This is a genomic window from Reyranella sp., assembly GCF_965229815.1.
In the GTDB taxonomy this organism is placed as follows: Bacteria; Pseudomonadota; Alphaproteobacteria; order Reyranellales; family Reyranellaceae; genus Reyranella.
On the sequence record NZ_CBDDJN010000002.1, the window covers coordinates 722,377 to 1,175,912 of the forward strand.

At 69.8% G+C, this 453,536-nt stretch carries 417 protein-coding genes, 6 pseudogenes and 1 riboswitch (1 of these 424 running past the window's edge); of the genes and pseudogenes, 210 read left to right on the top strand and 213 right to left on the bottom strand.

Going from position 1 to position 453,536, the window contains the following annotated elements; translation table 11 throughout:
- From ACO073_RS03975 to ACO073_RS03995, 5 genes are all read left to right on the top strand, one after another.
- A protein-coding gene (locus tag ACO073_RS03975) for a TauD/TfdA family dioxygenase (protein ID WP_421995493.1) crosses the window boundary here: on the top strand, positions 1–992 show its 3' portion. It extends 64 nt beyond the left edge of the window; 992 of the gene's 1,056 nt are visible here — the last part of the coding sequence; its start codon lies beyond the left edge, outside the window; its stop codon occupies positions 990–992.
- Positions 993–1,076: 84 nt separating this feature from the next.
- The gene (locus ACO073_RS03980) at positions 1,077–1,670 is read left to right on the top strand and encodes a nucleotide exchange factor GrpE (protein ID WP_421995495.1); all 594 of its coding nucleotides are present in this window, start codon (positions 1,077–1,079) and stop codon (positions 1,668–1,670) included.
- A gap of 168 nt (positions 1,671–1,838) precedes the next feature.
- Positions 1,839–3,779, top strand: a complete 1,941-nt coding sequence (gene dnaK, locus ACO073_RS03985; RefSeq protein WP_421995497.1) for a molecular chaperone DnaK — start codon at positions 1,839–1,841, stop codon at positions 3,777–3,779.
- A gap of 83 nt (positions 3,780–3,862) precedes the next feature.
- Positions 3,863–4,984: a molecular chaperone DnaJ gene (gene dnaJ, locus ACO073_RS03990; protein WP_421995499.1), complete on the top strand. Its 1,122-nt coding sequence runs from the start codon at positions 3,863–3,865 to the stop codon at positions 4,982–4,984.
- Complete coding sequence (locus ACO073_RS03995) at positions 4,984–5,730, top strand: hypothetical protein (RefSeq protein WP_421995501.1); 747 nt, start codon at positions 4,984–4,986, stop codon at positions 5,728–5,730. The genes dnaJ and ACO073_RS03995 overlap by 1 nt, the downstream gene beginning before the upstream one ends.
- An 11-nt stretch (positions 5,731–5,741) precedes the next feature.
- On the opposite strand, the gene ACO073_RS04000 is transcribed toward ACO073_RS03995, so the two are convergent.
- From ACO073_RS04000 to ACO073_RS04020, 5 genes are read right to left on the bottom strand one after another with little or no spacing between them, the layout of a single operon-like run.
- Positions 5,742–6,704 (bottom strand): ABC transporter ATP-binding protein, encoded by a 963-nt coding sequence (locus ACO073_RS04000; RefSeq protein WP_421995503.1) that lies wholly within the window; start codon positions 6,702–6,704, stop codon positions 5,742–5,744.
- Positions 6,701–7,738, bottom strand: a complete 1,038-nt coding sequence (locus ACO073_RS04005; RefSeq protein ID WP_421995505.1) for an ABC transporter ATP-binding protein — start codon at positions 7,736–7,738, stop codon at positions 6,701–6,703. Before ACO073_RS04005 ends, ACO073_RS04000 begins: the two co-directional genes overlap by 4 nt.
- A gap of 2 nt (positions 7,739–7,740) precedes the next feature.
- Positions 7,741–8,646, bottom strand: a complete 906-nt coding sequence (locus tag ACO073_RS04010; protein ID WP_421995507.1) for an ABC transporter permease — start codon at positions 8,644–8,646, stop codon at positions 7,741–7,743.
- Positions 8,647–8,650: 4 nt separating this feature from the next.
- Positions 8,651–9,604 (bottom strand): ABC transporter permease, encoded by a 954-nt coding sequence (locus ACO073_RS04015; protein WP_421995509.1) that lies wholly within the window; start codon positions 9,602–9,604, stop codon positions 8,651–8,653.
- A gap of 19 nt (positions 9,605–9,623) precedes the next feature.
- Positions 9,624–11,228 (bottom strand): ABC transporter substrate-binding protein, encoded by a 1,605-nt coding sequence (locus ACO073_RS04020; RefSeq protein WP_421995511.1) that lies wholly within the window; start codon positions 11,226–11,228, stop codon positions 9,624–9,626.
- A 129-nt stretch (positions 11,229–11,357) separates the two neighbouring features.
- Here ACO073_RS04020 and ACO073_RS04025 point away from each other — a divergent pair, with 129 nt between their 5' ends.
- Positions 11,358–11,552 carry a hypothetical protein gene (locus ACO073_RS04025; RefSeq protein WP_421995513.1) on the top strand — a complete coding sequence of 65 codons (195 nt, stop codon included), beginning with the start codon at positions 11,358–11,360 and terminating at the stop codon, positions 11,550–11,552.
- Positions 11,545–12,948, top strand: coding sequence for an amidase (locus ACO073_RS04030; RefSeq protein ID WP_421995515.1), 1,404 nt, complete (start codon positions 11,545–11,547; stop codon positions 12,946–12,948). The genes ACO073_RS04025 and ACO073_RS04030 overlap by 8 nt, the downstream gene beginning before the upstream one ends.
- Here the strand turns inward: ACO073_RS04030 and ACO073_RS04035 are convergent.
- Positions 12,945–13,910: a phosphotransferase gene (locus ACO073_RS04035; RefSeq protein WP_421995517.1), complete on the bottom strand. Its 966-nt coding sequence runs from the start codon at positions 13,908–13,910 to the stop codon at positions 12,945–12,947. The genes ACO073_RS04030 and ACO073_RS04035 overlap by 4 nt on opposite strands.
- Positions 13,911–13,963: 53 nt before the next feature.
- The gene (locus ACO073_RS04040; RefSeq protein ID WP_421995519.1) at positions 13,964–14,686 is read right to left on the bottom strand and encodes a haloacid dehalogenase type II; all 723 of its coding nucleotides are present in this window, start codon (positions 14,684–14,686) and stop codon (positions 13,964–13,966) included.
- Between the two features lie 58 nt (positions 14,687–14,744).
- Here ACO073_RS04040 and ACO073_RS04045 point away from each other — a divergent pair, with 58 nt between their 5' ends.
- Positions 14,745–15,338, top strand: coding sequence for a DNA-3-methyladenine glycosylase I (locus ACO073_RS04045; protein WP_421995521.1), 594 nt, complete (start codon positions 14,745–14,747; stop codon positions 15,336–15,338).
- Between the two features lie 13 nt (positions 15,339–15,351).
- Positions 15,352–16,812, top strand: a complete 1,461-nt coding sequence (locus tag ACO073_RS04050) for a M81 family metallopeptidase (RefSeq protein ID WP_421995523.1) — start codon at positions 15,352–15,354, stop codon at positions 16,810–16,812.
- A gap of 254 nt (positions 16,813–17,066) precedes the next feature.
- Here the strand turns inward: ACO073_RS04050 and ACO073_RS04055 are convergent, their stop codons facing one another.
- Positions 17,067–17,330: a DUF3303 domain-containing protein gene (locus tag ACO073_RS04055; RefSeq protein ID WP_421995525.1), complete on the bottom strand. Its 264-nt coding sequence runs from the start codon at positions 17,328–17,330 to the stop codon at positions 17,067–17,069.
- Positions 17,331–17,394: 64 nt separating this feature from the next.
- Between ACO073_RS04055 and dapB the strand changes: the two genes are divergently transcribed.
- Positions 17,395–18,192 (top strand): 4-hydroxy-tetrahydrodipicolinate reductase, encoded by a 798-nt coding sequence (gene dapB, locus ACO073_RS04060; protein WP_421995527.1) that lies wholly within the window; start codon positions 17,395–17,397, stop codon positions 18,190–18,192.
- Here the strand turns inward: dapB and ACO073_RS04065 are convergent.
- Positions 18,187–18,693 carry a DUF2244 domain-containing protein gene (locus tag ACO073_RS04065; RefSeq protein ID WP_421995529.1) on the bottom strand — a complete coding sequence of 169 codons (507 nt, stop codon included), beginning with the start codon at positions 18,691–18,693 and terminating at the stop codon, positions 18,187–18,189. The genes dapB and ACO073_RS04065 overlap by 6 nt on opposite strands.
- 22 nt (positions 18,694–18,715) lie before the next feature.
- On the opposite strand from ACO073_RS04065, the gene nth reads away from it, so the two are divergent.
- Positions 18,716–19,354 carry an endonuclease III gene (nth, locus tag ACO073_RS04070; RefSeq protein ID WP_421995531.1) on the top strand — a complete coding sequence of 213 codons (639 nt, stop codon included), beginning with the start codon at positions 18,716–18,718 and terminating at the stop codon, positions 19,352–19,354.
- Between the two features lie 10 nt (positions 19,355–19,364).
- Here the strand turns inward: nth and ACO073_RS04075 are convergent, their stop codons facing one another.
- Together ACO073_RS04075 and nudB are read right to left on the bottom strand one after the other, a co-directional pair.
- On the bottom strand, positions 19,365–20,735 hold the full coding sequence (locus ACO073_RS04075) for an MFS transporter (protein WP_421995533.1): 1,371 nt from the start codon (positions 20,733–20,735) through the stop codon (positions 19,365–19,367).
- Positions 20,732–21,187, bottom strand: a complete 456-nt coding sequence (gene nudB / locus ACO073_RS04080; protein ID WP_421995535.1) for a dihydroneopterin triphosphate diphosphatase — start codon at positions 21,185–21,187, stop codon at positions 20,732–20,734. Before nudB ends, ACO073_RS04075 begins: the two co-directional genes overlap by 4 nt.
- A gap of 72 nt (positions 21,188–21,259) precedes the next feature.
- Here nudB and dapD point away from each other — a divergent pair, with 72 nt between their 5' ends.
- Both dapD and ACO073_RS04090 read left to right on the top strand, forming a co-directional pair.
- A complete protein-coding gene (dapD, locus tag ACO073_RS04085) occupies positions 21,260–22,099 on the top strand; it encodes a 2,3,4,5-tetrahydropyridine-2,6-dicarboxylate N-succinyltransferase (protein WP_421995537.1) in 840 nt (279 codons plus the stop codon).
- 4 nt (positions 22,100–22,103) lie between these two features.
- Entirely contained in the window at positions 22,104–23,063 is a 960-nt protein-coding gene (locus ACO073_RS04090) for a TauD/TfdA family dioxygenase (protein ID WP_421995539.1), read from the top strand.
- Here the strand turns inward: ACO073_RS04090 and ACO073_RS04095 are convergent, their stop codons facing one another.
- Together ACO073_RS04095 and ACO073_RS04100 are read right to left on the bottom strand one after the other, a co-directional pair.
- Positions 23,064–24,299: a hypothetical protein gene (locus tag ACO073_RS04095; protein WP_421995541.1), complete on the bottom strand. Its 1,236-nt coding sequence runs from the start codon at positions 24,297–24,299 to the stop codon at positions 23,064–23,066.
- 158 nt (positions 24,300–24,457) lie between these two features.
- Positions 24,458–24,925: a nuclear transport factor 2 family protein gene (locus ACO073_RS04100; RefSeq protein WP_421995543.1), complete on the bottom strand. Its 468-nt coding sequence runs from the start codon at positions 24,923–24,925 to the stop codon at positions 24,458–24,460.
- An 86-nt stretch (positions 24,926–25,011) separates the two neighbouring features.
- Here ACO073_RS04100 and ACO073_RS04105 point away from each other — a divergent pair, with 86 nt between their 5' ends.
- From ACO073_RS04105 to ACO073_RS04130, 6 genes are all read left to right on the top strand, one after another.
- A complete protein-coding gene (locus tag ACO073_RS04105; RefSeq protein WP_421995545.1) occupies positions 25,012–25,566 on the top strand; it encodes a LemA family protein in 555 nt (184 codons plus the stop codon).
- Positions 25,567–25,583: 17 nt separating this feature from the next.
- On the top strand, positions 25,584–26,537 hold the full coding sequence (locus tag ACO073_RS04110) for a M48 family metallopeptidase (protein ID WP_421995547.1): 954 nt from the start codon (positions 25,584–25,586) through the stop codon (positions 26,535–26,537).
- Positions 26,497–27,441, top strand: coding sequence for a glycerophosphodiester phosphodiesterase (locus ACO073_RS04115; protein WP_421995549.1), 945 nt, complete (start codon positions 26,497–26,499; stop codon positions 27,439–27,441). Before ACO073_RS04110 ends, ACO073_RS04115 begins: the two co-directional genes overlap by 41 nt.
- A 69-nt stretch (positions 27,442–27,510) precedes the next feature.
- Positions 27,511–28,182 (top strand): GntR family transcriptional regulator, encoded by a 672-nt coding sequence (locus tag ACO073_RS04120; protein WP_421995551.1) that lies wholly within the window; start codon positions 27,511–27,513, stop codon positions 28,180–28,182.
- 27 nt (positions 28,183–28,209) lie between these two features.
- Positions 28,210–29,010: a phytanoyl-CoA dioxygenase family protein gene (locus tag ACO073_RS04125; protein ID WP_421995553.1), complete on the top strand. Its 801-nt coding sequence runs from the start codon at positions 28,210–28,212 to the stop codon at positions 29,008–29,010.
- A 19-nt stretch (positions 29,011–29,029) separates the two neighbouring features.
- Positions 29,030–30,394, top strand: coding sequence for an NAD(P)H-dependent oxidoreductase (locus tag ACO073_RS04130; protein ID WP_421995555.1), 1,365 nt, complete (start codon positions 29,030–29,032; stop codon positions 30,392–30,394).
- Between the two features lie 84 nt (positions 30,395–30,478).
- Here ACO073_RS04130 and ACO073_RS04135 read toward each other — a convergent pair whose 3' ends face one another.
- Genes ACO073_RS04135 through argB form a run of 3 tightly spaced genes read right to left on the bottom strand, consistent with a single transcriptional unit; the run spans position 30,479 to position 32,449 of the window.
- Complete coding sequence (locus tag ACO073_RS04135; RefSeq protein ID WP_421995557.1) at positions 30,479–30,877, bottom strand: globin family protein; 399 nt, start codon at positions 30,875–30,877, stop codon at positions 30,479–30,481.
- A gap of 53 nt (positions 30,878–30,930) precedes the next feature.
- A complete protein-coding gene (def, locus tag ACO073_RS04140; protein WP_421995559.1) occupies positions 30,931–31,497 on the bottom strand; it encodes a peptide deformylase in 567 nt (188 codons plus the stop codon).
- A gap of 31 nt (positions 31,498–31,528) precedes the next feature.
- Positions 31,529–32,449 (bottom strand): acetylglutamate kinase, encoded by a 921-nt coding sequence (argB, locus tag ACO073_RS04145; protein WP_421995561.1) that lies wholly within the window; start codon positions 32,447–32,449, stop codon positions 31,529–31,531.
- Between the two features lie 119 nt (positions 32,450–32,568).
- Between argB and ACO073_RS04150 the strand changes: the two genes are divergently transcribed.
- Together ACO073_RS04150 and ACO073_RS04155 are read left to right on the top strand one after the other, a co-directional pair.
- Positions 32,569–33,240 carry a 2OG-Fe(II) oxygenase gene (locus ACO073_RS04150; RefSeq protein WP_421995563.1) on the top strand — a complete coding sequence of 224 codons (672 nt, stop codon included), beginning with the start codon at positions 32,569–32,571 and terminating at the stop codon, positions 33,238–33,240.
- A 176-nt stretch (positions 33,241–33,416) separates the two neighbouring features.
- Positions 33,417–34,415, top strand: a complete 999-nt coding sequence (locus ACO073_RS04155; protein WP_421995565.1) for an EF-hand domain-containing protein — start codon at positions 33,417–33,419, stop codon at positions 34,413–34,415.
- 9 nt (positions 34,416–34,424) lie between these two features.
- Here ACO073_RS04155 and yihA read toward each other — a convergent pair whose 3' ends face one another.
- The 5 genes from yihA to rpmH are packed head-to-tail and all read right to left on the bottom strand — an operon-like array spanning position 34,425 to position 37,790.
- Positions 34,425–35,075, bottom strand: coding sequence for a ribosome biogenesis GTP-binding protein YihA/YsxC (yihA, locus tag ACO073_RS04160; RefSeq protein WP_421995567.1), 651 nt, complete (start codon positions 35,073–35,075; stop codon positions 34,425–34,427).
- A complete protein-coding gene (yidC, locus tag ACO073_RS04165) occupies positions 35,075–36,928 on the bottom strand; it encodes a membrane protein insertase YidC (protein WP_421995569.1) in 1,854 nt (617 codons plus the stop codon). The genes yihA and yidC overlap by 1 nt, the downstream gene beginning before the upstream one ends.
- An 11-nt stretch (positions 36,929–36,939) precedes the next feature.
- Positions 36,940–37,212, bottom strand: coding sequence for a membrane protein insertion efficiency factor YidD (yidD, locus tag ACO073_RS04170; RefSeq protein WP_421995571.1), 273 nt, complete (start codon positions 37,210–37,212; stop codon positions 36,940–36,942).
- A 52-nt stretch (positions 37,213–37,264) separates the two neighbouring features.
- Entirely contained in the window at positions 37,265–37,639 is a 375-nt protein-coding gene (rnpA, locus tag ACO073_RS04175; RefSeq protein ID WP_421995573.1) for a ribonuclease P protein component, read from the bottom strand.
- A 16-nt stretch (positions 37,640–37,655) separates the two neighbouring features.
- Positions 37,656–37,790, bottom strand: a complete 135-nt coding sequence (gene rpmH, locus ACO073_RS04180) for a 50S ribosomal protein L34 (RefSeq protein ID WP_092824441.1) — start codon at positions 37,788–37,790, stop codon at positions 37,656–37,658.
- 111 nt (positions 37,791–37,901) lie between these two features.
- On the opposite strand from rpmH, the gene ACO073_RS04185 reads away from it, so the two are divergent.
- The 6 genes from ACO073_RS04185 to ACO073_RS04210 all read left to right on the top strand — a co-directional run bounded on the left by ACO073_RS04185 (position 37,902) and on the right by ACO073_RS04210 (position 43,850).
- Entirely contained in the window at positions 37,902–38,540 is a 639-nt protein-coding gene (locus ACO073_RS04185) for a glutathione S-transferase family protein (protein WP_421995576.1), read from the top strand.
- 132 nt (positions 38,541–38,672) lie between these two features.
- A complete protein-coding gene (locus ACO073_RS04190; RefSeq protein ID WP_421995577.1) occupies positions 38,673–39,386 on the top strand; it encodes a TVP38/TMEM64 family protein in 714 nt (237 codons plus the stop codon).
- Complete coding sequence (locus tag ACO073_RS04195; RefSeq protein WP_421995578.1) at positions 39,383–40,819, top strand: dihydrolipoyl dehydrogenase family protein; 1,437 nt, start codon at positions 39,383–39,385, stop codon at positions 40,817–40,819. Before ACO073_RS04190 ends, ACO073_RS04195 begins: the two co-directional genes overlap by 4 nt.
- Before the next feature lie 62 nt (positions 40,820–40,881).
- Positions 40,882–41,688 (top strand): DUF2092 domain-containing protein, encoded by an 807-nt coding sequence (locus ACO073_RS04200; RefSeq protein ID WP_421995580.1) that lies wholly within the window; start codon positions 40,882–40,884, stop codon positions 41,686–41,688.
- Positions 41,689–41,704: 16 nt separating this feature from the next.
- Positions 41,705–42,373 (top strand): hypothetical protein, encoded by a 669-nt coding sequence (locus ACO073_RS04205; RefSeq protein ID WP_421995582.1) that lies wholly within the window; start codon positions 41,705–41,707, stop codon positions 42,371–42,373.
- Between the two features lie 46 nt (positions 42,374–42,419).
- Positions 42,420–43,850 (top strand): ATP-binding protein, encoded by a 1,431-nt coding sequence (locus ACO073_RS04210; RefSeq protein WP_421995584.1) that lies wholly within the window; start codon positions 42,420–42,422, stop codon positions 43,848–43,850.
- A 21-nt stretch (positions 43,851–43,871) separates the two neighbouring features.
- On the opposite strand, the gene ACO073_RS04215 is transcribed toward ACO073_RS04210, so the two are convergent.
- Positions 43,872–44,624: a DUF1499 domain-containing protein gene (locus ACO073_RS04215; protein ID WP_421995586.1), complete on the bottom strand. Its 753-nt coding sequence runs from the start codon at positions 44,622–44,624 to the stop codon at positions 43,872–43,874.
- Between the two features lie 80 nt (positions 44,625–44,704).
- Between ACO073_RS04215 and ACO073_RS04220 the strand changes: the two genes are divergently transcribed.
- Positions 44,705–45,646: a DMT family transporter gene (locus ACO073_RS04220; RefSeq protein ID WP_421997391.1), complete on the top strand. Its 942-nt coding sequence runs from the start codon at positions 44,705–44,707 to the stop codon at positions 45,644–45,646.
- On the opposite strand, the gene ACO073_RS04225 is transcribed toward ACO073_RS04220, so the two are convergent.
- The 3 genes from ACO073_RS04225 to ACO073_RS04235 are packed head-to-tail and all read right to left on the bottom strand — an operon-like array spanning position 45,603 to position 47,775.
- Positions 45,603–45,983: a cupin domain-containing protein gene (locus ACO073_RS04225; protein WP_421997392.1), complete on the bottom strand. Its 381-nt coding sequence runs from the start codon at positions 45,981–45,983 to the stop codon at positions 45,603–45,605. The two genes, ACO073_RS04220 and ACO073_RS04225, sit on opposite strands and share 44 nt — an antisense overlap.
- Before the next feature lie 43 nt (positions 45,984–46,026).
- Positions 46,027–46,647 (bottom strand): glutathione S-transferase, encoded by a 621-nt coding sequence (locus ACO073_RS04230; protein WP_421995588.1) that lies wholly within the window; start codon positions 46,645–46,647, stop codon positions 46,027–46,029.
- 21 nt (positions 46,648–46,668) lie between these two features.
- Positions 46,669–47,775 (bottom strand): malate/lactate/ureidoglycolate dehydrogenase, encoded by a 1,107-nt coding sequence (locus ACO073_RS04235; protein ID WP_421995590.1) that lies wholly within the window; start codon positions 47,773–47,775, stop codon positions 46,669–46,671.
- Between the two features lie 165 nt (positions 47,776–47,940).
- On the opposite strand from ACO073_RS04235, the gene ACO073_RS04240 reads away from it, so the two are divergent.
- Both ACO073_RS04240 and ACO073_RS04245 read left to right on the top strand, forming a co-directional pair.
- Entirely contained in the window at positions 47,941–50,457 is a 2,517-nt protein-coding gene (locus ACO073_RS04240) for a DUF3772 domain-containing protein (protein WP_421995592.1), read from the top strand.
- Positions 50,458–50,479: 22 nt separating this feature from the next.
- Positions 50,480–51,484, top strand: coding sequence for an alpha/beta fold hydrolase (locus tag ACO073_RS04245; protein ID WP_421995594.1), 1,005 nt, complete (start codon positions 50,480–50,482; stop codon positions 51,482–51,484).
- Positions 51,485–51,488: 4 nt separating this feature from the next.
- Here ACO073_RS04245 and ACO073_RS04250 read toward each other — a convergent pair whose 3' ends face one another.
- The 8 genes from ACO073_RS04250 to ACO073_RS04285 form a co-directional block, all read right to left on the bottom strand.
- On the bottom strand, positions 51,489–52,010 hold the full coding sequence (locus ACO073_RS04250; RefSeq protein ID WP_421995596.1) for a UGSC family (seleno)protein: 522 nt from the start codon (positions 52,008–52,010) through the stop codon (positions 51,489–51,491).
- Entirely contained in the window at positions 52,007–53,458 is a 1,452-nt protein-coding gene (locus tag ACO073_RS04255) for a thioredoxin family protein (RefSeq protein ID WP_421995598.1), read from the bottom strand. The genes ACO073_RS04250 and ACO073_RS04255 overlap by 4 nt, the downstream gene beginning before the upstream one ends.
- 97 nt (positions 53,459–53,555) lie before the next feature.
- Positions 53,556–54,542 (bottom strand): alpha/beta fold hydrolase, encoded by a 987-nt coding sequence (locus tag ACO073_RS04260; protein WP_421995600.1) that lies wholly within the window; start codon positions 54,540–54,542, stop codon positions 53,556–53,558.
- Positions 54,539–55,474, bottom strand: a complete 936-nt coding sequence (locus ACO073_RS04265; RefSeq protein ID WP_421995602.1) for a fatty acid desaturase — start codon at positions 55,472–55,474, stop codon at positions 54,539–54,541. Before ACO073_RS04265 ends, ACO073_RS04260 begins: the two co-directional genes overlap by 4 nt.
- Positions 55,456–56,118, bottom strand: a complete 663-nt coding sequence (locus ACO073_RS04270) for an MSMEG_1061 family FMN-dependent PPOX-type flavoprotein (protein WP_421995604.1) — start codon at positions 56,116–56,118, stop codon at positions 55,456–55,458. Before ACO073_RS04270 ends, ACO073_RS04265 begins: the two co-directional genes overlap by 19 nt.
- A gap of 211 nt (positions 56,119–56,329) precedes the next feature.
- Complete coding sequence (locus ACO073_RS04275; RefSeq protein ID WP_421995606.1) at positions 56,330–56,776, bottom strand: hypothetical protein; 447 nt, start codon at positions 56,774–56,776, stop codon at positions 56,330–56,332.
- 257 nt (positions 56,777–57,033) lie between these two features.
- Positions 57,034–57,396 (bottom strand): nuclear transport factor 2 family protein, encoded by a 363-nt coding sequence (locus ACO073_RS04280; RefSeq protein ID WP_421995608.1) that lies wholly within the window; start codon positions 57,394–57,396, stop codon positions 57,034–57,036.
- An 85-nt stretch (positions 57,397–57,481) separates the two neighbouring features.
- Positions 57,482–58,423, bottom strand: coding sequence for a patatin-like phospholipase family protein (locus ACO073_RS04285; RefSeq protein WP_421995610.1), 942 nt, complete (start codon positions 58,421–58,423; stop codon positions 57,482–57,484).
- Positions 58,424–58,562: 139 nt separating this feature from the next.
- Here ACO073_RS04285 and ACO073_RS04290 point away from each other — a divergent pair, with 139 nt between their 5' ends.
- From ACO073_RS04290 to ACO073_RS04300, 3 genes are all read left to right on the top strand, one after another.
- Positions 58,563–58,760, top strand: a complete 198-nt coding sequence (locus ACO073_RS04290; protein WP_421995612.1) for a hypothetical protein — start codon at positions 58,563–58,565, stop codon at positions 58,758–58,760.
- Between the two features lie 63 nt (positions 58,761–58,823).
- Positions 58,824–59,072: a hypothetical protein gene (locus tag ACO073_RS04295; RefSeq protein ID WP_421995614.1), complete on the top strand. Its 249-nt coding sequence runs from the start codon at positions 58,824–58,826 to the stop codon at positions 59,070–59,072.
- Entirely contained in the window at positions 59,073–59,258 is a 186-nt protein-coding gene (locus tag ACO073_RS04300; RefSeq protein WP_421995616.1) for a hypothetical protein, read from the top strand. It begins immediately after the preceding gene.
- An 18-nt stretch (positions 59,259–59,276) separates the two neighbouring features.
- On the opposite strand, the gene ccmI is transcribed toward ACO073_RS04300, so the two are convergent.
- The 19 genes from ccmI to ACO073_RS04395 all read right to left on the bottom strand — a co-directional run bounded on the left by ccmI (position 59,277) and on the right by ACO073_RS04395 (position 77,569).
- A complete protein-coding gene (gene ccmI / locus ACO073_RS04305; protein WP_421995618.1) occupies positions 59,277–60,539 on the bottom strand; it encodes a c-type cytochrome biogenesis protein CcmI in 1,263 nt (420 codons plus the stop codon).
- Positions 60,540–60,544: 5 nt separating this feature from the next.
- Entirely contained in the window at positions 60,545–61,006 is a 462-nt protein-coding gene (locus tag ACO073_RS04310) for a cytochrome c-type biogenesis protein (RefSeq protein ID WP_421995620.1), read from the bottom strand.
- Positions 61,006–61,545, bottom strand: coding sequence for a DsbE family thiol:disulfide interchange protein (locus tag ACO073_RS04315; protein ID WP_421995622.1), 540 nt, complete (start codon positions 61,543–61,545; stop codon positions 61,006–61,008). The genes ACO073_RS04310 and ACO073_RS04315 overlap by 1 nt, the downstream gene beginning before the upstream one ends.
- A 34-nt stretch (positions 61,546–61,579) precedes the next feature.
- On the bottom strand, positions 61,580–63,559 hold the full coding sequence (locus ACO073_RS04320; protein WP_421995624.1) for a heme lyase CcmF/NrfE family subunit: 1,980 nt from the start codon (positions 63,557–63,559) through the stop codon (positions 61,580–61,582).
- 196 nt (positions 63,560–63,755) lie between these two features.
- On the bottom strand, positions 63,756–64,190 hold the full coding sequence (gene ccmE, locus ACO073_RS04325) for a cytochrome c maturation protein CcmE (RefSeq protein WP_421995626.1): 435 nt from the start codon (positions 64,188–64,190) through the stop codon (positions 63,756–63,758).
- Positions 64,187–64,327 (bottom strand): heme exporter protein CcmD, encoded by a 141-nt coding sequence (ccmD, locus tag ACO073_RS04330; RefSeq protein WP_421995628.1) that lies wholly within the window; start codon positions 64,325–64,327, stop codon positions 64,187–64,189. The genes ccmE and ccmD overlap by 4 nt, the downstream gene beginning before the upstream one ends.
- A complete protein-coding gene (locus ACO073_RS04335; protein WP_421995630.1) occupies positions 64,324–65,055 on the bottom strand; it encodes a heme ABC transporter permease in 732 nt (243 codons plus the stop codon). The genes ccmD and ACO073_RS04335 overlap by 4 nt, the downstream gene beginning before the upstream one ends.
- Positions 65,056–65,103: 48 nt before the next feature.
- On the bottom strand, positions 65,104–65,769 hold the full coding sequence (gene ccmB / locus ACO073_RS04340; protein ID WP_421995632.1) for a heme exporter protein CcmB: 666 nt from the start codon (positions 65,767–65,769) through the stop codon (positions 65,104–65,106).
- Entirely contained in the window at positions 65,766–66,422 is a 657-nt protein-coding gene (ccmA, locus tag ACO073_RS04345; protein WP_421995634.1) for a heme ABC exporter ATP-binding protein CcmA, read from the bottom strand. Before ccmA ends, ccmB begins: the two co-directional genes overlap by 4 nt.
- Before the next feature lie 270 nt (positions 66,423–66,692).
- Positions 66,693–67,871, bottom strand: coding sequence for an ABC transporter permease (locus tag ACO073_RS04350; RefSeq protein ID WP_421995636.1), 1,179 nt, complete (start codon positions 67,869–67,871; stop codon positions 66,693–66,695).
- Between the two features lies 1 nt (position 67,872).
- On the bottom strand, positions 67,873–68,871 hold the full coding sequence (locus ACO073_RS04355) for an ABC transporter permease (RefSeq protein ID WP_421995638.1): 999 nt from the start codon (positions 68,869–68,871) through the stop codon (positions 67,873–67,875).
- A 3-nt stretch (positions 68,872–68,874) separates the two neighbouring features.
- Positions 68,875–70,863, bottom strand: coding sequence for a dipeptide ABC transporter ATP-binding protein (locus ACO073_RS04360; protein ID WP_421995640.1), 1,989 nt, complete (start codon positions 70,861–70,863; stop codon positions 68,875–68,877).
- Complete coding sequence (locus ACO073_RS04365) at positions 70,860–71,366, bottom strand: hypothetical protein (protein WP_421995642.1); 507 nt, start codon at positions 71,364–71,366, stop codon at positions 70,860–70,862. The genes ACO073_RS04360 and ACO073_RS04365 overlap by 4 nt, the downstream gene beginning before the upstream one ends.
- Entirely contained in the window at positions 71,363–72,136 is a 774-nt protein-coding gene (locus ACO073_RS04370) for a polysaccharide deacetylase family protein (protein WP_421995644.1), read from the bottom strand. The genes ACO073_RS04365 and ACO073_RS04370 overlap by 4 nt, the downstream gene beginning before the upstream one ends.
- Positions 72,133–73,293, bottom strand: a complete 1,161-nt coding sequence (locus ACO073_RS04375; protein ID WP_421995646.1) for a glycosyltransferase family protein — start codon at positions 73,291–73,293, stop codon at positions 72,133–72,135. Before ACO073_RS04375 ends, ACO073_RS04370 begins: the two co-directional genes overlap by 4 nt.
- Complete coding sequence (locus tag ACO073_RS04380) at positions 73,290–73,886, bottom strand: histidine phosphatase family protein (protein WP_421995648.1); 597 nt, start codon at positions 73,884–73,886, stop codon at positions 73,290–73,292. The genes ACO073_RS04375 and ACO073_RS04380 overlap by 4 nt, the downstream gene beginning before the upstream one ends.
- Positions 73,883–74,998, bottom strand: coding sequence for a glycosyltransferase family 4 protein (locus ACO073_RS04385; RefSeq protein WP_421995650.1), 1,116 nt, complete (start codon positions 74,996–74,998; stop codon positions 73,883–73,885). Before ACO073_RS04385 ends, ACO073_RS04380 begins: the two co-directional genes overlap by 4 nt.
- A gap of 3 nt (positions 74,999–75,001) precedes the next feature.
- Positions 75,002–76,267 (bottom strand): glycosyltransferase, encoded by a 1,266-nt coding sequence (locus ACO073_RS04390; protein WP_421995652.1) that lies wholly within the window; start codon positions 76,265–76,267, stop codon positions 75,002–75,004.
- Positions 76,268–76,291: 24 nt separating this feature from the next.
- Complete coding sequence (locus ACO073_RS04395; protein WP_421995654.1) at positions 76,292–77,569, bottom strand: glycosyltransferase family protein; 1,278 nt, start codon at positions 77,567–77,569, stop codon at positions 76,292–76,294.
- A 182-nt stretch (positions 77,570–77,751) separates the two neighbouring features.
- On the opposite strand from ACO073_RS04395, the gene ACO073_RS04400 reads away from it, so the two are divergent.
- From ACO073_RS04400 to ACO073_RS04410, 3 genes are read left to right on the top strand one after another with little or no spacing between them, the layout of a single operon-like run.
- Entirely contained in the window at positions 77,752–80,469 is a 2,718-nt protein-coding gene (locus tag ACO073_RS04400) for an ABC transporter transmembrane domain-containing protein (protein ID WP_421995657.1), read from the top strand.
- Between the two features lie 19 nt (positions 80,470–80,488).
- Positions 80,489–80,944, top strand: coding sequence for a cyclic nucleotide-binding domain-containing protein (locus ACO073_RS04405; RefSeq protein ID WP_421995659.1), 456 nt, complete (start codon positions 80,489–80,491; stop codon positions 80,942–80,944).
- A 13-nt stretch (positions 80,945–80,957) separates the two neighbouring features.
- Positions 80,958–81,446 carry a class I SAM-dependent methyltransferase gene (locus tag ACO073_RS04410; protein ID WP_421995661.1) on the top strand — a complete coding sequence of 163 codons (489 nt, stop codon included), beginning with the start codon at positions 80,958–80,960 and terminating at the stop codon, positions 81,444–81,446.
- A gap of 2 nt (positions 81,447–81,448) precedes the next feature.
- Here ACO073_RS04410 and ACO073_RS04415 read toward each other — a convergent pair whose 3' ends face one another.
- Entirely contained in the window at positions 81,449–81,700 is a 252-nt protein-coding gene (locus tag ACO073_RS04415) for a GlsB/YeaQ/YmgE family stress response membrane protein (RefSeq protein WP_421995663.1), read from the bottom strand.
- Positions 81,701–81,711: 11 nt separating this feature from the next.
- The gene (locus ACO073_RS04420; protein WP_421995665.1) at positions 81,712–82,533 is read right to left on the bottom strand and encodes an exodeoxyribonuclease III; all 822 of its coding nucleotides are present in this window, start codon (positions 82,531–82,533) and stop codon (positions 81,712–81,714) included.
- Between the two features lie 50 nt (positions 82,534–82,583).
- On the opposite strand from ACO073_RS04420, the gene ACO073_RS04425 reads away from it, so the two are divergent.
- The gene (locus ACO073_RS04425) at positions 82,584–83,540 is read left to right on the top strand and encodes a neutral zinc metallopeptidase (RefSeq protein ID WP_421995667.1); all 957 of its coding nucleotides are present in this window, start codon (positions 82,584–82,586) and stop codon (positions 83,538–83,540) included.
- Positions 83,541–83,582: 42 nt separating this feature from the next.
- On the opposite strand, the gene ACO073_RS04430 is transcribed toward ACO073_RS04425, so the two are convergent.
- Together ACO073_RS04430 and ACO073_RS04435 are read right to left on the bottom strand one after the other, a co-directional pair.
- Positions 83,583–84,803: a mandelate racemase/muconate lactonizing enzyme family protein gene (locus ACO073_RS04430; RefSeq protein WP_421995669.1), complete on the bottom strand. Its 1,221-nt coding sequence runs from the start codon at positions 84,801–84,803 to the stop codon at positions 83,583–83,585.
- 49 nt (positions 84,804–84,852) lie between these two features.
- Positions 84,853–85,554, bottom strand: a complete 702-nt coding sequence (locus ACO073_RS04435; RefSeq protein WP_421995671.1) for a fumarylacetoacetate hydrolase family protein — start codon at positions 85,552–85,554, stop codon at positions 84,853–84,855.
- A 52-nt stretch (positions 85,555–85,606) separates the two neighbouring features.
- Here ACO073_RS04435 and ACO073_RS04440 point away from each other — a divergent pair, with 52 nt between their 5' ends.
- On the top strand, positions 85,607–86,227 hold the full coding sequence (locus ACO073_RS04440) for a L,D-transpeptidase family protein (RefSeq protein ID WP_421995673.1): 621 nt from the start codon (positions 85,607–85,609) through the stop codon (positions 86,225–86,227).
- Positions 86,228–86,236: 9 nt separating this feature from the next.
- Here the strand turns inward: ACO073_RS04440 and hrcA are convergent, their stop codons facing one another.
- Positions 86,237–87,340, bottom strand: coding sequence for a heat-inducible transcriptional repressor HrcA (hrcA, locus tag ACO073_RS04445; RefSeq protein WP_421995675.1), 1,104 nt, complete (start codon positions 87,338–87,340; stop codon positions 86,237–86,239).
- Between the two features lie 87 nt (positions 87,341–87,427).
- On the opposite strand from hrcA, the gene rph reads away from it, so the two are divergent.
- The 4 genes from rph to ACO073_RS04465 are packed head-to-tail and all read left to right on the top strand — an operon-like array spanning position 87,428 to position 90,781.
- The gene (rph, locus tag ACO073_RS04450) at positions 87,428–88,147 is read left to right on the top strand and encodes a ribonuclease PH (protein ID WP_421995677.1); all 720 of its coding nucleotides are present in this window, start codon (positions 87,428–87,430) and stop codon (positions 88,145–88,147) included.
- Positions 88,144–88,761 (top strand): RdgB/HAM1 family non-canonical purine NTP pyrophosphatase, encoded by a 618-nt coding sequence (rdgB, locus tag ACO073_RS04455; RefSeq protein WP_421995679.1) that lies wholly within the window; start codon positions 88,144–88,146, stop codon positions 88,759–88,761. The genes rph and rdgB overlap by 4 nt, the downstream gene beginning before the upstream one ends.
- Before the next feature lie 14 nt (positions 88,762–88,775).
- A complete protein-coding gene (gene hemW, locus ACO073_RS04460) occupies positions 88,776–89,933 on the top strand; it encodes a radical SAM family heme chaperone HemW (protein ID WP_421995681.1) in 1,158 nt (385 codons plus the stop codon).
- Positions 89,930–90,781 (top strand): transporter substrate-binding domain-containing protein, encoded by an 852-nt coding sequence (locus tag ACO073_RS04465; protein ID WP_421995683.1) that lies wholly within the window; start codon positions 89,930–89,932, stop codon positions 90,779–90,781. Before hemW ends, ACO073_RS04465 begins: the two co-directional genes overlap by 4 nt.
- Positions 90,782–90,808: 27 nt before the next feature.
- Here ACO073_RS04465 and hspQ read toward each other — a convergent pair whose 3' ends face one another.
- A complete protein-coding gene (hspQ, locus tag ACO073_RS04470) occupies positions 90,809–91,132 on the bottom strand; it encodes a heat shock protein HspQ (protein ID WP_421997393.1) in 324 nt (107 codons plus the stop codon).
- A 249-nt stretch (positions 91,133–91,381) separates the two neighbouring features.
- Here hspQ and ACO073_RS04475 point away from each other — a divergent pair, with 249 nt between their 5' ends.
- From ACO073_RS04475 to ACO073_RS04515, 9 genes are all read left to right on the top strand, one after another.
- Positions 91,382–92,230: an MBL fold metallo-hydrolase gene (locus ACO073_RS04475; protein ID WP_421995685.1), complete on the top strand. Its 849-nt coding sequence runs from the start codon at positions 91,382–91,384 to the stop codon at positions 92,228–92,230.
- The gene (locus tag ACO073_RS04480; RefSeq protein ID WP_421995687.1) at positions 92,227–93,063 is read left to right on the top strand and encodes a class I SAM-dependent methyltransferase; all 837 of its coding nucleotides are present in this window, start codon (positions 92,227–92,229) and stop codon (positions 93,061–93,063) included. Before ACO073_RS04475 ends, ACO073_RS04480 begins: the two co-directional genes overlap by 4 nt.
- Positions 93,045–94,412 carry an adenylate/guanylate cyclase domain-containing protein gene (locus tag ACO073_RS04485; protein WP_421995689.1) on the top strand — a complete coding sequence of 456 codons (1,368 nt, stop codon included), beginning with the start codon at positions 93,045–93,047 and terminating at the stop codon, positions 94,410–94,412. Before ACO073_RS04480 ends, ACO073_RS04485 begins: the two co-directional genes overlap by 19 nt.
- A 97-nt stretch (positions 94,413–94,509) precedes the next feature.
- Positions 94,510–95,232 carry a Tim44/TimA family putative adaptor protein gene (locus tag ACO073_RS04490; protein ID WP_421995691.1) on the top strand — a complete coding sequence of 241 codons (723 nt, stop codon included), beginning with the start codon at positions 94,510–94,512 and terminating at the stop codon, positions 95,230–95,232.
- A gap of 24 nt (positions 95,233–95,256) precedes the next feature.
- A complete protein-coding gene (locus tag ACO073_RS04495; RefSeq protein WP_421995693.1) occupies positions 95,257–96,363 on the top strand; it encodes a murein transglycosylase A in 1,107 nt (368 codons plus the stop codon).
- A 107-nt stretch (positions 96,364–96,470) separates the two neighbouring features.
- The gene (locus tag ACO073_RS04500; RefSeq protein WP_421995695.1) at positions 96,471–97,268 is read left to right on the top strand and encodes a (Fe-S)-binding protein; all 798 of its coding nucleotides are present in this window, start codon (positions 96,471–96,473) and stop codon (positions 97,266–97,268) included.
- The gene (locus ACO073_RS04505) at positions 97,268–98,686 is read left to right on the top strand and encodes a LutB/LldF family L-lactate oxidation iron-sulfur protein (protein ID WP_421995697.1); all 1,419 of its coding nucleotides are present in this window, start codon (positions 97,268–97,270) and stop codon (positions 98,684–98,686) included. The genes ACO073_RS04500 and ACO073_RS04505 overlap by 1 nt, the downstream gene beginning before the upstream one ends.
- A complete protein-coding gene (locus ACO073_RS04510; RefSeq protein WP_421995699.1) occupies positions 98,683–99,357 on the top strand; it encodes a LutC/YkgG family protein in 675 nt (224 codons plus the stop codon). Before ACO073_RS04505 ends, ACO073_RS04510 begins: the two co-directional genes overlap by 4 nt.
- A complete protein-coding gene (locus ACO073_RS04515) occupies positions 99,354–100,118 on the top strand; it encodes a class I SAM-dependent methyltransferase (RefSeq protein WP_421995701.1) in 765 nt (254 codons plus the stop codon). Before ACO073_RS04510 ends, ACO073_RS04515 begins: the two co-directional genes overlap by 4 nt.
- Before the next feature lie 100 nt (positions 100,119–100,218).
- Here ACO073_RS04515 and ACO073_RS04520 read toward each other — a convergent pair whose 3' ends face one another.
- On the bottom strand, positions 100,219–101,571 hold the full coding sequence (locus ACO073_RS04520; RefSeq protein WP_421995703.1) for a porin: 1,353 nt from the start codon (positions 101,569–101,571) through the stop codon (positions 100,219–100,221).
- A 421-nt stretch (positions 101,572–101,992) separates the two neighbouring features.
- Between ACO073_RS04520 and ACO073_RS04525 the strand changes: the two genes are divergently transcribed.
- The 3 genes from ACO073_RS04525 to holA all read left to right on the top strand — a co-directional run bounded on the left by ACO073_RS04525 (position 101,993) and on the right by holA (position 106,299).
- Positions 101,993–102,562 carry a DUF3576 domain-containing protein gene (locus tag ACO073_RS04525; protein ID WP_421995705.1) on the top strand — a complete coding sequence of 190 codons (570 nt, stop codon included), beginning with the start codon at positions 101,993–101,995 and terminating at the stop codon, positions 102,560–102,562.
- Between the two features lie 79 nt (positions 102,563–102,641).
- The gene (leuS, locus tag ACO073_RS04530; protein WP_421995707.1) at positions 102,642–105,242 is read left to right on the top strand and encodes a leucine--tRNA ligase; all 2,601 of its coding nucleotides are present in this window, start codon (positions 102,642–102,644) and stop codon (positions 105,240–105,242) included.
- A 13-nt stretch (positions 105,243–105,255) separates the two neighbouring features.
- The gene (holA, locus tag ACO073_RS04535; protein ID WP_421995709.1) at positions 105,256–106,299 is read left to right on the top strand and encodes a DNA polymerase III subunit delta; all 1,044 of its coding nucleotides are present in this window, start codon (positions 105,256–105,258) and stop codon (positions 106,297–106,299) included.
- Positions 106,300–106,308: 9 nt separating this feature from the next.
- Here the strand turns inward: holA and ACO073_RS04540 are convergent, their stop codons facing one another.
- The 3 genes from ACO073_RS04540 to ACO073_RS04550 all read right to left on the bottom strand — a co-directional run bounded on the left by ACO073_RS04540 (position 106,309) and on the right by ACO073_RS04550 (position 108,305).
- Complete coding sequence (locus tag ACO073_RS04540; protein ID WP_421995711.1) at positions 106,309–107,136, bottom strand: family 1 encapsulin nanocompartment shell protein; 828 nt, start codon at positions 107,134–107,136, stop codon at positions 106,309–106,311.
- Positions 107,133–107,522 (bottom strand): encapsulin-associated ferritin-like protein, encoded by a 390-nt coding sequence (locus ACO073_RS04545; RefSeq protein WP_421995713.1) that lies wholly within the window; start codon positions 107,520–107,522, stop codon positions 107,133–107,135. Before ACO073_RS04545 ends, ACO073_RS04540 begins: the two co-directional genes overlap by 4 nt.
- 90 nt (positions 107,523–107,612) lie before the next feature.
- Positions 107,613–108,305, bottom strand: coding sequence for a response regulator (locus ACO073_RS04550; protein ID WP_421995715.1), 693 nt, complete (start codon positions 108,303–108,305; stop codon positions 107,613–107,615).
- A gap of 265 nt (positions 108,306–108,570) precedes the next feature.
- Here ACO073_RS04550 and ACO073_RS04555 point away from each other — a divergent pair, with 265 nt between their 5' ends.
- Positions 108,571–112,230, top strand: a complete 3,660-nt coding sequence (locus ACO073_RS04555) for a PAS-domain containing protein (RefSeq protein WP_421995717.1) — start codon at positions 108,571–108,573, stop codon at positions 112,228–112,230.
- Positions 112,231–112,248: 18 nt separating this feature from the next.
- On the opposite strand, the gene ACO073_RS04560 is transcribed toward ACO073_RS04555, so the two are convergent.
- The 9 genes from ACO073_RS04560 to ACO073_RS04600 all read right to left on the bottom strand — a co-directional run bounded on the left by ACO073_RS04560 (position 112,249) and on the right by ACO073_RS04600 (position 122,899).
- Complete coding sequence (locus ACO073_RS04560; RefSeq protein WP_421995719.1) at positions 112,249–113,178, bottom strand: ParB/RepB/Spo0J family partition protein; 930 nt, start codon at positions 113,176–113,178, stop codon at positions 112,249–112,251.
- Positions 113,162–114,019, bottom strand: a complete 858-nt coding sequence (locus ACO073_RS04565; RefSeq protein WP_421995721.1) for a ParA family protein — start codon at positions 114,017–114,019, stop codon at positions 113,162–113,164. Before ACO073_RS04565 ends, ACO073_RS04560 begins: the two co-directional genes overlap by 17 nt.
- On the bottom strand, positions 113,949–114,608 hold the full coding sequence (rsmG, locus tag ACO073_RS04570) for a 16S rRNA (guanine(527)-N(7))-methyltransferase RsmG (protein ID WP_421995723.1): 660 nt from the start codon (positions 114,606–114,608) through the stop codon (positions 113,949–113,951). Before rsmG ends, ACO073_RS04565 begins: the two co-directional genes overlap by 71 nt.
- The gene (gene mnmG, locus ACO073_RS04575; RefSeq protein WP_421995725.1) at positions 114,608–116,470 is read right to left on the bottom strand and encodes a tRNA uridine-5-carboxymethylaminomethyl(34) synthesis enzyme MnmG; all 1,863 of its coding nucleotides are present in this window, start codon (positions 116,468–116,470) and stop codon (positions 114,608–114,610) included. Before mnmG ends, rsmG begins: the two co-directional genes overlap by 1 nt.
- 76 nt (positions 116,471–116,546) lie before the next feature.
- Positions 116,547–117,494 carry a Ku protein gene (locus tag ACO073_RS04580; protein WP_421995727.1) on the bottom strand — a complete coding sequence of 316 codons (948 nt, stop codon included), beginning with the start codon at positions 117,492–117,494 and terminating at the stop codon, positions 116,547–116,549.
- Positions 117,495–117,503: 9 nt separating this feature from the next.
- Positions 117,504–120,164 carry a DNA ligase D gene (gene ligD, locus ACO073_RS04585; protein ID WP_421995729.1) on the bottom strand — a complete coding sequence of 887 codons (2,661 nt, stop codon included), beginning with the start codon at positions 120,162–120,164 and terminating at the stop codon, positions 117,504–117,506.
- A 101-nt stretch (positions 120,165–120,265) separates the two neighbouring features.
- Positions 120,266–121,612: a tRNA uridine-5-carboxymethylaminomethyl(34) synthesis GTPase MnmE gene (mnmE, locus tag ACO073_RS04590; protein WP_421995731.1), complete on the bottom strand. Its 1,347-nt coding sequence runs from the start codon at positions 121,610–121,612 to the stop codon at positions 120,266–120,268.
- Positions 121,613–121,654: 42 nt separating this feature from the next.
- Positions 121,655–121,981 carry a ComEA family DNA-binding protein gene (locus ACO073_RS04595; RefSeq protein WP_421995733.1) on the bottom strand — a complete coding sequence of 109 codons (327 nt, stop codon included), beginning with the start codon at positions 121,979–121,981 and terminating at the stop codon, positions 121,655–121,657.
- 9 nt (positions 121,982–121,990) lie between these two features.
- A complete protein-coding gene (locus tag ACO073_RS04600) occupies positions 121,991–122,899 on the bottom strand; it encodes a sugar ABC transporter substrate-binding protein (RefSeq protein WP_421995735.1) in 909 nt (302 codons plus the stop codon).
- Positions 122,900–122,958: 59 nt separating this feature from the next.
- Here ACO073_RS04600 and ACO073_RS04605 point away from each other — a divergent pair, with 59 nt between their 5' ends.
- Positions 122,959–125,751 (top strand): [protein-PII] uridylyltransferase, encoded by a 2,793-nt coding sequence (locus ACO073_RS04605; RefSeq protein WP_421995737.1) that lies wholly within the window; start codon positions 122,959–122,961, stop codon positions 125,749–125,751.
- A 208-nt stretch (positions 125,752–125,959) separates the two neighbouring features.
- On the opposite strand, the gene ACO073_RS04610 is transcribed toward ACO073_RS04605, so the two are convergent.
- Genes ACO073_RS04610 through ACO073_RS04620 form a run of 3 tightly spaced genes read right to left on the bottom strand, consistent with a single transcriptional unit; the run spans position 125,960 to position 128,202 of the window.
- The gene (locus tag ACO073_RS04610; protein WP_421995739.1) at positions 125,960–126,925 is read right to left on the bottom strand and encodes a Bug family tripartite tricarboxylate transporter substrate binding protein; all 966 of its coding nucleotides are present in this window, start codon (positions 126,923–126,925) and stop codon (positions 125,960–125,962) included.
- Positions 126,922–127,341, bottom strand: a complete 420-nt coding sequence (locus ACO073_RS04615) for a hypothetical protein (RefSeq protein ID WP_421995741.1) — start codon at positions 127,339–127,341, stop codon at positions 126,922–126,924. Before ACO073_RS04615 ends, ACO073_RS04610 begins: the two co-directional genes overlap by 4 nt.
- Before the next feature lie 27 nt (positions 127,342–127,368).
- Positions 127,369–128,202: a pyruvate, water dikinase regulatory protein gene (locus tag ACO073_RS04620; RefSeq protein ID WP_421995743.1), complete on the bottom strand. Its 834-nt coding sequence runs from the start codon at positions 128,200–128,202 to the stop codon at positions 127,369–127,371.
- A 323-nt stretch (positions 128,203–128,525) separates the two neighbouring features.
- Here ACO073_RS04620 and hemE point away from each other — a divergent pair, with 323 nt between their 5' ends.
- Genes hemE through ACO073_RS04660 form a run of 8 tightly spaced genes read left to right on the top strand, consistent with a single transcriptional unit; the run spans position 128,526 to position 135,387 of the window.
- Positions 128,526–129,569 (top strand): uroporphyrinogen decarboxylase, encoded by a 1,044-nt coding sequence (gene hemE, locus ACO073_RS04625; RefSeq protein WP_421995745.1) that lies wholly within the window; start codon positions 128,526–128,528, stop codon positions 129,567–129,569.
- Positions 129,570–129,579: 10 nt separating this feature from the next.
- Positions 129,580–130,521, top strand: coding sequence for a ferrochelatase (hemH, locus tag ACO073_RS04630; protein WP_421995747.1), 942 nt, complete (start codon positions 129,580–129,582; stop codon positions 130,519–130,521).
- The gene (hemJ, locus tag ACO073_RS04635) at positions 130,511–130,936 is read left to right on the top strand and encodes a protoporphyrinogen oxidase HemJ (RefSeq protein WP_421995749.1); all 426 of its coding nucleotides are present in this window, start codon (positions 130,511–130,513) and stop codon (positions 130,934–130,936) included. The genes hemH and hemJ overlap by 11 nt, the downstream gene beginning before the upstream one ends.
- Before the next feature lie 10 nt (positions 130,937–130,946).
- Complete coding sequence (locus tag ACO073_RS04640; protein ID WP_421995751.1) at positions 130,947–131,486, top strand: thiamine pyrophosphate-binding protein; 540 nt, start codon at positions 130,947–130,949, stop codon at positions 131,484–131,486.
- Complete coding sequence (locus ACO073_RS04645; RefSeq protein WP_421995753.1) at positions 131,483–132,097, top strand: thiamine pyrophosphate-dependent enzyme; 615 nt, start codon at positions 131,483–131,485, stop codon at positions 132,095–132,097. The genes ACO073_RS04640 and ACO073_RS04645 overlap by 4 nt, the downstream gene beginning before the upstream one ends.
- Before the next feature lie 9 nt (positions 132,098–132,106).
- On the top strand, positions 132,107–133,255 hold the full coding sequence (locus ACO073_RS04650; protein ID WP_421995755.1) for a C45 family autoproteolytic acyltransferase/hydolase: 1,149 nt from the start codon (positions 132,107–132,109) through the stop codon (positions 133,253–133,255).
- A gap of 12 nt (positions 133,256–133,267) precedes the next feature.
- Positions 133,268–134,230, top strand: coding sequence for a cysteine synthase A (cysK, locus tag ACO073_RS04655; protein ID WP_421995757.1), 963 nt, complete (start codon positions 133,268–133,270; stop codon positions 134,228–134,230).
- Positions 134,231–134,235: 5 nt separating this feature from the next.
- Positions 134,236–135,387 (top strand): M20 family metallopeptidase, encoded by a 1,152-nt coding sequence (locus ACO073_RS04660; RefSeq protein WP_421995759.1) that lies wholly within the window; start codon positions 134,236–134,238, stop codon positions 135,385–135,387.
- A 4-nt stretch (positions 135,388–135,391) separates the two neighbouring features.
- On the opposite strand, the gene ACO073_RS04665 is transcribed toward ACO073_RS04660, so the two are convergent.
- The 3 genes from ACO073_RS04665 to ACO073_RS04675 all read right to left on the bottom strand — a co-directional run bounded on the left by ACO073_RS04665 (position 135,392) and on the right by ACO073_RS04675 (position 137,530).
- Positions 135,392–136,183: an enoyl-CoA hydratase-related protein gene (locus tag ACO073_RS04665; protein WP_421995761.1), complete on the bottom strand. Its 792-nt coding sequence runs from the start codon at positions 136,181–136,183 to the stop codon at positions 135,392–135,394.
- A complete protein-coding gene (locus ACO073_RS04670) occupies positions 136,183–136,560 on the bottom strand; it encodes a nuclear transport factor 2 family protein (RefSeq protein ID WP_421995763.1) in 378 nt (125 codons plus the stop codon). The genes ACO073_RS04665 and ACO073_RS04670 overlap by 1 nt, the downstream gene beginning before the upstream one ends.
- Before the next feature lie 64 nt (positions 136,561–136,624).
- Positions 136,625–137,530 (bottom strand): LysR family transcriptional regulator, encoded by a 906-nt coding sequence (locus ACO073_RS04675; protein ID WP_421995765.1) that lies wholly within the window; start codon positions 137,528–137,530, stop codon positions 136,625–136,627.
- 100 nt (positions 137,531–137,630) lie between these two features.
- Between ACO073_RS04675 and ACO073_RS04680 the strand changes: the two genes are divergently transcribed.
- Both ACO073_RS04680 and ACO073_RS04685 read left to right on the top strand, forming a co-directional pair.
- Positions 137,631–137,789, top strand: coding sequence for a hypothetical protein (locus tag ACO073_RS04680; protein WP_421995767.1), 159 nt, complete (start codon positions 137,631–137,633; stop codon positions 137,787–137,789).
- A gap of 23 nt (positions 137,790–137,812) precedes the next feature.
- Complete coding sequence (locus tag ACO073_RS04685) at positions 137,813–138,310, top strand: DinB family protein (protein WP_421995769.1); 498 nt, start codon at positions 137,813–137,815, stop codon at positions 138,308–138,310.
- 4 nt (positions 138,311–138,314) lie between these two features.
- On the opposite strand, the gene ACO073_RS04690 is transcribed toward ACO073_RS04685, so the two are convergent.
- A complete protein-coding gene (locus tag ACO073_RS04690) occupies positions 138,315–138,881 on the bottom strand; it encodes a TetR/AcrR family transcriptional regulator (protein ID WP_421995771.1) in 567 nt (188 codons plus the stop codon).
- A 119-nt stretch (positions 138,882–139,000) separates the two neighbouring features.
- Between ACO073_RS04690 and ACO073_RS04695 the strand changes: the two genes are divergently transcribed.
- Positions 139,001–140,224, top strand: coding sequence for an MFS transporter (locus ACO073_RS04695; protein WP_421995773.1), 1,224 nt, complete (start codon positions 139,001–139,003; stop codon positions 140,222–140,224).
- A gap of 4 nt (positions 140,225–140,228) precedes the next feature.
- On the opposite strand, the gene msrA (ACO073_RS04700) is transcribed toward ACO073_RS04695, so the two are convergent.
- The 6 genes from msrA (ACO073_RS04700) to ACO073_RS04725 form a co-directional block, all read right to left on the bottom strand.
- Complete coding sequence (gene msrA / locus ACO073_RS04700) at positions 140,229–140,954, bottom strand: peptide-methionine (S)-S-oxide reductase MsrA (RefSeq protein ID WP_421995775.1); 726 nt, start codon at positions 140,952–140,954, stop codon at positions 140,229–140,231.
- A gap of 36 nt (positions 140,955–140,990) precedes the next feature.
- Positions 140,991–144,188, bottom strand: coding sequence for an efflux RND transporter permease subunit (locus tag ACO073_RS04705; RefSeq protein WP_421995777.1), 3,198 nt, complete (start codon positions 144,186–144,188; stop codon positions 140,991–140,993).
- Between the two features lie 122 nt (positions 144,189–144,310).
- Positions 144,311–145,369, bottom strand: a complete 1,059-nt coding sequence (locus ACO073_RS04710) for an efflux RND transporter periplasmic adaptor subunit (protein ID WP_421995779.1) — start codon at positions 145,367–145,369, stop codon at positions 144,311–144,313.
- Between the two features lie 266 nt (positions 145,370–145,635).
- Positions 145,636–146,100 carry an EVE domain-containing protein gene (locus ACO073_RS04715; protein WP_421995781.1) on the bottom strand — a complete coding sequence of 155 codons (465 nt, stop codon included), beginning with the start codon at positions 146,098–146,100 and terminating at the stop codon, positions 145,636–145,638.
- Positions 146,101–146,166: 66 nt separating this feature from the next.
- Positions 146,167–146,856, bottom strand: a complete 690-nt coding sequence (locus ACO073_RS04720; protein WP_421995783.1) for a helix-turn-helix transcriptional regulator — start codon at positions 146,854–146,856, stop codon at positions 146,167–146,169.
- 72 nt (positions 146,857–146,928) lie between these two features.
- The gene (locus ACO073_RS04725; protein WP_421995785.1) at positions 146,929–147,729 is read right to left on the bottom strand and encodes an SDR family oxidoreductase; all 801 of its coding nucleotides are present in this window, start codon (positions 147,727–147,729) and stop codon (positions 146,929–146,931) included.
- Between the two features lie 47 nt (positions 147,730–147,776).
- Here ACO073_RS04725 and ACO073_RS04730 point away from each other — a divergent pair, with 47 nt between their 5' ends.
- Both ACO073_RS04730 and ACO073_RS04735 read left to right on the top strand, forming a co-directional pair.
- Positions 147,777–148,178, top strand: coding sequence for a winged helix-turn-helix transcriptional regulator (locus ACO073_RS04730; RefSeq protein ID WP_421995787.1), 402 nt, complete (start codon positions 147,777–147,779; stop codon positions 148,176–148,178).
- A 122-nt stretch (positions 148,179–148,300) separates the two neighbouring features.
- The gene (locus tag ACO073_RS04735; RefSeq protein WP_421995789.1) at positions 148,301–148,789 is read left to right on the top strand and encodes a hypothetical protein; all 489 of its coding nucleotides are present in this window, start codon (positions 148,301–148,303) and stop codon (positions 148,787–148,789) included.
- A gap of 32 nt (positions 148,790–148,821) precedes the next feature.
- On the opposite strand, the gene purH is transcribed toward ACO073_RS04735, so the two are convergent.
- Positions 148,822–150,435: a bifunctional phosphoribosylaminoimidazolecarboxamide formyltransferase/IMP cyclohydrolase gene (purH, locus tag ACO073_RS04740; RefSeq protein WP_421995791.1), complete on the bottom strand. Its 1,614-nt coding sequence runs from the start codon at positions 150,433–150,435 to the stop codon at positions 148,822–148,824.
- Positions 150,436–150,521: 86 nt separating this feature from the next.
- Here purH and ACO073_RS04745 point away from each other — a divergent pair, with 86 nt between their 5' ends.
- On the top strand, positions 150,522–150,776 hold the full coding sequence (locus ACO073_RS04745; RefSeq protein WP_421995793.1) for a type II toxin-antitoxin system VapB family antitoxin: 255 nt from the start codon (positions 150,522–150,524) through the stop codon (positions 150,774–150,776).
- Between the two features lie 5 nt (positions 150,777–150,781).
- Complete coding sequence (locus ACO073_RS04750) at positions 150,782–151,165, top strand: type II toxin-antitoxin system VapC family toxin (RefSeq protein WP_421997394.1); 384 nt, start codon at positions 150,782–150,784, stop codon at positions 151,163–151,165.
- Between the two features lie 10 nt (positions 151,166–151,175).
- Here the strand turns inward: ACO073_RS04750 and ACO073_RS04755 are convergent, their stop codons facing one another.
- The 4 genes from ACO073_RS04755 to ACO073_RS04770 all read right to left on the bottom strand — a co-directional run bounded on the left by ACO073_RS04755 (position 151,176) and on the right by ACO073_RS04770 (position 154,525).
- The gene (locus ACO073_RS04755) at positions 151,176–151,688 is read right to left on the bottom strand and encodes a hypothetical protein (RefSeq protein ID WP_421995795.1); all 513 of its coding nucleotides are present in this window, start codon (positions 151,686–151,688) and stop codon (positions 151,176–151,178) included.
- Positions 151,685–152,911, bottom strand: coding sequence for a threonine ammonia-lyase (locus tag ACO073_RS04760; protein WP_421995797.1), 1,227 nt, complete (start codon positions 152,909–152,911; stop codon positions 151,685–151,687). The genes ACO073_RS04755 and ACO073_RS04760 overlap by 4 nt, the downstream gene beginning before the upstream one ends.
- A gap of 13 nt (positions 152,912–152,924) precedes the next feature.
- Positions 152,925–154,256, bottom strand: a complete 1,332-nt coding sequence (locus ACO073_RS04765; protein ID WP_421995799.1) for an NAD(P)/FAD-dependent oxidoreductase — start codon at positions 154,254–154,256, stop codon at positions 152,925–152,927.
- Between the two features lie 104 nt (positions 154,257–154,360).
- Positions 154,361–154,525 (bottom strand): DUF1674 domain-containing protein, encoded by a 165-nt coding sequence (locus tag ACO073_RS04770; RefSeq protein ID WP_421995801.1) that lies wholly within the window; start codon positions 154,523–154,525, stop codon positions 154,361–154,363.
- 60 nt (positions 154,526–154,585) lie between these two features.
- On the opposite strand from ACO073_RS04770, the gene htpX reads away from it, so the two are divergent.
- Complete coding sequence (gene htpX / locus ACO073_RS04775) at positions 154,586–155,545, top strand: zinc metalloprotease HtpX (RefSeq protein WP_421995803.1); 960 nt, start codon at positions 154,586–154,588, stop codon at positions 155,543–155,545.
- Between the two features lie 22 nt (positions 155,546–155,567).
- On the opposite strand, the gene ACO073_RS04780 is transcribed toward htpX, so the two are convergent.
- Both ACO073_RS04780 and ACO073_RS04785 read right to left on the bottom strand, forming a co-directional pair.
- On the bottom strand, positions 155,568–155,942 hold the full coding sequence (locus ACO073_RS04780; RefSeq protein ID WP_421995805.1) for a nuclear transport factor 2 family protein: 375 nt from the start codon (positions 155,940–155,942) through the stop codon (positions 155,568–155,570).
- A gap of 1 nt (position 155,943) precedes the next feature.
- Positions 155,944–157,005: a DNA recombination protein RmuC gene (locus tag ACO073_RS04785; protein ID WP_421995807.1), complete on the bottom strand. Its 1,062-nt coding sequence runs from the start codon at positions 157,003–157,005 to the stop codon at positions 155,944–155,946.
- 88 nt (positions 157,006–157,093) lie between these two features.
- On the opposite strand from ACO073_RS04785, the gene ACO073_RS04790 reads away from it, so the two are divergent.
- The 7 genes from ACO073_RS04790 to ACO073_RS04820 all read left to right on the top strand — a co-directional run bounded on the left by ACO073_RS04790 (position 157,094) and on the right by ACO073_RS04820 (position 161,608).
- Positions 157,094–157,789, top strand: a complete 696-nt coding sequence (locus tag ACO073_RS04790) for a pyrimidine 5'-nucleotidase (RefSeq protein WP_421995809.1) — start codon at positions 157,094–157,096, stop codon at positions 157,787–157,789.
- The gene (locus ACO073_RS04795; RefSeq protein WP_421995811.1) at positions 157,786–158,718 is read left to right on the top strand and encodes a ketopantoate reductase family protein; all 933 of its coding nucleotides are present in this window, start codon (positions 157,786–157,788) and stop codon (positions 158,716–158,718) included. The genes ACO073_RS04790 and ACO073_RS04795 overlap by 4 nt, the downstream gene beginning before the upstream one ends.
- On the top strand, positions 158,715–159,662 hold the full coding sequence (locus tag ACO073_RS04800) for a ketopantoate reductase family protein (protein WP_421995813.1): 948 nt from the start codon (positions 158,715–158,717) through the stop codon (positions 159,660–159,662). The genes ACO073_RS04795 and ACO073_RS04800 overlap by 4 nt, the downstream gene beginning before the upstream one ends.
- Positions 159,663–159,902: 240 nt before the next feature.
- Positions 159,903–160,301, top strand: a complete 399-nt coding sequence (gene rnk / locus ACO073_RS04805) for a nucleoside diphosphate kinase regulator (protein ID WP_421995815.1) — start codon at positions 159,903–159,905, stop codon at positions 160,299–160,301.
- 259 nt (positions 160,302–160,560) lie between these two features.
- Positions 160,561–160,818: a type II toxin-antitoxin system RelE family toxin gene (locus tag ACO073_RS04810; protein ID WP_421995817.1), complete on the top strand. Its 258-nt coding sequence runs from the start codon at positions 160,561–160,563 to the stop codon at positions 160,816–160,818.
- Positions 160,815–161,174 carry a type II toxin-antitoxin system prevent-host-death family antitoxin gene (locus tag ACO073_RS04815; protein WP_421995819.1) on the top strand — a complete coding sequence of 120 codons (360 nt, stop codon included), beginning with the start codon at positions 160,815–160,817 and terminating at the stop codon, positions 161,172–161,174. Before ACO073_RS04810 ends, ACO073_RS04815 begins: the two co-directional genes overlap by 4 nt.
- Positions 161,175–161,188: 14 nt before the next feature.
- Positions 161,189–161,608, top strand: a complete 420-nt coding sequence (locus ACO073_RS04820; protein ID WP_421995821.1) for a hypothetical protein — start codon at positions 161,189–161,191, stop codon at positions 161,606–161,608.
- A gap of 6 nt (positions 161,609–161,614) precedes the next feature.
- On the opposite strand, the gene ACO073_RS04825 is transcribed toward ACO073_RS04820, so the two are convergent.
- Entirely contained in the window at positions 161,615–163,333 is a 1,719-nt protein-coding gene (locus tag ACO073_RS04825) for an N-acyl-D-amino-acid deacylase family protein (RefSeq protein WP_421995823.1), read from the bottom strand.
- Complete coding sequence (locus ACO073_RS04830; protein ID WP_421995825.1) at positions 163,333–165,639, bottom strand: NADP-dependent malic enzyme; 2,307 nt, start codon at positions 165,637–165,639, stop codon at positions 163,333–163,335. The genes ACO073_RS04825 and ACO073_RS04830 overlap by 1 nt, the downstream gene beginning before the upstream one ends.
- Before the next feature lie 257 nt (positions 165,640–165,896).
- Between ACO073_RS04830 and mutS the strand changes: the two are divergent.
- Positions 165,897–168,580 (top strand): annotated as a pseudogene (mutS, locus tag ACO073_RS04835) (DNA mismatch repair protein MutS).
- A 15-nt stretch (positions 168,581–168,595) separates the two neighbouring features.
- Here the strand turns inward: mutS and ACO073_RS04840 are convergent.
- From ACO073_RS04840 to ACO073_RS04865, 6 genes are all read right to left on the bottom strand, one after another.
- Positions 168,596–169,336, bottom strand: coding sequence for a hypothetical protein (locus ACO073_RS04840; protein WP_421995827.1), 741 nt, complete (start codon positions 169,334–169,336; stop codon positions 168,596–168,598).
- Between the two features lie 3 nt (positions 169,337–169,339).
- Positions 169,340–170,389, bottom strand: a complete 1,050-nt coding sequence (locus tag ACO073_RS04845) for a methionine synthase (RefSeq protein WP_421995829.1) — start codon at positions 170,387–170,389, stop codon at positions 169,340–169,342.
- Between the two features lie 268 nt (positions 170,390–170,657).
- On the bottom strand, positions 170,658–172,040 hold the full coding sequence (locus ACO073_RS04850) for a heme biosynthesis protein HemY (protein WP_421995831.1): 1,383 nt from the start codon (positions 172,038–172,040) through the stop codon (positions 170,658–170,660).
- 3 nt (positions 172,041–172,043) lie between these two features.
- The gene (locus ACO073_RS04855; RefSeq protein WP_421995833.1) at positions 172,044–172,766 is read right to left on the bottom strand and encodes a COG4223 family protein; all 723 of its coding nucleotides are present in this window, start codon (positions 172,764–172,766) and stop codon (positions 172,044–172,046) included.
- Positions 172,767–173,245: 479 nt separating this feature from the next.
- Positions 173,246–174,220, bottom strand: coding sequence for a uroporphyrinogen-III synthase (locus ACO073_RS04860; protein ID WP_421997395.1), 975 nt, complete (start codon positions 174,218–174,220; stop codon positions 173,246–173,248).
- Positions 174,117–174,584, bottom strand: a complete 468-nt coding sequence (locus tag ACO073_RS04865; RefSeq protein ID WP_421995835.1) for a methylated-DNA--[protein]-cysteine S-methyltransferase — start codon at positions 174,582–174,584, stop codon at positions 174,117–174,119. The genes ACO073_RS04860 and ACO073_RS04865 overlap by 104 nt, the downstream gene beginning before the upstream one ends.
- Positions 174,585–174,619: 35 nt before the next feature.
- Here ACO073_RS04865 and ACO073_RS04870 point away from each other — a divergent pair.
- Both ACO073_RS04870 and ACO073_RS04875 read left to right on the top strand, forming a co-directional pair.
- Positions 174,620–174,997, top strand: a pseudogene (locus ACO073_RS04870) (esterase/lipase family protein); the annotation flags it as partial.
- Between the two features lie 460 nt (positions 174,998–175,457).
- Positions 175,458–176,579: an ElyC/SanA/YdcF family protein gene (locus tag ACO073_RS04875; RefSeq protein WP_421995837.1), complete on the top strand. Its 1,122-nt coding sequence runs from the start codon at positions 175,458–175,460 to the stop codon at positions 176,577–176,579.
- Between the two features lie 20 nt (positions 176,580–176,599).
- Here the strand turns inward: ACO073_RS04875 and ACO073_RS04880 are convergent, their stop codons facing one another.
- The 4 genes from ACO073_RS04880 to ACO073_RS04895 form a co-directional block, all read right to left on the bottom strand.
- Positions 176,600–177,490, bottom strand: coding sequence for an outer membrane protein (locus ACO073_RS04880; protein WP_421995839.1), 891 nt, complete (start codon positions 177,488–177,490; stop codon positions 176,600–176,602).
- Between the two features lie 58 nt (positions 177,491–177,548).
- Positions 177,549–180,464 carry an autotransporter outer membrane beta-barrel domain-containing protein gene (locus ACO073_RS04885; RefSeq protein ID WP_421995841.1) on the bottom strand — a complete coding sequence of 972 codons (2,916 nt, stop codon included), beginning with the start codon at positions 180,462–180,464 and terminating at the stop codon, positions 177,549–177,551.
- Positions 180,465–180,578: 114 nt separating this feature from the next.
- Positions 180,579–184,715 carry an autotransporter domain-containing protein gene (locus tag ACO073_RS04890; RefSeq protein WP_421995843.1) on the bottom strand — a complete coding sequence of 1,379 codons (4,137 nt, stop codon included), beginning with the start codon at positions 184,713–184,715 and terminating at the stop codon, positions 180,579–180,581.
- Positions 184,716–184,768: 53 nt separating this feature from the next.
- A complete protein-coding gene (locus tag ACO073_RS04895; protein WP_421995845.1) occupies positions 184,769–185,287 on the bottom strand; it encodes an L-2-amino-thiazoline-4-carboxylic acid hydrolase in 519 nt (172 codons plus the stop codon).
- 254 nt (positions 185,288–185,541) lie between these two features.
- On the opposite strand from ACO073_RS04895, the gene argC reads away from it, so the two are divergent.
- From argC to ACO073_RS04915, 4 genes are all read left to right on the top strand, one after another.
- Complete coding sequence (gene argC / locus ACO073_RS04900; RefSeq protein WP_421995847.1) at positions 185,542–186,513, top strand: N-acetyl-gamma-glutamyl-phosphate reductase; 972 nt, start codon at positions 185,542–185,544, stop codon at positions 186,511–186,513.
- A 100-nt stretch (positions 186,514–186,613) separates the two neighbouring features.
- Positions 186,614–187,117, top strand: a complete 504-nt coding sequence (locus tag ACO073_RS04905) for a hypothetical protein (protein ID WP_421995849.1) — start codon at positions 186,614–186,616, stop codon at positions 187,115–187,117.
- Between the two features lie 68 nt (positions 187,118–187,185).
- Positions 187,186–188,964, top strand: coding sequence for an ABC transporter permease (locus ACO073_RS04910; protein WP_421995851.1), 1,779 nt, complete (start codon positions 187,186–187,188; stop codon positions 188,962–188,964).
- Between the two features lie 24 nt (positions 188,965–188,988).
- Positions 188,989–190,287 carry an AAA-associated domain-containing protein gene (locus ACO073_RS04915; protein WP_421995853.1) on the top strand — a complete coding sequence of 433 codons (1,299 nt, stop codon included), beginning with the start codon at positions 188,989–188,991 and terminating at the stop codon, positions 190,285–190,287.
- 11 nt (positions 190,288–190,298) lie between these two features.
- Here ACO073_RS04915 and ACO073_RS04920 read toward each other — a convergent pair whose 3' ends face one another.
- From ACO073_RS04920 to ACO073_RS04950, 7 genes are all read right to left on the bottom strand, one after another.
- Complete coding sequence (locus tag ACO073_RS04920; protein ID WP_421995855.1) at positions 190,299–191,123, bottom strand: substrate-binding periplasmic protein; 825 nt, start codon at positions 191,121–191,123, stop codon at positions 190,299–190,301.
- A 601-nt stretch (positions 191,124–191,724) separates the two neighbouring features.
- Complete coding sequence (locus ACO073_RS04925; RefSeq protein ID WP_421995857.1) at positions 191,725–193,692, bottom strand: hypothetical protein; 1,968 nt, start codon at positions 193,690–193,692, stop codon at positions 191,725–191,727.
- Between the two features lie 608 nt (positions 193,693–194,300).
- Entirely contained in the window at positions 194,301–195,248 is a 948-nt protein-coding gene (locus tag ACO073_RS04930; RefSeq protein WP_421995859.1) for an O-methyltransferase, read from the bottom strand.
- 2 nt (positions 195,249–195,250) lie between these two features.
- Positions 195,251–196,603: an ATP-binding protein gene (locus ACO073_RS04935; RefSeq protein ID WP_421995861.1), complete on the bottom strand. Its 1,353-nt coding sequence runs from the start codon at positions 196,601–196,603 to the stop codon at positions 195,251–195,253.
- Positions 196,604–198,151: 1,548 nt separating this feature from the next.
- The gene (locus ACO073_RS04940) at positions 198,152–199,444 is read right to left on the bottom strand and encodes a DNA cytosine methyltransferase (protein WP_421995863.1); all 1,293 of its coding nucleotides are present in this window, start codon (positions 199,442–199,444) and stop codon (positions 198,152–198,154) included.
- Between the two features lie 68 nt (positions 199,445–199,512).
- Positions 199,513–199,926 carry a very short patch repair endonuclease gene (locus ACO073_RS04945; RefSeq protein WP_421995865.1) on the bottom strand — a complete coding sequence of 138 codons (414 nt, stop codon included), beginning with the start codon at positions 199,924–199,926 and terminating at the stop codon, positions 199,513–199,515.
- 2 nt (positions 199,927–199,928) lie between these two features.
- Positions 199,929–200,918, bottom strand: a complete 990-nt coding sequence (locus ACO073_RS04950) for a hypothetical protein (protein WP_421995867.1) — start codon at positions 200,916–200,918, stop codon at positions 199,929–199,931.
- A 69-nt stretch (positions 200,919–200,987) separates the two neighbouring features.
- On the opposite strand from ACO073_RS04950, the gene ACO073_RS04955 reads away from it, so the two are divergent.
- From ACO073_RS04955 to ACO073_RS04975, 5 genes are all read left to right on the top strand, one after another.
- On the top strand, positions 200,988–201,455 hold the full coding sequence (locus ACO073_RS04955) for a hypothetical protein (RefSeq protein ID WP_421995869.1): 468 nt from the start codon (positions 200,988–200,990) through the stop codon (positions 201,453–201,455).
- Positions 201,442–202,962, top strand: coding sequence for a terminase (locus ACO073_RS04960; RefSeq protein ID WP_421995871.1), 1,521 nt, complete (start codon positions 201,442–201,444; stop codon positions 202,960–202,962). Before ACO073_RS04955 ends, ACO073_RS04960 begins: the two co-directional genes overlap by 14 nt.
- Positions 202,963–203,148: 186 nt before the next feature.
- Positions 203,149–204,321, top strand: a complete 1,173-nt coding sequence (locus ACO073_RS04965) for a hypothetical protein (RefSeq protein ID WP_421995873.1) — start codon at positions 203,149–203,151, stop codon at positions 204,319–204,321.
- Entirely contained in the window at positions 204,318–206,135 is a 1,818-nt protein-coding gene (locus ACO073_RS04970; protein WP_421995875.1) for an AMP-binding protein, read from the top strand. The genes ACO073_RS04965 and ACO073_RS04970 overlap by 4 nt, the downstream gene beginning before the upstream one ends.
- A 125-nt stretch (positions 206,136–206,260) precedes the next feature.
- Positions 206,261–206,974: an acid phosphatase gene (locus ACO073_RS04975; protein WP_421995877.1), complete on the top strand. Its 714-nt coding sequence runs from the start codon at positions 206,261–206,263 to the stop codon at positions 206,972–206,974.
- Positions 206,975–206,976: 2 nt separating this feature from the next.
- On the opposite strand, the gene ACO073_RS04980 is transcribed toward ACO073_RS04975, so the two are convergent.
- Positions 206,977–208,155: an acyl-CoA dehydrogenase family protein gene (locus tag ACO073_RS04980; protein ID WP_421995879.1), complete on the bottom strand. Its 1,179-nt coding sequence runs from the start codon at positions 208,153–208,155 to the stop codon at positions 206,977–206,979.
- Between the two features lie 164 nt (positions 208,156–208,319).
- On the opposite strand from ACO073_RS04980, the gene ACO073_RS04985 reads away from it, so the two are divergent.
- Positions 208,320–209,942: a YifB family Mg chelatase-like AAA ATPase gene (locus ACO073_RS04985; protein WP_421995881.1), complete on the top strand. Its 1,623-nt coding sequence runs from the start codon at positions 208,320–208,322 to the stop codon at positions 209,940–209,942.
- A gap of 19 nt (positions 209,943–209,961) precedes the next feature.
- Here ACO073_RS04985 and ACO073_RS04990 read toward each other — a convergent pair whose 3' ends face one another.
- Positions 209,962–211,119, bottom strand: coding sequence for an aminotransferase class III-fold pyridoxal phosphate-dependent enzyme (locus tag ACO073_RS04990; protein ID WP_421997396.1), 1,158 nt, complete (start codon positions 211,117–211,119; stop codon positions 209,962–209,964).
- A 120-nt stretch (positions 211,120–211,239) separates the two neighbouring features.
- Positions 211,240–212,481, bottom strand: a complete 1,242-nt coding sequence (locus ACO073_RS04995; RefSeq protein ID WP_421995883.1) for an amidohydrolase family protein — start codon at positions 212,479–212,481, stop codon at positions 211,240–211,242.
- Positions 212,482–212,662: 181 nt separating this feature from the next.
- Here ACO073_RS04995 and ACO073_RS05000 point away from each other — a divergent pair, with 181 nt between their 5' ends.
- Complete coding sequence (locus ACO073_RS05000) at positions 212,663–213,640, top strand: Bug family tripartite tricarboxylate transporter substrate binding protein (RefSeq protein ID WP_421995885.1); 978 nt, start codon at positions 212,663–212,665, stop codon at positions 213,638–213,640.
- Between the two features lie 71 nt (positions 213,641–213,711).
- Complete coding sequence (locus tag ACO073_RS05005; RefSeq protein ID WP_421995888.1) at positions 213,712–214,836, top strand: serine hydrolase domain-containing protein; 1,125 nt, start codon at positions 213,712–213,714, stop codon at positions 214,834–214,836.
- Positions 214,837–214,854: 18 nt separating this feature from the next.
- On the opposite strand, the gene ACO073_RS05010 is transcribed toward ACO073_RS05005, so the two are convergent.
- The 7 genes from ACO073_RS05010 to hisF all read right to left on the bottom strand — a co-directional run bounded on the left by ACO073_RS05010 (position 214,855) and on the right by hisF (position 220,999).
- Positions 214,855–215,637 carry a hypothetical protein gene (locus tag ACO073_RS05010; protein ID WP_421995890.1) on the bottom strand — a complete coding sequence of 261 codons (783 nt, stop codon included), beginning with the start codon at positions 215,635–215,637 and terminating at the stop codon, positions 214,855–214,857.
- Between the two features lie 34 nt (positions 215,638–215,671).
- Positions 215,672–217,261 carry an FAD-binding oxidoreductase gene (locus ACO073_RS05015; protein ID WP_421995892.1) on the bottom strand — a complete coding sequence of 530 codons (1,590 nt, stop codon included), beginning with the start codon at positions 217,259–217,261 and terminating at the stop codon, positions 215,672–215,674.
- A 40-nt stretch (positions 217,262–217,301) separates the two neighbouring features.
- Positions 217,302–218,165 (bottom strand): TauD/TfdA dioxygenase family protein, encoded by an 864-nt coding sequence (locus ACO073_RS05020; RefSeq protein WP_421995894.1) that lies wholly within the window; start codon positions 218,163–218,165, stop codon positions 217,302–217,304.
- Positions 218,166–218,252: 87 nt separating this feature from the next.
- Complete coding sequence (locus ACO073_RS05025) at positions 218,253–219,293, bottom strand: alpha/beta hydrolase family protein (RefSeq protein ID WP_421995896.1); 1,041 nt, start codon at positions 219,291–219,293, stop codon at positions 218,253–218,255.
- Positions 219,290–219,658, bottom strand: a complete 369-nt coding sequence (locus ACO073_RS05030; protein WP_421995898.1) for a histidine triad nucleotide-binding protein — start codon at positions 219,656–219,658, stop codon at positions 219,290–219,292. The genes ACO073_RS05025 and ACO073_RS05030 overlap by 4 nt, the downstream gene beginning before the upstream one ends.
- A gap of 102 nt (positions 219,659–219,760) precedes the next feature.
- Positions 219,761–220,144, bottom strand: coding sequence for a phosphoribosyl-ATP diphosphatase (locus tag ACO073_RS05035; RefSeq protein ID WP_421995900.1), 384 nt, complete (start codon positions 220,142–220,144; stop codon positions 219,761–219,763).
- Positions 220,145–220,225: 81 nt separating this feature from the next.
- Positions 220,226–220,999 carry an imidazole glycerol phosphate synthase subunit HisF gene (gene hisF / locus ACO073_RS05040; protein WP_421995902.1) on the bottom strand — a complete coding sequence of 258 codons (774 nt, stop codon included), beginning with the start codon at positions 220,997–220,999 and terminating at the stop codon, positions 220,226–220,228.
- Between the two features lie 74 nt (positions 221,000–221,073).
- On the opposite strand from hisF, the gene ACO073_RS05045 reads away from it, so the two are divergent.
- The gene (locus ACO073_RS05045) at positions 221,074–222,030 is read left to right on the top strand and encodes an isopenicillin N synthase family dioxygenase (RefSeq protein WP_421995904.1); all 957 of its coding nucleotides are present in this window, start codon (positions 221,074–221,076) and stop codon (positions 222,028–222,030) included.
- 75 nt (positions 222,031–222,105) lie between these two features.
- Here the strand turns inward: ACO073_RS05045 and hisA are convergent, their stop codons facing one another.
- Both hisA and ACO073_RS05055 read right to left on the bottom strand, forming a co-directional pair.
- A complete protein-coding gene (gene hisA / locus ACO073_RS05050) occupies positions 222,106–222,834 on the bottom strand; it encodes a 1-(5-phosphoribosyl)-5-[(5-phosphoribosylamino)methylideneamino]imidazole-4-carboxamide isomerase (RefSeq protein ID WP_421995906.1) in 729 nt (242 codons plus the stop codon).
- Between the two features lie 55 nt (positions 222,835–222,889).
- A complete protein-coding gene (locus ACO073_RS05055) occupies positions 222,890–223,177 on the bottom strand; it encodes a hypothetical protein (protein WP_421995908.1) in 288 nt (95 codons plus the stop codon).
- A gap of 189 nt (positions 223,178–223,366) precedes the next feature.
- Between ACO073_RS05055 and ACO073_RS05060 the strand changes: the two genes are divergently transcribed.
- Entirely contained in the window at positions 223,367–224,560 is a 1,194-nt protein-coding gene (locus tag ACO073_RS05060) for a M20 aminoacylase family protein (protein WP_421995910.1), read from the top strand.
- 36 nt (positions 224,561–224,596) lie between these two features.
- Here the strand turns inward: ACO073_RS05060 and ACO073_RS05065 are convergent, their stop codons facing one another.
- Both ACO073_RS05065 and ACO073_RS05070 read right to left on the bottom strand, forming a co-directional pair.
- On the bottom strand, positions 224,597–225,055 hold the full coding sequence (locus tag ACO073_RS05065) for a hypothetical protein (RefSeq protein WP_421995912.1): 459 nt from the start codon (positions 225,053–225,055) through the stop codon (positions 224,597–224,599).
- 106 nt (positions 225,056–225,161) lie between these two features.
- A complete protein-coding gene (locus ACO073_RS05070; RefSeq protein ID WP_421995914.1) occupies positions 225,162–225,965 on the bottom strand; it encodes a helix-turn-helix transcriptional regulator in 804 nt (267 codons plus the stop codon).
- Positions 225,966–226,039: 74 nt separating this feature from the next.
- On the opposite strand from ACO073_RS05070, the gene ACO073_RS05075 reads away from it, so the two are divergent.
- The 20 genes and pseudogenes from ACO073_RS05075 to ACO073_RS05170 all read left to right on the top strand — a co-directional run bounded on the left by ACO073_RS05075 (position 226,040) and on the right by ACO073_RS05170 (position 249,408).
- On the top strand, positions 226,040–227,119 hold the full coding sequence (locus ACO073_RS05075; RefSeq protein ID WP_421995916.1) for a zinc-binding dehydrogenase: 1,080 nt from the start codon (positions 226,040–226,042) through the stop codon (positions 227,117–227,119).
- A gap of 101 nt (positions 227,120–227,220) precedes the next feature.
- Positions 227,221–228,768 carry an acetolactate synthase large subunit gene (locus ACO073_RS05080; RefSeq protein WP_421995918.1) on the top strand — a complete coding sequence of 516 codons (1,548 nt, stop codon included), beginning with the start codon at positions 227,221–227,223 and terminating at the stop codon, positions 228,766–228,768.
- Positions 228,769–228,790: 22 nt separating this feature from the next.
- Complete coding sequence (gene trmB, locus ACO073_RS05085; RefSeq protein ID WP_421995920.1) at positions 228,791–229,480, top strand: tRNA (guanosine(46)-N7)-methyltransferase TrmB; 690 nt, start codon at positions 228,791–228,793, stop codon at positions 229,478–229,480.
- 159 nt (positions 229,481–229,639) lie between these two features.
- Positions 229,640–230,185 carry a ribosome maturation factor RimP gene (gene rimP / locus ACO073_RS05090; RefSeq protein WP_421995922.1) on the top strand — a complete coding sequence of 182 codons (546 nt, stop codon included), beginning with the start codon at positions 229,640–229,642 and terminating at the stop codon, positions 230,183–230,185.
- Positions 230,186–230,217: 32 nt separating this feature from the next.
- On the top strand, positions 230,218–231,762 hold the full coding sequence (gene nusA / locus ACO073_RS05095; protein ID WP_421995924.1) for a transcription termination factor NusA: 1,545 nt from the start codon (positions 230,218–230,220) through the stop codon (positions 231,760–231,762).
- Positions 231,763–231,778: 16 nt separating this feature from the next.
- Positions 231,779–232,414: an RNA-binding protein gene (locus ACO073_RS05100; RefSeq protein ID WP_421995926.1), complete on the top strand. Its 636-nt coding sequence runs from the start codon at positions 231,779–231,781 to the stop codon at positions 232,412–232,414.
- Between the two features lie 32 nt (positions 232,415–232,446).
- Positions 232,447–235,149 carry a translation initiation factor IF-2 gene (gene infB, locus ACO073_RS05105; RefSeq protein WP_421995928.1) on the top strand — a complete coding sequence of 901 codons (2,703 nt, stop codon included), beginning with the start codon at positions 232,447–232,449 and terminating at the stop codon, positions 235,147–235,149.
- A 163-nt stretch (positions 235,150–235,312) separates the two neighbouring features.
- Positions 235,313–235,717, top strand: a complete 405-nt coding sequence (gene rbfA / locus ACO073_RS05110) for a 30S ribosome-binding factor RbfA (RefSeq protein WP_421995930.1) — start codon at positions 235,313–235,315, stop codon at positions 235,715–235,717.
- Positions 235,714–236,619 (top strand): tRNA pseudouridine(55) synthase TruB, encoded by a 906-nt coding sequence (gene truB / locus ACO073_RS05115; protein ID WP_421995932.1) that lies wholly within the window; start codon positions 235,714–235,716, stop codon positions 236,617–236,619. The genes rbfA and truB overlap by 4 nt, the downstream gene beginning before the upstream one ends.
- An 11-nt stretch (positions 236,620–236,630) precedes the next feature.
- Positions 236,631–236,906, top strand: a pseudogene (gene rpsO, locus ACO073_RS05120) (30S ribosomal protein S15); the annotation flags it as partial.
- A 220-nt stretch (positions 236,907–237,126) separates the two neighbouring features.
- Positions 237,127–239,271, top strand: a complete 2,145-nt coding sequence (gene pnp / locus ACO073_RS05125) for a polyribonucleotide nucleotidyltransferase (protein ID WP_421997397.1) — start codon at positions 237,127–237,129, stop codon at positions 239,269–239,271.
- 81 nt (positions 239,272–239,352) lie between these two features.
- Positions 239,353–239,985 carry a protocatechuate 3,4-dioxygenase gene (locus tag ACO073_RS05130; protein WP_421995934.1) on the top strand — a complete coding sequence of 211 codons (633 nt, stop codon included), beginning with the start codon at positions 239,353–239,355 and terminating at the stop codon, positions 239,983–239,985.
- 162 nt (positions 239,986–240,147) lie between these two features.
- Positions 240,148–240,960, top strand: coding sequence for an IclR family transcriptional regulator (locus ACO073_RS05135; protein WP_421995936.1), 813 nt, complete (start codon positions 240,148–240,150; stop codon positions 240,958–240,960).
- On the top strand, positions 240,957–241,805 hold the full coding sequence (locus tag ACO073_RS05140) for an ABC transporter permease (protein ID WP_421995938.1): 849 nt from the start codon (positions 240,957–240,959) through the stop codon (positions 241,803–241,805). Before ACO073_RS05135 ends, ACO073_RS05140 begins: the two co-directional genes overlap by 4 nt.
- Positions 241,806–241,810: 5 nt before the next feature.
- Complete coding sequence (locus ACO073_RS05145) at positions 241,811–242,611, top strand: ABC transporter permease (RefSeq protein ID WP_421995940.1); 801 nt, start codon at positions 241,811–241,813, stop codon at positions 242,609–242,611.
- Between the two features lie 28 nt (positions 242,612–242,639).
- Positions 242,640–243,740 carry an ABC transporter substrate-binding protein gene (locus tag ACO073_RS05150; protein ID WP_421995942.1) on the top strand — a complete coding sequence of 367 codons (1,101 nt, stop codon included), beginning with the start codon at positions 242,640–242,642 and terminating at the stop codon, positions 243,738–243,740.
- Between the two features lie 7 nt (positions 243,741–243,747).
- Positions 243,748–244,845, top strand: coding sequence for an ABC transporter ATP-binding protein (locus ACO073_RS05155; protein ID WP_421995944.1), 1,098 nt, complete (start codon positions 243,748–243,750; stop codon positions 244,843–244,845).
- Positions 244,842–245,585, top strand: a complete 744-nt coding sequence (locus tag ACO073_RS05160) for a DUF1028 domain-containing protein (protein ID WP_421995946.1) — start codon at positions 244,842–244,844, stop codon at positions 245,583–245,585. The genes ACO073_RS05155 and ACO073_RS05160 overlap by 4 nt, the downstream gene beginning before the upstream one ends.
- 5 nt (positions 245,586–245,590) lie before the next feature.
- On the top strand, positions 245,591–247,645 hold the full coding sequence (locus ACO073_RS05165; RefSeq protein ID WP_421995948.1) for a hydantoinase/oxoprolinase family protein: 2,055 nt from the start codon (positions 245,591–245,593) through the stop codon (positions 247,643–247,645).
- Between the two features lie 5 nt (positions 247,646–247,650).
- Positions 247,651–249,408, top strand: coding sequence for a hydantoinase B/oxoprolinase family protein (locus ACO073_RS05170; RefSeq protein ID WP_421995950.1), 1,758 nt, complete (start codon positions 247,651–247,653; stop codon positions 249,406–249,408).
- Between the two features lie 16 nt (positions 249,409–249,424).
- Here the strand turns inward: ACO073_RS05170 and ACO073_RS05175 are convergent, their stop codons facing one another.
- The 3 genes from ACO073_RS05175 to fabA form a co-directional block, all read right to left on the bottom strand.
- Positions 249,425–250,216 (bottom strand): enoyl-ACP reductase FabI, encoded by a 792-nt coding sequence (locus ACO073_RS05175; RefSeq protein ID WP_421997398.1) that lies wholly within the window; start codon positions 250,214–250,216, stop codon positions 249,425–249,427.
- A gap of 156 nt (positions 250,217–250,372) precedes the next feature.
- Positions 250,373–251,611: a beta-ketoacyl-ACP synthase I gene (gene fabB / locus ACO073_RS05180; RefSeq protein WP_421995952.1), complete on the bottom strand. Its 1,239-nt coding sequence runs from the start codon at positions 251,609–251,611 to the stop codon at positions 250,373–250,375.
- 4 nt (positions 251,612–251,615) lie between these two features.
- Positions 251,616–252,149, bottom strand: coding sequence for a 3-hydroxyacyl-[acyl-carrier-protein] dehydratase FabA (gene fabA / locus ACO073_RS05185; protein ID WP_421995954.1), 534 nt, complete (start codon positions 252,147–252,149; stop codon positions 251,616–251,618).
- Positions 252,150–252,285: 136 nt separating this feature from the next.
- Here fabA and irrA point away from each other — a divergent pair, with 136 nt between their 5' ends.
- From irrA to ACO073_RS05205, 4 genes are all read left to right on the top strand, one after another.
- Complete coding sequence (irrA, locus tag ACO073_RS05190) at positions 252,286–252,693, top strand: iron response transcriptional regulator IrrA (protein ID WP_421995956.1); 408 nt, start codon at positions 252,286–252,288, stop codon at positions 252,691–252,693.
- Between the two features lie 145 nt (positions 252,694–252,838).
- The gene (locus ACO073_RS05195; RefSeq protein ID WP_421995958.1) at positions 252,839–253,258 is read left to right on the top strand and encodes a rubrerythrin family protein; all 420 of its coding nucleotides are present in this window, start codon (positions 252,839–252,841) and stop codon (positions 253,256–253,258) included.
- 92 nt (positions 253,259–253,350) lie between these two features.
- Entirely contained in the window at positions 253,351–254,709 is a 1,359-nt protein-coding gene (locus ACO073_RS05200; protein WP_421995960.1) for a heterodisulfide reductase-related iron-sulfur binding cluster, read from the top strand.
- A complete protein-coding gene (locus ACO073_RS05205; protein ID WP_421995962.1) occupies positions 254,706–255,293 on the top strand; it encodes a DUF3501 family protein in 588 nt (195 codons plus the stop codon). Before ACO073_RS05200 ends, ACO073_RS05205 begins: the two co-directional genes overlap by 4 nt.
- 39 nt (positions 255,294–255,332) lie before the next feature.
- Here ACO073_RS05205 and ACO073_RS05210 read toward each other — a convergent pair whose 3' ends face one another.
- The 3 genes from ACO073_RS05210 to ACO073_RS05220 form a co-directional block, all read right to left on the bottom strand.
- Positions 255,333–256,232 carry an energy transducer TonB family protein gene (locus ACO073_RS05210; protein WP_421995964.1) on the bottom strand — a complete coding sequence of 300 codons (900 nt, stop codon included), beginning with the start codon at positions 256,230–256,232 and terminating at the stop codon, positions 255,333–255,335.
- 56 nt (positions 256,233–256,288) lie between these two features.
- Positions 256,289–257,515, bottom strand: a complete 1,227-nt coding sequence (locus ACO073_RS05215; protein ID WP_421995966.1) for a TonB family protein — start codon at positions 257,513–257,515, stop codon at positions 256,289–256,291.
- Between the two features lie 159 nt (positions 257,516–257,674).
- Positions 257,675–258,208, bottom strand: a complete 534-nt coding sequence (locus ACO073_RS05220) for an SH3 domain-containing protein (protein WP_421995968.1) — start codon at positions 258,206–258,208, stop codon at positions 257,675–257,677.
- A 155-nt stretch (positions 258,209–258,363) separates the two neighbouring features.
- On the opposite strand from ACO073_RS05220, the gene ACO073_RS05225 reads away from it, so the two are divergent.
- Entirely contained in the window at positions 258,364–259,359 is a 996-nt protein-coding gene (locus tag ACO073_RS05225) for a 2-hydroxyacid dehydrogenase (RefSeq protein ID WP_421995970.1), read from the top strand.
- Positions 259,360–259,402: 43 nt separating this feature from the next.
- Here ACO073_RS05225 and ACO073_RS05230 read toward each other — a convergent pair whose 3' ends face one another.
- The 3 genes from ACO073_RS05230 to ACO073_RS05240 are packed head-to-tail and all read right to left on the bottom strand — an operon-like array spanning position 259,403 to position 262,141.
- Complete coding sequence (locus tag ACO073_RS05230; protein ID WP_421995972.1) at positions 259,403–260,290, bottom strand: YihY/virulence factor BrkB family protein; 888 nt, start codon at positions 260,288–260,290, stop codon at positions 259,403–259,405.
- Positions 260,291–260,319: 29 nt separating this feature from the next.
- A complete protein-coding gene (locus tag ACO073_RS05235; RefSeq protein ID WP_421995974.1) occupies positions 260,320–261,738 on the bottom strand; it encodes a 1-acyl-sn-glycerol-3-phosphate acyltransferase in 1,419 nt (472 codons plus the stop codon).
- Between the two features lie 16 nt (positions 261,739–261,754).
- Entirely contained in the window at positions 261,755–262,141 is a 387-nt protein-coding gene (locus ACO073_RS05240) for an MAPEG family protein (protein ID WP_421995976.1), read from the bottom strand.
- 82 nt (positions 262,142–262,223) lie between these two features.
- On the opposite strand from ACO073_RS05240, the gene msrA (ACO073_RS05245) reads away from it, so the two are divergent.
- Positions 262,224–262,892, top strand: a complete 669-nt coding sequence (msrA, locus tag ACO073_RS05245; RefSeq protein WP_421995978.1) for a peptide-methionine (S)-S-oxide reductase MsrA — start codon at positions 262,224–262,226, stop codon at positions 262,890–262,892.
- On the opposite strand, the gene ACO073_RS05250 is transcribed toward msrA (ACO073_RS05245), so the two are convergent.
- A complete protein-coding gene (locus tag ACO073_RS05250; RefSeq protein WP_421995980.1) occupies positions 262,874–264,094 on the bottom strand; it encodes an aminotransferase class V-fold PLP-dependent enzyme in 1,221 nt (406 codons plus the stop codon). The genes msrA (ACO073_RS05245) and ACO073_RS05250 overlap by 19 nt on opposite strands.
- Here ACO073_RS05250 and ACO073_RS05255 point away from each other — a divergent pair.
- Positions 264,093–264,851 (top strand): M48 family metallopeptidase, encoded by a 759-nt coding sequence (locus ACO073_RS05255; RefSeq protein WP_421995982.1) that lies wholly within the window; start codon positions 264,093–264,095, stop codon positions 264,849–264,851. The genes ACO073_RS05250 and ACO073_RS05255 overlap by 2 nt on opposite strands.
- 346 nt (positions 264,852–265,197) lie before the next feature.
- Here ACO073_RS05255 and ACO073_RS05260 read toward each other — a convergent pair whose 3' ends face one another.
- Positions 265,198–265,830, bottom strand: coding sequence for a DUF2239 family protein (locus ACO073_RS05260; protein WP_421995984.1), 633 nt, complete (start codon positions 265,828–265,830; stop codon positions 265,198–265,200).
- 54 nt (positions 265,831–265,884) lie between these two features.
- Positions 265,885–267,138, bottom strand: coding sequence for an NAD(P)/FAD-dependent oxidoreductase (locus ACO073_RS05265; protein WP_421995986.1), 1,254 nt, complete (start codon positions 267,136–267,138; stop codon positions 265,885–265,887).
- Positions 267,139–267,245: 107 nt separating this feature from the next.
- Between ACO073_RS05265 and hslV the strand changes: the two genes are divergently transcribed.
- Both hslV and hslU read left to right on the top strand, forming a co-directional pair.
- Positions 267,246–267,812: an ATP-dependent protease subunit HslV gene (gene hslV, locus ACO073_RS05270; RefSeq protein ID WP_421995988.1), complete on the top strand. Its 567-nt coding sequence runs from the start codon at positions 267,246–267,248 to the stop codon at positions 267,810–267,812.
- Complete coding sequence (gene hslU, locus ACO073_RS05275) at positions 267,809–269,119, top strand: ATP-dependent protease ATPase subunit HslU (protein WP_421995990.1); 1,311 nt, start codon at positions 267,809–267,811, stop codon at positions 269,117–269,119. Before hslV ends, hslU begins: the two co-directional genes overlap by 4 nt.
- Before the next feature lie 21 nt (positions 269,120–269,140).
- On the opposite strand, the gene ACO073_RS05280 is transcribed toward hslU, so the two are convergent.
- Together ACO073_RS05280 and ACO073_RS05285 are read right to left on the bottom strand one after the other, a co-directional pair.
- On the bottom strand, positions 269,141–269,281 hold the full coding sequence (locus tag ACO073_RS05280; RefSeq protein ID WP_421995991.1) for a hypothetical protein: 141 nt from the start codon (positions 269,279–269,281) through the stop codon (positions 269,141–269,143).
- Complete coding sequence (locus ACO073_RS05285) at positions 269,278–270,528, bottom strand: MFS transporter (protein WP_421995993.1); 1,251 nt, start codon at positions 270,526–270,528, stop codon at positions 269,278–269,280. Before ACO073_RS05285 ends, ACO073_RS05280 begins: the two co-directional genes overlap by 4 nt.
- A 70-nt stretch (positions 270,529–270,598) precedes the next feature.
- Here ACO073_RS05285 and ACO073_RS05290 point away from each other — a divergent pair, with 70 nt between their 5' ends.
- The 3 genes from ACO073_RS05290 (at position 270,599) to ACO073_RS05300 (ending at position 275,008) form a co-directional block, all read left to right on the top strand.
- Complete coding sequence (locus ACO073_RS05290; RefSeq protein WP_421995995.1) at positions 270,599–272,170, top strand: alpha/beta fold hydrolase; 1,572 nt, start codon at positions 270,599–270,601, stop codon at positions 272,168–272,170.
- 89 nt (positions 272,171–272,259) lie between these two features.
- Entirely contained in the window at positions 272,260–273,990 is a 1,731-nt protein-coding gene (locus ACO073_RS05295; protein ID WP_421995997.1) for a SulP family inorganic anion transporter, read from the top strand.
- Between the two features lie 10 nt (positions 273,991–274,000).
- Positions 274,001–275,008 (top strand): D-2-hydroxyacid dehydrogenase, encoded by a 1,008-nt coding sequence (locus ACO073_RS05300; protein ID WP_421995999.1) that lies wholly within the window; start codon positions 274,001–274,003, stop codon positions 275,006–275,008.
- A 36-nt stretch (positions 275,009–275,044) separates the two neighbouring features.
- On the opposite strand, the gene ACO073_RS05305 is transcribed toward ACO073_RS05300, so the two are convergent.
- Both ACO073_RS05305 and ACO073_RS05310 read right to left on the bottom strand, forming a co-directional pair.
- Positions 275,045–276,019: a hypothetical protein gene (locus ACO073_RS05305; RefSeq protein WP_421996001.1), complete on the bottom strand. Its 975-nt coding sequence runs from the start codon at positions 276,017–276,019 to the stop codon at positions 275,045–275,047.
- A gap of 60 nt (positions 276,020–276,079) precedes the next feature.
- Positions 276,080–276,943: a helix-turn-helix domain-containing protein gene (locus ACO073_RS05310; protein ID WP_421996003.1), complete on the bottom strand. Its 864-nt coding sequence runs from the start codon at positions 276,941–276,943 to the stop codon at positions 276,080–276,082.
- A 123-nt stretch (positions 276,944–277,066) separates the two neighbouring features.
- On the opposite strand from ACO073_RS05310, the gene ACO073_RS05315 reads away from it, so the two are divergent.
- Positions 277,067–277,501, top strand: a complete 435-nt coding sequence (locus tag ACO073_RS05315; RefSeq protein ID WP_421996005.1) for a hypothetical protein — start codon at positions 277,067–277,069, stop codon at positions 277,499–277,501.
- Between the two features lie 26 nt (positions 277,502–277,527).
- Positions 277,528–277,923 (top strand): PaaI family thioesterase, encoded by a 396-nt coding sequence (locus ACO073_RS05320; protein ID WP_421996007.1) that lies wholly within the window; start codon positions 277,528–277,530, stop codon positions 277,921–277,923.
- 20 nt (positions 277,924–277,943) lie between these two features.
- On the opposite strand, the gene ACO073_RS05325 is transcribed toward ACO073_RS05320, so the two are convergent.
- Positions 277,944–278,429, bottom strand: a complete 486-nt coding sequence (locus ACO073_RS05325) for a hypothetical protein (RefSeq protein WP_421996009.1) — start codon at positions 278,427–278,429, stop codon at positions 277,944–277,946.
- Between the two features lie 273 nt (positions 278,430–278,702).
- Here ACO073_RS05325 and ACO073_RS05330 point away from each other — a divergent pair, with 273 nt between their 5' ends.
- Complete coding sequence (locus ACO073_RS05330; RefSeq protein ID WP_421996011.1) at positions 278,703–281,471, top strand: autotransporter outer membrane beta-barrel domain-containing protein; 2,769 nt, start codon at positions 278,703–278,705, stop codon at positions 281,469–281,471.
- A 36-nt stretch (positions 281,472–281,507) separates the two neighbouring features.
- On the opposite strand, the gene gyrB is transcribed toward ACO073_RS05330, so the two are convergent.
- From gyrB to ACO073_RS05385, 11 genes are all read right to left on the bottom strand, one after another.
- Complete coding sequence (gene gyrB, locus ACO073_RS05335) at positions 281,508–283,988, bottom strand: DNA topoisomerase (ATP-hydrolyzing) subunit B (RefSeq protein WP_421996013.1); 2,481 nt, start codon at positions 283,986–283,988, stop codon at positions 281,508–281,510.
- A gap of 24 nt (positions 283,989–284,012) precedes the next feature.
- A complete protein-coding gene (gene recF / locus ACO073_RS05340) occupies positions 284,013–285,215 on the bottom strand; it encodes a DNA replication/repair protein RecF (protein WP_421996015.1) in 1,203 nt (400 codons plus the stop codon).
- The gene (dnaN, locus tag ACO073_RS05345) at positions 285,212–286,330 is read right to left on the bottom strand and encodes a DNA polymerase III subunit beta (protein ID WP_421996017.1); all 1,119 of its coding nucleotides are present in this window, start codon (positions 286,328–286,330) and stop codon (positions 285,212–285,214) included. The genes recF and dnaN overlap by 4 nt, the downstream gene beginning before the upstream one ends.
- A 207-nt stretch (positions 286,331–286,537) precedes the next feature.
- Positions 286,538–287,950: a chromosomal replication initiator protein DnaA gene (dnaA, locus tag ACO073_RS05350; protein ID WP_421996019.1), complete on the bottom strand. Its 1,413-nt coding sequence runs from the start codon at positions 287,948–287,950 to the stop codon at positions 286,538–286,540.
- Between the two features lie 74 nt (positions 287,951–288,024).
- The gene (locus ACO073_RS05355) at positions 288,025–288,423 is read right to left on the bottom strand and encodes a rhodanese-like domain-containing protein (RefSeq protein ID WP_421996021.1); all 399 of its coding nucleotides are present in this window, start codon (positions 288,421–288,423) and stop codon (positions 288,025–288,027) included.
- Positions 288,424–288,786: 363 nt separating this feature from the next.
- Positions 288,787–289,101 carry a hypothetical protein gene (locus tag ACO073_RS05360; RefSeq protein WP_421996023.1) on the bottom strand — a complete coding sequence of 105 codons (315 nt, stop codon included), beginning with the start codon at positions 289,099–289,101 and terminating at the stop codon, positions 288,787–288,789.
- Between the two features lie 23 nt (positions 289,102–289,124).
- Positions 289,125–289,388, bottom strand: a complete 264-nt coding sequence (gene rpsT / locus ACO073_RS05365) for a 30S ribosomal protein S20 (RefSeq protein WP_421996025.1) — start codon at positions 289,386–289,388, stop codon at positions 289,125–289,127.
- Positions 289,389–289,515: 127 nt separating this feature from the next.
- On the bottom strand, positions 289,516–290,295 hold the full coding sequence (locus tag ACO073_RS05370) for an enoyl-CoA hydratase (protein WP_421996027.1): 780 nt from the start codon (positions 290,293–290,295) through the stop codon (positions 289,516–289,518).
- Between the two features lie 79 nt (positions 290,296–290,374).
- Positions 290,375–291,214, bottom strand: a complete 840-nt coding sequence (gene mutM / locus ACO073_RS05375; RefSeq protein ID WP_421996029.1) for a bifunctional DNA-formamidopyrimidine glycosylase/DNA-(apurinic or apyrimidinic site) lyase — start codon at positions 291,212–291,214, stop codon at positions 290,375–290,377.
- 6 nt (positions 291,215–291,220) lie between these two features.
- Positions 291,221–291,928 (bottom strand): YggS family pyridoxal phosphate-dependent enzyme, encoded by a 708-nt coding sequence (locus ACO073_RS05380; protein WP_421996031.1) that lies wholly within the window; start codon positions 291,926–291,928, stop codon positions 291,221–291,223.
- Complete coding sequence (locus tag ACO073_RS05385; protein WP_421996033.1) at positions 291,921–293,264, bottom strand: tetratricopeptide repeat protein; 1,344 nt, start codon at positions 293,262–293,264, stop codon at positions 291,921–291,923. The genes ACO073_RS05380 and ACO073_RS05385 overlap by 8 nt, the downstream gene beginning before the upstream one ends.
- A gap of 105 nt (positions 293,265–293,369) precedes the next feature.
- Here ACO073_RS05385 and ACO073_RS05390 point away from each other — a divergent pair, with 105 nt between their 5' ends.
- A complete protein-coding gene (locus ACO073_RS05390; RefSeq protein WP_421996035.1) occupies positions 293,370–293,948 on the top strand; it encodes a Smr/MutS family protein in 579 nt (192 codons plus the stop codon).
- On the opposite strand, the gene ada is transcribed toward ACO073_RS05390, so the two are convergent.
- On the bottom strand, positions 293,867–295,015 hold the full coding sequence (gene ada, locus ACO073_RS05395; protein WP_421996037.1) for a bifunctional DNA-binding transcriptional regulator/O6-methylguanine-DNA methyltransferase Ada: 1,149 nt from the start codon (positions 295,013–295,015) through the stop codon (positions 293,867–293,869). The two genes, ACO073_RS05390 and ada, sit on opposite strands and share 82 nt — an antisense overlap.
- A 65-nt stretch (positions 295,016–295,080) precedes the next feature.
- Positions 295,081–295,320: a DUF1127 domain-containing protein gene (locus ACO073_RS05400; protein WP_421996039.1), complete on the bottom strand. Its 240-nt coding sequence runs from the start codon at positions 295,318–295,320 to the stop codon at positions 295,081–295,083.
- A gap of 142 nt (positions 295,321–295,462) precedes the next feature.
- Here ACO073_RS05400 and gcvA point away from each other — a divergent pair, with 142 nt between their 5' ends.
- Positions 295,463–296,386, top strand: coding sequence for a transcriptional regulator GcvA (gcvA, locus tag ACO073_RS05405; RefSeq protein WP_421996041.1), 924 nt, complete (start codon positions 295,463–295,465; stop codon positions 296,384–296,386).
- An 89-nt stretch (positions 296,387–296,475) separates the two neighbouring features.
- A complete protein-coding gene (locus ACO073_RS05410) occupies positions 296,476–296,943 on the top strand; it encodes a copper chaperone PCu(A)C (protein ID WP_421996043.1) in 468 nt (155 codons plus the stop codon).
- Between the two features lie 84 nt (positions 296,944–297,027).
- Here the strand turns inward: ACO073_RS05410 and ACO073_RS05415 are convergent, their stop codons facing one another.
- Entirely contained in the window at positions 297,028–298,401 is a 1,374-nt protein-coding gene (locus ACO073_RS05415) for an aminotransferase (RefSeq protein WP_421996045.1), read from the bottom strand.
- 114 nt (positions 298,402–298,515) lie between these two features.
- Positions 298,516–299,343, bottom strand: coding sequence for an IclR family transcriptional regulator (locus ACO073_RS05420; RefSeq protein WP_421996047.1), 828 nt, complete (start codon positions 299,341–299,343; stop codon positions 298,516–298,518).
- Positions 299,344–299,560: 217 nt separating this feature from the next.
- On the opposite strand from ACO073_RS05420, the gene ACO073_RS05425 reads away from it, so the two are divergent.
- From ACO073_RS05425 to ACO073_RS05450, 6 genes are read left to right on the top strand one after another with little or no spacing between them, the layout of a single operon-like run.
- The gene (locus tag ACO073_RS05425; protein WP_421996049.1) at positions 299,561–300,628 is read left to right on the top strand and encodes an LLM class flavin-dependent oxidoreductase; all 1,068 of its coding nucleotides are present in this window, start codon (positions 299,561–299,563) and stop codon (positions 300,626–300,628) included.
- 13 nt (positions 300,629–300,641) lie between these two features.
- Entirely contained in the window at positions 300,642–302,237 is a 1,596-nt protein-coding gene (locus ACO073_RS05430; RefSeq protein ID WP_421996051.1) for a gamma-glutamyltransferase, read from the top strand.
- A 38-nt stretch (positions 302,238–302,275) separates the two neighbouring features.
- On the top strand, positions 302,276–303,361 hold the full coding sequence (locus ACO073_RS05435; protein WP_421996053.1) for an ABC transporter substrate-binding protein: 1,086 nt from the start codon (positions 302,276–302,278) through the stop codon (positions 303,359–303,361).
- Complete coding sequence (locus ACO073_RS05440) at positions 303,358–304,185, top strand: ABC transporter ATP-binding protein (RefSeq protein ID WP_421996055.1); 828 nt, start codon at positions 303,358–303,360, stop codon at positions 304,183–304,185. The genes ACO073_RS05435 and ACO073_RS05440 overlap by 4 nt, the downstream gene beginning before the upstream one ends.
- Positions 304,182–305,015 carry an ABC transporter permease gene (locus tag ACO073_RS05445; RefSeq protein ID WP_421996057.1) on the top strand — a complete coding sequence of 278 codons (834 nt, stop codon included), beginning with the start codon at positions 304,182–304,184 and terminating at the stop codon, positions 305,013–305,015. Before ACO073_RS05440 ends, ACO073_RS05445 begins: the two co-directional genes overlap by 4 nt.
- A 38-nt stretch (positions 305,016–305,053) precedes the next feature.
- A complete protein-coding gene (locus tag ACO073_RS05450) occupies positions 305,054–305,650 on the top strand; it encodes a flavin reductase family protein (protein WP_421996059.1) in 597 nt (198 codons plus the stop codon).
- 39 nt (positions 305,651–305,689) lie between these two features.
- Here the strand turns inward: ACO073_RS05450 and ACO073_RS05455 are convergent, their stop codons facing one another.
- Together ACO073_RS05455 and ACO073_RS05460 are read right to left on the bottom strand one after the other, a co-directional pair.
- Positions 305,690–306,715: a lysine-2,3-aminomutase-like protein gene (locus ACO073_RS05455; protein WP_421996061.1), complete on the bottom strand. Its 1,026-nt coding sequence runs from the start codon at positions 306,713–306,715 to the stop codon at positions 305,690–305,692.
- 41 nt (positions 306,716–306,756) lie between these two features.
- Complete coding sequence (locus tag ACO073_RS05460) at positions 306,757–308,415, bottom strand: flavin-containing monooxygenase (protein ID WP_421996063.1); 1,659 nt, start codon at positions 308,413–308,415, stop codon at positions 306,757–306,759.
- A gap of 227 nt (positions 308,416–308,642) precedes the next feature.
- Here ACO073_RS05460 and ACO073_RS05465 point away from each other — a divergent pair, with 227 nt between their 5' ends.
- The 4 genes from ACO073_RS05465 to ACO073_RS05480 all read left to right on the top strand — a co-directional run bounded on the left by ACO073_RS05465 (position 308,643) and on the right by ACO073_RS05480 (position 313,661).
- Complete coding sequence (locus ACO073_RS05465) at positions 308,643–309,836, top strand: HlyD family secretion protein (protein WP_421996065.1); 1,194 nt, start codon at positions 308,643–308,645, stop codon at positions 309,834–309,836.
- Between the two features lie 146 nt (positions 309,837–309,982).
- Positions 309,983–311,566: a DHA2 family efflux MFS transporter permease subunit gene (locus ACO073_RS05470; protein ID WP_421996067.1), complete on the top strand. Its 1,584-nt coding sequence runs from the start codon at positions 309,983–309,985 to the stop codon at positions 311,564–311,566.
- Positions 311,567–311,571: 5 nt separating this feature from the next.
- A complete protein-coding gene (locus ACO073_RS05475) occupies positions 311,572–312,270 on the top strand; it encodes an adenosylcobinamide amidohydrolase (protein ID WP_421996069.1) in 699 nt (232 codons plus the stop codon).
- Between the two features lie 110 nt (positions 312,271–312,380).
- Positions 312,381–313,661 carry an ArgE/DapE family deacylase gene (locus tag ACO073_RS05480; protein ID WP_421996071.1) on the top strand — a complete coding sequence of 427 codons (1,281 nt, stop codon included), beginning with the start codon at positions 312,381–312,383 and terminating at the stop codon, positions 313,659–313,661.
- 36 nt (positions 313,662–313,697) lie between these two features.
- Here ACO073_RS05480 and ACO073_RS05485 read toward each other — a convergent pair whose 3' ends face one another.
- The 3 genes from ACO073_RS05485 to leuC form a co-directional block, all read right to left on the bottom strand.
- Positions 313,698–314,561 carry an EamA family transporter gene (locus ACO073_RS05485; protein ID WP_421996073.1) on the bottom strand — a complete coding sequence of 288 codons (864 nt, stop codon included), beginning with the start codon at positions 314,559–314,561 and terminating at the stop codon, positions 313,698–313,700.
- 4 nt (positions 314,562–314,565) lie between these two features.
- Positions 314,566–315,183, bottom strand: a complete 618-nt coding sequence (leuD, locus tag ACO073_RS05490) for a 3-isopropylmalate dehydratase small subunit (RefSeq protein WP_421996075.1) — start codon at positions 315,181–315,183, stop codon at positions 314,566–314,568.
- Between the two features lie 104 nt (positions 315,184–315,287).
- Positions 315,288–316,682 (bottom strand): 3-isopropylmalate dehydratase large subunit, encoded by a 1,395-nt coding sequence (leuC, locus tag ACO073_RS05495; RefSeq protein ID WP_421996077.1) that lies wholly within the window; start codon positions 316,680–316,682, stop codon positions 315,288–315,290.
- 228 nt (positions 316,683–316,910) lie between these two features.
- On the opposite strand from leuC, the gene ACO073_RS05500 reads away from it, so the two are divergent.
- The 3 genes from ACO073_RS05500 to ACO073_RS05510 are packed head-to-tail and all read left to right on the top strand — an operon-like array spanning position 316,911 to position 321,894.
- The gene (locus ACO073_RS05500; RefSeq protein WP_421996079.1) at positions 316,911–318,011 is read left to right on the top strand and encodes an HlyD family secretion protein; all 1,101 of its coding nucleotides are present in this window, start codon (positions 316,911–316,913) and stop codon (positions 318,009–318,011) included.
- On the top strand, positions 318,008–320,764 hold the full coding sequence (gene rbbA / locus ACO073_RS05505; RefSeq protein ID WP_421997399.1) for a ribosome-associated ATPase/putative transporter RbbA: 2,757 nt from the start codon (positions 318,008–318,010) through the stop codon (positions 320,762–320,764). Before ACO073_RS05500 ends, rbbA begins: the two co-directional genes overlap by 4 nt.
- Before the next feature lie 5 nt (positions 320,765–320,769).
- Positions 320,770–321,894, top strand: coding sequence for an ABC transporter permease (locus tag ACO073_RS05510; RefSeq protein ID WP_421996081.1), 1,125 nt, complete (start codon positions 320,770–320,772; stop codon positions 321,892–321,894).
- Between the two features lie 7 nt (positions 321,895–321,901).
- Here ACO073_RS05510 and ACO073_RS05515 read toward each other — a convergent pair whose 3' ends face one another.
- The 3 genes from ACO073_RS05515 to ACO073_RS05525 form a co-directional block, all read right to left on the bottom strand.
- Positions 321,902–323,140, bottom strand: a complete 1,239-nt coding sequence (locus ACO073_RS05515; RefSeq protein WP_421996083.1) for a tetratricopeptide repeat protein — start codon at positions 323,138–323,140, stop codon at positions 321,902–321,904.
- 24 nt (positions 323,141–323,164) lie between these two features.
- The gene (locus ACO073_RS05520) at positions 323,165–324,079 is read right to left on the bottom strand and encodes an AEC family transporter (RefSeq protein WP_421996085.1); all 915 of its coding nucleotides are present in this window, start codon (positions 324,077–324,079) and stop codon (positions 323,165–323,167) included.
- 161 nt (positions 324,080–324,240) lie between these two features.
- Positions 324,241–324,453: a DUF1127 domain-containing protein gene (locus tag ACO073_RS05525; protein WP_421996087.1), complete on the bottom strand. Its 213-nt coding sequence runs from the start codon at positions 324,451–324,453 to the stop codon at positions 324,241–324,243.
- Between the two features lie 119 nt (positions 324,454–324,572).
- Here ACO073_RS05525 and ACO073_RS05530 point away from each other — a divergent pair, with 119 nt between their 5' ends.
- From ACO073_RS05530 to ACO073_RS05550, 5 genes are all read left to right on the top strand, one after another.
- Positions 324,573–325,475 carry a transcriptional regulator GcvA gene (locus ACO073_RS05530; protein ID WP_421996089.1) on the top strand — a complete coding sequence of 301 codons (903 nt, stop codon included), beginning with the start codon at positions 324,573–324,575 and terminating at the stop codon, positions 325,473–325,475.
- Between the two features lie 81 nt (positions 325,476–325,556).
- Positions 325,557–326,615 carry an LLM class flavin-dependent oxidoreductase gene (locus ACO073_RS05535; RefSeq protein WP_421996091.1) on the top strand — a complete coding sequence of 353 codons (1,059 nt, stop codon included), beginning with the start codon at positions 325,557–325,559 and terminating at the stop codon, positions 326,613–326,615.
- Positions 326,616–326,628: 13 nt separating this feature from the next.
- Positions 326,629–327,066: a MarR family winged helix-turn-helix transcriptional regulator gene (locus ACO073_RS05540; RefSeq protein ID WP_421996093.1), complete on the top strand. Its 438-nt coding sequence runs from the start codon at positions 326,629–326,631 to the stop codon at positions 327,064–327,066.
- A 52-nt stretch (positions 327,067–327,118) separates the two neighbouring features.
- Positions 327,119–327,742: an MSMEG_1061 family FMN-dependent PPOX-type flavoprotein gene (locus ACO073_RS05545; RefSeq protein WP_421996095.1), complete on the top strand. Its 624-nt coding sequence runs from the start codon at positions 327,119–327,121 to the stop codon at positions 327,740–327,742.
- A gap of 75 nt (positions 327,743–327,817) precedes the next feature.
- Positions 327,818–329,779 (top strand): adenylate/guanylate cyclase domain-containing protein, encoded by a 1,962-nt coding sequence (locus tag ACO073_RS05550; protein ID WP_421996097.1) that lies wholly within the window; start codon positions 327,818–327,820, stop codon positions 329,777–329,779.
- A gap of 3 nt (positions 329,780–329,782) precedes the next feature.
- Here ACO073_RS05550 and ACO073_RS05555 read toward each other — a convergent pair whose 3' ends face one another.
- The 8 genes from ACO073_RS05555 to ACO073_RS05590 form a co-directional block, all read right to left on the bottom strand.
- Complete coding sequence (locus ACO073_RS05555) at positions 329,783–330,457, bottom strand: aspartate/glutamate racemase family protein (RefSeq protein ID WP_421996099.1); 675 nt, start codon at positions 330,455–330,457, stop codon at positions 329,783–329,785.
- A gap of 17 nt (positions 330,458–330,474) precedes the next feature.
- Positions 330,475–331,275, bottom strand: a complete 801-nt coding sequence (locus ACO073_RS05560) for an NYN domain-containing protein (RefSeq protein WP_421996101.1) — start codon at positions 331,273–331,275, stop codon at positions 330,475–330,477.
- 363 nt (positions 331,276–331,638) lie between these two features.
- Positions 331,639–332,532 carry an ABC transporter permease gene (locus tag ACO073_RS05565; protein WP_421996103.1) on the bottom strand — a complete coding sequence of 298 codons (894 nt, stop codon included), beginning with the start codon at positions 332,530–332,532 and terminating at the stop codon, positions 331,639–331,641.
- Positions 332,529–333,569 carry an ABC transporter substrate-binding protein gene (locus tag ACO073_RS05570; RefSeq protein ID WP_421996105.1) on the bottom strand — a complete coding sequence of 347 codons (1,041 nt, stop codon included), beginning with the start codon at positions 333,567–333,569 and terminating at the stop codon, positions 332,529–332,531. Before ACO073_RS05570 ends, ACO073_RS05565 begins: the two co-directional genes overlap by 4 nt.
- A gap of 28 nt (positions 333,570–333,597) precedes the next feature.
- Complete coding sequence (locus ACO073_RS05575) at positions 333,598–334,650, bottom strand: ABC transporter ATP-binding protein (RefSeq protein WP_421996107.1); 1,053 nt, start codon at positions 334,648–334,650, stop codon at positions 333,598–333,600.
- The gene (locus ACO073_RS05580; RefSeq protein WP_421996109.1) at positions 334,650–335,477 is read right to left on the bottom strand and encodes an ABC transporter permease; all 828 of its coding nucleotides are present in this window, start codon (positions 335,475–335,477) and stop codon (positions 334,650–334,652) included. Before ACO073_RS05580 ends, ACO073_RS05575 begins: the two co-directional genes overlap by 1 nt.
- A gap of 168 nt (positions 335,478–335,645) precedes the next feature.
- Positions 335,646–336,875, bottom strand: coding sequence for an amidohydrolase family protein (locus ACO073_RS05585; RefSeq protein ID WP_421996111.1), 1,230 nt, complete (start codon positions 336,873–336,875; stop codon positions 335,646–335,648).
- 98 nt (positions 336,876–336,973) lie between these two features.
- Positions 336,974–338,212: an amidohydrolase family protein gene (locus ACO073_RS05590; protein ID WP_421996114.1), complete on the bottom strand. Its 1,239-nt coding sequence runs from the start codon at positions 338,210–338,212 to the stop codon at positions 336,974–336,976.
- An 81-nt stretch (positions 338,213–338,293) separates the two neighbouring features.
- Here ACO073_RS05590 and ACO073_RS05595 point away from each other — a divergent pair, with 81 nt between their 5' ends.
- From ACO073_RS05595 to ACO073_RS05605, 3 genes are all read left to right on the top strand, one after another.
- On the top strand, positions 338,294–338,815 hold the full coding sequence (locus ACO073_RS05595; RefSeq protein WP_421996116.1) for a hypothetical protein: 522 nt from the start codon (positions 338,294–338,296) through the stop codon (positions 338,813–338,815).
- Between the two features lie 118 nt (positions 338,816–338,933).
- Positions 338,934–339,935: a 4-hydroxyproline epimerase gene (locus tag ACO073_RS05600; protein WP_421996118.1), complete on the top strand. Its 1,002-nt coding sequence runs from the start codon at positions 338,934–338,936 to the stop codon at positions 339,933–339,935.
- Positions 339,936–340,109: 174 nt separating this feature from the next.
- Positions 340,110–340,568, top strand: a complete 459-nt coding sequence (locus ACO073_RS05605) for a hypothetical protein (RefSeq protein ID WP_421996120.1) — start codon at positions 340,110–340,112, stop codon at positions 340,566–340,568.
- Positions 340,569–340,704: 136 nt separating this feature from the next.
- Here ACO073_RS05605 and ACO073_RS05610 read toward each other — a convergent pair whose 3' ends face one another.
- On the bottom strand, positions 340,705–341,904 hold the full coding sequence (locus ACO073_RS05610) for a CaiB/BaiF CoA transferase family protein (RefSeq protein WP_421996122.1): 1,200 nt from the start codon (positions 341,902–341,904) through the stop codon (positions 340,705–340,707).
- 175 nt (positions 341,905–342,079) lie between these two features.
- Here ACO073_RS05610 and ACO073_RS05615 point away from each other — a divergent pair, with 175 nt between their 5' ends.
- On the top strand, positions 342,080–342,925 hold the full coding sequence (locus ACO073_RS05615; protein WP_421996124.1) for an alpha/beta hydrolase: 846 nt from the start codon (positions 342,080–342,082) through the stop codon (positions 342,923–342,925).
- On the opposite strand, the gene ACO073_RS05620 is transcribed toward ACO073_RS05615, so the two are convergent.
- The 3 genes from ACO073_RS05620 to ACO073_RS05630 form a co-directional block, all read right to left on the bottom strand.
- Complete coding sequence (locus ACO073_RS05620) at positions 342,892–343,581, bottom strand: DUF2848 domain-containing protein (RefSeq protein ID WP_421996126.1); 690 nt, start codon at positions 343,579–343,581, stop codon at positions 342,892–342,894. The two genes, ACO073_RS05615 and ACO073_RS05620, sit on opposite strands and share 34 nt — an antisense overlap.
- Before the next feature lies 1 nt (position 343,582).
- Positions 343,583–344,383, bottom strand: coding sequence for a putative hydro-lyase (locus ACO073_RS05625; protein WP_421996128.1), 801 nt, complete (start codon positions 344,381–344,383; stop codon positions 343,583–343,585).
- 95 nt (positions 344,384–344,478) lie between these two features.
- On the bottom strand, positions 344,479–345,231 hold the full coding sequence (locus tag ACO073_RS05630; RefSeq protein ID WP_421996130.1) for an SDR family NAD(P)-dependent oxidoreductase: 753 nt from the start codon (positions 345,229–345,231) through the stop codon (positions 344,479–344,481).
- Between the two features lie 243 nt (positions 345,232–345,474).
- On the opposite strand from ACO073_RS05630, the gene ACO073_RS05635 reads away from it, so the two are divergent.
- From ACO073_RS05635 to ACO073_RS05695, 13 genes are all read left to right on the top strand, one after another.
- Complete coding sequence (locus ACO073_RS05635; RefSeq protein WP_421996132.1) at positions 345,475–345,648, top strand: hypothetical protein; 174 nt, start codon at positions 345,475–345,477, stop codon at positions 345,646–345,648.
- Between the two features lie 62 nt (positions 345,649–345,710).
- Positions 345,711–347,633: a protein kinase domain-containing protein gene (locus ACO073_RS05640; RefSeq protein WP_421996134.1), complete on the top strand. Its 1,923-nt coding sequence runs from the start codon at positions 345,711–345,713 to the stop codon at positions 347,631–347,633.
- Between the two features lie 50 nt (positions 347,634–347,683).
- On the top strand, positions 347,684–348,271 hold the full coding sequence (locus tag ACO073_RS05645; protein WP_421996136.1) for an ANTAR domain-containing response regulator: 588 nt from the start codon (positions 347,684–347,686) through the stop codon (positions 348,269–348,271).
- 300 nt (positions 348,272–348,571) lie between these two features.
- The gene (locus ACO073_RS05650; protein WP_421996138.1) at positions 348,572–349,726 is read left to right on the top strand and encodes a CmpA/NrtA family ABC transporter substrate-binding protein; all 1,155 of its coding nucleotides are present in this window, start codon (positions 348,572–348,574) and stop codon (positions 349,724–349,726) included.
- 32 nt (positions 349,727–349,758) lie between these two features.
- Positions 349,759–351,165: a CmpA/NrtA family ABC transporter substrate-binding protein gene (locus ACO073_RS05655; RefSeq protein WP_421996140.1), complete on the top strand. Its 1,407-nt coding sequence runs from the start codon at positions 349,759–349,761 to the stop codon at positions 351,163–351,165.
- A 2-nt stretch (positions 351,166–351,167) separates the two neighbouring features.
- Positions 351,168–352,247: an ABC transporter permease gene (locus ACO073_RS05660; RefSeq protein ID WP_421996142.1), complete on the top strand. Its 1,080-nt coding sequence runs from the start codon at positions 351,168–351,170 to the stop codon at positions 352,245–352,247.
- A 14-nt stretch (positions 352,248–352,261) separates the two neighbouring features.
- On the top strand, positions 352,262–353,962 hold the full coding sequence (locus tag ACO073_RS05665) for an ABC transporter ATP-binding protein (protein ID WP_421996144.1): 1,701 nt from the start codon (positions 352,262–352,264) through the stop codon (positions 353,960–353,962).
- Positions 353,959–355,734 carry a NirA family protein gene (locus ACO073_RS05670; RefSeq protein ID WP_421996146.1) on the top strand — a complete coding sequence of 592 codons (1,776 nt, stop codon included), beginning with the start codon at positions 353,959–353,961 and terminating at the stop codon, positions 355,732–355,734. Before ACO073_RS05665 ends, ACO073_RS05670 begins: the two co-directional genes overlap by 4 nt.
- Positions 355,731–357,317: a sulfite reductase subunit alpha gene (locus ACO073_RS05675; RefSeq protein WP_421996148.1), complete on the top strand. Its 1,587-nt coding sequence runs from the start codon at positions 355,731–355,733 to the stop codon at positions 357,315–357,317. Before ACO073_RS05670 ends, ACO073_RS05675 begins: the two co-directional genes overlap by 4 nt.
- A 42-nt stretch (positions 357,318–357,359) precedes the next feature.
- Positions 357,360–359,972 (top strand): molybdopterin-dependent oxidoreductase, encoded by a 2,613-nt coding sequence (locus tag ACO073_RS05680; RefSeq protein ID WP_421997400.1) that lies wholly within the window; start codon positions 357,360–357,362, stop codon positions 359,970–359,972.
- Positions 359,973–359,982: 10 nt separating this feature from the next.
- Positions 359,983–361,389 (top strand): siroheme synthase CysG, encoded by a 1,407-nt coding sequence (gene cysG / locus ACO073_RS05685; RefSeq protein WP_421996150.1) that lies wholly within the window; start codon positions 359,983–359,985, stop codon positions 361,387–361,389.
- A 43-nt stretch (positions 361,390–361,432) separates the two neighbouring features.
- Positions 361,433–362,263, top strand: coding sequence for a DUF882 domain-containing protein (locus tag ACO073_RS05690; protein WP_421996152.1), 831 nt, complete (start codon positions 361,433–361,435; stop codon positions 362,261–362,263).
- A 10-nt stretch (positions 362,264–362,273) separates the two neighbouring features.
- Entirely contained in the window at positions 362,274–362,786 is a 513-nt protein-coding gene (locus tag ACO073_RS05695; protein WP_421996154.1) for an O-acetyl-ADP-ribose deacetylase, read from the top strand.
- Here the strand turns inward: ACO073_RS05695 and ACO073_RS05700 are convergent.
- Both ACO073_RS05700 and ACO073_RS05705 read right to left on the bottom strand, forming a co-directional pair.
- Complete coding sequence (locus tag ACO073_RS05700; RefSeq protein ID WP_421996156.1) at positions 362,758–363,330, bottom strand: DUF924 family protein; 573 nt, start codon at positions 363,328–363,330, stop codon at positions 362,758–362,760. The two genes, ACO073_RS05695 and ACO073_RS05700, sit on opposite strands and share 29 nt — an antisense overlap.
- Positions 363,327–364,481: a M20/M25/M40 family metallo-hydrolase gene (locus ACO073_RS05705; RefSeq protein WP_421996158.1), complete on the bottom strand. Its 1,155-nt coding sequence runs from the start codon at positions 364,479–364,481 to the stop codon at positions 363,327–363,329. The genes ACO073_RS05700 and ACO073_RS05705 overlap by 4 nt, the downstream gene beginning before the upstream one ends.
- A 90-nt stretch (positions 364,482–364,571) precedes the next feature.
- Between ACO073_RS05705 and ACO073_RS05710 the strand changes: the two genes are divergently transcribed.
- Together ACO073_RS05710 and ACO073_RS05715 are read left to right on the top strand one after the other, a co-directional pair.
- The gene (locus ACO073_RS05710; RefSeq protein WP_421996160.1) at positions 364,572–366,137 is read left to right on the top strand and encodes an alkaline phosphatase family protein; all 1,566 of its coding nucleotides are present in this window, start codon (positions 364,572–364,574) and stop codon (positions 366,135–366,137) included.
- 90 nt (positions 366,138–366,227) lie between these two features.
- The gene (locus ACO073_RS05715) at positions 366,228–367,226 is read left to right on the top strand and encodes an isopenicillin N synthase family dioxygenase (RefSeq protein WP_421996162.1); all 999 of its coding nucleotides are present in this window, start codon (positions 366,228–366,230) and stop codon (positions 367,224–367,226) included.
- Between the two features lie 438 nt (positions 367,227–367,664).
- Here the strand turns inward: ACO073_RS05715 and ACO073_RS05720 are convergent, their stop codons facing one another.
- From ACO073_RS05720 to ACO073_RS05745, 6 genes are read right to left on the bottom strand one after another with little or no spacing between them, the layout of a single operon-like run.
- Positions 367,665–368,597, bottom strand: coding sequence for a formylglycine-generating enzyme family protein (locus tag ACO073_RS05720; protein ID WP_421996164.1), 933 nt, complete (start codon positions 368,595–368,597; stop codon positions 367,665–367,667).
- Positions 368,598–368,604: 7 nt separating this feature from the next.
- Complete coding sequence (locus ACO073_RS05725; RefSeq protein ID WP_421996166.1) at positions 368,605–370,224, bottom strand: arylsulfatase; 1,620 nt, start codon at positions 370,222–370,224, stop codon at positions 368,605–368,607.
- Between the two features lie 29 nt (positions 370,225–370,253).
- Entirely contained in the window at positions 370,254–371,312 is a 1,059-nt protein-coding gene (locus tag ACO073_RS05730; RefSeq protein WP_421996168.1) for an ABC transporter ATP-binding protein, read from the bottom strand.
- Entirely contained in the window at positions 371,309–372,148 is an 840-nt protein-coding gene (locus ACO073_RS05735; RefSeq protein WP_421996170.1) for a carbohydrate ABC transporter permease, read from the bottom strand. Before ACO073_RS05735 ends, ACO073_RS05730 begins: the two co-directional genes overlap by 4 nt.
- Positions 372,145–373,044 carry a carbohydrate ABC transporter permease gene (locus ACO073_RS05740; protein WP_421996172.1) on the bottom strand — a complete coding sequence of 300 codons (900 nt, stop codon included), beginning with the start codon at positions 373,042–373,044 and terminating at the stop codon, positions 372,145–372,147. Before ACO073_RS05740 ends, ACO073_RS05735 begins: the two co-directional genes overlap by 4 nt.
- An 8-nt stretch (positions 373,045–373,052) precedes the next feature.
- Complete coding sequence (locus tag ACO073_RS05745; protein WP_421996174.1) at positions 373,053–374,468, bottom strand: ABC transporter substrate-binding protein; 1,416 nt, start codon at positions 374,466–374,468, stop codon at positions 373,053–373,055.
- Positions 374,469–374,622: 154 nt separating this feature from the next.
- Between ACO073_RS05745 and ACO073_RS05750 the strand changes: the two genes are divergently transcribed.
- The 4 genes from ACO073_RS05750 (at position 374,623) to ACO073_RS05765 (ending at position 379,218) form a co-directional block, all read left to right on the top strand.
- Complete coding sequence (locus ACO073_RS05750) at positions 374,623–375,675, top strand: LacI family DNA-binding transcriptional regulator (protein ID WP_421996176.1); 1,053 nt, start codon at positions 374,623–374,625, stop codon at positions 375,673–375,675.
- Positions 375,676–375,740: 65 nt separating this feature from the next.
- On the top strand, positions 375,741–377,774 hold the full coding sequence (locus tag ACO073_RS05755; protein WP_421996178.1) for a PAS domain-containing protein: 2,034 nt from the start codon (positions 375,741–375,743) through the stop codon (positions 377,772–377,774).
- A gap of 87 nt (positions 377,775–377,861) precedes the next feature.
- The gene (locus ACO073_RS05760) at positions 377,862–378,239 is read left to right on the top strand and encodes a rhodanese-like domain-containing protein (protein WP_421996180.1); all 378 of its coding nucleotides are present in this window, start codon (positions 377,862–377,864) and stop codon (positions 378,237–378,239) included.
- A 160-nt stretch (positions 378,240–378,399) separates the two neighbouring features.
- A complete protein-coding gene (locus tag ACO073_RS05765; RefSeq protein ID WP_421996182.1) occupies positions 378,400–379,218 on the top strand; it encodes a universal stress protein in 819 nt (272 codons plus the stop codon).
- Positions 379,219–379,329: 111 nt separating this feature from the next.
- Here ACO073_RS05765 and ACO073_RS05770 read toward each other — a convergent pair whose 3' ends face one another.
- A complete protein-coding gene (locus ACO073_RS05770; protein WP_421997401.1) occupies positions 379,330–379,866 on the bottom strand; it encodes a GNAT family N-acetyltransferase in 537 nt (178 codons plus the stop codon).
- A gap of 156 nt (positions 379,867–380,022) precedes the next feature.
- Here ACO073_RS05770 and ACO073_RS05775 point away from each other — a divergent pair, with 156 nt between their 5' ends.
- The 3 genes from ACO073_RS05775 (at position 380,023) to ACO073_RS05785 (ending at position 381,943) form a co-directional block, all read left to right on the top strand.
- On the top strand, positions 380,023–380,259 hold the full coding sequence (locus tag ACO073_RS05775) for a type II toxin-antitoxin system HicB family antitoxin (RefSeq protein ID WP_421996184.1): 237 nt from the start codon (positions 380,023–380,025) through the stop codon (positions 380,257–380,259).
- A 21-nt stretch (positions 380,260–380,280) separates the two neighbouring features.
- A complete protein-coding gene (locus ACO073_RS05780; RefSeq protein WP_421996186.1) occupies positions 380,281–380,979 on the top strand; it encodes a RibD family protein in 699 nt (232 codons plus the stop codon).
- A 91-nt stretch (positions 380,980–381,070) separates the two neighbouring features.
- Positions 381,071–381,943 (top strand): TauD/TfdA dioxygenase family protein, encoded by an 873-nt coding sequence (locus ACO073_RS05785; RefSeq protein ID WP_421996188.1) that lies wholly within the window; start codon positions 381,071–381,073, stop codon positions 381,941–381,943.
- A 677-nt stretch (positions 381,944–382,620) separates the two neighbouring features.
- Here the strand turns inward: ACO073_RS05785 and ACO073_RS05790 are convergent.
- A complete protein-coding gene (locus tag ACO073_RS05790) occupies positions 382,621–383,763 on the bottom strand; it encodes a CaiB/BaiF CoA transferase family protein (protein ID WP_421996190.1) in 1,143 nt (380 codons plus the stop codon).
- Between the two features lie 198 nt (positions 383,764–383,961).
- Between ACO073_RS05790 and ACO073_RS05795 the strand changes: the two genes are divergently transcribed.
- Positions 383,962–385,110, top strand: coding sequence for an amidohydrolase family protein (locus ACO073_RS05795; RefSeq protein WP_421996192.1), 1,149 nt, complete (start codon positions 383,962–383,964; stop codon positions 385,108–385,110).
- 124 nt (positions 385,111–385,234) lie between these two features.
- Positions 385,235–385,495, top strand: coding sequence for a hypothetical protein (locus ACO073_RS05800; protein WP_421996194.1), 261 nt, complete (start codon positions 385,235–385,237; stop codon positions 385,493–385,495).
- A gap of 12 nt (positions 385,496–385,507) precedes the next feature.
- Here the strand turns inward: ACO073_RS05800 and ACO073_RS05805 are convergent, their stop codons facing one another.
- From ACO073_RS05805 to ACO073_RS05815, 3 genes are read right to left on the bottom strand one after another with little or no spacing between them, the layout of a single operon-like run.
- The gene (locus ACO073_RS05805; protein ID WP_421996196.1) at positions 385,508–386,479 is read right to left on the bottom strand and encodes a hypothetical protein; all 972 of its coding nucleotides are present in this window, start codon (positions 386,477–386,479) and stop codon (positions 385,508–385,510) included.
- A 1-nt stretch (position 386,480) separates the two neighbouring features.
- Positions 386,481–387,953: an MBOAT family O-acyltransferase gene (locus ACO073_RS05810; RefSeq protein WP_421996198.1), complete on the bottom strand. Its 1,473-nt coding sequence runs from the start codon at positions 387,951–387,953 to the stop codon at positions 386,481–386,483.
- A gap of 36 nt (positions 387,954–387,989) precedes the next feature.
- A complete protein-coding gene (locus ACO073_RS05815; RefSeq protein ID WP_421996200.1) occupies positions 387,990–388,658 on the bottom strand; it encodes a glutathione S-transferase family protein in 669 nt (222 codons plus the stop codon).
- A gap of 71 nt (positions 388,659–388,729) precedes the next feature.
- Between ACO073_RS05815 and ACO073_RS05820 the strand changes: the two genes are divergently transcribed.
- A complete protein-coding gene (locus ACO073_RS05820; protein WP_421997403.1) occupies positions 388,730–390,109 on the top strand; it encodes a leucyl aminopeptidase family protein in 1,380 nt (459 codons plus the stop codon).
- A gap of 44 nt (positions 390,110–390,153) precedes the next feature.
- On the opposite strand, the gene ACO073_RS05825 is transcribed toward ACO073_RS05820, so the two are convergent.
- The 8 genes from ACO073_RS05825 to ACO073_RS05860 form a co-directional block, all read right to left on the bottom strand.
- A complete protein-coding gene (locus ACO073_RS05825; RefSeq protein ID WP_421996202.1) occupies positions 390,154–391,089 on the bottom strand; it encodes a 2-hydroxyacid dehydrogenase in 936 nt (311 codons plus the stop codon).
- A 10-nt stretch (positions 391,090–391,099) separates the two neighbouring features.
- Entirely contained in the window at positions 391,100–392,068 is a 969-nt protein-coding gene (locus tag ACO073_RS05830; protein ID WP_421996204.1) for a TAXI family TRAP transporter solute-binding subunit, read from the bottom strand.
- A 148-nt stretch (positions 392,069–392,216) separates the two neighbouring features.
- On the bottom strand, positions 392,217–393,863 hold the full coding sequence (locus tag ACO073_RS05835) for an ABC transporter ATP-binding protein (RefSeq protein WP_421996206.1): 1,647 nt from the start codon (positions 393,861–393,863) through the stop codon (positions 392,217–392,219).
- Positions 393,860–394,879: an ABC transporter permease gene (locus ACO073_RS05840; RefSeq protein WP_421996208.1), complete on the bottom strand. Its 1,020-nt coding sequence runs from the start codon at positions 394,877–394,879 to the stop codon at positions 393,860–393,862. Before ACO073_RS05840 ends, ACO073_RS05835 begins: the two co-directional genes overlap by 4 nt.
- Positions 394,879–395,985, bottom strand: a complete 1,107-nt coding sequence (locus ACO073_RS05845) for a microcin C ABC transporter permease YejB (protein ID WP_421996210.1) — start codon at positions 395,983–395,985, stop codon at positions 394,879–394,881. The genes ACO073_RS05840 and ACO073_RS05845 overlap by 1 nt, the downstream gene beginning before the upstream one ends.
- Before the next feature lie 128 nt (positions 395,986–396,113).
- Entirely contained in the window at positions 396,114–397,967 is a 1,854-nt protein-coding gene (locus ACO073_RS05850) for an extracellular solute-binding protein (RefSeq protein WP_421996212.1), read from the bottom strand.
- Positions 397,968–398,069: 102 nt separating this feature from the next.
- Complete coding sequence (locus ACO073_RS05855; protein WP_421996214.1) at positions 398,070–399,038, bottom strand: Bug family tripartite tricarboxylate transporter substrate binding protein; 969 nt, start codon at positions 399,036–399,038, stop codon at positions 398,070–398,072.
- Between the two features lie 38 nt (positions 399,039–399,076).
- Positions 399,077–400,033, bottom strand: coding sequence for a Bug family tripartite tricarboxylate transporter substrate binding protein (locus ACO073_RS05860; protein WP_421996216.1), 957 nt, complete (start codon positions 400,031–400,033; stop codon positions 399,077–399,079).
- A 93-nt stretch (positions 400,034–400,126) separates the two neighbouring features.
- Between ACO073_RS05860 and ACO073_RS05865 the strand changes: the two genes are divergently transcribed.
- The gene (locus ACO073_RS05865; protein ID WP_421996218.1) at positions 400,127–401,053 is read left to right on the top strand and encodes a glycine reductase; all 927 of its coding nucleotides are present in this window, start codon (positions 400,127–400,129) and stop codon (positions 401,051–401,053) included.
- A gap of 111 nt (positions 401,054–401,164) precedes the next feature.
- Positions 401,165–402,361 (top strand): CaiB/BaiF CoA transferase family protein, encoded by a 1,197-nt coding sequence (locus tag ACO073_RS05870; protein ID WP_421996220.1) that lies wholly within the window; start codon positions 401,165–401,167, stop codon positions 402,359–402,361.
- Positions 402,362–402,367: 6 nt separating this feature from the next.
- On the opposite strand, the gene ACO073_RS05875 is transcribed toward ACO073_RS05870, so the two are convergent.
- The 4 genes and pseudogenes from ACO073_RS05875 to ACO073_RS05890 all read right to left on the bottom strand — a co-directional run.
- The gene (locus tag ACO073_RS05875) at positions 402,368–403,885 is read right to left on the bottom strand and encodes a hypothetical protein (RefSeq protein ID WP_421996222.1); all 1,518 of its coding nucleotides are present in this window, start codon (positions 403,883–403,885) and stop codon (positions 402,368–402,370) included.
- Positions 403,886–403,955: 70 nt separating this feature from the next.
- A complete protein-coding gene (locus ACO073_RS05880; protein ID WP_421996223.1) occupies positions 403,956–404,129 on the bottom strand; it encodes a hypothetical protein in 174 nt (57 codons plus the stop codon).
- A 112-nt stretch (positions 404,130–404,241) separates the two neighbouring features.
- Positions 404,242–408,369 carry an autotransporter-associated beta strand repeat-containing protein gene (locus ACO073_RS05885; RefSeq protein ID WP_421996224.1) on the bottom strand — a complete coding sequence of 1,376 codons (4,128 nt, stop codon included), beginning with the start codon at positions 408,367–408,369 and terminating at the stop codon, positions 404,242–404,244.
- Positions 408,370–408,514: 145 nt separating this feature from the next.
- Positions 408,515–408,973, bottom strand: a pseudogene (locus ACO073_RS05890) (autotransporter-associated beta strand repeat-containing protein); the annotation flags it as partial.
- Between ACO073_RS05890 and ACO073_RS05895 the strand changes: the two are divergent.
- Complete coding sequence (locus tag ACO073_RS05895; RefSeq protein ID WP_421996225.1) at positions 408,912–409,100, top strand: hypothetical protein; 189 nt, start codon at positions 408,912–408,914, stop codon at positions 409,098–409,100. The pseudogene ACO073_RS05890 and the gene ACO073_RS05895 sit on opposite strands and share 62 nt — an antisense overlap.
- Here ACO073_RS05895 and ACO073_RS05900 read toward each other — a convergent pair.
- Positions 409,100–409,795 (bottom strand): annotated as a pseudogene (locus tag ACO073_RS05900) (autotransporter-associated beta strand repeat-containing protein); the annotation flags it as partial. The gene ACO073_RS05895 and the pseudogene ACO073_RS05900 sit on opposite strands and share 1 nt — an antisense overlap.
- Here ACO073_RS05900 and ACO073_RS05905 point away from each other — a divergent pair.
- The 10 genes and pseudogenes from ACO073_RS05905 (at position 409,784) to ACO073_RS05950 (ending at position 427,538) form a co-directional block, all read left to right on the top strand.
- On the top strand, positions 409,784–411,187 hold the full coding sequence (locus ACO073_RS05905; protein ID WP_421996226.1) for a hypothetical protein: 1,404 nt from the start codon (positions 409,784–409,786) through the stop codon (positions 411,185–411,187). The pseudogene ACO073_RS05900 and the gene ACO073_RS05905 sit on opposite strands and share 12 nt — an antisense overlap.
- Positions 411,188–411,612: 425 nt before the next feature.
- Positions 411,613–412,593 (top strand): helix-turn-helix transcriptional regulator, encoded by a 981-nt coding sequence (locus ACO073_RS05910; protein WP_421996227.1) that lies wholly within the window; start codon positions 411,613–411,615, stop codon positions 412,591–412,593.
- Between the two features lie 98 nt (positions 412,594–412,691).
- A riboswitch (TPP riboswitch) is annotated at positions 412,692–412,811 on the top strand.
- Positions 412,812–412,861: 50 nt separating this feature from the next.
- Positions 412,862–414,673 (top strand): phosphomethylpyrimidine synthase ThiC, encoded by a 1,812-nt coding sequence (thiC, locus tag ACO073_RS05915; protein WP_421996228.1) that lies wholly within the window; start codon positions 412,862–412,864, stop codon positions 414,671–414,673.
- 112 nt (positions 414,674–414,785) lie between these two features.
- Positions 414,786–416,450: a hypothetical protein gene (locus ACO073_RS05920; protein ID WP_421996229.1), complete on the top strand. Its 1,665-nt coding sequence runs from the start codon at positions 414,786–414,788 to the stop codon at positions 416,448–416,450.
- Between the two features lie 195 nt (positions 416,451–416,645).
- A complete protein-coding gene (locus ACO073_RS05925; protein ID WP_421996230.1) occupies positions 416,646–417,923 on the top strand; it encodes an MdtA/MuxA family multidrug efflux RND transporter periplasmic adaptor subunit in 1,278 nt (425 codons plus the stop codon).
- Positions 417,924–417,936: 13 nt separating this feature from the next.
- The gene (locus ACO073_RS05930) at positions 417,937–421,107 is read left to right on the top strand and encodes an MdtB/MuxB family multidrug efflux RND transporter permease subunit (protein ID WP_421996231.1); all 3,171 of its coding nucleotides are present in this window, start codon (positions 417,937–417,939) and stop codon (positions 421,105–421,107) included.
- Positions 421,104–424,366 (top strand): annotated as a pseudogene (locus tag ACO073_RS05935) (efflux RND transporter permease subunit); the annotation flags it as partial. The gene ACO073_RS05930 and the pseudogene ACO073_RS05935, both read left to right, overlap by 4 nt.
- A 190-nt stretch (positions 424,367–424,556) precedes the next feature.
- On the top strand, positions 424,557–425,984 hold the full coding sequence (locus ACO073_RS05940; protein WP_421997404.1) for an efflux transporter outer membrane subunit: 1,428 nt from the start codon (positions 424,557–424,559) through the stop codon (positions 425,982–425,984).
- A 38-nt stretch (positions 425,985–426,022) separates the two neighbouring features.
- Complete coding sequence (gene dinB, locus ACO073_RS05945; RefSeq protein ID WP_421996232.1) at positions 426,023–427,102, top strand: DNA polymerase IV; 1,080 nt, start codon at positions 426,023–426,025, stop codon at positions 427,100–427,102.
- Between the two features lie 121 nt (positions 427,103–427,223).
- Complete coding sequence (locus ACO073_RS05950) at positions 427,224–427,538, top strand: GIY-YIG nuclease family protein (protein WP_421996233.1); 315 nt, start codon at positions 427,224–427,226, stop codon at positions 427,536–427,538.
- Positions 427,539–427,596: 58 nt separating this feature from the next.
- Here ACO073_RS05950 and ACO073_RS05955 read toward each other — a convergent pair whose 3' ends face one another.
- Positions 427,597–428,520 (bottom strand): aldo/keto reductase, encoded by a 924-nt coding sequence (locus ACO073_RS05955; RefSeq protein WP_421996234.1) that lies wholly within the window; start codon positions 428,518–428,520, stop codon positions 427,597–427,599.
- Positions 428,517–431,756, bottom strand: a complete 3,240-nt coding sequence (locus ACO073_RS05960) for a hypothetical protein (RefSeq protein WP_421996235.1) — start codon at positions 431,754–431,756, stop codon at positions 428,517–428,519. The genes ACO073_RS05955 and ACO073_RS05960 overlap by 4 nt, the downstream gene beginning before the upstream one ends.
- Positions 431,757–431,930: 174 nt before the next feature.
- Here ACO073_RS05960 and ACO073_RS05965 point away from each other — a divergent pair, with 174 nt between their 5' ends.
- Positions 431,931–432,185, top strand: a complete 255-nt coding sequence (locus ACO073_RS05965; protein ID WP_421996236.1) for a hypothetical protein — start codon at positions 431,931–431,933, stop codon at positions 432,183–432,185.
- On the opposite strand, the gene ACO073_RS05970 is transcribed toward ACO073_RS05965, so the two are convergent.
- Positions 432,158–432,856, bottom strand: a complete 699-nt coding sequence (locus ACO073_RS05970; RefSeq protein ID WP_421996237.1) for a helix-turn-helix transcriptional regulator — start codon at positions 432,854–432,856, stop codon at positions 432,158–432,160. The genes ACO073_RS05965 and ACO073_RS05970 overlap by 28 nt on opposite strands.
- Before the next feature lie 46 nt (positions 432,857–432,902).
- Here ACO073_RS05970 and ACO073_RS05975 point away from each other — a divergent pair, with 46 nt between their 5' ends.
- The gene (locus ACO073_RS05975; protein WP_421996238.1) at positions 432,903–433,808 is read left to right on the top strand and encodes a DMT family transporter; all 906 of its coding nucleotides are present in this window, start codon (positions 432,903–432,905) and stop codon (positions 433,806–433,808) included.
- An 80-nt stretch (positions 433,809–433,888) separates the two neighbouring features.
- Positions 433,889–434,443 carry a carboxymuconolactone decarboxylase family protein gene (locus ACO073_RS05980; protein WP_421996239.1) on the top strand — a complete coding sequence of 185 codons (555 nt, stop codon included), beginning with the start codon at positions 433,889–433,891 and terminating at the stop codon, positions 434,441–434,443.
- Positions 434,444–434,448: 5 nt separating this feature from the next.
- Here ACO073_RS05980 and ACO073_RS05985 read toward each other — a convergent pair whose 3' ends face one another.
- Positions 434,449–435,075 (bottom strand): nitroreductase family protein, encoded by a 627-nt coding sequence (locus tag ACO073_RS05985; protein WP_421996240.1) that lies wholly within the window; start codon positions 435,073–435,075, stop codon positions 434,449–434,451.
- A 107-nt stretch (positions 435,076–435,182) separates the two neighbouring features.
- Here ACO073_RS05985 and selD point away from each other — a divergent pair, with 107 nt between their 5' ends.
- Positions 435,183–436,289 (top strand): selenide, water dikinase SelD, encoded by a 1,107-nt coding sequence (selD, locus tag ACO073_RS05990; protein WP_421996241.1) that lies wholly within the window; start codon positions 435,183–435,185, stop codon positions 436,287–436,289.
- 1 nt (position 436,290) lies between these two features.
- On the opposite strand, the gene ACO073_RS05995 is transcribed toward selD, so the two are convergent.
- Positions 436,291–437,178, bottom strand: coding sequence for a shikimate dehydrogenase (locus ACO073_RS05995; RefSeq protein ID WP_421996242.1), 888 nt, complete (start codon positions 437,176–437,178; stop codon positions 436,291–436,293).
- Between the two features lie 8 nt (positions 437,179–437,186).
- On the bottom strand, positions 437,187–438,233 hold the full coding sequence (gene cobT / locus ACO073_RS06000; RefSeq protein ID WP_421996243.1) for a nicotinate-nucleotide--dimethylbenzimidazole phosphoribosyltransferase: 1,047 nt from the start codon (positions 438,231–438,233) through the stop codon (positions 437,187–437,189).
- Between the two features lie 33 nt (positions 438,234–438,266).
- Between cobT and cobS the strand changes: the two genes are divergently transcribed.
- The 5 genes from cobS to ACO073_RS06025 all read left to right on the top strand — a co-directional run bounded on the left by cobS (position 438,267) and on the right by ACO073_RS06025 (position 442,141).
- Positions 438,267–439,067: an adenosylcobinamide-GDP ribazoletransferase gene (gene cobS / locus ACO073_RS06005; RefSeq protein ID WP_421996244.1), complete on the top strand. Its 801-nt coding sequence runs from the start codon at positions 438,267–438,269 to the stop codon at positions 439,065–439,067.
- Between the two features lie 43 nt (positions 439,068–439,110).
- Positions 439,111–439,782 carry a histidine phosphatase family protein gene (locus ACO073_RS06010; RefSeq protein WP_421996245.1) on the top strand — a complete coding sequence of 224 codons (672 nt, stop codon included), beginning with the start codon at positions 439,111–439,113 and terminating at the stop codon, positions 439,780–439,782.
- Entirely contained in the window at positions 439,779–440,627 is an 849-nt protein-coding gene (locus ACO073_RS06015) for a class I SAM-dependent methyltransferase (RefSeq protein ID WP_421996246.1), read from the top strand. The genes ACO073_RS06010 and ACO073_RS06015 overlap by 4 nt, the downstream gene beginning before the upstream one ends.
- 102 nt (positions 440,628–440,729) lie before the next feature.
- The gene (cobU, locus tag ACO073_RS06020) at positions 440,730–441,305 is read left to right on the top strand and encodes a bifunctional adenosylcobinamide kinase/adenosylcobinamide-phosphate guanylyltransferase (RefSeq protein ID WP_421996247.1); all 576 of its coding nucleotides are present in this window, start codon (positions 440,730–440,732) and stop codon (positions 441,303–441,305) included.
- Positions 441,306–441,445: 140 nt separating this feature from the next.
- On the top strand, positions 441,446–442,141 hold the full coding sequence (locus ACO073_RS06025) for a lipid-binding SYLF domain-containing protein (protein WP_421996248.1): 696 nt from the start codon (positions 441,446–441,448) through the stop codon (positions 442,139–442,141).
- Here ACO073_RS06025 and ACO073_RS06030 read toward each other — a convergent pair.
- A complete protein-coding gene (locus tag ACO073_RS06030; RefSeq protein WP_421996249.1) occupies positions 442,125–443,060 on the bottom strand; it encodes a LysR family transcriptional regulator in 936 nt (311 codons plus the stop codon). The genes ACO073_RS06025 and ACO073_RS06030 overlap by 17 nt on opposite strands.
- Positions 443,061–443,161: 101 nt before the next feature.
- Between ACO073_RS06030 and ACO073_RS06035 the strand changes: the two genes are divergently transcribed.
- The 5 genes from ACO073_RS06035 to ACO073_RS06055 all read left to right on the top strand — a co-directional run bounded on the left by ACO073_RS06035 (position 443,162) and on the right by ACO073_RS06055 (position 446,894).
- The gene (locus ACO073_RS06035; protein ID WP_421996250.1) at positions 443,162–443,545 is read left to right on the top strand and encodes a nuclear transport factor 2 family protein; all 384 of its coding nucleotides are present in this window, start codon (positions 443,162–443,164) and stop codon (positions 443,543–443,545) included.
- A 122-nt stretch (positions 443,546–443,667) separates the two neighbouring features.
- Positions 443,668–444,420, top strand: a complete 753-nt coding sequence (locus ACO073_RS06040) for a dienelactone hydrolase family protein (protein WP_421996251.1) — start codon at positions 443,668–443,670, stop codon at positions 444,418–444,420.
- A gap of 9 nt (positions 444,421–444,429) precedes the next feature.
- Complete coding sequence (locus ACO073_RS06045; protein ID WP_421996252.1) at positions 444,430–444,735, top strand: DUF6295 family protein; 306 nt, start codon at positions 444,430–444,432, stop codon at positions 444,733–444,735.
- A 168-nt stretch (positions 444,736–444,903) separates the two neighbouring features.
- A complete protein-coding gene (locus ACO073_RS06050; protein ID WP_421996253.1) occupies positions 444,904–445,671 on the top strand; it encodes an SDR family NAD(P)-dependent oxidoreductase in 768 nt (255 codons plus the stop codon).
- A 50-nt stretch (positions 445,672–445,721) separates the two neighbouring features.
- Positions 445,722–446,894 (top strand): LLM class flavin-dependent oxidoreductase, encoded by a 1,173-nt coding sequence (locus tag ACO073_RS06055; RefSeq protein ID WP_421996254.1) that lies wholly within the window; start codon positions 445,722–445,724, stop codon positions 446,892–446,894.
- A gap of 19 nt (positions 446,895–446,913) precedes the next feature.
- Here the strand turns inward: ACO073_RS06055 and ACO073_RS06060 are convergent, their stop codons facing one another.
- On the bottom strand, positions 446,914–447,762 hold the full coding sequence (locus ACO073_RS06060; protein ID WP_421996255.1) for a pirin family protein: 849 nt from the start codon (positions 447,760–447,762) through the stop codon (positions 446,914–446,916).
- A gap of 44 nt (positions 447,763–447,806) precedes the next feature.
- On the opposite strand from ACO073_RS06060, the gene ACO073_RS06065 reads away from it, so the two are divergent.
- Together ACO073_RS06065 and ACO073_RS06070 are read left to right on the top strand one after the other, a co-directional pair.
- Positions 447,807–448,592: a crotonase/enoyl-CoA hydratase family protein gene (locus tag ACO073_RS06065; protein WP_421996256.1), complete on the top strand. Its 786-nt coding sequence runs from the start codon at positions 447,807–447,809 to the stop codon at positions 448,590–448,592.
- Positions 448,593–448,599: 7 nt separating this feature from the next.
- Positions 448,600–449,796 carry an MFS transporter gene (locus ACO073_RS06070; RefSeq protein ID WP_421996257.1) on the top strand — a complete coding sequence of 399 codons (1,197 nt, stop codon included), beginning with the start codon at positions 448,600–448,602 and terminating at the stop codon, positions 449,794–449,796.
- 10 nt (positions 449,797–449,806) lie between these two features.
- Here ACO073_RS06070 and ACO073_RS06075 read toward each other — a convergent pair whose 3' ends face one another.
- The 3 genes from ACO073_RS06075 to ACO073_RS06085 all read right to left on the bottom strand — a co-directional run bounded on the left by ACO073_RS06075 (position 449,807) and on the right by ACO073_RS06085 (position 453,525).
- Positions 449,807–450,856 (bottom strand): patatin-like phospholipase family protein, encoded by a 1,050-nt coding sequence (locus tag ACO073_RS06075; RefSeq protein WP_421996258.1) that lies wholly within the window; start codon positions 450,854–450,856, stop codon positions 449,807–449,809.
- A 152-nt stretch (positions 450,857–451,008) separates the two neighbouring features.
- A complete protein-coding gene (locus ACO073_RS06080; protein WP_421996259.1) occupies positions 451,009–452,199 on the bottom strand; it encodes an amidohydrolase in 1,191 nt (396 codons plus the stop codon).
- Positions 452,200–452,223: 24 nt separating this feature from the next.
- Positions 452,224–453,525 (bottom strand): NtaA/DmoA family FMN-dependent monooxygenase, encoded by a 1,302-nt coding sequence (locus tag ACO073_RS06085; protein ID WP_421996260.1) that lies wholly within the window; start codon positions 453,523–453,525, stop codon positions 452,224–452,226.
- Positions 453,526–453,536 lie beyond the last annotated feature (11 nt).

A 453,536-nucleotide genomic window follows, 5' to 3' on the forward strand; every position in this document is an offset into this window, starting at 1 on the left:
GGCGCGACGACTGGCTGATGCCGCTCGACGCGGCCGAGATCGCCGAGGTCGATGCGGCGACCCGCGCGCTGGCCGCGCGCGAGGCCGACATTGCCGCCATCACGGCCCGCGACTTTCCCCTGCCGACGCTCGGCCCGAAGCTGCGCGGCCGGGTGCGCGAGGAGGTGCTGGGCGGCCGCGGTTTCCTGCTGCTGCGCGGCCTGCCGGTCGAACGCTGGTCGACGCGCGAATCGGCGACGGCCTTCTTCGGCCTCGGCGCCCATCTCGGCAGCGCCCGCTCGCAGAACGGCAAGGGCCATGTGCTGGGCCACGTGCAAGACCTCGGGCTCGACGTCCACGACCCCAACGTCCGCATCTACCAGACCAACGAGCGACAGACCTACCATACCGATTCCTGCGATATCGTCGCGCTGCTGTGCCTGAAGACGGCGCAGTCGGGCGGCCTCTCGGCCCTGGTCAGCTCGACCACCATCTACAACGAGATGCGCCGCCGCCGGCCGGACCTGCTGGCGCTGCTGTTCCAGCCGCTCGCCACCGACCGGCGCGGCGAGGTGCCCGACGGACAGAAGCCCTACTTCGAGATCCCCGTGTTCAACTGGCACCAGGGCTACCTAACGGCGATCTACCAGCGCCAGTACATCGACTCGGCGCAGCGCTTCCCCGACGCCCCGCGCCTGTCGGCGCAGCAGGTCGAGGCGCTCGACCTGTTCGATTCGCTGGCCAACGATCCGGCGCTCCATCTGTTCATGGAGTTCAAGCCGGGCGACGTGCAGCTCGTGCACAACCACACGCTGCTCCACGACCGTACGTCGTTCGTCGACTGGCCCGAGCCCGAGCGCCGGCGCCACCTGCTGCGGCTCTGGCTGGCAGCCGAGGGCGCGCGGCCGCTGCCGCCGGCCTTCGCCCAGCGCTACGGCACGGTCACGGTCGGCGACCGCGGCGGCATCGTCGTGCGCGGTACCCGGAAGCACGCGCCGCTCGAGGCGGTGTGACCACGGCGTGGCGGTTGACCGCGGCCACCGGCATCCCTAAGTGAAGGCCACCCAAAGCAACCACTTTCACTAGGGATTATACGTATGGCCAGCGATCCGACCGCGGGCGACGCCCCGGCTGAGATGCCGGTCGATCCGTCCGACGACATCGACATTCCCGGCAGGCCGCAGGACGCGGCCGGCGAGATCCAGCAGCTCCAGGCCGAGAAGGCCGACCTGCAGGACAAGCTGCTGCGTGCGCTGGCCGAGACCCAGAACATCCGCCGCCGCGCCCAGCAGGATGTCGAGCGCGAGCGCAAGTACGGCATCGAGCGGTTCGGCAAGGACGTCCTGTCGGTCGCCGACAATCTCGGCCGCGCCCTGTCGGCGCTGCCCCAGGACACGGCGTCCGTGGACCCCGCGATCAAGAACGTCGTGGTCGGCGTCCAGGCGACCGAGCGCGAGCTGCAGTCGGTTCTGGAGCGTCACGGCGTCAGCCGGATCGAGGCGCTGGGCAAGCCGTTCAACGCCGAATTCCATCAGGCGATGATGGAGGTCGACGACCCGTCCGTGCCCGCCGGCACGGTCGTCCAGGAGCTGATCCCGGGCTACCTCATCGCCGGCCGACTGCTGCGCGCGGCCATGGTGGCGGTTTCCAGGGGTGGTCCGCCGCCGCGGCCGGCGAGCAACGAGAATTAGGGCCGGAACCCATCAGATTCGTTATTTTGGCGGGTCAGGTCCATTGCAGGCGGTTCTATAGACCCTATATAGCCCCTGTCCTGACCCGGTTTTTCCGGCAGGTAACAATCGGGGGTCGTCCTGGCGCCTTTGGGGCTGGTACGACCTGCTAGGGAAGAGAGAACAGTCATGGCCAAAGTCATTGGTATCGACCTCGGCACGACCAATTCGTGCGTCGCGGTCATGGAAGGCGGAGACACCAAGGTCATCGAGAATTCCGAGGGCGCCCGGACGACCCCCTCGATGGTCGCGTTCACCGACGGCGGCGAGCGCCTGGTCGGCCAGGCCGCCAAGCGCCAGGCCGTCACCAATCCCCTGAAGACCCTCTACTCGGTGAAGCGCCTGATCGGGCGCCGCTTCGACGACCCGATGGTCGCGAAGGAGATGTCGCTGGTGCCCTTCAAGATCGTGAAGGCCTCCAACGGCGACGCCTGGGTCGAGGCCAACGGGCAGCAGTACAGCCCGAGCCAGATTTCGGCGTTCATCCTGGGCAAGATGAAGGAGACCGCCGAGGCGTATCTCGGCGAGAAGGTCGAGCAGGCGGTCATCACCGTCCCGGCCTACTTCAACGACGCCCAGCGCCAGGCGACCAAGGACGCCGGCCGCATCGCCGGCCTCGACGTGCTGCGCATCATCAACGAGCCGACCGCGGCTGCCCTTGCCTACGGCATGGACAAGCGCAAGAGCGGCACGATCGCGGTCTACGACCTGGGCGGCGGCACGTTCGACGTGTCGGTGCTCGAGATCGGCGACGGCGTGTTCGAGGTGAAGGCCACCAACGGCGACACGTTCCTGGGCGGCGAGGACTTCGACCTGCGGGTGATCAGCTACCTCGCGGACGAGTTCAAGAAGGAGCAGGGCATCGACCTGCGCAACGACAAGCTCGCCCTGCAGCGCCTCAAGGAGGCGGCCGAGAAGGCCAAGATCGAGCTCTCCAACGCCAAGGAGACCGAGATCAACCTGCCGTTCATCACGGCGGACGCGAGCGGCCCCAAGCATCTCGTGATCAAGCTGTCGCGTGCCAAGCTCGAATCGCTGGTCGACGAGCTGATCCAGCGCACGCTAGAGCCGTGCAAGGCGGCGCTGAAGGATGCCGGCCTTCAGGCGGGCCAGATCGACGAGGTCATCCTGGTCGGCGGCATGACCCGCATGCCCAAGGTCATCGAGGTCGTTAAGCAGTTCTTCGGCAAGGAGCCGGCCCGCAACGTCAACCCCGACGAGGTCGTGGCGGTCGGCGCGGCGGTCCAGGCGGCCGTGCTGAAGGGCGAGGTCAAGGACGTCCTGCTGCTCGACGTGACGCCGCTGTCGTTGGGCATCGAGACGCTGGGTGGCGTGTTCACCCGCCTGATCGAGCGCAACACGACGATCCCGACGAAGAAGAGCCAGACCTTCTCGACGGCCGACGACAACCAGACGGCGGTGACCATCCGCGTGTTCCAGGGCGAGCGCGAGATCGCCGCCCAGAACAAGATGCTGGGCCAGTTCGACCTGGTCGGCATTCCGCCGGCGCCGCGCGGCATGCCGCAGGTCGAGGTCACGTTCGACATCGACGCCAACGGCATCGTCCAGGTCTCGGCCAAGGACAAGGCCACCGGCAAGGAGCAGCAGATCCGCATCCAGGCCTCGGGCGGTCTCAGCGAGGCCGACATCGAGAAGATGGTCAAGGACGCCGAGCTGCACGCCGAGGAGGACAAGAAGAAGCGCGAGTTGATCGACGCCCGCAACCAGGGCGAGGCGCTCGTGCACTCCACGGAGAAGAACCTCCAGGAGTATGGCGACAAGGTCGGCGGCAGCGAGAAGTCGGCGATCGAGAGCGCGGTCCAGGACTTGAAGTCGGCGCTCACGGGAGAGGACGCCGAGGCGATCAAGACCAAGACCAACGAGCTCGCCCAAGCGGCGATGAAGCTCGGCGAGGCGATGTACAAGGCCCAGCAGTCCGAGGCGCAGGCCGGGGCGGGGGCAGGTGCAGCGCCCGGTGGTGGCGCCGCGAACGAGGCCAAGGACGACAAGGTCGTCGACGCCGAGTTCGAGGACGTCACCGACAAGAACAAGAAGACGGGCTCCGGCTGAGCCGGACCCGGGAACCAGCAGCGGCCTCCCGCGCCAGCGGGAGGCCGAACCTTTAAGCGGCAGGTGGGGGCTGCGTAGAGCGTATGTCGCAGGACTATTACGAGCTGCTTGGAGTGAGCCGGACGGCGAGCGCCGACGACATCAAGAAGGCGTTCCGCAAGCTCGCCATGCAGCACCACCCAGACCGCAATCAGGGTGATGCCGAGTCCGAGAAGAAGTTCAAGGACGTCAACCACGCCTACGACATCCTGAAGGACCCGGAGAAGCGGGCCGCCTACGACCGCTACGGCGCGGCCGCCTTCGAGGGCGGCATGGGCGGGCCGGGTGGCCCGTTCAACGGCGCCCAGGGCTTCGACTTCGGATCGGTGTTCGGCGACATCTTCGAGGAGATGTTCAACGGCGGCGGTCCGCGCGGACGCGGCCGGGCCGACATGCGCGGCCAAGACCTGCGCTTCAATCTCGAGATCACGCTCGAGCAGGCCTATGGCGGCACCGAGGCCACCGTCCGCGTGCCGACCTCGGTCGCCTGCGAGAGCTGCAAGGGCAGCGGCGCCGAGCCGGGCTCCAAGCCGCAGCAATGCCCGACCTGCCACGGCCGCGGACGCCTTCGCGCCCAGCAGGGCTTCTTCACCGTCGAGCGCACCTGCCACGCCTGCCACGGCGCCGGCCAGGTGATCGACAAGCCGTGCCGCGCCTGCGCCGGCCAGGGCCGCGTCCGCCGCGAGAAGACCCTGAAGGTGAACATTCCTCCGGGCGTCGAGGACGGCACGCGTATCCGGTTGAGCGGCGAGGGCGAGGCCGGCGCCCGCGGCGGTCCGCCCGGCGATCTCTACGTCTTCCTGTCGGTGCGCCGGCACGCGCTGTTCGAGCGCGAGGGTGCCGACGTCCATTGCCGCGTGCCCATCGCCATGGTGCAGGCGACGCTGGGCGGCAGCATCGAGGTGCCGACCCTCGACGGCAAGATGGCCCGCATCAACATCCCCTCCGGTGCCCAGAGCGGGCACCAGTTCCGCCTGCGCGGAAAGGGCATGCCGATCGTGCGCTCCGCGCAGCGCGGCGACATGTACATCGAGATCAACGTCGAGACGCCGACCAACCTCACGCCCAAGCAGAAGGAGCTGCTGAAGGAGTTCGAGAAGGCCGGCAAGACCAGCCCCGAATCCGAGGGTTTCTTCAGCAAGGTTAAGGAAATGTTCAGCGGCTGATGGTCGCTCTGCTGACTTGGGACATCGTCCTGTCGCTGGTCGCGCCGACGCTGGTCGCCCTGCTCCTGTTCTCGCTCGAAGCCCGCGGACCGCTCGCGGCCTCCATCCAGGCAAGCACCGGCCTGGTCGCCCCGTACTTCACCTGCGTCGCCGTGCTGTTCGGCCTCTTCGCGGCCCTGCTCGCGAGCGACGTCTGGCAGAAGGACACGATCGCCCGCCAGCTCGTCCAGGCCGAGGGCGATGCGGTCCAGGCCATCGCCCATCTCGCCGAGGCCAACGACGTGCAGGCCGCCGTGGTGCCGAAGCTGCGCGCCTATGCCGAGAAGGCCAGCAACGAGAACCCCTACTCGACCACCATCGAGGCGGCGCGCAGCGAGACCGGCGACGCCTACCAGGCGCTGCTGGCCAGCGTCACCCATGCCTACGGGCTCGACGGCCCCAACCGCAGCGCCCTACTCGGCGCCGTCGAGCGCCTGCTCCAGGCGCACAACCGGCGCCTCCACGTCGCCAACGACGCGACGGCGCCCATCAAGTGGCTGTCCGTGCTGGTGCTGGGCGCGCTGACGCAGATCGCCCTCATGCTGGTCCATGTCAGCAACCGGCGCGCCATGCGCATCGGCGTCGGCCTGTTCACCGTCGCCTTCACCTTCTGCCTGCTGATCGTGGCGGTGTTCGACGATCCGTTCCAGGTGCTGATGTCGGACGAGCCGCGCGCGACCCTGATGGGTGTGCTGGACGGGCTCTGATCGCGGCGCGCTCAGGCCGCCAGCACGCAGCGCACCAGGTGGCTGTCGCCGGTCGGGGCGAGAACCGGCGGGGCGGCCGTGCAGTCCGGTCGGACGAACCGGCAGCGCGGCGCAAAGCTGCAGCCGGTCGGCGTCTCCGACAGGTCGGGCGGCGCGCCGGGTATCGCCTCCAGGCGCTGGCCGCGCATCCCGTCATGGACCGTCGAGGCGAGCAGGCCGCGGCTGTAGGGATGCTGCGGCGCGTCGACCATCTGCTCCACACCGGCCAGCTCGACGATCTTGCCGGCATACATGACGCCGATGCGGTCTGAGACCTCGACGGCGACGCCGATGTCGTGGGTGACGAAGATCACGCCGAGATCGAACTCGCGCTGCAGCTCGCGGATCAGCAGCAGCACCTGGATCTGCACGGTCGCGTCGAGCGCCGTCGTCGGCTCGTCGGCCAGCAGCAGGCTTGGGTTGCACGACAGAGCGAGCGCGATCATGGCGCGCTGCCGCATGCCGCCCGACATCTCGTGCGGATAGGCCTTCAGGCGCTGGGCCGGCGAGGGGATGCGGACCATCTCGAGCAGTTCGCGCGCCCGCTTCCACGATTCGGTGTCGCTCTTGCCGGTGTGGCGGCGGACCGTCTCGGCGATCTGGCGGCCGATGGTGAAGACCGGGTCGAAGGCGGTGGCGGGCTCCTGGAAGATCATGGCGACCCGCCCGCCGCGAAGGTCCGACAGCGCGCGCGGACCCATCTCCAGCACTTCGTCGCCCTCCAGGCGGATGCTGCCCGACCAGCGCGTCCGCCGCTCGGGATGAAGGCGCAGGATCGAGCGCAGGGTGACGCTCTTGCCCGAGCCGGACTCTCCCAGGATGCCGAGCGTCTCGCCGCGCCGGACGTCGAAGCTGACGCCGTTCACCGCGTGCACCGTGCGGTCGGGCGTCACGAAGGTGACGTGAAGGTCGCGGACCTGCAGCAGCTCGCTCATGCCAGCCTCGGCGCGCGGGTATGGCCGGATCCCGCGATCTGCATGTGGCACGCCACCGACTGGCCACCGGTGTCGGCCAGCGGCGGCTCCGAGCGGGCGCAAACGTTCTCGGCGAAGGGACAGCGCGTGCGGAAGCGGCAGCCCGACGGCGGATCGATGGGATTGGGCGGGTCGCCCTGGATCGGCGCCTCGCGCGTGCGCTTGCGCGGGTCCATCGACGGCCGGGCCGACAGCAGGGCCCGCGTGTACGGGTGCCTGGGATCGCCGTAGATCGCCTCCACCGGCCCCAGCTCGACGATCTTGCCGAGATACATCACCAGCACGCGGTCGCTGAGATACTGCACCACGTTGAGGTCGTGGCTGATGAACAGGTAGGTGAGGCCGAACTCCTCCTTGAGGTCGACCAGCATGTTGAGGACCTGCGCCTCGACCGACTTGTCGAGCGCCGACACCGCCTCGTCCAGGATCACCAGCCGCGGCCGGAGCGCCAGCGCGCGGGCGATGTTCACCCGCTGGCGCTGCCCGCCCGACAGTTCGTGCGGGTAGCGCTCGAGGTAGGTGACGGGATCGAGGCCGACCTTGGCCAGCAGGTCGCGGGCGCGGTTGCGCGCTTCGGCCGCCGGGACGCCGTGCGCCCGGGGAGCGAAGGCGAGCGTCTCGCCGATGGTCAGCCGCGGGTTCAGGGAGGCGTAGGAATCCTGGAACACCATCTGCACCTGGCGGCGCAGCTCGCTCACGGTGATGCCGTGCGGCTCGTCGACCGGGTCTCCGTCCAGCACCATGGTGCCGCGATCGGGCCGGATCAGGCGGATCAGCAGCCGCGCCACTGTGGACTTGCCGCAGCCCGATTCGCCCACCACGCCCAAGGTCTCGCCCTTGGCGACCGACAGGGTGAGGTCGTCGACCGCGCGCACGACCTTGCCGCCACGACCGAGCAGGCCGCCGCCCACCGGGAAGTGCTTGCGCAGGCCGCTGGCCAGCAGGAGCGGCTGGGCCGGGCCGCCGCGGTCGGTTGCGGGAACCACCGTGTCCATGGTCAGGCCTTGACGTCCATCGCGGCGCGCAGTCCGTCGCTCATCAGGTTGAAGCAGATCGAGGTGATGAAGATCATCACGCCGGGCAGGGCGGCCAGCACCGGATTGACGTAGATCGCCTGCCGCAGCGTGTTCAGCATCAGGCCCCATTCGGGCTCGGGTGGCTTGACGCCGAGGCCGAGGAAGCTCAGCCCGGCCGCCAGGATGATCGCCACGCTGATCAGCGAAGTCGCATAGACCAGGATCGGCCCCAGCACGTTGCCGAGCACGTGCACCCGCACGATGGTCAATGTCGGGGCGCCGCTGGCCCGGGCGGCATCGACGAAATCGAAGCCGCGGACCTGGGTCGTCACGCTCTCGGAAACGCGGCAGATCGGCGGGATGAAGACCAGGGTGAGCGACAGCAGCGTGTTCTCGGTGCCCGCCCCCATGGCACCCGACAGCGAGATGGCCAGCAGCACCGACGGGAAGGCGTAGAACACGTCCATCACGCGCATGATCGCCATGTTCGTGCGGCCGCCGAGGAAACCGGCCGTGATGCCCAGCAGTCCGCCGATCAGGAGCGCGCAGATCACCGGGGTCACGCCCATGAACAGCGACAGTCGGCCGCCATAGATGAGGCGCGAGAACATGTCCCGACCGAGCTCGTCGGTGCCCAGCAGGTGATTGGGCGAGCCGATCGGCTGCAGGCGGCGCAGCATCGAGGTCTTGTAGGGATCGGCCAGCCCGAGCCACGGCGCCGCCAGCGAAGCGAGGACGATCAGGATCAGCACGGCGAGGCAGATCAGGGTCACGGGATCGCGGCGCAGGCGGCGGCCGACCGACTGCCAGTAGCCGCGCGACGCCGCCGAGGCCGGGACCGGAGCGAGCCCGGCGCCGACATCGAGGGACGGAGTCTGGAGGGCCATCGCGTCAGCCCCGCTTGATGCGCGGATCGACCATGGTCTGGATCACGTCCACGGTGAGGTTGAGCAGCATGAAGAAGCCCGCCAGGACGAGGGTGGTGCCCTGGAGGATCGGCAGGTCGCGGCGGAAGATGGCGCTGTTCAGCAGGAAGCCGGTGCCCGGCCAGGCGAACACCGTCTCGATCAGGATCGAGCCGCCGATCAGGTTGCCGGCCTGCAGGCCCATCACCGCGAGGCAGGTCGGCGCGGCGTTCTTCAGCACGTGGAGCAGTATCTGCCCGTCGCCCATGCCCTTGGCCTGCAGCGCCGTGACGAACTCCATGTTGAGGATTTCCTTGATCGTCGAGCGCACCGTGCGCGTCACGACCCCGAGCGGGATCACCGACAGGGCGATGGTCGGCAGGACCATGTGGGCAAGATGCGCGCGATCGGGTCGCCAGCCGGTCGAGTTCTCCGGCCCGATCCCCATGGGCGGCAAGGCGCCCAGCTCGACGGCGAAGATGATGACCAGCACGATCGCCAGCCAGAAGTGGGGCACGCTGACGCCGACCAGCGAGATCAGGGTGACCAGCCGGTCGACGAGCCGCGACTTGGCGTAGGCCGCCGCCGTGCCGAGGATGACGGCCAGCGTGAAGGCGAGCGTGGTGGCGGCGATCGCCAGGATGATCGTGTTGCCGAACGCCGAGGCGACCTCGCTGGCGACCGGCCGGCCGGTGCCGATCGAGGTGCCGAAGTCGCCGGTCAGGGTCACGCCCAGCCAGCGGAAGTACTGGACCGGCAAGGGCTTGTCGAAGCCGTAATACTCCTTGAGCTTGTCGACGACCTCCTTGGGCGCGTCGGGCGGCACGATCGCCGAGATGGGATCGCCGGGCGCGAGATGCACAAGGGCGAACACCAGCAGCGACACGCCGAACGCCACGGGCACCAGGTAGATCAGCCGCCTGAGCGCGTAGAGCAGCATGACCGTCGGCCTCGTTGCGCTACTTCATCGAGACGGGCGTCAGGTCCTGGAACCAGCTCTGGGCCTGCACGAAGCCCGTCACCTTGGGGTTCATCGCCCGCGGGTTGAGGTCGTGGGCGATGTAGACCCAGTAGGACTGGTCGACGATGTAGGTGTGGACGTCGGCAAGAGCCTTGGTCTGCGCCGCCCTGTCGAAGCTGGTGTGCGCCTTGTCGATCAGCTCGTCGAGCTTGGGATCCTTGAGCAGGCCCCAGTTGGCGCCCTTGGGCGTGATGAAGCCGGAATGATACAGGCGCATGAACGCCGAGTAGGGATCGACGGTGGCGCGGCTGATGTTGATCGCGTTGACGCCGGCCTTCGTCGCCGGCTCGCCGGTGGCCGGCTGGAAGGAGAAGTTGACCAGCGCGTTCCACTCCATCACCTCGAACTGGGTGTCGAAGCCGACCGCGTTCAGATTCTCCTGCACGTACTCATTCATCGGCAGCGGCAGCATCTGGCCCGAGCCCGAGGTCGAGATCGCGATCTTGATCTTGGGCTTCTTGTTGGGGCCATAGCCCGCCTCGGCCAGCAGCTTCTTCGCCGCCTCGGGATCGTACTTGATGTCGAAGCTCGGCGAGCCGAACCACGGATGCCCGGGATAAACGACGCCCTTGGACTCGACCATCATGCCGCCCAGCAGCTTGGCGAGGCCGGCGCGGTCGATCGCCAGGTTGGCCGCCTTGCGCACCCGGATGTCGGTCCAGGGCGAGCCTTCGACCATGCTGGGATGATAGGCCCAGTTGTGCGGATACTTGTTGGTGACGATGGTCATGCCGCCCTGCTTGAGGCGCGGCACCGCATCGGGCGCCGGCACCTCGATCCAGTCGACCTGGCCGGCCAGCAGCGCCGCGGTGCGCGTCGCCGCCTCGGGCATCGGGAACAGGATCACCTTGTCGAGCTTGGGGACGCGGGCCTTGTCCCAGTAGCCGTCGAAGCGCGACAGTTCGAGGCGCTCGCGCGGCACGACGCGGTCGACCTTGAACGGGCCGGTGCCGGCCGGCTGCGAGGCGAACTTGACCCAGTCCTTCCCGACTTCCTCCCAGCGCTTGGGGCTCGAGAAGAAGATGTAGGACATGTCGTAGGGGAACAGCGCGTTGACCACGCGGGTCGTCAGCTCGACCGTGTACTTGTCGACCGCCTTCCAGGCGACCAGCGTCGGGACGCGCGCGCGCGCCTGGGCGGCCTGCTTCGGATCGAACTGGGGCGACTTGTCGTTCAGGATCTTGTCGAGGTTCCAGAGGACGACATCGGCGTCGAAGTCCGATCCATCATGGAACTTCACACCCTGGCGCAACTTGAAGATCCACTTGGTCGGGGCGCCCTCGACCGCCGCCCACTCGGTCGCCAGGCCCGGCTTGATGTCGGCGATGGCGTCGGCCTTCGACAGGTCCCACGCCACCAGCGGGTCGTAGATCGTGTAGCCGGCGAAGCGGAAGCCTTCGAAGCCCTGGTCGGGCTGGCCGGTCGTCTGGGGAATGTCGGCGGCTGTCATGCCGATGCGCAGAGTGCCCTGTGAGAAGGCAGGCACCGCCGAGGCGGCGAGGAGGCCCAGGGCGGCGGCGGCAACGCGAAGGCGCTTCAACATGCGATACTCCACTCTTCGACGCGCGCGACGCGGCGTCGGCGAAACATCATGCAAGCGGCAAGCCAAGGTTGCGTCCGGTGCGAAGGTCGTCGGCATATGCATTGCATGCGCACCGGCGAAAGGAATCCCATGAGCCCTGCAAAGACGCCGCCGACGCTGGAGGACTTCCGGGTCCGTGCGGCAGCGACCGGCCTCACCCTGACAGCCGAGGATATCGAGCACCTGCACAAGGGCTATGTCGGCCTGCTGCAGTTGATGGAGCGCATCCCCAGCCATTGGGCCTGGGCCGCCGAACCGCCGCACGTGTTCCGCGCCGATGAGTAAGCCCACGACCGCCGAGCTGACGACGCTCGGCATCGCCGAAGCCGGCCACCTGATGGCACGCGGCGAGATCACGGCGACGGCGCTCACCGAAGCCTTCCTCGCCCGCATCGAGGCCGTGGATCACAAGATCGCGAGTTACATCACGGTCACCGCCGACCGTGCGCGGCTGGCCGCGAAGCAGGCCGACATGGAGCGCAGCCAGGGCCTCGTCCGCAGCCCTCTGCACGGCATCCCGATCGCGCTCAAGGACATCTACGAGACCGAGGGCGTCCTCACCTCCGGCCACTCCCACCTGCGCGCCGACTACGTGCCGGCGATCGACGCCGAGACCGTCCGCCGCCTGAAGGCAGGCGGTGCCGTGCTGCTGGGCAAGCTCGCCACGCACGAATTCGCCAACGGCGCGATGACGCCCGACCAGCCCTATCCGGCGGCACGCAATCCGTGGAACACGGACTACCAGCCCGGCGGCTCGTCGAGCGGCTCGGGTGCCGCCGTGGCAGCGGCGCTCTGCATGGGTGCCATGGGCTCCGACACCGGCGGCTCGATCCGCAATCCCGCCGGCTTCTGCGGCACCGCCGGCATCAAGCCGACCTACGGCCTGGTCAGCCGCTGCGGCATCTACCCCCTGTCCTTCAGCATGGACACGGCCGGGCCGCTCGCCTGGACGGTCGAGGACAATGCCCTGATGCTTGAAGTGCTGGCCGGCCACGATCCCAACGACCAGGCGTCGGCGCGGGCACCCAAGGTCGACTACGGGGCGGCGACACAGCGCCCGATCAAGGGCATGCGGATCGCGCTCGCCCGCACCTGGTATGAAGGCGGCCTCAGCCCCGACATGGCGAAGGGCATGGACGAGGCGGTGCGCGTGCTGCGCGATCTCGGCGCCATCGTCGAGGAAGTGGTGTTCCCCGACATCCGCGACTACCACATCTGCGGCCGCGTCATCATCACGGCCGAGGCGCACGCCATCCATCGCCAGGAGGTGATCGAGACGCCGGAGAAGTTCGGCTACACGACCCGCCGGCGCTTCCAGCTCGGCGCGTTCCTCAGCGCCGAGCAGTACCTGTCCGCGGTTCGCTTCCGCCGCTCGCTGCAGGTCGACACGCGGGTCGCGATGCGCGGTTACGATCTCGTGCTGGCGCCCAACCAGTGGGGGCCGCCCGAGACCTTCGAGGAGCCGCAGGCGATCTTCCACTTCCTCGGCAAGCCTTCGCTCAGCATGCCGTTCAACATCACGGGCCAGCCGGCGATGACCGTGTGCTGCGGCCTGGGCAGCGACGGCTTCCCCCTCGCCTTCCAGCTGGCCGGGCGGCCGTTCGACGAAGCCAGCGTGTTCGCCGCCGCAGCGGCCTACGAGCGCGCCACGCCCTGGCGCCTGCGGCGGCCGCCCCTCTAGCCGCGGACGACGGCGAGGGTTTCCTCGAACTCCGGCGCCTCCACGCCCGCGAGGAAGCCGGCCAGGCCCATCTTGCCGACGAGGCGCTGGGCCTCCGGCGCGCCGTCAGTGATCCCCCGCCGCGCGAGCAGGGCTGCGAACTCGGATCGCGTCGGCGCGGCGAGGTCTGTCTCCGGGACCGCGTCCGGCAGCCCGTGCGCGGCGTTGAGGCTTGAGGCGCAGCCATAGAAGAAGCGCACCAGCAGGCGCGCCACGGCCAGGCGGGCGAGCACGCCGCGGTCGGGCTCGCGCCCGAGACAGGCGCGGACCAGCGCCAACTCGAGCTCCCGGCTGTCGGCCAGGAACAGGATCACCGTCGCCGGATCGATCAGGGGATCGTTGCGGTAAGCGGTCTCCCAGTCGATCAACCACAGACGCTCGCCGTCGAACAGGATGTTGTGCGGGTTGAGGTCGTTGTGGCTGGAGACCAGCCCGCCGGCGTCCGGGCGCCAGGCCGCGCGGATGCGCTCGAACCCCGCGCGATGGCGGTCGAGCAGGCCCGGCGCGAACAGGCCGGTGGCGAGAAGGCGTTCGAAGTTCCGCCCGAGGATCGTCAGATGGTCGGCCGCGACGTCGGGAAAGTGCGACGTGGCCTGCAGCCGACGGATCAGCACACCGAGCGCCGGCATCAGGCCCGCCGGGCCCCTCGGATACTCGGCGAGCGACCGCGCCGGCAGGAAATCCGAGATCGCCGCGGCCGCCGCCGGATCGGCGTGGCGCAGCGGCGGCGCGAGGCCGGCCTCGGCCGCCAGCTTCATGCAGGCATAGGTGCGCCCGGGATCGCGGACCTCGTCACGCCGCACCGATTCGAGACGCAGCAGATAGGGCCGGCCGGCGACCTCGAGGCGATAGCTCGCGGCCGACGCGCCGAGCAGGATCGGTGCGAGCGACGAGACCGGCGTGCGGCCGAAGGCCGCCGCCACCGCCGACCGCGCCCGGGAACGCTCCTCGATCGGGACGAGGTCGAATGGATCGCTCAGGTGCAGCCCAGCTTCTTCGCCAGGTCGATCATCGAATCGCCGACCGCGTTCCAGTCGCCCTCCGCTTTGAGATCGCGCGTCTGGCCGGGCCCATGCTCCTTCGGCCGGACCACGAAGCCGGTCGACAGGCCGCACTGCTGCGCCGCCTTGAGGTCGCCGTTGTGGGCGGCGACCAGCATCACCTGGTGCGGCTTGAGGTACATGGTCTTCACGACGCCCAGATAGGCTTCCGGGTCCGGCTTGTAGTGCCGGAAGGTCTCACCTGAGAAGCAGTGGTCCCAGGGGATGCCGCCGTTCTTGGCCATGTTGATCAGCAGCGCCACGTTGCCGTTGCTGAGCGTCGCGACGACCAGCTTCTTCTTCATCATGCCGATGCCCTCGACCGAATCGGGCCACGGCCGCAGCTTGTGCCAGAGATGCGTGAACGCCCAGGCACCCTCCTCGCCGGGATGCTTGAGCCCGCGCTTGGCCAACAGCATCTCGAAGGCTTCCTTGTGCAGCTCGTCGATGTTGGTCCAGGGCAGCTCACCCTTGCGCACGCGGTGCATCTGCGGCTGGTAGAGGCCGCGCCAGTCGTCGGCGAAGCTCGTCCAGTCGGTGTCGATGCCGTACTTCTTGCCGAGCGCGGGCAGGTCCTCGATCAGGCTGCCGCGCCAATCGACCACCGTGCCGAACACGTCGAAGATGCAGACCCTGAGGTCGGCGGGAACATGAGCCATGATTTCCTCCGTTGCCCGTAGTGTGGCGTCCGCCGACGCGCTTGGGTAGGGTCTGGGCATGGCCACCAGACCCAGCACGGTGAAAGGCACCGACGGCAAGCCGCGATGCGGGTGGGCGTCCGCCGATCCGCTCTATGAGCAATACCACGACAGGGAATGGGGACGTCCGCTCAAGGACGACCACGCGCTGTTCGAGCTGCTGACGCTGGAAGGCTGCCAGGCCGGGCTGTCGTGGATCACCGTGCTGCGCAAGCGCGAGAACTATCGCAAGGCCTATGACGGCTTCGATCCGGCGAAGATCGCGAAGTACACGCCGGCCAAGCTCGCCAGGCTTCTGGCCGATCCCGGCATCATCCGGCACAGGGGCAAGATCGAAGCGAGCGTCAGCAACGCCAGGGCGTATCTCGCCGTGGTCGAGCGCGAGGGCTCGTTCGCGAAGTTCGTGTGGAGCTTCGTGGGCGGCCGGCCGATCAAGCGGAATCCCAGGACCCTGAAGGACGTTCCCAGCAAGTCGCCGGAAAGCGACGCCATGTCCAAGGCCCTGCAGAAGGAAGGCTTCAAGTTCGTGGGCTCGACCATCTGCTATGCCTTCATGCAGGCCTCCGGCATGGTCGACGACCACGTCGTCGGCTGCCACCGCCATCGCGCGTAACCAGGAGTATATCTTGACCAGACGGGTCTTCATCGCGGCGCTCGGCACCGAGACCAACCAGTTCGTCCCGTTCCCGACCGGCCGCCGGGCCTACGAAGAGCACGGCGTGTGGCACGGCGACGCCACGAAGCACGAGCCAACCAACTTCACCGCGCCGCTGCATGTCTGGCGGCGCGATGCCGAGGCGCGCGGCTGGACGGTGATCGAGGGGCTGGCGACCTTCGCGGCGCCGTCGGGCACGACGGTGCGCTCGGTCTACGAGGGCTTCCGCGACGAGATCCTGGCGAATGTGAAGGCTGCCCTGCCGCTCGACGGCGTGCTGATCAACGTGCACGGCGCCATGGTGGCCGACGGCTACGACGACTGCGAGGGCGACCTGCTGTCCCGGGTGCGCGGCGTCGTCGGGCACGAGGTGGCGATCGGCGCGGAGTTCGACCTGCACTGCCATCTCAGCGCGCTCATGCTCGACAGCGCCGACGTGCTGGTCGGCTATAAGGAGTACCCGCACACCGACACGATGGAGCGCGCCGCCGAGCTGTTCGCCATCGTCGCCGACACGATCGAGGGCAAGGTGAAGCCGGTGATGGCGCGCCACGACTGCCGCATGATCGCCCAGTACCGGACCTCGGTGCCGCCGATCAGCGAGTTCGTGACGCGCATGAAGTCGCTCGAGGGCAAGGACGGAATCCTGTCGGTGTCGCTCAGCCATGGCTTCTCCTTCGCCGACGTCGAGGATGTCGGCACGCGCACGCTGGTGGTCGCCGACGGCGACAAGGCAAGGGCGGAGGCGCTGGCCCGTCAGCTCGGCCGGGAACTGTGGGACAACCGCGAGCGCTACGCGACCCGCTACCTCACCGTCGACCAGGCGATGGACCGCGCCGCCACGCACAACCAGGGGCCGCTGGTGCTGGCCGACCGCGCCGACAATCCGGGCTCCGGCGCGCCCGGCGATTCGACGTTCGTGCTGCGCGCCCTGGTCGACCGTGAGATCGGTCCGGCGCTGTTCGGCGTCATGTGGGACCCGATGGCGTTCCGCATCGCCGAGGAGGCGGGCGAGGGCGCGCGCATCAGGATGCGGCTGGGCGGCAAGTCGGGCGCCGTCAGCGGCGATCCGGTCGATCTCGACGTCACGGTGAAGAAGATCGCCCGCGGCGTGCGCCAGCCCTACGGGCCGGTGATGGTGCCGCTCGGCGACATGGCGCTTCTGTCGTCGGAGCATGTCGACGTGGCGATCTGCACGATCCGCACCCAGACCTTCCATGCCGATGCGTTCAAGGCGGTGGGAGCCGATCCCGCCGACTACCGCGTCGTCGTCGTGAAGTCGGCGCAGCACTTCTACAACGGCTTCGTCGGACTGGCGAAGGAGATCCTCTACGTCGCGACCCCGGGCGCCGCCGATCCCGACGTGGCGCGCCTGCCCTACACCAAGCGCCCGACACCGTTCTGGCCGAAGGTCGCGGATCCCTGGAAATGACCGCTCGGCACCACCTCCCCAACCACGTTGGGGAGGTGTCGGCGTCTTACGCCGACGGAGGGGTCGGAAACCACGACCCCGCTGCTGCTCGTGACCCCTCCGTCCGCTGCGCGGACACCTCCCCACGCAAGCGTGGGGAGGAGCGTCATGAAAGTCCGTCATGTCGTCCTGAGCGCAGCGAAGGACCTCTTCGCCGCTTGCAACCGGCATGAGGTCCTTCGCTGCGCTCAGGACGACACTCTCGGCGACCTAACTCAGAGCAGCGGCGCCAGAGCCTCGCGCGTGGTCTTGCCTTCGGTCACCGGCACGACCTCGAACTCGACGACGTCCTGCCAGTCGGCGATCCAGCGCTGGAACAGGGTGACGTCGTCGGCCTCCATGAGCTGGAAGCAGCGGCCGAGATCGGCCGACACGTAGCTCGCGACGAAGGTCAGGCCGTCGGGCAGGCCGCGGCCGGCGTCGCGCAGCTTGGCGTAGACGGCCTTTCCATTCTGATTCCTGAACTTTTCGATCACCATGAACAGCATATTCGGCCCCCGGTCCGTCGGCTAATCTAGCCCGAACACGGACAGGGGAAACGACATGAAGATCGCCGTCGTCGGCGCCGCCGGGCGCATGGGCCAGATGCTGGTCCGCCGCATCGCCGCCACCGAGGGGGTGACGCTCGCCGGAGCCAGCGAATCGCCCAACAGCAACGCCATCGGCCGCGACGCCGGCGAGGTGGCCGGCCTCGAGGCCTGCGGCGTGAAGATCGCGAAGGACAGCGCCGCCGCCATCGCCGCGGCCGATACGGTGATCGACTTCACGGTGCCGGCGGCGACCGTGGCCCATGCCGCGATCGCGGCCGACAAGGGCGTCGCCATGGTGATCGGCACGACCGGCCTCGACCCCGGGCAGACCGCGCTGATCCACGAGGCGGCGAAGAAGGTGCCGATCATGTGGGCCGCCAACATGGCGCTCGGCGTCAACATCCTGCTGGCGCTGGTCGAGAAGACCGCGTCGATGCTCGACCCCAGCTACGACATCGAGGTGCTGGAGATGCACCACCGCCACAAGATCGATGCGCCGTCGGGCACCGCCCTCGCGCTGGGCCGCGCCGCCGCCGCCGGTCGGCAGGTCAAGCTGGAGGAGGTGTGGCGCAAGAGCCGCGACGGCCATACCGGCGCCCGGCCCTCGGGCGAGATCGGCTTCGCCACCCTGCGCGGCGGCGAGGAAGTCGGCGTCCACACGGTGATGTTCGCCGCCGCCGGCGAGCGGCTGGAGCTCAGCCACCGCTCCTTCAGCCGCGAGACCTACGCCGCCGGCGCCGTCCGCGCCGCGCAGTGGCTGGAGGGCCGGAAGCCCGGCCTCTACGGCATGAAGGACGTGCTCGGCCTATAGGTCGGGATCGCGATCCCAGGCGTGCCGGTAGCGCGGCGCGCGCATCGCGGCCAGCGCCGCCTTGAGCTGGTCGGCGAGCTCGCGCCGCTCGCCCGGCGACAGGAAGCGGCCCAGTACGGCGCGGTTGCCGCGGGCGTGGACGACCAGGCGCTCGTCCTTCTCCTGCCACTCGACCCGCAGCCAGTAGGCGTCGAGGCGGATCTGCTCGCGCTCGCCATCGGGCGCGACGCGATCGATGATGAGGTCCTGGTCGGTCAGCAGCAGCGTCTCGCTGCGGCGGGCATCGAGGTAGCTGCGCTTGAACAGCCACCACAGCAGCAGGATGTCGAGGCCCATGAAGCCCATGACGGGCCAGGCCCCCATCACCATCAGGGGCAGGCCGATCGCCAGGTTGGCGGCGATCGCGACCCCGATCAGCCAGCGGAAGCCGGTCGGCGACAGGCTGCGATGCGGCACCAGGGACGTCGCGAAATGGACCGCCGGAAGGGGCGCTTGGGTCATGCTAGAAGCCTATATGGCCTTGATGAAGCGCGCCGTCATCCCGCAATTCTTTGCCCGTTTGAAGGCGGCGATGCCGGAGCCCGAGACCGAGCTGGAATACGACAATGTCTACCAGCTCCTGGTCGCCGTCGTCCTGTCGGCGCAGGCCACCGATGCCGGGGTGAATCGGGCCACCGGGCCCCTGTTCGAGACCGTCAAGACCCCCGCCCAGATGGTCGCGCTGGGCGAGCGCCGGCTGATCGGCCACATCAAGACCATCGGCCTGTTCCGCATGAAGGCGAAGAACGTGATCGCCCTCAGCAGGCTCCTGATCGAGCGCCACGGCGGCGAGGTGCCGCACACCCACGAGGAGCTGCAGGCCCTGCCCGGCGTCGGCCGCAAGACCGCCAACGTGGTGATGAACGTCGCCTTCGGCGAGGCCACGATCGCCGTCGACACCCACATCTTCCGGGTCGGCAACCGCACAGGCCTCGCCCCCGGCAAGAACCCGCTCGAGGTCGAGCTGAAGCTTCTGAAGCGCGTGCCCGAGGAATACCGGCTGCACGCCCATCACTGGCTGATCCTGCACGGCCGCTACACCTGCAAGGCGCGCAAGCCGGAGTGCCCGGCGTGCGTCGTGAACGACCTCTGCACCTTCAGGGGCAAGACGACGGCCGCCTGACGGCCCGGCCTCAGGCCTTGGCGCGCGTCTCGCGCACCGGCCAGAGCAGCACGAAGCCCAGCACCAGGAAGAACAGGACCGACGCGATGCCGATCCGGTTGGAGCCGGTCGATTCGGTCACGATTCCGATGGCGAGCGGCGCCATCCAGGCCGTGGCGCGGCCGGACAGCGCGAACAGGCCGAAGAACTCGCCGGTCATGCCCTCCGGCGCCAGCCGGCCGATCATGGTGCGGCTGGCGGCCTGCATCGGCCCCATGCAGATGCCGAGCAGCAGGGCGAAGCCCATGAACACCTGCTCCTGCAACGAGCCGAACAGGCCGCGATCGGGCGCCAGTTCGGGGGCGGGCACGACGTAGAGCACCCGGTCGGCGCTGACGCCGACGATGCCGATCGCGGCGACGATCACGCCCAGGATGGCGACCTGCACCGTGCGCTTGCTGCCCAGCCGGTCATCAATGCGGCCGCCGACGAAGGCGCCGGGAATCGCGAAGACCGTGAGCACGATGCCGAAGATGCCGAGCGTGACGGTGCTCCAGCCAAAGGTCGCCGCGGCATAGACGCCGCCGAAGGCGATGATGGCGGCGAGCCCGTCGTTGTAGAGCATGAAGGCCAGCAGATAGAGCACAGCGTTGCGGAAGCGGCCCAGCCGGCGGATCGTGTGGAGCAGCGAGAAGCCGCCCTGCCGCGCGGCCTCGACCAGCGTCAGCTTTCTCGTGGCAGCGTCGGGCGTGAACAGGAACATCGGGATCACGAACACCGCCAGCCACAGGGCGGAGGCCGGTCCGACCAGCCGCTCGACCTGGTGGGTACTGGCGTCGAGACCGAATAGCGGCGCGTCGCCGCCGGCGAGCCCGAACAGCGAGGGCTGGCTGACCGCCAGCACCGCGAACAGGGCCAGCAACCCGCCGCAATAGCCCAGCCCCCAGCCGAAGCCGCTCAGCCGCCCCATGCGCTGCGGCGTCACGATCGACGGCAGCTGCGCATTGTTGAACACGATCGACATCTCGGCCCCGATCGTGGCCAGGATCACCGCGACACTGATCGGCGCGATCAGTTCGGGCCGGCCGGGATAGGCGAACCAGAGACCGGCACAGCCCACCGCGACGAACGACTGGAAGACGAGGATGTAGGGCTTGCGCGGACCGCCCGCGTCGGCCATGGCGCCGAGGAACGGACTCATCAGCGCGATCAGCACGCCCGAGGCGGACTGGGTGAAGGCCCAGGCCGACTGGCCCTGCACCGGATCGCCGACCATCACGTTGGCGAAGTAGGGCGCGAAGATGAAGGTCGTGATGATGGTGAAGAAGGGCTGGTTCGCCCAGTCGAACAGCGCCCAGCTGAACTGGCCGACCGTCCAGCGCTCGCGCGGCGTTTCCGTCACGATGCGGCCCGGGCGGCGGCGATCCGCTGCGGCAACTGGGCGATCGCCTCACGGTTGGTCGGCGAGAAGGTCTTCTCCAGGGCCTCGTGCCACGGCAGCCAGAGCTGCGCCACGTGCTCGGCGGGATCGAGGGTGGCGACGGCGGGACCGTCGACCAAGAAGCCGTAGACATGCTCGGTATTGTGCGTGATCTCGGGCGCGTAGCGGGCCCGCCATTGCGGCCAGATCTCGTAGCGGTTTGTCACGCCCCAGTCGCTGAGCGTCCCGACCGACAGCCCGGTCTCCTCGAGAAGCTCGCGCCGCGCCACCGCCTCCAGATCGGGATCGTCGGGCTCGCGGGCGCCGGTCACCGACTGCCAGAGTCCCGGATCGCGGGCCCGCTCCAGCAGCAGGACGTCGAGCCGGGCCGTGTGGACCACCACCAGCACCGATTCGGGGATCTTGAAGGCCATGGCGCAGGATAGCCGGAACATTGACTCCCCGCCGCCCAAGGCTATGGTCCGGCGGCATTTTTCGGGGGAACGATGAGCAGGCAGCTTGAGGCCGCGATCGACGCGGCATGGGAAGGGCGCGACGGCATCAACAGCGCCACCAAGGGCGAGGTGCGCGACGCCGTCGAGACGGCGATCGCCGGCCTGGACGACGGTACCTTCCGCACGGCGGAGAAGGTCGGCGGCGAGTGGGTCGTGAACCAGTGGCTGAAGAAGGCCGTGCTGCTGTCCTTCCGTCTCTACGATTCGGTGCCGATGGACGGCGGCGCTTCCTTCCCGGGCCTGGGCGGCGCGCCCTGGTACGACAAGGTGCCCCTCAAGACCTCGGGCTGGACCGCCGAGCGCTTCGCCAAGGCCGGCTTCCGCGCCGTGCCGGGCTCGGTGATCCGCCGCGGCTCCTACGTGGCGCCGTCGGTGGTGGTCATGCCGGGCTTCATCAACCTCGGCGCCTATGTCGACAGCGGCACCATGGTCGACACTTGGGCGACCGTGGGCTCGTGCGCCCAGATCGGCAAGAACTGCCACCTGTCGGGCGGCGTCGGAATCGGCGGCGTGCTCGAGCCGCTGCAGGCCAACCCGGTGATCGTCGAGGACAACTGCTTCATCGGCGCCCGCTCGGAGGTCGTCGAGGGCGTGATCGTCGGCACCGGCGCCGTCCTGTCGATGGGCGTCTTCATCTCGGCCACGACCAAGGTCGTCGACCGCGCCACCGGCCAGATCCATGTCGGCAAGGTGCCGCCCTACTCGGTCGTGGTGCCGGGCAACATCGGCGGCGGCCCCGACCGTCCCTCGACCTACTGCGCGGTGATCGTGAAGACGGTCGACGAGCGCACGCGCTCCAAGACCTCGATCAACGAGCTGCTGCGCGACTGACGCCATGATCGGCCAGGCGCTTCCCGACCGGTTGCTCTGGCGTGGTGACACCCTGTCCGCCGAGGCGGGCCGCGTCGCGCTGCCGGCCGCGGTCGAGCATGAGCTCGACGGCCTGGTCGAGAGCCTGGTGCGCGATCCCCTGCCGCTCCTGCTGCTGCGGCCGGACGATTTCGACCTCCCCGCCGCCCGCGCCTTCATGCGCGAGGTCAAGCGGACGATCGACGAGGGGCCGGGCTTCGCCATCGTCGACCGCCTGCCGGTCGAGCGCTGGCCCGAGGAGGCGACGCGCAAGGTCTGGTGGCTCCTCGCCGCGCTGGTGGCGCGGCCGGTGGCGCAGAAATGGGATGGCACCTCGATCTACGACGTCACCGATCTCGGCCGGCCGCCGGGCAATGGCGTCAGGCCCGACGTCACCAACGTCGAGCAGAACTTCCATACCGACAACAGCTACAACCACGTGGCCCCGCACTATGTCGGGCTGCTGTGCCTGCGCACCGCGATGGAAGGCGGCGTGAGCGGCATCGTGAGCTTCGCCACGGCGCATGAGGCGATGCGCGAACGGCATCCCGAGCTGCTGCCACGGCTCTACCGGCCCTTCCACTTCGACCGCCAGCGCGAGCACGCCCCGGGCGACGTCATGACGACCCATCATCCGATGTTCGAGGATCGCGACGGAAGGCTGGTCGCCCGCCTGTCACGCTTCCAGGTGACGAACGGCCAGAAACTGGCCGGCGAGCCGCTCGACAACGAGGGCGCCGCGGCACTGGAGGCCTTCGAGGCGATCCTGAACGAGCCCGGCATGGCGGCGCGCTTCCAGTTCGAGCCGGGCCAGATGCAGCTGGTCGACAATCGCGCGCTCGGCCACAAGCGCACCGCCTTCACCGACTGGCCGGAACCGGTGCGGCGGCGCCTGCTGGTGCGGCTGTGGCTGCGCGACAGCGGCAGCCGCGCCTACAACGGCTGATCACGGCGCGTTGGCGCCGACCGGCCCCAGGCACGCCCCGGTCCAGGACGGAACGGGCGGCAGCGGCTTTCCGGCGCGGTAGCCATCGCCCAGAAGGACGAAGACGTAGGGGTTCCAGGCGTAGCCGCAATGGGCGGCGTCGGGCCGCTCGACGAAGCCGAAATAGGTCGGGTCGTTCGACAGGATCACGTTGACGATGCGGAGATACTCGGCGGCATCGCCCAGATGGGCCGGCACGATGCGGTAGCTCAGCAGGTCGTTGGGATCGGAGAAGGCCACCACGGTGACCGGCGCGGGCGACGGCTGGACCAGGGGACGGGCCTGGTCCATCAGCCGGAACAGGTCGCCGAGGCTCGCGCTCATCTTCGCGCGTTGCGCCCACGAAGGCGCCTCGCGCGGGGAGCCCGCGGAGTCGAGCAGGGGAACCTGGTTGGAGAAGAGATAGACCATCTTCACCTTCGACAGGCCCTGCGCCAGCTGCGCCATGGCGACCCGGTCGCCGCGACGGTCGATGACCCGGCCGATCTCGATGAAGGCGTCGAGCACGAGCTTGACGCCCAGGCTCTCGGCCACGAGCGCCACCGGCGGCGGCGCGTCGCCGGCGCTGACGTCGCAGTCCTGGCCGTTGCCGCGGCCGCCCAGGGCGAAGCAGGCGGCCTCGGTCATGGCCCGCCGGATGTCGTTGCCGTTGGGGCCGTTGTAGACGATGACGTCGGTCAGGCAGTCGTTGACCAGCCCGCGTTTCAGCTCGCGATTGAGCGTGGCACGGGCATAGGGGAACTCGCCGCCATGATCCCTGGAATGGTCGAACGCCAGGGCCGCCTTGAACGGCGCCGTGAGGGGCGACCAGCTGAAGAACACGAGTTCCAGCGCGACGCCCCCCTTGTTGATCCGCTCGATGCGGATCGAGGCACCGTGAGGTCCGATCGGCCGCGAGCCCAGGCTCTGGCGGGTGCCGCCGATGATGGCAGCCAGCCGGTTCGTCCGGTCGTCGGCCCAGGTCGACGGATGCGTGCACATGCCGTGGACCCAGAACACCCGGACGACGGAGCCCGGCGGAGCAGCCGCGGCGAGCTGGACCAGGCCGTCGAAGGAACCGTCATCGCCGGCGCCGGCCGGCTTCTCGATCAGCGGCGTGGCGTAGGGCGCGCGATACGGGGCGGGGAAGGTCGCGACACTTGTCGTCGCCGCCGCGACGACGACCAGCCCCAGGAGCAAAAGGCCGATACTCTTCAAGGGCTCCCCCCGAAAGCGCCGAACCACCACTCACGATTGCTCGCCCATGAACTATCATCGCAAATGACAAAAGGCGAGCGGCGCCGTCCGCGAGGCGATCACGGGCCGACGCCGGGCTCAGAGAGGTGGTGTCAGCGCGTCCCGCGGGGACGCGGCGCTCAGGACAGGTGACGGCGGAAGGCCGGCTGCTGCTTCAGGTGCGCGCCTTCCTTGGCCAGGATCTTCGCGGTGCGCTCCGGCGCGAAGCCCAGCTCGACGAAGGCCGGGCCGACATTGGCGACCTCGCGATACTCCGCGATCCGGCCGTCGCGCAAAGTCATCATCGCCACGCCCTCGAAGCCGACCCGCTTGCCCTCGGCCTCGGGAAGGGTCGAGATGTAGCTGAACGTGTAGTAGGCGTAGAGCATCGTGCCGTCGCTCACCGGGCGGTGCATGTCCCAGCGGAAGTCGCGGGCGGTTCGATGGAACCAGTCGTCGATCATCTCGGCGATCTTCGCCCAGCCCTTGAAGTCGCCATAGAACACGTCGTGATAGACGCCGTCCTCGGTGAACAGGCTGGCGAACGCCTGGCCGTCGCGACGCTCGACGGCCGAGCAGAAGGACTTCAGCAGCTCAGTCGTGTTCATCCGATTCCTCCCGATGTTGCCGCAATCATGACTAAACTCCGGGCCTCGGCAAGGCGCCTCCGGGGCGCCGGTCAGGAGGCGGCGGCATGGGTTTCTGGATCTTCCTCGCCATTCTGGTGGGGATCGCGCTGTGGGCGGTCGCCGTCTACAACGGCCTGGTCGCGGGCCGGAACCAGGCGCAGACTGCCTGGAGCCAGATCGACGTGCAGCTCAAGCGCCGTCACGACCTGATCCCGAACCTGGTGCAGGTGGTGAAGGACGCCATGGGCTACGAGCAGGAGACGCTCACCCGGGTCGTGCAGGCGCGCAACGCCGCCGTCGCCGCCAGCGGCAGTCCCGCCCAGGCCGGCCCGGCCGAAGCGGCGCTGACCCAGGCGACCCGCGGCCTGTTCGGCCTGGTCGAGAGCTACCCGCAGCTCAAGGCCAACGACAATATCAAGCAGCTCCAGGAGGAGCTGACGACGACCGAGAACAAGATCGCGTTCGCGCGCCAGTTCTACAACGACTCGGTCAACGCCTATAACAACCGCCGCCAGAGCTTCCCGGCGGTGCTGGCCGCCGCTTCGCTGGGCTTCGGCCCGATCGAGCTCTTCACCATGCCGGAGACCGAGCGCGAGGTGCCCAGGGTCGCGTTGCGCTGACGGCAGCCGACAGCGCCATGGCGGCCACCACCGACTTCGTCGCGGCCCAGAAGGTCAACCGCCGCAACACGATGGTGCTGCTCGCCGTACTGACGGCGCTGGCGGCCCTGCTCGGCTATCTCATCGGCTGGCTGGTGGAGGCCGAGTCCTCGAACGCCCTGCCGACGGTGAGCGGCGGCGGCATCGCCGCGGCCGGGCTGCTCGCCACGGCGAGCATCGGCTGGAGCGCCGTCTCGCTGGCCTGGGGAGACCGGATGGTGCTGGGCATGGCGAACGCGCGGGAGATCGCCAAGGCCGACGCGCCGCAGCTCTACAACGTGGTCGAGGAGATGTCGCTCGCCGCCGGCGTGCCGATGCCCCGGGTGATGGTTCTGGAGACCGACGCGCTCAATGCCTTCGCCACCGGCACGAAGACCGCGAACGGCACGATCGCAGTGACGCGCGGCCTCCTGGACGGACTCACGCGCGACGAGCTGCAGGGCGTGGTCGCCCACGAGATGGCCCATCTCGCCAACCTCGACACGCGCTACATGGTGGTGGTCGGCGTCACGGTCGGGCTGATCGCCCTGGTCTGCGACGTCACCCTGCGCAACCTGCGCTGGAGCCGGGCCGGCCGCTCCTCCGGCAACGACAGGAAGGGCGGCGGCGCGGCGATCCTGGTGGTCGTGCTGGTCGTGGTCGCCATCCTGGCGCCGATCGCGGCCAAGTTCGTGCAGATGGCCGTGTCGCGACAGCGCGAGTATCTTGCCGACGCCACGTCGGTTCAGTTCACCCGCAATCCCAAGGGGCTGATCTCGGCGCTGGGCAAGCTCGCCGAGAAGGCGGCGCCGTTTCCGGGAGTGAGTCGTGCCACGCAGCATCTCTTCATCGTCAACCCGGTGCAGACCTTCACCGCCAGGTCGTCGGCGCTGCTCGCGACGCACCCGGATATTGCGGATCGCATCGCTCGCCTGCGCCATCTGGGCGCCTAGCCTCGCGGTCCAGGCCTTCGACCTGCAGGGCCATCGCGGCACGCGCGGGCTGGCGCCCGAGAACACGCTGGCCGGCTTCCGGGCGGCCGAGGCGCTGGGCGTAACAACGCTGGAGACCGACCTTGCCGTGACCCGGGACGACGTGCTGGTCATCAGCCACGATCCCGTTCTCAATCCCGACCTGGTGCGGCTCGACGGACAGTGGATCGCCCCGCCCGGACCGCCGATCCGCAGCCTCGGCCTGGCCGAGCTCGAGCGCTACGACGTCGGGCGGGTCAATCCCGCCAGCAAGTACGCCCGCCAGTTTCCCGAGCAGAAGCCGGCGGACGGCGAGCGCTTCCCGACCCTCGAACGGTTCTTCGCCACGGCCCGGCCGGACGTGCGCTTCAACATCGAGATCAAGACCGACCCGACGCGGCCCGCGCTCACGATCGACCCCGAGCGCTTCGCCGCGCTGGCGGTCGACGCCATCCGCAAGGCCGGCGCCGCGCCGCGCAGCACGCTTCAGTCGTTCGACTGGCGCGGCCTGGTGGCGGCCCGCCGGCTGGCGCCCGAGATCCCCACCGGCTGCCTGTCGATCGAGAGCAGCGGCATGGATACGGTCGGCCGCGGCCGCGAGGGCGGCTCGCCCTGGCTGGCGGGGCTCGACCTGGCGGCCCATGGCGGCTCCCTGCCGCGGCTGGCCCAGGCGGCCGGCTGTGCGGTCTGGTCGCCCTTCTGGCGCAACGTCACTGGGGAAACGGTCAAGGAAGCGCACGCGCTCGGCCTCAGGGTGGTGCCCTGGACGGTCAACAGCCCGACCGAGATGGCCCGCCTGATCGACCTCGGCGTCGACGGGCTGATCACCGACTATCCGGACCGCGCGAAGCCGGTGCTGGCCGAGAAGGGCCTGAAACCCCGCTAGACTGGGAGAATCCGGGTTTCGGGGAGCTGTTCAATTGACTCTCTGCGCTCTGTGTTCTGTATACAGAACATGCGTCCCCTGACCTCCGAGCCCGATCTCAGCGAGCGGGTCCACGACGCCCTGCTGGATGCCATCTGCTCGGGCGAGCTCAAGGCCGGCACCCGGCTGACCCAGGAGGACCTCGCGCAGCGCTTCGGCGTCAGCCGCCAGCCCGTCCTGCAGGCCATGATGCTGCTGCGCCGCGAGGGCTTCCTGATCGACGCCGGCCGCAAGGGCGTCTGCGTGGCGCCGCTCGACGTCCAGACCGCGCGCAACCTCTATGTCGTGCGCGGGGCGCTCGACGGGGCGGCGGCACGGCTGGCGGCGGCCCGCTACACGCCGCACCTCGCCCAGCGCGGACGCCAGCTCCTGGATGTCGGCCGCCGCGCCGTCGCGAGCGGCCACATCCCGTCGGTCATCGAGGCCGACATCGACTTCCACCTGTTCGTCTACGAGGCCTCGGGCAATCCACTGATCGGCGAGACGGCCCAGCCGCACTGGCAGCACCTGCGCCGCGTGATGGCGGCCGCGCTCGGCGAGAGCGACTTGCGGGTCAGCGTCTGGGACGAGCACGAGGGCATCCTGCGCGCCCTCGAGGCCGGCCAGGCCGCCGAGGCGGAAGCGCTGTGCCGCGGCCACGCCGAGCAGATGGCCGACATTCTCACGGGGCGCCTGAAAGTCGTGATCTCGCACGCGGCCTGAAGCCGCGGCCAACAACCGGAGGAAACCATGAAGCTGACAGCCGAGCAGCTCGCCCAGTTCGACGAGCAGGGCTACCTGTTCTTTCCCGACTATTTCTCGTCCGACGAGACGGCGATCCTGAAGGCCTCGGTGCCCGAGGTCTTCGCCCAGCGGCGACCGGAGAACGTGCGCGAAAAGACCGGCGACGTGGTGCGCACCGCCTTCGCCGTCCACACCTATCATCCGGTGTTCGAGGCGCTGGTCCACCATCCGCGCTTCGTCGAGCCGGCCGAGCAGCTGCTGCGCGACAAGACCTACATTCACCAGTTCAAGATCAACGGGAAGGCCGCCTTCGACGGCGACGTCTGGCAGTGGCACCAGGACTACGGCACCTGGAAGGCCGACGACGACATGCCCGAGGCGCGCGCCATGAACCTCGCGGTGTTCATGGACGAGGTGAACGAGTTCAACGGCCCGCTCTGGTTCATTCCCAAGAGCCACAAGAAGGGCGCGATCGAGGCCAGCCACGACCTCACGACGACCTCCTATCCGCTGTGGGTGATCGACAACGACACGATCGCCAAGCTCGTCGAGCAGGGCGGCATCGTCGCCCCCAAGGGCGGGCCGGGCTCGGCGATCTTCTTCCATGGCACGCTGGTGCACGGCAGCCCGCCGAACATGTCGCCGTGGGACCGCCAGATCATCTACGTCACCTACAACGCCGTCTCCAACGCCATCCGCCGCTTCAAGCGGCCGGACTACATCGCCCATCGCGATTTCACGCCGATCGATGCGTGGGAGGACGATGCCGTGGCACGGGCCGCGCGGCGCAAGGCGGCGGCGGAATAGCGAAAGACCGGAGGAAACCATGAGTCTCCATCGCATGCTGATGGCGCGCGCCGCCGAGAACCGGCCGCTGCGCATCGGCGTCATCGGCGCCGGCAAATTCGGCTCCATGTACCTGTCGCAGATCCCGACGACGCCCGGCATCCATCTGCTGGGCATCGCCGACCTGTCGCCGGACCGCGCCCGCGAGAACCTGGCGCGGCTGGGCTGGAAGCCGGAGGTGACGGGCGCCGCCTCGTTCGCGGAGGCACGTCAGCACGGCAGCACCCATCTCACCGACGACTGGCGGGCTCTGGTCAGCCATCCCGAGATCGACATCATCGTCGAATCGACCGGCGATCCGATCGCCGCCGTCGAGCACGCGCTCGAGGCCTTCCGCAACGGCAAGAGCGTGGTCATGGTGACGGTCGAGGCCGATGCCTTCTGCGGACCGCTGCTGGCGCGACGTGCGGCGGCGGCCGGCGTGATCTACAGCCTGGCCTATGGCGACCAGCCGGCGCTGATCTGCGAGCTGGTCGACTGGGCGCGCACCTCGGGCTTCGAGGTCACGGCGGCGGGCCGCGGCCACAAGTGGCTGCCGCACTATGCGCAGTCGACGCCGGAGACGGTGTGGAAGTACTGGGGGCTGAACGAGGAGCAGGCCAGGCGCGGCGGCCTGAACCCCAAGATGTTCAACTCCTTCCTCGACGGCTCCAAGCCCGCGATCGAGAGCACCGCGGTGGCCAACGCTACCGGGCTCACGCCGGCGCCGGACGGTCTCGCCTTCCCGCCCTGTTCCGTGGAGGACCTGCCGTTCGTGATGCGGCCGGCCTCCGAGGGCGGCCAGCTCCACCACAAGGGCCAGGTCGAGGTCGCGAGCTCGCTGGAGCGCGACGGCCGCGCCATCCCCTACGAGATCCGCAAGGGCGTGTGGGTCGTGTTCGAGGCGGCGACCGAGTACCAGAAGAACTGCTTCGAGGAGTACATGCTGCAGACCGACCCGTCGGGCCGCTACTCGGTAATGTACAAGCGCTGGCATCTGATCGGGCTGGAGGTCGGCATGTCGGTGGCCTCGATCGGCCTGCGCAAGGAGCCGACCGGCTGCGCCATCGGCTTCCACGCCGACGTCATCGCCACGGCCAAGCGCGACCTCAAGCCCGGCGAAGTGCTGGACGGCGAGGGCGGCTACACGGTCTACGGCAAGCTGTTCCCGGCCGAGAAGTCGACCGGGCTGGGCAGCCTCCCGCTTGGCCTCGCGCACAACGTCAAGCTCCTGAAGCCGATCAAGGCCGGTCAGTCGCTGACCTATGCCGACGTGGCGATGGACGAGAGCCTGACCGCGGTGAAGCTGCGCCGCGAGATGGAGCAGGCCTTCGCGTCGGCCGCGAGCAGGATCGCGGCGCAGTAGAGCCCGTTCATGCTCCTCTCCCCCGATAGGGGGAGAGGAGCATGAAGGGACCGGGAAGATGAGAACTGCGAGCGGTGGTCCGGGCTACGCCGCCGTCATCACGCCGGCGAGCGTGGTGTAGGTCTCCGTCCAGGCGGCCTTCACCTCGGGCGTGAAGTCGGGACCGAGGCCCTTCTCCAGGGTCCACAGCAGGGCCGCGCCGACCGGCGCGTAGTGCTCGGGCTTGACGCCGTAGCCCTTGTGGCGCTCGCCCAGCGCCTTCACCGCGGGCAGGATCGTGTCGAGCCTGGTGAGGCCCGCGACGGCGGTGCCCAGCATGGCCATCAGCTTCTTCTTCTGCTCGGTCATGTCCTGCGGGAACATCGACCGGACCTCGGGCGCGGTCTCGAACAGCCGGTCGTAGAAGAGGTCGGCGGCGGTGCCGGCGATCGGCACGACCTTCCTGAAGCTGGACTGGACGAGTTCGATCTGCTGCGGCGTCATCGGCGGAGTCTCCCGGGGCAACGGTGGAGGCTCCGCAATATTCATGCCGCCTGCTAGAGGACGGGCGCCGCTTCCTTGGGATTGGCCGGGCCGCCCTCGGCCTCCTCGCGCTCCTTTTCCTTCCGGGCTTTCAGGAGCTTGCGCAGGATCATGTTCCGCTTCAGCGCCGAGATATGGTCGATGAACAGGATGCCGTCGAGATGGTCGATCTCGTGCTGCACGCAGGTCGAGAGCAGACCGTCGCACTTCAGCTCCTGCGCCGCGCCGTCACGGTCCAGGTAGCGGACGGTCACCGCCGCCGGCCGGACCACGTCGGAATAGTGCTCGGGCACCGACAGGCAGCCTTCCTCGTAGGTCGCGTCCTCGTCCGACGCCTCGACGATCTCGGGATTGGCCATGAACAGCGGCCCGGTCCTGGTCTCCTCGCGGTCGATGTCGAGGACGATGACGCGCTTCAGCACGCCGACCTGCGGCGCGGCCAGGCCGATGCCGGGCGCGGCGTACATGGTCTCCAGCATGTCGTCCATCAGCCGGCGCACCACATCGTCCACGGCGTCCACCGGCTCGGACTTCTTCTTGAGGCGCGGGTCGGGCGCCGTCAGGATGGGCAAAAGGGCCATGCTGCCTAAATATGCAGGGAAATCAGGCGATTCAAGGCCGTCCGCGCTTCACCATGGTGCCGATCCCGGCCTCGGTGAAGACCTCCAGCAGCAGGCAGTGGGGGATCCGCCCGTCCATGATGACGGCCGCCTCGACGCCTGAATTCACGGCGTCGATGCAGTTCTCGACCTTGGGGATCATGCCGCCGGAGATCGTGCCGTCGGCGATCAGGGCGCGCGCCTGCTCGACCGACATGTCGGGGATGAGCTGGCCGTCCTTGTCGAGGACGCCCGGCACGTCGGTCAGGAACAGCAGGCGCTTGGCCTTCATCGCGCCGGCGATGGCGCCGGCCGAGGTGTCGGCGTTGATGTTGTAGGTGAGCTCGTCGTCGACGCCGAAGCCGATCGGCGCCACGACGGGGATCACGTCGGCGCGGCGAAGCTGATCGAGCACCATGACGTTGATCTTGGCCGGCTCGCCGACCTGCTTCAGGTCGACCTTGAGCAGCTCGCCCGACTTGGGGTCGCGCATCTCGGTCACCTTCCGCGCCAGGATCAGGTTGCCGTCCTTGCCGCAGATGCCGACGGCGATGCCGCCGCACTCGTTGATGTCGGCCACGATCGCCTTGTTGATCGATCCGGCCAGGACCATCTCGACGATCTCCATCGTCGCGGCGTCGGTCACGCGCAGCCCGTTGACGAACTGGCTCTTGATGCCCACCCGCTCCAGCATCTTGTTGATCTGCGGCCCGCCGCCATGGACCACGACCGGGTTCATCCCGACCTGCTTCATCAGGACGATGTCGCGCGCCACGAGGTCGCCCAGCTTGGGGTCGGTCATGGCATGGCCGCCATACTTGACCACGAATGTCGCGTCGTTGTGCCGGCGCATGTACGGCAGGGCCTTGGAGATGGTCTCCGCCATGCGGATGAGCCGCTTCTGTTCCCTGTCGCTCCGAACGGGCTCGGCCATTTCTGCGCGTTCCTCAGTTGGCAAAAGCCCTCTCCCGGGGCGGGAGAGGGCCAAGGCCGCATCTTATAGCAGGCGGGCGGCGGATAGAAGAACGCGGCCGGGCGCGGCAGGATGCCCCGATGTTCGACAGCGAGACCCTGACCGGCCGCGGTTTCGTCGTGGCGCCGGGCCTGCTCGCGCCCGAGGCCTGCCGGGCCGTGGCGGCGCTGTGGCCCGAACCCGAGCGGTTCCGCAGCCACGTCGTGATGCAGCGTCACGGCTTCGGCCAGGGCGATTACCAGTACTTCCGCTATCCCCTGCCCGAGCCAGTGGAACGGCTCCGCCAGAGCCTCTATCCGTCGCTCGCCGCGATCGCCAACCGGTGGAACGAGTCGCTCGGCATCGACCGCCGCTTTCCGCCGACCCTGGCCGGCTGGCTGCGCCAGTGCCATGCCGGCGGCCAGGCGCGGCCGACGCCCCTGCTGCTGCGCTACGGGCCCGGCGACTACAACTGCCTGCACCGCGATCTCTACGGCCCGCTCGTGTTCCCGCTGCAGGCGACCGTGATGCTGAGTGATCCGGGCCGCGACTTCGAGGGCGGCGAGTTCATGCTGGTCGAGCAGCGACCGCGCCAGCAGTCGCGCGGCGAGGTCGTCCCGCTCGGCCAGGGCGACGCCGTCCTGTTCGCCGTCAACGAGCGGCCGGCCCGGGGAAGCCGCGGCTTCCATCGCACCGCCCTGCGCCACGGCGTCTCGGTGGTGCGCAGCGGCCAGCGCTTCACGCTCGGCATCATCTTCCACGACGCCGCCTGACCGTCGGGCGCCCCGCCGGCCGCAAGGCGTTCAGCCTGGCGTAAGCCGGGGCCATTCTTTTGCCCGGATCGCGCAGCATGTCGCCGGACCCGCGCCGCCACCGCGGCGCGCCCACAGGTTCATGGCGCGCGCCCCGGTTAGCCCCTATGTTGCCGCGCCCGGGAAGTGAGAGGTTCATGAGAAAGTCCGTCCTGCTGTGCCTGCTTGCCCTTCCGGGGGGCGCTCTCGCGCAGACGCCGCCGGCCGCGCCGGCGCCCGCCACCCCGCCGCCCGCCGCGCCGCAGTCGAACGCCATCCCGCTGCCGCAATGGTTCGTCGAGATCGACACGGCGAAGAAGGGCGAGGTGTCGCGCGCCGACTTCCTGAAGTACCGCATGAAGTATTTCGAGGATCTCGACGCCAACAAGGACGGCAAGCTGTCGGTCGAGGAGTTCCTGAAGCTGGCCGAGCCGCCCTTTGCCGTCGAGGTGCCGGGCAACCCGCCGCTCGAGGACCGGCGCACGCAGCTGCGGGCCCAGTTCCAGACTCTCGATACCAACCGCAGCGGCTTCATCGACCGGGCGGAGGCCGAGGCGCTGGTCCATGCCGAGTTCAACCAGTACGACACGGACCGCGACAACAATGTCAGCGAGCCCGAGATCCGGCTGATCGTGCAGCGCGCCCTGCAGCGCCAGCAGGTCGAACGCCAGCAGGTCGAGGCTGAGCGCCGCAAGGGACTGATGTCGCTGAACGACCTGATCGACCTGCAACTGCGCGACGCCGACCGGCTCGACAAGAACGGCGACGGCAAGATCAGCCGCGAGGAGTATCTGTCGGTGGCCGGCCCGGCCGACGGGCCGCAGTCGCAGGGCCTGCTGCCCTACGACATCCGCAAGCAGCTCGTCTTGCACAAGTTCGACACGATCGACACCAACCACGACGGCATCATCGACCGGTCCGAGCTCACCGCCTACGCGGTCAAGGAGTTCCTGCAAAGCGACACCAACAAGGACCGCTTCCTCGACCAGGAGGAGGTCAAGAAGTTCCAGGAAACCGAGGCGGCGCGCATGCAGGAGCTGGTGAAGAAGCTGATGCCGGCCGCAGCCGCGCCGCCCAAGCAGGCGCCGCGACCGGCGCCCCCGCAGCCGGCGCGGCCGTCCGGTCCGCCCTCGGGCCTGCCCCAGGGCACCCGGTAGCGACTTACGCTAGGCCGCCGCGACGGCGGCGATCTCGGCGCGCAGCTCGGCGATGCCGAGGCCGGTCCGGCTGCTGGTCGCGAGCGCCTCGGGATGCGCGGCGGCATGATGGCGGGCGACGTCGGATGCCGCCGCCAGCGCGCGGGGAATGTCGCCGGCCTTGAGCTGGTCGGCCTTGGTCAGCACGAGCTGGTAGGACACCGCCGCGCTGTCGAGGTTCTTCATGGTCTCGCGGTCGCTGTCCTTCACGCCGTGGCGGGCGTCGATCAGCAGGCAGACCCGCTTCAGGGTCGGGCGGCCGCGCAGGTAGGCCGAGGCCAGGTCCTGCCAGGCTTCCTTCATCGAGCGTGACACCTGGGCGAAGCCGTAGCCCGGGAGGTCGACCAGGAACAGCCGGCCGGCGAGATCGAAGAAATTGATCTGGCGCGTATGGCCGGGGCTGGACGAGGTTCGGGCCAACGAGTTGCGGCCGGTCAGCGCGTTCACAAGGCTCGACTTCCCCACATTGGAGCGGCCGGCGAAGGCGATCTCGGGCAGGCCGATCGGCGGCAGGGATTCGAGCGACGCCGCGCCCGCTATGAAGGTGCACGGACCGGCGAAGAGCTTGCGCGCCGCCTCGAGTTCGCCCGGCGTGCGGCCGCCGGCGCCGGGGTCCTCCATCAGCCCTTCTTGGCCGGGCCCTTGCCACCCTTGCGCCCGCCGCCGGACCGTTGGGCCGGCTCCGGCGCGGCAGGGACCGTGGCGACGGCGGCCGGCTTGGCCTTGTTGCCGATTGGCGCGCCGTGGCGGCGCATGATCATGTACTGCTGGGCGATCGACAGCGTGTTGCTCCACGCCCAGTAGATCACCAGGCCGGCGGCGAACGGCGCGAGCATGAAGGTGAACAGGATGGGCAGGAACTGGAAGACGCGGGCCTGCACCGGATCGGTCGGCTGCGGGTTCAGCTTCTGCTGCAGGTACATCGTGACGCCCATGATGATGGGCCACAGGCCGATGTTGAAGAAGTGCAGGATCTCCGGCACCTGCCACGGGAACAGGCCGAAGCCCGTCAGGATGGTCAGCGGATCGGGCGCGCTCAGGTCCTTGATCCAGCCGAAGAACGGCTGGTGGCGCATCTCGATGGTCGTGTAGAGCACCTTGTAGAGCGCGAAGAACACCGGGATCTGCAGCAGGATGGGGAGACAGCCCGCCGCCGGGTTCACCTTCTCGCGGCGGTAGAGCTGCATCATCTCCTGGTTCATGCGCTGGCGGTCCTCGCCATAGCGCTCCTTGAGGCGCTCCATCTCGGGCTGCAGCGCCTTCATCTTGCTCATCGCCGCATAGGACTTGTTGGCCAGCGGGAAGAACACTGCCTTGACGATGACGGTCAGCACCAGGATGGCGATGCCGAAATTGCCGATCTGCACGTACAGCCACTCGAGCAGCCAGAACAGCGGCTTGGTGAAGAACCAGAACCAGCCCCAGTCGATGGTGAGGTCGAACTTCTGGATCCCGTACTTCCTCTCGTAGCTGTCGATCACGCGCACGATCTTGGCGCCGGCGAACAGGCGCGCGTCGATCGAGGCGGTCGCGCCCGGCGCGATCGTCTCGGCGGGATCGACGTAGTCGACCTGGTACTTGACGTTCGCGCCCGAGCCGGTCTGGCGCAGGGTGACGTCGACCTTCGCCTTCTGCTCGGGAATGAGGGCCGCCATCCAGTACTTGTCGGTGATGCCGACCCAGCCGCCGGTGGTGGTGATCTTCTGCTGCTTGTTGTCCTTGAAGTCGGAGTAGCTGAATTCCTTGTAGCTGTCGTTGAAGACGCCGTAGGGACCTTCGTGCAGGATGTAGGTGCCCTCGGCCTTGTGCTCGCCGTAGCGGACGATCAGGCTCCAGGGATAGAGCGTCACCGGCTTGTCGGACTTGTTCTCGACGCTCTGCTTCACGTCGAACATGAAGTACTCGTCGAGCCCGATGTCGAGGGCGAAGACCAGGCCCTGGCCATTGTCCCAGGTCAGGCGCACCGGCTTGCCCGGCGTCACGGTGGCCTTGTCCGCGGTCCACAGCGTGTCGGGACCCGGAACCTTGACCGACCCGTCTCCGGCCGACCAGCCGAACTCGGCGTAGTAGGGGTGCGCGGTGTCGACCGGCGACAGGACCGGCACCGGCGGGCTCTTGGGATCGGTGGTCTCGCGGTACTTTACGAGGCGCACATCGTCGATGCGCGCGCCCTTGAGCGCGATCGAACCGACGAGCTCGGACGTGCTGAAGGTGACGCGCGGCGAGCGCGCGAGCGCCTCGTTCAGGCTGACCACCTGGGTCGAGGCCGGCGCCGGCGCACCGCCCGGCTGCACGGCGCCCTGCGGCCCCGGCGTGGCCGAGCCGTTCGCCGGCGTGCCGGCCTTCCCGGGCTGGCCGGTGGCCGTGGTCTGCTGGGCGTCCTGCGGCGGCTTGGGCGGCTGGAAGTAGGCCTGCCAGCCCATGATGATCAGCACCGACAGGACGATCGCGAGGATGAAGTTCTTCTGGTCCATATGATCAGGCTTCAGCCGCGCTCGGCGGCGTCACAGGTGAGTCCGCGGACCGTCCTCGGACCGGGCACGGGATCGAAGCCGGCGCCGCCCCAGGGGCCGCAGCGGCAGAGGCGGCCGGCGGCCAGCAGGCTGCCGCGCAGGCCGCCGTGGCGGCGCACCGCCTCGGCGGCATAGGCCGAGCAGGAGGGCTCGTAGCGGCAGGCGCCGACGAAGAAATAGGCCAGCGTCAGCTGATAGACGCGGATCGCGCCCCGCAGGACACCGGATATCAGCAGAGACATCATGCGGCCCGGAAACTGGCGACTTGGCGGGGCCGACGCAAGACGTTCCGCACGGTCATGGCGTCGCGACGTCCAGCGCCTTCAGGCGGCGCAGGGCCTCGCGCAACTCCCGGCGCAGATCTGCGAAATCGCGGCCGATCGCCGCCTGGCGACCGACCAGCACGTAGTCCAGGTCGGCGCGGGCCTCGCCCGGGATGACCTGGCGGGCCGCCTCGCGCAGACGTCGGCGGACGCGGTTGCGCGTCACGGCGTTGCCGACCTTGCGGCTGACGGTGAATCCGACCCGGATGGCCGGTGCCGACGGCACCCTGGGATCGGCGGGCAGGGGAGCGACCTGGAGCACGAAGCCCGGCATGGCGCAACGACGCCCCGCCTGGACACGCAGGAAGTCACGACGGTTCGGCAGGCGCCCCAGGCGTGGCGCGGCCAACGGGCCCGGCCGGCGGCTAGGCCGAGAGACGCTTGCGGCCGGACCGGCGGCGACTGGCGATGACCTTGCGGCCGCCGACCGTCGCCATCCGCGACCGGAAGCCGTGGCGGCGCTTGCGCACGAGCTTGCTCGGCTGATAGGTGCGTTTCATCACGCAACTCCTTTAAAGACAAGGCCCCCGAACGAAGGGTCGGGGGCGAAAATCCGTGGCGGAGGGTAATAAGCGCGCAGGCGGCCGGAGTCAACGCGGCTAGGATGCGCCATGTCCTTGATCCTCCATGGCTATCGCTACAGCGTGTACCTCCGGATCGTCCGCCTCGTCCTGGCGGAGAAGGGGCTGGCGTACGACCGCGTCGAGGTGAACCCCTTCGAGGCGATCCCGGCGGCATATCTCGCCCTGCATCCGTTCGGCCGCGTCCCGACCCTCGTGCACGACGACTTCGTCCTCTACGAGACCGGGGCCATCACCCGCTACCTCGACCGGTCGTTCGGCGGCCCGCGCCTGCAGCCCGCCGAGCCGCGCGCGCTGGCGCGCCTGGACCAGATCATCGCCATCGTCGATTCGTACGGCTACTGGCCGATGGTGCGCCAGGTCTTCGTCCACGCCGCCTCCCGTCCGGCCACCGGCCGGGAGGGCGACCGCGACGAGATCGCGCGCGGGCTCGAGGGTGCCGGCCGGACGCTGCAGGCCATCGAGGCGCTGGCCGGACCGGGCCCGTTCCTCGTCGGCGACGCGCCGTCGCTGGCCGACTTCCATCTCGCCGCGATGGTCGCCTACTTCACGGCGGCGCCGCAGGGTGCCGAGGCGCTCGGCCGTCACCCGCGCCTCGCCGCCTGGTGGTCCGCGATGCAGCAGCGGCCGAGCCTCGCCGCGACGGATCCCGGAATGCCCGATCGATAGAGCGCTTGCGGGCGCGTTGGAATCGCACACGGGAACCCGGGTCTGGGCGATCCCGGCCGTGCCTCACCGGCATTTGCTTTGAGGTGCCACGCAAGCCGGTCATTATCGGCGCGAGCCACGCAAAGGCAGATGATGAGCAAGGCACCGTGGCGCCGGCTGATTCCCGCCGCCGTGCTGCTGCTGGGCCTGGCGCTTTTCCTGACGTTCGGCCTCGAACGCTATTTCTCGTTCGACATGCTGCGCCGCCACCACGCGACGCTGGTCGAGTGGGTGGCCGCGCATGCGGTGGCGGCGGCGCTGCTCTACGCGCTCGCCTATGCGCTGGTCGTCGCCTTCTCGCTGCCCATCGCCGCGCTGCTGACGCCGCTTGGCGGCTTCCTGTTCGGCGTCACGCTGGGCACCGTCCTGTCGGTCGCCGGCGCGACGCTGGGATCGGTCGCCGTCTTCCTCGCCGCCCGCACGGCCCTGCAAGATCTCTTCCGGGCGCGGGCCGGCGCGGCGCTGGCCCGCCTCGAGGAGGGCTTCCGCCGCGACAGCTTCAACTATCTCCTCTTCCTGCGGCTCGTGCCGGTGTTCCCATTCTGGCTGGTCAACATCGTGCCGGCGCTGCTCGGAATGGGGCTCGCACCCTACGCGCTGGCGACGCTGATCGGCATCGTCCCGGGTGCCGTCGTCTATTCCAGCGTCGGCGCCGGACTGGGCGCCGTCATCGACCGCGGCGAGACGCCCGACCTCGGCATCATCTTCGACTGGCGCATCCTGCTGCCGCTGCTCGGGCTCGCCGTGCTGGCGCTGGTTCCCGTCGTCTACGCGCGGCTGCGCGACCGGGGGCGGCCCGCATCATGAGCCCGGATGCCGACCGCCTCCTCACCCCTGATGTCTGCATCGTCGGTGCCGGGTCGGCGGGCCTCGTCGCGGCCGCCGGCGCGGCCCAGCTCGGCCTCGACGTGGTGCTGGTCGAGCGCGCGCTGATGGGCGGCGACTGCCTGAACCACGGGTGCGTGCCGTCCAAGGCGCTGATCGCCGCCGCCCGGATGGCCCAGGCCCAGCGGGCCGGCGGGCCGTTCGGCGTCGCACCGGTCGAGCCGCGCGTCGACTTCGCCCGCGTCATGGATCACGTCGCGGGCGTCATCGCCGCCATCGAACCCAACGACTCGGTCGAGCGCTTCGAGGGGCTGGGCGTGCGCGTGCTGCGCGAGGAGGCGCGCTTCGTCGGCCGCACCGAGCTGCAGGCCGGTCCCTACCGCATCCGCAGCAAGCGCATCGTGCTCGCGACCGGCTCGCGGCCGGCGCTGCCGCCGATCGAGGGCCTGGCCGAGGTGCCGCATCTCACCAACGAGACCGTGTTCGCCAACCGCGTCCTGCCGGACCACCTTCTGGTGATCGGCGGCGGCCCGATCGGGCTCGAGATGGCGCAGGCCCATCGCCGGCTGGGCGCGCGGGTCACCGTGCTGGAGGCGGCCGGCTTCCTCGCCAAGGACGATCCCGAACTGTCTTCCGTCGTCGTCACGCGGCTGCGGCAGGAGGGCGTCGAGATGGAGGGCGGGGCCGCCATCGTCCGCGCCGAGCAGGCTGCGGGCGGCGTGGCGCTCGTGCTCGGGGACGGACGGCGGATCGAGGGCTCCCATCTCCTGGTCGCCGCGGGCCGGGTGCCCACGATCGACACGCTCGACCTCGACCGCGCCGGCATCGCGCACACGAGGCGCGGCATCACGGTCGATGGCCGGCTGCGCACGTCGAACCGCAATGTCTGGGCGATCGGCGACTGCAACGGCCTCTATGCCTTCACCCACATGGCGGGCTACGAGGCTTCGCTGTTCATCCGCAGCGCGCTGTTCCGCGTGCCCGCCCGGCTCGACGCCGGGATCGTGCCGTGGACCACCTATACCGATCCCGAGCTTGCCCATGTCGGCCTCGACGAACGCACGGCGCGCGAAAGGCACGGCGAGCGAATCCGGGTCGTGCGCTGGAGCCTGGCGGAGAACGACCGCGCCCAGACCGAGCGCGAGACGGCCGGTCTCGTGAAGGCGGTGACCGACCGGCGCGGCCGCATCCTCGGCGCCTCGATCGTGGCGCCGCAGGCCGGCGAGCTGATCCAGCCCTGGTGCCTCGCCCTCTCGCGGCGGCTCGGCATCTCGGCGATGGCGAGCTTCGTGCCGCCCTATCCGACGCTCGGCGAAGCGAGCAAGCGCGCCGCGGGCAGCTACTACACCGAGACGCTGTTCGGATCGCGTACCCGCTGGCTGGTCGGGCTGCTGGCGCGCCTGCCGGTCTGGTGACCATTGCACCGCCGCGCCGAAGCGACGATCATCCGGCCCGCGTGATGGAGGGGTAACAGGGCATGCGGCACTGGATTTCGGCTTTCCTGGCCATGGCGATGGGCGCGACCGCCGTACAGGCCCAGCAGACGCCGACACCACCGGCGGCGTCGGCCGCACCCGACCTCGCGCCGCGGGTCGAGATCGAGCCCGCCGCTCTCGCGATCGTCAAGGCGATGAGCGACCGGCTGGCCGGCGCGAAGACGATGAGCTTCACCGCGCTCGCGACCTACGAGAGCCCCGACCGCACCGGCCTGCCGCTCGCCTACACGACCCTGTCCGAGGTGACCCTGCAGCGGCCCGACAGGCTCAAGGTGATCACCCTGGGCGACGGGCCGCGGACCGAGTTCTACTACGACGGCAAGACCGTCCAGGCCTTCGAGCCGGCCGCCAACCTCGTGGCGAAGGCCGATGCGCCGCCGACCATCGACGCCATGCTGCATGCGGCCTTCCAGCATGCCGCCATCTACTTCCCCTTCACCGATCTGGTGGTCGCCGATCCCCTGAAGGCGATCGCCGAGAATCTGCGCATCGCCTTCGTGGTCGGCCAGTCGCAGGTGGTGGGCGGCGTGCCGACCGACATCGTGGTGCTGGTGGGCAAGTTCGCGCACGTCCAGCTCTGGATCGGACGCGACGACAAGCTGCCGCGCATGGCCCAGGCGATCTTCCTCGAGGACCCGGCGCACTACCGCCACACCGTGCGCTTGTCGGACTGGAAGATCGACCCGGTGCTGCCGGCCGATGCCTTCGCCTGGAAGGCCCCGGCCGGCGCCGTGCGCATTCCCTTCGCCCCGCCCGGCGCCCGCGTGCCGGCCCCCGCCAAGAAGTGACGGACAGGAGACCGCGATGAACCGCACCCTGGCATTGCTCGCCGCCCTCGCCATCGCGGCCCCGCTGACGCCCGCCGCCGCCTGGTTCCACGCCGGCGGCTGGAGCGGCGACCGCAACTCGTGGTCCGCCCACACCTGGCGCGGCGGCACGGCCTCCGGCGGCGACGGATCGTGGTCGGCGACCGGGGCGCGCGGCGGCACCGCGAGTGGCGGCGACGGGTCGTGGAGCGCCTCGGGCTGGCGCGGCGGGTCGGCGAGCGGCGGCGGCGGAACCTGGTCGGCGACCGGCGCCAACGGCAGCCACTACTATGGCGGTCCCGACTACTGGCACGGCGGCTACTACCACGGCTACAACGCCCCCACCGTCGTCAATGCCTATGGGGCGAACTGCTACAATTGCGGCGGCTGGAACACCGGCGGCGCGGTGGCGGCCGGCCTTGTCGCCGGCACGGCGATGGGCGCGGCGGCCGCCAGCGCCAACACCCAGGCCGCCTACAATGCCGGCGTCGCGGCAGGTGCGGCCTCGGCGGCCAATCCGCCCGGCACGATCTACGGCGCCCTGCCGGCCGGCTGCACCTACCGCCCGCAGGGCAGCGCACCCTACTATTCGTGCACCGACGGGCTGTGGTTCGTGCCGGCCTACGGCGCCAACGGCGTCTACTACCGCGTCGTGGCGGCGCCCTGAGGGCCGCACTGGGCCGTCCGGCCCGACTGCGATAGGCTCCATCGACATGGCCGCCGACATCACCCTCGAGGCCGACCGGGCGCGCTCCATGCGACGCCGCCGCGGGACGTTCGGCCTGTCGTGGCGCATCCTCGGCCTCGTGGTCGCCGCCGTGATGACGGCCGAGATCCTGATCTTCCTGCCCTCGATCGCCCGCTTCCGCACGGTCTACCTCACGCAGCTGATCGAGAGCGGCACGCTGGCGGCGCTGGCGCTCGATGCCACGCCGGACAACATGGTGACCGAGGAGGTCAAGCGGAACCTTCTGAACAACGCCCGCGTCGACGCCGTCGTCCTGGTCGAGCCCAACAAGCCCAAGCGCGCGCTGATGAACATCAAGCCGACGCCCTCGATGCCGAGCTTCAACCTCGAGGAAGAGGGCGCGCTCATGCTGATCTGGGACGCGCTGGAGACGATGGCCAATGACGGCTCGCGTTACCTGCGCGTCGGCGGCGTGTCGAACCGCCTGCCCAACGCCATGGTCTGGATCATCGCCGACGAGCTGCCGATGCGGCTGGCGATGTATGGCTATGCGAGCCGCATCCTCGTCCTGTCCGTCATCATCGCGGGCTTCACCGCCTTCCTCCTCTACATCGCCCTGCGCTGGGTCGTGGTGCGGCCCCTGCAGCTTCTGTCGGCCGACATGGTCGCCTTCCGCCGCGCGCCGGAGGACGCGGCCGGCGTGCGGCCGCCGACCGACCGCCAGGACGAGATCGGCGTGCTCGATCGCGAGTTCCGCAACCTGCAGCGCGAGTTGCGCAAGTCGCTGCGCCAGAAGTCGCGTCTGGCGGAGATCGGGGCAGCCACCAACAAGGTCAACCACGACCTGCGCAACATGCTCTCGACGGCGCGCCTGTTGTCGGACCGTCTGGCGCGCAGCGAGGATGAACGCACCCGCGCGCTGGCGCCGACCATCCTGAACACGATCGACCGAGCGGCGCGGCTGGCGAGCGACGCGATCGAGTATGTCCGCGACCGGCCGACGCCGCGCCTGTCGACGGTCGACCTGGCCGACCTGATCGATGAGGTCGGCATCGTGCTGCAGGAGCAGGGCGAGGACCACGATCCCAACATCGTGCGCGACTGGCGGAACACGGTCGGCTCCGACCTGCGCGTCGAGGCCGACCGCGACCTGCTCTACCGCATCTTCGTCAACCTCGGCCGCAATGCCTTCGAGGCCGGCGCCACCCGCGTGACGGTGAGCGCGCATGGCCGGCCGGACGGCGTCGTCGTCGAGGTCGCCGACAACGGCCCCGGCGTGCCGCCGGAACTGGTCGACAATATCTTCCGGCCCTTCGTCACCGGCGGGCAGAGCGGCGGCGCGGGTCTCGGCCTCGCCATCGCCCGGGACCTCGTGCGCGCCCATGGCGGTGACATCGCCCTGTCCGAGTCGGGCGCGCAGGGCACCACCTTCCGCTTCACCCTCCCGCGACCCTAGAACGGGCGCGGCCCTCGTCGTCTAGGGCGAATCCTTGAGTCGCGCGATGAAGGCGCGGATACGGCTGGCGTTGACGCCGAGATCGGAGCGGCCGTCCCGGCTCTTCGACCGGATGTCGATGCGGCTGCCGGCGCCGTCGGGCTTGATGCGCACGACGATGTCGTCGCGGAACCCGAACCAGTCGCTAGTCGCCACCGCCTCGAGGCGGCCTTCGGCCGGAGCGCGGGCGACGACCTCCCAGCCCATCGCCGTGGCGACGTCGTCGACCCGTCGGAAGGCGTCGGCCGGCGGCACCGCCAGCACCACCGGCGCTATGTCGGGATAGGCGGCGCGCTGCAGCGCGCCCGTGGCCGAACCGGGATAGGCTGGCCCGTTGGCGGCGCCGCGGCGCAGTTGCAGGGTCGTGACGAGCGGCGGCGGGTTGGCGATGTCGGTCGAGATGTCGTTGATCTCCGGCGACTGCGTGGCGCGCAGGAACCAGGTGAGCGGAGTATAGGCCGCCGCTCCGCCCACAAGGATGGCGAGGACGGCCGACAGGAAGCCACGGCGACGGTCGCCGGGGCGCGTGGGCAGGACGGTCGCGAGACCGAGGGCCACGCCCGCCACGGCGAAGTAGAAGCCGTAACGGAAGAAGGTGATGGCCACCTCGATGTCGAGACCGCCATAGCGGTGAAGCGGACCGGCCGCGGCCACGGTGATCGCCGCAACGCACGCGACGACGAAGGCGACGCGCGCCAGGCGGTGGCTGACCGGATTGGTCGGGCGAACGAACATGCGTCACCGGTCATGGTAGACCTCCTTGCGCGGCCATGCACCCGCTCGACAAGGGCCGCGCCCTTCTCTATGCGGCGCTGATGAAGACTCCCGACGGCGCGCGTCGCCCCGCCATGGGCGCCGGACTGGCCGCCATCGTGCTGTGGGGCGCCCTGGCCGCGCTGTCGGTGTCGGCCGGCCCCGTGCCGCCTTTCCAGATGGTTGCCATGACGTTCGCCGTGGGCAGCGCCATCGGGATCATCCGCGCCCTGGCCCGCGGCGTCGGCTGGCGCGGCCTGATCGGCTGGCCGGCACGACTGTGGCTGCTCGGCATCGGCGGCCTGTTCGGCTATCACGCGCTCTATTTCGCGGCCCTGCAGCTCGCGCCGCCGGCCGAGGCCAACCTTGTGAACTATCTGTGGCCTCTATTGATCGTGCTGCTGTCGGCGCCCCTGGCCGGCGAGCGCCTGGGCTGGTCGCATCTTGTCGGGGCCGGTCTGGGCTTTGCCGGCGTCGTGGCGCTGGCGCTCGGTCGCGGCGTCAGCTTCACCGGCGCCTATGCGCTGGGCTACACGCTGGCGCTGGGATGCGCCTTCGCCTGGTCGCTCTACTCGGTGCTGTCGCGCCGGTTCGGCGAGACGCCGACCGACGCCATCGCGTCCTTCTGCGGCGCCTCGGCCATCCTGTCGCTGGGCTGCCACCTGCTGTTCGAGCGCACCGTATGGCCGGCGTCGGGTGCCGCCTGGCTGGCCGTGCTGGCGCTCGGCCTGGGACCCGCCGGCGCCGCCTTTTATCTCTGGGACTTCGCGGTGAAGCGCGGCGACATCCGCGCCCTGGGCGCGCTCTCCTACGCCACGCCCATCCTGTCGACCCTGCTGCTGATCCTTTGCGGCCTGGCCGAGCCGACCGGCGCGCTGGTCCTCGCCGCCCTGCTGGTCACCGCCGGCGCGGTGCTGGCCTCGCGCGACCTGTGGCGGCGCGGCGGCGATGCCGGCTCCGTCAGCCCGGACGCCAGCCCGGTGGCGCGAGCTCGAAGGCGCTGAACTCGAAGGCCGGCGCGACGGTGCAGCCGATCAGCGTCCAGGCACCCAGCGACCGCGCCGACTGCCAGACGTGACGCGGCACGACCGCCTGCGGCCGCTCGCCCAGCGCGAGGTCGGTGCCGAGCCGCACGTGGCGCACCGCCCGGCCGTCATCGCTCAGCGCCAGTTCGAGCGGGGCGCCCGCGTAGTGGTGCCAGACCTCGTCGGCATCGACCCGGTGCCAGTGTGCCCGCTCGCCGGCCTGCAGCAGGAAGTAGATCGCGGTGCTGGCGGCGCGCCCCTCGTCGGGAGCCCGGAACGTCTCGACGAAGTGCCCGCCCTCGGGATGCGGCTTCATCTCGAGGGTGCGGATGATCTCCTCGGCGGTCACGTGCGGCCGCTCACGCCGGCGGCGGAACCGTCGCCTTCATCGACGGCAGCTTGGAGAAGGTCGCGTACCACTTGGCGAGCTTGGCCCGCTTGGCGCGCCAGTCGTGGCTGGCGAACCGATAGTCGAGATAGCCCAGCGCGCAGGCGATCGTGATGGTGCCCAGCGTCGGCCGGCCCTTGAGCGACTTGGCCTCGGCCTCGAGCTGGTCGAGCACGCCGTCGATCTTCTTCATCTGGCCTTTGGTCCAGTCGGGCCAGCGCCTGTCCTCGGGCCGCAGGAAGTTCTCGTAGCGCGCCAGCAGCGCGGCATCGAGCAGCCCGTCGGCCATCGCCTGCTGGCGCAGCGCCACCCAGCGGCTGCGCCCCTTGCGCGGCACGAGCTTGCGGCCCTTGTGCTGGTGATCGAGGTACTCGCAGATCACCGGCGAGTCGAAGAGGTCCATGCCCTTGACCGAGAGCGCCGGGATCTTGCCGACGGGGTTGTGCTTGTCGACATCGGCATTGGGCGCCACCGGCGACAGCGCGACGTTGATCATCTCGATCTTCTTGTCGAGCTTGGCCTCGAGCGCCAGCACCCGGACCTTGCGCGCATAGGGCGACGCCGGCGAATAGTAGAGTCTCATCCTGGCCATTGGCGGTCTCCCCTTTTTCGCTCAGCCCGCGGCCATCTGCGGGATCGCGGTGTCGTTCAGGCGAACCTTGCGCGCCACCTCGAGCAGCTGTCGCCAGGTGGTGCCGTCGATCGGCACGCCGTTCTTCTCGCGGTCGAGGCGGCGCGCCCGCTCGGGCTCGCCGGGTGTCAGCACCTCGGCCACGCCGGGCTGCGGCCGGGCCGACTTGACCCAGGTGATGAAGGTCTCGACCTCGTCCTCGAACATCTCGACGCCGCCCATCGAGGCGGGATCGATGATGATCGACAGCATGTTGTTGATGATGTCGGTCCCGTCCTTCTTGATCGTGCGCGGGCTGTGCGTGCGGCCGCCCGTGAGGGCGCCGGCCAGCAGGTCGCAGATCACCGCCAGGCCGCCGCCCTTGTGCAGGCCGAACGGCAGGATGGCGCCGTAGGGTGGGTTGTACATCACGCCGGGATCGGTGGTGGGCTTGCCCGCCGCGTCGATCAGCAGGCCCTCGTCCATCCGAACCTGCTTGTTGTTGGCGACGCGGACCTTGCCCATCGCAACCTGGCTGGTGGCGAAGTCGAGCACGATCGGTTCCCTGCCCGGGCGCGGGACGGCGGTGCAGTAGGGATTGGTCGTGAAGCGCGGCTCGGCGCCCCCGAACGGCGCCACCAGCGACTTGTGGCCGTGCACGTTGACCCAGTGCGTGCTCACCATGCCGGCCCGTGCGCACTGCTCGCCCCAATGGCCGATCCGTCCGATGTGATGGGCGTTCTTGAGGCCGACGACGCAGACGCCATGGGTGCGGGCGCGCTCGATGCCGATATCCATCGCCTCCTTGGCAACGACCTGGCCATAGCCGGCGCCGCCGTCGATCACGATCACCGCGCCATTGTCGCGGACGATCTTTGCATGATGGTTACGGACGCAGGCGCCATTGCCGGTGTTCTGGATATAGGCCGGGATCATCCCGACCCCGTGGCTGTCGTGGCCGAACAGGTTGGCGAGCACGAGATGGTCGGCGACCAGCCGGGCTTCCTCGGCCGAGCTGCCGTCGGCCTGGCAGATCGCCATGACGAAGCCGTGCAGCGGGTCGGGCTTGATGCGGACCTCGCCTACCGAACTCTGCCCCTCAGCAGCCATGCCCCGCGTCTCCCCGCCATTTCGTTGCGGGCGGCAACCTTCCGCGTCGCCGGTTCCCTGTCAACCGAGGCGCCGATTCCAGGACCGCCCAATTTTGGCCCCCAGCCGCCGCCAAGACGGGCCCTCGGACCGCGTGGTACATCCTGCATGACAAACGAGGCCTGCGTGCGCTTTTTCCTTCGCCTGGCGTGGCTCCTGCTGGCGCCGGTCCTCCTGGTCCCGGCGATCGCCCTGCCGGCGCTCGCCCAGCCGGCCGGATCGCCCCAGCGTCCCTTCGCGCAGCTGGTCGAGCTCTGGACCCGCCAGCTCGACCGTATCGCCACGCGGACCGAGCAGGCCGGACTGCTGCCGGTCGAGATCGATTCCCTGCGCGAGCAGGCCGCCGACGTGCGGACCGCGGCCAGCGCCGCGGCATCCCTGGCGCGCAGCGACCTCGCCGACACCCGCAAGCTGCTGGCGCCGCTCGAGGTCAAGCCGGGGACCGAAGCCGCGCCCGAGCCGGCCGAGGTGAAGGCCGACCGCGAACGCCTGCTCGAACAGGCGGCGGTCAGCGAAGGCCGGCTCAAGCAGTGCGAGGTCATCATCGCCCGCGCCGACCAGCTGATCGAACGCCTGACCCGGCTGCGCAGCCAGTTGCTGCTCGACACGCTGCTGCACCGCAACGTCTCGCCCCTCTCCGCCGACGCGTGGCGCAACCTGCCGGGCCAGCTCTCCACCTCCCTGCAGGCGATGGCGACCGCGTTCGGCAGCTGGGGACGCGACGGCCTGGGCACCTTGCGCCTCGACCACCGGGACCTCGTCTCCCTGGCGGCGTGGGCGGCCCTCACCGTGGCCCTGTGGCTGCTGGGCCGCTACCTGCGCCGGCGGTTCGGGCGCGGGACCACCGTCGACACGACCCGGCGCGCCCGCATCGTTGCCGTCACCGTCGACGGGGTCGGCCTGGTCCTCGTCCCCATCCTCGCCGTGTGGCTGATCACCCGGCTGCTGGCGGCGACCGCACCGCCGCCGCTGGTCGACACGCTGCTGACGGCGCTTGCGGTGCGAGCGATCGCCTTCCTGCTGGTGGTCGGGCTCACCGCCACCGCGCTGGCGCCGCAGCAGCGGACGTGGCGCGTGCTGCCCTTCACCGACGACGCGGCGCAGGCCCTGTCGACGGCCCTGCGCCGCCTGATGGCGATCGGCCTGGGCGTCGACTTCCTCTATGTCGCATTGGTGCGCGGCGCCGGCCCGGACGCCGAGGCCCTGGCCTCGATCGCTGCCCTCATCGTGGCCATCGTCGTTTCCCTGCTCGCGCTGCCGACGCTGGGCAACCGCGCCTGGCAGGCCGAGCGCCCCGAAGGCGTCGAGACGTCGGTGATGATCGGCGGCACCTGGTGGTCGGTTGCCCGGGTGGTGCTGAGCATCGCCGTCCTCTCGTCCATCGTCTTCGCGCTGCTGGGCTACGTCACCCTGGCGTCGCACCTGCACAACGCCATCTACGCCACCTGCATCCTGATCGCCGTCGCCCTCCTGCTGCACCGCCTGGTCGGAGACGTGCTGGAAGAGGCGGCGGCGCCCGACACGCCGACCGGGCGTTGGGTCCGCCATCGCTTCGGCCTGCCGCCGGACAAGCCGCTGCGCGGCCAGCACATCGTCATGCTGCTGGTCGACCTGGTGCTGCTCGTGCTGCTCGGCGTCGCCATTCCGGCGGCCTGGGGCGTCGACATCGACGCTATCGCCGACGGCGCCGGCCAGCTCCTGCGCGGCGTCAGGATCGGCGGCGTCACCATCTCGCTCGGCAACATCGCCATCGCCATCCTGGCCTTCATCGTGTGCATGGCGCTCGCCCGCGTCGCCCGCGCCGTGGTGCGCGACAGCGTGCTGCCGACCATCGACGCACCGCTGCCGCTGCGCCAGTCGATCGACGCCGGACTGAACTATGCCGGCGTGATCATCGCCCTGCTGGTCGGCGTCTCGGCGCTGGGCATCGACTTCACGAATCTCGCCATCGTGCTGGGCGCCCTGTCGGTCGGCATCGGCCTTGGCCTGCAGAACATCGCCAACAACGTGATCTCCGGCGTCATCCTGCTCGTCGAGCGGCCGATCAAGGCCGGCGACTGGGTGATCGTCGACGGCCACGAGGGCTTCGTGCGACGAATCAGCATCCGCGCCACCGAGATCGAGACTTTCCAGCGCGCCTCTGTGATCGTGCCAAACAGCATGTTCCTGCAGAGCGCCGTCATCAATCGCACCTACGCCGACACATCCAGCCGGGTCGAGATCTCGGTCACCGTCGGCTACGGCAGCGACGTCGCGCAGGTCGAATCGATCCTCCGCGAATCGGCGCTCGGCCAGCCGCTGGTCCTGCGCGTTCCCGCCCCCATCGTGCGCTTCGTGCGCATGGGTTCCGACGGGCTGGAATTCGATTTGTTCGCCTTCGTCGCCCGCGTCGAGGACCGGCTGGTGGTCGGCAACGGACTCAACCGCACCATCCTCGAGAAGCTGCGCGAGGCCGAGATCGAGATCCCGTTCCGCACGGTCGACCTCCACCTGCGCGACGCCGACCGGCTGGTCGACGCGATCCGCGGCCCGACGGCCGGAACGTCGGCCGAAACGTCGGCCAGTGCACCGGCCGCGCCCGGCTCCATGACGGCGACGGGGAAGGGGCCGGGAGACACCAGCGATGCCGCCACGCCGTCGTAGGGACGAGGCGGGGCGGGGCTGGATGGGTCGCCACTGGCCGGCGGCCCTGCTGGTCTGCCTGGGCGTGCTGGCGGGCGGCGCGTTGTGGGCCTACGCGCCGAGCCTGCCGCCGGAGTTCCTGAGGCATCGCTACGCCGACCCGCACTCGACGTTCGTCGACGTCGGCGGCGTTGAGGCCCACATCCGCGACGAGGGCAATCCCGACGGCATCCCCGTCGTGCTGATCCACGGCGCCGGCGGCTCGCTGCACGTCTGGGACGGCTGGGTCCGCGCCCTGGGCGACAAAGCGCGGATCATCTCCGTCGATCTGCCGGGCCACGGCCTGACCGGGCCCTGGCCGCGCGACGAGTACACGGTCGAGGCCTACACCGACTTCATCGAGGTCCTGGTCGACGCGCTCCATCTCGACCGTTTCGTGGTCGTCGGCCATTCGATGGGCGGAGCGGTGGCCTGGAGCTTCGCGGCGACCCGACCCGATCGCGTCAGCCAGCTCGTCCTGGTGGACTCCTCGGGCTATCCGCGCGAAGGGCCGCCGCCGCTGCGCAGCACGCTGACCGGCCTGCCGCTCCTGGGCGACCTCGCGCTCTACTTCAAGCCCGAGGCGGTGGTGCGCCGCGCCCTGCGCAGCACCTATGCCGATCCGGCAACGGCGACGCCGGAGCGCGTCCGTCGCTACGCCGAGCTGCAGCGCTTCCCCGGCAACCGCGAGGCGGCCCTTCAGCGCAGCCGGCATGCCGCGCCCCTCGACCCGACGCCGCTCAAGCGGCTCAATGTCCCGACCCTGATTCTCTGGGGCGCCCGCGATCCCTGGGTGCCGGTCGCCGACGCCTTCCGCTTCCAGAACGACATCAAGGGCAGCCAGCTCGAGGTCTTCGAGGCGCTGGGCCACAATCCGATGGAGGAGGATCCCGCGGCGACCGCCGCCGCGGTGGCGGCATTCCTCAAGCCGATCCCGCCGCGCCCGGCGCCGGCCGAGCCGGCGCCGGATCCGTCCGTCCAGCCGTCGGTCCTTCCCGAGAAGGACTGAACGATCAGCCCTTGAGCGCCGCCATCACGCGGGCGAAGGCCTCGTCGGCGATCGCCTCGATCTCCGCCGCGGTGCGGTTCTGGATGGGATGGGGCACGTAGACCACGGCCGGCTCGAAGCCGAGCGAATCGCTCTGCGCCGCGACGCCGTCGACGAAGCCCGTGGTGACGATGTTCACGCCGGGGAGGCCGCGTCCGTCCAGATTATGAAGGTCGTGCAGACTGCACGATGTGCAGGAGCCTCAATCGCTGAGGGCGATCACCGCGACCTGCGCCTCGGCCGCGATCTGCTGCATGAGCGCCGTCGGGGCGACCTTGGTGTTGGTCGGCTTGGCGTAGCGGCGGGTGGCGATGCCGGCCGCCGCGAAGTGGCTCTCGAGCCGGTCGATGAATTCCCGGCCGCGCGACTTGCCAATGTCCATCAACGCCACCGTCTTGCCGTCCAGCGTGGCCGGCGGGGTGAGCCGCGGCCGCCGTACCGGGGCGCTCTCCGCCGTCGGATCGCGCAGCTTCATTTCGGTGTTCATGGGTGGATCTCCCTGGTGACGGACTGGCATTCGGCGCGCACGCGCTGGCCCGGCCAGCCGCCGATGATGGCCGAGAATAGCCCGGCCTCGCCGCCGGCGCGAACTATCAGCACGCCGTCCGGCATCGGCTGGAACTTGTCGACGACCTTGTCGGCATAGGCCGGCGGCAGACCCTCGCCGACGCCCTGCGCGCCCCAGACGAGGTCGCGGCCCGGGCGCTTCAGCGCCTGGTGCAGCTCGTCCTCGATGCGCCGGCGGTCCCAGCCGCCTTCCTTGAAGATCGCGTAGTGCTCGGGCGACAGTACCAGCACGGCATTGCCCGAATCGCAGAGCTTGGGATGGCCGACGCCGAACAGACCCATCGCCATCGACCGCACCAGATCCTCAGGGGTCCGCGACTTCTGGTCGATGAAGCCGTGCACGCCCTCGCCGTGGAACAGCGTGACCGCGCTCTTGCCCGGCGCGATGCCGCGGCGCACCGAGAGCGGCTCCCAGTCGGGATCGGACTCGTCCTCGGCGAAGCAGAACGTGTACTTGCCGGGATTGCCCAGCGTGGCGCGGTCGATCGCCCCCGGCAGGCCGCCGCCGACATTGCGCACGATGAGCTGGAGCGTGCGGCCGATCGTGGCGTTGGCGCGGTTGCCCTGGCCGAGCGCGTTGACGCCGCTGTTCATGCCGACCGAGCGTGCCAGCGGCCCGTTGATGATGACCAGCGGACCGGCGAAGTGCGTGGTGCAAAGCAGCCCGTGCATCACGAACAGCGGATCGAGCGCGGCCTCGAGCACGCCCAGCACCACCGGCATGTATTCCGGCTTGCAGCCGGCCATCACGGCGTTGATCGCCACCTTCTCGACGGTGCAGGGCGCGAGGTTGGGCGGGATCAGGCCGACCACCTCGCCGGGCTTGCGCTCGGTGCCGCCCAGCATGCGCAGGATGCGCGCATCGGTCGGCGGCACGACCGGCAGGCCGTCGCTCCAGCCGCGCTCGAAGCAGGCCTCCCAGGGATCGTCCCAGGTCCCGACCGCGATCTCGCGCGCGGCGAGGCCGGTGTCGCCATACCGTGCAACCAGGGCCTCGTGCACACCGGGCTCGACGCTCTTGGAGCCGCAGCCCGGCTGCCAGTCCGGCAGGCCCTCGCCCGCCGCGGCGGCACCGGCGACGCGCAGCCATTCCTTGCGCTCCCAGCCCACGGTCCGATCGACCTCGCGCCCGTCCTGGAAGCGGATCAGGGTCGGCACCGTGTCGACGTTCAGCCGGAAGGAGCGCTCGAGCTCGTGGTCGTCGAGTACCGAGCGGACACCGGCCGGGAAGGTCGGATCGTCCTGGCAGACGACGGCCAGCGGGCCGGCGCGGTCGAGGCTCCGCATCACAGGCTCGACCAGGACGCAGGTCGGACACTCACGCTTGGCGACGATCACCAGGCCGTCGCGGGGGAGACTGTCGAGCATGGCGCACGATCCTTCAGCGAGATGTCTGTCATCCCGAGCGGAGCGAAGGCCCTTCGAGGCAACAGGAAGGTCCGTCGCTCCGCTCGGGATGACATTATTACTCGCCCAACAAGGCTTCCACCTGCTTGTCGATGAAGGCCGCGTCCTCCGGGCTCCCGGTCGGGTTGCCGGCGCGATGGCCCCACACCGACGGGATCTCGACCAGCCGGCCGCGCTTCAGCAGCGGCAGCTCGATGCGGTTGTCGTCGGTCTGGAAATAGAGATCGGTGGCCGACGGCATCAGCAGGACGCGGGCCTTGATGCCTTCGAGCGCCATCTCGAGGTCGCCGCGATAGAGGTCGTTGGCCGAGATGTCGGCGTTCTGCCAGGTCCAGAGCTGGGCCATCAGGTCGCGCGCGTCGCGGCGCAGGAAGTTGGCCTCCCACGACCGGACAAGGAAATCCTCGAGGCTGGCGAAGCCCAGGCCGCGCCACATCTCGCGGCGATAGAAGGTCTGGCTGAGCGCCCAGCCGGCGTAGATGCGGCCCATTGCCTTCAGGCCCTCCTCGGAGGTCCGCGCATTCTGGACCGCCGCGCGCACGCCTTCGAGGAAGACGAAATTGTGCGGCGCCGTGCGGGCTGAGCCGCAGTTGACGACGATGCGCTCGACCGCCTCGCCGAACAGCGCCGCCCAGTGATAGGCCTGCTGCGCGCCCATCGACCAGCCGTAGACCATCTTCACGCGGTCGACGCCGAACTGCTCCGCCATCAGGCGGCGCTGGGCCATGACGTTGTCGTACGCCGTCACCTGCGGGAACCGGCCGGCGGCGCCCTGCTCGGTGTTCGACGGCGAGGACGAGAGGCCGTTGGTGAACATGTTGGGGATGACGATGAAATAGCGGCTGGGGTCGAGGCAGTGCCGCGGATCGATCAGCCATTCAATGTCGGTGTGATGGGCCGAGTAGCTGGTCGGGTAGACGATGACATTGTCGCGCGCCGGCGCCAGCGTGCCGTAGGTCTTGTAGACGATGCGCGCCTTCTCGAGCGTGCCGCCGCGCTGCAGGGCAAGGTCGCCGCAGTCGAAGACGCCTTCGCTCGTCCTCATGCCGGCCGCCGTCCCAGGCTGGCGATGATCTCGCCCTGCACCTGGATGTAGCCCTTGGCCACGTACTTGAGATGCGGCCGCAGGTAGCGATGCGCCTCGGGCAGGTTGTGGAAGGCGATGTTGGGGAACAGGTGATGCTCGGCGTGATAGGGCAGGTTCCACATCAGGAACCGCACCACGGGATTGCTGAGCGTGGTCCGCGTATTGGCGAACCCGTCGTCGGAATTGGGGCAGAGCGTGTGCTCGCACAGCAGGTAGAGCCGCAGGAACGGCAGGCCGACCAGCAGCGGCAGGAACCACACCCACAGCACGACCGTGGTCTGGAGCACCAGCGAGCCCACGAGAAGCACGGCGTAGAGGGCGAGCAGCCAGCGCCCCCAGCGTCGCACCTCCGGCCACGCCGCGGGATGGATATAGTCGACATTGCCCCGGTAGCCGAACGGGAACAGGAAGATGTCGCGCACCCGGAGCATCAGGAAGGGAATCGAGCTGACGCGATAGAGGTACTGCCGCCAGGTGCGCGGCGTGCCCGAGGTCACGAGCTCGGGATCGCGCGCCGGGTCCTGGGTATAGCGGTGATGGGCCATGTGATAGTGCCGGTAGAAGCCGGCATTGTTGAGGATCGCGGCGCCGGAGAAGAAGGCCAGCAGGTCGGCCATCCAGCGGGTCTTGAACGAGCCGTAGTGCACGGACTCGTGCATGGCGCCGAACAGGGCATTGATCAGGATGCCCTGCACGACCAGCGCCGGTACCAGCCACCAGGTGCCGCGCGCCTCGAGCACGGCCCAGCCGCCCAGGACGAGCAACGCGAGGTGGGCCGCGGTCTGCACGAGACCGTGCCCGTCCGATCGCATGTAGAGGCGCTTCAGCACCTCCGCCGGCACCACCCGCATCTGGCGGGCGCGCTGGCCGGTTACGGTATAGGCGCCCACAGCCCGTCCCTGTAGGCCCGCTCGGTGCGCGCCTCGGCCGTCTTCTTGTCCTCTTCGCTCAACCCGATCTGATCGCCGACCATGCGGCTGATCGACGGGAAGGTGCCCTTCGGCTGGACGTAGTCGTCCTGCCAGAGCTTCGATCGCAGCAGCGCCTTGGCGCAGTGCAGGTAGGCCTGGCGCACCGAGATCACGATGGCGCAGCGCGGCTCCTTGCCCTGCACCGCCATCGAGGCCAGCAGCCCGGCATCGACCGACAGGCGCGCCGTGCCGGCGACCCGTACCGTCTCGGCGACGCCGGGGATCAGGAAGATCAGGGCGATCTCCGGATTCTCGAGCAGGTTTCGCAACGTATCGAGCCGGTTGTTGCCCGGCCGGTCGGCCAGCGCGATCGTGTGCTCGTCCAGCACCCTGAAGCTGCCCGGCGGGTCGCCGCGCGGCGTGACGTCCTGCTTTCCGGAGGCATCGGCGGTCGAGACCAGGCACAGCGGCGACAGGTCGATGAAGCGGCGCATGTGGACGTCGATGCGGCCGATATCCTTGAGCGCCGCGCCGCGCGCCACCGGCGCATAGGAGGCGACCAGCGCGGCGGCACCGGCGTCGTCCAGCAGCGCGGGCAGGGATGGAGCGATCGAATCGGGCATGGCGACCTCCGGAAGGACAGGTCAACCCTAGCACGATCTGCGCCGCCGGCAGCGGGGTGTGCGGGGGCGTGGCGCCGGAGACAAAAAAAGCCCGACCACGATTGGAAGTGGTCGGGCACACAGGCCTTGTTGTCTCTCCGGTCTCTCTAGCACGGCGCGAGTCCCGCCCCAAGCCGTTTCCCCGCGGAATATTGCCCCGTGGAAACCGACGCTACTTCTTCACGCTTCCAAGCTTCTCGAAGGCGGGGCGCTGGAACAGCGGCAGGGCGACGCCGCGCGCCGCGGCGCTGCTGCGCTCCACGTCCTTGGCGATGCAACGGCGTTCGAGCGATTCGTCGCGCGCGTCGCGCCCGTAGAAGCGCACGTTCGCCAGGACCGCCTGCACGATCTCGGCGCTCTGCCGCGGGCTCGCCCCGGCGGCCTTGAGCCTGGCCAGGGTCTGCTCGAGGTCGGCCTGCAGGCCGGCATACAGGAAGGGCACATGCTCGGTCTGGCCCCGCAGGCAGTAGAAGAGAAGCGACCGGTCGTCGGCATAGTCGCGCGCCGCCAGGATCGCCGATTCGAACTGGGCGCGACCCAGCGCGGCATCGGCGGTGGCGACGGGCAATATCCCGAAGACGGCGGCCACAGCCAGGATGCTGCGTCGGTGAAGAGCCATGATGCCATCTTGAAGGGCGCCCAGCGGCTTGTCGATGAAGCCACCGGGGCCTCCGGCGCGCCGTGGCGCCGGCCGTCCCGACCGTCGATCCTGCATGACAACCCCAACCGCTTTCCCAAAGCTCTCGCGGCCCGGGCGGCGCCTCTGCGCTCGTCCCGGATGGGCGGCACAATGGTGCGGAAGATCGCCGCTGGCTGTGGCGAAGCCCACGTTGGCCCAAGCGGCGGGAGCCTCCCTCCCGCCGCCCGGCCCACCGTTCAGGCAGGCATCTTGTCGATGAAGCCCACGACCGAGGCGAAGCGGCCGTCGCCCGACAGGAGGACGAAGTCGACGCCCTCCACGACCGAGGGACCCGCCGCCGGACCGAGCGACCAGGAAAAGCGGACGGCGCCATTGTGATGGTCGATGCCCGAGATGCGCTTCAGCACAAATCCCGGAAACTTCGCCTGGACGCCGGCCAGCATGGCGTCGAGCCCGGCAAGGCCGTCGCCCGTCATCACGGGATCGCGATAGCGGGCATCGGCGGCGCAGGATGCGGACAGGGCGGCCCGCCGCCTCGCGGGATCGGTTTCGTTCCAGCTCGCGACGTAGTTCTCGACGACGGATTCGATGGCGGACATGACGATCTCCTTGCAGGTTCAAGCCGGCACAGGAGAGCGCAGACCGCCCGGCCGGGCGATTGCCCGGGAGGTAATCAGTTCGCGGTCAGAGGTAGCGTCGCAGCGTCGGCAGGGCCTGCTCGACGCAGGCGTGCCCTTCGGCGATCGCCTCCTCGGCGCGGTTGAACTCCATCAGGCCGATGCTGCGCAGCCGAGGCACCAGCATCACGTGCGGCGGCTCGCCCGCCAGGCGCGTGCGCGTGATGTGGTCCTGCATGATGTTGATGGCCGTCGCGAGGACATCGAAGTAACCCGGCGCCGGCGCCGTGTCGCGCGGCGCTTCGCGCACCAGCGGCGCCTCGTCGTTGGCCGGTCGCCGGCGCAGCGATGGCAGGCGGGCCGGGAACTGGCCGAGCACCCGCCGCACGACCTCTCCCGACAGGCGCGACGGCTGGGTCTCGACGGGCGGCTCAGGTTCGGTGAAACGCCGGCCCAGCAGCTCGCCGTTCAGGTTGACGGCGATGATGACATCGGCGCCCAGCGCCCGGCAGACCGAGACCGGGATCGGGTTCGACAGTCCGCCGTCGAGCAGCCATTTGCCGTCCAGCCGGGCCGGGCTGAAGATGCCCGGAATGGCGATCGAGGCGCGGACCGCTTCGTTGATGGGTCCCGACTGCAGCCAGATCTCGCGACCGGTCGCCATGTCCGTTGCGACCGCCGCGTAATGGGTGGCGTAGCTCTCGATTGGCGCACCGATGCCCAGTCGCTCCAGGAAGCCGACGATCTGGCGGCCGCTGATCAGCCCGCCGCCCGTGAGACGCAGGTCGGTGAGCCGGGCAATGCTCCGCCAGGTCGCGGCATCAGCCCATTGCCGCAGCTCGGGCAGGCGGCCCGCCACGTGCGCGGCGCCGACCAGGGCGCCCATTGACGCTCCGCAGATGATGTCGGGGACGATGCCGGCGGCGACCAGCGCCTCGATGACGCCGATATGGGCCCAGCCGCGCGCCGAGCCGCTTCCGAGGGCGAGGCCGATGCGGGGGCGGGTCATGAATGGTCCATGGAGATCAGGTCTCGACGATCACAAGGATGCGAAGGGTGGGCAACGAACCGCTCTGCCGCCACACCGCTGACTTGATCCTCGACGAGGATGAGTCGCCGGGGAGCGGCGGAGCAGCCAGGAAACGAGCATGAGCATCTTAAGTGATTTGCAGGCCGTCGCAGCCAAGCTGACGCTCCAGGACAACCGTCCGGTCTGTGCCCAATGCGGCAAGGGCCGGCTCGTCGTCGTCAGCGAGCGGCCGCATCCCAATTTCGGCGCCCTCGGCATGGTCGAGCAGACGATGCAGTGCAACAACACGGCGTGCGGCAAGGTCACGATCGACTGACCCGGTGCGGCACCTCTTGATCCGAATCAAGGCGCTGCCCCACCCGTCGGCCAAACTGACGTCATGATGAGCTTTCCCTATCGCTGCCCCCGGACCGGCTACCAGGTGACGGGCTGGCAGGAGCCCGGATTCGTGCCGCCGCTGGGCAGATCGGGAGCGGATGGGCGACATCTCTACGTTGCCGAGCGTTGCCCGGCCTGCGGCGGGCTTCACATCGTCAACCCTCTGACCGGCCGGATGCTGGCGGAGGAAAGGGTCGTTTTGACCCAGATCAAGGCGCAGCCCGGGGAGCCTGCGACCGTTCATCCCTAAGTGCACACCTTCCTGTTTCGCTGCCCGCACACCGGCCACAACGTGCAGGGACGGGTCGACTCCATCGACTCTCCCGAGCCCACCTATGTGGCGCTCGATTGCATGGCCTGCGGCGGCGTTCATCCCGTCAATCCGCGCACCGGCAAGCTGATGAGCGAGGAAGTGCGGCGGCCGCCCCGCCGGTAGACGGCCCCGGTCCACGACTCAGCCGCCCTCGGCTTCCTTGATGCGCTGCTCGAGCAGACCGCGAATAGGCGCGTCGGCCGGCAGCATCGACAGCAGCGTCTTCCATCGGGCCGCGGCGGCCTTGCGATCGCCGGCGGCGAAGTCGGCCGCGCCCAGATAGAACAGCGCCAGGCCGTTGCGGGGCTCGGCCTTCTCCAGGCGCTGCAGGACCGCCACGGCGGCCGGCGACGGGGCCTCGCCGGGCTTGAGTCCGCGCACATGCGATTCGGCCCAGTCGGCAAGCAGGCGGGCGTCGAGCGGCGCGAGCCGATCGGCGTGGGCATAGGCGTCGGCCGCCGGCCCGGTCTCGCCCAGCACCTTCCAGGCATTGGCAAGGCGCAGCCAGCCGGCACGGTCGTCCGGACTGTCCTTGAGGCGCGCCGCCAGTCCCTCGACCATGCCGCGGATCGCCTGCTGGCGCTGCTCGGGCGTCATCGCCGCCATCGCCTCCTGCTGCTCGCGCGACGGCTGCGGCATGGCGGACGGCGGTGCCGGCGGCACCTCGAGGCCGGCCGCGCGGGCGACGCGCCGGATCTCGGCCCGCAGCATGCCGCGCCACGGCGCGTCGGGCGGGCCCGACGCCTCGAGCGCCTGCCAGCGGCGCAGCGCGGCGGCGCTGTCGCCCGACTGGGCCTCGTGAAGGCCGAGATAGTAGAGCGCGCGGGCGTCGCCCGGCTCGGCGGCGAGCGCCTTGTTGAAGGCCGCCAGCGCCTCCGCCGTCACCGTGCCGTCGGCCTCCAGCGTCAGCGCCTCGCCCAGCGCCGACTGGGACTCGGCGTCGTCCGGCGCGGCGGTCGCGCGCGCCCGCGCCTCTCGGACCAGGCGGGGAATGTCGATCGCCTCGCCGGCCGGCGGCCGCGCGCCGGCGACGAACGGTGCCGAGCGCAGGCCGGGCCGGCCGATATCGAGATAGAGGCCGAGCGCCACCAGCGGCACCAGGATGGCGAGCGCCGGCGGCAGCAGGCGATGCAGGCGGGCCGATTCGCGCCGCGCCGCCGGCGCCGCGGCGGCCTGGTGGTCGGCGGCGAGCAGGCGCCGCTCGATCTCGAGGCGCGCCGACGCCGCGTCGGCGTCGGCCAGGCGGCCGGCGGCGACGTCGCGATCGATCTCGGCGAGCTGGTCGCGGTAGAGCGCCAGCTCGCCCTCGAAGCGGCGCAGCCGCCGCGGACGCGCGCGCAGGAGCGGCCAGAGCAGAGCCGCAACCGTCGCCGTCGTCAGCAGGGCGAGCAGGAGCTCCAGCATCGCCGTCAGCGCCCGAGCAGGGCGCGCAGACGCTCGCGCTCCTCCTCGCTCAAGGGCGGCGTCGGCGCGAGCGCGCGGCGGCGCAAGGCGCGCAGCAGGATCGCCGCCAGCGCGACCAGCAACAGAAGCGGCGTGCCCAGCCAGAGCAGCAGCGTGCCGGTCTTGAAGGGCGGCCGGAGCAGCACGTAGTCGCCGTAGCGCGCCACCATGAAATCGAAGACCTGCCGGTCGCTGTCACCGGCGGTCAGGCGCTCGCGCACCGCGCGGCGCATGTCGCGCGCCACCTCCGCCGACGAATCGTCGATCGACTGGTTCTGGCAGACGACGCAGCGCAGCGCTTGGCCGATGGCGCGGGCGCGGGCCTCGAGCGCCGGGTCCTTCAGCATCTCCGACGGCTCGACGGCCTGCGCGGCGCCGGCGAACAGCAGCAGCAGGCCGGCGAGGAGCGCGGCGCGCCATTTGAGCATCACGATCCGCCCTTGAGGAAGGGGATGATGGTGCCCGTCACGTCGCGCTCGGTGATGGGGCCGCGGAAGTGGAAACGCACGATGCCCTTGCCGTCGACCAGGTAGGTCTCGGGCACGCCCGACAGGCCCCAGTCGAGCGCGACCTTGCCGTCGAGGTCGTAGCCGGCATGGCGATAGGGATCGCCCAGCCGCTTCAGCCAGGCGAGGGCATCGGCCGGCTTGTTCTTCCAGGCGACGCCGATGACGGTGGCGCCGTCGCGTTCGGCCAGGCGCGCGAACAGCGGATGCTCGGCGAGGCAGGGCGTACACCAGCTCGCGAAGAAGTTGACGATCACCGGCTTGCCGGTGCGCAGCAGCGCGTCGCCGAGCGGCGGCTCACCCGGCCGCAGCGCCGGCACGTCGAGCCGCGGCGCCGGTCGACCGACCATCACCGAGCCGATCGCCGCCGGATCGCGCCCGGCCAGCAGCGACCAGGCGAAGAAGCCGGCCATCAGGACCAGCGTCGCCAGCGGCAGCAGGTAGACGAGGCGGCGGCTCACGGCGGGGGGCACGCCAGGCGAGGAAACTTGCCCGTCATTCGGCGGCCTGGACCGCGGCCCGTGCGCGGGCGCGCGGCGCGCCGACGCGCAGCCGGCGGTCCGACAGGGACACGAAGCCGCCGAGCGCGCACAGCGCCGCGCCGAGCCAGATCCAGGGCGCCAGCGGATTGAGGTAGAGCCGGACGACCCAGCCCGCCTTGGCATCGCCCTCGCCCAGCGTCGCGTAGAGGTCGCGCAGCAGGTCGGTCTGGATGGCGGTTTCGGAGATCTGGCGGCGCTGCACCAGGAACAGCCGCCGCTCCGGCTTCAGGGTGGTGAAGGGCCGCCCGTCGCGCGTGACGGCGAGCGTGGCGCGCTCGGCCGCGTAGTTGGGACCGTCCACGGCCTCCACCTTCTGGAGCGTCACCGCGTAGTCGCCGATGCGCGTGCTGTCGCCCGGCTTCAGCGTGGCGATCGTCTCGAGATGCCAGGCGGCGGTCGCCACGGCCCCCAGCACGACGACGCCCAGCGCGGCGTGCGAGACCGTCATGCCGAGCGCCGAGCGTGGCGTGCCGCGCAGGCGGCGCAGGCTCTCGCCCAGCGGCGCGCGGCCCAGCCTGAGGCGGCTCGCGAACTCGGCCAGGCTGCCCACGATCAGCCAGACGCCGAAGCCGAAGGCGATCGCCGCCAGCGCCGAGCGGCTGTCGACGGCAACGGCGGCGACGATCGCGGCGATCACCGAGACCGCGAAGGCGATGCGGAGCTGGCGCAGCGCCGGCCACAGCTCGGCGCGCTTCCAGCCGAGATAGGGCCCGACGCACAGGGCCGCGAACAGCGCGAGCGCCACGGGCACGAAGGTGGTGTTGAAGAAGGGCGGGCCGACCGAGACCTTTGTGCCGGTGAGAAGGTCGAGGAACAGCGGATAGAGCGTGCCGAGCAGCACCGTGGCGGCGAGCGTGCACAGCAGGAGGTTGTTCACGATCAGCGCGCCCTCGCGGCTCACCGGCTGGAACAGCCCGCCCGGCGAGAGGTTCGGCGCGCGCCACGCGTAGAGCGCCAGCCCGCCGCCGGTGACGGTGATCAGGAACGCCAGGATGTAGAGGCCGCGCGCCGGGTCCTGGGCGAAGGCATGGACCGAGGTCAGCACGCCCGAGCGCACGAGGAAAGTGCCCAGCAGCGACAGCGAGAAGGCGAGAATGGCCAGCAGGACGGTCCAGCTCTTCAGCGCATCGCGCTTCTCCACGACGATGGCCGAATGCAGCAGTGCGGTGCCGGCGAGCCAGGGCATGAGCGAGGCGTTCTCGACCGGATCCCAGAACCAGAAGCCGCCCCAGCCGAGGATGTAGTAGGCCCACCAGGAGCCGAGCGCGATGCCGAGCGTCAGGAAGCACCAGGCCGCCAGCGTCCAGGGCCGCACCCAGCGCGCCCAGGCGGGATCGACCCGACCCTCGAGCAGCGCCGCGATGGCGAACGCGTAGGTCACCGAGAAGCCGACATAGCCGAGGTAGAGCAGCGGCGGATGAAAGGCGAGGCCGGGGTCCTGCAGCAGCGGGTTGAGCCCGTTGCCGTCGGCCGGGGCCGGCACCAGCCGCTCGAACGGGTTGGAGGTGAAGAGCAGGAAGGCGAGGAAGCCGACGCCGATCAGCGCCTGGATCGCCAGCACGCGCGCCCGCAGGCTGTCGGGAAGGCCGGTCCCGAACACGGCGACGGCGGCGCCGAACAGCGACAGGATCAGCGCCCAGAGCAGCATGCTGCCCTCGTGGTTCCCCCACACGCCGCTCACCTTGTAGAGCAGCGGCTTGGCGGAGTGCGAGTTGGCCACGACGTTGGCGACGGAGAAGTCGGAGGTGACGTAGGCCTGGGTCAGAGCCGCGAAGGCGAGCACGACCAGCATCGCCTGGGTGAGCGCGGCGGTACTGCCGAGCGCCATCAGCCGGACGTCGCCCCGCGCCGCGCCGACCAGCGGCAGCGTTCCCTGCACCAGGGCCACCACCAGCGCGAGGATGAGGGCAAAGTGGCCGAGCTCGGGGATCATGCGCCTGCAGCGAACGAAGTGAGCGAGGGTCGCCGGCGGGCGGCAGCCGCTGCAGCGAAGCGAAGCGGCGAGAGCCCGCACGGCTCAGAAATGATGAGGCTGGCGCAACAGCATCTGCAAGGCTCCATACAGCGGGCTGCCGCGCCTTCGCTTCGCTGCAGGCGCTTTCGCCCGCCAGCGCAAACGCTGCTCCGTATCATTTCCGCTCTTTCCATTGCCCCGCCTCCTTGATCGCCTTGGCGACCTCGGGCGGCATGTACGTCTCGTCGTGCTTGGCCAGCACCTCGCGCGCCAGGAAGACGCCGTCGCTGCCGAGCTGGCCTTCGGCCACCACGCCCTGGCCCTCGCGGAACAGGTCGGGCAGCAGGCCGCGATAGACCACGGCGACGGACTTGTGCGTGTCGGTGACGGTGAAGCGCACTTCCTGGCCCGCCTTCTTCACGCTGCCCGGCTCGACCAGGCCGCCCAGCCGGAAGCGGCGGTCGGGCCCGACATGCTTCTCGGCCACCTGGGTGGGCGAATAGAAGAAGACGAGATTGTCGTTCAGCGCCGTCAGCACGAGCGCCGCCGCGGCGCCCAGCACGCCCAGCGAGGCCACGAGCAGCCACAGGCGCCGCCGCTTGGGCGTCATCGCCGCCGCTCCAGGCCACGCGCCGCCAGCTCGCGCCGGACCCTCGCGCGGGCGCTCAGCGAGGCGATGACCAGGCCGCCCAGCACGACGAACACGACGAGATAGGCCGACAGGATGAAGACGCCGTAGCTGCTCATGCGCCCCCCGAGGCCTGGAGGTCGGCGACCTCGAGCCGCCGGCGGTCGATCTCGGTTTCGGTGCGCACCAGCACCAGCAGGATGAACAGGAGCAGGAACGAACCGGCCATCCAGAGCAGCGGCAGCAGGATCGTCGGATGGATGGCCGGGCCGTCGAGGCGCATGAGCGAGGCGGGCTGATGCAGCGTGTTCCACCAGTCGACCGAGAACTTGATGATCGGCAGGTTGATGACGCCGATCAGCGCCAGGATGGCCGCGGCGCGATCGCCGCGGTCGGGATCGTCATAGGCGCGGCTGAGCGCGATGTGCCCGAGATAGAGGAAGAAGAGCAGCAGCATCGAGGTGAGCCGCGCGTCCCACACCCAGTAGGTGCCCCACATCGGCCGACCCCACAGCGAGCCGGTCGCCAGGCAGACCAGGGCAAAGCAGGCTCCGACGGGCGCCGCCGCCCGCGCCATCAGCGCCGCCAGCGGATGGCGCCACACGAGCAGCGCCGCGCCGAGCGCTGCCAGCAGCGCGTAGCCTGCCATCGACAGCCAGGCCGAGGGCACATGGACGAACATGATGCGGACCGTCTCGCCCTGCTGGTAGTCGGGCGGCGACTGCAGCAGCGCCAGCCACAGGCCGACGGCGAAGGCCAGCACCGTCGCCAGCGTCAGGCCCGGCAGCACGCGCTGGCTGAACCGGCGGAAGCGCGCCGGGTTGGCGAGGAAGTGCAGATCGGCCATGTCGCGCCCTGTTTCCGTCCGGCCTCGCCGTTTGTCCACTTGGTAGATTCACTCACCCGCCTGCCGCAACGCCGCAGCCATGGCCCACGGCGTGGTCGCCAGCGCTACCAGCGCCAGCGCGCCCAGGATGGCGATATGGGTGCCGAATCCTTCGCCCGTGGCCTGAATCTCGAGGGCGCCTGCCCCGAAGGTCAGGGTCGGGACGCAGAGCGGCAGGGCCAGAAGGGCCAGAAGGGCGCCGCCGCGGCGCGCGCCCAGCGTCAGCGACGCGGCCACGCCGCCGATCAGGGACAGGGTCGGCGTGCCGACCAGCAGCGTGGCTGCCAACGCCAGCAGGGAAGCGGGATCGAGGCCGAAGGCCACGCCCAGCAGGGGCGCCAGCAGCGAGAGCGGCAGGCCGGTCACAATCCAGTGAGCGGCGCACTTGGCGAGGGCGGCGAGCTCCAGCGGCCAGGGCGCCAGGAGCAGCAGGTCGAGTGACCCGTCCTCGTAGTCGGCCGCGAACAGCCGGTCGAGCGACAGGAGGGAGGCGAAGAGGGCCGTGCACCAGAGCACCCCGCCGGCGATGCGGGCGAGCACGGCTGTCTCCGGGCCGATGCCCAGCGGGAACAGGACCGCCGCGACGACGAAGAAGGCCAGGACGACGGCGACATCGCCCGGCCGGCGCCAGACCAGCCGCAGGTCTCGCGCAAGAAGCGCGGCAAAGCCCGTCACGGCGCGGTCCCCCCGCCCGGTCCGCCGAGGTCGAGGGCCCGCCCGGCCACGCCGAGATCGACATGGGTTGCGGCGATGGCGAGGCCGCCGGCGGCCAGATGGGCCTGCAGCACGGTCCGGAACCCCTGCCTTGCCTCCGAATCGAGGGCATTGAGGGGCTCGTCGAGCAGCCAGAGCGGCGCCGCGCTCATGGCCACCCGGGCCAGCGCCGTCCGCCGCCGCTGCCCCGCCGAGAGGGTTCGCAGCGGCCGTCCCGCCAGTCCGCCGAGATCGAAGGCGGCCAGCGCGCCGGCCAGCCGGTCTTCGGCGTCCCGCTCGCCGCGCAGGCGCCCCGCCATCAGCAGGTTCTCGGCCACCGTCAGGTCGCCCTTCAGCCCGTCGAGATGGCCGAGCCAGCCCAGTCGGCCGCGCCACGCTTCCGGATCGCCCCGCCATCGACCCTGCCAGACCGTCTCGCCCTGCCAGCGGACGACGCCGCCGACGGGCGGCAGCAGCAGCGCCAGCGCCCGCAGCAGGGTGGTCTTGCCGCTGCCGTTGCGTCCAGTCAGCGCGAGCAGCTCGCCCGCACCGAGCGTGAAGGACAAGGGCTCGAAGACACGCCTGCCGCCGCGACGACAGGCGAGGTCGGCCACCTCGAGAAGTGCGGACGCCATCGCGCCGCCGTCGTAGCATGGCGCAAAGAAAAAGGCCGTCTTCTCGGGGGAGAGTGAGAAGACGGCCTAAGCGCCTCCGAGGAGGCTAGAACGTGGCTTTGGGGGGACCACGTTCGGGGGAGATACAAAAGGAAGATGGAAGCGGCGCATGGCTGTCGCTAGACCCAAATAGGGCAAGAGTGTGATTTCTGAATCACGCTCACACAGCGTGGTGATTCATCGAATCGGCTGCGGGATCAAGGCCCTGCAGCCGCCATCGTGCGTGCCGGATCAGCCGTACGGATCGGCCGCGTCGCGCATGCCATCGCCCATGAACTGGTAGGCGAGGATGACGAGGATCACCGGCACGACCGGCAGCATCAGCCACCAGTTCACGGCGACGACATTGATGTCGGTGGCTTCGTTCAGCAGGACGCCCCACGAGGTGATGGGCGGCCGCAGGCCGAGGCCGAGGAAGGAGAGCGCGGTCTCGGCCAGGATCATCGACGGAATGCTGAGCGTCGCCGAGGCGATCAGGTGGCTCATGAAGCCGGGCAGCAGGTGGCGGGCGATGATGCGGCCGGGCTTGGCGCCCATCATCAGCGCCGCCGAGGCATAGTCCTCCTCGCGCAGCGACAGCAGCTTGGAACGCACCGCGCGACCGAGTCCCGGCCAGTCGAGCAGGGCCAGGATCAGCGTGATGCCGAAATAGACCAGCAGCGGCGACCAGGTGACGGGCAGCGCCGCCGACAGCGCCAGCCACAGCGGCAGGTGCGGGAAGCTCTTGAGGATCTCCGTGATTCGCTGGACCACGCTGTCGACCCAGCCGCCGTAGTAGCCGGCCAGCCCGCCCAGGATGAGGGCCAGCGTGAAGCTGAGCGAGATGCCGATCAGGCCGATGGTGAGCGAGATGCGGGCGGCGTAGACGATGCGGCTGAACATGTCGCGGCCGAGCCGGTCGGTGCCGAGCAGGAACAGGTGGCCGCCCTCGGCCGGACAGACCAGGTGGAAGCTGGCCTCGAAGAGGTTCCAGAACTCGTAGGGATCGCCCGAGCAGAAGAAGCGCAGCGGCTGGGGCCTCGACGTGTCGGGCGTGTAGATGCGCTGCAGGGTCTCCATGTCGCGCGTCGTCTTGGTGGCGTAGACGAAGGGCCCGAGGAACCGGCCCTCGTGGAACAGGTGGACCTGCTGCGGCGGCGCGAAGATGTAGGCCGAGTGGCGGCTCTGCAGGTCGTAGGGCGCGATCACCTCGCTGATCAGCGTCGAGAGGTACATCAGCGCCAGGAAGACCGCCGAGACCACGGCAGGCCGGTGGCGGCGGAAACGCCACCACATCAGCTTCCACTGGCCCGCCATGTAGTAGCGTTCCTGCTCGGCCGTCAGGCGCTCGGCGACATACGGGTCCCAGGGCTCGGCGTTGACGTAGTGCTCGGACGTCCGGCGGGGCGGCGGGGTGGCATGGTCGGTCATGTCACTTCTCCGAGGTGGCGCCGAAGCGGATGCGCGGGTCGAGGGCGGCCAGCGCCAGGTCGGACACCAGCATGCCGATCACGGTCAGCACCGCGACGAAGAGCAGGAAGGTCGCCGCCAGGTTCACGTCCTGCGTCTTGAGCGCGCCCAGCAGCATCGGCCCGGTGGTCGGCAGCGACAGCACGACCGAGACGATGACGGAGCCCGAGATCACGTCGGGAAGCAGGCCACCGATGTCGGCGACGAAGGGATTGATGGCGTGGCGCAGCGGATACTTCACCAGCAGGCGCAGCGGCGGCAGGCCCTTGGCGCGGCCGGTGACGACGTACTGCTTCTGCAGCTCGTCGAGCAGGTTGGCGCGCAGCCGCCTGATCATGCCGGCCGTGCCCGACATGCCGATGACGACGACCGGGATGATGAGGTGCTGCAGGACCGAGACGATCTTGCCCCAGGACAGGGGCTGGCCGATGTACTCGGGATCCATCAGGCCGCCGATCGACAGGCCGAAATAGACCTTGCCGATGTAGAGCAGCACCAGCGCCAGCAGGAAGTTCGGGATCGACAGGCCGACGAAGCCGATGAAGGAGGCGACATAGTCGCCGAGCTTGTACTGGTGGGTGGCGGCATAGACGCCGATCACGAACGACACGGTCCAGATGAAGATGATGGTCGCCGTCTCCATCACGATCGTGAGCATGAGCCGCTCGCCGATCAGGTCCGACACCGGCACCGTGTCCTGGCAGCTCAGCCCGAAGTCCCAGCGGAAGATGCCGGCCACCCAGTCGAGGTAGCGGTGCCACAGCGGCAGGTCGAGGCCATAGAGGTGGCGCAGCTCCTCGGCCCGGTGGAGCGCGTCGGGATCGCCGCGCGACAGCAGCTCGTCGATCTGGGCGGTGACGCAGTCGCCCGGCGGCAGGTCGATGATGAAGTAGACGAAGGCACTGATGATGAACAGGGTCGGGATCATCAGCAGTACGCGCCGGACGATGAAGCGCAGCATGGCTCACAGCCCTCCCGGCGCGACGCGCACATAGTGGCCGGTCTCGACCTCGGTCCAGACCACCTCGCTGCCACCGCTGTCGCGGAACGGCTCCGGCCAGGCCATCGGGTCGGAGGCCTTGCCCTCCATCAGCGCGCCGAGGTCGAGGCGGGCGTCGGGATCGGGCATCGGCACCGCCGACAGCAGCGCCTGCGTGTAGGGATGGATGGGATTCTTGAACAGCGCGCCGGCGGGCGCCATCTCGACAAGGCGGCCGGCGCACATCACGGCGATGCGGTCGGCGATGTAATCGACCACCGCGAGATTGTGCGAGATGAACATGTAGGTGAGCCCGAGCTGCTTCTGCAGGTCCTTCAGCAGGTTGAGGATCTGCGCCTGGATCGACACGTCGAGCGCCGACACCGGCTCGTCGCAGATCACCATGTCGGGACGCAGCGCCAGCGCGCGGGCGATGCCGATCCTCTGGCGCTGGCCGCCCGAGAAGGAATGCGGGTAGCGGCTGAGATGGCGCCGGTCGAGCCCGACCATCTCCATGAGCTCGCTTACCATCTCGCGGCGGTAGGCGCCGTCGCCGATGCCGTGGATCACCAGCGGCTCGACCAGGATGTCGTACACCGTCATGCGGGGATTGAGCGAGCCGAACGGGTCCTGGAAGATGAACTGCAGCTTGGTCCGGAAGCGCGCCAGCTCGTCGCCCTCCAGCCCCAGCACGTCGATCTTGCGGCCCCAGTCGTCGAACACGACGCGGCCGCCGCCCTCGCCATCCTCGCCGCCGATCGAGTCGGCGGAGATGCCGCGCATCAGGATCTTGCTCAGCGTGGTCTTGCCGCAGCCCGATTCGCCGACCAGCCCGAGGCATTCTCCCCGCTCGACGTCGAAGCTCACGTCGTTGACCGCGCGCACGGTACGGGTCTTGCCGCCGCCGGTCAGCTGCTCGAAGAAGGTGTCGGCCTTGCGGATGCGGAAGGTCTTGGACAGGTGCCGCACCTTGAGCACGGGCGCTTCGGGATTGAACGAGGCGGTGGGCTGGCTCACCGCCTTCTCCTTCAGGAGATGCCCGGTCGCCGCCTTGATCTCGCGAATCGGCTCGAGGCGCTCGCCCGGCGTCATGTCGAAGCGCGGCACGGCGTGCAGCAGCGCCTTGAGGTAGGGATGCCGGGGATCGCGAAAGATGTCGCGAAGATCGCCCGATTCGACGACCTTGCCGCGATACATGACGACGACGTCGTCGGCGACGTTGGCGACGACGCCGAGATCGTGGGTGATCATCAGCAGGGCCATGCCGAGCTCGGCCTGCAGGTCCTTCATGAGGCGCAGGATCTGGGCCTGGATGGTGACGTCGAGCGCCGTCGTGGGCTCGTCGGCGATCAGCAGCGCCGGCCGGCAGACGAGGGCCATGGCGATCATGGCGCGCTGGCGCAGGCCGCCCGACAGCTCGAACGGATAGGTGCGCAGCGCCCGCCTTGGATCTGGGAAGCCGACCATGCGCAGCATGTCGACGGTGAGGGCCTCGATCTCCTTGCGCGACAGCTTGCGGCCGGAGCGCACGGCCGCCTCGTTGATCTGGTCGCCCAGGCTGTGCATGTCGCTCAGCCGGCTGCCGCCGTGCAGCTCGACGGCCTCGCCGATCTGGTCGCCCACCGTGTGCAGCGCCGACAGCGAGGTCATCGGCTCCTGGAAGATGATCGAGATGGCGCCGCCGCGGATCGCCCGCATCTCGGCGCCGCCGCGGTCGAGCTTCGCAATGTCGACCGGCGGCTCGTCGTTGCGCGGATCGTCGAACAGGATCGAGCCCGAGGTGATCCGCGCAGTGCGCGGCAGGAGGCCCATGATGGCCTGGCTGCAGACCGACTTGCCCGAGCCCGATTCGCCGACCAACGCCACCGTCCCGCCGGGCGGGATCGCGAACGAGACCTGATCGACGGCGCGCAGGACGCCGTCGTGGACGCCGAACTCGACGGTAAGCTTCTCGACGCTGAGCAGATCCTTCATACCGCCTCTTCCCGGGCCGCCACGGCGATGCCCATCGCCCTCAGGTTGGCGCGCGTGGCTTCGCTGAGCGGGACATCGGCCGCCTCCGCGGCCTCGGCCGCCCGCTCGACGATGTCGTGGAAACCGTCGAGCGACGAATCGACCTTCAGCAGGCGGCCGCCCGCCGAGCCGACGGCGAGCTGCATCCAGCCGTCGTTCCGGTCGCGCTTGATCGAGTAGTAGCTGAGCTTGAACCGGTCGAGCCGGCTCCATTCGACGACCGTGCCGATGGGTCCGTCGGCGCACAGCGTGTCGTCCGCGAGGATGTAGCGCGTATGGTGACGCAGGGCGGTGCGCACCAGGAACAGGGCGAACAGCGCGAAGCCCAGCAGCAGCACCAGTCCCAGCCAGCGATTGACCGACAGAAGCACCAGCGGCCCGCCGCACAACAGCACGCCGGCGCCGGCCCGCGCATAGTCGGCCCATAGCGTCTGTCGCGGATAGCGCAGATCGGCCGATCTCAACCGCGAACCTCCCGTCCCAGGTCTTCGATGGCGAACAGCTCGCGCGCGGGACGGACGCGAAGACCCGACATCTTTGTTCTTTCCAGCATCGACCTTAGGAAATCCCACGCTTCGTCGTCCATCACAAGATGATGACCAAGCACACCTACCGGCTCGCGAGACGATGTCCTCGACTGCCGGAGCGCCGAAACGAGGGCGTCGAGAGCGGCCGCTTCGCCGACGAAGCGGCGCTGCCGCCAGTCGATCAGGTCGACATGGGTGTTGACAGCCAGCAGCCCGGTCACCGGACGCTCACGCCGCCGCGCGCCGAAAGTCGAGAGTCCGGTGAAGCCGATCTCCGGCAGGGTCGGGACCAGCGCCGGCGCGATGCGGTTCCAGGGCGGCACCAACACGCGCAGCGGCCGCGCGCCGAACAGCCTTTCGAGGGCGAGCCATCCCGTGCCCAGCTCGCCCAGCACCAGCATCGCCGGCCGCTGGGCACCGAGCTCGATCTTCTTCTCGCCAGTGCCGGCATGGTCGGCATGGGCATAGCCGTGCTGCAGGATGTCGACACCCTCCTCCCGGGCCAGGCGATCGGCCAGGGAAGACGCGGCCCGCGACGGCACGACCGCCAGCGCCACCGGCACGCCTGCCCCGCGATGGAGCTCGAGCAGCCGCTGCAGGGCCGGCCCGTCTTCGGCGGCGTCGTCGTCGCGAAACCACAGATCGGCCACGGCGCCGCTGTCCTGCCAGCGTGCGGCCTCCTCGGCCAGGTCGTGCCAGCCGCTCATCGACGGGACAGCCGGTGCAGCAGGCCGACGGTCGCTTCGGCGCCCCCGGCGTCGCAGGCCGGAAAGCTGCGGAGCGAGGGTCCGGCCAGAGCATGCGCGACGGCGTCGGCCAGGCTCCTCGGCGACAAGGTCCCGGGTTCCACCGTCGCCACCATGCCGCGGGCGGCCAGAAGACCGGCGCGATCGGCCTGCTCCGTCTCGCGCGCGGTGGCGAACGGCACCAGCACCGCCCGATCGGCGCAGCACAGCGTTTCGATCGTGGTGTTGTAGCCGGCCTGCGAGATCGACAGGGCGGCGTTGCGCAGCAGGGTCGTGAAGTCGGAGCGCGCCGGCTCGGCCACTATTCCTCCCATCGCGGCTCCTGTGGCAGCAGCCAGTCGAGCGCGGCAGGCGTCGGGCAGATTGGCGCCGAGCAGAAGTCGCCACCGCCTGTCGGTCAGGGCGGTGGCGGGGCGGGCGGCGATCGCCGCCTCCAGCAGACCCGCGCCGACCGCACCGCCACCCGCCGAGACGATCACCTCGTCGCATCCCGCGTCGCTTTCGGGAGGTCCCGTCACGTCCTGCTCCGCGACGTAGCCGGTGTAGTGCGCGCGCTCCTTGATGTGCGGCCAGCCGGCAAAGCTCGCCTCGAACGGTACGAGGGTCGGATCGGCATGGATCAGGACGGCATCGTAGTGGCGCTCGATCAGACGGACCGTCTCGGCGACGCGCTCGGCCCGGACCGTGCGGCGCACGATGTCGCGCACCGAGCAGGCGACCAGTGGCCGGCGCGGCAGCTCCCGCGCGGCTTCCAGCAGCGGCGCCAGCTCGAAGTGCAGGCGCGTGCGGCCGAACGGGAACTGCTCGGTGAGCACGATGTCGGGTTGCTCGGCGCGCAAGAGGGCGAGCAGGCGGCCGGCGCGGTCGCGCTCGAAACCGGCATCGACCGGACCGCCGTCGAGGCGGACGAGGTCGCGCAGACCGTCGTCGGCGGCGCGCACGGGCGGAAGCTGGTGGAGGCGCGCTTCGCCCAGCGCCAGCCCGTCGACCGGCGCGCCGCCCGACACCAGCAGGACATCGAAGCCGCCGGCGGCAAGGCAGCGCGCCAGCGTGGCGGCGCGCCTCAGATGGCCGATGCCGAGCAGATGCTGGACATGGAAGAAGATGCGCGGCTTCACGGCGCGGCCTCCAGGGGCACGTTCAGCCGCTCGATCGCGACGCCGTCGGTGCGCGCGGTGAAGAAATGCAGGCAGCGCCAGTCGAGCTTGTGCGGCGGCCGACCGGTCATGTCCCAGCCGGTGGCCAGCGCCAGCAGGGCGCGGATCGCCGCCTTGTGGCTGACGGCGACGACCGGCCGGCCGTGCGCGGCAACGCCGGCGGCCCAGCGGCCCAGGCGGGCCATGGTCGCGCGGGGCGATTCGCCGCCCGGCGGCTGGAAGTCGAGTCCCTTCGCCTCGGCCTCGATGAAGGCGGCCCCGACGGTGGCGCGCAACTCGGCGATCGTATGGCCTTCCCAGACCCCGAAGCTCATCTCGATCAGGGCCGTGTCGACGGTCACGGGTGCCGGCGGGCGGATCAGCTCGGCGGTGCGCCGCGCCCGCTGCAGCGGGCTGCAGACCCGCGCCCAGCCGTCGGCGGGCGGCGGCAGGCGCCAGCCGCGAGCGGCGGCCTCGCCCTCGGCATTGAGCGGCGTGTCGGTCAGTCCCTGGAGGCGCCGCGCCACGTTCCAGTCGGTCGTGGCGTGGCGCAGGATGGCGAAGGGAACGTTCATCGCAGACGGCGCAGGGCGGCGGCCAGGGCGCGGCCGGCAGCCGCCTCGTCGTGCCGCGCCGCCATCCGGGCGCGGGCAGCGGCGCCGAGCCGGACCCGCTCGGCGGGGGCATTGAGCAATCCGGCGGTCGCGGCGGCGAAGGCGGCGGCGTCGCCGACCGGGGTCAGGATGCCGGTCACCCCGTCGGCCACCACGGCGGGCACGCCGCCGGTGCGGCCGGCCACCACCGGCAGGCCGGCGGCCTGGGCTTCGAGGAATGCCATGCCATAGGCTTCGTTGATCGCCGGCCAAAGGTAAAGATCGGCCGATGCATAGATCGCCGGCAGATCGCCGCGCGGCACGGCGCCGACGAAGCGCACGCGATCGCCCAGCGGCGCCATCAGGGCCTCGACCTCGGCCCTGGCCGGCCCGTCGCCGACCAGCAGGGCCCGCCACGGCCGGTCGCGCAGGCCCATCAATGCCTCGGCCAGCACGCGATAGGAGTCGAGCTTGTCGCGGGTCCGCATCATGCCGACGCTCAGCAGGAGCGGTGGCGCGTTGCCTGTCCCCGCCTTGGCCATCCGCCGCGCGGCGGCATAGGGCGCGGTGTCGATGAAGGGCGGCAGCCAGACCTGGTGGGCGCCCGGCCGCAGCCGCGCCCTGACACCCGCCACGTCCCGCGGATTGACCGTGAGCACCAGGTCGGCCGCCGCCAGCGCGCGTTCGACGGCGCGGTGGCCCACGCGGGTCGGCCCCTGGGCGCGACGCGGCGCGTGCGAGGCCTCGACCAGGACGTACGGCACGCCCAGCGCGCGCGTCACCACCGGGCCCAGCCAGTCGGGCTTGCGGTAATAGCAGTGGTAGGTGAACCAGAGATCGAAGCGCTCGGGATGGCCGACGGGCAGGCGGTGCCAGCGCGCGATCAGGCGGGCGGCCTGGGTCCGGGCGCGGCGTTCCAGGGCGAGAAGTGCGTCGGCCGGCGGCACGCCGGCGGCGACCCGGCTCCCGGCCGGCATGACGACGTGGTGGCCCAGCCGCCGCAGCAGGCGGGCGAGGCCCCGGGCCATCTCGCGATCGCCCGAGGGGATGGGACTGTCGGGCGGCTTCAACGGCGTGTGCAGCAGCACGCGCATGGTCTACTCCGCGGCGCGCGCCTCGGTCGGACGCGCCCGTCCCAGGGCGGCGGCGATCCAGTCGGCGCCGGCGTCGAACGAGAAGCGCGCGCGCACCACCTCGCCGGCCCGCGCCGCCAGGCGCTGACGCTGGTCGGGATGGGCGATCAGCCGGGCGATCGCCGCCCTGAGCGCCGCCGGATCGCCCGGCGGCACCAGCAGGCCGTTGTCGCCGTCGGCGATGAACTCGCCGATGGCGGCGGCGCGCGTCGACACGATGGCGAGACCCTGGTGGGCGGCCTCCATCAGCACGTTGGGCAACCCGTCCTGGTCGCCGTCGGCGGCCTTCTTGCTGGCCAGCACGAAGAGGTCGGCGCGGGCGAGCGCGGCGAACACCTGGGCCTGCGGCTGGGCGCCGAGCCAGGTGCAGCGATCGGCGATGCCGAGCCGCCCGGCCTGGGCCTTCAGGACGTCGCCCAGCTCGCCGGCCCCGACATGCTCGAAGCGCCACGACAGGTTTTTCGGCAGCTCGGCCAGGGCCTCGAGGAGATCGCCGTAGCCCTTCTTCTCGACCTTGCGCCCGACCGACAGGATCACCACCGGATCGTTCGGGTCGGTGCCGTCGCGATGGCCGTGCACCCGCGAGGGCGCCGGCAGGTGGGCGAAGTCCAGCCCGTGATACACGAGCCTCACCTTGTCCGGCTGGGCGGCGAGTTCCCTCAGGCGTTCGGCCCCCATGCTGGTGCAGGTCACCAGCCACGAGGCGTCGGCGAGCTTCTCCGTCACTTCCCAGGGCGGGCTGGTCCAGATGTCCTTGGCATGGGCCGACACGCTCCAGGGGAGGCCGCGCATCAGCGCGGCGTAGCGCGTCACCGAAGCCGGCGTGTGCAGGAAATGGGCATACAGCCGGTCGATCGAGGACGGCAGCTCGGCCGCGAGCACCAGCGCCTGGCCCCATCGGCGCAGACGGTTGGCGGTGGGATCGCGCCACAGGTCGGCGAGGAAGCGGGCGCGCGCCGCGCCATAGCCCGGCAGGGTCCGGGCGCGGCGCCAACCCGCGAGGACGCGCTTCCAATCGTCCTTGAGATATTCTGGCAGGTAGACGACGCGGCCGCGCACGCGGTCGTGCACGGGGTGGCGATGCTTGTCGGTCGGTCTTCGCAGCGACCAGATCTCGAGTGCCACGCCGCGCGCCTCCAGCCCGGCGATCTCCTGGGCGATGAAGGTCTCCGAGAGGCGCGGCCAGCCTTTCAGCACGACCGCGACGCGCGGATCGTTGCGCTCAATCATGACGGGGCACAAAGGGTCGGGCGTTCAGGTCCGGGCGCGCGCCGACGGCATCGCCGGATCGGATGGCGCCGCGCCCTCGCCGTTCCAGATCTCCTCGAGCGGCGCCGGCCCGCGCTGGCGGTGAGCGAGCTGCTTGGAGACCAGGCGCCAGACGTTGGGGAGACCGTCGAGCAGGCCGGGCACGACGACCTCACCCGGCAGGCCCTGCTGAGGCAGCTGGCGCAACGCCGTCGCCATGGCGTGAGGGTCGCGGCCCCGCTCGGCGTCGAGCATCTCGATCAGGCCGACATTGCGGGCCGCCCGGGCCCGAATGAACTGCTCGAGGCGCGGCCGGGTGCGCGGCACGATGATGGCTTTCTTGTCGAACGACAGAATCTCGCAGAACGTGTTGTAACCGCCCATCGCGACCACGCCGGCCGCGCGGTGCATCAACGCGCCGAGATTGTTGGTGAAGGTCAGTGTACGGATGTTCTTGAAGCGCGCGGCCCGCTCCTTGAAGGCCTCGCGCTCGGCCGTCGACATGAACGGGCCGAACACGATGACGGCGCCGTACGGGATATGCGGGTCGCTCTCGTAGGCCGCCAGCACCCAGTCGATCAGGTCGGCACCGTCGCCACCGCCGCCCGCCGTCACCAGGATGAACGGCCCGTCGAGATCCTCGACCTCGTGCGGCACGTCGGTGTGCAGCGGCAGGTCGCGGCGCAGGTAGCCGGTGTAGACCATCTTGTGGCGCACCGACGGGGGCACCTCGATGCCGGTCAGCGGCTTGTGGATCTGCGGCAGGCCGTAGATCCAGATCTGGTCATAGAGGTCGCGTAGCGCCGGCACGACGTGCTTGCGCTCCCATTCGGCGGCGAGCGCCGTCGGATCGTCCATGACGTCGCGCAGGCCGAGCACCAGCGGGGTTCCGCGCTCCTTCAGCAGATGAAGCGCCGGCACGACCTCGCCGCGCAGGCCCGTCGGCTCCTTGTCGACGATGAACAGGTCGGGCCGGTAGATGTCGGCGGTGTCGCGGATGATGCGGGTGCGCATCTCCATCGTATGCTCGACGCCGACCCGGAGGTTCGCCGAATCGTAGTCGCCGGTCTCGCTCTTCACGACGCCCGGGATGCGCACGAAGTCGATGCCCGAGCGGAACTCATAAGAGCCGATGACCGGCGATCCCGACACGATAAGCACCGAAACGTTGTGGTCGGCGGCTACCAGTGCATTGGCGATCGTCCGGCAGCGGCTGACATGGCCGAGGCCGAAGGAGTCGTGGCTGTAGATCAGCACGCGCTTGGAACGGCTGCTGTTGGGCATGCGGACGCCTCCCCTCGCCGAAGCGCTCCTGCCCCGACCGGTGAAATCGCGGCGGACTATGCCATATCGGCCCGACCGCGCGAACCCCTCTCGGGATGCAAAATATCGGCTGTTATCGCGGCTCCGATCGCCCTATAGGGTCTGGCAGGGTAACGCCAACCCCCTCCCCGGTGCGGAAGTCGATGCAGCGCAACCTGTTCACCTACATCTGGCGGCACAGCAGGCCCGAGCAGCTCATGATCCTGGGCCTCGTGGTGCTGGCCCAGATCTTCTATTTCATGTCGCTGACGGTGCCGAAGTCGATCGTCAACAACGGCATCCAGGGCAACGCGTTCAAGGACAGCAAGACCATCCCGTTCCTTGTCTGGGAGTTCGACCTCTCGGCCATCCTGCCGGGCAAGGTCATCCGCATCTTCGACGGCTTCCAGGTCGACCAGCTCAGCTACCTCGTGGTCATGAGCTTCGTCTTCCTGGGCGCGGTCGTGGTGAACGGCCAGTTCAAGAAGACCATCAACACCCAGAAGGGCCGCATGGGCGAGCGCATGCTTCGTCGCATGCGATACGAGCTGTACGACCGCATCCTGCGCTTCCCGCCGGCCCACTTCCGCAAGGTCAAGCAGGCCGAGCTGGCGACGATGATCAAGGACGAGGTCGAGCCGCTGGGCGGCTTCATCGGCGATGCCTACGTGCAGCCGATGTTCCTCGGCGGACAGGCGCTGACAGCCATCATCTTCATCCTGATGCAGAACTGGCTGCTCGGCATCATCGTCGTCGCCCTTCTGATGGCGCAGATGCTCATCATCCCGCGGCTGCGCCGGCCGGTGCTGATACTGGGCCGGCAGCGCCAGATCACGGCGCGCCAGCTCGCTGGCCGCATCGCAGAGACGGCCGACGGCGTGCACGAGATCCACGTCCACGGCGCCGCCAACTACGAGCGCGCCGACATCGCCGAGCGGTTGGGCACGATCTACAAGATCCGCTTCGACCTCTATCAGAAGAAGTTCGTCGCCAAGTTCTGGAACAACTTCCTGTCGCAGGCGACGCCTTTCGCGATCTACCTCGTCGGCGGCTATTTCGCGATTACCGGCGACATGAGCGTCGGCGCGGTGGTTGGCGTTCTGCTGGCCTACAAGGACCTTCCGGGTCCGATCAAGGAGTTGATCGACTGGGACCAGCAGCGCCAGGACGTGCAGATCAAGTACGAGCAGGTGATCGACCAGTTCCAGCCCGAGGGAATGATGCCGCCGGAACTGCAGTCGATCCCCGACGGACCGCCGCCGCCGCTCGGCCGGGAGCTCGTCCTGGCCGGCGTCACGGTGACCGAGGACGGGCGGGTGAAGCAGCTCGACAGCGTGTCCATGACCGTGCCGACCTCGACCTGCATGGCGGTGATCGGTGGTTCCAACTCGGGCAAGGACGTGCTCGGCCAGGTGCTGGCGCGTCAGGTCCTGCCGACCAGCGGCTCGATCAAGATCGACGGCACCGACTATTTTCAGCTCCCCGAGTATCTCCTCGGCGCCCGAACCGCCTATGTCGGCCAGGAAACCTACCTGTTTCCGCTGTCGGTGCGGGACAACCTCCTGTTCGGCCTGAAGATCCGGCCGATCGCACCCGCGACCTACGACGATGCCACGCGCGCCCTGCGCGAGGCCTTCTGGAAGGAATCGGAACGCGCCGGAAACCCCGCCCTCGATCCCAACGCCGACTGGGTCGACTACGAGCTGGCCGGCGCCACCGGCCCCGCCGACTTGCTTCTGCGCGTCGTCGACGTGCTGAAGCTGGTCGAGCTCGACGAGGACATCTATTCGCTCGGCCTGCGGGGCACGATCGACGCCGGAGCGCGTCCCGACCTCGCGGAACGCATCCTCAAGGCCCGGCACGTCATGCATGAGCGCCTGCAGGATCCGACCTATGCCGGGCTGGTCGAGACCTTCGACTCCAACCGCTACAACCGCAACTTGTCCCTGGCGGAGAACATCCTGTTCGGCACGTCGGTCGGCAAGGCGCTGAGCGGCGACAACATCGCGGCCGACCCCTATATGCAGTCGGTGCTGAAGGCGGAGGGTCTGGCCGAGGATCTGCAGCGCATGGGCCTCACCATCGCCGAGACCATGGTCGAGCTGTTCTCGGGCCTGTCGCCCGACAATCCGTTGTTCGAGCAGTACAGCTTCATCTCGGCCGACGAATTGCCCAACGTCCGGCTGCTGCTGCAGCGCCTGGGCGGCAAGGGCATCGAGGCGGTCCCGGAGGCCGACCGCACCCGCCTGATGACGCTGCCGTTCCGCTACATCGAGGCGCGCCATCGTCTCGGCCTGATCGACGCGGCGATGGAGGAACGGCTCCTGGCGGCGCGCCATGCCTTCGCCGAGGGCCTGCCCGAGGCATTGCGCGGCGCCGTCGAGTTCTACGACTTCCAGCGCTACAACAGTGCCGCCACGCTACAGGACAACATCCTGTTCGGGCGCCTGGTCTATGGGCAGGCCCAGAGCGAGCAGCGAATCGGCAACCTGATCGGGGAGGTGCTGGATGAGCTCGACTTGCGCAACTCCGCCATCGAGGTCGGACTAGAGTTCAATGTCGGCGTTGCCGGCCGGCGCCTGCCGGCGGGCCAGCGCCAGAAACTCGGCATCGCCCGCGCCCTCATCAAGCGGCCGCAGCTTTTTATCGTCAACGAGGCCGTGGCTTCGTTCGACGGTCGCACGCAGGATCGCATCCGGGACAACATCCTGGCCGCCTTCCAGGAGGACAGTCGAGGCGTCGTCTGGATCGCCAACCGGCCGGCGCAGGCGGAACCTTTCCAGGAAGTCGTCGTCATGCAGGGCGGCCGCATCGCTGCCCACGGCCCGCCGAACGACCTGGCGCACAAAGGCGGGCTCTATACCGAGCTGATGGCGGCTTGAGGCGATTCAGGAGGACGCGATGAACCTGAACGAAGAAGTGGAACTGCTGAAGGGCGTGCCGATCCTCGCCAAGATCGAACCGGCCAAGCTCAAGCTGCTCGCCTTCACCAGCGAGCGCGTCAACTATGCCACTGGCCAGGAGATCTGCCACCAGGGCGATCCCGGCGACGCCATGTACGTCATCCTGGGCGGCATCGCCGACGTTCTGATCGACACGCCCACCGGGCAGATCCGGGTGTCGGAGATGAGCAAGAACGACTTCTTCGGCGAGATCGCCATCCTGTGCGACGTGCCGCGCACCGCGACCATCAAGGCCCGCGAGCCGCTCAATACGCTGAAGATCTCGAAGGACACGTTCTACCGCATGGTCGGCGAGTTTCCGCAGATGGCGATCGAGATCATGCGCGAGCTGGCGCACCGCGTGGAGGACACCAACCAGAAGCTGCGCGAGGCCACCGCCAACAAGGCCGCGTGAGCAGAACCGCCGAATGAGTCGTCTCGACAGCTTCATCGCGCGCATGCAGGCGCAACGCGACTGCCTGAACTACCTCAAGCCCCGCATAGACGCCCTGCCCGGCCCCATCCTCGAGGTCGGCCTCGGCAACGGCCGCACCTACGACCACCTGCGAGACCTCTTTCCCGGGCGCGCCATATACGTTTTCGAACGCAAGGTTGCGGCCCATCCCGATTGCGTCCCGCCGGACGATCGCCTGTTCCTGGGCGACGCCCGCGAGGCGATTCCGCGCGCGGCCGCGGCGCTCGGCGCCAGCGCCGCCCTGATCCATACCGATCTCGGGACCGGCGACCATGCCGCCAACGTCGAGATGGGACGGTGGCTCGGTCCCGCCCTCGACAGGCTGGCCGGCGTCGGCGGCTACGTGCTGGCCAACCAGCCGCTCGACGTCGCCCGCTGGCAGCGTCTGCCCGATCCGCCGGGCGTGCCGAAGGACCGCTACTTCCTCTATCGCGTCGGCTGAGCTCAGCGACCGAACAGGCGCACCAGCACCAGCAGCACCACCGCACCGACTACCGAGCCAATGAAGGTCGCGGGCTCGCCGGGCTGATAGAGGCCGAGCGCTTGGCCGCCGAAGGTGGCGATGACCGCTCCGACGATGCCGATCACGATCGTGACGATGATGCCGCGCGGATTGGGGCCGGGCGTGATGAAACGGGCCAACAGGCCGACCAACAGGCCGATGACCAGAACACCGATGAGTCCGCCGAAAGTCATGCTTCGCTCCTTCAAACCTCGAACGTCGCCATCACCGGGACATGGTCCGAGGCCTGCTTCCAGCCGCGGGCGCCGACGTCGATGCGATGGCTGCTGATAGCGCCCGACAGAGCGGGCGACGCCAGGATGTGGTCAAGCCGGCGGCCGCGGTTCGAGGCGCGCCAGTCGATATTGCGGTAACTCCACCAGGAATAGAGCTTCTGGTCGTCCGGCACGAAGCGGCGCGGCACGTCGATCCAGTCGAGCGAGGCCTGCAGGCGGCCGAACAGCTCGACCTCGACCGGCGTGTGCGAAACGATCTTCAGGAGCTGCTTGTGGCTCCAGACATCGTGCTCCAGCGGCGCCACGTTGAGGTCGCCGACGGCGATGCGGCGCAGGCCCGTGGCGGCGCCGGGCGAAGGCCTGCGGTCGGCGAACCACTGGGCCATCTCGCGATAGAAGTCGAGCTTGTGGGCGAACTTGTCGTTCACCGCCGGGTCGGGAATGTCGCCGCCGGCCGGAATGTAGAGATTGTCGAGCAGGATCGGGTCGCCGCCGACGTCGAGGGCGACCTCGATGTGGCGGCAATCCTCCTTGCCGCAGCGGTGGTGGACGTTGCGGGCCGTGAACGGCACTTTCGAGACGATGGCGACCCCGTTATAGGCCTTCATCCCCTGGACCAAGCGGTGAGTGTAGCCCAGCCGCTCGAAGGCGGCATGGGGGAAGAACTCGTCGAGGCACTTGGTCTCCTGGAGGCACAGGACATCGGGCTTGCGGAGCCTGAGATACCGTTTGACGTTGTCGATCCTGAGGCGGACCGAGTTGATGTTCCAGGTGGCGACGGACAGGCTCATCGCAGCCAATATAGTCGATCCAGTGCCGATCTCGACCCAGGAGACCTTCGATGCGGATGGATGGCGACGAGAGCAGCAATATCGAGGATCGCCGCGGCGGCGGCGGCTTCGGCGGTGGTTTCGGCGGCGGAGGCTTCGGGGGCGGCCTCGGCGGCGGCGGGGTCCATATCCCGGTGGGCGGCGGCGGGGGCGGCCTGTTCAAGGGCGGGCTGGGCGTCGTCGCCTTCATCGTCATCGCCATGATCTTCGGCGCCGATCCCTTCGCCCTGCTGAACGGGACGGACGGCGGCGGTTCATCCTACCAGCAGCAGGCGCCCGCGCCGTCCGAACGGACGGCGTCGCGGACGGCGCCGGCCGGCGACGCCGAGACGCAGTTCGTGTCGCGGGTGCTGAAGAGCACCGAGGACGTCTGGGGCACGATCTTCCGCGATCTCGGGCGTCAGTATCGCGAGCCCAAGCTGGTGCTCTACCGCGACGCCACCCGCACCGCCTGCGGCGTCGGCCAGGCCGCCATTGGGCCGTTCTATTGCCCGGCCGACCAGCGGGTCTATCTCGACCTGTCCTTCTTCGATGATCTCGCGCGCCGCTTCCGCGCGCCCGGCCAATTCCCGCAAGCCTATGTGATCGCCCACGAAATCGGGCATCACGTGCAGAACCTCCTGGGCGTCAGCGGCAAGGTCCAGCAGATGCAGGGTCAGATGAGCAAGCGCGACGCCAACGCCCTGTCGGTCCGGACCGAGCTGCAGGCCGACTGCTTCGCCGGAGTCTGGGCCAACCGCGCCGACCAGCAGCGCGGCGGCAAGATGATCGACGACAAGGACGTCGACCAGGCGCTGGCCGCCGCCTCGGCGATCGGCGACGACCGTCTGCAGCGCCAGGCGCAGGGCCGCGTCGTGCCCGACAGCTTCACCCACGGCTCGAGTGCCCAGCGCACGCGCTGGTTCCGGATCGGGCTCGACACCGGCGACCCGCGCAAGTGCGACACGTTCAGCGCCAAGCAGATCTAGCGCGTTCCGACGCGCCGCACCGCTCAAAAAGAGTGCGTGAAGCTACTTCCGCGGATTGCCGGCGAGGCCGCCGGGGACGTTCTTCGGCGGATACTTGGCAAGGGCCGCCTCGTTCGGCTCGGTGCCCCAGCCGGGGCGCGACGGCAGCACCAGGTGGCCGTCCTTGAACTCCGGCACATGGGTGAACAGCTCGTGATCCCAGTCGAGCCGGTCGATGTCGATCTCCATGATGCGGAGGTTGGGCACCGAGGCCGCGAAGTGGGCGTTCATCATGGTGCAGAGATGGCCGTAGAAATTGTGCGGCGCAACGTTGACCTCGTGCGCCTCGGCCAGGTTGGCGATCTTCATCGACTGCCAGACGCCGTTCCACGGCGTGTCGATGATCGCCACGTCCATCGCCTGCTCCCGGAAATAGGGCAGGAACTCGCGGATTCCCAGCAGCGTCTCGCAGGAGGAGATGGGATGCGGGCTCTGGCGCCGGATGAGGCCGAGCGCCTCGGGGCTGTAGCTGTCGATCTCGATCCAGAACATGTCGAGGTCGCGGATGGTCCGCAGGATCTTGAGATAGCCTTCCGTGCTGGCGTTGAAGTTGAGGTCGAGCAGGAGGTCGACATCGGGTCCGGCGCCGTCGCGGATGGCCTCGAGGTGCATGCGCAGGTTGCGCAGCACGTGGCGGTCGACGTTGCGCTCGGGATAGTTGGGCGAGCCAAAGCCCGGCCGCCAGCCCTTCGGGTTCTTCTTCTCGGCATCGTAGATGAAGATGTTGGTCTTCATCGCCGTGAAGCCCTTCTCGCGCACCTCGCGGCCGATCGACCGCACGCCCTCGAGGTCGGTGATCGGCGGCTTGAAGTACGACGGGTGATTGATGCGCCAGGTCGCGCAGTGCGACCAGTAGACCCGGATGCGGTCGCGGACCTTGCCGCCCAAGAGCGTGTAGCAGGGCACGCCCAGCGCCTTGGCCTTGGCGTCGAGCAGCGCGTTCTCGATCGCACCGAGCGCCAGGGCGACGACGCCGCCCGCCGCGGGGCGCGTGATCGAGTAGAGCTCGGCATAGAGCCGCTCGTGCTCGCCCACCGGCTCGCCGATCAGGCGCGCGGACAGCTTGTCGATCGCCGTGCCGACGCCCGGGGCGCCGAAGCCCTCGTCGTACTCGCTCCAGCCGACGATCCCGTCCTCGGTCGTGACCTTGACGAAGTAGTAATTGCGCCAGCCGGCATCGGCCGCCAGCGTCTCGACCGAGCGGATCTTCGAATTCACCTTCATGGACGCCCTCCCTCCGGGCCCGTGCCCGCTTTGCGCGGGTGACGGCGCGTTACACCAGCGTGCAGGTCACCGTACCGCAGCCATCGACGAAGCCGGCCAGCGTGTCGCCCTTGACCACCGCGGCGACGCCGTCGGGCGTGCCGGTATAGATCAGGTCGCCGGCGGCCAGCGCCACCAGTCCGGACAGGTAGGAGATCGTCTCCGGCACGCTCCAGATCAGGGCGTTGAGATCCGACTTCTGGCGGGTCTTGCCGTTGACGTCGAGCTGGATGGTGCCCTTCGCCGGATGGCCGATCGCGGCTGCGGGATAGATCTCGCCGATCGGCGCGGACTGGTCGAAACCCTTGCCCATGTCCCACGGGCGGCCCATGTCCTTGGCCTGGTTCTGCAGGTCGCGCCGGGTCATGTCGAGGCCGACGCCGTAGCCGAAGACGTGATCGAGCGCCCGGTCGACCGGGATGTCGGTGCCGCCCGACTTCATGGCGACGACCAGCTCCATCTCGTGGTGCAGGTTCTTGGTGGCCGAGGGATAGGCGACCTTGGTGGGATTCTTCGGGTCGGCGCAGATCACGATGGCATCGGCCGGCTTGGTGAAGAAGAAGGGCGGCTCGCGGTCGGGATCGTGTCCCATCTCGCGGGCATGGGCGGCATAGTTGCGACCGACGCAGAAGATGCGGCGGACCGGGAACAGGTCGCCGGTGCCATGGACCGGCACGCCGACCGTGGCGGGCGGCGTCACGACGTAAGCCATCGCTTTCTCCCAAAAGAGCGAGCCTTTATGAAGAGCGACGGAGACTAAGGCAATGTCCGAGCCCGCCACCCTGCCCCCCGTCCTCACCGTCCAGGCCGATTCGGCGGAAACGTCGCTCGGCTGGGCGACGCTCGGCGCGCGGCGCTGGCGCTGTGCGCTCGGTGCGGGCGGGGTGCGCGAGGACAAGGTCGAGGGCGACGCCGCCACGCCGGCGGGCCGTTATCCGCTGCGCCACATCTACTTCCGCAACGACCGGCTCGTCCTGCCCGCGGTTTCCTTGCCCGCGCGGCCTATCGCCGAGCACGACGGCTGGTGCGACGACCCGCGCTCGCCGGCGTACAACCGTCTGGTCCACGTCCCCAACGAGTGGAGCCACGAAAAGATGTGGCGCGAGGACGGGCTCTACGACCTCGTGGTCGTCGTCGGCTACAACGACGACCCGCCGGAAGGCGAATGGGGCAGCGCGATCTTCCTCCACATCGCGCGCGACGACTATGCGCCGACCCAGGGCTGCGTCGCCTTCCGGCGCGAGGACCTGCTGGAGCTGGTCGCGCTGATCGGGCCGCAGACTGCCATCAACGTCCTGTCGATTCCGGCCGACGAGGCCCGGGCGCCGGCCAACGACGACGACGTCATGAAGCAGTTCGAGGATTTCGACGAACAGGACTGGTGACGAAGGGGATCAGCCGACCACCCGTCCGATCGTCCGCGCGGTGTAGTCGACCAGCGGGATGATGCGGGCGTAGTTCAGCCGCGTCGGGCCGATAACGCCGATGGCGCCCAGGATGCGCTCCTGCGAATCGCGGAACGGCGCCACTACCATCGAGCAGCCGGTGTTGGCGAACAGCGGATTGTCGGCACCGATGAAGATCTGGACGCCCGAGGCGACGTTCGCGAGCTCGAGCAGGCGCACGAAGCTCTCGCCGCGCTCCAGCGCGTCGAACAAGGTGCGCACACGCTCGAGATCCTCGATGGCAGTGATGTCCTCGAGGAGCCGCGCCTGGCCGCGCACGATCAGCGCGCTGCCGGGCTCGCCGGCCCACGACGCCATGCCCGATTCGATGAGCTGCGCGGTCAGCCCGTCGAGCTCGGCGCGCTTCAGCTGCAGGTCCTCCAGGATCAGGCGGCGCGCCTCCTCGAGCGTGCGGCCGATCAGGCGCGAATTGAGGTAGTTGCTGGCCTCGACCAGGGCCGACGGCGGCATGCCCATCGGCGTGTCGATCACCCGGTTCTCGACATGGCCCGACTGGGTCACGGTCACGACCAGCGCGCGGCCCGGGCCGAGATTGACGAACTCGATGTGCTTCAGCGGCTGCTCCGTCTTGGGCGCCATGACCACACCGGCGCAGCGCGACAGGCCGGACAGCAGGGTCGTCGCCTGCTCCAGTGCCTCGGTGACCGAGCGGCCGACCGTGCGGCAGCGCGCCTCGATGCTCTCGCGCTCGTCCTCGGAGAGATTGCCGACCTCGAGCAGGCCGTTGACGAAGAGGCGCAGGCCGGCTTCGGTGGGCAGGCGCCCCGCCGATGTATGGGGCGCGTAGAGCAGCCCGAGATCCTGCAGGTCGGCCATGATGTTGCGGATGGTGGCCGGCGACAGCGTCTCGGTGAGCTTGCGGGTCAGGGTCCGCGAACCGACCGGCTCGCCGGTCTCGACATAGCCTTCCACGACGTGCCGCAGCACCTCGCGGGCGCGTTCGTTCAGTTCGGCCACCGACGCTGCCTGTCGGGGCCCTGCGCCGAGATCGGCGAGGACGCTTCCGACCGAGCCGAAACGATGAATCGCCATGGCAAAAAATGTAGGTACTGCGGGGGGGATGGTCAACGCACGTTGTCGGCGCTAAACCGGCCGCCCCCCAAGCACCCAGGAGACACGATGCGCCCTTCCGGCCGCGCCCCCGATCAGCTTCGCCGCGTCACCCTGGAACCGGGCTTCGCCCGCCACGCCGAAGGCTCGTGCCTGGTGCGCTTCGGCGACACCCATGTCCTGTGCACCGCCTCGGTCGACGAGCGGGTGCCGCCCTGGATGCGTAACAGCGGCAAAGGCTGGGTCACCGCCGAGTACGGCATGCTGCCCCGCTCCACCCATACCCGCACCGACCGTGAGGCCGCCCGAGGCAAGCAGTCCGGCCGCACCCAGGAGATTCAGCGCCTGATCGGGCGGTCGATGCGGGCCGTCGTCGACCTCGCCGCCATGGGCGAGCGCCAGATCAACATCGACTGCGACGTGCTGCAGGCCGACGGCGGGACGCGCACCGCCAGCATCACCGGCGCCTGGGTGGCCCTGCATTTCGCCTTCGAGCGCCTGGTCAAGGAGGGCAAGCTCGGCGCTACCCCCCTCACGGGACAGGTCGCCGCCGTCTCCTGCGGCCTGTGGGAGGGCACGCCGGTTCTCGACCTCGACTATCCCGAGGATTCGAAGGCCCAGGCCGATGCCAATTTCGTGCTGACCGGTGCCGGCGGCATCGTCGAGGTCCAGGGCACGGCCGAGGACAAGCCGTTCACCGAGCCCGAGTTCATCGCGCTGCTTGAGCTGGCCAAGAAGGGGATCGGCGAGCTCACCCGCCTGCAGCGCCTGGCCATCGGCCAGTCGTGACCGCCCGCCGGTTCGCCGGGCCCCGCCTGGTCGTGGCCACCCACAATCGCGGCAAGGCCGGCGAGATCGCCACGATGCTGGCGCCCTTCGGGGTCGAGATTGTGTCGGCCGGCGAGCTCGGCCTGCCGGCGCCCGAGGAGACTGGCACCACCTTCGAGGCCAACGCGACCCTGAAGGCGCTGGCGGCCGCCCGCGCGAGCGGGCTGCCGGCGCTGGCCGACGATTCGGGCCTCTCCGTCGTGGCCCTGGACGACCAGCCCGGGGTCTACACGGCCGACTGGGAAGGCCCCACGCGCGACGCCCTGGTCGGCATGAAGCGCATCCAGGACGAGCTTGCGACGCGCGGCATCCCCGACAGCGACGACGCGCGCCATGCCACCTTCCACTGCGTGCTGGCGCTCGCCTGGCCGGACGGGCATGTCGAGCTGGCGCACGGAACGCTCGAGGGGCGCATCGTCTGGCCGCCGCGCGGCAGCGGCGGGCACGGCTACGATCCCTGCTTCCAGCCGGCCGGCGACACGCGCACGACGGCCGAGATGAGCGATGCCGAGAAGAACGCGATCAGCCATCGCGGCCGCGCCTTTGCCCGGCTGGTCGAGGCCTGTTTCGGATGACGGCGGCGCGCAGCTTGCCTCTGGGCGTCTACGTCCACTGGCCGTTCTGCAAGTCCAAGTGCCCCTATTGCGACTTCAACTCCCACGTGCGGGAGACGATCGATGCGGCCCGCTGGCAGGCGGCCCTGCTGCGCGAGCTCGAACATGCCGCCCGCGAGGCCCCGGGACGGCGCGTCGCGACCCTCTTCTTCGGCGGGGGCACGCCCTCGCTGATGGCGCCTGAGACTGTCGCCGCCGTGATCGACCGCACCCGCGAGTTGTGGGACACGGAAGCCGAGCTCGAGATCACCCTAGAGGCCAACCCCACCTCGGTCGAGGCCGGCCGCTTCGCCCAGCTCGCCTCGGCCGGCGTCAACCGGGTCTCGCTGGGCGTCCAGGCGCTGGACGAGGATGCGCTGCGCTTCCTCGGCCGCCAGCATTCGGCCGACGAGGCGGTCGCGGCCATCGCCACCGCCCGCCGGCACTTCGCGCGTTATTCGTTCGACCTGATCTACGCCCGGCCGGGCCAGACCGAGGAGGCCTGGGCGGCCGAACTGGAGCGCGCCCTGGCGCTGGCCGGCGAGCACCTGTCACTCTACCAGCTCACCATCGAGCGCGGCACGCGGTTCTTCACCGACCGGGCCCGCGGCGCCTTCGTCCTGCCGGACGAGGAGCGGTCGGCCGCGATGTTCGAGCGGACCCAGGAACGGCTGTCCGCGGCCGGCCTGCCGGCCTACGAAATCTCGAACCACGCCCGGCCCGGCGCGGCCTGCCGCCATAATTTGATCTACTGGCGGTATCAGGATTACGTCGGCATCGGTCCGGGCGCGCACGGCCGCTTCGCCGCCCAGGGCGCGTCGGAAGCGGGCAAGCGCGCGACCCGGCGCAGCAGCGGACCGGAAGCCTGGCTCGAGGCCGTGGAGCGACAGGGTCACGGCACGGCCGAGACGGTCCGGATCGCCGGACGGGACCTGGTGGAGGAGGCGTTGATGATGGGGCTGCGGCTGGCCGAAGGGATCGATCGGGAGACGTTCGCGGCGGCGACCGGCAGCGATCCGGTGGCCGCGCTGGACCAACGGCGCCTGTCGGCACTTGCCGAGGCCGGCTTCATCGAGGTCGACGCATGCCGCCTGCGGGCCACGCCGGCCGGACGCCAGCGCCTCAATGCCGTGCTGGAGAGGCTGGTCGCGTGAGGCGCGCGGGCCTTCTCCTCCTCGCCGCCCTGGTCGCCGCCGGGCCAGCGCTGGCCCAGCAGCCCCCGGCCAAGCCGCCGGCCGCGAAGCCGGGCGCCCAGAGGCCCGCCGCAGCCGCCCCCAAGCCGACCTCGAAGTTCCCGCCGCCGGCTTTCAAGATCACCGTGGCGACCGAGGCCGCGTACCCGCCCTACAACTATCTCGACCGGAAGGGCATGCCGGCCGGCTTCGAGATCGAGCTGGCGCAGGAGGCCTGCCAGCGGATCAAGGCCGAGTGCGAGTTCGCCGCCTTCAAGTGGGACGAGCTCGTCCCCGGCCTGATCGAGAAGAAGTTCGACGTCATCATGTCGTCGCTCGACATCACCAGCGAGCGCCGCAAGCGCATGGGCATGTCGCGCCGCTACTACCTCTCCCCGGGCGCCTTCATCGCCGCCAAGGGCGCGCCGTTCGACGGGCCGCCGTCCCTCCTGCGCAACAAGCGGATCGGCATCCAGCGCGATTCCACCCATGCCGACTGGGCGGACAAGAGCTTCCGGCGCTCGGCCCAGCTCAAGCGCTACAACACGGTCGCCGAGGCCCTCGACGCCCTCGCCCGGAACGAGGTCGATGCGGTGTTCGGCGACAAGGTCGAGCTGTGGCTGTGGAGCCGCAAGCCCGAGGGGAGCTGCTGCGAGCTCGTCGGCCAGGACATCAAGGACAGCCAGACTCTGGGCATCGGCGTCGCAGCCGGCCTGCGCAAGGAGGATTCCAAGCTGCGCGAGGCCTTCAACAAGGCGCTGGGCGAGATGATGGCCGACGGAACCTACAAGAAGATCAACGAGAAGTTCTTCCCGTTCCAGCTCAACTGAGCGCCGCGCGGCGCTGCAGGCCGGGGCTCAGTGCAGCGCCCGGCCTCGCGAGACGTACTGGCCGCGCTTCAGCTCCTTGAAGAACTGCGGCACCTGCGGGTGCGACACCGGCTTGCCCGTGTCGTCCGGCAGCAGGTTCTGCTCCGAGACATAAGCGACGTACGTGGTCTGCGCATTCTCCGCCAGCAGATGGTAGAAGGGCTGGTCGCGCCGCGGGCGCACGTCCTCGGGGATCGACGACAGCCACTCCTCCGTATTGGCGAACACCGGATCGACGTCGAAGATGACGCCGCGGAACGGATAGATCCGGTGCTTCACCACCTGACCGATGGCGAACTTCGCCGTCCGCATGGGCGGATCGACGAACGCGGGCCGGGCAGCTTGGTTTTCGATTTCCATGGCGAAAGTATTACTCCGAACCGGCCGGCAAGCAACGCACCGTGGCCTTCCAATCGGCGGGGGTCATGCAAGAAAGCGTGACGCAACTTCCCGGGGTCACGCAAGAAATCGGCCAAGAGACTGGGATCGCGTGACCGCGGACGGCTCGGTTGACGGCGGCAAGCGTCCCGTGGACTCTGCGCGACGAGGGGGGAGCCCACGTTGGCCAATGGTTTGAAGGTCCGGTTCTGGGGCGTACGGGGGTCGATCTCCTGCTCGGGCGTCGAATACATGCGCTATGGCGGCAACACGTCCTGCATCGAGGTGACCGGCGGCGGGCGGCGGCTGATCTTCGACGCCGGCACCGGAATCCGGCCGCTCGGCCTCGAGCTGGCGCGCCTGACCCCGATCGACCTCGACATCTATTTCACCCACACGCATCTCGACCACATCACCGGCCTGACCTTCTTCGCCCCCCTGTTCGAGAAGCGCAATTCGGTGCGGCTTTGGGCTGGCCACCTGCAGCCGCCCGACACGCTGAAGCAGGTCGTGAGCAACCTGATGCAGGCGCCGCTCTACCCGGTCTCGCTCGACGTCTTCCGCGCGCGCGTCGAGTTCAAGGAATTCAGGAGCGGCGACGTGCTGTCGTGCGGCGAGCTGTCGATGCGCACGGCGCCGCTCAAGCATCCCAATGGCGCGACCGGCTATCGCATCGACTTCGGCGGCAAGTCGATCTGCTACATCACGGACACTGAGCATGGCGGCGGCCGGCCGGACAAGACGATCGTCGAGCTCTGCCGCTCGGCCGACATCATGATCTACGATTCCAGCTACACGGACGAAGAGTATCCGCGCTATCGCGGCTGGGGCCATTCGACCTGGCAGGAAGGAATGCGCGTCGCCGACGCCGCCGGCGTCGGCACCCTCGCCATCTTCCATCACGATCCCAGCCATGACGACGCCTTCATGGACGGTGTGGCGCGCGACGCGGCGCTTGCACGCCCCGGTGTCACGCCGGGCGGGCTGCCGCGCGCGCTGGTCGCCCACGAAGGGCTGACGCTCAGCCCGTGAGCCCGACCCCGACACTGCGCGGACGCTGGCGGCGCCTGAAGCTCGGGCTGCCGACCGTGCTCGGCCTCAAGCCGGGCGGCTGGTTCATTCCGCACCGCTATGCGCCGCTGCTGCCGCCACCCGGCACCCAGCCCCCCTATCCGGCCATCGAGGCGCTGTTCGAGGCGGCGTCGCCTTCCTTCGTCGGCGTCCTCGACGCCATGGACTCGCATGCCGCCGCGCTGGAAGGGCTGAAGGGCCTGTTCGACCAGTCGTGGTTCCCCTCGCTCGACGCCGCGGTGGCCTACACGCTGGTGCGCGAGCGCAAGCCGCAGCACATCGTCGAGGTCGGGTCGGGTCACTCCACGCGCGTGCTGTCGCGGGCGCTGGGCGGCCTCGGCGAGATCGTGGCCGTCGATCCTGCGCCGCGCGCCGACATCATCGACCTTCCCGGCGTCCGCGTCGTGAACTCGACGCTTCAGGCGGCGCCGCCCGACCTGTTCTCCGGCCTGCGAGCCGGCGATATGCTGTTCATCGATTCCAGCCACATCCTGATGCCGGGCAGCGACGTCGACCTCCTGCTCAACCGGGTCCTGCCGCAGGCGCCCGCCGGGGCCCTGGTGCACATCCATGACGTCTTCCTGCCGTTCGACTATCCCGAGCAGTGGGGATGGCGCGCCTACAACGAGCAGCAGGGCATCGTTCCGCTGCTGACGACGGGCGCCTACCGGCCGCTCTTCTCCAGCGTCTGGGCCGAACGGCGGCTGGCCGACCGGCTGGCCGCGTCGGTCGCGTCCCGCCTGCCACGGCCGGCCGACGCGATCGCGGCCAGCCTGTGGCTGGAAAAGGCGTGATGCTGGCGCGGCTGCGCGGCTGGCTTTTCGAGGGCGCCTCGCAAAGCCTGCCGGACCGTGTCCGAGAGACCATCCGCCGCCAGCAGGAGCGCAGCGAGATCCTGATCGGCTGGGCCGAGCTCGTGCTGGTCGGCCTGCTGGCCGTGGCCTACGAGACCACGACCATGGCGACCGGCGTGGTCCAGGAGGACTATTCCTTCGAGACCGAGGTCTTCGTCGCCTACGGCCTCTTCTCCATCGTCCGTCTGGTCCTCGCCTACCGCCGGGCCTTGCCCGAGGCGCTGCTCTATCTGTCGGTGATCGCCGACATGGCCCTGCTGATGGGGCTGATCTACTCGTTCCACTACAAGTACGCGCAGCCGGCCGTCTTCTACCTGAAGGCGCCGACGTTCTTCTACGTCTTCCTGTTCATCGCCCTGCGCGCGCTGCGCTTCGAGGCGCGGTTCGTGATCTTCACCGGGCTGACCGCGGCGGCGGGATGGATCCTGCTGATCATCTATGCCCGCAGCGGGCGCGGCGGTCCGTCGAACGACACCAGCGACTTCGTCGAGTACATGACGTCGAACGCGTTCCTGATCCAGGCCGAGGTCGAGAAGCTGCTGGCCATCCTGCTGACCACGGCGGTGATCGCCGTCGCCATCACGCGCGCGCGCAATCTCCTGGTGCAGTCGGTGCGGGAAGGCGTGGCGGCCCGCGACCTGTCGCGTTTCTTCGATCCCGGCGTGGCGGCGCGCATCCGCACCGCGGCGATGTCGATCAAGGCCGGCGAAGGCGAGCTGCGCGACGTCGCCATCCTCACGGTCGACCTGCGCGGCTTCACGCGGCTGTCGGTCGATCTGCCGCCTGACGACGTCATGAAGCTGCTGCAGGACTACCAGGGCAGGGTATGCCCGCTGATCGCCCAGCACGGCGGCAGCATCGACAAGTTCCTCGGCGACGGGATCCTCGCCTCGTTCGGCGCCGTGGAGCCGTCGGCGACCGCGGCGGCCGACGCCCTGCGCGCCGCCGATGCGGTGATCGCGGCGGCCGACCGGTGGGCCGCGGAGCGGCGCGAGGCCGGCCTCCCGCCGCTGTCGATCGGGCTGGCCGTGGCATCGGGACGTGTCGTGTTCGGCGCCGTCGGCGACGCCGAGCGGCTGGAATTTACAGTCATCGGCGACGCTGTGAATTTCGCGGCCAAGCTGGAAAAACACAACAAGGACGAGACATCCCGGGCCCTCGCCGACGCCGGCACCTATGCGCTGGCCGAACGCCAGGGGTACGTGCCGCCGGCAGCGCGCGAGCATCGGAACGGCCGGATCGTGGGAGGCGTCAGCGCGCCCGTCGATCTGGTGGTGCTGGCGCAGTGACGGCGGGACCCGGCATCGGGGCCCGTTGCCTTGCCCTTTCCCCATTCGGGGCCTATGTAATTTGCTGCGAGATGGAACGGGTTGGCGGAGCGCCATTGTGGGCAACAACTACGACATCATCCTGATCGGTCTGGTCGCGGTCTTCCTGATCCTGCGGCTGCGTTCGGTGTTGGGCAAGCGGACGGGCAACGAGCGTCCGCCGGCGCGCGATCCGTTCGCGCCGCCGCCGGCCAAGCCGTCGGCGCGCGGCGGCGACGCACCGAACGGACAGTCGGGCAACGACAACGTCGTGTCGCTGCCCGGCAACACCAGCCCGCCGACGCTGGCGACGAGCGGGCCCGGCGGAATCCGGGCGACGGTGCTGCCGGCCGCTACCGCGGGGGTCGCCGCCATTCGCGCCGTCGACACCGATTTCGAGCCGCTGTCCTTCACGGCCGGCGCGCGCGCCGCCTTCACGGCCATCGTCGAGGCCTTCGCGAAGGGCGACACCGCCGCGCTGCGCCCCCTGCTCGATGCCAACACCTTCGCCAGCTTCGATGCCGCCATCCGCGGCCGTCTCGAGCGCAAGGAGAAGGCGGAGACGACGCTGATCGGGTTCGAGGCCTCCGACGTCGCGGCGGCGGCCCTCGAGGGCACGCAGGCCACGGTGACGGTGCGTTTCGTCAGCGAGCAGATCAACGTCCTGCGCGACGCCGAGAGCCAGATCATCGACGGCAATCCGAACGAAGTGCAGAAGGTGGTCGATCTCTGGACGTTCCGCCGCGACACCAAGTCCAGCGATCCCAACTGGCTGTTGGTCAAGACGGAAAGCGAAGGCTAGGGCAAAGGGGAGGCTTCTCGGATCATGCGCTGGACGGTCCTGTCGCGCGCCGTGGCTTGCGCCGCGGCGGCCGGCCTGCTGGCGGCTTGCGCGGAAACCGTGAGCGGCACCAGCGAACCGCGGATCGCCATGGCGCCGATCTCGTTCAACGAGATCGCCGGCTGGGGCGACGACAAGCACAGCGAAGCGCTGGCCGCTTTCCGGCGCTCCTGCCCCAAGCTGACGACGGGAGCGGATGCCAGGATCGCCACCGATGGCGGTTCCCGCACCATCACCGCCGCCGAGTGGGCGCGCATCTGCGGAGCGGCCGCCGCCGTCAAGGCCGGCGACAATCGCGGCGCACGCTCGTTCTTCGAGGACAATTTCCGGCCCATGGTGGTCCAGGCTCCCGGCCGGTTCACCGGCTATTTCGAGCCCGAGATGCGCGGCAGCAAGGCGCCGTCGCGCCTGTTCACGGTGCCGGTGTACCGGCGGCCCGGCGACCTCACCAGCAAGCCGTATTACACCCGCACCGAGATCGAGCAGGGTGCCCTGAAGGGCCAGGGACTCGAGATCGCCTGGGTCCAGGATCCGGTGGCGCTGTTCGAGGTCCAGGTCCAGGGCAGCGGCCGCATCCACCTGGCCGAGGGCGGCACGCTCAACCTGGGATTCGACGGATCCAACAACCAGCCCTACACGGCGATCGGCAACGTGCTGATCGAGATGGGCGTGTTCAAGACCAAGGAGCAGGCCACCTGGCCGGCCATCCGCGACTGGCTGAAGCGCAATCCGCGCCAGGCGCGCGATGTCATGCGCAAGAACGAGCGCTACATCTTCTTCAGGGACACCCGCAACCAGGCGGCGGTGGGCGCCGAAGGCGTGAGCCTGACGGCCCAGCGCAGCATGGCCGTCGACGTCACCGTCACGCCGTTCGGCACGCCGATCTGGATCGACACGACGCGTCCGGTGGCGCGCAAGCCCGGCAGCACCGAGAGCTATCGCCGCCTGATGATCGCGCAGGATACCGGCGCGGCGATCCAGGGACCGGCGCGGGGCGATGTCTTCTTCGGCGGCGGTCGCCAGGCGGCCGACTGGGCGGGGCGCATGAACAGCAGCGGCCGCGCCATCGTGCTGGTCCCCAACAAGGGCTGAGACCGGCCGCTCGCGCACGCGGCCCGGTCGCGGCGTCGACGCGACGCGGAGAAGCGGCTTCCGGCAGGCTGTTGCGCTGCTGATTGGCCGCTGCCAATCTCGGCGGCGTGTCTACATCAAGCGCCAGCCGACCCTCCCCTGCCGGCCGTCGGGTCGGACTGTTCGTCACCTGCCTGGTCGATCTCTTCCGGCCGTCGATCGGCTTCGCGGCGGTCAAGCTCCTGGAGGATGCGGGCTGCACGGTCGAGGTGCCGCCGCTGCAGGTCTGCTGCGGCCAGCCGGCCTACAATTCCGGAGATCGCGACACCACGCGCGCCATCGCCCGTCAGGTGATAGAGGCCTTCGAAGGCTTCGACGCGGTCGTGGCGCCCTCGGGATCCTGCGGCGGCATGCTGGCTCATCACTATGCCGGCCTCTTCGAGGACGACCCGGCGATGCAAGGGCGGGCCGAGGCGCTGGCCGGGCGGACGCACGAACTGACGTCCTTTCTGGTCGACGTGCTCGGCGTCGCGACGGTGACGGCGCGATACGACGGCATAGCGACCTATCACGATTCCTGCTCGGGCCTGCGCGAGCTCGGCGTCAAGCAGCAGCCGCGCCGGCTGCTCGGTTCGGTCGAGGGCCTCACGCTGCGCGAGCTGGCCACGCCCGAGGTGTGCTGCGGCTTCGGCGGGACGTTCTGCGTCAAGTACCCTGAGATCTCGAACGCGATGGTCGGCGAGAAGACGTCCGACATCGCGGCGACCGGCGCGGACACTCTGCTGGCCGGCGATCTCGGATGCCTCATGAACATGGCGGGCAAGCTGCAGCGCGAGGGAAGCCGCGTCCGCGTGCGGCACGTCGCCGAGGTTCTCGCCGGCCTCGACGACACGCCGCCGATCGGCGAGCCGCGGGAGCGACGCTGATGCAGCCGACCGCTCACGACTTCAAGCACAACGTCGACGTCGCGCTCGCCGATCCCAACCTGCAGGATTCGCTCGCCAAGCTGAAGGTCGGCTTCTCCGAGCGCCGGCGCCAGGCGGCCGAGCGGCTGCCGGAGTTCGAGGCGTTGCGCGATCGCGCCCGCGACATCAAGAACCACACGCTCGCCAATCTCGATTTCTATCTCGAGACGTTCGAGCGCAAGGTCGCGGCGCTGGGCGGCCATGTCCACTGGGCGCCGACCGCCGAGGATGCAAGGCGCATCATCGCCGATCTCTGCCGCAGCGTCGGCGCGCGCACGGTGGCCAAGTCGAAGTCGATGGTGGCCGAGGAGATCGCCCTCAACGATCACCTGGAGTCCCTCGGCATCGCCCCGATCGAGACCGATCTCGGCGAGTACATCATCCAGCTGCGGCACGAGCCGCCCAGCCACATCATCGCGCCGGCGGTCCACCTCACCAAGGACCAGGTCGCCGACACGTTCCTCGAGCACCACGCGAAGCTCGGCTTCACGCGGCGCCTCACCGAGCGCAACGACCTCGTCGCCGAGGCGCGCTATGTGCTGCGGCAGAAGTTCCTCGACGCCGATGTCGGCCTGACCGGCGCGAACTTCCTCGTGGCCGAGACCGGGTCGTCGATGCTGGTCACCAACGAGGGCAACGCCGATCTGTCGAACACGCTGCCGCGCATGCACATCGTGCTGGCGAGCATCGAGAAGGTGATCCCTACCCTCGAGGACGCCGCCGTGCTGCTGCGCGTGCTCGCGCGCTCGGCGACCGGCCAGGAATCCTCGGCCTACACCACGCTCAACACCGGGCCGCGGCGGCCGGGAGACCTCGACGGGCCCGAGCACTACCACGTCGTGATCCTCGACAACGGACGCTCGTCGGTCCTGGGCACCGAGATGCAGGACATGCTGCGCTGCATCCGCTGCGGCGCCTGCATGAACCATTGCCCGGTCTACGGCGCGATCGGCGGGCACGCCTACGGCTGGGTCTATCCCGGGCCGATCGGCGCGGTCCTGACGCCGCAGCTCCTGGGCGTCGAGGAAGCCAGCAACCTGCCCAACGCCTCGACCTTCTGCGGCCGGTGCGAGAGCGTGTGCCCGGTGCGCATCCCGCTGCCGCGCCTGATGCGGCACTGGCGGGAGCGCGAGTTCGAGCGGCATCTGACGCCGAAGGCGGTGCGGCAGGGTCTGGCGCTGTGGAGCTTCGCCGTCCGGCGGCCCCGTCTCTACCGGCAGGTCGCCGGCTGGGCCAACCGGCTGCTGGCTCTGTTCGGGCGGGCCGAGGGGCGCTACGGCGCCCTGCCGCTGGCCGGCGGCTGGACGCGCTATCGGGACTTCCCGGCCCCGCCGCCGGGCGGGACCTTCCACGCCCAGTGGCAACGGCGGCGGACATGAGCGACGCCCGGGCCACCATCCTCGACGGTATCCGGCGCTCGCTGCGCCGGGGGCCCCTGGACGCCACCCGACGGCAGCAGGTGGAGGGACGGCTCGCCGAGGCGCCGCGCGGGCCCGCGGTGGCGCGCGCCGCAGGTTCGGCAGACGAGCGTACAGGCCTGTTCTGCCAGTGGGCCGAATTCAATAACGCAACTGTGGCGAGGGTGGCGCCGTCGGAGGTGCCGGCCGAGGTGGCCAGCTACCTGGCGCGCAACAACCTGCCGGCCGAGGCCGTGATGGCCCCCGCCGCCGGCCTCGACGCCTTCGACTGGGCGAGCCAGCCGATGCTCGTCCTGCGGCGGGGCCGTGGGACCGGGACCGACCAGGTGTCGATCACCGGGGCTTTCGCCGGCATCGCCGAGACCGGGACGCTGGTGATGGCGTCCGGGCCGGACCACCCTGTGTCGCTCAACCTCCTGCCCGACACCCATATCGTCGTGCTTCACGAGCGGGACATCGTGGCCGGATACGAGGATGTCTGGGTGCGGTTGCGCCAGCGCTACGGCAAGGGGCAGATGCCGCGGACAGTGAACACGATCACCGGGCCCTCGCGGACCGGCGACATCGAACAGACGATCGAGCTGGGTGCCCACGGACCGCGGCGGATGCACATTCTGGTGGTTCGCGAATGACGGCGGCCGGCGGCGCGACCCCTTCCGAAAGCAAGGCGGGGCTGCACGTCGTCGGCACGAGCGTGGCGAGAGAGACCGATTCGGTGCTCGATCGGGTGGCCGCGGCCGTGGGCCGACGCCCGCCCCGGGTCCTGCAGGTGGGCGCGCGGTCGTCGGCCGCCGAGCGCAATGTCCGGAACTGGCGGGGACTGATCGCACGACGCTTTGGCTCGAACGCCGTCTTCGTCGGGACGGACCTGGCGGCCGGCGCCAACGTCGACCGGACGATGGACATCTGCGGATCGAAGCGGTCCTGCGCGGCGGCGCTCGGCGAAGCGCCGTTCGACCTAGTGATCTGCTGCCACGTGCTCGAGCATACGCGAGACCCCTGGCGCGCCGCTCGGAACATCCAGGCGCTGCTGAGGCCGGGCGGGCTGGCCTACGTGTCGGCGGCCTGGTCGCACGCTTTCAGTGCCTCGCCGGACGATTGCTGGCGTTTTTCCGTTCGCGGCCTGATACGGCTGTTCGGGGAGCTCGAGGTCGCAACCTGGTTCTACAGCGGTGGAGACGTCGGGCTCGACGTGGCGTATCGGGTGGTACGCGACGGGGAACCGGAACTCGATGCCCGTGCCGGCGCCGTCGAACAGGGATTGTTCCAGGTCGTCCTCGACCACGACGACAATCGCGCCATGCTCGCCCGCCAGGCGACGGACCGGCTTCCCGTGTCGCGGACCTATCTGCCGACCCTTTTCGTCGACATGGTCGGCCGGCGCAGCCGTTAGGATCGCGAGGCGGCCGGGCGGCGAAGAGGCGACGTGCCCGGGGCCAAAAAGAAAGAGCGGGCTTTCGCCCGCTCTTCCCGATTTCGATGGTGTCCGGCGACTAGAAGCGCAGGTCCATGCCGAGCAGGAACGCCCAGGAGTTGCCGCTCGTGGAGTTCGTCGGGCCCGAGGCGTTGTACATCATGGCACCGCCGGTCAGCTTCACGCCCGGTCCGAGCGCGTAGTTGGCACCGACTTCCCACTTGTTGACGACGTTCGACCCGAAGGCCAGCGCCGTCGCGGGGTTGCCGTTGAAGCAGGTGCTGTTCCGGCCCGGGACGCCGGCGCACGCGGTGGTCGTGATGGCCTGCGTGCCCGTCGCGATCGCCGTGATGTTCGAGTTGCCGTTGCCGTTCTGGTTGTAGAAGCCGGCCCACATGAACGACATCTGCCACGGACCCGTCTCGTACATCACACCCGCGGTGTAGAAGCGGGTCGAGTCGTCGTTGCCCGTGTAGTAGTTGGCGCCGACACCGTTGTTGTCGTAGCCGACGGCGCCACCGACGGTGAAGCCGGAGAAGCCGAACTGCGCGCCGACCACCCACTGCTTCCAGGAGGTGAGGTTGGCGCCGGTGTTCATGTTGGCCGAGGGCGTGAACGGCGAGAAGCCGGGCACGAACGAGGCGTAGGCGAACGCACCGTACAGAGCGACGGTGAAGTTGCCGAACTTGTTCAAGTAGTTGGCGCCGACGTCGAACAGATCCTGGTAGGTGTAGTCGGACGTCGGGCAGTTGTTGATGTTGGTCGCGTTGTTGTAGCCGCAGATGCCGGACGGATTGCCCGGACCCGAGGCCGCGATGCCACCGTTGGAGGTGGAGTTCATCTTCGGCGCGTAACCGACACCGATCTGCAGACCCTGGAAGCGCGGCGTGAAGTAGTTGATACGGTTCACGTCCTGCCACTGCGGCGTGATCGTCGTGGCCATCGTACGGGCATAGCCCTTGTTGAAGCCGATGACCGAGTTGCTCGCCCAGTTGTGGTTGTGCTGGAACGCACCCCAGCCGATCAGGGCGGAAGGCGTGCCGTAGTACATGCGGTAGGACGCGGCGTCGCGCGAACCGAGCTCGACGCGGCCCCAGTCACCGAAGGCGTAGAGGAAGGCTTCGTCGATCTGCGCGTTCGGTGCACCCGAACCCGGGTTCCAGGCTTCCAGCTCGACGGTCAGACCGACCGACGTTCCGTTGTCCAGCTTGGTCTGGCCGAGGAAGTGGATTTCACCTTCCTGCGTGAAGGCGAAGCCCTTGTAGCCCGTGAACGACCCGTTGTAGGCGTAGGTCGAGTCGATGTTTCCGGCCAGGGCGTAGAAGGTGTAGTAGCCACCCACGCCGATCTTGATCGGATCGGCTGCCATGGCCGGGGCGGCCATCATGCCGCCGACGACCAAGGCGGTCGAGCCGAGTAGAAGCTTTTTCATCATTCTCCCTCTCTCATTGATCAGAGACTGGTACGTACCGAAAGGCCTGTCCGACCGGCGGAATGTGAAACCCCAAATTCGGTGACACACCAATCCCGCCAATACGGCCGACGCGAATAGAACACTTACGCCAAACGAGGGTCAAGAAATGGACGCGCCAGCGCACGATTCTCCCCGAACGTGTGGCGTCTTTGTCACAATTTGCTCGGCTATTTGGCCTTTTCGCCATCTATTGGACCGGGCTGCCAAACGGCTCTCGGAGGGGTTGTTAGTTTAGAAACAAAACCTACACTCTAGCCGTACATTCGGCATCAGGACCCAGTCTTGCGCCATCGCGCCGCTTGTCACGGCCGGTCCCATGAGGTTTAGGTCCTCCGCGACGCCATGCTATCCTAGCTGGAACAAACGGGGACGTTCATTCATGTCGGGTTCGCCCATTTCCCTATCCGCCTCTGTATTTTGCGCGGGTCTGCTGGCGCTGACTCTGGCAGCCTGTGGAGGCGACCCCGACTCGGTCAAGGAAAAGCGCAGCGGCGCGTCGGGCGACCGCAATTCACGCGACATCATCGCCGGAATCGGCGGCAGCAAGCAGGAAACCGGCAGCCTCTTCGGGCCGGGCGGTCTGTTCGGATCGAAACCGACCCAGAAGGAGGACTACGGCACGGGCGTGGCCGTGAACGCCTACCTGTGGCGGGCGTCCCTCGACACGATCAACTTCATTCCCCTGGTTTCGGCCGACCCGTTCGGCGGGGTCATCATCACCGACTGGTACACGCCGGCGGAAACGCCGAACGAGCGGATGAAGGTTCAGATCACCATTCTCGACCGCGAATTGCGCGCCGACGGGGTGCGGGTGTCGGTGTTCAAGCAGACGACCTCGCCGCGCGGTGGCAACTGGGTCGACGCGCAGGTCGATCCGCGCACCAATATCGACATCGAAAACGCCATCCTCACCCGCGCGCGCCAGCTCCGGATCGCCGGCGGCTCCTGACCTCGGCCGTCGCAACGCTTGACGACCGGGGCCGCAGCGGGCATCCGCTGCGGCCTCTGTTTTTTCTGGGATGCTCCCCGTGTCTTCGACGCCCGCCGCGCCCGCGCGCTACAATTTCCGTGAGACCGAGGCCAAGTGGCAGAAGGTCTGGGACGACCGCCAGACCTTCCAGGCGCGCATGGACCGCGCCCGCCCCAAATACTACGTGCTCGAGATGTTCCCCTATCCGTCGGGGCGCATCCATATGGGCCACGTGCGCAACTACACCCAGGGCGACGTGATCGCCCGCTACAAGCGGGCTCGCGGCTTCAACGTGCTGCACCCCATGGGTTGGGACGCCTTCGGCCTGCCGGCCGAGAATGCCGCCATGGAGAAGAAGGTCCATCCCAAGAAATGGACCTACGAGAACATCGCCGCCATGAAGGCGCAGCTCCGGTCGATGGGCCTGTCGCTGGACTGGAGCCGCGAGGTCGCGACCTGCGACCCGAGCTACTACCGCCACCAGCAGAAGATGTTCCTCGACTTCTGGAAGGCCGGGCTCGCCTACCGCAAGGAAGCCTGGGTCAACTGGGATCCCGTCGACAATACGGTGCTGGCCAACGAGCAGGTGATCGAGGGCAGGGGCTGGCGCACCGGCGCGCCGGTCGAACGCCGCAAGCTCACCCAGTGGAACCTCAAGATCACGCACTTCGCCGACGAGCTGCTGACGCGCCTCGACACGCTCGAGCGGTGGCCCGAGAAGGTGCGCCTGATGCAGGCCAACTGGATCGGCAAGAGCCGCGGCGCGCGCGTCTTCTGGCAGCTCACCGACGCCTCCGGGGCCGACCGCGGCAAGCTCGAGATCTTCACGACACGGCCGGACACGCTGTATGGCGCGTCGTTCATGGCGCTGTCGGCCGAGCATCCGGTGGTCGCGGCCCTGGCCGAGAGCGATCCCGGGCTGCAGCACTTCGTCGCCGAATGCCGCAAGACCGGCACCGCGGCGGCCGATCTCGAGACCGCCGAGAAGCAGGGCTACAGGCTGCCGCTGCTGGCGCGCCATCCGCTCGTCCCGGGCCGGACGGTGCCGGTCTATGCCGCCAACTTCGTGCTGATGGAATACGGCACCGGCGCGATCTTCGGCTGCCCCGGCCACGACGAGCGCGACCACGAGTTCGCGACCAAGTACGGCCTGCCGATCATCCCGGTGGTCATGCCGGAGGACGCCGACGCCACGAGCTTCAGCGTCGCCGAGCAGCCGTTCGTCGAGGACGGGGTGATCATCAACTCCGACTTCCTGGACGGGCTCTCGGTCGAGGAGGCCAAGGCGCGGGTGATCGCGCGACTGGAGGAGATGGGCGTCGGCACCGGCACCACGCAGTACCGCCTGCGCGACTGGCTGGTGTCGCGGCAGCGCTACTGGGGTTGCCCGATTCCGGCCATCCATTGCGAGAAATGCGGCGTGGTCCCGGTCCCCGAGAAGGATCTGCCGGTCGAGCTGCCCGAGGACGTGACGTTCGACCGGCCGGGCAATCCGCTCGACCGCCATCCGACCTGGAAGAATGTCGCCTGCCCGACCTGCGGCGGCGCGGCGCGGCGCGAGACCGACACGTTCGACACGTTCATCGATTCGAGCTGGTACTTCGACCGTTTCACCTCGCCGCATCTCGCGACGGCGCCGTTCGACCGCGAGGAGAACAGCTACTGGATGCCGGTCGACCAGTATATCGGCGGCGTCGAGCACGCGATCCTGCACCTGCTCTACTCGCGCTTCTGGACGCGCGCCATGCGCGAGGTCCAGATGACCAGCCGCGACGAGCCGTTCGACGGCCTGTTCACGCAGGGCATGGTCTGCCACGAGACGTACCGCGCCTCCGATGGATCGTGGCTGACGCCGGAGGAGGTGGAGCGCACGGCCGGCGGCGCCGTCGTGCGCCTCTCCGACAAGAGCCCGGTCGAGGTCGGCCGGTCGGAGAAGATGTCCAAGTCGAAGAAGAACGTCGTCGATCCGGACCAGATCATCCGCGACTACGGCGCCGACACCGCGCGCTGGTTCATGCTGTCCGACAGCCCGCCGGAGCGCGACCTCGAATGGACCGAGGCCGGAGTCACCGGCGCCTGGCGCTTCCAGCAGCGCCTGTTCCGCATCGCCAGCGAGGCCCTGGCCGACTTGCCGGCGGCCGGCACGGCGCGGCCCAGCGCCTTCTCCGACGCCGCGATGGGCCTGCGCCGCGCCGCGCACAAGGCGATCGCCGGCGTCTCGGCCGACATCGAGGCCTTCCACTTCAACAAGGCGGTGGCGCGGCTCTACGAGCTGGCCAGCACCATCGACGCGGCCAAGCCGGCCGACGACGGCGATCGCTGGGCGCGCCGCGAGGCGCTGGAGATCTTCGTCCGCCTGATCGGACCGATGACGCCGCACCTCGCCGAGGAGCTGTGGCAGGCGCTCGGTCACCGCTCGCTGCTGGCCGATTCGCCCTGGCCGCTGGCCGAGGACGCGCTGCTGGTAGACGACACAGTAACCGTGGCGGTCCAGCTCAACGGCAAGCTGCGCGGCACGCTGCAGCTCCCGAAGGACGCTGCCAAGGACGCGGCCGAGAAGGCGGCCCTGGCGTTGCCCGAGCTGGCGCGCGGTCTCGACGGCAAGACGCCGAAGCGGGTGATTGTGGTGCCCAACCGAATCGTCAACGTCGTCGTCTGACGCGCCCGGCGACGTGAAGATCGAGCCGCGCCAGGTCGAAGCCTTTCTCCGGAAGCCGGATCCGAAGATCCGGGGCGTCGTCGTCTACGGCAATGACGACGGACTCATTGCCGAGCGCGCCCTCGCGCTTGCCAGGACCGTCTGCGAGGACCTCAAGGACCCGTTCCGCGTCGTCGACATCGCCGGCGACGCCCTCAAGAACGATCCGGCGCGGCTGGCCGACGAGTTCGGCGCCATGTCCCTGATGGGCGGCCGCCGCGTGATCCGTGTCCGGCCGGCCGGGGAGGAGACGACCACCGCGCTCGAGAACCTGGTCGAGGCGCCGGCCGGCGACGCCCTGATCGTCGTCGAGGGCGGGAACCTCACGCCGCGCTCGGGCCTGCGAACGCTCGCCGAGACCGAGGCCTGCCTGGCGGCGCTGCCCTGCTACATGGACAACGAGGCGGCGCTTCAGGGGCTGGTGGAGAGCGCCGCGCGGGCCGAGGGGCTCGCGGTCGAGCCCGACGCTCTCGACTGGATCGTCGAGCGGCTGGGCGGAGATCGCGGCCAGAGCCGGAGCGAGATCGACAAGCTGCTGCTCTACAAGGCGGGCGACGGCAGCAAGACGGTGACCCTCGACGATGCGCTGGCCGTGCTCGGCGACACCGCGGCCATCGGCATCGACAACGTCGTCGCCGCAACCTTCGACGGCGAGCTGGTCGCGCTCGACCGCGCGCTGGACCGCGTGTTTGCCGAGGGCGGCAACGCGGTGCAGCTGGTCCGCGCCCTGCAGCGCCATGCCGACCAGCTCCACCTCGTGTCGGGCCACGCCGCCGCCGGCGGCAACCTCGAGGGCGCGATGTTCAAGGCGCGCGGCCTGCCGCGCTTCGGGCCGGTCCGCCAGCGCTTCGAGCGGCACCTGCGCGCGTGGCCGCTGCCGCGCCTCGGCGCCGCCCTCCAGGTGATCCTGGAAGCGGAGATGCAGTGCAAGTCGACGGGACTGCCCGACCAGACGATCGCCCGGCGCCTCTGCCAGCGGCTGGCCCAGGCCGGCCCGGGCGCCCGGGCCCGGCGCTAGTCCAGGGCCTCAGTCCTTCTTGCCGCTCGTGGCCAGGGGTAGCGGGATGGCGGCCTGGTCGGTGAGGACGAGGAAGGTGAAGCTCTCCTCGATGTAGAGCCGGACCTTCTCGAGATCGTGCTCGAGGTAGCCGATCGAGAAGTCCTGCCCGACGGTCAGCTCGAAATCGCCGCCGCGGGTCGAGACCACCAGGCCGCCGTCGAGGCCGGCGGCCCAGATGATGTCACCGTCGACCAGGCGCTGGACGTGGTTGAGGATCGGATAGCCGGAGTCGGTGCGGGCGGCGAGATCCTTGTAGAGCTGCTCGTTCAGCACCACGGCGAACGGACCCTCGATGCCCTCGTCGCGCAGCTTGGTGAGCGCGGCCGAGACGGCGCCGGGATAGTCGGTGTGGCTGCTGCCGAGCGGCACGGCCTCCGCCGCCGCGGCCTGGCAGATGCCGGTGATCTGTGCGGCCTCGTAGCCGTGGAAGATCGCGCGGTCCTCGGCGATCGCGATCTCGCGCGCCGCAGCGATCACGGCGTCGAGATCGGGGTCGCGGGCGCCGCGGTCGATCGCGTCGAGCTCGGCCCGCGAGACCTCGAACGGAATCCGCAGCTCGACCAGCGGCTGGATGCGCCGCAGACGGGCCTGCACGTCGCCGGCCGTCGGCGGGGAGGCGATCGGGTCGGCACGGCCCAGCTCGACGTCGGAGGCGCCCCAGCCCAGCGGGCCGCGGAAATCGACGACGCGGCGCGCCGCCAGGATGCCGCGCAGCGTGCGCTTGGCTTCCTTCTCGATCTCCTCCCAGCCCGCTTCGGTGATCGGCGCGCGATCGCGGAAAAGATGGTTCTTCATTGGCCGTTCTCCGCTTTCACCTTGCGCAGGCTACCGATGCCCAGGCTTCCGTCTTCACTCACGCCGCCGGCGTCATTCCCGCCCTCTCCCATCGTCGCCTCGATGCCGACGATCGGGCCGTCGGTGAAGAGAAACGTCTTGAGATGCTCGGCGAACTTCGAATCCGTGCGGCGCAGCCATTCGAGCGCCATCGCCGCATGTTCCTTCTCCTCGTCACGGTTGTGCTCGAGGATGGCGCGAAGTTCGGGATTGGCGGTCGCCTTGGCGCGCTGGTTGTACCAGTCGACCGCCTCGAGCTCCTCCATAAGAGACACGATGGCGCGATGCTTGTCGATCGCCTCCGGTCCCAGCTTGGCAGGATCTTCGTGCAGGGTTTCGCTCGACATAGGCTCGCCTCCGCTTCTCGGGCGAACACTAGTCCGACCGGTTGACCCGGTAAACGCTCAACGCTGGCCGCGGTTGCCGCAGGCACGCCCTCAATCCTCGGGCGGTACGAACATGTATCCCGCGCTGCGGACCGTGCGGATCGACGTCGGTCGGGCCGGGTCGATCTCGACCTTCCGGCGGATGCGCAGGACGCGGATGTCGATCGCACGGTCGAAGGCTTCCATCTCGCGATGGCTCGTGGTTTCGAGCAGCCAGTCGCGACTGAGCGGGCGATTGGGGTTCTCTGCGAACAGGCGCAGCAGTTCGAACTCGCCCGACCGAAGCGGGATCTCCTCGCCCGTCAGGGCGGTGAGCCGGCGGGACTGCAGGTCGAGCAGACACTTTCCGATTCGGATGCGGGCACCCGGCGTCGCGGCATCGGCGCCGCCGGCGCGGCGCAGCACGGCCTTTATGCGGGCCAGCAACGCCCGCGGCTCGTACGGCTTGGCGATGTAGTCGTCCGCGCCGGTCTCGAGGCCGACCACCTGGTCGACCGTGTCGCCGCTGGCGGTCACCATGATGATGCCGAGCTTGCGGCTGCGCTCCCGCAGGTAGCGGGCCAGGGCGAACCCGTCCTCGCCGCCCGGCAGGCGGAGGTCGAGCAGGACGAGGGCAGGTGGATCCTTCTCGACGAGTCGACGCAGGCTCGAGCCCGAGTCGACGCCCGAGGCGCGGTAGCCGTTCGTTCCCAGGAACTCCATCAAGGTCTCGCGCTGGAACGCCTCGTCCTCGACGACAATCACATGGGGTCGTGTGTCTATCTGCCTAGCCACTGAGAAATTTCTACCGCACGCACGAAGAGCGGGAAACCCCCTTCCATGTTACGGTTGTATCGGCGATATCTTTCGCTCTTTTCGGCTGCGTGACGGAAAAACTTCACTGCCGGAGGCAAAAGAGGGGAATCCCGCTTCTCCATTGGCCGTCCTCGCGAAACCCACGAAACATTTAAGACGGGCCGTGTTACCGTTGCGAAACAGCGCGGGCGCAGGGCTGATCTAGAAGGGCAGAATGTCCACACGGTCCCCTACGCCCCCGGGCGCCGAAGAGGTCGAGGCGCTGCGTGAAGAGCTGCGGACGGCCCGCGTCGAGGCCGAGGCGGCCCGGCTTGCCGCCAGGCGGGCCCGTCGCGAGGCGGCGGAAAGCCAGGAGCTGCTGGAAGCCGTGCTGACGGGCATGCCCGACGGTGTGGGCCTGCTCGATCGGCATCAACGGGTCGCGTACCTGAACCGCGGCCTCGACGATTCGGAAATCTTCGACCTGCCGCGCGGCACGGTCCGGCTCGGCATGACGGTCCGGGAAATCGTCGAGGCGCAGGTCGCGGCCGGCGACGGCCGGGCCGCGGTCGACGGCAGGCCGCTCACGGTCGAGGAGCGGATCGCGCGCCTCACGGATCCGCACGGCAGCCGCTTCGAACGCCGCCTGCCCTCGGGACGACAGCTCGAATTCAACCTCCAGCCGTTGTCGAATGGCTACACGCTCTGCGTCTGCCGGGACGTCACCGATCATCGGCAACGGCAGGACGAGCTGGAGAAGGCGCGGGACGAGCTGGCGGCCGCGCACCAGCTCACGGACACGATGCTGGAAAGCATGACCGACGGGATCGGCGTCCTCGATGCCGACGACCGCATCGCCTACATGAACACGGCGGTGCGCCGCATCTTCGGGCTTCCCGAATCGAGCGTGGCCACCGGCCTCAGGATCCACGACCTGATCCGCCTGCAGGACGCGGCCGGCGACCATGCCGAGGAAGGCGGCCGCGTCCTCTCGGTCGAGGAGCGCGTGGCGCGCATGCGCCATCCCGACGGCGTCCGCTTCAATCGCAAGCTGCCGTCCGGACGGCACATCGAGTTCAACTTCCGCCCCCTCGGCGACGGCCGGACGCTGGGGATTTATCGCGACATCACCGAGCACATCGAGCGGCGAATCGATCTCGAGAGGGCGCGCGACGAAGTGGCGGCCGCCCATCGCCTGATGAGCACGGTGCTCGAGGGCATGCCCGACGGCGTCACGCTGTTCGACGCGGACCGCACGCTCATCTACGCCAACAAGGCCGTCCTCGAGCAGACCGATGGAATCGCGCCAGGGGTGCTGCGCGTCGGCCGGAACATGAGCGAGATCGCCCGGGGCCTCAAGGAAGGGGGCGAGTTGCTGTCCGAGCGGGCGGCCAACCTGTCGGTCGAGGAGCGCGTGGATCGCACCTTCGCCCCCGAGGGCAGCCGCTTCGTGCGCCGGCATCCGTCCGGACGCCATGTCGAGTTGAGCTTCAGGCCGATCGACGATGGCCGCACGCTCGGCCTGCATCGCGACGTCACCGACCTGCGCGAACGGCAACTCGAGTTGGAACGCGCGCGCGACGAGCTTGCCGCCACATACCGGCTCATGAATACCGTCCTCGAAGGCATGCCCGACGGCGTCACGCTGTTCGACGCCAACCGCCGGCTGATCTACGCCAACAAGGCGCTCCGGGAGCAGATGGCGGACTTCGGCTTCGGCCGGCCGCAGCTCGGCTCGACCCTCGACGCCATCATCGAGAACCTGGTCGCCGCCGGCGATTCGCCGGTCGAGAACGGCAAGGTCCTGTCGGTCGAGGAGCGGGTCGCCCGCGTGCTCGCGCCCGAAGGCAGCCGCTTCGATCGCGCCCTTCCCAACGGCCGGCACGTCGAGTTCACCTTCTGCCCGGTGGGCGACGGTCGAACGCTGGGCATGTACCGCGACATCACTGAGATCAGGCAACGGCAGATCGACGTCGAGAAGGCGCGGGACGAGGTGGCGGCGGCCCAGAAGCTCATGGCCACCGTGCTCAACGCCTTGCCGATGGGGATCACGCTGTTCGATCCGCAACACCGGATCGCCTACGGCAATCGCGAGGTCTGGAGGCCGGCCGAGCATCTGTCTCTCGACAAACGGGGCCTCAAGCTGGAGGACATCATCCGTCACCAGATCGTGAGCGGCGACCACCATTTCGACGAGGACGGCCGGCCGCTCTCGCTGGAGCAGCGGGTCGCCCGGGTCTTCGATCCCTGCGGCAGCCGGTCGGAGCGACGGCTTCCGTCCGGCCGCTACATGGCATTCGCGTTCCAGCCCCTCGAAGGCGGCTATACCCTGGCGACCTCGCGCGACATCACGGAAGTAAAGGATCGCGAGTTCGAGCTCGAGCGGGCGCGCGATGCGGCGGAGGCGGCCAACCAGGCCAAGTCGACCTTCCTCGCCACCATCAGCCACGAGATTCGCACGCCCATGAACGGCGTCATCGGCACGGCCGAGCTGCTGGAACGCGAGCCCCTCAGCGAACGCCAGAAGCGGCTCGTTCGGACCGTCAGGACGTCGGCGGCGGCGCTGCTGCGCATCATCGACGACGTGCTCGACTTCTCCAAGATCGAGGCCGGCCACATGGAGCTCGAGGAGGTGCCGTTCCAGCTGCGGGCCCTCGTCGAGGGGACCGCCGACACGCTTTCGGTGCAGGCCGAGCGCAAGGGCATCGCCATCACGACCTCGGTCGACCCCGGCACGCCGAACCTGCTGAGCGGCGACGCCACGCGCGTGCGGCAGATCCTGTTCAACCTGATCGGCAACGCCATCAAGTTCACGGAGGTCGGCGAGGTCAGGATCGACGCCCGCGCCCGATCGATCGTCGATGGCCGGGTCGAGCTCGAGCTGATCGTCGAGGATACCGGGATCGGCATGACGGACGAACAGGCGGGAAGGGTGTTCCAGCCCTTTGCCCAGGCCGACAGTTCGACGACGCGGCGCTATGGCGGCACCGGGCTCGGCCTGTCGATCGTGCGACGCCTGGCCGAGCTGATGGGCGGCGAGGCGCGCGCGCGCAGCGTCGCGGGCAAGGGCTCGACCTTCACGGTCACGCTCTCGCTCGGCGTGGCGACCGCGCCCGTTGCGCATCGTGGAGCGGAGACGACCGCCCACGGCGGCGGCATGATCGGGACCGTGCTGGCGGTCGACGACTATCCGGTCAATCTCCAGGTTCTGATGGGTCAGCTCGAGATCCTGGGGGTGCCGGTCGACACGGCGGCCAACGGGCTGGAGGCGCTCACCAAGTGGCGCGAGAGGCCGTACGACCTCGTGCTCACCGACATCCACATGCCCGACATGGACGGCTTCGAGCTGACGCGCCAGATTCGCGCCGAGGAGATGCTGGCCCGCGACGGGCGACGGACCCCGATCGTGGCGCTCACGGCCAACGCGCTGAAGGGCGAGGCCGATCGCTGCCTGGCAGCCGGGATGGATGGCTATCTCACCAAGCCGCTGACCCTCGATCGCCTGCGCGAGACCGTCGAGCGCTGGATGACGGCGGCGGCCGCGCCGACCGCCTCGACGGTGGCCGTGGCCGACGGCGCCATCGATCGCTCGGTGCTGGCGCAGATGTTCGGCGACAGCGAGGCCACCATCGGGCGCGTGCTCCGCCGCTTCGCGGAGGCGGGCGCCAGCCTCGCCGCCGAGATTGCCGCCGCCGAGTCGGATTCTGAAGGGCTGGCCGACCTGGCCCACAAGTTCAAGGGCGCGGCGCGTGCGGCCGGTGCCATGCGGCTGGGCGATCTGGCGGCCGCGCTGGAACGCACCCGGGACGAGGCCGCGGTGTCGGCGGTGCTGGCGGAGTGGCGTCGCGTGGCAGCGGCCCTGGCGACAGCGGCCGGCGATACCCCGACAGCGTGACGCCGACCGACGGCCGTCTTAGCGCCGCGTCAGGCGATCGACGACCGTGTCGAGCTGATCGAAGTCCCTGATCTCGAGGGTGAGCAGGCTCTGCTCGCCCAGGCCCCGCAGCTTGAGATCGGCCTTGAGGCCGAGCGCCTCCTCGAGGCGCTTCTCGAGGGCGCGCGTATCGGCGGTCTTGGTCGCTTCCGCCCTGGCGGCCGACGGGCGGCCGCCCGCGCCGCCGGGCTTGCCGAAACCCTTGAGGGCGCCGCCCAGCCGTTCGAGGTCGCGTGCCGTCAGCTTTTCGGCCACCGCGCGCCGGGCCAGCGCCAGCGGGTCGGGGACGCCGATCAGCGCGCGCGCCTGCCCGGCCAGCAACTCGCCCTTGCGCAGCATGTCCTGGACCGGGTCCGGCAGGTCGAGCAACCGCAGCGTGTTGGCGACATGGGGCCGGCTCTTGCCCACGGTGCGGGCGATTTCCTCCTGGGTCTGGGAGAACTCCTCGGCCAGCCGGCGATAGCCCTGGGCCTCGTCGACCGGCGTCAGGTCGGCGCGCTGCAGGTTCTCGATCAGGCCGATCTGCAGCGCATCCTTGTCGGCCATGGTGCGGACGACGATCGGCACCTCGTGGAGCTGCGCCTTCTGCGCCGCCCGCCACCGCCGCTCGCCGGCGATGATCTCGTAGCTGTCGGCCTGGCCGGCGACGGGACGCACAAGGATAGGTTGCAGGAGGCCAAACTCCCTGATCGACTCGATCAGCGTGTCGATGTCCTCGAACGTCGTCCGCGGCTGCATCTTGCCGGGCTTGAGTTGGGTGATCGGCACGCTGAGCGGCGCACGGCCCGCGGCGGGGCGCGGGGCCACCGGCTCAGGCACCGGCGCGGTCACGGTGGCGGCGACTTCGTCGTCGCCGAGCAGGGCGGACAGGCCGCGGCCGAGGCCGCGCGGCTTAGGAAGCTGGCTCATGGGACGGGCTCTCGGTGGCGGTGCGCCGGCGGCGGATGAACTCGCTCGCCAGCAGGATGTAGGCCTGGGCACCGGCGCAGGCATTGTCGTAGATGAGCACGGGCATGCCGTGCGACGGCGCCTCGGCGATGCGCACGTTGCGCGGGATCGTGGTGCCGAACACGAGGTCGCCGAAATGGGCGCGCACGTCGGCCTCCACCTGTTGGCTGAGCGTCATGCGGCGATCGACCATGGTCAGGACGACCCCTGCGATATACAACTTGGGATTGAGGTTCTTCTTGATGCGGGCCACGGTGTTCGACAGGGCGCCGATGCCTTCGAGGGCAAGGAACTCTGCCTGGAGCGGCACCAGGACCGCATCGACGGCCACGAGGGCATTGAGGGTCACCAGCCCGAGCGAGGGAGGACAGTCGATCAGGATCGTCGTCCAGCGCTGGCGGGCGTCGGCGCCCGGCGCGTTCAGGGCATCGGCCAGCCGATGCTCGCGGCGCTCGAGGTCGATCAGCTCGATCTCGGCGCCGGCCAGGGCGACCGACGCCGGCATGACGGACAATCCGGGAATCTTTGACTCGCGCGTGCAGTCGGTGAGGGGCGCCAGGCCCAGCAGAAATTCGTATGACCCAGGTGAGCGCTCACTTCTGGACACACCGAGGCCCGTCGACGCGTTGCCTTGAGGATCGAGGTCGATCAGCAGCACGCTTTCGCCGACGGCGGCCAGGGCCGTCGCCAGGTTGACGGCAGTCGTGGTTTTTCCCACGCCGCCTTTCTGGTTAGCGATCGCGAAGATCTGGGCGGGCGAAGGCGTCGATTCGGAGGATGACGGCGTCACGATCGGTGGCACTGGCGAGGGGTTGACTTGAAACGTCCCAGCTCTTCATGGCTTGGGTCAGTTCACCCTGCCAGCCTTTCCCCTTGTGGAAAAGGCTAATAGCGTGATCGTTTCGGTGCCGGTCGGCCCAGGCCAGCAATTGGTCCAGCGGCGCCAAGGCCCGGGCCGTGACCACGTCGGCTCGGGAGGGCGGCGCGGCTTCAATCCGGGCGACCACGATGCGGGGCGGCACCGGCAAGGCCATCTGGCGGGCGGCTTCTCCCAGGAACGCGGCCTTTCGGCCGTCGACCTCGACAAGGGTCACCTGCAGGTCAGGGCGCATCGCGGCCAGGACCAGCCCCGGGAAGCCAGCGCCCGTGCCGAGATCGGCCAGCGTTCTGGCCTCCGGGGGTATCAGAGGCTCGAGTTGGGCCGAGTCGAGGACATGCCGCTCCCATACCAGGGGTAGTGTGGACGGCCCTACGAGGTTGATCGCCTTCTGCCACCGGTTGAGAGTGGCAACGAAGGCCTCGAGCCGCCCGAGTGTTTCACGTGAAACAGGCCGACCGAGGCCGGCCATCGCCGCACTGAAGGCGCCGGGACCATCGGCCGGCGCGGCCATCAGGCCGCCGTCCGGCGGCGCACGAACTTGAGCAAGCCTACGAGCGCCGCTGGCGTCATCCCGGAGATGCGCGCCGCCTGGCCAAGGGTTGCTGGCCGCTGTCCCTCGAGCTTCTGGCGAACTTCGTTCGAGAGCCCGCCCACGCGGCTGTAGTCGAGGTCGCCTGGCAGCGTCAGCGCCTCGTCACGCCGGTAGGCAGCGATGTCCGCTCGCTGCCGGTCGAGATAGCCTTCGTATCGGGCGTCGATGGTCAGTTGCTCGACGATATCCGATTCCAGCACTCCGAGTTCCGGCCAAAGCCCGATGATCTGCTTCCAGCCGACGGCAGGGTGAGCCATCAGCTCCAGGGCCGAGCGAGGAATACCATCCTGGTTGATGGCGATACCGCGCCGGGCCAGGGCCGTAGGGCTGAGGGACAAGCGCTCCGCCAGGACGCGGCTCTCGGCCAGCCGGGATTGTTTCACGTGAAACGCTCGGCGCCGATTATCTGACACGCAGCCGATCGCCAGCCCGCGCGGCGTGAGCCGCCGGTCCGCATTGTCCGCCCGCAGCCAGAGCCGATACTCGGCCCGGGAGGTGAACATCCGGTAGGGTTCGGTGACACCCAGACTCACCAGATCGTCGACCAGCACCCCGAGATAGCCTTCGGCGCGGTCGATCGTGAACGGCTCCGCAGCGGCAGCATTCAACCCCGCCAGCAACCCTTGGGCCGCCGCCTCTTCGTATCCCGTGGTGCCGTTGATCTGCCCGGCCATGAAGAGGCCCGGCACGCGTCGCGTCTCGAGCGTGGGCTTCAGCTCCCGGGGGTCGATATGATCGTACTCGATGGCATAGCCCGCCCGGCGCATGACCGCCCGCTCCAGCCCCGGAATCGTCCGCAGCATTTCCAGCTGGACCTCGCGCGGCAGCGAGGTCGAAATCCCGTTGGGATAGACCGTGTCGTCGTCCAGGCCTTCCGGCTCCAGGAAGATCTGGTGGCGCTCCCGCTGGCCGAACCGGACGACCTTGTCCTCGATCGAGGGGCAATAGCGCGGGCCGACGCTCTCGATCGCGCCGGAGTACATCGGGGCGCGATGGAGGTTGGCCCGGATCAGTTCATGGGTTGCCGGCGTGGTCGCGGTGATGTGGCAGACGACCTGCGGCGTCGTGATGCGATCGGTCAGGAAGGAGAACGGCTGCGGCGGGTCATCGCCGTCCTGACGCTCAAGCTGCGCATAGTCGATCGTTCGCCCGTCGAGCCGGGCCGGTGTCCCGGTCTTGAGCCGACCCAGCCGGAAACCGAGCCGCTGGAGCGTCAGCGCGAGCGCCGTCGACGGCGGCTCGACGCCATCGCCGCGCGCCCGGCCAGCTTCCATTCGTACCTCGCCGCAGTGGATGAGGCCGCGCAGGAAGGTCCCGGTGGTGAGGATGACCCGGCCGGCGCCGATCTCCCGGCCCGCTTCCGTCACGACGCCGATACAAGCTCCAGTTGTATCAACCATAATGTCGGCAACCGCCTCAGCGCGAATATCCAGATTGGCCTGCTCGGCCAACAGCGCCTGCACGGCGTGGCGGTAAAGCTTCCGATCGGCCTGCGCCCGCGGCCCGCGCACGGCCGGCCCCTTCGAGAGGTTGAGGGTCCGGAACTGGATGCCCGCCCGATCGATGGCCCGGCCCATGATGCCGTCAAGAGCATCGATCTCGCGGACCAGGTGTCCTTTGCCGAGGCCGCCGATCGCGGGGTTGCACGACATCTCGCCGATCGTGTCGACGCGATGGGTGAGGAGCAGGGTGCGCGCGCCCATGCGAGCAGCCGCGGCAGCCGCTTCGCAGCCGGCATGCCCGCCACCCACCACGATCACATCATAGGAAAAGGCCCGCATGGCGGGCCTTTTACGCCCCTCCGAGCCGCCCGGTCCAGCCGCCTCCGCAACCGTACGAGTACAGCGGCGATCGCCCTCAGGCCGCGCGCTTGCGGCGACCCGTCTTGCGCTTCGCCCGGGGCTTGGCCTTGGTCGTGCGCTCGGCGGGGCCGCGTCGGGCATGAGCTTCGAGGAACCGGTCCGCCTTGTCGCGCGACGGACCCCCGGCGCCCTTCAGGCTCTGGCGCAGTGCGTCCATCAGATCGACGACCTTCTCCTCTTCCTCGGGCTGGTCGGCCGTCACCAGCTCCTCGCCCTTGGTCTTGCGCGTGATGAGCTCGCGCAGCGCATCCTCGTATCGGTCCTTGAAGGTGCTCGGATCGAAGTCCGCCGCCTGCTGCTCGATGATCTTCGCCGCGATCTCCAGCATCTTCGCATCGGGCTTGGGCAGGTCGCCGTCGAATACGTCGTCGAGCGCGCGGACCTCGTCGTGCGTGCGCAGCGTGGTGAGCAGGATGCCGCTCTCGCGCGGTTCGAGCGCGCACATGTGTTCGCGCTGGTGCATCACCAGACGACCGAGCGCCACCTTTCCTTCCTTGTCCATCGCGGCCCGGATCACCGAGAAGGCCTCGATGCCGGTCTTCCCCGACGGCACGAGATAGTAGGGCTCGTCCCAGTAGATCCGGTCGATCCCCGCGGCGTCGACGAATTCCTCGATATCGATCACCCGTGTCGAGTCCAGCCGCACCGCATCGAGCTCGTCCTTGTCGAACAGCACGTACTTGTTCTTCGTGACGGCAAAGCCCTTCACGAGCTCGCCGCGCTCGACGACGTCGCCGGTGCCCGCGTCGACCGTCTGCATGCGGATGCGGTTGTTGGTCTTGGGGTTGATCAGGTTGAAGTGCACGTCGGCGGCGCGCTCCGTCGCGGTGTAGAGCGAGACCGGGCAGGTGACGAGAGAGAGGCGCAGATGGCCCTCCCAGGTCGGCCGCATCCCCTTGTGCTTTGTCCGCTTGGACGCTGCGCTCTTCTTCGACTTCGCCATCTCAGCTCCTCATCGACTCGATTTGATCAGCCGCTCGATCGCCAACCGCAATGGCCTGGCGGAACGCGCATAGGTCGCCCACGGTTTCCGTCGCTTGAGCAGCCCCGGCGCGGTGCGCACGGTGAACCTGCGCGGATCCAGCCCCGCCTTCACCTGTGTCCAGTCGAGCGGCATCGAGACGGTGGCGCCGTCGCGCGCCCGCGGCGACAGCGGCGCCACCGCCGTCGCCGTCCGGTCGTTCCGCAGATAGTCGAGGAAGATGCGGCCCGTCCGTTCCTTCTTCGCCATCGTGAGCACGAAGCGGTCGGGCGCCGCCTCCGCGAGCTGCCGGCAGACCTCGCGGGCGAACGTTTTCGCCGCGTCCCAGTCCGGGCTCTTCGGATCGTCCGTCAGCGGCACGACGACATGCAGGCCCTTGCCGCCGGTCGTCTTGCAGAAAGTCTTGAGGCCGAGCGCCTCCAGCCGCTTGCGCACTTCGAGCGCGGCCTTGATGACGGCGCCGAACGCCACGTCGGGCGCCGGATCGAGATCGAACACCAGGCGACCCGGGAGATCGGGTTCGCCGGGCTGACAGTTCCAGGGATGCAGCTCGGTCGCGCCGAGCTGCGCCACCGCAGCCAGGGCTTCCACCCGGTCGATCTGCAGGTAGGGCTTGCGATCGCCACTCACCTTGACCTGCTCGAGGAGATGGGAAGTACCGGGCGCGGCGTGGCGCTGGAAGAAGCGCTGCTCACCCGTGATGCCGTCGGGCGTGCGCACGATCGAGCACGGCCGGCCCTTGAGATGCGGCATCATCCAGTCGCCGACCGCCTCGAAATATTGCGCCAGATCGAGCTTGGTGACCGGTGGATCCTCGTCGGGCCACAGCGGCTTGTCGGGGTTGGAGATCGCAACCCCCATCACCTCGGCGCGGCCGCCGACACCGCTGCTGCCGCCCGACCGGACGCCCCGTGCCTTGCCCGCCGATCGCTTCTTTGCCGCCGGCCTGGCCATCTTCGCGCGCACCGGCTCCACCGCCTTCTCGGCCTCGACCTCGTCCGCCGGCTTGTCGGCACGCAGCCCCTTGAAGGCGGCCTGCCGGACATTGCCGGCGCCGGTCCAGCCGGCGAACTCGATCTCGGCCACCAGATCGGGCCGCGCCCAGTGCATGTTCGCTTCCTTGGGCGGGCTGGCGCCGGCGGCGAAGGGACTGGTCTTGCTCTCGACCTCGCGCAAGCGTGGCAACAAGCGGCGCATCACCGCCGCGCCGAAGCCCGTGCCGACGCGGCCGACATAGACCAGCTTGCGGTCCTTGCCGTGCCCGCGGTGGACTCCGGCCAGCAGCGAGCGCAGGCGCGGACCCTCGCTGGTCCAGCCGCCGATCACCACCTCGTGGCCGGCCCGGCACTTGGCCTTGGTCCAGCCGCCGCCGCGGCCGGACCGGTAGGGCGCATCGAGCTCCTTCGACACGATGCCCTCGAGGTTCATGCGGCAGGCGGAGCTCAGCACCGTGTCGCCCGCGGTCTCGAAATGCTCGACGTAACGCAGCGTCGCGTGCTTGCCGCGCAACTTGCCGAGCAGGGCCTGCAGCCGCGCCTTGCGCTCGCGCAGCGGCAACGGCCGCAGATCCTCGCCATCGGCGAACAACAGGTCGAAGGCGAAGAAGATCAGCTTGCCCGACTGTCCCTCGGAGAGCGCCGCCTGCAGCGCCGCGAAGTCCGGCGCGCCGTGCGCGTCGAGCGCCACCGCCTCGCCGTCGATCAGGCAGTCCGGCAACTTCGCCGCCGCGTCCGCGATCGCCTCGAACTTGTCGGTCCAGTCGAGGCCCTTGCGCGTCCGCAGCGTCGCCTTGCCGTCCCCGACGCGGAGTTGCAGGCGGTAGCCGTCGAACTTCACCTCGTGTCCCCAGCCCGCCTGCGAGGGCGCGCGCTCGACCAGCTTGCAGAGCTGCGGCTCGACGAAATCCGGCATCGACGACGCTTTGCGCGCCTTTGCGTTGGACCTGGGCGCCGCGGCCTGCTCGCCGCCGTCCTTCTTGCGGCTGTCCCACACGGCGCCGGCGGTGCGCCTGCGGCCGGTCATGAAGGGCGTGGGCGCGCGGCCGGTGCCGACGGCGATCTGCTCCAGCGTCCGGCCCGACGCGACGGACTTCGGATCCTCGAGCAGCGCGTCGTCGTAATCGTTGCGCGCCGCCGCGTCGCGATGCTTGATGAGCAGCCAGTTCGTCCGCTTGCCGCCGCCCTTGCGGCGGTCCCAGCGCATGCGCACCAGCACCCAGCTTCCGTGCAGTCGGTCGCCTTCCATGACGAACTTGAGGTCGCCCTTCTTCAGCCCTTCGTGCGGATCGCCTTCGGGCATCCAGAAACCGCGGTCCCAGAGCTGCACGGTGCCGCCGCCATACTGGCCTTCGGGGATCGTGCCCTCGAAGTCGCCGTAGTCGAGCGGATGGTCCTCGACCTCGACGGCCAGGCGCTTCACCGAGGGGTCGAGCGAAGGGCCCTTGGTGATGGCCCACGACTTGAACACGCCATCCAGCTCCAGTCGCAGATCGTAGTGCAGCCGGGTCGCGTCGTGCCGCTGGATCACGAAGCGCAGGTGCTTCGCCGGCGCGACCTTGGCCTTGCCCGACGGCTCGTCGGTCCGGCTGAAGTCGCGCTTGGCGCGATAAGAGGTGAGATTGTCCTTGCGCATGGGCTGCTCGGTTCCTGCGACCCGCGGGGCATAACGGCCCGCGCGGCGTCGCGTTGCGCCGTCCCGGCAGCGCCATTATCGCATGCCGGCGCGGCGGCCGCTCATTTGCCGATGCAGAAGTCCCGGAAGATGACGTCGAGCAGCTCCTCGACACGCACCACGCCGGTGATGCGGCCGAGCGCCCGAAGCGCCAGCCGCAGGTCCTCGGCGGCGAGGGCGATCTCGGTTGCCTGCAGCGCGCGGCCCAGCGCGTCCTGGCAGTCGACCAGGGCAGCGCGGTGACGCGCCCGCGTGAACGGCGGCGGGCCGCTGTCCTGCATCAGCGCCCCGGCCGCCGCCTCGATCCGCGCCAGCAATGCCGCCAGACCGGCGCCTGTCGTCGCCGAGAGCGGCACCGCATCGTCCCCGGCCGCCGGTGCCAGATCGGTCTTGTTGACGACCACGATGTCGCTGGCGGCATTCCACTGCGGCGTCGCGGCGAGGACCTGCTGCCGCAAGCCGCGCCAGTCGCCGGTCGCGTCCAGCACCAGCAGCCGGAGGTCGGCGCTGGCGGCACGGGCCCGCGCCCGCCGCACGCCTTCCTGCTCGATGCGGTCGGGCGAATCGCGCAGTCCCGCCGTGTCCGCCAGCACCACCGGCCAGCCCGCGAGGTCGAGATGGACCTCGATCACGTCGCGGGTCGTGCCCGCCGTTTCCGACACGATGGCCGCATCGCGCCGCGCCAGCAGGTTCAGCAGCGACGACTTGCCGGCGTTGGGCGGCCCGATGATGGCGATGTGCAGGCCTTCGCGCAGGCGCTCGCCACGGCGGTCGGCCAGGTGGTCGGCAATGGCCGCGCGCAGGCGGTCGATCCCGCCGCGCACGTCGTCGGCCAGTCCGGACGGCAGGTCCTCGTCGGGGAAGTCGATCGCCGCCTCGAGATGGGCGAGCAGGCGGAGCCCCTGGCCGCGCCAATCCTCGTACAGCCGGTGAAGGGCGCCATCCATCTGCTGCAGCGCCTGGCGGCGCTGCTGGTCCGTCTCGGCGGCGACCAGGTCGGCGATGCCTTCGGCCTCCGTGAGGTCGAGCTTGCCGTTCTCGAAGGCGCGGCGCGTGAACTCGCCGGGCTCGGCCAGGCGGCAGAAGTCGAGCCGGCCGATCGCCGCCAGCGCGCCCCCGACCACGGCGCGGCCGCCGTGCAGATGCAGCTCGGCCATGGTCTCGCCGGTCTCGGTGTGCGGCGCCTCGAACCACACGACCAGGCCGCGGTCGATCGTCTCGCCACTCGCCGGGTCGCGCACGGTGCGCAGCGCAAGGCGCCGCGGCGGCGGCAGGGCCTTGCCGCCGGCGAGGACCATCAGCGCGTCGGCCGCGCGCGGGCCGCTCAGGCGCACCACCGCCAGCGCGCCAGGCTGGGCGCGCGACGGGACGGGCGTGCCCAGCGCGTAGATGGTGGCGATGTCGCTCATCGACGGACCATGACGGATGGCGACGCGCGGTGGCGGCGTCGTCTAGGAGCGCTTCTGGCCCGGAGGGCGGGCGGGCGCGGGCGCCGGCGTGCCGGGCACCGGTCGCGCGGTCACCTTGTCGGCGATCCTGTCGTAGAGCGCTTCGGGAATGATGCGCCGTTCGACGAGCTCGGTCTTGGCCTTGAAGGGTCGGCCCCGCACGATCGCGTCGGCCCGGACCTCGCCGATCCCTTCCAGGCTCATGAGCTCGTCAGCGCTGGCGCTGTTGAGGTCGATGACGCCGCCCGCCGACGGGGCGCGCGACTGAGCCCAGACCTCGGCTGTCAGGACGGCCGGCGCCAGGCCGACCAGGAAGTGCCGCCTCTGCATCGGGTCAGTCTACACCGCCGGCCGCGGCGGAACGATCTCGTCCCAGGACGGCACCGGCCGCAGCGCGAAGGGGACCTGCCACTGCCGGTAGTTGCCGCTGTCGATCAGCGCCGCCGGCACGGTGATCGACGGCGGCACGGACTCGCCGCGCAGGTGCCGCAGCAAGGCATGGGTCGCAATGCCGGCGATGTTGAAGGCGCTGAAGTCGACGCTCGCCACCATCGTGCCGCGGGCGATGTGCTCGATCGCCTCGGGCAGGCCGTTGACGCCGACCACACGGGCCGTCCGCCCGGCGGCCGCCAGCGCGTCGAGCGCCCCCAGGGCCATCAGATCGTTCGCTGCCCAGACCCCGTCGATCGCCGGGTGCTCGGCAAGGAGCCGCGCCATCGCCTCGCGGGCGGGCGGTTGCTGGAACGCCCCGCCAGCCCTGCCGAGCAGGACGATCTCTGGCGTTTCTTCGAGCAACTGACCGAGGCCTATGCTGCGGTCGCGGCCGGTCGGTGCGCCCGCCGGACCCTCCAGGGCCACGATCCGGCCGTTGCCGCCCAGCGCCGAGAACAGGGCCCCCGCGGCCGTGCGGCCCACCGCGATGTCGTCCGATCCCACGACCGACACGAACGGCCCGTCCATGCGGTTGATGCAGACCACGACCGGTATCCCGGCGGCGGTGAAGCGGGCGACGTCGGGGCCCATCTGCCGGTCGTCGACCGGCACGAACACGACGCCGTCGGGCGCGATCGCCAGTGCCTCGCCGACCAGGGCCCGCTGCTGGGCGAGGTCATCGGGTGTCTCGGGGACGAAATGCACGGTCCGGGCGCCCGCCTCGGCGGCGACCCGGTCGGCCGCCAGCCGGGCCGCAGCGTAGGCCGGGTTGACGCGGTTCTTGGTGAAGACGGCGAGGCGGGGGGACGGGGCCATGATCCCTTATATTAGGCGAGACGTAGCCAGTCGTACTGCCCCCTGCTAATCGTCGCCCGATGGCCAAGCCCTACGACCAGATCGCCGACCGGCGCGCCATCGTTCGCCGCCGGGCCCTGGAAGACGCGCTCGCACGCCTGGTCGAGGACCTGCCGACCGGCGCCGAGCCGCCACGCACTGCCGTGCTCAGCCTGTTGCGCGAAGCGCTGGCCGCGGGCCGGGCCGAGATCCGCCGCCGCTTCGAGGAGCCGGGCCCGCTGCGCAACGACGGCGAGCAGGTGCTGGCGGCGACGTCGTTCCTGATGGACCAGCTCATCCGGGTGATCTTCGACTTCGCCGACCAGCACATCTATCCCGCCGCCAATCCCAGCACGGCCGAGCGGCTGGGCGTCGTGGCGACCGGCGGCTACGGCCGCGGCGAGCTCGCACCCCTGTCGGACATCGACCTGCTGTTCCTGCGACCCTACAAGCAGACGCCCCGCGGCGAGCAGATCGTCGAGTTCATGCTCTACCTTCTGTGGGACCTCGGCCTGAAGGTCGGCCATGCCACGCGCACGGTCGAGGAGAGCCTGCGCTACGCCGAGCGCGACCAGACGATCCGCACCGCGCTGCTCGAGGCGCGCTACGTGTGGGGCGACCGCGATCTCTACGACGAGCTGAAGCGCGGTTTCACCCAGACCTTCCTGAATGGCGACGGCCGCGACTTCGTCGAGGCCAAGCTCGCCGAGCGCGACCAGCGCCACCATCGCATGGGCGATTCGCGCTACGTCGTCGAGCCCAACGTCAAGGAAGGCAAGGGCGGCCTGCGCGACCTCCACCTGCTGTTCTGGATCGCCGAGTATCTCTATCGCGTCAGCGAGCCCGGCGAGCTGGTGGCGAAGGGCGTGCTGACGCGCGAGGAGGCCCGGCACTTCGAACGCGCCGAACGCTTCTTCACGACGGTGCGGTGCCACATCCACTATCTGACCGGGCGTGCCGACGATCGTCTGTCGTTCGAGCTGCAGCGCGAGATCGCCGCCCGGCTGGGCTACCAGGACCGTCCCGGCAGCCGCGGCGTCGAACGCTTCACCAAGCACTATTATCTGCACGCCAAGACCGTGGGCGACCTCACGCGAATCTTCGTCGCCGCGCTGGAGGACAGCCGCCGCCGCAAGCCGAAGCTCGCGGCGCTGTGGCAGACGCTGCGGCCGCGCCAGCTCGAAGGATTCCGCCTCGACGGCGAACGGCTGGGCGTCGCGACGCCGGACGCCTTCGCCAAGGATCCGGTGGCGATCCTGCGCCTGTTTCACGTCGCGCAGGAGAACGACCTCGACATCCATCCGGCGACGCTGCGGCTCGTGACGCAGAACATCCGGCTCGTCGACCGGCTGCGCGCCGATTCCGAAGCCAACCGGCTGTTCATGGAGATGATGACGTCGCGGAACGATCCGGAGACGACGCTGCGGCGGCTCAACGAAGCCGGCGTGTTCGGCCGCTTCATTCCGGATTTCGGCCGCGTCGTCGCCCAGACCCAGCACGACATGTACCACACGTACACGGTCGACGAGCACACGATCCGCGCCATCGGCATCCTGGCGCGCATCGAGAACGGCACCCTCAAGGAAGACCATCCGCTGGCCTCCGGAATCGTCCACAAGATCCTCTCGCGGCCGGTGCTCTATCTCGCGGTGCTGCTGCACGACATCGCCAAGGGTCGCGGCGGCGACCATTCCATCCTGGGCGCCGAGGTGGCGATGCAGCTCGGGCCGCGGCTCGGCCTCACCGCCGCCGAGACCGAGACCGTCGCATGGCTGGTCCGCTACCACCTCGCCATGTCGGCGACCGCCTTCCAGCGCGACCTGATGGATCCCAAGACCATCGAAACCTTCGCGGCCCTCATCCAGTCGCCCGAGCGGCTGCGCCTGCTGCTGGTCCTGACGGTCTGCGACATCCGCGCCGTCGGCCCCAACGTGTGGAACGGCTGGAAGGCGGCGCTGCTGCGCCAGCTCTACTACGCCACCGAGCAGGTCCTGTCGGGCGGCACCCTGTCGGGCGGCCGCGCCGAGCGCATCAAGCAGATCCAGGTCGAGATCGGCAGCCGGCTCGCCGGCTGGACCGATGCCGAGAAGGAGGAGCATTTCGCGCGCGGCTACGCGCCCTACTGGCTGTCGTTCGATCCCGATACGCTGGCGCGCCAGGCCGAGCTGGTGCGCCGCGCCGAGCGCGATCACCAGCCGCTCGCCTTCGAGCATCGCATCGACGGCGAGCGCTCGGTCACCGAAATCACCATCTACACGCTCGACACGCACGGCCTCTTCGCGCGCCTGGCCGGGGCCATGGCGATCAGCGGCGCCACCATCGTCGACGCCAAGATCTTCACGCTTGCCAACGGCATGGCGCTCGACACGTTCTGGATCCAGGACCTCGAGGGCAAGCCGTTCGACGGGCCGCAGCGGCTGGCGCGGCTGGCTGCCCGCGTCGAGCTCTCGCTGTCCAACCGCCTCGACATCCAGCGCGAGCTCGACAGCCAGCGGGCCTCGTGGCCCAAGCGCGACGAGGTCTTCACCGTCGAGCCGCGCGTGCTGGTCGACAACAACGCCTCCGACACGTTCACCGTGATCGAGGTCAACGGCCGCGACCGCCCGGGCTTCCTGCACGTCGTGACGCGCGCCCTGACGCGCCTCAACCTCAAGATCACCTCGGCTCACATCACGACCTACGGCGAGCGCGCCGTCGACGTCTTCTACGTCAAGGATCTGTTCGGGCTGAAAATCGTCAACCAGGAGAAGCTGAAGCAGGTGGCCGATTCCGTCGAACGCGCCATCCGCACGTTCGACGCCCGCTTCGACCCGGTGGCGAAAGCGGCGGAGTGACGGCCCGCGGCCGTCATCCCGAGCCTTTGCGAGGGATCTGATACCGAAAGATCCTTCGCTTCGCTCAGGATGACAGCTTCGTTGGCGCTCGCGAGGATATGGACGACCGGAGCTCGAGCCATCGCGCCGCCATTGGAGAGGCTCCCCGCTCCGCCGGCAAAGTCTCTCCGCTCGGGCCTTCGGCCCTCGGTCGAGACGACGGAGAAATCTATTCTGGCTTGAACCCCGATTCCCTCAGGAGCGCCGTGTTCGCCTCGACCTCGCCCTTGATGAAGGCGGCGAAATCTTTGGGTCCGCGCGCGGTCGGCACGATGCCGAGCGAGGTCGTCTTCTCGATGAAGCCCGGATCCCTGGAGACCTGCGCCATAGCGGCAGCCAGCTTGTCGACCACCGGCTCGGGCGTGTCCTTCGGCGCCCAGACGCCATACCAGGAGCTGATGTTGAAGTCCTTCAGCCCCACCTGGTCGCTGGTCGGGATGTCCGGCGCGAGCTTGGTGCGCTCCTTCGAGGTGACGAACAGGCCGCGCGCGCGTCCCGAGGTGGCGAGCGGCAGCAGCGCCGTCCAGGGGTCCATGAAGAGCTGGACGTTGCCGGCCACCAGGTCGGCATTGGCCGGCGCCGTGCCCTTGTAGAGGATCGTGTCGAGCGGCAGCCCGGTCCGCTTCAGGAAGGCGAGCGTGGCGATGTGGCCGGCCGAGCCGCCCGACGACAGGGCGAAGAAGTACTTCTTCGGCTCCTTGCCGATCGCCGCCATGGTGCTCGCATAGTCGGTGCCCGGCACCTTGGGGTTCACCAGAAGGACCAGCGGCGCCTCGCCCGCCTGGGCGATCGCCCGGAAATCCGTTACCGGATCGTAGGGACAGGTCGGCACCACGGTCTTGCCCAGCACGAACAGGCTGGCATTGAACAGAAGCGTGTAGCCGTCGGGCTCGGCCCGCCGCACCGTGTCGGATCCGACGGTGCTCGAGGCGCCGCCGATATTGTGCACCACGATCGGCTGCCCGAGCTTCTCGGACAGGAACTGCGCCGTGATGCGGCCCAGCCCGTCGGTGCCGCCGCCAGGCGGGTAGGGCACCACCATCTTGATGGACTTGTCGGGATAGGATTGCGCCAGGGCGGGCGCGGCAACGAGCGCGGCGCCCGCCGCGCCGACGAAGGTACGCCGACGCATCATGGACTCACCGTCACCGAGGACTCGCAGGCCTTGCCGCCCGCCGCTTCACAGATCGTCCGCACGACGCGGCGTTCGCCCAGCTCGGCACAGCCGGCGTCCAGGGCTTTCGAAGTATCGAGATGCTGCTTCAAGACTGCCTTCCCTCCGGGACTGATCGGATAGAGGATTCCCTCCCGGTAGGCCGACTTCAGCTCGATGGTCCGTTCCCGGCCGCCGCCCAGGGAGACGGCGACATCGACCTGAAGGTAGTCGATCGTCTCCGCCGACCTGTTCTCGACGACCAGGCTCGGCACACAGGTGCCGTAAACCGTGGAGTCCGCGCCGCGCGTGACGTCGATGCCATTCGCGGCGCGTACCCCCGAAGCAGCAAGAATCAGACCAAGTGCGAAAAGAAGACGCGGAAGTCGTCCCGTCATGACCGCCTCCGTCCGGCGACAGAGCCTCTACGTCGCCTGCAACCGCTGTTCCCGCCGGGTGGCCAGCATCTGCAGGATGGCGGCCGCCGTCTCCTCGATCGATCGACGGGTGACGTCGATCGTCGCCCACTTGCGGCGCGCGTACAGCCGCCGGGCGTCCTGGATCTCGCGCTGCACCTGGTCCATGTCGGTATAGTCGGACTCGGTGCTCTGCTGCAGCAGCCGCAGGCGGTTGACGCGGATCTGGACAAGCCGCTCGGGATCGGTGATCAGGCCGACGATCAGCGGCCGCCTGGCCGCCTCGAGCTCGGCCGGCGGATCGACCAGCGGCACCAGCGGCACGTTGGCCGCGCGCACGCCGCGATTGGCGAGATAGACGCAGGTCGGCGTCTTCGACGTGCGCGACGGGCCGACCAGGACGACATCGGCATCGTCGAGATCGTGCGTCGACTGGCCGTCGTCGTGCGCCAGCGTGTAGTGCATGGCGTCGATCCGGTCGAAGTAGCCCTCGTCGAGCTGGTGCTGGCGGCCCGGCCACTGCTCGCTCTTGGAATGGAAGTGCACGGCCAGCACGCTCATCGCCTGGTCGAGCACGCCGACGCAGGGCAGTTGCAGGCGCCGGCAGTGGTCTCGCACCAGGTCGCGCAGATCGGGATCGACCAGGGTGTAGAGGACGGGACCGCGGTCGCGCTCGACCGCCTGCATGACCTTTTCCATCTGGCCCTGCGTGCGGACCAGCGACCAGACATGCTCCTGGACGAACACGCCCTCGTACTGCACGAGGCAGGCACGCGCCACGCTCGACACCGTCTCGCCGGTCGAATCGGACACGAGGTGGACGTGGAAGTTGCGGTTGGCCACGACCGCTTTTACCCCACAGGCCCGTCGGGAGAAATGCGGGATTGCCAGAGGCAAACCGGGGACAGGCCGGACGCCGGCGGAGGAGTCTCCGATTCGGGACCCGGCTTGCTCCTCCGGCTCCCATCCTCTTCCCCTGCGGATGATCCCCTCGGGACGTTCTGGGAATCGGGAATCAGGCCGGCGCGAGGCCGTGGAATCGGCGTGTGATGATCCACAGCAGCCTGGGGACCGCCGATCAATAGGGCGCATCCCCATGTGCCACACCCTCTACGACTCCTACTACCTATTATGAAAGGGTAAGAGGAAAGCATGAGGGATGAGACTTGAGCGCGGGACGGTTCCTCCAGACCCTGTCCGGCACGCGCTTTCCGACACCGCCGATCTGGCTCATGCGCCAGGCCGGGCGCTATCTGCCGGAATACCGGGCGATCCGTGCGACGACGCGCTCCTTCCTCGAGTTCTGCTACACGCCGGACAAGGCGGTCGAGGTCACCTTGCAGCCGGTCCGGCGCTTCGGCCTGGACGCCGCCATCATCTTCTCGGACATCCTGGTCGTGCCGGACGGGCTCGGCCAGCGGGTCTGGTTCGAGGAGGGCGAGGGTCCCAAGCTCGAGGCTCTGACCGATCCCGCCGATTTCGGCCGGCTGAGCCGGGCCCGCCTGACCGACACCTTGGCGCCCGTCTACACGGCGATCCGGCAGGCCCGCGCGGCCCTGCCGGCCGAGACCGCGCTGCTGGGGTTCGCCGGCGCGCCCTTCACGCTCGCCTGCTACATGATCGAGGGTGGCGGCAGCCGCGACTTCGCCAAGGTGAAGCTCTGGGCCTATCGGCATCCCGAATCCTTCGGCCTGCTGGTCGACCTGCTGGTCGAGGCGGTGATCGACCATCTCACCGCCCAGGTCGAGGCCGGCGCCGACGCGGTGCAGCTCTTCGATTCCTGGGCCGGCATCCTGCCCGAGGAACAGCTGTTCGCCTGGTCGCTGGAGCCGATGGTGCGCATCGCCCATGGTCTGCGCACCCGCCATCCCAAGGTACCCATCATCGCCTTCCCGCGCGCCGTCGGGCCCGCGATCCTGATGTACCGTCGGCCCGATGCGTTCACCGCCCTGTCGCTCGACACCGGCATCGGCGCCCACTGGGCGGCGCGCGAGCTGCAGCCGCATGTCTGCGTCCAGGGCAACCTCGACCCCCTGATGCTGGTGGCCGGCGGGACGGCGCTGGAGCGCGAGACCCGGCGCATCCTCGACAAGCTCGGCCAGGGGCCGTTCGTCTTCAATCTCGGCCACGGCGTCGTGCCCCAGACGCCGCCCGAGCATGTCGCGCAGCTGGTCGAGATCGTGCGCGGCTGGACGCCGTCCACGTCATGACGGTCTGCCCGTGAAGGTCGCCATCATCCTGTTCAACTTGGGTGGACCCGATTCGCTGGAGGCGGTGCAGCCCTTCCTGCGCAACCTGTTCGGCGATCCCGCCATCCTGCGCGTCCCGTCGTTCGTGCGCCGGCCGCTGGCGGCCTTCATCGCGCGTCGGCGGGCGCCCAAGGCGCGGGCGATCTATGAGCAGATCGGCGGGGCCTCGCCGATCCTCGGCCAGACCGAGGCGCAGGCGCGCGCGCTCGAGGCCGCCCTCGGCGCCGGCGGCGAGGGGCACGAATGGCGCGGCTATGTCTGCATGCGCTACTGGCATCCGCTGACCGAGGCCACGGTCCGGGCCGTCGACCGTTTCAAGCCCGACCGCATCGTGCTGCTGCCGCTCTATCCTCAGTACTCGACGGCGACGACGGCCTCGTCGTTCGCGGCCTGGAACGAGCGCGCCCGCTTCAAGGTCCCGACCAGCGTCGTGAACGACTATCCGACCGAACCAGGCTTCATCGCGGCCTCGGTGGCGCTGCTGAAGGAAGGGCTGGCGGAGGCCGGCAGCGCCCCCCGGCGCGTCCTGTTCTCGGCCCACGGGCTGCCCGAGCGCATCATCAAGGCGGGCGATCCCTACCAGACGCAGGTGGAGCAGACGGCGAAGGCGATCGCCGACACGATCGGCGGGCTGGACTGGACGGTCTGCTACCAGAGCCGCGTCGGCCCGCTGAAGTGGATCGGTCCCTCGACCGAGGCCGAGATCGAGCGGGCCGGCCGCGACAAGGTCGGGGTGGTGCTCTATCCCCTGTCCTTCGTGTCGGAGCATTCGGAGACCCTGGTCGAGCTCGACATCGAGTATCGCCATCTCGCCGAAAAGGCCGGCGTGCCCGTTTACGTGCGGGTGCCGACCGTGGGCACCCATCCGCTGTTCATCGAAGGTCTGGCGAGGCTTGTGCGCGATGCTCTATGACGTCCTGAAGGCCCTGCACATCGTCGCCGTCATCGCCTGGATGGCGGGATTGCTCTACCTGCCGCGCCTGTTCGTCTACCACGCCGAGGCCGAGCGCGGCTCGGCGCAGAGCGAGACCTTCAAGGTAATGGAACGCCGCCTGCTGCGGGCCATCATGAATCCGGCGATGATCCTGGTCTGGATCCTGGGCCTTGCGCTCGCCTGGCAGGGCGAATGGTGGCGCTTCGGGTGGCTCCACGCCAAGCTCACCCTGGTGGTCGTGCTGACGATCGTGCATCACGTTTACGGACGCTGGCGCAAGACCTTCGAGGCCGACCGGAATGCGAGGCCAGCCAGCTATTATCGCTGGTGGAACGAGGTGCCGACGGTCCTGATGATCGCTATCGTGTTCCTCGTGGTGCTGAAACCCTTCTGACGGGAGAGACATGAACGCCGAGACCACTGCGGACTGGCGGGACCAGATCTTCGAGGTCCTCCAGGCCCACGACATCAAGCAGGTCTATCACGTGCCCGATGCCGGCCATTCGCGGCTGATCGAGCAGTGCCAGCGGTCGAACTCGATCCGTTGCGTGCCGCTCACCACCGAGGAGGAAGGCGTGGCGCTCGCCGCCGGTGCCTGGCTGGGCGGGCAGCGCTCGACGCTGCTGATGCAGAGCTCCGGCGTCGGCAACACCATCAACATGATGGGGATGACCAAGACGTTGCGCTTTCCCTTCCTGACGCTCATCACGATGCGCGGCGACTGGGGCGAGTTCAATTCCTGGCAGTATCCGATGGGCCAGGGCACGCCCAAGGTCCTCGAGGCGATGGGCCTGCTGCTCTACTCCGTCGACAAGGCCGAGGATGTGAAGGCCACGGTCGACGCCGCGGCGCGCACGGCCTTCAACGGCGGCCAGGCCGTCGCGGTGCTGCTGCGCCAGAAGCTGATCGGCATCAAGGATTTCGGGAAGAAGACCGCCCAATGAGCAAAGCCACGCTGCAGCGCCGGCCGCTGGTCCGGAAGATCCTCGAGGGCGCCGACGACCGGCTGCTGGTCATCGCCGGCCTGGGCTCGGCGAACTGGGACATTACCGAGGCGGGCGACCGTCCGCTCAACATGCCGCTGTGGGGCGCCATGGGCGCACCGGTCGGGATGGGGCTCGGCCTCGCGCTCGCCCAGCCCGACAAGCGCGTGCTGGTGATCACCGGCGACGCCGACATGATGATGAGCCTGGGCTCGCTCGCCACGGTGGCGACGCAGCAGCCGGAGAACCTCGCGATCGTCGTGCTCGACAACGAGCGGTTCGGCGAGACTGGCAACCAGGCCTCGCATACCAGCCCGCGAAACAACGGTCCCACGGAGTCCGGCGCTGGCGCCGATCTCGCGACGATCGCGCGGGGCTGCGGCATTGCCGATGTCGCCACCGTGCGCGAGGCGTCCGAGGTCGCGCCGCTCGTCAAGGATGCCCGCACGGCCAAGGGCCCGGTATTCCGCCTGGTCAAGGTCATGGTCGAGAAGCTCGACTTCGTCATGCCGCCGCAGGACGGGGCGCATCTGAAGGACCGGTTTCGCCAGGCCCTGCTCGGCCATCCCTAGGGGCATGACATGACCGGGTACGCACCCTTTCCCCTGATCGAGCTCAGCGGCCCGCCGCGCGAGCGCGGGCGCCAGCACGGCAAGGCGGCGGCCGACCGGCTGCGCCGCGGCGCGAAGATGTATGCCGAGTCGCTGGTCAAGACCGGCGTCGACTGGAAGGAGCTGGAGCGTCGTGCCGAGGCGATGGTGCCCACGATCGACCGGTTCGATCCGACCTATGTCGAGGAGATGCGCGGCATCGCCGAGGGCGCCGGCGAGCCCTTCGCCGCCGTCGTGCTGATGAACGCCCGCACCGAGATGGTCGCGGCGGCACGCCAGCAGCAGGCGACCAAGCACTTCCCCGACGGCTGCACGGCCGCGCTGGCGCTGCCCGAGGCCAGCGCCGACGGCACGCTGCTGCACGGCCAGAACTGGGACTGGCGCGCCGAATGCGCCGAGACCGGCGTGATCCTGCGCATCCGTCGCGACGACGGACCCGACATCCTGACCTTCACCGAGGCGGGCGGGCTCGCGCGCTCGGGCCTGAACTCCGCCGGCCTTGGCCTCACCGCCAACGCGCTGGAATGCGACCGCGACTACAAGCGCGGACCGGGCGTGCCGCTGCCCTTCATCCGCCGCAAGGTGCTGGAGAGCGCGCATCTCGCGCAGGCGGTGCAGACCATCGTGTCGACGCCCAAGCTCGGCTCCAACCACATGGCGGTGAGCCAGGCGACGGAAGACGGCGCCGCCGAGGCCTTCGGCTTCGAATGCGCGCCCGACGAGACGTTCTGGGTGGCGCCGGAGCGCGGCGTCTACGTCCACGCCAACCACTGGATCGCCGAGTCGGCGCGGACCAGGGTCAAGGACACCGGGCTCGCCGAGACGCCGTGCTCGATCTACCGCGACAAGCGCGTGCGCGACCAGCTCGCGTCCCGCCGTGGGCAACTCACCCTCGACGATCTCCGCACCGCCTTCTTCGACGCCTGGGGCTCGCCCTGGTCGGTGTGCCGGCCGCCGCGGCCCAACACGCGCGGCGTGCTGACCGCGACCGCCGCCATGATCCTGATGCGCCCGGGCGAGGGCCATCTCGAGGCCTGCCCGATGCCGGCGCTCAACCGCCAGTTCACGACCTACTCGCTGACGCCCGACCGCACGGCACAGAAACAGGCGGCGGAATAGGAGGAAGCAGCCATGGCCGAGCCCGACACTTCGACCTTTCGCGGCCGCATCTACGGCGACATCGCCGAGACGATGGGCGCGACCCCGCTGGTGCGGCTGAACCGCCTGCCGCAGCGCGCCGGCGTGACGGGCGAGATCCTGGCCAAGCTGGAGTTCTTCAACCCGATGTCGTCGGTCAAGGACCGTATCGGCGTCGCCATGATCGACGCCGCGGAGAAGGCCGGGAAGCTGAAGCCCGGCGTCAGCACGATCGTCGAGCCGACCTCGGGCAACACCGGGATCGGCCTCGCCTTCGTGGCCGCGGCGCGCGGCTACAAGGTGATCTTCACCATGCCGGAATCGATGTCGGTCGAACGGCGCAAGATGCTGCGTTTCCTCGGTGCCCGGCTCGACCTCACGCCGCGGGAGAAGGGCATGAAGGGCGCCATCGCCCGCGCCGAGGAGCTCCTGAAGGAGATTCCCGACAGCTTCATGCCGCAGCAGTTCCAGAACCCCGCCAATCCGGCCGTCCATGTGCGCACCACGGCCGAGGAGATCTGGCGCGATACCGGCGGCAAGCTCGACCTGTTCGTCGCCGGCGTCGGCACCGGCGGTACCGTCACCGGCGTGGGCCAGGCGCTGAAGCCGCGCCTGCCCGGGCTCAAGGTCGTGGCCGTCGAACCGGAGGCCAGCCCGGTCCTGTCGGGTGGCCAGCCCTCGCCGCATCCCATCCAGGGAATCGGCGCGGGCTTCGTGCCCGACATCCTCGACCGGTCGGTGATCGACGAGATCGTCAAGGTGGCCAACGACGCGGCGATGACGACCGCGCGCGACATGGCCGCGCTCGAGGGCATCCCCATCGGTATCTCCGGCGGCGCCGCCATCTGGGCCGCGCTCGACGTCGCCAAGCGCAATCCCGGCAAGCGCGTCGTGGTGATCGTGCCGGACTTCGCCGAACGCTACCTGTCGACGCCCCTGTTCGAGGGCCTCGACTAGCCGCGGTGGCCGGCGCGCCCCTCGACAGCATCGTCGCCCTCGCCGCGCGGCTGGTGGCGACACCGTCCTGCGGCGGCATCGATTCGCCCGAGCCGGTGCTCGCCGTCGCCCACGACTGGCTGCGCGACAACGGCCTCGCGCCGCGTCTGCTCCACGATTCGGATGGCCGCCCGGTGGCGGTCCTGGTGGAGATCGCCGGCGCCGCTCCCGGTCCCCTGCTCTGCCTCGATGCCTGCATCGACACCGCGCCCGCCGGCGATCCCGGCCTGTGGCGCGACCCGCCCTTCTCCGGTGCCGTGCGCGAGGGCCGCCTGCTGGGCCGCGGCGCCGCCGATTCCAAGGCGGGCGTCGCGATCCTCGCGCATGTCGCGCGCGACCTTGCGCACGCGGGCCTCCCGCACGGCGGTCTGCACATCCTGTTCGATGCCGACGAGCATACCGGCCGGTTCGGCGGGGTGCGGGCCTATCTCGACGCGGTGGCACGGCCGCCCGATGCCGCCTCGCTGGGCTATCCCGGCAACGACGCGCTGGTCGCCGGCAGCCGCGGCTTCCTGCGGGCCGTGGTCGCCTTCGCCGGCCGGTCCGCCCATACCGGCGCCGCCGACCGCAGCGGCATCAATGCGCTCGCCAAGGCGGCGCGGTTCACCCTGGAGGTCGAGAGCGCGACCTTCGACGCGCCGGCCGACGCCGCCTTTCCCTTCGGGCCGGCGGCGACCGTGACCCGGGTCGAGGGCGGCGAGGGCTTCAGCGTCGTGCCGGACCGCGCCACCTGCAGCATCGACATTCGCCTGACGCGGACCTTCGACGGCGCGCGCGCGGCCGACTGGCTGGCGGCGACGGTGGCGGCGGTCGATCCGGCGGCGCGCATCGAGACGATCGATCACTGGCCGGCCTACGTGGTGGCGCCCGACCGTGCGCTGGTGCGGAGCTTCGCCGGGGCAGCCGCGCGCGCCTTCGGCCGGACCGTCCCGGTCGAGGCCTGCGGTCCCTCCAACATCGGCAACCTTCTCGCGGCGCGCGGCGTGCCGACGGTCTGTGCGCCCGGCGTCACGTTCGGCAACATGCACGCGGCCGACGAATGGGCCGACATCACCTCGATCGCCGCGGTCTACGCGATGTACCGCGACGCGGCGCTACGATTCCTCGACGGCGCGTAAGCCGTCAGCCCGGATACCAGGCCGGCTTGCGCTTCTCGCGGAAGCTCGCCAGGCCTTCGCGAGCCTCGTCCTGCTGGCGGGTGCGGGCATGCTCGTCGATCAGGTCACGCAGCGTGCCGTCGTCGACGAAGGCGCGGGCCGAGGCGAGCGACCGCAGCTTGGTGGCGGTCGTGGCCTGCGGCGCGTTCATCAGCACCGCATCGACGATGCGCGCGCCTGCCGCATCGAGCCCGCCGGCCGGGCAGACCTCGTGCACCAGGCCCAGCCGCCGCGCCTCCTCGGCGTCGAAACGCTCGCCCGTCAGCGCATAGCGGCGTACCTGGCGCAGGCCGATCGCCTGGCAGAGTTGCGGCAGGATGATGCCGGCCATCAGGCCCCAGCGCGTCTCGCTGATGGAGAAGATCGCATCGGCCGAGGCGACCACGACATCGCAGGCGGCCGCGACGCCGGTGCCGCCGCCGAAGCAGCCACCCTGGATCAGGGCCAGCGTCGGCACCGGGCAGGTGTCGAGCCGGCGGATCGCCTCGGCGGTGACGCGGCTCGCGCGCTCGTTCTCGGCCGGCGATTGTGTTGCGACGCCACTGATCCAGGCGAGGTCGGCGCCGGCCTGGAAGTGCCGGCCGTTGCCGCGCAGCACGACCATGCGCAGGCCCGCCTCGCGGCCGAGTGCGTCCATGGCGTCGTGCAGGCCCTGCAGCAGATCGCCGTTGTAGGCGTTGTTCACCTTGGGGCGGTTGAGCGTGACCGTGCCGACGCCGCGCGCGTCGATCGCCCAGAGAACCGTGTCGTTGGCCATCACTCGCCCTTCAGGTAGCTGTCCTTGAGCGCGATCCTGCCGTCGCGGACCTCGTAGAGGTCGATCCCGTAGCGGTCGAACGGCTTTCCGGCATGGTCGATCCCCGTGACGCGGAAGGTGCCGAAGAGCGCGGTCCCGGCGCGATGGATGCGTCCTTCCGAGAAGCGTGCCTCGCGATGGGCCTTGCTCCTGTCGGCGAAGTGCGCGCGCAGCGCCTCCTTGCCCTTGAGCACCGTGCCGCCCGGCGCGCCGGCTGCGGCGCCGGTGTTCAGGCGCCATTCGAAGTCGTCGGTGACGCAGGCGGCGATCTCCTCGACGTCGGCCTTGTTGAAGGCCTTGCCGAAGCGGCGGAACAGGTCGTCGATGGCATCGGGCATGCGGGTCTCCTCCGGGACAGTCGGGATGATGGCCGCGTTCACGAGGCGGCGGCGGAAACTTAGCTCAGATCTCCCACGGGGGCGGCGTGAACTTCTCGATCAGGAAGTTGACGAAGGCCGGCACCTTCGGCGCGAGATGGCGGCGATGCGGGTAGACGGCATGGATCGGCACCGGCTCGTCGGCCGAGACGTCGCCCAGCAGCGGCACCAGCCGTCCCTCGCGAATCGCCTGCGCCATGGTGAGCCGGGTCAGGCGCACGATGCCGATGCCCTGGAGGGCGAGCTGCATCTGGGTCTCGCCCTCGGCGACGGCGACGCGGCCGCCGACCTCGATCTCGACCAGCCGACCGTCGATCTTGAACGGCCAGCGGTTGAGGTAGGGCCGCTCGCGCGAGAACAGGCAGTTGTGGCGGGCCAGGTCCTCGGGCCGCTGCGGCGTGCCGTGGCGCTCGAGATAGGCCGGCGCGGCGCAGATCAGCCGGCGATCCTCGCCGATCTTGCGCGCCATGAAGCTGGTGTCGGCCAACTGGCCGATGCGGATGGCGATGTCGATTCCGTCCTCGACCATGTCGACCACGCGGTCGGTCGGCATCAGCTCGACCTGGACTTGCGGATGGCGGGCGAGGAACTCCGACAGGACGGGCGCGAGCTGATGGGTCGAGAAGGCGAGCGACGTGGTGACCCGCAGCATGCCCTGCGGCGTGCCGCTATGGTCGGCGATCTGGTTCTCGAGCGCGTCGATCTCGCCCACGATGCGCCGGGCGGCGGCGTAGAAGACCTCGCCCTCCTGCGTGAGGTGAAGGGCCCGTGTCGTGCGCTGCAGCAGCCGCACGCCCAGCCGCTCTTCCAGCCGGGTGACGAGCTTGCTGACGGCGGAGGGGCTGAGGCCGAGCGCCGGGGCGGCGGCCGAGAAGCCGTTGGCATCGACGACCCGCACGAAGGCCGCCATTTCACTGGCGCGATCGATCATTGCGCCATTATTGAACGAAATTCAGGAGTGATAGTCAAATTTTCAGGATTAATCGGCATGGGGGAGCCAATTACATTGCTATGCATTCTTGGAGGTAGCTATGCTTTCCCTTTCCGATCTGACCCTTGCCGAACGCCAGGCCTATGCCGAGCGTGCCCGTACGCTCCGCGCCGCCGCCATGGCCGACCTGTTCCGCGGTTTCGGCCGCTGGCTGTCGGCCGCCGCCCCGGCCCGCTGGGTCGCCGCCGCCGCCCGCTGACCTGCCGACCCGTGGAGGGGCGAATGAAGGACCTCTGGGCCTCGTTCGCCCGCTACAACCGGCTGGCCAACGAGCGGCTCCATGACGCCTGCGCCCGCCTGTCCGACACCGACCGGCGGCGCGATCTGGGCGCCTTCTTCCGGAGCGTGCACGGCACGCTCAACCACCTGCTGCTGGGCGACCGCATCTGGATGACGCGGTTCGAGGGCGGCAGCCATCCCTCGACCGACCTCGGCGTCCCCCTGTTCGACGACTTCGAGGTCCTGCGGGCCGAGAGGGTCCGCATGGACGCCCGCATCGAGGCGTTCTTCGCCGATCTCCCCGACGGCTTCCTCGAGCGGTCGCTGCGCTACGTCAACAACGACGGCCTCGACACGACCGATCCCGCCTCGGTGATCGTGCCCCACTTCTTCAATCACCAGACCCATCACCGCGCCCAGGTCCACACGCTGCTGTCGCAGCTCGGCCAGGTGACGCCGGTGCTCGACCTGCACCGCGTGCTGCGCCCCAATCCGGCCTGAGGCGTCAGCGTACCGGCCGTCGCCTCGGTTTCGCGTCCGGCAGCTCGACCCCCGCCGCCGCCAGCAGGACGCGGGCTGCCTTCTCCGCCGTGACGGCCACCTTCGGATCGCCGCGCACCAGCGCGGCGGCGATGGCGCCGTCGGCCAGCATCTGCAGCTGCAGCGCCAGCGTGTCGGGATCCTTGACCTTCAGGCGCACCAGCAGGCCACGGAACCACAGGCGGCGCTGCTCCTTGAAGGCGAAGGCGAGCTTGTTGGCGGCGTGCGCCGGTTCCTTGAGCTCCGCCACGGCGTTGACGAACGGGCAGCCGCGGAACACGCCCTCCGCGAAGGTCCGCTCCAGCCGGTCGAAGTTGCCCAGGATCTGCACCGCCGGGGGCAGGTCCGACGCGGGCGCGGGCTTCAGCCGGCGCGACAGGTAGGCGACGATCAGCTCGTCCTTGGAGGGGAAGTAGTTGTAGAGCGTCCGCTTGCTGATGCCGATTTCGGCGGCCACCGTGTCGACGCCGACGGCGCGGATGCCCTGCTCGTAGAACAGCCGGTCGGCCGTCGCGAGGATGCGCTCGCGCATGGCGTCTGATCGGCTTTCGGATCGCGGCATTGGTTACACAGACCTGTGTAGTTTTCGGTTGACCGGTGCAGTCGCGAGTCTAGGGTACACCGACCTGTGTAATCAAGGTGGTGCAGGCCATGGGCGTCGTGAAGGAGTTGAGGCCGGTCATGCCGATCCTGGTCGGCGTCTCCGTGCTGCTGAGCCTCAGCATGGGCATCCGCCAGAGCTTCGGGCTCGTGATGCCGCCGCTCACGCGAGACATTGCCGTCGGCGTCTCGGACTTCGCCTTCGCCATGTCGCTGCAGAACCTCGCCTGGGGCTTCTTCCAGCCGTTCGCCGGAGCGCTGGCCACCCGGCTGGGCTTCCGGCCGGTGATGATGGCGGGAAGCGTCCTGTATGGGCTGGGCCTGCTGCTGTTCGCCACCGCCCAGGGTGTGCTTGGCGTGCTGCTGGGCGCGGGCCTGTTGATCGGCGTCGCGCTCGCCTGCACGGCCGCGGCGATCGCCCTGTCGGTCGGCTCGCAGGCGACGTCCGGCGCCTCTCGCAGCCTGGTGCTGGGCGCCATCACGGCATCGGGCTCGCTGGGTGCGCTGCTGTCGGCGCCGCTCGGCCAGTTGCTGATCACCGAGGCCGGCTGGCGGGCCGGGGTCATCGGCTTCCTGGTGCTGGCGCTCGGCATGCTGCCGGCCGCCTGGATCGCGGGCCGCATCGACCGCCTGCCGCATCCCGCCGCACGGCCGAGCGCCCTTGGCGCCGACTCGGCCGGCGAGGCCTTGCGCCGTGCCCTCGCCCGGCCGCCGTTCATCGTGATGACAGCCGCCTACTTCGTGTGCGGCATGCAGCTTCTGTTCATCGCCACGCACCTGCCGTCGTATCTCGCGATCTGCGGGATGGATCCCGCGCTCGGCGCCCAGGCGCTGGCTGTGATCGGCTTGTTCAACGTCGTGGGCGGCCTGTTCTTCGGCTGGGCTGGCGGCCGCTGGTCCAAGCTCGGCCTGCTGGGCGGCATCTACATCGGCCGCTCGATCGTGCTTGCCTGGTACTTCGCCCTGCCGCCGACGCCGGCCACGACGCTGATCTTCGCCGCGTTGATGGGTTTCCTGTGGCTGGGCGTGGGGCCGCTGGTCGCCGGTTCGGTGGCCGACATGTTCGGCCTGCGCTGGCAGGCCATGATCCAGGGCGTCGCCTTCATGAGCCACCAGATCGGCAGCTTCGTCGGTGCCCTCGGCGGCGGCGTGATCTTCGACAGGCTCGGCTCCTACGACCTGGCGTGGCGGCTCGCCGTGGCCATCGGACTGCTGGCCGGCCTGGTGCAGGTGACCTTCGCCCTGCTGCGCCCGGTACGCCCGGCGCCGGCCTGAGCCGTCAGTTTCCCAATCCGGTCCTGGACACCAGCATCGGCTCGGCCCGGTAGGCGTTGGGGAACAGGCGCCTCAGGTTCTCGAGCTTGGGCTTGTCGTGGAACACGATGTAGGGCTGGTTGGGATGCAGGGTCATGTAGTCCTGATGGTGGGCCTCGGCCGGGTAGAACGGCCGCCCGGGCTCGATCGTGGTCACGACCTTGGCGGAGAAGCCGCCGCTTCGGTTGAGCTGGTCGATATAGGCCTGCGCCACCCGCGCCTGCGTATCGTTCGTCGGGAAGATCGTCGACCGGTACTGGGTGCCGACGTCGGGCCCCTGCCGGTTGAGCTCGGTGGGATCGTGCGCCACGGAGAAATAGATCTGCAGCAGCCGGCCGAAGCTCACTTTGCGCGGGTCGTAGGTGATGCGTACCGCCTCGGCGTGGCCCGTCTGGCCGGTGCTCACCTCGCGATAGGTCGCCGCCGCCGGCGCGCCGCCGGCATAGCCCGACACCGCGCTGGTGACGCCCTCGACGTGCTGGAAGATGCCCTGCACGCCCCAGAAGCAGCCGCCGGCCAGGACGGCGACCTCCGTCGTCGTCGGTCCGGTCGGCTCGTCCACGGCGGGCGGCGGCACCAGGCGACCGCTTTCGGCAGCAGACGGCACGTAGCCCAGGCTGATGGTCGCCAGCAGCAGCACCAGGCCGCCGACGAAGGCGATGGCGAGTCTCGCAGGCAGGGGATTGGGCATGGCAGCCTCCGTCCCGGCGGTCCTCGGGAAGCGCCGTCAGACCTTGTCGGGCTTGAAGTCAGCCGTCGGCGGGACCTCCGGCTTGCGCCAGCGGAAGCGGAGCTCGGCCAGCGCCGTGCAGACTACGTAGAAGACCGGGGTGAATACCAGCCCGAAGAAGGTGACACCCAGCATGCCGAAGAACACCGCAGTGCCCAGTGACTGGCGCATCTCGGCGCCGGCGCCGAAGCTCACCACCAGCGGCACCACGCCCAGGATGAAGGCGAGCGAGGTCATCAGGATGGGCCGCAGGCGGGTTCGCGCGGCGCTGACCGCTGCGTCGTACCGGCTCATGCCGGCCTCGTGGGCCTGCTTGGCGAACTCCACGATCAGGATGGCGTTCTTGGCGGCGAGGCCGACCAGCACCACCAGCCCGATTTCGACCAGGATGTTGCGGTCGAGCCCGCGCAGGTTGACGCCGATCATGGCGGCCAGGACGCACATCGGCACGATCAGGATGACGGCCAGCGGCAGCAGCCAGCTCTCGTAGAGGGCGGCGAGCAGCAGGAACACGAACACCACGGCGAGGCCGAAGGCGATCACCGACGTGTCGCCGGCCAGCTTTTCCTGGAGCGCGATCTCGGTCCATTCGAAGCCGAAGCCCGAAGGCAGGACCTTGTCGGCCAGCCCTTCGAGCGTGGCGATGCCCTGGCCCGAGGAGAAGCCGCGCTTCAGCGCCACCTGGACCTCGGCGGCCGGGTAGAGGTTGTAGCGCGCCACGCGATACGGCCCGGTCTTGTCGGAGAAGGTGGCGACCGAGCCGATCGGCACCATCTCGCCGCTCGAGCTGCGGGTCTTGAGCGCCGCCACGTCGCGCAGGGTGAGCCGGTAGGGATCGTCGGCCTGCGCCGTCACGCGGTAGGTGCGGCCGAGGATGTTGAAGTCGTTGACGTAGGCCGAGCCCATGTACACCGACAGGGTCTCGAACACGCGGGCGATCGGCACGCCCAGCTGCTCGGCCTTGGTGCGGTCGATGTCGGCCCAGATCTGCGGGGTGCGCGTGCTGAACAGGGTGAAGGCCTGCGTGAGGCCGGGCGCCTGTCCGGCCGCGCCGGCCAGCGCCCAGGTCGCGCCCTCGAGTGCCGGCAGGCCGCGCGACGCGCGGTCCTGGACGTAGCCCTTCAGGCCGCCGCCGGTGCCGATGCCGGGAACCGAGGGCGGCTCGAGCACGAACACGAAGGCCTCGCGCAGGGAGAACATCTTGCCCCGCAGGTCGGCCAGGATCTTGTCCATCGGCAGGTCGCGGCGCTCCTCGAACGGCTTCAGCGTCACGAACACGACGCCGGCGTTGGGCGCGTTGGTGAAGGTCGCGCCGTCGAGGCCGACGAAGGCCACGGCATGCTCGACGCCGGGCGACGACATGATCATCTCCGACGCCTGCTTCACCAGCCTGTCGGTGCGCTCGAGCGTGGCACCGGCCGGGAGCTGCACGACGGCGATCAGGTACGAGCGGTCGAGCTGCGGCACCAGCCCGGTCGGCGTGTTGATCAGACGGTTGCCGGCCAGCACCAGCAGCCCGGCGTAGATCAGCAGCACGATGAAGGACAGGCGGATCAGGCGCGCCGTGGCGCGGCCGTAGGCGTCGGCCAGCCATTCGAAGCCGCGGTTGAACTGGCGGAAGAACCAGTTGAGCGGCCAGGCCAGCCGCTCCATCAGGGTCGGCCTCGCCTTCTCGGCGTGCGACAGGGCGTGGGTCTTGAGCAGCAGGGCCGCCATCGCCGGCGACAGGGTCAGCGACACGAAGGCCGAGATCGCCGTCGACGCCGCGATGGTGATGGCGAACTGCTTGTAGAAGGTGCCCTGCAGGCCGGTGATGAAGGCCGTCGGCAGGAACACCGCAATCAGCACCAGCGAGATGGCGATCAGCGCGCTGCCGACCTCGTCCATCGTCTTGTGCGCCGCCTCCTTGGGCGACATGCCCTGGGTCAGGTAGCGCTCGACGTTCTCGACCACGACGATGGCGTCGTCGACGACGATGCCGATCGCCAGCACCAGGCCGAACAGCGACAGGGTGTTGAAGGAGATGCCGACCGCCGCCATCACCGCGAAGGAGCCGATCAGCGACACCGGGATGGCGAGGAGCGGGATGATCGCGGCCCGCCAGGTCTGCAGGAACACGATCACCACGATCACGACCAGGATCAGCGCCTCGAACAGCGTCTCGATCACCGCGTCGACCGAGGCCTGGATGAACTCCGTGGGGTTGTAGACGACCGAATAGTCGAGCCCGGGCGGGAAGTCCTTCTTCAGCCGTTCCATCGCCGCCTTCACCGCGTCGGAAGTGGCGAGCGCGTTCGAGCCGGGACGCTGGAAGATGCCGAGCGCGGTGGCGTTCTTGTTGTCGAGATAGGCGTTCAGCGTGTAGTCCTGCGCGCCGAGCTCGATGCGGGCGACGTCGCGCAGGCGGGTCACCGAGCCGTTGCTCTCGGCGCGCAGCACGATGTTGCCGAACTCCTCGGGCGAGCTCAGGCGGCCGAGCGTCTGCACCGAGAGCGTGAAGCCGCCCGGCGAGACGGCGGGCGCCTGGTTGATGGCGCCGGCGGCGACCTGCAGGTTGGCGGCGCGCATCGCCAGCATGACCTCGCCGGCCGTCAGGTTGTGGGCGGCGACGCGGGCCGGGTCGAGCCAGATGCGCATCGAGTAGTCGCGGGCGCCGAACACCAGCACGTTGCCGACGCCGTCGATGCGGCTCAGCACGTCCTTCACGTAGAGCGTGGCGTAGTTCGAGATGTACTGCTGGTCGCGAGTGCCGTCGGGCGAGGTCATGTGCACGACCATCATCAGGTCGGGCGAGGCCTTGCGGACGACGATGCCCAGCCGCTGCACGTCCTCGGGCAGGCGCGGCTGCGCGACCGCGACTCGGTTCTGCACGTTGACCTGTGCCTGGTCGATGTCGACGCCGGGCTTGAACACCACGTTGATCGACAGCCGGCCGTCGCCGGTCGACTGCGAGTTGATGTACAGCATGTCGTCGACGCCGTTGATCTCGAGCTCGAGCGGCGTGGCGACGGTCTCGGCGATCACCTCGGCAGAGGCGCCGGGATAGGTGGCGGTGACGTTGACGGTCGGCGGCGCGATCTCGGGATACTCGGCCACCGGCAGGCCGCGCTGGGCGATGCCGCCCACGATCAGGATGATGATCGACAGGACCGAGGCGAAGATCGGCCGGTCGATGAAGAAATGGGAAAAGCGCATGGGGTGGGCCTGGGGCTGAGACGGATGGCTGTCGCCCGGCCGGAGAGCGAGGGACCTTTCAGCGACGGAAAGGTCTCGCGTTCCCCTCGGGGCGGCAGAGGTGTTCGATCACTTCTTTTCGATCACTTGGCGTCGGCGGTCTTGATCTCGCCCTTCTGCGGCACGACCTTGGCGCCCGGCCGCACCATCGGGTTGGCGAGGCCGTCGAGCACGACATTGTCGCCGGCTGCCAGCCCGTCTCGCACCACGCGCAGGCCGTCGACCAGCGGCCCGAGAGTCACGGGCTTCGCCGCCACGACATTGTCGGCGCCGACCGTGAAGACGATCTTGCGCGACTGGTCGGAGACGATCGCCGAATCGGGGATCAGCAGGGCGTCGTACTGGCCGCCGAACAGCTGGACGCGGCCGAACATGCCGGGAGCGAGCAGCTGGTTCTTGTTCTCGACGATGGCGCGGGTGCGGATCGTGCCCGAGCGCGCGCTGAGCGTGTTGTCGACGAAGTCGACCTTGCCGGTGCGCGTCCAGTCCTTCTCGTCGGCCAGCCGGATGCGCACCGGATTGACCGAATCGCGCGACGAGGCGAGCTCGCCCGACAGGAAGAGGCGCGTGTAGCGCAGGTAGTCGGCCTCGGAGACGTCGAACACGAAGCGGATGGGATCCAGCGTCACGATGGTGGCGAGCAGGGTGGCGCCCTGCTGGCCGCCCTGGATCAGGTTCCCGGCGTCGACCTTGCGGTCGGAGATGCGGCCGGCGAGCGGCGCACGGACGTCGGTCCAGTCGAGGTTGAGCTCGGCGCTGCGTACCGCCGCGTCGGCGGCCTGGAGCTGGGCGCGTGCGATGTCGAGGTTGGCCTTGCGCTGGTCGTAGTCCGCGTCGGTGATGGTCTTCGACTTGATCAGCGAGGCGCCACGGTCGACCTGGAGCTCGGCCAGCGACACCTGCGCCTTGATGCGCGCGACCTCGGCCTGGGCACTCTCGACGGCGATCTCGTAGGGCCGCTTGTCGATGGTGAACAGCAGTTCGCCGACATTGACGACCTGGCCGTCACGGAAATGCAGCTTGTCGATGAAGCCCGAGACGCGCGCGCGCACCTCGACCGAGGCCACGGGCTCGAAGCGGCCCGAGAACTCGTCCCACTGGGTTACCTTCTTCGCAATCGGTGGCGCGACGGTAACCGGCATGGCGGGCGGTCCGCCCTGGGCGAGTACGACCGACGATGTCAGGAATAGAAAAGCGCCGGCCAGGACCAGCAAGCGACGAACGGGCAAAAGCGACTCCCCGGCGAGGCCGACTCGCAAAGGCGACATGTGGTTGTGGGATGTCATCCTGTCAATTACCTCGCATTCGCGCGACGGCAGTCCGTGCTTGAGTGAATGCCCGTTTTTGCCGTCGCTGCGGGTACGACGAGGACGACAGCGTCGTTTTCGGCGGGCGCCCGTCGCGCGATTCAGGCCGCAAGCTGCTGCAGCGGCGGGACCGTTGCCGCGAACATCGCCTCGGCGATCATCGCCATGTCGGCGTCGCTGATCTCGACCACGCCCTGGCGCAGCCGGTGGCCCCAGTTGCCGTCGCGCGTGAAGCTGAGCTGGCCGAGCAGGCCCGCGATCGCCACGGTCCCGGCCTCGTGCCAGGCGACGTCGCGCCGGAACGGGCGGAAGCCTGCGCCCATGTCGGCCTGGTAGGGCTTGCCGTCGCGGATGGTGCCGATCGCGGTGAAGGCCTGCAGCCGGTCGCGGCCGCGCGAGGCGTGGCTCGGCGAATAGGTGCGGTTGGGCGAGTAATAGACGATGCGATCGCCCGGCAGGATGCGCCGCAGCGGCGTCACCTTGCCGTGGGACACCTGCATGAAGCCGGCCCTGCGGCCGATCTCGACGTGCTCGGCGGAAGCCACCGCCAGCCAGTTCCTGCTCATGGGTTTCTCCATCGTTCGATGGAGGGACCATACGCGCGGCAGCTGTCAGATAATGTCAGTAGTCGCTCAGGCTTCCTTGGTGGCGACGCGCTCGCGCCATTCCTTCAGCATCGCCTGGCGCCGTCGCGGATAGCGATGTTCCGTGATGGACAGGGTGACGATCCGGTCGGTGCGGAAATGGCGGAAGTCCTGACGCAACTCGCACCACGCCACCACCACCCGCACCTTCTCGAAGAAGCCGAGCGCGAACGGCCAGATGGTGCGCTGGCTGGCCGCGCCGTTCTGGTCGCGATAGTCGAGGCCGATCTTGCGCTCGGTCCGGATGGCCTGGCGGATCTTGGGAAGCTGCGCGTCGCCCGCCGCGATCGGATCGCCCGGCGCGATCAGCAGGCCGGAATCGTCCAGCGCCTCGCGCAAATCCTTGGGCAGCACCGCGCCGATCTTGGCCAGCACGTTCGCCGCGGCATCGGCCAGCGCCCGGTCGGCGCGCTGGTGCACCCAGCGCGAGCCGAGCACCAGGGCCTCGATCTCCTCCTCGCTGAACATCAGCGGCGGCAGCATGAAGCCCGGCCGCAGAACGTAGCCGACGCCGGCCTCGCCATCGATGTGCGCGCCCTCCGCCTTCAGGGTCTCGATGTCGCGATAGAGGGTGCGCAGCGACACGCCGGTCGCTTCCGCCAGCCGCGCCCCGCTGACGGGATGGCGATGGCGACGCAGCACCTGGATCAGATCGAGCAGTCGTTGGGCGCGCGACACGATGGGACAGTATAGCAGCCTGCTGTCAGTTTCTGACAGCAGGCTGCAGAAGGCTCATCCGGGTGCCCTCCCCTAGATGGTGGGCAGCGACCCGCCGTCGATGCGGATTTCGCAGCCGGTGATCGTCGCCGCCTGGGCCGAGACGAGGAAGGCGACGAGGTCGGCGACCTCCGACGGCTTGTTGGGGCGGCCGATCGGGATGCCGCCGAGTGCCGCCATGAGGCCGTCGCGCGCCGTCTTCTCATCGGTGCCGGCCTCGCGGGCGAGGCGCTCGACCAGGGCCAGCGCCGCTTCGGTCTCTGTCCAGCCCGGTGAAACGCGCACCACCCGCACGCCCTTGGGGCCCACCTCCTTGGACAGGCCCTTGCTGTAGGTCGCGAGCGCTGCCTTGGCGGCCGCATAGCCCAGGGTGGCCTCGAAGAGCGGCGACTGCGCCTGGATGGACGTGACGTGCACGATCGCGCCGGAACCCTGCGCCAGCAATTGGGGGACGAGGGCCCGGTCGAGCCGCACCGCCGGAAGAAGGTTGAGGTCGAGCTCCTTCTTCCAGTCGATGTCTGCGAGCGCGGCAAAGCCGCCGCCCGGCGAAGATGATCCACCAAGCGCATGGACGACGATGTCGATCCCGCCCAGGCGCGTGGTCACCGCTTCGACGACGGCATCGCAACCCGCCTCGGTGGTGAGGTCGGCGGCAACCGCGTGGAATCGGCTTTCCCGGCTTTCGACAGGGTGTCGCGCCACGGCCAGTACGGTCGCGCCCTCCGCGTGCAGCCGCTCGGCCACTGCGCGCCCGATGCCGCGGCTGGCGCCTGTCACCAGGACCCGTTTCCCCTCGAGCGTGCCGGTCGATGTCGTCGTGGATGTCGTCGTCATGGAACTCTCCTTGTCCTCGTGAGCGGATAAGGGGGTAGGCTGGGGCCATGACAAGAACCGACCAGAAGGTGGGATACGAACCGCGGAGTAAGGCCGATCGCCACGGCGTCCCCTACACGCCGCAGACCGCGGCAGCCGATGTCGAGGTCGCGCTCAGGATCGTCGCCGGCCGCTGGAAGCTGGTGATCCTCTTCAACCTCTTCGACGGCGCCCGCCATCGCTTCTCCGATCTCGAGCGGGCGATCCCCGCCGTCTCTCAGAAGATGCTCACCCAGCAGCTGCGCCAGCTCGAGCACGACGGCGTCGTGCACCGGTTCGTCCACGCCGAAGTGCCGCCCCGCGTGGAGTACTGCCTGACCGACTGGGGGCGGGCGCTGTGTCCGGCGCTCGACGCCATCCTTGTCTGGGCCGCCGAGCGCGACCCTTGTCCGACGGCCGCCCCCACCTGACCGCGCGCGTCCGCCTGATCGTCGTCGACTGAGGTCACGCGCCGATCACGAGCCGTCCGGTCCTGCACAGTCTACGAACTGGGCGTTGGGGATTGGCATTGGTCCCCCGCCCGGAGGTCCCGATGCGCGCCGCTCTCACCCTGATCGTTCCCGCCCTCCTCGTTGTCCTCGCCGCGCCCGTGCTCGCGGACAACGGCAAGGGCAAAGGCAAGGGGAATGGGCATGGCCACAGGAAGGGCGCGGCACCGTTGGTGGTGGTCGCCCCGGGCGGCTTGGTCTTCCCCGACCGCGACCGCGTCCTGATCAACCGCTATTACCGGACCCCCGTGTCGGTCGACCGCTGCCCGCCCGGCCTGGCGAAGAAGGGCAATGGCTGCCTGCCGCCGGGCCAGGCGAAGAAGCTCTGGGCGGTCGGCCGCCCGCTCCCGCCCGCCGCCGTCTACCAGCCGGTGCCGCCGCCGCTGGTCCAGCAGCTCGCGCCGGCGCCCGACGGCTACGGCTATGTCCGCGTCGACGACGACGTGCTGCCGATGGACATGACCAGCCGCATGGTGGCCGACGTCGTGAGCGACTTCAGCGCCAGCGACGATCTCTACGGCTACGGCGAGTGACGCGCCTCGCCTGATCGGCCGCGCCTCCGGCGTCAGTGCCGGAAGTGGCGCATCCCCGTGAACACCATGGCGAGCCCCTTCGCATCGGCCGCCTCGATGACTTCCTGGTCGCGCATCGAGCCGCCCGGCTGGATGATCGCGGTGGCGCCGGCCTCGGCCGCGGCCAGCAGGCCGTCGGCGAAGGGGAAGAAGGCGTCCGAAGCCACGACGCTGCCGACCGCCGGGCTCTGGGCGAGCTTGGCCGTCTCGCCCGCCTCGGCGGCGCGGATGGCGGCGATGCGCGAGGAATCGCGGCGGTTCATCTGGCCCGCGCCGACGCCGACCGTGGCGCCGTCCTTGGCATAGACGATGGCGTTCGACTTCACGTGCTTGCAAACGGTGAAGGCGAACAGGAGATCGTCGAGCTCCTTCGCCGTCGGCGCGCGCTTCGTGACGACCTTGAGGTCCTCCCGCGCGACGTGGCCGTTGTCGCGGGTCTGCAGCAGGTAGCCGCCGGCCACGCTGCGCATGGTCATGCCGGCGGACCGCGGATCGGGCAGGGTGCCGGCCAGCAGCACGCGCACGTTCTTGCGCCGGGCGAACACCGCCAGCGCCTCGGGCGTGGCGTCCGGCGCGATCACGACCTCGAGGAACAGCTTGGCGAGATCCTCGGCCGTCCGCGCCTCGAGCACCGTGTTGACCGCGACGATGCCGCCGAAGATCGAGACCGGATCGCATTCGTAGGCCTTGAGGTAGGCGGCGTACTGGTCCTTGCCGATCGCCACACCGCAGGGATTGGCGTGCTTCACCACGACGACCGCCGGCTCCTTGAACTCGGCCACGCATTCGTAGGCCGCCTCGGTGTCGCCGATATTGTTGTAGGAGAGCTCCTTGCCCTGGACGATGCGCGCCGTGGCGACGCCCGGCCGCCGGCTGCCGTCGCTGTAGAAGGCCGCCTGCTGGTGCGGGTTCTCGCCGTAGCGCAGCGTCTGCACGCGCGTCGCCGTGATCGTGAGCCGCTCGGGGAAGGTGTCGCCCTGCTCGCGCGCGAACCAGGAGGCGATCGCGGCGTCATAGGACGCCGTGCGGGCATAGGCCTTGGCGGCGAGCGAGCGGCGCAGCGCCAAGGTCGTGGCGCCCTGGTGCGCCTTCATCTCCTCCAGCACCGCGGCATAGTCGGCGGGATCGACCACCACCGTCACGAAGTCGTGGTTCTTGGCCGAGGCGCGGATCAGCGCCGGTCCGCCGATATCGATGTTCTCGACGCAGGTCGGGAAATCGGCGCCGCGCGCCACCGTCGCCTCGAACGGGTAGAGGTTCACCACGACGAGGTCGATGCCGGCGATCCGGTGATCCTCCATCGCCTTGCGGTGCCCCTCGTCGGTGCGGCGCGCCAGGATGCCGCCGTGGATCGCCGGCTGCAGCGTCTTCACGCGGCCGTCCATGATCTCGGGGAAGCCGGTATGGTCGCTCACCTCGACGACGGCGAGGCCCGCGTCGCGCAAGGCCTTGGCCGAGCCGCCGGTCGACAGGAGCTCGACCCCATGCGACGCCAGCGCCCGGCCGAGCTCGACCAGCCCCTCCTTGTCCGAGACGGAGATCAGCGCCCGCCCGATGCGCGCGAGATCGGGGGTGGGCGAGGGCACGTAGCGGGGGCTGGCGGACATGGCGGCGTCTATAGCTCGCGTCGCGATCCGTTGTAAGCAGCGACTTTCTAGAATTTTTTTCACCAATCTAGAAATCGGTGGAAGCCATGGGCGTCAGCATCAAAAGCATCGAGGCCGAGCGCAAACTGCGCCGCGTGGCCAAGCTGCTCGGCAAGAGCTTGACGGCCGCGGTGATCGAGCTGGCGGACAGTCGGCTGAAGGAACTCGAGGGCCGCAAGGACCGGGAACGCCGGCTCAAGGAAATCGACGAGATCGTCAAACGATACAATTTGAAGCCGCCCCTGACCGACAAGAGCGTCGACGAGATCCTCGGCTACAACGACAAGGGATACTTCGATTGATCGTCGTGGACAGCTCGGCGCTGCTCGCGATCCTGCTGAATGAGCCCGACAGGCAGCGATACGCCGATGCCCTGCTGGCGGTCGACGGCGCGCAGATCGGCGCGCCCAATTATTTCGAGGCGTCCATGGTCGCCGAATCGCAACAGGGGCCGAGCGGATGCCGCGATCTCGATCAGCTCGCCGCCGTCGCCGGCCTGTCCGTCGTTCCTTTCGACGCTGTCCATGTCGATGCAGCGCGGGAGGCGTTCCGCCGCTACGGCGAGGGCCGGCACCGGGCCGCACTCACCTTCGGCGACTGCTGCGCCTATGCCCTGGCGCGCACGCTCGACTGGCCGCTGCTCTTCAAGGGCGACGACTTCGCACTGACCGACCTGAAGCGCGCGCTCTGACGCCTCTCCTCTAGAAGAGGCATACCGCCCGCGCGGCCGCCGGGATGGGATCGGCCGGCATGTCGAGGCGGCAGTGATAGTCGAACGCGGCGCGGTAGGCCTCGGGGATGCGGGCGCGGGCCTGGACGGGCAGCACGGTGCGGCCGCCGCGGCGGTCGATCTGCTGGCGGCCGTAGGTGATCGACGTGCCGTCGGGAAAATAGCCGGTGAACAGCGAGTGGCCGGCGGTCGAGGTGACCTCGACCGTCAGCACTGCGCCCTCGAGGCAATCGAAGCGCGGGCCGCTGCGCAGCGTGCCGGTCTCGGTGGTCCGGTCGGTCGGGCCGGTGATCGTCCAGCGCGTGGTGGCGCCGCTGCGCGACGACTCGGCCTTCAGCGACCCGCAGGCCAGGCTGGACGGTGCCGCGGCTGCGGCCGCCGGCGCGGCGGCCTTGCCCGGCACGGGCGCCTTGGCCTGGCCGAACGCCGGAAGGGACCCCGCCAGCAGGGCGCCCGCCAGGACGAGCGGGACGGCCCGCCTCATGCGTCGGCACCCTCCAGAACCCGGACCTTGAAGCCTTCGGCCTCCAGCGCCGCCACCAGCTCGCGCATGTGGTCGCGGCCGCGCGTCTCGACCGTGACGTCGAGCTCGGTGCGCTTGGCCACCACGGCGCCGAACAGCCGCTGGTGCTGGACCTCGACGATGTTGCCGCCGGCCTTGCCGACCAGGCCGGCGACGCGGGCGAGCTGGCCCGGCAGGTCGGGGATCATCAGGCGCAGCCGCACGATGCGCCCGTCGCGCACCAGCCCGCGCAGCAGCACCGAGGCCAGCAGGCGCGTGTCGATGTTGCCGCCGCTCAGCACCAGCCCGATCGTGCGGCCCGCGAAATGATGCGGATGCACCAGCAGGGCGGCGAGGCCGGCCGCGCCGGCGCCTTCGGTCACGGTCTTCTCGACCTCGAGCAGCAGCGCGATGGCGCCCTCGATCGCCACCTCGTCGACGCTCACCACCCGGTCGAGCAGGGCGCGCGCGATGGCGAGCGGCAGCTTGCCGATGTCGCGCACGGCGATGCCCTCGGCGATCGTGTCGCCGCCGGCGGTCACCGGCTCGCCGGCGAGGATCTGGCGCAGCGCCGAGTAGCTTTCGGTCTCGACGCCGATGACCTTGAGGCCGGGCTTGAGCGCGCAGGCCGCCACGGCGCAGCCGGCGATCATGCCGCCGCCGCCGACCGGGGCCACCAGCGTGTCGATCGCCGGCGCATCGCGCAGCATCTCGAGCGCGATCGTGCCCTGGCCCGCGATGATGCGCGGATCGTCGTAGGGATGAACGAACACCAGCTGCCCGGCCGCCGCGAGGCGGTGCGCCTCTTCGCCCGCCTCGGCCAGCGTGTCGCCGTGCAGCACCACGCGCGCGCCGTGGGCCCGCGTGTGCTCCACCTTGGTGTTGGGCGTGAAGGACGGCATCACGATGGTGGCAGGGATGCCGAGCCGGCCGGCATGGTAGGCCACGCCCTGCGCATGGTTGCCGGCCGACATGGCGATGACGCCGCGCTTCTGCTCCTCCGGCGTGAGCTGCAGCAGGGTGTTGAGCGCGCCGCGCTCCTTGAACGAGGCGGTGAACTGCAGGTTCTCGAATTTCACCCAGACATCGGCCTTGGCGATGCGCGACAGCGTCTCGCTGCGCAGGCAGGGCGTGTGCACCACCGCGCCGGCGATGCGTGCGGCAGCGGTCTCGATATCGGCGAGCGTGACGGGAAGCGGGGTCATGGGGCCGCCTCGCTTAAGCGGCCAGCCGGCGGTCGAGCCAGTCGCGCGTGCGGTACCAGGCGCCGACCATGGGCAGGAACCAGGGCTCGCCGTTGTAGAAGGCGTGGTCGGGGAAGTCGCGGCCGTCCAGCGGGTTGACCGGCGCGTTGCTGCCGCCGGCGATCTTCTTCGCGGTCTGGGTGCCGAGATAGGTCATCATGGCGACGCCGTTGCCGTTGCAGGCCAGCAGGTAGTGCAGACCCTGGTCGACGCCCATGTGCGGCATGTAGTCGAGGGCGAAGGCGACGTTGCCGGTCCAGGCATGGGTGATGCGGATGCCCTTGAGCTGCGGGAAGCGGTCGGTCATGTACTGGTAGAGGGCCGGCGCGCTCACCTCCGGCGGCGCCGCGGTGAAGCGGGCGCGACCGCCGAAGATCAGCCGCTTCCCGTCGGGCGAGGGCCGGTAGTAGGTCAGCACCCGCTTGGTGTCGCCGACGGCGCGCAGGCCGGGGATCAGCAGCTTGTCGGCGGGCTCGGGCAGGTCCTCGGTGGCGATGATGTGGCTCGCCACCGGCACGACCCGCCGCTTCAGCCGGGGCGTCAGGTCGCCGGTGTAGCCGTTGGTGGCGATCACGACCTCGCGGGCCTCGACCGGTCCCTTGGCCGTCAGCACGCGATGGCCGGTCGCCGTCTTCTCGATCCGCTCGGCCTCGACCCCGGCGCACAGGACGGCGCCGGCGCGATGCGCCGCTTCCAGCAGGCCCTTGTAGTAGAGCGCGGGATGGAGGTGGCCGGCCCGCGTCGCATGCATGCCGCCATAGTAATAGTCCGACTGGATGAACTCGCGCTGGCGCTCGCGCGGCACCATCGAGGAGCCGGCATCGGCGTACTTGTTGTAGGTCTCGACCTTGGTCGCGAGGTCGTCGTAGTGGCGCGGCGTCCAGGCGCCGACGAAGCGGCCGTTGCGGTGAAGCCCGCACTCGATCTTCTCGCGGGCGATGATGTCCTCGAGCACGGTCAGCGAATCGGCCCCCGCGCCCATCAGCTCGGCCTTGTGGCGCTCGAACTCCTCGGCGATCGGGCTCTTGCCGCCCAGTCCCTTGCCGAGGTTGGTGCCGCCCGAGATCATGCCGCCGTTGCGGGTCGAGGCGCCGACCCCGAAGTCGCCGCGCTCCAGCACCACCGCCGCGACGCCGTTGCGCCGCAGCTCCAGCGCCGTCGACAGGCCGCCGTAGCCCGCGCCCACGATCACCACGTCGGTCCGCGCTGGCGGGTCCTGCGACAGGGCATTGTTCGGCGTCCAGGCCTCCCACCACCACGGCGCGGCCTTGAACTCGGGATGGAAGATCTCTTTGCCGGGGGTCATGTCGGTACTCTCGCTCACTCACTCTGTCGTCCTGAGCGGAGCGGAGGACCCCATCGCCGCTTGAAAGGGGGATGGGATCCTTCGCGGCGCTCAGGATGACCGACCTAGAAGTCGGTCACCTTGCCGTTGAACTGCCAGTCGCCGTAGCGCGTGGGTTCAGGACCCGGCGGCCCCCCGATTTCCTCGACCTTCTTGGGCTGAGGGGGTGGGACAGGCTTGGCCAGCTCGGATTTGGCCTCTTCGGCCGCGGGTTTCGGGGTGTCGGTCATGGGCCGCATGATGCCGCCCCGCGCCTTGATTCGCCACAGTCCGGGACCATCTTTCCCGCCATGAACTACTTTCGCACCGCTCTCCTGCTGGCGGCCCTGACCGGCTTCTTCCTGGTCGTCGGCTACCTCCTGGGCGGCCAGGCCGGCCTCGTGCTGGCGCTGGTCGTGGCGCTGGGCATGAACCTCTTCGCCTACTGGAACAGCGACAAGATGGTCCTGCGCATGAGCAACGCGCAGGAGGTCGGGCCCACCGAGGCGCCCGAGCTCTACGGCATCGTCCAGGGCCTGGCGCAGACCGCCGGCCTGCCGATGCCGCGCGTTTACGTGATCGACGAGGACCAGCCCAACGCCTTCGCGACCGGGCGCGACCCCGAGCACGCCGCCGTCGCCGCCACGACCGGCCTGCTGCGCCATCTCAGCCGCGAGGAGATCACGGGCGTCATGGCGCACGAGCTCAGCCATGTCCGCCATCGCGACACGCTCATCATGACCATCGCCGCGACGCTGTCGGGCGCGATCGGCATGTTGGCCAGCTTCGGCGGCCTGATGGGCGGCGGCCGCGACGAGAACGGCCGGCCGCTGATGAACCCGATCGCCGCGATCGCCATGATGATCCTGGCGCCGCTGGCCGCCTCGCTGGTGCAGATGGCGATCAGCCGCAGCCGCGAGTACGAGGCCGACCGCATGGGCGCCGAGATTTCCGGCCAGCCGCTGTGGCTCGCCTCGGCGCTGGCCAAGCTGCACGCCGGCACCCACCAGATCCCTAACCAGGTGGCCGAGGCCAACCCGGCGACGGCCCACATGTACATCGCCAATCCGCTGTCGGCGGGTGGCCTGCGCAGCCTGTTCTCGACCCATCCGCCGATGGAGGAGCGCATCGCCCGGCTTGAGGCGATGGCGGGACAGGGAATGGCGGGCGGGGCCCAGGCCTCGCCCTGGACGACGGCCGCGCCGCGCCCGGCCTCGCGCGGCTCCTGGGCGACCGCCGCCTCGCAGACCCGCCGCGGCCCCTGGGGCTGAGCGGCGGGGCCAAGCCCCAGGCCTAGGCCTTCTCGACGATCTTCCAGAAGGAATCCTTCTTCACCACCTTGTCGCCGCGGAAGGTGTAGAAGTCGCAGCCGCGCGCCTCGATGCGCTCGCCGCTCTTCATTGTGCCGCTCACCGTCCATTGCGAGATGCCCATGTCGCCGTCGACATGGTGGCTGTCCTCGCCGTAGTGCACGTCGGGCAGGCCCTCGAAGCGGGAGGCCAGGCCCTCGCGCACGGCCCTGGCGCCGACGTACCGCCGGCCCCACGGGGCGGGCCCGCGCGGCATCTCCAGCACCGCGTCGTCGGCGAAGAAGCTCATGATGCGATCGAGGTCGTGGTCGTTGAAGGCCTGACACAGCGCCTTCAGGCTGGCGATGCTGGCGCCCATTTCACTTCCTCCCTTTGGTGCCCTCCGTGAAGGGCAGCGATGCCTCCGTGGATCGGGGCAATTCGGTCGGATCCTCGCCCAGGTCGACGTCGAGGATGCGCTGGCCGCGCTTGGTGATTCGGTCGGCCGAGATGTCGATCTCGCGCAGGTCCTTCTCGGTCTGGCCGAAATGGGTCTTCAGCCGCTCGACGCGGTCGCCCAGCCGCTGGACGTCGCCCATCAGCAGGCCGACCGTCTTCTGGATCTCGCCCGCCTGCTCGCGCATGCGGACGTCCTTCAGCACGGCGCGCACGGTGTTCAGCGTCGCCATCATGGTGGTCGGCGACACGATCCACACCCGCGCCTTGTAGGACTCCTCGACCAGGCCGGTGAAGTTGGCGTGCAGCTCGGCATAGACCGCTTCCGAGGGCAGGAACATCAGCGCCGATTCGGCGGTCTCGCCGGGCACGATGTAGCGATCGCGAATGTCGCCGATGTGCTTGCGGATCGCCTGCTGGAAGGCGCGCTGGGCGGCCTGCAGCCCGGCGGCGTCGCCGGCCGCCACGGCGCGTAGCGCGCTGTAGCTTTCCAGCGGGAACTTGGCGTCGATGGCGATCGGGCCCGGCGGATTGGGCAGCCTGAGCAGGCAGTCGGCGCGCGCGCCCGACGACAGCGTGTACTGGAAGTCGTAGGCCTGCGGCGGCAGGGCGTTCTGCACCAGGTCGTTGAGCTGGACCTCGCCGAAGGCGCCGCGCGCCTGCTTGTTGGACAGGACTTCCTGCAGGGTGACGACCTGGGTCGAGAGCTCGCCGATCTTCTTCTGGGCCTCGTCGATGCGGGCCAACCGCTCGCGCAGGTCGGTGACGAGCTGGCCGGTCGTCTGCTCGCTCTGCGTGAGCCGGTCGTGCACGACCTTGCCCAGCGCCTGCTCCTGCTCGCGCAGCGATCGCTCGACCCGCTGCACCGTCTCGGCCTGCTGGCTCAGCGCGAGCGCGAGCTGCTGGCGCATCAGCTCGGCCTCGTCGCGGCCGCCGCGGCGCAGCAGGACCAGGGCGAGGATGGCGCCCAGCAAAACCACGGCCACGCCGAGGATAATCGTCGGAAGGTCCATTGCGCGCCCTTATAGGCCCTCGGCTCGACAAGCGCACGGGCGGCCGCTAATCCAGAGCCCCATGCCGCCGCCCCGCCAAGCTCCCGCGCACGACCCCGACGTCTGGCTGTTCGACCTCGACAACACGCTCTACCCGGCGCGCTGCAATCTCTTCGCGCAAATCGACGTCCGCATCGGCCGCTACATCGCCGACTGGCTGAAGGTCGATGTCGAGGAGGCGCGCCGCGTGCAGAAGCAGTACTGGCGCGACCACGGGACCTCGATGCGGGGCATGATGACCCTGCACGGCGTCGATCCGAAGCACTACCTCGATTTCGTGCACGACATCGACTACTCGCCGGTGCTCGCCAATCCCGAACTCGAGGCCTCGCTCAAGGCGCTGCCCGGGCGCAAGCTCGTCTTCACCGCCGGCGACGTGCCGCACGCCGAGCGCGTGCTGGAGCGGCTGGGCGTGGCCCACCATTTTGAGGCGATCTTCGACATCGCCGCCGGCGACTACTGGCCCAAGCCGCACAAGCAGATCTACGAGGCGCTGGTCGTGAAGCACGGGGTCGACCCGATGCGCGCCTGCATGGCCGACGACATCGTCGTCAACCTGCGGCCGGCCTGCGACATGGGCATGCGCACGGTCTGGATCCGCACCGACGAGAGCGTGAAGCGCGCCGAGGGGCTGGACCTCGACCATATCCATCATCAGACCGACGATCTCGCGACCTGGCTCGCCGCGTGGGTCGCCGAGAGGACCGCCAAGACGTGAAGATCCTGATTCTGGGCGCCGGCGCGGTCGGCGGCTACTGGGGCGCGCGGCTCGCGCAGGCCGGCATCGACGTCACCTTCCTGCTGCGCGAGGCGCGCGCCGAGCGCGTGCGCCGCGACGGTCTGGTCGTGAAGAGCCCCAGGGGCGACGCCGTCGTGCCGGTGAAGGTCGTGACCCGGGGTGGCGAGGGCGGGCCCTACGACGTCGTCGTCCTGGCCTGCAAGGCCTACGACCTCGACTCGGCCATGGAGGCGGTGGCGCCGGCGGTCGGGCCGGACACGGTGATCGTGCCGATGCTGAACGGCCATGCCCACTTCGCGAAGCTCGACGCCCGCTTCGGCGCGGCGCGCGTGGCCGGCGGCCTTGCCCGCATCTCGGGCATGCTGGGCCCCAACGGCGAGATCCTGCACAGCGGCGCGTCGGGCGTGTCGTTCGGCGAGCGCGACGGCAAGCCGGCGCGGCCGGCGCTGGTCGCGCTCGACGCGGCCTGCAGGAAGGCCGGCATCGACGGCGGCCTCAACCCCGACATCAACCAGGACCTCTGGGACAAGTGGGTGATGCTGGGCGCGATCGCCTCGATGTGCGCCTCGATGCGCGGGACGGTGGGCGACATCGTCGCCGCCGACGAGGGCGCGGCCCTGATGCGCGAGACGCTGGACGAATGCTGCCGCGTCGCCGCCGCCAGCGGCCATGCGCCGAGCGACAAGGTGCGCGGCGGCATCGAGAAGGGCCTGACCACGGCCGGCGCCAAGACGGTCGCCTCGATCCTCGGCGACATGGAAAAGGGTGGCGCGGTCGAGGCCTTCCAGATCGTCGGCGACATGCTGGCGCGGGCCCGCGCGCACGGCATCGCGGCGCCCAACCTGCGCTTCGCCTATGCCCATCTGCAGGCCTACGAGGCGCGGCGCGCCCGGAAAGGATTGAAATGAAGATTCTCGTCCTGGGCGCCGGCGCGGTCGGCGGCTATTTCGGCGCGCGCCTGCAGCAGGGCGGGGCCGACGTCACCTTCCTGTTGCGCGAGCCGCGCGCCACGAAGATCGCGAAGGAAGGCCTGGTCATCAAGAGCGGCAAGGGCGACGCCGTCCTGCCCGTGAAGGTCGTGACCAAGGGGAGCGAGGGCGGCCCGTACGACATCGTGCTGCTGACCTGCAAGGCCTACGACCTCGACTCGGCGATGGACGCGATCGCGCCGGCGGTCGGCCCCGACACGACCATCGTGCCGATGCTGAACGGCCTCGCCCATCTCGCGGCGCTGGATGCGAAGTTCGGCGCCGACAAGGTCGCGGGCGGCCTGGCGCGCATCGGCAGCACGCTCGGGCCCGACGGCGAGGTGCGCCACACCAGCCCGTTCGCCGCCCTGGCCTTCGGCGAGCGCACGGACCGTCCGGCGCGGCCGTCGCTGGTCGCGCTCGACGCCGCCTGCAAGAAGGCCGGCCTCGACGGCGGCCTGAACGCGCGCATCAACCAGGACCTCTGGGACAAGTGGATCATGCTGACCTCGCTCGCCGCCATGTGCTGCACGCTGCGCGGCACGACCGGCGACATCATGGCGGCCGACGAGGGCGAGGCGCTGATGACCGAGACGGTCGAGGAATGCCGCAAGGTCGCCGCTGCCGAAGGCTTCGATCCCGGCGACAAGGGCATCGCCCATCTCAAGACCTACCTGACCCAGCGCGGGTCGGGCTTCGCCGCCTCGATGCTGGCCGACCTCGAGAAGGGCGGCGCCATCGAGGGCAGCCACGTCATCGGCGACATGCTGGCCCGGGCGCGGCGCCACGGGATTGCCGCCCCCAACCTGCGCATCGCGCTCGCCGTGACGCAGGCCTACGAGGCGCGGCGGGCCCGCGGCGCGCTCGGCAAGCCCGGCCAGTAGGCCGGCCCCGCGCCCGCCTCGGGGCGGCCGGCAAAGCTTGCATTCCGGGCCGCGAAAGCCCATCTTTTAGGAGACGCGCGCTGCGGCGGCGTCACCTTGGGCGGCGTAGCGGAACCAACCCGCGCCACCCGCGTAAATCCCCGGCCCGGCTGTCGCGGCGTCCTCCCGTCGGAGGCGCGCGCCGCCGATACGGTCGGGTTCCATTCATGCTGCTCTCGGAGTGCGTCCAGGAGATCGCCCATGCGCGACGTCGTTCGGACCCGTTCGGTCCCCCAGATCACCGTCACCCATGCCGACTGCGACCGGCTCACCGACCTCGCCACGGCCTCGCTCGAGCGCCTGCCCGAGGTTGCCGAAGAGCTGCTGTCGGAGATGGAACGGGCGCGCGTGGTCGGCGACGACGAGCTGCCGGCCGATGTCGTGCGCATGGGCTCGACCGTGACCTTCAAGTCCGAGGACGGGCCGGAGCGCACCATGACCCTGGTCTATCCGGCCGACGAGAGCCTGGACGAGCAGCGCCTCTCGGTGATGACCCCGGTCGGCGCCGCCCTGATCGGGCTGAGCACCGGCCAGTCGATTTCGTGGACCGCGCGCGACGGCAAGGAGCATCGCCTCACCGTGACCAAGGTCACGCGCTGACGCCGTCTCTTTCGGACCGCGAGCCTCCGGCTCGCTCATGAGGTGAGCCTGCGTTCCGGGAGAGGCTTCCGGCTAAAGCTCGAAGAAGGTCGTCGCCGTCGGCAGACTGCCCGTCACCAGCGCGTGCGGGCCGTCTAGCGCGGCTGAGGTAACACTTCGCCGCCGCGCGCCCTGTGGATGGCGCTTTCGCCATTGCTCGCAGAGGCGATACTAAAGCAAATTGCTTGAACTACATAAGGCAATTTGCCATATTAAGATCATGTGGTCCGTAGAGTATTCCTCGGAAGCTCTGAAGACGTTGATTCGAATGGACCGGGCGATTGCCAAACGGTTGCGGTCAAAGATCGTCGCCTTGGCGCGAAATCCCCTCGCCGCCAACAACAACGTCAAGAAGCTCGTTGGAATCGACGGATATCGTCTACGGGTGGGGGATTGGCGGATCATCTACACGTTGAGGCACGAAGTCCTGACCGTGGTCGTCGTGAGAGTAGGGCATCGAAAGGAAATCTATCAGTGAGGCGACAGATCATTACGCAGGGCGGTAAGCCCGCCTTCGTTGTCATTCCCATCGAGGAATGGCGTCGCATCGAGGCAACGCTCGAGGACCGCGCAGATGCCGCGGGGGTGCGCGCCTTCTTGAAGAACCCCGGAGAGACATTTCCCGATGCGGTCCTTGCAGCCATCCTTGATGGAGCGCCGGCGCTCAAGGCGTTGCGCGAGCATCGGGGGCTCACCCAGGCCGCGCTCGCAAAGGCCTGCGCCACGAGCGCAGTCTACATTTCCCAGATCGAGCGAGGCGAACGACAGGCCGGACGCAAGCTGCAGGCGAAGCTCTCCAAGGCGCTCGGTATCGAGGCTGACCTGCTGTCGTAGGACGCCGGTTGCCCATGGCCCAGGACATCGATTCCCCCCACGACGTCGTCCTCAATGTCGGCCGTGCAAAGATTCGCTTCGGTGGCGCCAATGGCCGTCCCTGGGACGAGCGGCATCATGACCTTTTCGCCGCCCTGCTGCCGGACCAGCCGCTGGTCTACGGCGAATGGCGCCAGAAGTGGGCCAGGAACGGCAACGACTTCGATATCGAGATCGTCGATTTCGGCCTTCTCGATGCCAACATGGCCGGCCCGGACGGCAATCACCAAGTTTATGCGACGAGAGACGTCGCGGTCATCGAGGACCTGGTCCGCACGCTCTTTTCGAGTGTCGAGGCAAGATCGGGCGTATGGCCCTTCTCGAGCAAGAAGAGCCGGTTTCTGGGGCGTATTGATTTTCTCGCGGGCTGGATTCGCATCTATCCGCAGCTGTGATTGCTTCTACTGCGCCGCCATCAGCGTGTGCTGTCCCTGCGAGGGGCTGAACCGGTCGAGCACGTGGCCCGGGCCCCTGGCGTGCTTCACGTAGTCCTTGCCGTCGAAGGTCCGGACGCCGTTGCAGAAGACGCCGTGCACGCCGAGCGGCCGGCGGATGGTGCGGCGGCCGCCGCCCGGCAGGTCGGCGACGCGCTCGGCCGGGCTGACGCCCACGGTGGCGGGGTCGAACAGCAGCATGTCGGCCTGGGCGCCGACGGCCAGGCGGCCGCGCCCCGCGATGCCGTAGAGGTCGGCGGGATGGCTGGTCAGGCGGCGCACGCCCTCGGCCAGGCCGAAGTCGCCGCGCTCGCGCACCCAGTGGGCCAGGAAGTGCAGGCCGAAGCCCGCATCGCACATGTAGATGAGGTGCGCGCCGGCATCCGACAGGGCCACCACGCCGGCCTCGTGCTTCAGCAGGCGGGCCACGCCGTCGTCGCCGACATTGAGGAAGCGGCCGAGGAAGGCCGTGCCGAGATCCTCGTCGAGCGACAGGTCGAGGATGACGTCGAGCGGATCGCGGTGCTCGGTGGCGGCGATCTCGGCGGCGTAGCGGTTCACGTACTTCGCGTTCCGCTCCTTCTGCGTCACCGCCACCATGACGCGGTCCCAGTTGCCCTGGAAGATCATGCCCGGCCGCGGGTTCTTCGCGTTCTCGCGGAACGTCGCGCGCCATGACGGGTCGCGGAACACCGGCTGCAGCTGCTCCGGCGTGTAGGCCTTGATCGGGTCGAAGGCCGAGTGGCTGTAGAACGGATAGGCGTTGGCCATCGTGAAGTCGAACGACAGCGGCTGGCAGGGGATCTGCACGTAGAGCCCGTTGCCGCGGCGGATGGCGGCGGCGCAGTCGTCGAAGATGCGGATCGCGCGCTGCGGCTCCTGCTCGTTGAACATCGCCATGCCGGTGCCCTGGAAGAACGGCCGGCCGTACTTCGCCGCCATCGGCTCCAGCTCCTGCGGCGCCTTCACGCCCGAGGCGATGGCGATCACGCCCCGACCGCGCGGTCCCATGGCGCCGACCAGCGCGTCGAGCTCCGCCATCGGCGCGATGGTGGACGGCATGGGCACGCCGCCATAGCCGGAATGGTTCAGCGAATACGACGCGCCGAGCCCGATCGCGCCGTTGGCCATCGCGTCGGCCACCAGGGCCTTCATCCGCGCGATCTCCTCCGGCGTCGCCTCCGCCCGCTGCGAGGCGTCCTCGCCCATCACGGCGGTGCGGATGGTCGAGTGGCCGGCCAGCACGGCGAGATTGGCGTAGGCGCCCTTGGCCCGCAGCATCGCCATGTAGTCGGCGAAGCTCTCGAAGCTCCAGTCGATGCCCTGGCGCAACGCGTCGAGGTCCATGCCCTCGACGACCGACAGGTTGCGGATCACAAGGTCGCGCACCGCGGGCGGCGCCGGCACGATGCCGAAGCCGCAATTGCCGATCACCGCCGTGGTGATGCCGAGCGACGGCGAGGGCGAGAGCGTCGCGTCCCAGGTCACCTGCGCGTCGTAGTGCGTGTGCACGTCGACGATGCCGGGCGCCAGGACCAGTCCGTCGGCGTCGATCGTCTCGGCCGCCCTGTCACCCACGGTGCCGATGGCGGCGATGCGGCCGTCCTGGACGGCGACATCGGCGCGTTTCGGCTCGTTGCCCAACCCGTCGACGACGGTGGCGCCGCGGATGACAAGGTCGACCATCATTCCCTCCGTTCGTTCTTGAGCGCGCCGTAGGCGGCCAGCGCCGCGTGGTTCACGAGGTCGCTGACCGTGGCGCCCATCTGCACGACCTGCATCGGCTTCTTCAGCCCGTCGATCACCGGGCCGATCACCGTGACCCCGCCCAGCCGCTGCAACAGGCGCGAAGCGATATGGGCCGAGTGCAGGCCGGGCATGATCAGCACGTTGGCCGGGCCGGTGAGGCGGCAGAACGGGTAGGTCTCGCGCAGCAGCTCGTAGTCGAGCGCCATGTCGGCCTGCATCTCGCCGTCGTACTCGAAGTCGACCTCCTCGGCGTCGAGCAGGCGGATCGCCTTGCGGATGCGGTCGATGCGCTCGATCTCGCGGCTGCCGAAGTTGGAGAAGCTGAGGAAGGCGACGCGCGGCTCGTGGCCCATGGTGCGGGCGTTGCGCACCATCTGCTTGGCGATGGTGGCGAGCTGTTCGGGGCTCGGCGTCTCGTTGATCGAGGTGTCGGCCAGGAACACCGTGCCCTGGCGGGCGACGACGACGGAATAGCCGATCGGCACCTTGCCCGGCTCGGTGTCGATCACGCGCTTGATGTCGCCGTAGCATTCGGGGAAGCGGCGCGTGATGCCGGTCACCATCCCGGCGGCGTCGCCCAGCGCCACCATGCAGGCGCCGAACACGTTGCGCCCCTGGTTCACCATGCGCTGCACGTCGCGGCGCAGGAATCCGTCGCGCTGCAGGCGGCGGTAGACATAGTCGGTGTAGGCGGTGTTGCGGGTGCTCAGCCGCGCATTGTGGATCTCGAGGCCCGTCGCATCGGTGATGCCGAGGCCGGCCATGGTCTCGCGGACCAGCTCCTCCCGGCCGATCAGGATCGGCGTGCCGTAGCCGTTGTCGCGGAACACCACGGCGGCGCGGATCGTGCGCTCCTCCTCGCCCTCGGCGAAGACGATGCGCTGCGGGTTGGCCTTGACCTGCTCGAACAGGCTCTGCAGCCAGTGGCTCGTCGGATCGAGGCGGCCGGACAGTTCGCGCCGGTACTCCGCCATGTCGGGGATCTTGCGGCGGGCGACGCCGGAATCCATCGCCGCCTGGGCGACCGCCGCCGAGACGGTCGAGATCAGGCGCGGGTCGAACGGCACCGGCACGACGTATTCCGGCCCGTAGCGCAGGCGGCGGCCGGAATAGGCGCGGTCGACCTCGTCGGGCACGTCCTCGCGCGCCAGCTTGGCCAGGGCTTCGGCGGCCGCCACCTTCATCTCCTCGTTGATGGTGCGGGCCCGCACGTCGAGCGCGCCGCGGAAGATGTAGGGGAAGCCCAGCACGTTGTTGATCTGGTTGGCGTAGTCCGAGCGGCCGGTGGCGATGATCGCGTCCGAGCGCACCGAGCGCACGTCCTCCGGCGTGATCTCCGGATCGGGATTGGCCATGGCGAAGATGATTGGCTTGTCGGCCATCGACTTCACCATCGCCTTGCTGACGGCGCCCTTGACCGACAGGCCAAAGAACACGTCGGCGCCCTTCATCGCCTCCTCCAGGGTGCGCGCCTTGGTGCGCACGGCATGGGCGCTCTTCCACTGGTTCATGCCCTCGGTGCGGCCCTGCCAGATGACGCCCTTGGTGTCGCACAGGATGGCGTTCTCGTGCGGCATGCCCATCGCCTTCACGAGCTCGATGCAGGCGATCGACGCCGCGCCGGCGCCGTTCACCACCATCTTGATGTCCTTGATGCTGCGGCCGGTCAGGTGGAGCGCGTTGATCAGGCCGGCGGCCGACACGATCGCCGTGCCGTGCTGGTCGTCGTGGAAGATCGGGATGTCCATCAGCTCGCGCAGGCGCTGCTCGATGATGAAGCACTCCGGCGCCTTGATGTCCTCGAGGTTGATGCCGCCGAAGGTCGGCCCGAGGAAGCGCACGCAGTTGATGAACTCGTCGACGTCCTTGGTGCCGACCTCGACGTCCATGCAGTCGACGTCGGCGAAGCGCTTGAACAGGACGGCCTTGCCCTCCATCACCGGCTTGCTGGCCAGCGCCCCGATGTCGCCCAGGCCCAGCACGGCGGTGCCGTTGGAGATCACCGCGACCAGGTTGCCGCGGGCCGTGTAGTCGTAGGCGGTGTCGGGATCCTTGGCGATCTCGAGGCAGGGGGCGGCGACGCCCGGCGAATAGGCCAGCGCCAGGTCGCGCTGGGTGACCAGGGGCTTGGTGGCGATGATCTCGATCTTGCCCGGCCGGCCCGAGCGATGCATGACCAGCGAATCGCCGTCCAGATCGCCCATTTCGTTGCTGACCATTGCTTCCGAGCCACTGCTCGCCATGCGTTACTCTCCCGGTTAAGCGCCCATATTGGCGTCATTCCCGGAAGGGGGCCAGACGGCCATGCCGCGCTGCAACGCAGCCGGCCCGGCCGGAGGCCACGATAGGGTCGCTCGATGGCCGGGCGGGGCGGCCGTGTCGGGAGCGGCGTTCCCCGTCTCCGGCCAGCGCGCCTCGATTGTTTCCCCCAATCGGCCCCCAGTTCCGGGCGGCGCGGCCATGCTAAACCGCTTTCGTGCCCGACAGCAGCCCCCACGACATGGCGGCGACCGCGCCGATCCCGGCCGATGCCACGCCCATGATGCGCCAGTACCTGGCGATCAAGGCGGCGCATCCCGGGCATCTGCTGTTCTACCGGATGGGCGATTTCTACGAGCTGTTCTTCGACGACGCCGTTAAGGCGTCGGCGGCCCTCGACATCGCGCTCACCAGGCGCGGCCAGCATCTCGGCGAGGATATCCGGATGTGCGGCGTGCCCGTGCACTCCCACGAGGCCTACCTGTCGCGGCTGATCCGCCAGGGCTTCAAGGTCGCCGTCTGCGAGCAGGTCGAGGACCCGGCCGAGGCCAAGAAGCGCGGCGCCAAGTCGGTGGTCGAGCGCGCCGTCGTCCGCGTCATCACCCCGGGCACCCTGACCGAGGATGCGCTGCTCGACGCGCGCAGCCACAACTACCTTGCCGCGCTCGCCGAGGCGCAGGGCGGGCTGGCGCTGGCCTGGCTCGACCTCTCGACCGCCGACTTCGCGGCCCAGCCGCTGGAGCCCGGGCAGCTCGCGGCGGCGCTGGCGCGGCTCGCCCCGGGCGAGGTGCTGGTGCCCGACAGGCTGCTGGCGCGCGAGCCGGTCAAGGCGGCACTGGCCGACTGGAACGCGGTGCTGACGCCGCTGCCCTCGGCGCGCTTCGACAGCGACAATGCCCGCAAGCGCCTGCAGGCGGCCTTCAACGTCGCCGCCCTCGACAGTTTCGGCGCCTTCTCGCGCGCCGAGGTCGCGGCCTGCGGTGCCCTGCTCGACTATGTCGAGCTGACCCAGGCGGGCAAGCGGCCGGCACTGTGCCGCCGCGGCGCGAGCGCGCCGACGGCACGATGGAGATCGACCCGGCGACGCGGCGCAACCTCGAGCTGGTGCGCGCCCTCGACGGCCGCCGCGACGGCAGCCTGCTTGCCACGATCGACCGCACGCTGACCGGCCCGGGCGCCCGCCTGCTGGCCGAGCGGCTGGCCGCGCCGCTGACCGACCGTCCCGAGATCGAGCGCCGCCTCGACCTGGTGCAGCTCTTCGTCGAGCGCCCGGCGTTGCGCGAGCGCGTGCGCGAGGCGCTGCGCCGGACGCCCGACATCGAGCGCGCGCTCCAGCGCCTGTCGGTCGGGCGCGGCGGGCCGCGCGACCTCGGTGCGCTCGCCCAGGGGCTGGGCTCGGCGGAGGCGCTGGCCGACATGCTGGGCGCCGAGCCCGAGGCGCTGGCGCCCGCACCGGCGCCGCTGGCCGGTATCGTCGCCGCCTGCCGTGGCCATCGCGCCCTGATCGACGGGCTGGCGGCGGCGCTAGTCGACGAGCCGCCGCTGCTCGCCCGCGACGGCGGCTTCGTGCGCCTGGGCCATCGCGCCGAGCTCGACGAGCAGCGCACGCTGCGCGACGACAGCCGCAGGACGGTGGCGGCGCTCGAGGCGAAGTACCGGACCTCGACCGGCGTGCCCTCGCTCAAGGTCCGCCACAACAACATGATCGGCTACCACATCGAGGTGACGGCGACGCACGCCGACAAGCTCGATCTCGCGGCGCTGGGCTTCACGCGCCGCCAGTCGATGGCCAATGCCACGCGCTTCTCGACCGCCGAGCTCGCCGACCTCGAGACCCGCATCGGCCGCGCCGCCGACCGCGCGCTGGCGCTCGAGCTCGCGATCTTCGATGGGCTGGTGGCCGATGCGATGACGGTGGCGGCCGCCGTCGCCGCCGCCGGTCGGGCGCTCGCGAGCCTCGACGTGGCGACCGCGCTGGCCGAGCTCGCCGCGGTCTCCGGCCACGTGCGGCCGGTTCTGTCCGACCAGCCCCTGTTCGCCGTCGAGGGCGGCCGCCATCCCGTGGTCGAGGCCGCGCTGGTGCGGCAGGGGGGAGCGGGCTTCGTGCCCAACGACTGCGACCTCGGCGAGGCCCGTCGCCTGTGGCTGCTGACCGGTCCCAACATGGCCGGCAAGTCGACCTTCCTGCGTCAGAACGCGCTGATCGCCGTGATGGCCCAGGCCGGCGCCTTCGTGCCGGCGCGCTCGGCCACGATCGGCATCGTCGACCGCCTGTTCAGCCGGGTCGGCGCCGCCGACGATCTGGCGCGCGGCCGCTCGACCTTCATGGTCGAGATGGTCGAGACCGCCGCCATCCTGAACCAGGCGACGGCGCGGAGCCTCGTCATCCTCGACGAGATCGGCCGCGGCACCGCGACCTTCGACGGCCTCTCCATCGCCTGGGCGACGCTCGAGCACCTGCACGACGTCAACCGCTGCCGCGCGCTGTTCGCCACCCACTATCACGAACTCGGCGCGCTCAAGGAGCGGCTGGCGGCGCTCGCTCCCTTCACGATGCGCGTCAAGGAATGGCAGGGCGAGGTCGTGTTCCTGCACGAGGTCGCGGCCGGCGCCGCCGACCGCTCCTACGGCATCCATGTCGCCCAGCTCGCCGGCCTGCCGCCCGCCGTCGTGGCGCGTGCCGAGGAGGTGCTGGCGGCGCTGGAACAGGGCGAGCAGTCGGGTGCCGTGACGCGGCTGGCCGACGACCTGCCGCTGTTCGCCGCCGCACCGCCGCGTCCCGCGAGCGGCGTGGCCGGCGGCGCGGCGAAGGCCACCGAATCGGAGATCGAGAAGGCGCTGGGCGAGGTCAATCCCGACGAGCTTTCGCCGCGCCAGGCGCTGGACCTGCTCTATGCCCTGCGGTCGCGGCTGAAGCCGTCCTGAGCGGCGGGGCCGGCGTCAGGCCTCGGCGGGCTGCCGTCCCGTGACGGCGAGGAACAGGCGCGTGATCCCGTGCGCCAGGATGAAGACCGCCGCGATGTCGAGCAGGAGCGACAGGACCTGCAGGGCGGCCGGGAGCCAGCCCGATCCGGCCTGCGCGAGGCCGAGCAGCACCGACAGCGCCGGGCCGAGCAACGACACCAGGGTGGAGAGGAGCGCCAGCACCAGCAGCGTGCCGCGCGCGCCCGCGGCGGCCCGCCAGGCGTCGCCCGGATTCCACGGCAGGTCGACGATGCTGGCGGGCAGGAACAGCAGCGCGCCGCCCACGGCCAGTGCGCCCAGCGCCATGGCGGCCGCCAGGCTCACCGTGGACATCAGCAGGACGTTCACGGTCAGCGTGCCGCCGAACACGTCGGGCGCCAGGAAGAGGAACAGCACGACCGAGACCACGACGACCAGCACGCAGTAACCCGCGGCGAAGCCTGCGAAGGACCAGGGCGGCGTCGCCGTGCGCGCCTTCGGGTCCTCGATCAGCCCCTGCTGGATCCAGTGGTGGAGCAGAAGGACGTACACTGCGGCCACGAGCGCCGACAGGCCGGAGGCCGCACCGCCGGCGAGGACCAGGAACTTCGCAATCGCGAGGGCCGCGGTGCAGACCAGGGCCGGCGGCCAGAAGGCGCGCGGCGTGCCGGCCATCCGCCAGAGCGCTTCGGCGAGCAGGCGGCCCGCCGACGGTGCGGACCGCGGTCCGTTCGCCATGCGCTACAGCGACTTGCGCGCCAGCGCCGCGCCCTCGGCCAGCGCCCGCAGCTTGCCGTAGGCGGTGGCCAGCGTCATCGGCGCCATGCCGCAATTGGTGCAGGCCTGGATGCGCTCGGGATCGACGTATTTGGTGGCGAGCTTCAGCGTCGCGGCCACTTCCTCCGGCGTCTCGACCTTGTCCGAGGCGACGTCGATCGCGCCTACCAGCACCGTCTTGTTGGGCAGCAGCTTCATCAGCTCCGGCGGCACGTGGCTCTCGCGGCATTCCAGCGACACCTGCTGGATCCTGCTGCGGTCGAGGGCGGGAAACGTCTTCTCGTACTGCCGCCAGCTCTCGCCCAGCGTCTCCTTCCACTTGATGTTGGCCTCGATGCCGTAGCCGTAGCAGATGTGCACCGCGGTCGTGCACTTCAGCCCCTCGGCCGCCTTCTCGAGCGCCGGCACGCCCCAGTCGACCGTCTCGTCGAGGTAGACGTTGAAGGCCGGCTCGTCGAACTGCACGACATCGACGCCCGCCCTCTCGAGGTCCTTCGCTTCCTGGTTCAGCAGCTCGGCGAAGGCGAAGGCCATCTTCACGCGATCGCCGTAGTGGCCGTCGGCCAGCGTGTCGATCAGGGTCATCGGCCCGGGCAGGGTGAACTTGAGCTTGCGGCTGGTCGCGGCGCGCGCCACCCGCGCCTCGCGCTCGTGCACGAACTTGCGGCGCTTGAGCGCCGAGGTCACCGTCGGGCAGTCGGCCTCGTAGCGGTTGTTGCGGATTCCCATGCGCACCTTCCTGTCGAAGTCGACGCCGTCGACCTCGGCCAGGAAGCCGTGCACGAAGTGCTGCCGTGCCTGCTCGCCGTCGCTCACGATGTCGAGGCCGGCCTCTTCCTGGCGGCGGATGGCGAGCGCGGTCGCGTCTTCCTTCGCCTCCTGCAGCGGTGCGCCGGCGAGCGTCCACGGCGCCCACAGGACATTGGGCGTGGCCAGCCACGAGGGCTTGGGCAGGCTGCCCGCCAGCGTCGTCTCGAACATCGTGCTTCCTCCCTGGGCTTGCGCCCTTTTCATGCTCCTCTCCCCCGCTAAGGGGGAGAGGCTGGGTGAGGGGGCGTCGACGGCCGCTGCAACCCCTCACCTGACCTCTTCCCCTAGCGGGCAGGGCTATCGCATATGACTGCAAAACCCCGTCATCCCGACCGAAGCCGAGCGTAGCGAGGCGGAGTGGAGGGACCTGTTTTTGCGGAAGCGGCCCGAAAAAAGGTCCCTCGGCTTCGCCGCCCTTCGGGCGGCTCCGCTCGGGATGACGGAGAAATTGATCAAATGCGATAGCCCTGCCCTAGCGGGGGAGAGGAACTTGAGCAGGCGTGCCCGGCGTGCCGGCGAACTCGAGCTCGGCCCGCGTCTCCGGCGGCAGGAGCTGCGCGGCGCTGCCCGGGGCGCGCCATTGCAGCGTGCCGAAGGCGCCGCAGCTCGCGCAGACCGCCCGCCACGCCTCGTGCTGGGTGTTGCAGGCCGTGCAGCGCCAGGCGCAGTCGGCCGGCGCCGCGGCCGCGCGCGCCAGCCAGTCGTGCACCCTGGCGGGCTCGGACGCCGCCCGTTCCTCGAGGTCGGCCATCATGCGGCACACCCGCACCGCGGGTTGGCTGCCGCCGGCGGTCTCGAGCTGGCGCCGCGCCTCGCCCCACAGGCCGGCATCGAGGGAGGCCTGGGCCAGCACGAGCTGGCTCTCGATGTCGTTGGGCTTGAGGCCGGCGAGGCGGCGGGCCACGGCAATGCGCTTCATCGGATCGGTCTCGCCGGAGGCCCGCAGGTAGAGCTGCGCCAGGTCGGGATGCGGCGCCGCCGTCCAGCCGCGCTCCAGCGTCTTGATGGCGCGCTTGGCATCGCCGGCGCCGAGCTGCAGCTCGGCCAGACGGCGCGTCACCGGGATGCGGTCGGGCGCCAGGCGGAAGGCCTCGCGGGCCAGCTCGAGCGCATCGGCGGGATGGCCGTCGCGCTCGGCCTCGCGGCTGCGCTCCAGGAGCAACAGGGCGCGCAGGTTGCGGCCCTTGTCGACCGTCACCGCCTTGCGGCGCACGCCGGTGTCGAGCGTCTCCTGCGCCGTCCGCCACTGGCCGAGCTGGGCCTGCATGTCGAACAGCGTGTGCACGACCCACGGCGTCTGCGGCCGGAGCCGGAAGGCGCGCTCGGCGTAGCCCAGCGCCGTCGTCTGGTCGCCCTCGCGCAGGGCCTGGGCGATCAGGCCGCGCAGGCCGATGAACGCCATCTGGTCGTCCTCGAGCATGGCGGTGTAGGCGCGCTGCGCGCCGTCGCGGTCGCCGGCGAGCTGGGCCGCCTGGGCCGACAGGAGCAGCGTCATCGGCGGCTCGCCCAGCAGCTGCTCGGCGCGGCGGGCGTGGCGTTGCGCCTCCGCCCCGTCGCCGGCGGCGACCGCCGCCAGGCCCTGGGTCAGCTCGCGGTAGCCGCGCTTCTTGCGGCTCTCGCCCCAGCCTTCGAGCAGGGCCACGGGCGCGCCGACGATCCAGCGGTAGAGCATCCAGGCGCCGACGCCCAGCAGCATCAGGATGACGATGCCGATCAGGAGGGCGCCGACGCTGCTGTCGAGGCGCCAGCCCTGCCATTCGGCGGTGACGGTGCCCGGCCGCTCGGCCAGCCACACCGCGCCGACCATCGCCAGCGCCGCCAGGGCGAACCAGATCAGGGTGCGGATCGTGGTCATGGATCAGCGCGTGCCCATCGTGGCCGCCGCCGCGGCGGCGAGCTCCTGCAGCGCCGCCTTGGCGGCGAGATAGGCCTCGGCGCGGGCGAGCCAGGCCGCCGTTGCCTTCCTGGTGGCGTCGGGCAGGCTCTTCACGATCTCCACCGCGCGCGCCACGTCGCCCGTGTGCAGGGCCGTCTCGGCGCGCGCGAGCTTGGCCTCGGTGCTGTCGCCCGGCACGTCGCCGACGCGCCGCAGGGAGACCAGGTTGCGCAGCTTGCCGAGCACCCGCTCGCCCAGCGAATCGTCGGCCAGGTCGTCGGCCAGCGCCGCCTTGGCGACCGCGGGGAAGGACTCTTCCAGCGTCACCTGCGAGGGCACGCCCTTGTCGGCGAAGGGCTGCAGCTTGGCCGCGACCGCCGCGAGCTTGTCGTCGCCCTGCACCAGCGGCCCCAGCAGCGCCAGGTCCTTCGCGAAGGGCTGGCCGGCCTCGGCCGCCGCGTCGAGCCGCGCGGCGATGCCGATCACGGCCGAACCGCGCGCCGAGGCGATCGCCTTCTCGCTGGCGCCCGCGCTCTGCGTCGCCTTGTCGGCCACCGTCCTGGCCTGCTCGCGCTGGCTCGCCACCGCGCGGTCGAGCGACTGCAGCGAATCGCGCAGGGCGGCGATCTCGCGGTTCAGGACCGCGATCTCCTTGTCGGTCTCGGCCTTCACGGCCTCGGCCTTCTGCTCGGTCTGCTCCAGCACCTTCTCGGCAATCGGCGCCGGCTTCTTCTCCAGCGCATCGAGCCGCGACTTGAGCTCGGCCAGCGCCGGATCGGGCCCGGCGGCGGGGGCCGGTGCGGCACCGGCGGCGGCCGTCGCCGACAGCGCGCGCAGGCGCTTCTCGAGATCGTCCAGGCCGCGCCGCGAGCGTGCCGCGGGCGGCCTCGACCTCCGCCTTCGCCGCGGCCTCGGCGGCGGCGCGGATCGCCTGCGGGTCGACCGCCGGAGCCGTCGTCGCGGCTGCAGCGGGCGCCGCCACGGTCGCGGTCGCGGGGCCGCGCCACAACGACCGCGCCGGCTCGGGCCAATAGGGCAGGGTGGCGAGGGCAGCGGCCAGCACGACGGCCGAGGCCACGAGGCCCACGACGAAGGCGCCGGCGACGCCCAGTCCCTTGCGCACGATCACCGGCTCGCGCCCGGTCGCCGGCGGCACCGCGGGCCCGTCGCCGACGGACTCCCGATCATTGGGCTCGGCCACCCGGCCGCGGAGAGGAGGAGGAATCGCTCATGGTCGCAGGTCCTTGTTCGGCGACGTCTGGGCCGGCCGCAGCCAGCAGGTCGATCTCGTCGAGCACCGCCTGGCGGGTCGGCTTGGCGGCCGTGCGCACGGCCTTGAAGGGCAGGCCGCTCGCGGGGGCGAGAGCGGCCGGGCTGATGGCCACGGCGGTGACGCCGTGCAGGCTCGCCGCCAGGCCGGCATCGTCGACCATGGTGGCGAACACCGAGGCCGCACGCGCCGAGAAGAAGGTGACGGCGTCGATCGCGCGGGCCTCGAGCGCGGCTCGTGCCGGCTCCGGCAGCGTCGTCTCCTCGCGCGCATCGTAGAGCACGAAGCGCCGGACCTCGAAGCCCGCCGGCGCCAGCGCCGCGACCAGGTCGAGCGCCACCTCCTGGCCCGACACGTGCAGCAAGGGCCCGGCCGCGGGATCGAACTGCCGGCGCACGAGGGCTGCCAGCGCCTCGCCGTTCGCCCGATGCCGAGGTGACGGATCCGAAGCCCAGCCCTTCGGCTGTGCTCGCGGTCGTGTCGCCCACCGCCACGACCGGTCGGGCCGCGCTGGTCGCTCGCCTCGGCGAGCGCGCGCGCGCCGTTGGCCGACGTCAGCAGCACGGCCTGGCAGGCCGCCAGCGTCCCGGCGAAATCGGCCGGCGGATGGAGGAACTCGAGGCGGAACAGCGGCGCGATGACCGGGACGTGGCCGCGCTCGCTGAGCGCCGTCGCCAGCGCCGTGGCTTCGCGTTCCGGCCGGATGATCAGCACGCGCATGCGCTCTCCGTAGCGGGCGACAGGGGCCGACGCAATGGCCTGCCGTCGCCCTGTCGAGAGGGGTGTTACAGCAGGACGACGCCTTCGAGCGCCAGGAGTTGCCGCTTGGTCGGCAGGCCGCGGCCGCCGGAGAAGCCGCCCTCCTTGCCGCCGCTCGCGAGGACGCGATGGCAGGGCACGATGATGGGGATCGGATTGCGCGCGCAGGCCATGCCGACGGGACGCGGTCCCGAGCCCAGCGCCATCGCGAGGCCGCCGTAGGTCGCGGTCTCGCCCCACGGGATGGCGCTCATCATCGCCCACACGCGGTGCTGGAACGCGGTGCCGCGCGCCGCCAGCGGCAGGTCGAAGCGCCGCAGCCGGCCGGCGAAGTAGCGCTCGAGTTGGCGCATCGCCTCGGCCAGGACGCGGCTCTGCTGCCGCTCGCGGCTGCGCTCGCCGGCGTCCGCCCAGCGCAGGCCGGTCACGGCGGCGTCGTCCGCTTCGACCGCCAGCCGGCCGACCGGGCTGTCGATGTAACAAAGGGACATCATGGGAAGCGTAGCCTTGGCGGGCGTCATTTGCCAACATGAGGGACCATGATCGGGGGAGACGGAAGGGGATTGACCCGGCGGGCGCTGCTCGGCGCCGCTGCGGCCGTGACGACGGTTGCGACGGCGCGCGCGCAAGGCTCGCCGTCGCCGTCGACTCGGCAAACGGAAACACGCCCGTCGTCTTCGTGCACGGCAACGGCGATTCCGGCGCGCTGTGGATCAATAACGTCTGGCGCTTCGAGGCCAACGGCTACAAGCGCGACCAGCTCTTCGCCTTCGACTTCGAGGATCCCAGCGCCCGCCGCGAGGATGCGCGGCCCGAGCCCTTCCGGTCGTCCGCCGAGGACCAGATGAAGGCCCTCGCCGCCACCGTCGACGCGGTTCGCCGTGCGACCGGCCGCGCCCGGGTGGCGCTGGTCGGCTCGTCGCGCGGCGGCAACGCCATCCGCAGCTACCTGAAGAACGGTGGCGGCGCCGCCGCGGTCAGCCACGCCGTGCTGTGCGGCACGCCCAACCGCGGCATCGTCGTCTCCGACACGCTGCTGGTCGGCTCCGAGTTCAACGGCGCCTACGCGTTCCTGAAGGACCTGAATGCCGGCGCCGACGACCTGATCCCGGGTGTGGCGATGATGGCGATCCGCTCCGATCACAACGACAAGTATTCGCAGCCCGACGGGCGCTACATCGGCGCGCCCGGCAAGCCGACGGGGGTCGGCCACGATGCCTCGGAGCTGCGCGGCGCGCGCAACGTCGTGCTCGACGGGCTCGACCATCGCGAGGTGGCGTTCAACAAGCTGGCCTTCGCCGCGATGTACGAGTTCATTGCCGGCGCGCCGCCGGCCAGCATTGTTCATCGCCCAGGAGCCGCTGCCGGTGCTGAACGGCCGCGTCACCGGCCTCGCCGACGGCGTCTACACCAACCGCCCGGTGTCCGGCGCCGAGGTCGAGATCTACGAGGTCGATCCCGCCACCGGCGAGCGCCGCACCAACGCGCCCGCCCATCGCAAGACGACCGGCGAGGACGGCGTCTGGGGGCCCTTCATCGGCCGCTCCGATGCCTTTTACGAGTTCGTGCTGGCGATGGCGGCGCAGCCGATCACCCACACCTACCGCTCGCCCTTCCTGCGCTCGAGCGACCTCGTGCATCTGCGTCCTGCCGTCTTCGGCAAGGGCGACGAGGGCGCCGCCGCGGTGGTCGCCATGAGCCGTCCGCGCGGCTACTTCGGCGTCGGCCGCGACAAGTTCAGCCTCGACGGCAAGCTGCCGCCCGGCATTCCCGAGGGCGTGCCGTCGGTCTCGGTGGCCAGGCTCGCCGTCGATGCCGCACCGCGCCCCATCCTCGCGACGTTCAACAACGAGACGATCCCGATCCGTCCCTGGCCGGTGAAGGACAACCATCTGGCGATTGCCGAGTTCCTGAAATTGAGCGAGCTCCCCGCCGGCGAGATCGCGCGCATCGATGCCGAGCATCTGATCTCGACGCCGCTCGCGCCCGCCGACCTGCTGTTCGTGTTCGGCCAGCGCCGCGGCGTGCCCGAGCTGATCGCCGCCGCCGTCGACCTGTGGCGCCGCGGCCTCTACCCCCATGCCGTCGTGAGCGGCGGCGCGACCCAGGGCGATCCGCGCACCGAATGCAGCGTGATCACCGCCGGCATGGTGGCGGGTGGCGTGCCGGCCGGCCGCATCATCGAGGAGCACCGCGCCACCAACACCGGCGAGAACGTGATCTTCTCCCTGCCGCTGATCGATGCCGCGCTGGGACGCGCGAACGTCCGGCGCGTCATCTGCCTCGGCAAGGTCTGCACGGCGCGGCGCTATCCGATGACGCTGCAGCGGCACTGGCCCGAGGTCGAGAAGATGCTGGTGACGGTCAATCCCTACGGCGTGCCGGTCGAGCGCTGGCACACCGACCCGCTGTTCCGCGCCCGCGTCCTGGCCGAGGACGCCAAGATCGCGCCCTACCGCGCCCGGGGTTTCATCGCCGACTGGCCGTAAGGCTTCGCTCCCTTCCGGCGTCAGAATCGCCGGTTGATCGACACGGTGAGCGCGTGGGTGTTCAGCCCGCCGGTGTAGCTGCCGCTCAGGACGCCGGAGGTCTGGTAGGTTACCCCGGCGGCCATCGGGTCGTTGCTGAAGGGCGAGGAATAGGTCGGATTCCAGAGATCGGTGATGGTGAACGCGTAGCCGAAGTCCACGAACCAGGACGGTGTCAGGAAGTAGGTGGCGCCGACCGCGAAGGTCGCGCCGATCAGCCACTGCTCGCTCGAATAGGTCGCCGGTGCGCCGGTGATGTTGGTGCCGACCGCGCCGTTGATGTCGGCGTAGCCCACCACGTGGCTCAGCTTGACGTCGGTGTGCGTGAGCGACGGCCCGGCGCCGAAGTAGACGTAGCTGCGATCGAACGTGTAGCCGACGTAAGGCACCAGCGCGATCTGATGATCGGCGGTGATCTGGTAGGAGCGGACCACGACGTTGCCGGTGAACGCCGTGATGGGGCCGCCGGGCACCTGGGTGAACGACCCGATCTGGGGCACCGCCACGTAGTGGTCCGTCGCGGTCGCGGCGATGTAGTTGTAGGTGAGCTTGCCGCCGAGCAGCCACCGGCTCTCGTTCAGCCGCTGGAAATAGCCGAGCTGGGCCGACGGCGAGATCGTGGCTGCGGTCGGCGGGCGCGGGTTGGTCGGGCCGCCCGCCGCGCCGTAGGCCGCGAGCGTGCTGCCCTGGAAGACGTTGGAGACGCCCTGCGAGAAGATCGTCTGGTTGGTCGGCACCACGAGGTTGGCGCTGACGCCGGCGCCGGCATAGAAGCCGCTGGCCGGCACGCCCGTTTCCTGGGCCTGAACCAAAGACGGACAGAAACCGGCCATCACCCCGGCGATCACGAGGGCACGGATTGCAGTCGACATGAATTATCCCCCTCGGTGCATTTAGTTGCCCGAGGGGGATGGGGTCAAGGCAGACGGTTCACCAGGAGAAGCGCAGCCCGCCGACGCCGGCGATCGCCTGGCCGCGGTAGGAGAGCTCGGCGCTGCCGTTGATGAACAGCGAGGTCCGGCTGGCGATGTCGTAGCGCGCGCCGAGGTCGACGCGGGCGGCGTTGTAGGCGGCGCGCGCGCCGTCGACGGTGAAGCTGGTGCCGGGCAGCACCTCGAAGCCGGCGGTGACGCTGCGCTCGGGCAGGAACTCGTGCACCCAGGCCGCCCGCACCCAGGCCGAGAGCGGCCGGCCCTGCACGACCGTCTCGGTGTCGAACTGCGCGCCCAGGAACAGCGGCAGCGAGGTCGTCGACTGCGCCTGGTAGGACAGGCCGAACACGCCCGGCGCCCCGGTCGCGGTCACGCTCGATTCGCTGTAGGCGGGCGTCCAGAGCTGCATCGGCTGCAGCGCCACGAACGGCGTCGCGGTCAGGCGCCCGCCGTCGGGCGGCGCCAGCTCGAAGGCGCGGCCGATCTCGAGGCGGCCGCCGAGCTGGTTGGCGATCGCCGACGACTTGGCCGTCTCGGTCGTGCCGATGCCGGCGATCGGCCGCGTCGCGTTGCCGTCGAAGCGGCTGTAGGCCAGCGCCGCGCTGACGTAGAAGCCGGCCCAGTCCTGCTGCCCGTAGAGGCCGGCATGGAAGCCGGTGGCGCGGCCGTTGGCGCCGGTCGCGCCCACCCAGTAGCTGGAATCGCTCAGGCCCAGCGCCAGGCCGACCAGGGTCTGCGGTCCGACGCGGACGTCGATGCCGACGGCGCCGCCGCCGATCGACTGCTGCGCCGCCGGGCTGCCGACGCCGCCGTCGGCGTTCAGCCATTGCGCGCCGCCGAACGCGGTGCCCCAGGCGCTCCAGTTGGCCGCCGCCGTATCGCAGGTCGCGGGGCCGCAGGCATCGGCCGGAACCGCCGCGGCCGCCGCCTGCGCGGTCTGCGCCTGCGCAGTCTGCGCCGCAGCGCCGCCGCCGCGCTGGCTGGCGGCGCGGGCCGCCAGAAGGCCGGCGAACTGGCCGCCGGCGGCCAGCGAGGCGGCCTGGCCGACGCTGGCGTTGCTGCCCGACAGCACGGTCAGCGCCTGCCCGATCTCCGGCGCCGAGAGGCCGTAGAGGCCCGACACGGCGTTGAGGCCGGAGCCGCTGTTGAAAGCGCCGTCGAGGGCGCGCGCCACCGATCCCTGGTTGTTGCTCAACCCCGGCAGCGAGGCCATCGCCGACTGCAGGCTGAGGGTGACGGTGTTGGTGCCGTAGCCCAGGCTGGCCGACAGGAAGGCGGGCAGGTTGACGGTCGACAGCGCACCGAAGGTGCCGGTCAGCCCGCCCGTCGCGGTGAGCAGCGTGTAGCTCGAGCGGCTGTAGGTGCCGGGCTGGAACACCGCCTGTGCCGTGCCGGCCAGTCGCGCCACGCCGTTGACCAGCAGCTGGTCCGACACGCCGTTCGGCGCCACGCGCAGCGACAGGATGCCGGCCGAGGTCTGGGCGAAGGTGCCGCTAACCTGGTGGGTGACGCCGGCGCCGGCGGCGCCGATTCCCATCCAGCCGCTGTTCTCGAACCGCACGAGGGGCCCGGCATTGACCAGCACCTGGCCGTCGATGGTGCCGTAGTTGACCACGATCGAGCCGCTCGCCGTCGAATCGGCCAGCACGGCGAGGCCGCCCGGCGCGGCGGTGACGGTGCCGTAGTTCAGCAGCGAGCTGAACGAGCCGCTGAGCTGCACCGCCGAGCTGCCGGCGCCGGTGACGCCGACCGTGCCGTTGTTGGTGACCGTGCCGTAGGTGTTGATGTTGATGCCGACACTGGCCGGACCGCTCATCGCGACCGTGCCGTTGTTCACGATGTCGTCGCCCTCGATGCCGGACAGCGCCACCGCACCGGCCGCGGCGCTCGTCAGCGACGCGTTGTTGGTGATCGGGTTGTAGATGCCCGGCACCGTCGTGGTGAAAGCGTAGGTCACGCCGTTCAGCGTGTAGACGCCGATCGCGGTGCTGCCATAGATCGAGTTGGCCGAGGTCGTGCTGGCGCCGGGCACGCTGAGCTCGGTCCAGGTCGCATTGCCGTTCTGGTCGATATGCACCACCCAGGCGTGGGTGCCGGTGGCATCCACCGAATCGGCCACGAGATTGTACGTGTTGGCGCGGCCGCCGCCGGTGATGCCCTCGAAATGCGTGACGACCGTGCCGGTCCCCGGCGCGTCGTAGTCGGTGTAGAGGCCGGTCGTCTGGTTCAGGATGTAGGCGCGCGACAGGCCGGGTCCGAGGCTTGAACCGCCGGCGATGCGGTCGCCGTAGACGCCGTAGGCGGTGGTGCTGGTATAGGGGCCCGGGCGGTTGATGTTGGTCATCGTGCCGGCCGCGATGTCGTAGAGGAAGGCGTTGCCTACCGCCTTGTTTCCGGTGTCCCAGTTGCCGACGAGCTGGTTGCCGAAGTTCGAATGGCCGATCGTGTTGAACGCGGTGCCGTTGTTGGCGATCAGCGTCGTGAGCTGCTGGCCGGGCGCGTTGGCGCCGTCATAGAGATAGCCGACGTCGCCGAAGGTCGGTGACGGATAGGTCGGCGACTTGTAGCTGCCGGTGACCCGCAGGATGCCGGTGGCCGAGCCGAAGCTCGGCCCGTAGGGCGTGTTCGTGGTGGCGCCCGTCAGGTTTGCCCCCGACGACGTCGCGGTCGGGTATGGCGCTGCCACGAGAGAGGGCAGGGTATAGAGCTGCCCGCCGGTATCGCCGCCGGAGCCGAGCGTATAGTCGCCGGTCATGTTGCGGTCGCGGATGCCGGTGACCGTCGTCACCACGCTGCCCGGATTGCCGAAGGTGATGAAATTGAGCGATTGCCCGAAGGCCGCCGTCGATACCGAACAAAGAAGCGATGCCGTGAGCCCCGCCGCAAACTTCAACCGCCTCTTGCCATTGGTCATGTCGGTTTGCCGCTCCCGAATTGTGATCGTCGATTGCATGTACGCGCTGCCGGCTCCGACCGCACTAAAGGCCGAACACCCGGGCGCCTTGAAACGGTGGAAGGATGAGGATCGTCACCAGACGACGCGCAATCCTACCATACCGGCGAGGCTCTGGCCGCGATTTGACAGTTCGACGTTGCCGCTGGCGAACAGGGAGGTCTGGCTGCCCACCGCATGCTTGACGCCGAAGTCGAAACGGGCGGCGTCGCTGGCGGCGCGGGCGCCGTCGACGGTGAAGGTGCTGCCCGGCAGCACGGCGAAGCCCGCGCTGACGCTGCGGCTGGTGAGGAACTCGTGCACCCAGGAGGCCCGAACCCACCCCGTCAGCGGCCGCGACTTCACCTCGGTCGTGAAATCGGCCTGCACCCCCAGGAACGTCGGCAGCGAGCCCGTCGACTGCGCCTGGTAGTTCAGGCCGAACGCGCCGGACGAGCCGGTCGCCGTCACGCTCGATTCGGCGATGGGCGGCGTCCACAGCACGGACGGCTGCACCGCGGCGAACGGCGTCAGCCCGAGCGTGCCGTCCTCGAACCGGGCGACGTCGAACGGCCGGCCGACCTCGACGCGGCCGCCGAGCAGGTTGGAGGTCGCGTAGGACCTTTCGGTCTCCGTCGTGCCGATCCCGACGATCGGACGGACCGCGCTGCCGTCGAAGCGACTGTAGGCGAGCGCCGCGTTGACGTAGAAGCTCCGCCAGTCGTGCTGGCCGTAGAGACCGGCATGGATGCCGGTGGCGCGGCCATTGGCGCCGGTGGCGCCGACCCAGTAGTTCGAGCTGCTGAAGCCGACCGCGGCGCCGATCAGCGTCTGCGGTCCGGCGCGATAGTCGCCGCCGAAGGCGCCGCCGCCGATGTTCTGCTGGGCGGCATTGCTGCCCGTCGCCGGATCGGCATTGAGCCACTGGGCGCCGCCGAAGGCCGTCCCCCAGGCGCTGAAGTTGCGCGGCTCGTCGGCCGTGTCGCACGCCTGGGCGCGATCGTCGGTGCAGGCGGCGAGCGCGAGGCCGCGTTCCTCGGCCCGTCGCGTCGCCGGGCGGTTCGCCAGCAAGGCCGAGAACTGTCCGCCGGCGGTGATGGCCATCGACTGGCCGACGCTGCCATTGTCGCCGGCCAGCAGCTCCAGCGATGCCGGGAGCTGGCCGTTGGAGAGCCCGAACAGTGCGGGCATGGCGCCGAGCCCGGGCCCGGCGTTGAACGCCGTGTCGAGCGCGCGCGCCACGGCGAGCTGGTTGCCGGCGAGGCCGGCCGTCGCGGTCATGGTCGACTGCAGGGCCAGGGTCACGTCAGTGGCACCGTAGCCCAGGCTCGCGCTGAGGAAGCCGGGCAGGCCGGTCGCCGTCAGGTTCTGGAAGCTGCCGTTGATGCCGCCGGCCGCCGACAGGATGGTGTAGCTGCGCGTGAGGGAGCCCGGCGCGAACAGGGCCTGGGTCGTGCCGGAGAGCGTGGCGGTGCCCGTGACGGTGGTGAGGTCGGCCGTCGTGCCGGCGACCTCGACCTGGTAGATGCTGCCCGGCAGGAAGGTGAGATTGCCGTTGACCGTGATCGTGCCGATCGAGTTGCCGGGCGCCAGCGTTCCCGCCACGACGGTCGATGGCACGAAGCCGGTGCCGCCCAGGATTCCACCCGACCCGACCATCATGCCGCTCGACCGGCTGATGTCGCCGTTCACGGCCAGCCGCCCGCCCACCACGTCGGTTTGCCCGGTATAGGTCGCCGTGCCGTCGATGGTCAGCGTCCCGTAGCCGTACTTCACCAGGTTGCGGCTCGCGCGCGCGCCGTCGGTCAGGAACGAGGCGTCGGGCACCGAATCGTTGTCGGCCAGGCCGAAGCGGAGCTCGAGGGCGGTCGGGAAGTAGGCCGTCACGTCGTACAGCAGCCATGCGCCGCGCCCGAACAGGCTCACCGCCAGGACGTCGGCATGTTCGTTGTAGCTCATCTGGTTGACGATGGTGTTCGGCAGGCCGTCCCCGAAGGCGCGCCAGTTGGTCAGCATCCCGGCGGCGTCGCTGTCGGCCGCGGCGATCGGGCTCTTGGCGTTGGCGACGTTGTTCAACCCGCCGACCAGAAGCGCCTCGACGCCGTTGCTCGAAATGAACTCGACGCTGGTCGGCCGGATGATGTCGAGCGGCGTCAGGTTGGGCGTGAGGTCGGTGAAGGGAGTCGCGCCGGCGTCGACGGTGCCCCACAGCCGGGTTGAATCGGCGGCGAAGAAGCGCTGGAAGGCGCGGGCATCGAAAACCACCGAGGTCGGGGCGTCGCCCGTGTACTGCGTCAGCTGCACGAGCGAGCCTGCCGTCGCCGTGCTGCTGAGATAGAGGCCGTTGGTCGATCCCGCCAGCACGGCGTCGTCGTTGTCCCTGGTGCCGAAGGCCAGCGCCCCGACCGCGCCGATCTGCGATCCCGGCGTGCCGAGGTTGAGGAGGGTGAGTTCCTCGGCCGCTCCGTTCGCGTCGACCGTCGTGTAGACGTAGTTGGTGCCGATCGCGATCCTCTGCGGGTCGATGCGATTGAGGGCGAGCCGGCTCGAGAACGGCAGGGACCTGACCGGCACCCGCCGGGGAACGGCGGTGAAGTCGTCGCCTTCCAGTCCGACCAGGTCCGACGTGCCTTCGCGCGTGTTGAAGGTCGTTTGGTTGATCACCGTGCCGTTGGCGTCCACCAGCAGCCGGGTCAGCGGCGACAGGTTCTGCGAGGTCACGTAGATGACGCTTCGGCCCTGCTCGCGGAGCGTCGTGTCGTTCACCACGGCATTGACCCCGTCGCCGCCGCCGCCGACCGCCCGGTAGCTCGAGTTGCCGGGCGCGCTCTGATAGGCCGAGCCGGTGTCCTGGGCCGACATGACCAGTCGCCGGCTGATCGAATCGTAGGCCACCGCATAGGGCTCGCGCAGCGCCAGCGACGGGTTGTTGAGCCCGCGCCAGACGCCGGTGCCGCCGGGATTGGTGCGGAAGTAGAGGCCGCCGTCGCCGCCCTGGATCAGCCGCCCCAGCACGTCGAAGGCCAGCGCTCGCGCGTCGGCGTGAGTCGTCGACCCGTCGCTGGCGCCGCCGTCGGTCAGGGATTCGGCGACCGAGGTGCCGTCGGCCTGGCGCACGATCCGGAAGGCCGTGACGGTGTACGGAGGATCGGCGATCCGGTCGCCGGCGACGTAGACGATGTCGGGGTTGTTGGGATCGACGGCGATGGCGAAGTCGGTCGACGCCTGCCGGCCGGCGTTGATGTCGGGAACGGCGAGCTGTGTCCACGTCGCGCCGCCGTCGCGCGAGTGCTGGATCGCGACGAGCTGGCCGCTGGTCGGACTGCCGCTCGAACTGTCGTAGACGCCGACCGCGATCGCGCCGTTCGGGCCGGTCGCCACCCGGGCGATGCGGTTGGCGCCGAGCGCCAGGACCTGGTTCCAGTCGGAGCCGCCGTTGCTGCTCTTGTAGATTCCGGTCGAGCTGACGGCCGCAAAGAACACGTCGCGATTGGCGTTGTCGCTCGCCAGCGACGATACCGGCCCGCTCGCCAGGCCGCGCGTGCCGCTCACCAGGTCGAAGGAGCTTCCGCCATTGACGCTGCGGTAGAGCCCGCCCGCGGCTGCCGTGTCGTGCGGCTCGGCGGCGGCGGCGAGCAGCGTCGAGCCGCGGGCGGCGACGCCCACGATGCTCTTGTTGGCGAGCGTCGCCCCGCCCAGCTCGCTCCACGACGAGCCGCCGTTGGTGGTGTAGAGCACGCCGATGCGCTGGCCGCCGCGCCCTTCGACATTGCCGCTGCCCACCAGGCCGTTCGAGGTGATGCCGACGCCGGCGATCAGCGTGTTGCGGCTCGCGTCGGTCGGGTCGAAGGCAAGGCTCGCGATCGACAGCGAGCTCTGCTTGTCGCTGAGCGGCGTCCAGCTCGCGCCGCCATTGTGCGTCACCCAGACGCCGCCATTGGTGCCGCCGACGTACATCGTGTTGGGATCGGTCGGATGGGGCAGCACCGCCTGGATCGCCGCGCCGACCGTGCCGTTGGGAGGTGCGTCATTGCTCTGGATGGCCTGGGAGCTTCCTATGCTCAGGCCGGGTCCCTGGCCGACGAAGGTCTGCGCCGTCGCGGAGGCTGCGCCCAGCAGGGAGCCGAGCACGGCGGCATGGGCGAGCAGGCGCAGGCGTGCGAGCCCGGGCGTTGCCGCCCGGAGGAAGCCGATCGCCCGCCATGCCCTCGCTGTCCGCGTCCGCCGCGCCAACCCGTCGTCGACGGGGACGCACCGAGGGCACCCGCCCTCTCTCGACAGGTTCTTCATCGGCGTGAGGGACTCTCGTAGGTGTAGGTGAAGTCGCAGTGGCTGGCGCCCTGCATGATCGTCTGGGTGCGCTCGAGCTTGAGCTTCGGGTCGTAGCCCTCGCAGAAGGCGCCGTCGCGGTTGCACGACAGGAGATGCCCGATCTCGCCCAGCCCCATCGCCTTGTAGGTCTCGGCGTAGCGGCAGCGCACGACGTTGAAGGCGAAGCGGTCGGGGCTCTGCTCCTGGACCTCGATCTGCAGGGCCCCGCCCTTGGTCCAGAGCGGCATCACGTCCTGGAAGGCCTTGAGCGAGGGCCCGCCCGGCGCCGCCGCCGCGAAGGCGCGGGCCTGCTCGATGGCCGAGCGCCGCACCGATTCGGCGATGGTCTTCTTCGCGACCTCCTCGCCGTGGCTCTCCTTCAGGGTGAGGTAGACCTCCTTCAGGATCTCGGCCTCGATCCGGCGCTTGTCGAGCATCGACAGGCCTTCGGGATGGGCGGCGGAGGGGTCGGGTTGCGGCTCGCTCTGGCTCATGGCTGGCTCCGGCAGGGGATGGCCGAGCCTACACCTTGACAGCGCGCGCCCGCGATGAAATATCCGCCCCGCAATGATTTCGTTCGCTCCCGTCCGGTCGCGACGCCGCCGCTCTGCCGAGCGGTGCGAGGACGCGCGCGCGTAACAGGCGCGCCGTATCGTGAAGCCGCCGGAGAGGTTCAGGCGGCTTCCATCCCTTCCTCCCTTCTCCAGCCGGCCCCTTCACAGGCCCTGAATTTGCGAGAGAGAAGACAATGACCAGCAGCAACAAGACGAAGATCTTCATCGACGGCCAGCACGGCACCACCGGGCTGCAGATCGTCGACCGGCTGAAGGACCGGCCCGACATCGAGCTGCTCGAGCTGCCGATGGCCGACCGCAAGGACCTCGGCAAGCGCGCCGAGATCGCCGGCGCCGCCGACATCGCCGTGCTCTGCCTGCCCGACGCCGCCGCCAAGGAGCTGGTCGGCGCGCTCGACACGAGCGGCGCCGACACCGCCGTGATCGACGCCAGCACCGCCCATCGCGTCGCCGACGGCTGGACCTACGGTTTCCCCGAGATGGCCAGGGACCAGCGGCAGAAGCTGCTCGATTCGCGGCGCATCTCCAATCCCGGCTGCTACCCGACCGGGGCCATCGCGCTGCTGCGGCCGCTGGTCGACGCCGGCATCGTGCGCGCCGACGCGACGCCCGCCGTGTTCGGCGTCTCGGGCTACACCGGCGGCGGCAAGGAGCTGATCGCCGTTCACGAGCAGCCCGGCGTCGAGCCGTTCGGCCTCTACGGGCTCGAGCTCGCGCACAAGCACGTGCCGGAGATGAAGAAGTATTCCCATCTCGCGCACGCGCCGATGTTCATGCCCTCGGTCGGCCACTACGCCCAGGGCATGCTGGTCATGGTGCCGGTGACCCGCGACATCCTCGCTCGCAAGGTGACGGCCAGGGACGTGCACGCCGTGCTGGCCGACTACTATGCCGGCGAGACCTTCGTGCCGGTGCGGCCGCTCGGCGACCGCCAGTGGCTGGAGCGCGAGCGTTTCCTGCGCGCCGACCGGCTGGTCGACACCAACACGCTCGAGCTCGCCGTCTACGGCAACGACGCCGAGGAGCAGATCCTGGCCGTCGCCTCGCTCGACAATCTCGGCAAGGGCGCTTCGGGCGCCGCGGTGCAGGTGATCAACCTCAAGACCGGCGTCCCGGAGACCACCGGCCTCGCCGTCGCGGAATAGCGCTTCATCGCCTGGGAGCGCGGACCTGGAGGTCCGCGCTCCGGTGTGTCTCAATCTTTCCGGGGCGCGTCGGGCCCGGATTGACCCCGCCGCGGGCGCCATGGCACCAGACGCCGCGATGACCTTCCCGTTCCTGCGCCTCGCGTTCGCCGCGCCGGCCCTGTTGTCCGCCGCGGCCGCGCTGGCCCAACCCGCCGACGACCGCATCCTCTACGGCACCCGCGCCGGCATGCAGCTCACGACCGTGTCCAAGTCCGGCATCGGTACCGCCCATGCGGTGATCCGGGTCGAGCACACGCCGCAGGACGCAAAGGCCTTCTGCGTCGAGTATGTGCGCGATCCCTCGCCGGCCTGCGTGCGCGAGACCCTGGCCGACGTGAAGATCGCCGACCGGGTGAGCGGCGACTGCGTCGCGAAGACCTGGACCGACATGTTCGGCGGCCGCTTCGCCTTCCTCGGCCGCGCCAAGACGGGCAGCGAGGTCATGGCCGACGACGCGATCCGCGACCTCGAGACCGGCGCGCTGCTCGACGGGTCGCCGGCCTCGGACTACGACATCGAGCTCGTCATCTTCCGCCAGCTCTGCCCCGGTCTCGCGAAGTAGGATTTCCATCGCCGGCCGTCATGTGCCCGTCATCGGGGCTTGGCATGGCTCTCGGCGGAGAAGACACGATGGCCCGCCTGACCCCCACCAGGATCGACCCCGGCTCGCCGCTGCCGGTGCGCAGCATCGGCCTGCTGCCGACCCTCGGCGACGTCGCGATCTTCGTGCTGGTGGCGGCGGGGTTCGTGGTGCTGGCCCACGGCGCGCGCGAGATGGCCGAGCCGGTGGCGCGGCTCACGAGCGAGCCCGTCACCCTCGATCCCGCCAACCTGCCCGGCTACGCGCTGCGCACCGTGCTGCGCATGTTCGCGGCCATCGCCGCCTCGCTCCTCTTCACCTTCGTGGTCGCCACGCTCGCCGCCAAGAGCCGGCGCGCCGAGCTGGTGATCGTGCCGGCGCTCGACATCCTTCAGTCGGTGCCGGTGCTGGGCTTCCTCACCTTCACCGTCGTCTTCTTCATCGACCTGTTTCCGGGCAGCACGCTGGGCCCGGAATGCGCCGCGATCTTCGCCATCTTCACCAGCCAGGCCTGGAACATGGCGTTCAGCTTCTACCAGTCGCTGCGCACCCTGCCGCCCGACCTCGACGAGGCCAGCCGCCACTTCCGGCTGTCGCCCTGGCTGCGCTTCTGGCGCCTCGAGGCGCCGTTCGCCGCGCCCGGCCTGATCTGGAACACGATGATGTCGATGTCGGGCGGCTGGTTCTTCGTCGTCGCCTCGGAGGCGATCACCGTCGGCAACACCACCGTCACCCTGCCGGGCATCGGCTCGTGGCTGGCGCTGGCCATCGACCGGCAGGACGTGCCCGCCGTGCTGCAGGCGGTCGGCGCCATGGCGCTGGTCATCCTCGCCTACGACCAGCTCCTGTTCCGGCCGATCGTCGCCTGGGCCGACAAGTTCCGCTTCGAGCAGACCGCGTCCCAGCGCCGGCCGCGCTCCTGGATGTACGACCTGTGGCGCCGCGCCCGCCTGCTGCGCTGGCTGATGGGCCGCGCCATGGCCCTGGCCGCCGCGGCCACGGGCCGCCTGGGCGCGCTGCTGCCGCGCCGCGCCGCGCGCGCAGCCCCCGCCACGGTCCCGGCCGCCGTCGACGCCGCGCGCACGCGCTGGCTCGACCGGCTGTGGCTCGCCGTCGTGGCAACCGTCACCGCCTGGGCGCTGTGGCGCATCGTCACCTTCGTCGACACGACGCTGGGCTGGGCCGACGTGGCGCGCGCCGTCGAGCTCGGCCTGCTCACGCTGGTGCGCGTGGCCGTGCTGATCGCGCTGGCGAGCCTGGTCTGGGTGCCGGTCGGCGTGTGGATCGGGCTCAGGCCCGCCTGGGCGACCCGCGTCCAGCCGGTGGCGCAGTTCCTCGCCGCCTTCCCGGCCAACGTGCTCTTCCCCATCGCCGTCGTGGCGATCGTCCACTGGAAGCTCGACCCGAACATCTGGCTGAGCCCGCTGATGGTGCTGGGCACCCAGTGGTACATCCTGTTCAACGTCATCGCCGGCGCCAGCGCCTTCCCGACCGACCTGCGCGAGGCCGCCCAGCTCTTCCGCCTGCGCTCGTGGCAATGGTGGCGCCAGGTGATCCTGCCCGGCATCCTGCCCTACTACGTCACCGGCGCGCTGACCGCGACCGGCGGCTCGTGGAACGCCAGCATCGTGGCCGAGGTCGCGAGCTGGGGCGACACGAAGCTGGAGGCGGCCGGGCTCGGCGCCTACATCGCCGACGCCACCGCGTCCGGCGACTATCCGCGCGTCGTGCTGGGCATCGCCGTCATGTCGGTGCTGGTCGTCGCCTTCAACCGCCTGGTCTGGCGGCCGCTCTACCGGCTGGCCGAGCGGCGCTATCGGCTGACGTGACGGAAGGAGATTAGGGAGACCATCATGAATCCCCCCGTCATGGATTCCCTCGTCACGGTCGAGCGCGTCCGCCAGGCCTATCCCAAGGGCTCGGGCGAGGACCTGCTGGTGCTGGACGGCGTCAGCCTCGCGCTCCGCGACCGCGAGATCGTCTCGCTGCTCGGCCGCTCGGGCTGCGGCAAGTCCTCGCTGCTGCGCATCATCGCCGGCCTCATGCCCGCCACCGAGGGCAAGGTCGAGATCGCCGGCCATCCCGTGGCCGGGCCGGCCGCCGAGGTCGCGATGGTGTTCCAGACCTTCGCGCTCTTCCCCTGGCTCACCGTGCAGCAGAACGTCGAGATCGGGCTCGAGGCCCAGCGCGTGGCGCCGGCCGAGCGCCGCCGCCGCGCGCTGGAGGCGATCGACCTGATCGGCCTCGACGGCTACGAGAGCGCCTATCCGAAGGAACTGTCGGGCGGCATGCGCCAGCGCGTCGGGCTGGCCCGCGCGCTGGTCGTGCATCCGCGCCTGCTGCTGATGGACGAGCCCTTCTCGGCGCTCGACGTGCTGACCGCCGAGACGCTGCGCACCGACCTGCTCGACCTCTGGCACGAGGGCCGGCTGCCGATCTCGGCCGTCCTGATGGTCACCCACAATATCGAGGAGGCGGTGCTGATGAGCGATCGCATCCTGGTGCTGGCCTCCCATCCCGGCCGCATCGTGGCCGAGATCCCGGTCGCCCTGCCGCAGCCGCGCAACCGCCTCGACCCGGCCTTCCGCCAGCTCGTCGACGACATCTATGCCCTGATGACCGCGCGGCCCGGCGACCGCCACGCCGCCGCGCCGCCCGCCGGCCTCGCCGTGCCGCTGCCGCGCGTGTCGCCCAACCTGCTGGCCGGTCTCCTGGAGACGGTGGCGGCGCCGCCCTATGACGGCCATGCCGACCTGCCCGAGCTCGCCGCCGCGCTGCAGATGGAGATCGACGATCTGTTCCCGGTGGCCGAGACGCTGCAGCTCCTGCGCCTGGCCGAGCTGGCCGAGGGCGACCTGCGCCTGACCGAGCCCGGCCGCCGCTTCGTCGGGCTCGGACCCGACGAGCGCAAGCGCCTGTTCGCCCAGCACCTGATGGCGCACGTGCCGCTCGCCAACCATATCCGCCGCGTGCTCGACGAGCGCGGCAACCACCGCGCCCCGGCCCGCCGCTTCCGCGACGAGCTCGAGGACCACATGTCCGAGCAGTTCGCCGACCAGACGCTGCGCGCCGTCACCGGCTGGGGCCGCTATGCCGAGGCCTTCGCCTACGACGAGGCGACCAGCGTCTTCAGCCTCGACGATCCGCGCTAGCTGGTACGACTCTACTTGCGCAGGATCGGCGTCAGCCCGAAGCGATCGGCCGCCTTCGCCAGCCGCCCGTCGGCCTTGGCGGCCGCGACGAAGGCGTCGACGCGCGCGAGCCACGCCGCGTCGCCCGGCTTCATGGCATAGGCGTAGTCGGTCGGCGCGATCATGTCGCTGGGCTCGATCACCTGCACCCAGTCGTGGGTGCGCACCACCAGCCGCGTGTAGGGGAAGTCGGAGATGAACACGTCGGCCCGCCCCGATTCGATCTCGGCCTCGCGCGTGCGCGGCGGCGCGACCACGGTGATGGTCGCCTTCTTGAGCGCGTTGCGCATGAGCGGCTCCATGAAGGTGCCGTCCTGCACCGCCACGACGTTGCCGCGCTGGTCGATGTCGTTCCAGGTCCTGATGCGCGTCTGCGCCTTGGTCGTCACGGCGTAGAGGCCGCTGCGCAGGGTGGGCGTCGAGAAGGCGACCCGCTGGCGCCGCCGCTCGGTGATGCCGACGCCGAACATGGCGATGTCGCAGCGGTCGGCCTCGAGATCGTCCATGAAGGTCGCGAAGGTCGAATCGACGAAGGCGGGGCGCACGCCGAGGTCGGCCGCCAGCGCCTTCGCCATGTCGATGTCGAGCCCCTCGAGTTGCCCCGTCTTGGGGTCGCGGTAGGAGATCGCGAAGTAGGCCGGCCAGATGCAGACCCGCAGCTGTCCGGCCGCCCGGATGCGCGCCTCGCGCGACGGCGGATCCGCGGCCGCCGCCCCGGTCGCCGCGAGTGCCGCGGCCATCGCCGAAAGGACCAGGCACGCCGCCGCGCGGCGGAGGACGGTCAGCAGCGGCATCATTCTCGAACCTCGCTCTCGGCCGACGCGGGTTGGACCGGGCTTCTCTACGCAGGGGCCGTACCGCCGGATTGTGCATCCTCGCTGCGATGACCGAAACCCCCGTCGCACAGCCCGTGGCCAAGCTGTGACGGAAGCGGGCCGCCGCCGCCAGCGTGCGCTCGCGCACAGTCCCGTGGCGCGATCGGCGTAGCGTGCCGCCGTCGCGCGCCCCGACCCCCGACGCCGGGCGCGCGCCCTGGAGGCGCAGCGACCTGCGCCCTGTGGCAGCCTTGGGGTGTGTCGCGTTTGCGAGGAAGGACCCGCCACGGCGTGGCGCGTTCCCGGCCAGTCCCTCGGCCGGGAGCGCGCCCTCCAGCGCCGCCTCATCGGAGCGCGGACCTCCCGCACCCATGGGATGTTCGAGCCGCGATCGAACACGCGCCACGGAGAGGTCGTGAAGCTATCCGAGTGCGTTCTTCGTCATGCTCCTCTCCCGCGTCAGGGGGAGAGGTTGGGTGAGGGGGCTGGAGGCAGCCTTCGATCCCCCCGCCGGAACTTCTTCGCTGGGGGCGCGCGACTCCAGTCGCGCTCATGGGATGCTTCTACGCGAAGTCTCGCCCCCTCACGCCGGCAACCCCGCCGCCACCAGGTGATCCCCGAACCGCCGCCGCTGCGCCGGATCGCGGAACGCGTGGTTCTCGGCGAAGGCGCGCGCCCGGAAGGTCGGGTTGAGCCGCAGCAGCGCCTGGCCGACGTCGTTCGCCTCGGCGAGCTCGCCGCAGGCGGCCAGGCTCGCCGCCAGGAAGCGCAGGTTGCCGACGAAGCGCGGGTTGGCGGCCATCGCGCGGCGGCCCCAGCCCGCCGCCTCCGCCCAGTCGCCGGCGGCATAGGCCGCGAGCCCGGCCAGCCCGTAGGTGAAGAACACCTGCGCGTCGTAGGGCGACAGGCTGTGCCCGATCTCGACCCGGCGCCGCGCCTCGCGCGGCTCGCCGATATAGGCGAAGGTCGCGCTCGACCGCAGCCACGCGATGGCCGCGCTGGGGCTCGCCGCCAGCGCCCGGTCGAACAGCTCGATCGCATGCGCATAGTCGTGGAACAGCCACGAGCGGATGTGGCCGCACAGCGACAGCGCCAGCGGATCGAAGCGGTCGAAGGTGAGCGCCAGCCGGCTCAGCCGCTCGGCCTCCAGGTGGTCGGCCAGGGGATCCGGCGATTCGCCGCCATAGTAGCGCTCGCCGTGGCAGGTCGCGGCGAGCGCATACGCGGTGGCGTAGCGCGGGTCGAGCGCGATCGCCCGCTCGAACAGCGGCAGCGCCTGGGCCAGCGCGTCGGCCTGCGGCCGGTACAGAAGGTCGAGCCCCCGCAGCACGCTTTCGTAGGCGTCGAGGTTGGCCGGGTGCTTGGCGCGGCAGCGCTGCAGCTCCTGCTCCTGGACGTGCGGCGCGATCGTCGCCGCGACGCGGGCGCTGAGCTCGTCCTGCAGCACGAAGAGATCGGCCGCCTCGCCGGCGAAGCGGTCGCTCCAGATCGCCGTGCCGCTCTCGCAGTCGGCCAGCTCGGCCGACAGCCGCACGCGCGCGCCGTCGCGCCGCACGCTGCCGCTCAGCATGTAGCGCACGCCGAGCTCGCGCCGCACCCGCGCCGGCCCCGGCGCCTGGCCGCGGTAGCGCAGCACGGAGGCGCGGCTGATCACGATCAGCTCGGGCAGGCACGACAGCGCGGCGATGATGTCCTCGACCAGCCCGTCGCTGAACCACGAGGCGCCGCCTTCCTCCGTGCGGTCGACGAACGGCAGCACGGCGATCGACGGCCGCCGCCGCTGGAAGCTCCCGACCGCGACGGCGGGCTCGGTCGCGGCCGTCGCCGATGCCGCCGCGTCGGTCCCGTGCGCCGCCGCCGCCGGCCCGACCAGCCAGGCATGCACCGCCCGGCGCATCTTGTGCAGGCCGAGCGGCCCCAGCTCGGCGACCGGCGCCGACAGCCGGCCGGCGACCAGGTCCATCACCGGCGCCGAGACCAGCACGCCGCCCGCCGGCGCATGCGCCTGCAGGCGGGAAACGACGTTGATGCCGTCGCCCATCAGGTCGCTGCCCTCGACCATGACGTCGCCCATGTGCACCGCCGCACGCAGCGCCAGCGGGACGGCTGTCCCCGGGTCGACAGCAGGGTCGAAACCCGGGCCGGCCTCTGCCGCGGCATCCGCGCGGGCCGCCGCCGCGTCGGCGCGCGCCGCCACCGCCTCCTGGACCGCGAGGGCCGCGTGCACCGCATCGACCGGCGCGCCGAACTCGACCAGCAGCCCGTCGCCCAGCGCCTTGAAGATCCGCCCGCCGCCGGCGGCGATCAGCGGCTCGATCGCCGCGCGCAACGCCCGCCACGCCGCCAGCACGCGCTCCTCGTCGGCTTCCACGAGCGCACTGAAGTTCACGACGTCGAAGGCCACGACGACGACCAGCCGCCGCGTCGCCGCGCCCGGCGGCGCGGATGCCGGGACGGGCGGGAACGCTGCGACAGGCGAGGGAATCGAAAGCGGATCGGTGTCGCCCTGCGGCGGGCGACCGGGCGGTGCAATGGAACGCTTGCAGGCCATGTCTCGGATCTCCGGTCAGCGGTGGAGCCCATCGCTCCTCTGCCCGGAAACGGTGGCGGTATCCGGGCCATACCGTGTCCTGCGCGCCGCCGCGGCGATTGCCGCGGACAGTTGCCGAAAGGGCACACCGTCGCGGTGGGGTTGTGGCGGGCGGTTGGTCATGTCAGCTGATCAGCACGCCGCGATTAGCGGCTCGATCGCCGCGCGCAACATCTGAAATGCTACGGGAATGCGCTTCTTGCCGACGATTCGATACTTCGAGCATTCAGTCGGCTGAGAGGGATAGGGCGTCATTCTTAGTGCCTGAGAAAACAGGTCACCAGTGGTCAGAAGCCATACTTTTCGCCGAACGGTTCACTTTTTCTGAGTTTCTGGTTCTAGCAAAGTGATGGGGCGACCTAATCCTTGCAAAGGGCAAAGTTGTTTGTCTGCGAAGTCAATAGGCCGAGCGCAGTGGATGGATGCCTCGATCTCCTTTTGGGAGTCCATCAACGCCAAGAGATAGGAGATGGCCATCAGATCTCGCCCGTGCCGAAGCGATATAAGGGAGCTTCCCCACGTTCCTTCCTCACAGCAAATGACGTACGCAACACGCCCGCACTTTAATCCTACAATTCTACAACCGAAAAATTGGGAAAATATCGATAGATTTTTACGAATGCCTCTGCATCTCTCTTCGGCATCGAGCCGGCGGCGATGGCGGTGCCTAACAGGGGCATTTGCCGCTCTAAAGTACGTAACTCTCTACTCGTAAGAAGAGGAATATCGATCGAAAAGGCTTCTTCGGCCTTGCGCACAAACGAGAGCTCACCGAACGCACACTGGTCAAAGAGCAGCCGCTGACCACTATCAAAGAACACGCCTCCGATGGTTAACATATGTGCCCCATCCTTGTAGTGAAAATTAAATATTTGCTCGAAGTTCATCTGCTGGCCGACAGGCAATGTGCCATTGCGCGCAGCCAGGGTCTCCGCAATCTCATTCAGAATTACCCTACGGAACAGATCTGCGGTTCCCCATCCTAGTAGGTCTCTGTCTTTAACATTCGACCCAATTCGGTGATCGCCTAGCTGTTCAACTAGTAGCTCCCTCATGCTGACCGGCTTTTCCCTTTTGTCGCGTTCCGGAACACTTTGAACACTCACAGCCAGTACGCTGCCGCTCGTGACTCTCGTGGCGATACTTCGAATGTCGTCAATTACATCGCGCGTTAAGCGGCCGTCGTAGTCCAGCCAGACAATGGATCTAAGGTTGAGATTGATATTGGGAAGTTCAGTCTTCGTATCGCCCCATTGCATCTGGATGGCGGCAAATGGCAAGTTATCGGAAAAGCGCTGCTTGTCGCCCACTTCGCGCTCGATGCTAACCATTTTGTCGATGCCTAGAGATCTGTGAAACAGCGCGAAATCGCTGAAGTAAACGGAGCCAAGCCCGACATATTGATAGCTCTCGAGACTCGCGAATTTCAGGCGCCGAAAAGCATCGCACATCATTAGTCGCTCGGCGTATTTTGCCGGCCGAATACGATAGTCAATTGTTCTGTAAGACGCAGCCATTTCTACTCGCCGCCTACATATCTTTCATAGGCAAGATCAAAGCTCTTCTCGCCCACGTCCCGCGCGGACCTCGCTGCTAACTCAACTTGAAGCCGCTCCACTTGGTCGCGCGGGCGTCTAAACTGAATACTGATAGTGGGTGGTCCTGGATTTGCCGGAGGAGTAGGGCGCGAAAACGGTCCTTTTCTTGAGATCTCGCGCAATCCAATCGCCTCCGCTCGTGCAATAGCGGTTGTTAGCGGCTGATTTTCTGCCTCGCCATCCTTCTCGCGATCAAGTTCATTTAAGAAGTCGATCACAGGGCGCATAGCCTCAATCATGGAGAGGCGGATTTTCTGGTAAATTGGCGAATCTAGATCGACTCCGGTTTTCGTCGTATTCCACGGTAGGAGCGAAGTGTCTTCACTGTCGAAAAAGACATAACCTCGAAAGCGAGAGAATTGATTGTGATACTTGGGAATAACTACGCCACTTGAGTCTGCAAGCTCAGACCATCCCGTAACGGAGGTTTGGTCAGCGTCCAAAACCATTCTGCCGTTACAGACAACGCTCCAACCAGCCTGTCTAGGCTTTGACTCTCCAACACCTGCAAACAGCCTGACGAAAACGTTCGCCTTGGCTTCAATACTGATCACTTCTTCTTTGCTGGCCGGCTCCAACCCTTGACCTCTCAGAAGCTTCCAAGGCGTCGCTATTAGCGTTCGTCCTTGAAATACAATTCGAAGTTTGCGGTCTATATACTGTTGCTGCGTCGACTGAATTGCATCTCTCAACGTATTTTGAAAATTTTCCAGAGCAAACCGCGCTCCAACTTCGGGCCGCAACTCGTTAACTTTCACCGTTGTTCCCGTCTCGCCGAGTGGAATGCGAAGATCACGCTCCATTGTCTGAAACTTGAAGCGCCAAGAGTTGGTCTCCTGCCATTCATCAACATCGACGACAAGGCTGAAGCGATCCGTGGTCGACGTCGAATGCACCTCAAACTTCTTGGCAAATTTGAACAGGGCGCGCTTCATTCCGACGCCGAACTGCCCGACAGAACTTGGCGTTGAGGGCATGTCCCTGGGCCGGCCAATTCGGAACGCGTATTTGTGAGCTAGGTCGATCCCGATTCCACCGCAATTATCTCGAATTTCAAAACTCGTTCCGTCTAGACTGACCACGATTTCGAGACCTTCCAGATCCGCGTTTGGCCCTGGGCGCAGTTTGCGGGCTCCATCAATGCTGTTGTCGATCAAGTCCAGAACGGCGCGATCTAAGCCGATATCACGCGTTAGCATGTCCACGAAGAGCGACTTAGTCGGAGCTACGTCGATTTCGTCCTCAAGTAGCGGTACTTCAGTCTCGATCGGCATCCGAATCACCGTATGTTGCCAAATGATCCTATTGCGGCGTGGGGACGGTCTGCAACCGTTAGTCGCATAATCCTCATTTGCGAATGTGTCGGTCTGAGAACGCTCGGTCGCGGAGATGGTAAGCGATCTGCGCCAAAGTCCAGCGCAGTAGTCGCCTCCCGGCCTCGCCGTGGAGACCCGCTCAAAAGGAATGGCCTAACTAGGCCAGGTCGATTGCAACCAGGGGAGATCGGTAGCGGCTGCACTACGTCGACTGCCGGACCAACGACAGGGCAAGAATGCCGACACGGCGGGAAAGCTCGCGGTGCTGGTTTCCACCCAAAAAGGGCGTCAGCCCTATGGGAGATAGTTGAATCGAGCCAGCCCGGACTTCCCGACCGGCACTGGAGCGTTCTTTGGGGCAGTGCTGAGGTGCCCTGGTAGTCGGACGGCTGCAAACTGAGCCAGAGGCAGCATTCGGTGACTTGCAGTGCGATGGATTGCGTCGACGGCGACCTTCAGCCTTGACGTAATCGAGGGGCTTGATCACTCGGCTGTAGTACAGGCGGCCGGCAGATCGTTCCGAAGTTTGGCGGTACCGTCGATCTGTTGGCTCGACGGTTCGTTGGTGCTGATTGAACCGAAGCGAGATCGAACGCCCCGGGAAGTCGTTGCGCAGGCACTGGACCACGGCAGCTTCGTTGCGGACCTCAAGTCGGAGGATCTCGCGGCAATCTACGGCTCCTTTGCAACGATAAAGGGCCTTGCTTCGGAGTTCAGGGTTCGATTAGGCGCCGAAGTCGACGAGGACACACTGAATTGAAGTCACCAGATAGTGGTCGTCGCCGCCGAACTTGACGACAGCACCGAGCGCATCGTTGTCCATCTGAGCGGCCGGGGTATTCCCCATCAATGTTCTCTTCTTTCGGGTTTTCGCGGACGGCGATACCCAACTGCTGGGCCGCGCATGGCGGAGAGATGCCGCTGAGACCCAGGTCAACGCCCTCGCCTCGGGCCGCGTGGTAGGAGAGCCTTGGAACGGCGAATACTATGTCGACTTCGGTCAGGGCCAGACGCGTTCCTGGGACGAAGCGGTCAAGTACGGGTTTGTCTCAGCCGGGTGGGGTAGTTGGCACAGCGGTGGGTTGAAGCGGCTCAATCCCGGAGACCGGACTGGGTAGAGGCGCTTGGCTGTGGATTTGTCCGCGTCGGCCGCGTGACGGCAAAGGCGGCACGGGCGATCGAATTCACGCTCCCGAACCGAAGCCGGGGACCGACCCGCTTCGAAGGTACTGAAGGAACGTACCTGTCACCGCGAGTTCGCGAACGATCCCGAAAAGTCGGAATACTTGGTCCTGTTCAATGGATAGCGACCGTGCCGCTGGAGAACGCGGTGTATGAGGTCAGCCTGCTCGGCAACTAGAACACTGTCGCGCAGCCGGGATCTCCCCAGTGGCGGCACAGGTGTTTACGACCTGGGACCAACCGAACAGAAGCTGCTCAAGGACTTCAGTAAACCCACCCAGCATACGGGAGCGCCGACCGTTGCCTTCGGGCGAGCGTGAACGACTAGCCGGCAACCAAAAGTCGCTCGATATCTTCCTGTTTGCGCTTGCGAGCTCCACTCTTTCGATCACGTTTGCCGATCGGCCGCTCGATCCCAAAATACGCCGCTGCCTCCCCCATTGTCATAGTAAGCAGGTGAATGCTACCTGACTCAACTGTATCGAACGGTCGGCTTGGCTGAATACCGGCAGCGGAGAGAACTTGCTCGCCTAAAGCTCGGGCCATCGGAGGGGCAACCGCATTCCCGATCTGTCTAGCTCCATGCCACTTGGTCGAATGGAACCGAAACCAGTCGGGAAAACCGTGGAGCCGGGCCATCTCTCGTACCGTCACACATCTTGCGAAGCGGTGATGGATTGGCCTTGGGCTCGTAAATGCGCCGCGTGCGCTATCTGTGCCAGCTCGAAGAGTATTTGCAACTCCTCCAGAAGCGAGCTTGAAGAAACGAGAGATCGGTTCGACACGGCCTTCTAGGGTCGCCTCGAAGCGCCGACGAGAGATTGCAGTATGCTCAGTTCGCATGCTCGAAGTCAGCAAGGATTGATTCCAACTTCTTACGTATCCAAAGTGCCAACAGTCGTTCGAAATGCACCGCATGTCCTTGGCATAGGTACTTCGAGCCCGAGGCCAGTCAGGAACGACTACTGCATCAGATGCCCAAAGCTCCTCGAACGCTTCCGCATTCGGAAGGTCGTCTAGCGCTTCTGCTACGGTCGGAGCCGTTAAGTGAATGGCAGGGTAGCGCGGCACTCTCAATCCGCGGCGCGCGCCCATTACAATAAGCCTCTGACGATCCTGTGGAACGCCGTAGTCTCGCGCGTTCAAGACTCGCCAAGGTGTCCTAACCACATAGCCGATGTCTTCGAACGCCGAGATCAATTCTTCCAGAAAGGCTCTATGCCGGCCGACAGTTAATCCCTTGACGTTCTCAAAGACAAAATAGCGCGCCTCTAGTTCTCCGACGATCCGGACGTACTCCTTTACGAGATGATTTCGTGGATCATCGAGGGTGCGTTGCCCGATCATTGAAAAGCCTTGGCACGGTGCTCCTCCAACAACAAGGTCGACCCGCCTCTTGCCGATTCCGGCAGCCTCTCGAATCTCCTGACCTGTGAGCCCCACTACTGACCGAGCCAGGACAGCACAATTCGGGAAGTTGTAGGCATGTACCGCTGCATGGATCGGGTCCACTTCGACGGCTGCAACGACGTCGAAGCCAGCCTGCTCGAATCCAAGGCTCATTCCGCCCGCGCCGGCGAAAAGATCTATGGCGATAGGTCGATGAGTTTCCTTCATTGCAGCTTAAGCACCTAGAAAGAGGACACGCCAAAAACCTAGCGCATTCGCAGACACTTGTTTATCGACTAGCGGTTGTAGTCTAAGAATTTTCTTAACCGCCTCGCGAGCGCTACAGGGTCCTTGATTTGGCACTGCCATACATCGTGGACCCGCCATCCGAGCCGCGTAAGCTCCGTTCGCTTTCGCCGGTCTCGAGCCCGATTGCCGGCAATCTTGTCATCCCAGTATTCGTTCCTGCTCTTAGGCAGCCTCCCCTTCTTGCAAGAGTGGCCATGCCAAAAGCAACCATTGACGAAAATCACAGCTCGCCGTCCCGGAAATACAATGTCAGGCGAACCTGGTAAATCACGCCGATGAAGACGAAAGCGATATCCCTCCGCATGCAACAGTCTGCGGACCGCGAGTTCGGGTCCGGTGTTGCGAGTCTGGACGGACTGCATGATGCGCCTTCGCTGTTCAGTGGTACGAGTGTCGACCATGCCTATGATCTGTGTTCGTCCGAGGTGTGGTCATCGACGAAGCGGAACCGCCGCGCCTTGACAATATCGATGCTGTGGATGTCCGTGTGGGGAGTGAATTGAACAATCCAAACTGTCTTCGCATCATCGCGCCACAGGCCTAGACTTTTGATCGCCAGATTGGGAATGCGAGATTTCTCCTTTCCGTAAGTGTTGAGATTGAGCGCCTGTGACCACGAGAGCTTGTCTTGTCCGCCTTTACCGGAGATCGGAATGATTGTTCCCTGCGTGCCTTCGATGCCGGCTTGGACTTCATCGACTTCGATCTGGCCATAGCTCACGCTCGTCCTGTGGTGACCCTGTATGATCATCGCTTGAAATCCAAGGAATGTGCTGATTAGGCCTGCGTTGCGTACCCGTGTGAAAACGGCCTGCTCATCGTTACCGAGCATCGCAGTGATGAATTTCGGCGTCTGATCTGGAATGTGCTCGGTGATGGGTACCCCCGGTAACGAGTCTGGCAATACAATGAGGTTCCTGCGAGAAGTCCGAACGAGTTTGTACTCTCCCTTCTTAACTTGAAGCCAAACGCGCTGCCCGCCCTGTTCCATCTCGGGTGGAAAGTTGCGGCGTGCATCGTACGTGTACTTGATGTCAGCTACGTTTTTGACGACCTTCTTTAGGAGCCCGTCGCTCACTGCGAGGTGCATAGCCTCGCGGACGTCCTCCAACGAAAAAGACAATTCGTCGGGGATGGTTGCTTTGGTTAGCCCTTTCGTAAGCCGCCGAAACAGGTAAATGGCAATCCTGTCGTATTCGGCTAAGCGAAGGAGCTCCGCTCGGGTCATCTGACTTAGCATCGCATCTGCAGTAAACCATATATCGGATGACGCCTTATCCACATCTGGCGCTGGCGAACGCCGATCCAGCACTGCAGTAATCAAAATATTGTGGGCTGGGGAATCTTCTGCACTATCCATGGCGCTTCCAGGAGCCTCAAAAGGCTCTGCCATTTGGTTTCCTGGGCCTCGCGATTGCATGCCGTTCTTGAAAAGTGCGAGTACTGCGGTTATGTTACACCCATGACCATCATAGGCCGTCCCACCCTCTACGAACCCGCCCTGTGCGACCAGGCGCACAACTACTGCCTGCTGGGCGCGACGAACGACGATCTCGCCGCGTTCTTCGATGTGGCGCCCTGCACCATCGATCGATGGATCGCCCGTCATCCTGATTTCGGCGACGCCGTCCGGCGCGGCCGCGTCGTCGCCGACGCGCGCGTGGCGCGGAGCCTCTTCGAGCGCGCCGTGGGCTACGACCGCACCTTCGAGCGCTCGGTCGTGATCGGCGGCGAGCTGAAGCCCGTCACCAGCACCGTCCACTATCCGGCCAACGTCCAGGCCTGCGTTTTCTGGCTGCGCAACCGCCGCCGCCGCTCCTGGTCGGATCCGGGGCGTGATGCGCCCGACGGCCCGTCCGCGCACCCCATCGACGACATCGCCCTGCTCGATGCCGCGGGCGAGAGCATGCGTCACCATGACGGTGATTGATTTTCCCGTTGGCGCCGCGGCGCCGTCGCGCCTGTCGCAGACCGTCGGCCGCTTCCGCTTCGATCCGCTCGGCTTCGTGATGTTCGCCTTCCCGTGGGGGCAGACGGGCACGGCGCTGGCGGGCGAGAGCGGTCCCGAGCCGTGGCAGCGCGAGGTGCTGGAGACGCTGGGCCGCGGCCTCAAGGCGCGCGACACGGCGGCGGACGAGGCCGTGCGCCTCGCCGTCGCCTCGGGCCATGGCGTCGGCAAGTCGGCGCTGGTGTCCTGGGTGATCCTGTGGGCGCTGTCGACGCTCTCGGACACGCGCGGGGTGGTCACCGCCAACACCGAGGGCCAGCTCCGCACCAAGACCTGGCCCGAGCTCGCCAAGTGGCACGCGCTCTCGGCCACCCGGAGCTGGTTCACCTACACGGCGACCTCGCTGTTCTATTCCGCCCAGCCCGGCCATGAGCGCACCTGGCGGGTCGATGCCATCACCTGGTCGGAGAACAACACCGAGGCGATCGCCGGCCTGCACAACAAGGGCCGCCGCGCCTTCGCCCTGTTCGACGAGGCCTCGTCGATCGCCGACGGCGTCTGGGAGACGATCGAGGGCGCGCTGACCGATGCCGGCACGCAGCTTTTCTGGCTGGCCTTCGGCAATCCGACGCGCACCACCGGCCGTTTCCGCGAATGCTTCGCCGGCGGCCGCTTCGCCCATCGCTGGTCGCCGCAGCAGATCGATTCGCGCTCGGTGGCGATGACCAACAAGGCGCAGATCGCCACCTGGGTGAAGGACTACGGCGAGGACAGCGACTTCGTGCGCATCCGCGTGAAGGGCGAATTCCCGCGCGCCGGCTCGATGCAGTTCATCGACAGCGAGCGCGTGCAGCAGGCGGTCGAGCGCGAATTGCCGCCGGATTGGAACGCGCCGCTCGTCATGGGCGTCGACATCGCCCGCCACGGCGAGGACCAGACGGTGATCCGCTTCCGCCGCGGCCTCGACGCCCGCTCGATCCCGGCCGTGAAGTTCCGCGTGCCCGACCTGATGGTGATCGCCAGCCGGATCATGGAGCTGGTCAACACCCACTCGCCCGATGCCGTGTTCGTCGACGGCACCGGCATCGGCTGGGGCGTCGTCGATCGCCTCGCCCAGCTCGGCTGCTCGAAGTCGATCGGCATCGACTTCAGCGGCCGGGCCGATCGCACCGACGGCGCCGACGGCATGGTGCGCTACGCCAACAAACGGGCCGAGATGTGGGGCTACATGAAGGAATGGTGCAAGGTCGGCTGCCTGCCCGACGACCGCGACCTGCGCGCCGACCTCACCGCCATCGACTACGGCTACGACGCCGCCGACGCGATCCGGCTGGAGAAGAAGGACGACATGCGCCGCCGCGGCCTCGCCTCGCCCGACGACGGCGACGCGCTGGCCCTCACCTTCGCCCACCCGGTGCGTGCCGTCGACTGGGCCGCCGAACGCCGCATCGAGGAGAAGCTGCAGCGGCTGAGGCGCTGGGTCGTGTGATCAGGTGACGGGGTGGGCCTTCTTATGGCTGGGAGCGCGGCACTCCAGTGCCGCTCATGGATGTTGCAACGCGAAGAAAGAGCGCGACTGGAGTCGCGCGCTCCCAGCGAAGACTCGCCCCCAATATTGATGTTTTCCCCCCGATTCCGTACACCGCAGCGTGTCCTCGGAGTCGCCGGAACGTCCATGACCGCCGTCGGTCGGAACCTGTCTGTCGTCGCGCTGATGGCGGTGGTGGTCGCGCTCGCGGCGATGGTGCTGCCGTCGGCCATGTGGGTGTGTGCGCTGGCGGCGCTGCTGGGGCTCGCCGGCGTCGTGCTGCTGCGCGGCAACGGCTGGCGCACCGGTGCGCTGCTCGCTGCGGCGCTGGCGCTCAGCCTGGCGCTGCTCGACGCCTTCGCCGGCCTGCTCACGCCGGCGGCGCACGGCTCCGGCCTCGTGCGCACCATGGATCCGCGCTGGTGGCCGCCGCCCGATCCGGTCGTCGGCTTCCGCCCCAGGCCCGACACGCAGGTGATCGCCACCGCCACCTTCGACGGTGCGCTGATCTACCGCCGCCTCTACCATTTCGACGCCACGGCCGCGCGCGTCACGCCGGCCGCGCCGGCCGGCGCCGACACCTACCTGTTCCTGGGCGATTCCTTCACCTTCGGCCAGGGGCTGGAGGACGGCGAATCGCTCGCCGCCCAGTTTGCCGACCTGTCCGGCCGCACGCTGCATGCGGTGAACCTCGGCGTGCCGGGCTACGCGCCCAACCACCTGGTGCGCCTGTTCGAGGGCGGGCTGCTCGACCGCTACACGGACAAGAAGGTCAAGGCGGTGGTGACCTGGATCATCCCGGCCCAGCTCGCGCGCATCACCGGCGAGGGCTCGTGGCTCGGCACCTCGCCGCGCTACGCGCTCGAGGACGGCAAGCTCGTGTGGACCGGCACCTTCGACGGCTGGCGGCTCAGCCATCCGCTGGCCGGCGCCAAGTACTATCTCGGCGAGCTCTTCCCCTTCGTCGAGGCGATCGGCCGCCAGCAGCGCCAGGAGGAGCAGGCCGCGCTGTTCGTCGCCCTGCTGGAGCGCCTGCAGAAGGACGCGAGGGCCAAGTTCGATGCGCCGCTGCTGGTGCTCTACTCCTGGCCCGACAAGCAGTCGCGGCCGGGCCACGGCCAGTCCGACTTCAAGCAGGACCTGCTGGTCGAGATCCTGGAGCGCCTGCGCGCGCGCGGCCTGCCGATGATGCGCGTCGACGACTTCGCCAGCGGCTATCCGGTCGACAAGCTGCTGATCCCGCACGACGGCCATCCCACCGCCTTCCAGAACGGGCTGATCGCCAAGGGGCTGCAGCAGCGGCTGCTCGGCAACAAATGACGCTCGCGCCCATGCGCGTGCTGAACCGGCCGCCGCCCGCGGTCGCGGTCGAGCGCCGCGCCGACGGCGCGCTGGTCCTGTCCTCGGGCCGCGATCTGCCGTCCGACCTGCCGCTGGTCATCGACTGGCTGCGCGACGCCGCGGAGCGCCGGCCCGACGTGACCTTCCTGGCCCAGCGCCGTGGACCGGGGGAAGGGGCCGCCCGGCCGTGGCAGCGGCTCAGCTACGCCGAGGCCTGGGCGAAGACGGGCGCCATCGCCTCCTGGCTGATCGCCCAGGGCTACGGGCCGGCCAGCCCGCCGCTTGCGATCCTGTCGGACAACAGCCTCGAGAACGCGCTCTTCCTGTTCGGCGCGCTGCGCGCCGGCGCGCTGGTGGCGCCGATCTCGCCCGGCTACTCGCTGGCCGCCGATCCCGCGCGGCTCGACCACGCGCTCGGCCTGGTGAAGCCGGCGCTGGTCTTCGCCCAGGAGTCGCAGGCCTACGGCCGCGCGCTCGACCGCGCCGCGGCGACGGGCGCGCGGCTCGTGACCGTCGACGGCAAGCGCGGGCGCGCCTTCGCGGCACTCGCCGCCACCTCGATCGACGCCGCGGTCGCCGAGCGGCGGCTGCACATCGGCCCCGACACGCCGGCCAAGATCCTGTTCACCTCCGGATCGAGCGGCGTCCCGAAGGGCGTGCTCAACACCCACGGCAACCTCGCCGCCGCCGCCGAGATGAACCGCTCGCTGGGCGAGCCGCTCGATCCGGCGCGCGTCTCCGTCTCGCTCGACTGGCTGCCCTGGCATCACACCTGGGGCGGCAACTCCAACCTGAACGGCGTCGTGCGCTCGGCGGGCTCCCTCTACATCGACGACGGCCGGCCGCTGCCCGGCCGCTTCGAGGAGACGCTGGCCAATTTGCGCGAGCTCTCGCCCTCGGGCTTCGCCACCGTGCCGGCGGCCTATCCGCTGCTGCTCGCGGCGCTGGAGAAGGACGCGGGCCTGCGCGCCGCCTTCTTCAAGAACCTGCGCGGGCTGGGCTATGGCGGCGCGCTGCTGCCCCAGGAAAGCTTCGACCGGCTGCAGGCGCTGGCGGCGGACCAGCTCGGCGAGCGCCTGCCGTTCGGCTGCGGCTGGGGCATGACCGAGACGACCAGCGTCGGGCTGATGGTCTACTGGAACGTCGACCGCGCCGGGCTGCTCGGCCTGCCGCCGCCCGGCGCGCTGGCCAAGCTGGTGCCGGCCCGTGAGAGCGGAGGGGACGATGCCGACCGGTACGAACTGCGGGTCAAGGGACCGCACGTGATGGCGGGCTACTACGGCCAGCCCGAGGCCACCGCAGCCGCCTTCGACGACGAAGGCTTCTTCCGCACCGGCGACAGCGCGCGCTGGGTCGACGCCGCCGACCCGCGCGCCGGCATCGCCTTTGCCGGGCGGCTCAGCGAGGAGTTCAAGCTGGCGTCGGGCACCTGGGTGCGCGCCTCGACCCTGCGCGGCGCGCTGCTCGATGCGCTGCGGCCGCTGGTGCGCGACCTGGTGATCGCCGCGCCCGACCGGCCGTGGCTCGGGGCGCTGGTCTGGCTCGATCCGGCCTATGCGGCGGCGGGCGCGCGGGACGACCTCGCGGCGCGGCTCGCCGCCTTCAACGCCGCCCAGCGCGGTTCCAGCACCGCGGTGCGCCGCCTGCTGCCGCTCGACGCGCCGCTCTCCCCGGCCGACGGCGAGATCACCGACAAGCGCTCGATCAACGCCAACCGCGTCCTGCAGCGCCGCGCCGCCGACGTCGCCCGCCTCTACGCCGAGCCGCTCGATCCGGCGGTCATCGGGTCGTGATCATGGCTGGGAGCGCGGCATCCCACGGGGCGCTTCATCGGAGCGCGGACCTCCAGGTCCGCATCATGATCATGAGCGGACCTGGAGGTCCGCGCTCCCAGCTTGAACGGTAGCGTTCGACTCCCATGACCACCCTCCGCCGCCTCCCGTTCCTGCGCCTCGCCTTCATCGCGGCGCTGGCGCTCGCCTTCCCGGCCTCGGCGCGCGAGGTGCCGTATCTCACGGCTCAGGAGCTCGACCTGGTGGCGATCCTGCCGCCGCCGGTCGTCAACGGCAGCGCCGCCGACGCCGCCGAGCAGGCCGAGGTGCTGGCGACGCAGCAGGCCGCCTCGGCCGAGCGGGTCGCCAAGGCGCAGCGCGACGGCGCCGAGACCCTGCCCGTCCTGCTCGACGATGCGCTCGGCAAGCCGATCGAGATGCGGGCATTGCCGGCGCTCGGGCGGCTGTTCGACCGGCTGGACGCCACCGAAGGCGCGGTGATCGCGCCGACCAAGAAGGCGTTCGACCGCCGCCGGCCCTACCTCTCCAACGGGGCGATCAAGCCGCTGGTGCGGCCCTCGGTCAGCGGCTCCTACCCGTCGGGCCACACGACCTGGTCGACCGTCGCCGCCATCGTGCTGGGCCAGATGGTGCCCGAGAAGCGCGACATCATCTTCGCCCGCGCCGCCGACTATGCGTTGAGCCGCGTCGTCGGCGGCATGCACTATCTCAACGACCTCGAGGGCGGCCGCCGCGCCGGCACCGCGATCGTCGTCGCCGTCATGGCGCGGCCCGAGTACCAGGCCGACTTCGCCGCCGCCCGCGCCGAGCTGCGCGCCTATCTCGGCCTGGCACCGTGAGACTACATCTTCCCGGCGACGATGCGCGCGCCGAGCGCCCAGCGATGGACCTCCGACGGGCCGTCGTAGATGCGGAAGGCGCGCGTGTCGCGGAAGATGCGCTCGACCACCGTGTCGCGCGTGATGCCGAGCCCGCCCAGGATCTGCAGCGAGCGGTCGGCGACGCGGGCGATCGCCTCGGAGCACACGACCTTGCTCATCGAGCTCTCGTTGGAGGCGCGCTCGCCCTTGTCGAGCAGCCAGGCGGTGTGCAGGATCGAGAGCCGCGCCTGGTGTATGTCCATGTGGTTGTCGGCCAGCATGAACGACACGCCCTCGTGCTCGCCCAGCGTCTTGCCGAAGGCCTGGCGCGTGCGCGCATACTCGGTGGCGATCTCCTGGGCGCGCACCGCCGAGCCCAGCCAGCGCATGCAGTGGCTGAGCCGCGCCGGGGCGAGCCGCACCTGGGCGTAGCGGAAGCCCTTGCCGACTTCGCCCAGCACGGAATCCGCCGGCAGGCGCAGGTCCCTGATCTCGACCACGCCGTGGCCGCCCGGGAAGCTCGAATCCATCGTGTCGAGCGTGCGCTCGACGCGGATCGCGGGATCCGGCATGTCGGCCAGGAACAGCGTGGCATGCCCGTCCTGGGGCCCGCCCTCGACCTTGGCCATGATGATGGCGAAGCCCGCACCCTCGGCGCCGGTGATCAGCCACTTGCGGCCGTTGATCACCCATTCGTTGCCGTCGAGCCGCGCCGTCGCCTGCAGCAGACCGGGATCGGAGCCGGCGCCGCCGGGCTCGGTCATGCAGAAGCAGGAGCGGATCTTCCCCTCGGCCAGCGGCTTCAGGAAATGCTCGCGCTGGTCGGGCCGCGCCACGACGTCGAGCAGGTGGATGTTGCCCTCGTCGGGCGAGGCGCAGTGGATCGCCGTCGGCCCCAGGATGGAATAGCCCGCCGCCTCGAACACGTAGGCGCGCGCCACCTGGCCGATGGCGCGGCCGCCATACTCGGTCGGCACGTGCGGCGCGAACACGCCGGCGTCCTTCGCGAGCGCGTTCATCTCGACGCGCATCTCGTCGGTCGGTCCGTGCGACGTCCAGCGCGGGTCGGTCTCGTAGGGCACGATCTTCGTCTTCACGAAATCACGGACTCGGGCGGCGAGGTCGCTCACCTCGGCCGGCGGGGCAAAGTTCAGGCTCAAGACAGTCTCTCCCGGTTCACGCGGCGCGGCGCGCGGCGCGCAGTGTAGAGCAAAGTGCCGCAGGCGCACGCAGCCGTTGCGTCGCCGCGGGATGCAACCTATACGAGATTTACTTTCCGCTGGATCGTACCTAGATTGTTCCGGTCGTGGCGAGGAGGGCCGGCATGCAGGCGAAGGTGAGGACCGTGGCGTTCCAGGGCATCGACGTCCTGCCGGTCGACGTGCAGGTGCTGGTGGCGCCGGGCCAGATCGGCTTCGTCACCGTGGGCCTGCCCGACAAGGCGGTGGGCGAGAGCCGCGAGCGGGTGCGCGCGGCCTTCCGCGCGCTCGGCCTCGCGCTGCCGCCGCAGCGCATCACCGTCAACCTGTCGCCCGCCGACCTCGCCAAGGAAGGCAGCCACTACGACCTGCCGATCGCGCTCGGCCTGCTCGCCGCCATGGGCGTCGTGCCGGCCGACAGCATCGCAGGCTATGTCGTGCTGGGCGAGCTCGCGCTCGACGGCGCGCTCTCCCGCGTACCTGGTGTCCTGCCCGCGGCGATCGCCGCCCGGGCGGCGGGGCGCGGCGTCATCTGCCCCGCGGTGTGCGGCGGCGAGGCCGCGTGGGGCGGCTTCGACGTCCGGGAAGACACCGGCCGGACGCCGATCGTCGCCGCGCCATCGCTGCTCGCCCTGATCAATCACCTGCGCGGCCAGCAGCGCCTGTCGCCGCCGGCCGCCGAGCTCGCCGACGACGAGGCGACCTATCCCGACCTCGCCGAGATCAAGGGCCAGGAGAGCGCCAAGCGGGTGCTCGAGATCGCCGCCGCCGGCGGCCACAACCTCCTGATGCTGGGCCCGCCCGGCTCGGGCAAGTCGATGCTGGCGGCGCGCTTGCCCGGCATCCTGCCGCCGCTCGAGCCTGAAGAAGCACTGGAAGCCTCGATGGTGCGCTCGCTGGCCGGGGAGCTGGGCGAGGGCCGGCTGTCGCGCCGCCGCAGCTTCCGCGATCCGCACCATTCGGCGACCCTGCAGGCGCTGGTCGGCGGCGGCCATCGCGCCCGGCCGGGCGAGGTGTCGCTCGCCCATCACGGCGTGCTGTTCCTCGACGAGCTGCCCGAGTTCAACCGCTCGACGCTGGAGGCGCTGCGCCAGCCGCTGGAGACCGGCCGTGTGACGGTGGCGCGCGCCAACGCCCATGTCACCTACCCGGCGCGCTTCCAGCTCGTCGCCGCCATGAATCCCTGCCGCTGCGGCCACCTGATGGAGGCCCACCGCGCCTGCGGCCGCGCCCCGCGCTGCGGGGCCGACTACCAGGGCCGGATCTCGGGACCGCTGCTCGACCGCATCGACCTCGCGATCGACGTGCCGGCCGTCGCCGCCGCCGATCTCGCCTTGCCGCCGCCCGCGGAAGGCTCGGCCGATGTCGCGGTCCGCGTCGCCGCCGCCCGCGCCGTGCAGCGCGACCGGCTGGCCGCGCTCGACCGCAAGGGCAGGCTGGTGTCGGTCGAATCCGATCCCGCCGCCGGGCTGCTGTCGGAGCGCGCCCGCCACTGGCAGAAGCCGCGCTGCAACGCCGACACCGACGGCGCCCTGCTGGCTGCCATCGCCGAGCCCGACGCCGAGGGCCGTGCGCTGCTCACCCGCGCCGCCGAGCGGCTGGGCCTCTCGGCCCGCGCCTGGCACCGCACCCTGCGCGTCGCCCGCACGCTGGCCGACCTCGACGGCTCGGACGCCGTGCGCCGCCTGCACATCGCCGAGGCGCTCAGCTACCGCCGCGCCCAGCCGCGCGCCGCCCTGGCGGCGTGAGGCGGCCGCTATCGTGCCGCTATCGGGCCGCGACGATCTCGAACGCCGCCTTCGTCGCCTCGAGCGCGAAATCGATGTCGGCCTCGGTGTGCGCCGTCGACAGGAACATGTTGTGGCGCGGATGCAGGTAGACGCCGCGCTTCAGCGCCTCGCGGGTGAAAAGCTCGCCCGTCGTTCCGTCGGGATCGTTGTCGAACAGCAGGGTCGGCATCTGCGGCGGGCCGCTCTGGCGGATGCCGATGCCGGCCGCCTCGGCCTGCGCGGCGAGCCCCTCGCGCAGGCGCAGGCCCATGGCGCGCATGCGCGCCGGCCCGTCGATGCGCTCGAGCTCGTCGAGGGTCGCCACCGCGGCGGCCATCGACACGGCGCTGCACCAGAAGGAGCCGGTGACGAAGATCTTGGTCGCCGCCTCGCGGTAGCGATCGTTGCCGGTGACGGCGGCCAGCGCATGGCCGTTGGCGATCGCCTTGCTCCAGGCGCTGAGGTCGGGCTGCACGCCGACCAGGTCCCAGCTGCCGCGCAGCGTCATGCGGAAGCCGGCGCGCACGTCGTCGACGATCAGGGCGGCGTCGCTGGCATCGCAGAGCTCGCGGACGCGGCGCGCGAACTGCGGATCGGGCAGCTCCTGGTCCTGCCCGTAATCGTGGCGGAAGGCCGAAACCAGGATGCCGGCCAGGTCGTCGCCGGCGCGCTGCACCGCCGTCTCCAGGCTGCCGACGTCGTTGTAGGCGTAAGTCAGGAGATGGGTGCGGTCCTCTTCCGTGACGCCTGTCGGGTTGGGCGTGCACCAGGGGATGGCGCCGTGATAGGCGCCCTGCGCCACCAGGATCTTGCGCCGGCCGGTCGCGGCGCGGGCCAGGGTCACGCAGGTCGTGGTGGCGTCGGTGCCGTTCTTGGAGAACATCGCCCAGTCGGCATGCGGGATCAGCCGCACCAGCCGCTCGGCCAGCTCGACCATGCGCTCCGACGGTCCGTTCAGGCAGTCGCCCGCCGCCATCTGGCGCCGCACTGCCTCGTCGACCGCGGGATGGTGATGGCCGAGCACGATCGGCCCCCAGCTGCACATGAAGTCGACGTAGCGCTGCCCGTTCACGTCCCACAGGTGGCAGCCGTCGCCGCGCTCGAAGAACTGCGGATAGCCCGCAGGCAGCCGGTTGGCGTTCAGATGGCCGAACATGCCGCCCGGGATGACGCGCGCCGCCCGGGCCCGCAGCTTCTGGTCCGCCGTCTCTGCCTCTGCCGTCACGTCCCTGCCTCCTCGCTTCCCGGAATGCCGCTCGTTCGGTCGCCGCCTTGCCTACGGCCGGTGCAGCTGCACCGGCGTGCGCGTCACCGTGCGGCGGCCGCGCTTCCAGGCGCCCAGCACCGGCGCCACGGTGCGCAGCGCCGTGACCGGGTCGGGAGCGTCCAGCATCACCAGGTCGGCCGGCGCGCCCTCGGCGACGCCATAGTCCTTCAGGCCCATCAGGCGGGCGGCGCTCGACGTCGTCATGTCCCAGGCGGCGCGCACCTCGGCGTCGGTGCCGCGCTGGGTGACGATCGCCTGCATGTTGACTTGGCGCAGGAGCTGGCCGTCGCCGAACGGCGTGAAGGGGTTCAGGATGTTGTTCGACGCCACCGAGCACAGCACGCCCTTCTCGACCAGCCGGTTGGCGTCGACGACGTTGCGCGGCACGTTGTGGTCGGTGTGGCGGCCGCCGAGATAGAGGTCGGTCGCCGTCAGCACGGTGAGCGCGACGCCGGCGTCGGCCATGCGCCTGGCGACCTTGTCCATCTCGGGCTGCGGCATCGAGGCGAGCTTGCTCACATGGCCGATCGCCACCCGGCCGCCCCAGCCGTATTTCTCGGTCAGCTCGCAGACCAGCAGCGTGTCGAGCTCCTCGGCCGAGGCGCCGCTGTCGAGATGCATGTCGATGTCGACGTCGAACTCGCGCGCCATCTCGAAGACGCGACGGATCTGCGCCGGCCGGTCGGTGTCGTAGTTGGGCGCCGCGCCGACCACGGTCGCGCCGTTCTTCAGCGCCGCGACCATCAGCTCGTCGGTGCCGGGATTGTTGGTCAGGCCCTCCTGCGGCATGACGCAGATCTCGAGGTCGATCGCCCACTTGTAGCGCTCGATCAGCGCCTTGACGCCCTCCAGCCCGCGCAGGCCGACCTTGGGATCGACCTCGACATGGGTGCGCATGCGGGTCGCGCCGTGGCCGATGCACTTCTCCAGCGTGCCGCCGGCGCGCTCGGCCACGTCCTCGACGGTGAAGGTGTGCTTGACCGCCGAGGTGCGCTCCATGGCGAGGTGCGGGAAGCGCTTCTTCTCGTGCTCGCAGCGGCCGAGGATGCACGACTTGTCGAGATGGATGTGGGTCTCGACGAAGCCGGCGCAGACCAGCCGGCCGCCGGCCTTCGCCTCCTCGCGCGCCGTGCCGCCGAGCGCCGGCGCCAGCGCGGCGATGCGGCCGTCCTTCACGCCGATGTCGACCGGCGGCTGGTCCTTTGCTTGGTCGGAAAGACGCGCCTCGCGCACGACAAGATCGAAATCCATGGCCAACTCTCCGTGTCGCCCGACGGTCGGGATGCGGGCCGTAATAGACCGGAATGCGCGCCGACGGCAGCGCTAAGCATGATGAGATTGGCTGGAAACAGCCAATCTCATCCCGCTGTATTGCCGGCACGCATGTTGCATCCGTCGACCGTCCTCCATGCTTGTTCGGGATCATCGGTACATGCTGTCGCGTCGGCGTTTCACGGCTCTCTCGTCCGTCCTTCCCCTTGCCGTGCCGGCCATCGGCACGGCGCAGACCGGCTGGCCGTCGAAGCCGATCCGCTGGATCGTCAACTTCCCGCCGGCCGGCGCCGCCGACATCCTGTCGCGCATCCTGGCCGAGAATTTCGGCAGCTCGCTCGGCCAGCCCATCGTCGTCGAGAACAAGCCTGGGGCGGGCGGCATGCTGGGCGCCGACATCGTCGCCAAGGCCCGCGGCGACGCCCACATCGTCATGATGTCGAGTGCTGCCTCGCACGGCATCGGCCCCGTCCTCTACAAGAACGTGCCCTACGATCCGCTGGCCGATTTCACGCACATCCACTCGGTCGGCACCTTCCCCAGCGTGCTGGCCGTCAATGCCGGCTCGCCGATCGCGAGCGTGCAGCAGCTGATCGAGATGGCGCGCGCCAAGCCGGGCGAGGTGACCTACGGCTCGGGCGGCAACGGCACGATGAACCACCTGGTGGGCCAGCTGCTGGCGATCTCGGCCAAGGCGCCGCTCACCCACATCCCGTATCGCGGCTCGGCGCCGGCGATGAACGACCTGATGGGCGGCCAGATCGTGGCCCTGATGGAGAGCCTGCCGACGGCGATCGGCTATTTCCGCTCCGGCCGCATGAAGCCGCTGGCCGTCAGCGAGGCCGAGCGCTCGCCCGCGCTGCCCGACGTACCGACCTTCCGCGAAGCCGGCTTCCCCGACGTGGTGACGACCAACTGGTTCGGCTTCTCGGCGCCCGCCGGCATCCCGGCCGAGGTCGCGGGCCGCTGGGAGACCGAGATCGGCACGGCGCTGCAGAGCGCCACCGTAAAGGAAGGCTTCGCCAAGATCGGCGTGCGGCCGGGCACGCTCGGCGCCGCGGCCTATACCGACCTCATCCGCAGCGAGCTCGCCCGCTGGAAGGAGGTCATCCGCGCCGGCGACATCCGCGCCGACTGACGGCGGCGTCCGCGCCGGAGATTGCGAATCGTCCGGCGGTTCCCATGTCTCCTGTCCGGAGGAGACGGTCGATGCAGCATGACATCGGGCGCCGGTTCGCCTTCAATCGCCGCTCGCTGATGCTGGGCGCGGGAGCGGGGTTGATGACGGGAGCGGCACCAAAGGCGCAGGCCGCGCCGACCGCGGCGGAGTTCGAGCGCCGGCTGGCGCGGGTGATGGAGCGGGAGGGCCTTACCGGCCTGCATGCGCTCCTGATCTCGCAGCGCGGCCAGGTCTTGCTCGAGCACTACGAGCCCGGCGAGGACCAGGACCGGTCGCGCGGCTGGCTGGGCACCGTTTCCTTCGGCCCCGACGTGGCGCACGACCTGCGCTCGGTCACCAAGAGCGTGGTCGGCCTGCTCTACGGCATCGCCCTCGCCGAGGGGAAGGTGCCGCCGCCCGAAGCCGGGCTCTACGCGCAGTTCCCCGAATATGCCGAGCTTGCGACGCAGCCCGGGCGCGACCGCATCACGGTCGGCCACGTGCTCAGCATGACGATGGGCCTGCAGTGGGACGAGCTGTCGATCCCCTACGGCCGGGCCGGCAACAGCGAGGACGCGATGGACGCCGCGCCCGATCGCTTCCGCTATATCCTGTCCCTGCCGATCGTCGCCGACCCCGGCAGCCAGTGGATCTACTGCGGCGGCGCGACCGCGCTGCTCGGGCACCTGATCGAGCGCGGGACGGGCGAGACGCTGCTCGCCTACGCCCGCCGCGTGCTGTTCGAGCCGATGGGGTTCGGAACGACAGCTTGGGCAACCTCGGCCAAGGGCGAGCCCTTCGCGGCGTCGGGCCTGCGCCTGCTGCCGCGCGACATGCTGAAGATCGGCGAGCTGGTCCTGGCCGGCGGCGCCTGGCAGGGGCGTCCGCTCGTTCCGGCCGACTGGGTGACTCGCCTCGCCACGCCGGTCGTGCGGATCGACGCGGCGCGCGAGTACGGCTTCCAGTGGTACATCGGCGAGGTCGCGGCCGCCGGCCAGTCGCGGCGGCATCGCTGGATCGGCGGCATCGGCTGGGGCGGCCAGCGTCTCTACGTGCTGCCCGACCTCGAGCTGGTGGTGGGCATCAACTGCGGCAACTACCGCAAGACCGGCCGGCAGCAGAGCGACGTCACGGGCGCGATCCTGGTCGCCGTCGTGCTGCCGCTGGTCGCGTGAGGGGCGGCGGCGGACGCGTCAGTCGTCGCGCGCTTCCATGATGGCGATGGCCTGCTGCAGCGGCTGCGGGTCGACTGCCGAACGACCCTTGAAGGGCTGGTCGACGATGAACACGAAGCCGATCAGCGAGCCCAGCACGGCCATCTGGCAGGCCAGCACGACGGCGCGGAAGCGCGTGCGCTCGATGGCGCTGCTGACGAACAGCAGGATGACGACGGCGAAGGCCACGACCTCCCAGAAGCTGGCCGACAGCGAGACGGTGACGGCGTTCAGCCGCGAATCGCGGGACTCGGCGATGGCATCGAAGGCGCGCAGGATCTCGCCGTAGAGCATGGTCTGGCGGCCGCTTTGCGGATCGAGCGCCAGCACCCCGCGGGTCACCGCGCCGAAGGCGCGCTGGGTGCGCTCGCTGCCGCCGCCGTGCAGCATCTCGGGCCATTCGTCGGACACGACCGACCGCGTGTAGGTGAGCAGCAGGGGCCGCACCCGTGCCGCCGCGGCGTCGCCGTAGCGCACCAGCAGCCGGTCGAGCCGGTTGATGCTCGACCCTTCGGCCGAGATCAGCGAATCGACCTTGCGGTAGTTGGCCTCCGCCTGCACGAGCGTGAAGGCGACGACGATGCTGGTGACGGTGAACAGCGTCGCCTGCAGGCGCAGCACGAAGTCGGTGTTCTCCGGGGTCGGCCGCAGCCAGGGCAGGCGCTGGGTCAGGAAGGGCAGCACCGTGATCGCCGCCGCCATGAACAGCGCCCAGCCGGCGTTCAGCAGCCAGTCGGGGAAGGAATAGAGCCAGTCGATCATGGACGCGGCCGCGGGCGGCCGCCGGGGACGCTCGTCATGGATCGATCAGAACGCCCGGGTTCATCATGCCCTTGGGATCGAGCTCGCGCTTGGCACCGCGCAGGGCCCGGGCGAACAGCTCGGGCCGCTGACGGTCATAGAACGGCCGGTGGAAGCGGCCAACCGCGTGGTGATGCGTCGTGGTGCCGCCATGCTCGACGGTCGCCGCCGTGCAGGTCGACAGGACCTCCATGAACTGCTCGAGCGCCCGGCGCTTGTCGAGGACGCCGCCGAAGGTGAAGTAGAGGCAGGGCCCGTCGGGATAGACGTGGGTGAAGCGGCAGGTGACCGTGCCCTCGCGGCCGGTGACGCGCTTGATCGTGTCGTGCGCGATCCGGGTGATGGTCCGGTGGAAGTCGCGCATGCGCTCCCAGGTCATCGCGGTCTCGAAGGTCGAGGAGAGGATGCCGCGCGCGGCGGCGTGCTCGCCGTAGTGCGGCGCGCGGATGAAGCGGTTGCGCCAGGCGCCGGCGGCGCCCGAGCGATGGGCGTTCTCGTCGTCGGCGCCGGCGTCGGGCACGCCGCCATGGCCGTCGCAGATCTCGAGCGCCCGCTTCATCCAGGCGTCGAGCGGATGGTCGGCACCCTCGAAGGCGAGCACCAGCACGGCTTCCTCGCTGCTCCACGGCACGCCGGGCAGCGCCTCGCGCGCCTCGAGCAGGCGGCAGTTGGCGGGATAGAGGCCGGCCTGGGTGATCTCGCGCACCGCGTCGGCGCCCTCGAAGAAGGTCTTGAAGCGCACCGAGGCCGAGGCCCGGAAGGTCGGCTTCTGGCGCAGCCGCACCCAGGCCTCGGTGACGATGCCCAGGATGCCCTCGGAGCCCAGGACCATCCGGTCGGGGCTGGGGCCGGCGCCCGAGCCGGGCAGGCGGCGCGTCTCCATCGCGCCGGCCGGCGTCACCATGCGCGTGCTTTCGACGAAGTCGTCGATGTGGGTGTAGAGCGTGGCGTAGTGGCCGCCCGAGCGGGTGGCGATCCAGCCGCCCAGGGTCGAGCAGCGATAGGCCTGCATGTAGTGGCGCATCGTGAACGGCGTGTCGCGCAACTGGTCCTCGATCGCCGGCCCATAGATGCCGCCCTGGATGCGCGCCGCCTGGCTGACCGGGTCGACCTCCAGCACCTTGTCCATGTGGCGGGTCGAGATCGTGACCACCCTGTCGAAGGCCGGATCGGGCTCGATGCCCTTCACCACCGACGAGCCGCCGCCATAGGGGATGGCCTTGGCGCCGATTTGGTCGCACCAGTCGAGCAGGCGCACGATGTCGGCCTCGGTCTCCGGAAAGGCGACGGCGTCCGGCGGGTTGGGAACCGAGCGCAGGAACATGCGCAGCGTGTCGAAGCCCGCCTTGCCGTAGCTGTGCTCCAGCCGCGTCAGATGGTCGGTGCGCACCAGCTCCTTCAGCGCGTCGGGCACGGTGACGCGCGGCGCCCGCAGCGTGATCTCCTCGGGCCGGGGCGGCGGCGTCACGTCGAATCCGTCGAGCCCGTAGCGCCCGGCGATCTCCGCCTCCCAGCTGCCGATCTCCTCGGCGCTGAGGTCCTCGTCGGCATAGCCCCAGGCATAGAACTTCTTCTGCCGCCGCATGCGTCCTCCGATGACCTTGTTGTCGTTGCTTTCGTTGTCGTCAGGCCGCGAAGGCCACGGGCCGGGCCGATCCCTTGATCTGGGTGCGGTGCATGACGCGCCGCGCCGCGCCGTCGAACGGATCGCGGCGATGCATGGTCGAGCGGTTGTCCCACATCACGAGGTCGCCCAGCCGCCACGCATGCTCGTAGACGAAGCGCGGCTCAGTGACGTGCGCCCACAGCGCCTCGAGCAGCGCGTCCGACTCGGCCCGGTCGTAACCCTCGACGTATGAATTGCGGCGGCGACCGAGGTAGAGCGTCGGCCGGCCGTTGGGATGGCGCAGGATCGCCGGGTGCCAGGCGCCGGGCGCGGCCATCGGATCGTCGGTCGGCGTCACGCCCTTGCGCAGGTAGCCGCCCGAATTGTAGGTGCCGTCGTGCTTGATGCGGCGGCCCTCGATGCGCCGGCGCAGGTCGTCGGGCAATGCCGCGCAGGCGGCCTGCATGCCGCAGAACCAGGTGTTGCCGCCCGCGGGCGGGATCTCGAGCGCGTAGAGCATCGAGGCGTCGGGCGGCGTGTCGAGGTAGCTCATGTCGGTGTGCCAGACCGCCTCGCCGGCGCCGAGCGCGCCGATCGGCTCGCCCTTGGCGTCGAGCACGTTCGACACGACGTAGATGTCGGGATAGCCCGGCGGGCTGATGCGGCCGCGCTCCTGGTTGGGCGGCGGGTCGAGCTCGCCGAAGCGGCGGCTGAAGGCCAGCAGGTCGTCGTCGCGCAGTGTCTGGCCGCGCAGCAGGATCATCGAGTGCTCGGTCCAGGCCCATTCGACCGCGGTGAAGTCGTTGTCGCTGAGCCGGGCGAGGTCGACGCCCAGGATCTCCGCCCCGACCGAATCGGTCACCGGACGCACCGTCACGGACATGCTGCTTCCTCCTGCGTTGGTCGAATGATCGGCCCGCGGCCGGGCGCGATCAAGCACGCGATCAGGGAGCGCGAACGGGCCGCTCGATCAGGCGCCCAGGAGCTGCGTCAGCCAGGCCGTGAGCTTGGCCGCGGCGGCGGGCGCGAGCGGACCGGCGAAGCCGGGATCGCTGGGCCAGGTCACCGTCTTGAGGTTGTGGCTGACGCCCGGGATGACGATCGCCTCGCCGGGCGCGCCGCGCGCGCCCATGGCGTCGATCAGCGGCTGCACGTCGGCCATGGGCACGACCTGGGTGTCGGCGGCGCCCTGCAGCAGGAAGCACGGCATCTTCGAGCGGCGCAGCGCCTGCGCCGGGTCGAAGGCCAGCAGGTGCTGCAGGAACGGCCCGGCATAGGGCGGGAAGAGCAGGGCGAGCTCGCGCGGCAGGCCGGTTGGCACATGGCCGGTCGCCTGGATGGCGGCGACGGCCTTGTCGGCGGCCGCCACCAGCGCCGGCGCGCCGCGCGCGATCTGCTCGTGCAGGATGACCGACAGCGGCCGGCCGGGGGTCGAGACCAGCACCATGCCGTGCGGCGGATGGCGGGTGATGGTCGGTGCGGCGGCCAGTACCAGCAGGCCGCCCTCGCTGTGGCCGAGCAGCGCGGTGGCGTAGGACTTGATCTCGTCGTGGCGCAGCAGCTCGGCGTGGGCGGCCGCCACGTCGCCGACGAAATGGTCCCAGGCGAAGAAGGCCTCCTGCTCGGCGAGCGATCCCTGCGGCCGCTGCGTCGAGGCGCCGATGCCGCGCTTGTCGTAGCGGAGCGTGGCGATGCCGGCGGCGGCGAGCAGGGCGGCGATCTGCTTCAGCAGGTCGACGCGCTCGGCGATCAGCCCGTTGTTGCCGTTGCGGTCGGTCGGGCCGCTGCCGGCCACCAGCACGACGCCGGGCACGCGCTCGATCTCGCTCCAGATCGGCAGCAGCAGCGTGCCGGCCAGGGTCACGCCGCCGGTGCCGGGGAACCGCACCTCCCGCTCCAGCGTGCCCCTGGCATAGAAGCGAGGCCGCGCGGGCGGCGGCGCCTTGCGTTGGGCCCGGGCCGCCGCCGGCGCCAGCAGGCCGCCGAGCAGCATCGCCCGGCGATCGATCATTCGTGGACCCGGCCGAATCGCGGCTTCTGCTTGCCGCTCACGATGTGGACGTGGAAGTGGAACACGACCTGGCCGCCGCCGGCGCCGTTGTTGGCGACCAGCCGGTAGCCGTCCTGCTCGAGGCCGAGCTGGCGGGCCACCGTGCCGACGGCACGCCAGAAGCCCGCGACCATCTCGGTCGGCGCGGCGGTGCTGAAATCCATGTTGGACACGTACTCGCCCTTGGGGATGACCAGCACGTGGACCGGCGCCTGCGGGTTGATGTCGTGGAAGGCCAGCGCGAACGCGTCCTCGTAGACCTTCTTGCAGGGCAGCTCGCCGCGCAGGATGCGCGCGAAGATGTTGGTGCGATCGTAGTCGGACACGGGAACTCCAGACGCGGATGTCGGCCCGCGCCGCGAGGCGGGGGGCGTTCGGGGACCCGAAGGTCCTTCGCTTCGCTCAGGAAGACAACCGCCTTGTCGCCGTCACCGATGCTTGCGCGCGGCCTTCTCGGCGATGCCGGACAGGCCCTCGCGCCGCGCCAGCTCGGCCCACACCGCCGGCGGCTTGACGCCGATCGCCGCCCACAGGGTGAGCAGGTGGTAGAGCATGTCGGCGCTCTCGGCGACCAGCTTGGGCCGGTCGCCGCGGATGCCCTCGATCAGCGCCTCGACGGCCTCCTCGCCCAGCTTCTTGGCGATCTGCTCGCGGCCGCGGCTGAACAGCCGCGCGGTATAGGACGTGTCCGGGTCCGCGCCCTTGCGCCCGTCGATCACGAGATACAGCCGGTCGAGCACGTGGTCCGCCGAGTCGACGCCGTTCTGGCGCTTCTTCCTCTGCGCCTTCTTCGCTTTCTTGTCCTTGGCCATTCCAGGAAAAACTCCGCCGCCGGGGGGTAGGGGCGATTCCCTGCGCCTCTTGCCGGGCGCCCTGTAAAGTCTACGCCAAAATCACGCCGCGCGCGAGAATTGCCGCACCGGAACGCCGGCTTCCGCCAGCCGCTGCTTCGCCTCGGCGATGGTGAACTCGCCGAAATGGAAGATCGACGCGGCGAGCACCGCCGAGGCGCCGCCCTTCACGATGCCGTCAACCAGGTGATCGAGCGTGCCAACGCCGCCCGACGCCACCACGGGCACCGGCACGGCGTCCGACACGGCGCGCGTGAGCGCGAGGTCGAAGCCCGAGCGGGTGCCGTCGCGGTCCATCGAGGTCAGCAGGATCTCGCCGGCGCCCGATTCGGCCATGCGCCGCGCCCAGTCGACGGCGTCGAGGCCGGTCGGCTTGCGGCCGCCATGGGTGAAGACCTCCCAGCGGCCGGGCGCGGCCTCGCGGGCGTCGATGGCCACCACGATGCACTGGTCGCCGTACTTCTCGGCCGCTTCGCGCACGAAGGCGGGGCGCGCCACGGCGGCGGAGTTGATCGACACCTTGTCGGCGCCGGCCAGCAGCAGGCGGCGGATGTCCTCCGTCGTGCGCACGCCGCCGCCCACCGTGAGCGGCATGAAGCACTGCTCGGCGGTGCGCCCCACGACATCGAGGATCGTGTCGCGGTTCTCGTGGCTCGCCGTGATGTCGAGGAAGGTGAGCTCGTCGGCGCCGGCGGCGTCGTAGACGCGCGCCTGCTCGACCGGATCGCCGGCATCGCGCAGGCCGACGAACTGCACGCCCTTGACGACACGGCCGTCCTTGACGTCGAGGCAGGGAATGATGCGGGCCTTCAGCATGACGGGCGCGACCATAAGGGAAGGGCCACGCCTTTGTCGACGCGCTGTCACGCCGTCGATGGTAGACTGTCCCCATGACCGCGGAGGCCGCCATCCCCGTGATCGACATCGCCCCGCTGCTCGACGGGCGGCCGGACGGCGAGACGGCGGTGGCGCGCGCGCTCGGCCGCGCCTGCCGCGACATCGGCTTCTTCTACGTCACCGGCCACGGCATCCCGCCGCCCGTGCTGGCGGCCGTGTTCGAGCAGGCGCACCGCTTCTTCGCCGCGTCGGATGCCGTCAAGTCGGCGGTCAATTTCACCGGCGCCGCCGGCAATCGCGGCCATGTGCCGGTCGGCGGCGAGACCCTGCAGCCGGGCACGCTTCCCGACCTCAAGGAGTTCTTCAACATCGGGCTGGAGCTCGCGCCCGACGATCCCGAGTTGCGCGCCGGCAAGCCGTTCCGCCATCGCAATCCCTGGCCCGACCAGGCCGGCTTCCGCGACACGATGCTCGACTATTTCGGCCGCGCCCACCGGCTGGGGCTGGCGCTGCACCGCGCGCTGGCCCGCGACCTCGGCATCGCCCGCACCTTCTTCGACGACAAGCTGTCGAAGCCGATGGCCGTCCTGCGCCTGCTGCACTATCCGCCCGCGCCAACGGCGTCGCAGCCGGGCCAGCTCGGCGCCGGCGAGCATACCGACTACGGCAACCTCACCCTGCTGGCGACCGACGGCGTCAAGGGGCTCACGGTGCGCAACCGCGCCGGCACCTGGATCGAGGCACCGACGGTGCCGGGCGCGCTGATCTGCAACATCGGCGACTGCCTGATGCGCTGGACCAACGACGTCTACGTCTCGACGCCGCACCGTGTCGTGAGCCCGCGCGGCTGCGACCGCTACTCCGTCGTCTTCTTCCTCGATCCCAATCCGGAAGCCGTGGTGACCTGCCTGCCGACCTGTCTCGAAGGCGGGCTGGCGAAGTACGCGCCGGTGGTGGCCTCTGACTACCTGCTGTCGCGGCTCGCGCCGACGTACGAGAAGGGGCCGTAGCGAACCAGCTTTCTTCTCCTGCTCCTCTCCCCCTCGGGGAGAGGAGCAGGAGAGATGTGAGACGGAGACGATCGACTACTCGCCCTTGAGCACGCGGATGGCGTCGGGGACGGTGACGCGGCCGTCGTAGAGGGCGCGGCCGACGATCGCGCCGACAATCCCGAATTCCTCGGCCGGCCGGAGCTCGCGCAGGTCGTCGAGCGAGCTGACGCCGCCCGAGGCGATCACCGGCGTCGTGAGGTGCTGGGCCAGGGTGATCGTGGCGTCGACATTGACGCCGCCCAGCGCGCCGTCGCGGTCGATGTCGGTGTAGATGATGGCCGCGACCCCGGCATCCTCGAAGCGCAGCGCGAGGTCGAGCGCGCGCACCGTGCTCTGCTTGGTCCAGCCGTCGACGGCGACCAGCCCGTCGCGGGCGTCGATGCCGACGGCGATGCGGTCGGGCCACTGCTTGCAGGCCGCCTTGACCAGGCCCGGCTCCTTGACCGCGATGGTCCCCAGGATGACGCGCTGCACGCCGGCCTCGATCCACTGGGCGATGCTCTCGATGGTGCGGATGCCGCCGCCCAGCTGGGCCGGCACGGCGACCGTCTCGAGGATGCTCCGCACCGCGGCGCGGTTGACCGGATGGCCCTCGACCGCGCCGTTGAGGTCGACCAGGTGCAGCCATTCGCAGCCGGCATTGGCGAAGGCCCTGGCCTGCGCCGCCGGGCTGTCGTTGAACACCGTGGCCTTGGCCATGTCGCCGCGCAGCAGGCGCACGCACTGGCCGTCCTTGAGATCGATGGCGGGGAACAGGAGCATGGCGGCGCGATTTAGCGCGTTGCACGAACCCGCGCCACCCTCTGCGGACCGGGGACTAACTCCGTCGCGGCGTCCGGATGCCGCGGTCGGCCGGCCGGGTCTCCACCTCGAGCTCGGCGCCGCGCTGGCGCAGCGTCTGCTCGATCAGGCCGCGGCCGAGGCGGGTCTTGTCGTCGCCTTCGATCAACCAGGCGACGCCGCCGGCGCGGCCGACCTGGCCGGCCCGCCGCAGGGCGTCGTCAAGGCTCTCGTAGGGAGCGGGCAGCAAGCGCTGCTTGGTGGCGAGGAACTCGCGTTCGGTCGTGCACGTGTAGCCGACGGTCCACCAGAGCCTGTAGGTCATGCGAAGTTCCCTTCCCTGCGACCACGGCGGCCCGGCGCGCAATCTAGGGCAAACCGGCGGCCAATCACAGGACCGTTTGCGGGCCGCCGGAGTCGCCTGGCCGGACGCCGGCGGCTAAAGCATGATGAGATTGGCTGGAAACAGCCAATCTCATGCCTCTGTAGTCTGGCATCGAACACAAGGAATCCCATGACCCGCTTCACCGCCGACCTCTTCGCCGATGCCGAGGCCGAGCTCACCGCCATCCGCCGCGACATCCATCGCCATCCCGAGACCGCCTTCGAGGAGGTGCGCACGGCCGACATCGTCGCCGAGAAGCTCACTGGCTGGGGCATCGAGGTCCATCGCGGGCTGGCAACGACCGGCGTGGTCGGCACGCTGAAGGGCAACCGGCCGGGCCAGAAGACGATCGGCCTGCGCGCCGACATGGATGCGCTGCACCTGCAGGAGAAGAACGACTTCGCCCACGCCTCGGTGAACGCCAACAAGATGCATGCCTGCGGCCATGACGGGCACACGACCATGCTGCTGGGCGCGGCCCGCCACCTGGCGGCGGCGCCCGATTTCGCCGGCACCGTGCACTTCATCTTCCAGCCGGCCGAGGAGGGACTGGGCGGCGCGCGGGTGATGATCGAGGAAGGCCTGTTCGACCGCTTCAACTGCGACACGGTCTACGGCATGCACAACATGCCGGGCATCGCGACCGGCACCTTCGCCATCCGCGCCGGCGCCATGCTGGCCTCGTCGGACAGCTGGGAAGTCACCTTCAAGGGCACCGGCGGCCACGGGGCCATGCCCGACCGCGGCACCGACCCGACCTATGTCGCGGCGCAGTTCATCGTGGCGGTGCAGGGCATCGTCGGCCGCAACGTGCCGCCGAGCCAGGCCGCCGTGCTGAGCGTCGGCCACATCGCCGCCGGCACGCCGGGCTCACCCAACGTCATCCCGTCGGAGGTGCTGGTGAAGGGCACGGCGCGCAGCTTCTCACCGAGCGTGCGCGACCTGCTAGAGCGCCGCCTGGCCGAGGTCGCCGCGGGTCTCGCCGCCGCCGGCGGCTGCACGGCGGAGAGCAGGTACCATCGCCGCTACCCGGCGCTGATCAACGCCGTCGAGCAGACCTCGCTCGCCGTCGAGGCGGCGGCCCTGACGGTCGGCCGCGACAAGGTCGATCCCAACACGCCGCCGATCTCGGGTGCCGAGGACTTCGCCTTCATGCTGGAAAAGAAGCCGGGCGCCTACATCATGATCGGCAATGGCGGACCGGACGAGGGCGGCTGCCACAACGTCCATTCGCCGCTCTACGACTTCAACGACCGCATCCTGACCACGGGCGCGGCCTACTGGGTCAACCTGGTGCAGCTCGAACTGGGCGACGCCGCCTGACGGCGGAGGCTCGCTCCCCCAGCTCCGCGCGATCCTTCAGCTCTGGAAGTCGAAGATCCCGTCGGCGCCCGCATGCCCGTCGGGCCAGACGCCGGCATGGTGGTCGGTCATCAGCGCCGCGCCGTCGGCCGGCGCGTCGAACAGGCCGGCAGAACCCGCCAGTCCGGCGGCTTGGCCATGGTCCGTGACCAGCCCGTCCTGCAGCGTGCCGAGGGCGACCAGCGGATCCTCGTCAGGCAGATCGACCGGGAAAGACGGGTCGTCGTCGGGGAGCGCGGCCGGCGGTGCGGTACCGTCGAGATGGACGTCGCCCGGCTCGCCGAACACGCGATCGAGCGGGGTGCCGTAGGGCGTCTCGTCGATGACGGTATCCAGCGCGGCTTCCTCGACGGCCTGGTAGATCGGCAGGTCGCGGCGATCGAAATAAACGAGGTCGGCGCCGACCAGGAAGGTCGGGTCGAGGGCCGGATTTCCGGGAGGGACCGAAGAACTCATGGCAGGACTGGCGTCCAGTCTGGAATAAGCGATTCTTGAAATATGGCGTGAAGTATAGCCGACAAGCCCCTGGGCCGGAAGCCTCGGGGCCTCCGTCCGCGCCGGCTCAGGCCGGCGTGTAGATCACCAGCTTCAGCGCCGGATCGTCGTTGGCCTGGAAGGTCGCGTACTCGAACCGCAGCGTCCCCTTCGACGGATGCTGCAGGCTCTTGTGGCCGGCGACGACGTCGCGCACGTCGTGGCGGCGCCACCAGCCCTCGAACTCGGGGCTGCCGGCGCGCAGCCGCTCGATCAGCGCCCGGAAGGCCGGGTCGCCGGCCCACAGGTCGTGGGTGGCGCGGAACTGGGCGACCATGCGGCGGGCCTCGTCGGCCCAGTGCTCGCCGAACAGCCGCCGCGACTGCGGCCGGGTCAGCATGCTGATCAGCGTATTGCGATCCTCCGGCGGCATGCGGTCGAAGGCGAAGATGCCGGCGGCCGCCTTGTTCCACAGCAGCACGTCCCACCGCCGGCCGGTGACGTAGGCCGGCTGGTTGAGCGCCATCACCGTGCGGCGCACCGCGTCGGGCACGGTCTCGGGCGCGAACAGGCGGCGATCGGGCGGGGCGGTCAGCGCCTTGAGATGCGCATGCTCGGTCTTGCCGAGGCGCAGCGCCCGCGCCAGCGCGTCGATCGTGGTCGCCGAAGGGCTGACGGCGCGGCCCTGCTCCAGGCGCACGTACCAGTCGATGCCGATGCCGGCGAGCTCGGCCACTTCCTCGCGGCGCAGGCCGGGCGTGCGCCGCCGGCGACCGGCCGGCAGGCCGACGGATTTCGGCGTCAGGCGCTCGCGCCGCGAGCGCAGGAAGTCGCCCAGCTCGCGGCAGCGCGGGTCGGCCCGGCTCGGGGAAGCGGCAGGGGAGGCTGGCATGATCCCAGGATAATACCAGGCCTGAATGGCGCGGGCCAAGCTGGGCAGGATGCCAGCCTTCCCAAGAGGTGACGATGAAAGCGGCTGTTCTGAAGGCATTCGGCCAACCCCTGTCGATCGAGACCGTGCCCGACCCGGTGGCCGGACCGGGCGAGGTCGTGGTCGACGTCGCGGCCACGCGCATGCTCGCCTATGCCGGGGAGGTCTTCGACGGCACGCGCGACTATGCGCTCGTCCTGCCGGTCGTGCCGGGACCGGGCGGCATCGGCCGCGTCCGGGCCCTCGGGCCCGACGCCACGCAGCTGAAGGTCGGCGAGTGGGTCTATCTCGATCCCACGGTGCGGGCGCGCGACAGCGCGCAGGCCCCGGACATCCTGCTGCAGGGGCTGACCGCGCCGAGCGAGGGCGCCCGCCGCCTGCACGCGCATTTCCACGACGGGTCCTTCGCCGAGCGCACGCGCGTGCCGCTGGAGAACGCCAAGCCGCTGGGCGATATCGCGGCGGCGGACGTCGGACGCTGGTGCGCGCTCGGCACCCTGCTGGTGCCGTATGGCGGCTGGCTGGCCGCCGGGCTCCAGGCCGGCGAGACGGTGGTGGTGAACGGCGCAACCGGAGCCTTCGGCAGCGCCGGCGTCGCCGTCGCGCTGGCCATGGGCGCGGGCTGCGTGGTGGCGACCGGACGCAACGAGGCGGCGCTGCGCGATGTCGGGACGCGTTTTGGCCCGCGCGTGCGTGCCGTGCGGATGCGGGGCGACGAGGCCGCCGACCGTGACCGCATCGTCGCGGCGGCGCCTGCACCGATCGACGTCGTGCTCGACATCCTGCCTCCGGCGGCGACCCCGGCCCAGGTGCGGGCCGCACTGCTGGCGGTGCGGCCCAACGGCCGTGTCGTGCTGATGGGCGGTGTCGGCATGGCCGGCGGCCCGGGCCTCGAACTGCCCTATCCCTGGATCATGCGGAACAACATCACCGTGCGCGGCCAGTGGATGTACCCGCCCGACGCCGCGGGCCGGCTCGCGGCACTGGTGCGGTCGGGCCTGCTCCCGCTCGATCCCTTCGAGATCTCGGAGTTCCCCCTCGACCGGGTCAACGAGGCCGTCGCCCATGCCGCGACCAACGCCGGGCCTTTCCGCATGACCATCCTTCGCCCGTGACGCTTCGCCCCGGCGGCGGGCCGTGTTATCCCGCAGCCGGGACGTCGCCGGGCCAGCTTCGGCGCCGCATCCCGCGAAATCCCATGCGGTCGGGGGCAGCGATGAACGGAGCGGAGAGTCTGGTTCGGACCTTGGTGAAGGGCGGCGTCGAAGTCTGCTTCGCCAATCCCGGCACCTCGGAGATGCATTTCGTCGGCGCGCTCGACCGCGTCGAGGGCATGCGCTGCGTGCTCGGCCTGTTCGAGGGCGTGTGCAGCGGCGCGGCCGACGGCTACTACCGCATGACCGACAAGCCGGCCTCGACGCTCCTGCATCTCGGGCCCGGCCTCGCCAATGCGGCGGCCAACCTGCACAACGCCAAGAAGGCGGGCTCCGGCATCGTCAACATTGTGGGCGAGCACGCGCTCTACCACATCAAGTACGACACGCCGCTCACCGCCGACATCGAGGGCATCGCCAAGCCCTTCTCGCACTGGGTGAAGACCTCGCCGACGGCCAAGACCGTGGCCACCGACGGCGCCGCCGCGATCCAGGCCGCGCGGGTCGCGCCCGGCCAGATCGCCACCCTGATCCTGCCCGCCGACACGGCCTGGACCGAGGCCGACGGCGTCGCCGAGACGCCCGAGACGCCGCAGCCGCAGAAGCCCGCCAACGAGGAGGTCGTTTCCGCCGCCAAGGCGCTGAAGCAGGCCGGTGCCGCCGGCATGCTGTTCATCGGCGGCCGCGCGCTGCGGGCCCGCGGCCTGGAGCTCGCCGGAAAGATCGCCGCCAAGACCGGCTGCAAGGTGCAGGCCGCGGGCGGCACGGCGCGTATCGAGCGCGGCGCCGGGCGCGTGCCCGTGCTGCGCCTGCACTTCGTCGTCGAGACGGCGCTCGAGATGCTGAAGGGCACCAAGCAGATGGTCCTGGTCGGCGCCAAGGCGCCGGCGGCGTTCTTCGCCTATCCCGGCAAGCCCAGCGTGCTGGTGCCCGACGGCTGCGAGGTCACGACCCTCTGCCCGGTCGAGGGCGACCCGATCGGCTCGCTCGAGGCACTCGCCGCCGAGCTGGACGCGATGAACGAGAAGGTCACTGTCGCCGAGGCCAAGCGGCCCGAGCGGCCGACCGGCAAGTTCACCCTCGACGGGCTCGGCCAGGCGCTGGGCGCGGCGATGCCGGAAGGCGCCATCGTCATCGACGAATCGGTCACGACCGGCCGCGGCTTCTTCCCGTTCAGCGCCGGCGCCCCGCCGCACGATTGGCTGAACAACATGGGCGGCTCGATCGGCTTCGGCGCGCCCGTGGCGGTCGGCGCTGCGGTCGCCTGCCCGGACCGCAAGGTCATCGCCATGATCGGCGACGGCTCGTCAATGTACACGATCCAGGCGCTGTGGACGATGGCGCGCGAGAACCTCGACGTCTGCGTGCTGATCTTCTCCAACCGCAACTACAAGATCCTCTACAGCCAGCTCGCCGATGTCGGCGCCGCCAACCCCGGCCCGCGCGCCATCGACATGCTGACGCTGGACCGGCCGACGCTCGAGTTCACCCTGCTGGCCAAGGGCATGGGCGTGCCGGGCGCCAAGGCGCACGACCTCGACGAGCTCAACAAGCAGCTCGCCTACGCCATGGCCCACAAGGGTCCGTACCTGATCGACGTGGTGATGTAGGGCGCCGTCGCCCGGGAAGACCATGGACGAAACCCGCCGCCGCACGCTGCACGGCCGGCGTCGGGGCAAGAAGCTGCGCGCCGGCCAGCAGTCGCTGCTCGACACGCTGCTGCCTCGCCTCACGCTCGCCCTGCCGCCAGACCCCGAGAGGATCGACCTCGCCGCCCTGTTCGGCGGCCGGCTGCCGCCGGACGGGGTGTGGCTGGAGATCGGCTTCGGCGCGGGCGAGCATCTGGTGTGGCAGGCCGAGCAGAATCCCGGCGTCGGGCTGATCGGCTGCGAGCCCTATCTCAACGGCGTCGCCAAGTGCCTGGCCCATGTCGAGCGGGCCGGGGTCGGCAACATCCGCCTGTTCACCGACGATGCCCGGCTGGTCATGGCCCGCCTGCCCGAGCGCTCGCTCGGCCGGGCCTTCGTGCTGTTCCCCGATCCCTGGCCCAAGACGCGCCATCACAAGCGCCGCTTCGTGCAGCGCGAGACGCTCGACCGGCTGGCCGAGCTCATGGTGCCGGGGGCCGAGCTGCGGCTCGCCACCGACGATCCGAGCTACCTGCCCTGGATGGTCGAGCACGCCTGCCCCCATCCGGCCTTCGAATGGCTGGCCGAGCGGCCGGCGGACTGGCGCGGACGGCCCGCCGACTGGCCCGCCACGCGCTACGAGAAAAAAAAGTTGGCGGGCACGCCGGTCTTCCTGCGGTTCCGGCGGCGCTGAGTGGACACCATATGTAGCGTCCTGCGGGTGGAAACGCCGAGAAATGCGCGGGAAATGCTTGCCAGCCGCGACAAGTGCGCCTATATCCGCGCCATCCTCATCAGGGTTCGCGGGACGGACCAAAGAAAAAGAGTGGGCCGAAAGCCCGCTCTTTTCCTTTTGGTGCATCCCCGGGCTCCAGCCGCCGAGAAACAGCCCCGCGTGACCGATCTGCTGCGCCAAATCGAAGACATCGTGTCCCCGACCGTGGTCGGCATGGGCTTCGAGGTGGTTCGAGTCGCCATGAGCAAGGGCGGCACGCTGCAGATCATGGTCGAGCCCTCCGACGGCCGCCCGATGGACGTCGAGAGCTGCGCCACGCTCTCCCGCGCCCTGTCGGCCGTGCTCGACGTCGAGGATCCGATCCCGACCGCCTACACGCTCGAGGTCAGTTCCCCGGGCATCGACCGGCCGCTGACGCGGCCCAAGGACTATGCGCGCTGGGCCGGCCACGTCGCCCGCGTGGAGACGACCGAGCCGGTCGAAGGCCGGCGGCGCTTCAAGGGCACGCTGCTCGGGATGAGCGACGGCCTGGTGCGGCTGCGGCTGGACGACGGGAAGGAGGCGACGGTGCCGTTCGCCTCGGTGTCCCGCGCCAAGCTCGAGCTGACCGACGCGTTGATCGAGGAACATCTGGCCGCCCAGGAAGCGGCCCAGGCCCACTAGGAAGACCAGGACTCGCAAGAGAGGAATTGGACATGGCGACGACAGCCGACATCCCGCGTCTCGAGATGCTTCAGGTGGCCGACATGGTCGCCCGCGAGAAGGGCATCGAGCGCGAGGAGGTGCTCGAGGCGATGGAGCAGGCCATCCAGAAGGCCGGCCGCGCCAAGTACGGCCTGGAGCACGACATCCGCGCCGAGATCGACCGCAAGTCGGGCGAGATCAAGCTGCTGCGCTACGTGCAGGTCGCCGACCCGGTCGAGAACGACAATATCCAGGTCCCGCTGGCCGAGGCGCAGCGGCGCAATCCCGAGGCCCAGGTCGGCGACTTCCTGACCGACGAGCTGCCGCCGATCGACTTCGGCCGGGTCGCCGCCCAGACGGCCAAGCAGGTGATCACCCAGCGCATGCGCGAGAGCGAGCGCAAGCGGCAGTACGAGGAGTTCAAGGACCGCGTCGGCGAGATCGTGTCGGGCGTGGTGAAGCGCGTCGACTACGGCAACATCACCGTCGACCTGCAGCGCGCCGAGGGCGTGATCCGGCGCGACGAGACGATCCCGCGCGAGAGCCTGCGCGTGAACGACCGGGTGCGCGCCTACATCTTCGACGTGCGCGAGGAGCCGCGCGGCCCGCAGATCTTCCTGTCGCGCAGCCATCCGCAGTTCATGGCCAAGCTGTTCATGCAGGAAGTGCCGGAGATCTACGACAACATCATCGAGATCAAGGCGGTCGCCCGCGATCCCGGCAGCCGCGCCAAGATCGCCGTGCTGAGCCACGACAGCGCCATCGATCCGATCGGCGCCTGCGTCGGCATGCGCGGCAGCCGCGTCCAGGCCGTGGTTCAGGAGCTGCAGGGCGAGAAGGTCGACATCATCCCGTGGTCGGGCGACACGGCCAACTTCATCGTCAACGCGCTGGCGCCGGCCGAGGTCAGCAAGGTGCTGATGGACGAGGAGAAGAACAAGGCCGAGGTCGTGGTGCCCGACGACCAGCTCAGCCTGGCGATCGGCCGCCGCGGCCAGAACGTCAAGCTCGCGTCCCAGCTCACCGGCTGGGAGATCGACATCATGACGGAGACCGAGGAGAGCGAGCGCCGCCAGAAGGAGACGCGCGAGCGCACCGAGCTCTTCAAGGTGGCGCTTGATGTCGACGACGTGATTGCCCATCTCCTGGTGGCGGAAGGCTATGCCGCCGTCGAGGACGTGGCCGATTCGGCCGTCGAGGACCTCGCCACGGTCGAGGGCTTCGACGAGGAGATCGCGACCGAGCTGCAGCGGCGCGCGCGCGAGTACATCGAAACGCGTGACGCCGAGCTGGCGGCCCGGCTCGAGGAGCTGGGGGTCGCCGAGGACGTTCGCCAGATCGAAGGTCTCAGCTTGCCCATGCTGGTGGCGCTGGGCGAGGGCGGGGTGAAGACGCTCGACGATCTGGGCGACCTCGCTTCCGACGAGCTGCGCGAGATGGTCGGCGAAGGCGCGATGGATAACGACACCGCCAACGCCATCATCATGAAGGCCCGCGAGCACTGGTTCGCGGACGAGGAAGCCCCGGCGGAAGCCGAGGCCGAAGCAAAGGCCTGACAGGAGACCGACACACTTGGCCCATGCCGTCGCCATGATCGGAGCCGAAACTGCCGCTCCCCCGCCGACCGGTCCGCAGCGTACCTGCATCGCGACCGGACGGACGGATGCGCCCGAGCGGATGATCCGCTTCGTGGTCGGGCCGGCGGGCGATGTCGTGCCCGACCTGGCGCGGCGCCTTCCGGGGCGTGGCCTGTGGGTCACGGCCGAGCGGTCGGCGGTCGAGCGCGCGGTGGCGAAGAATCTGTTCTCGCGCGCGGCGCGGGCCTCCGTGAAGCCGGCGCCCGACCTCGCCGAGCGGGTCGGACGTCTGCTGCTCGAACGCGTGCTGGCCGATCTCGGCCGGGCCCGCCGCGCGGGCCGGGCCGTGGCGGGCTTCGTCAAGGTGGAACAGATGGTGGGCCGGCGGCGCGCGGGCCTGCTGATCGTTGCCGGCGAAGCCGAAGGCGACGGGCTGAAGAAGCTCGAGGCGAGCGGCCTGCCGCTGGTGCGGCTGGCCGACGCCATGGTGCTCGGCGCCCTCTTCGGGCGGGAGCAGGCAGTTTACGTGGCGGTTGCGCGCGATGATGCGGGCGGCGCCTTTGCGCAGCGAATCGAGGCCGGGGCGGCGCGGTGGCGCCACTATCGGTCGGACGGCAGCAACGAAGGTTGACGGGCCGGAGCGGACCAAGGACAACGACGACCATGACGGAACAAAAAGAGCAGACCAAGCCGACCAAGCCGCTCACGCTCTCGACGGCGCGTTCGGGCACGGCGCCCAAGAGCGGCGGCGACGCCACGCAGGTGCGCCAGAAGTTCTCGCACGGGCGCACGCGCGTGGTCGAAGTGGTGGCCAAGAAGCCGGTGAAGCGCGGTACCACCGCGCCCGCGGCGGCGGCGCCCCAGGCGCCGGCACCTGCCGCTCCGGCTCCTGCTCCTGCCAAGGCTCCCGCGCCGGCGCCCGGCCGCACCCTCAAGCTCGGCGGCGCTCCGGCCCGCAGCGGCGCGCCCGGCCGCGAAGGCGGCTCCGGCGGCCGCGGCATCGTGCTGCGCACGCTGACCGAGGAAGAGAAGGAGGCGCGCGCCCGCGCCCTGGTCGGCGCCAACCGCGACGCCGAGGTGGCGCGCCAGCGCGCGGCCGTCGAGGCGCAGCGTCGTGCCGTCGAGGAGGAAGCGCGCAAGAAGGCCGACGAGGAGCACAAGAAGCGCCTCGCCGAGGAAGAGGCGCGCAAGAAGGCCGAGGAAGAGGTCAAGCGCAAGGCCGACGCTCTGGTCCAGAAGCGCCTCGACCAGGCCGCCACCGGCTCGCCGCAGGCGCCGGCCGCCCGCCAGGCGCAGGAGATCAATCCCGGCCCGGCACCGGCCCCCGCAGCGGCGGCGCCGTCGGCCCCCGTGCGCCGGCCGTCCGGCCCCAGCGATTCCATGCTGCGCCGTCCGCCGCCGTCGCGGCCGGCCCCGCCCAAGCGCATGCCGCCGCCGACGGGCGCCCGCCGCGAGGCGCCGAAGCGCCGCTCGGACAAGGTCGATGTCGGCCGTGCGGTCGAGGGCGAGAACGATTTCCGCAGCCGGTCGGCGGCGCAGATGCGCCGTCGCCTCGAGCGCGACCGCCGCCGCGAGCACGCCAACAGCACGCCGCAGCAGAAGGTCTATCGCGAGGTCACGATCCCCGAGACCATCACGGTCCAGGAGCTGGCCTCGCGCATGTCCGAGCGCAGCGCCGACGTCGTGAAGACGCTGATGCGCATGGGCGTGATGGCGACCATCAACCAGGCGATCGATCCGGACACCGCCGAGCTGGTCGTGACCGAGATGGGTCACCGGCCCAAGCGCGTGGCCGAGGGCGATGTCGAGACCGGTCTCGCCGAGGCCGTCGACACGCCCGAGGCGATGCAGTCGCGGCCGCCGGTCGTCACCATCATGGGCCATGTCGACCACGGCAAGACTTCGCTGCTCGATGCGCTGCGCGCGACCGACGTCGCCGCGCACGAGGCGGGCGGCATCACCCAGCATATCGGCGCCTACCAGGTGACCCTGCCGTCGAGCCAGAAGATCACCTTCCTCGACACGCCGGGCCACGAGGCGTTCACGGCCATGCGCGCCCGCGGCGCCAAGGTGACCGACATCGTGGTGCTGGTGGTGGCGGCCGACGACGGCGTCATGCCCCAGACCAAGGAGGCGATCGCCCACGCCAAGTCGGCCGGCGTGCCGATCATCGTGGCCATCAACAAGATGGACAAGCCGGGCGCCGAACCCGGCCGTGTCCGCACCGAGCTGCTGCAGGACGAGATCCAGGTCGAGCAGCTGGGCGGCGAAGTCCAGTCGATCGAGGTCTCGGCGACCAAGAGGATCAACCTCGACAAGCTCGAGGAAGCGATCCTGCTGCAGTCCGAGCTGCTCGAGCTCAAGGCCAATCCGGACCGCCCGGCCGACGGCGTCGTCGTCGAGGCGAAGCTCGATCCCGGCCGCGGCTCGGTGGCGACGGTGCTGGTCCAGCGCGGCACGCTGCGGGTCGGCGACGTGCTGGTGGCCGGCGCCGTGTGGGGCCGCGTCCGCCGCCTGGTCGACGATCGCGGCAACGCGGTCGAGAGCGCAGGTCCGGCCTTCCCGGTCGAGATCCTCGGCCTCGACGGCACGCCGCAGGCGGGCGACGAGTTCCACGTGATGGAGAGCGAGGCGCGCGCCCGCGAGATCTCCGACTTCCGTGCCCGCCGCGAGCGGCAGGCGCAGCTCGCCCGCGCCGCGGGCGGCCGCGGGACCCTCGAGGAGATGATCAAGGGCATCCGCGAGGGCACGGCCAAGGAGCTGCCGGTGTTGATCAAGGCCGACGTGCAGGGCTCGGCCGAGGCGCTTGCCGGGGCGATCGCGCGGCTCTCCACCGACAAGGTGGCGACCCGCGTCGTCTACTCCGGCGTCGGCGGCATCAGCGAGGCGGACCTGACGCTCGCCAAGGCGTCGGGCGCGCTGCTGATCGGCTTCAACGTGCGCGCCAACCCGCAGGCGCGCGAGATCGCCAAGCGCGACAAGATCGACATCCGCTACTACTCGATCATCTACAAGGTGACCGAGGACATCCAGGCGCTGATGGTCGGTCTGCTCGACCCGACCTACAAGGAGACCTTCCTCGGCAACGCCGAGATCCGCGAGGTCTTCCGCATCACCAAGGTCGGCAACGTCGCCGGCTGCATGGTCACCGAGGGCATGGTCAAGCGCGGCGCCAAGGTCCGCCTGCTGCGCGACAACGTGGTGATCCACGAGGGCACGCTGAAGACGCTGCGGCGCTTCAAGGAAGAGGTCCGCGAGGTGCAGCACGGCTTCGAATGCGGCATGGCCTTCGAGAACTACGACGACATCAAGGTCGGCGACGTGATCGAGTGCTTCGACGTCGAGGAAGTCCGGCCGACGTTGTGAGTTGAGCGTTCCTCCCCTTCGCGGATTCCGCGAAGGGGAGGTGTCGCCGTCATCGGCGACGGAGGGGTCATGGGCATCATCACCGCTGCTCATGACCCCTCCGCCCGCTCCGCGGGCACCTCCCCCCGCTTCTCGCAGGGAGGAGAATAAGGGAGGTTCCCCCATGCCCCGCCGTCGCCCGTCCGAGCGCGACAAGAAGGGTCCGAGCCAGCGCCAGCTCAGGGTCGGCGAGGAGGTGCGCCATCTCCTGGCCGAACTGCTGGAGCGCGGCGAGATGCGCGATCCCGACCTGCGCGAGGCCTCGATCACGGTGACGGCGGTCGACGTCAGCCCCGACCTGCGCAACGCCACCGCCTTCGTGATGCCGCTGGGCGGCCAGGACGAGCAGCGGCTGCTCGCCGCCATGCGCCGCGCCGCGCCGTGGTTCCGCGCCCGCGTCGGAGAGAAGGCGGGGCTGCGCCACGCGCCCGAGATCCGCTTCGAGATCGACCGCACCTTCGACGAGGCCGACCGCATCGGCGCCCTGCTGCGCCGGCCCGACGTCGCGCGCGATCTCGACGACGAATGAGCCGCCGCAAGGCCGGCGCCAAGATCGACGGCTGGGTGATCCTCGACAAGCCGGTCGGGCTGGGCTCGACGCCGGCGGTCGCCCGCGTCCGGCGCCTCTTCGGCGCCGCCAAGGCGGGACATGGCGGCACGCTCGATCCCCTGGCCAGCGGCGTGCTGCCGATCGCGCTCGGCGAGGCGACCAAGACGGTGCCCTTCGTCATGGACGGGCGGAAGGCGTATCGCTTCACGCTCCGCTTCGGCGAGGCGCGCTCGACCGAGGATGCCGAGGGCGAGGTCACGGCGGTGAGCGACGTCCGGCCCGACGATGCCGCCATCCGCGCGGCCCTGCCCGCCTTCACGGGCGACATCGAGCAGATGCCGCCCGCCTTCTCGGCGCTCAAGATCGACGGCAAGCGGGCCTACGATCTCGCCCGGGCCGGCCAGGCGGTCGACCTCAAGGCGCGGCCGGTGCGCATCGACCGCCTGGAGCTGGTGGCGCGGCCCGATCCGGACCACGCAGATTTCGTGGTCGAGTGCGGCAAGGGCACCTACATCCGGTCGCTCGGCCGCGACCTGGCGCAAGCGCTGGGGACCGTCGGGCATCTGTCGGCCCTGCGTCGGACGGCCGCCGGACCGTTCGGCGAGGCGGCGGCCATTTCGCTTTCCAAACTGGAGGCCCTCGGGCATATTCCCGCGCTTCTCGGGGCCCTGGCCCCCGTCGCGACCGCGCTGGACGACATCCCGGCGCTGGCCCTGACGGAGGCCCAAGCGGATCGGCTGCGCCAAGGCCAGCCGGTGCTCTTGACCCGGGACGCACCGCCGTCCGGCGCGCTGGTCCGCGCCGAAAGCGGCAGCAGGCTGGTGGCGCTGGTCCGTTCGGACGGCGCCGCTCTCCGGCCGGTGCGCGTCTTCAACCTATAAGTCGATGGAGAGTCCCGATGTCGATCACAGCCGAGCGCAAGGCCGAGCTGATCAAGTCCTATGCCCAGGCCGAGGGCGACACCGGTTCGCCGGAAGTCCAGGTCGCGATCCTGAGCGAACGCATTTCCAACCTGACCGAGCATTTCAAGGGTCACGCCAAGGACCATCATTCGCGCCGCGGCCTGCTGAAGCTGGTCGGCCAGCGCCGCCGCCTGCTGGACTATCTCAAGTCCCGCAACGCGAAGCGCTACGAGAGCCTGATCGAGCGCCTGGGTCTCAGGCGCTGATGACCGGCCCCGGTTCCGTCACGACGGACCGGGGCCTTTTCGCGTCGCCTCGACCGGTCCCCGTAGCTGTTCGGCCGGCCGATGCGACATTGAAGGAACCGGGAGGGCAGGGGCGAGAGCAAAGGCCCGGCCCGGTCCTGCCGACGCAAGGGCGTCGGTGGGCGGCAGCCGCCAGACGGGGGCGGACGCCGTGCAGGAAAGGAAGATGGATATGAGTGAGATGTTCAACGTGTTCCGCAAGGAACTGGACTGGGCCGGCCGCAAGCTGGTCCTGGAGACCGGCAAGATCGCGCGCCAGGCCGATGGCGCGGTGCTTGCCACCTACGGCGGCACGACCGTGCTCGCCACCGTGGTGTTCGAGAAGAAGCCGAAGCCCGGCCTCGACTTCTTCCCGCTGACCGTGAACTACCAGGAGAAGGCGTTCGCCGCCGGCAAGATCCCGGGCGGCTTCTTCAAGCGCGAGGGCCGGCCGTCGGAGAAGGAGGTCCTGACCTCCCGCCTGATCGACCGTCCGATCCGCCCGCTGTTCCACGAGAACTACAAGAACGAGACGCTGGTCGTGATAACCACGCTGGCGCACGACCTGGAGAACGATCCCGACATCGTGTCGATGATCGCGACCTCGGCCGCGCTCACGATCAGCGGCGTGCCCTTCATGGGCCCGATCGGCGCCGCGCGCGTCGGCTACCTCGATGGCAAGTACGTCATCAACCCGACGCTCGAGCAGACCGAGAAGAGCGACCTCGACCTCGTCGTCGCCGGCACCCAGGAAGGCGTGCTCATGGTCGAATCGCAGGCCAAGGAGCTCGACGAGACGACGATGCTGTCGGCCGTGATGGAAGGCCATCGCTCCTTCCAGCCGGTGATCGAGGCGATCATCCAGCTCGCCGAGCACGCCGCCAAGGAGCCGATGCCGCTCAGCGAGCCGCCGGAGGCGGCGAAGACGGTGGCCGAGCGCCTGAAGGCCGAGATGTCGGCCAAGATGGCCGAGGCCTACGGCGAGACCCAGAAGCTCGCCCGACAGGCCAAGGTCGGCGAGGTCAAGGCCGCCGCCAAGGCGCTGTTCGAGGGCGACGAGGCCGCTCTCGCCGTGTTCGGCGAGCAGTTCGGCAACCTCGAGGCCGACGTCGTGCGCGGCGCCATCCTCGACACCGGCAAGCGCATCGACGGCCGCGACACCAAGACGGTCCGCCCGATCGAGGCGGAGGTCGGCGTGCTGCCGCGCGCCCACGGCTCGTCGCTGTTCACCCGCGGCGAGACGCAGGCGCTGGTCGTCGCCACGCTGGGCACCGGCCAGGACGAGCAGATCATCGACGCGCTCGAGGGCGAGTACCGCGAGAACTTCATGATGCACTACAACATGCCTCCGTACGCGGTCGGCGAGGTGCGTCGCATGGGCTCGCCCGGCCGTCGCGAGATCGGCCACGGCAAGCTCGCCTGGCGCGCGCTGCGCCCGCTGCTGCCCGGCAAGGACAAGTTCCCCTACACGATCCGCATCGTGTCGGAGATCACCGAGAGCAACGGCTCGTCTTCGATGGCCTCGGTCTGCGGCGGCTCGCTGTCGCTGATGGATGCCGGCGTGCCGATGGAGCGGCCGGTGGCGGGCATCGCCATGGGCCTGATCAAGGAAGGCGAGCGCTTCGCCGTCCTGTCCGACATCCTGGGCGACGAGGATCATCTCGGCGACATGGACTTCAAGGTGGCCGGCACCGAGAAGGGCATCACCGCGCTGCAGATGGACATCAAGATCACCTCGATCACCGAGGAGATCATGAAGGTGGCGCTCGGCCAGGCGAAGGACGGCCGCCTCCACATCCTGGGCGAGATGGCCAAGGGCCTGGGCGGCGCGCGTGACTCGGTCAGCCAGAACGCGCCGCGCATCACCCAGTTCACGATCCCCAAGGACAAGATCCGCGAAGTGATCGGCACCGGCGGCAAGGTGATCCGCGAGATCACCGAGACGACCGGCACCAAGATCGACATCGAGGACGACGGCACCATCAAGGTCGCCGCGGTCGACGCCAAGCAGGGCCAGGCCGCGATCGACTGGATCAAGGGCATCGTCGCCGAGCCGGAAGTGGGCGTGATCTACAACGGCAAGGTCGTGAAGACCGTCGAGTTCGGCGCCTTCGTGAACTTCCTCGGCGCGCGCGACGGGCTGGTTCACATTTCCGAGCTGGCGCCGCGCCGCGTCGCCAAGGTCACCGACGTCATCAAGGAAGGCGACCAGGTGAAGGTCAAGGTCCTGGGCGTCGACGACCGTGGCAAGGTCCGCCTCAGCATGAAGGCGGTCGACCAGGAGACCGGCGAGGACATCTCGAACAAGCTGCGCGAGGAGCAGGCCGCTCCCGCCGCCGGCGAGTAAGGGTCGCCGGTAAGCCGGGTACAAGACGTAAGGGAAACGGCGGCCTTCGGGCCGCCGTTTTTGTTCGTAGAGTCGTTGGCCATGACGATGACCTCACGCCGCCACCTCCTGCTCGCCACGGGTGCCAGCCTGCTGCCGCTCGGCACGTTACGCGCCGAGGGAAGGGTCGCCACGCCGCAGCAGACCGAGGGCCCGTTCTACCCGGCGGGCTTCCCGGCCGACATGGACAACGATCTCGTCCAGGTGCGCGGCCAGGCGGCGCAGGCGATGGGCACCGTGCTGCATCTCGAGGGTCGGGTGCTCGACCTCGGCGGCCGGCCGCTCGACGGCGCCCTGGTCGAGATCTGGCAGTGCGACGCGCAGGGTCTCTACGATCATCCCCGCCAACCCGGTCGCGAGCGTCGCGACCAGGCCTTCCAGGGCTACGGACGGATGCTGGCCGGGGCCGACGGCCGGTACAGGTTCCGGACGCTGAAGCCGGTCGCCTATCCCGGCCGCACGCCGCACATCCATCTCAAGGTCGCGACCTCGGGCGGTCGCACGCTCACCAGCCAGTTCTATCTCGCCGGCGAGCCGTCCAATGCGCGCGACGGCGTGTTCCGCGCCATCCGCGATGCCCGCCAGCGCGCGTCGGTCGAGATGGTGCTGGCCCCGGCCCCCGGCGTGGAAGCCGGGGCGCAGGCCACCTCCATGGACATCGTCGTCACGGCCTGATTCTAACAGCCCGGCCCTGGGCCGCTGCCACGCGTCTCACCTTTCTGTGACTGCTGATTTGTCCGGACGGCCGTCATCGGTTTGACATGGCCGCGCTGCACTTCGTATGCTTTCAGAAGTGAGACGACGTCTCACATTGTGAGACCGCGTACGTACCCACTCATGGCCATTCCCGGCGAAATCCAGTCCGTCCAGCGTGCCGTTTCGGTACTGCGGGCGTTCGCCCTGGCCGACGAATGGTCGACCTCGTCGCTCGGCCGCGAACTCGGGCTGCACAAGAGCGTGGTGCATCGGCTGCTGGTCACCCTGGCCAAGGGCGGATTGCTGCGGCAGGACGAGCGCACGGGCCGGTTCCGGCTGGCGCCGGCGATGGTGTCGCTCGGTCGCCGCGCCGAGCATTCCCACGACGTGCTGGGGATCGCCCGGCCGCTCCTGCAGCAGCTCGTCGAGGCCAGCCAGGAGACGGTGAGTCTGGGCGTGCTGCAGGACGATCACGGCGTCTGCCTCGCCAATGTCGACAGCCCGCAGTCGATGCGCTTCACCATCAGCCCGGGCGATAGCTTCCCGCTGAATGCCGGCTGCGTCGGGAAGGTGATCCTGGCCTTCCAGCCGCCACCCTTCGTCGAGGCGCTGCTGGCGGCAGGCCCGCTGGCCCGCTTCACCGACCGGACGCTGGCCGAGCCGGCGGCGCTGCGCGAGGAACTCGCGCGCATCCGCGCCCAGGGCTACGGCTTCAGCGACGCCGAGATCACGCCCGGCGCCCGCTCGGTGGGAGCGCCCGTCTACGACGCCGACGGCGAGGTGCGCTACAGCCTGGTCATCTCCGCGCCGTCGCTGCGCCTCACCGACGAGCGCGTGCCGGCGTTCGTCGACCTGGTGTGCGAGGCCGCCGCGACCCTGTCGCGCGAGCTCGGCCACCTGCCGGCGACTGGCGGCGGTCCGCTCTCCCGCTCGTCCGACGTCCCGGCCGTATGACGCGCCGGACTCTCGCCGCCGCCACCGCCTTCCTGGCGCCGCCCGGTCTCTGGATCGGGGTGTTCTTCGTCCTCCCGATGGCGACGATCGTGCTGCTGAGCTTCTGGCGCGTCGTCGACTACGACATCGTCGCCGACTTCACCCTGCGCAACTACGAGCGCCTGGTGCGGCCGCTCTACCTCGACGTCTTCTGGCGGACTATCAAGGTGTCGGTGCTGGTGACGGCGATCTCGCTCGTGGTCGGCTATCCGGTGGCCTACTTCCTGGCGCGCAAGACGCGGCGCTTCCGCGTCACGCTGCTGGTGCTGGTCATCCTGCCGCTGTGGACCAGCTACCTGGTGCGGACCTACGCCTGGATGCTGATCCTCGGCACCAAGGGCGCGGTCAACCAGGCGCTGCAGGCGGTCGGCCTGACCAGCGAACCGATCTCCTGGCTGCTCTACAGCGACTTCGCGGTCACGCTGGCGCTGGTCCACATCTACGTTCCCTACCTCATCCTGCCGCTCTACTCGGTGCTCGAGAAGCTCGACCCCAGCCTGTTCGAGGCGGCGAAGGACCTGGGCGGCGGCCGCTGGCGCACCTTCCTGCACGTCACCCTGCCGCTCAGCCTGCCCGGCGTGGCGACGGGATGCCTGTTCGTGTTCATCCCGTCGATGGGCTCGTTCGTGACGCCGGAGCTGCTGGGCGGCACGCGCAGCATCCTGATCGGCAGCATCGTGGCCCAGCAGTTCGGCGTCGCCTTCGAGTACCCGCTGGGCTCGGCCATGGCGCTCGCCATCATGGGCATCATCCTGCTGGTCGCGGTGGCGCTCCTGCGGGCCGGACGCCCGGCGGGGGTCTCGTGAGGACGATGGGCCGCCTGCCGTCGCGCGCGCTGCTCGGCCTGTGGACCGCCCTCGTGCTGCTGTTCCTGTTCGCGCCGCTGCTGCTGGTCGTCGCGTTCTCCTTCAACACGTCGGAGATCAGCATCTTCCCGATCCGCGGCCTCACCTTCGCCTGGTACGAGAGGCTGGCGGGCAACGCCGCCTTCAGGTCCGCGCTCGCCAACAGCTTCGTCGTCGGCGCCGCCACGGTGGTGCTGGCGACGGCGCTGGGCGTCGCCATGGCGACCGGCGTGCACCGCTACGGCGCCCGCTGGCGCACCGTGCTGCGCTCGGCGGCCGGCCTGCCGATGATGGTCCCGCACCTCATCCTCGGCATCGCGCTGCTGAGCTTCTACAACGTCGTGCAGATCGACCTGTCGCTTCTGACGGTCATCGTCGGCCATTCGATCGTGGCCTTTCCCTACGTCTTCCTGATCATCTCGGCCCGCCTCGTCGGCGTCGATCCCTCGGTCGAGGAGGCGGCGCGCGACCTCGGTGCCGGGGCGCTCACGATCTTCCTCGAGATCACCCTGCCGCTGCTGGCGCCGGCCATCCTGGCGGCCGCCCTGATCTCCTTCACGCTGTCGTTCGACGAGGTCGTGGTGACCTTCTTCACGACCGGCACCGAGAACACGCTGCCCATGATGATCTGGTCGATGCTGCGCTTCGGCATCACCCCGGAGATCAACGCCATCGCCACGCTGACCATCGTCGTCAGCTGCGTCATGGCGGGGATCGCCGAACTGGCAATACGGCGCGCGCGAACGACCGCCGACGGAAGACGTTGAGCAACCTCGACACGACAGGAGCTGGATCATGGCCGATAGACTGGATCTCAACCTTCTGCTGCCCGCCGGCATGTCCCGGCGGGCCGCGCTGCGGGCGCTGGGTGCCGCAGGGCTCGGCGCCGCCGGACTGGGCGCGGCGGGCGGTCCCGCGCTCGCCCAGGACCGCACGCTGAACTACTTCACCTGGTCGGCGTGGGGCGAGGGCCCGTTCGTCGAGGACGCCAAGAAGAAGGTCAACATCGACCTCAAGCCGACCTTCTACAGCAGCTCGGACGAGATGGTCGCCAAGCTGCGCGGCGGTGGCAGCAAGCTGTACGACATGATCGTCCCGGTGCAGAACTACATCGCCCCCGCCGCCAAGGCCGGGCTGATCGAGCCGCTCGACCCGGCCGCCCTGCCCAACGCCAAGTCGCTGTTCCCCGAGTTCCAGGCCCAGCCGCAATGGACGGTCGGCGGCAAGCTCTACGGCGTGCCGTTCGTGTGGGGCGCCAACGCCATCGCCTTCAACCGCAAGGAGACGGGCGAGGTCGATTCGCTCGACGTGCTGTTCGATCCCAAGTGGAAGGGCAAGCTGGCGATGCGCGACGAGCCCGAGGATTCGCTCGGTGTCGGCGCGCTCAAGCTCGGCATCAAGAACCCCTACCAGATGGGCGAGAAGGAGCTGCAGGAGGTCAAGAAGCTGCTGATCTCCCAGAAGCCGCTCCTGCGCGCCTACTGGAAGAACGTCGCCGACGTGCAGAACATGCTGGCGTCGGGCGAGGTCGTGGCGGCCTGGACGTTCCTCGCCGTCATCGCGCCCCTGCGCAAGGCGGGCGTCGACGCCGGCTGGGTATGGCCCAAGGAAGGTGCCATCGGCTGGAGCGAGGCCATCACGCCGGTCAAGGGCACCCAGAAGCTGAAGCTCGTGCAGGAGTACGCCAACTTCACGCTCAGCCCCGAGTACGGCGAGTTCATGGCCCGCACCACCCGCTACGCGCCCTCATCGAAGGCGGCCGTCGACCGCCTCGACCCGGCGATGGTGAAGGACCTCGGCATCGATCCCAAGAACGTCTCGCGCCTGACGTTCAAGGAGATTCCGGCGGACAAGTCGCGCTGGAACGAGATCTGGAACGAAGTGAAGGCGGCGTGAGGCTGCGATGACGGCGAGCAGCGGCACGATGCCCGACGTTCGGATCCGGGGGGTGGTGAAGCGCTTCGGCCGATTCGAGGCCGTGGCCGGCATCGACCTCGATGTCGAGCGCGGGCAGTTCGTGACGCTGCTCGGCCCGTCGGGCTGCGGCAAGACGACGACGCTGCGCATGATCGGCGGCTTCGAGCAGCCCGACGTCGGCGAGATCCTGGTGGCCGGCGAGCCGGTCAGCCAGGACGAGACCGGGCGTCACACGCGCATGGTGTTCCAGAGCTATGCGCTCTTCCCCCACATGACGGTGGCCCGCAACGTCGCGTTCGGGCTGCGCATGGACGGGGTGGCGCGAAGCGAGATCGCCGCCCGCGTCGAGACGATGCTGGCCAGCCTCGGTCTCGCCGACCAGGCGGCCAAGTACCCGCGACAGCTCTCGGGTGGCCAGCAGCAGCGCGTGGCGCTGGCCCGCGCACTGGTGACCCGGCCGCGCGTGCTGCTGCTCGACGAGCCGCTGGGCGCGCTCGACCTCAAGATGCGCAAGCGCATGCAGGGCGAGCTGAAGGCCCTGCAGCGCGACGTCGGCATTACCTTCATCTACGTCACCCACGACCAGGAAGAGGCGATGAACCTGTCCGACGTCATCGTCGTGATGGAGAAGGGCCGCATCGCCCAGGTCGGCACGCCGGAGGAGATCTACCGCCGGCCGGTCAGCGCCTACGTCGCCGACTTCGTGGGCGAGACCAACCTGCTGCCCGGGCGCGTCGTCGCCGCCGGCGCCGGCGGGCTGCGGGTCGCCACCCGCATCGGCGAACTGTCGGTCCCCGGGGCCGGCGGCCCGGCGGGCGGCGCGCTCACCGTCGCCGTGCGGCCGGAGGCCATCATGATCGGCCCGTCGCTCGACGGGCAGGCGCGCGGCCGCGGGATCGTGCAGTCGCGGTCGTTCCTGGGCGCGCTGACGCGCGTCGTGATCGGGATCGACGGCACGACGCTGACGGCCGACCGGCCCGGCCTGCTGGCCGTCCAGCCCGGCGATGCCGTCGAGTTCGGCTGGCGTGACGAGGATGCGCTGGCGCTCCCGGCCGACAAGTCCTTACCAGGGGAAATGCAATGACCTTCACCATCGTCGGCCGATGCAAGCGCACCGGCCATCGCGGCGTCGCGCTCGCGACCAGCTCGCCGGCCATCGGCCAGCGCTGCTCCTTCGTGTCGCATGCCGGCGCCGTCGGGATGCAGGCCATCGCCGAGCCGCGGCTGGGCGTCTTCGCGCTCAAGCTGCTCGAGCAGGGCTACAGCCCGCGCGGTGTGATCGCCGAGGTGACGGCGAGCGACGACTGGCCGGGCAAGCGCCAGATCGGCATCGTCGACGCCGACGGCCGCTCGGCGGCCTTCACCGGCGACGCCAACGGCCCGTGGGCGGGCCATATCCACGGCGAGAACTTCGTCGCCATGGGCAACGTGGTGGCCGGGCCCGAGGTCGTCGAGGCCATCGCCGAGGCCTTCCACGATGACGAGTCCGCCGGCCTCGAGGCCCGCCTCATGCGCGCCGTCGAGGCGGGGCGCGACGCCGGCGGCGAGACGATCGGTCAGACCTCGGCCGCGATCCTGACCTTCGGCGAGCAGATCGTGCCGCGCTGCGACCTCCGCGTCGACGTCTGCGACGAGCCGGTCAAGGAGCTGCGCCGCATCTTCGACTGGTTCGAGCCGCTGCTGCCCTACTTCGAGGAGCGCAACCGCAATCCGTTCATGCCGCGCTTCAAGGACTACTTCGAGCAGAAGGGCCTCGTGCGGGACTACGGCAAGCCGGTGCCGGTGACGCGCGGCGGCAGCACCAAGTTCCCCTACCGTCCGTGAGCGCCATGCCAGCAGCAGCGAACCGCATCGGCGTCGATGTCGGCGGCACCTTCACCGACCTCGTGGTCGAGCAGGAGGGCGGCGTCATCGAGGTCTTCAAGGTGCCGTCGGTTCCGAGCGATCCCAGCCGGGGCGTGCTCGACGCCGTTGCCGCCGCGGCCGCCGGCCTCGGCACGACCGTGCCCGACCTGCTCGCCCGCTGCGGCTGGTTCGTGCACGGCTCGACGGTCGCCACCAACACCGTGCTCGAGCGCAAGGGCGCGCGGGTCGGCATGCTGACGACGGCTGGTTTCCGCGACAGCGTCGAGATCCGCCGCAGCATCCGCGAGAACCCGTGGGACCATCGCACGCCCTTCGCCGAACCGCTGGTGCCGCGCAATCTGCGGCTCGGCGTGCGCGGCCGGCTGGACGCGCAGGGCCGTGAGCTGGCGCCGCTCCTCGCCGACGACGTGCGCGACGCCGTCGCGCGGTTCGCGGAGAAGGGCGTCGACAGCATCGCCATCTGCTTCATCAACGCCTATGCCGACGGCCGGCACGAGGCGGCGGCGGCCGAGATCATCCGCGAGGTCGCGCCGCAGATGTCGGTCTCGCTGTCGTCGCGCCTGGCGCCGATCGTCGGCGAGTATGAGCGTGGCTCGACGACGGTCATCGACGCCTATATCCGCCGCCGCGTCATTGCCTATCTCGAGGCGCTGGGCGAGCGGCTGCGCGACCTCGGCTTCCGCGGCGAGGTGGCGCTGATCCAGAGCAACGGCGGCGCCATCGGGCTGAGCCGCGTGGCGCGCGCGCCGGTCGGCCTCTGCCTGTCCGGCCCGGCAGCCGGCATCGGCGCCATGCGCTATTTCGGCCGCCTGTGCGGCAGCGACGACCTGATCACCATGGAGATCGGCGGCACGAGCTGCGACGTCAGCATGCTGCAGGCGGGACGGGCGCAGCTGATCGACGGGTTCGGCATCGGCGGCCACCATGTCGGCCTGCCGGCCATCGACATCCACACGGTCGGCGCCGGCGGCGGGACGATCGCGCGTGTCGACGAGGCCGGCCTGCTGCGCTGCGGGCCGCAGGGCGCGGGCGCGGCGCCCGGCCCGGCCGCCTACGGCCGCGGCGGCAGCGACGCCACCACGACCGACGCGCTGGTGGTGCTGGGCCGCATGCGGGCCGGGCCGATCGGCGACGGCTCGGTGGTGATCGACGCGGCGCGCGCCCGCGCGGCCTGCGCCGAGCGGGTCGCGGGACCGCTCGGCCTTGACGTCGAGGAGGCGGCGATCGGCATCGTCCAGCTCCTCGAGCAGAACCTGCTGCACGCCGTCGAGGAGATCAGCGTCAAGCGCGGGCTCAATCCCGCCCGCTACACGCTGATCGCCGCCGGTGGTGCCGGGCCGATGCACGGCGCCACGGTCGGCCGCGCGCTCGGCTGCACGCGGGTCTACGTGCCCCGCCACGCCGGCGCCTTCTGCGCGCTCGGCATGCTCGACAGCGACATCCGCCACGACCTCTACCGCGTGTTCGACGCGCCGCTGGGCGACGAGGCGCTGGCGGCGCTGCCCGACGCCTTCGCCGAGCTCGCCCGCACGGCGATCGAGGAGGTGGGGGCCGAGCCGTCGTCGTCGCCGGCGACGCTGCGGCGGGTGGTCGACCTCGTCTACAAGGGCCAGATGCGCTCGGTGCAGGTCGACTTCGAGCCCGGACAGGACGATGTCGCCTCGCTCAAGGGACGGTTCGAGGCCGAGCATCGCCGGCTCTACGGCCACATCAAGCCGATCACGCCCATCCGCATCGCCGCGCTGCGCGTCGTGGCGACGGTGCCGGCCTCGGCGCTCGCCGTGCCCGAGCGCGCCGATGCCAGCGGCACGCCGCCGGTCGCCGAGACGCGGCGCGTCTTCATCGACCGCAGCGCCGGCTGGGCCGACGTCCCGGTCTACCGCGGCACCGACCTCGGCGCCGGGCATGCGCTTTCCGGACCCCTGGTCATCGAGGAGCATACGATGACCCTCTATGCCGGCCCCGGCGATCATGTCAGCGTCGACCGGGCGGGCAACTACGTGATCGACCTGAGGTGACCTCCATGGACAAGCCAGCGGACGACCGGCGGATCGTCGATCCCGTCATCCTCGCCCTCACCCAGAACCGTCTCGACCATATCTGCCGCCAGATGGGCTGGGTGATGTCGCAGACCGCGCTCAGCCCGATCTTCAGCCAGGCGCACGACTTCACCTGCTTCATCACCGGGCGCGACGGCCACATCATCAGCCAGGCCGAGGGCCTGCCGGCGCACGCCGCCGGCGGCGGCTTCGCGGTGCGCGCGCTGATCAAGGCGTTCGGCGAGGACATCGCCGAGGGCGACGTCTTCCTCATGAACGATCCCTACGTCGCCGGCGGCAACCACCTGCCCGACTGGGTGATTGCCACGCCGGTCTTCGTCGGCGGCCGGCTGGTCGCCTTCGCCTGCGACCGCGCCCACCAGTCCGACATCGGCGGCGGCGCGCCCGGCACCTACAACGGCGAAGCCACCGAGATCTTCCACGAGGGCATCCGCCTGCCGCCGGTCCGCATCGTCGAGAAGGGCGAGATCCGCCGCGACGTCTGGCAGCTCCTGCTGCTGAACAGCCGCACGCCCGAGCTGCTCGACGGCGACCTGCAGGCGATGATCGGCGCCACGCGCGTCGGGTCCGACCGCATCGTGACCCTGGGCAGCGAGCTCGGCATCACGGCGATCGCCGACATCTTCGACGCGGTGCTGGACCATGCCGACGCCCGCTTCCGTCAGGTCGTCGCCGCCCTTCCCGACGGTGTCTACGAGGGCGACGAGCATACCGACAACGACTGCTTCGCGCCCGGCCGCTTCAACATCCACGTCAAGCTGACGATCGCCGGCGACCGGCTGACCATCGACTACAGCGGCACCGATCCGCAGATGCGCGGCTTCAAGAACAGCCCGATCGCCAACACCTACTCGCTGACCTATGTCGGCCTGGCCTCGTTCCTGGGCGGCGACATCCCGATCAACGAGGGCACGTTCCGCTCGGCCGAGCTTGTCCTGCCGCCGGGCACGCTGGTCAATCCCAACCCGCCGGCCGCGCAGACGATGAGCACCATGTACATGGGGCACGAGATCGTGCACGCGATCTGGAAGGCGCTGGCCCAGGCCGATCCCTCCCGCGCCTGCGCCGGCTGGGGCAAGACGGTCCACGGCATCAGCACCGGCCACAACGCCGCCGGCGAGCCCTACGTGCTCTATCACTGGAACGCGCTGTCGGGCGCCGGCGCGGTCGCCGAGCGCGACGGCTTCCACCAGATCGGCCTGCTGGGCGCGCTGGGCGGCCTCACTGTGCCCAACGTCGAGGCCTACGAGCGCCTCTATCCGATCCGCATCCATCGCCACGAGATCCGCTGCGACAGCGCCGGCCCGGGCGAGCGGCGCGGCGGCGCCGGCGTCGAGTACGAGGCCGAGGTGCACGGCGATGTCGTGCAGTCCTTCCGCAGCGAGGGCCTGACCTATGCCGCGGCCTTCGGCGTCAACGGCGGCGGCGAGGGCCAGGGCGCGGACATGACGATCGCCAGCGACGGCCAGCTCGTGAACGACCTGCCGGCCTACGGCAAGCGTTCGCTGAAGAACCCCGTGTTCAAGGTCCGCTCGGCCGGCGGCGGCGGCTGGGGCGATCCGCGCCGGCGCGACCCGGCAGCGGTGGCGCGGGACGTGCTGGATGGCGTGGTGAGCATCGCCGCGGCGCGCGAGACCTACGGCGTGGCGGTCGACGGCACGACGGGCGCCGTCGATGCGGTGGCGACCGCGCGGCTGCGCCTCGCGGAAGCGGCGGACTGAACGAGGCCGGCCGCGGCTACTCGCCGTTCTGGCCGTTGCCCGCCGACGGGGGCATGCCCATCGCGTGGTAGCCGGCGTCGACGAAATGCACCGTGCCGGTGACGCCGGCGCTGAGGTCGGACAGGAGATAGAGCGCGGCGCCGCCGACGTCGGTGAGCTCGACGTTGCGGCGCAGCGGCGAGGCCTCGCGCGACACGCGGTAGACGTAGCGGGCGCTGCCGATCACCGAACCGGCCAGGGTGCGCATCGGTCCCGCCGAGATCGCGTTCACGCGCACGCCCTGCGGGCCAAGATCGGCTGCGAGATAGCGCACGCTCGCCTCGAGCGCGGCCTTGGCCACGCCCATGACGTTGTAGGACGGCATGACGCGCGTGGCGCCCTCGTAGGTCAGGGTGACGAGGCTGCCGCCCTCGGTCATCAGCGGCAGGGCGCGGCGCGCGATCTCGGTGAAGGAGTAGCAGGAGATGGTCAGGCTGCGCTGGAAGTTGGCCTTGGTCGTGTCGACATAGCGGCCCTTCAGCTCCTCCTTGTCGGAGAAGGCGATGGCATGGACCACGAAATCGAGCCGGCCCCATTCCTTCTCCAGGCGGCCGAACAGCCGGTCGAGGCTGGCCTCGTTCTCGACATCGGCCTCCTCGATGATCCGCGAGCCGAGCTTCTCGACCATGGGCAGCACGCGCTTGCCGAACGCCGCGCCCTGGTAGGTGAAGGCCATCTCGGCACCGGCGGCATGCAGCGCCTTCGCGATGCCCCAGGCGATCGAGCGGTCGTTGGCGACGCCCATCACCAGGCCGCGCTTGCCGGCCATCAGTCGCGGGACTTCGGGCAGCTCGGCCGGCCGCGAGGACCTATGGGTGTCGGGGGCGACAGGCGTCGTGCCCCCGCCGGAGGCATCGGGAGCGGCGGAGAGGGTCCGATCGTCGGGCATGATGCCTCTTCTTCTTCGTTGGCGGGGAGCGGGGCGTCAGTGTTCGTAGCGCGAGAAGAGAAGGCAGGCGTTGGTGCCGCCGAAGCCGAAGCTGTTGGACATGACGGTGTGCAGCCCGGCCTTGTCGATGCGCTGGCGCGCGATCGGGTAGTCGCCGGCGGCGGGGTCGAGGTTCTCGATGTTGGCCGAGGCCGCGACGAAATCGTCTTTCAGCATCAGCAAAGTGTAGATCGCCTCGTGGGCGCCGGTGGCGCCCTGGCTGTGCCCGGTGAGCGACTTGGTCGAGCTCACGGCCGGCAGCTTGTTGTTGCCGAACACCTCGCGGATGGCGTCGAGCTCGGTGATGTCGCCGACCGGAGTCGAGGTGCCGTGGGTGTTGATGTAGTCGACCGGCGCGTTGCGCCGCGACGCGCCGGGAAAGCCCTCGGTGGCGAGCCGCATGCAGCGCACCGCGCCCTCGCCGGACGGCGCCACCATGTCGGCGCCGTCGGAGGTGGCGCCGTAGCCGATCACCTCGGCGTAGATCCGGGCGCCGCGGGCGCGCGCGACCTCGAGATCCTCGAGCACCACCATGCCGCCGCCGCCCGAGATCACGAAGCCGTCGCGGTCCTTGTCGTAGGCGCGGCTCGCCCGTTCCGGCGTGTCGTTGTACTTCGACGACATGGCGCCCATGGCGTCGAACAGCACCGACAGGGTCCAGTCGAGCTCCTCGCCGCCGCCGGCGAACATGCGGTCGGCCTTGCCGAGCTGGATGCATTCGACGGCGTTGCCGATGCAGTGGGCCGAGGTCGAGCAGGCCGAGCTGATCGAGTAGCTGAGGCCCTTGATCCTGTAGGCCGTGGCGAGGTTGGCCGAGACCGTGCTCGACATGGCGCGCGGCACCATGAACGGGCCGATCCGCTTGGGGCCCTTTTCCTTGGCGGTGATCGCCGACTGCACGATGGCGCCGGTGGTCGGCCCGCCGGATCCGGCGACCAGGCCGGTGCGCGGGTTGGAGATCTCGGCCTCGCTCAGGCCGGCATCGGCGATCGCCTGCTGCATCGCGAGGTAGGCGAAGGCGGCGCCGTCGCCCATGAAACGGCGCAGGCGGCGGTCGACCAGCTCGTCGACGTTCAGCTTCAGGGTGCCGGCGACCTGGCTGCGGAAGCCCAGCTCCTTGTACTGGGGCACGAACTCGATGCCGGACTTGCCGTCCTTCAGGGACTGCGTGACCTCGGCGGCGTTGTTGCCGATCGACGAGACGACCCCCAGTCCGGTGACGACCACGCGCTTCATGGCGTCAGCCCGTCGCCGCCGGAACGGCGTCGGCGTCCTTGAACAGGCCGACCTTCAGCCCGGTGGCCTCGTAGACCGGCTTGCCGTCGGCATGGACGAAGCCGTCGGCAATGCCCAGGACCAGCTTGCGCAGCATCACGCGCTTCAGATGGACGTTGAAGGTGAGCTTCTTCACCGTCGGCACGATCATGCCGGTGAACTTGACCTCGCCCACGCCCAGCGCGCGGCCGCGGCCCGGCGCCTTCATCCAGCCCAGGAAGAAGCCCAGGCACTGCCAGAGCGCGTCCAGCGGCAGGCAGCCCGGCATCACCGGGTCGCCCTTGAAGTGGCAGCCGAAGAACCAGAGGTCCGGCTTGATGTCGAGTTCGGCCACGATCTCGCCCTTGCCGAACTGGCCGCCGGTCTCGGAGATCTTCAGGATACGATCGATCATCAGCATCGGCGGCAACGGCAGTTGCGCATTCCCCGGCCCGAACAGGCGCCCCTTGGCGCAGTCGATCAGGTCCTCGAAGGTGTAGCTGCTCTTCTTGTCGGTCACTCTGCTTGCCCCACGCCGCCCGTTTCTTGCGTTCCTCAGCCAGAATAAGGAGGCCCGCCCTTCAGCGCAAACCGCCGAATCCGGCCCTGTCGGCCCTTTTCAGGTCGCATTCGGCCGCTTACATATGGTCGTCACAATGTTCGGCACCAGCCCCGACTTTGCGGCCCGCCTCCGTGAGGCCGGCCTCAGGCCCACCCGCCAGCGGCTCGCCCTCGCGCGCCTGCTGTTCGGCGGCGAGCATCGTCATGTCACGGCTGAGAGCCTGCACGGCGAGGTGCGGGCGACGCGCATGCCGGTTTCGCTGGCCACGGTTTACAACACGCTGAACCAGTTCCGCGATGCCGGCCTGCTGCGCGAGGTCGTGGTGGCGCCCGGGCGGTCCTACTTCGACACCAATATCGGCCATCATCACCATTTCTACATCGAGCCGGACGGCGAACTGCACGATTTCCCGTCGGACGAGGTGACGATCGGCGGCCTGCCGACCCCGCCCGAGGGCACACAACTCGCGCGGGTCGACGTCATCGTGCGGGTGCGCCGCTAGGCCCCGTTTCGCGGCTACTTGCGAGTCGCTTGCAGTTCCTTAGAACGGTTCTAAAAATCTTGACGGACTCGCGCCGGCTGGCCCAATATCCCGCCGCCCGGTCGGCCCGTCCGACCGCCCGACTTCCAAGCAAGGAGCAGAGCCAATGGCCAACCTCAAGGGATCCAAGACCGAAGACAATCTGAAGGCTGCGTTTGCCGGCGAGAGCCAAGCCAACCGCCGTTACCTGTACTTCGCCCAGAAGGCGGACGTCGAAGGCTACAACGACGTCGCCGCGGTGTTCCGCTCGACGGCCGAGGGCGAGACCGGCCATGCGCACGGCCATCTCGAGTTCCTCGAGGTGAGCGGCGATCCGGCGACCGGCCTGCCGATCGGCGAGACCTCGTCCAACCTCAAGGCGGCGATCGCCGGCGAGACGCACGAGTACACCGACATGTACCCGGGCATGGCGCGCACCGCGCGCGAGGAAGGCTTCGGCGAGATCGCCGACTGGTTCGAGACGCTCGCGAAGGCCGAGAAGAGCCACGCCGGCCGCTTCCAGAAGGCCCTCGACACGATGGCCTGAGCTTCGGGCCCGAGCCCCTCGGGCCTTGCCAAAGGGGACCCGGTCGGGTCCCCTTTTTCGTCCTGACGACCTCTGACCACGGCACTCCCAACATGCGCGAAGGCAGCCTCGAAGCCCCCATCCGCCATCCCCTGAACTGGCAGGAACCCTGGTTCTGGGACGAGGCGGCGCTCGAGAAGGAGATGGAGCGCGTCTTCGACATCTGTCACGGCTGCCGCCGCTGCTTCAATCTCTGCGATTCCTTCCCGCGCCTGTTCGACCTGATCGACGAGGGTCCGACCGGCGAGCTCGACGGCGTGAAGAAGGAGGACTTCGCCAAGGTCGAGGAAGCCTGCACGCTCTGCGACATGTGCTTCATGACCAAGTGCCCCTACGTGCCGCCGCACGAATGGGCGCTCGACTTCCCCCATCTGATGCTGCGCCACCGCGCGGTGAAGGCGCGCAAGGACGGCATCGACTTCGTCGAGGCTCAGCTCGCCGATACCGACCGCTCCGGCCGGCTGGGCAGCTGGGCGGCGGGACTCGCCAACTGGGCGACCGACGAGCGCAACCAGACCACGCGGCGCAGCCTCGAGCGCCTGGCCGGCATCCATCACGGCGCCCGCCTGCCGCGCTATGCCGGCGAGACCTTCGAGATCCGCGCCCGCCGCGAGGGCACCGAGCTGAACGCCGAGGCGCCGGCCTACGGCAAGCGCAAGGCGGTGCTCTACGCGACCTGCTTCGTGAACTTCAACAACACCGACATCGGCGCCGCCGCGCGCGCGGTGCTGGCGAAGAACGGCGTCGAGACCGAAGTCGTCCATCCTGCCTGCTGCGGCATGCCCAAGCTCGAGCTCGGCGACCTCAACGGCGTCGCCGAGGCGGCCGGCAAGGTCACCGCGGCGCTGCTGCCGTGGGTCGAGAAAGGCTACGACGTCGTCGCGCTGACGCCCTCCTGCGCCCTGATGTTGAAGTTCGAATGGCCGCTGCTGCTCCCGAAGGACGCGGCGGTCGACCGCCTGTCGCGCGCGACCTTCGACCTGTCGGAGTACGTCGTTGACATCGCCAAGAAGGACGGGCTGGCGCCCGGCATGGAGCCGCTCGAGGGCGGCGTCAGCATGCATCTCGCCTGCCATTCGCGCGCCCAGAACATGGGCGCCAAGGGAGCGGAGATGCTGCGCCTGGTGCCCAAGACCCGCGTCGCGGTGATCGAGCGCTGCAGCGGCCATGGCGGCATCTGGGGCGCGCGCACCGAGAACTTCGAGATCGCGGTGAAGGTCGGCAAGCCCGCCGCCCAGGCGGCGCTCAAGAGCAACACCGCCTACGTCGCTTCCGAGTGTCCGCTGGCGGCCGAGCACCTGATGCAGGTGATGGAGATGACGGCGGGCGAGGAGAAGCCGCAGCCGTTCCGCGCCAACCATCCGATCGAGCTGATGGCCGAGGCCTACGGCATCACGGTGCGCAAGCCATGAGCCCGCGCAAGATCGAGGTCGCGTCCATCCTGCCGCTCGCCGAGTATTCCAAGGTGCGGGCCGAGCGGCGCCGCCTCATGTCGGAGCTGAAGAAGAACCGGCGGCTCGAGGTCGGGCCGTTCGCGACCTTCTACTTCGAATCCTACGACACGATGCTGCACCAGGTGCACGAGATGCTCTTCATCGAGAAGGGCGGCGCCGAGCAGATCCCCGACGAGCTGGCGGCCTACAATCCGCTGATCCCGCAGGGCAGCGAGCTGGTCGCCACGGTGATGTTCGAGATCGACGATCCGGTGCGCCGCGCCCGCGTGCTGGCGATGCTGGGCGGCGTCGAGCACAAGGCGTTCATCCGGGTCGGCGCCGACACGATCCGCTGCGTCGCCGAGGACGACCAGGACCGCACGCGCGAGGACGGCAAGGCCTCGTCGGTGCAGTTCATGCGCTTCCCCTTCACGGCGGCGCAGGTGGCGGCGTTCCGCGGTGGCGAAGGCGACATCGTCGTCGGCTTCGACCATCCCAACTACGGCCACATGGCGGTGATGCCGCCCGCCGTGCGCAAGGCCCTGTCGGCCGACTTCGCCTGAGCGACTTCGCCTGAGCCCTGGCCGGCCGGCGCCGGCACGTCAGTAGGTCATCCGCAGCACCAGGATCACCGGATCGCCCGGCATGTTGGCCGGCAGCGGCGGGAACGGCGCGCCCTGCCGGATGGCCGCGATCTCGGCGGCGTCCAGGGCCGCCCGGCCGCTCGATGAGGCGACGCTGACCTCGAGCACGCCGCCGTCGCGCGCCAGGGTCACGCGGGTGACGACGCGTCCTCTCAGGTTGGGCGACATCGCCGCGCGGGTACGGGCGCGATAGGGCTCGAGATGACGGTACACGCGCGTCAGGTAGTCGTTGCGCTGCCGCCCCTGGCCGGCGAAGCGGTCGGCGACCTCCGGCCCGGGCAGCGGCGCGGGGATGGCGGCGGGCGTCTCGGTCGGCGGCCGGTACTGCGCCGGCGGGCTCGGCCGCGGCGGCAGCGGCACGGCGCGCGGCCGGCTCTGTGCGGCCGCGGTGCGTGGCGGCCGGGCGAACTCGCGGGCCGTCGGCGCCGGCGGCGTCTCGGGCGGCGGCGGGACGGAGAACTCGAACAGCGGGAAGCTCGCGACCGGCGGCGCGCCGCTCGGTGCTTCGGTGCTCGGCGCGTCGGTTGTCTCCGACGGTGCGGGAGACGGCGCCGGCGGGGCGAGGGCGGCCTGCTGCTGCGGCGGCAGCACGCTCGGCTCGGGATCGGGCGTGGCCGGTGCCCCGGATGGTTTGGACTCCGCCGGCGGTCCGATCCTCTCCGGCACCTGCTGGCCGACATTGGACGGGCTGCTGTCGAACGACACCATGATCGGCTCGTCCCTCGGCTCGACGGGCTTCAGGGGGGCGAGCCACCACACGAGTGCCGCGAGGACCAGGTGCAGCGCCACCGCCAGCGCGAGCGCCAGCGGCGGCATGGGCTCCGGTCCCGAGCGGGCGTGGACGAGCGCGTCTGTCACGGGCTTCCGTTTTACGAGCCTGCGCTCCCGGCGGCCAGACGGCGCCGCCCCCCGCTCTAGTTGCGCTTGAAGTAGAGCGGCAGGGTGAAGGTGTGCTGGCTGCCGAGCTCGGCCGGCAGCGGCGGATAGGGCGAGGACTGGCGGATGATGTTCAGGCTGCCATTGTCGAGTGACGTCGAGCCGCTCGAACGGGTGATGCCGACGCTCAGCAGCCGGCCGTCGCGCGCAATGACCAGGCGCAGGATGACGGTGCCGGCCTCGCGGGTCGCGTTGCCGACGAACTCCTGATGCTGGGAGATCTTGCGGGCGACCAGCCAGAGATACTGCTCCTCGGCCTTGCGCTGCCCGTACATCGTGGCCGGGTTCACGAACGTCGGCGACCGAGACGCCTGCTGATCCTGGGACCGCGACTGGGGCCGCTGCGTCAGGGGCGAGGGCTGCAGCGACGGGCTGGGCTGCGCCTTCGGCTGCGGGGGTGGCGGGGGTGGTGGCGGCGCTCGATGGGCCTGGACCTGGGGAGGTGGTTGCTTGGCCGGCGGTGGCGCCGGGGGCGCGGGCGGCGGCGCGGGCCGCGGGATCTCCTCGGCGGTGATCGGTGGTGGTGGCGCCTCGAGCGGCGGAAGCGCCTTCTCGAGCGTGGGGCGCGGCGGGGGCGGCGCGGGCGGCGGCGGCACGTCGCGGGAGATCATGGGAGGCGGCGGCTCAGGCGGCGGCACCGCCAGCGCCTGCTGAGGCTCGGGCGCCGGTTTGGGCTCCGCTGCCGGTGCCGGCTTCTGAGGTTCGGGCTGGGGCTCCGCCTTTGCCTCGGGCGCGGGCTCGGGCTCGGGCGGTGACGCGGCCGCCGCCTGCTGCGGCGATTCGGCGGGCGCCGGCTCTGCGGGAGTCGTCTCGGCGGGAGTTGGGAGCGGCTCCTCGGTGGCGGCTTCGGGCTTGGCCGGGACCGGCGTCTCGGTTCCCGGCTCGGCCTTGGGGGTCGGCTCGGGGCTGGCGGGCGCCAGGCCCAGCCGCATCGGCGGTGCGGGCGGTGGCGGCGGCGGGGCGGCCTGCGGTGCGGGCGCCGGCGCCGGGGTGGGCTCGGGGGGCGGCGGCACGGGCTCCGGCTTCGCCACCTCGCGCTCCACGGTGATCTCAATCGGATCCTCGGGCAGAGGCTCGACGTCGCGCAGCGGCGAGCCCCACCACAGCACGGCCGCCACCGCGAGGTGCAACAGCGCCGCCAGCCCCATGGCGGTCGGCGACATGTGGTCGAAGCGCGTGTAGGTCAGGCTGACGGCGTGGGCCACGATCCGCCGTTTCTACGTGCCGCCCGAAGGGCCCGCCAGAGCACATTCTGCCCGGCCGGTGGGTGCGCGACCGCGGCTGCCTGGGATTTCAGCGCGCCTCGGACGGGCGCCGGCAGCCAGGGAGAACCGGGAGCGGTCCGACCGGGCCACGGGTCGCCCCTAGTTGATCGGCTCGGACCTGTAGACCCCCCACAGGCCGGTCCGCTTGATCCAGCCGGTGACGCCGCCCGCCCGGACGCGGCACCATTCGCCGGCGCAGGAGCGGATCTCGCCCACGACCTCGGGCTCAAGCTTGGCCACGACCTCCGCAGAGGCCGCCGGGGTCTTGAACAGGCTGGCCGGCTTGGCGGCGACGATGAAGCTGCGCTTGCCGGAGAGGAGGCCCTGGTAGACCCAGCCGCTGGCGCCCTGCCAGTCGCGGATCTTCCGCCAGTTGTCGTACTCGGCGACGATCTCGACCGGCATGTTCTTGCGCTTGAACACCCAGTCCACGGGATAGCGCGAGCCGGGGCCTGTGCGGACATTGACCTCGTCGGACTTGATCGACGCGAAGCGCGGAAGGGGCAGGCCCGATCCCCGGCGCTGCTGCGTCGCCGGCTTGTCTGCCGCCTGTGATGGCGCCGCGACCGGCAGACAGAGGCTCACCAAGGCGGCAAAGCCCACGGAAAGCCGGACCAGCGCTTGGAATTGCATCGGGCCCTTATACCTCAAAACTTCACAATGATCGACAACCAGTTGAAAGAACGTGCTTTTCCGTCGTGCGATGCGCTGCGGACGGTGGCTGGACAAGGCGCGCTTTGTATTGCTAATCGGGCTGATCCCCGATTCGCCAGCCGGTACACGAGCGCATGCCGACAAGTCCCAAGAAGAAACCGCTGGTGATCGTCACCCGAAAGCTGCCCGAGGCGATCGAGACGCGCCTGATGGAGCTGTTCGACACGCGCCTCAATGCCGAAGACACGCCGCTGACCGCCGCCCAACTCGTCGAGGCGGTGAAGGCCGCCGACGTGCTGGTGCCGACGGTGACCGACCGCATCGACAGCCGGGTCCTGTCGCAGGCCGGGCCGCGGCTGAAGCTGATCGCCTCCTTCGGCACCGGCGTCGACCATATCGACCTCGACACCGCCCGGCAGCGCGGCATCACGGTCACCAACACGCCGGGCGTGCTCACCGAGGACACGGCCGACATGACCATGGCGCTGGTGCTGGCGACGGCACGGCGCATGGGCGAGGGCGAGCGCTTGGTCCGGGAAGGCCAGTGGACCGGCTGGAGCCCGACCTCGATGCTCGGTGCGCGGCTGCTCGGCAAGCGCATGGGCATCGTCGGCATGGGCCGGATCGGCCAGGCGCTGGCCCGCCGCGCCCGCGGCTTCGGGCTGGCGATCCACTACCACAATCGCAAGCGCGTCCACGGCGAGATCGAGCGCGAGCTCGAGGCGACCTACTGGGAGAGCCTCGACCAGATGCTGGCGCGCATGGACATCGTGTCGGTCAATTGCCCGCACACGCCGGCGACCTTCCATCTCCTGTCGGCGCGGCGGCTGAAGCTGATGAAGCCCTCGGCGATCATCGTGAACACCGCGCGCGGCGAGGTGATCGACGAGAACGCGCTGGTGCGCATGCTGAAGGCGCGCGAGCTGGCGGGGGCGGGGCTCGACGTCTACGAGCACGAGCCCCAGGTGAACCCCAAGCTGCTCGAGCTCGACCGGGTCGTGCTGCTGCCGCACATGGGGTCGGCGACGCTCGAGGGTCGAATCGACATGGGGGAGAAGGTGCTGATCAACATCAAGACCTTCGCCGACGGCCACAAGCCGCCGGACCGCGTCCTGGCGACCATGTTTTAGGCGCGTTCACACGCGCCGCGCCGAGCAGAAAGAGCAGGGATCTCTACAAATCTCCCTCGACCATCTCGCGGCTGCGGTTCTGGATCAGCACGTCGCGCGCCGAGCGGCCGACCTGGGCGCCGATCAGGATGGTGAGCGAGGTCCAGTACATCCACACCATCACGGCGGCGAAGCCGGCGGTCGCGCCGAAGGCGGAGGTGAGCTGGGTGACCTGGAAGTAGTAGACCAGCGCCCGGTTGCCGGCGGCGAACAGCAGCGCGTTCACGGCGCCGCCGATCAGCGCGTAGCGCCACGGCACGCCGCCGGACGGCAGCCACTTGTAGATCAGGGTGAAGAAGCCCGATAGAACGCCGTAGTGCACGAATACGGAGATGGCCGGGCCGATCCAGACGCCCAGCACGGGGAATTTCTCGAGCACGCCGGCATAGGCCGACAGCAGCACGCTCGTCAGGATGACGGCGATCAGCAGCACACCCATCATCACCATCAGCAGCAGCGCGAGCGCGCGAGACTTCAGGCTGGCCAGCACCGGGTGGATGGCACTGGACGGCTGCGCGACCTGCACCGCCGGGCTGCTCCAGATCGCATTGATGCCGTCGTCGAGCTCGACGAAGACGCGGCTGCCCGTATAGAGCAGCACCACGGCGCCGATCACGGCGGCGAGGCCGGCGCCCCTGAACAGGTCCTGCGAGGCGAAGCGCCGGATGCCTTCGAGCTGATCGGAGCCCAGCACGGTGCTCAACCCGTTCAGGATCGCCTCCTGGGCCATCAGTCGCCCGACCACCGGCTCGGCGATCGCGATCGTGAAGATCATGATCGGGCCGATGGCGAACATCGTGTAGAAGGCCATCGCCGCGGCCGAGGTCGACAGCCGGTTGGTGAAGAAACCCATGCCGGCCGTGTAGGCGATGTTGAAAAGCGTGCCGATCATGAGGAGAGGTTCAGCTTTCGTCGGGCCCGTCAGCGCAGATGGGCAATCGCATTAGCATAGTACGCCAGCACGGGGCGCTCGGTTGCCGCGGCGGCGAACAGGCCGTCGTCGCCTTCGGCGATCAGCCGCCGCAGGATCAGCATGCGCAGGCCGACCTGGATCGCGTAGTCGCGGTCGCTGCGCGGCACGTAGAGCTTGGCGCCGCGCGCCTCGAAGTCGAGCATCAGGGCGAATGCCCGGGCCTTGAGCTCGAGTGCGTCGAGCGGCCGCTCGGCATCGAGGATCACCGTGGCGATCAGCGACACCGGCAGCACGGGCACGAGGCGGGCGACTTCGGCCATCACGTCGCGCGCCAGCCGCTCCACGATCGCGAAGCGCCGCTCGCGGTCGAGCCCGCGCAGGTCACCGTCGACCGATGACGCGTGGGCGGCAAGCCAGGCGCGGGCCGACACCGGCGCGCCGAAGTTGACGCAGGCATAGCCGAAGCGAAACCAGCGGCCGCGCAGCAACAGCCCGATCTGGGCCAGGCCGAAGCCGGCAGCGGTGCGGGCGCTCGACCAGACGCCGCGCCGCTTCGTCCCGGCGTCGAGCGAGGCCAGCAGCGTGCGGTCCTCGAGCACGCGGTCGTAGTTCAGCGCGACCGGCACGAAGACGATGTCGTTGGCGCCGTGGGGGTCGAACGACTTCAGCATGTAGTCGAACAGGCCGAGACGGGGGGCGCGCAGCCGTCCGTCGCGCGACAGGCCGCCCTCGGGATACATCGCCTGGGCGACGCCGGCCTCGGTGGCCATGTGCACGTAGCGCTCGAGCACGCGGCGATAGACCGGGTTGTTCGACTCGCGCCGCACGAAGTAGGCGCCCATCGAGCGGATGAGTTGCTGCAGCGGCCAGACGCGGGCCCATTCGCCGACGGCATAGGACAGCGCCGTGCGCTCGGCCGCCAGGAAGGCGACCAGCACATAGTCCATGTTGCTGCGGTGGTTCATGACGAACACCACCGTCGTGTCCGGCGCCACGCCGCCCAGGATGCGCTCGTCGGCGAAGCCCAGCCGGACCCGGTAGAGCAGGCGGGCGACCGTGCGCGCCAGCGCGTAGCCGAGGCGGAAGTAGAGGTAGGCGTTGAAGGTCGGCACGATCTCGCGGGCGTAGCGGCGGACCTCCTCCATCGCCACCGCGCGCGGCACGCCGTCGGCCCGCGAACGTTCGTTGGCGGCGGCCACGACCTGCGGATCGTAGACCAGCCGGTCGATCAGCACCTGCCGCCGGGTGAGCTGGAACGGCTTGATCTCGACGGCGAGCCGCCGGTTGACGCGGTCGATCAGGCGGTTGAGCCGGCGGCGCAGGAACCAGCGCACGCTGGGCAGCAGCAGCCGATCGACGAGCGCCCACAGGGCGATGACAAGAAAGACGAGGAAGAGCCAGAGCGGCAGGGTGACGGGCGCGCCCATCGCCGCGTCCCCGCCGTCAGTACTGCTTGAGCTGGAAGCCCGAGATGACGAGCAGCACCGAGGCGACGCCCAGGATCAGCGTGGTGACGACGGCGCCGAGCATGCGGCCCCGCGGCACGAAGCCGAGCATGCCGCCGGCGTGCAGGACCCGCGCCAGCAGCAGCGCCAGCGACAGGACGGCGACGGTCCAGAACCCGAAGAACTCGCTGGCCGCGTAGATCAGCAGCAGGCAGAGCGGCACGAATTCCATGAAGTTCGCATGGGCACGGATCGCGGCCAGCATCTCGGGATCGCCGCCGTCGCCCAGGAAGATCTTCTTGGCGCCGCGCAGGCGGGCAACGCCGAGCGTCAGGGCCACTGCCAGCAGGCCGAGCAGGCCCGCGCACACGTAGAACACCGGCATCCGCCGCTCTCCCCCTCGATTTCCTTGCATTGTATGGCCATATTGGCGAGGGGCGAAAGCAAACGGACAACGGAGCTGCGCCATGTGGCAGATTCTACGCAAGAAGACCGAGATGCCGACCGCCGACCGGGCCCTGCCGGGCCGGCCTGCACGGGCCTTTGCCGTGCCGGCGACGCACTTCGTCAACGGCAACCGCCTCCAGCCGCCGTTCCCGGCCGGGCTGGAGCAGGCCATGTTCGGCATGGGCTGCTTCTGGGGCGCCGAGCGCAAGTTCTGGGAAGCGCCGGGCGTCTACGCGACGGCGGTGGGCTATGCCGCCGGGCTCACGCCCAACCCGACCTACGAGGAAGTCTGCTCGGGCTTCACCGGCCACAACGAGGTGGTCATGGTGTGGTTCGACCCGAAGAAGACGTCCTACGAGGCGATCCTGAGGGTGTTCTGGGAAAACCACGACCCGACGCAGGGCATGCGCCAGGGCAACGATGTCGGGACCCAGTACCGGTCCGGCATCTACACCTTCTCGGCCGACCAGAAGGCGAAGGCCGAGGAGTCGCGCGCCCTCTTCCAGAAGGAGCTGGGGAAGAAGGGCTACGGCGCCATCACGACCGAGATCATCGACGCGCCGGAATTCTTCTATGCCGAGGACTACCATCAGCAGTACCTGGCCAAGAACCCGGCCGGCTATTGCGGGCTGGGCGGCACCGGCGTGAGCTGCCCGATCGGACTCGGCGTTCAGGCAGCGGCGGAGTAGACCTCCGCCAGGGCCGCCACGAAGCGGTCGAGCTCGGCCTCGGTGTTGTAGACATGCACCGAGGCGCGCATCACGTCCTTCAGGCCGCGGCCCTCGAGGTCGAGCCGCGAGGAGAATCGGGTCGAGACGGTGACGTTGATCGCCCGCTCGCGCAGCGCGGCCTTGAGCGCGGTATGGTCGGCGCCGTCGACCGCAAAGGTGACGATGGCGCCCCTGACCTTGCCGAGATCGGTCAGCGTCACGCCCTTCACCGTCGACAGCCGCTCCCGCAACCCGTCGGCCAGCGTGCGCAGCCGCGCCCAGATCGCGTCCATGCCCAGCTCGTTGGCCTGGTCGGCCGCGGCCTTGAGGCCGATGACGCCGGCGAAGTAGCGTTCCCAGTTCTCGAAGCGCCGCGCGTCCTCGCGCACCGTGTAGGCATTGGCATCGGTCCACTTGGCGGCGTGGTTGTCGAGCAGGATCGGCTCGATGCGCGACGTCGTCGCCTGTTTGGCATAGAGGAAGCCGGTGCCGCGCGGCCCCCGCATGTACTTGCGGCCGGTGACCGACAGGAAGTCGCAGCCGATCGCCTTCACGTCGACGGGGAGCTGCCCCACCGACTGGCAGGCGTCGAGCAGGTAGAGCACGCCGGCGTCGTTGGCGATCTTGCCGACCGCCTCGGCCGGCTGCACCAGGCCGCCTTGGGTCGGCACGTGCGAGATCGACACCAGCTTCGCCCCCCGGTCGATCTCGCGCTCCAGCGCGGCGAGGTCGATCTGTCCGTGGCGGTCGTCGGGCACGACCACGATCTCCGCGCCGGTCTTCCTCGCCACCTGCAGATAGGAGATGTAGTTCGAGGAATATTCGCTGACGCAGGTCAGGATGCGGTCGCCCGGCCGGAAGTCGAGCGAGTAGAAGGCGAGGTCCCAGGCCCGGGTGGCGTTCTCGACGAAGGCGATCTCGCCGGGCTGCGCCCCGACCAGTCGCGCGACCGTGGGGTAGAAGCCTTCCAGCTCCGCATCGGCCTCGGCGGCCGCCTCGTAGCCGCCGATCTCCGCTTCGCGCCGGAGATGGTTCACGGTGGCGTCGAGCGTGCGCCGGCTGGGCAGGGCCGAGCCGGCGGCATTGAGATGCAGGACATGGGCGCAGCCGGGCGTCTCGGCGCGCAGGCGGTCGATGTCGAGGGTCACCTCGGCGCTCCCCTGGTGTATGATGGCGCTCATGTCGTTGTCCGGCACCGTGTTGTCTCTGGTCCTGCGTCCTAGAGCGGTGCCCGATCCCGAGCAACTGACCATTGCTCATGCCGGCGATACGCTCCCCGTCACCTTCGTGCGCAGTGCCCGCGCGCGCCGCGCCTCGCTGCGCGTCGACCCGGCCGGCCGGCGCATCGTGCTGACCGCGCCGCTGCGCATGGCGCGCGCCACCGCTCTCGGCTTTGCCGAGGCGCAGGCCGGCTGGATCGCCGCCCGGCTGAGGCGGCTGCCCGAGCGGCGGCCCTTCGTCGACGGCGCCGAGCTGCCGCTGTTCGGCGAGCCGCACCGGCTGCGCCATCGCGGGCCGATGCGCGGCACGGTGTGGCGCGAGGGCGCCGAAATCCATGTCGCCGGCCGGGCCGAGCACCTGCCGCGGCGCGTGCGCGACTGGCTGACGGCGGAGCTGCGCGGCCGGCTCGTGCCGATGGTCCAGGCCAAGGCGGCGCGGGTGGAGCGGTCGGTGCGCCGCATCACGCTGCGCGACAGCCGCTCGCGCTGGGGCAGCTGCGGTCCCGACGGCGCGCTGTCCTTCTCGTGGCGGCTGGTCTTCGCGCCGCCCGCCGTGGTCGACTATCTCGCTGCCCACGAGGTCGCCCATCTGGTGCACATGAACCACGGTCCGCGCTTCTGGGCGCTGGCACGGACCCTGTGCGAGGGCCCGATCGAGTCGCCGCAGGCCTGGCTCAAGGCCAACGGCGAGACGCTGCTGCAGTACGGGGGGCAGTAGCTCGTACGAGCGTGCGTTGGCGCACCTTCGGCTGGGCAACCTTTGATACTCATCTTACTACTCGCTATGGTTTATTTATTGGGAATAAACACGTTGCGTCTGAGACGAATTTCCTATATATTACAATCAGTTAGATAGGTTCGCCCTATCATTGGGGGCTGCCCTACCAGGGCAAGAATTTATCTAACCCATAGTTCGATGAAGCAGGATATAGGTCTCGAACCTTTCGGCGCTCAGGAACCGGCTTGTTCGGCCCGGGACGCCACGCATCGTCGAGAGGATTACCTCGCGTAGGTCGTCTTGCCGGCGCCGAGGGCACCGCAAATCATGTGAAGGGCGGCGGCGGTCATGACGCTTCTCCGGTTGCGGCGAAGGCCGGCGCTGCCAGGGTCGCGGCATAGCGCGCGACATCGGCCGGCCAGCGGCCGAGCGCGCCGTCGAACCCGGCGCGGTCGCCGGCGAAGAGCGCCCGGGTGGCCGCCTCGAAGCCGGGCGCATTGCCGGCCATGGCCGACATGAACCGGTACGCTGTCTCCTGGGCCTGGCGGATGCGGCCGGCGTCGGGAGCGGCGCGGCGCGCCTCGTCGACCAGGCGCCGCAGGGCCACCGAGGCGCCACCGGGCTGAGCGCCAAGCCAGTCCCAATGTCGCGGCAGCAGCGTGACCTCGCGCGCGACCACGCCGAGGCGTGGCCGGCCGGGTCCCCGCTTGGCGGCCGGCGGAGCGTCGGTCGTCGTGCCTGCCCCGGCCGGACCTGGCTGTTCGGCCAGCCGCGCCACGACCGCCGCCTCGGTCCCCCGCAGGTCGAGGTCGACGACGTGACCGGTGGCGTCGCTGAACACCAGCATGGCCTCGCCGGGATGTTCCTCGGCGGCTGCGCGGAGGGCGAGGGCAACGCTCGCGAGGCTGCCGGCAGCGACCTGCCGGCTTCCGACGAAGGCCGTAAAAGACGATGACGGGGTCTCGGACGAATATTTCATCCGGATATAATACCCCAGCCGCTATGCTCAATCAATTATATCCGGGTTATTTTCCTATCCGAAGCGTCCCGGCTCGCAGGCAGCCAGTGCTGCCGGGAGGGGCTCGCCCGCCATCTGGCGGGCGATCAGCCGGCCGGTGGCGGTGGCCAGGGTCAGGCCGACATGCTGGTGACCGTAGCCACAGTAGACGTTGGTAAGCCGCGGCGCGCGCCCGACGGCCGGCCGGAAATCGGGCAGGGTCGGCCGCTCGCCGATCCAGCGGCTCAGCTCGGCGCCGCCGACGCCGGGAAAGACCTCGCGCAGGTGCTGCACCAGGATGTCGGCGCGATGCCACGACGGTGGCTGGTGCGGCGCGGCCAGCTCGACGGTGCCGGCGAGGCGCAGCCCCTCGGCCATCGGCGTGATGAAGAAGCCGCGCTCGGCCGGGCTGACCGGCAGGGCGAAGCGCACATTGTCCGGCGCCAGCATGACGTGATAGCCGCGCTCGGCCACCAGTGGCGCATTGAAGCCCAGCAGCCGCGTGAGATCGCCCGAGGCGCGGCCGGCGGCGATGACCACGGCAGACGCGGACAGGTCGCGGTCGGTCAGACGAACCGCCGTCACCCGGTCGCCCGCGCGGACGAAGCCGCGCACGCGGCCGCGCAGGACCGTCCCGCCGTCGGCGGCGAAACGCTCGACGAGCGTCGTCACCACGCGATAGGGATCGATCGTGTGCATGCCCTGCGAATAGTGCACGCCGCGCACGAAGCGGCTCGCGAGGCCGGGCGCCAGCGCTCGGGCGGCATCGCCGTCCAGGATCTCGAACTCGGTGCCCTTGGCACGCTGCAGGCTGCGCTCCTCCTCGCCGGCGGCGAAGGCGGCCTCGCTCTCGTAGACATAGAGGGCGCCCAGCGTCCGGAAGAGTTCGCCCAGCCCCGAGGCCTGGATCTCGGCCTGCCACGCGAGGTTGGCTTCGGCCATCAGCACGGTGAAGGAATCGATGCCCTTCTGCACCTCGGCCGGGCTGTAGGCGGCGCGGGCGAAGCGTGCCATCCAGGGCAGCAGCGACGGCAGGCTGGCGCGATGGAGGGTGAGCGGCCCCGTGCGGTCGGCCAGCATCGACGGCACGCGGCGCAGCGTCGACGGCCGCGCCAGCGGCAGGACATGGTCGATGGCGATGAATCCCGCATTGCCGAACGAGGTGGCGCGGCCCGGCTCGCCGCTGTCGACCAGGGTGACGGAATGGCCTTCGCGCTGCAGGGCGCGCGCCGTGGCCGTGCCCACGATGCCGGCGCCGATGACGATGACGGACTCTGCTTGCTCGCTCATGCGCCGACGTTAGCACGGACGGTCGGACCGCCCAGCGCAACCCGTCCCTCCGCCCCGCGCCGCCGCGTCGCGATTGATTCAGCCCCGCAAATGCTTATCTACGGCCCATGTCTTCCCCGGAAAATTCGCCCTCTCCCGGCTGGCACGCCACAACCATCCTGTCGGTCCGCAAGGACGGCGAGGTGGTGATGGCCGGCGACGGCCAGGTGTCGCTCGGCCAGACCATCGTCAAGGGCAATGCCAGGAAGGTGCGCCGGCTGGGCAACGGCCATATCATCGCCGGCTTTGCCGGTTCGACGGCCGACGCCTTCACCCTGTTCGAGCGGCTCGAGGCCAAGCTCGAGCGCCATCCCGGCCAGCTCCTGCGCGCCTGCATCGAGCTCGCCAAGGACTGGCGGACCGACCGGTATTTGCGCCGGCTCGAGGCGATGATGGCCGTGGCCGACAAGGAGGCGTCGCTGCTCCTGTCGGGCGCCGGCGACGTGCTGGAGCCGGAGGGCGGCCTGATCGCCATCGGCTCGGGCGGCAACTATGCGCTGGCCGCGGCGCGCGCCCTGGTCGACATCGAGGGTCTGGACGCCGAGACGATCGCGCGCAAGGCGATGGGCATCGCCGCCGACATCTGCGTTTACACCAACCACAACCTGGTCATCGAGAAACTCAAGACTCAATGAGCAACGACTTTTCCCCCCGCGAGATCGTCTCCGAGCTCGACAAGCATATCGTCGGCCAGCAGGAGGCCAAGCGCGCCGTCGCGATCGCGCTGCGCAACCGCTGGCGCCGCCTGCAGCTGCCGGAGGCGCTGCGCGAGGAGGTGCTGCCCAAGAACATCCTGATGATCGGCCCGACCGGCTGCGGCAAGACCGAGATCGCCCGCCGCCTGGCCAAGCTCGCCGACGCGCCTTTCCTCAAGGTCGAAGCGACCAAGTTCACCGAGGTCGGCTATGTCGGCCGCGACGTCGAGCAGATCGCGCGCGACCTCATGGAGACGGCGATCGACATGGCGCGCGAGCGGCTGCGCAAGGACGTGCGCGCCAAGGCCGAGCTCGCCGCCGAGGACCGGGTGCTCGACGCGCTGTGCGGGTCCGGCGCGAGCGAGGAGACGCGGAACCGCTTCCGCCACAAGCTGCGCGCCGGCGAGCTGGGCGAGCGCGAGATCGAGGTCGAGGTTGCCGACACCGGCGCGCCGATGCAGTTCGAGGTGCCCGGCCAGCCCGGCGCCTCGGTCGGCATGATCAACATCGGCGACATGCTGGGCAAGGCGTTCGGCGGGCGCACCAAGAAGCGCAAGATGACCGTGGCGCAGTCCTACGAGACGCTGATGCGCGAGGAGAGCGACAAGCTGCTCGACCAGGAGCGGGTGGTGCGCGAGGCCCGCGAGTCGGTCGAGCAGAACGGCATCGTCTTCATCGACGAGATCGACAAGATCACCGCCCGCAGCGAGTTCCGCGGCGGCGGCGACGTCAGCCGCGAGGGCGTGCAGCGCGACCTGCTGCCGCTGATCGAGGGCACGACGGTCAACACCAAGCACGGGCCGGTGAAGACCGACCATGTCCTGTTCATCTGCTCCGGCGCCTTCCACCTCGCCAAGCCGTCGGACATGCTGCCCGAGCTGCAGGGCCGGCTGCCGATCCGGGTCAGCCTCGATTCGCTCACCCGCGACGATTTCCGCCGCATCCTGACCGAGCCCGAGGCGAGCCTCGTCAAGCAGTACAGGGCGCTGCTCGCCACCGAGAAGGTCGACCTCGACTTCACGTCGGAGGCGATCGACGCGCTCGCCCGCCTGTCGGCCGAGATCAACCAGACGGTCGAGAATATCGGCGCCCGGCGGCTGCACACGGTGATGGAGAAGCTGCTCGAGGAGATCAGCTTCACGGCCTCCGACCGGCCCGGCGAGAAGATCGAGATCGATGCGGCTTACGTCGGCGAGCGCGTCGGCGTGCTGGCGCAGAACGCCGACCTCAGCAAGTTCGTGCTGTAGCGCGTTGGTGGTAGCCGGCGATCACAGGCAGTAGGTCGCGACCAGGTCGACGAGATAGGCGGGGCCGTTCAGGCCCCACAGCACGAAGGACAGGAGGGTCACCGCGGCGATCAGGGCCGCGGCCCCCCACAGGACGAACGGGCGCCAGCCCGCCCGCATCACGCCGGCTGCGGTACGGCGGCCGGCGGCCGCACGATCCGCTCCTCGACGATCGGCCAGTGCAGCAGCGCCGAGACGATGCCGAGCCCGATCGCAATCCACCACATCGTGTCGTAGTTGCCCTGCAGGTCGTAGAGCTTGCCGCCGCCCCAGCCGCCGAAGAAGCTGCCGACCTGGTGGCCGAAGAAGACGATGCCGTTCAGCATCGTGAGGTGGACCGGGCCGAAGATGAAGCCGACCAGCGACGTGGTGAGCGGCACCGTTCCCAGCCACAGGAAGCCCAGCGAGCCGGCGAAGATCAGCACCGAGGCCGCCGACAGCGGCGCCAGCACGAAACCGAGGAAGACGGCCGAGCGCAGCAGGTAGAGCAGGGACAGGAGATTCTTGCGCTTGTAGCGGCCGCCCAGGGTGCTCCACAGGATCGTGCCGACGATGTTGAACAGGCCGACCATGCCGATCGCCCAGCCGCCCAGCTCGGCCGGCGACAATGCGAAGCCGAACAGCGACAGGCCGATGCCCTTGTCGGAGATGTAGGCGGGCAGGTGGCCGCCGACGAAGGCGACGTGGAAGCCGCAGACGAAGTAGCCGACCACCAGCAGGATGTAGCTGCGCTGGCCGAAGGCCTCCGACAGCGCGCTGCCGGCGCTCTGGCGGCCGCCGCTCGCCTTGCGGCCGGCGGCGATCTCGCGGCTGTCGTTCAGCCCGGCTGCCAGCATGATCATCAGGACGGCGATGGCGGTCAGCGCCCACATGGTGGGCCGCCAGCCGCCGAAGGCGTTCTGCAGCACTGCCGCCAGCGGGACGATGAAGAACTGGCCGAACGAGCCGCCAGCCGAGCAGAGACCGACCGCCAGCGCCTGCTTGGCGGGCGGCGCCACGCGCAGGATGACACCCAGCACGGGGCCGAAGGAGGCGGCCGACAGGCCGACGCCGACCAGGACATTGCCGAGGATCAGCATGAATCCGTCGTGCATCGTGGCGGTGACCACCATGCCGAGCACGTAGAGGATGGCGCCGCCGGCGATGGTCGGGGCCGATCCGAAGCGGTCGCACAGCCGGCCGGAAAAGGGCGCCACGGCTCCCATCAGGAGCATCGACAGCGCGGTGCCGAAGGAGAAGAGCTCGCGGCCGACATTCAGCTCGGCCGAGACGGGCTTGAGGAAAATGCCGAAGCTTTGGCGGACGCCGAGGCCGATGGCCAGGACGAGGAATCCGCACCAGACGGCGGTCCAATACGAGCGAGAGGTCATGGTGCCAAATTGCGGTGGAGGGAAAGCCGTGACAAGGCGTCCGCCCCCGCCCTTTCCATAGAATTACTTCATGCCGTCACAAGCCACGATGTGGCACAACGTGTCCATGGCTCCTCGGTGGTTCGGTGGCGGACTGGCAGCTTTCCTGGTCGTTTTGGCAGGAACGGCGCTGGCCTCGCCCCGGCTGGAGCGCGAGCGCTGTCATTACAAGCCGCCGCGCGGCGACCGGGTGCAGTGTTTCGTGCTGGTCGTGCCGGAGGACCGCGAGCAACCCGAGGGCCGCCAGGTGCGGCTCAAGGTGGCCGTGCTGAAGGCCAAGCGCACGGCCAGCGCCGAGCCCCTGGTCTACCTGTCCGGCGGTCCCGGCGATGCGCCTCTGGTGCCCTCACGGCCGGGCGCCGACGCCCTGGCCGAGGGCGACTGGTGGAACGAGACGGCGAAGATCCGCCGCCGCCGCGACGTCGTCATCCTGAGCCAGCGCGGGGCCGGCGGCAGCAAGCCCAATCTCGACTGCTTCGACGCCCGGACGTCCGATCCGGCCAAGGCGCGCCGTCGCGCCGTGACCGAGGAGCAGGAACGCGAGATCCTGGAACGCTGCCGCGCCACCCTGGACAAGCGCCGCATCGACCTCGCCATGTTCACGACGCCGGTCCTGGCCGACGACGTCGCCGACCTTGCGGCCGCGATGGGGCTGTCGCGCATCAACCTCTACGGCGTGTCGTACGGCACCCGCTGGGCGCTCGAGGTGATGCGCCGCCACCCCGCGCTGGTGCGCGCGGCCGTCCTCGACGGGGTCTACCCGCCGCAGGTCAACGGCGAGCAGAGCGAGCCCGAGATCGTGCGCGCCGCCTTTGACCGGCTCTATGCCGATTGCGCCGCCGACGCGCTGTGCCGCGAGCGCCATCCCGACCTGCGCGCCGCGGTCGAAGGCACGATCGAGGCGGCGCAGGCCAAGCCGTTCGACCTCACGCTGCAGCTCGACGACGGGGCCCAGACGGTGCGGATCGACGGGGCGAGGTTCCTCATGGTGCTCCTGCACATGATGCGCGAAGGCGAGCCGGCGCTGATCCCCGAGGCGGTCGCCGCGGTGCGGCGCGGCGATCTTCGTCTGCTGCGCATGTTCGCCGAGGACCTGGAGACAAATGACGGCGGCCTGCTGGAGCAGAACGCCCAGCAGTTCGACGGTCTCTACAACAGCATCGAGTGCCGCGAGACCTGGGCCACGGTCGATCGCGCGGCGCGGCAGAAGTCGATCGACGACGGCGGCGTCTACGGGTTGAACGCCCGGACCAGCAAGTCGCCGGCCTTCTGTCCGGCCTGGCGGGTCGGCGTGGCGCCGGCGGCGGATCGCAAGCCGGTCAGGGCGGCGACGCCCACCCTGCTGCTGAGCGGCGGCTTCGACTGGCTGACGCCCTCTGCCTGGGCGCGCGAGGCGGCGAGGACCCTGCCGGCGTCGCGTCACGTCACGTTCCGCGCCCAGGGCCACGGCGTCGTCGTCCAGGACCCGTGCGCGGCGCGGCTGCGCGACTCCTTCATCGAGGATCCCGATCCGAAGCGGCCGCTGCCCTGCCGCGCCGACACCCCGCCGAACTTCACCGCCGCCTACGAGCGCGCGCGCAACCTGCCGGCCGAATCGCGCTAGAGGCGCGGCTGCGCGCGCTTCTTGCATCGTGACGACCGGCCCGCGGGCGTGTTACGGTTGATGTATTAAACACAAATATTTAGTGAAATATGTCCGCCTCTGTTCCCTCATCGCCTGTCGCGGGCCGAGCCCGCTTCGGTGAGCTCTACCTGCCCAAGCTCGTCACGGTGCTGCGCGAGGGCTACGGCTGGGACGCCCTGCGCGCCGACGCGATGTCGGGGCTCACGGTGGCGATCGTGGCCCTGCCGCTGTCGATGGCCATCGCCATCGCCTCCGGGACCTCGCCCGATCGCGGGCTGTTCACCGCGATCGTCGGCGGCTTCCTGGTCTCGGCGCTGGGCGGCAGCCGTTTCCAGATCGGCGGCCCGGCCGGCGCCTTCATCGTCCTGGTCGCGTCCGCCGTCGACCGCCACGGCATCGAGGGCGTGGTGCTGGCGACGGCGATGGCCGGCCTGTTCCTGATGGCCGCCGGACTGCTGCGCCTCGGCACCTTCATCAAGTTCATCCCCTATCCGGTGACGGTCGGCTTCACGTCGGGGATCGCCGTCATCATCTTTGCCAGCCAGATCAAGGAACTGCTCGGCCTGACGCTTCCCGGCAAGGAGCCGGGGCCGATCGTTCCCAAGGTCGAGGCGCTGGCGCACGTCATCGGCACGATCAATCCCTGGGCCGTGGCGCTGGCGGTGGCGGCGATCGCCGTGATCGCCGGCACGCGCCGCTTCCGGCCGCACTGGCCCGGCATGCTGATCGCCGTCGTCGTCGCGGGCGCGGCGACCTGGGCCTTCGGCCTGCCGGTCGAGACGATCGGCACGCGCTTCGGCGGCATTCCATCCGTCCTGCCGTCACCGGCGATCCCCGCCCTGTCGCTGGCCAAGGTCGAGGCCGTGCTGCCCGATGCGCTGGCCTTCGCGCTGCTGGGCGCCATCGAGTCGCTGCTGTCGGCCGTCGTCGCCGACGGAATGACGGGCCGTCGCCACCGCTCGAACAGCGAGCTGCTGGGCCAGGGCGTGGCCAATATCGGCGCGTCCCTGTTCGGCGGCATCCCAGTCACGGGCACGATCGCGCGTACCGCGACCAACGTGCGCTCGGGCGCCCGCGGTCCCGTGGCCGGCATGCTGCACGCGCTCTTCCTGCTGCTGTTCATGGTACTGGCCGCGCCGCTGGCCTCCTACATTCCGCTCGCCGCGCTCGCCGGCGTCCTGGCGGTGGTCGCCTGGAACATGGCCGAGAAGGAGGAGTTCGCCGTCCTGCTGCGCGCCTCGCGCGGCGATGCCGTGGTGCTGCTGACGACCTTCCTGCTCACCGTGTTCCGCGACCTGAGCGAGGGCATCATCGTGGGCTTCGCGCTGGGAGCCGTGCTGTTCATCCGCCGCATGGCCGGCGCGACCGGGATCGAGGCGCAGGCGCCACTGGTGGCGTCGGACCGGCCCGACGACGTGGCGCCGCGGCCGCCCTACGATCCCGCCGTCGCCACCGACGACCAGGTAGTCGTCTACCGCCTGTCGGGCGCGTTCTTCTTCGGCACCGCCTCGCTGCTGAACGCGGTGCTCGACCGCATCGCCGACCGCCACAAGGCGCTGGTCATCGACTTCTCGTCCGTGCCCTTCGTCGATTCGACCGCGGCCAACGTCATCGCCGCCATCGCGCGCAAGGCCGGCCGTCATGCGGTCCGTGTCTATTTCACGGGGACCACCGCCGCGGTGCGCCGGACGCTTCTGCTGGCCGGCGCCCGGCGTCCCGCCGTGCGTTACCGGCGGCTGATCGAGGACGCGGTCGCCGAGGCGCATGCGGTTCCGGAAGAGGGGCCAGCGCGCGTATAGTCGGGCGTCCATGAGTACCGTGCCGCCGTCCAAGCTGCTCCTCTCCGCCTTTGCCCTCGACCGCTGGGGGTCCCGGATCGCCGCCGCGGACCCGGGCCTCGCCTTCGTCACGGCCGAGCAGGCGCTGGCGACCGAGGGTCCGTCCGACATCGACATCGCCTTCATGACCCGCGAGGTCACCGGCCGGTCGAGCAAGGACAATCCGACGCCGGAGCTCAGCGGCTTCGAGACCGTCCTGCGCAAGTCGCCGCGCCTGCGATGGCTGCAGATCCATCCGGCGGGCGCCGAGCGACCGATCTATCGCGAGCTGCGCGGCCGCGGCGTCAGGGTGACGACGGCGTCGGGCGCCACGGCGGTGACGGTGGCGCACAGCGTGCTCGGCGCCGTGATCGCGCTCAACCGCCGCTTTCCCCTGCTGGCCGACGCGCAGCGCCGCCGCGCCTGGGAGCCCCGGCTGGGCGAGCGCTCGCCGCGCGACCTCAAGGGCCAGAAGGCCGTGATCGTCGGGCTGGGCCCGATCGGCCGCACCATCGCCTCCCTGCTCAAGGTGCTGGGAATGAGGGTCACCGGCGTGCGCCGCACGGCCGAGCCGGTCGAGCCCTGCGATCGCACCGTGGCCTATGCCGACCTGAAGGCGGTGCTGGCCGATGCCGACTGGCTGATCCTGTGCTGCCCGGCCTCGCCGGTGACGCGCGGCATCGCCAACGCGGATATCTTCGCGGCGATGCCGGCGGCATCGCACCTCGTCAACGTCTCGCGCGGCGAGATCGCGATCGAAGCCGACATCCTCGCCGCGCTGCAGGCCGGGCACCTGGCCGGCGCCTACCTCGACGTGTTCGAGCGCGAGCCGCTCGATCCGGCGTCGCCGCTCTGGGACCTGCCCAACGTGCTGATCTCCCCGCACACGGCCAGCCATTCGCAGGGCCAGAACGAGGCGATCTTCGAGATCTTCCTCGACAACCTGGCGCGCTTCCGCGCCGGCACGAAGCTGCGCAACGACGTCGACGACCTCGCCTGAGGGCGTGCGCCCTGACAGGGCGTCCGTCGTTCCGCGCTATGCCGCGCCGCGTCCCTTCTGGCTTTCGAAGTAGGTCGCCTTGCGGGCGCGCATGATCTCGCCCAGCGGCCGATGCGCGGCCAGCCCGCCCCAGGGATCGAAGCGCGCGGCTTCGGCCTCGGCCTCGGCATCCGGATCGACACCCTGTTGCGGCAGGGTGAGGCGGCCCACCGCGACGATCGGCGTCTCGGCGTCGGGCCAGACCTTCGACACGTCCTCGATCGGCGTGACGGCTTCGTCGACGAAGAACTGGAGTTCCAGCGTCCAGGTGAGCGGCCCGGCGGCCAGGCGCTCGCGCATGTCCGCGACGATCTCCTTGGTGCGCGCCTGCGGCGGCGGGTTGCCGGCGGGCGCCAGCCGCACGCGCACGGCGTAGGGACCGCAGGCCAGCGGCCCCACGGTGTTGAAGCGCTCGGCGGCGAAGCCCGGGAACGGCTTGCCGACCTGGGCCAGCAGCCCGCGCAGGCGCCGGAATCCGCCCGCCAACCCGTGCGCGGTGAACAGGTGCAGGACGCCGGAGAGCTGGCCCGGCGTGGCGGCCTCGAGGAACTCGACGAACTCCCGGCTGTCGACCACCGCCATATGGTCCTGGTTGATCAGCAGGAAGTCCTGGTGGTCGGTGGTGCCGCCCAGCGCGCCTTCGCCGGACGTGTCCAGCACCTTGAGGGCGAAGCCACGGATGTCGGGAGCACGATCGGCCTTCACGTCGGGACCGCCGTTGGACAGGCGGACCAGGACGGGATGCGTGCCGGCGGTCGCGAACAGGCCGTGCCGGCAATGCTCGGGCAGGTCGGGGAAGATCTCCAGCGAGCCCCGGGCGGCGAGGAGCTGCTTGCGATGCAGGCCGCGACCCTTGCCGTACTTGGCCGAGCGCGCCTTCTGCAGGTTGGCGATGACCTGCGCGGCATGCGCGTGGCGGGCTTCCTCGTCCGGCGTGATCCGCTCGCGCCATTCCGTGCTGGGCTGTCTCATCCTGGCTCCCCCGTGTCGGCCCGCCGCTCGCAATGATCGGGCCGGGCCGCGCGGCGGAGACTATCCCTTGGCCGCCAGGCTGCGAAACAGGGCGTCGCTGCGCTCGTCGGCCGGGAAGAAGGATTCGATCCGGACCTCCTGCAGGGTGACGTCCTGCGGCGTGCCCAGCGTGGCGATGGTGGTGAACACCGACAGCGACCGGCCGCCGACAATGTAGTCGAGCGTCAGCACCGGCTGCGGCCGGTCCTCGAAGCGCAGCCGGCGGAACGACGCCGGGACGTCGGGGAAGGCCATGATCTCCTCGATGAAGGCCAGCGCCTTGGGCTCGCCGCCATCGGCCAGGATCTCGGCATAGGTCGTCGACACGAGATGGCGCGCGACCTCTTCCCAGTTGGCGATTTTCGGGCGCAGTGCCCGCGGATCGAGCAGCCACTGCAGGAGGTTGGGTGGCTTGCCCGCCGGCGGCGCCGGCGGCGGCCCCTCGAACAGGAACAGGGTGAAGGCGGTGGCGGCCTCGTTGCCCTGGATCAGGTTCCACAGCCGGTCGATCACCACCGCGGGATAGGGCTCCTGCTGGCGCAGCATGTGGTCGATCGCCTTGCGCACCGGCAGGAGCTCGGGCGCGGCGAGGTTGGTCTCGCGATAGGCCGGCGCGAAGCCCGCCGCCAGCAGCATGGCGTTGCGCTGGCGCAGCGGCACGTCGAGCGCGGTCGTGAGCTGCACGACCATCTCGCGGCTGGGACGCGCCCGCCCCGATTCGAGGAAGCTGACATGGCGCTGCGACACGCCCGACTGGAGGGCGAGGGCCAGCTGGCTGGCTCCGCGGCGGCGTCGCCAGGTGCGCAGCATCGGGCCGAACGTGTCGGGGCGTGGCGACAGGGCAGCCGGGTCGGTTCCGGCCGCCGGAGAAGCGGATCGCATCATGGCGGCCAACCTATCACCGGCCCGCCGGTCCGCCGATTACCCGGCGCGTAATTGCTGGAGCGACAGCCGGGTGCGACCTCTGGCAGGCCCCGCAGCGTGGCGGGGCGACCCTAGGAGGATGTCATGAACGCTTCGACCGACCGTCTGCTGCGGCGCACCCTGTGGGGCAACGCCGTCTTCTCCGTCGCCTCCGGTGCGGTGCTGGCCGCTTTCGCCGGGCCCTTCGCCGCCGCGGCCGCCCATGCTCCGGTCAGCCTGCTCGGCCTCGACCTCGCGATCGTCTTCGAGCTGCTGGGCCTCGGCGTGATCGGCTTCGGCGCGCTCTGCGCCTGGATCGCCTCGCGCGCCACGCTTCCCGTCGGGCCGGCGCGGCTGATACTCGCCGCCGACATCGCCTGGGTGGCGGCGAGCCTGGCCGTGCTGGCCATGCCCGCGACCTGGACGACCGCCGGCATCGCGGGCATCGCCGTCGTGGCGCTGGTCGTGGCCGATCTCGCCATCCTGGAGTATCTCGGCCTGCGCCGTCTCGCGGCCGACGATCTGCGTCCCGCCCACTGAGCCTCGCCCGACCCGGAGGAACGACCATGGACAAGCTTCAGCTCCTGAACGACCACCCGCTGCCCTTCGCCAAGGTCCTGGGGCTGAGGTTCGTGGCCGCGAGCGAGACCGGGGTGACGGCGGAAATGGTGGTCCGCCCCGAGCTCTGCACGCGGCCCGACATACTGCACGGCGGCGCGGTCATGGCCTTCGCCGACACGCTGGGCGCCGCCGCCACCGTGCTCAACCTGCCCGAGGGCAAGGGGACGACCACGATCGAGAGCAAGACCAACTTCGTGGGCCCCGCGCCGGTCGGGGCCACGGTGATCGGCGAGACGACGCCGATCCATCGCGGCCGCCGCACCATGGTGTGGCAGACGCGCATCCGCACGGCCGAGGGCAAGCTGGTGGCCGTGGTGACCCAGACGCAGATGGTCCTGTAGCGCCGGAGGCGGAACCGCGCTCACGCGCGGTTCATGATCCGGATCGCCAGGGTGAGGGCGCGGACCAGCATCGCCACGGCGCAGACCACGGCGCTCAGCGCCGCCCACAGGCGGACCTTCTCGTGCAGCGGGCTGTCGAAGGCGCCGAAGATCTCCAGCCCGACGCAGATGCCGACCAGCACGCCGACCGCGACCAGCACGATGCTGGCCCGGCGCGAGATCAGGGCCACCGTGTGATAGGAATCGTGCGTCAGGGGAATCGTCAGGCCGCGCACGAGACCGATCAGCAGTCCGATCGCGGCGGCGGCGGCGAACGGCCAGAGCGGCCGGCCGGCCACGATCTGGATGAGGAAAAGTCCCCCCGCCACCACGGCAGCCGCCAGCCCGGGGGCGAACAGCCATCCCTGGGTCACATGGGGCCACAGCATCTCGCGGACCACGAGGCCGATGCAGGCGAGCGCCGCCAGGACCAGCAGCACATGAACGAGGGAGATGTTGTGAATCACGGCAACGGTCGAACAGACTTCAGAGCCAAACCAAAATTTCGTCCGTGACGCAAGCCCGGCGGTACCATGCCGCCGCTTCGCGTCGGCGGATCGCGGCATCGTGATTGTATCGTCCGTTCCCCGGCATTCTGCCGCTCGAGCTGCCTGTGCCGCAATGCTTGTTGCCCTCGCGTGTTTGCGGCAAGACCGTCGCCGATGGTCGATGCCTTCGGGGGAATGTCGTTGAGAGCGTTGTCGGTGCGAGCGTGTCGTCGAAAGAGTCGCAAGGAGAACGTGCAGCGTGGCGCGAGCCGTCGCCGGCCGGGCCGTCGCGGGATCGGCACGGCGATTGTCGCGTCGATCGGCGTGTGGGCGACCGCCGGCGGATCGCTCGCCCAAAGCGGCCAATGGGATTCGATCCTCTCGAATTCGTACTGGTACGTTCCGGTTCCTGGGCTGATTGCCTACGCCTCGGGAAACTCGAGCTTCTACCGGCCCTCGCCCTCGACGATGGGTGACCAGACTCTGTGGGCGCTGGGACAGGCGAACAACGGCGTCTTCTCCGGCCAGAGCAGTGCGACGTTCCTCCTCGGCAACCTGACGATGAGCAGCAGCCAGAGCATGCAGGGCCTGGTGACGCCGGGGGGTCAGATCACGATCGTCTTCAGCTCGCCCGGATCGCCCAGCACCATCGGCATCGGCCAGATGCGCGAGGTCAACGGCATTCCTTTGATGGAAATGCAGATGATCACGGGCACCAGCCTGCTGGTCACGCACTGGGCCTACATGACGCCCTACAATCCCGCGGTCTTCACGCCCCCCGCGCCGTCGCAGGTCGTCACCACCAACGTAACGTCGCCACAGTGGCGGTGGACCCAGGGCACGACCTGGACCCTGAACAGCCCGCTGCTTTTCGGCACCGCCGCGCCGGGCACGTTCAAGATCAGCAACTATTCCAACGGCTACTACTGGGGCCTGGGGGCGGCACCGCCCGGCAGCGCGCTCGGCAATTTCACGATCCTGGGTTCCATCACGCCCGAAGGAAACGTGCTGTTCAGCCTTCTGAGCGCCAGCGGCGAGCTGACCAGCCTGACGGGCCAAGTCACGGGCGACGCGAGCACCGGCGGCATGGCGCTCAGGCCCTACGCCGCCACCGGCGCCTACGGCTCGGCGAGCCTGGCCGGTATCATGCCGGTCTCGGCCATCGCGGCGGGGCAGACCTACTTCATCAGCAACGTCGGCAGCACGGTCATCCCGGCCTTCACCGGCGGCACCCTGCAGGTCGATACCTGGGGCGAGACCTACGGACAGAACTTCACGGTCGACGGCTCTGCTACCAACCGTCTCGACCAGCGCGGCAGCAGCGCGACGCTCACGGGTGTCCTGTCCGATGCCGTGCCCGGCACGCCCGGCCAGCTCGTCATTGCCAACAGCGCCATGGGCGGCAGCATCGTGCTCGCCGGCGCCAACACCTATACCGGCCCGACCACGGTCGAATCCGGCGCGACGCTGGTGGTCAACGGCTCCATCGTTTCGCCCCTCAGCGTGTTCGGGACGCTGGGCGGCACCGGTACCGTGTCCGGCACGACGATCGCCCCGGGCGGCATCCTGTCACCCGGCAATTCGATCGGGACGCTGACGGTGAACGGCAATCTCGCCTTCGCTCCCCGGTCGGCCTACCTGATCGAGGTGGCCCCGGGAGCGGCGGACCGAACCAATGTCACGGGGAGCGCCAGCCTCCAGGGCACGGCGGTCGCAACCTTCGCGGCCGGCGACTACTTTTCGCCGGCGCCGCAGGTGGTGCTCTCGGCGGCGGGCGGTCGCAGCGGCACCTTCGACTCCCTGTCGACCCTCGGCCTGCCGCCGGGGCTGCTGGCCTCGCTCTCCTACACGCCGAGCGACGTGCTGCTGAACCTCACGGCCGTCCTGGGCGCGGGCACGTCGCTCATGGGCAACCAGAGCGCGGTGGCCTCGGCCCTCAACACCAGCTTCAACACCGGCAACAGCCTGCCCGGCGCGCTGTCGGGCCTGTTCAACCAGAGCGGATCGGCGCTCGCCGGCTCGCTCAACACGCTGACCGGCGAGGCCCAGACCGGCGTGCAGGTCGCGGCCTTCGGATACGGCAACCTCTTCCTCAACACGGTGCTGGGGACGGGACCCGGCGGCGCGTCTCCGCAGGGCGTGCAATACGCCTCGCTCGCCGCGACGGAAGCGGCACCGGCGCCGCAGCGGGCCCGCGGCTGGCTGACGGGATTCGGCGGCTACGGCTGGCTGGGCGGCACGACGGGCGCCGGCTCCTCGGGCGTCCAGACGTCGGCACAGGGCATCGCCGCCGGCGCGGACTGGCAGTTCGACCACGGCCTGCTCGGCGTCGCGATCTCGGGCGGCACGTCGGCCTGGTACCTCGACGGTGGCCTGGGCGCCGGACGGTCGAACGCCTTCCAGGCCGGACTCTACGGTCGCGCCACCTTCGATCCGGTCTATGTCGCCGCCGCCGCCGCCTGGGGGCAGCACAGCGTCAGCGTCAACCGTCCGGTGCCCTTCCTCGCCGACAACCTGGCCGCCAGCTACACCGCGTCGACCTGGTCGGGGCAGCTCGAGATGGGGCACCGCTTTGCCCTGGGGGACCATGGCATCACGCCGTTCGCGGCGGGCCAGGCACAGCTCATCAACCTGCCCGGCTTCTGCGAGACCTCGCAGACCGGCAGCGGCGCGGCGCTCTGCTTCAGCGGCAATGCCGCCTGGTCGGTCCGCTCGGAGCTCGGCCTCGAACTAGATGCCGATGTCGGCAGGGTGCTGGGCTCGAAGGCGAGCCTGACGGCCCGCCTGGCCTGGGCGCACGAGTACGAAACGACCGGCTCGGCAACCGCCTGGTTCCAGTCCCTGCCGGGATCGGGCTTTGCGGTGTCCGGCGCGCCGCTGCCCAGCGATATGGGCATCGTGCGCGTGGGGTCCAGCCTGCAGCTCGACCCGGCCTGGTCGCTGCGACTGCAGGCGGACGCCGAGTTCGGCAACAACTACGGCGCGCTTGCCGGGACGGCGCGCCTGGCCCGACGGTTCTGAGCGAGAGGCGACGGGCGTCGGCGCGGCGCCGGCCCGTCAGACGTCGAGGTTGGCGACCTTCAGGGCGTTGTCCTGGATGAACTCGCGACGCGGCTCGACGACGTCGCCCATCAGGGTGGAGAAGATCTCGTCGGCCTCGTCGGCATGGTTGATCCTGACCTGCAGGAGCGTCCGCGCCTCGGGATCGAGCGTGGTCTCCCACAGCTGGTCGGGGTTCATCTCGCCCAGCCCCTTGTAGCGCTGGATGGTGACGCCCTTGCGCCCGGCCTCCAGCACCGCCGCGTAGAGCTCGGTGGGCGAGTTGATCACGATCTCCTTGTCCCGCGAGACGAAGGTGCCGGGCTTCATGTAGACGGGCTGCAGCTTTTCGGCGAGGGCGTCGAGCCGCCGTGCCTCGGCGCTCTTGATCAGCGGGCCGTCGATGACGTGGCGCTCCTGCACCCCGCGCAGCCGCCGCGTGAAGACGAGCCCGCCGTCGGGCGTCGGCTCGCCGGCCCAGCCGCGCTCCAGCGGCGCGCTGACGGCGTCGAGGCGGCGGGCGATGTAGTCGGCCGTCTGCTTGGCGAGCTCGGCATCGGCCAGTATGTCGGGGTTGAGTGCGCCGGCGATGGCCGCCTGCTCGATCACCGCCTGGCTGGTGACGCGGCGCGACAGCGATAGCGGCTTCACGAGATTGCTGACCGAGTGGGCGATGTCGACCGTGCTGCGCAGGTCCCCGGCGCTCTGGCTCGACCCGTCGCCCAGCCGGAAGGTGGCGCCCTCCAGGCCGCTGTCGATCAGGTGGTTGTCGAGCGCCCGCTCGTCCTTGAGGTAGATCGCGGACTTGCCCTTGGCCGCCTTGAACAGCGGCGGCTGGGCGATATAGAGGTGGCCGGCGTCGATCAGCTCGCGCATCTGGCGATAAAAGAACGTCATCAGGAGCGTGCGGATGTGGCTCCCGTCGACGTCGGCGTCCGTCATGATGATGATCTTGTGGTAGCGCAGCTTGCCGAGATCGAAGTCGTCGTGGCCGATGCCGGTGCCCAGCGCCGTGATCAGCGTGCCGATCTCGGCCGACGACAGCATCTTGTCGAAGCGCGCGCGCTCGACGTTCAGGATCTTGCCGCGTAGCGGGAGGATCGCCTGGTTGGCGCGGTTGCGGCCCTGCTTGGCCGAGCCGCCGGCCGAATCGCCCTCGACGATGAACAGCTCGCTGAGCGCCGGGTCGCGCTCCTGGCAGTCGGCGAGCTTGCCGGGCAGCGAGCTGACGTCGAGCGCGCCCTTGCGGCGGGTCAGCTCGCGCGCCTTGCGCGCCGCCTCGCGCGCGGCGGCGGCCTCGATCACCTTGGTCAGGATCTTCCTCGTCTCGCCCGGATGCTCCTCGAACCACTGGCCGAGCTTGTCGCCGACGACCGATTCGACCACGGGCCGGACCTCCGACGAGACGAGCTTGTCCTTGGTCTGCGAGGAGAACTTCGGATCGGGCACCTTGACCGACAGGACGCAGGTCAGGCCCTCGCGCATGTCGTCGCCGGTCAGGCTCACCTTCTCCTTCTTGGAGAGGCCGCTTTCGTCGGCGTACTTGTTCATCGTGCGCGTCAGCGCGCCGCGGAAGCCGGCAAGATGGGTGCCGCCGTCACGCTGCGGGATGTTGTTGGTGAAGCACAGCATCGTCTCGTGGTAGCTGTCGTTCCACTGCAGCGCGACCTCGACGGAGATGCCGTCCTTCTCGCCGCGGATCGACACGGGCGGGCTGTGCAGCACCTGCTTGTTGCGGTCGAGGTACTTGGCGAAAGCCTCGATCCCGCCTTCGTAGAACAGGTCGGAGACCTTGGGCTCGGCGCCGCGCTCGTCAGTCAGCACGATGCGCACGCCCGAGTTCAGGAAGGCGAGCTCGCGCAGGCGGTGCTCCAGCGTCGCGAAGTCGAACTCGGTCTTCGTGAAGGTCAGCTTGGACGGCAGGAAGCTCACCTCCGTGCCATGCTTGCCGGCCGGCGCTTCGCCCACGACCTGAAGGTCCTTCTCGAAATCGCCGTGCTGGAAGCGCATGAAATGTTCGTTGTCGTTGCGCCAGATGCGCAGGTCGAGCCGCTCTGACAGCGCATTGACGACGGCGGCGCCGACACCGTGCAGACCGCCCGAGACCTTGTAGGAGTTCTGGTCGAACTTCCCGCCGGCATGGAGCTGGGTGAAGATGACGGCCGCGGCCGAGATGCCTTCCTCCTTGTGGATGTCGACCGGCACGCCGCGGCCGTTGTCGGTCACCGTGACGGAGCCGTCGCCGTGCAGGATCACCTCGACGCGGTCGCAGTAGCCGGCCAGCGCCTCGTCGATCGCGTTGTCGACGATCTCGTAGACCATGTGGTGCAGGCCGGTGCCGTCGTCGGTGTCGCCGATGTACATGCCCGGGCGCTTGCGCACCGCATCGAGGCCGCGCAGGACCTTGATCGAGTCGGCGTCGTAGGCCTGGGGGGCGGCGGCCGGCGTGGCTGAGGCCTCGGCCTTGTCGGGGGTCTTGTCGTTCTCGTTGTCGGTCATTCGTTCGGGCTTTCGAGGAAGGGGTCAGGCGGCCGTGATCGAGCCGTCGGTCACGCGCAGCACCTGCGCGCGGCCCGCAAGGGGAGCGAAGAGCCCGGCGTCGGTGCCGGTCATCCAGGTCTGGCCGCCCAGCGCGACCACCTCGTCGAACAGGGCGTCGCGTCGCTCGGCATCGAGATGGGCCGCGATCTCGTCCAGCAGCAGCAGCGGCGCCCGCCCGCGCGACAGGGCGACCAGGCGCGCATGGGCGAGGGCGATCGAAACCAGGATGGCCTTCTGCTGGCCCGTCGACCCTTCGGCCGCGGGAAGGTCGAGATCGAGATGGCGCACCGCGAGATCGCTGCGATGCGGCCCGCAGCATGTGGTGCCGGATTCGGCGTCGCGCAAGCGGTTGGCGCCCAGCTCCGCGCGCAGCCGGTCCTCGGCGTCGATGGCGGCCATGGTCGCCAGCCAGCCGTCGACCTCGCCGGCCATGGCGAGCGCCGCGCGCGGGAAGGGGCCGACGCCCAGCCGCGCGGCGGCGTCGAGGCGGTGGACCGTGTCGGCACGGGCGGCCGCGAGCGCCACGCCGTGGCGCGCCATCGTGTCCTCGAGCGCGGTGAACCAGTGGGGATCGCGGTTGCCTTCGCCGAGCAGGCGGGCACGCTGGCGGAGCGCGTTCTCGTAGGCCGCGACGTCGCCGGCATGCTGGGGATGCAGCGCCGTCACCAGCCGGTCGAGGAAGCGCCGCCGCTCGCCCGGTCCGTCGAGGAAGAGACGGTCGAGCTGGGGTGTCAGCCATACCGCCGCGACGTGCTGGCCGAGGACCGTCTGGCTGGCGGCGGAACGGCCGTCGATGCGCACCGCGCGGCGCAGCGTGCCCTCGGCGCGACCGGCCTCGAGGCCGGTGCCGATGGCCAGCCTTCCGTCGGGCGTGTCCAGGGTGGCGGCGACGGCCCAGCCGGCGGCGCCGGGGGCCTCGCCGCGGGCCCGCCGGCAGACCTCGTCCAGCCGGGCCCGGCGCAGGCCGCGGCCCGGCGCCAGGAAGCTGAGCGCCTCCAGGAGGTTGGTCTTGCCGACGCCATTGGCGCCGACCAGCACGATGGGATCGGCGCCGCAGTCGAGGCGGAGCTGGCGGTAGTTGCGGAAGTCGGTCAGCCGGAGCTGGCGCACGGCCAGGATGGCCGGCGCTGCGCCGGTTGCGGCGTCGGGAGAATAGGCGAGTGCGCTGATCGGCGGCGCCGTCATACCCGCATCGGCATGAGCACGTAGAGCGCGCTCTCGTCGGCGCCGTCGCGCACCAGGGTGGGCGAGCCGGCATCGGCCATCAGGAACCGCGCCTCGCCGCCGGCGATCTGCTCGGTGATGTCGAGCAGGTATCGCGAGTTGAAGCCGATCTCCAGCGGCGTGGCCTGGTAGTCGACCTCGATCTCCTCGGTGGCGCTGCCGGCGTCCGGGCTGGTCGCGGAGAGCGTCACCACGCCCTTGGCGACGGCCAGCTTGATGGCGCGCGACTTCTCGGTCGAGATGGTCGAGACGCGGTCCACGGCGTGCGCGAACTCCTTGCACGGCACGTTCAGGACCTTGTCGTTGGCGGTCGGGATGACGCGCTCGTAGTCGGGGAAGGTGCCGTCGATCAGCTTGCTGACCAGGGTGACGCCGCCCGAGGCGAAGCGGATGCGGGTGTCGGACAGCTCGACATCGACCGAGCCGTCGCTCTCGTCGAGCAGCTTGCGCACCTCGTTCACCGTCTTGCGCGGCACGATGACCCCCGGGATGTCGGAGGCACCCTTCGGCAGCGGCACCTCGACCCGGGCCAGGCGATGGCCGTCGGTCGCCACGCCGCGCAGCACCTGGGTATTGTCCGCGGTGGCGGCGTGGAAATAGATGCCGTTGAGGTAGTAGCGCGTCTCCTCGTTGGAGATGGCGAAGCGGGTGCGGTCGATGATCCCCTTGAGGTCGGTCGCCGGCAGCTGGAAGCGGTGCGGCAGGTCGCCCTCGGCCATTGCCGGGAAATCGGCCGGCGGCAGGCACTGGAGCGTGAAGCGCGACCGCCCGGCGCGGATGATCAGGCTGTTGCCGTCGGTCGCGGTCTCGACCTCGACCTGGGCGCCGTCCGGCAGCTTGCGCACGATCTCGTACATCGTGTGCGCCGGCGCCGTGGTCGACCCCGCCTTGCCGACGCTGGCGTCGACCTGCTCGGTGATGGCGAGGTCCATGTCGGTCGCCGCCAGGCTCAGCCGGCCCTTCTGGGCGGTGATCAGGACGTTGGACAGGATGGGAATGGTATTGCGCCGCTCGACCACACTCTGCACATGGGCCAGCGCCTTCAGGAGGGCTGCCCGTTCGATCGTCAGTTTCATGGCTGGGTCGCTGTACGAGGGGCCAAAGAGCGGTTGAGACACCCGTCTCGCCGGCCCCTGGAAGGGCATTGCGGAACGGTTGCAGACTATAGCACGCCGGGTCGGCGCCGGAAGCGATTTCGCCCGTTTTCTGAGGCTCTTAAGCGCTCCCGGACACGAAAACGGGGCCCCTCGGGACCCCGTCCGGCGCCGTGCGGCAGCAGGGCCTCAGCCCTGCAACTGGCGCTTGAGCAACTCGACATCTTCCGCAATCGAAAGGTCGGAAACCTTGAGTTCCTCGATCTTGCGCACGGCGTGCATGACCGTCGTGTGGTCGCGGTTGCCGAAGCGCTTGCCGATCTGCGGCAGGCTGAGCGTGGTGAGTTGCTTGGCGAGGTACATCGCCACCTGTCGCGGCCGGGCGACCGAGCGGGCGCGGCGTGGCGAGCTCATCTCGGCCAGCTTGATGTTGTAGTGCGCCGCCACCCGCTGCTGGATCTCGTCGACGGTCACCTTGCGGTCGGCCTGGCGCAGGAGGTCGTGCAGGACGTCCTGCGCCATCTCCACGGTGATCTCGCGGCCGATCAGCTGGCCGTGGGCCACGACGCGGTTGAGCGCGCCCTCGAGCTCGCGGATGTTGGTGCTGATCTTGTGGGCCAGGAACTCCAGCACCGACACCGGCACCGGGACGCGCGCCCCTTCCGCCTTGGTCTGCAGGATCGAGAGCCGGAGCTCGTAGGTCGAGGAATGGATGTCGGCGACCAGCCCGCTGCCCAGCCGCGAGCGCATGCGCTCCTCGATGTCCTGCAGCTCGCTCGGCGGCTTCTCGGAGGAGAGCACGATCTGCTTGTTCTGCTCGACCAGCGAGTTGAAGGTGAAGAAGAACTCGTCCTGGCTGGCTTCCTTGCCGCAGATGAACTGCACGTCGTCGACCATCAGCACGTCGACGTTGCGGAACAGTTCCTTGAACTGGCTGGTGTTCTTGGTGCGCAGCGCCTGGATGAAGCGGTTCACGAAGCTCTCGGCCGTCAGGTAGAGCACGCGGGTCTGGGGCGAGCGCTCGCGGATGGCGTGCCAGATCGCATGCATGAGGTGGGTCTTGCCCAGCCCGACGCCGCCGAAAATGTAGAGCGGGTTGCGCTCCGGCAGCGGACGGTCCTGCTCGGCGATGTTGCGCGCCGCGGCGTAGGCGAACTCGTTGGGCTTGCCGACCACGAAGTTGGCGAAGGTGTAGCGCGCCTCCGGTCCCTGGAACGCGTCGTCGGCGCCGCGGCCGATGGCCGGGCCGAGCCGAGGCATGGACGAGGGGTAGGACTGGGGCGAGGACGGCACCGGCGGCACGGCGATGATGTCGCTCGGACGGCGCGGCGCCGGCGGCGGGACGAGGTTGACCTCGACGCTCGCGACCTCGCCGTTGACCGACTGCCAGTAGGCGAGCACCCGGTCGCCATAGTGGCGGGACACCCAGTCGCGGACGAAACGCGTCGGCGCATAGAGGCGCAGCTTGCCGGTCTTCAGCTCGCCGAGCTCGACCTCGCCGAACCAGGTCTTGAAGGCCTTGTCTCCGATTTCCTTGCGAAGCCGATCGCAGACGCGCACCCAATGCGCTTCCAGCTCTTTTCGGCCCGCAAGCTCTTCCATATTGGCCCCCGCCACTGTCCGTTGTTCATACGCCGCATTCTTGTTGCTGCCCTGAGCAGGCATCTGATTTCGGTTCACGTTTGTCTCCACGGAAGTCCCGCTGCCTTCCATCCCCCGACGCCGCCACGCTTGCCGTGCGCGTCGAGAGGCCCCTCGAAGCCGTCTGCCACGTTGAGACACGTACTGTAGCCGGCCGCGGTCATGGCTTTCGCCGCCGCGGCCGATCGAGCTCCACTCCTGCACAAGAAGAGCAGCGGCACGTCCTTGTCGACGATCGCTCCCGAGAGAGCGTCGACGAACTGCGGATTGGGCTGCATGCTCGGGAAGACCTGCCATTCGATCAGCGCCGCCTTGCGGGCGAGGCTCTCGAGGTCGGGCAGGCCGACATAGTTCCATTCGGCGCGGGTGCGGACGTCGATCAGGATCGCGTCCTTGTTCTCGCTCAGGATCTTCCAGGCCGTCGTCGGATCCACGTCGCCGGCGTAGCCGGTGGCAGGGGAGACTTCATATGCGCCCGCGATCCTGTTGTCTTTCGCCATAGCCCCCGCTCTTCATTTGCCGCAGGGAGCGATGACGGAAGAGCCGACGACCGAAGGCGGCACGCAGGACGACGATGACAACGATGATCGCGGGTGGGCGTCGTTAGAGGGGACGCCGTCTTGAGTCGATCCATCGTCACCGGCCGCCTGCAGCTCTCCCCTCGTTCGGTGGCGAGGAGGATGCCCCTCTTCCTCGCCGATGGCTCGCGTCTTTGCGCCCCACGCTTCGTCGCGATGGCCCGACTCTTAGACAGACTCGTTGCGCTTCGCAAACGGTTCGGCGGCGAACATCACCCGCTATCCATCCTGTTCTTGTCGTGACTCGATTGACATCGTCGCGATTCCGATTCCTCGACGCTTTTCGTCGTCGACGCTGCTCAACATCTTGCGTCCGGCTGCGTCGGCGAAGCGATAAACGCGAATCGTATGTCGTTCGTCCAAATCCCAACCAAACGAAGTTGGTCGCGCCGCCGGAAAAAAAATTGGAGCACGCTCATCGAGGTGAGCGTGAGCGTAGCGACGCGCTGTGAAATCGTCACGCGCGCGCGCGTCAGGCAAGATGCCGATCGCCGACCCACAAAAGAAAACGCCGCTCGTGAGAGCGGCGTCCATGGTCGTCCGGGACGAGAGAAGGATCAGGCCATCGCCTTGATGCGGGCGGCCAGTCGCGACACACGCCGTGAAGCGGCGTTCTTCGCGATGATGCGCTTGGTCGCCCCGCGCTGCACCTCGGGCTGCGCCGCGCGCAGCGCGGCGGCAGCCGCGGTCTTGTCGCCGGTCTTGATCGCTTCCTCGACCTTCTTCAGCGAGCCGCGCACGCGGCTGCGCCGCGCGGTGTTCACGTCGGTACGGCGCTTCGTCTGGCGCGCGCGCTTCTCGGCCGACTTGTGGTTTGCCATCTCGTCCTCTTGCGTCGGAAGGGCGCGCTTATACGGGCCGGCCGGCACCCGGTCAACCCCGCCGACCGGGCCCCAAAGCCCGGGCCGGCCGGTCGAAATCCCGCGTCCGCGGCGTCGAATTCCGCTCCTAGCGGTGCTTCCAGGCCGCCTTGCGCTTCTCGGCGAAGGCCGCCATGCCCTCGGCCCGGTCCTCGAAGGCGAAGGTTGCGTGAAAGGTGCGCCGCTCGAAGCGTACGCCTTCGGCCAGCGTCGTCTCGAAGGCGCGGTTGACCGCCTCCTTGGCGACCATGGTGGCAGGCAGTGACAGGCCGGCGATCTTCTCTGCCGCCGCGATGGCCTCGTCCATGAGCTGGGCTGCCGGCACCACGCGGCTGACCAGGCCGCAGCGCTCGGCCTCGGCCGCATCCATCATGCGGCCGGTGAGCACGAGGTCCATGGCCTTCGACTTGCCGACGAAGCGCGGCAGGCGTTGCGTGCCGCCGGCGCCGGGAATGGTGCCCAGCGTGATCTCCGGCTGGCCGAACTTCGCGTTGTCTGCTGCGAGGATGAAGTCGCACATCATCGCCATCTCGCAGCCGCCGCCCAGCGCATAGCCCGCGACCGCGGCGATGATCGGCTTGCGCACCTGGCTCACCTTCTCCCAGCCGACGGTGATGAAGTCCTCCAGGAAGACGTCCTGGTAGGACTTGTCCTTCATCTCCTTGATGTCGGCGCCGGCGGCGAACGCCTTGTCGCTGCCGGTGAGCACGATGCAACCGATGCCGTGATCCTTCTCGAAACCGTCGAGCGCCTGGCCGAGCTCGCGCACCAGGTCGGCGCAGAGTGCGTTCAGCGCCTTGGGGCGGTCGAGCCGGATGATGCCGACGCGTCCCTTGGTCTCCGTCTTGATGTTCTGATAGTCGGTCACGGTTCCCTCCATCCTGGCGCGACCTACCTAGAAGGGTTTGGCGTCGGAGGGAACCGCGGCGATGGCCGCTGGCGGAACGTCAGCGCTGGCAGCGGCCACAGTAGAAGGTGGAGCGCCCGGCCTGGACGAGGCGGCGCACCGGCTTGCCGCAGCCCGGCGTCGGGCAGATCGCGCCGCTGCGGTCGTAGACGTTGAACCGGGTCTGAAAATATCCGAGCTCGCCGCCGGGCTGTACATGGTCGCGCAGGGTCGAGCCGCCGTCCTCGATCGACCGCTGCAGTACCTGCTTGATGGCGGCCACCAGCCGGTCGGCGCGCTCGCCCCGCACCGTGTGGGCGGAACGGCGCGGCGAGACGCCGGCCAGGAACAGGGCCTCGCAGGCGTAGATGTTGCCGACGCCGACCAGCGTCTTCTGGTCGAGGAGCGCCGCCTTGACCGGCGTGCGCCGCCCGGCAAGGCGCGCGGCCAGGGTGGCGCCGTCGAACGTCGCATCGAGCGGCTCGGGTCCCAGCCCCTTGAACAGCTTGTGGCCGGGGACCGCCTCGTCGGCGGCGAGGACCATCAGTCCGAACCGGCGGGCGTCGTTGAAGCGGACCTGCCAGCCCTCGTCGGTCTCGAACACGACATGGTCATGCCGCCCGAACGGGTGCGCCGCGGCGCTCGCGGCATCGTGCAGCGTCATGCGGCCCGACATGCCGAGATGGACGATCAGCGTCTGCCCGTCGTCGAGTCGCAGCAGCAGGTACTTGGCGCGCCGGTCGATGGCGCGCACCGTGCGGCCCTCGACCCGGGCGGCGAAACGCGCCGGCATCGGCAGCCGCAGGTCCTTGCGGCGCTGGATGAGGCGAACGATGCGGCGTCCGACCAGTCTCGGCGAAAGACCGCGGCGGACCGTCTCGACCTCGGGAAGCTCCGGCATGGCCCGCTAGGGGCCGCGGTGGCCGAACAGCGCCGTGCCCACGCGCACATGCGTGGCGCCCAGCCGCACCGCGGTCTCGTAGTCGGCGCTCATGCCCATGCTCACCGCCGGCAGTCCGTTGCGGGCCGCCATCTTGGCGAGCAGGGCGAAGTGCAGGGCCGGCTCCTCGTCGACCGGCGGGATGCACATCAGCCCGGCGACCGGCAGCTTGTGCATGTCGCGGCAGGACGCGACGAACGCGTCGACCTCGGCCGGGAGGATGCCGGCCTTCTGCGGCTCCTCGCCGGTATTGACCTGGACGTAGCAGGTCGGGCGGCGGCCGACGCGGGCCATCTCCTTGGCCAGGGTGGCCGCAAGCTTCTCGCGGTCGACCGATTCGATCACGTCGAACAGGGAAACCGCCTCGCGCGCCTTGTTGGTCTGCAGCGGCCCGATGAGATGCAGCTCGAGGTCGGGATGGGCCTGCTTGAGGGCCGGGAACTTCGCTTCCGCCTCCTGGACGCGGTTCTCGCCGAACACGCGCTGCCCGGCGTCGATCAGCTCCTGCACGCGCTCCGGGCCATGGGTCTTGGAGACCGCCACCAGGGTGACGGTCGCGGGATCGCGCCCGGCCTCGCGCGCGGCGTCGGCGATGCGGCGGCGGACCTCGGCCAGGCGGTCGGCCCCGCCCGTCGCGGCATCGGTCACGGCCCTCGCCGCCGCCGGCTCAGGCATCGAGCGCGATCCGCGCGTTCATCGCCTCGGCATTGTCGGGATTGGCGGCCAGGGCCGCGTCGAGCGTCTCGCGGGCCTTGTCCTTGTCGCCGAGGGCGGCGAGGCAGATGCCGTAGTGGCCGAGCAGGCGCGAATCGCCGGGCAGGCTGCGCAGCGCCTGCTCGTGCATCGGCCGCGCCTCGGCCGCCCGGCCGAGGTCGACCAGCACGCTTGCGAGGTTGGTCAGGATGAACGGGTCGCCGCTGGCCGCCCGGTTGGCGCGCTTGAGGGCGCGGCGGGCCTCGTCGAAGCGCTTCAGGCCGCGCAGGGCCAGGCCCTGATTGTTCAGCGCCCGCGGGTCCTGCGACGTCTGCTTGATATAGGGGGCCAGGACCTGCAGCGCGTCCTCGAACTGCTCCTTCTCTATGAGGAGAAGGGAAAGCTGAAGGACCGCGTCGCTGTCGGCCGGATCCCTCTCGAGGGCCTGGCGCAGCAGCCGGGCGGCCTCGTCCTGCTGGCCGAGCGCGGCCTGGGCGGTGGCGAGCGTGCGCAGGGCGCCGCTGAAGCCGGGATCGATCTCGAGGGCGCGCTGGACGGGGCCGACCGCCTCGGCCGGGCGGCCCGCGGCTTGCAGCACGAAGCCCAGCACATGCTGGAGCGGCGCGCTGCCCGGGGCCAGCTCGACCGCGCGGGCCGCTTCGCTGACCGCCTCGTCGGCATGGCCGAGCCCGCTCAGCGCCAGCGCCCGGTCGCCCAGGATCTGGCCGCGCCGGTCGGTGTCCTCGCCGGCGTCGCTCATGGCCATGTCGAGCACGCCGATGGCGGCGTCGAAATGGCCCAGCCTGTAGAGCGCGTAGCCCAGCATGTTGCGGGCTCGCGCCTGCAGCGGCCGCAACGCCTCGCCGCCCTGCTGGATGGCCTGGTCGACATTGCCGATGAGCTCGCCCAGCTCGCGCTCGGCGGCGGCGAAGCGGCCCTGCTCGACATGGATCGAGGCGAGCGCCATCCGCGCCTCGACATGGGCCGGCGCGTTGCGGATCGTGTCGCGGAAGCGGCGGGCCGCCTCGTCGAGCCGTCCCATCTGCCGGGCCGCCAGGCCGAGATTGTAGGACAGCATCGGCTCGTTTGGATCCTTGGCCAGGGCCTTCCGCCACAGGGCCTCGGCTTCGGGGAGCGCGTTGCGCTGGGCCCGGCAGACGGCAAGGAAGTGGAGGATGTCCGGCCGCTCGCCGTACCGCGCGAGGGCGGAGCGGAAGTGCGGCTCGGCACGGTCGAACCAGCCGGCCTTCAGGTACTGGAGGCCGTTCTCCAGATCGGGATCGGGCGCCGGTGGCGCGTTGGGGGGCGCAAGGGCCATGGCGGGCTGTGTAGACCCGACCAGCCGGCAAGGCCAGAGCGATTCCCGGCCGGAAGGCGCTGCCCGGCTGCTGGCGACGGGATGCAATGTGATACACGCAGGGCGATGGCCAAGGATGTCGACCTGTTCGCGGCGGCGATGGCCGATGTGAAGCCCCTGAAGGGACGACGTCCGGGGGCGCGGCCGTCGGGTGTCCTGGCCCGGCCGACCGGCGAGAAACCGGGGCGGCTCCCGGAACGCGCCCCCGCGATGCGCCCGTCCAGGACCATGCCCGACCTTTCCGCCGACGGCGGCGGGTTCGATCGCGACATCTCGCGCAGCCTGTCGCGCGGCCGTGTCGTGCCCCAGGCCTCCCTCGACCTGCACGGGATGACCCTGGCGGCGGCGGAGCGGGCGGTCGCCACCTTCCTGGAGCGCTCGACGGGCCAGGACCTGCGGCTGGTGCTGATCGTCACCGGCAAGGGGATGCGCCTCGAGGGCGGCCGCGTACTGGGCGGGCGCATTCGGGCGGAGTTCGTGGGCTGGCTCAACCGGGCGGACAACCGGGGGCGGGTGGAGGCTGTACGGCCCGCCCATCCGCGCCACGGCGGCGGCGGCGCCTTCTACGTGCTGCTGCGACGGCGTCCCTCCGCCAGCCGTTCCGCGGCCAGCAGGCGTTCCTTGCGCGACACGCCCCAGCGGTAGCCGTTCAGCGTGCCGCCGGCCCCGACGGCACGGTGGCAGGGGATGACGCCGGCGGCCTGGTTGGTGGCGCAGGCGCGGCCGACGGCGCGGGCGGCGCTCGGCTCGCCGATCCGGCGGGCGATCTCGCCGTAGGTCCGGGTCTCGCCGGCCGGGATGCGGGTCAGCTCCTTCCAGACCTTCCACTGGAAGGCCGTGCCCACGATGTCGAGCGGCACGTCGGCGGCGTCGAGGGCCGAGGGCCGGCGTCCATGCAGGCGCGCCAGGACGGCCTTCACGCGCGGGCCGAGGACCCGGTCGTTGCGGGTGATGTCGGCGGCGGGGAAGTCGCGGCGAAGGTCCTTTTCGAGGACGCTGTCGTCGTCGCCCAGGAACACCGCGGCGATCCCCTTGGGCGTGGCCGCCACCAGCACGCGCCCGAAATCGGACTCCGTGGTGGTGAAGTCGATCTGGGCGCCGGCCCCGCCCTTGGCGTAGGTCGCGGGGGTCATGCCGAGCGCCTTGTCGCTGGATTCATAGACGCGGCTCGGCGAGCCGTAGCCGGCGCCATAGAGCGCGTCGGCCACAGAGTCGCCGGCGCGCAGGGCCTTGCGGAAGCGCTGGCGCTTGCGGGCGATCAGCCAGTCGCGCGGATTGACGCCGAGTTCGGTGACGAAGCGCTTGCTGAGGGCTCCGGCCGACAGGCCGACGCGCTGCGCCACCTCGGCCAGGGAGGGCGGGGCGTCGAGGTCCGTCGCGTCGAACAGCCGGCAGGCGTCGGCCACCGGCCGGCTGAGGCCGACATCGGCCTGCCAGTCGCGCGGCCGGCAACGCCGGCAGGCGCGAAAGCCCGCCGCCTCCGCCGCCTCGGGCGAGGCGTGGAAGGAGACGTTGCGGCGGAGCGGCGGCCGGGCCGCGCAGGACGGCAGGCAGTAGACCCCGGTGGTACGGACCGAGAACCAGAACCGGCCATTCCAGGCCCGGTCGCGGCGACGGATCGCCTGCCAGCACGTCTCGTCGTCCGGCAGGCGGGCGGGGAAGGCGGGTGAGGCGAGGGACAAGGTGGGCGGCGGAAGGGCGTGTCGGGTCATGGCGCCATCAAAGCACCGGGACCCGACCCTGCTCTATCCGCCACCCGACGGCAATTGCCGCCCGGTCAGAGCCAGTAGCCCTTGCCGGCCTCGTTCCGGGCGGTCGCCCGGTCGATGCCGATGTCGCGCAGCAGCCGTTCGTCGAGCTGCCCCAGCTGGCGTCGCGAGCGGGCGAGTTCGGCGCGGGTCATGAGTTTCTCGATCCCGACCACGACCACACCGGCCAGCAGCGACGTGGCGCGGCCGAGGGTGAAGGAAGAGGTTGCCGGGCGGGCAATTCCCCGCACGCTGGACAGGGTCGACATGACTTAGCTCCGTTTGAGGCAGACCCGGCCGGATTGCCGAGTTCGACCTCGTGTAGAGCCTCTATTTGCGGTATGATGTGCCGTTCCGCAAAGGACGATTTGTTCGGGGGTGACATAGAAAAACTATGAAGTCGGTGTCCGCATGAGCCGCTCCCAACTGCCGCTCAACGCGCTGCGCGCCTTCGAGGCCGCCGCCCGTCACGCCTCCTTCACCCATGCCGCCGAAGAGCTGCACGTCACGCAGGCGGCGGTGAGCCACCAGGTCAAGGCGCTCGAGGAGCGCCTCGGCGTCGCGCTGTTCGTGCGCCGGCCGCGCGGGCTCGAGATCACCAGCGAGGGCGAGGCGCTGCTGCCCGACCTGCGCGATGCGTTCGACCGCATGACCAACGCGCTGGAGCGCGTCGGCCGCAAGGCCAATTCCGGCACCCTCAACGTCAGCGTGGTCACGACCTTCGCGCTGGGCTGGCTGGCGCCGCGCCTGCACCGCTTCCAGGCCAAGCATGCCGAGATCGAGGTGCGCATGACGACCACCTACCGTCAGGTCGACTTCGCGCGCGAGGATTTCGACTGCGCCATCCGCTTCACGGTGCAACCCGAGCCCGAGCTGCACGCCACGCGCCTGTTCTCCGACGTGCTGACGCCGCTGTGCGGCCGGCGCTATCGCGACAAGCTGAAGACGCTCGACGATCTCCAGCGCGTGCCGCTGATCGACATGACCTACGATCCGGAATGGCCGATCTGGCTGCGCGCGGTCGGCATGGGCGACTTCAAGCCCAAGCGCGTGCTGACCTTCGACTCGACCATGATCGCCGTCGAGGCGGCGATGGAGGGCGCCGGCATCGCGGTCGGGCCGCCGCAGCTCTTTCGCGAGGACCTCGCGTCGGGGCGGCTCTTCCAGCCGTTCCCGCAGATCGTCGACAGCGGCAAGGCGTGGTGGTTCGTCTGTCCGCCAGCCTCGGTCAGCCGGCCCAAGACGAAGGCGTTCGAGGAGTGGCTGATCGAGGAGCTGAACGCGCCGCAGGCCCGCGCGACGCGTCCGCCGATGGCGAGCATGGGTCGCCGCTAGCCGGCGAGTGCTTGCCGCTCCATCTCATCCTTGACGGCCGGCGCCAACCTGCGGTCTTAGGAGCCGTGAAAACGTCGGGGAGTGAGCAGGTGTTGAGCTGGTTCCGTCGCCGTCGCAGCGAACCGACCGAGGCGGCCGCCTCGCGCGGCGGGCTGACGATCCGCACGCCCTGGGTCCGGCCGGACTCCGTCTATCCGGACCGGGCCGGCGGCTACCTGACGATCGTCAATGCCGATGCGGAGGGGGACCGGCTGGTCGGCGCCAGCACCAAGGTCACGGCCGCCGTCGAGATCCAGGGCATCCGGGTCGCGGGGGGCGACATCCGCATGAAGGCGTTTCCCGACGGGCTCGCGATCCCCGCCGGCAGCACCATCGTGCTGAGGCCGCACGGCTATCACCTGCTGCTGAAGGGCCTGGCGGAACCGCCGGCCGTCGGCGCGCGCGTGGCGATGACGCTGACGTTCGAGCGCACGGGCGCCGTCGAGGTGGACATGGTGGTCGAGGCGCCGGGCCATGTCGGCGAGACGGTGCTCGACGACAATCGCCACCCGGCCTAGCTCGGCCGCGGGTAGTGAGCGCCCGGCGAGATCGGCCGGTTCCGGCCGATCTCATGACGCTTCAGAACCGGCGCAAGGCCCCGTTCAGGCTGCGAGCTCGCTATGCGCCTCGTCGAGCGCCAGGCCGAACCGCCGGCACATCTCGCCGATCTCCTCCTCGGTGATGATCAGCGGCGGAGTGAAGGCGATGCGGTCGCCGATCGCGCGCACGATCAGCCCGTGCTTCAGCGCCAGGTCCTGCACCAGCGTGCCGGCCTTCTGCTCGGGCGCCCAGGGCGTGCGCGTCTTGCGGTCCTTCATCAGCTCGACGCCCGCGAACAGGCCGACGCCGCGCACGTCGCCCACCAGCGGGTGCTCGGCGAAGGCCCCCAGCCCCTTCAGCATGGCCGGGCCGACGGCCCGGACATGGTCGACGATCCGGCGTTCCTCGTAGATCTTCAGCGTCTCCAGCGCGACCGCGCAGGCCACCGGATGGGCGCCGTAGGTGAAGCCGTGGCCGAACGTGCCGTTGGTGGCGCTCAGGCTCTCCAGGGCCTGGTAGATCCTGTCGGAGATCATCAGGGCCGAGATCGGCTGGTAGGCGGCCGACAATGCCTTGGCGCAGGAGATCATGTCGGGCTGCAGGTCGTAGGTCTCGCAGCCCCACATGTTGCCGGTGCGGCCGAAGCCGGCGATCACCTCGTCGGCGACGAACAGCACGTCGTACTTCTTCAGCACCTTCTGGATCTTGGCCCAGTAGGTGCGCGGTGGCGTGATGGCGCCGCCGCCGCCCTGCACAGGCTCGCCGAAGAACGCGGCTACCGTCTCGGGGCCCTCGGCCAGGATCAGGTCCTCGAGATCCTTGGCCATGCGGTCGGCGAACTGCTCCTCGGTCTCGCCGTCCTCGTGCAGCCGGTAGTAGTGCGGGTTGCTGGTGTGGCGGAACATCGGCAGCGGCACGTCGAAACCCAGCCGCATGTGCGGCTGGCCCGAAACGCTCACCGAGGCCACGGTGTTGCCGTGGTAGCCGCGCTCGCGGCCGATGATCTTCTTCTTCTCCGGCTTGCCGATCGCGTTGTGGTAGTACCAGACCAGCTTGATGGCGCTGTCGTTGGCTTCCGAGCCCGAGCACTGGAACAGCGCCTTGGCCATCGGCCTGGGCGCCACGGAAATGAGCTTCTCGGCCAGGTCGACGCTGGCCAGATGACCCTTGCCGAAGAACGTGTGGTAGTAAGGCAGGTCGAGGAGCTGCTGGTAGCCGGCCTCCGCCAGGCGCTTCTCGCTGAAGCCCAGCGAGGCGCACCACAGGCCGGCCATCGCCTCGATGTACTCCTTCCCGGATTCGTCGATGACGTGGATTCCCCTGCCGCGCGCCATCAGCGTGCCGCCCTGCTCGCGGTAGGAGCGCAGCTCCGTCTGCTGGTGCACGAGATAGCGGATGTCCCGCGCGTGCGGGGAATTGGCGTTCAGACCGTCCATGAGCTTCCTTTCTCTCTGACTTGTTCGTCGTTCTCTATCCCGGCTGCGGCCGAACCTCGCCCACCTAGCGAGCGGAAGCTCCTTTAGGATCCCGCGACGTGCGGCGACGGGCCGTCAGTTGTCCACCGTTTCGCCGCTCCCTGACGGGCGCTTCGCGCCGAGACAGGCGGAGATCTCGGCCGCCGCCTGGCGGGCGCAGCGGATCATGCGGTCGAGGCTCGGTCCCTTCTCCAGATGGATCGGCCGGCCGATGCTGATGGCGGCGACGACGCGGCCGGAGAAGTCGACGACCGGTGCGCCGACCGACACGACGCCGTGGAAGGCCTCGTCCTGGGAGACGGCATAGCCCTGCCGACGGATGGTCCGGAGCTGCGCCATCAGTTCCTCGCGCGACGGCGTCTCGGGGGCGCTGAAGCGCTGCGCGGCATAGCGCGTCAGCTTGTCCTCGATCGCGCTGTCGGAAAGGTCGGACAGCAGCACCCGCCCCATGGCGGTGGTGGTCAGCGGCACCTCCGAGCCCGGCGCCACGCGGATGTTGAACGGCCCGAAATCCTGCAGCGCCAGGAGATAGACCACGCTCTGGTCGCGCATCACGCCGAGGAAGGCGTTGAGATGCTCCGTCTCGACGACGCGCCGCAGCACCGGCGGCGCGCAGTTCTCGATCCGTGCCGACTTGAGATAGACGCGGCCGACCTCGAAGGCCTGCACGCCGATGCGATACTTGCCGGTCTCGGCGTCCTGCTCGAGATAGCGCTGGGCCACGAGCGCCGTCACGAGGCGATGCGTCACCGCGATCGGCAGCTTCGTCTCGCGCGCCAGCTCGCGCAGCCCGACATCGCCGCCGCGATAGGCGATGTGGCTCAACACCCGCAAGCCCTTGGCGAGCACCAGGCTGCCGGAAGCGGCAGCCGGCTCGGCCGCCTTTCCCATTGTCCGCTTCATCGTCACTCGATGGCACGAGGACGGGCCCGCGCGAAAGTCCGGCGGCGCCGGCTCGGCCGCGCAGGAGCTGCGAAGCGTATTGACCGCTGGGGCACAGACAGGTAATCCTATATTCGGATCAGTGATCCGATATTTGGATCACCTAGCTTGCGATGTCAAGTGCGGAGGCTCTTCGGTGCGGGTGTTCCTGTTTCATGAAGCAATTTGCCCGCCAGGCGTGACCTGGACGCAGCGCATGCGCGAGATCATCGACGAGGCCGTCGTGGCCGACGACTGCGGCTTCCACGGCTACGCCATGTCGGAGCAGCATTTCGCGAGCGGCGAGGCCATCACCTCCGCCCCCGAGATCGTCCTGCCGTTCGTGGCGGCCCGCACGAAGCGGATGCGCCTGCGCATCGCCTCGGTGAACTTGCTGCCCTACAACCATCCGATCCGGGTCATCGAACAGATGGCGACGCTCGACCTGCTGTCGAACGGGCGCGCGGAAATGGGCGGGGCGCGCTCGAACAACCCCTACACGCTGGACGCGTTCGGCATCGATCCGGCCCGCACGCGCGAATATCGCGACGAGCACCTCGCCATCATCGGCAAGGGATTTACCGAAGAGCGGCTCGAATTCTCCGGCGAGTTCTACCGGATCCCGCCGCGGCGGATGGCGCCCTGGCCGGTGGGCCGCCGTCCTCCGCCGGTGCACCTCTCGGCCACCAGCCTCGAATCGCACGAGGAGGCGGGCGCGATGGGCACCGGCGCGATGACCGGCCTCAGCGTGCTTGGCTGGGAGTATGCGCAGGCCTGCGTCGACGCCTACCGCAAGGGCGCCTGCTCGGCGAAGCCCGTCGCCGGCTCGATCACCAAGCGGCTGGCGCTCCTCTCGGTCGGCGTCAACTGTCACCGCGATCGACAGACCGCGCGGGACGTTACGCGCGCCAACACGCTGCGCTTCATCGAGGTCATCATGGACTGGATGACCAAGCTGGCGAAGCGGTCGGAAGGCTACGAGTACTTCGCCCGCATCGAGGAGATCCGCAAGAACATGACGGATCTCGACTATCTGATCGAGACGTCGCCCTACGTCATGGCCGGCACGCCCGACGACATTGTCGCGAGATGCCGCCGCCTCTACGAGATGGGGGTCGACGACGTGCTGTGGCGTATCGACGGCATGGGGCACGAGAACAACATCGCGGCCCTGCGCATGATCGGCCAGCACGTCATTCCGGAGCTGGATCGCTGGCCGGAGCATGACTTCTCCACGCCGGCGTCGGCCTGGCACCTGGCGGCCTAGGTTCGGCGCCGCGATGACCCCCGACAGCGGATCGCCCGGACAGTGGCCCACGACGACCCAGCACTGGGTCGTCCGCAAGCCTGCCGCCTCGGGGAAGGCCGGGGTCGTTGTCGCCCAGTCGAACGTCGTCGCGCAGATGGGCGCCGACATCCTGGCCGCTGGCGGCACGGCGGCCGACGCCGCGGTGGCAATGGCGTTCGCCCTGTCCTCCGCCGAGCCGTGGAACAGCGGCATCGGCGGCGTCGGCTATGCGCTGGTGCGCACGCCGTCGGGCGACGTGCGCGCCGTCGACTTCGGGCCTGTCTCGCCTCTCGCCGCGACACCCGCGCTCTATCCGCTGACGGGCGTGGATTCGGGCGCCACCTTCGGCTGGCCGGCCGTTGTCGATGACCGCAATGTCCACGGTCCGCTCAGCGCCTGCGTGCCCAGCGCGGTTGCCGGCTACGGCCTGCTGCACGAACGGTTCGGACGACTGCCGTGGCAGGAGCTCGTCGCGCCGGCCGCCGCCCTCGCGCGCCGCGGCATGGCAAAGGACTGGTTCAGCACCGTCAAGCTGGCGCAGTGCGCGAGCGTGCTGCGGCGCTATCCGAGCACGCGCGACCTGTACCTGCCCGACGGACTGCCGCCGGTCTTTCCGGAACAGGGGCCGCCGGACTACCTGTCCCAGGGTGGCCTGGCCGATACGCTGGACCGGATCGCCCGCGGCGGTGCCCGCGCCTTCTATGCCGGCGACCTCGCGGCCGACATCCTTGCCGACATGGCGGCGGCGGGCGCGGTGATTTCCCGCGACGACCTGCGGCGGCGCCATGCCGAGGAAGCGGCGGCACCTTCGGCGGCCTGGCGCCGCGCCGGGCGCGTCCATCATGCCGGAGGCCTGACCGGCGCGCCGACGCTCGAGCGCGTGATGGCCCTCATCGCCACCCGGCAGCCCGGCGCCAAGCCGGATGCCGCCTGGTTCGCCGCCCTCGCAAGTGCGATCCGGCAGGCGTTCTCGGAGCGGCTCGCCGGCCTCGGGGGCGAAACCGATCCGCAGGCTGCGTCGTCCACCTGCACCAGCCAGGTGTGCGTCATGGATGCCGAAGGCATGACCGTGACGCTGACCACGACGCTGCTCAGCCTGATGGGCAGCGGCGTGGTCCTGCCGCGCACCGGCATCCTCCTCAACAACGGCATGATGTGGTTCGACCCACGCCCCGGCGCGCGCAATGGCATCGCCGGCGGCCGCAAGCCGCTGGCCAACATGCTGCCCGTGCTGTTCGTCTCGGACGACGGCGCCACCGTGATCGCTGGCGGCGCTTCCGGCGGACGCCGGATCCTGTCGGCTGTCTACCAGATGCTGGCCTACCTCGTGGACTTCGCCATGCCGCTGGAAGAGGCCGCGCACCACCCGCGCATCGACGTCTCGGGTCCGCTGGCGGTGGGCGTCGACCGGCGGCTTGGCCGCGACGTACTCGACGCGATCGGGGCCGGGGGCCCAGCGCGCTTCCTCGAACACGTGGCGGCGCCGATCAACTTCGGATGCCCTGCCTTCGTCCATTCCCGTGACGGCATCTTCTCCGGCGTCAGCGACTGCATGACGCCCTGGAGCGCCGCGGTCGTCCCGCCCTGACGACATCCGATCATCCTTGTTCCGGAGGTAGCCTCACCATGATCAAGAAATTCCTGGGTCTTTGTGCCGCGATGGCCGCGGGCGTCCTCACCCTGTCGGCGGCAGACACCGCCGCGCTGGCCAAGGACAAGTTCGTGTTCGCCTGGCCGTCCGCCATAAACTCCGGCGTGGCGCCGCTGACCTTCGCCACCCAGCTCGGCTACTTCGACAAGGAGAACATGGACGTCCAGATCCAGGTGCTCACCGGCAGTGGCGTGATCATTCCCCAGCTCGTTGCCGGCAACATCCAGGGCGCCTATTCGAGCCTCGAGCCGCTGATCATCGCGCGCCAGCCGGGCAAGCCGAACTATCCGATCATGTTCGCCTACAACTATCTGCGCCGGTCCGTCTGGGAATTCGCCGTGCTCGACAGCTCGCCCATCAAGTCGTTCGCCGATCTCAAGGGTTCCACGATCGGCGTGCTGGCGCTGAGCTCGGGCAACATCTTCATGCTGCGCGCCATCCTCGAAGCGCAGGGCGTGCCGTGGGACAGCATCAAGCTCCAGGCCGTGGGTACGGGCGCGGCCGCGTTCGAGGCGCTGCGCAGCGGCCAGATCCAGATGCTGAATCTGTTCGACACCGCGCATGTCCGGCTGGAGCAGTCGGGCACGAAGATCCGGCGCCTGCAGGTTCCGGCCGAGTTCGATGGCCTGTCGAGCCACGGCATCTCCGTGACCCAGGCCCTCTTCAAGGACAATCCCGGGCTGATCGCGCGCTTCGGCCGGGCCCTCACCGAGGGTACGCTGGCCTGCCAGGCCAACCTCGACGCCTGCATCCGCTCCTACTGGGCGGCCTATCCTGCGCTCAGGCCGGCGCCGGCGGCGGAAGCCGAGACGATGCGGAAGGAGAAGGAGGTGCTCACCGTGCGCATGGGCAACCTCACCTACATGCGGCCGGGTGCCAAGGCGCAGATGGGCGAGTTCTCGACCGAGGACTGGACCAAGCTCATCGCAGCACTGGAGGCTGGCGGCGAGATCAAGAAGACCGACATCCCGCTCTCGTCGCTCTATTCCAACGCGCTGGTCCCCGAGTTCAACCGCTTCGACCAGGCCGCGGTGATCGCCCAGGCCAAAGCCGCCAAGTGACGGCGGCCGCCGTCGCTGCGCGCGGAGCGGGCGGCAGCCCGCAGCCGCCGTCCGGGACACGCCGCCAGCTCGTCATCGACCGGCTGTCGGTCGTGTACCGCTCGCGGCGCGGGGAACTGCCGGCGGTCGCCGACATCACGATGGACATCGGGGAGGGCGAGTTCGTCGCCATCCTCGGCCCGTCGGGCTGCGGCAAGTCCACCCTGCTCAAGATCGTCTCGGGCCTGCTGCGGCCGACGTCGGGGAGCGTGATCCTCGACGGCACGCCGGTCACGCGGCCACGCTCGGACGTCGGAATCGTCTTCCAGCAGGCGACGCTGTTGCCGTGGCGCACCGTGCTGGGCAACGTCCTGACGCCGATCCGGGCGCTGCGGCGTTCCGAGGCGGCGCATCGCGACAAGGCGATGGAGCTGTTGCGTCTGGTCGGCCTCGAGGCCTTCGCCGGCCACTATCCGCACGAACTGTCGGGCGGCATGCAGCAGCGGGTCGGCCTGGCGCGCAGCCTTATCCACGATCCGCGCCTGCTGCTGATGGACGAACCGTTCGCCGCGCTCGATGCGATGACCCGCGACCGCATGGCGGTCGAACTCCAGTCCATCTGGTCGAGGACGCGCAAGGCCGTCCTGTTCATCACCCATTCGATCCCGGAGGCGGTGTTCCTGGCGGACCGCATCATCGTCCTGTCGGAGAGGCCGGCGCGCGTGGTCGAGGTGCTGAAGGTCGACCTGCCGCGGCCGCGCGGACAGGACGTCGTCTCGCGGCCCGAGTTCACCTCGCTCTGCGCGCACCTGCGTGAGTGTTTCAACATCGGAGGCGAGCGATGACGGAAGACCGGCGGCGCGGCGCGCCGAACGTCCTGCGCAGCGAGATGGCCAAGGACTATGCGGCCCGGGCCTGCACCTTTGTCCTTCTCATCGGCGCCTGGGATCTCGCGGTACGCACCGGCCTCGTATCGAAGGACATCCTGGCGACGCCCTGGTCGGTGGCGCAGGCGCTTTGGCACGGCTATGTCGGGGGCGCCCTGTGGCCACATTTCTGGGCCACGACCACGGAGACGCTGCTCGGCTTCGCGCTGGGCTGTGCGATCGCTCTCGTGGTCGGCGCGGCGGTCGCCGAGTTCCGCACCCTCGAACGCTTCATCTATCCCTACGTCGTCGCCCTGCAGTCCATGCCGAAGGTGGCGCTGGCGCCATTGCTCATCGTGTGGTGCGGCTTCGGCCTGTTGTCCAAGGTCGTGCTGGTCGCGCTGATCTGCTTCTTCCCCATGTTCGTCAACGTCGTCGCTGGGCTGCATTCGGCGCGGCCCGAGCTGGTCGACCTCTACACGGCCTTCTCCTCGGGGCGCTGGCGGCTCTTCCTCGACGTCAAGCTGCCCTCGGCGCTGCCCGGCATCTTCGCCGGCCTGCAGATCTCGCTGGTGCTGGCGCTGCTCGGCGCCGTGGTCGGCGAGTTCGTCGCTTCGCAGCAGGGGCTCGGCAGCCTGATCCAGGCGGCGTCGCTGAATTTCGACGTGCCGGTCATGTTCGCCTGCATCGTCACGCTGGCGCTGATGGGCGCATCGGCAAGCATGCTGGTGCGCTACCTGCAGCGGCGGCTGCTGTTCTGGGAACCGGGCGGCGACCGCCAGGCATCGACCACGAGCACGGCGGCGTGAATCGGGCGGGAGCTGCCCATCCTATGGAGGAAACGGCGATGGCCGAGTTTGATCGGATCGATCCCGCGGCGTTCAACCATGACGAACGCTACAAGTTCCTGACCGCGACGGTGGTGCCGCGGCCCATCGCCCTTGTCACCTCCACCGGCGCGTCCGGTGTCCTGAACGCCGCGCCCTTCAGCCAGTTCATCATCATCGCCGCCAGCCCGGCCCTGCTGGGCATCGTCGTCGGCCGCGAGCCCGAGGGCGAGAAAGACACGCTGCGCAACATCAAGGAGACCGGCGAATACGTCATCAACACGGTCTCCGAATCGATGGCCGAGCAGGTGCAGCTCTGCGCCCATCCGTTCCCGGCCCATGTCAGCGAGGTCCAGGAGGCCGGCTTCACCGTCGTGCCGGCCACGACCGTAAACACGATGCGGATCGCCGAGGCGGTGGTCCAGTTCGAATGCAAGGTGCACCGCATGATCGAGTTCGGTGATTCGCCGGCCACGCTGGTGGTCGGTCTCGTGACGCTGGCCCACGCGGCGAAGGGCGTGGTGTCCGACCATCGCGTCGATCATGCGAAGCTGCAGCCGCTGGGCCGCATCTCCGGCCGCCGCTACTGCTTCACGCGGCAGACGATCGAACTCTGAGGCGAGTCACCTCGCCAGACATTTCTGCGAGGCGAGGTGTCAGCCTGGATAGCTGTGCCGCCCGCCGAACGCATCCTCGACCGTCAGGGCGTCGGGATCGTCGGCGAGGTAGCCGGGGCCGATCGGCACCTTGCCGTGGCCGCCGGGGACGTCGAGCACGTAGGTCGGCTGGGCGATCCCGCTCAGGCGGCCGCGCAGCGCCTTCATCAGCTCCTGGCCGCGCGCGATGGGGACGCGGAAATGCCCGGTGCCGCGCACCAGGTCGGGATGGTGCAGGTAGTAGGGCTTGACCCGTGCCGTCACCAGGGCACGCATCAGCGCCTCGAGCGTGTCGACCGCGTCGTTGACCCCGGCCAGCAGCACGGTCTGGCCCAGCAGGGGAATGCCGGCATCGGCCAGCCGCGCGAGCGCTGCGCGCGCCGCCGGCGCCAGCTCGCTTGCGTGGTTGCAATGCACGGCGAGCCACAGGCCGGCGCGGCGCGGCCTCAGGGCCTCGACCAGTGCCTCCGTCACGCGGGCCGGATCGGCGATCGGCACGCGGCTGTGCACGCGGATCACCCCGACATGATCGATGGCGTCGAGCGCCGCGATCAGCTCGCCCAGCCGCCGCGGCGCCAGCATCAGAGGGTCGCCGCCCGTCAGGATGACTTCCCAGACGGCCGGCCGCTCGCGGATGTAGGCGAGGGCGGCGGCCAGCTCGGCGGCCGTCAGCGCCTCGCCGCCCGGGCCGACCGCCTCGCGGCGGAAGCAGAAGCGGCAATAGACCGGGCAGACATGGATCGGTTTCAGCAGCACGCGGTCGGGATAGCGATGCACGATGCCCCTGACCGGAGAGCGTGCCTCGTCGCCGATCGGGTCGGCGCGCTCGGCTTCGGCGATCTCGGTCTCGGCGGTGGAGGGCACGAACTGGCGGGCGATCGGATCGGCCGGATCCGTCCGGTCGATCAGCGCCAGCATCTCCGGCGTCAGCGCGATCGCCATCGACCGGGCGGCCTCGACCAGGCGCGGATCGGGCGTCAGGAGCCCCTCGCGTTCGAGGTCGCCGAGCGTGCGCAACGTCTGCATGGCGGCCGTGACATAGGCGTCCGTCCGCCGCTTGACGAGTCCTATTCGGCGGCGTCCTGGCGGGCCGGGGTGCGGCGGCCGAGGATGAAGCCCTCGTAGCCGTTGGCGGCGACGGCCTCGCTGTGCCGCTTGTAGCGGTCGTAGCCGCCGACATAGGGCATGAAGACCCGCGGCTTGCCGGGAATGTTGGCGCCCACGTACCAGGAGTTGGCCAGCGGATAGAGGGTGCTGTCGGCCACGGCGTTGACGTGCTCGACCCAGCCCTGCTCGGCCTGCGGCGTCGCCTCGATGCGGTCGAGGCCGGCGCTGCGAAGGTGTCCGATGCAGTTGGCGATCCAGTCCACGTGCTGCTCGATCGAGGCGATCATCTGCGTCTTCACGCCGGGGCTGCCGGGGCCGGTGACGATGAACATGTTGGGGAAGCCCGACACCATCAGCCCGAGATAGGTGAGGGGGCCGCCCGCCCAGTGGTCGCGCAGGACGGCGCCCGCGGTCGTGCGGATGTCGATCTCGTTCAGGGCGCCGGTCATGGCGTCGAAGCCGGTGGCGAACACGATCGCGTCGAGCTCGAACGCCTGCCCGCTCCGGGTGCGCAGCCCCGTCGCGGTGATCGTGTCGATGGGATCGCTGCGCACGTCGACCAGGGCGACGTTGGCGCGGTTGTAGGTCTCGTAATAGTCGGTATCGAGGCAGAGCCGCTTGGTTCCGATCGGATGGTCCTTGGGCGCCAGCAGCTCGGCAGTGCGCCCGTCCTTCACCGTGGCGCGGATCTTGTTGCGCACGAATTCCGAGGCGGTGTCGTTGGACTCCTTGTTCACCAGGAGGTCGGTGTACGAATAGAGGTAGCTGATGCTGCCGCCTTCCTGCCACTTCGCCTCGTAGTCCCGGTCGCGCTCCGCGTCGGCGACGTCGAGCGCCGACCGCGTGGGCTTGGGATGGCCGGCGATGGCGAAGGGCGTGTCGGCCGCCGCGATGCGGCGCTGGCGGTACTCCGCCTTGTGCCGGCGCTCGCGCTCGGCATCCATCGGCGCGTTGCGCGCCGGCAGGCTGAAGTTGGCCGTGCGCTGGAAGACGGTGAGGTGCTTGGCCTGGCGGGCGATGATCGGGATCATCTGCACGCCCGAGGAGCCGGTGCCGATCACGCCGACGCGAAGGCCGCCGAAGTCGACGCCTTCGTGCGGCCACAGGCCCGAATGGTACCAGCTGCCCTTGAAGTCCCCGAGCCCCTTGAAGTCGGGCACGCGCGGCGTCGAGAGATTGCCCGCCGCCATCACGCAGTAGCGGGCCTCGATCGTCTCGCCGTCCGCCGTCTTCAGGGTCCAGCGGTTGGCGGCGTCGTCGAACACGGCCGACACGATGCGGGTATCGAGCTGCACGTCGCGGCGCAGGTCGAACCGGTCGGCGACATGGTTGATGTAGCGCAGGATTTCGGGTTGCGTGCCGTAGCGCTCCGGCCATTTCCACTCCTGCTGCAGCTCGTCCGAGAAGCTGTAGGAATATTCCAGGCTCTCGACGTCGCAGCGCGCGCCCGGATAGCGGTTCCAGAACCACGTCCCGCCGATCCCCGAGCCCGCCTCGTAGGCGCGGACCGAAAGGCCCATGCCGCGCAGGCGATGGATGGCATAGAGGCCGGCCAGCCCGCCGCCGACGATGGCGACATCGAGCGAGCGGGGCGCGGGGCTGTGCGAGGCATCAGGCATGGTCGACGTTCCCGGATTGTTTTTGCTGTGCGGGCGAGGGCCTCGCCCTGTTGCCGTACCGTCCCGCGTGGCCGGTGGCCTGGCAAGAGGCGTCGCCCGCACCGGCGCGGAGGCCGGCATGCGCCGGAAGCGTTGCAGCAAGCCCGCGAGGTCGATGGCCGAGCCGATGTTTCAGGCCTATGCTCGATATATGACAAAACGTCGTCGGACGAATCGCGGATAGAATCTTGGACCAGTCGGTCTCCTCGCCCGCCGCCAGGCCTGCGACGACGCCGGCGTCTCCGGCACCGTTCGTCCCGCCGCCAGCTTCCCGGCCGCCGCCCGCGACGCCGCGCGTCCGTCGCCGGCTGCCGCTCGGACCCCGGACATTCATCATTGGCGCGCTGCTCCTCGCGGCGGTGGCCTATGGCGGCTACGAGATCTACCTGCGGCTGACCCACGTCTACGAGTACGATGCGCGCGTCACCGCCGACATCGTCACGATCTCCAGCCGGGCCGATGGCTGGGTGGTCGACGTGCCCGTGCGCGAGGGCATGCGCGTCGAGGCGGGCCATGTGGTTGCCGTCATCGACGACCGTGTCGCCAAGCTGCGCCGCGACGCCTTCCGGGCGCAGATCGAGGGGGTCCGCGCCGAGCGCACGCGGCTGCGTGCCGAGCGGCGACTGGCGCTGAACCAGGCCGAGGCGCTGGCGAAGACGCGCACCGCCACCGTGCGTGTCCGCGAGCAGGCTCTCGCCGCCATGCAGTCGGACCTCGACCTCGCCAAGCTGGAGCTCGACCGCAACCGTTCGCTGTTCGCCAGCCGCGTCATCAACGAGCGCCAGCTCCAGGTGGCGCAGGCGGCGGTCGACAAGCTGCAGAGCCAGATGCAGCAGCTGCGCGCCGAGCAGCAGCAGGCCCAGGGCAGCCTCGAGGAAGCCAAGGTCGAGCAGGAGAAGCTCACGGTGATCGACGCCCAGATCGCCGCCCTCGACCACCAGGTGGCCAATCTCGCCGCCCAGATGCACCAGCAGAACGTCGACATCGAGGATCGCACCATCCGCAGCCCGATACCGGCGGTGATCGACCGGACCTTCGTGCTGCCCGGCGAGTACGTGCAGTCGGGCCAGCGCATCATGCTGCTGCACAATCCCAGCGAGGTCTGGGTCGAGGCGAACATCAAGGAGACCCAGATCGGCCGGCTCAAGGTCGGCCAGCGGGTCATCGTGTCGGTCGACGCCTATCCCGACAACCGCTTCCTCGGCCGCGTCGCCCGCATCGGCAGCGCCACCACGGCGCGCTTCGCCCTGCTGCCGACGCCCAATCCGTCCGGCAACTTCACCAAGATCACCCAGCGCCTGCCGGTGAAGATCGACATGGTCGAGATGCCCAAGCCGTTGACGCCGGGCATGATGGTCGAAGTCGAGATCGATGTGCGTTAGTCATCGGTCCCTCCCCAGCGAAGCTGGGGAGGTGGCCCGCAGGGCCGGAGGGGTCATGGGCAGCCGTGCCGTTCCTCATGACCCCTCCGCCCGCTTCGCGGGCACCTCCCCATCGTATGCCGATGGGGAGGGAGGAAAGCACGCGATTGCCTGACACCCCCGCCGTCGCCACCGTCCAGGTCCTGTCCGAGCGCTACGGGCCGGCCTATCGCTGGCTGGTCACGGTGACCGGCATGGTGGGGGTCGTGTCCATGGTGCTGGCCATGACCACGGTGAACGTCGCCGTGCCCGACGTCATGGGCGCCTTCGGCATCGGCCAGGACAAGGCCCAGTGGATGTCCTCGGCCTACATGGCGACGATGACCGCCGGCATGCTGATCAACGCCTGGCTGGTGGGCGTGCTGGGCGAGCGGCGCATCTTCGTCGGCTCCCTGTTCTTCTTCTCGCTGGGCGCGCTGCTGGGCGGCGCCGCGCCGACCGAGGACACGCTGATCCTCGCCCGCGTCCTGCAGGGCTTCAGCGCCGGCGTCGCCCAGCCGCTGGTCATGGCCACGATCTTCAGCGTCTTTCCGCCCGACCGCCGCGGCATGGCGATGGGCGTCTTCGGGCTGGGCGTGGTGTTCGCGCCCGCGATCGGCCCGACGCTGGGCGGGCTGATGATCGAGTACTTCTCGTGGCGCTACGTCTTCTTCATTTCCCTGCCGTTCTGCGTCGTCGCGGCCCTGCTGGGGCTGGTGTTCATGCCGACGCGCCGCGTGCCGCGCGAGATCCCGTCCTTCGACTGGCTGGGCTTCATCCTCCTCTGCATGGCGCTGTTCGGCCTGATGACCGGCATCGCCGACGGCCAGCGCGAGGGCTGGAGCTCCGACATCATCGTGCTGAGGCTCGTGGTCGGCGCCCTGTCGGGGCTGGCCTTCGTGCTGTGGGAGCTGCGCACCCCGCGGGCGCTCCTCGACATCCGCATCTTCGCCAATGTCGAGTTCTCGGCCGCCGCCATGATCGCCTTCATCTTCGGCGCCGGCATGATGGGCTCGACCTACATCATCCCGGTCTTCGTCCAGACCATCATCGGCTTCACGCCGCTCCTGGCCGGGCTGATGATGATGCCGGCCGGGCTGATGCTCGCCTTCATCTTCCCGCTGGCGGGCCGGCTCAGCGATGCGATGCCGGGCGCCACCATGATCATCGCCGGCCTGCTGCTGTTCGCCACGGGCTTCGCCTGGATGGTGACGGCGGACGTCAACACGACCTTCTGGACGCTGGTCGGCATGGTGATGCTGTCGCGCCTGGGCCTGGGCTTCATCAATCCCAGCCTGAACGCCTCGTCGCTCAAGGCCCTGCCGGCGGAGAAGGTGCGCCAGGGCGCCGGAATCGCCAACTTCATGCGCCAGCTGGGCGGCGCCTTCGGCATCAACCTGATGGTCGCCTTCTTCGAGATCCGTACCCGCTTCCATGCCGATGCGCTGACGGCGACCCAGTCCTGGGACAACAACACGACCGAGCGGCTGCTGCGCCAGGTCGAGCGGCTCCTGCAGCATGACGGCCTGCCCTACCAGCAGCAGAAGGCCGGCGCGATCGACTATCTGGCCACTATCCTCAACATCAACGCCCAGATGATGGCCTTCTCGGACACGTTCATCGTGGTGGGGGCCGTGGCGCTGATCGCGCTCGCGCCCGCCTTGCTGCTCTCCCGTTCGCAGCGACGGGCGCGGCGGCTGGCGTTCGGGTGAGTCCGGTGGCGGAGGCCGTCGCCGCAGCCCGGCCCGAACCTCCCTTCGCTGTCCATTGCGCGCCGCCCTTCCTGGCGGTCCGCTTCGCCGAGCCGCAGCGCACGCTCGGCTGGTCGCTGCTCCACCCCGGCTTCGCCACGATCACCGACATCGTCTGGGTCGAGGTCCGCAACGCCGATCTCGGTCCGTCGGTCGACCCGCAGGCTTTCCTGCGGATGCGCCTGCGCGCGGCGGGGCGACCCGAGGCGCTCGGCCTGATGACGTCGCGCGACATCCGCCGGCACCATCTCCAGTCCCGCCGGGTCGACGGCATCGCGGCCGCCTGCCTGACGACGGTCGGCCTCGCGAACGGCGAGCGCGTCGGTTCCCGCCGGTCGCCCGGCCCCCACGCCGGCACCATCAACACGCTGTTGCATGTCGCCACGCCGCTCGACGACGGCGCCCTCGTCGAAGCCCTGTCCATCGCTGCCCAGGCGAGGACCGCTGCCCTCGTCGATTCCTGTCGCGGGGAGCGGGCGACGGCGATCACGGGCACCGGGACCGACTGCATCGTGGTCGCAGCGCCCTGCCACGGCCCGGCTCTTGCGTGCGCCGGCCTTCATACTGCCGTGGGCGAGGCGATCGGCGCCGCCGTCTACGAGGCCACGCGGCACGGCGCCGAGGAATGGGATCGCGAGTTCCCGCACCTTGCCGCGAGGCGCTGACCGCCGGAGACGAGCGGTCATTTGAACAGGTGGCGGCTTCGCACCTATCATGAGCGATGCCGTCGCGCCCCGGGCGCGCCGGGCCGGCGTGGACGAGTGAGGAGTAGTCGATGATCGATGCGGCGCTGAAGACCAGGATCATGAGCGAGGTCGACCGCCAGTTCGACGACCAGACCAAGGTGCTGGCCGACCTGGTGAAGATCCCGTCGACCCGCTTCAAGGAAGCGCCGGCGCAGGACATGATGGCCCGCCTGTTCAAGGAGGACGGGCTGTCGGTCGACCGCTGGCAGATCAAGATCGACGACCTCAAGCACCTGCCCGGCTACTCGCCGCACAGCCAGGACTACGACGATGCCTGGAACGTGGTCGGCGCCTGGCGGCCCAACAATCCGAAGGGCCGTTCGCTGATCCTGAACGGCCATATCGACGTCGTGCCCGAGGGGCCGCACAACATGTGGACGCGCAATCCCTTCGAGCCGGCGATCAAGGACGGCTGGATGTACGGCCGGGGCTCCGGCGACATGAAGGCCGGCATCATCCTCAACCTGTTCGCGCTCAGGGCGCTGCGCGCGCTCGGCCTCCAGCCGGCGGCGGACATCTACCAGCAGTCGGTGGTCGAGGAGGAATGCACGGGCAACGGCGCGCTGGCCTGCCTGCAGCGCGGCTACCGCGCCGACGCCGCCCTGATCCCCGAGCCGTCGGCCGGTGCGCTCACCATCGCGCAGGTCGGCGTCATGTGGTTCCAGGTGACGGTCACCGGTCATCCGGTGCACGTCTACAAGGCCGACGCCGGCTCGAACGCCATCGAATCGGCCTACCGCCTGATCCAGAAGCTGCGCGAGCTGGAGAAGAAGTGGAACGAGAGGAAGGCGCACGACAAGCACTTCTGCGACCACCACCATCCGGTGAACTTCAACGTCGGAAAGATCGCCGGCGGCGACTGGGCGAGCTCGGTGCCGGCCTGGTGCACCTTCGACATGCGCGCGGGCGTGCTGCCCTCGCAGACGCTGAAGGAGTGCCGCCAGGAGATCGAGGACGTGATCCGCACCGCCGCGGCCAACGATCCCTTCCTGGGCAACAACCCGCCGACCGTGACCTGGGAGGGCTTCCAGGCCGAGCCTTTCGTGCTCAAGAACCACGAGCAGGTGCGCGAGGTCCTGGCCGAGGCGCACAAGACCGTGTGGGGCAGCGCGCTCGAGGACAGGACCCAGACGGGAACCGCCGACAACCGCTTCTTCGGCCTCTATGCCGGCATCCCGGCGCTGGTCTACGGCCCGCAGTCCGACGACATCCACGGCTTCGACGAGCGCGTGAACCTGGAATCGATCCGCAAGATCACCCAGGCGACGGCGCTGTTCATCTCCGAATGGTGCGGGCTGGAGAAGGCGTAGGCTGTTCGTTGCCGGGGGCGCGCCCCCGGCGATGAGTCACCGCAGCCGTCGCACCGAGGCGAACAGGCCGGTCGCGACGCCGCCCAGCACGATCGCCACGCCGACCAGGCGCAGGCCGCCCAGCGGCTCGCCCACCAGCCAGCCGGACAGGGCGAGCGCGACGCAGGGAACCAGCAGCGAGATCGGGCCGACCTTGGCGGCGGGGTAGGTGCGCAGCAGCGTCCCCCAGATCAGGTAGCCCAGCCACATCACGGGCACGACCGTGTAGAGGAGCGCCAGCCAGCCCTTCCAGGTCGGCGCGAGCAGCGGCGCCAGCAGATGGTCCGGCCCTTCGACCAGGGCCGCGACGAGGGCGAGCGGCAGCGGCGGCAGCACGCAGGCCCAGGCGGTGACCGCGAACATCGACACGCCGCGCGCCGAGCGGAAGAAGAGGTTGCCGACCGCCCAGGTGAGCGCCGACAGGAGCGCGAGGCCGATGGCGACCACGCTCGCCGTGCCCTCGACCGTGCGCGAGATCAGCACGACGCCCACGGTGGCGATGGCCAGCCCCAGCCACTGGCCGCGCGTGGCGTGCTCGCGCAGGAAGAGCGCGGCCAACACCACGGTCAGCGGGCCCTGGAGCTGGACCAGCACCGAGACGAGGCCGGGCGGCAGGCCGGCCTGCATGGCGAAGAACAGGAACACGAACTGGCCGCCGAACATGAAGAGGCCGATGCCCGCCAGCGTCGACCAGGCGATGGCCGGCCTCGGCACGAAGACGATCGGCAGGGCGCAGAGCAGGAAGCGCCAGGTGGCGAAGGTGAAGGGCGCGTACTCGTCGAGCCCGAACCGGATGACGGTGAAGTTGAGGCCCCACATCGCCACGATCAGCAGCGCGGCGAGGGTGTGGAGGGGCGTCAAGCGATCACAGCCAGATCCACGGACGGGCGGACTTGTCGGCGCTCTGCCAGGCCTCGACCTCGTTCTTGCGCGTCATCGTCTGGGCGATGTCGTCGAGCCCGTTCAGCAGCGCATGCTGGCGGCGCGCATCGACCTTGAAGGGGATGGTGCGGCCGGTCGGCGACACGACCTCGCTCTTCTCGAGGTCGACCGTCACGCGGGCATTGCCCGGCGAGGCGCGCATCTCGTCGGCGAGCTGCTCGACCTCCTCGATCGGCAGGACGACCGGCAGGATCCCGTTCTGGAAGCAGTTGTTGAAGAAGATGTCGCCGTAGGAGGGAGCGATCACCGCCTTCACGCCCATGCCGGCCAGCGCCCACACCGCGCCCTCGCGGGAGGAGCCGCAGCCGAAGTTTTCCTTCGACAGGATGATCGGCGCGCCGCGATAGGGTTCCTGGTTGAACACGCAGTCGGGGTTCTCGCTGCCGTCCGGGCGGAAGCGGATCTGCTCGAAGCAGTAGGGTCCGAGCCCCTGCCGGCCGGTATTGTTGACCAGCCGCTCGATGCGGATGACGAGGTCGGTGTCGACGTTCTGGCGCATCAGCGGCGCGGCGACGCCGGTGACCTTGGTGAACTTTTCCATGTCCTGTCTCCTATCGACCGCTGTCACCCCGAGCGAAGCGAGGGGCCTTTGAGGCCACAGGAAAGGTCCCTCGCTGCGCTCGGGATGACAGGCGTGCCGTCATCCTAGATCTTCCTCACGTCGGCGATGGCGCCCCGGATCGCGGCGGCTGCGGCCATGGCCGGGCTGGCGAGATGGGTCCTGGCTCCGGGACCTTGGCGCCCCACGAAGTTGCGGTTGGAGGTCGAGACGCTGCGCTGGCCCGGCGCGACGCGCTCGCCGTTGGAGGCGATGCACATCGAGCAGCCGGGTTCGCGCCATTCGAAGCCGGCATCGGTGAAGATGCGGTCGAGCCCCTCGGCCTCGGCCTGGCGCTTGACGCGCTCCGAGCCGGGCACGATCCAGGCGTTGACGTGCGGCGCCTTGCGGCGACCCCTGGCGATCTCCGCCGCGGCGCGCAGGTCGGAGAGGCGGCTGTTGGTGCAGGAGCCGATGAACACCCAGTCGACCGGCGTGCCCTCGATCGGCTTGCCGGGCTCCAGCCCCTGATACTGCAGCGCCGCCGTCCAGGCCGCGCGCTTCTCCTCCGGACCCTGCGCGGGATCGGGGATCGGCCGGTCGACGGCGACGACGTGCTCGGGACTGGTGCCCCAGGTGATCTGCGGCGCGACGCGGCTCATGTTGATCGTGTGCTCGCGGTCGAACTCGGCGTCGGGGTCGGACGGGAGCGTGCGCCAGTAGGCCACCGCCCGCTCCCACATCGCTCCCTTGGGCGCATAGTCGCGGCCCTCCAGGTACGCGTAGGTCGTGTCGTCGGGCGCGACCATGCCGGTGCGGGCGCCCATCTCGATCGACAGGTTGCAGAGCGTGAGTCGGCCCTCGGCGCTGAGGCCGCGCACCGCCGAGCCGGCATACTCGACGGCAAAGCCGGTGCCGGCGGCGGTGCCGAGGTCGCCGATCAGGTGCAGGATCATGTCCTTGGCGGTGACGCCCTGCGGCACCGCGCCCTCGTAGTGGACGCGGAAGCGCCGGGGCTTGCGCTGAACCATCGTCTGGGTCGCGAGCACGTGCTCCAGCTCCGACGAGCCGATGCCGAAGGCCAGCGAGCCCATGCCGCCATGGGTGCAGGTGTGGCTGTCGCCGCAGACCAGCGTCGTGCCGGGCAGGGTCAGGCCCTGCTCGGGGCCGACGACATGGACGATGCCGTTGCCGTCCTGGCCGATGTCGAACAGGCGGATGCCGAACCTGGCGGTGTTGGCCCGCAGGCCCTTCAGCAGCGGCGCGCCCGGCGGGAAGGTCTCCTCGGTGCGGCCGGGCTGGGTCGAGATCGCATGGTCGGGCGTGGCGTAGACCAGGCGCGGCTGGGCCGGCGCATAGCCCTTGTCCATCACGTCGCGCAGGGCACGGGCACCGGACAGGTCGTGCAGCAGCACGCGATCGATGTGCAGCAGCACGAAGCCGTTGCCCAGGTCGGTGATGACGTGACTGTCCCAGATCTTGTCGAAAAGCGCCTTGGCCATTGTTTTCCTCCGCGGGCCCGATATCAGCATCCGCCGGTGCCGGAAGGAAGGCGCTTTGCGCAGGGCTGCTGCTCCGGGCGCCCCGACCCTGCGTGGCGCCTGCACTTGATTTGCATCAAGCTGTTGCGCGGCGCGAAACCGTAGAAGGGACGCGTCGATCATGCGGGCGGTGTGGTCGGGCGTTCGTTGCCACGCCGTCGTTTTCCCGAGAGGCCGAGGCGACGCGCCATGACTGATCCCGCGAAGGTCGAGGAAGCCACGGGCGCGCCCCGTGTCGCCGCTTCCCCCGCCCCCCTGCCGGCCGAGGCCGCCGGGCTGCCGATGGTCGTCGAGCCTCGCGTGGTGCCGACGCGCCGGCGCTGGATGCGCATGGCGGCGCTGCTCGTCCTCGTCCTGCTGGCCGGCGCCGCGGGCGGCTACTGGTGGCTCCACCGCATCCCGCCGCTGCCGCCCGGCATCGCCGACGGCAATGGCCGGCTCGAGGCCGATCCCATCGACATCGCGACCAAGTTCCCGGGCCGCGTCGCCGAGCTGCGGGTCGACGAAGGCGCGATCGTGCAGGCCGGGCAGGTCCTGGCGGTCATGGACACGCGCGACCTCGAGGCCTCGCTCAAGAAGGCGGAGGCGCAGGTCGAGCAGGCCAACAAGGCCATCGCGGAGGCCACGGCGAACGTCGCCCAGACCCATACGCAGGTCGTGCTGGCCGGGCAGCAGATGGACCGGGCGCGGCAGCTTCTCGCGAACGGCTGGATCACCCGCGAGCTGTTCGACCAGCGCCAGCAGCAGCTTCAGGCCGCCCAGGCGTCGGAGCTGGCGGCGCAGGCGCGCGTGCGCGCCGCCGAGGCCGTGCTCAACGCCGCCCGGCACGATGTCGAGCTCTTCAAGGTCAACATCGCCGACAACACGCTGGTGGCGCCGCGCGACGGCCGCATCGAGTACCGCATCGCCAATGTCGGCGAGGTCCTGCCCGCCGGCGGCAAGGTCTTCACGCTGCTCGACATCGGCTACGTCTACATGGACGTCTACCTGCCGACGGCGACGGCGGGCCGCGTCAGGATCGGCGACGAGGCCCGCATCCTGCTCGACGCCTATCCCGACCGGCCGATCCCGGCGAAGGTGACCTTCGTCGCGTCGCAGGCCCAGTTCACGCCGAAGATGGTCGAGACCCGCACCGAGCGCGACAAGCTCCTGTTCCGGGTCCGCGTCCGCATCGATCCGGCGCTCACGCGTGCCCACGCCCCGGCCGTGAAGAGCGGCGTGCCGGGCGTGGCCTATGTCCGCTTCGACCCGCAGGCCGAATGGCCGGCCCGGCTGCAGACGAAGCCCTGACCGTGGGCGGACCGGCCGCGCCCGTGATCCGCCTTGCCGGGGTGAGCCATCGCTATGGCCGCGTCACGGCGCTGGCGGGCGTCGATCTCGACGTCCCGGCGGGCTGCATCGTCGGGCTGATCGGGCCCGACGGGGTCGGCAAGTCCTCGCTGCTCGCGCTGGCTGCCGGCGCCAAGCGGATCCAGCGCGGCCGGGTCGAGGTGCTGGGCGGCGACATGGCCGATGCGCGCCATCGCGGCGCCGTCTGCCCGCGCATCGCCTACATGCCCCAGGGGCTCGGCCGGAACCTCTATCCGGAGCTCAGCGTCCGCGAGAACATCGAGTTCTTCGGCCGCCTGTTCGGGCACGGGCGGTCGGAACGACGGCGGCGTATCGCCGAGCTGCTGGCGAGCACGGGCCTCGCCCCGTTCGGCGACCGGCTGGCCCGCCAGCTGTCGGGCGGCATGCGCCAGAAGCTCGGCCTGTGCTGCGCGCTCATCCACGATCCCGACCTGCTCATCCTCGACGAGCCGACGACGGGCGTCGATCCGCTGTCGCGGCGGCAGTTCTGGCAGCTCATCGACCGCATGCGGCGGCGACGGCCGGGCATGAGCATCGTCGTGGCGACCGCCTACATGGAGGAGGCGGAACGGTTCGATTGGCTGGTCGCGATGAACGACGGGCGCGTGCTGGCGACCGGCGCTCCGGCTGCGCTGAAGGCCGGGACCGGCGCCGCCACGGTCGAGGAGGCTTTCATCCGCCTGCTGCCCGAGGCGCTGCAGGCCGGCCACCACCGGCTCGAGATTCCGCCGCGTCGCCGGTTCGATCATGAGCGCGTGATAACCGCCCGCGGGCTGACCCGCCGCTTCGGCGACTTCGTCGCCGTCGACCATGTCGATTTCGACATCGAGCGCGGCGAGATCTTCGGATTCCTGGGCTCGAACGGCTGCGGCAAGACGACGACGATGAAGATGCTGACCGGCCTCCTGCCGGCCAGCGAGGGCACGGCGACCCTGTTCGGCCGGGCGCTCGACGGGCCCGACATGGCGGCGCGGTCGCGCGTCGGCTACATGTCGCAGTCCTTCTCGCTCTACGGCGAGCTGACGGTCCGCCAGAACCTCGACCTTCACGCAAGGCTGTTCCATGTGCCGGCCGCCGAGGCGCGCACCCGCATCGGCGATCTCATTCGCCGCTTCGGCCTGGCCGGACATGTCGACCAGCTCGCGTCGGGCCTGCCGCTCGGCATCCGCCAGCGGCTGTCGCTGGCCGTGGCGATCGTCCACCGGCCCGACCTGCTGATCCTCGACGAGCCGACGTCGGGCGTCGATCCGGTCGCCCGCGACGCCTTCTGGGAGGTGCTGATCGACCTGTCGCGCAACGAGGGCGTCACGATCTTCGTCTCGACCCACTTCATGAACGAGGCGGCGCGCTGCGACCGCATCGCGCTGATGGACGCCGGCCGCGTGCTGGCGACCGGCACGCCCGAGGCGCTGGTGCGATTGCGCGGCGCAGCGGACCTGGAGCACGCGTTCGTCGGCTATCTCGAGGAGGCGGCCCGGGCGAGGGCACCCGTAGACACCGGGCCCGAGCCGGAGGCGCCGGACCCGGCGCCCGGGCCCGCGTCCGCCCCGGCCGACGCGCCACTGTTCAGCCTGCGCCGGCTGCTGGCCTACGCGATCCGCGAATCGCTGGAGCTGATGCGCGATCCGATCCGTCTCGCCTTCGCGCTGGGCGGCACGGCGTTCCTGATGCTGGTCTTCGGCTTCGGCATCACCACCGACGTCAATTCGCTCACTTTCGCCGTGCTCGATCGCGACGACACGTTCGAGAGCCGTGCCTATGTCGACCAGCTGCGCGGCTCGCCGTACTTCGTCGAACGGCCGCCGCTGCGAAACGACGCCGACCTGCAGGATCGCCTCAAGCGGGGCGAGGTCACGGCCACGGTCGAGCTCCCGCCCGGCTTCGGCCGCGACATCCGCCGCGGCCGACCGACCGAGGTCGGCGTGTGGATCGACGGCGCGGTGCCCTTCCGGGCCGAGACCGTCCGCGGCTACCTGCAGGGCGTGCACCAGCACTACCTCGCCGATCGGGCCGTCCGCGGCCATGGCGGCGCGGACCGTACGGCCGCGGCGGCCGTCATCGAGACGCGGTTCCGCTACAACCAGAACTTCGACAGCGTCTATGCCATGGTGCCGGCGCAGATCGCCCTGCAGCTCGCGCTGATCCCGGCCATCCTGATGGCGCTGGCGATCGTGCGCGAGAAGGAGCTGGGATCGATCGTCAATCTCTACGTCACGCCCGTCACGCGGCTCGAGTTCCTGCTGGGCAAGCAAGTGCCCTACGTCGCCCTCGCCATGGTCAACTTCCTGGTCATGGTCGTGATGGCGCTCGTCGTCTTCGGCGTGCCGCTGAAAGGCAGCTTCGCGCTGCTGACGCTGGGCGCGCTGATCTACGTCACGGCGACCACCGCCTACGGGCGCGTGATCTCGACCTTCACCGGCACGCAGATCGCCGCCCTGTTCGGCACCGCGATCCTCACCGTGCTGCCGGCCACGATGTTCGCGGGCATGCTGGTGCCGGTATCGTCGATCACCGGCATCGGCGCGGTCATGGGGCGGCTGTTCCCGATGACCTACTTCCTGCCGCTGAGCGTCGGCACGTTCACCAAGGGGCTGGGCTTCGCCGACCTGTCGGGCGAGCTGCTGGCGCTGTTCGCGTTCGTCCCGGGGCTGACGCTGCTCAGCCTCGTCCTTCTGCGCGCCCAGGAGAAGTGACCGCCATGCGCGCCGCCGAGAACATCCTGTGGCTGGCCGGCAAGGAGCTGCGCAGCTTCTTCCGCGACTGGGTGCTGCTGGCGCTGGTCGTCTACTCCTTCTCGCTGGCCATCATCGCCCAGGCGCAGAGCAGCTCGCAGGAGCTGCACAATGCATCGATCGGCATCGTCGACGAGGACCATTCCGAGCTGTCGCGACGCCTCGCCCGGGCCTTCCTGCCGCCCTACTTCAAGCCGCCCCGGCCGGTCGCCATCGGCGACGTCGACCATCTCATGAACACCGGGAAGTTCACCTTCATCCTCGACATTCCGCCGCACTTCGAGCGCGACGTGCTGGGCGGCCGGCAGCCGGCGCTACAGCTCGCCGTAGACGCCACGGCGATGATGCAGGCCGGCATCGGCTCGGGCTACGCCCAGCAGATCCTGCAGGCCGAGATCGACTCCTTCGTCGCGCGCGCCGGCCCATCGCGGGCCGCGCCCGTCGACCTGCAGGTGCGCTTCGCCTTCAACCCCAACGTCGCGACCGCCTGGTTCACCGCCGTCATGGGCCTGATCAACAGCGTGACCATGCTGGCGATCATCCTGGCCGGCGCGGCGGTCGTGCGCGAGCGCGAGCATGGCACCATGGACCATCTCCTGGTCATGCCGGTCAGCCCGTTCGAGATCGCGATGTCCAAGATCCTGGCCAACGGGCTCGTCATCACGGTCGCCGTCGCCCTGTCGGTCTCCCTCGTCGTGCGCCACCTGCTGGCCATCCCGATCGCCGGCTCGGTCCCTCTGTTCCTGGCCGGCGTGGCGCTATACCTCTTCTTCGCGACCTCGGTCGGCGTCTTCCTGGCGACGATCGCCCGCACCATGCCCCAGCTCGGCTTGCTGTTCATGCTGGTGGCCATCCCGCTCAACATGTTGTCGGGCGCCAACACGCCGCTGGAAAGCATGCCGACCTTCCTGCGCACCATCATGCAGGCCTCGCCCACCACGCACTTCGTGTCCTTCGCCCAGGCGATCCTCTATCGCGGCGCGGGTATCGACGTCGTGTGGCCGCAGTATCTCGCCGTGGCCGCCATGGGCGCGCTGTTCCTCGGCCTCGGGCTCCTGCGGTTCCGCAAGGTGGCGACCGCGACGTCGTGAGGGTCGGTCAGGCGTCGGCCGCCGGAATTCCTGCTGCCCGCAGCCGCTCGGCGAGCGCCTCGGCATCGTCTTCCGCCACGATCTCGAGGCCGGGATACCAGGGCGATGGGCCGTCGTGCGGTCCCAGCATCCAGTCGGCGGAAGCCGTCCGCAGCAGCAGCGTCGGCACGCCCATCAGCGCGGCGAGATGGGTGGGCGCGGTATCGTCGCCGACCACCAGGCGGCAGTCGGCGATGCGCGCCGGATCGCGCTCGACGGCGAGCCCGGCCGGCGGCTCGCGCCCGGCGAACCAGCCGATGCGATCGCCGGCGCCGGCGGGGCGCCGCGCCGCGGCGGGCGGCGGCAGGCTCTCCAATGTCCAGCCGAGCAGATGGGGCAGGCTGCGCAGCGGCGCGGCGGCCGCGAACCCGTCGAGCGCCGCATCGCGGAGGACGGTCGGCCGGTCGAGCCAGTTGGCGACCGGCGCCGCGCACTGCACGACGGCGTCGACGCCGCGGGCCAGCATCAGCGTGTCGCGGATCGCCGCGTCGCTCTCGATGTCGGCCTGCTCGGGATAGACCAGCAGGAGCCCCTCGAGCGGCTCGCCCTGCCAGCGCGGCAGGTTGGGCGCGTAGCGCTCGGCCGCGATCTCCAGGCGGGCCTCGTGATCGGCCAGGCCGCGCAGCCAGTCGCCCTGGCGCAGCAGCAGCTCGCCGCGCCGCAGGCGCAGGTGCGGGTCGTCAGGACGGCTGGTCAGCGCCATGTCGAGGTCGGCGAGCGCGCCCATCCAGTCGCCGCGCGAGGCCGCGAGCGCGGCGCGGGCCGACAGCGACGGCATCAGGCGATGGTCGATCGACAGCGCCTCGTCGTAGGCCAGCGCCGCCTCGTCGGGCCGGCCCAGCGCCTCGAGCGTGCGGCCGCGATTGTGGGCGATGGCGGCGTCTCCCGGCTTCAGGCGCGCGGCGCGCTCGAGCGCGGCCAGCGCGGCCGCATGCTCGCCCAGCAGGGTGAGGCAGCCGGCGAGGTTCACCTGCGCGGCGGCCTCGCGCGGCAGGAACTTGGCGGCGCGCTCCAGCGGCTCGCGGGCGTCGGCGAAACGGCCGAGCTTCAGCCGCGCCTGGCCCAGCAGGTGCAGCGCCTGGCCCGAATTGGGGCGCGCCTCCGCGATCTGCGCCAGCAGCGGTTCGGCGTTGGCGAAGTCGCCCGCCGCGGCGTGCTGCATGGCGTCGCGGGCGAGGATCTGGATCTGGGAGTCCGAAAGCGGCACGCGCGGCCTCTAGCAGAGGCGGCCTCAGGCCGCCACAACGGCCTGAATCAGCGGCAGGGTGGCGAAGGCCAGGATCGTGTCGGCCATGATGACGAAGGCCAGCGTCTCCTCGTCGAGGCCGAAGCGGCCGGCGATGACGAAGGACAGGAGCTGGCTCGGCATGGCCGCCTCGAGCAGGCTCGCATCGGCGGCGAGGCCCGTGATGCCGAGCGGTCCCAGGACCTGCGCGACCAGCAGCGGCGACAGGCCGAGCTTGATCGCCGCCACCGGCACGGTGAGCGCCATCAGTCGCGTCGGCCGGAACCGGAGCGCCATGCCGAGCGACAGGATCATGATGCCGGTCACCGCCGCGGCCAGCAGGGCGGCCGCTTCCATCAGGACGGCGGGGCAGGGGATGCCGCTGGCTTTCCAGCCGATGGCCACGGCCAGCGCCCAGATCGGCGGCAGCTTCAGCGCCTCCGACGCGGTCCGGGCGAAGGTGATGCGTTCCTGCGTCCCGTAGGCGATGGCGATCATGGCGCCGAGCGTCAGGTTGAGCGACGACTTGGTGACCTCGAACAGCACGGCGACCACCGACACCTCGTCGGCGTGGCCGGGAAAGGTGCCGAGCAGGACCGGCAGGCCGAGATAGGTGACGTTGCCGAAGGCCGCGCCCAGCATCATGGCGCCCTTGGTCGGGCCCGGGATCGGCAGGAAATGGAAGACGAGGAAGCCCGCGGCCAGGCAGCCCAGGACGCCGAACGACGCGGCCAGCGGGATCTCGACGAACAGCCGGTCGACCTTCGAGTCCATCACCGTGTGGAACACCAGCGCCGGCAGGAAGACGTTCAGGACCAGGAGGTTCAGCGTGCGGCGCTTGTCCTCCATGTCGGTGCCGAAGCGGCGCAGCAGGGCGCCCAGCAGCGCGATCAGGGCGAGCGGCAGGAAGACGGCGGTCATCCCGACTGCCGTAGCGCGGGCTCCGGGGTGCGGGCAAAGAAAAAGCCGGCGGTCGACAGGGAGGCTGAGGGGTCGACCGCCGGCCAGTGTCCGGAGAAGGGTATGGCCCGGGCAGGGTAGAAGCGGGCCAGGCTCCGGATCTCGGGATCAGGCGTGCGGTGTCAGGCGCGCCAGAAGGGCTTGTTGGCCTCGAACGCCACCTCGCTCGCGCTCAGCCCGACGTCGCGCAGGACTCGCTGGTCCATCGTGGCGAGCTCCTGGCGTTCGCGGCTGCGCCGGCGCCAGGTGGCGAGGATGCCGTGGAAGGCGGCGAAGGCGCCGGCCGTGCCGGCCAGCGGAGTCTTGGAAGCGTAATGAAGGGAAAGGTCGGCCATGGGGTGTCTCCCCGTTTCGAAGTGAACCATCGATGGTTGCGATTTGAGGCCGGGGGCGCTTCTTTACAAACGACCCTTTGTCCTGTTTTGATAAGAATAGCTAATGTGATGGGACGGTCATGAAGCGAACCTTGCCGCCGCTCAACGGGTTGCGCGCCTTCGAAGCGGCGGCGCGCCATATGAGCTTTACCGATGCCGCCGACGAGCTCAGCGTCACGCAGGCCGCGATCAGCCACCAGGTGCGCGGGCTGGAGCAGCGGCTCGGATTAAAATTGTTCGTGCGCAGGAACCGCTCGCTTCTGCTGTCGGAGGCGGGCCAGGCCTACCTGCCGTCCGTGCGCGCCGCCTTCGACCAGCTGAACGAGGCGACCGAGAAGCTGCTGCAGAAGGATCGCGGCGGCAGCCTCACCGTGACCACGACCTCGTCCTTCGCCGTGAAGTGGCTGGTGCCGCGCCTGGGCGGCTTCCAGCGCAACCATCCGGAGATCGACGTGCGCGTCAGCACCGGCACCGGCCTCGTCGACTTCAGCCGCGAGGATGTCGACATCGGCATCCGCTACGGCCGCGGCCAGTGGCCGTCGCTCACCGCCGAGCGCCTGGTCCGCGAGGACGTCATGCCGGTCTGCGCGCCGGCGCTGGCCAAGGGCCCCAACGGGCTGAAGAAGCCGGCCGACCTCAGGCGCTTCACGCTGCTGCACATCGGCAACTTCCCCGACGACTGGCAGGTCTGGCTGACCGCCGCCGGCATCAAGGGTGTCGATGCCTCGCGCGGCGTGTCGTTCGACTTCGCGCTGGCCGCCTACCAGGCCGCGATGGACGGGCTGGGCGTGGCGCTCGGCCGCCAGCCGCTGGTCGAGCCCGACCTCAAGGCCGGACGCCTCGTCGTACCCTTCGACTTCCGCCGCTCGAGCGAGTTCGCCTACTACCTGGTCTACCCGCCGGAGGCGATCCGGCGGCGCAAGATCAAGGCGTTCCGCGACTGGATCATGACCCTGGCCGAGACCCCGCCCACCACCGTCTGACGGCCCGCCGCGCGTCCGCAACAGATATTTGCGTTTACAAATATCTGGCGTGAGCCGATCCTCCCGGCAAAGGGAGGGACGATGCAGTTCGGATACTTCACGCTGAGCGACAACCGCTATCCCGGCAACAAGCGGACGGCCGAGGATTTCCTGAAGGACATCTATGCCGAGGCGCTGTGGGCCGAGACGGTCGGCCTGAACTCCGCCTGGATCGGCGAGCACCATTTCAACCTGCTGGGCGTCAACGCCTCGCCGCTCGCCATGCTGGCCCAGCTCGCCGGCGCGACGACGAAGCTGCGGCTGGCACCGGCGGTGACGCTCCTGCCGGTGCACCATCCGCTGCACGTCGCGGAGGAATGGGCGACGCTCGACCTGTTGTCGGGCGGCCGCGTCGACTTCGCGGCCGGCCGCGGCTACGACCGCAAGGAGTACGAGCCCTTCCAGGCGCCGTTCGAGGACTCGGCCGAGCTGTTCGCCGAAGGCATGGAGGTCCTGTGGCGCGCCTGGACCGAGCCCGGCAAGTGGTCGCACAAGGGCCGCTTCTACCAGTTCTCCGACGTCGAGGTGCGGCCGCGGCCGGCGCAGACGCCGCTCCGGCCCTACGTCGCCTGCTTCTCGCGGCCGTCGATGGAGCTCGCGGCGCGCAACGACTGGAACGTGATCTACGCGCCGTTCGCGGCGGCGATGGTCTACGGCTCGCTGGCCGACGCCGTGCGGGTCTACCGCGAGACCTGCGAGACCGGCCACAAGCGGCCGATGCGCCGGGCCATGTGCTCGTACTTCGTGCACATCGCCTCGACCCCGGCGGAGGAGCAGTACGGGCGCGAGGCGCTGGTGCGCTACTTCCAGGACGCGCTGGTCGCCGCCTTCCCCTCCTCCTCGGGCGAGAAGGTGCCGCCGACCTACAAGTACTTCGTCGAGATCGTGAACATCCTGCGCGACATGCGGCCCGAGAAGCTCACCGACAAGTCGATCCTGTGCGGCAGCCCGCAGCACATCGTCGACACGCTGAAGCAGGTCGAGGCGGCCGGCATCGCCGAGGTCATCCTGTACTTCAACTACGGGCAGAAGCCGCATGCGCTGGTGAAGGAGCAGATGGAGCGCTTCATGCGCGAGGTCGCGCCGCACTTCGCGGCGTGAGGGAGACGCGGGAATGGGGCCGCTCGATTCCTACCTGCCCTATCTGCTGAACCGGGCCGGCGCCCGGCTGGCCACCGCCTTCGATGCCGAGGTGCGCCGGCTCGGCGCCACGCTGCAGATCTGGCGCGTGCTGGCGGCACTGCGCGAGCACGACGGGCGGCGCATGGGCGATCTCGCGGCGACGACGGCGATCGAGGTCTCGACGCTGACCCGCCTCGTCGACGGCATGGAGAAGCGGGGGCTGGTGCGGCGGCGTCCCGAGCCGGGCGACGCCCGCGCCGTGACCGTCGCCACGACGGCGGCGGGCCGGCGGCTGACCGCCCGCCTGCTGCCGGTCGCCGACCGCTACGAGCGGGTCGCCCTCGACGGCTTCGATCCGGCGGAGGCCGACCGTCTCAGGGCCGCCCTTCGCCGGCTCTACGCCAACATGGATGCGCTGAAGGCCGGTTGAATCGCCCCTCCGGATCGTCGATGGTAGCTGCGAACGACTCGCAAGGATGAGCATGGCCCGCCTGACCTCGACCGACGACCTGCGCCGCATCATCGCCGAGCCCCGGCCGGCCACCCGCAGCAAGATCCTCGATGCCCTGGACGAACAGTCCATCGCCTTCCTGAAGCGCTGCCCCTTCGCCCTGGTCGGCACCACCGCCGCCGACGGCACCGTCGAGGTCTCGCCCAAGGGCGACGAGCCGGGGTTCATCCGGGTCGAGGACCCGCGCACGCTGCTGATCCCCGAGCGCGTCGGCAACAACCTCGCCTTCGGGCTGAACAACATCCTGGCGACCGGCAAGATCGGGCTGATCGCGCTCGTGCCGGCCACGGGCGAGACGCTGCGGGTGTCCGGCACGGCCGAGATCTTCGACGATCCCGATCTCGTGGCCTCGCTGGGTTCGCTCGGCAAGCCCGCGCTGCTGGCCACCCGGGTCCATATCCAGCACTGCTACTTCCACTGCGCCCGGTCGATCGTTCGGGCCAGGCTGTGGGATCCCCAATCGTGGCCGGCGCCAGGCCGCGTATCGTTCGGCAAGATCATCGCGCCACGCATCGGGGCCGGCGCCGACGTGGCGGCCCAGATCGACGCCGGCGTCGAAGGGGCCTATACGACACGCTTGTGGACCAACAGCTAGTCGCGAATGCCCGAGGACGTGCTGCGCGTCGTCTCGCTCCGGCGAGGGGTTGCGTGACGGGGCCGGAGGCGTGATTTGGGCATAAGGCGCAAGGTCGGCCTGTTCCTGTTCGTCGTCATGGCGACGGTGAGCCTGGCGGCGATGGTCGTGGCCTCGCTCGCCATGTACCGGCTGGTGTCGGAAAAGCAGGCCAACGAGATCGAGCGCCTGGAGGCCAGCCTTTCCGAGCGCTTCGCGGTGTTCGAGACGATGCTCCGCTCCCAGCACCAGCGCATCGTGGCGCACATGGAGACGGTGCTGCCGCAGATCGCCGCCGAGCTGGACCGACTGGGCCAGGCGCCCCAGGACCTGTCGGTCGCCGAGCTCGATGCGCTCACCCGCAAGTTCGGCGTCCAGCACATCTACTTCATCGACCGCGCGCACAAGGTGTTCCAGACCAACCTGCCGGGCGACATGAACCTCGTCTTTCCCGAGAGCCCCTTCACCCGGTTTCTCGACTCGGTCTACGACGCCGGCAAGGTGATGAACGACGGCATCGACCTGTCGAGCCTCACCGGCACGCTGCGGACCTACAGCTACTTCGGCCCGAAGGGGAAGGACTACATCATCGAGACCTCGACCGACGTCCGGGAAAGTCTCGCCCAGGGCAATTTCGGCTGGATGAGCACCTTCTTCTTCCGCGACCTGTTCTCGGACGCGGTGCGCTCGAACCCCTACGTGAAGGAGGTCGACCTCTTTCTGGTGACCCCGGCGGGGACCTGGTCGCTGCTCCATGTCGGCAAGAAGCTCGATCCGGCGCTCAGCGAGCGCGTGACGAAGACGCGGCGCGAGACCCTCTCCAGCGACGGCGGCCATCTCCTCACGGTCTACAGCGGCGAGGAGACCAAGTCGGCCACCGACCCCGGCTATCCGGTCACCTCCAAGTTCGTCATCCGTCAGATCACCTACGATGTCGGCCTGGCGCGCCAGGCGGTGGTGCAGGTCTTCCTGAGCTCGCTGCTGGTGCTGGCCCTGATGCTGCCGGTCGTCTTCTGGATCGCCTCCCGACTGCTGCAGCACCAGCTCCTCGACCCGCTGTTCAACCTGCGGAAAGAGGCCGGCGCCATTGCCCAGGGCGACCTCGACCAGGCGATCGCCAACACCGATCGCACGGACGAGATCGGCCAGCTCGCCAACAGCTTCGCCACCATGAGAGATGCTGTGCGAAGCACGATCACCAACCTGCGCCAGACCAACCTGTCGATCGAGCGCTTCGTGCCGCATGCCTTCCTGGCCACGGTCGGCAAGCCCTCCATCGTCGACGTCCAGCTCGGCGACAACAAGCGGAAGAACATGACCGTGCTGTTCTCCGACATCCGCAACTTCACGACCCTGTCGGAGGGCATGACGCCCGACGAGAACTTCGCCTTCATCAACGCCTATCTCGAGCGCATGGGGCCGGTGATCCGCGATCACAATGGCTTCATCGACAAGTACATCGGCGACGCCATCATGGCGCTGTTCGAATCGGCCGACGACGCGCTGGCCGCCGGCCTCGACATGCTGGCCACGCTCGACGCCTTCAACGCCGAGCGCGTGGCGGCGGGGCAGGCGCCGCTGGGCATCGGCATCGGCCTCAACACCGGCAGCCTGATGATGGGCACGATCGGCGAGAAGCACCGCATGGACGGCACGGTGATCTCCGATGCCGTCAATCTCGCCTCGCGCGTCGAAGGGCTGACCAAGACCTACGGGGTCGGGCTGCTGGTCACGCAGGACACGGTCGACCAGCTCTCCGATCCCCAGGCCTGGGACCTCCGGCCGATCGACGTCGTCGTGGTCAAGGGCAAGACCCGGCCGGTGACCGTCTACGAGGTCTTCCAGCACGATCCGGCAGGCCTGCGCGAGGTCAAGAAGCGGACGCGCGGAATGCTCGAGGCCGGCGTCGAGGCCCTTTCCCGCAACGACATTCCCGCCGCGCGACGCCTGTTCGAGCAGTGCCAGGGGGCCGCGCCCGGCGACGTCGCGACCACCAACCTGATGCAGAAGTGCGCCTGAGCGTCAGGCGGCCCGGGACGCTTCGAAGATCGCCTCGACGTGCAGGGCCGCGCAGTCGATGACGGGGAAGCCGGCCTCCCGGCCGTCGAAGGCAATGAAGAGATCGGTGCCGCCCAGCAGCACCGCCTCCGCGCCCCGCTCGCGGCAGAGCCGGCGGCCGGCCTCGAAGAAGATGCGGCGCTGGTCGTCGTCGACATGGCCGACCACGGCCATGTCGACATAGGCCTGGTGGACGCGGTCGCGTTCCGCGCCCTCGGGCGCCACCACCCGCGTCGCGGTGATCGCGCCGTAGAGGCCGCTTTCCATGACATTGCGCGTGCCGATGATGCCGACGGTCCCGAGCCCGCGCCGGGCCAGTGCGGCGTCCACCGCCGGCAGGGCGCTGAGCAGCGGCAGCGGCGAGATCGCCGCCAGCTCGCGGATGCAGAAGTGGCCGCCCATCGAGGTGACGGCGGCGGCGGCCGCGCCGGCCGCCTTCAGGCGGCCCACGAGGCCGGCGAAGATTGCCGCCTGCCGCGACGGATCGCCCGCCGCCAGGTTGCGGGTCATCTCGCGGGCGTCGGCGTAGGCGATGGTCAGGTCGAGCGGGATGCCGGCCGCCGCATGCCGCTCGATCAGGCCGCGATGGTAGAAGTCGGTGGCGGCCGGGCCGATGCCGCCGATCAGGCCGATATGCATGGTCTCACCGGAGGCGGTCAGCGCGACGGATCGGCGGGCCGCGCGCGACGGCCGGATGCGGGGCGCGGCGAGGGCGGCGCCGGCGTTCGCGGCGCCGGGCGGGCGCGGATGCGCACCGAGCGGCCGCCCTCGGCCTGGTCGATCTCGAAGGCGCCGGTCTGCCGCACCAGGTCCGAGAGCTTGCGGCAGCCGTAGGTCCGCGGGTCGAAGTCGGAGGCGATGTTGGCGAGCTGCTGGCCGACGACGCCGAGCGGCACCCAGCCGTCCTCCGAATCCATCTGCGACACGGCCCGCGTGAGCAGCGGCACGGCGGCGCTGGCCGGCTCGCGCCCCCGGGGCGCCCGCGCCTGGCCCGGCGCCGCGGGTTCGGTGTCGGGCAGCAGGTTCTCGGTGTAGATGAAGCGCCGGCAGGCCTGGCGGAAGCTCTCGGGCGTCTTCTGGGCGCCGAACCCGTAGACGTCGGCGCCCTCCTCGCGCAGGCGCGAGGCCAGCCGCGTGAAGTCGCTGTCGGAGGAGACGAGGCAGAACCCGTCGAAGCGCCCGGAATGCAGCAGGTCCATGGCGTCGATCACCAGGGCGATGTCGGACGCGTTCTTGCCGGTCGTGTAGGCGAACTGCTGGTAGGGGTCGATCGCGTAGCGCTGCAGGATGTCGGCCCACGATCTCATCCGCGGGCTGGAGAAGTCGCCATAGATGCGCCGGACGCTCGCCTCGCCGAACTTGGCGATCTCCTCGAACAGCCCGGCGGCGATGCGCGGCGAGGTATTGTCCGCGTCGATCAGGACCGCGAAGCGCCGCGGGCGCATGTCGTCTGCCATGGTCGATCCTAGAGCAGGACGGGTTCGGCTGGAATAGCCCGCCCGGTCCCCCTCCAGGGCGCGATGAGTTGAGAGCCATTGTTATCTTGCTGGGGGCGCGCCACTTCAGTGGCGCTCTCGTCCTCCCTGCGCACCAGCGCGGGGAGGTGGCCCGAAGGGCCGGAGGGGTCATGGGGTCCAGCCGCGACGCTCCTGACCCCTCCGGCCCTTCGGGCCACCTCCCCAAGCTCTGCTTGGGGAGGAAGAAACGTCACGGAACGGCACGCCCCAGCGAGATCAATCTCAAGTCACCGCGCGCACGGATGTCGCCGGTTGCGGGAGAGCATGATGAGATTGGCTGGTTCCAGCCAATCTCATCATGCTTTAGCGCGCGTTGCGGCGGCGGATGATCACGTTGGCGGCGATGGTCAGCGCCAGGGTGACGGCCATCAGGATGAAGGCGATGGCGCCGCCGAACGGCCAGTTGGTCTGCTGGGTGAACTGGTTGTAGATCAGCGGCGCCATCATCTTGAACAGCGGGCCGCCCAGCAGGAAGGGCGTGGCATAGGCGTTCATCGCCAGGATGAAGGTCAGGATGGTGCCGGCCAGGATGCCGGGCAGCGCCAGCGGCCAGAGCACGCGCCGGAACATGGTCGCGGGCGGCGCGCCCAAGCTGAAGGCGGCCTCCTCGACCGAGCGGTCGATGCCCTCGATCACGCTCTGCAGGCTGAGCACCATGAACGGCAGGTTGACGGCGATGATGCCGATGATGACCGCCTTCTCGGTGAACATGATCTCGATGGGGACACTGATCACGCCGAGCCCCATGAGGCTCGCGTTGACGAAGCCCTTGCTGCCGAACACGACCATCCAGCCGGCCGCGCGCACCGAGTTGCCGACGAACAGCGGCAGGACGATCGAGATGATCAGCAGGTTCTTGAAGCGGCTCTGCGTGCGCGCCACGACGTAGGCGAGCGGGAAGCCCAGCACCAGGCAGGCCGCCGTCACCAGGACGGCGATGCGGACCGTCGTCCAGAGGATGGCGGTGTAGTAGGGGTCGGTGAAGAACTTGACGTAGTTGGCGAGCGTGACCGCCTCGACCATCATCTTCCGGGTCGGCTCGAACTCGTTCAGGCTGTAGCGCAGCAGGAAGGCAAGCGGCGCCAGGAGCGCGATGGCGATGAACACCGTCGCCGGCGTCAGCAGCGACGCGGCGGTCAGGCTCTCGCCCCGCCGCCTTTCGGCGACGGGGCCCCGGGCGATCGCGGCGTCGGTCATCCCTTGAACGACTTGTTCCACCAGTCCTGGAAGGCGACGTCGTTCTTGGCCATGTAGGCGTAGTCGAGGTCGACCAGGCGCTTCTGTTCCTCGGGCGTGAAGCCGATGCGCTTCTGCACGTCCGCGGGCACCTTGGCGTTGGTGACGGTCGGGTTGTAGCCCATGTCGACGGCGAAGGCCTCCTGAGCGGACGGCGCCATCATGGCGTTCAGCCAGGCATAGGCGCCTTCCTTGTTGGGGGCGTTCTTCGGCATCACGAAGCCGGAGACGTACATCGGCACGCCTTCCTTGGGCGCCACCGTCTCCACCTTGATGCCGGCGTTCTGCCACTGCACGGCGCGGGCCTTCCACATGATGCCGCAGGCGATCTCGCCGGTCTTGAGCGCCTGGGCGAAGGCCTCGTTGGACGGATAGATGCGCGCGCCGGCCTTGCGGCAGGCGATCAGCCGCTCCTTGCCGGGCTCGAAGTTGCTGACCGACCCGCCCGAGGCGAGCGCCGCCGCCACCATGTTGTACTGGCGCTGGATGTCGATGATGCCAAGCTTGTTGCCGTGCTTGGGATCGAGCGTGTCGGCGAACCCGCTGGGCGCCGGCATCATGTCGGGATTGTAGAGCACGACCTTGCCCGAATAGATGTGGCCGATCCCGTAGGGATACTTCATCGCCGGGATCAGGTTCTTGGCATTGGGCATCTTCGAATAGTCGAGCTGCTCGGCCAGTCCCTGCTGGTCGACGCTGAACATGTCGTTGGCCGACAGGCCCTGCACGTCGGCCGTGCCGCGGCGCAGCGCGCGCTCGGCCATCATCTTGGCCTTGCGCGGATCGGCGTTCTCCTCGGCATGCACGCATTCCCACTTCTCGGGAACGAGGAGCGGCGTGTCGATGTTCTTGGTCAGCAGGCGGGAATAGTCGCCGCCCCAGGTGCCGACGATGATGCGCTTGTTGTCCTGGGCAACCGCCGGAAAGGCGGCGCCTGCCGCCAGGGCGGCCGCACCGCCCAGCGCGGTGCGACGGTTGATCGTGAGCTTCGTTGACATGATTGCCTCCTCGAGACTTTGCCTTCCCCTATTCGCCGAATACCCGGCCAGCCGACGCCGGCCAGCCGACATGCACCTTCTGCCCCACATCCGGTGCGTAGCCGCCCTCGCGGTTGGCGGTCTGCACCACCACGCGGTCGGCCGGTGACAGGCGCACGTGAATGTCGATCAGTGCGCCGAGATAGGACACGAATTCCACCGTACCCGGCAGGTCGTTGTCGAGTCCGGGGGCCGGGCCGGGCCGGACCACCATCTGCTCGGGCCGGAGCGCCAGCACGGCGCGTCCCGGCGCGCCGCCGGTGCAGGCCAGCGCGAGGCCGCCCCCGGTCCGGAAGCGCCCGGGAGCCTCCAGCGTGCCCTCGAGAAAGGTGCTGCGGCCGACGAAGCCCGCGACGAAGCGGTCGGCCGGCTGCTCGTAGAGGTCGCGCTGGCTGCCGACCTGGCGCACCGCGCCCTCGCTCATGACCACCAGCCGGTCGGCCATGGTCAGGGCCTCTTCCTGGTCGTGGGTCACCATGACGGTGGTCAGGCCCATCTTGCGCTGCAGCTCGCGGATCTCGACCCGGACCTCCTGGCGCAGCTTGGCGTCGAGGTTGCTGAGGGGCTCGTCGAGCAGCAGTACGTCGGGATGGATGGCGAGCGCGCGGGCCAGCGCCACGCGCTGCTGCTGCCCGCCCGAGAGCTGGCGCGGCAGCCGGTCGCCCAGCCCCGTGAGGCGGACCAGGGCCAGGGTCTCCTCGACGCGCTGCGCGATCTCGGCCTTGGCGACCTTGCGCATCTCCAGGCCGAAGGCGACGTTCTCGGCCACCGTGAGGTGCGGGAACAGGGCGTAGTTCTGGAACACCATGCCGGCGTTGCGCTTCCACGGCGGCAGCAGCGTGACGTCGGCGCCGCCCAGCCTGACATGGCCGGCGGTCGGCTCGATGAAGCCGGCGACCATGCGCAGGGTGGTCGTCTTGCCGCAGCCCGACGGTCCCAGCAGCACCAGGAACTCGCCGTCCCGGATGTTCAGCGTGACGTCGCGGACGGCGTGGAAGTCCCCGTACCGCTTGGCCAGCCCGATGATGTCGAGTTGAGCCATCAGACGACCCGGGTCAGCTTGACGTATCGATCGGTGATGAGCATGGCGATGCCGATCAGCAAGATCTGCACCACCGACACCGCCGCGATCGTCGGATCGATCTTCCACTCGAGATACTGCAGCACGACGATCGGCAGGGTGGTCCGGCCCGGCCCGACCAGGAACAGGCTCATCTCGAGGTTGCCGAACGAGGTCACGAAGCCGAACAGGGCGCCGGCGACGATGCCCGGGCGGATGGCCGGCAGGGTGATGCGTCGGAAGGTGACGAAAGCATTGGCTCCAAGATTCTGCGCGGCCTCCTCGATGCTGCGGTCGACGCCGGCCAGGCTGGCCGTGACCAGGCGGACCACCCAGGGGATGACGATCACGGTGTGGCCGGCCACCAGGGCATAAAAGGTACCGAGCACGTCCATGTCGAGCCCATTCTCGGCCTCGACCTGGAAGACGTACATCGCCGTGCCCAGCACGACTCCGGGCACGATCAGCGGCATCAGCAGGAGCTGCGACAGCGGCACGCGGAAGGGGAATCGGTGGCGCACCACGGCCAGCGCCGCCGGCACGCCCAGCGCGAGGCCGAAGAAGGTCGCCAGCACGCCCACCTCGAAGCTCATGCGGAAGCCCTCGACGAACTTCGGCTGGTCGAGGATGGCGGCGAACCAGCGCAGGCTGTAGCCCTCGGGCGGAAAGGAGGGAATCTCCTGCCGGAAGAAGGCGAGCCAGGTGACGAAGGTGAGCGGCGTCAGGATATAGGCCAGCGCCACCGCGGCGGCGCCGTTCAGCGCCCAGCGGCGGGCGCGGCGCTGGATGAGGGCGACGGTGTCAGCCATCGGAAAGATTCGTCCTCATCGCCTTCATGTTCCTCATGCTCCTCTCCCCCGCTAGGGGGAGAGGGTGGGAGAGGGGGCTACGCACGTCGATTCCCCCTCTCCTCGCCTCTCCCCCTAGCGGGGGAGAGGAATTTGAGAAGGGTCGATGGAGTCGAGGAGACGTCGTGCTCATAGCGCGTTCTTGTGGAACTTGCCGGCCTTCATGATGACCGGGAGGTTGGGGCCGCCGTCCTGGAACAGGCCGAGGTCCTTCAGGGGATCGCCGTCGACCACCAGCAGGTCGGCGAAGGCGCCGGGCGCGATGACGCCGAGCTTGCCTTCCTGGCGCACGACCTCGGCGCCGATCAGGGTCGCCGAGCGGATGACGTCGATCGCCGGCATGACCTCGCCGCGGATGCGGAACTCGCCGGTCTGCTCGTCCTCCAGCGCGCCCAGCAGGTCGGAGCCGTAGGCCATCTTCACGCCGGCCTTGCGGCAATGCTCGAGCTCGGCGAAGCCGTATTTCAGCACCTCGTCGTTCTTCTCGAGCATCTCGTTGGGCATGCCGAGCTCCTTGGCGCGGCGCTTCATGGCGTCGTAGGTGACGAGGTTGGGGATCATGTAGACGCCCTTCTTCGCCATCAGCCGGGCGGTCGGCGCATCGACCAGGTTGCCGTGCTCGATGGTGCGCACGCCGCACTTCACGGCGCGGGTGATGGCCTCGGGCGTGTAGGCATGGGTCAGCACGTAGCGGCCGAAGGCATGCGCCTCCTCGACCGCCGCGGTGATCTCCTCCTCGGTGAACTGCAGCGATTCCAGGGGGTCGTAGGGCGAGGCGACGCCGCCCGAGACCATCAGCTTCACCTGGTCGGCGCCCTGGCGCATCTGCTCGCGCGCCGCCTTGCGCACCTCGTCGGGCCCGTCGGCGATGCAGCGGATGAATACCATGCCGTTGCAGCACAGGCAGGGCGGGCCGATGTCGGTGCGCCGGTTGCGGTCGTTGTGGCCGCCGGTCGGGCCGATCGAGCGGCAGGAAATGAACAGGCGCGGGCCGGGGATCAGGCCCGATTCGACCGCGGTCTTGGTGCCCCAGTCGGCCCCGCCGGCATCGCGCACCGTGGTGAAGCCGCGGTCGAGCATGCGCTTCAGGCGGCCGGCCGAGCGCGCCATCATCAGCGTCAGCGGCACCGCCTCCATGCGGTTGATGTAGACCTCGCTGTGATGCGTATGGACGTGGCAGTCGATCAGGCCGGGCATCAGCGTGCGCTTGCCGCAGTCGACGACGCGGGCCTTCGAGGCCTTGATCGGCTTCGACGACACCTCCTTGATGGTGTCGCCCTCGACCAGCACCTCGTAGCCGGGACGTGCCTCCTTCCAGCGCGGGTCGAGGAGGCTGAGATTCTTGAACAGAAACGACATTCAAAACTCTCCGAACGCTGTCATCCCGAGCGCAGCGAGGGACCTTTCCTGATCCGCAAAGGTCCCTCGGCCTTCCGGCCTCGGGATGACATCAAGGCTCATTTCAGCGTGTTCTTGTGGAACTGGCCGCCCTTCATGATGACCGGCAGGTGGGCGCCCTGGTCGAGGAACAGCTCCAGCTTCTTCAGCGGGTCGCCGTCGACCAGGATCAGGTCGGCGAAGGCGCCGGGCGCCACGGTGCCGAGCTTGCCCTCCATGCGCAGGATCTCGGCGCCGATCGTGGTCGCCTGCCGGATGATCTCGATCGGCTTCAGCACCTCGGCGCGGAACATGAACTCGCGGCTCTGCTCGACCTGGAGCTGGCCCAGGAGATCGCTTCCGTATCCGACCTTCACCCCGGCGGCCTTGCAAATTTCGAGCGAGCGCAGCGCGCCTTCGAGCACGACCTCGTTCTTCTCGAGCTGGTCGGGCGTCATGCCGAACTGGGCGGCCCGTTCCTTCATGATGAAATAGGTCACGAGATTGGCCACCATGTAGCCGCCCTTGGACTTCACCAGCCGGGCGGCCTTGGCGTCGATCAGGTTGCCGTGCTCGATGGTGCGCACGCCGTTGTTCATGGCCCGGGTGATGGCCTCGGGCGAATAGGCATGGGCCAGCACGTAGCGGCCGAAGGCCTTGGCCTCGTCGGTCGCGGCGGCGATCTCGGCCTCGGAGAACTGCAGGGAATCCAGCGGGTCGTAGGGCGAGGCGACGCCGCCCGAGCACATGATCTTCACCTGGTCGGCGCCCTGGCGCATCTGCTCGCGCACCGCCTTGCGCACCTCGTCGGCGCCGTCGGCGATGGCCAGGCTGTAGACCATGGCGTTGCAGCAGCCGCAGGAGGCCGCGGCATAGTCGGTGCGGCGGCGGGAATCGCTGTGGCCGCCGGTCGGGCCGATGGCGCGGCCGGCGATGAACAGGCGGGGGCCCGGGATCAGGCCGGACTCGACGGCAGTCTTGATGCCCCAGTCGGCGCCGCCGGTGTCGCGGACGGTGGTGAAGCCGCGGTCGATCATGCCCTTCATCAGGTCGGCCGACTTCGCCGTCAGCAGGGTGAGCGGCATCGCCTCGAGCAGGCGGAAGTTCACCTCGACCAGGAAGACATGGACATGGCAGTCGATCAGACCCGGCATCAGGGTCCGCTTGCCGCAGTCGACGACTCGGGCATTGCCCGCCTTGATCGGCTTGGACGACACCTCCCTGATGGTGTCGCCCTCGACCAGAACCTCGTAGCCGCCGCGCGCCTCGTTCCAGCGCGGGTCGAGAAGGTTCAGGTTACGGAACAGTATCTGCGGCATCAACGCTCCCCCAACTTGCGCCGGCACCCTACGATGACGGCCGGTTTGGCGCTACACTTCGCGCGGTTGGAGGGGGTTCGAGTGCGGCGTGTCGTCGTCATCGGCACCACGGGGGCGGGCAAGAGCCGGCTGGCCGAGAGGCTCGCCGAGCAGACGGGCCTGCGCGTCATCGAGCTCGACGCGCTCTACTGGGGCCGCGGCTGGCAGCCCGTCCCATTGGATCTCTTCCGCTACCGGGTGGAGTGCGAGACCCGCGACGAGGGCTGGATCGTGGTCGGCAACTACGGCCAGGTCCGCGACCTGGTCTGGTCGAACGCCGACACGCTGATCTGGCTCGACCTGCCGCTGTCGCTCGTCATGTGGCGCCTGATGCGCCGGACGATGCGGCGCGCCGCCACGGGCGAGGAGCTGTGGGGGACCGGCAACCGCGAGAGTTTCCGCACCGCCTTCATGAGCCGCCAGTCGATCCTCCTCTGGGCGCTCAAGACCCATCGCCGCAATCGCGAGAGATACGCCGTCGAATGCCGCTCGCTCGCCGGCCAGAAGCGCGTCGTTCGCCTGCAGAACAAGCGCCAGGTCGAGCGCTTCGTGACCATGCACTGAGGGCACATGCCTGATACGACTCCCGCTGTCATCCCGAGCGCAGCGAGGGACCCTTCCTGGTCCCGAAAGGCCCCTCGCTTCGCTCGGGGTGACAGACGGGCGCGACCATAGGCATCTCATGTCGCTGCACACCTTTTCCTGCCTCGACGGCCATACCTGCGGCAATCCGGTGCGGCTGGTGTCGGGCGGCGGGCCGCTGCTCAAGGGCGGCACGATGAGCGAGCGCCGGCTCGACTTCCTCGCCAACCACGACTGGATCCGCAAGGCGCTGATGTTCGAGCCGCGCGGCCACGACGTGATGTCGGGCTCGATCCTCTACCCGCCGACCCGCGACGACTGCGACATCGGCATTCTGTTCATCGAGGTGAGCGGCTGCCTGCCGATGTGCGGCCACGGGACGATCGGCACCGTCACCATGGCGGTCGAGAACGGACTGGTCGCGCCGGCGACGCCGGGCACGCTCAACATCGACGCGCCGGCCGGCCGCGTCGTTGCGCGCTACGAGCAGAAAGACCGCTTCGTCGAGAGCGTGCGCATCACCAACGTTGCCTCCTACCTGGCGGCCAGCGACGTCGCGATCGAGGTGCCGGGCCTCGGCGAGCTGGTGTTCGACATCGCCTATGGCGGCAATTTCTACGCGATCTGCGAGCCGCAGAAGAACTTCGGCGGCCTGGAGACGCTGTCGGCCGGCGACGTGCTGCGCCTGTCGCCGATCGTCCGCCGGCTGGTGAACGAGAAGATCAGCCCGGTCCATCCCGACAACCCCACCATCCGGGGGGTCAGCCACGTGATGTGGACCGGAAAGCCGCGCGATCCCCGCGCCCACGCCCGCAATGCCGTGTTCTACGGCGACAAGGCGATCGACCGGTCGCCGTGCGGCACCGGCACCTCGGCGCGCATGGCCCAGCTCGCGGCCCGCGGAAAGCTCGCGGTCGGCGACGCGTTCGTCCACGAGAGCATCATCGGCTCGCTGTTCGATGGGCGGGTCGAGGGCGCCGCCCGCGTCGGCAACCACGACGCCATCGTGCCCTCGATCGCCGGCTGGGCGCGCCAGCACGGCATCAACACGATCTTCGTCGACGATCGCGATCCATTCGCGCACGGGTTTCAGGTGAGCTGAGGACCGAGCGACTCGGCTCCACGCAGCGGATCAATTGCCGCGGGTTGTCGCCGTTTCGGTCCCACGACGACAGGTTGGCTGTATTCACCTTGCCGAGGCAACTGCGAGTTGCCTTTTCTCTCTCTGTGAAGCAACATTGCCTTGCTTGGGGGAGAAATCATGCAAACATTGAGGATGATCATCGCGATCGGAGTGATCGCGCTGTTGACGGGCTGTGCAACGATCGTGAGGGGAACTGAACAGGAGGTCGCGGTGAACACGGCCCCGGTCGGCGCCACTGTTCAGTTTTCTAACGGCCAGACCTGCACATCGCCCTGCAAGATCAAGTCGGCTCGCAATCAGTCGCTCATGATCAATATCTCGAAGCCCGGTTGCCACACGCAAACGGCGACGATGATGCCTACATTGGCGGGTGGCGGCGTGCTGCTCGGAGGTCTCATCGACTACGGTACGGGTGCCGTTTACGACCTTCAGCCGAACCCGCTGACTGTCACTCTGGCTTGCAATGGAGATCCGTCGGGAATTTACGTCGCGCCCGCTGGAGGCACGATTAACTGTGTCTCCGCAGACGGTGCCCGGATCATCCAGGTCGTCGGCGGCGAATGCCCGGCACCTTTCAAGCCAATGGGATGATTGGCGCGGCTCGAGACAAGTCAGGGCCGCGTCGGCGCTTCCGACCTACTGGAGACTCGGCAGGTCGGGCAATGCACACTTTCGGCGTTGACCGTTCGGTCGATCGCGACCGGATGCCCGATGCTCTGGCGGCCGGTCAGTCCGCCGCGCGCGCCACCGGAGCCGGGGCGCGGACGCCGCCGCGCGACAGCATGGCCTCGATCTCGGCGGCGCCGTAGCCCAGCTCCTCGAGGATGTCGCGGCCGTTCTCGCCGATGTGCGGCGCGTGCTGCTGGGCGTCGTGCTGGCCGGCCGGCGGCAGGCCGGGGATGTTGGCGACCGGCATGCGGCCGAACCCGTCCTGCTCGATCCAGTCGACGGCGCCCGATTCCTTCACGTGCGGGTGCTCGAGATAGTCGCTGTAGTTGTTGACGCGCTCGCAGAACACTTCCTTGGGCTGGAGCAGCGCGATCCATTCCTCGGTGGTCTTGCTCGGCATGGTTTCCTGCAGCGCCTTGACGATGCGCGGGGCGTTGCGGATGCGCGCCTCGTGGCCCTGCAGCTCGGGATCGTCGGCGATGTCCTTGCGGCCGATCAGCTCGAACAGGGCCTTGAAATGGTGCGGGCGCATGGCGCTCACCATGATGTAGCCGTTGCTGGTCTTGTAGCTGCCGGCCGGCATGTACAGCGGCGGCGGCGTGCCGTTGGAGAACACCCACTCCATCAGCTTGGCGCCCTGGAAGGCGGCGGCGGCGCGCATCAGGCTGGAATCGATGTAGCAGCCCTCGCCGTAGCGCAGCTGGCGCATGATGGCTGGCGCCAGCGCCTGGAAGGTGTAGAGGCCGGTCGTGACGTCGACGGCGATCATGCCCTGCCGCCACGGCGTGCCGTCGGGCAGCTTGTTCATCACCATCATGCCGGAGAAGGCCTGGATCAGCCCGTCGACGGTGGGCCGCTTGCTGAAGGGGCCCGTCTGGCCGAAGCCGGAGACCGAGCAGTAGACGACCTTGGGATTGACCTTCTTCGCGTCCTCGTAGCCGAAGCCCAGGCGCGAGATGACGCCGGGCCGGAAGCTCTCGATCACGACGTCGGCCTTTGCCATCAGCTTGCCGACCACGGCCTTGCCATCGGCCGACTTGAGGTCGAGCGCGATCGAGCGCTTGCCGCGGTTGAAGGCGACGGAATGGGCGCAGTGGTCACCCTTGAGCTCGCCCAGCGCGCGGCCCCAGTCGCCTTCCGCCGGCTCGATCTTGATCACGTCGGCGCCGTGCAGCGCCAGCAGCATGGTCGCGTGCGGTCCCGCCACGCCCTGCGTGAAGTCGAGAACGGTGAGCCCGTCGTAAGCGCCCTTGATCATTTCCGGCTGGTCCTCCCGCGCTGAACGTACGTTCACCGCCCGCACGGGCGCAAGGTCGGCGGTGCAGGGAAGCCATGCGCATGAAGAAAAGTCACGGAAACGGCGAACCTTCCTCGCTTGAGCGCGACGCGGTGCGGCCGCAGATAAGTGTATCTACACTTGTTGGAGCCAGCGCATGTCCGCCGTTCCGTTGCCGGTCGCCACGCTCGCCGCGGTGAGCCATCTCGCCCCGTCCCTGGTCGCTCCCTTCTTCCGGCGCATGATGCTGAAGCCGCGCCGCCACCTGAGGCCGCCGCCGCCCCTGCTGGAGCTGCCGGCGGCCGACGAGCGGCTGGGATTGGGAGACGGCCTCGTGGCCTGGCGCTGGGGCGAGGGGCCGCCGGTCCTGCTGGTCCACGGCTTCGAGGGGCATCGGGCGCAGTTCGCGGCGATCCTCGCCGCCTTGCGCCAGCGCGGCCTGGCCGCCGTCGCGCTCGACGTGCCGGCCCATGGCGAATCGGCGGGCGAGGAGCTCACGGCGGTGAAGTTCATCGCCGCCATCGATCGCGCCCTGGCCGCGCTCGGTCCGCTTCCCGCCGTCGTCGGCCACTCGATGGGCGGCGCGATGAGCCTCTACGCCCTCGCCCGGCGTGGCGGCGCCGGCCGGGCCGTGCTGATCGCCGCACCGTCGTCGCTGAAGCGCGAGCTGCAGCGCTTCGCCACTGCCGTCGGCCTGTCGCCGCGCGGCGCGCGCGCCTTCATCGCCTCGGTCGAGCGCCATGTCGGCCAGCCGGCCGCCGACTTCGACGTCCGGCACCTGGTCGGGAGGATCGACCTGCCCTTGCTCCTGATCCATGACCAGGACGACCGGCGCGTGCCGGTGGTGGAAGCGGCGCGGGCGGCCCATGCGCTGCCGGATGCCGAGCTGATGATCACGCGCGGGCTCGGCCACAACCGGCTGCTCGGCGATCCCGTCGTCGTGCGCGCCGTCGTCGACTTCGTCGCCGCTCAGGAGACGATGGGCAGCGAGCGCACCGTGTAGGCATGCGAGAGCTTGCGGCCGAGCACCGGATCCTCGATCTCCATGTCGAAGCGCGAGGACGGGCGGATGCCGCCGATCGCGGGCAGGGTGCCGCAGAACATTACGACGCCGGGCGGCAGGCGCTTGTCGCCGTTGCGCCAGCCGGCGATCAGGTCGCGCGGGGTCCGGATCTTGGCCAGCAGCCCCTCCTGATAGGGGACCTTCTTGCCGTCCTCCTCGATGAAGCTGCGCAGGATGAGCTCGTCCCAGTGCGGCTCGACCTCCTCGAACCGCCAGGCCGCGCGTCCGACGACCTTGGCGCAGACCTGCTTGGACAGCGCCACGCCGTAGGCCTCGAGCTTGCGGTCGGTATGGTCGGCGCCCACCGTCACCCACAGCCGGTCGGCGGCGCCGACCAGCACCGGCTCGGCCTCGCCCGAGGAATCGTCGCCCACCACCTGGATGCTGTCGCCCTGGGTCAGCAGGCTCGACGCCACGCGATAGTAGAGCGGCACCTTCGACGGCGGCTGCACGCCGATCGCCTTCAGCTCCTCGATGTGATGCTCGATGGCCGCCACGTCGCGGCCGGTCCAGCCGGCGATCACCAGCTCCTCGACGTCGAGCGCGACCTTCTCGACGCCGCCCCTGGCGGCGCCCTCGAACGCGAGATCCGCCATCTCAGAGGATGGCGAGGCGCGAGTTCAGGAGGTCGGTCACCAGCATGTAGCCGGGCGCGTGGGTGATGCAGAATTCGGGCTTCACCGTCGCCACCACCGACTGCGGGGTGACGCCGCAGGCCCAGAACACCGGCAGCTCGTCGTCGCGCACCGGCACCGCGTCGCCGTAGTCGGGCTTGCCGATGTCCTTGATGCCGATCAGCTCCGGCTTGCCGAGATGGACGGGCGCGCCGTGCACCGAGGGGAAGCGCGTCGTCACCTGCACGGCGCGGATCGCGTCGGCTGGCCGGAACGGCCGCATCGACACGACCATCGGCCCGTGGAACGGGCCGGCGGGCGTGCACTCGATGTTGGTCCGGTACATCGGCACGTTGACGTTGCAGCTCTGGTGGCGGATCTCCAGCCCGTTCTCGACCAGCGCCTCCTCGAAGGAGAAAGAGCAGCCGAGCACGAAGGAGACGAGGTCGTCGCGCCACACCGACTTCAGGTCGTCGACCTCCTCGATCAGCTCGCCCTTCTTCCAGACGCGGTAGCGCGGGATGTCGGTGCGGATGTCGAGGTCCTCGCCCAGGTTGGGCAGTCGCCAGTCGCCGGGCTCGGACTGGCCGAGCAGGGGGCAGGGCTTGGGATTGAGCTGGCAGAAGCGCGCGAAGTCGGCGGCAAATTCCTTCGGCAGGATCGCGAGATTGCCCTGCACGTAGCCCGGCGCCATGCCGGAGGTCGGCAGCCGGAAGGCGCCGGCGCGGATGCGGCGGCGCGCGTCGCGGCCGGTCTCGCCCTTGATGGAAGTTATGGTGTCCATGGCCGTACTCCTAGACCGCGTCGAATTTTGCCGGACCTCGGGCCTCCGGGCCCGCTCCTGCCTTGTCCCTGTAGCACTGCGCGCGTCAGGCCGCGCTAGACATGCTGGCCACCGTTGATCTGGATCTCGGCGCCGCTGACATAGCTCGCGCCTTTCTCGCACAGGAAGTGGATGACGTCCGCCACTTCGTCGGGCGTGCCCAGCCGGCGCATCGGGATCTGGTTCTCGACGATCTTGTCGGTGCCGGGCGAGAGGATCGCGGTGTCGATCTCGCCGGGCGCGATGGCGTTGACGCGGATGCCGCGCGGGCCGAAGTCGTGGGCCATCTCGCGGGTGAGCGCCGCCAGCGCCGCCTTGGAAGTGGCATAGGCCGAGCCGGCGAAGGGATGCACGCGGCTGCCCGCGATCGAGGTGACGTTGACAACCGCGCCGCGCGCCGCCGAGAGCTCGTCCATCAGGCCACGGGCCAGCGCCACCGGCGCGAAGAAGTTCACGTTGAAGACCTGCCGCCACAGGTCGAACGGCGTGTCGATGGCGCCCAGCCGGGTGCCGTCGGGGCCCTTGGGCGAGATCGCCGCATTGTTCACCAGCGCGTCGAGCTTGCCGCCGGCCAGGAAGCGGATCTGCTCGATGCCACGGCCGAGGTCGACCGGATCGGCGAGGTCGAGCTGGACGTGGTTCTCGCCGCCGCTCGGCCACGGGCAGAGGGCGCTGAACGGCTGGCGCGACACGGTGATCACCCGCCAGCCGCCGGCGCTGAATTTCTTGACGGTGGCGTGACCGATGCCCCGGCTGGCACCGGTCAGCACAAGGGTTCGGACGTTGTCGTGCAGGGGTGCGGATGTCATGAAGCGATCCTACTCCGCCTGTGCGGCGTTGGCGCGACACATATTGGGTCGGGAGTGCGGGCCGGCAATCGCCGTTGGCAGACCGACTTCAGCCACGAACGTCACGAAACCGACCAACATATTGGGATTGAATAATTTTCTTGATGAATGAAGGCGGCGACTCTAAGCTTGATTCTGGCCCGTCCAACATTTCGGACCACACGGCCGTCCTATTTGAGCGAAGTCATTGCTGGAGAGACCCGCATGCCGGACGATTACCGGCCGCACAGCCCACCGCTTGTCCTGCGGACACGTCCCGCCACCCTGCTGACGGCCATCGGCCTGTGCCTGATCATCCTGGTGATGCAGGTGCTGCCACAGGTCCGCAACGGCGGACTCGACCGGATCCTCGCTTCCACCGCCGCCGTCCATCGGTAGCGGTGCGGCGCTTGTGCGCCGCGTCGGGAACGCGCATCTAGGGGACCAGGTAGCGCGTGCCCATGTCCCACGACAACGTCCAAGCCCTAGCCCCTGGCACGCGTCTCGGCGATTACCGGCTCGACGCCGTGATCGGCCACGGCGGCTTCGGCATCACTTACCGCGCCTTCGACACCCAGCTCGCCAAGTTCGTCGCGATCAAGGAGTACCTGCCGGTCGAGTTCGCCGTGCGCGGCGCCGACGGACAGGTCGTGGCGCGCGGCGTGCGCTATGCCGACGACTTCGCCTGGGGCCGTGAGCGCTTCCTCGACGAGGCCCGCGCGCTGGCCCGCTTCCGCCATCCGCACATCGTGCCGGTGCTGCGCTACTTCGAGGCCAACGGCACCGCCTACACGGTCATGGAGTACGAGGACGGCAAGAGCGTGAGCGAGATGCTGCGCGCGCCCGACGGACGGCTGGAAGTGGCGGACGTCCAGCGCCTCGCCGAGGGCCTCGCGGGCGGCCTGGGCGCCGTGCACGCGCAGGGCTTCCTGCATCGCGACATCAAGCCGTCGAACATCATCATCCGGCGCGACGGCGTGCCGGTCCTGATCGACTTCGGCGCGGCGCGCCAGGCGATGGGCGAGCGCTCGCGCACGCTGACCGGAATCCTGACGCCGCAATACGCGCCGATCGAGCAGTACGCGCTCGACGGCAAGCAGGGGCCGTGGAGCGACATCTATTCCGCTGCTGCCGTCCTGCATCACGCCATCGCCGGCCAGCCGCCGCCCGATGCCGCCGCACGGGTCGGCAGCGACCCTTACCGGCCGCTCGCGGCCACGCAGGCCGACCGGTTCGATCCGGTGTTCCTCGGCGCCATCGACCGGGCGCTCGCCTTCTCGCCGACCGACCGGCCGCAGACGGTGGCCGAATGGAGCGCCGCCTTCGAGGGCGCATTGCCCGCGCCGCACGAGGCGCCGACGCAGCGGCTGGGCAATGCTGTGGCGGCACCGCGTCTGGGCGGCGTCAGCCGGCACGGCGACGTCCCGGCCTCCGCACTCCCGGTGGTGGCAGCACCCGCGAAGGCGCGGCCGCGGCTCGTGCCGTGGATCGTCGTCCTGCTGCTCCTGGCGGCAGGAGTCGCCGCGTGGCGCCTGAGGCCGGCGCTCGAGTCGCTGATCGCTTCGACGTCTTCAACGGTTGCGACGCCGTCGGACAATGGCGCTGCCGCGTCGCAGGCCACCGCCCCGCCGGCGGCACCGGCCGCGCAACCGGTGCCCGGCCCGACACCGGCGCCGACGCCAATCCCGACGCCCTCGCCAACCCCGACGCCGGCCCCCACTCCTGCTCCGGCCCCCAAGGCCGGTCTTGCCGAGCAGGCGGAACAGGCGGCGCTGGCCGCGAAGCTCGTGCTCGAGAAGGCCGAGGAGGCGGCCCGTGCCGCGCGGTCGATGGCCGGCGAGGCGCGCATCGTGGCAGCCCGCGCCGCCAGCCCCGACCTCGCCAAGGCCGAGCGCCTGTCCTACGAGGGCGGCTCCACCTATGTCGGGCAGGTCGCGGACGGCAAGCGCCAGGGGCTGGGCATCGCCGAGCTCACCAACGGCGAGCGACAGGCCGGCACCTGGCAGGAGGATCGCATGAGCGGCCTCGGCACGGTGCGGCTCGACGACGGCACGCTCTATGCCGGCCAATGGCGCGACGGCAAGGCAACGGGGCTCGGCGTCGAGGACAAGCCGGGGATTTCGCGCGCCGAGGGCAACTTCGTCGGCGGCCGTCTGGAAGGGCTGGGCGTGCGCCGCACGCTGGCCGAGCCCGCGACCCGGCAGGCCGGTGAGTTCCACGGCGGCATGCTCGACGGGCCGGGCGTCGAGACGGCGGGCGGCGAGCGCTACGAAGGCGGTTTCCGCGCCGGCCGCCGGCAGGGCTACGGCCAGGTCACAGGCGCCGACGGAAAGATGCGCGCGGGCCGCTGGGAAGACGGGAAGGCCGTGGAAACCGCGCCCTGAGTCGCTGGCATGGTTGTTGCGGACCATCGCTCGCAACCGCGCCGCCGCCCTTGACCAAGCCGCTCTCCGTTCTCCTCATCGACGACAATCCGGCCCGCGCCGAGATCGTCGAGACCGGCCTTGCGGCGGAGGGCTACCGGCTGCTGGCGCGGCTCGGCGGCACGCAGGACCTCGCGACCCGCGTGAGCGAGCTCATGCCCGACGTCGTGGTCGTCAGCATCGACAGTCCCAGCCGCGACACGATCGAGGACATGCGGCGCACCACGGACGTCGTGCCGAGGCCGATCGCGCTGTTCGTCGACCGCTCCGATCCGGCGACCATCGCCGCGGCGATGGCGGCGGGCGTGTGCGCCTACGTCGTGAAGGGCCTGGCGCAGGACCGCGTGCGCTCCGTCGTCGACGTCGCCGTGGCGCATTTCAACCGCTACCACACGATGCGCGAGGAGCTCGACCGCGCGCGCCTGTCGCTGGTCGAGCGCAAGGCGGTCGATCGCGCCAAGGGCCTGCTGATGGAGCAGAAGGGGCTGACCGAGGAATCGGCCTACCGGCTGCTGCGCAAGCTCGCGATGGACCAGAACAAGCGCATGGGCGAGGTCGCGCGCGATCTCATCACCTACGCCAAGGCGCTGAAAGACTGAGCGATCGGCTGCGCCTGCTTCGACTTCGACCACCTTGCCCAGCCGAGCGTCAGGGCATCGACTGTCCATCACGTCGGTGGTGCCAAGGGGAATCGTTGTCGTTCAACGACTTGATCGCTGTCCGGCGTCTCTTCGATGCTTGGCATGCTTCGTGCTGCATATTCAGGGCGGACCCAATGGCGGGTCCTTCCTGACAATTCGCGGACCATTGACGGTCCGCATCCCTGGACAACGGCGTCCTGCAAGGTCGGTTCGAGACAACCGTCCCTGCTGGGCGCCTTTTTGTTTTGGAGTACCGGTATGAGCGATCTCGAACGGCCGACTCTCACGATGGGGATCATTCCCCTCGTCGACTGTGCGCCGATCGTGCTGGCCGAGGAGCTGGGCGCCTTCGAGCGTCACGGGCTCCAGGTCGAGATCCGGCGCGAGGCGTCATGGGCGACGATCCGCGACAAGGTCGCGCTCGGCCTGCTCGACGCGGCGCAGATGCTGGCGCCGATGCCGCTCGCCGCGACGCTCGGCGTCGATGGCGTCAACGTGCCGATGGTCGCCAGCATGATCCTCGACCTCAACGGCGACGCCATCACCCTGTCGCAGTCGCTGTGTCGGGAGATCGAGGAGGCCGCGCCCGACCTCGCGGGCGACAACCTTGCCGAGGGCGCCGCGCTCGATGCGCGGGCGCTCGCGGCCGTGGTGCGCCGGCGCGCCGCCGAGGGCCGTGCGCCGGTCGCGCTGGCCTCGGTGTTCCCGTTCTCCTGCCACAACTACCTGCTGCGGCTGTGGCTGGCCTCGGGCGGCATCGACCCCGACCGCGACGTGAGGCTGAGCGTGGTGCCGCCGCCGCACATGGTGGCGCACCTGTCCGGCCAGGTGATCGACGGCTACTGCGTCGGCGAGCCGTGGAACCAGCAGGCCGCCTCGCTCGGCCTCGGCCGCATTGCCGTGTCGGGTCCGCAGATCTGGAAGGCGATGCCGGAGAAGGTTCTCGGCACGACCGAAGCGTGGGCGGCGGACCATCCGCGCACGCTCGCGGCCCTGATCCGCGCCCTGGTCGACGCCTGCGCCTGGCTCGAGGAGCCGGCCAATCGTGCCGAGGCGGCGCGCGTGCTGGCGAGCCCGCGCTACGTCAATGCGCCGGCCGAGGTCATCGCGCGCTCGCTGGCGCTGCCCGACTTCCACATCTTCCATCGCGGCGACGCGAACTTCCCGTGGCGCAGCCATGCCGACTGGTTCCTGGCGCAGATGGTGCGCTGGGAGCAGGCGCCGGCGCGCGGCGACCTCGCCGCCGTCGCCGATCGTGTCTTCCGTCCCGACCTCTATCGCGCCGCCGTGGCCGAGCTCGGCATCGCCTGCCCGGCGGCCGACCGCCTGCCCGCCGGCGGACACGGGGAGCCCGCCGTCCCGCCCGCCGTCGGCCTCGCCCCGGCGAAGCCCACCGCTTCCAACGTCCGATAACCGGCCAACAAAGTCAGACAGGGAACAGAACCATGAGCACACGCACTCCGCGGCCCGTCGGCCGCCGCACCCTCCTCGCCGCCGCCGGTGCCGCCGTCGCGACCGGCGGCCTCGCCGGCCGCGGCGCCCGCGCCGACGCGCTGAAGGTGGAGAAGGACGAGCTCAAGTTCGGCTTCATCAAGCTCACCGACATGGTGCCGCTGGCGATCGCCAAGGAGAAAGGCTTCTTCGAGGACGAGGGCCTGTTCGTCACCCTGGAGCCGCAGGCCAACTGGAAGGTGCTGCTCGACCGCGTCATCACCGGCGAGCTCGATGGCGCCCACATGCTGGCGGGCCAGCCGATCGCCGCCACCATCGGCTTCGGCACCAAGGCCCACGTCATCACGCCGTTCTCGATGGACCTCAACGGCAACGGCATCACCGTGTCGAACGAGGTCTGGGCCGAGATGAAGAAGCACGTGCCGGCCGGCGCCGACGGCAAGCCCGTGCATCCGATCAAGGCCAGCGCCCTGAAGCCCGTGATCGAGAAGATGAAGGCCGAGGGCAAGCCCTTCAAGATGGGCATGGTCTTCCCCGTCTCGACCCACAATTACGAACTGCGCTACTGGCTCGCCTCGGGCGGCATCCATCCCGGCTTCTACTCGAAGACCGACGTCAGCGGCCAGATCAAGGCCGAGGCGCTGCTGTCGGTGACGCCGCCGCCGCAGATGCCGTCGACGCTGCAGGCCGGCACGATCAACGGCTACTGCGTCGGCGAGCCGTGGAACCAGCAGGCGGTGTTCAAGGGCATCGGCGTGCCGGTCATCACCGACTACGAGATCTGGAAGAACAACCCGGAGAAGGTGTTCGGGCTGACGGCCGAGTTCGCCGCCAAGAATCCGAACACGGTGCTGGCGCTGACCAAGGCGTTGATCCGCGCCGCCATGTGGCTCGACGCCGACGGCAACGCCCATCGCGCCGAGGCCGCCAAGATCATCTCCAAGCCCGAGTATGTCGGCGCCGACTACGAGGTCATCGCCAACTCGATGACCGGCACCTTCGAGTACGAGAAGGGCGACAAGCGCCAGGTCCCCGACTTCAACGTCTTCTTCCGCTACAACGCCACCTATCCCTACTTCTCGGACGCCGTCTGGTACCTGACGCAGATGCGGCGCTGGGGCCAGATCGCCGAGCAGAAGCCCGACGCCTGGTACGGCGAGACCGCCAGGCAGGTCTACCGCCCCGACCTCTACCTCAAGGCCGCCAAGCTGCTGGTCGACGAGGGCAAGGCGCGCAAGGAAGACTTCCCCTGGGACACCGACGGCTACCGCGCGCCGACCGCCGACAATATCGACGGCCTGTCCTACGACGGCCGCAAGCCCAACGCCTACATCGACAGCCTGCCGATCGGGCTGAAGGGCAAGCAGACCGTCGAAGGCGCCGACGTGGTGGAAGGCTGACCATGAGCGTCGTCAGCGATCCCCTCCTGGCGTCGGCCGCGGCCGGCCGCCGCGAACGCCTGTTCGCCCGCATCACGCGGGCGGCGGTGTACCTCGACGTCGTCGGCCTGGGCTGGCTGGTGCCGCTGCTGCGCATCGCCGCCGGCGACAACCTGCGCCACCAGCTCGGCGAGCTGCGCCAGGTGCTCCTGGTGCCGCTGGTCGGCATCGCGGCCTTCCTGCTGCTGTGGGCGGTGCTGGCGCCGCAGGTGAAGACGTCGCTCGGCGCCATCCCCGGTCCGGTCCAGGTGTGGGAGCAGGCCGGCAACCTCTACGACGACCATGTCGCCGAGCGCACCAAGGAGGCGGCCTTCGACGCCCGCCAGAGGGCGCGCAACCAGAAGCTCGAGGCCGAGGGCAAGGCCGACCAGGTCAAGTGGCGCGGCTATACCGGCAAGCCGACCTATCTCGACCAGATCCTGACCAGCCTCAAGACGGTGGCGCTGGGCTTCGTGGTTGCGACGCTGATCGCCGTGCCGCTCGGCATCATGTGCGGCCTGTCGCGCTCGGTGAACGGCGCGCTGAACCCGTTGATCCAGATCTTCAAGCCGGTGTCGCCGCTGGCCTGGCTGCCGATCGTCACCATGGTCGTCTCGGCGCTCTACCTCGACCCGATGGACTGGCTGCCCAAGTCGCTGGTCATCTCGGCCATCACCGTGACCCTGTGCTCGCTGTGGCCGACGCTGATCAACACCGCGCTCGGCGTGGCCTCGATCGACAAGGACCTGGTCAATGTCGGCAAGGTTCTGCAGCTCTCGACCGCCACCACGGTGCGCAAGCTCGTGCTGCCCTCGGCGCTGCCGCTCATCTTCACCGGGCTCCGTCTCTCGCTGGGCGTGGGCTGGATGGTGCTGATCGCCGCCGAGATGCTGGCGCAGAACCCGGGCCTCGGAAAGTTCGTGTGGGACGAGTTCCAGAACGGCTCGTCCTCGTCCCTGGCCAAGATCATCGTGGCGGTGCTGACCATCGGCATCATCGGCTTCCTGCTCGACCGGCTGATGTTCGCCCTGCAGGCCGCCTTCACCCACGGCATGAAGCGCTGACAGGGAGACGATCCATGGCGCTGCTCGACCTGAAGGGAGTGTGCAAGGGCTACGGCGACGCCGCCGCCCGCACCGAGGTGCTGCACGACATCAGCCTCTCCGTCGAGGAGGGCGAGTTCGTGGCCATCGTCGGCTTCTCGGGCTCCGGCAAGACGACGCTGATCTCGCTGATGGCCGGGCTCGAGGCGCCGGACCGGGGCGAGATCACCCTGCGCGGCCGCAAGGTCGAGGGCGCCGGCCCCGATCGCGGCGTCGTGTTCCAGTCCTACTCGCTGATGCCGTGGCTCAGCGTCACCGCCAACGTGGCGCTGGCCGTCGACGCGGTGTTCAAGGGCCGGCCGCGGGCGGAACGCGCCGAGCGCGTGCGGCGCTACATCGACATGGTCGGCCTCGGCCACGCCGCCGAGCGCCGGCCGGCCGAGCTGTCGGGCGGCATGCGCCAGCGCGTCGCCGTCGCCCGGGCGCTGGCGACCGATCCCGACATCCTGCTGCTCGACGAGCCGCTCTCGGCGCTGGACGCGCTGACCCGCGCCAAGCTGCAGGACGAGTTCGAGGAGATCCGCGCCCGCGAGGGCAAGACCATCGTGCTGATCACCAACGACGTCGACGAGGCGATCCTGCTGGCCGACCGGATCGTGCCGCTGAAGCCGGGGCCGAAGGCGACGCTCGGCCCGTCCTTCGCGGTCGGCATTCCGCGGCCGCGCCAGCGGACGGCGCTGAACGACGACCCGGCCTTCAAGCGCCTGCGCGCCGAAGTGACCAAGTACCTGATGGACGTCGGCGACGAGCGCGGCCTGCAGGCCGAGGAGCGGCGGCTCCCCGCCGTGCAGTCGGTGGTGCAGCTCGAGCCGCCGCCCGAGGCCGTCCGCCGGGCCGGTCGATCCGCGCTCACCGGGCGCTACGTCGAGTTCTTCGACGTCCGCAAGGTCTACCCGACGCCCAAGGGCCCGCTCACCGTCGTCGATGGATTCCAGCTGCTGATGAACAAGGGCGAGTTCGTCTCGCTGATCGGCCATTCGGGCTGCGGCAAGTCGACGGTCCTGTCGATGGTCGCGGGCCTGTCGGAGATTTCCGGCGGCGGCATCGTGCTCGATGGCCGCGAGGTCGACCGGGCCGGCCCCGACCGCGCCGTGGTCTTCCAGGCGCCGTCGCTGATGCCGTGGCTGACGGCGCGCGAGAACGTGGCGCTGGGCGTTGACAAGGTCTACCCCCATGCCAGCCCGGCCGAGCGGCGCGAGATCGTCGAATACTACCTGGCGCGCGTCGGGCTGGGCGACGCCATGAACCGGCCGGCGCGCGATCTCTCCAACGGCATGAAGCAGCGGGTCGGCATCGCCCGCGCCTTCGCCCTGTCGCCCAAGCTGCTGCTGCTCGACGAGCCGTTCGGCATGCTCGACAGCCTGACGCGCTGGGAGCTGCAGGAGGTCCTTATGGACGTCTGGAAGCGCACCCAGGTCACGGCGATCTGCGTCACCCACGACGTCGACGAGGCGATCCTGCTGGCCGACCGCATCGTCATGATGACCAACGGTCCCAACGCCACGATCGGCAAGATCCTCGACGTGCCGCTGCCGCGGCCGCGCAGCCGCAAGGTCCTGCTCGAGCATCCCGACTACTACCGCTACCGCCGCGAGGTGCTGACCTTCCTCGAGGAGTACGAGCACGGCGCGCGGCCGCGCGTTGCCCGGCCGACGCCCGCGAAGGCGGCGGCATGACCGGCTTCGACGACCAGCAGAAGCAGTGGCTGCAGGGCTTCGTCAGCGGCATCGAGGCCCGCAAGGCGGCCGACCGCCTGTCCGGCCGCGCGCCGGCGGCGGCGGGCGTGGCGCCCGTCGGCCCCGACGCCCTGCAGCACGCCGCCCAGGACCGCGCCGTGGCGATGGGCGGCAAGCTCGTCGCCGAGGAGACCGCCAAGCGCCAGCGCCATCCGCTCGACCGCTGGGACGAGGTCGTGGCGCGGGCCGAAGCCGGCCAGTTCCCCAAGGGCATCGACGTCTTCCTCACCAAGTTCCAGGGCCTGTTCTACGTCGCGCCGGCCCAGGACTCCTTCATGTGCCGCCTGCGCATCCCCAACGGCATCCTGAACGCCTGGCAGATGCGCGGCCTCGCAGAGGCGGCGCGCGCCTTCGGCGGCAGCTACGCCGACGTCACCACGCGCGCCAACCTGCAGATCCGCGAGATCGGCGCGGCCCACGCCGTCGACCTCCTGCTGGCGGTGCAGGCGCTCGGCCTCACCTCGCGCGGTTCGGGCGCCGACAATATCCGCAACATCACCGGCAGCCCGACCGCGGGCATCGACCCGCAGGAGCTGATCGACACGCGGCCGCTGTGCCGGGCGCTGCACCACTACATCCTCAATCACCGCGAGCTCTACGGCCTGCCGCGCAAGTTCAACATCGCCTTCGACGGCGGCGGCCGCGTGCCCGTCCTCGAGGACACCAACGATATCGGCTTCGTCGCCTGCGCCGTCACCGGCGGCGCCCTCGAACCCGGCACCTACTTCCGCCTCGAGCTGGGCGGCATCACCGGCCATCTCGACTTCGCCGCCGATACCGGCGTGCTGCTGAAGCCCGAGGAATGCGTGGCCGTGGCCGGCGCCGTGGTGCGCGCCTTCATCGCCCACGGCGACCGCACCAACCGGCTGAAGGCGCGGCTGAAGTACGTGCTCGACCGGATGGGCCGCGACGCGTTCCTCGCCGAGGTCGAGAAGGAATACGGCCAGCCGCTGCGCCGCGCCGCCGGCGCCGAGATCGCGCCGCGCCCGATGGCCGACAAGCACGGCCATGTCGGCGTCCATGGCCAGAAGCAGGCGGGACTAAACTATCTCGGCCTGGTGCTGCCGGTCGGCCGGCTGACGTCGGCGCAGATGGAGGGGCTGGCCGAGATCGCCGAGCGCTTCGGCTCGGGCACGCTGCGTCTCACCGTGTGGCAGAACCTGCTGATCTCCGACGTGGCCGACCGTGACGTCGGCATCTGCATCGCCGCCGTCAACGCGCTGGGCCTGGGCGTCGAGGCCAGCGCCATCCGCCGCGGGCTGGTGGCCTGCACCGGCAATGCCGGCTGCAAGTTTTCCGCCTCCAATACCAAGGGCCATGCGCTGCGCCTGGCCGACCATCTCGAGGCGCGGCTGGACGTCGACCTGCCGATCAACATCCATCTCACCGGCTGCCACCATTCCTGCGCCCAGCACCATGTCGGCGACATCGGGCTGCTCGCCTGCAAGGTCGACCAGGGCGAGGACAGCGTCGAGGGCTATCACGTCTATGTCGGCGGCGGCGCCGCCTCGACCGCCGAGCAGGCGATGGCGCGCGAGTATGCCCAGTCGGTGCCCTTCGACGCGCTGCCGCCGCTGGTCGAGCGCCTGCTGGCGGCGTGGCTCGCCCATCGCGAGACGAGGGAATCCTTCTTCGACTTCAGCCGTCGCCACGAGATCGCGGCGCTGCGCGCGCTGGCCGACCGGGCGCCGCTCAGGATGCTGGCGGCATGAACGCGATCCCGCCCCCGCCGTCGCTGATCCCCGACAACGCGCCGTTCTCCGGCGAGCAGCGCGCCTGGCTGAGCGGCTTCTTCGCCGCCTATCTCGGCGTCGACGGCCAGCCCGAGGCGACCGCCGAGGGGTCGGCCGCCGACGATCCCGACGAGGACTTCCCCTGGCACGACGCGTCGCTCGCCCTCGGCGAGCGGCTCGAGCTCGCCAGGGACCGCAAGCCGGCGCGTCAGCTCATGGCGGCGATGGCCCAGCTCGACTGCGGACAGTGCGGCTATCTCTGCCAGACCTATGGCGAGGCGGTGTGGTCGGGCGCCGAGGCCGACCTCGGCCGCTGCGTGCCGGGCGGCAAGGAGACCCAGCGCAAGCTGAAGGAGCTGGTGGCGGCGCTCGAGCCGCTGCGCGAGGGCGCGCCGATGGCGGCGCCGGCGGTGAAGTCGCAGAGCCCGCTCGGCTCGCGCGACCGGCCGGCGCTCGCCACCCTGGTCGACGCCCATCCCCTGAACCGTTCCGGCTCGGGCAAGGACGTGCGCCATGTCGTGTTCGACCTCTCGACGACCGACCTCACCTACGAGGCGGGCGACAGTCTCGGCGTCTTCGCGCGCAAGAACCCGCAGCTCGTGCAGGCGGTGCTCGACCGCGTCGGCGCCACCGGCGAGGAGATGGTCGGTTTCGACGGCGAGGCGCTGCCGCTGCGCCAGGTGCTGCTGAGCAAGGTCGACATCGCGCGTCCCAGCGACGAGTGCCTCCTGTTCCTGGCCGAGCGCGCCTTCAATGGCGAGGAGGCGCTGAAGCTGCAGGCGATGGCCCGGGGCGAGGGACCGGCCGAGCTGGCCGAGGCCGACCTGCTCGACCTGCTGCTGGCCTTCCCCTCGGTGACGCCGTCGCTGCCGGGCCTGCTCGCCTCGCTCGACCGCCTGCAGCCGCGGCTCTACTCGATCGCCTCGTCGCCCAAGGCGCATCCGCGCGAGGTCCATCTCACCGTGTCGGCGGTGCGCTGGAACAGCAACGACCGCACCCGCACCGGCATCGGCTCCTGCTATCTCGCCGACTTCGCCAGGGCCGGCGACGTGGTGCCGGTCTATGTGCAGAAGGCCCACGGCTTCGGGCCGCCGGCCGACGACGGCGCGGCGGCGATCATGGTCGGACCGGGCACCGGCATCGCGCCGTTCCGCGCCTTCCTCGAGGAGCGCGAGGCCCGCGTCGCGGCCGGCGGCAAGAAGGGCCGCAACTGGCTGTTCTTCGGCGACCAGAAGCGCGCGACCGACTTCCTCTACGAGGACCAGATCGTGGACTGGCAGCGCCGCGGCGTGCTCGACCGGCTCGACCTCGCCTTCTCGCGCGACCAGGCCGAGAAGGTCTACGTCCAGGACCGCATGCGCGAGAACGCCGCCGAGCTGTGGCGCTGGCTGGAGGAGGGCGCGCACTTCTATGTCTGCGGCGACGCCCAGCGCATGGCCAAGGACGTCGAGACCACGCTGCTCGACATCGCCGCGCAGCACGGCGGCAAGGACACCAACCAGGCGCGGGCCTGGCTCGACGGCCTCGCCAAGGCGGGACGGTACCAGCGCGATGTCTACTGAGTGGCTCCTTCTCCTCCCCTCGCCCGGCGCGGCGAGGGCGAGATGAGCGTGCGCACCACCTGTCCCTATTGCGGCGTCGGCTGCGGCGTCGTCGCGACGCCCGACGGCAGCGGCGGTGCCGGCATCGCCGGCGACCGGGCGCATCCGGCGAACCGCGGCCGGCTCTGCTCCAAGGGCGCGGCGCTGGGCGAGACGCTGTCGCTCGAGGACCGGCTGCTGCATCCCGAGATCGACGGCCGCCGCGTGTCGTGGGGTGCCGCGCTCGATACGGTCGCGGCCGGGCTGCGCACCACGCTCGAGCGCCACGGGCCGGAGGCGGTCGCCTTCTACGTCTCGGGGCAGCTTCTCACCGAGGACTATTACGCCGCCAACAAGCTGATCAAGGGCTTCCTCGGCACGGCCAACATCGACACCAACTCGCGGCTCTGCATGGCCTCGTCGGTGGCCGGCCACAAGCGCGCCTTCGGCAGCGACACGGTGCCCGGCCTGTACGAGGATTTCGAGCAGGCCGATCTCGTCGTGCTGGTCGGCAGCAACCTCGCCTGGTGCCATCCGGTCCTGTTCCAGAGGCTCGAGGCGGCGCGCCGCGCGCGGCCGTCGCTGCGCGTCGTCGTCGTCGATCCGCGCCGCACCGAGACCTGCGACATCGCCGATCTGCACCTGGCGCTGCGGCCGGGCAGCGACGTCGCGCTGTTCAATGCGCTGCTCTGCGAGCTCGAGCGGCGTGGCGCCGCCGATGCGGGCTTCGTCGAGCGGCACACGACGGGCTTCGCCGAGGCGCTGGCGGCAGCGCGGCCGGGCGACCTCGCGGCGTGCGACCTGCCGGCCGACGACGTCGCCACCTTCTTCGACTGGTTCGCCGGCACCGAGAAGACGGTCACGCTCTATTCGCAGGGCGTCAACCAGTCGAGCGCCGGCGCCGACAAGGTCAACGCGCTGATCAACTGCCACCTGCTGACGGGACGCATCGGCCGGCCGGGCATGGGACCCTTCTCGATCACCGGCCAACCGAATGCGATGGGCGGCCGCGAGGTCGGCGCGCTCGCCAACACGCTGGCGGCGCACATGGACTTCGCGCCGGCCGATGTCGATCGCGTGCGCCGCTTCTGGCGCGCCACGCGCATGGCCGAGCGGCCCGGCCTGAAGGCGGTCGAGCTGTTCGAGGCGGTGAAGGCCGGCCGCATCAAGGCGCTGTGGGTCATGGCGACCAACCCGGTCGCCAGCCTGCCGGATGCCGATGCCGTGCGCGCCGCGGTGCGCGCCTGCGACCTCTCCATCGTCTCGGAGGCGGTGCGCGCCAGCGACACGGTCGACGCCTGCCGCATCCGGCTGCCGGCGCTGGCCTGGGGCGAGAAGGACGGCACCGTCACCAATTCCGAGCGAACCATCTCGCGGCAGCGCCCGTTCCTGCCGTCGCCCGGCGAGGCGCGGCCGGACTGGTGGATCGTGTCGCAGGTCGCGCACCGGCTGGGCTGCGGCCCGTCCTTCGCCTGGCGCGGACCGGCCGACATCTTCCGCGAGCATGCCGCCCTGTCGGCCTTCGAGAACGACGGAAGCCGCGACTTCGACATCGGCGCCCGGGCCGACATCGACGATGCCGGCTACGAGGCGCTGGCGCCGTTCGCCTGGCCGGCGCGGCGGGGCGCTGCGGCAGGCGGCCGCTTCTTCGCCGCGGGCGGCTTCTTCCATGCCGACGGGCGTGCCCGCTTCGTCGCGACCGTAGCGCGCGCGCCTGCCCATGCGCCGGGCAGCGACTTTCCGCTGCGACTGAATACCGGTCGCGTCCGCGACCAGTGGCACACGATGACGCGGACCGCGAAGTCGCCGCGGCTGGCCGGGCACCGGCCCGAGCCGACGCTCGACCTGTCTCCCGGCGATGCCGCGCGGCGGGCGTTGCAGGACGGTGACATTGCCGAACTCGTCAGCAGTTGGGGCCGCGCCGTGCTGCGCGTGCGCGTCTCCGACTCGGTGCGCGATGGCGAGGCCTTCGCGCCCATGCACTGGACGGCGCAGCTCTCGCGGGCCGGCCGCATCAACGCCGTCGTCAATCCCGCCGTCGATCCCGTCTCGGGCCAGCCGGAGCTCAAGCACACGCCCGTCGAAATCCGCCGGCTGCAGGTTCGGTGGCATGGCACGATTCTCGCTCGGCGGCCGATCATGCTGCCCGAAATCACCTATTGGGCACGGATCAGGGGCGCCGGTCACCACGTCTACGCGGTGGCGGGCGAGCAGCCTCTGCCCGATGCCCGACCCGCCCTTTCGGCGGCGGTGCGGGCAGCCAATCCAGGCCCCTGGCTCGACGGGAGCGACGGGCTGGGCGCCGTCGTGAGCGACGGCCGCGTGGACGCCGTCCTGGCGCTGGGCGAGCACCACGATGCGGCGGTGCGCGACCGGCTGACGCCGTTCATGGCCCTCGCGCGGCTCGACGCACAGCAGCAGGACTCGTTGCTGCAGGGCGGCGGTGCGGCGGCGCGCGGCGGCGAGCTGTGCGCCTGCTTCGGCGTCTCCTGCACGGCCGTCGAGAAGGCGATCGGCGAGGGCGCCACCAGCCTCGCGGGCGTGGGGGCGGTCACGCGGGCCGGCACCAACTGCGGCTCGTGCCGTCCCGAGATCCGCATCCTCCTGCGCGCGGCCCGGCCGCGCCGCGCGGCCTGAAGGTCCGACGATGCAGAGCTTCCCGATCTTCCTCACCCTGCAGGACAGGGCCGTGCTGGTCGTCGGCGGCGGCGAGGCCGCGGCGCGCAAGGCCGAGCTGCTGCTGGCCGCCGGCGCCCGCGTTTCCCTGATCGCCGACACGGTGGTGGGCGAGATCGCCCAGCTGATCGCCGAGGCGCGCGTCTCCTGGGCGGGCCGCGTCTTCGACGACCACGATCTCGACGGCATGGCGCTGGTGATCGTGGCGACGGCCGACGAGGCGCTGCAGGCGCGGGTGTCGCATGCCGCGCGCCAGCGCAGCCTGCCGGTCAACGTGGTCGACCGTCCCGCGCTCTCGAGCTTCATCATGCCGGCGATCGTCGATCGCGCGCCCGTCACCATCGCCATCTCGACCGGCGGCGCGGCGCCGGCGCTGGCGCGCCGGCTGCGCGCCGAGATCGAACGGGCGCTGCCCGCCACGATCGGAAGGCTGGCGCGCTTCGCCGACATCTTCCGCGAGCAGGTGCGCCGCACGCTCGAGCGGCCGCGCGACCGCCGCCGCTTCTGGGATCGCGTCTTCGCGGGCCGCATCGGCGAGCTGGCGCTGGCCGGCGACGAGATCGCGGCGCGCCGCGAGCTGATCCGGCTGCTCGATTCGGCGCGCACCGAAACGGCCTCGCTCGGCATGGTCCACCTCGTGGGGGCCGGGCCGGGCGATCCCGACCTGCTGACGATGAAGGCGCATCGCCTGCTGCAGCAGGCCGACATCGTCGTCCACGACCGACTCGTGTCGCCCGAGGTGCTGGCGCTGGCGCGCCGCGACGCCGAGCGGCTCTATGTCGGCAAGCGGCGCGGCGACCATCGCCTGACCCAGACCGAGATCAACGACCGGCTGATTTCGCTCGCGCGCGCCGGCAACAGCGTGGTGCGCCTGAAGGGCGGCGATCCGCTGGTGTTCGGCCGCGGCGGCGAGGAGATCGAGGCGCTGGTGGCCGCCGGCATTCCCGTCGAGGTCGTGCCCGGCATCACCGCCGCTCTGGGCTGCGCCGCCAGCGCCGCCATTCCGCTCACCCATCGCGACCATGCCCGGTCCTGCGTCTTCGTCACCGGCCAGCTGCGCGACGGCACCATCGCCCTCGACTGGCCGATGCTGGCGCGGCCGCGCCAGACGGTGGTGATCTACATGGGGGTGGAGAATCTCGGGCTGATCGCCGCCCGCCTGGAGGAGCACGGGCTGCCGGCCGATACGCCGGTCGCCCTGGTCGAGAACGGCACGACCAGCCGCGAACGCCGGGTGGTCGGCACGCTGGCCACCATCGAGGGGCAGGCGGCCCGTGCCCGGCTGACCGGGCCCACACTTTGCATGATTGGTGAGGTCATTGGCGTAAGTCTCGGCCGCGACCAAGAATTTCGCTTTGAGTCCAGAATGGGTCTCTGATAAGGAAGTTTGTGGCAAAAATGCAACAGACGGGGACTGGGAGATGCGCAGCTTTCTACTGAGTCTGACCGTCGTGGTGGCCCTGGCCGGCACGGCAGTATTCCACAGCAAGGATGCCAGCGCCGGCAACACCAAATCGACCAGCGGAATTTCGAGCAAGAAGCCAGCCACCCAGACCCAGGCCTCGCGCCCGGTGACGCAGCGCGCCTCGGTGTCCCGCTCGACGCAGCGGAACACGGTGCGGCGGGCCAAGGCCCAGACGACCAAGACCACGACCAAGGCCACGACGCCGGCCGCTGCCAAGTCGTCGAGCAAGCCCGCGACCCGGACCACGACCCGCAAGCGCACCACCCCGCAGGACCTGCGCGCCTCCCGCTACGGCGGCTTCGCGCCGGCGCCGGTCGAGGCGCCGCCCGTCCTCGACACGACCAGCCCGCGCTCGCTCAGCCTGGTCAACGTCAACACCCAGGAAGTGCTCAGCGTCACCTACTGGTCGAACGGCGCCTACCACCGTGACGCGCTGAACAAGCTCAACCACTTCCTGCGCGATTCGCAGAACGCCGCCGAGACCGAGATGGATCCGCTGCTGTTCGACGTGCTGTGGCACACGATGCAGATCGTGGGCTTCGGCGGCTCGGTCGAGGTCCTGTCGGCCTACCGCTCGCCGTCGACCAACGCCTGGCTGGCCAGCGTCAGCCGCGGCGTGGCGCGCGACAGCCAGCACATGAACGGCAACGCCATGGATATCCGCTTCCCCGGCGTGCCGGTGTTCAAGATCCGCCAGGCTGCCCGCGCGCTCAACATGGGCGGCGTCGGCTTCTACCCGCGCTCCGGCTTCGTCCACCTCGACACCGGTCCGGTCCGCTACTGGTAACGGCGCGGCGATGCCGCGCCTCGAGATCGTCGAGGGCGACATCACGCGGCTCGACGTCGACGCCATCGTCAACGCCGCCAACGAGAGCCTGCTGGGCGGCGGCGGCGTCGACGGCGCCATCCATCGCGCCGCCGGTCCGCAACTCCTCGAGGAATGCCGCAGCCTGGGCGGGTGCGCCACCGGCGAGGCGAAGATCACCGCCGGCTACCGGCTGAAGGCGCGCCACGTCATCCATACGGTCGGCCCGGTTTGGCGCGGCGGCGAGGCCGGCGAGCCCGACCTGCTGGCCGGCTGCTACCGCAACAGCCTGGCGCTGGCCCGCACGCACGGCCTCGCCACCATTGCCTTTCCGGCGATTTCCACCGGCGTCTACGGCTATCCCAAGGGACCCGCGACGGAGATCGCGGTGAGCGAGGCGCTGGCGCATGGCGCCGGCCTCGAGCGGCTGGTCTTCTGCTGCTTCGGCGCCGACATGGCGGCGCTCTACCGCGACGTCATTGGCCGAAGCGGTTCGCGTCCTTGAGGTAGTCGTGCTCCTCGGCCGTGGTGACGCGGCCCAGCACCTCGTTGCGATGCGGGAAGCGGCCGAAGCGGGCGACCACGTCGCGATGCTCGACGGCGTGCTTCATCAGCTCGGGATCGTCGAAGGCGGCGAACAGCGCGCAGCCCAGCTCCTGGTCCCCGATCGCCTCGCTGTGCTGGAAGGGCATGTAGAAGAACATCCGCATCGTCGGGTTGAAGGCCGCCGGATAGCCCCGCGCCAGCGCGAGGCGCGCCGCCTCGATCGCCGTCGCGTCGCCGGCGAAGGCCTGCGCCGTGCGACGGTACATGTTGCGCGGGAACTGGTCGCACAGGAGGATCAGCGCCAGCGCCCCGTCGGGCGAGCGGGCCCACGTCGCGAGGTCGCCCGCGATGGCGCGCTCGAAGGCGGCGCCGAAGCGCGCGCGGATCTCCTCGTCGAAGCCCTCCGGCGCCTTCCACCAGGCCTCGCGCGGCTTGCCGTGGTCGTCATGGTCGAGCGGCAGGAACCAGAAATCCAGGACGTCGCGGATCGCAGGCGCGTTCATCGTTCCCCCTTGCCGTCCAGTCCGGTGAGCAGGGCGGCAAACAGCCGGGCCCGCGGCGCCAGTTCTGAAATCAGCAGGTGCTCGTCGAGCGTATGGACGCCGGCGCCGACCGCGCCCAGCCCGTCGAGGGTCGGGATGCCGAGCGCGCCGGTGAAGTTGCCGTCGCTGCCGCCGCCGAACGTGCCGTGCTCCAGGCCGAAGCCGATCTCCGCCGCGGCGTCGGCCGCGCGCCGGTAGAGCTGCAGCGTGCCGGGCGAGGGCTCGAACAACGGCCGCTCCGCGCCCCGTTCGATCTCGAGGGTCACGCCCTCGACCGGCGAGGCGAGGCCCGCCATGAAGTCGTGCACGAAGGCAAGATTGTCGGCCGAGGAGGCCACGCACAGGACCTCGGCGGTGCATTCGATGGGCACGACGTTGACGAACACGCCGCCGCGGATGACGCCGACGCTGAAGGACACGAGGCGGTCCATGTCGGTGGCGCTCTCGATCGTCTCGACCAGCCGGGCCATCGCGCGGATGGCGCTGCGGCCGGCCCGGTTGTCGGCGCCCGCGTGGGCCGGCCGTCCGCGCGTCGTCAGGCGATAGCGGGCGAAGGCGTGGCGGCCGGTGATCACCTTGCCCTGCCGCGCCGGCTCGGGCACCAGCACGTAGCGGTGGCGCCGGGCCTCCGCCTCGATCAAGGCCCGCGTCGCCGGGCTGCCCAGCTCCTCGTCGGGGATCATCAGGAAGGTGACGGGCAGCGGCGTGTCGCCGCCCTCGGCGCGCAGCCGCTTGAGCGCGTGCAGGGCGAGGCAGATGCCGCCCTTCATGTCGAGCACGCCCGGCCCGTAGAGCCGGTCGCCCTCGACGCGCAGCGGCAATCCGTCGGCCAGGGTGCCCACCGGATGCACCGTGTCGAGATGGCCGAGCACCAGGATGCCGGGCCCCTCGCCGCGGCCGGCAAAGGCCGCGCGCATCACCGGTGCGCCCGACGGCGCCTCGGTCCGCTCGATCGCGGCGCCAGCGGCGCGGAAGTCGGCCTCCGCGAGATCGAACATGCGCATCACCGCCTCCGGCGTGACCGACGGGCTCTCGACCGCGGCCCAGCGCCTGATGTCCTCGACGATCTCGCGGCTGGAGAAGCTGTTGGCGAACGCGGCGGAAGAAGGCATCGACCCATCTTAGCGGCATCGGCACGCCGCTGGCGACAAGAGGGGCGACGTGGGCATAGAGTGCCGCCAACCAAGGGGGAGGGGTGCGCCGTGGGCAAGGTCCGCAACGTCCTGTTCATCATGTGCGACCAGCTGCGCGCCGACCATCTGTCGTGCGCCGGCCATCCGACGCTGAAGACGCCGTCGATCGATTCGCTGGCGAGGCGTGGCGTGCTGTTCCCGCAGGCCTATGTCCAGTCCGGCGTCTGCGGTCCCTCGCGCATGAGCTACTACACCGGCCGCTACGTGTTCAGCCATGGCGCCACCTGGAACCGCGTGCCGCTGTCGGTGCGCGAGCGGACGATCGGGGACTATCTGCGGCCGGCCGGGCTGCGCGTGGCGCTGGCCGGCAAGACGCATGTCCTGCCCGACACCGAGGGGCTGGAGCGCTACGGCATCGAGGGCGGCTCGGCCCTGGCGGCGCTGATGCGCGCCGGCCGCTTCGAGGAGCTCGACCGCTACGACGGCCATTCGCCGCCGGGCGAGGAGAGCGGCTATGCCGCCTACCTGCGCGCCCAGGGCTACAATTCGGACGATCCCTGGAGCGACTACGTGATCTCGGCCGACGGGCCGGACGGCCAGCCGGCCTCGGGCTGGCACATGCGCAACGTCCATCTGCCCGCGCGCGTCGCCGAGGAACATTCCGAGACGGCCTACATGACGCGCGAGGCCATGCGCTTCGTCGAGGACATGGGCGACCGGCCGTGGTTCCTCCATCTCAGCTACGTCAAGCCGCACTGGCCCTACATGGCGCCGGCGCCCTACCACGCGATGTACGGCGCCGACGACGCGCTGCCGCTCAACCGCGACGAGTCGGAATGGAAAGACCAGCATCCGGTGCTGGCCGCCTATCGCCGCCATGAGGAATCGGTGTCGTTCCAGCGCCCCGAGGCGCCCGGCCTCGTGCGGCCGGCCTACATGGGGCTGATCAAGCAGCTCGACGACTGGCTCGGCCGGCTGTTCGCGCAACTGGAGAAGCTCGGCCGCCTCGACGACACGCTGATCCTGTTCACCGCCGACCACGGCGACTTCCTGGGCGATCACTGGCTGGGCGAGAAGGAGATGTTCTACGAGGAGGCGCTGCGCGTGCCCTTCATCGTCTGCGATCCCGATCCCGCCGCCGACGCCACGCGCGGCACCGTCGATCGCCGCTTCGTCGAGGCGGTCGACGTCGTGCCGACCTGCCTCGCCGCGCTCGGCCAGCCTTCCTACGACCATCTGGTCGAGGGCCGCTCGCTGCTGCCGCTGCTGCGCGGCGGCGCCGTCGAGACCTGGCGCGACGCGGTCTTCTCCGAGCTCGACTATTCGTTCCGCGAGGCGCGCCAGATGCTGGGCCGCAAGCCGCAGGACTGCCGCGCCATGATGGTGCGCACCGAGCGCTGGAAGTACGTCTGGTGGCAGGACTTCCGGCCGATGCTGTTCGACCTCGCCAACGATCCGCGCGAGCTGCGCGACCTCGGCGCCGACCCGGCCCATGCCGCCGTCCGCGGGGAGATGGAGGAGCGGCTGGGCGCCTGGCTCAAGGGCCGCAAGACCCGCGTCACGGTCGACGACGCCTATGTCGCGGCCCGCACCGCCAGCCACAAGAAGCACGGCATCTTCTTCGGGGTCTGGTAGCCGCTCGTCCGCGCGGGCGGCGTCCATCCGCCGCCCGCCTCTGGCATGTCGCTTGCTGCGCGTCCGGCACGACCTGCGGGGGAGCATGCCATGACCCTGGAAGCGGTTCCTGTCCTCGACATTTCGCCCTTCCGCCAGGGAGATTCGGTCGCGCGGCGCCGGCTCGCGGCCGAGGTCGACCGGATCTGCCGCACGATCGGCTTCATGGTGATCGACGGCCACGGCGTCGACCCGGCGCTGATCGCCGAGGTCGACGCGCTCAGCCGCGCCTTCTTCGACCTTCCGGTCGAGGAGAAGATGCGCATCGTGCGCCCGGCGCCCGACGTGACGCGCGGCTACCAGCCGTTCAAGGCCGAGGTGCTGGTGCGCAGCCGCGGCGGCAATGCCGCCGGCGACCTGAACGAGAGCCTGATGATCGGCCCGGTCGATGTCGACGGCTCGGCCTACTACACGGCCACGGCGGCGGGCCGGCACTTCGCGCCCAACCTGTGGCCGGAGCGCCCGGCCGGGCTGCGCGATGCCTACGAGCGCTACTACCGCGTCATGGATTCGCTGGCCGTCGACCTGATGCGCCTGTTCGCGCTGGCCCTCGACCTGCCCGAGACCTACTTCGACGCCAGCGTCGACCGCAGCATCAGCCGGCTGCGCGTGCGCAACTATCCCGCGCCCGACGTGGAGCCCGAGCCCGGCCAGCTCCGCGCTTCGGCGCACAGCGACTATGGCAGCCTGACCATCCTCAAGACCGAGGACCGGCCGGGCGGGCTGCAGGTGCTGGGCAGGGACGGCGCCTGGCTCGACGTGCCGCATGTGCCGGGCTGCTTCGTCGTCAACATCGGCGACATGCTGGCGCGCTGGACCAACGACCGCTGGGTCTCGACCCTGCATCGCGTCGTCAATCCGCCGCGCGAGCGCGCCGCCGAGAGCCGGCGCCAGTCGATCGTGTTCTTCCAGAACCCCAACTACGACGCGATCGTGGCCTGCCTGCCGAGCTGCACCGATGCCGGCCATCCGCCGAAGTACCCGGCGACCACCTCGGGCGGCCATCTGCGCGAGAAGTTCGTCGCCACCCAGCAGCCCGTCGCCTACTGAACGGGCGAGGGAAGAGTCGCTGCTGGGAGCGCGCCACTCCAGTGGCGCTCTTCCTTCGCGTTTCAACAACCCATGAGCGCCACTGGAGTGGCGCGCCCCCAGCAAGGAGTCGACGGGCGGTGGTGCCGGGTGCGTTGCCGTGGTGGGCGGCGGCTGATCGCGGCGCCAAGGTCCCTCCGCGCGGTCCTGCGGGCCTTGGTCGGGACGACTGAAAGGTTTTCCGTCGTTCCGACCGCAGCCGAGCAGAGCGAGGCGGAGCGGAGGAACCTTCGCGCCACGACTTGCCGCCGATCGTCCTCGAAAGCGGGCTGATATCCAACCACTTCATTGCTGGGGGCGCGCCACTCCCGTGGCGCTCATGCGATGTTGAAACGCGAAGGAAGAGCGCCTCTGGAGTGGCGCACCCCCGGCAGGGAGACGACGGACGTCGTCGCGGGCCTAGTCGGCGGCCACCCGGAAGCCGATGTTGCTGGCGGTGCTGCCGGGGGCGTTGCCGTGGCGGGCGGCGACGCGGTAGCGGTTGCAGTAGCTGTCGTGGCAGAGGAACGAGCCGCCGCGCATGACGCGCTGGCCGGTCGGCCGGTCGAGGCGCGGATCCGTCGCTGCCGTCTCGCGGTGATAGGCCGGGCTGTAGCTGTCGGCGCACCATTCCCAGACGTTGCCGCAGACATTGCGGAGCCCGTAGCCGTTGGCCTCGCCGGCGCCGGCCGCGACGGGGGCCGGCGTCCAGCCGGCGGCGGGCGCGCCGGGGAAGTCGCCGCGCCAGACGTTGCAGCGCGGCGCGCCGTCCGCGTCGAGGAGGTCGTCGCCCCAGGCGAAGCGCCGGCCCTCGAGGCCGCCGCGCGCGGCAAACTCCCATTCCGCCTCGGTCGGCAGGCGCTGTCCCGCCCAGGCGCAATAGGCCTGGGCATCGTGCCACGAGACATGGACCACCGGATGGTCGGGCCGGTCGTGGACCTGCGAGCCCGGTCCCTCGGGCCGCTGCCAGCTCGCATGCTCCAGCGGCACCCACCAGGGCAGGTCGCGCACGACCTGGCGGATCGCGGCGCGCTGCGCGGCGGGCACCTGGCGATAGAAGACGAAGGAGGAGCCCAGCGCCTCGGCCTCCGTCACGTGGCGCGTGGCGCGCACGAAGGCGGCGAACTGCCGGTTGGTCACCGTCGTGGCGCCGATCGCGAAGCCGCCCACCGTGACGCGGCGCACCGGCCCCTCGCCGTCGCCCGCCACGGCATCGGGACCGTCATTGCCCATCAGGAAGCGGCCGCCCGACAGGCGCACCAGGCCCTCCTCGCGCAGCCGGCCGCGCGAGGCGGCAGGCGCGGGTCCCGCGACGGCGCGTCCCGGCCGCCCCGGCGCGCAGCAACCGGCCATCGCCGTGCTACTTCTCCCAGAAGGCGCGCGTCACGCCCTGGCTCGCCATCAGCTTCACGATCTTCTCGCGGTCGAGCACGCCGCAGCGCGTCGCCCAGGCATCGTACTGGCGCGCCATGTCGGCGACGCGGTCGGGGTGCTGCGCGGCAAGGTCGTTGAGCTCGGTGCGGTCGCTCTCCATGTCGTAGAGCTCCCAGGCGCCGGGATAGTTGCGCACCAGCTTCCACCGGCCGATGCGCACCGCGGCGTTGCCCTCGTGCTCCCAGAACATCGGCGGCCGCTCGATCCCGTCGGTCGCGAAGGCCGGCGCCAGCGACTTGCCCTCCAGCGGTTCGATCGTCTGCCCGTCCCAGCTCTCGGGATAGGCGGTGCCCGTCACGTCGAGGATGGTCGCCATGATGTCGGGCAGGTAGCCCGGCGTGTGGCGGACCTGGTTGGCGTCCTTGATTCCGGCCGGCCAGTGCACGATCAGCGGCGTCGAGATGCCGCCTTCGTGGATCCAGTGCTTGTAGAGACGGAACGGCGTGTTCGACAGGTTGGCCCAGGCGGTGCCGTAGCTCTGGTAGGTGTTTTCCGGTCCCGGCATGCGCGACGGGTCGTTGCCGAAATGCACCGGCTCGCCGGCGCGGGTGTGCGACTTGGCGATCATGAGCTTGTGCACCAGCTCGTCGACCGTGACGTTCTCGGGGATGTCCTCGGCGCAGGCGCCGTTGTCGGCCAGGAAGATCACCAGCGTGTCGTCGAGCTGGCCGTTGCGCTCCAGCGCCGCGAGGATGCGGCCGATTCCCTGGTCCATGCGGTCGATCTGGGCGGCATAGACCTCCATGCAGCGCAGCAACCAGGCCTTGTGGTCGGCGTCGGTCCACGGCGGCTGGGTCTCGTCGCGCGGGCTGAGCTTCCAGGCGTCCTTCAGGATGCCCGAGCTCACCAGCCGGTCGAGCCGCTCCTCGCGCAGCCGGTCCCAGCCCTTGTCGAAGCGCCCCTTGTACTTGGCGATGTCCTCGTCGTGGGCGTGCAGGGGCCAGTGCGGCGCGGTGTAGGCGACGTAGGTGAAGAACGGCGTGTCCGGCTGCGTGCGGCAGTGCTCGTCGATATAGGCGACGGCCTGGTTGCTGATCGCGTCGGTGTAGAAGAACGAGGGGTCTTCCTTGGCCTCGTGCTCGATATTGTCGTTGCCGCGGGTCAGCGTGTTGGGATCGTAGAAGCTGCCGGCGCCGATGATCGTGCCGAAGAAGGCGTCGAAGCCGCGCTGCATCGGCCAGGTGTCGGTCGGCCTGGTCAGGCTCGACGCGACGTGCCACTTGCCGCTCATGTACGAGCGGTAGCCGCTCGCCTTCAGCGCCTGGGGGATTGTGACGCAGCGCCTGTTCAGGTTGCCGGCATAGCCTTCCGGGCCCGAATCGTAGGTCAGGATGCCGACGCCTGTCTGGTGCGGATGCAGGCCGGTCATCATCGAGGCGCGCGAGGGGCTGCAGCGCGCGGTGTTGTAGAACTGCGAGAAGCGCAGGCCCTTCCGCGCCAGCCGGTCGAGGTTGGGCGTCTCGATCTCGCCGCCGTAGCAGCCGAGATCCGAGTAGCCCATGTCGTCGTTGAGGATCAGCACGACGTTCGGCTTCTTCCTGGTCATCGCTTCATCCTTGGCATTCTGCGGCGCGGTCACAGCCGCCGGCCGCTCTCGGGGTCGAACAGGTGAGCCGCCTCGGGCGCGAAGCCCAGCGCGACGGCGGCGCCGGCCGGCTGGTCGGGCGGCCGGTCGGTCTTGATCTTCACGAGCTGGTCGGCGGCGCGCAGGCTGACGATGGCGCTGTCGCCCAGGTCCTCGACCCGCTCGATGCGGGCCGGCAGGCCCTGGGCTGCCAGCCTGAGGTCGCTCGGGCGGACGCCCAGCATCACCGGCCGCCCGGCCGGCGTGGCCTCGGCCACGGGAAGCGCCTGGCCGGCGACGGTCACGGCATTGCCGGCCCAGGTGCCGGGCAGCAGGTTCATCTGCGGCGTGCCGACGAAGCCCGCCACCGCCATGGTGGTCGGCCGCGAGAAGACCTCGCGCGGCGTGCCGACCTGGGCGACGCGGCCCTCCATGAACACCGCGATTCGGTCGGCCAGGGTCATCGCCTCTTCCTGGTCGTGCGTGACGTAGACCGTCGTGGTGGCGAGCCCGCGCTGCAGCGCGTGCAGCTCGAGCCGCGTTTCCAGCCGCAGCTTGGCGTCGAGGTTGGAAAGCGGCTCGTCGAGCAGGAACAGCCGCGGCCGCCGCACGATGGCGCGGGCCAGCGCCACGCGCTGCTGCTGGCCGCCCGAGAGCTGGCCGGGCCGCCGCTGCAGCAGGTGGCCGATGTTGACGCGCCCCGCCGCCTCGGCGACGGCGCGCGCGATCTCGCCCGCCGGCGTGCCGACCATCCTGAGCGGAAAGCCGATGTTCTCGGCCACCGTCATGTGCGGGTAGAGGGCGTAGCTCTGGAACACCATGGCGACGTCGCGCGCGCCCGGCTCGCGATGGGTGACGTCCTCGCCGTCCATCAGGACGCGGCCGCCGCTCACCGTCTCGAGCCCGGCCAGGATGCGTAGCGTCGTGGTCTTGCCCGAGCCCGAGGGGCCGAGCAGCACGAAGAATTCGCCCGGCCGCATCTCGAGGTCGATGCCGTGCAGGACGGTCGTGGCGCCGTGGCGCTTCACGACGCCTTCGAGGCGCACGCTGCCGGTGGTGGTGGTGCTCATCGCCGGCCGCCGCCCTTCACGGCGCCCACGGTGAGGCCCTTCACGATGTGGCGCTGGGCGAAGATGCCGACCAGGATCACCGGCGCCATGGCCAGCATGGCGGCGGCGGCGAGGCGCGACCACTGGGTCTGCTCGACGGAGATGAAGTTGAACATGGCCACCGTCACGGTGCGGACCTGGTTGCCGCCGAGCACGACGGCGAACATGAATTCGTTCCAGGCGTTGAGGAAGACGAAGATCGCCGTGACCGCGAGGCCGCCGCGCACCTGCGGCAGGATCACGTACCACAGGGTGCGCAGCCGGCCGGCGCGATCGAGCAGGGCGGCCTCCTCCATCTCGAGCGGCACGTCCTCGAAGTAGGAGACCGACAGCCAGATGGCGAAGGGCAGCGAGAAGGTGAGGTAGATGACGGTGAGCCCGCCGTAGGTGTCGAGCGCGCCGAGCTTCTGCAGAGCCATGTAGTAGGGGATGATCAGCCCGACCGGCGGCAGCATCTGGGTGGCGAGCACGTAGAAGCCCGAGGCCCGCTTGGCCGGATAGCGCAGGCGCGCCATCGCATAGGCCGCCGGCACGGCGAACAGCATGGTGAGCGCCGTCGTCGCCACCGCCAGCACCAGGCTCGACGCGAGGTTGGGCAGGATGGACGAGGAGCCGAAGATCACCTCGCGATAGTTGTCGAGCGTCGGCGTGAACAGCCAGACCGGCGGATAGGCCAGCACGTCGCGCTCGGTCTTGAACGAGGTCAGCAGCCCCCAGATCACCGGGAACACCCAGATCGACAGGCCGATGCCGGCAAAGGCCGCGAGCACCAGGCGGCGGGCGAGCGGCCGCGTCATGCGCGGGCCCGCCGCAGGCGGAACATGAACCACGAGATGGCGAGCGTGATCGACAGCAGCACGACGGCGAGCGAGGCGCCGTAGCCCAGGTTCAGCTCGGTGAAGGAGGTGCGGTAGGCGTAGAGGTTCAGGATCTCGGTCGCCGAGCCCGGGCCGCCGCCGGTGGCCGCGAAGATCGCCGCGAAGGCCGACAGCGCCGTCATCAGGCGCAGGATCACCACCATGACCACGGCCGGCCGGATCAGGGGCAGGGTGATGTGGAAGAAGGTCTGCCATGGCCCGGCGCGGTCGAGCCGCGCCGCCTCGTAGACGTCGGGCGGCAGGGTGGCGAGCGTCGCCAGAAGCACCAGGAAGGCGAACGGCGTCCACTGCCAGGTGTGGATGGCGATCACCGAGATCAGCGCGAGCTGCGGATCGCCCAGCCAGTTGTAGCTGCCGAGCCCCAGCGAGCGCGTCACGAGGTCGACGATGCCGAAGTCCGGCGCCAGCACCAGGGTGCGCCAGAACAGGCCGACCACGACCGGGGCCAGCACGATCGGCAGGATGGCGGCGATGCGCAGCAGGCCCTGGCCGCGCGGGAACTGCATGACCAGCAGCGCCAGCGACAGGCCGAGCACGACCTGCAGCACCACGGTCGAGCCTGTATAAATGAAGGTGAGGACCAGCGAGTTCCAGAAGCGCGGGTCCTCGCCCATCTTCAGGTAGTTGTCGATGCCGGCGAAGCCCGACAGCCACGGCATGCCGAGGTCGATTCGCTGCAGGCTGGTCCAGCCGAGATAGACCAGCGGCGCCGTCGTGGTGAGCAGCAGCAGGACGAGCGCCGGCCCGAGCAGCGAGAGCGCGAAGCGGCGCTCCCGGCTCTCCAGCGTCGGCATCTCCCCGGCTGCTGTCGCCACGTCGCCGCTCAGCCCTTCATGATCTGGTTGATGCGCGCCTGGGCCTCGTCCAGCGCCTCCTTGGGCTTCTTCTGGCCGACCAGCGCCGACTGGATCGCCGTGCCCATGGTCTCGCCGATCGCCGGCCACTGCGGCACGCGCGGCCGCCAGTCGACGTCGGTGTCCTGCTCGAGCGATTCGAGCGCCGCCGTGATGAAGTTGTCGCCGGCGTTCTTCATCGCCGCGGCGAATTCCGGCGAGCGCCAGAGCGACAGGCGGTTGAGGCCCGACCGCTTGGCCGGCCCGTCGAACTTCCACGAGGTCCGCGCCTGGGTCTCGGCCGAGGTCGCCCAGGTGATGAACAGCCAGGTCGCCTTCTTGGCCTTGTCGGACAGCGCGGCGTTGACCGGGAAGCCCCAGTTCCACAGCGAGCTGACGCGCTTGCCGCTCGGTCCCTTGGGCCAGCGGGCGTAGGCGATCTTGCCCACCACCTTGGACTTCTCGGGATTGGTGATGACGGCGGCCGACGAATGGGCGTCGATGTAGGTCGCGATCGTGCCCTGCGAGAAGGCGTCGGCGATGTCCGGCCAGTTCCAGTTGCGCACCGCGGGCGGCGCGTACTTGTTCAGCGTGTCGACGTACCAGGTGAGCGCCTCGACCGCCGGGGCCGAGTTCACCACGATCTGCTTGCCGCTGCCCCAGTTGCCGCCGAAGCCGCGCAGCAGCGAGGGATAGATGTACATGTTCTGGCCGGCGCCGGCGAAGCCGCGCAGGGCGAGCCCGTACTGGCGCGCCGCCGGATCGGTCAGCGCCTTGGCGTTGGCCACCAGCTGGTCGTAGGTGTCGGCCGCCTTCAGCCCCTTCGCCGCATAGAGGTCCTTGCGATAGACCTGCAGCGTCACCTCGCCGTCATAGGGCACGCCGTAGGGCTTGCCGTCGATCGAATCGGCCTCGCGCCACGCCTTGATGATGTCGTCGTACTTGAACCAGGCGGGATCGGTCAGCTTGGCGTCGGACAGGTACTTGTCGAGCGGCTCGACCCATTTGTTGGCGACGTAGAGCGCGTAGTACATCGGGTCGGCGGCATGGGTCGCGTAGGTCGCCGTCTTGGACGACAGGTCGAGCATCGCCTTCTGGCGGATCTGGCCCGGCGGCACCTTCTCGAAGCGCAGCTTGATGCCGGTCAGCGCCTCGAATTGCGGCTGCAGGCTGATCAGGTTCTCGAAATAGGAAGCGGGGATCACCGCCACGGTGATCTGCTCGCCCTGCGCCTGCTTCCAGTCGATCTTGGCCGCCTGGTAGGGCGCGAGGTCGGCGCCCTGCGCCCAGGCGGGCGCGAAGGCGGAACCGGCGGCGGCCGTGGCGAGGCCGGCGCCCGCGGCATAGCGCAGGACGTCGCGGCGGCGGGGGGCGGTCGGATGGCCGTCTCGGCGGTGGTCGGTCATTGCTGTCTCCTCCTTCGCGGTTTTCAGTTGGCCGTTTATGTATTCGATTACATCAAGGCTAACAGCATCGCCCGCCGCTCCGCAAGAAGGCAGAATCTTTAGGCCTTGCTGCCGTTCCGCCCTGCATGTAATCGAGTTCAAGTCCCGCCGCCGCATGCCCAACGAAACCCAGGACGAGATCGCCGTCCGCCGCCCCGGCCAGCGCGCCAGCGCCAAGGACGTCGCCCGTCTGGCCGGCGTCTCCACCGCCACCGTGTCGCGCGTCATCAATTCGGCCGAGCAGGTCGACGCCGACACCCAGGCGCGTGTGCGCGACGCCATGAAGAAGCTGCGCTACGTGCCGCACGGTGCGGCGCGCGCGCTGCGCTCCGACAAGAGCCGCATGATCGGCGCCGTCGTGCCGTCGTTCAGCTATGCGCTCTACGCCCGCACGACCAGCGCCATGCAGGCGGTGCTGGACGCCAAGGGCTACTCGCTGGTGCTGGCCGAGCATCATTACGACCTCGCCAGCGAGCTGCGCATCACCGAGCAGCTCGTCGGCCGCGGCGTCGACGCCTTCGTGTTCGTGGGCGTGCACCACGATGCCGGCCTGTTCGCGCTGCTCGAGGATTACGGCCGGCCCTACGTGCTGACCTGGGTGGTCGACCCGATGCGCCAGTACCCCAGCATCGGCTTCGACAATCGCGCCGCCACCTTCGAGATGACGCGCCACCTGGTCGGGCTCGGCCACCGCCGCATCGGCCTCCTGAGCGCCGTCACCGAGGGCAACGACCGCGCCACCGAGCGCGGCGCCGGCATGCGCGCGGCGCTGGCCCAGGCCGGCCTGTCGCTCGATCCGCGCCACGTCCAGTTCGGACCGATCGACCTCCATGCCGCGGCGGACATGATGCGGCGCCTGCTCGCCGTCGAGCCGCGGCCGACCGCGGTGGTGGCGACCAACGACGTCTTCGCGGTCGGCGCCATGATGGCCTGCCGAGAGGCGGGCGTGCGCATCCCCGACGACATCTCGATCACCGGCGTCGACAATACCGACCTCGGCGCGACCCAGACGCCGCCGCTCACCAGCATCGGCACGCCGATCGTCGAGATCGGCCGCGCCGCCGCCGAGCAGGTGATCGCCCGCCTCGAGGGGCGGCCGTTCGAGTCCTTCCAGACCCTGCCCTTCGAGCTGGTGACGCGCGGCAGCACGGCGGCGCCGAAACCCTGATCCTCGGCAGGCCTTTGCGAGCCGGCTGATTTCCAGCCGGACCGAAAAAGCTCTAGTCTGCCGCCATGAATGCCGATGCCCAGCCGCGCGGGAACGACCTGCGCTATCAGGCGCTGTTCGATTCCCTCGACGAAGGCTTCTGCATCATCGAGTTCCTCGACGGCCCGCACGGGCCGCTCAGCGACTACATCCACATCGAGGCCAACGCCGCCTATGCGCGACATGCCGGCATCCCCAATGTCGTCGGCCAGAAGGTGCGCGAGATGGTGCCGGACGAGGCGGCCGGCTGGGTCGAGCTCTATGGCGGCGTGCTGCGCACCGGCGAGCCGATCCGGTTCCAGCGCGAGCTGGTCGCCACCGGCCGCCATCTCGAGCTCGCCGCCTTCCGCCTCGAGCCGGCGAGCCTGCGCCAGGTTGCGGTCCTGTTCCAGGACATCACCGCGCGCAAGCGGGCCGAGGACGAGCTGCGCCAGCTCAACGCCACGCTCGAGGCGCGCGTCGCCGAAGCGCTGGCCGAGCGTCGGCTCCTGGCCGAGATCGTCGAGGGCACCGACGTCTTCGTCCAGGTCGTCGACCGCGACTTCCGCTGGCTCGCCGTCAATCGCGCCTCGGCGCGCGAGTTCCAGCGCATCTACGGCGTCCTGCCGCGGGTCGGCGACAGCATGCTCGACCTGCTGGCCGACCGGCCCGAGCACCAGCGCGCCCTGCGGGCGATCTGGCAGCGTGCCCTCGACGGGGAGGAGTTCGTCGAGATCGGCGAGTTCGGCGATCCGGATCGCGACCGGCGCTCCTACGAGATGCGCTTCAGCACCCTGCGCAATGCCGATGGAAAGCCGATCGGCGCCTACCAGTTCGTCTACGACGTCACCGAGCGGCTCGCCGAGCAGCGTCGCCTCCGCATCGCCGAGGAGGCGCTCCGGCAGTCGCAGAAGATGGAGGCGGTGGGCCAGCTCACCGGCGGCCTGGCGCACGACTTCAACAATCTGCTGGCCGGCATCACCGGTGCCTTCGAGCTGATTCGCTCGCGGCTGGCGCAGGGCCGCAGCGAGGATGTCGAGCGCTACCTGACGGCGGGTCTCGGCGCGGCGCGGCGGGCGGCGTCGCTCACCCATCGCCTGCTCGCCTTCTCGCGGCGCCAGACCCTGTCGCCCAAGCCCATCGTCATCAACCGCCTGATGGCCGACCTGTCGGAGCTGGTGCGCCGCACGGTCGGTCCGTCGATCGAGGTCGAGACCGTCGCCGCGGCCGGCCTGTGGCCGGCCATGGTCGACGCCAACCAGCTCGAGAATGCCCTGCTCAACCTCTGCATCAACGCGCGCGACGCCATGCCCGACGGCGGCCGCATCACGCTCGAGACCGCGAACAAGTGGCTGGACGAGCGCACGGCCTCCGAGCGCGGCCTGACGCCGGGCCAGTACGTCACCGTCTGCGTCAGCGACACCGGCACCGGCATCGACAAGGCGATCATCGACCGCGTCTTCGATCCCTTCTTCACCACCAAGCCGACGGGGCAGGGGACCGGCCTCGGCCTGTCGATGGTCTACGGCTTCGCCCGCCAGTCGGACGGCCATGTCCGGATCTACTCGGAGCCTGGGCAGGGCACGATGGTCTGCATCTACCTGCCGCGTCATCTCGGCGCCGAGAAGGCCGAGGCGCCACCGGCGCCGGCGCCGGCCTCGAATTCCGCGGCGAGCGCCACGGTGCTGGTCGTCGACGACGAGCCGACCGTGCGCATGCTGATCGTCGATTCGCTGAGCGACCGCGGCTATGCCTGCCTCGAGGCCGGCGACGGCGCCGACGCGCTGCGCCTGCTGCGCTCCGACGCGCATATCGACCTGATGGTGACCGATGTCGGCCTGCCGGGCGGGCTGAACGGCCGGCAGGTCGCCGACGCCGCCTGGGAGACCCGGCCCGACCTCCGCGTCCTGTTCGTCACGGGCTATGCCGACAATGCCGTGCTGAGCCACGGCCATCTCGCGCCCGGCATGGAGGTGCTGACCAAGCCCTTCACGATCGACGAGCTGGTGCGCCGGGTCGAGAAGATGCTGAGCGCCCGCACCGCACGCTCCGACACCGCCCGGTCCGACGCTGCGAAGTGACCCAGTGCCACCTTTGCAAAGCACGGCGGTTCGGGCTTTAGTGGCCCCGCGAGACCATCGCGTCACGACCGACCGGAGAGGAAGCCCATGAAGACCGTCCAGGGGATGCTCGAGGAAGCCAACGCCGCCGTGCCGCGCGTCAGCCCCGACGATGCCAAGAAGCTCGTGGGCAAGGCCGACGTGCTGTTCCTCGACGTGCGCGAGCCGCCCGAGGTCGCCGCCTCGGGCAAGGTGCCGGGCGCCGTCGCCGTGCCGCGCGGCCTCGTCGAGTTCCGCGCCGATTCGGCCTCGGCCATGCACGACAAGGCGTTCGACAAGGCCAAGACCGTGGTCGCCTACTGCGCGTCCGGCGGCCGCTCGGCGCTGGTGCTGAAGACGCTGAAGGACATGGGCTACGAGAAGGTCCTGAACCTCGGCGGCTTCAAGGGCTGGGTCGATGCCGGCGGCGAGGTCGAGAAGGCCTGACGCCGCGCCTTCTGTTTCTTCCGGACCGCGAGCCTCCCCGCTCGCTCATGAACTCATTGCGCGGGTCTTGCGCCCCCGCGGCCCCGAAGAGCCGCATCCCGCGGCTTTAACTTCCGCCGGCCTCGTCTAAACTCGCTCCGCAATTCAGGGGCGGGGGAAAGTGTACAAGTCGATACTGGCGGTTTCCGAGGGCGGCCCGGACGCCGAGATGTCCTTTCGCCTCGCCGCGCGCATCGCGGCGCTGTTCGACGGCACCGTGGACGCCGTCCATTTCGCCGAGCATCAGGCGGGCGACGCCAGCATCACCGTCCAGTCGTTGCCGTTCCTGGCGCGCCTGTCCGACGAGCGGCGGACGGGGAGGGCGGCCGAATCGCAGCGATGGTTCCGCGAGCTCGTGGCACCTCTCCCGGGCGCCACCTTCACCGGCGAGCAGGCGATGACGGGCGACGCGCTGGTGCGCCTGGGGCGGTTCGCCAATCTCATCGTGATCGGCCGGCCGGGCGCCGACGACGAGAACATCTCGCCGGGCACGGTCAAGGCCGCGATCTACGACTGCGCGCGTCCCGTCGTGATCGCCCCGCCGAACGTCAGGCCCGGCCGGATGGCGTCGGTGCTCGTCGCCTGGAACGGCAGCGCCCAGGCCGCCCGCGCCGTCGGTGCGGCGATGCCCTTCCTCGAGCGGGCGGAGAAGGTGACGGTTCTGGTGTCCGACGACCCGGCGGAGGAGACCGGCACGCCCTTCCTGACGCGCTATCTCGCCCGTCACGGCATCGCCGCGACGTTCGACACCGCGCCGTTCCACGCCCTCACCGGCCGCAGCCGCGGCCGCGCCCTCCTGGCCCATGCGCGGGAGCAGGGCACGGACCTGCTGGTGATGGGCGCCTACGGCCACGGCGAACTGTCCAACTTCCTGGGGCTGGGCGGCGCCACCGCCAAGGTGATCTCGTCCTGCCCCATCCCGCTCCTGCTGGCGCACTGAAGCGCTATCGCCATTCCTTGGCGCGTCGTTGGAGCGCGGACCTCCAGGTCCGCATCATGATCATGAGCGGACCTGGAGGTCCGCGCTCCGATCGCTCCAGGTCGCGACCCTCTAGAACCCCGGCGGCTCCGTCGTGCCGGCGCCGATCGTGCGCTGCATCAGGAGACTGTCGGTCCACCGGCCGAACTTGTAGCCGACGCCTTCCAGCAGGCCGACGCGGCGGAAGCCGAAGGCTTCGTGCAGGGCCTGCGAGGCCCGGTTCTCGGCGTCGACATAGGCCAGCATCTGGCGGAAGCCCGCTTCCGTGCAGGCCTCGACCAGCGCCGGCAGGAGCCGGCGCCCGACGCCGCTGTGCAGGTGGTCGGGATGGACGTAGATCGAGTGCTTGACCGCATAGCGGTAGGCCGGGCGCTTGCGGAAGGGCACGGCATAGGCATAGCCCACGACCATGCCGCCGCGCTCCGCCACCAGGTGCGGCAGCTTGCGGCGCAGCATGTTCTTGCGGCGGCGCTTGATGTCCTCGTCCTGCAGCGGCTCGGTTTCGGCGACGGTGACGCCGTTGCGGACATGGTGCTCGTAGATCGCCAGCATCGCGGGCACGTCCGCCTCGGTCGACGGGCGCACCACGAGGTCGCTGGATTCGCTCATCGGCAGGTTCAAGGCGGCGGCTCCTTCGCGGGCGATCAAGCACGGCTTGATGACGGTTTCGTGTCGGCCCGTCTCGCTCCTGGTTTGATCTGGATCAAGGACGGCGTTGCCGCCCGCCCGTGTGCTTCGACGGTGATGCAAGCCGCCTACTATTCCTTGATCAGACGAACGGCGGAGGGGCAGTTCGTCGGCTGGATCCCGTCCCTGCCCGGGGTCACGGCCTGCGGCGACAACGAGGACGAGATCATCCATCGCCTGTCGCGCGAGGCCCGGGCGCTGCTCGACAGGATCGTCGCCCGGGGACTTCGGCTGCCCACGCCCGCCGCGCCGGACACGCTGCCGCTCGGCGATCGTCACGGTCTCTATCGCCGGGTCCTGCTTGTGCTGGGCTGAGAAGCGACCGAAGCTTCGCGCATGAAGCCCCACGTGATCTGCCACATGGTGTCGAGCGTCGACGGCCGCACCTGGCAGAGCCGCCAGCGTCCGGCCCGCGAGAAGTCGGGCAACCTGTTCGAGGTCCTGCACGACAAGCTGGGCGGCGACGCCTGGCTGGTCGGGCGTGTCACCGGCCGCGAGTTCGCCAAGCGGGACTCCTATCCCGCGACGCCGCCGCGCGAACCCCTGCCGCGCACGCCGTGGTTCGCGACCCGCGACGCCAGGGTCTGGGGCGTCGTGCTCGATGCCGAGGGCAAGATCGCCTGGGGTCGCGCCGACATCGGCGGCGATCCCATCCTCGTCGTGCTGACCGAGGCCGTGCCGGATTCCCATCTCGCGGCGCTGCGCGCCGACGGCGTCTCCTACGTCTTCGCCGGCGAGCGCGAGCTCGACCTGGCGCGCCTGCTGGAGATCCTGAACCGCGAGCTCGGCATCGAGCGCCTGCTGCTGGAGGGTGGCGGCAAGGCCAACGGCTCCTTCCTGCGCGCCGGGCTGATCGACGAGCTCAGCCTCGCCATCGTGCCGACCGTCGACGGCGCGCGCGGCGGTCCCTACGTCTTCGATTCCGCGACCGAGATGCAGGGCCCGACGGCGCCGGTCACGGCCATGACCCTGAAGAGCTGCGAGCGGCTGGAGGGCGATGCGCTCTGGCTGCGCTACGACATCGTCAACGGCTGACGGCCGCCTCCCGGCGACCGCAGGGCGGGCAATTGCGGCGGCGGCCGCAATCGGCCTATCGTTCCTCCAACGAGACCATCAGGAGGAAACCATGGCCATCACGGTGGTGCCGCGCCATCCGGCGCTGGGCGCGGAGATCCGCGGCGTCGACATGCACTGGCCGCTGGACGAGGCGACGCGGCGCGCGGTCCACGAGGCCTGGATGGAGCATCTGGTCGTGGTGTTTCCCGATCAGGACATCAGCGACGCCGAGCATGTCGCCTTCACGCGGAACTTCGGCGAGCCGGAGATCTTCCACCAGACCTCGCTCGGCCTGCGCGCCGACCGGGTGAAGGAGATCTTCCTCGTGTCCAACGTCGACGAGAGGAACAACCTCCTGAAGCCGTCGACGCCCTCGCAGGTGCAGCTTTCCTCGTCGCGCCAGTGGCACACCGATTCGAGCTACCGGCCGATGCCCTCGATGGGCTCGCTGCTGCACGGGATCGAGATCAGCCGCACCGGCGGCATCACCCAGTTCATCAACATGTACAAGGTCTGGGACGACCTGCCCGACGGGCTGCGCCGCCAGGTCGAGGGCCGCCGCGCACGGCACGACTTCGCCATGCTGAGCCGCCTGGTCGGCTCGCCGCCGCCGACCGGCGAGGAGCGCGCCGCCATGCCGCCGGTCTGGCATCCGATGGTGCGCCGCCATCCGGTGACCGGCCGCACCTCGCTGTTCATCAGCTCGATCTACAACGACGCCATCGAGGGGATGGAGGAGGGCGCGTCCCGCCGGCTGATCGAGGACCTGTCGGACTTCGCCGCCCAGCCGCAGTACATGTACCGCCATGTCTGGGAGCCGCACGACGTCCTGATGTGGGACAATCGCTGCACCGTGCACGCCGTCACGCCCCACGATCCCGCCGAGCGCCGCGTCATGCACCGCACCACCATCGTCGGCGCCGAGCCGGTCGTGGCGGCCTGACTCTTCATGTCATCCCGAGCCCCTTCTCATGTCATCCTGAGCGAAGCGAAGGATCTCATGCCGGTTGCAAGCGGCGATAAGGTCCTTCCCTTCGGCTGCGCTCAGGGCAGGCGCTGCGCTCAGGACGACAGAAGTGTGGGTTGATCCCGCAATGATGGCATCACCGACGAGCCGGTGACGGTGGCCTGAGCCGCTCAGGGCGCGGGCAACACCTCGCTGTCATCCCGAGCGAAAGCGAGGGACCTTTCTGTTGTCCGAAGGCCCCTCGCTGCGCTCGGGGTGACAGCGGAGCAGACGCGTCAGGCGCGGCTCCGTGCGCTTCATGTCATCCTGAGCGCAGCGAAGGATCTCATGCCGTTGGCAAGCGGCGACGAGGTCCTTCCCTTCGGCTGCGCTCAGGGCAGGCGCCTCGCTCAGGACGACAGAAGGGTGGGTCGACGGCATTGCTGGCACGAGAGGTGACGGCAGTGCCGTCACGCCGCTGAAAAATCACCAGGGTTGGTGGGATGGCGGCCCGGGCCCGCTATTTGGACCCCCTTCTGGAGCGCCAAAACTCGCGACGGCGGCGGGCGCTCTCCGCCTCTCCCCGGTGCGAAAAAACTATAGTTATTGAAAACTACTGCGTTTATCGATAGAGTGGTGTCCGCCGTCCCGCTCTATCCCTCGTCCATCCGACGCTATTTCAGCGGACCCAGCACCTCGTCCGTGTGCTCGCCGAGCGCGGGCGAGGGCCGGGTCGACAGCGGGCGCTTGCGGTCGAAGGTGATGGGCAGGCCGACGACCTTCGGGCCGCCGCCCGGCAGCTCCTGCACGATCTCCGAGGCGGCGAACTGCGGCGTGTTGGCGAGCTCGCCGATGTCGTTGACCGCCGCGCAGGGCACGCCCGCCTTCTCGAAGGCCTCGATCCAGGCGTCGCGCGTCCGGCCGCGCATCGCTTCGGCGATCATCGGCAGCAGCTCGCCCTTGTTCTTCACCCGGGCCGCGCTCTTGGCGTAGCGCGGGTCGGTGGCCCAGTCGGGATGGCCGAGCACCTGGGCCGCGCGCGCCCACAGCCGGTCGTTGCCCGGTGCCAGGCAGAGCGACTTGCCGTCGGCCGTGTCGAAGGTCTGGTAGGGCACGATCACCGTGCCGCCGGTGCCGTGGCGCTGCGAGACCGTGCCGTTGGCCAGGTAGTTGTTCACCTGGCCCTCGACCCAGTGCACCGCCGAGTCGAACAACGAGGTGTCGACCAGGCAGCCCTTTCCGGTCTTGTCGCGCAGCCGCAGCGCCGCCAGCGCGCCGATGGTGCAGAACATGCCGGTCGCCTTGTCGTTGATCGAGGCGCCGCAGAAGGTCGGCGGATCCTCGGGCCGGCCGGTGACCGACATCATGCCGCCATAGGCCTGCAGCAGCGGGTCGAAGCCCGGCTTCATCTTGAGCGGGCCCTGGTAGCCGAAGGCCCAGATGGAGCAGTAGATCAGCCGCGGATGGCGTTCGAGCATGGCCTCGGGCCCGATGCCGATCTCGTCGACCACGCCCGGCCGCAGGTTCTGGATCAGGATGTCGGCCGTCTCGCAGAGCCGGTGGAGCTTGTCCACGTCGGCTGCCGCCTTGAGGTCGAGCGACACCGAGCGCTTGTTGCGGTTCTGGCTGTAGAAATAGAGCGAGGTCACGCCGTCGGGCCCGTAGGGCGGGCCCCAGATGCGGGCATCGTCGCCACCGTCGGGCTTCTCGATCTTGATCACGTCGGCGCCCATGTCGGCCAGGATCACGCCGGCCAGCGGCCCGGCCAGCGCCTGGCCGACCTCGATCACACGAATGCCTTCGAGCGGCAGGGTCACGTTGCCTTCTCCGTTGTTTCAGGCCGGCCTCGGCGGCAACCGCCGCCGGCCCTCCCGCGAAACGAGCGCCCGCTGAGCGGAAATGCACCTTGGCGCCATCGTGACGGGGGCCTTAGCATGCCGTCGTCGCGTCGCGTAGTACCCATGTCTTTCCTTGGACGTCTTCCATTGGACGTCTCCCAGCGGACGGAGCGCGCCATGCAGCACAAGCTGATTTCCGGCGACAACCACATCGACCTCACCTACTGCCCGCCGGACCTGTGGTCCTCGCAGGCGCCGGCCAAGTGGAAGAAGAACGCGCCGCGCGTCGAGGAGCGCAACGACGGCCAGCACTGGTTCGTCGACGACAAGGACCGCGGCATGTGGAACGGCGTCGGGCCGGGCTTCCTGCCCTACACCAAGGGCTCGTTCGGCCATGTCGACGAGATGAAGGAGGCGGGCTTCGAGTGGGACAGCTACCCCGGCGCCCAGCCGCGGCCGACGACGCCGGAGCTGCGCATCGCCGACCTCGACCGCGACGGGCTCGAGAAGGAGATCATCTACGGCTGCCTGATGATCAACGACCTGATCGACGACGTCGAGCTGCGCGTCTGGTCGAACGCCCGCTACAACGACTGGGCGGCCGACTTCGCCCGCCGCGCCGATCCCAACCGCGTCTTCCCGCTGGCCATCATCCCCAACACCGATCCGCAGGCGGCGGCCGACGAGGTTCGGCGCTGCGCGAAGATGGGGCTGAAGGGCGGCGACCTCGCCTTCAAGCGCATGGGCCTGCCGCTCTACCATCACGACTGGTACAAGCTGTGGGAGGCGTCGGCCGAGTGCCGGTTCCCGATCTCCTTCCACTCGACCGGCTTCAAGGCGGTGCGCGCGCCCGACACGCCGGAGATGGAGAAGGAGTACTTCGTGCAGCACCGGCTGGTGCGCTCGGCGCTGTTCCAGCTCGACACGATGGAGGTGCTGGTCTCGCTGCTCGCCTCCGGCGCCTGCGAGAAATATCCCGACTTCAACTTCGTGCTGGGCGAATCGGGCGTCACCTGGCTGCCTTACGTCTTCGACCGGCTCGACACCGAGTATCACGACCGCGCCCGCGCACTCGGCTTCAAGATGAAGCCCTCGGACTATTTCCGCCGCCAGGGCTACGTCACCTACCAGCAGGACAAGTACCTGGAACCCATCGTGCCTCTGATCGGCGAGGACAACATCATCTGGGGGGCCGACTATCCGCACCCCGATTGCATCTGGCCGAACTCGCGCGAGACGCTGCGCGAGAACCTGTCGGGCTTCTCCGAGACCGTTCAGAAGAAGATCGTCCACGACAACGTGGCGCGGCTCTACGGACTGAACTGACGGCGACGGGCGGCGGCGGAATGCCGCTTCCCGTGTGCCGGCGAGGCTCGACATTGCCGGCGACAGCGGGCAGAAGGGGGCCGCCCCATGCGGGCCCCTCCCCACAAGCTGATCCGAAGGTACGATGTCGATTCAGTATTTTGCCCGGGTGAAGTCGGCCGAGGACCACGAGGCGCTTCAGCGGCTGGTCCGTCACTATCCGTCCTGCAGCTACGAGGAATGGCACTTCCGCGAAGCCAAGAAGATGGCCGACTGGAAGTCGCGCCGGCATGCCGTGAAGATGGTCGACGTCACGCCGGCCGAGTTCTCGGCCTATTGCGAGAAGAACAAGGCCAGGCCCGACCTCACGACGTTCCTCAAGTTCCTGAGCGACAAGGCCTTCTAGGAAAGCGTCCGGTCAGCGCCACGCGCCGCAGGCGCGGCCGACCGGATCGAGGGCGCGCAGGAAGGCGTCCGACCAGGCGACGGCGCTCCGCCCGTCGAGATGGACATGGTCGATGGTGGTGAGGCCTTCGACCGCCGGCGCGATGACGCGCACGCCCAATTCTTCGGGCAGCCGCTCGGCCAGCCGCCTCGCATAGAGATCGCCCGCCGCCGACGGCACCGCCGTGAAGACGACGCAGCGCGCCTCGAGCCGGGCGAGGAAGGCCGGCGCGATCGCGAGCGCGCGCTCGAGCCATGCCTGCAAGGCGGCCTCGTCGACCGGTGCCGGCGCCTCGGTTGGATAGGCCGGGTCGGGATCGGGCCGGAAGGAAGCGACATCCCACTGGCCCGTGACCCGCGAGCGCATCATCGCCGGAACGCCGCCGCAGCCCGGCGCCTGCGGCCAGCGGCGGCAGGCCCAGGCGCGCGGCCGCTGCGCGAGCGACTTGAAGACGGCGTCGATCCAGCCGGCGATGGGGTGCTGCAGCGGAAAGGCCGCGGGCTCGGTGATGCCGTCGGTGAAGAAGGGATCGACGTTGATCACTACCAGAGCCGGCCGGGCGGGATGGCGCTCCAGCACCAGCCCGGGAAAGCGAGACTGCTCGCCGTGGCCGAAGCCCATCAGGAAGAACGGCGTGTCGCGCGCGGCGAAGAACGGCGCGACGTTGGCCCGCGAGAAGGCGTACTGCATCTTCGAATTGCCGAGGAAGAGCACGCGCGTCGCCGCCAGCGCCCCGGCGGTGCGCTCGAGGCCGAAGTAGAAGGCCTCGTGCTCGAAGTCGCCGTAGTCGCGATCGAGGCAGTAGGCGATGTAGGCGTTTTCGGTGGGCTGGCGGCCGTCGCATTTGGCGACGGCGGCGACGTAGCTCGCACCGCTGGCGAGGAGCCAGAGCAGCGGGAACAGGACCGCGAGCGCCAGGAGATAGCGGAGCGAGAGCGCGCGCACGTCAGAACTGGAAGTAGAGGAACTCGATGCGCGGCCGCGTCGGCATCAGCGCGAGCGCGAAGCAGAGCGCAGCGGCGGCGGCCCAGGCGAGGCTCGGCCGCCAGGCCAGGCGCTTCCAGGCGGGCCGGCGGTCCTCGGCGAGATGGCGCCGCGTGTTGGCGTCCGACAGCAGGAAGCCGCGGCGCAGCAGCTGCACCGTGTTGGGCAGCAGCCAGACGGCGGCCAGCAGCGCCGCGAGACGCAGCCAGTCGGGGAGGGATGGCGCGTGGGCCTCTGCCGCGCCGCCGAGGCCCGCCAGGGAATCGAACATCAGCCGCGCGGCGGCGAAGGTCTCGGAGCGGAACAGGACCCAGCCGAGCATCACCGCGAGGAAGGTGATGGCCACGCCGGCCGGTCGCGGCAGGCGCGGCGCGCGCAGCCCCTCGCGCCAGGCATGGGCCGCGAGCAGCAGCAGCCCGTGGTAGAGGCCCCACAGGATGAAGGTCCAGCCGGCGCCGTGCCACAGGCCGCCCAGCACCATGGTGAGCAGCAGGTTGACGTGGCGCCGCGCCGGGCCGCGCCGGTTGCCGCCCAGCGGGATGTACAGATAGTCGCGCAGGAAGCGCGACAGGGTGATGTGCCAGCGGCGCCAGAAGTCGACGATGCTGGCCGCCTTGTAGGGCGAGTAGAAGTTGGGCGGCAGCCGCACGCCGAACAGCAGCGCCAGCCCGCAGGCCATGTCGGAGTAGCCCGAGAAGTCGAAATAGAGCTGCAGCGTGTAGGCGAGCGTGCCGGCCCACGCCGCGGCCGGCCCGGGCGCGAGGCCCTGTGCGGCGTCGCCGAAGGCGAGGTTGGCCAGCGGCGCCACGCCGTCGGCCAGCACCACCTTCTTGAACATGCCGACGGCGAACAGGGTGAGGCCGGCCGCCACCTGTCCGGCGGTGGGCCCGCCCAGGCGGCCGGGCCGGAGCTGCGGCATGATCTCGGCGTGGTGGACGATCGGCCCGGCGATCAGCTGCGGGAAGAAGCTCACGAACAGGGCGAAGCGCAGGAAGCTCCGGTCGCTTGCGTGGCCGCGATAGGAATCGACCAGGTAGGCGATCTTCTGGAAGGTGATGAACGAGATGCCGAGCGGCAGCACGATCGCGCCGACCGCGAGGTCGAGGCCGAGGACCGGGTCGAGGTTGGCGACCAGGAAGCCGGCATACTTGAACCAGGCCAGCACGCCGAGATTGGCCGCGATGCCGGCCGCCAGCACGGCCTTGCGCCCCGGTCCCGGCGCCAGCCGGTCGAGCCAGCGGCCGAGCCCGTAGTTGACGACGATCGACGGGACCAGCAGCCAGAGGTAGGCGGCGTTCCAGAAGGCGTAGAAGAACAGCGACGCGGCGATCAGCCAGGCCACGCCCGCCAGGTAGGCCAGGCGGCGCAGCAGCAGGAAGCCGACGAACGTCGCCGGCAGGAACAGGAAGACGAACTCGAAGGCCGTGAACAGCATGCCGCCGCCGTCCGGCTGTGCGCCTCCCGCCGCTGCCTAGTCGAGCTCGTAGCCGGCGATCAGCCAGGGCTCGTTCTTCGCGGCGTCCATCCACTCCTTCATGGCGGGATAGGCGAGCACGGCCTTGCAGTAGGCATCGGTGTCGGAATCGACGGTGACGCCGTAGGTCCGCAGGCGCGTCACGACCGGCGCGTACATGGCGTCGGCGGCGCCGATCTGGCCGAACAGGAAGCCGTCGTCCTTGGGCGCCGCGCCGGCGAAGCGCTTGCGGCAGTCGCGCCACATCGAGGTGATGCGCTCGATGTCGGCGCGCACCGCCGAGACCATGCCCTTGCCGGGATAGGAGGCGCGGATGTTCATCGGCATGTTGTTGCGCAGCTCGACGAAGCCGGCATGCATCTCGCAGGAGATGGAGCGGGCGTGCGCGCGCGCCGCCGCCGAGGCCGGCCACAGGCCCGCCTCGGGCTTGAGGTCGTTCAGGTACTCGCCGATGGCCAGCGAATCCCACACCGCGAGCCCGCGATGCATCAGCACCGGCACGCGGCCCGAGGGCGTGTACTTGCGGATCGTGGGCTGCGTCTCGGGCAGTTCGAGCGGGACGACGATCTCCTCGAACTCGATGCCGGCGATGCGGGCCATCAGCCACCCGCGCAGCGACCACGACGAATAGTTCTTGTTGCCGATCACCAGCGTGAAGTCGGCCATACACCCTCCTTGCCAGCCGGACGATTTGGCCGGCACAGTGTCCGTTGCACTATAGAATCGCGAGCATGTCCATGGCGTTGCCGTTCGTTGACCGGTCTCCTTCGTCATTGCCCATACAGGTTGTCGGGCAATCGTCGTGGCGATCGTGGCTGAAGCAGCAGTCGGCGGCGCGCCGCGGCTGGCTGGAATCGTCGGGTGTCGAGGGCAAGGCCGGCGACCTCGCGGTTCTGCCGGGCCGCGACGGCAAGGCGGCCGGCGCCGTGCTGGTCGTGCCGGCCAAGCCCGTGCTGTGGGATTTCGGCGGCCTGGCCAGCCGCCTGCCGGCCGGGACCTGGCGGCTCGCCTCGGACACCGCGCCGGTGTCGCCGACCGACGCCGCCGTCGCCATCGGCCTCGGCACCTGGCGCTTCGAGCGCTACCGTTCGCGCAAGGCGAAGGCCGGCGCGAAGATCCTGTGGCCGGAAGGCGCCGACAGGGCGCGCGCCAAAGCGATGATCGAGGCGATCTCGCTCGCCCGCGACCTCATCACGACGCCGTCGTCCGACATGGGACCGGCCGAACTTGCAGAGGCCGCGCAGGCGCTCGGCAAGGCGCACGGCGCCAAGGTGAAGGTGATCACGGGCGACGATCTCCTGAAGCAGAACTACCCGATGGTCCACGCCGTCGGCCGGGCGAGCAGCCGCGCGCCGCGCCTGATCGACCTCACCTGGGGCAAGGAGACCGATCCCCGGGTCACGCTGGTCGGCAAGGGCGTGTGCTTCGACACCGGCGGCCTCGACCTCAAGCCGGCCGCCGGCATGCTCAACATGAAGAAGGACATGGGCGGTGCGGCGACCATGATGGCGGTCGCGTCGATGGTGATGGCCACCGGCCTGCCGGTGCGCCTGCGCCTGCTGGTGCCGGCGGTCGAGAACAGCGTGTCGGGCAACGCCTTCCGGCCGCTCGACGTCGTGCCGACGCGCAAGGGCATCAGCGTCGAGATCGGCAACACCGACGCCGAGGGCCGCCTGATCCTGTGCGACGCGCTGCACGAAGGCGCGTCGGAGAAGCCGACCATGATGGTCGACTGCGCGACGCTGACCGGCGCGGCGCGGGTGGCGCTGGGCACCGACCTGCCGGCGCTGTTCTGCAACGACGACGCGCTGGCCGACGACCTGATCGAGGCCGGCAAGGCGGTCACCGACCCGATGTGGCGCATGCCGCTGTTCGCCGGCTACCGCCGCCTGCTCGACAGCAAGGTGGCCGACATCAACAACGCGCCGTCCGCGCCGTTCGGCGGCGCCATCACCGCCGCGCTCTACCTGCAGGAATTCGTGCCCGACGACGTGCCGTGGGCGCATTTCGACATGATGGCCTGGAACAACACCAGCCGCCCCGGCCGTCCCGAGGGCGGCGAGGCCCAGGCCGCCCGCGCGATCTTCGCGGCGATCGAGAAGCGGATCAGCAAGTAGTTCATGTTCCTCTCCCCCTTGGGGGGAGAGGCTAGGTGAGGGGGTCAATACCCCGTCTTGGGATCGACCGTGTTGATCAGGGGCTGGCCGGCGCGCAGGCGCCTGATGTTCTCGATGATGCCGGGCGAGGCGGTGCGCGGGTTGGTGGCGCCGGCGATGTGCGGCGTCACGTGCACCCGGGGATGCGTCCAGTAGGGATGATCGGCGGGCAGCGGCTCGGTGTTGAACACGTCGAGCGCGGCCCCGGCAAGATGGCCCGAGTCGAGCGCCGCCAGCAGGTCGGCGTCCACGACGTGGCCGCCGCGCGCCATGTTGACCAGGTAGGCGCCCTTCGGCAGCGCGGCGAAGGCGCCCGCGTCGAGGATGCCCTTCGTGTCGCGGGTGAGCGGCAGCACGTTGACCAGGATGTCGCTGCGCGCCAGCAGCGCCGCGAGGCCGTCCTGGCCGTGGAAGGTCTCGATGCCGGGCAGGTCCTTGGCCGTGCGGCTCCAGCCGGCGGTCGGGAAGCCCAGCGCGGCGAACTTTCGCGCGGTGTCCTGGCCGATCACGCCCAGTCCCAGGACGCCGACGCGGCGATGGATCGTGTCGACGAAGTCGAGCGCCTTCCAGGTCCTGGCCCGCTGCAGCTCGGCGTACTTGTCGATGTCGCGATGGTGCCGCAGCGCCCAGAAGATGGCGTACTCGCTCATCTGGCCGACCAGCCCGTCGTCCATGATGCGCACGATCGGCACGTCGGGCAGCCGGTCGTCGGTCAGCAGGTGATCGACGCCCATGCCGAGCGAGACGATCAGCCGGATGTTCCGGAACGAGGCCAGGAGCCCGCGGTCCGGCTTCCAGGCCATCGCGATCTCGATGTCGTCGGTGTTGCCCAGGCCCCCCTTGAGGGTCCGGAAATCGAGAGGGCCGAGGGCATCCTCGAGCACCTTCTTCCAATGCAGGCCGTCAGTGTCACGGCTGACGTAAGCGATCGCGTTCGACACGCGGGCGAGACTACTTCGGAAGCGTCGCGGGGTCGAGCTTGATGCCCTTCTCCTTGTAGTAGCGCACGGCGCCCGGATGGAAGGGCAGGACGGTGTTGCGCGACGCGTTGGCGGCGATCGTCGCCTTGCCGGCCGGATGGGCGCGGGCCAGCGTCGCGCTGTTCTCCAGGACCGTCCGCGTGATCGTGTAGGCAAGATCGGCCGGCATCTCCTTGTTGGCGATGGCGAAGTTGAACAGGCCGACGGTCTTCTGGTCGGCGGTCTGCTGCTTGTAGATGCCCTTGGGAATCACCGTCGCGGTGAATTCCGGCATCGCCTTGTGAATTGCCGCCAGCTCGGCGTCCGTCCAGGTGAAGAAGGAGACCGGCTCGGCGGCGTCGAGATCGGCGAAGGCCGGGATGGGCAGGCCGGCGGCGGAGCAGAAGGCGTCGACGACGCCGTCCTGGAGCTGGTGGCCCATGTCGATGTTCTGCCCGTTGCGCACCGACACCTTGATGCCGAGCGCCTCGAAGATCATCGGGAAGTAGGTTCCCGGCGTGCCGGCCTTGGGGCCGACGCCGACGGTCTTGCCGTCGAGCCCGCGGAAACCGGAGATGCCCGACTTCTTCAGCGCCACGCACTGCAGCGGCGTGTCGTACATCGGGAAAAGCGCGCGGACGTTCTCGAGCTTGCGCCCTTTGGTCCAGGGCGCCGTGCCGGTGAAGCCCTGCAGGGCGACGCCCATCGTCACCATGCCGAGCGCCATCTTCTGCTCGTCGACCAGGATCATGTTCTGGTTCGGGCCCTGCGTCTGCTGGGTGGCCACCGACAGCCGCGCCTTGTCGGTCAGCAGCCGCGCCACGGCCTCGCCGTAGACGAAGTAGGTGCCGCCCACCGAGGCCGTTCCCAGGGTCAGCGTGCCGCTCTGCGCGGAGGCGGTGGTGGCGGCGGCGAGAAGAACACCGAAGGCGAGGACCCCGCGGCGGAGCATGGCGCTCATCTCTCGTTCACTCCCCTTTGCGTGCTACGCGTGCCCGTTCGACGCGGCGAGCATCCTCTGGTGGGCGCGAGGGTCGCCGGAATCGCTGGCGAAGTCCACAGCCGGGCCTCTCCTCCGGCGGGGAGTCTCCCTGGCCCGGTCGGGACGGTCAGGTGGCGACGGCTCCCCGGTCGGCGCCGTCCGCCTCGAGGTTGAAGGCGGCGGCGATCAGCGCCTGGGTATAGGGGGTCTCGGGCTGCTCGAAGATCTGCCGGGCGGAGCCGCGTTCCACGACCTTGCCGTGGCGCAGCACCAGCACCTCGTCGGCCAGCGCCCGGACCACCTTGAGGTCGTGGCTGATGAACAGGTAGGCCAGCCTGTGGCGCTGCTGCAGGTCGCGCAGCAGGTCGACGATCTGCGCCTGGACGCTCATGTCCAGCGCCGAGGTCGGCTCGTCGAGCACGATCAGCCGGGGCTTCAGCACCAGGGCGCGGGCGATGGCGATGCGCTGGCGCTGGCCGCCGGAGAATTCGTGCGGGTAGCGGTCGCGCACCGCGGGATCGAGCCCGACCTCGGTCAGCACCTGGTCGATCATGCGGGCGCGTTCGGCCTCGGTGCCAATGCGGTGGACCTCCAGCCCCTCGCCGATGATCTCGCCGACCGACATGCGCGGGCTGAGCGAACTGAACGGGTCCTGGAAGACGATCTGCATCTCGCGGCGCAGGGGCCGCAGCTCGCGCTGGCTGAGCGCCTGCAGGTCGCGACTGTCGAACCGGATGCCGCCGGTGCTGCCCTCGAGCCGCAGCAGGGCAAGGCCGAGAGTCGTCTTGCCCGAGCCCGATTCGCCGACCAGCCCGATCGTGTGGCCTTCCCGGAGCAACAAGCTGACCCCGTCGACGGCCTTCACGTGGCCGACGGTGCGGCGAAGCACGCCGCGCTTGATCGGGAAGTGCACCTTGACGTCGTCGAGCTGCAGGATCTCCGGCGCCGACGGATCGGCGGCGGCCGGCCGGCCCTTGGGCTCGGCCGACAGCAGATGCTGGGTGTAGGAATGCTGCGGCCGGTCGAACACCTCCGCCACCGGGCCCTGCTCGACGATGCGGCCCTGGGTCATCACGCAGACGCGGTCGGCCACCTTGCGCACGATGCCGAGGTCGTGGGTGATGAACAGCAGCGCCATGCCGTAGCGCGCCTGCAACGACTTGAGCAGCTTCAGGATCTGCGCCTGGATCGTGACGTCGAGCGCCGTCGTCGGCTCGTCGGCGATCAGCAGGTCGGGCTCGTTGGCCAGCGCCATGGCGATCATGACGCGCTGGCGCTGGCCGCCCGAGAGCTGGTGCGGATAGGCGTCGAGGCGGTTGGCGGCATCGGGGATGCCGACCTGCTCCAGCAGCTCGAGCGTGCGGCGGCGGGCGGCGGCGCGCGACAGGCCCTTGTGCAGGATCAGCACCTCGTTCACCTGCCGCTCGATCGTGTGCAGCGGGTTGAGCGAGGTCATCGGTTCCTGGAAGATCATCGAGATGCGGTTGCCGCGCACCGACAGGAGCTCGCGCGGCGGCGCGCCGACCAGCTCGTCGCCCTGGAAGCGGATGCTGCCGGTGGGATGGCTGGCCATCGGATAGGGCAGGAGCTGCAGCACCGACAGCGCCGTCACCGACTTGCCCGAGCCCGATTCGCCGACCAGCGCGACCGTCTCGCCGCGGGCGATGTCGAAGCTGACGTTCCGGACCGCCCGCACGGCCTTGTCGCCGGTGCCGAAGGTCACCGAGAGGTCGCGGACCTCGAGCAGGGAAGCCGCACCGCCGGGACTGCTCATGCCATCACCTTGCGCGGATTGAAGGCGTCGCGCACCGCCTCGCCGATGAACACCAGCAGCGACAGCATCAGGGCGATGATGAAGAAGCCGGTGATGGCCAGCCAGGGCGCGTTGAGGTTGTTCTTGCCCTGCAGCAGCAGCTCGCCCAGCGACGGCGAGCCGACCGGCAGGCCGAATCCCAGGAAGTCGAGCGACGTCAGGGTGGTGACGGAGCCGGCCAGGATGAAGGGCAGGAAGGTCAGGCTGGCGGTCATGGCGTTGGGAAGGATGTGCCGGAACATGATGCGGGCGTCCAGCATGCCGAGCGCCCGGGCCGCCCGCACATAGTCGAAGTTGCGGCCGCGCAGGAACTCCGCCCGCACCAGCCCGACCAGGGCCATCCAGCTGAACAGCAGCATGATCCCCAGCAGCACCCAGAAGCCGGGCTGGATGAAGCTCGCCAGGATGATCAGCAGGTAGAGGGTCGGCATGCTCGACCAGATCTCCATGAAACGCTGCATGGAGAGGTCGACCAGCCCGCCGAAATAGCCCTGGACGGCGCCCGCGACGATGCCGATCACGGAGCTCAGCACGGTGAGCGCCAGCCCGAACAGGACGGAGATGCGGAAGCCGTAGATCAGCCGCGCCAGCACGTCGCGCGCCTGGTCGTCGGTGCCCAGCGGATGGCGCCACGACGGCGGCTGCAGGGCCTGCCGGCCCTCGCCCTTCAGCACCGTGTCGTAGCTGTAGGGGATGGGCGGCCAGACCATCCAGCCCTTCTCGTCGATCAGCTTCTGCAGCTCGCGGTCGGTGTAGACGGCGTTGGTCGGGAAGTCGCCGCCGAAGGTGGTCTCGGGATAGTCGCGCAGCAGCGGCGAGTAGAAGGAGCCGTCATAGTAGACGAGGATCGGCTTGTCGTTGGCCAGGAACTCGGCGAACAGCGACAGGAAGAACAGCAGGCCGAACACCACGAGCGACCAGACGCCGCGCTTGCTCGAGCGGAAGGCCGCGAGCCGCCGTCGGTTCATCGGCGACATCAGGCGCGGGCCTCGAAGTCGATGCGCGGGTCGATCACCGTGTACATGATGTCGCCCAGGATCCCCATGACCAGCCCGATCAGGCCGAAGAAGTACAGCGTCCCGAACATGATCGGATAGTCGCGGTTCAGCGCCGCCTCGAAGCCCAGCAGGCCGAGCCCGTCGAGCGAAAAAATGACCTCGATCAGCAGCGAGCCGGTGAACAGCACGCCGATGAAGGCGGCAGGGAAGCCCGCGACCACGATCAGCATGGCGTTGCGGAAGACGTGGCCGTAGAGGACGCGCCGCTCGACCAGACCCTTGGCGCGCGCCGTCAGCACGTACTGCTTGTGGATCTCCTCGAGGAAGGAGTTCTTGGTCAGGAAGGTGAGCGTGGCGAAGCCGCCGATCACCATGGCGCCGATCGGCAGGACCATGTGCCAGAGATAGTCCAGGACCTTGTCGGCGAGGCCGAGCGAGCTCCAGTCGTCCGACACAAGCCCGCGCAGCGGGAACCACTTGAAATAGCTGCCGCCGGCGAACAGCACGACCAGCAGCAGGGCGAACAGGAAGCCCGGGATGGCGTTCAGGACGATCAGCGTCGTCGAGGTCGAGACGTCGAAGCGCGAGCCGTCGCGTACCGCCTTGGCGATGCCGAGCGGGATGGAGATGAAGTAGATCAGCAGCGTCGTCCAGACGCCGAGCGAGATCGACACGGGCATCTTCTCGATCACCAGGTCCACCACCCGCTTGTTGCGGAAGAAGCTCTCGCCGAAGTCGAAGACGAGATAGTTCTTCATCATCAGCAGGAAGCGCTCGTAGATCGGCTTGTCGAAGCCGTACATCTTCTCGATGCGCTGGATCAGGTCGGGCGGAAGGCCGCGGGCGCCGCGATAGGTTCCGCTGCCGCCGCCCGACGTGTCGGCCGCCGACTTCTTGACCGTCTCGCCGCCGCTCGAGCTGCCGCTGAACCGCTCCGTGGCGTCGACCGACGTGCCCTGGATCTGGGCCAGCATCTGCTCGACCGGACCGCCCGGCGCCGCCTGGATGACGAAGAAGTTTATGACCATGATGCCGAGCAGCGTCGGCACCACCAGCATCAGTCGGCGCAGGATGTAGGCGAGCATCTACAAGGTCGCAGACATGGAGATGATGTCGTCCTGAGCGAAGCGAAGGACCTCATCGCCGCTGGACAGGGCATGAGATCCTTCGCTTCGCTCAGGACGACAGCGAGGGGGCTGCAAGGCCCGTGCTCTCACTTCTTGTCCCGCTGCAGGGCCTTGTCCTTGGCCTCGTCGATCCACCAGGTGTCGAAGGCGACGGGGGCGTACCGGGCGCTCTTGTCCGGCCGGCCGAAGCGGTTCCAGTAGGCCACGAACGCCTTGTTGTTGTGCCAGTTGGGCACGACGAAGTGGCTCCACAGCAGGACGCGGTCGAGTGCCCGCGTGACGGCGATCAGGCTCTCGCGGTCGGGCGCGGCGATCAGGGTCTCGACCAGCCGGTCGATCGCCTCGTCGCGGATGCCGATCGTGTTGCGGCTGCCCGGCGTGGCGGCGGCCTTGGAGCCCCAGAAGTCGCGCTGCTCGTTGCCCGGCGACAGCGACTGGCCGAACCCCTCGACCATCATGTCGAAGTCGAACTCGTCGCTGCGCCGCTTGAACTGCGCGGTATCGACGGTGCGCACGCTCATGTCGACGCCGATGCGCTCGAGGTTCTGCTTGTAGGGCAGGACGACCCGCTCGAAGCTGGCGTCCTGAAGCAGCATCTCGAAGGCGAGCTTCCGGCCCGTCTTCGTCTCGGTCATCTTGCCGTCCTTGACCTCCCAGCCGGCCTCCTTGAGGAGCGTCAGCGCCTGGCGGGCCAGCCCGCGCGCGTTGCCCGTGCCGTCGGTCTCGGGGAGCTTGAACTCCTTGGTGAAGACCTCGTCGGGGATCTTGCCGCGCAGCGGCTCGAGGTACTTGAGCTCGGCCGGCGTCGGCAGGCCGGAGGAGGCGAGCTCGGAATTGCCGAAGAACGAGATGTTGCGCTTGTAGAGGCCGTAGAACAGGTTCTTGTTGGTCCAGGCGAAGTCGAACATCGTGGCGATCGCCTCGCGCACGCGCCGGTCGGCGAACATCTCGCGGCGGGTGTTGAAGGCGAAGCACTGCATGCCGGTCGGCAGCTCGTGCGGGATCTCCGCCTTGACGATGCGGCCCTCGCGCACGGCGGGGATGTCGTAGGCGGTCGCCCAGTTGCGCGCGATATTCTCCTGGCGGATGTCGATCTCGCCGGCCTTGAAGGCCTCGAACTGCACCGACGCGTCGCGATAGTACTCGTAGCGCATGACGTCGAAATTGTTGCGCCCGCGGTTCATCCAGAGGTCGCGGGCCCACCAGTCGGCGGCCCGGCGGTAGATGATCGAGCGGCCGACGTCGAAGGACTCGACCTTGTAGGCGCCGCTGCCCAGCGGCACCTCGAGCGACACCTTCTCGAAGTCGCGCGTCGACCACCATTTCGACGACAGGACGGGAAGCTGGCCCACGATCAGCGGCAGCTCCTTGTTGGTGTCGTCGCGGAAGGTGAACAGCACCTTGGCGTCGCCGACTTTCTCGGCCTTCAGCACGTCGTGATAGTAGAAGGCGTAGTTGGGCGCGCCCTTGGTCTTCAGGATGTCGAAGGTGAAGACCACGTCCTCGGGCGTGATCGGGGTCCCGTCGTGGAACTTCGCCTGGGGGCGCAGCGTGAAGGCGACCCACGACCGGTCGTCCGGCCATTCGATGGTCTCGGCGACCAGCCCGTACTCGGTCGAGGCCTCGTCGCGCGACGACCAGCAGAGCGTGTCCCAGATCGCGCCGATGCCGGCGGCAGCGACGCTCTTGACGATGAACGGATGCAGCGAATCGAAAGTGCCGCGGGCGCCCAGCCGCACCGAGCCGCCCTTCGGCGCCGCCGGATTGAGCCAGTCCGGCGGTCCGGCGTCGGCGGCGTACTTCGGCGTGCCATGCATGGCGAAGCCGTTGCTGACGTTGATCTTCTGCCCCGGCCTGGGCGTCTGCGCCCGCAGGATCGCCGGCGCGCCCAGCATCAGGGCGGTGCCGCCCAACAGTACGCCGCGCCGCTTGATCGCCATACGATTCGCTCCCCGAACCAGACTGAACAGGGCCCTATATAGCGCGGCGGAGTTGGGCGGCACTATGGCCGCAGGGTTAACTCGCCGTGAGCTTGGCGCCGGTCACCCCTGGATGCCGGCTTCCTTCACCAGCTTGCCGTACCGGGCGTAGTCGGCCTTCCACATCGCCATGATCTCGGCCGGCGACTTCGGGGGCGGCACCTCGCAGCCGGCCTTGGCCAACCGGTCGCGCGTGTCGGCCTCGCCCAGCGCCTTCATGGCCGAGGCGTGCAGCCGGTCGACGATCGGGGCCGGCGTGCCGCCGCGCACGGTGATCACGTACCAGCTCATCACCTGGGCGTCGCCGAAGCCGATCTCGCCGAAGGTCGGCACGTCGGGCAGGGTGGCGAGGCGCTTGTCGGCGATGACCGCGAGCGCGCGCAGCTTGCCGCTCTTGACGTGCTGGATGGCGAGCGGCCCCGGCAGCAGGCCGACCTGCAGGCGGCCCTCGATCAGGTCCGACATTCCCGGCGGGATGCCGCGATAGGGCACCGAGGTCATGTCGAACTTGTACTGGTTCTTCAGGAGCTCGGCCGACAGGTGGATCGACGAGCCGTTGCCGGGATTGAGGTAGTTCAGCTTGCCCGGGTTGGCCTTGCCGTAGGCGACCAGCTCCTGGAGCGTCTTGACCGGCACTTCCGGGTTCACGACCGCGACCGATGTCGCCACGGCCACCAGCGCGACCGGCTGGAAGTCGGCCAGGGCGTCGTAGGGCACGGGCTGCAGGTGCGGCACCACGACGTGGCTGATCGTCGCCATCAGCCAGGTGTAGCCGTCGGCCGGCGCCTGCGGGATCATCGCCGTGGCGAGCGTCGAGTTGCCGCCGGGCTTGGGCTCGACCACGACGGGCTGGCCGAGATCGGCCTGCATCGGGTCGCCCAGCGACCGCGTCACGATGTCGACGATGCCGCCCACCGGATAGGGCACGAGGAACCGCAGCGGCTTGCTGGGAAAGGTATCGGCCGAGGCGCGGCCGGCCACGGCGAAGGCTGTCGCCGCGCCAAGGGCGGCGCGGCGTGTGACGTTTTTCATCGTTCGTTTTCCTCCGGAGACGATTTCGTTGGGGCCGCTCAGTCGGCCTTGAAGCCCGAGGCCTGGATCACCGGCCCCCATTTGTCGTGGTCGGCCTTCATGATGGCGGCGAGCTCGGCCGGCCCCAGGCCCGTCGCCTCGAGGCCGAGCGGCTCGATCTTCTTGCGCACGTCGGGATCCTGGATGGCCTTGATGGCCGCCGCCGAGAGGCGGTCGACGACGTCGCTGGGCGTGCCGGCCGGCGCGAACAGCGCGTACCAGGCCGCCCCCTCGATGTCGTAGCCACTCTCCTTGAAGGTCGGCACGTCGGGATATTGCGGCGAGCGCGTCGCGCCGGACGACGCCAGCACGCGGGCCTTGCCGGACTGCGCCAGGGTGCCGATGTCGCTGATCGGCACGATGCCGGCCGGCACTTCGCCCGACAGCAGCGCCTGCAGGACGTTGGCCGTGCCCTTGTAGGGGACATGCGTCATCTGCACGCCGGCGGTGCGGGCGAACAGGATGCCGAAGAAGTGCGGCAGGCTGCCGACGGCGGCGGAGGCGAAGTTGGCGTACTCTCCGCCCTTCTTCACCAGCGCCACGTATTCGGCGAGGGTCTTCGCCGGCACATTGGGCCCGACGCCGAGTGCCAGCTGGAAGGCCGCGATATGCGCTACCGGCACGTAGTCCTTGAACGGATCGTAGGCGAGCTTCGAGTAGGAGAACGGGTAGGCCACCATGGTGGCGAGCGGCGTGAGCAGCAGCGTGTTGCCGTCGGGCGGCGCGGACTTCACCGCCATGTTGGCGACGATGCCGCCGGCACCCGGCTTGTTCTCGACCACGACCGGCCGGCCGAGCGAGTCGCGCATCTTGTCGGCGATCAGCCGGGTGACGGTGTCGCTGCTGGCACCGGCGGGAAAACCCAGCACGATTCGCAGCGGTTCCTCGGCGCGGACCTGCATGGCGAAAACGCCCACCAGGATGCCGAGCAACACGGCTGCCGATTTCCTCAGCATGCCTTCCTCCCTTTGCTTTCTTAGCGGAAGAACCTAGCGGCCGTCGTTGCGCCTGTCATTGACTTCATGGATCGGCCGTCCCACGCTCGCACCATGGCCGACACCATGAATTTCGCTCCGGACTTCGATGCGCCTCTCGAGTACATGAGGCGCACGCGCGAGTACTACCTCGCCCTGGGCTACGACAATCCGTACCGCTGGGCCCACTATGTCGATGCTCCGTTCACGCCGCTGAAGAAGAGCCTCGGCGACAGCACGCTGGCGCTCATCACCACGGCCGCGCCCTACCAAGCCGACAAGGGCGACCAGGGGCCGGGCGCCGCCTACAACGCCGGCGCCAAGTTCTACACCGTCTATTCCGGCGACACCGCGGTCGACCACGACACGCGCATCAGCCACATCGGCTACGACCGCAAGCACACGACGGCCACCGATTCCAATACCTGGTTCCCGCTGCCCCTCCTGCGGGAGTTTGCGGCGCAGGGTCGATTCAAGCTCGCCGCGCGGTTCCACGGCGCGCCGACCAACCGCAGCCAGCGCGTCACGCTCGAGACGGACGCTCCCGAGATCCTTGCCCGCTGCCGGCAGGACCAGGTCGACGCCGCGCTGCTGGTGCCTACTTGACCCGTCTGCCACCAGACCGTGAGTCTGGTCGCCCGATATCTCGAACGGAACGGCATCCCGACGATCGTCATGGGAGCGGCGAAGGACATCGTCGAGCATGTCGGCGTGCCGCGCTTCCTGTTCAGCGACTTTCCGCTGGGCAACTCCTGCGGCAAGCCGCACGAGCCCGACACGCAGCGCTTCACGCTCGACCTCGCGCTCAAGGTGCTGGAGAGCGCCGTCGGGCCGCGCACGACGGTGCAGTCTCCGCTGCGCTGGAACGACGACGGCGACTGGAAGCTCGACTACAACAATCTCGAGCGCATGAGCCCCGAGGAGGTCGCACGGCGGCGGGCCGAGTTCGACAAGGTCAAGCAGGTTGCGCTGGACCAGCGCAAGAAGGCGGGCGTGGCGTAATCGTCAGCCTGAGCGACGCGAAGGATCCCATGGCGCGACACGCGGTGAGGAGGTTCCTTCGGCGAAGCTCGGGGCAGGTTTCGCTGCGCTCCGGACGACAGAAAGAGCTCCATGACTGGTAAACCGTTCTCCGGCGTGAAGGTCCTCGACTTCACGCGCGTGCTGGCCGGGCCCTACGGCTCCTACCAGCTCGCTCTCCTCGGCGCCGACGTCGTCAAGGTCGAGAGCCGCGAAGGCGACGACATGCGCTTCGGCAGCCGCGCCAACGACTGGGAGAAGCGCGGGCTGGCGGCGCCCTGGGTCGCAGTCAATGCCGGCAAGCGATCGATCACGCTCGACCTCAAGAAGCCGAAGGCGATCGAGGTGGTGAAGCGGCTCGTCGCCACGGCCGACGTCGTGACCGAGAACTTCCGGCCGGGCGTCATGGACAAGCTCGGCATCGGCTACGAGACGCTGAAGGCCATCAACCCGCGGCTGATCTACTGCGCCGTCTCGGGCTTCGGCCAGGTCGGTCCCGACCGCGCCACGGCGGCGTTCGACGGCATGATCCAGGCGATGTCGGGCCTGATGTCGATCACCGGCTTCCCGTCCAACGGGCCGACACGCGTCGGCTTCGCCGGCGCCGATGTCATGTCGGGCGCCACCGCCGCGCTCGGCGTCGCCGCGGCGCTCTACCAGCGCACGCACACCGGCAAGGGCCAGCTCGTCGACGTCGCCATGATCGACGCGGTCATGGGCTATCTCGCCCAGCAGTTCACCGAGCACCTGATGACCGGTCGCGTGCACGAGCAGGCCGCCAACCTGTCGGTGACGCGCAAGCCCACGGGCAACCTTTTCAAGACAAAGGATGGCTGGATGGTGCTGGCGGTGATGACCGACCCGCAGTTCCAGCGGCTGATGAAGGTGCTGGGCTGCGAGGCGGCGCTGGCCGATCCGCGTTTCGCCGACTGGCCGACGCGCATCGCCAACAACACCGCACTGCACGAGATCGTCGAAGCGGCGATGAAGACCGAGACCTCCGCGACCTGGGCCGAGCGCTTCGCCAGGGCCGACGTGCCGGCCGGCCGCGTGCTCAGCATCCCCGAGACGGTGAAGCTCGACCACTTCAACCACCGCACCATCCTGCAGACGGTGGAGACGGAGCACGGCCCCATCCAGGTCGTGGGCTCGGGCTTCCGGCTCGAGCATGGCGGCGGCTCGGTAGAGCGCCCGCCGGCGACGCTCGGGCAGCACACCGACGAGATCCTGCGCGAGGCCGGCTACGGCGATTCCGACATCGCGGGCATGAGGGCCGACAAGATCGTCTGAGCCGCGCTACTGGTTGCGCGGTCCCGACGGCGGGGCAGGGGCATTCCCGGTCTGCGGCGGCGGGTTGCGCCGGCTGTCCGCCAGACGGCGGTCGAGCTCGGCGCGGGCCTGCACCAGTTCCGGCAGGCCGGGCGCGATCTGCTCGGCCCGGTCGAGCTGCCGGTCGGCCTCCGCGAGGTCGTTGCGCTGCATGGCCTGCCGCGCCGCCACGACTCGGCCGTGCGCCTCGGCGAGCCGCGCCGGGTCGTTGGGACGGCCACGCAGCTCGGCCAGCCGGCCGGCGCGCACCCGGTAGTCGGGATCCTGGCCGTAGCGGCGGGCATAGTCGGCGAGCAGCCGGTCGGCATCGCCCAGCCGGTTGCCGGCGAGGGCCTGGTCGATCGCCGCCTCGAGCTGGCGACGGTCGTGGTCGCGATCTCGGTCGCCGCGCGCCGTGCGCAGGGTCGCGATGTCGGCGCGCGCCTGCGCGATCTCGGCAAGACCCGGCGCCTGCTTGTCGGCCTGCTGCAGCAGCGCCTCGGCGCGGGCGAAGTCGCCGGCCCGGGCGACGCGCCGCGCCTCGTCGATCAGGCGCTTCGCCTCGGCCTGGCGCTTCTGCGCCTCCTGCTCGGCGGCGCGCGCCTTGGCGAGCTTCTGCTGCAGCGGCGGCCAGGCTGCGCTGCCGGCGAAGCGCCGCCCGGCATCGGACAGGAGGCGGTCGGCCGCCGCGAAGTCGCCGCTGGCGATCGCCTGGTCGATGCGCGCGGCGAGGGCCGCGCGTTCGGCATCGGCCGCCGAGGGCGCCGCCGAGGGCGCCGGCGCAGGCTTGGGGGGCGGCGGGGCGGCGGCGGTCTGCCTGGCCGGGAAGTCCGGCAGCTCGATCCTGGTCTTGTCGCAGACGATCCGGTCGCTGATTCCTTCCTCGGGCTGGGCGCAGGACAGGACGGCGCCCGACTTGTCGCGCAGGAAGGCGGCGGACCGGCCGTCCAGCCGGCTGGTTCCCAGCGCCGACAGATGGACCTCCGAATCGCGCGTCAGCGGCAGCTCGGCGCACTCGGTCTCGGTGCACCACAGGATCTGGGCGCGGTCGTTGCGCGCCTCGACCCGCCGCAGGAGCGCCGTGCGCGTGACCTGTCGATCATCCTGCTTGACCTGGAAGGTGCCGAGCGGCGTGGCGTCGCCGACCGTCTGGTCGAGCCGGGCGCACTGCGCGTCGCTGCAGGCCAGCACGACCTCCTTGCCCTTCTCGAGATTGGCCTGGCGATAGGACAGGAAGTAACGGGCGCCGGCGACGCCCAGCGGCTCGATGGTGGCCTGCACCGCGTCCTTGTCGGAGACGCCCTCGATCTTCACCTGCTTGCAGACCGTGTCGCCGCGGCAGATCCACGGCGTGCCGTCGAGGCGGAAGACGTGCCTGGTGTCGCTGGCATCGAAGAGAAGCGGCTTGTAGCCGTCGGGAGGGTAGCTCTGGGCCTGGGCTGCCGCGATGGGGGAGAGGGCGACCGTGGCGGCCGCAGTCATCGCCAGTGCCTGGAATCGCGTCATGCCGCTTCCTCCCGCCGGGGGCCAACACGGAAAGGGCCGGCGATCGCCGCCGGCCCCTGCTCGCAAACGCCTACTTCTTCGGCAGCTCGACCTTCACGTCGATCGACTTCGCCTGGTTGGCGGCACCACCGGCGGACAGGTTGCCGCCGAACAGGATAAAACCGCCGACCGCGACGACCACGCAGAGCGCGCCCACGATGAAGTAGAGCATGCCGTTGCCGCCGCTGCTGTTCGCTTCCGCCATCGTGTAAGTCCTCGTTGTTCCGGCAGGAGCAACGTGAGCGAGCGGGAGGCGGTTCCCGTGGCGTCGCGTGAGAGGAAGAGGGGTGACCCCGCGGGACGAGGCCGGCGTATGCCTACCAGGAAATCCTGAGGCCCGCGGTGAGGGCGTGGGTGTCGGTGCCCGAACCGATGTCGCCGTCGTATCTCAGGTAGATCGAGGCGCTCTCTTCCACGTCCGTCTCCGCCGAGAAGCCGAGCACCGCGCTGTCCCGCGCCGGGGTGGCCCCGTAGACGGTGAAGCCGTTCGACGGCGCGCCGGCGAACGCCGTCGTGACGGGACGGGCGGTGTCGGCGTACTCGTGCTGCCAGCCCAGCCGCAGCACCATGTCCAGCGTCCGCGTGTCGTCGAGCGCGATCGATCCGGTGAGCTCCGCCCCCAGGGTCGAGCGCAACGAGTTCGTCGTCTGCTGCGCCACGTTCAGGCTGAGCGAGTCCGCGCCCCACTCGCTGAACGCCGCCTGGTCGACGGTCATCGCCTGCAGCCGCGCGAACGGCGTCACCGCGATCTGCGCATGGACCGGCACGCGGTAGCCCAGCTCGGCCTGGCCCATGAACTGGTTCGCGCCCGTGCTGCCGTTGGCCGTCCGCGGCTGCAGGCCGGGGATCGAGAGCTGACGCTGCATCCGGTTGTTGGCGTAGGCGTAGCCCGCCAGCAGGTCGGCGTAGAGGCCGGTCCCCGGACCCATCGGCGTGAAGCTGCCATAGGCCGCGACGCTGACCGCATTGGTCCAGCCCTTGCCCTGGAAGCCGTCGGCCCATTGCGTGCCGCTGGCGTAGCCGGCGCCGATGCCCAGCAGGACGTTCGGCGAGACGCGATAGTCGATGCCGGCCGCCGTGCCCCCCACGTTGTAGGTGAAGGTGCTCGCGTTGCCGTTGCCCTGCACCGAGCCGAAGCCGCCGAGGCCGCTCGCCCAGACGCTGAACGGGCTGGCGCCGTCGCAGGCCGCGACGTCGCAGGCCTCGGCCAGTGCCACCCGCTGGCCGGAGCCGCGGGCACCGCGGGCGAGCGCCATCTGCTGGCCGAGCGCATTCATGAACAGCGCGTTGGACGCCAGGTTCGCCGTGCCGAAGTCGGCATAGGGCTGCCCGCTGATCTGGTTCAGCGCCCACGGCCCCCGCTGGGTTCCGAGGCTCGCCAGCGCATTCAGCACCGTGTCGAAGTCGCCGGTCGCGCCGGTGTTGGCCTGGTCGAGCGCCGTGCCGACGGCCTGCTGGTTGGCCGTTCGCGCGCCCGAGGCGAAGGCGCTCTGGCTCATCGCCAGCGTCAGGAAGACGTTGCTGGCGTCGTAGCTCAGGCTGGGCGTGAGAAAGGCGAGGTCGGAGGTGACGCCCGAGTAGGTGCCCGAGACGCCGCCGGTGGCGTTGAGGATCGTGTAGGTCGTGTTGCGCTGGTAGGTGCCGGCCGCCGCCAGCACCGAAACCGTGGCGCCGCCGGAGATCGTCGCCGTGCCGGTGGCGTTGATGCGGTCGCTCTGGCCCTGGGCGTTTGCCTCGACGACGTAGGTGCCGCCGACCTGGGCGAAGTTGCCGTTGACGGTCAGCGTGCCGATCGAGTTGCCGGGTGCCACCGTGCCGCCGTTCGAGCTGAGCCCGCCGATCGTGCCGCTGCCGCCCAGCAGACCGCCGTTGCTGAGCGTCACCGCGCTGGCCAGCGAGCCGTTCACCACCAGCGTGCTGGCATCGACCGTCGTGCCGCCTGAGTAGGTGTTGGCGCCAGTGAGCGTCAGCACGCCGCCGCCCTGCAGGGTCATGGCGCCGGTGCCCGACATCACGCCGGCGTAAGTACCCGTTCCGGTCTGGTTGAAGGTCACCATGGCGTTGTTCAGGATGCTGCCCTGCAGGCTCGAGGTCGTGCCCTGCAGGACACCGCCCGACACCGTCGTGCCGCCGCTGTACGTGTTGTTGCCGATCAGGATCACGGTGCCGGTGCCGTTCACCAGCAGGCTGCCGGTTCCCGACATGTTGCCGGCGTAGGTGCCGGTCGTCGCCTGCTGGAACGTCACTTGGGCGTTGTTGACGATGGTGCCCTGCAGGCTCGAGGTCGTGCCCTGCAGGACGCCGGCCGATACCAGCGTGCCGCCCGAGTAGCTGTTGGCACCCGTCAGGGCGAGCTGCCCGGAGCCCGACTTGGTGAGCATGCCGCTGCCCGACATGGTGCCGGCGTAGGAACCGCTCCCCGCTTGGTCGAATACCACCGACGAATCGTTGAGGATGTTGCCCTGCAGGCTCGAGGTCGTGCCCTGCAGGACGCCGCCCGATACCGTCGTGCCGCCCGAGTAGGTGTTGGTGCCCGTGAGTGTCACGGTGCCGCCGAGCAGGGTGAGCGAGCCGGTGCCCGACATGTTGCCGCCGTAGGTGCCGCTGCCAGCCTGGCTGAAGCCGACGGCGCCGTTGTTGAGGATGTCGCCCTGCAGGCTGGTCGTGGTGCCGAGCAGGCCACCCCCCGCCACCGTCGTGCCGCCGGTGTAGGTATTGGCGCCGGTGAGCGTCAGGACGCCGGTCCCGACCTTGACGAGCGAGCCGCCCGGTCCGCTGCCGTCGGTGATGGCGCCGGCGAAAAGCGTCGAGCTCGCGGTGCCGACCGTCAGCGCGTTGCTGCCGAGCTCCACCGTCGAGCCGGCGACGCCCGAGAGATCCCTGATCGTCTGGCCGGCCGCGCCGCCCGAGACGTCGAGCAGCGCGCCGGCTCCCGCGAGGTTGACGCCGCTCGAAGCCGCGATGCTGCCGTTGCCGGCGAGGTTCAGCGTGCTGGCGGCCTCGATCGTGGTGGCGCCGGTATAGGTGTTGATGCCGCCCAGGTCCTGGGTGGCGCCGCCGGCGATCGTGACGGCGCCGCCCGAGCCGCCGCCGATGCCGCCGTCCTGGATGACGCCGTTGAACGTCGAGCCGCTGGTGATGGCGAGTGTCCCTGCGCCCAGGCTCACCCGCCCGTTGCCGCCCCCGGGGCCGAAGTCGACCAGTGCGCGGACCGAGGCGCCCGAGCTGGCCTGGGAGACATCGAACGTGCCGGCGCCGAAGAATGTGACGGAGGCGGAGCTGGCGATCGAGCCGGCTCCGCCCAGCGCGAGCGTGGCCCCGCCGTCGATCTGGGTGGTGTTGGTGTAGCCGTTTGTCCCTGTCAGGGTCTGCGTGCCGCCGGCGATCTCGAGGCCGCCGCCGCCGTTGATCGCGCCGGAGAACGTCGTCGACGCGTTGGCGATCGCGAGGCCACCGCCCGTCACCACCGTGCCGGCGCCGGCCAGGGCGTTGACCTGGGTGAAGCCGACGTTGGCGCTGGTGTCGAAGGTGGCGCCGCCGGCCACCGTCACCAGGCTCGAGCTGCCGATGCCGCTGCCGCCGGACAGGGCCAGCGTGCCGGTGTTGACCGTCGTGGCGCCCGTGTAGGCGTTGGTCCCGGTCAGGGTCAGGATGCCGGCGCCTTCCTTGGTCAGCGCGCCGGTTCCGCCGATGTCGTTGGCGACCGTGATGTCGTTGCTGCGGTTGAAGGTGAGCTGACCGTTGTTGGTCACGGCGCCGCCGCCCAGCGTGCCGGTCGTGCCGCCGTTGCCGACCTGGAGCGCACCCGACACGGTCGTCGTGCCGGCATAGGTGTTGTTCGCTGTCACGGTCAATGTGCCGGCGCCGCTCTTGATCAGGTTGCCGCCGCCACCGATGACGCCGTTGGAGACCAGCGTCGTGCCGCTGTCGGTCTGCATCGTGCCGGTGCCTGTCATCGTGATGGCGCGCGTCATCTCCAGATTCGCCGTCGACTGCAGCGTGCCGCCGTTCAGCGCCAGTCCCGCGGCCGCGTTTCCCAGGTTGTTGTCGGCCGAGATCGCGACCGTGCCGCCTGACACCGTCGTGCCGCCGGTGTAGGTGTTGGCGCCGCCGAGCGTCAGCGTGCCGGTGCCGGACTTGGTCAGCGCCAGCGCGCCCGCGCCGCCGTCCTGGATCTGGCCGCTGAATGTCGTCGACGATGCGTCGCCCCCGGCCGTCAGTGCCGCCGCGCCTACGGCCCCGTTCCGGAGGGTGCCGGACCCGGCCAGCGAGCCGATCGTCTGGTTGAACCCCTGCAGCGCCAGCGTACCGGAGGCGCCCACGGAGACCGCGCTGTCTGACGAGAAGGTGTTGGCCGCGCCCGCCGCCAGCGTGCCGGCCGACACGGTCGTGGCGCCTGTATGGTTGTTGGCGCCGCTCAGCGTCACCGTGCCGGTTCCGTTCACCAGCAGGCTGCCAGTGCCCGACAGGGCGCCGGCATAGGTGCCCGCGCCCGGCCTGGTTGAAGGTCACGGTCGCGTTGTTCACGATGTTGCCCTGCAGGCTCGACGTCGTGCCCTCCAGGGTGCCCGCCGACACCGTCGTGCCGCCACTGAACGTGTTGTTGCCGGACAGGATCACCGTGCCGGTGCCGTCGATCCGCAGGCCGCCCGTGCCGGACATGCCGCCGGCATAGGTGCCCGTGCCGGTCTGGTTGAAGGCGACGGTCGCATTGTTGACGATGTCCCCCTGCAGGCTCGTGGTGGTGCCCTGCAGGATGCCAAGAAACGACACCGTCGTGCCGCCGGAATAGGTGTTGGTGCCGCTCAGCGTCACCGTCTCGAGGGCGGCGACCCGCAGGCTGCCCGTCCCCGACATGTTGCCGGCATAGGTGCCGGTGGTTAGCTGGTCGAAGGAGACGATGGCGTTGTTCACGATGTCGCCCTGCAGGCCAGACGTCGTTCCATCGAGGACGCCGGCCGACACCGTCGTTCCGCCACTATAGGTGTTGTTGCCGACCAGTCTCACCGTGCCGGTGCCGTTGATCAGCAGGCCGCCGGTGCCGCTCATGCTGCTGAAACTGGTGCCATCGGTCGCCTGGTCGAAGGCGACGGTGGCGTTGTTGACGATACTGCCCTGCAGGCTCGAGGTCGTGCCCTGCAGGACGCCGGCCGACACCGTCGTCCCGCCGGTATAGGTGTTGGTGCCGCTGAGCGTCAGCGTGCCGGTGCCCTGCTTCACGAAGCTGCCGCCGGTGCCGGTGATCTGCGACGCCACGGTGCTGTTGGCGCCGGTGCCCGCCGTCAGCGTGCCGCTGCCGAGCGCGATGGTGGTGCCGGCGCTGCCGGACAGCGCGCCGACCGTCTGGGTGTTGCCGTTGAGGTCGAACGTGCCGGTGCCGCCCAGCGTGAGCGCGCTGCCCGAGGCCAGCGACGCGCCGCCGGCGAGCTGCAGCGTGCCGGCCGACACGGTGGTGCCGCCGGAATGGGCGTTGGCGCCGGTGAGGGCCAGCGTGCCGGTGCCGGTCTTGGTCAGCCCGCCGTTGCCGCTGGTCGCGTTGGCGAGGCTGCCGCTGTTGCCGTTGGTGTCGATGGTGCCGTTGCTGTTGCCCAGCGCGATCGAGGTCGAGACGGCGACACCGGCATCGAGCCGCAGCGTGCCGCCGTTCAGCGTCGTCGTGCCGGTGCCGAGGCTGTCGGCGGCCGAGATCGCGGCCGTGCCGCCGGCCACCGCGACGGCGCCGCTGTAGTTGGCGTTGGCCCCGGTCAGCGCCACCGTGCCGGCGCCGTTCTTGGTGAGCCCGCCGGTGCCGGCGAGCGCATTGGCGCCGGCCAGCGTCTGCGTTCCGGCGGCGACGGTCATGGTGGTCGTGCCGGCGCCTTGCAGGAACATCACCGTGCCCTGGGCCTGGCCCGCCGTCGCGCCGCCGGTGCCGCCGGTGCCGGCCGCGCCTCCGGTCACGCCGTAGGTGCCGGCGAGGTTGCCGCCGGTGATGGTGAGGCTGCCGCCGTCGCGCACGAAGAAGGCTCCGCCCAGCGCCGCACCGCCGCCGCCGTCGGCGCCGGCACCGGCGCCGCCCTGGCCGCCGAGGCCGCCCGAGACGCCCGCGCTGCCGCCGCCGCCGCCGCCGCCGCCGAAGCCGCCCGCTCCGCCAGTGTTGAGCACGGAGGCCGTGCGCGTTCCGCCGCCGCCGCCGCCGAACCCGCCGGCGCCCCCGGGAGCGGTCAAACCGTTGCCGCTGCCACCACCGCCACCGAAGTCTCCGCCGGCGCCGCCGCTGCCGCTACCGAGGCCGCCGCCGCCGCCGCCGCCGATCCCGCCGGCACCGCCGGTTCCCGATCCTGCGGCACCCCCGCCGCCACCGGAGAACGCGCCGCTGCCGCCCGATGCGCCACTGAGATTGCTGCCGGCGCCGCCGCCGCCGCCGCCGGCTGCCGCTGCGCTGCTGCCGCTTGTGCCGACATCCCCGCCGGCGCCGCCCTGGGCGCCGCCGGCGGCACCACCGGTGCCGCCAGTGCCGTTGCCGCCGTTCGCCCCGAGGGCGGCGCCGCCGCCTCCGCCGCCTCCGGTCGACCCGCCGGTTTGTCCGGCGCCGCCGTTACCCTGCTGCCCGCCGCCGCCGCCGCCGCTGCCTTGGCCGAACGTCAGTCCGGCATTGCCGCCGGCGCCGAACTCGCCGCCGCCGCCGCCGCCGGCGTTGTTGCCACTGCTGCCGCCGTTGCCGGCGTAGCCGCCGCCGCCGCCGCCGCCGGTGAGCAAGGCGGCTCCGCCATTGCCGCCCAGGCCGCCGCCGCCGCCGCCGGCGCTGCCGCCGCTGCCGGCGCCGGCGCTGGTGGCGTCATTGCCGTTGCCGCCGGAGCCGCCGACCGCCGAGGCATTCCCGACCGAGACGTTCGACAGGCTGGCCGAGGCGCCCTGATTGACGAACACGGCGGCGCCGGCCCCCAGTCCGCCGCCTCCGCCGCCGCCGATGGCGCCGCCGCCGGTCGGAGCGGATGCGCCGTTACCACCGTTACCGCCCTGGGCGACGGCGTTGTTGATGGTGAGGTTCGAGATCGCCGCCGTGCCGGCCTGCACGAAGAAGGCGCGGCCCGCGTTGTTGGCATCGAGCGTGTTGCCGTTGCCTGTCACCGTCACGCTGGCTGTGATCATCGGCAGCGACTGGGTGAGGGTGATGTTGGCGGTGATGTTGATGTTGGCATCGCCGCCGCCGTTGGCCGCGAAGATCGCCGTGCGCAGCTGCGCTTCATTGGCGACGTCGACCGCCCAGACGGGGCAGGGTGACAGGCCGGTGCCAATGAGAAGGGCTGCCGTCAGCGCACGGCGCGATCTCACGCGGTCACTCATCCCCAATCTCCCCTGATGCCTTGATTGACTTCAGTCGATCGACAAGAAGTCGCCCTGAGAGATCGAGAGACGCGAGGAGAGCGCACTCTCGATGCAATCAGCGCGGAGTTTTCGCGCTCTGGATGCGGTTTGCGTCATGCACAGTGCGATCAGCACCACCCAATGCTGCATCTCTCCACTCGCCGAAGATGCGTCAGCGAACGAAGACATCCTGAATTAGCCGATGCAGCGATGACGAGGGAAAAGGCGCGATGCTATTCACAACCGGAAAGAACTATGCGGTCCGAACCGTCATCGCCCTGCGCGGCGCGGCGAGACCCTGTTAGGGAACAAGGAGCGGGGCAGCAGGAGGGAACCCTTCAGTGTCCAACGTGGATTGGCTGTTGCGCGAGAGCGCGACCGACTGGTCGCTCCGCACGGGACAGCGCAACACCGTCGACGACGAGCGCTGGCACTCCTCGATCGAGCGCCTGGAGCTTGGACCCGGACTGCGCATCTTCCTGTTCGAGGCGACGGCGCGCCAGGACGTCGCCCTGCAGATGCGCTCCGAACGTTTCAATCGGTGGATGGGCGGCCAGGTCACGGTGACCGGCGGCGCCGAGCTCGATTTCCAGGACGGCGTGCGTGTCCGTCCGTCGGCCGACCGGGCGCTGATGTTCCGTCCGTCGCGCCGCGGGTCGCGGGCCGCCGCCTACGAATTCAAGGCCGGCACGACGTTCCAGTCGGCAGGGTACAGTCTCGAGATCCCGCGCGTCGTCCGGCTGTTCGACGGCGACGTTCCGGCGGTGCTGCAGGGACTGATCGAAGGCGATGCGGAACAGAGCCGGGTCCTCGCCATGCGGACGGACCGCTCGATGCGCCATATCGCTCGCGGCCTGTTCGGCGGCGGGCTGAACGGAGCGCTGCGCATCCTGATGATGGAAGGCGCGATCCTCCAGCTTCTCGCCGTGCAGGCCGATGCCGCCGCGAGGCAGGGCCGGTCGCGGCGGCTCCGCGCGCTGAGCCCGCGCGAGCGCGACGCCGTGCACGAGGCGCACCGGCTGCTGCTCGCCGACATGCGCCGGCCGCCGACGCTCGGCGAGCTCGCGGGCACGGTGGCGCTCGGGGAGAAGCGGCTGAGCGCCGGCTTTCGCCTGCTGTTCGGGGCGACCGCCTTCGAGATCGTGCGCAACGAGCGCCTGGCGCAGGCCGAGATGGCCTTGCGCTCGCCCAGGGCGTCGCTCAAGGAGATCGCCTTCCGGGTCGGCTACAACCACGCCAGCAACTTCATCAATGCCTTCACCCGCCAGTATGGAGAGCCGCCGCGGCGATATGCCGAGCGCCATCGGCGGCCCGGGCACTGACGGCGGCCTGGCCGACGGTGACCGTCACATCGGCGGTCGCGCCGCTCGCCGCACGTCGCAAAGGCCGCTCGCCTCGGCCGGGCCGATCGCGTAGACTGAGCCCGTCCAAGGGGGGTCCCGACAAGGGGCTGAGATACCGACGGCCTTAGCGGCAGCGCGGTGACCCTTTGAACCTGATCCGGGTCATGCCGGCGAAGGGACTGGATGCCTCCTTTGCACGACACATACGCCGGGTCTCCGTCCGCCTGTCGCAAAGGAGATCCTCATCATGGACACCATCATCCCGACACCCAAGGTGACTACCGGGCCGCTGCCGGCTTCCGGCAAGGTCTATGTCACGCCCGACTCCGCGCCCGACCTCCGCGTGCCTTTGCGCGAGATCGAGCTCAGCGCACCGTCCGAGCCGCGCGTGCGCGTCTACGACACGACCGGCCCCTATACCGATCCCAATGCCGTCATCGACGTGCGCAAGGGTCTTGCCCGCACACGTCGAGCGTGGGTGCTCGAGCGCGGCGGCGTCGAGGAATATGACGGTCGGCCGATCCAGGCGCTCGACAACGGCAACGTGAAGGCCGCGGCGCTGCAGCCGTTCCCCGACACGCCGCGGCCGCTGCGCGGCATCGCCGGCCAGCCGATCACCCAGTTCGAATGGGCGCGCGCCGGCGTCATCACCAAGGAGATGATCTACGTCGCCGAGCGCGAGAATCTCGGGCGCAAGGTCGCGCACGAGCTCGCCCGGGAACGTCTCGCCGACGGCGAGAGCTTCGGTGCGGCGCTGCCCGAGTTCATCACGCCGGAGTTCGTGCGCAACGAGGTGGCGCTGGGTCGCGCCATCATCCCGGCCAACATCAACCACGGCGAGCTCGAGCCGATGGCGATCGGCCGGAACTTCCTGGTGAAGATCAACGCCAACATCGGCAACTCGGCGGTCTCGTCCTCGATGGAGGAGGAGGTCGACAAGATGGTGTGGGCGATCCGCTGGGGCGCCGACACGGTCATGGACCTCTCGACCGGCCGCAACATCCACGACACGCGCGAATGGATCGTGCGCAATTCCCCGGTGCCGATCGGCACCGTGCCGATCTACCAGGCGCTGGAGAAGGTCGGCGGCGATCCCACGAAGCTCTCCTGGGAGGTCTTCCGCGACACGTTGATCGAGCAATGCGAGCAGGGCGTCGATTATTTCACCATCCATGCCGGCGTGCGGCTGGCGCACGTGCCGCTGACCGCGAGCCGCGTCACCGGCATCGTGAGCCGCGGCGGCTCGATGATGGCGCAATGGTGCCTGACCGAGCATCGCGAGAGCTTCCTCTACGAGCATTTCGGCGACATCTGCGACATCATGCGGACGTACGACGTGTCGTTCTCGCTGGGCGACGGACTGCGGCCCGGCTGCAACGCCGACGCCAACGATGCCGCGCAGTTCGCCGAGCTCGAGACGCTGGGCGAGCTCACCAAGGTCGCCTGGGACAAGGGTTGCCAGGTCATGATCGAGGGCCCGGGCCACGTGCCCATGCACAAGATCAAGGCCAACATGGACAAGCAGCTGCGCGAATGCGGCGAGGCGCCGTTCTACACGCTGGGTCCGCTCGTCACCGACATCGCGCCGGGCTACGACCACATCACGTCGGGCATCGGCGCCGCCATGATCGGCTGGTTCGGCACGGCGATGCTCTGCTACGTCACGCCCAAGGAGCATCTCGGCCTGCCCGACCGCGACGACGTGAAGGTGGGCGTCATCACCTACAAGATCGCCGCCCACGCCGCCGACCTCGCCAAGGGCCATCCTGCGGCGCGCCTGAGAGACGATGCGCTCTCGAAGGCGCGCTTCGAGTTCCGCTGGAAGGACCAGTTCAACCTGTCGCTGGATCCCGCGACGGCGGAGAAGTTCCACGACGAGACTCTCCCGAAGGAGGCGCACAAGACGGCGCACTTCTGCTCGATGTGCGGGCCGAAGTTCTGCTCCATGCGCATCACCCAGGACATCCGCGACCATGTCCGCAAGGGCATGGACGAGATGAGCGAGAAGTTCAAAGCCGGCGGCGGCGCGCTCTACGTCCCCGACAGGGCGGCGGACTGACCTGACGGACCCCCCGGCGCCTGGCCGCGCCGGGCCTGTCAATAAAGCTTCGCCGAGCCGTAGCGATTCCACAGCCCTCGGGCCGGACAGTCGGTCCGAGGGGGATCGTTGCATGGTGTTGGATACCCTGGCCCGCCGCGCGGGCCTGTCGCTTGGCGTGGCGGGCGCGGCGCTGGCCCTGTCGATGCCGGCCCTGGCCCAGGCGCCGGCGCCGTCCACCCAGGAGCTGCTGGATCAGATCCGGATCCTGCAGAAGCGGATCGAGCAACTCGAGGCGGCCGAGAAGCGGCGGCAGGGAGCGGATGCGCAGACCCGGGCGGCCGCGCGCCAGCCGGCGGCGGCCCCGCCGCCGGCGCGGACGGCGGCCGTCGCTCCCGCGACGGCGCCCGCCGTGCCCCCGCCGGCCGAGCCTGCATCGGCTCCGGTCACGACAGCTCCCGATCCCGCGCCACAAGCTGCGGCCCGAGAGTCCGACAAGCCCAACGGCACCTTCATGCTCGGCGCGGCCAAGCTCACGCTCGGCGGCTATATCGACCTCACGGGCTACTACCGCAGCCGCAACGAGAATCGCGGGACCGGCACCGGCTACAACACGATCCCCTTCTACGGACCGACACCCCAGGGCAACAGCGGCGAGTACGGCATGAGCGCCCAGCAGACCCGCCTGGCGCTGCGGCTCGACGTTCCGGTCGGCGTCGAGTCCCGCCTCACGGCCTACGGCGAGATGGACTTCAACAACGGCTCGGGCGGCGCCAACTCCGTGCAGTCGAACAGCTACACGCCGCGCCTGCGCCAGGTCTTCGGCCAGTACCAGGACGAATCGTGGCAGGCCTACCTGCTGGCCGGCCAGGCCTGGACGCTCGCGACGCCCTTCAGGAAGGGGCTCGATCCGTTCGGCACCTGGCAGCCGCCGACGATCGATCACAACTACATGGTCGGCTACAACTACCTGCGCGTGCCGATGGTGCGGGCGGTCAAGGGCTTCGGCAACTTCTGGATGGGCATCGAGGCCAACACGCCGCAGACCGTGTTCGGCGGCACCGCCACCGTGCCGGCGGGCCAGACCGTCTACACCGGCTATCCCGGAAACAGCGGCCTCAACCCGCAGGCCGTCTACAGCGTCAACGTCGCGCCCGACATCGTCGCCAAGGTCGCCCTCGACACGAAGTACGGGCATGTCGATGCCTTCGGCGTCGCGCGCTGGTTCCGCGACCAGGTCTCCTTCGGCACGACCAGCGTCAACCACGATGCGTTCGGCGGCGGCTTCGGCGTCAGCGCCTTCATCCCCGCCGGCAAGTGGGCCGACCTGATGGGCAGCTTCGTGTACGGCAGCGGCATCGGCCGCTACGGGGCGGCCGGCCTGCCCGACGTGACCTTCACGCCCAACGGCGGCCTGACGACGCTGCCGCAGGGAATGGGCACGGTCGGCGCGGTCGCCCATATCGTGCCGAGCGTCCTCGACCTCTACGGCTTCTACGGGTGGAACTGGGTCGGCTCCAGCTACTATCCAGGCGGCGGCTACGGCAATCCGGGCTTCAACAATACCGGCTGCTTCAATCCCAATGCCGGCGGGGCCAACTGCGCCGGCAACACCCGGATGCTCAGCGAAGTGACGGTCGGGCTGAACTGGAACTTCCTGCGCGGCCGCTTCGGCACGCTGCGCGCCGGGCTGCAGTACGGCAATATCCTGCGGACCGCCTACTACGGCACGGGCGGCACGCCGAGCGCGGTCGAGAACCTGTTCATGTTCAATTTCCGCTACATTCCGTTCGAGTAGTCGGATTCTTCGACAGGACAGGCGCGACGGTCTGCCCCAGCGACCTGCAGCGGCCTCGCGCGTTGTCTTCGGACGCCGTTCGCGGCCCATCCTGGCGCGGCCCATCCTTGCGCGGTCAGGACCCGTGGGGGACACTTTGGCGGGTCGGTCCGTATCTCCGGCTGATCGGTGGCGCGCGTTGGGACGAGTGAAGCGATGAAGAGGCTGCGAACCCTGCTGGGGATCGGCTTGGGGCTTGCCATCGTGGCGGGCGCCGGCTGGTACATTTCGCACACCAGCAGCAAAAGCCCTGCGCCGACCGCCCGGTCGGGCGGACGGTTCAACGCCAACATGGCGACCCCTGTCGGCATCGCCGCCGCGGCCCGCGGCGAGATCCCGGTGGTCATCCGGGCGCTCGGCACCGTGACGCCGATCAACACGGTCAATGTGAAGACCCAGCTCACCGGCCAGCTGGTGAAGGTCGAGTTCAAGGAAGGCCAGCGCGTCAAGCAGGGCGACCTGCTGGCGGTGGTCGATCCGCGGCCCTACGAGGTCGCCCTGCAGCAGGCGCAAGGCCAGCTGCAGCGCGACCAGGCGCTGCTCAAGAACGCCCAGACCGACCTCGAGCGCTATCGCAAGCTGGTGGCGCAGGATTCGATCGCGCGCCAGCAGCTCGATACCCAGCAGTCGCTCGTCCGCCAGTACGAGGCGGCCCTGGTGATCGACCAGGCCCAGGTCGACGCTGCCCAGCTGAACGTCACCTACACGAGGATCGTGGCGCCCATCACCGGCCGCATTGGCCTGCGCCTGGTCGATCCCGGCAACTTCGTGACCATGGGCGACGCCACCGGCATCTGCGTCATCACCCAGATGCAGCCCATATCGGTGTTGTTCACCATCCCGGAGGATGCCCTGCCGCCGGTCCGCGACCGTCTCAAGGGCGGCGCAAGCCTCGAGGTGCGCGTGCTCGATCGGGCGCAGAAGAACGAGCTGGCGATCGGCCGCCTCGACACTCACGACAACGTGATCGACGCGACCACCGGCACGGTCAAGCTGCGCGCCGTGTTCGACAATACCGACGAGGCCCTGTTCCCCAACCAGTTCGTGAACGTCCGCCTGCTGGTCGACACGGTGAAGGACGCGACCACGGTGCCCGTGGCGGCGATCCAGCGCGGCCAGCCCGGCATCTTCGTCTATCTGGTCAAGGCCGACGACACGGTGGCGATCCGCGTCGTCGAGCTGGGCGCCACCGACGGCGAGAAGGTGCAGATCGTGGCCGGCCTGCAGCCCGGCGACGAGGTCGTGGTCGACGGCACCGACCGGCTGCGCGAGGGCGCCAAGATCCGGCGTCCTTCGGCCAGCCCGCGGGCGACCTCCGGACCGGTCGCGGCGGCGCCGCCGGACGGCCAGCCGCGGCGGCGGCGGAATGCCGAGGGGGCGGCTGCACCGGGCGGCAGCGGCGGCCCCGGCCGGGCCACGCAGACCAACCAGTAGACCGGCCCGCGACATGAATCCGTCGCGGATCTTCATCGAACGACCCGTCGCGACCTCGCTCCTGATGGTCGCGCTGGTGATGGTCGGCCTGATCGCCTACCGGTTCCTGCCGCTGTCGGCGCTGCCCCAGGTCGACTACCCGACGATCCGCGTGCTTACGCTCTATCCCGGAGCCAGCCCCGAGGTCATGACCTCGTCGGTGACGGCGCCGCTCGAGCGCCAGTTCGGCCAGATGCCGGGGCTGAACCAGATGACGTCGACCAGCTCGGCCGGCGCCTCGTCGATCGTCCTGCAGTTCGACCTCAAGCTCGGCCTCGACGTCGCCGAGCAGCAGGTCCAGGCGGCCATCAACGCCGCCAGCAATCTCATGCCTTCGGACCTTCCTTCGCCGCCGGTCTACGCCAAGATCAACCCGGCCGACGCTCCCGTCCTGACGCTTGCCGTCACCTCGAAGACCGAGCCGCTGACCAAGGTCCACGACTATGTCGACACGCGGCTGGCGCAGAAGATCTCGCAGCTCCCGGGCGTCGGCCTGGTGAGCCTGGAGGGCGGCCAGAAACCCGGCGTGCGCATCCGCGCCAACCCGACGGCGCTCGCCTCCTACGGCCTCAACATCGACGACCTGCGGACCACGATCTCCAACGCCAACGTCAACACGCCCAAGGGCAATTTCGACGGGCCGGCGCGCGCCTACACGATCAACGCCAACGACCAGGTCACCGACCCCGAGACGTTCCGCAACATCATCGTCGCCTACCGCAACGGCGCGCCGGTGCGCCTGCGCGACGTGGCGACAGTGGAGGAGGGGCAGGAGAACAACCGGCTGGCAGCCTGGGCGAACACGACCCAGGCGGTCATCCTGAACGTCCGCCGCCAGCCCGGCGCCAACGTCATCGAGGTCGTCGACAGCATCAAGCGGCTGCTGCCGCAGCTGCGCGCGACGCTGCCCAGCGCGCTCGACGTAACGGTGCTGACCGATCGCACCGTCACGATCCGAGCCTCGGTGCGCGACGTGCAGATCGAGCTCGGCTTCGCCGTCGTGCTGGTCGTCGCCGTGATCTTCCTGTTCCTCGGCGACTGGCGGGCGACCCTGATCCCCAGCCTGTCGGTGCCCTTGTCGCTGATCGGCACCCTGGCGGTGATGTATCTGGCCGGGTTCAGCCTCAACAACCTGTCGATCATGGCGCTCACCATCGCGACCGGCTTCGTGGTCGACGACGCCATCGTCATGATCGAGAACATCGCCCGCTACATCGAGCGCGGCGAGAAGCCCCGGGAAGCCGCGCTGCGCGGCTCGCGGCAGATCGCCTTCACCGTCGTGTCGCTCACCGTGTCGCTGATCGCGGTCCTGATCCCGCTCCTGTTCATGAGCGACGTCGTCGGGCGCCTGTTCAGCGAGTTCGCGGTGACCCTGTCGGTCACGATCCTGATCTCGGCCGTGGTCTCGCTGTCGCTGGTGCCGATGATGTGCGCCCTGTTCCTGCGCCAGCGGCCCGGCCACGGCCATGCCGCCGCTCCCGCCACCGCAGGCGCCGTCCCGGCCGAGAGCGAGGCGCTGGGCGCGCGCTGGTTCGGCCGGCTGATCGCCTTCTACGATCGCTGCCTGCTGGTCGTCCTGCGCCACCAGCCGCTCACCCTGCTGGTGGCCGTGGCCACGGTGGTGCTCACCGTCGTGCTCTACATCCTCGTGCCCAAGGGCTTCTTCCCGGTGCAGGACACGGGGCTGATCCAGGCCGTGACCGAGGCGCCGCAGAGCATCTCCTTCTCGGCCATGGCCCAGCGCCAGAACGCGCTGGCGGAGACGATCCTGGGCGATCCCGACGTCGAGAGCCTGAGCTCGTTCATCGGCGTCGACGGCACCAACGCGACCCTGAACGCCGGCCGCATGCTGATCAACCTGAAGCCGCGCGACCAGCGGTCGGCGTCGGCCAGCCAGATCATCCGCCGGCTGCAGCGCGACGCCGCCCGCGTCCAGGGCATCTCGATCTACATGCAGCCGGCGCAGGATCTCACCATCGATTCGACGGTGAGCCGCACCCAGTACCAGTTCGTCCTGCAGAGCGCGCGGGCCCAGGATTTCGACACCTGGGTGCCGCGGCTCCTCGACCGCCTGCAGCACGTTCCCGAGATCGTCGACGTGACCACCGACCTGCAGGCCAAGGGCCTGTCGCTGTTCATCCGCATCGACCGCGACGCCGCCGCCCGCTTCGGCATCACCTCCGCCTCGATCGACAACGTCCTGTACGACGCGTTCGGCCAGCGCATCGTCTCGACGGTCTACACCCAGTCGAACCAGTACCGGGTGATCTACGAGGTCGATCCGTCGATGAGCAACTCGATCGCCTCGCTGTCCAACCTCTACCTGCCGGGTTCCGGCGGCAAGCAGGTGCCGCTGTCGGCGGTCGCCACCTTCGAGGAGCAGTCGGCGCCGCTCCGGCTCGACCGGCTGGGCCAGTTCCCGGCGACGACGGTGTCGTTCAACCTGGCGCCGGGCGCCTCGCTCGGCCAGGCGGTCGACGCCATCGTCGCGGCCGAGCACGAGATCGGCCTGCCGGCCTCGGTCACCACGCACTTCCAGGGCGCCGCGCTCGCCTTCCAGCGCTCGCTCGACAGCCAGCTGCTGCTGATCCTGGCCGCCATCGTGACGGTCTACATCGTGCTGGGCGTGCTCTACGAGAGCTACATCCACCCGGTGACGATCCTGTCGACCCTGCCCTCGGCGGGCATCGGCGCCCTGCTGGCGCTGATGCTGGCCGGCTCCGACCTCAGCGTCGTGGCCATCATCGGCATCGTGCTGCTGATCGGCATCGTGAAGAAGAACGCCATCATGATGATCGACTTCGCGCTCGACGCGGAGCGTCACGAGGGCAAGTCGCCACGCGAGGCGATCCACCAGGCCTGCCTGCTGCGCTTCCGGCCGATCCTGATGACCACGGTCGCCGCCATGGTCGGCGCCCTGCCGCTGATGCTGGGCACCGGCACGGGCTCCGAGCTGCGCTCGCCGCTCGGCGTCACCATCGTCGGCGGCCTGATCGTCAGCCAGGTCCTCACCCTGTTCACGACGCCGGTGATCTACCTCGCCTTCGACCGGCTGGGCCGGCGCCTGCGCGGCCTGCCGCTCGACGCGCCCCTCCATCCGGTCGCCGTGCCGCGCGGCGATGCCGGCGAGAGGCCGCTGACGTGAACCTGTCGGCGCCCTTCGTCGCCCGGCCGGTCGCCACCACGCTGCTGACCATAGGCCTCGCGCTGGCCGGCGCGGTGGCGTTCCTGAAGCTGCCGGTCTCGCCGCTGCCCAAGGTCGAATTCCCCACCATCTCGGTCTCGGCCGGCCTGCCGGGCGCGGCGCCCGAGACCGTCGCGACCAGCCTGACGACGCCGCTCGAGCGGGCGCTGGGCGCGATCGCCGGCGTCACCGAGATCACCTCCTCGAGCACCGTCGGCAACGCGCGCATCACCCTGCAGTTCGACCTGTCGCGCAGCATCGACGGGGCGGCCCGCGACGTGCAGGCCGCCATCAACGCCGCCCGCATGGAGATGCCGGGCGACCTGCCGAGCAACCCGCAGTACCGCAAGATCAACCCGGCCGACGCGCCGGCGCTGGTGATGGCGGTGACCTCGGACACGCTGGGGCAGGGCCGCCTCTACGACGCGGCCTCGAACATCCTCCAGCAGAAGCTGAGCCAGGTCGACGGCGTCGGCCAGGTGACGCTGGGCGGCAGCTCGCTGCCGGCGGTGCGGGTCGAGCTCAACCCGACCTCGCTGGCCAAGTACCGGATCGGCCTGGAGAGCGTGCGGGCGGCGCTGGCCGCCGCCAACGCCAACTCGCCCAAGGGCGCGATCGAGGACGGCGACCGGCGCTACCAGCTCTATTCCAACGACCAGGCGCGCACCGCCAGCGACTACCGTCCGCTGATCATCGCCTGGCGCAACGGCTCGCCGGTCCGGCTGTCGGACGTGGCCGAGGTGCTGGATTCGACGGAGAACATCCGCAACGAGGGGCAGGCCAACGGCAAGCGGTCGGTGCTGGTCATCGTCTACCTGCAGCCCAACGCCAACGTCATCGAATCGGTCGACGCGGTGAAGGCGCTGCTGCCGGAGCTGCGGGCCGCGCTGCCCAACGACGTCAGCCTCGACGTCGTGGCCGACCGCACGACCACCATCCGCGCCTCGCTGCGCGAGGTCGAGCATGCGCTGCTGATCAGCATCGCCCTGGTGGTGCTGGTGACCTTCGCCTTCCTGCGCTCGGCGCGGGCCGGCCTGGTGGCGGCGGTCGCGGTGCCGGTGTCGCTGATCGCCACCTTCGGCGGCATGTACCTGCTGGGCTACAGCCTGAACAACCTGTCGCTGATGGCCATGGCGATCGCCGCGGGCTTCGTGGTCGACGACGCCATCATCGTGCTCGAGAACGTGTCGCGCCACATCGAGGGCCGGCATGTCGCGCATCGACGCCGCCCTGCTGGGGGCCCGCGAGGTCGGCTTCACCGTGGTCTCGATGAGCCTGTCGCTGATCGCCGTCTTCATGCCCATCCTTCTGATGTCGGGCATCGTCGGCCGGCTGTTCCGCGAGTTCGCCGTCACGCTCTCGATCGCCATCCTGGTCTCGATGGTGGTGTCGCTCACCACCACGCCGATGATGTGCGCCTACGTGCTGCGGCCGCACGAATCGCGCTCGCCGGGGCGGTTCTTCCGCTGGAGCGAGCGCGGCTTCGCCGCCCTGCAGCGCGGCTATGCCGCCAGCCTGGGCCTGGTGCTGCGCCACCCGCTGCTCACCATGCTGGTGTTCCTGGCGACGGTGATCCTGAACATCGACCTCTACGTGACCATTCCCAAGGGCTTTCTTCCCGCAGCAGGACACGGGCCGCATCGTCGGCGGCATCCGCGCCGACCAGAGCATCTCGTTCCAGGCCATGCGCCGGAAGTTCCGCCAGTTCGTGGCGATCGTCCGCGAGGATCCGGCGATCGAGAGCGTGGCCGGGTTCACCGGCGGCTACTCGACCAATTCCGGCTTCGTGTTCGCCACCCTGAAGCCCCTGTCGGAGCGCAAGATCTCGGCCGACCAAGTGATCGCCCGGCTGCGGCCCAAGCTCGCCCAGGTCCCGGGCGCCCAGCTCTTCCTGCAGGCCGTCCAGGACATCCGGGTCGGCGGCCGCCAGTCGAACGCGCAGTACCAGTTCACCCTGCAGGCCGATTCGCTGGCCGACCTCTACACCTGGGGTCCGAAGCTGGTGGAGGCGCTGCGCCAGGACCAGTCGGTCATCACCGACGTCGATTCGGACCAGCAGCAGAAGGGCCTGCAGGTCAACCTCACCATCGACCGCGACGCCGCGGCGCGGCTCGGTGTGTCGACGCGGGCCATCTCGTCGACGCTCTACGACGCCTTCGGCCAGCGCCAGGTGTCGACCATCTACAACGCGCTCAACCAGTATCATGTCGTCATGGAGGTCGCGCCCGAGTTCTGGAGCAATCCCGAGCGGCTGAAGGACATCTACGTCAGCACGTCGGGCGGCGCGATCAGCGGCGCCCAGGCGACCGGCGCCGTCGTCTCGGACGACGCCGACGGCGACAGCCACGGGGGCGGCGTCCTCGCAGTCCACCACCGTCGACCCGGCGCAGGCGGTGCGCAACCAGCGCACCAACCAGATCGCCGTCTCGGGCCGCGGCTCCGGCCTCGACGGGGCGCGGCGGTGAGCACGACGCCGGAGACGATGATCCCGCTGTCGCAGCTCACGCGCTACGATTTCGGCACCACGCCGCTGGCGGTCAACCACCAGGGCCTGTTCGTCGCCAGCACGATCTCCTTCAACCTCGTGCCGGGCAAGACGCTGAGCGACGCCGTGGGCTACGTGAACGACACGATGCCCGAGATCGGCCTGCCGGCGACCGTCCACGGCACCTTCCAGGGCACGGCGCGCGCCTTCCAGCAGTCGCTGGGCAACCAGCTCCTGCTGGTGCTGGCGGCGCTGGCCGCCGTCTACATCGTGCTCGGCATCCTCTACGAGAGCTACATCCACCCGCTCACGATCCTGTCCACCCTGCCGTCGGCGGGCGTCGGCGCCCTGCTGGCGCTCAAGGTGACCGGGGTCGAGCTCAGCATCATCGCCATGATCGGCGTGCTGCTGCTGATCGGCATCGTGAAGAAGAACGCCATCATGATGATCGACGTGGCGCTCGACCGGGAGCGCCGCGAGGGCCTGTCGCCGGAGACGGCGATCCACCAGGCGGCCGTCCTGCGCTTCCGGCCGATCCTGATGACGACCCTGGCGGCGATGCTGGGCGCCCTGCCGCTGGCCATGGGCTTCGGCGACGGCGCCGAGCTGCGCCAGCCGCTCGGCATCTCGATCATCGGCGGCCTGCTGGTGAGTCAGGTCCTGACGCTTTACACGACACCGGTGATCTACCTGTACCTCGACCGCTTTCGCCGCCGCGACCGCGACCGTCCGAGCCTGGTCGCCCGCGCCCATGGGCAGCGCCGGCCGCCCGCCCGGGGTCGCGCCGGCATGACGCTCGCCCGCCGCTTCTTCGTCGCGGGCCTCGCCGCCGCCTCGGCCGGCGCCTGCACGGTCGGGCCGGACTACAGGCGCCCGCCGCCGGCCGAGCCGCCGGCGCTCGCCCTTCAAGGAGACGACCGGTCCGGTGACCGGCATCGCCGCCAGCTTCCAGCCGGCCCTGCCGCGCGACGCGGTCGACCGCGGCCCGTGGTGGACCATGTACGGCGATGCGACGCTCGACCGGCTGGCGGCGCAGATCGACATCTCCAACCAGACCCTGCTCCAGGCCGAGGCCGCCTACCGCCAGGCGCGTGCGCTGGTGCGGCAGGACGCGTCCGGCCTCTATCCGACGGTCACGGGCAACGCCGGCTACACGCGCAGCGGCAGTGGCACCGGCACCAGCCGCGCTGTCGATTCCGGGATCGTCAATGCCAGCCCCGGCGCGACCAGCCAGTTCAGTGCCGGCCCCGGCCTGTCCTGGGAGATCGACCTGTGGGGCCGCATCCGCCGCCAGATCGAGAGCGATTCCGCCGCTGCCCAGGCCAGCGCCGCCGATCTCGCCAATGCGCGTCTGTCGGCCCAGGCCAATGCCGCCATCAACTACTTCTCGATGCGCATCTCCGAGCAGCGCATCAAGGTCTACCAGGCCTCCGTGGCGGCCTACGCGCGCTCGGTCGAGATCGTGCAGAACCAGCTCGACGCCGGCATCGTGAGCCGCGTCGACCTCGCCCAGGCGCAGACCCAGCTCGAGCAGACGCGCGCCCAGCTGGTGGCCGAGAACATCACGCGCGCCCAGTTCGAGCACGCGCTCGCCGTGCTGGTCGGCCGCGCGCCGACCGGCTTCCAGGTCGAGGCGGGCCCGCCGCCGCGCGACATCCCGACGATCGATCCCGGCGTGCCCTCGACCCTGCTGGAGCGGCGGCCCGACATCGCCTCGGCCGAGCGCCAGATGGCATCGGCCAACGCCCAGATCGGCGTCGCCCAGGCGGCCTACTATCCCAACATCTCGCTCTCCAGCGCCGTCACGATGGTGGGCAGCAGCCTTCTCGCCCTCGCCACGCTCAGCAACGCGGTGTGGTCGGTCGGCCCCGCCCTGTCGGCCACCCTGATCGACGGCGGCGCCCTGAAGGCCCAGGTCGAGGGCGCGCGCGCCCGCTACGACGCGCAGGTCGCCTTCTATCGCCAGACCATCCTGATCGCCTTCCAGCAGGTCGAGGACGCGCTGGTGCAGCAGCGCGTGCTCGAGCAGCAGGAGAAGGTCCAGCGCGCCGCCGTCGCGGCCGCCCGCGACGCCGAGCGCCTGTCGCTGAACCAGTACCGGCTGGGAACCGTGCCCTACACGACCGTGGTGCAGACCCAGGCGGCGGCCCTGTCGGCCGAGCAGGGGCTGCTCACCGTGCGGCTGAGCCGGCTGACCGCCAGCGCGAACCTGGTGCTGGCGCTGGGCGGCGGCTGGCAGGCGAGCGACCTGCCGGCGCCGACGCCGATCGGCGGCATCGACCAGCGGCCGCAGCCGGCCGTGCCCACCGCCGCCAGCCTCGAGCCGCAGAAGCCGTGGTGGAAGATCTGGTGACGGTCCGACGCCGCGCCTGATCGTATAATCGGGCCGCGATGGGCGAACCGACGATCCGCAAGATCATCCATGTCGACATGGATGCCTTCTTCGCGTCCGTGGAGCAGCGCGACGATCCCGCGCTGCGCGGCCGGCCGGTGGCCGTCGGCGGCCGTCTGCGCGGCGTGGTGGCGGCGGCGTCCTACGAGGCGCGCCGCTTCGGCGTGCGCTCGGCCATGCCCTCGGCCACGGCGCGGCGGCTGTGCGCCGAGCTGGTGTTCGTGAAGCCGCGCTTCGACGTCTACCGGGACGTGTCGCGCCAGATTCGCGAGATCTTCCTCGAGTACACGCCGCTGGTCGAGCCGCTGTCGCTCGACGAGGCCTATCTCGACGTCACGACCAACCTCAGGAACATGCCGCTGGCCAGCGACATCGCCCGCGAGATCCGCGCCCGCATCCTGGAGCGCACCGGGCTCACCGCCTCGGCCGGCATCTCCTACAACAAGTTCCTGGCCAAGATCGCGTCGGACCATCGCAAGCCCAACGGCCAGACGGTGATCCCGCCGGAGAAGGGGCCGGCCTTCGTCGAGACCCTGTCGGTGGCGAAGTTCCACGGCATCGGGCCGAAGACCGCCGAGAAGATGAAGGGTCTGGGCATCCATACCGGGGCCGATCTCAAGGCCCAGTCGCTGGACTTCCTCGAGCAGACCTTCGGCAAGGCCGGCACCTGGTACCATCGCATCGCCCGCGGCCAGGACGATCGTGCGGTGGTGCCCGACCGGCCGCGCAAGTCGGTCGGCTCGGAGACGACCTTCATGGAGGATCTCGCCCGGCCGGACGAGATCGAGCGCGGCGTCGCCTCGGTGCTCGACGATGTCTGGTCGTGGTGCGAGCGCACCGGCACGCGCGGCCGCACCGTGACGGTGAAGATCAAGTACGCCGACTTCCAGATCGTGACCCGCAGCCGCACGCTCGCCGCGCCGGTCGCCAGCCGCGAGATGCTGGAACGCACCAGCGTCGACCTCGTCCGCTCGATCTTCCCTCTGGAGAAACGCGTCCGCCTGCTCGGCGTCTCCCTGCACAATCTCGAACCCGACGGCGCGCAGGCCACCCAGCCGCAGATGACCCTGGCGTTCTGAAAGGTCCCTCGCTGCGCTCGGGATGACTGAGGGTGGTGAGGCGAGAGATTTTGTCATCCCGAGCGCAGCGAGGGACCTTTGAAGCCACAGAAAAGTCGCTTCGACGCTTCAGGCTTTCGCGATGCGCGCCTACTACGTCTACGTCCTGACCAACATCAAACGGAACGTGATGTATGTCGGCGTGACGAACGATGTTGAGAAGCGACTCGCCGATCATCGCGATGGAAGGGGCAGCGCTTTCACCCGCAAGTACCGGCTGGCCACGTTGGTTCACGTCGAGGAATTCCAGCACGTGGAGGACGCCATCGCGCGCGAGAAGCAGATCAAAGGTTGGCGGCGATCGAAGAAGGACGCGCTGGTCGAAGCATCGAACCCGACATGGATGGATATATCGGACGTTGGTCCACTCAAAGGTCCCTCGCTGCGCTCGGGATGACACCGAAGTGTGAGGCGGGACCCTCTGTCATCCCGAGCGCAGCGAGGGACCTTTCGGCTTAACCGCCGACCTCCGCGACCATGCGCTTGAGCAGCGCGGCGTCGGGGTAGGGGCCGAGGCCGGCCTGGACGTTGTCGCGCATGTGCTGGGGCTTGCCGGTGCCGGGGATGACGCAGGTGACGGCGGGATGGGCGAGCACGAACTTCAGCAGGATCTGCGCCCAGCTCGTCGCCCCGATCTCGGCCGCCCAGGCGGGCAGGGGCCGCGGCAGCAGCCGGCGCAGCAGGCCGCCGCCGCCGAACGGCTGGTTCACGATCACCGCGACGCCGCGCTCGGCGGCCAGCGGCAGCAGGCGCCGCTCGACGGCGCGGTCGTCGAGCGCATAGTCGAGCTGCACGAAGTCCCAGGTCTCGGCGCGCAGCACCCGCTCGAGCTCGTCGTGCGCGGAGTCGGTGTAGTGCGTGATGCCGAGATAGCGGATGCGTCCCTCGGCCTTCCAGGCGCGCAGGGTCGGCAGATGGGTGCGCCAGTCGACCAGGTTGTGGACCTGCATCAGGTCGATGCGGTCGGTGCGCAGCAGCGCCATCGACTTCTTCATCTGGGCGATGCCGGCGTCGCGGCCCGAGGTCCAGACCTTGGTTGCCAGGAAGGCCTTGTCGCGCGTGCCGGCGGCGGCCAGCAGGTCGCCGACCACGCCTTCGGAGGCGCCGTACATCGGCGAGCTGTCGATCACCGAGCCGCCCGCGGCGAACAGGACTGCCAGCACCTCGGCGAGCGGCGCGCGGTCCTGCGGCTGGCGGCCGACGTCGAAGGTGCGCCAGGTGCCGCAGCCGACGACCGGCAGCATCTCGCCGCTGGAAGCGATCTTTCGCTGGTGCATGCGGGCTCCGCTCTGGGCGCGCGCGTCGTGTCCGGCCATGCCCGCCGCGACGGTGGCGGCGGCGAGGCCGAGCAGGCCGGCGCGCGTGAGGTCATGGCTCATGTCGAGGGGACCTGGAAGTCCTGTCCCGCGGTCCGGACCGCGACTGGCCGTCCATTGAGACGCACGTCCGGCGGCGCCGCAAGTCCCGAGAGGATGAAGCTGCGCGCCATGTCGGCGCCGTCCTGGCCGGGCTTGGGCTGGTGCGTGATCTCGAAGCGGCGCTCCTTCGGCCGGTACTCGACGCGCAACAGCCCGACCTTGCCGTCGGCGACGAGGCGCATGCCGTCGGAAGCCGACAGAGTGAAGGACTGCGGGTCGGGCAGCGGATTGTAGCCGACGACGGCGCCGCTCAGCGGGTCGGCCAGCAGATAGGCCTTGCGGCCGGGCTCGGTGACCAGCACGGCGCCGTTCTTCTCCAGCCGTCCGCCGGTGCCCTGCTGCGCCCAGCCGGTGTCGCGCTCCAGCCCCGGCGGCAGGTACGGCCAGTCGCCGTTCAGCCGCCGCCAGGGAATCGCTTTCTCCTGCGCGCCGGGATCGATGGGGAAATGGTCGAACTCGCCGGGCTGGCCGAAATCGGTTCCGAAGCCCGCTTCCATCAGGTCGCCGCCGCTGCGATAGGCGACCGAGAGCTGCCGCTTGTCCTCGTCCCAGCTCGTCTCGAGCGTCGCGGCGTCGATGTGGCGGGCGAAGGCCTCGAAGCTGCCGTGCTGCTCGACGTCGCCCATCTCCAGCACGAGGCCGCCATAGGTGCGGGTCGTCGCGGCCCGCAGGTCGAGCCGGCGCGCCGCCACCGGCCGGTCGCGCCGGAAGTTGAACAGCGAGACGGTGAGGGCCGGCGCGACCTTGGCGGCGTTGGGCTCGGCGGTGCCGGCGACGCCGGGGGCGATCTCGATCTCGGCGTCGCGTCCGAGATCGGCGGCCGGCAGCGGCAGGATCGCGAGGTAGGTCACGCCGTCGTGCAGCAGGATGCGTTGCCCGGCCTTCAGGCGAGCCGGGAAGGAGTCGATTCGCTTTCCGTCGGCATACAGCTTCCAGGTCCGCGCCCCGGCGAAGTTCCACAGGCCGACGACGGTGGCGAGTCGCGACACGTCGGCATCGCCCACCGCCGCCATCAGCCGCTCGCGGCTGGAGTGCGGCTTGGCGAAGATGATGGCGCGGTTGCGGCTCTGGAAGGTGAGGGGGATGCCGGCCGGCCGTGCGACGCCGCCTTGCGTGGTCGTGAGGTCGGGGCCGTTGGCGACGTACTGCACGGTGAGCGTGCCGAGATCTTCCATGCGCGTCGCCGGCCGCGGCTCGCGCACCCATTGCGCCATCACGTCGACCGTGCGGCCGCGGATGTCGGTGCTGGCGAGGCCATGCCAGGCGCCGAGCCAGGCGCGCCGCCACAGCGGCGGCTTGAAGTTGCCGCGCACCGTCTCGGTCGAGGTCTCCTCGGCCGGCAGCGGCTTGTCGTCGATCAGGCCGCCCACCCAGTCCGGCGCCCAGGGTGCGGCGAGGCTCTGCATGGCGACGCGGCCGGGCGGAAAATCGTAGCCCCAGACCGGCATGTCGTGCGCCTTCGCGTCGGCGGGCTGGTCGAGATAGTTGACGACACCGTTGCGCGACAGCGTGTGCAGCACGCCGTAGATGCCGTCCTGCTCGACCAGGATGCCGGGCAGGCGCGCGCGCCCCGACGAGGACACGAAGCGGCGCAGGCGCGGATGGTGCACGCTCACCAGCATCTCGACCGTGCGGTCCACCAGGATGCGGCCCATCAGCCGGTCGATCGGTTCGGGCGCGAAGTCGGCGAACATCTTCTGGCCGCTGAGCGTGATCGACAGGTAATAGGGGTCGAGCATCTCCTGCGTCGAACCGTCGTGGAAGGCCCAGAAGCGCAGCGGCAGGTTCTCGAGCCCGTGCCTTCCGTCGCCCATCGGATAGGCGCCGTCGACCATGGCGCCGCCCAGCAGGGCGCCCATGGCGGCCGTGTGGTTGAAGTTCTGCGTGCTGATCGCGAAGTTGTAGCCGTCGCGGAAGAACGAGGCGCGACCGCGCCAGTCGCGGTTGCGCCGCCAGTAGTCGATGGCGTCGCGGCTCTGCGGATGCACGAAGGCGGAGGTCGGCAGGTCGGGCTGGAGCCAGGCGCGCCAGTAGTTGCGCATGTGGTCCTGCACCGGCGCGGGCAGGAGATCGCGGAACAGATGCCAGACCAGGAGGTCGTCGGCGATGTCCCAGCCCTGCCAGTAGCGCGGCGGCAAGGCCAGGAGCTGGGCCAGCCGCTCGCGGTAGGCCTTGTATCCGGCCTCGCCCTCGACGGCAGCCCAGCTGCTGATCCGGCCGCCACCGACGCGATGCAGCTCGGCGATGCGCGCATGCTGCCAGTCCGTCCGGCCCTGGAGGCCGCCGGCCAGCGCGCGCACGGCCCGCTCGACGACCTCTGCCGGCGACGGCAGCACCGCGGTCGGCCGCGAGCCGTCGGCCTCGGTGAGCTGCCGGCGGCTCGGTCGCGGCGGCAGGGCGACGGCGACGGATCGTCCGCCGGCCAGGGGCCGCATGGAGAGCAGCAGCCGCGGCCGCGCGAAGTGCAAGCCGTGACCGCCCGTCGGCATCGCCCATTCGTAGGCGTCGCCCGGCTGGCGGTAGCGTGAATCGTAGGTCTCGACCTTGCGCAGCAGGAAGCCGCACTGGTCGAGCGCCAGCAGGCGGCCGCCCGCCTCGCGCGCCAGCACGTCGCCGGCCAGCAGCGGCGTGATGTCGAAGCGCGCTTCGCTGCGCGTGAGCGACAGTTCCTGTGGCGTCAGCAGGCCGTCATGCCGGTCGCGCTCCGGATCGGTGGCGCCGTAGCGCGCCCAGTAGCGTCGGCCGTTGGCGGCGGCGTTGAATGTCGGCCCGAGATCGGGATCGGCGATCCACGGCACGCGCAGCGGCATGGCCTCGACATGCCAGGTCGGCGGATCGGCGGTCCATAGCGGCCGGCCGAGCTGGTCGCGGCAGGTATAGCCCTCGGGCACGATCTCGTAGCCGGAGTATTGCAGCACCAGCTCGGCCTTGGTGAGCAGCCGGCCCTTGCGCAGCAGCAGCGCGACATCGTCGGCGGCGCCGGGGAAGCGCAGCAGCACCGAACGGTGCACGGCGTCGACGGTGTGGCCGCCCGCGATCGGCGTGTCCCAGTGCCGGCCGTCGATCGTCGCGGTCTCGCTGTCGGTGACCTCGAACAGGTCCTCGCCGCGCGCCTGCGCCTCGGCCTGTGGCCATGCTGTGATGCCCAGCGCCGCAGCCGTTCGCAGGAAGCCCGCACGAGTCAGACGGAATGACATGGCGTCGTCATTGTCCCGTCATGCCCGGCGCTTTGCCAGCACGGAAAGAATCGTCTTCGCCATATTGGTGCCCTACCGACGGGATTTGCTTTCGAGGTCGGTCGATTCGACAGCATCCACGGTTGTCGAATCAGCGGATCGTGACCATGTCGGTTCGAGCCGGGAGAGCAGCCCATGATTCAGCCGTCCTCGTTTCCCAACCAGAACGATCCCTTCCTGGTCGAAGTGTGGGGTCGGCTCGCCGGAGTGGTGCTGAAGGAAGGCGATGCGTTTCGCTTCCATGCCGTGGCGCCGCCGTTCCTCTCCCTCGACGGTGCCGCGTTCGCCAAGCCCGGTCTCGCGCGGCTGGCGGCGGCACGTCTCGACAGCGATCACGGCCAGGCCCTTTCTCTCCGCCCGGGTCAGGGTCGCGGCGCCGCGTGGTCGTGACGCAACGCTTGCCACGCCTCCAGTAGCCTTCCCTCGTCGTCCTCGAAGCGGGCCGCCAGTACGCGGGCTGCGGCAATCCGCTCCAGCCGGAAGTTGCGCAGGTCGCGTCGCAGCTCGCACCAGGCGCCGACCAGGCTGACGTCGACATAGTAAGCCATGGCCAGCGGCCAGATCGTCCGTCGCGTGCGTCTTCCCTTCTCGTCGACATAGGTCAGGCGGATCTTGCGGCGGTCGCGGATGGCGGCGCGCAGATGCGCCGGGTCGATGCCGCGCGGCGCCACCGCATCGCCGGGCGACACGAAGATGGGCGCGTCGATCATGTGGGTGCGCAGCGTCTCGGGCAGGACGACGGTGAGCTTGTCGAGGACGCGGCCGGCCGCGCGCTGCAGCTCGGGATCGCGCAGACGCTTCACCATGCGCGCGCCGACGGCGATCGCTTCGACCTCGTCGATGGAGAACATCAGCGGCGGCAGGTCGAAGCCCTTGCGCAGCACGTAGCCCAGGCCCGGCGCGCCTTCGATCGGCACGCGGCGGGCCTGCAGGGTCGCGACGTCGCGATAGATCGTGCGCACCGTCACCTCCAGCTCCGCGGCCAGCGTCGCCGCGGTGACGGGCCTACGCGCGGTCCGCAGGACCTGGATGACATCGAACAGGCGATCGGCACGGCGCATGCTCCTGACATAACGTTGTCAGGAGGCCACCGCTAGGGTCTCCGGCATGACAGGGATCGATCGACGCGCGGCATCCGGCACCGCGGCCGACAGAAGCGCGGCGCAGGGCGCGGCGCTGGTCCTGGCGTCGGCTTTCGCCTTCAGTACCGCGGGACTTTTCACGCGTCTGGTCGAGACCGACGTCTGGACCCTGCTGTTCTGGCGCGGCGTGTTCGGTGGACTGTTCATTGCAGCCTTCGTGCTGCTGCGCGACGGCGCCGGCGCCGGGACGACGATGCGGCGGATCGGGCGAACCGGCCTTGCGGCGGCGGCCTGCTCGGCGCTCGCCACCATCTGCTTCATCAACGCCCTGCGGCTTTCCCCGGTGGCCGACGTCGCAGTCATCAACGCAACGGCGCCCTTCATGGCGGCGGCCCTGGCCTGGGCCTGGACCGGCATGCGCGAGCGGCGTGCGACGCTGGTTGCCAGCCTCGCGGCGCTGCTGGGCGTGGCGCTGATGATGCTGCCGATGGTCAATGGCGCCGCTCCGGTGGACCGCGACCGCCTGACGGGCGACCTGCTGGCCCTCGCCATGACTCTGCTGATCGCAGCCATGATGGTGATGATCCGCCATCGCCGCGACGTCTGCATGCTGCCGGCGGCCGCGCTGTCGGCCTTCGCCTGCGCACTGCTCGTCTGGCCGGTCGCGGTGCCCGCCTCGCCCTCGGGACCGGTCCTGCTGCTGCTCGCACTCTTCGGCGTCCAGTTCGGGCTCGGCCTCATGCTGCTCACACTCGGCACGCGTCTCGTCTCGGCCACGCGTTCCGCCCTGATCGGCGCGATCGAGACGCCGCTCGCGCCGGCCCTCGTATGGCTGGTGGTGGGCGAGGTTCCTCCGGTCATGACCTGCGTCGGCGGTACCGTCGTGCTGATGGCCGTCGTCCTCGACCTCTGGCCGCAGCGGCGGCGCTGAAGCCGTTCTGCAGAAGAGAGGGGTCGCCGCGCTGCGCCGACACGCTAGATTGGCGGCGTCCGGCCTCGAGGAGAATCACCGTGATCAAGCGAAAGCAGCGCGTTCCCCTGCGCGACCTGTCGACCATGACGGCGGAGGACCGCGCGACGGTCGAGAAGAACGCCATGAACGGCCAGGTGTTCAACATCTTCAAGGTGCTGGCCCATCATCCGGCCCTGCTGAAGCGCTGGACGCCGTTCGCCGGCCACATCCTCAGCAAGCAGACTCTGCCGTTCCGCGACCGCGAGCTCCTGATCCTGCGCATCGGCTGGCTGAACCAGGCCGAGTACGAGTTCGCCCAGCACGAGCAGATCGCCCGCCGCGGCGGCATCAGCGAGGAGGATATCGCGCGCCTCAAGGAAGGTCCGAAGGCCAAGGGCTGGAGCGCCAAGGAGGCGGCGCTGCTGCAGGTCGCCGACGACCTGTTCGAGAACTCGGTCGTCTCCGACGCGACCTGGGAGACGATGTCGAAGAGCTACTCGACGGAGCAGCTCATGGACGCCGTCTTCACGGTCGGCCAGTACAATCTCGTCTCGTGGGCGCTCAACAGCCTCGGCGTGCCGCTCGACGATTTCCTGCCGGGCGCGAAGAAGTAGACGGGTCAGACGCGCCCGTCGGGTCCATGCCAGTCGCGCACATGCTCGGCGCGCGACGGCCGCTCGACGCGCGTCACCGCCTTGGGCGTGCCGACCGCGAGGAAGCCGACCAGCCGGCTGGGCGCCGTGAAGCCCAGCGCCTCGGTGAGGACCGGGTCGTAGCTGTTGGGCCCGGTCACCCACATGCCGCCGTAGCCCAGCAGGTGGATGGCGTTCAGCATGTTCATGGCGGCGGCGCCGACCGACAGGAGCTGCTCGATCTCCGGCACTTTGTGGTCGCGCCGGATCTCCGCGCCGAGGGCGATGATCAGCGGTGTGCGCCACACCCAGGCGCGATAGCGCTCGGCCAGCAGCTGGCCCTTCTCGGGATCGCGCGCCCGCGCCGCGTCGGCCAGCCGGTCGGCCCAGGCGGCACGCTCGGCGCCGCGGATCAGCACGAAGCGCCACGGCCGAAGGCGGCCATGGTCCGGAGCCCGCAGCCCGGCATCGAGGATGAGGTCGAGCGCCGCGTCGTCCGGGGCGGGCTCGACCAGCAGGCCGACCGACTGGCGCTCGAGCAACTGCTCGAGGGCGCTTCGTCCGGCACCGGGAGACGGGGGAGAGGGGGCGTCGCGCAGGGGTGCCATGGTCATAAGACGCAATTAAGTATTATTATCAATTCCGTCAAGGGCCGGGTGGCGATTGCGTCGCTGGCGCGACGGGACGAACATCGCCGCTTCCTGCGCACCGGAGATACGCCATGACCGTCGCCACGCCCCCGGCCAAGCCGGCCCCTGCCGAAAGCGCCGCGCCGCGCCTCACCGAGCTCGCGCGCTTCGCCGGCTGCGCCGCCAAGATCAGCCAGGCCGACCTTCACCAGGCGCTGGCCGGCCTGCCGGTGGCTTCCGATCCACGCGTGCTGGTCGGCCACGACACGTCCGACGATGCCGCGGTCATCAAGCTGCGCGACGACCTCGCGCTGGTCGAGACGGTCGACATCTTCCCGCCGATCGTTGACGACCCCTACGATTTCGGCCGCATCGCCGCCACCAACGCGCTGTCCGACATCTACGCCATGGGCGGCACGCCGCTGAACGCGCTGAGCTTCGTCGCCTGGCCGGTCGACACCTTGGGCACCGGCTCGCTGCGCCGCGTGCTGGATGGCGCGGCCGCGATCTGCGCCGAGGCCGGCATCGCCATCTCCGGCGGCCATTCGATCGTCGACGAGGAGCCCAAGTTCGGCCTCTTCGTCACCGGCACGATCGATCCGCGCAAGGTCGTGTCGAATGCCGGCGCACGCCCGGGCGATGTGCTGGTGCTGACCAAGCCGATCGGCACTGGTGTGCTGACGACCGCCGTGAAGCGCAATGCCGCGCCCGAGCGCGCGCTCGCCGCTGCCATCGCCTCGATGACGACCCTGAACCGCCATGCCGCCGAGGCGATGACCACGGCGGGCGCCGCGGCCGCCACGGACATCACCGGGTTCGGCCTGCTCGGCCATCTCGGCAACATGCTGCGCGCCTCCTCGACCGCGGCCGGCACCGCGATCGGCGCCCGGCTCTCCTACGCTGCCGTCCCGGTCTTCGAGCGCGTCACCGGCTTCCTGAAGGACGGGCTCTGTCCCGGCGGCACCAAGCGCAACCTCGAATACGCCGCGCCTCAGGCCCGCTTCGCCGACAGCCTCGCCGAGCCGCAGCGCCTGCTGCTGGCCGACGCCCAGACCTCGGGCGGCCTCTTGATCGCGGTGGCGCCGGAAAAGGTCGATGCGCTGGTGGCCGACCTTCGCCGGCGCGGTACGCCGGCCGCCGCCGTGATCGGCAGCATCGTTGCCGCCGACCGGGCGGGCGTGATCGAGGTGACGGCCTAGCCTAAGCCGCGCGATCGCGCCGTCGCGCTGCGGCGGCGAATGTCTCCTCCATGCGCGCGAGGTCGGCGTCGCGACCGGTGAACAGCCGGAACGCCTCGGCAGCCTGGTGCACGCACATGCCGGCGCCGCCCATCGTGCGGGCACCGGTCGCACGGGCTGCGGCCAGGAACGCCGTCTCGAGCGGCGAATAGATGACATCGGCCACGACGTGGCGCGCCGCCAGCCCGGCGGTCGGCATGGGCAGGCCCTCGTGTCCGGTCATGCCGATGGGCGTTGCGTTCACCACGATGTCGGCCTCGCCGAGGAGGGAAGCCGGATCTTCGACCGGACGGCAGCGTCCGCTTCCGGCCGTGCGCGAGAGGTCGGCGCACAGGCGCTCGGCGCGCGGGCCGTCCACGTCGTGGAGGGCGAGTGCGGCGACGCCGAGATCCATCAGGGCGAAGGCGACGGCGCGGCCGGCGCCGCCGGCGCCCACCAGAAGCGCGCGACGGCCCTGCGCTGCGTCCGGCCCGAACCGCTGGCGGAAGGCGCCGCGGAAACCGAGGCGGTCGGTGTTGTAGCCGCAGGTGCGGCCGTCGCGGTCGATCGTCACCGTGTTCACGGCACCGATCTCGGCGGCCTCCGGCGACACCGAGTCGAGCAGGGCGATCACCCTCTCCTTGAACGGGAAGGTGACATTGACGCCGCCGAAGCCGGCCGTGCGCGCCGCCGCCAGAAGCTCCTCAAGTCCGCGGCCGAGCACGGCTGCATCCATCAGATGGTAGTGGCCGGCCATGCCGACGACGGCGAACGCGTCCTCGTGAAGCGCCGGCGACAGCGAGCCGCCGATGTCCCGGCCGATCAGGCCGACCAGCATGCGGTCCGTGGATCGCGGCGGGGTGCCGGCCATCATGGCGCTCAGCCCGGCGCGCGCCTGCTGACGCCGGCATCGGCGAAGGTCGCCATGCCGTTGTGGCAGGCGGCCGCCGCCTTGAGCAGCGGCACGGCGAGCGCCGCCGCCGAAGCCTCGCCCAGGCGCATGTCGAGATCGAGCAGCGGCTTGTGGCCGATCGCCTCGAGGAGACGGGCATGGCCGGGCTCGGCCGAGCGGTGCGCCACCAGGCAGTGCGCCAGCGCCCGGCGGTCGAGCGCGAAGAGCACCGCTGCCGCGGCGGTGCAGGCATAGCCGTCGAGCAGCACCGGGATGCGGCCCATGCGGGCGGCCAGGACGGCGCCGGCGATGGCGGCGAACTCCTCGCCGCCCACCGCCGCGAGCAGCGCCAGCGGATCGCGCTGCTCGATCAGCGGCCGGTGGAAGGCCAGCGCTTCGTCGATGACCGCGATCTTGCGCTCCAGCGCCGGGCCGCGCACGCCGGTGCCGGGACCGGCCCAGTCGGCGCCGCTGCCGCCGAACAGCGCGGCGCAGAGGGTGGCCGCCGTCGTGGTGTTGGCGATGCCCATCTCGCCGAGGCAAAGCACGTCGATGCCGGGCTCGGCCGCCATCATGCCGTAGGCCATCGCATTGGCGGCGCGCGTCTCGCTCATCGCCGGGCCCCGGGTGAAGTCGGCGGTCGGATGGTCGAGGTCGAGCTCGTAGATGCGCAGGTCGGCGTCGATCGCCTGCGCGAGCTGGTTGATGGCGGCGCCGCCCTTCAGGAAGTTCTGCACCATCTGCCCGGTCACCTCGGGCGGATAGGCCGAGACGCCTCGGGCCGCCACACCGTGCGTGCCGGCGAAGACCGCGACGCGCGGCCGCTCGACGCGCGGCTCGGCGCGCCCCTGCCAGCCGGCCAGCCATTCGGCGATCTGCTCCAGTCGGCCCAGCGCCCCGGCCGGCTTGGTGAGCTGGCCCTCGCGCTCCACCACCCGGGTGACCGCCTCCTGGTCGGGCCCGGGCAGGGCGCGCAGGATGCGGCGCATCTCGTCGAAGCTGGGCGGGGATGATTCGGGAGGACGGGCGTTCATGGCGGGCGCGGACCATCCTATATTTGCCCTACCATGACCAGTCCCAGCGAACCGACCTTCAGCCGGCCGAGCTCCTTCGACGAGTGGCTGCAAGCCTTCAAGGAGCAGGCGACGTTCTTCACCGGTGTCCGGCTCGAAGCCGGGCCGCCGCGCTGGCCGCTGGCCGACGTGCTGCCCGTGCTGCCCGTCGTCGGTGCCGGCATCGGGCTGGCCACCGGCCTGGTCTATGCTCTCATGCGCGGCCTGGGGCCGGGCTGGCTGGCCGCGGCGCTCGCCGTCGGCGCGGGCGTGGTCATCACACGGGCCCTGCACGAGGACGGGCTGGCCGATACGGCGGACGGGCTGGGGCCGCATGCGCTCGAGCCCGCGCGCCGCCTCGAGATCATGCGCGACAGCCGCAACGGCACGTTCGGCGTGCTGGCGCTCGCCCTCACCGTGCTGATCAAGGTCGCCGCCCTGGCGCAGTTCGGCAGTGCCACCGGTCTCATCGTGCTGATCGGCGCGCATGCCCTGTCGCGCGCCGTGATCGCCTATCCGCTGCTGGCCTATTCCCCGGTGCATGCCGACGGGCTGGGCGCGATGGTGGGCAAGCCGACCGACAACGACGTTTGGCTGACCGTCGCGATCGGCGCCGGCCTCGCCTTCCTGCTGCTGCTCGGCAAGGGCTTCTTCGCGGCCCTGCTGGCGCCGCTCGCCGCCATGGCCGCCGCCTGGTTCGCCTCGCGCTGGATCGCGGACCGCATCGGCGGCTACACCGGCGACACGCTGGGCGCCGTGCAGCAGAAGGCCGAGGTCGTCTTCCTCGTGGTGGCGGCGCTGCTCATCGGTCGCTAAAGACGTTGCGGCGGCTTCCCGCTGCAACAGGAGTTACGAGCCGATGGCGACAGGGGCCAGGATCACCGGAAAGGTCACGCGCTGGTGGTGGGTGCGGCATGCGCCGGTGCCCAATCCCGAGGCGCGCTGCTACGGCCAGAGCGACAAGGACTGCGACGTCAGCAACGAGGCGCTGTTCCGCCACCAGGCGAAGCTGCTGCCCAAGGGCGCCGTCTGGTACGCCTCGAACCTGCTGCGTGCGCGCAAGACGGCCGAGCACCTCGCCCATGCAGGCGCCGAGATGGACCGGCTCAACATCGATCCCGACCTCGCCGAGCAGCATTTCGGCGACTGGCAGGGCCTCACCTATGTCGAGATCGCCCAGAAGTACGCCAACAACCACCTGTTCTGGCTGGGACCGCCGGAGTACCGCCCGCCGGGCGGCGAGAGCTTCATCGACCTGCGCGACCGCGCCGTCCGCAGCATCGATCGGCTGACCGCCGAGCATCGCGGACGCGACATCGTGGCGACGGCGCATGGCGGCACCATCCGCGCCGCTCTGGCCCATGCCTTCGACCTGCATCCCGAGGCGGCGGTGCGCTTCGAGATCGACAATGTCTCGCTGACCATGATCGAGCATTTCGAGCAGGCCGATCCGGCGCATGCCTGGCGCGTCGGCTTCGTGAACTACATGCCGCGCGAACTGGTGGTCGCAAAGGCCGCAGCGCTGGCATGAGCGACGGCAAGAGCACGGCGGAGATCGCGGCCGAGCAGGCGGCGTTCTGGAACGGGCCGGGCGGCGAGGGCTGGCTCGCCGCCTACGAGCGCATCGCACGCTCGATCGCCGAGGTCGGCGAGATCGTGCTCGCCGCGGCGCGGGCGCAGCCCGGCGAGCATGTCGTCGACATCGGCTGCGGCACCGGCGGCACGACGGCGTCGCTGGCCCGGGCGGTCGGGCCGAGCGGCCATGTCCTGGGCGTCGACATCTCCGAGCCGCTGATCGCGGCCGCCCGCCGGCAGGGCCTGCCGAATGCCACCTTCGCGGTCGGCGACGCGGCCACCCATGCCTTCGATCAGGGTGCCAGCGACCTTGTCTTCTCGCGCTTCGGGGTCATGTTCTTCGCCGATGCCGTCGGCGCCTTCCGCAACATCCGCCGGGCGCTGAAGCCGTCGGGCCGTCTCGTCTTCCTCGCGTGGCGCACGCCGCAGGAAAATCCCTGGGCCACCGCGCCGGTGCGCGCCGCGCAGCCCTTCCTGCCGCCGCAACCGAAGCCGCCGGAGGATGTCGGCCAGTTCTCGTTCGGCGATCGTGCCCGCGTCGAGCGCATCCTTTCCGAGTCCGGCTTTGCCGGGATGCGCTTCGAGCCGGTCGACCGGCCGATCTGGATGGGCGACAGCATTGCCGAGGTTCTGGCGAATGCCGGCCGCTTCGGTCCGCTGGCGCGGGCCTTCGCCGGCGCCGAGCCGGCGGCGATCGAGCAGGCCAAGCAGGCGATCGCCGAGGTGCTGGCGCCGCACGAGAAGCCCGACGGCGTGCGCCTCCCCGGTGCCTGCTGGCTGGTGACGGCGCATGCGGCCTGACGGCGTCGTTCGCTGGGGGCGCACCACTCCAGTGGCGCTCATGGGACGTTGCGATCGACGGAAGAGGCGCCCCTGGAGTGGCGCGCTCCCGGCAGAGATCTGATGGAACACATCCCGGCCTATCCGTTGCCGCCCGTGACCCTGGTGCTGGGCGGGGCGCGGTCCGGCAAGAGCACGCACGCCGAGAAGCTCGCGACCGGCACGCTGTTCGGCGGCGTGCCGCGCCCGGCCGTCTATGTCGCGACCGCCCAGGCGGGCGATGTCGAGATGGCGACCCGGATCATGGCGCATCGCGCCCGCCGCGGCGGCGCCTGGACCACGATCGAGGAGCCGCTCAACCTCGCCGAGGCGCTGGCGGCGGCCCGCAGCCACGGCCAGCCGGTGCTGATCGACTGTCTCACCCTGTGGCTCTCCAACCTGATGCTGGCGGAGGCCGATCTCGACGAGGCGGCCGACACGCTGGTGGCGTCGCTTGAGGGCTACGGCCAGCCGGTGGTGATCGTGAGCAACGAGGTGGGACTGGGGATCGTGCCGGAAACGCCCCTGGGGCGGGCTTTTCGCGATTCCCAGGGCCGCCTGAACATGCGGCTGGCCGAGCGCGCCGACCGGGTGATCCTGATGGCGGCCGGCCTGCCGCTCACCCTCAAGGACCGCCCGGCGCCCGCGCCGGCTGCTTGAGTTCTTTGTGAGGTAATTGCCCTAACCCCCTCAAATACCGCTTGATTTGTGCTAGAGTGCCAGTTGTTTGGCCTTTGGGGTGCCCCGCCGACCCTCCCTCCGGGACGGGGCGCGCCGTCCATCGCCCAAGGAGCAGAAGCATGAAGCTCGATCGCCGCACTGTCCTCACGGGAGCGACCGCCGCCCTGGCGGCTCCCATCCTGTCGGCCCTCCCGGTGCAGCCGGCGCGGGCCGATGCCCGCCGGCAGGCCCTGGTCGATTCCAGCCTCGACGCCGCCCGCAAGATCCTCGAGGGCAAGGATTATCCCGACGCGCCCCGCTACATGGAGGGCGCACGCGGCGTGCTGATCGTGCCCGAGCTGGTGCAGGGCGGCCTGATCTTCGGCCTGGCCGGCGGCCGCGGCACCCTGATGGCGCGCAGCGCGCCGCGCGACTGGAGTCCGCCCGCCTTCTACGCCATGGGCTCGGGCAGCTTCGGCCTCCAGATCGGCGCCAAGGTCTCCGAGGTCGTGTTCATCATCAAGACCGAGAAGGGCCTGAAGGCGATCCTCGATCACCGCTTCAAGTTCGGCGCCCAGGCCGGCGTGGCGCTGGCGATCGTGGGCATCGGCGTCGAGGGCGCCACCACCGCGGCGGTCGGCGCCGACATCATCGCCTTCGCGAGCTCGCTCGGCCTGTTCGCCGGCGCCTCGCTCGAAGGCTCGTACCTCGATCCCGACAACGACTGGAATGCGCTTTACTACGGCAGCGGCGCCGACACGCGCGCGATCGTGCTCGACCGCCGCTTCACCAATCCCGGCGCCGAGCCGATCCGCCAGTTCATGGCGAAGTGGTAGCCGCCCGGCCGGCGCCCAGCGAGTCCACGACGAAGTCGATGAACGCTCGCACCTTCGCCGGCACGTGGTTGCGCGAGGGATAGTAGACGTAGAGCGGGAACCGCTCGTCCGGCCAGTCGGGAAACAGGTTCACCAGCGACCGCCTCGCGAAGTGGTCGTCGAGCCCGAGGTCGATCACCTGGGCGATGCCGAAGCCGGCGAGGCAGGCGCCGAGCTTGGTCGCCGAATCGGTCACCGTCAGCCGTCCGCTGACGGCGACCGGCACGACCTCCGTTCCCCGCCGGAACTCCCAGTCGAACGCCCGCCCCGTCGCCGGATCGATGGCGTGGATGCATTCGTGGCCATCGCGGGCGAGATCGCGGGGATGGGCGGGGCGGCCGCGGCGACGCAGATAGGCCGGCGCGGCAACGGTGAGGATGCGGCCCTCGAGAAGGCGGCGGGCGATCAGCGCCGACGGCGCGGGCTCGCCGAAGCGCACCGCCAGGTCGAATCCGTCGCTCACCAGGTCGGCGATGCGGTCGCGGGTCTCGAGGCGGAGCTCCAGAGTCGGATTTCGCCGCAGGAAGGCGTTGAGGTTGGGCGACAGGACCAGGCGCGAGAACAGCGGATCGACATTGACCCGCAGCCGGCCGCTTGCGGTCTGACGCGCCTTCGCGACCTCGGCCGCCGCCTCGCCGATGCCCGCGAGGTGCGCGGCGACGCGGTCGTGGAGCGCGCGTCCCTCGTCGGTCAGGTCGACGGCCCGGCTGGTGCGATGGACCAGACGCGTGCCGAGTCGGGACTCGAGCTTGGCGATCGCCTTGCTGACGCCGGACTGAGTCATGGAGAGCCGACGGGCCGCCCGGCCGAAGCTGCGGGCGTCGGCGACGGCCGCCAGCACCACCAGGCCGTCGACCAGCCGGCTGTCGATATCGTCCATCGCCGATGCCTCCCGGTCATTCATGAGATGACAGGTCGAAGGGTGCCGCTGCGCGCGGGTTTCGGTCACGTTCGCCGCCTCGCGTCGCAAGGAGACTCCACATGGACCAGAGCCCGGACATTGTCGCCGCCATCAACGGCTATCTCGACCTCATGTACGACTCCGACGATAGTCGATTTCCCGAGGTGTTCCACGACGCCTGTCTGATCCACGGCCTGCGCGAGGACAAGCTCGTCGCCTGGTCGGCGTCGGACTTCCGCGCGGTCATGCGCGGCCGCCCTTCGCCGGCGGCGCTCGGGGCGCCGCGCGATCAGGAGATCCTGGCCGTCGAGCGCACCGCGCCCGATCTCGCGACCGCCAAGGTCCGCGTCAGGATCGCCCAGACGGGCTTCATCGATCATCTCGTCTTCCATCGCCTCGACGGCCGATGGCTGGTCACGTCGAAGGCCTTCCACGTGGCGCAGCTCTTCCCCCCGGGCGCCTAAGGCATGATGAGATTGGCTGGAACCAGCCAATCTCATCCCGCTTTGGCGCCCATCGCCGGCGCTTTGTTGCGCCCCCGGGGCGATCGTCGAATACTCGACCTTCCATGGAGGAGGAAGAGTCGATGGCATTCTACCGCGGCATGACCTGCGAGAACGTCACCCTCAAGGGCGACAAGGGTTTCGATGTGACGGCCTATGTGGCGAAGCCCTCGGGCACGGGTCCCTTTCCGGGCGTCGTGCTGATCCATCACCTGCCGGGCTGGAGCGAGTTCTACATCGAGACGACGCGGCGCTTCGCGCATCATGGCTACATGGCGATCTGCGCCAACCTGTACGAGCGCGAGGGCGGGCAGGCCAATCCCGACGATGTCGCGGCCAAGGTGCGGGCCGAGGGCGGCATCGCCGACGCGCAGATGGTCGGCGACACCGAGGCCGCGGTGAAGTGGATGCGCGCGCAGCCCGGCTGCAACGGCAAGGTCGGCGTGTTCGGCTCCTGCTCGGGCGGCCGCCATGCCGTGATCTATGCCAGCCAGAAGAAGGACGTCGACGCCTGCGTCGACCTGTGGGGCGGCCGCGTCGTGATGGGCAAGGAAGAGCTCAACGCCAAGACGCCGGTCGCACCGATCGACATGACGAAGGACCTGTCGTGCCCGCTGCTCGGCCTGTTCGGCAACGACGACCGGGCGCCCAGCCCCGAGCAGGTCGACCAGCACGAGGCCGAGCTCAAGAAGCACGGCAAGGCCTACGAGTTCCATCGCTACGATGGCGCCGGCCACGGCTTCTTCTACTGGCACCGGCCGCTCTACCGGATCGAACAGTGCATGGACGGCTGGAGCAAGGTCTTCGCCTTCTTCGGCAAGCAGCTGGCGAAGTAGGGGGCGATCATGTGCACCTCGATCGTCGAGATCGCCCATGCCGAGGGCATGGCCAAGCGCGGCGACGACTGGTTCGCGCTCAGCCAGGCCGTCGTCGCCTACGACCACGCAAGGCATGCGCCCCTGGGCGATGTCATCACCCTCGACTTCCTGAACACCGGCCTCGGCGCGGATGCCCGGGCCGGCGTCGAGCTGACGCTGGAGAGCGCCAAGGCCCTGCGGGCCGCGCTCGACCGCGCCATCGCGGCGGCCGACTACGAGGAGGCCGAGGTGCGCGGCAAGGGCGCGGTGGTGCGGCTCGTCCGCAGCGCCTGAGCGTCACGGAGAGATCGTGGCGCGATCGGAGCGCGGACCTCCAGGTCCGCGTTCCATCTTCAGTCGGCACGGCCCTTCCGCGACGCAAGGCCGCCTCCCTTGCCCCGACCGGGCCTTCTGGTAGGGATTCGGGGAACGCCGCTCCAAGCCGGCGCACGGGAGGAAGACATGGCGGGAATTCTCGACGGACATGTCGCGGCGGTGACCGGCGGCGGCTCGGGCATCGGGCAGGGGATCTGCCAGGCCTATGCCCGCGAGGGCGCGCGCGTGATCATCCTCGACGTCAACCAGGAAGGCTCGCAGGAGACGCTCGACCTGATCGCGGTCGGCGGCGGCACGGCGACGGCGCTGATGCTCGACGTGCGCGACCGCGCCGCTTGCCGCGCCGTGGCGGCCGAGATCGCCCGCACCGCGCCGGTCTCGATCCTGGTGAACAATGCCGGCATCAACCGCCGCAATCCGATCACCGGCGACGTCGATGCGGTCGCCAGGGACTGGGACGACATCCTGTCGATCAACCTGGACGGCATGTTCAACGTCACCCACGCCTTCCTGGAGCAGCTTCGGCAGACGCGCGGCCGCATCGTCAATATCGGCTCCATCCAGTCCTTCGTGCACGTGGCCTGGCCCAACTCGGCCGCCTATACGACCTCAAAGCACGGCGTGCTGGGCTTCACCCGCGCGCTGGCGGCCGAGCTCGGCAAGGACGGGGTGCGGGTCAACGCCATCGGACCCGGCCTGATCGAGACCCGGATCAACGCCGAGGCGCGGGCGAGGAATCCTGATATGGTGGCCATGGTGATGCGCCACACGCCGCTCGGCCGGGCGGGCCAGCCCTCCGACATCGCCGGGCCGGCGGTCTTCCTGGCCTCCGACCTCTCGTCCTACGTCACCGGAAGCATCGTCATGGCCGACGGCGGCTTCCGCACCGTCTGACCCGCGTCACGCGTTTCCGCCATCCGTCCCCTCCAACCCGAGGCACCGTCATGCAGGACCGCTTTCTCCGCACCGGAATCTTCCTCGCCCCCTTCCATGCGCTGGGCGAGAACCCGACGCTCGCCATCGAGCGCGACATGGAGCTGGTCGAGCATCTCGACCGGCTGAACTATCACGAGGCCTGGATCGGCGAGCATCATTCGGGCGGCTTCGAGATCATCGCCTGCCCGGAGATGTTCATCGCCGCCGCCGCGGTGCGCACGCGCAACATCCGGCTGGGCACGGGCGTGGTGTCGCTGCCCTACCATCACCCGTTCACGCTGGCCTCGCGCATGATGCAGCTCGACCACATGACGCGCGGCCGCGCCATGTTCGGCGTCGGCCCGGGCTCGCTGATCTACGACGCCGAGAAGATCGGCCTGAAGGCCGCCGACCAGCGACGCCGCATGGCCGAATCGCTCGACTGCCTGATGGAGCTGATGCGGGGCGGCACCGTCACGCGCAAGACCGACTGGTTCACCCTGAACGAGGCGTGCCTGCAGCTCAGGCCCTATTCGCAGCCCGTCATGGAGATGGCGGTGGCCTCGTCGCGCTCGCCGGTCGGCGCCGTCGCCTCGGGCAAGCACGGCATCGGCATGCTGTCGATCGGCGGCACCTCCGACGAGGCGCTGAAGGCGCATGCCAACAACTGGGCGATGCACGAGGAGGAGGCACGCAAGGCGGGCAAGGAGCCCGACCGCTCGAAGTGGCGCATCGTCACCTTTGCCCACGTCGCCGAGACCCGCGAGAAGGCGCGGGCCGACATGGCGCACGGGCTCGCCGACTTCTGCCGCTACTTCACCGACGTCGCCACCTTCCCGATCGTCCCGCCGGACATCGCCGACCCGGTGGAGTACCTGACCTCGAGCGGGCTTGCCTGCATCGGCACGCCCGACGACTGCATCCGCCACTTCGAGCGGCTGTGGCAGGGCTCCAACGGCGGCTTCGGCGCCGTCCTGCTGCTGGCCCACAACTGGGCCGACTGGGAGGCGACCAAGCGCAGCTACGAGCTGATGGCGCGCTACGTCCATCCGCACTTCCAGCGCGCTTCGAACGCGCTCAGGGTCGCGAGCTACGACGACGCCACCGTCAAGCACGCGACGGCCGGGGCGGAATCGGCGCAGGCGGTGAACGCCGAGATCGAGCGTTACGCCCAGTCCAAGGCAAAGGCGGCGGCCGAATAGGAGCCGCCGCGCCAGGCCGTCAGAACGGCACGCCTTCCAGCCGGCCCATGCGGCCGGCGAGATAGTCCTGTCGCGCCTGGACCAGCCGTTCGGGCGTGTCCATCACGAACGGGCCGGCGAACAGGATCGGGCCCTCGGCCGGCCGGCCGCCGATCAGCGCCGCCGTCGCGGCCTGCGCGCCGTCGGCCGCGAGCGTCATGCTAGCGCCTGGCGTCAGCACGGCGAGCTCCCCGGTGCCGACCGTCCCGTCGCCGATCTTGACCCCGCCGGCCAGCACGTACAGGCCGAGCTCCTGGTCCGCGTCGACGGCGAGCGTCGTCGACGCGCCGGCCGCGAGTTCGACATGGGCGAAGACGGTGGGCGTCGCCAGCACCATCGGTCCGGCGATCCCCTCGACCGATCCGGCGATCACCCGCACCTGCGCGCCCGGCCGGCGGATCTCGGGGATGTCGGCGGCGCGGAAGGAACGGTAGGTCGGCTCGGCGAGCTTCTCGGCCGGCGGCAGGCTGGTCCAGAGCTGCAGCCCGTGTCGGCCGCCCTGCGGCTGCTCGGCGTGCAGGATGCCGCGGCCGGCACGGATCCACTGGGCGTCGCCGGCGCCCAGCCGGTCGCGGAAGCCCATGCTGTCGCGATGCTCGACGCCGCCCTCGAGCAGGTAGCTCAGCACCTCGATGCCGGCATGCGGATGCGGCCGGTCGCCGATGCCGCGCGCGCTGGTGCTGCGATAGTGGTCGACGAACACGAACGGGCCGACCGAGTCACGGCCCGGTGCCGGCAGGCCGCGGAACAGCCGCATGGCGCCGTCGTCGATGACGCGCTGTGCCGGCAGGCGGGCCGCGATGCGGCGGGTTTCGGTCGCAGCGTTCATCCCGTGTATGGTGCCTCGAAGAAAGCTTCAGGAGGAACGCCAGAATGGCACGCGACGACGTCCTGGTCGAACGCGACGGTCCGGTGACGACCGTGATCATCAACCGGCCGCAGGCGCGCAATGCCTGCCGTGTCGAGACCGTGAAGGCGCTGCACGACGCGTTCATGGCGTTCGAGGCCGACGACACGGCGAAGGTCGCCGTGCTCACCGGACAGGGCGGCACCTTCTGCGCCGGCGCCGATCTCAAGGAACTGGCGAGCGGCGAGGCGCTGGGCTTCTGCTGGGCCGGCGAGGACAAGGGCGTGACGCGCCGGACGCTCGCCAAGCCGGTGATCGCCGCCGTCGAGGGCCATGCGGTGGCGGCCGGCCTGGCGCTGGCGGTGTGGTGCGACCTGCGCGTCGCCGACGAGACGGCGGTGTTCGGCGTGTTTTGCCGGCGCTACGGCGGGCCGATGCCGAACGGCTGCACGGTGCGCCTGCCGCGCCTGATCGGCCAGAGCCGCGCCCTCGACATGATGCTGACCGGCCGCGCCGTCGAGGCCCCTGAGGCGCACGCCATCGGGCTCGCCAACCGCCTGGTGGCCAAGGGCGAGGCGCGCCGCGAGGCCGAGCGCATGGCCTATCAGCTTGCCGGCCTGCCGCAGACCGCGCTGCTGTCGGACCGCCAGTCGCTGCTCGGCCAGTGGGACTTCCCCGAGGACGAGGCGATCCGCCGCGAGATCGCGGGCAGCGCGGCGGCGTTCCAGGAGGGCTTCCAGTCGGGCGCGCAGCGCTTCGTGGCGGGTGTCGGCCGGCACGGCGACGGGGCGGGAGGGCCGGCGGGCCGCTGACGGCGTCGTGCCGCGAGTGCCGCCGGTGCGCCAAAGCTTTCCCGCCGACTTCTGGCGACTGTGGTCGGTCGGCCTGATCACCTCGGTCGTGCGCTGGCTGGAGACCGTGGTGGTGGGCGTGGTCGTCTATCGCGAGACCGGCTCGCCGTTCCTGGTCTCGATGGTCACCATGCTGCGGCTGCTGCCGATGGGCCTGTTCGGCGCCGTGCTCGGCGCCTATGTCGAGCGCCTCGATCGCCGCCGCTTGCTGGCGCTGATGATGGCCATCCTGGTCGTCACTTCGGGCGTGCTGGCGATCGTGGCGGCCTTCGGGCTCCTTCAGGTCTGGCATCTCGCCGTCGGCGCCCTGATCAACGGCTTCGGCTGGCTCACCGACAATCCGCTCCGCCGCACCATGATCGGCGACAGCGTCGGCCGCGAGCGCATGCCGACCGCCATGGCGCTCGACGTGCTGGCGCAGAACGCCAGCCGCATGATCGGGCCGACGCTCGGCGGCGTCGTGCTGGTCGCGGGCGGCATCGAGGGCACGTTCATGCTGTGCGCGGGCCTCTATCTCCTGGCGGTCGGTGCGACGCTGTCGGTGCGGCGCCAGCCCGTTCCTGCCAGCCGGCCGCAGCCGGTGCTGGCGCGGGTGCGCGAGGGGCTCGCGGCGGTGATGGCCGACCGGCGGCTGGCCGCGATCCTGGCGGTCACGATCGTCTACAACCTGTTCGGCTGGCCCTGCACGAGCATGATCCCGGTGATCGGCCGCGACCAGCTCGCGCTGGGACCGGAAGGCGTCGGCCTGCTCACCAGCATCGACGGCGTCGGCGCGTTCGCGGCCGCGCTGCTGCTGGCCTGGCGCCTGTCGGCGCGCTGGCATGCCGCGTCCTATGTCGGCGGCGTCGCGCTCTACCAGCTCGCCTTCATCGGCTTCGCCCTGGCGCCGGGCGTGGTGTCGGCCTCCGGTGCGCTGCTGTTTACCGGGCTGGCCGGCGCCTCCTTCTCCACCCTGCAGGCGACGCTGGTCTATCTCGCCGCGCCGCACGAGATGCGCTCGCGCATCATGGGCGTGCTCTCGGTCTGCATCGGCACGGGGCCGCTCGGCTTCCTGTGGCTGGGCTGGCTCGCCGACCGGGTCGGCGCGCCGACGGCGACCGCGGCCACGGGCGCGCTCGGCCTCGTCGTCCTGCTCGCGCTGCGACCGATGTGGCGGCGGATCTAGGGCCCCTTGGTCAGCTCCAGAAGGCGGTGATCTTCGGCGCCTCGATCTTGGCGCGCGCATAGCCGGCTCGCAGCGCCGGCTCGATCTGGCGCGGGTCGAGCAGGTTCACGCCGGGCGGCGTGCCGGCGATGATCAGCATGGCCTTGGTACCTGTCGCTTCCAGGTCCTTGATCTCGTTGTGGATGTTGTGCGGGATGCCGCTCAGCAGCGAGCCCTCGTAGCCGTTGGTCAGCGTGACGACGATCGCGCGCTTCGAGCCCGCCACGAGGTCGGTATGCGCCCAGGTACGCGAGATGCCGCCGTCCATGCAGTAGCGCTGGCCGAGCAGGGTGGGTCCGATGATGCCGGGCAGCGACGAGCTCGCACCCGCGGCGTGGGCGAGCGGGATGCCGTTGCGCTTCGCCACCTCCTGGCTCACGACCAAACGCTCGCCCGTGTAGCAGTCGTTCGCCGTGGTGAACATCTTGGCGGGCGGCCAGCCGGTGCGGCTGTCGCCGGTCAGCAGCCAGGCCATGCGCTCGACGCCGTCGCCGTTCAGCTTGTTGTCGGCCGCCAGCGCCGCCCGCCCGATCGCGCGGATCGTGGCCGGGTCGCCGTTCTTTGCGTTGAAGTTGATCTCCTGCGCCCGCTTCTGGCTGATGTTGGGCGCGGTGACCGGCGCCATCTTGGCGAACAGGGCGGGGAAATGGCCGAAGAACTCGAAGGCGTCGCGCAGACGCCAGAAGTGGCCCGACGTCAGGCTGGAGCCGGCATAGGCGCCGGCCGAGGTGCCGACCACCATCTCGGCGACGTCGAGGTCGACCCCCTGCTCCTTCAGCCCATGGAAAAAGCCGCAATACCAGGCGACGTAGTATTCGCCGCCGCCGCCCAGCACCAGCGTGCGGTCCTTGCCGCGCGCCAGGTCCGAGACGGTGGGTGTCTCGGGCACCGGCCGCGCCATGCCGTCGCCGGCGAACAGCTTGCGCGAGATCTCGGCGGCCATCGCCTCGATGTCCTGCGGATCGGCCGCGCGGGCGCGCGGACCCGGTGCCAGGCCGGCGGCGGCGACGCCCGCCGCCAACCCGATGGACCCCGCAAATCGACGTCGAGACCAGACGGACATGGCTCACCCTGCAATCGTGGAGCCTGACCATAGATCGGAACCGCCGCCCCTGTCGCGGCGGCGGCGTCGCGGCGGCGGCGTCGCGACGGCCTGCCGCGGGAGAAGGGCGATCAGCCGGCGCGATTCGAGGTCGCGAACTCCTCGCGCACCGCAGCGAGCAGGCCGGGATCGACGGCGAGGTCGATGGCGGTCATGGCCATGGCCTTGGCCGAGGCCAGGATGCAGGCCTCGGCGGCGGGACCGATCGAGGCGGCGTGGAACTCGTGGCTGTGGGGCGGCACGTCGCGCGCCGTCATCGCCATCTGCGGCTGGATGGTCGGCACGAACCAGCTCACGTTGCCGGTGTCGCCCGACCAGGCGCCCGACAGCTCGTCGCGCGGCCGCGTCGCGAGCCCGAGCGCGCGCATGTTGGCGTCGTAGCGGCCGGCCAGCGCGGCATTGCTCAGGAGCTCGCGCCCCGGTCGGTCGTTCCAGGTGCGCTCCAGCTTTGCGCCGGTCATCTGGGCGGCGCCGGCCAGGCAGGCGTCGATGCGTGGGATCACCGTCGCCAGGGTCGCGGCGTTGTTGGCGCGGACGGTCAGCACGGCGGTGACATGGTCGGGAATCACCTGCGGAAGCGTGCCGCCCTTGGTGATGATCCAGTGCACGCGGACGTCGGACGGAAGCTGCTGGCGCAGCGCGCCGATGCCGTTCAGCGCCAGCAGCAGCGCGTCGAGGGCATTGACGCCGAGCTCGGGCCGCGCCGCCGCATGCGCCGCCTTGCCGAAATAGCCGACCTGGACGCGGGTCGCGCCGACGGTGCGCGAATGGGCGATGTTGTCCATGCCGGGATAGACCAGCATCATCGCGTCGATCCCGTCGAAGAAGCCCTCGCGGTGCAGGATGTTCTTGCCGCCGCCGCCTTCCTCGCCCGGCGTGCCGAGCGCGAGGCCGGTGCCGCCCACCGTCCCGACGACGGCGGCATAACCGATGGCCGCGCCGACGCCAGCCGCCGCGACGACGTTGTGGCCGCAGCTCTGGCCGTAGACCGGCAGCCCGTCATACTCGCACAGGAAGGCGATGCGCGGTCCCGGCTTCGACGCGGTCGTGGTGGCGCGGAACGCCGTCTTCAGCGAGCCCAGCCCCTCCTCGACGGCGAGTCCGGCGTCGCGCAGCGCCCGGCACTGCCAGGCCTGCGCCTTCACTTCCTCGAAGCTCAGCTCGACCTCGGCATGCATCCGGTTGCTGATGTCGAACAGCGTCGCGGCCTGCGCGTCGATCGCGCGGCAGGCGGCATCTTTCAGGGCGTCACGGTCGGTCACGTCCGTCTCCTGCCGGTGGCGGCGTCAGAAGGCGAGCAGGTTGTCACGAAAGTGCTGGTGCTCGTAGGCCCGTCGCGTCGCTCCGCGGCGCTGCAAGGCCGGGGCGAGGCCGTCGGTGATCTCGGCCATGTAGCGGCGGGTCAGGTTGCCGGTGAACACGAAGCCATCGCCGCCGACCTCCTCCATGAGCTCGGCCATCTGGCCCGCGACCTGCTCGGCCGTGCCGACCAGGTCCTCGTAGCCGTAGCGGTAGTTTTGCGCGATCTCGCGCAGGGTCCGGCCCTGCTTCAGGAAGCGCTTCAGCGTGCCCTGCTGGCCGTTGGTGGTGAGCTCGCCGATCGGCGCATCGATGTCGAAGGTCGAGAAGTCGATGTCCGTGAGGCTGCCCATCTGCGCCAGGGCGAGCTCGGGGGCCGCGTCCCGCTGGGCCTGGCGTCGACGCACGCGCTCGCGCGCCTCCTCCTCGCTCTCGCCGACCGTCGGCGAGGCCACGAACATCACCTTGCACGTGTCGGGGTCGCGGCCGGCGGCCGCCACCTTCCGGCGCATCTGGTCGCGGAACGCCTTCATCTCCCCGACGGTGCTGACCGCGCACAGGACCGCGTCCATGCGCCGGGCCGCGAAGTCCTGGCCCTGCGGCGAGTTGCCCGCCTGGATCAGCACCGGCTGGCCCTGCGGCGGGCGGGCGGTGTTGAGCGGGCCGCGCGAGGCGAAGAAGCGGCCCTTGAAGTCGATCGTCCGGACGCGCGAGGGCTCGACGAAGGTGCCCGTCCCGGGGTCCATGACGATCGCGTCGGCGTCCCACGACGACCAGAGCTGCAGGACGACCTCGACGAACTCCGCCGCCATCTCGTAGCGCAGGTCGTGCTCGATGTGGGCATCGAGGCCGAAATTCTGGGCGGCGCGCTCGGCCGTGGAGGTGACGAAGTTGCAGCCCACGCGCCCGTTCGACATCAGGTCGAGCGTCGCGATCAGCCGGGCCAGCAGATAGGGCGGATAGAAGCTGGTGGAGATCGTCGGCACGACGCCGAGCCGGCTCGTCGCCTGCGTCATCAGGGGAACGAGCGGAAGCGGATCGTTCTTGGGCGCCCGGAGCGCGCGCTTCAGGTAGAAATCCATCGAGCCGCCCCAGTTGTCGGGGACGAATACCGAGTCCTCGAGCAGCACGAAATCGAAGCAGGCGCGTTCCGCCGCCTTCGCGAGGTCGACATGCAGGTCGGGCCGCATCCAGTCCTCGCCGCCGGTCCCGCCCCAGGGCTGGTTCCAGCCGTGCACGCCGAAGCTGTTGCCGAGAAACCAGCCGAGATGGAAGGGGTCGGACGCCAAGAAGCCCTCTC

Coding starts and splice junctions, on each gene's coding strand:
- ACO073_RS04690 (WP_421995771.1), bottom strand. CDS start 138,881: ATGCGCGAGCGCATCCTCGCGACGGCCGACCGGCTGTTCTACGAGCAG.
- nudB (WP_421995535.1), bottom strand. CDS start 21,187: ATGGCCTTCAAGATCCCCGAATCGGTGCTGGTGGTGGTCCACACGGCC.
- ACO073_RS04915 (WP_421995853.1), top strand. CDS start 188,989: ATGAATCCCCCCGTCATGGATTCCCTCGTCACGGTCGAGCGCGTCCGC.
- cobT (WP_421996243.1), bottom strand. CDS start 438,233: ATGAACGCCCGTCCTCCCGAATCATCCCCGCCCAGCTTCGACGAGATG.
- ACO073_RS05300 (WP_421995999.1), top strand. CDS start 274,001: ATGAGTACCGTGCCGCCGTCCAAGCTGCTCCTCTCCGCCTTTGCCCTC.
- dnaJ (WP_421995499.1), top strand. CDS start 3,863: ATGTCGCAGGACTATTACGAGCTGCTTGGAGTGAGCCGGACGGCGAGC.
- fabB (WP_421995952.1), bottom strand. CDS start 251,611: ATGAAGCGCGTGGTCGTCACCGGACTGGGGGTCGTCTCGTCGATCGGC.
- ACO073_RS05420 (WP_421996047.1), bottom strand. CDS start 299,343: ATGAAGCGGACAATGGGAAAGGCGGCCGAGCCGGCTGCCGCTTCCGGC.
- ACO073_RS05700 (WP_421996156.1), bottom strand. CDS start 363,330: ATGAACGCGCCTGCGATCCGCGACGTCCTGGATTTCTGGTTCCTGCCG.
- ACO073_RS03995 (WP_421995501.1), top strand. CDS start 4,984: ATGGTCGCTCTGCTGACTTGGGACATCGTCCTGTCGCTGGTCGCGCCG.
- ACO073_RS05535 (WP_421996091.1), top strand. CDS start 325,557: ATGCAGTTCGGATACTTCACGCTGAGCGACAACCGCTATCCCGGCAAC.
- ACO073_RS05785 (WP_421996188.1), top strand. CDS start 381,071: ATGGCCATCACGGTGGTGCCGCGCCATCCGGCGCTGGGCGCGGAGATC.
- ACO073_RS04010 (WP_421995507.1), bottom strand. CDS start 8,646: ATGGCCCTCCAGACTCCGTCCCTCGATGTCGGCGCCGGGCTCGCTCCG.
- rsmG (WP_421995723.1), bottom strand. CDS start 114,608: ATGGCCGCGCCGGCCGATGGTCCCGGCGCCTTCAGTGCGGCGATGGCC.
- ACO073_RS04025 (WP_421995513.1), top strand. CDS start 11,358: ATGAGCCCTGCAAAGACGCCGCCGACGCTGGAGGACTTCCGGGTCCGT.
- ACO073_RS04295 (WP_421995614.1), top strand. CDS start 58,824: ATGATGAGCTTTCCCTATCGCTGCCCCCGGACCGGCTACCAGGTGACG.
- argC (WP_421995847.1), top strand. CDS start 185,542: ATGACCAGCAGCAACAAGACGAAGATCTTCATCGACGGCCAGCACGGC.
- ACO073_RS04925 (WP_421995857.1), bottom strand. CDS start 193,692: ATGGCCTGCAAGCGTTCCATTGCACCGCCCGGTCGCCCGCCGCAGGGC.
- ACO073_RS04975 (WP_421995877.1), top strand. CDS start 206,261: ATGACCACCCTCCGCCGCCTCCCGTTCCTGCGCCTCGCCTTCATCGCG.
- ACO073_RS05565 (WP_421996103.1), bottom strand. CDS start 332,532: ATGACCGACGCCGCGATCGCCCGGGGCCCCGTCGCCGAAAGGCGGCGG.
- ACO073_RS05130 (WP_421995934.1), top strand. CDS start 239,353: ATGACGATGACCTCACGCCGCCACCTCCTGCTCGCCACGGGTGCCAGC.
- ACO073_RS04650 (WP_421995755.1), top strand. CDS start 132,107: ATGACCGGGTACGCACCCTTTCCCCTGATCGAGCTCAGCGGCCCGCCG.
- ACO073_RS05795 (WP_421996192.1), top strand. CDS start 383,962: ATGCAGCACAAGCTGATTTCCGGCGACAACCACATCGACCTCACCTAC.
- ACO073_RS04955 (WP_421995869.1), top strand. CDS start 200,988: ATGACCATCATAGGCCGTCCCACCCTCTACGAACCCGCCCTGTGCGAC.
- ACO073_RS05965 (WP_421996236.1), top strand. CDS start 431,931: ATGATTCAGCCGTCCTCGTTTCCCAACCAGAACGATCCCTTCCTGGTC.
- dinB (WP_421996232.1), top strand. CDS start 426,023: ATGGGCGAACCGACGATCCGCAAGATCATCCATGTCGACATGGATGCC.
- ACO073_RS05415 (WP_421996045.1), bottom strand. CDS start 298,401: ATGGACGGTCTGAACGCCAATTCCCCGCACGCGCGGGACATCCGCTAT.
- ACO073_RS05205 (WP_421995962.1), top strand. CDS start 254,706: ATGAGCCCGCGCAAGATCGAGGTCGCGTCCATCCTGCCGCTCGCCGAG.
- ACO073_RS05750 (WP_421996176.1), top strand. CDS start 374,623: ATGCCCAACGAAACCCAGGACGAGATCGCCGTCCGCCGCCCCGGCCAG.
- ACO073_RS06025 (WP_421996248.1), top strand. CDS start 441,446: ATGAAGCTCGATCGCCGCACTGTCCTCACGGGAGCGACCGCCGCCCTG.
- ACO073_RS05855 (WP_421996214.1), bottom strand. CDS start 399,038: ATGAAAAACGTCACACGCCGCGCCGCCCTTGGCGCGGCGACAGCCTTC.
- ACO073_RS05230 (WP_421995972.1), bottom strand. CDS start 260,290: ATGATCGGCACGCTTTTCAACATCGCCTACACGGCCGGCATGGGTTTC.
- ACO073_RS05525 (WP_421996087.1), bottom strand. CDS start 324,453: ATGGCCGACCTTTCCCTTCATTACGCTTCCAAGACTCCGCTGGCCGGC.
- ACO073_RS06030 (WP_421996249.1), bottom strand. CDS start 443,060: ATGGACGATATCGACAGCCGGCTGGTCGACGGCCTGGTGGTGCTGGCG.
- ACO073_RS04970 (WP_421995875.1), top strand. CDS start 204,318: ATGACGCTCGCGCCCATGCGCGTGCTGAACCGGCCGCCGCCCGCGGTC.
- leuC (WP_421996077.1), bottom strand. CDS start 316,682: ATGGCCAAGGCGCTTTTCGACAAGATCTGGGACAGTCACGTCATCACC.
- ACO073_RS05745 (WP_421996174.1), bottom strand. CDS start 374,468: ATGACCGACCACCGCCGAGACGGCCATCCGACCGCCCCCCGCCGCCGC.
- ACO073_RS04100 (WP_421995543.1), bottom strand. CDS start 24,925: ATGAACACGACTGAGCTGCTGAAGTCCTTCTGCTCGGCCGTCGAGCGT.
- ACO073_RS04420 (WP_421995665.1), bottom strand. CDS start 82,533: ATGAGCCTGTCCGTCGCCACCTGGAACATCAACTCGGTCCGCCTCAGG.
- ACO073_RS04885 (WP_421995841.1), bottom strand. CDS start 180,464: ATGACCAATGGCAAGAGGCGGTTGAAGTTTGCGGCGGGGCTCACGGCA.
- ACO073_RS04705 (WP_421995777.1), bottom strand. CDS start 144,188: ATGCGCTTTTCCCATTTCTTCATCGACCGGCCGATCTTCGCCTCGGTC.
- ACO073_RS04495 (WP_421995693.1), top strand. CDS start 95,257: ATGCGCTGGACGGTCCTGTCGCGCGCCGTGGCTTGCGCCGCGGCGGCC.
- ACO073_RS04695 (WP_421995773.1), top strand. CDS start 139,001: ATGGGCGTCGTGAAGGAGTTGAGGCCGGTCATGCCGATCCTGGTCGGC.
- ACO073_RS05840 (WP_421996208.1), bottom strand. CDS start 394,879: ATGTCGCCGATGAACCGACGGCGGCTCGCGGCCTTCCGCTCGAGCAAG.
- yidC (WP_421995569.1), bottom strand. CDS start 36,928: ATGGACCAGAAGAACTTCATCCTCGCGATCGTCCTGTCGGTGCTGATC.
- ACO073_RS04595 (WP_421995733.1), bottom strand. CDS start 121,981: ATGCAGAGGCGGCACTTCCTGGTCGGCCTGGCGCCGGCCGTCCTGACA.
- ACO073_RS04430 (WP_421995669.1), bottom strand. CDS start 84,803: ATGAAGGTGAATTCGAAGATCCGCTCGGTCGAGACGCTGGCGGCCGAT.
- ACO073_RS05670 (WP_421996146.1), top strand. CDS start 353,959: ATGACCGGCTTCGACGACCAGCAGAAGCAGTGGCTGCAGGGCTTCGTC.
- ACO073_RS04290 (WP_421995612.1), top strand. CDS start 58,563: ATGAGCATCTTAAGTGATTTGCAGGCCGTCGCAGCCAAGCTGACGCTC.
- ACO073_RS05240 (WP_421995976.1), bottom strand. CDS start 262,141: ATGCCGGTGTTCTACGTGTGCGCGGGCCTGCTCGGCCTGCTGGCAGTG.
- ACO073_RS05870 (WP_421996220.1), top strand. CDS start 401,165: ATGACTGGTAAACCGTTCTCCGGCGTGAAGGTCCTCGACTTCACGCGC.
- ACO073_RS05295 (WP_421995997.1), top strand. CDS start 272,260: ATGTCCGCCTCTGTTCCCTCATCGCCTGTCGCGGGCCGAGCCCGCTTC.
- ACO073_RS05695 (WP_421996154.1), top strand. CDS start 362,274: ATGCCGCGCCTCGAGATCGTCGAGGGCGACATCACGCGGCTCGACGTC.
- ACO073_RS05385 (WP_421996033.1), bottom strand. CDS start 293,264: ATGGCCCTTGCGCCCCCCAACGCGCCACCGGCGCCCGATCCCGATCTG.
- ACO073_RS04405 (WP_421995659.1), top strand. CDS start 80,489: ATGAACCTGAACGAAGAAGTGGAACTGCTGAAGGGCGTGCCGATCCTC.
- ACO073_RS04560 (WP_421995719.1), bottom strand. CDS start 113,178: ATGAGCCAGCTTCCTAAGCCGCGCGGCCTCGGCCGCGGCCTGTCCGCC.
- ACO073_RS04865 (WP_421995835.1), bottom strand. CDS start 174,584: ATGATGTCCCTTTGTTACATCGACAGCCCGGTCGGCCGGCTGGCGGTC.
- ACO073_RS04940 (WP_421995863.1), bottom strand. CDS start 199,444: ATGAAGGAAACTCATCGACCTATCGCCATAGATCTTTTCGCCGGCGCG.
- ACO073_RS05625 (WP_421996128.1), bottom strand. CDS start 344,383: ATGGACACCATAACTTCCATCAAGGGCGAGACCGGCCGCGACGCGCGC.
- ACO073_RS04755 (WP_421995795.1), bottom strand. CDS start 151,688: ATGAGGCGGGCCGTCCCGCTCGTCCTGGCGGGCGCCCTGCTGGCGGGG.
- ACO073_RS04210 (WP_421995584.1), top strand. CDS start 42,420: ATGGCCGCCGACATCACCCTCGAGGCCGACCGGGCGCGCTCCATGCGA.
- ACO073_RS05055 (WP_421995908.1), bottom strand. CDS start 223,177: ATGACCTACAGGCTCTGGTGGACCGTCGGCTACACGTGCACGACCGAA.
- ACO073_RS04360 (WP_421995640.1), bottom strand. CDS start 70,863: ATGAAGGATCTGCTCAGCGTCGAGAAGCTTACCGTCGAGTTCGGCGTC.
- ACO073_RS04610 (WP_421995739.1), bottom strand. CDS start 126,925: ATGATGCGTCGGCGTACCTTCGTCGGCGCGGCGGGCGCCGCGCTCGTT.
- ACO073_RS04665 (WP_421995761.1), bottom strand. CDS start 136,183: ATGGCCAACGACACGGTTCTCTGGGCGATCGACGCGCGCGGCGTCGGC.
- ACO073_RS04950 (WP_421995867.1), bottom strand. CDS start 200,918: ATGGCAGAGCCTTTTGAGGCTCCTGGAAGCGCCATGGATAGTGCAGAA.
- ACO073_RS04935 (WP_421995861.1), bottom strand. CDS start 196,603: ATGCCGATCGAGACTGAAGTACCGCTACTTGAGGACGAAATCGACGTA.
- ACO073_RS04040 (WP_421995519.1), bottom strand. CDS start 14,686: ATGGCTCATGTTCCCGCCGACCTCAGGGTCTGCATCTTCGACGTGTTC.
- ACO073_RS04820 (WP_421995821.1), top strand. CDS start 161,189: ATGGCCCAGGACATCGATTCCCCCCACGACGTCGTCCTCAATGTCGGC.
- ACO073_RS05600 (WP_421996118.1), top strand. CDS start 338,934: ATGTCGCTGCACACCTTTTCCTGCCTCGACGGCCATACCTGCGGCAAT.
- ACO073_RS05615 (WP_421996124.1), top strand. CDS start 342,080: ATGTCCGCCGTTCCGTTGCCGGTCGCCACGCTCGCCGCGGTGAGCCAT.
- ACO073_RS05875 (WP_421996222.1), bottom strand. CDS start 403,885: ATGACGCGATTCCAGGCACTGGCGATGACTGCGGCCGCCACGGTCGCC.
- ACO073_RS05770 (WP_421997401.1), bottom strand. CDS start 379,866: ATGAGCGAATCCAGCGACCTCGTGGTGCGCCCGTCGACCGAGGCGGAC.
- ACO073_RS05285 (WP_421995993.1), bottom strand. CDS start 270,528: ATGACCTCTCGCTCGTATTGGACCGCCGTCTGGTGCGGATTCCTCGTC.
- hisF (WP_421995902.1), bottom strand. CDS start 220,999: ATGCTGAAGGCCCGCATCATTCCCTGCCTCGACGTCAAGGACGGCCGT.
- ACO073_RS05755 (WP_421996178.1), top strand. CDS start 375,741: ATGAATGCCGATGCCCAGCCGCGCGGGAACGACCTGCGCTATCAGGCG.
- ACO073_RS05020 (WP_421995894.1), bottom strand. CDS start 218,165: ATGTCCGTGACGGTGCGTCCGGTGACCGATTCGGTCGGGGCGGAGATC.
- rpsT (WP_421996025.1), bottom strand. CDS start 289,388: ATGGCAAACCACAAGTCGGCCGAGAAGCGCGCGCGCCAGACGAAGCGC.
- ACO073_RS04525 (WP_421995705.1), top strand. CDS start 101,993: ATGTCGGGTTCGCCCATTTCCCTATCCGCCTCTGTATTTTGCGCGGGT.
- ACO073_RS04395 (WP_421995654.1), bottom strand. CDS start 77,569: ATGCCCAACAGCAGCCGTTCCAAGCGCGTGCTGATCTACAGCCACGAC.
- ACO073_RS04880 (WP_421995839.1), bottom strand. CDS start 177,490: ATGTCGACTGCAATCCGTGCCCTCGTGATCGCCGGGGTGATGGCCGGT.
- trmB (WP_421995920.1), top strand. CDS start 228,791: ATGGACGAAACCCGCCGCCGCACGCTGCACGGCCGGCGTCGGGGCAAG.
- ACO073_RS06045 (WP_421996252.1), top strand. CDS start 444,430: ATGTGCACCTCGATCGTCGAGATCGCCCATGCCGAGGGCATGGCCAAG.
- ACO073_RS04055 (WP_421995525.1), bottom strand. CDS start 17,330: ATGGTGATCGAAAAGTTCAGGAATCAGAATGGAAAGGCCGTCTACGCC.
- ACO073_RS04640 (WP_421995751.1), top strand. CDS start 130,947: ATGAACGCCGAGACCACTGCGGACTGGCGGGACCAGATCTTCGAGGTC.
- ACO073_RS04845 (WP_421995829.1), bottom strand. CDS start 170,389: ATGAAAAGGGCGCAAGCCCAGGGAGGAAGCACGATGTTCGAGACGACG.
- dapD (WP_421995537.1), top strand. CDS start 21,260: ATGAGCAGGCAGCTTGAGGCCGCGATCGACGCGGCATGGGAAGGGCGC.
- ACO073_RS04185 (WP_421995576.1), top strand. CDS start 37,902: ATGTCCTTGATCCTCCATGGCTATCGCTACAGCGTGTACCTCCGGATC.
- ACO073_RS04390 (WP_421995652.1), bottom strand. CDS start 76,267: ATGATTGAGCGCAACGATCCGCGCGTCGCGGTCGTGCTGAAAGGCTGG.
- ccmA (WP_421995634.1), bottom strand. CDS start 66,422: ATGGCGTCCGCACTTCTCGAGGTGGCCGACCTCGCCTGTCGTCGCGGC.
- ACO073_RS04830 (WP_421995825.1), bottom strand. CDS start 165,639: ATGGCGAGCAGTGGCTCGGAAGCAATGGTCAGCAACGAAATGGGCGAT.
- ACO073_RS04580 (WP_421995727.1), bottom strand. CDS start 117,494: ATGGCGAAGTCGAAGAAGAGCGCAGCGTCCAAGCGGACAAAGCACAAG.
- ACO073_RS05060 (WP_421995910.1), top strand. CDS start 223,367: ATGACCCGCTTCACCGCCGACCTCTTCGCCGATGCCGAGGCCGAGCTC.
- ACO073_RS04150 (WP_421995563.1), top strand. CDS start 32,569: ATGTTCGACAGCGAGACCCTGACCGGCCGCGGTTTCGTCGTGGCGCCG.
- hslU (WP_421995990.1), top strand. CDS start 267,809: ATGAGCAACGACTTTTCCCCCCGCGAGATCGTCTCCGAGCTCGACAAG.
- hspQ (WP_421997393.1), bottom strand. CDS start 91,132: ATGCGGACGGCGAAGTTCGCCATCGGTCAGGTGGTGAAGCACCGGATC.
- ACO073_RS04990 (WP_421997396.1), bottom strand. CDS start 211,119: ATGTTCGGCCATCTGAACGCCAACCGGCTGCCTGCGGGCTATCCGCAG.
- hisA (WP_421995906.1), bottom strand. CDS start 222,834: ATGCTCCTGTTCCCCGCCATCGATCTCAAGGACGGCCAGTGCGTGCGC.
- ACO073_RS04945 (WP_421995865.1), bottom strand. CDS start 199,926: ATGGTCGACACTCGTACCACTGAACAGCGAAGGCGCATCATGCAGTCC.
- ACO073_RS05810 (WP_421996198.1), bottom strand. CDS start 387,953: ATGCTGTTCACGGCCTTCGAGTTCGTCTTCCTGTTCCTGCCGGCGACG.
- ACO073_RS04260 (WP_421995600.1), bottom strand. CDS start 54,542: ATGAGGACGAGCGAAGGCGTCTTCGACTGCGGCGACCTTGCCCTGCAG.
- ACO073_RS05530 (WP_421996089.1), top strand. CDS start 324,573: ATGAAGCGAACCTTGCCGCCGCTCAACGGGTTGCGCGCCTTCGAAGCG.
- ACO073_RS05640 (WP_421996134.1), top strand. CDS start 345,711: ATGTCCCACGACAACGTCCAAGCCCTAGCCCCTGGCACGCGTCTCGGC.
- ACO073_RS04810 (WP_421995817.1), top strand. CDS start 160,561: ATGTGGTCCGTAGAGTATTCCTCGGAAGCTCTGAAGACGTTGATTCGA.
- ACO073_RS04710 (WP_421995779.1), bottom strand. CDS start 145,369: ATGCCGGTTACCGTCGCGCCACCGATTGCGAAGAAGGTAACCCAGTGG.
- pnp (WP_421997397.1), top strand. CDS start 237,127: ATGTTCAACGTGTTCCGCAAGGAACTGGACTGGGCCGGCCGCAAGCTG.
- ACO073_RS05455 (WP_421996061.1), bottom strand. CDS start 306,715: ATGCAGACGTTGCGCACGCTCGGCGACCTCGAACGCGAGGGGCTCCTG.
- ACO073_RS05400 (WP_421996039.1), bottom strand. CDS start 295,320: ATGTCGACCCTGTCCAGCGTGCGGGGAATTGCCCGCCCGGCAACCTCT.
- ACO073_RS05520 (WP_421996085.1), bottom strand. CDS start 324,079: ATGACCGCCGTCTTCCTGCCGCTCGCCCTGATCGCGCTGCTGGGCGCC.
- ACO073_RS04615 (WP_421995741.1), bottom strand. CDS start 127,341: ATGACGGGACGACTTCCGCGTCTTCTTTTCGCACTTGGTCTGATTCTT.
- ACO073_RS04440 (WP_421995673.1), top strand. CDS start 85,607: ATGTCCGAGCCCGCCACCCTGCCCCCCGTCCTCACCGTCCAGGCCGAT.
- nusA (WP_421995924.1), top strand. CDS start 230,218: ATGGCGACGACAGCCGACATCCCGCGTCTCGAGATGCTTCAGGTGGCC.
- ACO073_RS05655 (WP_421996140.1), top strand. CDS start 349,759: ATGAGCACACGCACTCCGCGGCCCGTCGGCCGCCGCACCCTCCTCGCC.
- ACO073_RS04555 (WP_421995717.1), top strand. CDS start 108,571: ATGTCCACACGGTCCCCTACGCCCCCGGGCGCCGAAGAGGTCGAGGCG.
- msrA (WP_421995775.1), bottom strand. CDS start 140,954: ATGCCCAATCCCCTGCCTGCGAGACTCGCCATCGCCTTCGTCGGCGGC.
- ACO073_RS05970 (WP_421996237.1), bottom strand. CDS start 432,856: ATGCGCCGTGCCGATCGCCTGTTCGATGTCATCCAGGTCCTGCGGACC.
- ACO073_RS04020 (WP_421995511.1), bottom strand. CDS start 11,228: ATGTTGAAGCGCCTTCGCGTTGCCGCCGCCGCCCTGGGCCTCCTCGCC.
- rnk (WP_421995815.1), top strand. CDS start 159,903: ATGCGCGACGTCGTTCGGACCCGTTCGGTCCCCCAGATCACCGTCACC.
- ACO073_RS06015 (WP_421996246.1), top strand. CDS start 439,779: ATGAGCGACGGCAAGAGCACGGCGGAGATCGCGGCCGAGCAGGCGGCG.
- ACO073_RS05045 (WP_421995904.1), top strand. CDS start 221,074: ATGACCGCGGAGGCCGCCATCCCCGTGATCGACATCGCCCCGCTGCTC.
- ACO073_RS04350 (WP_421995636.1), bottom strand. CDS start 67,871: ATGACCGACCATGCCACCCCGCCGCCCCGCCGGACGTCCGAGCACTAC.
- ACO073_RS04960 (WP_421995871.1), top strand. CDS start 201,442: ATGACGGTGATTGATTTTCCCGTTGGCGCCGCGGCGCCGTCGCGCCTG.
- ACO073_RS04275 (WP_421995606.1), bottom strand. CDS start 56,776: ATGGCTCTTCACCGACGCAGCATCCTGGCTGTGGCCGCCGTCTTCGGG.
- yidD (WP_421995571.1), bottom strand. CDS start 37,212: ATGATGTCTCTGCTGATATCCGGTGTCCTGCGGGGCGCGATCCGCGTC.
- ACO073_RS05000 (WP_421995885.1), top strand. CDS start 212,663: ATGCTGTCGCGTCGGCGTTTCACGGCTCTCTCGTCCGTCCTTCCCCTT.
- ACO073_RS04670 (WP_421995763.1), bottom strand. CDS start 136,560: ATGCCCGATGCCATCGACGACCTGTTCCGCCGCTTCGGCAAGGCCTTC.
- ACO073_RS05835 (WP_421996206.1), bottom strand. CDS start 393,863: ATGAGCAGTCCCGGCGGTGCGGCTTCCCTGCTCGAGGTCCGCGACCTC.
- ACO073_RS05445 (WP_421996057.1), top strand. CDS start 304,182: ATGACGGAAGACCGGCGGCGCGGCGCGCCGAACGTCCTGCGCAGCGAG.
- gyrB (WP_421996013.1), bottom strand. CDS start 283,988: ATGACCGACAACGAGAACGACAAGACCCCCGACAAGGCCGAGGCCTCA.
- hemJ (WP_421995749.1), top strand. CDS start 130,511: ATGCTCTATGACGTCCTGAAGGCCCTGCACATCGTCGCCGTCATCGCC.
- ACO073_RS04045 (WP_421995521.1), top strand. CDS start 14,745: ATGGCCACCAGACCCAGCACGGTGAAAGGCACCGACGGCAAGCCGCGA.
- irrA (WP_421995956.1), top strand. CDS start 252,286: ATGTTCGGCACCAGCCCCGACTTTGCGGCCCGCCTCCGTGAGGCCGGC.
- ACO073_RS05435 (WP_421996053.1), top strand. CDS start 302,276: ATGATCAAGAAATTCCTGGGTCTTTGTGCCGCGATGGCCGCGGGCGTC.
- ACO073_RS04735 (WP_421995789.1), top strand. CDS start 148,301: ATGCGCGCCGCTCTCACCCTGATCGTTCCCGCCCTCCTCGTTGTCCTC.
- ACO073_RS05155 (WP_421995944.1), top strand. CDS start 243,748: ATGACGGCGAGCAGCGGCACGATGCCCGACGTTCGGATCCGGGGGGTG.
- ada (WP_421996037.1), bottom strand. CDS start 295,015: ATGACCCGACACGCCCTTCCGCCGCCCACCTTGTCCCTCGCCTCACCC.
- rbfA (WP_421995930.1), top strand. CDS start 235,313: ATGCCCCGCCGTCGCCCGTCCGAGCGCGACAAGAAGGGTCCGAGCCAG.
- ACO073_RS06010 (WP_421996245.1), top strand. CDS start 439,111: ATGGCGACAGGGGCCAGGATCACCGGAAAGGTCACGCGCTGGTGGTGG.
- ACO073_RS04130 (WP_421995555.1), top strand. CDS start 29,030: ATGAGTCTCCATCGCATGCTGATGGCGCGCGCCGCCGAGAACCGGCCG.
- truB (WP_421995932.1), top strand. CDS start 235,714: ATGAGCCGCCGCAAGGCCGGCGCCAAGATCGACGGCTGGGTGATCCTC.
- mnmG (WP_421995725.1), bottom strand. CDS start 116,470: ATGCGGGCCTTTTCCTATGATGTGATCGTGGTGGGTGGCGGGCATGCC.
- ACO073_RS05450 (WP_421996059.1), top strand. CDS start 305,054: ATGGCCGAGTTTGATCGGATCGATCCCGCGGCGTTCAACCATGACGAA.
- ACO073_RS04105 (WP_421995545.1), top strand. CDS start 25,012: ATGGGTTTCTGGATCTTCCTCGCCATTCTGGTGGGGATCGCGCTGTGG.
- ACO073_RS05580 (WP_421996109.1), bottom strand. CDS start 335,477: ATGGCTGACACCGTCGCCCTCATCCAGCGCCGCGCCCGCCGCTGGGCG.
- ACO073_RS05830 (WP_421996204.1), bottom strand. CDS start 392,068: ATGAGCGCCATGCTCCGCCGCGGGGTCCTCGCCTTCGGTGTTCTTCTC.
- msrA (WP_421995978.1), top strand. CDS start 262,224: ATGTGGCAGATTCTACGCAAGAAGACCGAGATGCCGACCGCCGACCGG.
- ACO073_RS05315 (WP_421996005.1), top strand. CDS start 277,067: ATGAACGCTTCGACCGACCGTCTGCTGCGGCGCACCCTGTGGGGCAAC.
- ACO073_RS05025 (WP_421995896.1), bottom strand. CDS start 219,293: ATGATCGATCGCCGGGCGATGCTGCTCGGCGGCCTGCTGGCGCCGGCG.
- ACO073_RS04905 (WP_421995849.1), top strand. CDS start 186,614: ATGGCACCAGACGCCGCGATGACCTTCCCGTTCCTGCGCCTCGCGTTC.
- ACO073_RS05320 (WP_421996007.1), top strand. CDS start 277,528: ATGGACAAGCTTCAGCTCCTGAACGACCACCCGCTGCCCTTCGCCAAG.
- ACO073_RS05135 (WP_421995936.1), top strand. CDS start 240,148: ATGGCCATTCCCGGCGAAATCCAGTCCGTCCAGCGTGCCGTTTCGGTA.
- ACO073_RS05255 (WP_421995982.1), top strand. CDS start 264,093: ATGTCGTTGTCCGGCACCGTGTTGTCTCTGGTCCTGCGTCCTAGAGCG.
- hslV (WP_421995988.1), top strand. CDS start 267,246: ATGTCTTCCCCGGAAAATTCGCCCTCTCCCGGCTGGCACGCCACAACC.
- ACO073_RS05035 (WP_421995900.1), bottom strand. CDS start 220,144: ATGGCCAAGGACAAGAAAGCGAAGAAGGCGCAGAGGAAGAAGCGCCAG.
- ACO073_RS04065 (WP_421995529.1), bottom strand. CDS start 18,693: ATGACCCAAGCGCCCCTTCCGGCGGTCCATTTCGCGACGTCCCTGGTG.
- ACO073_RS04370 (WP_421995644.1), bottom strand. CDS start 72,136: ATGAGCGGCTGGCACGACCTGGCCGAGGAGGCCGCACGCTGGCAGGAC.
- ACO073_RS04255 (WP_421995598.1), bottom strand. CDS start 53,458: ATGCTCGACAGTCTCCCCCGCGACGGCCTGGTGATCGTCGCCAAGCGT.
- ACO073_RS06035 (WP_421996250.1), top strand. CDS start 443,162: ATGGACCAGAGCCCGGACATTGTCGCCGCCATCAACGGCTATCTCGAC.
- yihA (WP_421995567.1), bottom strand. CDS start 35,075: ATGGAGGACCCCGGCGCCGGCGGCCGCACGCCGGGCGAACTCGAGGCG.
- ACO073_RS04380 (WP_421995648.1), bottom strand. CDS start 73,886: ATGAACGTTCCCTTCGCCATCCTGCGCCACGCCACGACCGACTGGAAC.
- ACO073_RS05725 (WP_421996166.1), bottom strand. CDS start 370,224: ATGACCAGGAAGAAGCCGAACGTCGTGCTGATCCTCAACGACGACATG.
- ACO073_RS05630 (WP_421996130.1), bottom strand. CDS start 345,231: ATGACATCCGCACCCCTGCACGACAACGTCCGAACCCTTGTGCTGACC.
- ACO073_RS05955 (WP_421996234.1), bottom strand. CDS start 428,520: ATGAGCCATGACCTCACGCGCGCCGGCCTGCTCGGCCTCGCCGCCGCC.
- ACO073_RS04090 (WP_421995539.1), top strand. CDS start 22,104: ATGATCGGCCAGGCGCTTCCCGACCGGTTGCTCTGGCGTGGTGACACC.
- ACO073_RS04895 (WP_421995845.1), bottom strand. CDS start 185,287: ATGAGCCAGAGCGAGCCGCAACCCGACCCCTCCGCCGCCCATCCCGAA.
- ACO073_RS04220 (WP_421997391.1), top strand. CDS start 44,705: ATGAAGACTCCCGACGGCGCGCGTCGCCCCGCCATGGGCGCCGGACTG.
- leuD (WP_421996075.1), bottom strand. CDS start 315,183: ATGGAAAAGTTCACCAAGGTCACCGGCGTCGCCGCGCCGCTGATGCGC.
- purH (WP_421995791.1), bottom strand. CDS start 150,435: ATGTCCGCCAGCCCCCGCTACGTGCCCTCGCCCACCCCCGATCTCGCG.
- ccmD (WP_421995628.1), bottom strand. CDS start 64,327: ATGAGCAGCTACGGCGTCTTCATCCTGTCGGCCTATCTCGTCGTGTTC.
- ACO073_RS04800 (WP_421995813.1), top strand. CDS start 158,715: ATGAAGATTCTCGTCCTGGGCGCCGGCGCGGTCGGCGGCTATTTCGGC.
- ACO073_RS04200 (WP_421995580.1), top strand. CDS start 40,882: ATGCGGCACTGGATTTCGGCTTTCCTGGCCATGGCGATGGGCGCGACC.
- ACO073_RS04910 (WP_421995851.1), top strand. CDS start 187,186: ATGGCCCGCCTGACCCCCACCAGGATCGACCCCGGCTCGCCGCTGCCG.
- ACO073_RS04930 (WP_421995859.1), bottom strand. CDS start 195,248: ATGGCTGCGTCTTACAGAACAATTGACTATCGTATTCGGCCGGCAAAA.
- ACO073_RS04605 (WP_421995737.1), top strand. CDS start 122,959: ATGGCCAAGCCCTACGACCAGATCGCCGACCGGCGCGCCATCGTTCGC.
- ACO073_RS05650 (WP_421996138.1), top strand. CDS start 348,572: ATGAGCGATCTCGAACGGCCGACTCTCACGATGGGGATCATTCCCCTC.
- ACO073_RS05065 (WP_421995912.1), bottom strand. CDS start 225,055: ATGAGTTCTTCGGTCCCTCCCGGAAATCCGGCCCTCGACCCGACCTTC.
- ACO073_RS05545 (WP_421996095.1), top strand. CDS start 327,119: ATGGCCCGCCTGACCTCGACCGACGACCTGCGCCGCATCATCGCCGAG.
- ACO073_RS04205 (WP_421995582.1), top strand. CDS start 41,705: ATGAACCGCACCCTGGCATTGCTCGCCGCCCTCGCCATCGCGGCCCCG.
- ACO073_RS05635 (WP_421996132.1), top strand. CDS start 345,475: ATGCCGGACGATTACCGGCCGCACAGCCCACCGCTTGTCCTGCGGACA.
- ACO073_RS04190 (WP_421995577.1), top strand. CDS start 38,673: ATGAGCAAGGCACCGTGGCGCCGGCTGATTCCCGCCGCCGTGCTGCTG.
- ACO073_RS05590 (WP_421996114.1), bottom strand. CDS start 338,212: ATGCCGCAGATACTGTTCCGTAACCTGAACCTTCTCGACCCGCGCTGG.
- ACO073_RS06055 (WP_421996254.1), top strand. CDS start 445,722: ATGCAGGACCGCTTTCTCCGCACCGGAATCTTCCTCGCCCCCTTCCAT.
- ACO073_RS05620 (WP_421996126.1), bottom strand. CDS start 343,581: ATGGCGGATCTCGCGTTCGAGGGCGCCGCCAGGGGCGGCGTCGAGAAG.
- ACO073_RS05845 (WP_421996210.1), bottom strand. CDS start 395,985: ATGCTCGCCTACATCCTGCGCCGACTGATGCTGGTGGTGCCGACGCTG.
- ACO073_RS05080 (WP_421995918.1), top strand. CDS start 227,221: ATGAACGGAGCGGAGAGTCTGGTTCGGACCTTGGTGAAGGGCGGCGTC.
- ACO073_RS05995 (WP_421996242.1), bottom strand. CDS start 437,178: ATGGCCGGCACCCCGCCGCGATCCACGGACCGCATGCTGGTCGGCCTG.
- gcvA (WP_421996041.1), top strand. CDS start 295,463: ATGAGCCGCTCCCAACTGCCGCTCAACGCGCTGCGCGCCTTCGAGGCC.
- ACO073_RS05015 (WP_421995892.1), bottom strand. CDS start 217,261: ATGCGGCGGCAGAAGAAGTTCTATGCCTGGGGCTATGCCGACGAGGAC.
- ACO073_RS05175 (WP_421997398.1), bottom strand. CDS start 250,216: ATGGCCGGCAAGCGCGGCCTGGTGATGGGCGTCGCCAACGACCGCTCG.
- ACO073_RS04125 (WP_421995553.1), top strand. CDS start 28,210: ATGAAGCTGACAGCCGAGCAGCTCGCCCAGTTCGACGAGCAGGGCTAC.
- ACO073_RS04765 (WP_421995799.1), bottom strand. CDS start 154,256: ATGACCCCCGGCAAAGAGATCTTCCATCCCGAGTTCAAGGCCGCGCCG.
- ACO073_RS04850 (WP_421995831.1), bottom strand. CDS start 172,040: ATGACCACGATCCGCACCCTGATCTGGTTCGCCCTGGCGGCGCTGGCG.
- ACO073_RS05880 (WP_421996223.1), bottom strand. CDS start 404,129: ATGGCGGAAGCGAACAGCAGCGGCGGCAACGGCATGCTCTACTTCATC.
- ACO073_RS04675 (WP_421995765.1), bottom strand. CDS start 137,530: ATGATCGATCGCGCCAGTGAAATGGCGGCCTTCGTGCGGGTCGTCGAT.
- ACO073_RS05665 (WP_421996144.1), top strand. CDS start 352,262: ATGGCGCTGCTCGACCTGAAGGGAGTGTGCAAGGGCTACGGCGACGCC.
- ACO073_RS05605 (WP_421996120.1), top strand. CDS start 340,110: ATGATCATCGCGATCGGAGTGATCGCGCTGTTGACGGGCTGTGCAACG.
- hrcA (WP_421995675.1), bottom strand. CDS start 87,340: ATGGCGATTCATCGTTTCGGCTCGGTCGGAAGCGTCCTCGCCGATCTC.
- selD (WP_421996241.1), top strand. CDS start 435,183: ATGACCGTCGCCACGCCCCCGGCCAAGCCGGCCCCTGCCGAAAGCGCC.
- ACO073_RS05735 (WP_421996170.1), bottom strand. CDS start 372,148: ATGACGCGGCCGCTCGCCCGCCGCCTGGTGCTCGCGGCCTTTGCCGGC.
- ACO073_RS06065 (WP_421996256.1), top strand. CDS start 447,807: ATGGCACGCGACGACGTCCTGGTCGAACGCGACGGTCCGGTGACGACC.
- ACO073_RS04415 (WP_421995663.1), bottom strand. CDS start 81,700: ATGACTTTCGGCGGACTCATCGGTGTTCTGGTCATCGGCCTGTTGGTC.
- ACO073_RS05305 (WP_421996001.1), bottom strand. CDS start 276,019: ATGAGACAGCCCAGCACGGAATGGCGCGAGCGGATCACGCCGGACGAG.
- ccmE (WP_421995626.1), bottom strand. CDS start 64,190: ATGACGCCCAAGCGGCGGCGCCTGTGGCTGCTCGTGGCCTCGCTGGGC.
- ACO073_RS05220 (WP_421995968.1), bottom strand. CDS start 258,208: ATGCAATTCCAAGCGCTGGTCCGGCTTTCCGTGGGCTTTGCCGCCTTG.
- ACO073_RS05975 (WP_421996238.1), top strand. CDS start 432,903: ATGACAGGGATCGATCGACGCGCGGCATCCGGCACCGCGGCCGACAGA.
- ACO073_RS05820 (WP_421997403.1), top strand. CDS start 388,730: ATGGCGTTGCCGTTCGTTGACCGGTCTCCTTCGTCATTGCCCATACAG.
- dapB (WP_421995527.1), top strand. CDS start 17,395: ATGAAGATCGCCGTCGTCGGCGCCGCCGGGCGCATGGGCCAGATGCTG.
- ACO073_RS05480 (WP_421996071.1), top strand. CDS start 312,381: ATGATCGATGCGGCGCTGAAGACCAGGATCATGAGCGAGGTCGACCGC.
- ACO073_RS04985 (WP_421995881.1), top strand. CDS start 208,320: ATGCAGGCGAAGGTGAGGACCGTGGCGTTCCAGGGCATCGACGTCCTG.
- ACO073_RS04120 (WP_421995551.1), top strand. CDS start 27,511: ATGCGTCCCCTGACCTCCGAGCCCGATCTCAGCGAGCGGGTCCACGAC.
- ACO073_RS04505 (WP_421995697.1), top strand. CDS start 97,268: ATGCAGCCGACCGCTCACGACTTCAAGCACAACGTCGACGTCGCGCTC.
- cysG (WP_421996150.1), top strand. CDS start 359,983: ATGCAGAGCTTCCCGATCTTCCTCACCCTGCAGGACAGGGCCGTGCTG.
- ACO073_RS04995 (WP_421995883.1), bottom strand. CDS start 212,481: ATGGATTTCGATCTTGTCGTGCGCGAGGCGCGTCTTTCCGACCAAGCA.
- ACO073_RS04230 (WP_421995588.1), bottom strand. CDS start 46,647: ATGGCCAGGATGAGACTCTACTATTCGCCGGCGTCGCCCTATGCGCGC.
- ACO073_RS04790 (WP_421995809.1), top strand. CDS start 157,094: ATGCCGCCGCCCCGCCAAGCTCCCGCGCACGACCCCGACGTCTGGCTG.
- ACO073_RS04385 (WP_421995650.1), bottom strand. CDS start 74,998: ATGCGCGTGCTGCTGCACACGCCGTTGAAGCCGCCCGACAGTCCCATC.
- ACO073_RS04680 (WP_421995767.1), top strand. CDS start 137,631: ATGCTTTCCCTTTCCGATCTGACCCTTGCCGAACGCCAGGCCTATGCC.
- ACO073_RS04965 (WP_421995873.1), top strand. CDS start 203,149: ATGACCGCCGTCGGTCGGAACCTGTCTGTCGTCGCGCTGATGGCGGTG.
- ACO073_RS04005 (WP_421995505.1), bottom strand. CDS start 7,738: ATGGACACGGTGGTTCCCGCAACCGACCGCGGCGGCCCGGCCCAGCCG.
- ACO073_RS04515 (WP_421995701.1), top strand. CDS start 99,354: ATGACGGCGGCCGGCGGCGCGACCCCTTCCGAAAGCAAGGCGGGGCTG.
- ACO073_RS04435 (WP_421995671.1), bottom strand. CDS start 85,554: ATGGCTTACGTCGTGACGCCGCCCGCCACGGTCGGCGTGCCGGTCCAT.
- ACO073_RS05235 (WP_421995974.1), bottom strand. CDS start 261,738: ATGGGCGCGCCCGTCACCCTGCCGCTCTGGCTCTTCCTCGTCTTTCTT.
- ACO073_RS05675 (WP_421996148.1), top strand. CDS start 355,731: ATGAACGCGATCCCGCCCCCGCCGTCGCTGATCCCCGACAACGCGCCG.
- ACO073_RS05510 (WP_421996081.1), top strand. CDS start 320,770: ATGCGCGCCGCCGAGAACATCCTGTGGCTGGCCGGCAAGGAGCTGCGC.
- nth (WP_421995531.1), top strand. CDS start 18,716: ATGAAGCGCGCCGTCATCCCGCAATTCTTTGCCCGTTTGAAGGCGGCG.
- ACO073_RS05430 (WP_421996051.1), top strand. CDS start 300,642: ATGACCCCCGACAGCGGATCGCCCGGACAGTGGCCCACGACGACCCAG.
- ACO073_RS05610 (WP_421996122.1), bottom strand. CDS start 341,904: ATGATCAAGGGCGCTTACGACGGGCTCACCGTTCTCGACTTCACGCAG.
- ACO073_RS05815 (WP_421996200.1), bottom strand. CDS start 388,658: ATGGCCGACTTCACGCTGGTGATCGGCAACAAGAACTATTCGTCGTGG.
- mnmE (WP_421995731.1), bottom strand. CDS start 121,612: ATGAGCGACATCGCCACCATCTACGCGCTGGGCACGCCCGTCCCGTCG.
- ACO073_RS04520 (WP_421995703.1), bottom strand. CDS start 101,571: ATGAAAAAGCTTCTACTCGGCTCGACCGCCTTGGTCGTCGGCGGCATG.
- ACO073_RS04400 (WP_421995657.1), top strand. CDS start 77,752: ATGCAGCGCAACCTGTTCACCTACATCTGGCGGCACAGCAGGCCCGAG.
- rpmH (WP_092824441.1), bottom strand. CDS start 37,790: ATGAAACGCACCTATCAGCCGAGCAAGCTCGTGCGCAAGCGCCGCCAC.
- ACO073_RS05985 (WP_421996240.1), bottom strand. CDS start 435,075: ATGACCATGGCACCCCTGCGCGACGCCCCCTCTCCCCCGTCTCCCGGT.
- ACO073_RS05660 (WP_421996142.1), top strand. CDS start 351,168: ATGAGCGTCGTCAGCGATCCCCTCCTGGCGTCGGCCGCGGCCGGCCGC.
- ACO073_RS04310 (WP_421995620.1), bottom strand. CDS start 61,006: ATGCTCAAATGGCGCGCCGCGCTCCTCGCCGGCCTGCTGCTGCTGTTC.
- ACO073_RS05380 (WP_421996031.1), bottom strand. CDS start 291,928: ATGCCTGAGCCGGCGGCGGCGAGGGCCGTGACCGATGCCGCGACGGGC.
- ACO073_RS05500 (WP_421996079.1), top strand. CDS start 316,911: ATGACTGATCCCGCGAAGGTCGAGGAAGCCACGGGCGCGCCCCGTGTC.
- ACO073_RS05165 (WP_421995948.1), top strand. CDS start 245,591: ATGCCAGCAGCAGCGAACCGCATCGGCGTCGATGTCGGCGGCACCTTC.
- ACO073_RS05540 (WP_421996093.1), top strand. CDS start 326,629: ATGGGGCCGCTCGATTCCTACCTGCCCTATCTGCTGAACCGGGCCGGC.
- ACO073_RS05250 (WP_421995980.1), bottom strand. CDS start 264,094: ATGAGCGCCATCATACACCAGGGGAGCGCCGAGGTGACCCTCGACATC.
- ACO073_RS05930 (WP_421996231.1), top strand. CDS start 417,937: ATGAATCCGTCGCGGATCTTCATCGAACGACCCGTCGCGACCTCGCTC.
- ACO073_RS04725 (WP_421995785.1), bottom strand. CDS start 147,729: ATGACGACGACATCCACGACGACATCGACCGGCACGCTCGAGGGGAAA.
- ACO073_RS04600 (WP_421995735.1), bottom strand. CDS start 122,899: ATGGCCCCGTCCCCCCGCCTCGCCGTCTTCACCAAGAACCGCGTCAAC.
- ACO073_RS05170 (WP_421995950.1), top strand. CDS start 247,651: ATGGACAAGCCAGCGGACGACCGGCGGATCGTCGATCCCGTCATCCTC.
- ACO073_RS05690 (WP_421996152.1), top strand. CDS start 361,433: ATGCGCAGCTTTCTACTGAGTCTGACCGTCGTGGTGGCCCTGGCCGGC.
- ACO073_RS05730 (WP_421996168.1), bottom strand. CDS start 371,312: ATGAGCACCACCACCACCGGCAGCGTGCGCCTCGAAGGCGTCGTGAAG.
- ACO073_RS05290 (WP_421995995.1), top strand. CDS start 270,599: ATGCCGTCACAAGCCACGATGTGGCACAACGTGTCCATGGCTCCTCGG.
- ACO073_RS05390 (WP_421996035.1), top strand. CDS start 293,370: ATGGCCAAGGATGTCGACCTGTTCGCGGCGGCGATGGCCGATGTGAAG.
- ACO073_RS04760 (WP_421995797.1), bottom strand. CDS start 152,911: ATGACCCCGCTTCCCGTCACGCTCGCCGATATCGAGACCGCTGCCGCA.
- ccmI (WP_421995618.1), bottom strand. CDS start 60,539: ATGCTGGAGCTCCTGCTCGCCCTGCTGACGACGGCGACGGTTGCGGCT.
- infB (WP_421995928.1), top strand. CDS start 232,447: ATGACGGAACAAAAAGAGCAGACCAAGCCGACCAAGCCGCTCACGCTC.
- ACO073_RS05585 (WP_421996111.1), bottom strand. CDS start 336,875: ATGTCGTTTCTGTTCAAGAATCTCAGCCTCCTCGACCCGCGCTGGAAG.
- ACO073_RS05070 (WP_421995914.1), bottom strand. CDS start 225,965: ATGCCAGCCTCCCCTGCCGCTTCCCCGAGCCGGGCCGACCCGCGCTGC.
- dnaN (WP_421996017.1), bottom strand. CDS start 286,330: ATGAAACTGACGATCGAACGGGCAGCCCTCCTGAAGGCGCTGGCCCAT.
- ACO073_RS04840 (WP_421995827.1), bottom strand. CDS start 169,336: ATGGCGAACGGACCGCGGTCCGCACCGTCGGCGGGCCGCCTGCTCGCC.
- ACO073_RS05760 (WP_421996180.1), top strand. CDS start 377,862: ATGAAGACCGTCCAGGGGATGCTCGAGGAAGCCAACGCCGCCGTGCCG.
- ACO073_RS04245 (WP_421995594.1), top strand. CDS start 50,480: ATGGGTCGCCACTGGCCGGCGGCCCTGCTGGTCTGCCTGGGCGTGCTG.
- ACO073_RS04645 (WP_421995753.1), top strand. CDS start 131,483: ATGAGCAAAGCCACGCTGCAGCGCCGGCCGCTGGTCCGGAAGATCCTC.
- ACO073_RS05925 (WP_421996230.1), top strand. CDS start 416,646: ATGAAGAGGCTGCGAACCCTGCTGGGGATCGGCTTGGGGCTTGCCATC.
- argB (WP_421995561.1), bottom strand. CDS start 32,449: ATGGCCGAGCCCGTTCGGAGCGACAGGGAACAGAAGCGGCTCATCCGC.
- ACO073_RS04920 (WP_421995855.1), bottom strand. CDS start 191,123: ATGATGCCGCTGCTGACCGTCCTCCGCCGCGCGGCGGCGTGCCTGGTC.
- ACO073_RS05150 (WP_421995942.1), top strand. CDS start 242,640: ATGGCCGATAGACTGGATCTCAACCTTCTGCTGCCCGCCGGCATGTCC.
- ACO073_RS06060 (WP_421996255.1), bottom strand. CDS start 447,762: ATGAACGCTGCGACCGAAACCCGCCGCATCGCGGCCCGCCTGCCGGCA.
- ACO073_RS04000 (WP_421995503.1), bottom strand. CDS start 6,704: ATGAGCGAGCTGCTGCAGGTCCGCGACCTTCACGTCACCTTCGTGACG.
- ACO073_RS04355 (WP_421995638.1), bottom strand. CDS start 68,871: ATGCTGCGCTTCATCGTCCGGCGCGTACTGCTGATGATCCCGACCCTG.
- ACO073_RS04015 (WP_421995509.1), bottom strand. CDS start 9,604: ATGCTGCTCTACGCGCTCAGGCGGCTGATCTACCTGGTGCCCGTGGCG.
- ACO073_RS04110 (WP_421995547.1), top strand. CDS start 25,584: ATGGCGGCCACCACCGACTTCGTCGCGGCCCAGAAGGTCAACCGCCGC.
- ACO073_RS04135 (WP_421995557.1), bottom strand. CDS start 30,877: ATGACGCCGCAGCAGATCGAACTCGTCCAGTCCAGCTTCAGGAAGGTC.
- ACO073_RS05860 (WP_421996216.1), bottom strand. CDS start 400,033: ATGCTGAGGAAATCGGCAGCCGTGTTGCTCGGCATCCTGGTGGGCGTT.
- ACO073_RS05145 (WP_421995940.1), top strand. CDS start 241,811: ATGGGCCGCCTGCCGTCGCGCGCGCTGCTCGGCCTGTGGACCGCCCTC.
- ACO073_RS05570 (WP_421996105.1), bottom strand. CDS start 333,569: ATGTCAACGAAGCTCACGATCAACCGTCGCACCGCGCTGGGCGGTGCG.
- ACO073_RS05225 (WP_421995970.1), top strand. CDS start 258,364: ATGCCGACAAGTCCCAAGAAGAAACCGCTGGTGATCGTCACCCGAAAG.
- ACO073_RS05195 (WP_421995958.1), top strand. CDS start 252,839: ATGGCCAACCTCAAGGGATCCAAGACCGAAGACAATCTGAAGGCTGCG.
- ACO073_RS05560 (WP_421996101.1), bottom strand. CDS start 331,275: ATGGCAGACGACATGCGCCCGCGGCGCTTCGCGGTCCTGATCGACGCG.
- ACO073_RS05260 (WP_421995984.1), bottom strand. CDS start 265,830: ATGAAATATTCGTCCGAGACCCCGTCATCGTCTTTTACGGCCTTCGTC.
- ACO073_RS04510 (WP_421995699.1), top strand. CDS start 98,683: ATGAGCGACGCCCGGGCCACCATCCTCGACGGTATCCGGCGCTCGCTG.
- ACO073_RS05140 (WP_421995938.1), top strand. CDS start 240,957: ATGACGCGCCGGACTCTCGCCGCCGCCACCGCCTTCCTGGCGCCGCCC.
- ACO073_RS05200 (WP_421995960.1), top strand. CDS start 253,351: ATGCGCGAAGGCAGCCTCGAAGCCCCCATCCGCCATCCCCTGAACTGG.
- ACO073_RS04715 (WP_421995781.1), bottom strand. CDS start 146,100: ATGAGCAGGAACTGGCTGGCGGTGGCTTCCGCCGAGCACGTCGAGATC.
- ACO073_RS05850 (WP_421996212.1), bottom strand. CDS start 397,967: ATGGCGATCAAGCGGCGCGGCGTACTGTTGGGCGGCACCGCCCTGATG.
- ACO073_RS04270 (WP_421995604.1), bottom strand. CDS start 56,118: ATGCCCGATTCGATCGCTCCATCCCTGCCCGCGCTGCTGGACGACGCC.
- ACO073_RS05075 (WP_421995916.1), top strand. CDS start 226,040: ATGAAAGCGGCTGTTCTGAAGGCATTCGGCCAACCCCTGTCGATCGAG.
- ACO073_RS05950 (WP_421996233.1), top strand. CDS start 427,224: ATGCGCGCCTACTACGTCTACGTCCTGACCAACATCAAACGGAACGTG.
- thiC (WP_421996228.1), top strand. CDS start 412,862: ATGGACACCATCATCCCGACACCCAAGGTGACTACCGGGCCGCTGCCG.
- ACO073_RS03980 (WP_421995495.1), top strand. CDS start 1,077: ATGGCCAGCGATCCGACCGCGGGCGACGCCCCGGCTGAGATGCCGGTC.
- ACO073_RS04770 (WP_421995801.1), bottom strand. CDS start 154,525: ATGACCGACACCCCGAAACCCGCGGCCGAAGAGGCCAAATCCGAGCTG.
- ACO073_RS04780 (WP_421995805.1), bottom strand. CDS start 155,942: ATGGGCGCCAGCATCGCCAGCCTGAAGGCGCTGTGTCAGGCCTTCAAC.
- ACO073_RS04335 (WP_421995630.1), bottom strand. CDS start 65,055: ATGGCCGATCTGCACTTCCTCGCCAACCCGGCGCGCTTCCGCCGGTTC.
- def (WP_421995559.1), bottom strand. CDS start 31,497: ATGGCCCTTTTGCCCATCCTGACGGCGCCCGACCCGCGCCTCAAGAAG.
- ACO073_RS04685 (WP_421995769.1), top strand. CDS start 137,813: ATGAAGGACCTCTGGGCCTCGTTCGCCCGCTACAACCGGCTGGCCAAC.
- ACO073_RS05005 (WP_421995888.1), top strand. CDS start 213,712: ATGCAGCATGACATCGGGCGCCGGTTCGCCTTCAATCGCCGCTCGCTG.
- ACO073_RS04320 (WP_421995624.1), bottom strand. CDS start 63,559: ATGATCCCCGAGCTCGGCCACTTTGCCCTCATCCTCGCGCTGGTGGTG.
- htpX (WP_421995803.1), top strand. CDS start 154,586: ATGAACTACTTTCGCACCGCTCTCCTGCTGGCGGCCCTGACCGGCTTC.
- ACO073_RS05010 (WP_421995890.1), bottom strand. CDS start 215,637: ATGATCGACTGGCTCTATTCCTTCCCCGACTGGCTGCTGAACGCCGGC.
- ACO073_RS06040 (WP_421996251.1), top strand. CDS start 443,668: ATGGCATTCTACCGCGGCATGACCTGCGAGAACGTCACCCTCAAGGGC.
- ACO073_RS04195 (WP_421995578.1), top strand. CDS start 39,383: ATGAGCCCGGATGCCGACCGCCTCCTCACCCCTGATGTCTGCATCGTC.
- ACO073_RS05575 (WP_421996107.1), bottom strand. CDS start 334,650: ATGGCTCAACTCGACATCATCGGGCTGGCCAAGCGGTACGGGGACTTC.
- ACO073_RS04225 (WP_421997392.1), bottom strand. CDS start 45,983: ATGAAGCCGCATCCCGAGGGCGGGCACTTCGTCGAGACGTTCCGGGCT.
- ACO073_RS05360 (WP_421996023.1), bottom strand. CDS start 289,101: ATGGACGCCGCTCTCACGAGCGGCGTTTTCTTTTGTGGGTCGGCGATC.
- dnaA (WP_421996019.1), bottom strand. CDS start 287,950: ATGGAAGAGCTTGCGGGCCGAAAAGAGCTGGAAGCGCATTGGGTGCGC.
- dnaK (WP_421995497.1), top strand. CDS start 1,839: ATGGCCAAAGTCATTGGTATCGACCTCGGCACGACCAATTCGTGCGTC.
- ACO073_RS05920 (WP_421996229.1), top strand. CDS start 414,786: ATGGTGTTGGATACCCTGGCCCGCCGCGCGGGCCTGTCGCTTGGCGTG.
- cysK (WP_421995757.1), top strand. CDS start 133,268: ATGGCCGAGCCCGACACTTCGACCTTTCGCGGCCGCATCTACGGCGAC.
- ACO073_RS04545 (WP_421995713.1), bottom strand. CDS start 107,522: ATGTCGAGCGAAACCCTGCACGAAGATCCTGCCAAGCTGGGACCGGAG.
- ACO073_RS05160 (WP_421995946.1), top strand. CDS start 244,842: ATGACCTTCACCATCGTCGGCCGATGCAAGCGCACCGGCCATCGCGGC.
- cobU (WP_421996247.1), top strand. CDS start 440,730: ATGGAACACATCCCGGCCTATCCGTTGCCGCCCGTGACCCTGGTGCTG.
- ACO073_RS04730 (WP_421995787.1), top strand. CDS start 147,777: ATGACAAGAACCGACCAGAAGGTGGGATACGAACCGCGGAGTAAGGCC.
- ACO073_RS05265 (WP_421995986.1), bottom strand. CDS start 267,138: ATGAGCGAGCAAGCAGAGTCCGTCATCGTCATCGGCGCCGGCATCGTG.
- recF (WP_421996015.1), bottom strand. CDS start 285,215: ATGACGGCGCCGCCGATCAGCGCACTCGCCTATTCTCCCGACGCCGCA.
- ACO073_RS05310 (WP_421996003.1), bottom strand. CDS start 276,943: ATGATGCGATCCGCTTCTCCGGCGGCCGGAACCGACCCGGCTGCCCTG.
- mutM (WP_421996029.1), bottom strand. CDS start 291,214: ATGCCGGAGCTTCCCGAGGTCGAGACGGTCCGCCGCGGTCTTTCGCCG.
- ACO073_RS06050 (WP_421996253.1), top strand. CDS start 444,904: ATGGCGGGAATTCTCGACGGACATGTCGCGGCGGTGACCGGCGGCGGC.
- ACO073_RS05680 (WP_421997400.1), top strand. CDS start 357,360: ATGAGCGTGCGCACCACCTGTCCCTATTGCGGCGTCGGCTGCGGCGTC.
- ACO073_RS04280 (WP_421995608.1), bottom strand. CDS start 57,396: ATGTCCGCCATCGAATCCGTCGTCGAGAACTACGTCGCGAGCTGGAAC.
- ACO073_RS04540 (WP_421995711.1), bottom strand. CDS start 107,136: ATGAAGAACCATCTTTTCCGCGATCGCGCGCCGATCACCGAAGCGGGC.
- ACO073_RS05960 (WP_421996235.1), bottom strand. CDS start 431,756: ATGTCATTCCGTCTGACTCGTGCGGGCTTCCTGCGAACGGCTGCGGCG.
- ACO073_RS05715 (WP_421996162.1), top strand. CDS start 366,228: ATGACCCTGGAAGCGGTTCCTGTCCTCGACATTTCGCCCTTCCGCCAG.
- ACO073_RS04425 (WP_421995667.1), top strand. CDS start 82,584: ATGCGGATGGATGGCGACGAGAGCAGCAATATCGAGGATCGCCGCGGC.
- ACO073_RS05800 (WP_421996194.1), top strand. CDS start 385,235: ATGTCGATTCAGTATTTTGCCCGGGTGAAGTCGGCCGAGGACCACGAG.
- ACO073_RS05780 (WP_421996186.1), top strand. CDS start 380,281: ATGAAGCCCCACGTGATCTGCCACATGGTGTCGAGCGTCGACGGCCGC.
- ACO073_RS04155 (WP_421995565.1), top strand. CDS start 33,417: ATGAGAAAGTCCGTCCTGCTGTGCCTGCTTGCCCTTCCGGGGGGCGCT.
- ligD (WP_421995729.1), bottom strand. CDS start 120,164: ATGCGCAAGGACAATCTCACCTCTTATCGCGCCAAGCGCGACTTCAGC.
- ACO073_RS05555 (WP_421996099.1), bottom strand. CDS start 330,457: ATGCATATCGGCCTGATCGGCGGCATCGGCCCGGCCGCCACCGACTTC.
- ACO073_RS04235 (WP_421995590.1), bottom strand. CDS start 47,775: ATGGCTGCTGAGGGGCAGAGTTCGGTAGGCGAGGTCCGCATCAAGCCC.
- cobS (WP_421996244.1), top strand. CDS start 438,267: ATGACCAGTCCCAGCGAACCGACCTTCAGCCGGCCGAGCTCCTTCGAC.
- rph (WP_421995677.1), top strand. CDS start 87,428: ATGCGCCCTTCCGGCCGCGCCCCCGATCAGCTTCGCCGCGTCACCCTG.
- ACO073_RS05460 (WP_421996063.1), bottom strand. CDS start 308,415: ATGCCTGATGCCTCGCACAGCCCCGCGCCCCGCTCGCTCGATGTCGCC.
- ACO073_RS05720 (WP_421996164.1), bottom strand. CDS start 368,597: ATGGCCGGTTGCTGCGCGCCGGGGCGGCCGGGACGCGCCGTCGCGGGA.
- ACO073_RS04030 (WP_421995515.1), top strand. CDS start 11,545: ATGAGTAAGCCCACGACCGCCGAGCTGACGACGCTCGGCATCGCCGAA.
- ACO073_RS04410 (WP_421995661.1), top strand. CDS start 80,958: ATGAGTCGTCTCGACAGCTTCATCGCGCGCATGCAGGCGCAACGCGAC.
- ACO073_RS04825 (WP_421995823.1), bottom strand. CDS start 163,333: ATGGTCGACCTTGTCATCCGCGGCGCCACCGTCGTCGACGGGTTGGGC.
- ACO073_RS04285 (WP_421995610.1), bottom strand. CDS start 58,423: ATGACCCGCCCCCGCATCGGCCTCGCCCTCGGAAGCGGCTCGGCGCGC.
- ACO073_RS04215 (WP_421995586.1), bottom strand. CDS start 44,624: ATGTTCGTTCGCCCGACCAATCCGGTCAGCCACCGCCTGGCGCGCGTC.
- ACO073_RS05705 (WP_421996158.1), bottom strand. CDS start 364,481: ATGCCTTCTTCCGCCGCGTTCGCCAACAGCTTCTCCAGCCGCGAGATC.
- ACO073_RS04745 (WP_421995793.1), top strand. CDS start 150,522: ATGGGCGTCAGCATCAAAAGCATCGAGGCCGAGCGCAAACTGCGCCGC.